The organism is Planococcus sp. TJ-307 (assembly GCF_058268435.1).
The window spans coordinates 458,641-920,013 of the sequence record NZ_JBZDOJ010000001.1; the positions used below are offsets into that span (position 1 = coordinate 458,641).

Consider the following 461,373-nt stretch of genomic DNA (forward strand, 5'->3'; position numbering starts at 1 on the left):
CCGCTCTTTGGCACGCATTTGTAATTCTTCGATTCTCTCTATTGTGTAAACAGAGCTGGAAAAAGCTGCAAGCAAAGCAGTTTGGAAACCTGAGCCTGTTCCTAGTTCCAACACTTTGTGTTGAGGTTGAAGGTCGAGCGCCAATGTCATTTCGAGAACGAGAGACGGTTGAGAGATGGTTTGTTCAAACCCAATTGGCAAAGCTTGGTCAAAAATGGCCAAGTCTTTATTGGAATCCATAAAAAAGCTGCGGTCCATCTTTTTGAAATAGCAAATGACCTCTTTTTTAGAGCTGTTCATTGCAGATTCCCACTTTCTTTTGTAGTGGCTTTATGAAATGAAGGGCTGAGCTATGCATTTTCTGAGCAGTCTTGTTACATTAATTTTAAGAGAATAACCGTGATCTGTATAGTAGTTGAAACAGGCTAAATCTTTTAAGAAGAAAGGACGATGGGCGAGATGGTTCAAAAAATGACGATTCAAGAGCTTGAAGAGGGCCTTCATCAACAAGGTGACCAACTGGAATTCGCCACTTTTGGCATGGGTTGCTTCTGGGGACCAGAGGCTCGATTTGGGGGCATGCAAGGAGTCATACAGACCAGTGTTGGCTTTGCAGGAGGAGCAGAGCCAGCGCCTACTTACAGAAAAATGGGCGATCATACGGAAACACTTCAAATCCAATTTGATCCTTTAGTGATCCGATATGAAGATGTACTGAAGGAATTTTGGCAGAATCATTACCCGAATCGTGATAATTACAAAGGAAGACAATATATTTCTTTGTTGCAGTACCATACAGAAGAGCAGCGCCTGATGATTGAGGAGGTTCAAAAGGAAATGGAGATGCAATTGGGTGAACCGATTGAAACAGAAATTTCGCCTTTTACCGGATTTGTTCAGGCTGAAGAACGCCACCAAAAATACTACTTGAAACGATACCCAAAGGCATTAGAGCAGTTGACGGAAATGTATCCAGATAATGAAATGCTGGTGGATTCGACTTTTGCTGCCCGGTTAAACGGATTTGTAAAAGGCTACGGAACCAAAGCCAGCATGTGCAAAGAAATTATGGAATGGAACATTGGGGATGCAGAAAAGAGTTACCTGATGGAATTCTTCTTAAAAATGAAATGGTAAACTTCAGAAGCGTTTTGACGTATTTTTTAGGAAAAATACGTCAAAACGTTAAAAAACCTTGATTTTAATAGTAGATGTTTTGCAAATAAAGGAAATAGCAAGGAATGCCGAGAACATAGCTTATAGGATCTTTTCCGCGAAAAGAAAAAGAGGTGACGTTTAATGGATCAAACTACATTGGTTTTGGCTTTGCTGCCAATCGTTATTATTCAATTCGCATTAATGATTTTCGCGTTGGTAGACTTGATAAAAAATCCCAATCCATATGGTCCCAAATGGATGTGGGGCATATTAATTGTCATCGTCAATATTATTGGACCTATTCTATACTTTGTTGTCGGGAGGAAAAACTATTGAGTATTCTAGAAGTGGAAAAACTGGCAAAGCGTTATGGACAGGAAAATGCAGTAGAAGATCTTTCTCTTGTGTTGGAACAAGGAACAGCCACTGCTTTAATTGGCCCAAATGGAGCTGGAAAGACAACAAGTTTGTCTATGTTAGCTGATTTGTTATCTCCCTCTAGCGGCTCCATCAGAATGGATAAAAAAACCACCATCGGTTTTTTGCCTCAGTATCCTCAGTTCTTCCCTTGGTTGACAGCGCTTGAATTTACAGAAATGGCCGCAAAACTGAGTGGCATTGATCCTAAAAAAGCAAGATTGCAGGCAACCCGTACCCTTGAATTTGTTGGGCTAGCGTCGGCTCTAAATAAAAAAACCGGCGCTTTTTCAGGTGGGATGAAACAGCGTCTGGGTTTGGCACAAGCAATCGTCCATCAGCCAAAGCTTCTATTGTTGGATGAACCGATTTCCGCTTTGGATCCAACCGGACGCAGAGAAATTATGGACTTGTTGAAAACGTTGCAGCAGGATACCACCATCTTGTACTCTACCCATATACTAAATGATGCAGAAGAAATGACCGATCAGTTACTTTTTATGAAAGATGGGCGTTTGATTGAGTATGGCTCGTTGAATGACGTGAAGAATCGGCATGCCCGTCCACATATTCGAATACGGTTTTCTAGCCCTGACCAAGCGGCAGTGTTTGCTGGCAAACTCCCATGGGAGCGTGACCTCAAAGAGAATATGATTTTTCTTCCGATTCGCCAAAACGGACCATCCATGCAGCAAATCCTTGAAATATTAGCTTCTGAAAAACAGGATATTCTGGGAGTCGATGTTCAAACAGCCTCTCTGGAAGAAATCTATCTGAAGGTGGTCGCTGCCAAATGAACCAATTTACTATTTTAATGCAAAAAGAATGGCGGGAAAACATTCGAAATTATAAAATTTACTGGTTGCCGGCTGTTTTCATTCTTCTCGGAATCACCGAGCCGGTCGTCAATTTCTTTATGCCGCAAATTCTTGAGGCGTCAGGCGGGTTGCCGGAAGGAGCAGTGTTTGAATTTCCGGTACCAACACCCGAACAGATGCTGATTGCAGTCATGGGCCAATTTCAAACAATCGGAATGGCCGTTTTGATTTTAGCCTATATGGGAACCGTTGCTGGAGAGCGTAAAAGTGGAACAGCGACCTTGTTGTATGTGCGCCCGCTTTCTTTTCCATTTTATTTTCTCAGCAAGTGGTTAACAGCATCAGCCATTTCTTTAGCGAGTGTTTGGCTTGGTTTTCTGGCGGGCTATTATTATACTTTTTTATTTTTTGATCGAGTGGAATGGACGAATCTTTTGCAAATGGTCGGAACTTATAGCGTCTGGGTACTGCTCATTGTTTCTATTGTGGTGGCAGCGAGTGCAACAATGCCAAATAGCGGGCTTGCGGGGGCTGTGGCATTTGCGATTTACCTCCTTCTTCAAGTAAGTGATGGCTTGCTTGGGACAAATTGGTCCGTTTCACCAGTAAAGCTGCCTCAATATGCAAACACTTGGTTAACCGGAAGTCCGGACAGTGTAAACCTCGCGGGGGCAATTGGGGTAGCGGTCTTCATTATTTTGGTATCCATTGTTTTTGGAAGCTGGGCATCCCGTAAAAACAAAGCGAAAACAAAAGTTTAATGGGATGCAGACCATACTGACATACCCAGTTCGTAAAAAAGAAAATCGTTTAAATTTCTGGAAAAGAGGTGCAGTGAATGCTTCATCATGTTGAACTGAACGTTTCAAATTTGCGAGAGGCCAGATCTTTCTATAGCGAATTGCTGCCGCCGCTGGGGTATGTGTTGTTCCAAGAGTGGGAACAAGGCTTTAGTTATAAATCAGGTCCTACCTACATTGTTTTTGTACAAACCGAACGAGCGTTTCTTCAACCTGCGCATCACCGCAAAAGACCAGGACTCAACCATTTGGCGTTTCATGCCGATTCACGCTCACAAGTGGACGAAATGACTGAAAAAATGCGACAATGGGGAGCGCGAGTGCTGTATGAAGAACTTCATCCTTTTGCGGGCGGGCCGGATTACTATGCTGTTTTTCTTGAAGGGCCCGATCACGTAAAGCTTGAGATTACAGCACCCAGTGAAACAACTGGCAATGCTTAAGAAAGAGCCTTGCATCTTTTTTGGTAAATCAGGCGTCAATTAGCTCATAGAACAGTTGGGATTAGCCCCAATAATTTAATAAGAATTGAATAGAGGTTAATTTTTATGAAGAAACTCGCAGTATTCATACTGCTCATACTATTGGTATGGAGTGGAATTTGGTACAGCAACAAGTGGATACAAACCACTGAATATACGGTGACATCTAACGAGCTGCCAGAAGCTTTCAACGGTTCAAAAATCGTTCAAGTATCGGATTTGCATAATGCGACTTTTGGGAGAAATCAGTCGTCGCTGATCGAAAAAGTGGAAGCGGCTGATCCGGATGTTATTTTTTTAACAGGAGACCTTGTTGACAGCAACCGCTACGATTTGGAAGCGAGCTTAGTGCTGGTAGACGCATTGATTGAGATGAGCAATGTGTATTTTGTAACCGGGAATCATGAAGTGGCCTCTAACGAGGTAGAAGAAATAACGGAGGCGCTGCGGCAACGTGGCGTAACTGTCTTGAAAAATGATTCAGTGGAATGGGAAAAAGGTGGATCATCAATCCAGATTGCAGGAATCGAAGATCCATTGATGGAACCGGATATTCATGAAGAAGAAGCAACACGCCACAGTCTTGACGATGCACAAATGACCGACGATTTTACGTTGCTGCTCGCACATCGTCCAGAGTACTTTCCAATTTATGCAGAAGATGAAGTGGACGTTGTTTTCTCTGGACATGCTCATGGTGGGCAAATTCGTATTCCAGGACTTGGCGGTTTGATTGCTCCGGGACAAGGTTGGTTTCCAAAAGTGACCGAAGGAATATTTGAAATAGACCAATCCCAAATGGTTGTCAGCAGAGGGCTTGGCAACAGCACTTTTCCTGTGCGTATTTTTAATTTGCCGGAAATTGTCGTAGTGACGCTGGAAAAAGAATAATGCTGCTGTGGCCATTTTTCAGGAGCTTTTTTATCATTAAACCCTAGTTTGCATTTGAAGATGTACTGTAAATAAGGAGGCTGCTCAGCGTGATCAAGAAAAAGGAAGTTACATTGCATCGGTATTCCTCAAAAGTGTCAGTTGACTACGATTTGCCGTCAGACCAGTTGGAATTTACACGGCTGCCGACAGAAATCATTGAAAAAGATGCTAAAGACCCCTTAAAGCACTTCATCATCATCAAAGCGAGGGGTGAAGATGCCGGTTTTTTTGAATTGGATGAGTCAGAAGACCGGAAAAAGTATTCGGATAATCCAAATGCCCTTCTATTGAGAGGATTTTCTGTAAATCCAAAATTTCAGGGCCGGGGCATCGCGACAGGTTCCATCTATGCATTGCCGGAGTTTATGGGAGAGGAATTCTCTAGTTTTGATGAAGTAGTGCTAGGTGTCAATGCGCGTAACATTCCGGCGCAACGGCTGTATCAAAAAGCAGGATTTAAAGATACTGGCAGGCGAATTATGCGCTCAAAAGGTGAGCAGTACGTAATGTCTTTGTACATCAAAAAAGCCAAGTAAGAGCAGTATTGCTCTCACTTGGCTTTTACTTTATTCGAAATAGAGATGCTTGTGCAAACTGCAGCCGGGATTGAACGGCGAGGAGCAGGATGGGCAAGTTGATGCGCAGGCTACATAGTCATCGACTGATAATTCATGTCCACAAGTTCCGCACAACACGGCTTTTTCATGAAATTTTTCCTTTGGCCATACTTGGTGATTGTTGCATCCAACAGCTTCATGACACTCAAAGCAAGGAAAGTATTGCTGGCAGCAAAAAAACTTGATAGCAATCCGGTCAATGGGTGAGTGGTAATGGGCACACCTTGTTTCAGCATCAACTCCAATCCCTTTCACTGTTTGGCGATGTGGCATACAAAATCTCCCTTTCTAAAAATGGACTGGATAAGTCGAATGAAAGAAAACAGCTTCCAACTAAGACATAATTATGAGTTTTGAAGTTCAACTTATTTGGTTTGTTTTCTTTCTATGCTACTATGAATAGGACGAAACTACGAATCTAATTCTTCGGGGCAAGGTGAAATTCCTTACCGGCGGTGAGCAGGAAACTGCAAGTCCGTGACCCGGTTAGGCGAATGCAGGCATAGGCCACTATGCTGTGCGCGTCCAAGCGGTGGAGCTGGTGAAATTCCAGCACCGACAGTTACAGTCTGGATGGGAGAAGAATTTAGAGATCGGCTTCGTTATGTGCCTCTTCTTTTCAATTGAGTTGAAATTGAAAGGAGGAATTTGTATGACCAAAAACCGTTATGTGGGACCAGTCTCTGAAATTTCGAGACGACCATCTTTAATCCTGCTCCTTTCCTCCGTGGAAAAAGAGCTTTTTCAAGGTACAAAAAACAGCTGGGAAACTGGCAATCTTGACAAAGAAGCAGGGCACATGCACAGACCAACCTTCAGAACTTTCCTTTCCTCACCACCTATACGCCCCATGGTGGAAAGCACCCAATTACCCATATTACCCCAATTAAATCTGCTCTTGCGGCCTGAACGGAGGAGTGTGACCAAATGTTTACAGGCATAGTCGAAGAAGTGGGACATGTTGCTTCAGTTCGTACTAAACCACAGGCGATGGAATTGACCATTTCCTGCGGACTGATTTTAGAGGACATCAAACGTGGAGACAGCATCTCCATTAACGGTGTGTGTTTAACAGTTTCGACATTCAACTCTCATACATTTACGGTTGATGTTATTCCGGAAACCGTCAAGTCTTCAACAATGATTGGTTTAAAGGCCGGATCCGGTGTGAATTTAGAACGTGCGATGCCAGCCAATGGACGCTTTGGCGGCCATTTTGTCAGTGGGCACATCGATGGTGTCGGCGTAATTCGCTCTGCAAAAAAAGAAGCGAATGCCGTGACCAAAACCATTGAACTTGAGCCTCGGCTGATGAAATACATGATGCTGAAGGGTTCGATTGCAGTGGATGGGACTTCACTGACCATTTTTGCGCTTGGCCATAATACGGTGACCATATCTCTTATTCCGACCACGCAGGAAGATTCGCTGTTAGGAGATAAAGGCATTGGGGACAAGGTCAATATTGAATGTGATCTGTTGGCGAAGTATACCGAACGCATTCAGACAGCAGAACCGAAAATCAGCCGAAGTTGGCTGGCGGAAAATGGATTTTAAAGGGAGGTACATCAGAGATGTTTTACACAGTAGAGAAAGCCGTCGAAGACTTGAAAAATGGCAAAGCAATCATTGTGATTGATGATGAAGATAGAGAAAACGAAGGCGATTTTATTGCATTGGCAGAGTTTGCTTCACCTGAAATTGTCAATTTGATGGCGACAGAAGGCAGAGGATTGATTTGCGTGCCTGTTGCCCAGTCCATCGCTCGAAACTTGGAAATCGGTTTGATGACGGACGATAATACAGACGAATTTGGTACAGCCTTTACCATTAGCATTGATCATAAAGACACAACTACAGGCATCAGTGCTTACGAACGTTCTCATACCATTACCAGTTTGATAAAGCCGGATGCGAAAGCGACGGATTTTAAACGTCCAGGCCATATTTTCCCGTTGATTGCAAAAGACGGAGGTGTGCTTGAACGGATGGGACACACCGAAGCGGCTGTTGATTTAGCGAAGCTGGCAGGATCGCCGCCTGCAGGGGTCATTTGTGAAATTATGAATCCAGACGGCACAATGGCCCGAGTGGACGATTTGCTGAAAGTAGCAGAACGGCTCGGACTGGGAATTCTCACAATTAAAGAGTTAGTATCCTACCAACATAAAAATCAAAGCACAACAACCTATTAATCTACCAGAGGAGATGGAATTGCATGACTGTACATTTTGAAGGATATTTAAATGGTGAAGGGCTGCGCATCGGCATCGTTGTCGGCCGCTTTAACGAATTTATTACAAGCAAGCTGCTGGGTGGTGCAGAAGACGCATTAAAACGCCACGGCGTTGGAGAAGACGACGTGTCAATCGCTTGGGTGCCAGGTGCTTTTGAAATTCCGTTAGTCGCCAAAAAAATGGCGATGAGCGGAAATTACGATGCAGTCATCACTTTAGGAACTGTGATCCGAGGCGCGACACCGCATTTCGATTATGTCTGCAGCGAAGTTGCTAAAGGCGTTTCAAGAGCTAGCGACCAAGCAAATATTCCGGTTATTTTTGGCGTTTTGACAACCGATTCTATTGAGCAAGCTATTGAGCGGGCAGGAACAAAAGCCGGCAACAAAGGCTGGGAATCAGCTGCAGGTGCCATTGAAATGGCGAACCTAATGAAAAAACTATAACATCCAGCTCCTGGGCTCCTGCTCAGGGGTTTTTTCAAGATTTAAAAACGGAATTTAAGGGAATAAGATGTATAACAGCAGTGGGTCTCCCGAATTTGGGGCAAGAGAATTAATAGAAAAAACCGAATCCAATTTATGGGTGAACGAACTAGAAAAGTGGGAAATAAAATTGAACTAGGGTGGGGAATCATGAATAAAACGATTTATTTGATTAGACATTGCCAGGCAACGGGGCAGGCGCCCGATGCAGAATTGACTGAAACAGGTAAGCAGCAGGCGCAAGATTTAGCCGAATTTCTGCAGCATCGGCATGTGATTCACTTTATCTCAAGCCCTTTTACGCGTGCCATTCAATCCATCGAACCAGCTGCTGACCGAATGAACTTGCCGATCGAAATCGATGATCGGTTGGCAGAGCGGGTATTGAGTTCTGAAGATTTGCCGGATTGGATGGAAAAACTGGAGGATTCCTTTAAGGATGCCGATTTAAAATTTGCCGGTGGTGAATCGGGAAAAGAAGCAACAGATCGCGCAATGGCTGTATTGAATGAAATGGAAGATAAAACCGCAGCAGTGACTCACGGAAATTTATTAGGATTGCTGCTGAAACAAATTGATGAGAGTTATGGTTTTTCAGAGTGGAAAAGGCTGACAAATCCAGATATTTACGAGGTAGAAATAAGCGGCGGCGACCTTTCTGTAAAACGTGTATGGGAATGATTTTACGAAAAAACCGGCAACATGTGAATGCCGCCGGTTGGACTATTTACAGTTATTCCAATGTGTTTCCTTCATTTGGAATCGGGTTGTTTTTTAGCATTCCTGCTAAGTGGTAGGTGTTGTAGGCAAGGCGTTGGATCGCTGACTGAGTAAATTCGTTGTCTCGTCCCGCATCCATGTAAGAGTCGCCAGGACCTGCTTCACCTACCCAATAGGCATCTACATTAGGTGGAATGACAAAGCCGATATGGGAGAGTCCATAGAGAATAGAAGCAGCGGCGTGTTTGGCGCCGTCTTCATTTCCGGTAATGGCCACTCCGCCTACTTTATTGTAGAAAATAGATTGGCCTTTATCATTGGTCACGCTACTGCTGCCATAAAGGCGTTCAATTGCTTGGGTAGCGAGTGAACTTTTTTCTCCAAGCCATAGGGGTGTGCCGATCACGACAATATCTGCAGCCAGTACTTTTTCAAGAATTTGTGGCCACTGATCTCCGTCCCCCATGTCGTCTTGAACACCATAGGCAATCTTGTAATCCGCTAAACGAATAACCTCAGACTCAACCCCCAGCTGATTGTAATGGAATTGAACGTCCTGAATAAATCCTTCGGTATGAGAAGGTTCTGTTGAACTTTTTAATGAAGTATTAAGAAAAACTGCTTTCAATGTCTGCATTTTATCTCTCCTTTGAATTGATTCTGTTGAAAAAATTATACGAATGTAGAGCTTCCTATATGCCTGGAATGCACCAATGTAAAAATGGTAGAATAACGGAAGGTTTGGATTTCCCTATTCTCATGAAGGTGTAGTGAAATATCGACAGGCGAAAAGGCTTAGCTCAACTTACATAGTTTCTATTCCCTTTTTAAAAAAATATATGCACCATTCAATTTAGATAGTTTGCTGAAGAATAGAGGTGTTCCAAATGAAAAAAACAGATGTACTGCCTTATGTATTAGTTTTTCTTTTCTTGTTAATTAAAGTGAGTGCTTTTCGCGTGCTGATTTTTGATACCAAATCGATTTTACATATTGCATTGATTGAATTTCCTATGTGGGCTTTGTTCTTATCGATAGTTTTGCTGTTGGCTAAAAACCATCTTTGGCGGACAGTTTGGGTTTTCAATTTGCTGGTATCGGTTATTTTTTTTGCAGTCACGCTTTATATTCGCTATTATTCCACGATTCCTTCCTATTATGATTTGCAGCAGCTCACCCAATCAAGTTCTGTCAGCGGCACAATCACAATGCTGTCAACACCGTGGGATTTTTTGTTTTTCTTGGATGCGATTTTGCTCATATTCCTTGCACGGCACTGGGAGCAACCTGCAAAGACCGGCGGTATGAAGTATGTAGTTGCCGGGATGGCCGCGGTATGTGCGGTTACAATTGTCTATGCCATCAAGCAGCCCGTCATCGATGTTTCTTATTTCGCGAAAGAAAATGGATTTCTGCAGTCGCAAGTAGTCCAATTGTATAACCGCTCAACGGAAACTGCCCATGCGTCTTCGAGCAAACTGTCCGCAAAGGAATTGGAAGAGCTGAAAGGCAATGAATATGTAAACGTCACTGAACAGGAAAGTTTTGGGATTGCGGAAGGCCGCAACTTGTTTGTTATCCAAGTAGAATCATTGCAGAATTTCGTAATTGGACGAACCTTGAACGGTCAGGAAATTACTCCTAACCTCAACAAGCTTTTAAATGAAAGTGCTTATTTTTCTAATGTCTTCCAGCAGGTTGGAGCAGGGACAACTTCTGATGCCGAATGGATGACCAACACAGGATTGTATCCGCAAGGCATGATTCCTACAGCAAACAGCCTTACTGGAAAAAAAGCGCCATCTTTGGCACAAACACTGAAAGAAAAAGGCTACGGATCGGCTACTTATCATGCAGATGATATAACATTTTGGAACCGAGACGTTCTTTATCCGGTTCTTGGCTATGAAGAGATTTTTTCCATCGATGATCTTCCCGACATTAAAAAAGTAGGTTTTGGTCCAGCTGATGAGGTCTTGTTCGATTTTGTGGCAAACGAATTGCCGAGACAGCTCGAAACCTACGATCGCATTTATGCGAATATCGTGACGGTCACGAGCCATACTCCGTTCGACATGCCAGAATCCATGCAGTATCTAAAACTGCCGGTAGAATACGAAGACATGTATATCGGCAATTACCTGCAGTCCATTCGCTATGCAGATGAACAAATTGGTGCATTTATTCAAGAATTAAAGGCGCAAGGAATTTACGACGAGTCCCTGATCGCCATTTTCGGCGATCATTCTGGAATGCACGGCACGCTGGTAACAGGAGAAGATCAAGCGCTATTGGGCAATTTTTTAGGGCATGATTATTCTTTAAAAGACCAATACACCATTCCGCTGATTTTTACAGGAGGAAATCTTTTCGAAGAAAGCAAAATGACACGTCTGGCTGGACAGACGGACATTATGCCAACGCTTCTGGCTTTGCTCGGTGTCGAACACGAAGAGCCAATGATGGGCCACAACCTGTTTCAATACAAAAAGAATTTACTGGGCATGCGTTATTATTTGCCTGGAGGATCTTATATCCAGTCGGAACAATTATATAAAGCACCCGGAGCCAAATTGTCTGGAGTACTTTATGATTTGAAAAGCATGGAGAAACGCAGTAAAAACAGCGAAGCCCAAAAGCACATTGATGATACTCAAACCTTGATGAACTATGCAGACTTTTTATTAAAAGACTATATCGAGGAATAATTTCCTCAGGGAAAGAGAAACTACTATAATAGACAGTAAGCAAGAGATGAGGGGGAAAAGTCTATGGTAAAAGAGTTTGAAAAAGAAGTGATGCAAGCGATGGACAAAATGTTTGAAAACGAAATGAAAAAAGTCAACGATGCGCTCGATCAAGAGCTTTTAATTTCCTTAATCGGCGAGGTTAATGCCGGCAAATCTTCCACTGTCAACAAGATTATTGGAGAAGATATTGCCAGTACGAATCCGATGCCAGGTGAAACGGTCAGTGTAGATCCTTATAATATTCGCGGTCTGGAAAACATCAAATTTATGGATACGCCGGGGTTGAACGATCCGAATGACGAAAATCCTAAAAAAACCTTGGAGTTTGTGCAGAAATCCGATGTTGTGTTATTTTTTCTGAACGCGGCAGGCACCGTGTTTTCTGAAAGTGAAAAAGAGAAGTTTAAGGAAATTGAGAAGCACAACAAAGACATCCTGATTGTTTTGAATAAAATTGATGCAGCGGAAAACATTCCGTCCATCGTCCAGTTCGTCAAAGATCATACAGGAAATAAATACAAAATCATTCCGATTTCTTCGAAAACAGAAGAAAATTTGGAAACCTTAAAGAGGGAGATTCTTTTTTTGCTCGAAAAGAAGGGTAAGGACCTGCTCTTCGCCAAAAGCCTGAAAGAAAAATCTTCTGCTGCCACGCGTTGGATCATTGGAGCGGGAGTTTCAGCAGGTGTTATTGGAGCATCGCCAATCCCAGGTTCAGATGTATTGCCATTAACCACGCTGCAGGTTGGGCTGATTATCAAATTATCGAATCTTTATGACAAACCGCTAACTAAAAAAGCGGCGAAAGACATGATCGTCATCACAGCAACGCAAACAATTGGACACACCATTTACCGGCAGGCACTGAAGTTCATTCCAGGAGCTGGATCCATCATTGGTGGAACTGTCGCTTCATCTATGACATTGGCGCTGGGCTATGGTGTGAAATATGCCTACGAAAATAATATCGCCATCGATTATGATATGATTGGCGACTTGTTTGTAAAGCTTAAAACACGCGAGAAAAAAGCCTAAGGGCTGCCGAACCGCTCTTCCTATACGGAAGGGCGGTTTTTCAATTTGCTTGCGTCTTTCGGATTTGTCATTTACCTTTAGGAGAAAGATAGACGGAGGTGCGGGATGAAAATATTGGTTGTGGAAGATAACCCGAGCGTCAGCTCCATGCTTGAATTGTTTTTCTCGAAAGAAAACATCCAGGGCGATTTTGCAGCCGATGGACTGGAAGGTTACCGGAAATACAAAGATGGCTCATACGATTTGCTGATTCTGGACTGGATGCTTCCGGGAATGGATGGCATCGCGCTGTGCCGAAAGATCCGTGAAGAAGGAAGTGCAGTCCCAATCATCATGCTGACGGCGAAAGACAGCGAATCGGACCAGGTCATTGGTTTTGAGATGGGTGCAGATGACTACGTGACAAAGCCGTTCAGTCCACTGACGCTAATGGCCCGCGTCAAAGCAGTCACGCGCCGAACCCAAAAAGCGGAACCCCTGTCGGACCTTATCCAAACGGCTCATTTTACCGTCAACAAAGAAACGCGAAGCATTCTGAAAGATGGTCGGGAAGTTGATAGCCTGACACCTAAGGAATTTGATTTGTTGGTCTTTTTCTTGCAGCATCCGAAGCAAGTGTTCAACCGGGAACAATTGTTGGAGCAGGTATGGGGCTACCAGTTTTATGGCGATGAGCGGACAGTAGATGTTCACATCAAGCGCCTCCGCAAGAAAATTGATGACGGGGACAAGCTGTTCCATACAGTATGGGGAGTTGGCTATAAATTTGAAGAACACACGAATTAAGTATTTCTATCAGCTGATTGCCAGCCATATGAGCATCTTGCTGATTGCTTTTTTGATTTTAAGTATTTTATTTGTCCGCTACGTGGATGATTTTGCTTACAACGAAAAAGCGGAAGAGCTGGAAAATTACGGCGAACAGATTATTGCAGAACTCGAACGTGCTCGGCCGGGCACCAACCTGCAATCCTATGTCTCAATTCTTGGAGCACAGAATATCAATTTTATTGTCTTTGATCAGCAAAGCCGTATTTTGTATCCGGTAGCTGGCGCATTTCCACCAGTAGAGTTGACGCAAGAAGAATGGAATGTCATCGAACAGGGAGAAACGCTGGTAGTCAATCGTGACGTTGAGCGTTTCGACTTTACCGTTACATTTGTGGCCATGCCTTATTTCGAGAATAACCAATTGGCTGGCGGCGTATTGCTTGCCTCTCCTGTCAGTGGCATCAGCGAAATGATTGCGGAATTGAATAAAACCTTAATCACCACTATTTTAATCGCTCTGGCGATTGCGCTGCTGCTTAGCCTGTGGTTGTCGAAACTGCATGTTAGCAGGATCCAGCGCATGCGCAAAGCGACTTCTATGATCAGTGAAGGCCATTATGATGTTAACTTGCCAGAATCGAATTTCGACGAATTTGGTGACTTGGCGCACGACTTCAACAAAATGGCTGCCAAACTGCAACATTCCAACGAGGAAATCGATCGGCTGGAAAACCGCCGCCGCCAATTTATGGCGGATGTATCTCACGAAATGCGGACCCCTTTAACGACGATCGCAGGCATCATTGAAGGGCTGCGGAACAATATGATTGAAGAAGGCCAGCGGGAAAAAGGCATCCGCCTGGCGAGCGAGGAAACCAAGCGGCTAATGCGGCTGGTCAACGAAAATCTGGATTACGAGAAAATACGGTCCAATCAAGTGGAACTGACAAAAGAAGAGATTGACGCGGATGAACTGCTGGAAATTATTCAGGAACAGCTTTATCTGCAGGCAAAAGAAAAAGGCAATGCGATTGTTATCCATTCTCAGCCAGGGGATATCATCTTTGGGGATATGGATCGACTGATTCAGATATTGATGAATATTGTCAAAAACGCTATTCAATTTACGGAGAACGGCACCATTTCCTTGATGACGCATTCTGAACCGAATCACATGGTGATTACCGTGGAAGATGATGGCGCAGGAATTGACGTGGAGGAAATCGATCTGATTTGGCGCCGGTTTTATAAAGCGGATTTATCCCGCGGGAGCGGCCAGTTCGGATTAGGATTATCGATCGTTAAAAAGTTGGTGACGCTGCACAACGGAGAAATCCATGTTGAAAGCGAAAAAGGGCACGGGACGAAATTCATCATCCGTCTGCCGCATAAGGAATGACTTGGGAGCAACTATCCCAAGTCATTTTTTTGCATAGGAAACTTTTCATGTTTGTTAAAACTCTGGTCATAGTTTATTCATAATTGCTTGATAAGCTATGTATAAGAACTTAGGAAAAGAGGAATTATACATGAAAAAATTTTTATACATCGCAATTGGCGTACTGGCGGCAACAGCTATTTTTATGATGGTGGCATTTTCAGGAGATGAAACAGTGGCTTCGGTAGGAGATGCAGAAATAACGAAAGATGAACTTTATGACAAAATGGTAGCTTCTGCTGGAGCCGCAACACTTGATTCCATGATTTCCACTGAGGTCGTCAATCAGGAAGCGGAAAATGCAGAGGTGGAAGTAACGCAGGAAGAGCTTGATGCGGAAATGGCGGTTTATGAAGAGAGTTACGGCGGCACAGAGGCGCTTGAACAGGCCCTTGCATCAAGTGGCATGTCGATAGCGGACCTGGAAGCGGAAATGGAAACGTACTTGAAGGTTGAAAAAATTATTGGACCGGATATCGAGATAACAGACGAGCAGATCAATACGTATTTCGAAGAAAATAAAGAATCGTTCGAACAGCCTTCGCAAGTAGAGGCGAGCCATATTCTGGTAGCGACTCAAGAAGAAGCCGATGAAGTAAAAGCAAAGCTGGATGATGGAGGCGATTTTGCCGAACTTGCAGCGGAATATTCTACAGACACAGCTAATGCTGAAAGCGGGGGTGTCCTTGGCGCATTTGGAGCCGGGGAAATGGCAGCAGAGTTTGAAGAGGCAGCATTTAGTATGGAAGTGGATGACATCAGTGATCCTGTCCAAACGGATTACGGTTTCCACATTATTCAAGTGACTGGAAAAACCGAAGCTGTTGACGCAAATTTGGAAGACAGCACGGAAGAGATTAAGGAAACCTTATTTGATGAAGCATTGAATACCAAATATGCAGAATGGTTGGCAGAAAAAACTGAGTCGTATGACATTGTCAATACATTGACAGAATAGAGGAGGAAATAAACATGGGGTACTATAATTCAAACGAACCGAAAAGAACGAAGAAAGGTTATTTTGCATCCAGCTTTACGGGATTGATAGCAGGAGCATTATTGGTTGGGGTTATTCTCCCGGGAGTGACTGATGCAGATCTAGGAGAGAGTGAAGCAGCATCAACAACTGAGTCTGTCAGCGGGCTGCAAACCACCTCAACTGTTGTCACTTCCGATGTGACAGAAATCGTGGAACAAACCACAGATGCTGTAGTCGGCGTTTCCAATTTACAGGCAGCACAGCAAAACCCATTTGCTTCACAGACCAGTGAAGATGCAGAATCGCAAGAAGCCGGTGCAGGCTCGGGCGTCATTTACAAAAAAGACGGTGATACAGCATATATCGTTACCAATAACCACGTTGTGGAAGGCGCAGAAGAAGTAATGGTGACCTTGTCTGACGGCACAGAACTTGATGCCAAAGTATTGGGTACAGATATTTGGACTGACTTGGCTGTGTTGGAAGTTCCAGGAAACATGATCACGACGGTAGCAGAATTTGGAGATTCCTCTGTATTGCAGGCCGGCGAGCCGGTTATTGCGATTGGCAACCCTTTAGGACTCCAGTTTTCGGGATCGGTAACTACGGGTGTCATTTCAGGAACTGAGCGCTTAGTGCCAATCGATGTAAATCAGGACGGCACGGAAGATTGGCAGTCTGAAGTTCTTCAAACAGATGCTGCCATTAACCCAGGGAACAGCGGCGGTGCCTTAATTAATGCCGAGGGCCAAGTAATTGGCATTAATTCCATGAAAATTGCGCAGGATGCTGTAGAAGGCATTGGGCTAGCCATTCCGGTTAATACAGCCATTCCAATTATTTCAGATCTGGAAGCAGAAGGCGCTGTAGATCGTCCATCCATGGGCGTTGCTATTGTCGATTTGGCTGAAGTGCCAGCACAATACCGTACGAGCCAGTTGAACTTGCCTGCAGAAGTAGAAGGCGGCATCGTCGTTGAATCAGTAGTCGAAGGTTCTGGAGCAGCAACAGCAGGGATGAAAGCTTATGACGTCATCGTTGAAATGGACGGAAACCCAGTAAATTCAGTGCTTGAACTTCGCCAATACCTCTACAACGAAACAGAAGTCGGCGATACACTAACCGTAAAAGCCTATAGAAACGGAGAAATCATGAATTTCGAACTCCCGTTAACAGAGAGTATTGAATAAGAAAAGCGTAAGCGCCCGTGTAGATTCGACGGGCATAAGACAGACCAGCAAAGTGGCGTTCTTTGCCACACAGCTGGGTTGGCTTATGACCCTAGAATCTGGGCGCTGGAGTCTGGCCAATGAAGAAAAGCGTAAGCGCCCGTGTAGCTCTGCCGGGCATAAGGCAGACCGGCGAAGCGGCATGTTTTCAGCCGCACAGTCGGGTTGGCTTATGACCCAAAGAGCTGGGCGCTGGAGTCTGGCCAATGAAGAAAAGCGTAAGCGCCCGTGTAGCTCTGCCGGGCATAAGGCAGACCGGCGAAGCGGCATGTTTTCAGCCGCACTGTCCTAAAAATGAGTATTATAAAAATTTGAAAAAGGCTTCCCACATAGTGGGAAGCCTTTTGTATGGAAAAAACTAAAAATTATGCACTACAGAACTTAGCTGAAAACACCGAACCAATCAGTTCCAATCCCGAATCCGACAATGATAAGAACTAGAACCACAAAGATAATAATGCCGATTTGCAATGGTTTGTAACCGGTAGTTTTTGGTTCTTGGATTCCTTCTTTATCTTCGGGCGGACGGCTTTTGGCCTCTGCTTCGGTTTCCTTCATGTAATCTTCTTTATCGCTATTACTCATTTAACTGCCTCCTCGAACTTACTTATAGTTATATTTACCCCAAATAGCTAAAGGTTAATCCTGAAACTTTTCTTCTGCCTGCAGTTCACGCTGAGATAGCTTTTGTGCCAACTCACGGCCAAACAGCTGAGAGGATTGTGGGTCGCGTCCTGTAAGAATTTGTTTGCTGCCCCAGACAACATAAGCGTCCTGTTCTTTTTCTTCGTGGTAGTCTGCAATTTTTTTCAATTCATCTTCCAAGCTAAATGGCAATAGATCGACCACTTCTTCCGGTTCGTTGTCGTTTGGATAGCCAGTGACTTTAAGTCCGTCGAGAATTCCGCGGCCTTCTTTGGTTTTTGTATATACAAGCGGTGCTGGGCCATGGCAAACTGCCGAGACAATCCCACCTAAGTCGTGAACAATATTGATGACTGCATGCAAGTCTTCGTTATGTGCCAGGTCAAACATCGCGCCATGTCCGCCAACTATCATGATAGCATCGTATTCACTGGCCTTAACGTCAACAATTGGTGTTGTTTTGTCTGCCATGCCTGACTCGTATTGCTTTTTATAAATGCCATCTGGATCGTAATCTGCGCTAAGGCTGATTGGGTCAACAACAGGCTTGCCGCCGTTGATGGATGCCAGTCGAACAACATGTCCTTCTTTTTCAAGTTCTAACGCAGGCGCGAAAAGTTCTTCTGCCCACCAGCCGGTCACGTAATTATTTTCTTCATCCGTATAGCCATTTGATAAAACTGCTAATACTTTTGCCATCATATCTTCCTCCCACTAATAAAACATCCTTGTTTCTTCACTTACCCTGTAGGAAAAATCTTGAAACGTTGCAGTTAGCATGGACTTGGAAATGAGTGAAAAATTATGCTACATTTATTAAATGAAACGAAAGAAGAGGTGGACCGCTTGAAAGAGCTAACCCAAGAAACCCAAGTAACCTTGCTTGAAGCAATGATCGATGGAAGTAAAGTAGGTACAATAGTGACGGATCCATCACAACACGACAATCCAATTATTTATACAAATAAAACCTTTATCGAAATGACTGGATATAATCAAGAAGAAGTAATTGGGCGCAACTGCCGGTTTTTACAAGGACCTGATACAGCAAAAGAAGATATTAAAAAGATGAAAAAAGCAATTGCCGATGAAGAAAAAGTTGTATTGACCTTGCTCAATTACCGCAAAGATGGTTCTGCTTTCTGGAATCGTCTCGCGATTGAACCTGTCCATATAGACAACAACCTGTATTTTATCGGCACGCAAACGGACATTACCTTGGAGCGTTCTCAGCAGCAGGCCATTATGGCCAGTGAAAGCGAAATTGAGAAACTCATGCTGCCTATTTTATCTATTCAGGAGAATGTTGCGACTGTTGCGCTAGTCGGTACGATGAATTTCCAGCGCTTTGAGACGCTGAAAGTGAAAATATGTGAATATGTTCAAGAACATCGGATTGAACATGCCATCATTGATATTACTGGTTTATCGTGGACAGAAAAATCACCGCTTTACTGGTTTATGCAAATCTATGATGCACTGCGTATTATGGGAAGCAAGCTTTATGTAACAGGCATTTCCCCGGTGGCGGCTCAGCAATTTGCTACTGATTTAGATCGCGATAGCCGATTGATCACGTTCTCAACAATTGAAAAGGCACTGAACTTTATTACACTGGAAACAGAAGGCGGGAACATATCAGTTGACTAAGGATTGCGATAAGAGGTAAGTTTTACCTGTTCCCAAATACAAATCAGGAAAGAGGTTGGAAAAATGTCAGCATTATTTACAACAACAGTTACAGCAACTGGCGGCCGCGAAGGCAGAGTCGTTTCCGAAGACAATGTATTGGATCTTCAATTAGTATCGCCAAAAGAATTGGGCGGTCCAGGCGGAGAAGGCACGAATCCTGAACAATTATTTGCAGCAGGTTATTCAGCTTGTTTCGATGGTGCATTAAACTTGATCATCAAAAGAGAAAAAGCGGAAGTTTCCAGCACTTCCATCAAAGCCGACGTTCATTTCTTGAAAGACGAAGCTGATGGCGGATTCAAAATTGGTGTTACTTTGAATGCCCATTTAGAAGGTGTAGATGAGGCGACAGCAAAAGATCTTGTCGAAAAAGCTCACGCGTTTTGCCCATACTCCAAAGCGACTAGAGGCAACGTTGACGTAGAATTGAAAATAGTATAAGAAAGCCGAAAAAAGCCGGAAAACAAAATCTTTCCGGCTTTTTTTGTGCTCAATCATAAAAACACATGTTGAGAAAAACTGGGAAAATACAAAATATGGTTTTAAAAAGAAACAGCCGGGTAAAAAGAGAGTGCAGAGTTATTAAATTTTGAGGAGGAGGATGGCAGAATGGGTGAAAAGCAAAACAAACAGCAGAATTCCCTGGAAAGTGAACCTGCTTCAACAAATTCGAAACACAATGATCGACAATTTAATGCAGGCGGAAACGAGTCTGATTACGACGGCGGACATCCTGAGGATGCTTCAGCTCAAAAAAACAAATCCAATAACAAACAGCAAGAACATTCGACCAGCAATTCCTACAACTCAGGTGGAAATGACTCTGATTATGACGGTGGGCATCCAAAAGATACCATTCCAAAGAACGAGGATAAGTGAGCTCCAACGATAAAAACTAAAATCAAACAGGAGGTTTTATTTATGTTTTTTCACACAGGAGAATTACAATATCATGCTAAACCGGACTCTCCAGATCCGGTATTCGCAAAGCAAGTACAGGAACTGATTGGTGGACAATTTGGTGAAATGTCAGTTGCCATGCAATATTTATTCCAAGGGTGGAGCACAAGAGGAAACGAAAAATATAGAGATTTACTGATGGATACAGGAACACAAGAGTTGGGGCATATTGAAATGCTGGCGACTTTGGTAGCAAGACTCCTTGAAGGGGCACCTGTTTACGAGCAGGAAAAAGCTGCAAGCGATCCGATTGTTGGTGCCATCATGGGCGGCATGAACCCTCAGCACGCCATCGTTCATGGTCTAGGTGCTTCTCCAAAAGACAGTAACGGTGTTCCTTGGAACGCTGGATATATCGTAGCGAGCGGAAACTTATTGGCTGATTTTCGTGCCAACGTCAATGCCGAATCACAAGGCCGTCTGCAAGTAGCCCGTCTTTACAGCATGACAGACGATAAAGGCGTAAAAGACCTGTTTTCATTCTTATTGGCGCGTGACACGATGCACCAAAACCAGTGGCTCGCAGCTATTAAAGAACTAGAAGCAAAAGAAGGCCCAATTGTGCCTGGCACGCTTCCGCCGGAATGGGAAGCAACCGAATATTCACATATTCTTTACACGAATTCTGAAAGCAGCAAAGATTTGAAATGGATGCATGAGCCTGCACCAGATGGCCATGAATTCACATTCGGCAAACCAGAACCGCTTAGCGTGAAGCCAGAACTAAAACCGGCACCACCACAAGCTCACAATTCATTGCCTGAAGACAAATTAAAATAATTTTTTGAGAGGCTGTCCCTAAGTCACGAACAATGGCTTTGGGGCAGCCTTTATTTTTGGGGTCATAGGCTTAAGAGTTAAGTGTTGGTTCTGGAACAAAGCGAAAAAAACCCCTGGCAAATTGCCAGGGGTTTTAAAATTATGAGCTGATAAAATCTCCGCCGTTTATATGAATGGCCTGTCCTGTCACATAAGTCGAATCTTTTGAAGCTAGATAAACATAAGCAGGCGCTACTTCAGATGGTTGGCCGCGCCGTTCCATCGGAGTGTCCCCACCGTGCTTGCCGACTTTTTCAGCCCCGAAAGTTGCCGGAATGAGAGGGGTCCAAATAGGGCCTGGCGCAACAGAGTTTACACGGATTCCCTGCTCCGCAATGTTCGCTGATAAAGAGCGGGTAAAACTTGTAATGGCACCTTTGGTCGCTGAATAATCAATCAGCTCTGGAGAGCCTCGGTAAGCTGTTACAGAAGAAGTGTTGATAATGCTGTCTCCTTTTTGGAGATGCGGCAAAGCTGCTTGTGTTAAATAGAACATACTGAAAATATTGGTTGAAAAAGTTTCCATTAATTGATCAGGACTGATGGCTAAAAAATCATCCTGCGGGAATTGCTTTCCGGCATTGTTGACTAGAATATTCAATTGGCCGAATTCAGAAATAACGTCCACTACCAATTGGTTGCAATTTTCTACGTCGCTGAGATCAGTAGCAAATTTTACCGCTTTGACACCATAGCCTTCAATTGCTTTTATTGTTTTGTCGGCATCTTCGTGTTCATCCAGATACGCAATGGCGATGTTTGCGCCTTCTTTTGCATAAGCCACTGCTACTGCACGGCCAATTCCGCTGTCACCGCCAGTGATAATGGCAACTTTTCCTTCTAATTTCCCAGAACCTTTATAGTCTTTATCATCATAAATCGGTTCAGGGCTCATTTGCTCCTCCGAACCGGGTTGTTGAGACTGTTCTTGTGGATCGACTTGCTCGTCAATTTCTTCGAATTTATCTTTAGTCATGTGAATCCTCCTCAGAATGTAAGTGGCTTTATATTCCTTATTCCCGTTGGAGTTTCACTTAAACACATCTAAAACCTATTTGAATTTTATCAAAGGGATGTTGCTTTTTAAAAAAATATAAAACGAAAACCCCTTAATGGATAAGGTGTTTTCGTTTTATAGGAAAGTAAGTTCATCGTCGTTACGATTCTCCCGTGACGACACCACAAGCAATTCGATCTCCAGACTCTCCAGACGGGTCTGTTGCTTGATCATCTTCACTCTCGTGAATGACAAGCGCCGTACCGCCTTCTTTAAGCAAAGAATTGTCTTCGCCGGTAGCCAGTGTTACGTTCTCAGCTATAAATTCCTGCATAGCGGTGCCGTCATCTCCGACTTCAATATTTGGAAGATCCCCGGCATGTGGGCCATCGGAGTTGTCCATACCATGCATGGCATCAGTTGGATTAAAGTGGGCGCCTGCTGTTTCAAAGTCAGGAACTTCACACATTCCAGCCTCATGAAAATGAATGCCGTGAATGCCCGCTTCTAAATTTTCAACTTCAAGTACTACGCCAACTCCAGCGTCTTCCTGAGATAATTCTGCAGTGCCTATAGCCTCGCCGTTACTGTCCATCATCTCCACAGTCAACAGCAGTATTTCTTCTCCGCTATCTTCTGACTCTTCATCCACTTCATCTCCGAGCTGTGGCAAGTCGTCCCCATCCTCTTCAGGTTCTTGTTCTGTTGCTCCATCTGATTCTGTCGGTGGATCTTCTGTGCTCTCATTTCCGCAAGCTGCCAGAAACAATAAGAAGACCAGTGCAAAAACAAGTAAAAGCCAACGCTTCATTTGAACTCCTCCCTTGAAATCGTGTTACTCTACATTACACCCATCCAAAGTTAAATAAACGCAATTTTCTGTAAACGATTCTTTTGTAGGAGAAGAATCTTATGTTTTTCTATTTCGGAAAATAAACCAAACGCCAAGCAGTGCAGAAAAAACACTTAAAATTAAAGTGGATTTAAAAAATGGCGGCCGGTAAGTTAAGGAAATCGTGTTGTTTCCTTCCTCTAAAGGAACAGCTGTAAACCCATAATCGGCTTTTAGCACCTCAGTTTCTTGGCCATTTACAAAAGCCCGCCAGCCCTGTTCGTAAGGAATCGACAACTTTAAGTATTCATCGTTTTCAGTGTTTGCATAATCGAGGCTGACTTTGCTGCCATCAATTAGCAGATTGCTGGATTTATCCGGCTTGTCAGCTTGATCCAATAGAGTTTCGTAAGTCTCTGAATAAAGCTCGATTTCGGATAATTCATATACGCCCTTAGGCAGTCGTATTTCAATTTGTTCATCGGCAGAAACACGGATCGTGAGATCATCAACAAATGTCTTGTAGACAGATTGATTGGACTTTCTGGTTGTTTCATAGTTGTTGACCATGAGCGTAAACCCTTCGTCAGCAGCTTGATTTTCCAAGTGGAAGGAGACAAACAAATCAATAATGGATTCATCCAAACTCTCCACATTCAAGTCCAAGCCACCGAGTTCTTCTGTGACTTCAAGCGTGCTGCCGTTATAGGAGGCGCCAACTTCTGTTATTTCATAGCCGACTGTAATCTCTTCTGTTGCGCTTATGCTCCCAGTACCTTGCGTCTGGTCAAGCACCATACCTGTAAGCATTGCCTGTTCACGTATCAGCACAGACATCTCAGCCAGCTGTTGCTCCTGATAAACAGCGGAAGTAGAACGCGCAAACGGCAAAACGTATTCATTTTCATAGACGGTGTAATTTTCGGATGCCTGAATTTCTGTAAAGCCAAATGGAATATTGTCATCATCAGTTGGCCGGATCAAGTATTTGCCTTGCAGCATACTGTAAAGGTTTGCCCGATTTCCCAATGTGGCATAACGGCTGACGCTTTCACGTTTCATATCAATTTCGAGATCGTACAGATAAAAGAACAGTAAATTTTTATTTAAAATACTGGAATATGCACTCAGTCCCTGAAAATCCTGGACAATTGGTGTGTTATTGCGCACACCTTCCATCCATTCAATACGGTAAGGGCTACCAGTTTCTTTAGTATGAATAAAATCTAGAAGTTCAACGATTTCCGGATCGTCATATTCATCACCGGTTATCAATTCCTCATTAACTTGAGCAATATCTCCATCCTCCAGAATTTTCTCCAATTGATAGAGGTTAGCAAACAGCAAAGCCCATGCAAATAAGGACGTCATCAATAATGCTTTGAGTGCGGGCTTTTTGTATTGGATATACAAAGATAGCAGTAAAATCGTCAGCAACAGACTGCCGACCGCAAGAAATGAAAATTGCGAATCAATTTCAAAATATTCATCTTTGAAGGCATACAATTTAAAAACAAAAGCGGCAAAAGCTGATGCAGTCAATAAACGCAGAATCGTGAATTTATGAAGTTGGTCGAGTGCAACAGCTACAGCCCCTCCAACCATCAAGGATAAAAAGTATTCCCATCGGTATTGAGGAGCAGAAAATCCATTAAAGGCACTGCCAATCAATGGACTATGGTGCATCATAATCCCGGCAATTCCGAGAAGTGCAAAGAGGCGGAAAGTTTTGTGGCGATACAAAAAGCCGCAAAACAACAGCAGCACAAAAATGGCTGGCAGGACAATCAAGCTGCTGTCGAACAAAATATTGTCCGTCACATCAATCCATGGGATTTCCTGTTGAAAAGCAGGCCTATGATTATTCAAGTATGCATAGACAGCAGGTATAAAGGAAACTGCACTGATACCAGCACCGATTAGGCCGGCAATTCCAAAACTCATAATCGCTTTCATTTTGTCCTGCTCATTGGGTTGAAGCGGGATGAACAACCTGAAAAGAATATAGAGGGCAGTCAGCAAAAAATTGATGTAAGCAAAATAGAAATTGTCGATCATCGACACAGCGACAGCCGTTAAAAACCAACCAGGTTTTTGTTCACGAAAAATTTTCTCGACCCCAAGCAAGAGAAGCGGCAGCCATAGAAAAGCATCAGCGAAAAATTCCCAATACGTGACATGCCGGAAATACATGCCGGAAATTCCATAAAGAGATGCCCCAAGCAAAGCTGCCGGTTTTGAAATGTTCATGTACATGAACAAACGTGTTGTGATGAACAAGACGGCAGCCAAACGAATCACGCTAATAAAGACGGCTGCGTTTGCCCAAAACAGTACATCTGTTGTCTGAACAATGTTGGCTATTTCCAGCACGAACACAACGAATACAGAAATCAGGAATACGATGGATGTTGAAAAATAATAAGATAGTTCACTGAACGTACCCGCTCCTAAACCAAAGTCAAACGAATAGAAAAATTCTCCTTGGGTATATTGCGTATATAAAAGATGCTTAAAGGGCATCATTTGGGAAAGACCGTCATTAATTCCCACCATGAAATGGCTACGTGACCATTGAAAAAGAAAAACAGCGTGTCCAATTGCTGAGAGTAGCACGCTAAAGAATAACAGCAGAAGGGCAGAGCGTAACTTGTGCATAGGGTCACCGTCTTTTTGCTTATTTTGGATGTGCTGTATCTTTAAGAATTTTTCCGGATACGACAAAGGTTATGGGAATCGTAAACAGCACTGCCGCAAAAGGTGCGATATTGCTGTTTAGATGAAAAAATTCAACGAACATAAAAATCAGAGCAGTAGATACAGATATATTAACGATCTGTGTTAAAGGAAAGTACAAGTACTTTTTGAAAGTGGGCTTAATTCGGTAAGTGACATAGCAGTTCAAGAAAAATGAAATGTTCAAACTGATCAAAAACCCAATGATATGCGCTGCTAAATAAGACCAAGACAACACATTATGAAGCAGCAGGTAAATGCTGTAATAACTTACTGTATTCACGACACCGACAAAAATAAAACGGGTAAATTCAGTGTTTAATGCCTTAACGTTCATCGTATTCATCCACATTGCTGATATCCACCAGAAAATGCGGGCGTTGTTTGGTTTCGTTGTAAATGCGTCCAATATATTCCCCGATGACGCCAAGGCTGATTAATTGAATGCCTCCAAGTAAGAGAATTGCCGTAATCGTTGTAAAGTAGCCTGGAGCTCCGACGCCTTCTTGCATAATGTTATAGAGCGTGAAGAAGATATAGATAAGTGACAGGAACAGAACCAGAAACCCTGTATAAAAACAAATGCGCAAAGGCTTCATATTAAATGAAATGATTCCGTCAATTCCATAGTTGACAAGACTGTTAAATGACCATTTTGAATCGCCATCAGTGCGCAGCACATTTTCGTAGTTGATCGTTTTTTTGCTGAGCCCGATCCATGAGAACAGCCCTTTGGAAAAGCGGTTGCTTTCACTCAATGCCAAAATTGCGTTGATGGCTTTTCGGCTTAATAGACGGAAATCGCCTTCCCCATCTTGCAGGTCGACATCGGTAATCGAGTTAATCAGTTTATAATAGAGGGAAGAAAACAAGGAGCGAACTTTGGAGTCACCGGTGCGGGACCGTCTAGCGACAACTTGGTTAAAGCCTTCTTCGTATCCTTCCACCATTTCCTTTATCAGAGTGGGCGGATGTTGCAAGTCACTGTCCATGACAATAGCAGCGTCTCCTTTGATGCGTTTTAAACCGGCGAGCATCGCGGATTCTTTCCCAAAATTCCGGGTCAACGAAATATATTTTACGCTATCGTGTGCTGCGGCCAGCTTTAAAATTTCCTCGAGTGTCCCGTCGTTGCTGCCATCATTGATGAACATAATTTCATAATGGTATGGAAGCGAATCAAGTTCTTGCGCCAACCTTTCGTACATAGAAGCAATATTTGCTTCTTCGTTATAGGCTGGAACAATGATGGATATAAGTTTCATTCGTTTGCCCCCTTTCGAGCTATCAATAAAATCTCTTCATGCTGTATTTACCCGTGCCATTTAAGAAGTATGCCTTGCGAAAATGAAACTTCCCAGCGTTACATACGTATTAGTATACGACAGGTGTTTTAAGAAAACATTTGTCTGAAAATTCAGCGTGAGCGGGCTCCTATTAGCGTTTCTTAACACCAGATTTACAAGACCTTATTCGTTGAATTTTACATGTTGGACCTATACCTTTAAAATAGAATACATACTGATGAATGGAGAGTGTTAAGAATGGCGATTAATCTTGTAAAAGGTCAAAAGATCGATTTAACAAAAGGACGTTCATCTCTTTCAAGCATTATGGTTGGCTTGGGCTGGGACCCTGTTGCAACCAAAAAAAGTGGAGGCTTTCTAAGCGGCCTATTGGGCGGCGGAGGCGGCGGTGCTGATGTTGACTGTGACGCATCCGTCTTGTTGCTTGATGAAAACGGCAAGCTGACGGCAAAAGAAAACCTCATTTATTTCGGCAATAAGAAAAGCAAAGACGGCAGTGTTGTCCACTCAGGCGACAACTTGACTGGCGAAGGCGAAGGCGACGATGAAACGATTAATATCGACTTAAAGCGCATTTCACCTTCTGTTCATCGTTTGGTCTTCGTCGTTAACATTTATAATGCGAAACAAAAGAAACAAGATTTCGGCATGATTGAAAATGCGTTTATTCGTTTGGTTGATAATCAGTCGAAGGAAGAACTTGTCCATTATAATCTGACGGACAATTATGCAGGACAAATGTCGCTGATTACTGGTGAGCTTTATCGCCAAGGCGCAGAATGGAAGTTTTCTGCAGTCGGTGAAGGCGCATCAGAACCAGATATTGGCTCAATTGCAAACAAATATTCTTAAGGAGTGATTGGAAAAATGGCTATTAACTTATCAAAAGGACAAAAAGTAGATTTAACGAAAACTAATCCTGGTTTATCAAAAGTAATCGTAGGTTTAGGTTGGGATACCAATAAGTATGATGGAGGACAAGATTTCGATTTGGATTCTTCCGTGTTCCTTCTAAATGGTGAAGGCAAAACAGCTTCCGAAGCTGACTTTATCTTCTATAACAACACAACAGGTGCTGCTGGAGCTGTGGAACACACTGGCGATAACAAAACCGGTGAAGGTGATGGCGATGATGAGCAAGTAAACGTTAACTTATCTGCTATTCCAGCTTCGATTGAAAAAGCGACTTTTGCCATAACAATTCACGATGCAGAAGGACGGAGCCAGAACTTTGGCCAAGTAAGCAATTCATATGTCCGTATCGTCAATGGGGACACAAACGAAGAATTGATCCGCTATGACTTGGGTGAAGATTTTTCAATTGAAACGGCAGTCGTAGTCGGGGAACTTTACCGCCACGGTTCAGAGTGGAAATTCAATGCCATTGGCAGCGGTTATCAAGGTGGCTTAGAGTCTCTTGTGAAAGACTTTGGCTTAAACAGCTGAGTAAACGATGGAAAAGCAAGGAGACTGTCTCCTTGCTTTTTCTCCATTCATATACGAAATGATAATTTGAACGGGCTGTAGCAGCAGCATGCCGGGAGGGACCACGCATGAGACATTTTAGCGGATTGACAGATTCTGATTTAAAAACTTTTTTTAAATACTACCCGGCAGAATTTAACCGTGATACGGAACGGGAAACCCTAGGCCTGGCATTAGGTGCAGCACTTTATACACCAGGATCCAGATTGAATTTTGCGCAAAAAATAATAAGCGGAGATTATAGCAGTGGTGCGTTTTCCGGTTTAACCACATTGATTATCTGTTTGGAAGACGCAGTAGCCGACTCAGAGTTGGAACAAGCAGAAAAGAATGTGGTGAGCGAGTTTAAAAAACTGGCCGAGGCAAGTGCGGAACAGCTGGCATCCGGTCCAGCCTTGTTTTTGCGAATTCGTACGCCCAAACAACTAGATAAATTAATCAAACAGGCAGGCGTGTCATTGAACATATTGACTGGCATTGTATTCCCGAAATGCTTGCCCGCTACGTTGCCGTTGTTTTTTGATGCATTGGATCGTGCCAGTGCAGCGGCTGGGAGAGAGTTATATGCACTGCCCCTGCTTGAAACCAAAGAAGTGCTGTACAGTGAATCGCGTGAACAGACTTTAGCGGAATTGCACAAAATTATGAAATCTGAAGCTTACCGTGTTTTGACTGTTCGTGTAGGCGCAACAGATTTTTCCAGTCTTTATGGCTTACGTCGTCCTGCAGAGCGGACCATTTATGATGTTCATATCATCCGTGATTGCCTGACATCTATTTTGAACCGTTTCAATCGTGCAGAAGATGGTTTTACGGTTTCTGGTCCAGTATATGAACATTTTTCAGGTGGGGAGCGGTTATGGCTTTCCTCAAAACCAGAGCAAACGCTATGGGAAGAAGTTCAATTGGATGTTCTGAACGGTTTTAAAGGAAAAACCTGTATCCACCCGTCTCAAATTTCCATCGTCAATGCCGGCCATATTGTATCGCTTGAAACTTTTGAAGATGCCAAATTGATCCTCAATCAAAGTGGCAAGCGGAACGGTGTCCTGCAAAGTCCTAAACGAAACAAAATGAACGAAGTAAAACCGCATTTGAGTTGGGCAAGAAAAATCGCTGCTCAAGCGGAAGTCTATGGGGTGCTCAATGAAAACTATCAACAAATCGACGTCCTTAACCACATCCGGGCAAACCAACTTTCAACTCAATACTAAGTTGTGGGACAACCTGGATATTCGTATTTCGATCGCAAGTTCCTATGCTGAACTTTCACCGGAATCGCTTTTTTCGGTAGCTTTACGTGTCAATAAAAAGCGCCAATTCCTCTTCGTCAGCAAACTTATTGCAAAACACCTCGCTGTTGATCCAGCTGTGGCTCTTGGAACTGGCACGTTGTTAGCTTCGTTGCTGATGGAAAGAGCAGGGCTTGAAGGGCATCCGGATGCAGCCGCATTGGTTGAAATGATTGAAACTGGGAAAATAGATCGAAAAGCAAGTGTGAAATCGCTCCAATTTAAAAAAGCGCTGCCTCAAAAAACAGTGTTCATTGGCATGGCAGAAACCGCAACGGGCCTTGGGCACTCGGTTTTTCAGCATTTTGAGGACGCGGCTTATATTCATACAACACGTGAAGAGATTGTTGGGATTACCCCGTCTTTTGTCTTTGAAGAAGAGCATTCCCACGCAACGTCCCATAAAGTATATGCACCTGCTGGTATGCTTGAAGAAGCAGAAGCCATTGTTTTAATCGATGATGAAATTTCGACTGGCAATACCCTGCTGAATCTGGTTTGTGCATTGGACGAGCAATTCCCTGGAAAGCATTACGCTTCTCTTTCTATTCTTGATTGGCGAAATGATATACAGAAAGAGAAGTTGGAAAAAATGGCGGACGATCGGAATATCAGTCTGAAAATTATGTCTTTAATGGCTGGCGAGTTTGAGCTGGTTCACAGTAAAGCCCCTGAAGAACCTGAACTGGTTTCATTGACTAGTTTAGGCTCCAGGTTGCCGGATATTGAATTGCCAGGCGAGCAATTGGCTGCTCGTTCGAAAACGGCACAGCAGTATATATCTCATACAGGCCGTTTCGGCATTACCAGCAAGGAGCACGATGAAATAGAAGGCTGGGCAGAATCGGCAACCAAATTGCTTGAACAAAAAAGCGATAAGGCGTTAGTTATTGGTATAGGAGAAAATATGTACCTGCCATTGCGTTTTGCTTCAGCTTTAGGAGGCAACCCGGTTGTGCAGACTACAACACGCAGTCCGATTTTCGCTTCTCTGACAAATGGCTATCCGATTAGGGAAAAAGCCAGATTTGAACTGCCAGATGCAGAGGGCATTAGCCAGTTTATCTACAATCTCAATGAATTGGATATTGACCGCATTTATTTGCTTGCAGAATCTGTCATTGAGAAATCTGACTGGCAACCACTGCTTACATATCTGGAGAAAAAAGCACCAGTAGAATGGATTTCCCTGACAACCAGTAAAAGGAGTGAAAAGATCGAATGATAGCAACGGGTTTAGTGAAAACGAGTTATCCGAAAAGAGACATCACCTTCCTATTGAAAGACGTCAGCGATGAATTTGTTGAAAGTACCTTGGAGGAACGGGAAAAAGCGGTCCAGACGGGTGCACATTACGCAGAGCGGCTGCCGATGGAATACCGTCCTTCTGATGAGTACACAAATCTCTATCATGAAACGGTAAAGAAGACCAAGCAGCAATTAAGCTATTTGGTGGGATTAGTAACACGCCGTATTTTTATGAATGCAGGCACAGATGACGTTGTTCTAGTATCTTTAGCGCGTGCTGGCAGCCCAATTGGCATCCTTATCCGCCGTTATGCCGAACAAGTGATGAAAATGGACTGGCCGCATTACAGTGTTTCTATATTGCGGGATAAAGGAATTGATGAAAAAGCGATCGACTCGATTCGGGCTGCACATCCGGCAAGCCGCATCCAATTTGTGGACGGTTGGACCGGAAAAGGAGCCATCCAAAAAGAATTGACCAAATCGGTCAACAGCCTTAATAAAGAAAAAGGCCTAGACCTGTACGATGATATGGCGGTGTTGGCTGATCCTGGTGCCTGTGCAGTATTATTCGGGACACGTGACGATTTTCTTATTCCGAGCGCTTGTCTGAATGCAACGGTATCCGGTTTGGTGAGTCGAACCATTCTTAACAAGTTGTATATTGGCAAAAATGATTTTCACGGAGCCAAGTTTTATGGCGAGTTGCTTGAAGAAGATTTGTCCAATGATTTCGTCGATCAAATTACAGAGTGCTTTGCGGAGACGCGTGAAAGAGTCGAGAAAGACGCGGTTTCGACTCCCGTGACAGCTGAAAGAACTTGGCAGGGCATGAAGGAAGTTGAAGCAATCGGCCAGCAGATGTACAGTGAAACGGACTACCACCTAATCAAACCGGGAGTTGGCGAAACAACTCGTGTTCTGCTTCGCAGAAGCCCGTGGAAGATTTTGGTCAACAGTTTGGATAATCCGGATGTCCATCATATTTTGATGCTGGCAGAAGAAAAAGAGGTGCCGGTGGAAGTCGTTCCCGACTTGTTCTATCGCGCAATCGGCTTGATCCGATCGGGTAAAGAAATATGACGGTTTTATTCGCCAGTGATTTGGATCAGACTTTAATTTATTCCCGCAATTCCATGGGCATGGACGTGACAGAAGAAGAATTGGTCGAAGTTGAGCGTTACGAAGGCAAACCGTTATCCTTTATGACCCAAAAAAGCCAATCTGAATTGTGGAATATTAGTGATTCTGCATTCTTTTTGCCGGTTACTACGCGTACACAGGCTCAATACGAACGGGTGACAGGGATTTTTAAAGGGCAGCAAGCGCCGCGTTTTGCAGTCATATCCAACGGTGCGGTCATATTGGAAAATGGTCAACCAATCAAGGAGTGGTCGGACGGGATTCGTCAGCAATGCGTTAGCCGCAAAACGATTATTCAGGAATTGCTTCCAGAAATTGAACGCCATTTCTCGGAAGACTGGGTGTTGAAAGTGCGGCAGGCGGAAGATTGGTTCGTTTACCTGATTGTCGACCGGGACCGTTTTCCTGAAAACAAACTTGAATTTTACACAACAACCTTCAAAAAGCTCGGATGGGGAATGTCTTTGCAGGGCCGGAAACTTTATTTTATGCCGGAAAGCATCACAAAAGCAGCAGCTATGGAATACGTGAAAGAACGATTGGGAGCAAGCTATGTCTTTGCTGCCGGAGATTCATTGCTGGATCTCGATCTACTGGAAAGTGCAGACTACAGCATGCTGGCTTCCCATGGTGAAGCAGTGAGAAGTGCGATTCCGGTATCTGAGCATATTCGCAGAACCGATTATCACGGCATTAAGGCAGGAGAAGAAATCTTGGCTCGTGTTGCTGAGATTTCATTGCAACGCAAGTAAGCAACAAAGCAAGGAGAGATTCCGATGGTTCAATTGCATCCGATCCCCGCAAAAACCTGGGATCCGGAAAAAATCGGGGAATGGCTGAAAAAACCGATTGTGGATCACAGCGAAACCAAAATTGAAGAAAATCAGATTACGTATCCACAGTTGCTTGGACAAGTCACAGGCATGCCGCTTGATAGCGACGAGTATTTTGCCGGCATCTACGATGTCATCGAAGCTGCGGATGGACGATTAATTCGGCTTTCCGATAAGATGAACAAACATATCGAACAAGATCGTCTCCGGACATTACAGGATTTGTTCGAAATGAACAAAAAAGAAAATGGATTGTCGCCAAACCGTATGGTGGCATTTCTCGATGGTAAAGGACTGCTGCCCCGATTGAAAGATTCTGATTTGAATCGGCGCCTTCGGGTAGTACTGATTGATATTTTAAAAGCTTTTCAGGAGCAATCGGGAGGAAGTACCACCCATTCTTCTTTCCGGCGCGTTACGACTGACTTGGTCAAGTGGATGTTCAATCACTTGGAACCTGAAATTGAAAAATTGTCGTTGGAAAAAGGACTGCCAGGCTTTTTGTGGTATGGCAGCGCTTCAGAAAGTGAAACTTGGTTTTTGAAGCTTTCCGCAACTTTTGGTTTTCATATCATCGTTTACGATCCTAAAGGAGAAGGCTGGTTCGAGCTGGCAGTTGGAAAAGAAGGGCTTCACAGCCACAGTTTCCAAGTAAATGCTCCAACACTCTTGCCTTTTCCGGAAGAAAAGCCGAAACGTGTTGGGACGGTTGCCTACCGCGCAACTCAGGAAGTGGACCGGTTGTTGCATCACGATGATTCAGGGCTTTATAAGCCCTTCCAGTTCAAAGCCTATTTGACCCGTTCGGTCCGGCTTAAAACGACAATGGATGAAGCGTTCATGCTGGCCAAAGAGCGTGCGATGGTTCGGCCATCGTTTTCGGTTGCGGGAGGCAGCGTTAACATTCCAGTCGTTTTCTCCAAGCTCATGGGCATCGAGAAAGACCGAAGACGCTTTTGGGAAAACGTCCATAATTTAACTGAGCGTGAAGATACAAAACTAATCCGAAGCTTTCCGTTTATCGAAGAGCGAAAAGGCAATCAGCAATTCCATTATCGTGCTGCTCTTGGAAGAGAGGGCCTTCTGGATCCGGAAAAAATGAAAGCTGCACATTGGTGGAGATACAATAAATTGCCGGATGGTGTTCAAACTGCGATTGCAGCAGCGATTGCCCGACATGTAGAAAAGCCGATCTTGTTGCCTCAGAACAATGAGTCGCACGAAGAATTACAACTTTATGCTTTTTCACAATGCATGTCGCTGCCGGATTCGGTGATTCAATTGATCCAACTGTTTGATTATCCGCAGTTTGTACCGACCATGCTGTTTTATAACGAAGAAAAAGACGGTGAGTTGAGCCGTGCAGATGCCAATATGATCGCCTTGATCCACATATTCGGACTTGATGTCATCATCATCAACCCACAAGGGCATCAGGATATCGAACGTTGGGTAGATCCCGAATCATTTGATACGCATTGGCTGGACGAACGCAGCTTTAACGAGCCTTATCGTGAACCCTCAGTGGTGAAAAAGATATTCAGAAAATGGCTTTAGCCAAAAAGGAGTGAAATCGGATGACCAATATGCCAGATCAAATTGAACAACAGGAATTGGTAATGAAAGATGAAAATCAATTAAAGGTTCAGTTGAAAAAAGATCCTGAAGTTCTCCAGCTAGCTGCCAAGATTGATCCGAAAAACCAAATCGCTTTATTGGAATTTGGCCGCGAACCTGCAAATGAGATTTCGGCCTTTACAGGAAAAGTCTTAAATTCTGTCCAGGCAAGCAGCATGGAAGAGTCCAGTGAATTGCTGAAGCAACTCGGCAAAATTATGGATAAGTTCGATAAGAAAGATTTTGTTGAAAAGAAAGGCTTTCTCAGCAAAATTTTCAACAAAGGCAATAAAGTGATTGAACAGCTCTTCAACAAGTACCAGACTATGGGGAGTGAAATCGACAAAGTTTATGTCGAAATCACAAAGTATGAAGGCGAAATGAAAAAATCAACCACAACATTGGAAGAGCTGTACAACCAGAACTTCAATTACTTTATGGAACTGGAAAAGTATATTGCTGCAGGTGACATTAAAGTAGAAGAACTGAGAGCTAAGGAGCCTGATGTCCGGGCAAAAGCAGAGTCAGGCGATCAACTGGCACTTATGGAATTGAACTCGCTGCAAAATGCCATCGAGCTTCTAGAACAGCGCGTCTACGATCTTGAAATGGCCAAGCAGGTTTCTTACCAGTCAGCACCACAAATCCGTATGCTGCAGCGTGGGAATACGAAGCTGATTGGAAAAATCAATTCGGCTTTCGTTACTACCATTCCAATTTTCAAAACTGGCTTGATCAATGCCATCGCAGCAAAACGCCAAAACTTGGTAGCTGAGTCAATGAGCGAATTGGATCGCCGCACCAATGAAATGTTATTGAACAATGCCAACGACATTTCCCGCCAAAGTGTTGATATCGCAAGAATGTCGGGACAACCGAGCATCAAGATTGAAACCATTGAGCAAACATGGGAAACTATTATGCAGGGGATGAATGACACGCGCGAGATTGAGCAGGAAAATCGCAAAATGCGTGAAGAAGGACGTCTCCGCATCGAAGAATTGCAGAAGAAATACGAAGACACGCAACGTAAAGCTAATTAATCGGAGGAGGAAATCAATATGTCAACAATCAACCTTTCAAAAGGACAGAAGATCGACTTAACGAAAACGAATCCGGGCCTAACAAAAGTGGTCGTCGGTTTGGGCTGGGATACCAATAAATACAGCGGTGGCGGAGATTTCGATTTAGACGCTTCAGTCTTCCTTGTAGGAGAAAATGGCAAATCACGCGGACCTGAAGATTTTATCTTTTACAACAATCTTGTCGGGGCGAATGGTTCGGTTACCCACACTGGCGACAACTTAACAGGCGAAGGCGAAGGCGATGATGAGCAAGTAATTATTGATTTGCCAAATGTACCTGCTGATGTCCATAAAATCAGTTTTACCGTAACGATCCACGAAGCAGAAAGCCGCGGACAAAACTTTGGCCAGGTTTCAAATGCCTTTATCCGCATTGTTAATGAAAGCTCAAACGAAGAATTGATCCGCTATGATTTGGGGGAAGATTTCTCGATTGAAACAGCGTTAGTGGTTGGTGAATTGTACCGCCACGGCAGCGAATGGAAATTCAACGCAATCGGCAGCGGCTACCAAGGCGGCCTTGCAGCATTAGTAAATGATTACGGCTTAGGTTGATCGTAATTAAAAAACCGTTTATCAGTTTGCAAACTGATAAACGGTTTTTTTGGTTTAAAAATGAAAGAGTAGCTATATCTGACTAAATCTAGTTTACAACACAATATTAGTAGGATTCAGTGGTCCTGCTTATGCATAGTTTTGATTAAGTGATAGCGCTTCAGTGTAGTAAAATTGTCATTAAATTATGAATACTCGACATAGATTTTTTTATCTATGCTATCCTCAAAAGAAGATATAAAACTAGAGAGGATGAAAAAACGATGGCAATTATCGATCATGTAAAAGAAATTAGAAGAGCGTTGCATCAAAATCCGGAATTGGGTGGAGAGGAATGGGAAACGTCAAAACGGATACAGGAAGAGCTGCAAAAAGCAGGAATTTCCTTCAAAACTGGTTTTGCGAAAACGGGTGTTCTCGGTGTGATTGAGGGCAGCGGTGAAGGTGGAACAGTAGCATTGCGGGCTGATATTGATGCGCTTCCGATTTTAGAAAAGACGGTTGTCGATTTTAAATCCAAAGTGGACGGAAAAATGCACGCCTGCGGACACGACGCACATACTTCAATGCTGCTTGGGACAGCGTTCAAGCTACAAGAAATGAAAGAACAACTTTCAGGCCGTGTCCTGCTCGTTTTTCAGCCAAATGAAGAAGCATCGCCGATTGGAGGAGCAAGACCAATGATGGAAGATGGGCTTTTTGATGAATTTAAGCCCGATGTTATCTTTGGCCAACATGTTTGGCCAGATTTGCCTGTCGGCCAGATTGGTGTGCGCGACAAAGAAATGATGGGTGCATCTGATACCTTGTCTTTCACCATCAAGGGAGCAGGCGGACATGCCAGCATGCCACATCAAGGAAAAGATGCGATTGTTGTAACAGCTGAGTTTATCTCAAGTCTGCAGTCGATTGTCAGCCGCAATATAAACCCACTGGAATCTGCTGTCATTACCATCGGCACAATCAACGGAGGTTACCGCTATAACGTGATAGCGGATCAAGTAGTGTTAAAAGGGACTGTCCGAACTTATAGCAAGAAGGCCAAAGCAACCGTAAAACGTCGACTGGAAAACCTTGTGAAGGGCTTCGAAATGGCTTATGAAGTAGAAATCGAATTTGATTATATTGACGGTTATGGTGCGACGATCAACACTCCTGAATGGGCAGAGTTGGTACGAGGCAGTGCGACTCAATTGTTGGGAGAAGGCGCATTGCCAGAAGTAGACCCTTCGATGGCGGGAGAAGATTTTTCACGATTTTTGGAAAACATTCCGGGTGCATTTTATTGGCTTGGCTGCTCGAAAGCAGACGAAGAATCTCCCAAACCCCTGCACGATCCCGAGTTCTTTTTTGACGAATCTGCTTTGGAAGTAGGAGTCGAAACCATGGTGAAAGTAACTGTAGATGCACTGAATAAATTAAAAGGATAATTAAGGGAAATGCGTATAATTATTAATAAAAGTGAATTAATTATCGTAATCGCTTGATTATTAGCTATTTTTTTGCCTATAATATTAAAAAAGTTAAGATTTTAAAAGAGTGAGGAGGAGAATTATGAAAAAGCCAGAGCAAAGCGGAGAAAAGAAAGGGTTTTTTATCCGTTTCTTAAATGTTGTCGAAAAACTTGGCAACAAGTTGCCGGATCCGTTTATGATTTTTGTCTATTTGGCAGGTTTCGTCATAATTGCATCATTTATTTTTAGTTTGTTTGACGCTTCTGTAGTTCATCCAGGAACTGGTGAAACCTTGGCAATTGAAAATCTATTGTCTTGGGCAGGATTGCAGTACATAATCACTTCCATGTTGACCAACTTTACTGGTTTTGCTCCTTTGGGAACTGTTTTGGCCATCATGCTCGGAATTGGACTCGCGGAAAAAGTAGGATTATTGGAAGTTGCTATCCGCAAAACCATAATGAAAGCTCCTGCTTCAATCGTTACATATGCAATTGCTTTTGTAGGCATCATGGGGAATATCGCATCCGATGCTGCCCAAATTTTAATTCCTCCATTAGCTGCAATGGTATTTTACAAACTGGGAAGACATCCGCTTGCTGGATTGGCTGTTGGATTTGCCAGTGCGGGAGCCGGATTTACGGCCAATTTATTGATTGTTGGAACAGATGCGTTGCTGTCTGGGATTTCAACAGAAGCTGCTGCTATTTTGGATGACACGCTAATTGTCACACCTGCAGATAACTGGTATTTCAACATAGTATCGGTATTTGTTATGACCATTGTAGCGGGACTTGTAACAGAAAAAATTATTGAACCAAAACTTGGCAAGTACGAAGGGACATCAGTTATCGATGTCAGTGCCAAAGAACATCCGAAAGCCAATAAAGGATTGCGCAATGCCGGTTTGGCTGCTCTTGCCTATATTGCTGTTCTGGTTCTGCTGATTGTTTGGCCGGGATCTTCTCTTCGAAATGAAGAGGGAGGCATGATTCCTTCGCCATTCTTAACAGGAATTGTTCCGATTATTTTAGGGCTATTCCTGGTTCTGGGAATTGCTTACGGAAAAACAGTTGGCGCCATCAAAAATTCTGGAGATGCAGTCGGCTTTATGGCTGAATCCATCAAGGATATGTCAGGATTTATTGTGTTGATCTTTGCGGCGTCTCAATTTATTGCGTACTTTACATGGACCAATATTGGAACTTGGATTGCTGTAAATGGAGCAGAGTTTTTAACGCAAATCAACTTTACAGGCATTTACCTGATTGTCGGCTATATTTTATTCACGGCGTCCTTAAACTTCCTGATTACTTCAGGGTCAGCAAAATGGGCTTTGGAAGCTCCGGTATTTATTCCATTGTTCATGCAATTGGGGTACCACCCAGCGTTTACCCAAATGGCGTATCGCTTGGGCGACTCTTCAACGAACATTGTGACACCGCTGAATCCATACTTTATTGTGGTACTTTCTTTCCTAAAAGAGTATGACAAAAAAGCGGGTATGGGAACGTTGATTTCATTGATGATTCCGTATACTGTGTCCTTCTTGGTTGTCTGGATTATCCTATTCTTGATTTTCTTCTTTACCGGCTTGCAATATGGACCGGGAATTACTCCATATCTATAACAGATAACTCAAAATGAGGAGGGGAAAAATTGGCAGAAAAATTAATCGACGAGCACTTGCAGGAACAGATGATCCAATGGCGGCGCGACTTGCACCAGCATGCAGAATCTGGTTTTTTGGAAATGCGAACGGCTTCGCTGGTCGCCAAACGCTTGACGCAACTTGGCTACCCGCTGAAAATGGCTGGAGAAGTAATGATAGCCGACCAGCGGATGGGTGTGCCAAGCCAGGGAATTTTGGCGGCACATTATAAATGGGCCGAAGCGAACGGAGCTGACTTGGAATGGCTGCCGAACTTTAAAGACGGTCTGACAGGAATCGTTGCCGTACTGGAAACTGGAAGGCCAGGTCCGACCTTAGCGTACCGCTTTGATATGGATGCCCTGGACATACAGGAAGAGCTGGCTGAAGGCCATATTCCATTTGACCATGGCTTCCAGTCTATCAATGCAGATAAAATGCATGCCTGTGCACACGATGGCCATACATCGATTGGGCTGGGATTTGCTGAAACGCTAATGACCAATAAAGATAAGCTGGCAGGAACCATCAAGCTGATTTTCCAACCGGCAGAAGAAGGGACACGCGGAGCAAAATCTATGGTAGCGGCAGGAGTCGTTGATGACGTAGAGGTCTTTATCGCGATGCACTTGGGGACGGGTGTGCCGACAGGTGAATTTGTGTCGGGCAATGCCGGATTTTTGGCTACTACCAAGCTGGACGTGGTTTTCAAAGGAATTGCGTCTCATGCAGGCGGTAAGCCGGAGGAAGGGCGCAATGCCTTGATGGCTGCTTCTTCTGCAGTTCTCGGGTTGAACGGAATTCCACGCCATTCGGCCGGAGCTTCCAGGATTAATGTTGGTGTTCTAAATGCAGGATCCGGACGCAATATAATACCGGCAACTGCTCAAATGAAAATCGAAACCCGTGGAGAAACTTCTGAAATCAATGATTATATTCGAGCGCAGGCGTTTGCGGTTCTCGAAGGCGCCGCGGCAATGTATGGAGTCGAAGTAAGCACAGAAGTGGTCGGTGAAGCCAAGAGCAGCATTCCGAGCAAAGAATTGGTGGAAACCTTGCATGCTGTGGCACAGTCCTCTCCTTTCTTTACGAAAACCATTGATTGGTCCACTGATTCGGCTGGATCTGAAGACGCGACTTATTATATGGAGCATGTAAAATCACGCGGGGGACAAGCAACTTATTGCATCGTCGGCAGCGATTTAGCGGCCGGCCATCACAATGAACGATTTGATTTTGATGAAGCATCGATGCTGGCGGCAGTTGACGTGTTGTATCGATCTGCACTGAAAATAAGCAAGGCATAAGAAAAAGACGGCGGGGATTTCCTGCCGTCTTTCTTATGGCTAAAAAACTTTGTTATTTTACAGCTGAAGGCTGAACGCCTTCAGGAATCGGGCAGCTATAGGCTTCTTTTGCCCGTTTTGCTTCGTGTTCAGCTTTAATGGCCTGCAGGTCTTCTGGATGATGGTATAAATGGATGGCTGTGTTCGCCATGGCTTCAGAAGACAGCAGCATGCCGCTGTGGGCAAACGAACCGATGCCTTGTGTCACCATTTGCCATGTGTGAAGAGGCGTACCGATAGCCGAAGTGGCAGTAGTCAGTTGAGCGGTCGGAACAATCCAGCTGACATCCGAAACATCCGTAGAACCGGCCATAACCTCATTGGAAGGAGCGTAATCTGAAATGATATCCGCTAGATACTTTCCTTCGAATTCATTGCCGTCCCCATTGTATCCAAAAGTTTTCATACCGGCGAGAAAATTATTTTTTTCGCCCTCGGACAAGGTTTGCCAAATCCCTGCAGCAAATTCCTTTTCTTGCTCAGTTGGTTGGATGGCTCCGGCTTCCTGCAGTTTTTCGTTCAGAATGGTTTCCAGCATCCGGTTCGGTTCATAGTTGGAACAGGCTTTATCGAAGACAATGGTCATCTCGGTTTCGGTCATTAGCGCAGCGCCTTGCGCAATTTTACAGACGCGTTTGTAGATTTCATCGACTTGTGCAACTTTGGGGGCACGGATCAAATACAAAACTTCCGCTTCGGATTGCACGACATTTGGCGAAAATCCTCCGCTGTTGGTGATGGCGTAATGCATGCGAGCTTCTTGCACGACATGCTCGCGCAAGTAGTTGACGCCGACATTCATCAATTCGACTGCGTCCAACGCGCTGCGTCCCAAGTGAGGAGAATTTGCCGCGTGCGATGCCACTCCTTTGAAACGGAAATACACTTGGTAATTGGCAAGGCTCGACAAGCTCATGATGGAGTTGGAGTAAGAAGGGTGCCAGGTCAAAGCAATATCCAAACCATCAAAGACGCCTTCCCGTACCATGAAAGTTTTGCCCGAGCCGCCTTCTTCGCCGGGGCAGCCGTAAAATTTTACGGTTCCACTAATGTTGTTATCAGTAAGATAAGCTTTTACCGCATATGCCGCCGCCAGAGAACCGGTCCCAAGCAGGTTGTGTCCGCAGCCGTGTCCGATGCCGCCTGGATCAATCGGTTCCTGCTTGGTGAGATTGGCTTTTTGGCTGAGTCCGGATAAGGCATCAAATTCACCTAGAAATCCGATGACTGGCTTTCCTGTGCCGTAACTTGCTACAAATGCGGTTTCAATTCCACCCACTCCGCGTTCGACTGAAAACCCCTCTTTTTCCAATTCATCTGCCAAAAATGCAGCGGATTCAAATTCCTCGTAGCGTGTTTCTGGATGCTCCCAAATATATTGACTGATGGATTCAAAATGCTTCCTGTTGCTTGTTAAGTAGTTGCTGACTGCAGAATCAATTGCCATCCCAGTTCCTCCTTAAAAATAAATTCATCTTTAGTATAACAAAATTATGTCGTATTCTAAAAACAAGTCAGAGTGGATCTGCTTTATCGAATTGTGAAAAAACTTTTATCTTTTTTTATACCTTACGGCTTCTGGGTTTGCAATAATGGAAACGGTTGCAAAGAAATCTAAATATTTTTTATATATTGACAATGGATTTTGGACTGTATATGATGGAGTCAATTCAAATATACAGATTAACTATGTTGATGGAGATACGCTTTATGCAAAGAAATCTCAAGAGAGCTGATGGTTGGTGAAAATCAGTGGTTTCGGCATTTTGCAGCACTCCTGAATAGATGGATTGAATACCCCAGTAGGTCCATTCGCTTCATGTCCGTTACGCATGTGAACCAATGAGGCTGTCGGGTTGCTGACAGTGAATTAGGGTGGTACCGCGAAACAGAAGACTCTTCGCCCCTTGCATCTTTATGTAAGGGCGGAGAGTCTTTTTTGCGTCTCATACAATTACTGCCCGCAAAAGCGGGAAATCGAGAGGGGAATGAATTTTACTATGCTGACAGACCAACAAATTTTACGAATCCCAGGACCAACGCCAATTCCGCCAAGCGTGCAGCGTGCCATGGCACAACCGATGATTGGCCACCGCGGACAAAGTACATCCGAAATGATTAATGACATCAGACCTAAGATGAAACGCGTTTTTGGAACCAAACAGGAAGTGCTCATTTTGACAGGCAGCGGTACCGCTGCTCTCGAAGCAGCGGTCGTTAATACGGTTGCGCCTGGCGAAGGAGTTTTGGTTCTTGTAACAGGCGCATTTGGAGATCGTTTTGCGAAAATTTGTCAAGCATATGAAATTCAGACCCACGTATTCGAAGTGGAATGGGGGCAGGCGGTTGATCCGGAAGCGGTAAAAAACTTTCTTCTGGAACATCCTGAAATCAAAGTGGTCTTTTCGACATTCTGCGAAACTTCAACGGGTGTTCTGAATCCCATCAAAGAGCTGGCCGCTGCTGTGAAAGAAGTATCAGAAGCCTTGGTCATCGTCGATGGTGTATCCTGTGTAGCAGGTACGGAAACCGAGATGGACAAATGGGGAATCGATATAGTCGTTACTGGCTCACAAAAAGCCTTCATGCTTCCGGCCGGCCTTTCGTTCATTGCTGCGAGTGACCGGGCTTGGAAGAAAATCGAAGTCAATCCGCAGCCTCGGTTTTATTTGGACCTCAAAAAACATAAAGACAATATGTTAAAAGATACAACACCGTTTACACCGGCTCTTTCCATTTTATTCGGATTGCAGCAAGTGCTCGAATTGCTGGAAGAAGAAGGGCTGGAGCAGGTATACGCCAGGCATCACTTGATGAAGGACATGACCCGTGCGGCTTTCAAAGCATTGGGCATCCCATTGCTGACTTCCGATAAAGATGCATCCCCGACAGTAACAGCCGTGAAACCGAATGACTTTGATCCGGAAGAATTCCGGAAAGTGATGAAGAAAGAATTTGCGTTGGAAGTGGCAGGCGGCCAGCAGCATTTAGCGAAAAAGATTTTCCGCATCGGCCACATGGGTTATTGCTCTCCGGCTGACATGTTGCAAACGTTGGCAGCCATGGAAATTGGTTTGATCAAAGTAGGGAAAAAAATCGAACTTGGCAAAGGAATCGCCGCTGCACAACAAGTGTATTTGACAGAAGGGAAGGAAATTAAATGACTTTTCACGTTTTGATCAGCGATCCACTTAGCGAAGAGGGAATTTATCCCTTGCGCCAGGCAAACGGCGTAAACATTGTCATGGAAACCAACTTGACGCCGGAACAATTGGGCGAGCGCATTGATGGTTTTGATGCGCTGCTTGTCCGGAGCCAAACACAAGTAACACGCGAATTAATTGAAAAAGCTTCGAACTTGAAAATTATTGGGCGCGCAGGTGTTGGTGTCGACAACATCGATTTGGAAGCGGCTACCGAGCACGGAATTATCGTTGTCAATGCACCGGACGGCAACACCAACTCGGCCGCTGAACATACGATGGCGATGCTGATGTCAATGGCGCGCAAAATCCCTCAAGCGTTTCACGCGTTGCGCAATCAAAATTGGGACCGCAAATCTTATGTGGGCGTCGAATTGAAAAACAAGACCCTTGGAGTAGTCGGATTCGGCCGAATTGGCCAGGAAGTGGCAGCGCGTGCGAAAGGACAGCGAATGAACATCATTGCATATGATCCTTTCCTGACAGCTGAAAAAGCAGAAAAGCTTGGCGTGGATTTCGGTTCTGTGGAAGATGTACTGAGAGTGGCGGATTTTGTGACGGTCCACACGCCTTTGTTGAAAGAAACCAAGCATTTGATCAATAAAGAAGCATTTGCCATCATGAAAGACGGCGTGCAGATCGTCAACTGTGCACGCGGCGGCATTATTGATGAAAATGCATTGTTTGACGCAGTGAAATCAGGGAAAGTAGCGGGGGCTGCGCTTGATGTGTTTGAGCAGGAACCAATGGTCGATTTTCGGCTTTTGGATTTACCCGAAATCATCGCCACGCCGCATTTGGGCGCCAGCACATTTGAAGCGCAGGAAAGTGTCGCAGTAGATGTCAGCATGGATGTTGTCAGCTATTTCACAACAGGAACTGTCCGGAATTCAGTGAACTTGCCGTCTGTACCGAAAGAAATCATGAAAAAAATCGAGCCTTACTTTGATTTATCAGAGCGTTTGGGTGCTTTTTTGACCGATTTGACCGGTGCAGCCGCAGAAGAAGTGACGGTTCGCTATGCTGGCGATTTGGCCAATATGGAAGTGGGGCCTTTGACGCGCAATATGCTGAAAGGCATGCTCAAGCGCCACCTCGGCAAGCACGTCAATGATGTCAACGCGATGTATATCGCCAATCAAAAAGGCATTGTCGTCAGTGAACAAAAAACGACCGAATCAAAAGGGTTTACGAGCCTGATCACGGTGGAAGTAAAAACGGCAAAAGGAACCAGAAAAGCTGCGGGAACTTTGTTGAACGGACAAGGCGCACGCATCGTTAAAGTGGATGATTATTTGGTGGATGTTGTGCCAGAAGGACATCTGCTGTACGTTCGCCACAATGACCGTCCAGGTGTTATCGGCCGTGTCGGCACCCTGCTTGGTCAGGAAAATGTCAACATTGCCACAATGCAGGTAGGACGTTCAATTGTTGGTGGAGACGCCATCATGATGCTGTCCATCGATAAACCTGCAGAAACAAGCAGTTTGGAGCAACTTGCAAAATTAGAAGAAATTGAGGGAGTTACTGCCATCAATTTATAGAAAACACAAAAGAGGTCCTCATAGCGAGGACCTCTTTTGTTTAAATTTGTTCCAGCAGCTGAAGCAATTCCTCCAAATGCTGGATTTCGTATGTTGGAATGATGGATTCATGCGGTGCCTTTTGTTCCCGGTTGACCCAGACAGAGCGGATTCCTGCTTTTTCAGCACCGATAATATCCGTCATTAAGTTATCACCGACCATCAACACTTCACCCGCAGATAAACCGAATTTCGATAAAGCATGGTGAAAGATGGTGGGATCCGGTTTGCCTTTTCCAAATGCCCCTGAGACGACAATATGATCAAAAAAAGGAGCAATCTCCGGTGTGATTTCAAGCTTGGTCTGCTGCAGACTTGGCGATCCATTGGTCAACAACAGCAAGTGGTAATGGCCTTTCAAATCTTCCAGTACCTTTAAGCTTTCTTCATACAAAATGGGATTTCTTTTTCGAGCTTCGGGAAAATATTCTGCAAGCTGACCACCGATTTCTGGGCTGTCGATTCCCATCTTTTTCAGGCCGAGCGTCCAGGCGTCCCGGCGATAAGCAGGAACAATCGTTTTCATTTGCTGAAAATCTGTTCCTTCGTCATCAAATGTTCCCCATAGCCCCTCGAACGGATTAATGCCGATCATTTTGGTGAAATCATATGTATTGTATCCGGCATAAAGCATAGTAGCTGCAGCTCTTACCGCTTCTTCCAGACCGGAACAATCTGAGCCTGTTAGTTCTTCTGCCAACGTGCACGTTTCCTGGAATGCTTTCTCCACACTCTTCTTGTCCCATAACAAGGTGTCATCTAAATCGAAAAAAATCGCTTTGACCATTGGTGTGAGTTCCCCCTGACAATAATGTTGCTTGGCTCTAGTGTACTGGAAAAGCTTTTAAAAACATAGCGTGTTCAGAGTTCTCTCACTGAAAAAAATAGAGACTGAGTGCTATGATATGGACAAGGAGTGAAAACAATGATGATAAGCAATTCGACGATGCTTTTATTGGAAGATGCTACTGAATATATAGAAATTTGCTACGATGAGCTGGGGAAAAATGAATACCAGAAAGCTGAAAGGCTGCTTGAAATTAAATCAGAAATCGAGCAAACCGGAACTTATACACACAGTTTCGAGGAGTTAGAGCACGGAGCACGTATGGCGTGGCGCAACAATAATCGCTGCATTGGCCGATTATTTTGGAATTCACTAACGGTCTTTGATGAACGCCACCAAACAACGGCAGAAGGAGTCTTTGATGCATTGGTCCAGCATATTGATTTTGCTGGCAATAATGGAAAAATCCGTCCCACAATTACTGTTTTTCGTGCAGCAAAGGAACATGAAGAATCGCTGCGTTTATGGAACCATCAGTTGATCCGCTATGCGGGATATGAAACCGAGGCCGGCATCATTGGAGATTCCAGTTCAGTGGAACTGACGAAGGTTTGTCAGGAACTCGGCTGGCAGGGAGCAGGAACGGCTTTTGATATTTTGCCTTTAGTCATTCAATTACCGGGTGAAGAACCTGTTCTAAAGGAAATTCCGCATGAGTCGATCATGGAAGTCGAAATTGGACACCCTGAAATTCCCGAATTTTCAAAGCTTGGCATCAAATGGTACGGAATTCCAATCATTTCAGACATGATGCTGGAAATTGGCGGCATTGCATACAAGATGGCGCCTTTTAACGGCTGGTATATGGGCACTGAAATCGGTGCCAGAAATTTGGCGGATGAGGATCGATATAACCTTCTGCCTGCAGTGGCAGAACTCATGGAACTAAATATACAATCGAACCGTTCATTATGGAAAGACAAAGCGTTAGTCGAATTGAATATTGCTGTGCTGGAGTCGTTCCAAGAAGCAGGCGTGACCATCGTCGATCACCACACAGCAGCGAAACAGTTCAAGAATTTCGAGAAAAAGGAAGAGGTGGAAGGGCGCGATGTCACCGGAAATTGGGCGTGGCTCATTCCACCGATGTCTCCCGCCACAACACATATTTTCCACAAGCCTTATAAGAACAATGTGGTTAAACCAAATTATTTTCATCAAAAAGCTCCCTATCAATCATAAGGAGAGGATACGAATGAAGGAATTCAAAATAACCTACTTTTTTGATGAAGAACATTATATCCGCCGCTTTATTCACATGGAGTCACAGGAAGAAGCCGAACAATTGATACAAAGTGAACGGGATCAATACATTTCGTTCCGTGACAACCGCGGAATCTATCACGAATTGAATACACGGAACGTTCGGGTCATTCAAGTCTCGGAATATCATCGGATGGATAAATTCTGAAAAGCGCAGCCTGCAGTGGGCTGCGTTTTTATTAGAAGGGTTTGGGGTTATAATTAGTTGAAGCTGTGGAAAGTTACTTTTATACAGAGTATTGGATCAGACAAAAACTGTGGTTTTTAGCTGTAAAATGCGTTACTTCCGAAAGATTTGTACTATAATAGTACATAGTGAACTTTATAGAAACTGAGAATTTATAGAGAGAAGGAAATTGAATGGGACGCAAATGGAACAATATCAAAGAGAAGAAAGCATCCAAAGATGCCAATACAAGCCGGATTTACGCAAAATTCGGACGTGAAATATATGTAGCTGCCAAACAGGGCGAACCGGATCCGGAATCAAACCAAGCATTGAAAGTGGTTTTGGAGCGTGCAAAAACCTACAGCATTCCGAGAGCAATCATTGACCGGGCTGTGGAGAAAGCTAAAGGCGGCTCGGAAGAAAGCTATGACGAATTGCGCTATGAAGGATTCGGGCCAAGCGGCTCTATGGTGATCGTAGATACGTTGACAAATAACGTCAACCGTACCGCATCAGACGTCCGTGCGGCGTTTGGAAAGAACGGCGGCAACATGGGAGTCAGCGGATCTGTTGCTTACATGTTTGACCATACGGCAGTGTTCGGAATCGAAGGAAAAACTGCTGACGAAGTGTTGGAACTGATGATGGAAGCGGATATCGATGTCCGCGATATCCTGGAGGAAGAAGACGGTGTCATCGTCTATGCTGAACCAGACCAATACCATTTGGTGCAGGAAGCATTTAAAAATGCAGGAATCACTGAGTTTACAGTAGCAGAATTGACCATGCTTGCTCAAAATGAATTGCCGCTTCCGGAAGATGCGCAGGCACAGTTCGAAAAAATGATTGATGCTATCGAAGATTTAGAAGATGTTCAACAGGTCTACCATAACGTAGACTTAGGTGAGTAGCATCAAGAGAAGTTTTGATTAAATCAAAACTTCTCTTTTTTATGGATGGAATTCTGATAATTAGAAATTTGGCTTGTAATTCAAAAAAACAATGCCTATACTAGCTTTGAATCTATAGAAGAATCAGTTTGGTTAAAAATGCAAGGGCTCTCATTTGTGCAAAGATTTTCATCCGAAAACATATTGGGAAATTGGAGGAAAGCAAATGTTGAAAGAATTATCACCAAAGGCCGAAGAGTTGCGAAAGAAATTAATCAAATTTATGAACGACTATGTTTATCCGAATGAATCAACTGTCGAAAAATACTTGCAGGAAGCAGAGGACCGGTGGACGATTCCGCCGATTATCGAAGAGCTAAAGGAAAAAGCGAAAGAGCAAGGCTTATGGAATTTGTTTCTGGATCATCCGGAATATGGAGCAGGATTGTCAAACTATGACTACTCCCATTTATGCGAGATCATGGGCCGTTCTTTGATTGCGCCAGAACTGTTCAACTGCAATGCGCCAGATACGGGCAACATGGAGGTTTTTGTAAAATACGGAACTGAAGAGCAGAAAAAACAATGGCTGGAACCTTTGCTGCGTGGGGAAATCCGGTCCTGCTTCTCAATGACAGAGCCTGCAGTCGCTTCTTCTGATGCTACTAATATCCAAAGCAGCATTGTCCGTGACGGCGACGACTATGTCATCAACGCGAAAAAATGGTGGACAACCGGAGCAATGGATCCCCGCTGCAAAATTGCGATTGTGATGGGAAAAACAGATCCAAATGCAGCAAAGCATCAACAACAGTCGATGATCTTGGTTCCATTTGATACGCCTGGAGTAGAAATTATCCGTCCGTTGACGGTCTTTGGCTATGACGATGCACCACAAGGACATGCCGAAGTCCATTACACCAATGTGCGAGTGCCAGCTTCCAATATGCTGTTGGGCGAAGGGCGTGGATTCGAAATTGCACAGGGTCGTTTAGGACCCGGAAGGATTCATCATTGCATGCGCGCCATTGGAGCTGCTGAACGAGCACTGGAGCTGTTGTGTGAACGCGCTGATAGCAGGGTAGCGTTCGGATCCACCTTAGCAGAAAAAGATGTTATTAGAGAGATTATCGCTGAAAGCCGGATTGAAATTGAACAGGCGCGTCTGTTGACTTTGCATGCTGCTCATAAAATTGATAGGGAAGGCGCCAAAGCAGCACGCAAAGAAATTGCGATGATCAAGATTGCAGTACCCCGGGTTACACTGAATGTCATCGATCGCGCCATGCAAGTTTTCGGGGGTGCCGGTTTAACGGAGGACTTCCCATTGGCAGCTCACTATGCTTATGCTCGAACGCTTCGGTTGGTTGATGGTCCGGACCAGGTTCATCTGCGTGATGTTGGGCGTCTGGAACTGAATGATCAGTTGAAAGAAAGTTCCAAAGTGACATAAAGAACAACACTGGTTAAAAATTATAAGCTCCCTATTTATCGATAAACAAAGTAATAAAGAAAATATCCAAGACTGTGTCTAAACGTCATGCAAATGGCTTTTGAGATGCAGTCTTTATTTGTGTAGCATGAATCTCTCTAAGCATAATAGTTTACTCAATATACCCCTAGTGGTATATTGAGGTTAATAAAAAACTGAAAGGGATTGATGAGATGTTATTGCGATATTTCTACGACGAAAATTTAGCGCACGCTTCATATGTAGTAGGCTGCCAAGCAACGGGGGAAGCGGTAGTAATAGATCCAATGCGTAATATTGTGGCTTATGAAGAGCTTGCTGCCAAAGAGAACCTAAATATTGTAGGCGCTCTTGAAACGCATATTCACGCTGATTTTGTATCGGGATCGCGTGAATTAGCCGCTCGTTTCGGTGCTACTTTGTATTTGTCCGATGAAGGCGACGCAGAGTGGAAATATCAGAACATCAATCATCTAAAACATCAATTATTGAAGGATGGAGACCAGTTCAAGGTCGGAAATCTTGTGTTTGATGTGATGCATACGCCAGGCCATACACCTGAAAGCATTTCGTTCTTGTTGACGGATCGCGGCGGTTCGGCAGATAAGGCAATGGGTATTTTCACAGGAGATTTCGTATTTGTAGGAGATGTGGGAAGACCTGATTTGCTTGAAAAAGCAGCAGGCATGAAAGGAACTTCCGAAGCAGGAGCAAAAGAGTTATTCAAATCACTCGAACGCTTTAAAAAATTGCCTGATTATCTTCAGGTGTGGCCAGCACACGGAGCAGGAAGTGCCTGCGGCAAAGCGCTTGGCGCCGTGCCTTCCACTACTGTCGGGTATGAGAAGTTGTTCAATTGGGCTTTGCAATACGAGGATGTTGAGGCCTTCCGGAAAGAATTATTAGATGGACAGCCTGAACCGCCCTATTATTTTGCGGTTATGAAATCGGTCAATAAAACAGGTGTGGAACTATTGAAGGATCTTCCTGAGCCCAAATTAGTCGAGTCAGTAAAAGAACTGGAGGCATTAATTGCAGATGGTCAGCAAGTTCTGGATTTGCGTCCTGCATCTTCATTTAGCAATGGCTACATTTCAGGAACCATCAATATTCCATTTAATAAATCGTTTGCCAATTGGGCAGGATGGATTGTGGATTACAAAAAACCGCTGTACCTCTTGCTGGAGCCCCAATTTCTGAATGAGGTGCTAGAGGTCTTGCATTCAATTGGGATCGATGATATAGCCGGCTATGTGGATGCCGAAAAGGCGATCAATGAAGCAGCGCAACTGGATTCATACAAAAACGTCTCTCCGGAACAGGCAAAGCAGATGATCGAGGATGGAGAAGGCTATGTACTCGATGTTCGCAGCCAAACCGAGTATGATGAAGGACATATCAAAGACTCTGATCATATTATGATAGGCACCTTAAAAAATCGGTTAGATGAAGTCGAATCGGACAAAACCGTAATCGTCCAATGTCAGGCGGGCGCACGTTCAGCGATTGCAGCGAGCATTCTCAAAGCAAATGGCTTCGACAACCTAGTGAATCTCACGGGCGGCTATTCAAAGTGGAAAGAAGAAATACTGGTTTAGTGAATAGGAAAGATAGTTAAAATTTAGATTTAACTGATATAAAAGAAGGAGAAATAAAATGATTACAAGTGTCTTAGTGATTGGAGTACCGCTTTCTTTAACCGTTTACGGAGCATATAAACGGTATATTCCAGTTGCCGGATTAAAACAGGAGCAGCTCGATCACCTGGATGACAAATCCTTTGCTTTGCTGGATGTCCGAGCTTATAATGTGTCCGATAAAAAAACAGTTCCAGAAGCTTTTAAGCTTCCGATTTCATATTTTACGAGAGGGTATCAGGAAATACCAAAGAAACCGCTCCACCTAATCGCCGAAACCGAGCTGGAAAAAAACTTGGCAGCTCGCCTGCTTCGTCAAAAAGGATTTCATGTGGCAAGTTATAGTTTAATAGGACAAAAAAGACTGGGCAATTTGGATAAGGCTTGTTGTTAAGCTGAAACCTATGTAAATGGATATTCATTTACATAGGTTTTTTCTATTGCGAAAAAATATTTTATTTAGAATACCCAGTAGATTTGGTGAATTAATTAAAGCTTGTACCAAACAGATACTTTCCTATAAAATAGTTTTTATGTCTAGAAACGAAAGAGGGAACTGAATGAAGAAGCCTGGATTAACTGTAAAAGTACTAACTGGACTGGTCTTGGGAGCAATTGTTGGTTTACTGATCAATCTATTCGCACCCAATTCATTTGAAACGTTGAATACATACTTATTTGTGCCGCTTGGCCAAATATTTTTAAGTTTAATTAATATGCTCGTTGTTCCGCTCGTATTGTTTTCTATTATTTTGGGAACTGCGGGACTGGGCGACCCAGCCAAGTTGGGGCGGATCGGCGTTAAAACGGTCAGTTATTTTCTAGTGACTACCACCATTGCGATTCTAATTGGATTGTCTTTGGCAGCAGTTATTCAACCGGGTCTTGCAGGTGACTTCGACCTGGCAGCAGCAGAGTTTGAAACAGAAGAAGCACCATCTGTTGGCGAAACTTTGTTGAATATGATACCAACGAACCCCATTGCCTCTTTGGGTGAAGGCAACATGCTGCAAATTATTGTGTTTGCTGTCTTTATCGGCTTGGCATTAACAGCGCTTGGCGAAAAAACCAAAGGCTTGGTTCATTTGTTTGAACAAGGCAATGACGTCATGATGTACTTAGTAGGCATTGTCATGAAGTTTGCTCCATACGGCACGTTTGGTTTGATTGCTACAGCTGTGGGTTCTCAAGGGTTCTCAGCCATGAAAGCAATGGGCTCTTACATGCTAGTTATTGTGGCGGCCCTTTTAATTCATGCGATTTTCACGTATGGAGGAACCGTAAAGTTTTTAGCGAAGAAAAGCCCAATCTGGTTTTTCAAAAACTTTGCACCTGCAATGAGTGTTGGTTTTAGTACATCGAGCAGCACGGCGACTTTGCCGATTTCGATGGAAGTGGCGCAAGACAAGCTGGGTGTGCCAAAGTCTGTCAGTTCGTTCGTGCAGCCTTTGGGGGCTACAATCAATATGGACGGAACAGCTATTATGCAAGGGGTAGCGACAATGTTCATTGCACAGGCTTATGGCATTGAATTGTCTGCGGTAGATCTGGCGACAGTCGTCTTGACGGCCGTACTCGCAAGTATCGGTACAGCTGGTGTTCCGGGTGTTGGACTCATCATGCTGGCCATGGTATTGAGCAGTGTTGGACTTCCTCCTGAAGGAATCGGCCTTGTCATCGGGATTGACCGTTTGTTGGATATGACACGAACAGCTGTTAATATTTCAGGCGATGCTGCATGTGCAGTTTATGTGGCAGAGACAGAAAAAGACAGAGACGAACGATTGGAAAATATGAATGCATAAATAAGAAAAGTTCCCACAATTTTGTGGGAACTTTTCTTGAAGGAATAGAAATATTTGTCTTCAACTATTATTAAATATAACTCTCGTCATTCTCTGTGCAATGTCGATTGTTTCTTTCTCTGTTATACTTTTATGAAAAGCAGGAACAGGGGGCCAACGTATGAGGGATGTATGGACAGTAAAGTATGGTGAACATGCGATTCGCGTCGTTACTACATGGACCAATCAACAACTATTTGTGGATGGGGTATTACAGGATGAACAAGTAGGACTGCATTTGTCTGCCCGTTTGTTTGGGAAAATAAAAAATGGAAACAACGAATTTGAAAAAATTAAGGTATCAATCGGATTGGGTTTTTGCATGATGGAATGCCGTATTTTTGTAGGAGACAGCTTAATTTATACGACAAAACTGCAAACAGGCGGATGAGCTCAAGGTACTGGCATCAGATCCAAGCAATTGAATATTTATTAGATTTAGTAGAAACGGGAAGCTCACAAGCTTTCCGTTTTTTTCTTTGCAATCCACCACTAGCACTAACGGGTGCTGGTATTCCGTCAGAAAGTTCTGTATGTTTGGTATAGACAAATTTTACAAACGGGATGATTCCTGAAATCTTTAGTATCCGTAGAGGAGAAGTTCGATCTAAATGTACTGAAAAAGGAGAGAAACAAATGAAGATTTTTGACACACATTGCGATGCACTGCTGAAGCTGCAGGTGGCGAAACGCAATGCGTTATTCAAAGGAGAATTGCTGGACTATCAAAATTCACGTGAATTAGATACCAATTTTGAACGTCTGCAGGTTGGGGGTGTTAAAGTTCAATTCTTCGCAGTCTTTGTCCACCCGGAATTGCCATCTGATGAAAAATGGCAGCATGCACTAGAACAAATAGACTTGTTTTACAGTGAGATTCTGGGTAAAAATCCATTAATGATACATATTAAAAACTGGCAGGACATTGACCGATTAAAAGTACATGAAATTGGCGCTGTGTTGACCCTGGAAGGAGCAGATGCGTTCGGCAATGACTTAATGAAACTGCATCAGTTGTATCGGTTAGGCGTGTTATCGATTGGTTTGACCTGGAACAATGCCAATCTTTGCGCAGATGGTGTCGGCGATCCGAGGGGCGCCGGTTTGACGGTATTCGGAAAAGAAGTGGTCCGCTTAAACAATGAACATCACGTATTTACTGATGTATCGCATTTGTCGGTAAAAGGATTTTGGGAAGTTATAGAACTGGCCGACTACCCGATTGCGAGCCACTCCAATGCGCGTGCGCTTTGCGATCATCCACGTAATCTCAACGATCAGCAAATTCAGGCGATGTTCGCCAATAAGGGCATGATCGATGTGGTGTTCTATACGCAATTTATCAATAAAGATAGCGAGCAGGCGACCATCGCAGATTTGATTCGTCATATCGATCATCTTTGTTCGCTCGGCGGAATCGGTCAAGTCGGCATCGGATCCGATTTTGACGGGATATCTTCTTATATTACAGGACTCAGTAATGCCTCGGAATTCCCGAACTTGATCAATGAGCTGCAGAAGCATTATACAGAAGCGGAAGTGGAAGGGTTTGCGTACCGCAATTTCCTGAAACATCGCCCAGGAATGTAAGTCAGAAAGAAAAGGATGGATAAGATGACAAAACAAAAAGTAAAAGAAGTATTCGGTAAAAATGCCGAAAAGTACGTAGCCAGTGACAGCCATGCTAAAGGGGATGATTTGTCCAAGCTCGTCGAATGGCTCGAGCCGGAGAAGGTGTGGACGGTCCTTGATATCGCAACCGGTGGGGGACATGTAACAAAAACAATTGCTCCTCATGTGGGAACAGTGTTTTCTACAGATTTGACGGAAGAGATGTTGGAGAATACAGCGAAGCATTTACGGCGCAGCTTTGATAACATCCACTACGTGTTGGCCGACGCTGAAGCGTTGCCTTTTTTAAAAGACACCTTTGATGCAGCCATTTGTCGAATTGCACCTCACCATTTCCCCAACCCGGAAAGATTTATCGCAGAAATGTCGCGTGTCTTAAAGAAAGGCGGCCGTTTCATCCTGATCGACAATGTCGCCCCCGCTGATTCAGAGCTGGCTGAATTTATGAACAAGACAGAAAAACTGCGGGATGACAGCCATTCGCGGTGCCTTACAAAAGAGGAGTGGACTTTGCTGCTGCAGGAAAACGGAATGGTGGAACGAAAGTCTGCCGACCGCCGGAAAACATTCGATTATCCATCGTGGGTAGAACGCACGACTGAAAATGACGAACAGGTAGAGCGAGTTTCTCTGCATTTGCTCAACGCAGAGGAGAAGGCTGCTGATTATTTTGCGATAAAAGTCCAGGAAGGCAAGGTTCAAACCTTCACCATTGATGAATGGATGGCGCTATATGAAAAAATGGATTGACTAATAGATAAATTTAAAACAAGCCCCTCACCAAATTGGTGAGGGGCTTGTTGGTTTAATAATTGTTCATAGATGACTCAGTGTTTTTCGCTTCTTTTTGGTTTGTTTCGCTTTGTGCAACAGGATCAGACGAAGCTCCTGCTTTCGCATTTCTTCTTCTGTGGAGAATGGCATTAATTTCAGCCCCAATTACCAAAATCAGGCCGGTCAGGAAGAACCATAACATCAGAACAATAAGTCCTCCAAGGCTGCCATATGTAGCAGAGTAGCTGCCGAAGTTGGATACGTAGAATGAAAAACCGAGTGAAACGACTTGCCACAATACTGTTGCGATTACTGCTCCAACAATAACTTCTTTAAATGGGAAGTGTTTGTCAGGAGCAAATTTGTACATGAATGCCAAAACAATACTCATAACTGAGATGGAAATCACCCAACGCAAAACTTGGAAAATGATTTCAGTCTGCTCAGGAAGGCTTAGGGTCGTTTTGATCAAATCGATAATTGCACCACCGAATATCGGCAAGATCAGCGCAACAATGACAGCAACTAACATACCAAGCGTTAAAATAATGGCTGTTGCTTTCAGTTTGATGAACGAACGAGTTTCTTCAATGCCGTAAGCCTGGTTGGTGGCATTGATAAAAGCAGTTAACGCGTTAGAAGCGGACCAAAGTGTACCCAAAATACCAAATGTCAACAGACCGCCTGATGGAGTCGTAACAACGCTGACGATTGTGTCCTCAAAAGTTGAAGCTACTTCTCCCGGGAGAATGGTGCCGATAAAATCTACGGCTCTCTGCGGGTCGATCTGAAGGTAAGGCAGGATAGCCAACAGCAAGATCAATAAAGGAACGATAGCTAGAAGATAGTAATAAGCTTGTGCTGCTGCAAGGGTTGTTGCATTATCTTTCTTGAATTCACCGCCAAGTTCTTTGGCGAAGTCTACAGATTTACTCATGTGACAACCTCCTTTTTTTCTATATTGGTCACTCTTTATATGCCCCGTTGTGCCGCCTGCTAATCCTAAAATGATAAACAAACGCCTATTATATTTGCATATAAAAAAGAGTGGCCATCCACAGGCCACTCTTTTCACTATGATTTTGGCAGCAAATCGCAGGCCACTTTTAAAATATGATGATTCTCCATTTCAACGATGGACCATTGGCAATCTTCTTTGATAAAGCGATCCCCGGTCTCGGCTTCAATTAGCTGATGCTGAATCCAACCGGCAATTGTATCAATATCTTCACTGTCTTCAAATTTAAAGCCAAAGCGTTCCTCCAGATCTTTTAAACGGACACGCCCACTTAAAAGGTAACGCGCATCGCTTTCTTTCACTATTTCTTCGTCTTCGTCTTCATCAAATTCATCACGGATTTCTCCGACAATTTCTTCCAATATATCTTCCATCGTAATCAATCCCGAAGTGCCGCCGTATTCATCAATGACCAAGGCGATGTGTGTACGCTCTTTTTGCATTTTCACCAAAGCACTTTGAAGCGGTGTTGTTTCGTGGAAATAAGGGAGATCATGGATAAGTTCCGACATTTCAAACTGTCCGTTAACGGCATAATGTGTCAATACTTCTTTGGCGTTGATAAAGCCAATCAAATCGTCCTTATCGCCGTCCCTCGCAATGGGGTAGCGTGTAAAGCGATGTTCACGGATTTCAGTCAAAAGTTCATCATTCGTCAAATCGTCTGAGAAGGCAACCATTTGAGTGCGTGGAATCATGACGTCTTTGGCACTGCGTTCGTCAAAAGCAAAAATATTCTGCATGTAAGACAACTCAGTTTGGTTGATTTCTCCACTTTGAAAGCTTTGGGCCATGATGATTTTCAAATCTTCCTCAGAATGGGCTTGTGATTCTTTGGCTGGTTCTACACCAAAAATCCGCAGAAGGACACGAGCTGCACCATTTAGAATAAAAATGAATGGATACACGAGCTTTCCAAATCCATACAGAAAAGGTGACAGCAACAGCGTCATGTGTTCAGAGAACTGAAGAGCTAATGATTTCGGTGCCATTTCTCCAAAAACGACATGGAGAAAAGTTACCAGTGAAAAAGCCAGCGCAAATGAAATGACAGTAGACGCTGCAGAAGGAACATCGAGCATTTCGAACAAAGGACGTAAAAGCCTTTCGACGGTTGGCTCGCCCAACCAACCCAATCCAAGGGCACTGATGGTAATGCCGAGCCGACATGCGGACAGGTAATAGTCAAGATCACTGGTGATCTTTTTGACCAATACAGCTTTTTTATTTCCTTCATCAATCAACTGGTCGATGCGCGACATCCGGACTTTAACGACAGCGAATTCCGAGCCGACGAAAACAGCCGTTAACGCGATTAATAAGAAGAGCAGTGCTAAATTCAATATCAGTATGGGGTCCAATAAATTCCCTTAATTAAGGGATTCACCTCCGAAAGTATTTCTTGGTGTTAAATTTACCATAATTTGACCGTGAAATATAGAGCGGAGACTAGTGCTCAGCAATGATTTGGCGTGTGATTTCTTTAACATCAATAGCCGTATCTTCATTAATTACATCATCGAGCATGACATTTTTAAAGTACCCAACGCTAGCAGGCAATGGAAGATCCAGCAGTTTCGTTAATGCAACTCGGTACATGACCACAAATTCCTTGTCGGTATTGCCGCGTTTCAACTCTGCAAAGGCCTCGTAAAACTGATCCAACTTGTCCGCCATCTCAAGCAGTCTTCCTTCAATGGTTGCATCTTTTCCTTCTTTCATGCGATTAAAAAAGACTTCACGAAATTCTTCGGGTATCTCCCGAAGAATGAACTTCTCCATCATGCCTTCTTCTACTTTTGCGATCATTTCCTTTAACTCGGGTGAAGCATACTTGACGGGTGTTTTAATATCGCCAATAAACACCTCAGCAAAATCGTGGTTAATGGTTTTTTCATATAATGATTTCCAATCGATTTCACGGCCTTCACGTTCTTCGATCGTGGCAAAGAACATCGCGTACTGGCTTACTTTCCACGAATGGGCTGCAACATTATGTTCTTCGAATTTAAACATGCCCGGTGCCCGAATAATTCTTTCCAAATCATTCAATGAAGTAAAAAAACGGTGAATGCCCATAATGACGCCTCCTTGTGATTGGGTTAAACTAAACAAGTATTAATAATCAAAGATGCTATCTTCAGCATACATGATTTTTAGTATAATAAAAATGACAATGATATCGCGCGATAAAGGAGAAGGAAAGTATGACAGGCAAGACTCACATCATAGGAGGCGTAGCAGCAAGCCTTGCATTTGCACAAATCACAAATTACGAACCGGTTCTCTTATTGGGAGCGGGCGTAGTGGGCTCACTCATTCCAGATATTTGCCACGGCAGCAGCAAAATTGGCCGTGCTTTGCCAATCATATCTAAACTTATTAATGGTCTTTTCGGTCATCGCACATTTACGCATAGTTTGCTGTTCTTAATTATTATTGCAGTTCTGCTGCATAATTTTATGCCTATCGAAGATATTTCGGCCGGATTGTTGGTAGGAATGGCCAGTCATATTGTATTGGATATGGCGACCAAAAGAGGGGTTAAACTGTTTTTTCCATTGAAATGGAATGCTCGTTTCCCATTGACAGCTACAACTGGAGGTACTTCAGAATACCTGGTTTTTGCCATTTTGTCGCTTCTTTGTGTCTATTTCGGATACGGAGTAATCTTTTCACTGTAAACGTTTTACTCTTTGACAGAAGGGAAGTGTACAAGTACACACTTAACTAGGAGGAATGATTTTATGTCTAACAATGATTTTTCTAAGGACGCAAATCCGCAAAGCAGCCACAACCGGAGACAGCGTGAAGAATTTGAGAGCATTGATCAGGAGTCAAGAGAAGACGGCAGGAAGATGGACAAGAGGGGCGCCCATAGCAATACAGGAGTCGGCGATGAAAAAAACCAAATAGGCGAATCCGAAGAAAAGTAAGATGGAAAGCCGAGTAGATAAAAAAACGATTAAAACCAGGAGCGGGAAGCTCTTGGTTTTTTATTTTAAAAAGGTAAAAAAATCCATCTTATTCTGTCTTGTTAAACATGATATTAACAGGTACACTAATAAAGATAATTATTGAAAAATTCTTTTTTTTAAGACAATGGAGGGATCAAATGATTTCAGCAACATGGAACTGGATGTGGGAAAAGCATGATCAGGCAAAAGATACATTTCGTCTGTTTACCAACCCAGGGTCCGGTATACCCGATGACCGCGATCGGGCAGAAGACGCCGGATCCTATGACGAACGCAAGAAAAACCGCAGTTACAATACCCCTCAATTAATCGGTCTGTTTCTCGGACCACTGCTCTTCATTTTAACCTTGCTATTTTTTAATCCCGATGGGCTGCCTCCTGAAGCGAAAGCGATACTGGCCAGCACAATCTGGATTGCTACTTGGTGGATTACGGAAGCGATTCCGATTCCGGCCACATCGCTCTTGCCGATTGTTCTATTTCCAATGACTGGCGGACTAGATGTAAGCGCTACAACTTCTTCGTATGGCAACGACACAATCTTCCTGTTTATGGGCGGATTTATGATTGCCTTGACTATGGAGAAATGGGATTTACATAAGCGAATTGCTCTTACAATCATCTCCTTGATTGGGACCAATACGGAACGTATTATTCTTGGCTTTATGGTTGCCACTGGATTTTTGTCCATGTGGATTTCCAACACAGCAACGGCGATGATGATGGTGCCAATCGGCTTAGCAATCATCTATCAAGTATCAGATGCATTGAAGGACGACCCTTCAATTGATACTACAAAAGAAAATTTCGGCTTTGGTAAAGCCCTTATGCTAGGGATTGCTTATTCCGCTTCACTAGGCGGAATTGCCACTCTGATCGGAACTCCACCAAATACGTTATTGGCAGGTGCGGTCAACGAAATTTATGGAATTGAAATTACGTTTGCACAATGGATGATGTTTGGTGTGCCATTAGCTTGGATTTTCATTTTAGTCGCCTGGGTTTACTTGGTGAAAATTGCTTATCCGCAAAAGTTGAAAAACTTGCCGGGCGGCAGTGAAGTAATCTATCAACAAAAAGCAGACTTGGGGAAACCCTCGTATGAAGAAAAAGCTGTCTTCGTCGTTTTTGTAGCTGTAGCACTCGCTTGGATCAGCCGTTCGTTTGTTCTAGATGCTTTTGCGCCAGACTTGGAAATGACAGATGCAATGGTTGGATTGATCGCTGCAATGATCCTATTTATCATTCCTTCAAAAAACAGAAAAGGCGATCACCTGCTTGATTGGGCGACAGCCGTGAAGTTGCCTTGGGGAATTTTGCTGCTGTTTGGCGGCGGATTGGCGATTGCAGCTGGTTTTACAAACTCCGGTCTGTCTGAATGGATCGGCAATCAATTGATCGGGCTGCAAGGTGTTAATGTCTTGATTATTGTCCTCGTAGTGGCTGCACTCGTATTGTTCTTGACTGAAATCACGTCCAATACAGCAACCGCTTCAATGATGTTCCCAATCATGGCATCTCTTGCAGTTGCTCTCAGCATTCATCCGTATGCATTGATGGTGACTGCTGCAGTAGCGGCATCGTGTGCGTTCATGCTGCCGGTCGCTACACCTCCGAATGCCGTTGTCTTTGGTTCTGGATATTTGAAGATCTCAGACATGGCAAAAGCGGGATTAGCTCTTAATTTATTCGGTATTTTCTTTGTCGGACTTGCGGTATTCTATTTCCTTCCGCTTGTTTGGGGAATTGACTTATTGTCGATACCACCTGAATTTCTTGAGTAAAATTTAATCATTAGCAAAAAGCAGGCTCACCTTCCGGTTAAGCCGTTCAGTTTTGAATCGCAAAAACCGAAATAACCACCTAAATAGACTACCTTTTAGCACCTATTTAGATAGCATTTTATAACACTAAAAAACACCTAAATTCGACAGGTTTTCGAACCTACGATTTTAGGTGTTTTTTAATAGCTGAATTCTCCATAAGAACTTAACCTTATGGTTTATAATGGAATTACAATAGAATCCAAGGAGTGATTGTTTGTTCCCCAAAGACGTTGTTTACGAATTTTTAGCCGAAATAAATCGACAAGAAGCAAAACAAAAAGCTCTTATCGCTGAAGTTCTGTCAAAACCATTGTTCAATTTCACAATGCCTGTAATTAAAAACCCAAACATTAAAGTAGACTATGAACGAATCGAACGAATCATCAAGAAAAACTCAAAATACGGTTGGACTCTGACACAAGAGTTAGAGTTTTCCTATTACTTTAAAGACGAACTACTTAACTCTTCATTTAATCAACTAGATAACCATTTTTACGAATACTATTCAAAAAACGATTGGGAATTCTATCACCATACAAAAAAGCTCATATTGGAAACAATTGATCCAAAATGGACGGAACTACTTAATGAGTGTTTTGACAACTTCGAACAAGACAAATACAAATCAATCATTCCTACCTTGTTTTCGGTCATTGAAGGTGAAACAGCTTTTATCTATGGATCGACCGAAGTAGGAACCGAGCTGTTTAAAACAATGAAAGAAGAGACGAGAGATGTAGAACACGAACTAACAAAACTCACTATTTATTCGATGGCAGAATTTTTACGTTGGCAATTATTTGGTTATCAAGACTTCTCCAAGTCACGCAAAGGTGTAATCAACCGCAATCGAATATTGCACGGACGCGACGATCCTAAGTATTGGCACAGAGTTGATGCGCTTCGTTTAATTAATATATTGTCGAGTGTTCAACTTGTTAAAGAAAATAAAGACGGCTAAAGGAGAATAAAAAATGGGATACGAACTAATGGGAACAACCGAAGAAGCTTGTCCGTGTGGAAAATCATTAACTAAAACACATCGATATATGGATGATTGGAACAGAACAAAAAGCGATTACGTAATGGTTTGCGAGACTTGTCGTAACGAATATACACACGAAGTAGAGCAATGGGTGAAAATCGAAGATTGGCAAAAGAAACTCAATGCCGTGCAGAAATATGACGCGAAGAAACGGTCAGTTGAAGAACTGGCTGCGGTAGAACTGGCAGATGAATGGTATCAGCACTTTGCCCACGTGAAAACAAAAAAAGCTTTTTACGATGCGATGGCAGAGAATACAGGTGCAGGTCTCACCAGATCGCGTTTCAACAAAGAAGTTGCTGGTAAGTCAATGGAAGAAACAATCAATCATCTATTAGGTGAGATGTTAAGGTCTAAGGGAACTCAAGATGTAATGGAGAAAATTTCTTCTAAAAATCCACTTATACTTGCAGAAGTAGAAGAACTAGATAAGCTCCTAGCAGAGAAGAAAGCTGCCGAGAGTGAATTTAGAACCAAATTAAATTAAGTTTATCAACGCTACCTTCGGGTGGCGTTTTTTCTTGTTCTTTTTCTGGCTTTCTTATTCCTTTTCATTATGATTAATCAAAATTGTTCGACTTTTTTATTAGGAGAGTGTGAAATGAGCGAGACGCAAACACAGAAAAAGGCAAAAATTTATATTGATTTAAACCATCTGAGAGAAATTCTTTCTCAAACCAAACAAGAGGAAAATTTAATAGAATTTGTAGAAAAATTCTCAGATAGAATATACAAGCACAATTTAAATGTCTTAGATATTATATGTTTTGGTAATTTCGATGGTGGTTACTTAAAAAAAGAAAACATCCAATCTGCTTTGAATCTAATCGGAGTTAAAACAAAATTCCAACCAGATTCTGCAATTACAGATGTTTCATATATCATTTCTGATGTTCATAGAGATTTATACGAAGAAGATATTGATGTATTTGCAATTTTTTCACGACTTAATAATCTTAGACCTTTGTTAAAAAATATAAAATCAAAAGGAAAAGTAATGATTTTATCGGATCAAAAATCTTTTCTTGAAAACGATAAGATTTTAAGTAAAGAAAAATTTTATGGATTGGAGATTTTCATAAAACAACCCAATCCAGAAGAATTAAATATATCAAAAAATGAAAAATTAATAGCAACACTTGAAAAAATGGATGTTACTGACTTGTCTTTGGAAGAAAAAATAGAAGTAAAAAAACTTTTCGATTTCTTCATCCAATCACCACTTTCAACAAAGTTCGATAACACTAATAATAAAGAAGACCTATTATCTGTAGGTGGATTTATTCAGTTGTATTGTGATTATTCGAACTTGCCACGTGTAAAAGTGAAGGAAAATTTATTTAGAGCGCACAAATTAAAATACGTAGAAATATATTATTCAGAAGATAGAAAAGCACTTTGTATAAAAAAATTTACTAAATCTAATTGACAAATCACATTTTTTAAATACAATTTAAAAAAAGAGAAAAAAGGAAATTATGATGTTGAGAGATTGTTAATTTACGATATTTACTTTCACGTTATTCACCTTTACGATATTTACTTTCACGTTATTCACTTTTACGATATTTACTTTCACGACAATAACTATAAATGTTATTTCATAAAATACTTGATTATTTCCGTAATCAAGTATTTTATTTTACCTTTTGGGTATACACTAATCAAAAGGAGGTATCCAAAATGAACGAACACCAAGAATTCATAGGTTGGATCATCGAAGCATTAATAGATGAACACAAGCTATCGAAAGAAGATGCTGAACGCATATTTAATGAATCTGCAATTAACAGAGTTTTAGAAACGGATGAATCTTTCGTATACCACTATCAACCCGAAGATTGGGCAGACTGGTTAATGGAAAGGAATGTTCAAGTTAAACAGGGATAAAGATATCGAAAATTATATCAACTGTGTTAAATTATATATGAACGCCAGATGCCTCATTTCCGATAGACTGGAAGTGATTTTTTTATTGATACAAATAAAAAATGAAATGGATGAAATGTTGGTACAAAAAAACAGCCGCTTTTTCAACGGTTGTTTTAAGTATTATATTTTTTTGCATTGTTAAATTTTAGTTTTATATATGAGGCTTATTCAATTTAACCCTCTGTTTGTTTTTTTAGCTACCCTTAACTTTGAATAAAAAAAGATAGTTAGAAGAGTAATTAAACCAATAAGAATCATTCCACCACCATAGAATAAAGATATACCCATTCCTTCCCATCTTCCTACGTGCAGACCCCAGTAATGAATTCCTACTCCTATAAGAAGAATGATAAATCCAATTAAATAACTTCTTTTTTTCACAACACTCCAAGCGATTCCGATAGAAGCAAAGATTAAAATAATAATTGGAGTATACACAATTAAAAACTCTGTCATTTCAAAGTTCATCCTAAAAACATCTCCCTTCATTTTAAATAGAAAATTGCTTTAAGTTAATCACGAATTAAATCTGTGTTATTATTCTACCTTATTTTTCTGATAATTATAACAAGTTCCTTAATTTAATTGAAAAAGCTCAACAAAAGGAATGGTTAAGCTCTCGAAGTTTTAACGTTTGTAAATAATATCTTCCCAAGTATAAACACGGTCGGCAATGCCTAAGCGTTCGGCTGGAGTTTTCTTTACACCTTGGGATCTGTATGGCAAACAGAAATTGTAATAGGTTCTTAAAATCGTAATTGCCATTTGTGAGTACCGTGGATAGAAGTTGGCATAAATATAGCTCTTACCATCTCCACGTGCCGTTAAAAGCGGTCTTTCTAAAATAGATAACCTACGGCGAATGATTTGAAGAAAGCTGTTAATCGCGTTGTCATTTGTGTTTAACAATAAGGCTGCTTGTTCAAAATCAGTTAAATGAGATACATCGGTTAAGATATCCAATTCCCTATGACCACGATCGCTTGTCGGTATCGGGTGCTTCATCGGATTCGAAGCGTGAGTGTAATAGATTTCACCGTTTTTAGAAACTTGTTGATTGTGGAATCTATGACCATCCCTCAGTGAGTCTTCGATGTAGTATAAGGCAAGTTGCCGAAGGTTGAAGTTCTCATAGCCTTTTTGCTTTCCCCAATCTTTCAAAGCACGAATGGATCTAAAAAACGTTTTCTGCGCTTGGCTACGTGTTAATGCCTTATCGGTTGTACAAACCATTTGATGTGCGTCTTTTGAGAGAATTTCATCTTTAAAGACACGTTGATACGAGTTGATAAGGGAATCATCGTTATCTGTGATAAATCGCCACTTCTGGACATTGAGTTGGTTTTTAATCAACCAGAGTTGAGCTTTCGTTGTATAGCCAGAATTCACGTGTAAGCCATCAACATACAATCTCCTTGCTTGGAACTTCTTAGACAAGTCTTGGTACTCTGGAAAAGTTTCTGTGTCGTTTTTGGTCGGTAACATCGGTGAATGGGAATACTTGCCGAAGCGATCGTTCCTTCTTTGGAAATCATTTAAATGGTCTTCTTTGAAAATTTGTGTATCGTCCTCAATCTTGTCGATTGAAGCGTCCCAATCATAGGCAATATCCGTTCGGAATACATAATTTGAAACGGCATCAGCTGTTCCAACAATATGGGTTGGCAACTGCTTTTCGTCCAAATGACGGCTGCTGTTTTTGCCTTGTCCTCTTTTCAATACATTGTTGAGTACATAATGGAGTTTGTCCGTGTTCAACCACATATGCTCAAACGACTTTTTGGCTAATGGTTTGGTTTCACGCGTTTCTAAGAATTCTAAGCAACATCGGTAAAGCCATTCCAACTTTTGATAGTATGTTCCTTTTGAAATTTGTAAAATCTCACACGTTCGGTTGATTGGTGTTTTGTTGACCAATTGTCTAGCGAACAACGGAAGTATTTCATTTCGTTGTTGATGGTAAGACGTATTCCGTTGCTTAGTCGGCAAGACATTCGTATATTTTTTACAGGTCTTACACTGATAGATTTGAGATTTGGCTTTGCTGACACCGCGTTTATAGAAGTCTTTGGGTGCTTTAAATGGAGTGGAGTCTAGGGTGCAGGAATCTTTGTGGAATTCGTAGTCTGGTTCGATTACCTTTAATGAATTGATGCGGATAAGGCGTTCGATTTCCTCGGATAATGACCAGTTTGACATTGCGGTTACATTACACTTTTGAGGTTGAACATCGTCTAGGTCACGTTTATCGGGATTGCACTGAATTGATTTCTGTCTATCGTTTCCTGATATGCGATATCTCCCAGGTTTACTTTTAATATTGAATTGTTCCTGTGGCAAACCGAAGTTCTTGCACAACGGATTGGTGCAATGATTCATCTGAATTTCATAGGTCTTTCCCTGCCATTCGAATTTCATCGGACGAAAAGCAAGTTTGTTTTCCTTGAAAGAGAATTTCTTAGGTGTGAGAAGTGGATAATCATTTTGACGGTCTTGAATTTCCTTGGGCGTGAGAAATGGTTTTGGTTTGATGAATGTGTCGGCAGAAGTGCAAAGCTCTTTATATATCGTCATTCGGCTTCAACCCCAATTCCTTTAAAACCCGCTTGTTGTTCTTTTTGTTGCGTACCCATTCAACGAAGTCTTCGTCTTCTAGAAGTCCTACGATTAAACGGCCCACGATAGCTTCTTCGGATCGTTCGCTGTATTCAGAGAAATGTTTGACGGTGTTCCGTGCGAGTTCCGATAGTTCCCATTCTACAGGTTGTTTGTTCAGTCGTTTTGGTTCGATTTTTGACATTGCAATTCACTCCCTTTTTAGTGTGCCAATTAGACACTGAAATAGTTGGTTTACAATTTTAATTGTAGTCTTGATAATTCGGGTGTCAATCGAATGTCTAAAAAAGACGGAAAAGTGGTGGAAACCCTTTGGTATCAATAAAAAATAGACCGCTAATTAAGGTTCTAATTAGGGGTCTATTTGAGGTTCTAATTGCGATTTTGCGATTCAAAACTGAACGGCTTACCTTCCGGTTGAGCCTGCTTTTTTTCTATATAACGTGATTGCCAGTATATAAAGAAGCGGCAAGATGGCTGTGAAAAGAACCAAGCCTGTCCAGCCGACAGAAGTCCACAGAGGACTTAACAGGGAACTGCCTGCAGCGACGCCAATGTAGTAAGCGACCAAATATAAACTGGAAGCACTGCCTTTATGATGATTGGCTTGTTGGCCAACAGAGGCGGCAGTCAAAGAATGGGAAGTGAAAAAGCCAAGACAGGTTACACAAAGGCCAATGACAATGATCCAAAGGTAGGGGCTGAGTGTCATAAAAATGCCAACTGACAATAAGAATACTCCTGCCAGGCGAACATTGCGCAAACCAAATTTTTCAGCTGCACGTCCTGCCATAGGGGAACCAATGACGCCAATGCCGTAAGCAAAGAACAAATACGATATCGCCTGCAGCGACATAGAATATGGTGGAGCTTGCAAATAGAAAGGCAAGTAGGTCCAAATACCAGTAAAGGAGATCTGGAGAACGGCACCAAGCCCGAAAACGACGAGAAGGGCCGGGTTTTTCAAATGGAACAGGAATCCTTCAATGTCTTTTGCGAAACTTAATTGGGTAGAATGGAAGTTTCGGGACGGTGGCAGCAAGTAGACAACCGCTGCGAATAATAGAAGTCCTGTCACTGCAAATACATAAAAGGAGGTTTGCCAGGAAAAATGATCCGTCAAATAGCCGGTTAAGAAACGGCCGAGCATGCCTCCCAATGCATTGCTCGAAATATAGAGAGCCGTAGCATAGGCAATGTTTTTTCTGTCAATTTCTTCGCTAATATAGGCGAGCGCCGCAGCAGGAACACCTGCCAGCGCAAACCCTTGGATGAACCGGAGAAGCAACAGAACGGTGAAGGAATCGGTCAGCGGAATGATGAAAAATGGAATCGCTGAACCGAGCAATGAATAAATGATATAGGATTTTCTGCCGTTGCGATCAGAGAAAAAACCGAGAACAATTAAGCCGACTATTAAACCAATGATGGTCAAAGACAGTGATAAGCTCGCTGTTGAAACGGAGACTTGAAATTCATCGACGAAAACAGGCAATAAGGGCTGAACGGCATACATGTTCGCAAAGATAAACAAAGAAGCAAACAGGAGGCTAAGTATAATTTTCCAAAACTCTCGATCTTTTACGGTATAGCGCTGAGGTTCCATAGTCCACATCCATTCACTAATCACTGTCATGCTATTTGTTAGTTTACCATTACCAAACAAGCAATCCATATAATTGAAAAGAAAGTATGGATAATCGGGAACTCCGGCTAGATCGAGCTCGTTTAATGGTAGGACGGAACAAAAAAACCCGCGTGCGCACAGGCAGCGGGAAAAATTTATATTTTCTTAAAGAAAGAAGCGATTTGTTTTTTTGTCGGTTCCTGCAGTCTGTAACGCAGTTCCTTGTTTTGAGTATTAACGATATGATAGGCCGGGTTTTCAGCAACTGTGAATTTCCAGTGCGGTTTTGTATTTTTCTTTTTGATTTGAAGTTCAGGAAGCATCATTTTTTTCGTGAAGCTTTCAAGTTTTGCCATTAAAAAGGTATCCATGTACCGTACGAGCAAAAAGCCTTGTTGACGTTCCGGATCGAACTTTGCCAAATTAAATTCACTGACATCAAATCCTTTTTCATATCGCTGAACAGATGGGGATAAGACAAAACAATCTTCATTCATAAAGATAGTTGAGTTTCCTTGTTGTTTCAGCCCTAATTCTTCAACCAGAAAATCCTTGTTGACGAGACTCATTTCGCGTGCAGTAGCCATGTGATTCCTCCTAATATAACTCGTTGTTCTTCTATTATAACACTATTTAGCCATTTAAGGGACCTTAACGAATTTTCCATGAATTTTGAGTCTAAGCGAGTGCAGAGGCTTAGGGCTATGGATTTAACAGAATAAAGATAGGTGCTGAAATTAATAGAATGCCTAGACTGAAGGTTAGTAAAAATGCCAATAGCTTTTATTGTAACGAACAAAAAATTGTCTGAATATTTTCGGGTACAAAGACAATAACGCGGAAATAAATAGAATTATCTGTTATATTTAGGGTGAGCGAACCATTACCTAAAGGAGTGATGAGCGTGTGTGGAAGATATTCGTTGTTTACGGATTATGCGGTAATAATTGAACGTTTTCATATTGAAAATACAACGGTACATGAAGATGAATATTCCGCCAGTTATAATGTCGCCCCTTCACAGCAAGTGTTGGCGGTTGTAAATGATGGAGATAAAAACCGCCTTGGTAAACTTCAGTGGGGACTGATTCCTCCATGGGCAAAAGACGCCAAAATTGGGTATAAGATGATTAATGCCAGATCAGAAACAGCGGCGGAAAAACCAAGCTTCCGCAATGCCTTCAAAAAGAAACGCTGTCTGGTGGTGGCCGACTCTTTTTATGAATGGCAGCGAAAAGACGGGGCGAAAATTCCGATGCGCATCAAATTGAAAACCGGAGAACCTTTTGCTTTTGCCGCCCTTTGGGAATCATGGCACTCACCCGAAGGAGAAATTATCAATAGCTGTTCGATATTGACGACTGGCCCCAACGCTTTGATGGAATCCATCCATGACCGGATGCCCGTTATCCTGACGAAAGAAGGCGAGAAAATCTGGCTGGATCCCCAGGTAGAGGATATTGAAACATTGAAAGACCTGATGAAACCATACAAAGCAGAAGAGATGGAAGCCTATCGTGTATCCGAGGAAGTTAATTCGCCTAAGAACAATAAACCGGAGTTGATTGAGAAAGTCGGTTAAATCAGCCTTAGGGGGGATTTAGATGAAGAGTGGCTTGATATTGGAATGCGGCGGAATGCGCGGGGTTTATACCGGTGGCGTTCTCGAAAAACTTTTGGAAGAAAAGATTTTTGTCGATTACGTAATAGGCGTTTCAGCAGGAGCTTGCCACGCCTCATCTTACATCTCCAGACAAAATGGCCGCAATCGGGAAGTGACGATTGGTTATATTAATCATCCTGAATACATCTCAGTAAAAAATTTGCTTGTGAAACGGGAACTTTTTGGTATGGACTTGATTTTTGATCGAATTCCGAACAGTTTGGTTCCTTTTGATTATGGACGCTTTCAAGACGCGACAGAAGAGTTTGTGGTGGGCGCAACAGATTGCCTAACTGGTAAAGCCGTTTATTTCCAAAAGCCAAATCGGCCGGAAGATGTCCTGGCTATTGTTAGAGCTTCGAGTTCTCTTCCCCTCATGTCACGGCCAGTGGAATTTAACGGCAAACTACTAATGGATGGCAGCATTGCCGATCCATTGCCGATTCGGAAAGCTTTGTCAGATGGCGTGACGAAACCGGTAATTATCTTGACCAGAGAAAAGGGATACCGGAAAAAGAAAAGCCGATTTGCAAAAATCATGCCAGCATTTGTCCGCCAATACCCAGCAATCGCTAAAACAATGGAAAATCGGCATATGTATTACAACGAAACCATGGAATTTATTGAGATGTTGGAAAGCGAGGGCCTTGCTTTGGTGATACGGCCAATGAATTTATATAAAATTAAGGGCATTGAGCGGGATCCAAAAAAACTCGAAAATTTGTACAATCAAGGCTACCAGGATGCAACCGCCAGATTTGACGAATTGCTCCATTTTCTACAAAAATAAAAATTGTGAACCTCAGGAATCGCATCGTGGTAAAGTTAACATGAGGTGATGAATTATAATTCTCAAACTAGATCATCAAAACGCACAAATTGCCAAAGAAATTCAACAAATCCAGCAAGAAGCTTATAGGGTTGAGGCTGAGCTGATGGGCTTTGATGGAATTCCACAGCTTCATGAAACCTTTGCAGAAATTCAAAACAGCACTGAAATATTCACTGGCTATCTTGAAAGGCAGTTGCAAGGAGTAATATCATACCGAGTTAAAGAGGGAGTTGTCGATATCCATCGACTGGTCGTAAGTCCGAACCATTTTCGTAAAGGCATCGGCAAGAGTTTGGTGGAATATTTGCTGAAGCAATATGACGGCTATGAGTTTGCCGTCAGTACCGGCACTGCAAACAAACCAGCGATTAGCCTTTATAAAGCTTTGGGGTTCCAGGAACAGGGCTCAATAGAAGTAGCTCCTGGCATCCATTGCACGCAATTTTACTTAAACAATTAGATTTTCTAAGCAAAAAAATGAAAACGTTAAAATAAAAGCATGAGGTGTATTCATGAAATTAGATCAGATCGATCGAAAAATATTAGAGTTATTAACCATAAACGGTCGGATTTCATATGTAGATATTGGCAAGGAACTGAATTTGTCTCGCGTGGCGATTCGAGAAAGAGTCCATCAGTTAACGGAAGCCGGCGTTATCGAGAGCTTTACAGTCGTGATTAATAGCGAAAAAGTTGGGAAAAAAGTATCCGGATTTTTTGAAGTGGACTGTGAACCGGCTTCTTTGGTTGAAGTGGCTCAAACTTTGGCAGACAACCCAAGTGTCGCCAGCTGTTACCAAATGACTGGTCCATCTACGCTCCATATGCATGTCTTGGTAGATGATTTTGCCGGTCTCGAAAAATTTATCAATGAAGAGCTTTATGCTCTCGATGGCATCACCAGAGTGGAAAGCCATATTCTTCTCCGGCGCTTCAAGAGCAGAACCGGCATGAAACTATAAAATCTTGCATGTTACTAACTGTAGACAAACTCGATTCATACGAGTTTGTCTACAGTTTTTTTATGTGGCACGGAACAGTTCAACCGCTCTGGCCGTTTAGTTTCTTGGTAAATGGTCATGGTAGGGGGAAATTAGCCTGCAGCTAAAAAGCTGCAGGCTTTTAATATTGGCGATTGTATTTATGTTTACTAAATCGTTCGCTTGTGAAAAGTAAAAAATATACAATAAGTTGGAAAAAATAAAGAAAAACAGACTTTATGAAAGATATTTTACAAAAAAATAAACCTTTCGAAAAAATAGTGTGGATTTATTCGCAATCATGCTCTATAATCAAAATTATCAATTTATTTACTTTTAGAAAGTGAAATTAAATAAATGCTTAACAAATGATTAGGAGGTGGAGAATTGATTGCTTTAATAATACGTCGCGCTTTGCAGTTGTTGTTCTTATTGTTTGGTATTTCATTTCTGGTGTTTTCTTCCATGTATATCGCGCCAGGAGATCCAGCAGCAGTTATTGGAGGGCCCACCGCTACAGAATCAGACATTACTGCAATTCGGGACAACCTGGGATTGAATGATCCATTCCTCACACAATACGCAAGGTATGTAGGAAATGCGGTTCAAGGAGATTTTGGCTACTCGTATCAAACCGCTCAACCGGTCGCGGACGCAATTATAGTCCGATTCCCCAACACCTTGAAATTAGCCATCGCCAGTATGATCGTGGCGGTAATCATTGGGGTCATTACAGGATTGGTTTCTGCATTGAGGCAAAACTCCTTTTTGGATCTTTCAGCAACCACGTTTGCTCTTGCTGGGATTTCGATTCCGAACTTTTGGCTGGGCGCCTTGCTGATTTTGGTGTTTGCTGTAAATCTTCAGTGGCTGCCGGTTGGAGGGATGTCGAATCCCTTCTATACAATTGATGGCATTAAAGAATTGATTCTGCCGGCGATTACTTTGGGAACAGGGTCGGCAGCAATGATTGCCCGAATGACCCGATCGTCCATGCTGGAAGTGATTCGTGCGGATTACGTGCGGACTGCACGGGCAAAAGGGGTCAGAGAAAGAAATGTGATATGGATCCATACGTTGAAAAATGCCATGATACCCATCATCACAGTTATTGGATTGAATTTCGGTTTCTTGCTGGGCGGCACGATTATTACAGAAAAAGTATTTGCCATTAATGGTGTTGGCCGGTTAATGATCGATGCGATTGCAGCCAGGGATTTTCCAATGGTTCAAGGATCCGTGCTGCTCGTAGCAACCTTGTTCGTCATCGTCAACCTCATGGTGGATATCGTTTATACGTATATTGATCCACGCATCAAATATGAATAGGGAGGAGGGGGAGCTATGACAACAGCGGACACTGTCGAATTGAAACCGAAAAAAAGAGAAAAATACTACATTACAACAATTCGGCGATTATTAAAAAATAGGTTGGCGATTGTTGGCCTGGCGATTGTCATTCTTCAAGTGCTAATTGCCATCTTTGCTCCATTTATTACGTTTCATGATCCCATCACACAAAATTTAGCAAACAGAGAGATGCCGGTTTTCAGTGAGGGGCATTGGTTGGGGACAGATAATTATGGCCGCGATGTCTGGAGCCGTATCGTCTATGGTGCCCGAATTTCCCTTGTTGTAGGGAGTGTGGCCGTCGTATTGGGACTTGTAGGCGGCATCATCCTCGGCATGTTGGCTGGTTATTACCGGAAAATGGATGCCGTCATCATGCGCTTTGTCGATTTGCTGTTTTCATTTCCTGGTATTTTGCTGGCGATGCTGATCATTGCCATTCTTGGAACAAGCCTGGTGAACGTAGCGATCGCCATCAGTATTTGGTCGATTCCAACCTGTGCTCGTATTGTCCGAGGATCGGTATTATCTATAAAAGAAAAAGAATACATTATGGCCATGCGATCGATGGGAGCATCCGACTTGCGGATTATGGTCCGCCATATTTTGCCGAATGCTTCAGCCCCAATTATCGTTTTTGCCACAATGCGAATGGCTACAGCTATCTTATCGACAGCTGCTCTGAGCTATTTAGGGCTCGGTGCCCAGCCGCCAACACCTGAATGGGGAGCCATGATTTCGCAAGGGCAGGATTTCATGTGGTCTTCACCTCATTTAACCATTGTGCCGGGGATCGCGATCATGTTGACTGTTTTTGCTTTTAACGTATTGGGCGACGGCCTGCGGGATGCGCTTGATCCGAATATGGATTTACAACAATAAAACATATAGGGGGACGTTATTGATGAAGAAACAATGGCTGCTTTTATTAACATTAATCGGGTTGCTGATTTTAAGTGCATGTTCAGAGAGTACAATTCCTGAAGGCGCAGAAGGCGGGAGTGATGAAGGCGCAACGTCTTCAGAAGCTGCTGAGCAGGAAGTAATTTATGCTTCTACAACGGACGCAGTAGGGCTTTCGCCAACTATGACGAACGACTCGGTATCTTCGAGTGTTATGTCACAGATCTATGAAAACCTGTTTGAACGCAACCCTGAAACAATGGAACTCGAGCCGCAATTAGCCGAGTCTTATGAAAATCCAGACGAGCTGACATGGGTTATCACATTGAAAGAGGGAATCGAATTTCAGGATGGTACCCCATTTAATGCGGAAGCAGTTAAGTATACGTTTGAAAAATTGATTGATCCTGCTACTGCTGCTCCACGGGCTTCTTTGCTGGAGCCAATCGATACTGTAACTGCAATTGACGAAACAACAGTAGAGATCAAAACGAAATATCCATATGGACCGTTGTTGGCGGCTTTGTCACACTCAAACGCAGCTATTATTTCACCAACAGCTGATGAAGCCCAAGATTTGATGCAAGAGCCAGTAGGCACCGGACCTTTCAAATTCGCAAGCTGGAATCAGGGAGATCAAATTGTATTGGAGAAAAATGAAGACTATTGGGATGGCGCTCCAGATTTAGACAGAGTGACATACAAAGTCGTACCTGAAGTTTCTACAGCCATTTCCATGCTGCAAACGGGTGAAGTGAACTTTATCGATGCTTTGCCGTCAGAACAATTATCACGCGTTGAATCATTGGAAAATGTTGAAGTGACGAAAAAAGAAGGAACACCGGTTTATTACTTAACGTTCAATCATTCGACAGAACGCAATCAAAATCCGGATTTCCGAAAAGCAGTGGCAAGTGCAATTGACCGTGATGCATTCGTAGAAAACTTAAACGGGCTAGGTGTCAGAAGTGACAGCGTTCTTGGGCCGCAGGTTTTTGGCTATGATGAATCAGCAGATGACGCGGGAACTGCCTACGATCCGGAAGCGGCTAAACAATTAGTCGAAGAAAACGGATTTGGCGACGAGCCGATTAAGTTGCTTGCTGCTAACCGTGATAATTTTGTCTTAATGGCAGAAATTGTACAGTCTCAATTGACGGAAGCTGGATTTACCGTAGAAATTGAAACAATGGAATGGGCAACGTTCTTGGACACAGCTCGTGCAGGTGAATACGACTTAACATTCTTGAGCTGGTCAAACGTAACAAGTGATGGTTCTGAAATGTTCTATCCGAACTTCCATTCAGATAACGTCGGCGCATCCAACCGTGCACAATACAGCAACCCTGAATTTGATGAACTGGTCGAAGCATCACGCACGACAGTCGATCAGGAAGAGCGTGAAAATTATTTGGCACAGGCGAACCAATTAATGTTGGACGAGGATGTAGCGATTGTTATGTACCATGGTGTCGTGACGGCTGCTACTGACGAATCAATCCAAGGCCTTCAATTGGATCCAAACGGACAATGGTTCTTACAAGACGTAACAAGAGAGTAGGGAAAGTATGGCAGAGGCATTACTGGAAGTTAAGAATTTAGTAACGTCGTTTCGTACAGCGGATGGTTCATTACAAGCGGTCAGAGATGTCTCTTTTCATGTGAATAAAGGGGAGACTCTCTGTATCGTTGGAGAGTCTGGTTGCGGCAAAAGCATTACTTCTCTATCCGTCATGCGGCTGCTGCCTTCAAATGGCACGATTGAAAACGGAGAGATTTTACTGGATGGTGAATCTCTCCAAAAACTTTCGAATGAGCAGATGCGGCAGCTTCGCGGCAATAAGATGTCCATGATTTTTCAGGAGCCGATGACTGCTTTGAATCCGGTGCTGACCATTGGTTATCAATTGCGCGAGCCGCTGTTCCTGCACCATAAATTATCAAAGGCAGAAGCCAACAAACAAAGCATTGAATTGCTCAGGCAAGTGGGGCTGCCCAATGCTGAAAAGCGGTTGAATCAGTATCCACACGAACTTAGTGGTGGGATGAGGCAGCGTGTCATGATTGCCATGGCACTTGCCTGCCACCCGAGCTTACTAATTGCCGATGAACCAACAACCGCTTTGGATGTAACGATCCAGGCACAAATTTTGGATTTGATCAAAGACTTGAAGGATAAAATGAATATGGGTGTATTAATGATCACACACGACATGGGTGTTGTGGCAGAAGTCGCCGACCGCGTCATGGTCATGTATGCCGGCAAAAAAATTGAAGAAGGACCCGTACGTGAAATTTTTGAAAACCCTCAGCATCCCTATACAATCGGCTTGCTGAATTCGGTGCCGAATGTAGACGATCCAGAGTTTGAATTAGAACCGATTCCAGGGAATATGCCAGGGTTGAATGAAAAAATATCAGGCTGCCGTTTCCACCCTCGCTGCAAGTTCGCGATGGATAAATGCAAAACAGAGGTGCCACCGGAATTCAAGGCTGGAAAAGAGCATTATGCCAGTTGTTGGCTTGTAGACAAGGAGGTGGAGCCAGTTGACGACACTCAAAGAAAAATCACCCTCGAAGTCTGAAATTCTTTTGGAGCTGGACAGTGTTAAAAAATATTTCCCGATCAAAGCCGGTGTTTTAAAACGCGTAAAAGGGAATGTGAAAGCGGTAGAATCCGTTTCCCTGAAGCTCTATAAAGGAGAAAGCCTTGGAGTGGTCGGAGAATCTGGATGCGGCAAATCGACATTGGGCAGAACCATTTTAGGATTGGAAGAGCTGACTGATGGAAAAATTTTCTTTAACGAGCAGGAAATTCAAGATTTAAAGCGAAAAGAGAAGAAGAAGTTTGTCAAAGAAATGCAGATGATTTTTCAGGATCCATACGCATCCTTAAACCCACGCCAGCGGGTTGGACACGCGCTGGATGAGGTCTTTAAAATGCACACCAGCATGCCCTTGCAGGAAAGAAGGGATGCAGTGGAAGATTTATTGAAGGAAGTGGGTTTGAAGCCGGAGCATTATGACCGGTACCCCCATGAATTCAGCGGCGGACAGCGGCAACGGATTGGAATTGCCCGGGCAATTGCTTTAAATCCGCAATTTATCATTTGTGATGAAGCTGTTTCAGCGTTGGACGTTTCGGTACAAGCGCAAATATTGAAGCTATTGAAAACGCTGCAGGAAAAGTACAATCTGTCTTATTTATTCATTTCACATGATCTTGGAGTGGTTCGTTATTTCTGTGACCGTGTATTGGTTATGTATTTAGGGCATACTGTAGAGATGAGTGATGTTTCCAAAATTTTTAAGAATCCACTTCATCCTTATACACAGGCTTTGTTGTCTGCGATTCCGCGGCCAACCGTAAATGCGAAAAAGGAACGGGTGCGTTTGGTGGGAGATATGCCAAATCCGTCAAACCCGCCTTCAGGCTGCCCTTTCCACACGCGCTGCCCTATCGCACAGGAAAAATGCAAAGTGGACAAACCAGCATTTATTGAACACGAAAAAGATCATTTTGCTGCTTGCCATTTTGCCGGATAACCATAAGCCGAATGCGGGAAGTGTTTCCGTATCCGGCTTTTATACTGACAGGAGGAATTTTCATGGACTATTTAAACCATCCGTTTGCATCACAACGCCATACCGTATTTTCAAAAAAAGGAATGGTGGCTACTTCTCAGCCGCTGGCAGCACAGGCTGGCATTGAAGTTATGCAAAATGGAGGAAATGCGATTGATGCAGCGATTGCAACAGCTGCCGCTTTAACGGTTGTCGAGCCAACTTCGAATGGAATTGGAGGAGATGCGTTTGCTTTGGTTTGGGTCAAAGACAAACTGCACGGCTTAAACAGCTCCGGTCCCGCACCCAAAAGCATTTCACCAGAAGCAGTCAAGGCACTTGGATTTGAAAAAATGCCGACATTTGGCTTAGTGCCAGTGACGGTTCCGGGGGTTCCGGCTGCTTGGGCAGAACTATCGAAGAAGTTTGGCAAGTTGACGCTTGCTGAGGCACTGAAGCCAGCGATCCGTTACGCAGAAGAAGGATATCCGCTAACACCGATTCTCGGGAAATACTGGAAAGGTGCCTATGCGAAATACAAAACCACATTTACAGGCGAAGAATACCAAGGATGGTTTGATACATTTGCACCCCATAGCCGTGCACCTGAAGTAGGCGAAATGTGGTCATCTCCGGGACATGCCGCTACCTTAAAAGAAATTGGACAAACCGATGCGCGTTCTTTTTATGAAGGGGCGATTGCAGATAAAATTGATGCCTTTATGAAAAAGCATGATGGCTTCCTATCCAAAGAAGATTTGGAAGCGTTCGAGCCCGAGTGGGTTGAACCAGTCTCAGCAAAATATCGGGGCTACGAAGTGTGGGAAATCCCGCCAAACGGGCAAGGAATGGTTGCTTTGATGGCATTGAATATTTTTAAAGAGCTCGGTCAGCCGAAATGGCAGTCTGCAGACACGTTCCACGAACAGATTGAAGCGATGAAACTGGCGTTTACGGATGGCAAAGCATTTATTACAGAACCTGAAAATATGCCGGTTAGTACAGAGCACCTGTTATCTGAAGAGTATGCTGCATCTCGTGCGAAATCGATCGGGGAAACTGCTTCAGACCCAGAGCCATATGAATTGCCTAAAGGCGGTACGGTTTACTTGTCTGCGGCAGATGAAGAAGGGAATATGATTTCTTATATTCAAAGTAATTACATGGGCTTTGGCTCAGGAATCGTTATTCCAGAAACTGGCATTGGCTTGCAAAACCGTGGGGCTGACTTTTCCTTGGATCCTGAGCATCCCAATGTACTGGAAGGCGGAAAGCGGACGTTCCACACCATCATTCCGGGATTTCTTACAAAAGACGGAAAAGCTGTCGGACCGTTTGGTGTAATGGGCGGTTATATGCAGCCGCAGGGCCATTTCCAAGTAGTGACAAATACAATTGATTATTTAATGAATCCGCAGGCTGCACTCGATGCACCTAGATGGCAGTGGATGGAAGGGAAAACCATTCTTGTGGAACCAAGTTTCCCGAATTACCTGGCACAGGCTTTAAGCCGTAAAGGCCATCACATTCAAGTTGCAACAGATGGCGGCAGTTTCGGCAGAGGGCAAATTATTTGGCGGAATCCGGAAACAGGCGTTCTAGCCGGGGGCACCGAATCACGGACAGACGGCGCGGTGGCTGCTTGGTAAGCGCTAGAAAAGCAGAGAAAAAGAAAAGGGAACACTCCAACTTGAAAACCAATAGAGATCTTTTTCTCGCTTTTTTCCGCGTCGGCCTTCTTGGATTCGGCGGCGGGCCAGCCGCTATCCCACTTTTTCATCGTGAAGCCGTTATCAATTATAAATGGATGACCGAAGATGAGTTTGGCGATACCTTAGCGTTAGGCAATACCATGCCAGGGCCAATTGCCACAAAAATGGCGGGCTACATTGGCTATCGTGTCAATGGGATGATGGGATGCCTGATCGCTTTGGCCGCTTCAGTCGTTCCGACAGTGGTCATGATGATTGTCCTTTTGGGAGTTTTGCAAAGGTACAAAGATCTTGAATGGGTCAACAGCATGTCAGCCGCAGTCGTACCAGTTGTTGGCGTTATGCTGGCGGTAATGACATGGGATTTCTTTGAAAAGTCGGGCAAGTCTTTGGGGATGGGTCGCGCGATTCTGTTTACAGCCATTGCCATCGTCTTGCTGGAACTGCTGAATATCCATCCGGCGTTTGTCATACTAGGTGTTTTGATTCTTTCCTTAACTACCTTTAAGAAAGGGGTGGGGTCAAAATGATTTACTGGTCCATTTTTTTGGCATTTTTTATCCCGGGTATTTTGGGTTATGGAGGCGGACCTGCTTCGATTCCGCTTGTGGAAAAAGAAGTAGTGGACCGTTATGGCTGGATGACAACGCAAGAGTTTGGTGAAGTTCTAGCTTTGGGCAATGCATTGCCAGGACCGATCGCTACAAAAATGGCGGGTTACATCGGGTATATGGAAGGCGGCATATTGGGGTCGATAGTCGCTTTGTTCGCTTCTGTGGCGCCGTCACTTATTTTGATGGTCGCTTTAATGGTGACGCTTTTGAAATACAAAGATTCGCCGAAAGTCAAAAATATCACAAAACTCGTCCGTCCGGTTATTGCTGTATTGCTGGGCGCCATGACACTGCAATTTTTTATGACCTCAGTTGATACTTCAGGTACTGTGCAGACGGTGATTCTGATCATCGTCAGCTATTGGCTGCTTGAAATCAGGAAAATCCATCCGGCTTTTGTCATTTTACTGGCGCTGGCATACGGTGCGGTATCCGGAATCGTTTAGCTTTTGCATGGTTTAAGTATACGAACAGGTTATTCGTTTAAATAACAAGAAGCTTAGACCATCCAATGCGGGTGGTCTTTTTTGGTCTCCCGGGAGTGCGAGCATAATTATTTACTTTTAATTCGAGAAGGTTTAATGTGGATAACGAGGATAATTTTTATCCGTAATTGAAAGAGGGTGATTCGGGTGCATATGAAACCAGGTGTAGAACAATCCGTATATGCCATACTTTTGCTAAATATGCTGCCGGACAAAGCGGTGCTTCCGGGTGAAGCGATCAGCCAGCAGCTCGGCACTTCCCCAACCTATTTTCAGAAACTGTTAAGAAAGTTGGTCAGTGCAGGCTTGATTACCTCCGTACCAGGGGTAAAGGGTGGATTTAAACTCAATAAAAAACCACAAGAAATAAGTGTATTCGATATATACGTTGCCATTGAAGGACAACAGTCACTGTATTCACCCAGTGGGGTATTGGGCGATTTGTTGGAACTGGAAGAGCCTGAGCGGTGCTGCCTGTTGACGGACTTAATGCTGGAAGCAGAAAATGCTTGGCGTTTCCGGATGGAGCAGGAAACCATCTCATTGCTTTCCGAGAAAATGAAGGAAGAGCGATTTCAGGAAAAAACACGGAAACTAACCGAGTGGCTATCTCAAAAGCTGGTCGGATAAAAATGAAAAGAGGGAACACTATGATCGGAATTTTGCCGCGCATCAACCAATTGGCGAAAAAAGCACGTGAAGAAGGACTGACAAATGCTGAGATCGTAGAACGGCAAGTATTGCGCGAAGATTATTTGCGGTCAATACGCGGTCAGGTGGAGTCGACTGTGACCAGCATGAAGGTCATTGACCCGCTTGGTGATGACGTTACTCCTGATAAAGTACGTTTAAAAAAACAAGTGACTCAACTATAGGAAGCTTAAGTAGAAAGGAAGAAAAAAATGAACGATTATTTAGTAAAAGCTTTAGCCTATGATGGGCAAGTGCGTGCCTATGCTGCACGTACGACTGAAACGGTAGGAGAAGCACAACGCCGCCACTATACGTGGCCAACGGCATCAGCTGCACTTGGGCGTTCGATGACAGCAAGTGTAATGCTTGGCGCCATGATGAAAGGCGAAGAAAAATTGACCATCCGCATCAACGGAGGTGGTCCAATCGGAACCATCTTAGTCGATGCAAACGCTAAAGGAGAAGTTCGCGGATACGTGACCAACCCTTTGACTCATTTCGATTTAAACGAGCAAGGCAAGCTTGATGTCAGAAGAGCTGTTGGTACAGAAGGGACATTGTCAGTATCCAAGGATATCGGATTGCTCCAGCCATTTGTCGGGCAGGTTCCTATCGTATCTGGTGAACTGGGAGACGATTTTACACATTATATAGTGACTTCTGAACAAATTCCGTCTTCGGTAGGTGTGGGCGTTATTGTTAATCCGGATAACACCATCCAGGCTTCTGGTGGGTTTATTATTCAGTTGCTGCCGGGGACAGAAGAAAAAGTCATCGTGGAAATTGAAGAGCGTTTGAAAGTCATTCCGACCATTTCCAATATGGTCCGGGCAGGTCTTACGCCAGAAGATATACTGAACGAAGTGTTAGGAATCGGCAATGTTCATGTGCTTGATGAAATGCCAGTCCAATTTCAATGCCAGTGCTCCAGAGACCGAATTTCCAGAGCGATCCAAAGTCTTGGCTCGGCTGAAATTGAAGACATGATCGTCACAGACGGCAAAGCAGAAGCACAATGCCATTTCTGCAACGAAAATTATTTGTTTTCAAAAGAAAACTTGGAAGATATGCTGAATCCTCAAACTTAATAACTCTACACGGCCCATGCAAAATATATGCGATGGGCCGTTTTTATTGGAAGAATAGAAAATCTATGGTATTATTATCTTGAATTCGAGATAAGTTTCTTTTTGTGAAAAATAGGGAACGGTTTTAGACTGCCTAATAACTGCCTTAGTCAGTTCAACCAAGCAAAGCTGGTGAATGAAGCACGTTCTTTAAAGTAATTTACTTAAACTAAAACTGGAGGTTATATCAATGAAACATATTTTTCAGCAAGGTACAAATCCCGCAAAACCAACATTTCTAATGCTTCACGGCACAGGTGGAAACGAAAACGACCTATTGGCAATTGCCGCTCACATTGACCCGGAGGCTTCAGTTTTAAGCGTCCGCGGAAATGTATCCGAAAATGGCATGCCGCGCTTTTTCAAACGCTTGTCTGAAGGCGTATTTGATATGGAAGATTTGAAGCTCCGTACAGAAGAACTGCATGAATTTATTGGACAGGCGGCTCAAGAGCATGGTTTTGACCGCAAAAACGTCATTGCCGTCGGCTATTCAAACGGTGCCAACATAGCGGCCAATTTGTTGTTCACTTATTCGGATTCATTAAAAGGCGCGAGTCTGCATCACCCGATGGTACCAAATCGTGAAACGACCCTGCCTGATTTAACCGGGGTTCCAGTCTTTATAGCAGCTGGTACTAACGATCCAATTTGTCCGGCAGAAGAGTCAACCGATCTTGAAAATTTGTTAAAAGATGCAGGCGCTGCAGTTGATCTGCATTGGGAAGATTTTGGCCATCAGTTAACAATGCCGGAAGTTGAAGCTGCTAAAGCTTGGTACGATAAATTATAAAAGGAATCTTCCCCGAACGACGGGGAAGATTTTTTTATGGCATGCTTTTTTGACAAAGGCAACGGCTTTCATTCATGATGGGAAGAAAGAAGTTGAAGGAGGGATGGCAGTGCAAAACAATCCGCACATTCAAGAACAATTAGAGGCTTGGGTAAAAGACAACAAAGGCCACGCCATATTAGGGACGACGGCACAATATATACCGGCACTTGGAAAAGAAGACCCAAGCCAGCTGGGAATCTGTATGGTCGACGATGAAGGAAACTATTATTGTGCAGGGGACACGACAAAAGAATTCACTTTGCAGAGCATTTCCAAAGCATTAACATTCATCGCCTTGAGCCGCCATTACGGCTTAGATTTTGTTTTGGAAAGAGTGGATGTAGAGCCGACTGGAGAAGCATTTAATTCAATTATTCCATTCGAAATTCATCGGCCAAACAAGCCGTTCAATCCCTTTATCAATGCAGGAGCGATAACGATTTCGGCTTTGCTGCCAGGCCAGACAAGCCAGAAGAAATATGAATTTTTGCTGGAATTTCTGGAAGAACTGGTGGGCCACCCGCTTGAACTTGATAAGGAAGTGTATGATTCAGAATGGCAATCTTCACACCGAAACCGTGCACTTGCGTACTATTTGAAAGAAGCGAAATTTCTGGATATCGAAGTAGAAGAAGCATTGGATATTTACATTCGCCAATGTTCAATCAAAGTAAGTACCAAGGACTTGGCATTGATTGGTTTGATTATTGCTTATGACGGATTCAACCCAATTACCAAGGTCAAGCACTTTTCTGAAGAAATTGCACAGGTTGCCAAAGTGCTCATGGTCACATGCGGCATGTACAATTCCTCCGGAAATTTTGCAGCACATGTCGGTATTCCGGCGAAAAGCGGTGTGTCCGGCGGCATCATGGCGGCAGTTCCGCCGAAGCTTCACTCGCAAACAAACGAGTTTCGGGCAGGTGCCGGCATTGGCGTTTATGGACCTGCTATCGATGTTCAGGGAAACAGCGCAGCAGGCACCATGATGCTGCGGCAAATATCAAAAGAATGGGATTTAAGTATTTTTTAATCCATTCCCTCGTAGGCTTTCAGAAGCTCACGGGGGAATTTTTTTATAAAAAAGAGAATAAAGATTTGTTTTATAAAAGAAGACAGGGGAATAGAAGAAAGAATAAAAAAACCCAAAGGAGTGGCGAAATGGCAAAAGAGCCCAAAGTGAACGAAAACAGCAAAGACGAACAATTAGAGCAATACCGGGTAGATGATTCCGGAAAAAGCTTGACGACCAACCAGGGACTGAAGATGGCAGAAGATGAATTCTCATTGAAAGCCGGTGAAAGAGGTCCTACTTTGTTGGAGGATTTTCATTTTCGGGAAAAAATGACTCATTTCGACCATGAACGTATTCCGGAACGCGTCGTTCATGCAAGAGGATATGCTGCACATGGTGAATTTGAAGCATACGAATCTCTGGAAAACTTGACAAAAGCTAAGTTTCTATCTGAAAAAGGCAAAAAAACGCCTGTCTTTGTTCGCTTTTCTACTGTAGCCGGATCAAAAGGCTCTGCAGAAACAGTAAGAGACGTTCGCGGATTTTCAACGAAATTTTATACAGAAGAAGGAAATTATGACCTAGTCGGAAACAATATGCCAGTATTCTTTATTCAGGATGCTATTAAATTTCCGGACTTTGTTCATGCAGTAAAGCCGGAGCCGCATAACGAAATGCCGCAGGCTGCCAGTGCCCATGATACTTTATGGGATTTTGTCATCAACAACCAGGAAACCGCACACATGATGATGTGGCTAATGTCTGATCGCGCAATTCCACGCAGCTTCCGCATGATGGATGGCTTCGGCGTGCATGCATTCCGTTTTGTGAACGCGGAAGGCAAGTCGCATTTCGTCAAATTTAACTGGAAATCGACGCTGGGCACACATTCATTAGTCTGGGACGAAGCCCAGAAAATTGCCGGGAAAGACCCGGACTTTAATCGTCGTGATCTGTATGACTCCATCGAAAAAGGAGATTTTCCAGAGTGGGAGCTAGGTGTTCAAATTATCGCAGAGGAAGACGAGCATAAGTTTGACTTTGATTTGCTGGACGCGACGAAGTTATGGCCGCAGGAAGAAATTCCAATTCAAATGGTCGGTAAGATGACCTTGAACCGCAATGTCGATAATGTCTTTGCGGAAGCAGAACAAGTAGCGTTCCATCCAGGACATGTCGTACCAGGAATAGATTTTTCCAATGATCCGTTGCTGCAGGGCCGTCTGTTTTCTTATACCGATACCCAGCTGCTCCGTTTAAATGGGCCGAATTTCCATGAATTGCCGATCAATCGCCCAGTTTGTCCATTTCACAATAACCAACGGGACGGCTTTGGGCGCCAAACAATCAATAAAGGTCGGGTCTCTTATCAAAAGAGCTCGTTTACCAATAACACCCCTGCTCCTGTAAGTGAGGCAGATGGCGGTTACTCTCATTACGAGGAAAAAATGGAAGGCCGAAAAGTGCGCGCGCGCAGTGAGAGTTTTAAAGATCACTTTTCGCAAGCAACCATGTTCTGGAACAGCATGACCGAACCGGAACGAAAGCATATTATCGAGGCTTTCAGTTTTGAACTTGGAAAATGCCAAGAAACGTGGATTCGCGAAGGCGCTGTTGAGATGTTCACCAACGTTAATTTGGAAATGGCGCAGGCAGTTGCCCAAAATATTGGCGTAACTCCTCCAACAAGCGGCGGTTCTGATGTGACAAAATCTTCGCCAGCGTTGAGCTTGGACAATACGATCAAGTCTCCTGCAACGCGCAAAGTGGGAGTTCTTGCAGATAAAGGCTTTAACGATGCAGAACTGCTGGAGATTCTCGAAGGACTTGAAGCAAAAGGCGTGCAGTACGAAGTGGTCAGCGAGATGCAAGGCAACTTGACAGGCGCAAACGGCAAAGAGCTCGAGGTCGACCATACATTTACTACCACGGATCCTGTTTTGTATGACGCGATTTACGCAGTGGGCGGACCGGATGTCAGCAGAAAATTTGCCAAAGAAGCGGCGCGTTACATTGGCGAAGCATTCGATCATTACAAGCCAATCGGTGCGACGCACGATGGTCAGCAATGGATCGAAGCAGCAGGCATTGAAAGCCAGCCAGGAGTTGTAACGGCAAGCGATGCCGCCAACTTTACAGCGACATTTTTAGAAGCCATTACAGCTCACCGCCATTGGGACAGACAAGTCGAATAAAAGTATGCACATAAAGTCTTAACAATTCACAATGTTTAAGAATAGACATGCCGGGTATTTTCTAGACTAAGCAAGCATTTTCAAAATACGCATCATAAAATTGGAGGAATAGAAAAATGGCCAACAATAAATTTATGGGAACGTTCGACAGCGAAACGGAAGTATTGAAGAAAATCGAGGAAATGAAAGCACAAGGATCTAGTGAAGATGATATGTACGTAATGGCACGGGATAAAGACCAAATTTCCATGGTACGCGGGCGGACAGATGTCGATTACAAATCATCTGAAGGAAACTGGATGGATAAGTTCATGGGCTTCCTTTCAGGAAATGAATCTTCGCGTGAAGCATTCTCTGGAATGGGCGTAGATGAAGCAGAAGCAGACCGTTACTACAACGAAGTGCAAAACGGCAAAATTCTCTTGTTTGTAGACCGTGAATATGGTGCAAACTACGAGGGACAAGCGCCATACGACAACACTTCAACAAGTGGCGCAGCAGGCACGATGGGTGCAGCTGGAGCTACTGGAGTCGGAACTAGCAGAAACCACATGGACGATGAAGCGGTGAGCACAGATGGGCTTACAGTGGATACAAATGCTGCGAATGATACGTACTACAATAAAAAAGATGATGTGTTCAGCCGTGATACAGATGAAACTGCTGGCGTCGGAAAAGATTCAGGCACGGGATTTGGACTTGGGTCAGATCGCACAGTTGATGACCATCCGACAGACCATTTAGGTGATTCCAACAAAGGCCTAAACCCTACTGCAGATACAGAAGAAGAAAAGCTTCGTCTGCATGAAGAACGCTTGCAAGTCGACAAAGAACGCGTGCAAACAGGCGAAGTCAATGTTGGCAAGCACGTTGTTGAAGAAACTCAATCGGTGGAAGTGCCAGTAGAGCGCGAAGAAGTGTATGTGGAACGCCGCCCTGTAAATGAAGAAACAACAGGAAATTCGTTTGATAACAAATCTGGGTTAACTGGAGATGCTTATCAAGAAGGCGAAAACATTCACATTCCGGTAACCGAAGAACGCGTCGAAGTTACGAAAAAAGACGTAGTGGCTGAAGAAATTGTAGTTGGAAAACGCAAAGTACAAGATACAGAAACCATCAACGAAACTGTCCGCCGTGAAGAAGCGGATATTGATGAAGACACCAACTTAACAGACGACAAATTAACCAATAAAAACCGCACTGACCGTGATCGGTTATAATCAGTAATATGCAATACGAGGCGGGGACTGCTCCCCGCCTTTTTTATTTTGACCAAATGGTTGTTTACACGGCATGTCGCGGTAAACATATGCCGGTTTTTCGGTGATTGCGAATGCGGCTTTTTTTGTCGGCTCGAAACGAATAGCGTATAGTAAAAGAAAGCAAGGAGGGATAAGCATGGACGGTAAAAAAAGAAGTGACGTGAAACCAGGAATTGAAGTCAATGTAATTTTAAAGCAGGATCAGCGTTCAGGGAAAAAGACACAAGGCGTTGTCAAAGATTTGTTGACAAACTCTGCTACCCATCCACATGGCATCAAAGTACGTCTGACGGATGGTCAGGTTGGACGTGTCTGTGAAATTCTTTCCGCAAAATAAGTGGTGTTTCATGCCTCCCGTGCAAGGGTAAAATACAATAACCCCTTTTAAGGAGAGATCACAATGCCAAATCGATTTATCGAAACGTACGATTCACAGGAAACTGTTTTAAAGAAAATCGAAGAATTGAAGAAAGACGGACATGTGGACAAAGACATGTACGTGATGGCGAAGTCCGATGACCAGTTGTCGCTCGTAAGAGGCAAGTCGGATGTTGAAGTGCATGCATCAGAAGGCAGTTGGGCGGATCGGTTCGCGACGTTCTTGACTGGAAATGAACGGATTCATCAAGCTTTCTTAAACATGGGAATCGATGAAAATGAATCTGAGCATTTTTACCGCGACGTTCAAAACGGCAAGCTCTTGCTTTACGTCAACAAGGACGCTCATGACGCATTTGAATTGCCGGAAGACGAAAAGACGGCCATTCAAAACGACAAACTGGAATCAGAAGGTCTCCGTTCTATAGAAGAAGACCGAGAAGAAAAAGCAGTCGAACTGGATGACCAACACTACGAAGAACCGGCAGAAAAAAAAGACAAACGCAACGCCGACCCAATCAGCAAGCCAGATGAAAAAAACTTTATTTAACAAAGAAAAGCGCAAGCTGCCGTTTAGCTCCGGAAAGGCTGAAGCGACTCGAGGAGCTGGCAGCTGAAGTCTGGACACGAAGAAAAGCGGAAGCTGCCGTTTAGCTCCGACAAGCGCTGGAAGCCTTGCCGGTAATGGCGTTCCTTAGCCATTTCCGGAAAGACTGAAGTGACTCGAGGAGCTGGCAGCTGAAGTCTGGACACAAAGAAAAGCGCAAGCGCCTGTTCAACTTCAAAAAAGCACATACGCAAAATACATCCATCAATTTAAACGAAACGAACCCATTAAAACGGGTTCGTTTTTGTGTTAATATAGGGTTATTGAAAAACGAAGGAGTCCCTCATCATGAGCCAATTCTTTGAACGAAAAAAGCAGGAACTTGGAGTTCAATTAAATAAAATACAGCGAAAAGCGGTAGAGCGTACAGAAGGTCCTCTCCTGCTATTGGCATGCCCGGGATCCGGCAAAACAACCACCATGATTATGCGCATAGGGTACTTAATTGAAGAAAAGGGCGTATCGCCGCAGCGGATTAAAGCCATCACCTTCAGTAAAGCATCCGCCACCGATATGCTCGAGCGCTACAAACGCTTTTTCCCTTCCCTGCAGCCAATTGATTTTTCGACCATCCACAGTTTGGCTTTTCAAATTACCCGCGATTACTTTTCAGGCTCGCGCTACATTATGATCGAAGGCAGCGAAACAAACGGTCTCCACAAGAGGAAGTTGCTTCGAGAAATGTACCAAACTGAAAATGACGAACCGATCACCGATGACCAGTTGGAAGAATTGACTTCGTTCATCAGCTTTGTCAAAAACAAAATGTTGCCGCGAAAACAGTGGGCAAAGCTGAAAGAACCATTTCCAGGTGCCATTGAAATTCTAAAAACCTATGAAGCGTTTAAAGAAAACTATGACGTAAGGTTAGTAGACTTTGATGATATGCTGTCACTGGCCTATGAGGCTTTGGAAAAAGACAAAAGTCTCTTGGCGAAGTACCAGGGGCGTTGGGATTATGTCATGACAGATGAAAGCCAGGATACGTCCTTGATTCAGCATGCCATCGTGGAAAAACTAGTGGCTCGCCATCAAAATCTTTGCGTCGTCGCCGATGACGATCAGTCGATTTATACATGGAGAGCTGCTGAACCCACGTATTTACTAAAGTTCAGAACAGTATATCCCGATGCATACATTATGAAAATGGAACGCAATTACCGCTCTTCCCAGAACATAGTGGATACCGCCAATCAATTTATCAAAACCAATAAAAAACGCCACGACAAAAACATGTTCACTAAGCAGCCAGAAGGCGATCCGATTGTTTTAAAGCGCTTAAGCTCGGAAGACGCACAATTCAAATACGTTTTAAAAGAACTGAAAGAACTGACTGAGTACGGAAACGTAGCCATTTTATACCGAAACAATTCATCTTCAACATTGCTGATGAGTGAACTCGAACGATTGGGCATTCCTTTTTACATGAAAGACTCAGACAACCGCTTTTTCTCCCACTGGATTGTGGAAGACATGTTGAACTTTATGCGTTTCAGCTTAAAGCCCGAGCGCGTCGATATTTATGCGAAAGTCGCTTCCAAAACCAATGCTTATTGGTCCGGCAGCCAACTGAAAATGTTGAGCCGGATGAAGCCGACAGACAAACCTGCTTTTGATGAAATCAATGTAACGATCACCTTAAAAGATTACCAACTGAAAATTTTGGCTGAACAGCAAAAATGGTTCCAGGCATTGAATAGCATGAAACCGCTGAAAGTGATTCGCACCATACGCGGAGAAATGGGCTATGATCAAATGCTTGCGAGCCGTGCCGAAAAATTCGGAATGAAAATGACCTATTTGGCGCAAATCTTAACAACCTTAGAACAAATTGCAGAACCGCTGGAATCCATGACGGCTTTTGCAAAGCGGCTGAAACAGCTGGAACAGGTGACCCAGCAAGCGAAAGTAGAAAAAACCGATGACATGTTGACTTTATCGACTTTCCACAGCTCCAAAGGCCTGGAATTTGACCGCGTGTACATGATCGATTTAGTGGAAGGCGTCATTCCAACGGAAGAAGATGCAGAGACGCCGGATACGTTGGAAGAAGCTCGGCGTTTGTTCTATGTAGGAATGACACGAGCGAAAAATCATTTGGAGCTAATCAGCTACGATAGTGAATCCCGCTTTGTAGATGAGGTGCGCGACTTGATTGTTCCTGAGAAACGGCAAGCCCAACCGCAGCGTGTTGCAGCAAAAACCCCAATAAAAGTAAAAGTGCCGGACAACCCGAATGCCATTGATTCGGAAGATTCGCTGCATGAAGGAGTTCAAGTCCGCCATCGGGTTTTTGGAGCTGGAAAAATCGTTGAACGGGACAAAGAGCGGATCTCCATCCAATTCGCAAAAGAACGGAAAGACTTGATGATTGATATTTGTTTGAGCTATAGATTGTTGGAGATTATCGAGTAACGCCTGTGTAACATACAAAGGTGACATAAAGAGGAACGCGAGGAAATGGGAATGAAAATCAAAGATTGGGATCGAAGTTTGAAAGTTCGCTTGGTCGGCGAGTTTTTTATGAATACAAGTTATTGGATGGTATTCCCGTTTTTAGCGATTTATTTTGCGGAAGAGTTTGGCAAAGGAACAGCAGGGCTGTTGCTGGTTATTTCTCAAGTGTTTTCTGTGGCTTCAAACTTGGTGGGGGGCTACTGTGCGGACCGCTTTGGACGTAGGCGTATGATGGTCTTCGCTTCTGTCGCGCAAGGCTTTTCGTTTTTGCTGTTCGCCTTTGCCAACTCTCCATGGCTGCAGTCTCCTGAACTTGGGTTTGTTGCGTTTACGCTTGCTGGAATGTGTGGGTCTCTATATTGGCCAGCGAGTCAGGCGATGATTGCGGACGTTGTGCCGGAAAAATACCGCAGCGATGTGTTTGCTATTTTTTACACGACTTTGAATATTGCTGTTGTAGTAGGTCCGCTTTTCGGCGCCATCCTGTTCTTTTCCTATCGTTTCGAACTGCTGCTGGTTGTGACAGTGATCTCAATGCTGCTGGGCATGGTTTTAAGGCTGTTGACAAAAGAAACCTTGTCTCAGGTGATGCTCGACAAGTGGCAGACACAGGAAGCAACCGGTTGGATAGGAGCGGTATCCAAGCAGTTTAAAGAATATGGATTGATTTTTAAAGATCGCTTGTTCTTGTTGTTTATTATTGCCGGAATTTTGGGCGCACAGACTTTTATGCAATTGGATTTACTGATTCCAATCTATTTGAAGGAAACAATTGATACGCAAACAATTGCGACTCTTTTTGACCGTGAATGGACGGTTACAGGGGAAACTTCTTTTGGCATCCTGTTAGCCGAAAATGGCTTGTTCGTAGCGTTGTTGACCGTTGTTATTACTCGCTGGATGACCAAGTTTCCGGAAAAATGGGTGTTCTTCGCTTCTGCAGCATTTTATGCAGTCGCTATGTGGCTATTCCCTGTAACTTCATGGTTTTGGATTTTCGTTGTCGCAATGGCAATTTTCACCTTTGGCGAGTTGATGGTTGTGGGACTGCAGCAGAACTTCATTTCCAAACTGGCTCCTGAAGACATGCGCGGTCAATATTTTGCGGCTGCGAGTTTGCGCTATACAATTGGGCGAATGATTGCGCCGATTTCGATTCCGATGACGGCATGGTTTGGGTTTGCTTGGACGTTTGGCTTGTTGGGGCTGTTCGCACTCGCAAGCGGCTTTGTCTATTTGTTCATGTTTCATCTATACGAAAAAAGGCCTTCCCATTGAGGAAGGCCTTTCGTGTATTATTAGTTTTGGTCTTTGGCTAATTTCACCAGCATGTGTGCCAGCATATGTTGCTGTTCTTTATCGCCAACCTGCCATAAGCGCTGCAATAAGTACTCTTCGCTGTTTTTTGGATCTTCTTTTTTCGCTAAGTAGCCCGCTACTTTTTCAGCCAACTGAGCAATGCGTTCTTCGCTTAGGCCCATTTTTTCACCGATCTCTACTTTGTCGCCCAAGTAGTTAATGAAAACCGAAAAATCTGCTAAAATCTGCTCTTTTTTCTTATCATCTGTATTCTTTAATTTATCTTCAACTTGTTTGTTGATGTTTTCCATCCTGTAACACGCTCCTTCAAATTTTTTACCGTACTCTCTATTTACCACCAACTAAAAATTCTAAACGTCGGTTGATAATCATTCAGAAGATTCGTTTAAATAAAATCCAGGTGGGTAATCAGATAACAAGGACGGAATACAAGGAGGATGATTGAATGACCTTATACGACGAAATCCAGGAATTGAAAAGTTTTGAATGTCCAGACCGTTGCGTGTTAAGTGTTTATTTGAATACGAATCCAACCGATTTAAATGCTCAGAACGGAGCATGGAAAATTCATTTGAAGAATGGGCTGAAACGATTAGACGAATATTTAAATGCGTCTAACGATGAGAAGGAAATGAATACTTACAAGGTATTAAGAAAAAAAGTGGAAAAAGAGATTTTGGATAACCAAAATGACCTTCAAAAGGGTGTCATTATTTTTGCATCTCCACATAAGGATCTGTGGTCAGTACACTATGTACAAATCCCGGTTAAGACAAGTTTTCATTGGGAAACTAAGCCTGTTCTAGAAGAACTGCGCTATATGTATAAAGCGTATCCTTATGCCGGTGTTGTTTTGCCGAGTTTTAAAGGCATCCGTGTGATTGATACATCCATGGGGATTATCAACGAAGAATTCTTTTACGAGTTCGATGCTGGACTGGAAGTATGGACAGAGCAGAAGGGTGTACGCAGTTCAGGGCGTATTTCAGCTGGATCTTCTGGTGGTAGTGCAGGCGGAAACAGCCCAGTTATCGGCGGAAGCGGCGGGGGAAGCCCGGTTGATGAATTAGACCACAGGTTAAAAGAAAATCTCGAGCGTTTCTATAAAGACATGGGAAGCAAAATCGAAAAGTTAAAAAAAGAGCGCAAATGGGAGGAAATCCATGTTGTGGGTGAAGCCGAGCATGCCAAATCTTTCTCTAATGCTCTTCATAAGAAACCAACAAGCTGCGTATACAAAAACCTAATCAACAACGATCCAGGGAAAATCCTGCACGCAGTATTCGAAGTATAAACAAACACCTCAGCGTCTTTGCTGAGGTGTTTTAATTGGGCTTTGGACAAAAGGTGCAGGTTGCAAAAAGAGGCATCTCTTTGTACAAGCAGCACGTTTTTCTTAACGGCTTCGAGACAGCCTGCTCAAGAGGAGTATTGCCGAGCAGCTTGGCGAGATAAGAAGTTTTGACCGGCTTCCAGTTTTTCGACTCAAGAAGCCACTCCAAGTCTTCGGCAGCCACTCGTGGATGCCGGGTTTCCATTCCAGCATAAAACCATAAGACAGAGCCGAGTACATTCTCCCAGCAGGTAATGGGGGATACTTTTATGTGTTTTTTAAATTCATTCAGCAGTTCGTCTACTTGCTCATGAAGGATTTCATGAAAAGCGTGGAACCGTTCACTTGGCTCGACAGTTTTAAAGGCGGACGACTTTATATGTGTCTCTAGAAGAGGCAATCCATAGTTATGAACACAATCAAATCGGAGCTCGCTCCAATGAACTGAAAAATAGCCGCCATGTTGGTGGATCATATTAAACTGGGCAGTAACGTATAGGGCATATTGACGAAAAAAGTACGATACCGCCACTCCCGCATTGTCACTCCCGCACCACTCTTTTAATTCTTCAATCATGGTGGGCATGTCTTGGCTGAGCGGATGTTGCGGAATGCGATCCGTTGCGACAGATTGGCTGTTCAGAAAGTATTTCGCTTGTTGTGGGAAAGTCATGCAGTCACCTCTTTGTTTAATATGCTACGGGAAATCAAACGTGTTTGTAAAGTGATTGGAAAAACTTATGGAAAAGCTTAAAAACGTTCGTATATTCTTTTGGTAAGAATGTCGGTACACTAAAAAGAAAGGAGTGAAAACATGGGATTTTCAATTTTACATATTGATCACGTGCAAGTTGCAGCACCAGCAGGAAAAGAAGAGGCCGCAATAAAGTTTTATGCAGAAATTCTCGGCATGCAGGAAATCGAAAAACCGGAAGCGTTAAAAGGAAGGGGAGGCGCTTGGTTTGTGTTCGGCGGACAACAATTGCATGTGGGTGTAGAAGAGCCGTTTTCACCAGCAAAAAAAGCACATCCAGCATTTCAAGTATCCGGTTATGAGGACTTGAAAGAACACTTGTCCCAAAATGGAGTGGAGTGGAAGGAAGATAGCAGCATACCGGGAGTCAAACGCTTTTTTGTCTTCGATCCGTTTGGCAACCGGCTGGAATTTCTAAAATAATCATAGACAAATTGGTTAAAATAAAAACGCCTTGCTGGATGCAGGGCGTTTATTTTCGCAAAGGGCAATATGGGCATTTATCTGTTTCTGGCAATTCCTTATATAGGCAGCAGGTCACGCGTTTGTACTCGACTTTTGACTCTGCTAAGCTGTGTCCGCCTAAAAACTGCTTGAAATGCGATTTGCGCATTTGGGGCTGCCAAAAAGAATCGGACAGCAAAGTTTGAGCATCCTGTTCAGCTTGCGAGGAGCTTTCCATGCCGTACATCCAGATTACGTATCCCCAAATATTTTCCCAGAGATTCAATTTAGAGATGGGACCCATCTTCCGGAATGTTTCCACGACGGGAAAGGCATAGTCTTTCAACACCATTTCCAAGTCGCTTTCTTGGCGCAGCCTGAGCCATTTTTCATCTATTTCAAAAGCGATTCCATACTCGGCTTCTGTCAAGTGGACTTCGCTCAGTGGACCTGCCCACATTTTCCCGTTCGCCAATAAGTAAAGCTGTGCAGAAATGAAAAAACCGAAGCGCCTCATGAAGATGGACGAAGCGACGGTTTCAGTAAGTGCTCCAGATTCGGTGCGAATTTTCGAAATCAGTTCTTGAGAACGGCTTTCCATGCTTTCCGACAATGTCATAAACCCATGTGGATTTTTTTGAAGTTGGACTTGAAAAAGTTCCAGCTTTTCCATTATTGTGCGCTGCTTAATGCTTGTTTGATTTCCGGCACGATGCACCGGCCTCTGCCAAACGGAACACAGTGCGGCGTACCAAATAACGGATCTTTGGAAACTTGGCATTCCATACCGAAAACAGAACGAACCAAATCGCAATTGATGACATTTTCCGGAGTGCCTTGTCCGAATACTTCTCCGTCTTTGATGGCAATAATGTTGTGTGCATAACGGGAAGCCAAGTTCAAGTCGTGTAGAACCATGATGATCGTGCGCCCTTGCGTTTCATTCAGCTCAAACAGCAAATCCAATATTTCGATTTGGTGTGTCATGTCCAAATAAGTAGTTGGCTCATCCAACAAAATGATCTCAGTATCCTGTGCGAGAGTCATGGCAATCCAGGCACGCTGGCGTTGTCCGCCCGATAATTCATCGACCGGCTTGTCACGAAATTGATCGACGCGTGTTGCCTTCATGGCAGCTTCAACTTTTTCGGTATCTTCTTCAGTCCAGCGTTTCAGCCAAGATTGGTGTGGATAGCGCCCCTGCTTGACGAGGTCGTGTACAGTCAAACCTTCTGGTGATACCGGTGATTGTGGCAGAATGCCCATTTTTTTTGCTACTTCGCGTGAAGACATGTTATGAACTTCTTTGCCTTCTAATAATATAGAACCTTCTTGAGGTTTCAGTAAACGCGCAATCGAGCGAAGAAGTGTCGATTTGCCACAGCCATTGCTGCCAACAAATACCGATATTTCGCCGCGCGGAATCGATAAATTCAAATTTTCAAAAAGTAAGTTGTCGGTATATCCAATTGACAAGTCGTTGGTTTTGACGGCTATTGTCATTACATAACTCCTCCATATCTTTCGCAGTAATCTAATTGATAGGATTTTCATTATCGTAACTATAGCATAAATTCTTATTAAATGAGAACAATTTTCACTAAGGAAAATAGAAAAAGCTTTACAAATGTGACAGATAGCACTAAAATAAGACTTATTGAGAATCATTATCAAACACTTGGGGGATATCAATTATGAAGCGACGGTTATTATTATTGATTGCAGCAATGCTTGTGCTGGTTCTAGCGGCATGCTCATCAGCCGAAGAAGATGAACCTGCGGCACCCGCAGAAGAAGCTGAGGCAGTAACGATCCAAGGAACTAATGGTGAAGTGACATTAGATGCTCCGGCCCAGAAGGTAGTCGTTTTGGAATGGACTTACGCAGAAGATTTATTGGCGGTTGGTGTACAGCCAGCTGGAATGGCTGATATTGCAGAATATGGGGACTATGTGAACATCGAGCCGCAATTGGATGAAACGGTTGTTGATGTTGGCGGCCGCCAGGAACCTAACCTTGAAGCCATTGCCGCTTTGGAACCGGATTTGATTATTGGCGTGAGCTTCCGGCACGATGCAATGATCGACCAATTGGAAACGATTGCGCCTACCGTGATTTTTAATCCATACCCAGAAGATGAAAGCATTGATTTGTATCAGGAAATGGAAACCACTTTCCTGGAAATTGCAAAAGCTGTAGGAAAAACTTCAGAAGGTGAACAGGTTTTAACGGATCTGGAAGCCCAGTATGAGGAAAAGGCGGCTGAAATTGAAGCGGCCGATCTGCAAACGAACGACGTTATTTTAACCCTTGCTTACTCGGGTGCACAGGCTCCTGAAATTCGTGTCTTTACGCCAAATTCGATGGCTTCCATTATTTTGGATCGCATAGGTTTAAATAATGTCCACGAACCAGACCAATTTGAAGTTTTTGGATCCAGTACCTTTAACGTAGAAGGCTTGGTTACGTACGAAGATGCCAATTATCTTTACACGGTGCCGGATGAAGACAACATTTATGAAAACCAGCTGAGCGGCAATCCGGTCTGGGAAAATCTGGCCTTTGTCCAAGAAGGACGTACGTATGATTTAGGCGCGGATACTTGGTTGTATGGAGGACCGTTGTCTGCTGAAACATTAATGAACCAAATCACCGATGTACTGGTGACAGACTAATGCTCCGAAGCGTACTGAATAAGTCCACTGTCTCTTTGACAGCGGGTTTTTTCCTGCTTATTGTCCTATCTATTGTTCACTTGACGCAGGGGCAGGCAGATTACACGGTGTCACAGCTGCTGACAGGCGTCTGGACGGAAGGGCGCATTCAGGATATTGTGTTTTCATTCCGTTTGCCGCGCCTCACAATTGGCATTTTGGCAGGAGGGGCACTCGCTGTTTCGGGTGCTGTTCTCCAAACCTTGACGAATAATCCATTGGCTTCACCGGGAACGTTAGGGCTGAATGCGGGTGCCTTTTTCTTCGTGGTTCTGTCCGCAATCTTTTTTCCAGGATTGTTTGGCGACTTTCCATTTGTTACGGCTCTTTTAGGTGCCATCCTGTCTTCTTTATTAGTGGTCGGCCTTGCAGGCAAACAAATGGAGCCGGTGCGTGTGGCTTTGACAGGGATGATTATTTCCCTGTTGTTTGCTTCCATTACCGGGGCGCTGCAATTGTTATTTGAAAATCAAACAAATGGCCTGTTCCTTTGGGGATCCGGAACTTTAGTGCAGTTAGACTGGGAAGGCGTCATATTTGCTGCACCGGTCATTTTGCTGATGTTCCTGTGTGCGCTGCTATTGGCAAAGCCGATGGATATTTTATCACTTGGGGAAGACATTGCGTCTTCACTTGGGCAAAATGTCCGTCTGGTTAAGCTCGCTGCCTGGGGAGTGGCGATTGTCTTGGCGGCTGCTACAGTCAGTGTTGTCGGACCCATTGGATTTATTGGGTTGATGGCTCCGCATATTGTCCGGATGATGGGCATTCGGGGACACCTGCAAATTATTGTCCATTCCTTTATTTGGGGAAGCGTCTTTTTGGTCGGTGCGGATGTGTTGGGCAGATTGATTCAGCCGGGGCAGGAAGTACCGGTCGGCGCCATGACGGCATTGGTCGGCGGCCCGTGGCTCTTGTATCTGGCTTGGCGTACAGCCAAATCGATGAAGCGCGGAGAACGCCAAATGGGCGGCACCACAAAGCCAATTCGCTTAAAGCTGCTTGTTCCTATATTGGTTGCGATTATCGTTGGCATTACGGTCATGGCATTAAGCTTTAACGGTTCTGCCTGGACATTTGCCTGGATGGAACCAGTCGTATGGAATTTCCGCGTGCCGCGCGTTTTAACTTCGTTTATTGTCGGCGTTATGCTGGCGATTACAGGTGTCATACTTCAAGGGGTGCTCCGAAATCCGCTGGCAGATGCCAGTGTGCTCGGTGTGACTTCCATGGCAGGAGCGGGGGCGATGCTGCTATTGGTTATTTTCCCGGCTATTCCGCCCGAGTTCATGCCGCTCGGGGCAACTGTAGGGGCGGCTTTAGCACTTGGCATCATACTCATCACGGCTTGGAAAAATAATTTCCAGCCAATGCTGGTTGCATTAATGGGGATTGCCATTTCGGCTTTTGGTTCCGCAGCGACGCAAGTCTTCATTGTGAAAGCACAGCTGGCAGTTGCGAGTGCATTGGTATGGCTGTCGGGAAGCACTTACGGTAAGGGATGGGAAGATGTTCAATTTGCGCTGATCTTACTAGCCGTCTTTATTTGGCCCGCTATTTACCTCACACGCAGCTTGGATACTCTGACCTTCGGAGACGATGTGGCGGCAGGGCTGGGATTGAACATTCGATCCACACGCGTTTGGGCGCTAATTGTGGGTGTCGCCATCTCAACGGTCGCTGTATCGATTGTCGGCACCATTGGATTTGTGGGTTTGGTCGCTCCGCATATTGCCCGCCGCCTGGTCGGATTCAGGCATTTGCCGCTGCTGTTGGCATCTGGTTTAATCGGTGGACTGCTGCTGGTTACAGCTGATTTTGTTGGACGCATTCTGATTGCACCGAAGGATATTCCAAGTGGATTGGTTGTCGCATTGATTGGTACACCATATCTGCTTTACTTGTTGCGCAAAATGAAATAGAAATGATCAAAAAGGACCTGCCATGTCGGCAGGTCCTTTTTGAAATATTATGCAGTTTGAAGAGCGATGGCGGGACCGAAAAATTCAAAGTGAATTTGTTCTTCTTTCATGCCAAGTGCCCGCAGTTCTTGAATTATGGCTTCCATGAAAGGTACAGGACCGCACACATAGGCGTCGCCTGTAACGTCAATGTACTCTTCCAAAATAGCCCGTGTAATATAGCCTTGAGGTTTATCGGAATAAAGTGTCTTGTAGCTGGCATTGTCCATAGCTGCCACGTATTTCTGGATATCCTTGTCAAAAGCATGCAAAGATTCATTCCGCGCAGCGTGAAGGAACGCAGTCGGACGTTCCGGTGTCAAAGTAGCGACTGTTTCGAACATGCTCATCATGGGTGTGATGCCAACACCGCCACTGATAAATGCTACAGGTGTAGTTTTCTCAGTATCCAGGACAAATTCGCCTGCAGGTGCACTGACTTCAAAGCGGTCGCCGACGTTCATTTCGTCATGAAGATAAACTGAAACACGGCCGTTAGGATCATTGTCTGCATCGCGTTTAACTGAGATACGGAATTCATCTTGCTGCACAGCTTGAGAGAGGCTGTACTGGCGATTAAATAAATACGCTTCGCCTGGAATGGCTAGACGTACAGAAATGTATTGGCCCGCCTGGTAAGAAGGTACATTTTTGCCATCAGCTGGTTTTAAGTAGAAAGAAGTAATATTTTTACTTTCTTTTTCTTTACGGACAATTGTGAAGTCTTTGAAGAAACTCCAGCCATTTTCCTGAGATTCCATTTTTGCATACATGTCTTTTTCAAGGCCGATAAAGGCATCTGCAATCATGCCATAAGTTTCTGCCCAAGCATTGATGATGTCGTCAGTTGCTGCATCACCCAATACTTCCTTGATGGCTTTTAGCAAGTATTCTCCAACAATCGGATAATGTTCCGGCTTGATTCCCAAACTTACGTGTTTGTTGGCAATTTGGACAATCGCGGGAAGGATTGCTTCCAAATTTTCGATGTGGACTGCTGCAGCATAGACGGTATTCGCTAAAGCGGCTTGCTGGCGCCCTTTTTTCTGATTCGCTTGGTTAAAAATATTATAAAGTTCAGGATGCGCTTCGAACATATTTTTGTAAAACACAGTCGTAATTTTTGTTCCGTGGACTTCTAATACCGGTACAGTGGATTTTATAATCGCTATCGTTTCTTGTGACAACATCGTCGATCTCTCCTTTTGTTTTCTATAACCTGACTATACGCCCGAAATGATTTTAAAGATACATTTAAAATACATCTTTAAAATATAGACACAACTCGCTTCACACAAAAGTCACAACAAAGAAAAGCGAAAGCGCCCATGTAGCTCTGCCGGGCATAAGACGTGAAAACATATTTTTATATTTCTATTAATTGGTTATACGTTCCGATTTTGCGCAAATACTTTCTGTTTGAACAGAAATACTTTCTAAGTTCACCCCAATACTTTCCACTACACCAGAAATACTTTTTAAAGAAATTTGAATGCTTGCAATACCTAAATAAAGTTCCGATTTAAGCATGGTAGACCAGAAAGATCCAAATACTTTCGGACTTATTGAAAAGTCGTTATACTAAATTGGCAGAAGAGGTGAAAAATAATGAGACTAACCATGTATACAGACTTCTCATTACGTGTATTGATTTATTTGGGAACTAAGGAATCGGGCAAATTAACGACTATACAAGAAATTTCCGACGCATACAATATATCGAAAAATCATTTAACAAAAGTTACATTTGAGCTGGGGAAAGCTGGTTTTATTCATACAGTAAGAGGGAGAGGCGGGGGCATTCGTCTGGCAGACCTTCCTCAAAATATCAACGTTGGGGCAGTCGTAAGACAAATGGAAGACGATTTTCATTTGGTTGAATGCTTCGATCCACAACGCAACAGCTGTCCGATTTCTCCAATTTGTGGTCTGCGCGGTGTATTGGGGAAAGCACTTCATGCATACTTGACTGTTTTGGATGAATATACGCTCGAAGACTTGTTATTCAACAGAGAAGGACTTCGTGAAATTTTGCGTACGTAAAAACGGCTCAAAAATTTGAGCCGTTTTTTATATTTATAATTCCAATGATTGTGGTTCTTGCCCTTTTTTATTCATCAAGCGGACGCGGTCAGGTTTGATCGCTAGAATGATGAGGTTTGGATCATCAGGCCCTTCAAACCAACCTTCTAAATGCTCGTTCCATACTTTATCGATCAACTCGCGGTCATCATTTAAAGACATCGTACCTTCAATCTCTAAAAATGTATCGCCGACCCCTTCACCATCATAGCCTAAAAGAATATGAGCGTTCGGGTTAGCTTCCAGCTCATCAACTTTTTGTGTCTTTTTGTTGGTTGCTGTGTAGAGGGTAAAATCATCATTAAAAAAAGTCATGTAGCGCGAATGGGGTTTATTTCCTTTGATTGTTGCCAATGTCCCCACATAACTTTCCTCTAAAATTTTCAAGGCCGCTTTTTTTACATCTTCCTGATTCATCCATACCACTCCTTTTATGTTTGTACTTATCTATTCCTTTTTAACTTCGAATTAAACATAAAAGGCCTGCTGAAGCAGCAGGCCATTAAATACGTTCCACTTCTTTTGGGGTTCGGTTAAAGGCACTTGGCAATACCATCCCTACAAGAATAATAATAATTCCACCAATTTGAAGAAAACTCAAAGTTTCATTTAAAATAATAACGGATGCTAAAATAGCTACCGGCAATTCCATTGCACTTAAAATGGAAGCAAGCCCCGAGCCGACATGCGGCACAGCGACCGAGAAAAAGTAGATAGGCATGATGATGCCAAAGACGCCCAGCAGCAATCCGAAAATCCATAGGCCTTCACTGAACAATTGCCCATTCCAGACAATCTCGGGCGTTTGGAAAAAGCCAACTACAATTGCTGCAAACAGCGATACGTAAAACAAGCGGGCAGAAGTATCCATGCCTTCGATTTGCTTGCCATTGACGAACATGAATGCAGAAAAACAAAAAGCTGCGCCAATTCCCCAAGCCCATCCTTGCCATGGGATCCCGCTCAAGTCTGTTCCGATAATGCCCGCTGCAAACAAGGTTCCGGCAAATAACAAGATCAGAGATACTACTTCTGTGCGTTTTAGCCATCTGCGGTTGACGATACAATCGAGGAACATGCCAATCCATGTAAATTGGAAGAGCAGCACTACCGCGAGCGAAGCGGGCAAGTAGTTCAGCGAATGGGCGTATACCATGCCGGTAACAGCTGTTGAAGTACCGGACAGCACTAAAATTTTCCATCCTTTAATACGTGGCATTTTACGTTGTGTAACAAAAAATAAAAGAGCCGCTAATGCGAATCCTATAAAGTATTGGGCGGTTACTGCTTCTGCAGCAGTGAATCCATTTTTCATGGCCACTTTGATAATGGTTGAGAGAACTCCATAAGAGCTCGCTGCTATGACAACCATAAGCGGATAAATTAAGTTTTTCATCTTCTTTCACTCCTGTTCAAACGAGAATCATAGCACAAAAAAACCGCGGAGCATAGCCTCTGCGGTCTTTTTTGAAAGCATTCATTTTTACGAAAATTCGCGCTGATTACTCTGGGAATTTTTCTTCGCTTGAAGAATTGCTCTTCGTTGCTCGTTTGTTTCCTTCTTCTTTTTTCTCTTGCTTTAAATCTTCCATTGGAATGGCATCGACCGTCATTTCCTCTTCGTGCATTTCGGAAAGACTTTTTTTATCTGTTTTAAACTGTTCTGGATTATCCATAGAAGCGCCGTCTCTTGTTTGACGGTCTTCCTGACTGAATGGTTTTTTGTCTGACATGTAAAGCACCTCTTTCGTTTTGTCTTACTTCTTATATTCCTTTAATGAATTATTTGAAACATGACTTCACACCTTGCAAAAAAACATCCTTAAATCCATAAGAAATATAAGCAATATGATAAAATAGAACTAGCAATTGAGAGGAGCTTCAACATGACTACAGAATCAGCAATAACAGTAGGCGGATTGAGTTTTGAATGGAATTTGGCTGAAGGCCGTTTTTTATTTGAGGGACAAGAATCTGTTCTTTTTTGGACGGCATCCGCAATGAAAATGTTTTTTGATTCCCTGGAAGAGATTTCTGGAAAAGACGCAGCGAACATGGTGTTGGAATCCACAGGATACCGGCAAGGGCTGGTAGTAGGAGAATACTTTCAAAGCATGAAAGGAATATCTATCGAAGATGCCGCTCAATCAATTACTAACACGTATGCATCTGCAGGGTGGGGCTTAGCAGAAATAAAAGAACTTAATACAGAAACACGTACATAGGAAGTGCATCTAAAAAACAGCTGGGAACATATAATCAATGTGGCTCAGAAAAAAGAGCAAGGAGGCAGCTTTTTGCCTGCTCATTATGCTGGATTTTTTTCATCTTTGTTCCAGCAAAATATGTGGTACAAGGTTGTCCATCATCAATTGGACGGCTATCCGGAGAGTATTATTCAGTATTTCCCTTCAGAGGAGACCATTGAAAAGAACATTCATCAATTATCACGTTTAAAAGAAGCGGAAAAAATAAATGAACTCGAACGCTTAGTGGATGAAAAAACGAGAGAATTAAATGAAATGATCAAAGAAATTTCCTCTCCGCTTATTCCGGTTTTGGAAGATATCGTTGTCGTGCCTTTACTGGGGACTTATGATGAAGCCCGGGCAGAAGAGTTGTTAGTGAAAACACTGCAAAATCTGCCCAAGCACAAAGCCAAGTATTTGATTTTGGATTTGACCGGTTTAAACCACAATTTTACTCAGCATGCAGCAATGCTGATAGAAAAGTTAGGGTCAGCCGCATCGTTAATCGGAACACAAACGATATTGGTGGGCATCTCAGCAAAAATGAGCCTGACGATTACAGACTCAGGCATCAACTTATCAAAATTTCAATGTTTCCAAACGCTGCAGCACGGCATTCATTATGCCTTAGCTCAAAATGGACGATGCATCGTATAAGTTGAAAAAAAAGCGTATTGGATCTGATCCAATACGCTTTTTTTGTTTATTTACTTAGCAGATTTGACGATTTCAATAATGACTTGTGTTGCTCTTTCCATGTTCTCGGCTGAAATGAACTCGTATTTTCCGTGGTAGTTTTCTCCACCCGTGAAAATATTCGGAGTTGGAAGCCCCATATAGGATAACTGGGATCCGTCTGTTCCACCGCGAACTGGAACAATGTTGGGTTTAATGCCGAGTGCAGTCATCGCATGTTCAGCATTGTCGACAATCTCAATAACAGGCTCAATTTTCTCACGCATATTGTAATACTGATCTTCGATTTCCAAATGGATGGCTTCTTCACCATATTGCTGCTGCAGTTTTTTAGCAACTGACTGCATATGCTGCTTTTTGGCCTCGAACTTATCTTTATCGAAATCACGGATAATATACGTCAGTTCCGCGGTTTCCACATTGCCGGTAAAATTGTTCAAATGGATAAACCCTTCGTATCCTTCGGTCAATTCAGGCACTTCGCTTTTCGGCATTTCCTGCTGAAATTGAATGGCTACTGTTTGGGCATTGACCATTTTGTCTTTTGCTGAACCAGGATGAACGCTTTTTCCTTGGACCACTAGTTTGCCGCTGGCGGCATTAAAGCTTTCATACTGCAATTCGCCAAGAGGGCCACCATCCATTGTGTAAGCATATTTTGCACCAAAACGTTCTACATCAAACTTGTGTGGGCCACGGCCAATTTCTTCATCCGGTGTAAATGCGACACGAATTTCTCCGTGCTCAATTTCCGGGTGGGTATGTAAATAGTCCATTGCCGTCATGATTTCAGCGATACCGGCTTTATTATCAGCGCCAAGAAGAGTTGTTCCGTCTGTTGTAATCAATGTATGCCCAACATAGTTTTGAAGGGCGGGAAAGTCGGCAACCGTCATCACAACACTCTCGTTCAACGGAATGTCCTGTCCATCGTAATTATTGATCCGTTGTGGATTGACATTTTTTCCGGTAAAGTCGGTGGCTGTATCTACATGTGCCAGAAAGCCGATTACTGGAATGTCCCGCTCTGTGTTGGCTGGCAGCGTGCCAAACAGATAACCAGCGCTATCCATTCCAACATCGGTTAGGCCAATGGAATTCATCTCCTGTTCCAACTCACGGAGCAAATCAAACTGGGTATCCGTAGAAGGTGTAGTGGTGCTGTTAAAATCAGATTGTGTATCGATTTTTGCGTAACGGACAAGCCGTTCAATTAAGTTCTCCAACATATATAATCCCCCTCGAATAAGTTCTGTATACATTGAACAGTGGGTTCAACCTATATAGGAATAGTTTAGCATGAAGTGGGAAAGGGATGAAAATTCTGGATAAAAAAACGATGCCCCTGTGAGGAGCATCGTTTTTTTAATTTTGTAGTTTTGCTTTCACAGCATCGGCGTGAACCGTTTTAATTTGTTCTAAAAGAGCCGTCTCCGTAAGCAGGCGATAGCCGGTATTGGCCAACGCTTTTGCACCTTTAATGAGGGCGCTGTTTCCATGTTCCGATTTAGCAGCTTCACGGAACTCAGCCGTATGGGCAATCAAGCTCTCAGGTCCAATTTTAATATAACCATGCGCAGTAGGAACTTCATAACTGATATTGCCAGCGTCTGTAGAGCCAAGGCCAGAGATGCGGGAGTCGGCCACAGCCTCGCCTTGTGCTTCGAGCTCGCTTCGGACAATTGCGTCGAGAGCCGGAGTAAGGACCAAGTCACGAACTTCATTTTGGAAACGCTCGATTTTCACGGTAGCACCCGTTGCCAAAGCAGCGCCTTCGGCAATGGCACGGATTTTGCGCGCGGTATCAGATGTTTTCTTCCAGGAATCGCCGCGGATGTAAAAGCGGGCAGCCGCATATTCGGGAATGATGTTCGGTGCATCCCCTCCGTGTGTAATGATGCCATGGACACGTGCATCTGATGGCAGTTGTTGCCGCAGTGCATTAATGCTGTTAAACAGCTGCAAAACGGCATCGAGTGCATTGATGCCTTCTTCAGGAGATCCTGCCGCATGGGCAGGCTTGCCATAAAAGTGGAATTCCAATGGATCGACTGCCAGGGAAGGACCGGTGACAGCCGAATTCCCGGAAGGATGCAGCATTAAAGCAGCATCAATGCCTTCGAGCAGGCCATGTTTCACGAAACTGCCTTTGGCACTGCCATTTGGACCGCCTTCTTCTGCAGGTGTTCCAAGCACCACAACGCGGCCGCCGGTAGTTTCCAGTGTTTCAGATAAGGCAATAGCGGCCGCAACACTGGTTGTTCCAATGATATTGTGGCCGCAGGCATGGCCGATACCCGGAAGTGCGTCGTACTCAGCCAGGTAGGCAATCGTCGGTCCAGGAAGAGAACTTTTCTTGCTGGCGAAAAAGGCAGTATCGTGGCCTGCAACTGCTTTCTCAACGGAAAACCCTGCATCCTCAAGCAAACGAATCAGTAGCGAACTGGCATAAACCTCTTCGTTGCCAATTTCAGGTTTGGCATGGATTGCCTGGCTTGTGTCAATGTAAATGCTGCCTCGGGAATCGATTGACTGGCTAAGAGTTTGTGCTGCTTCCTTTGTAAGGGTCATTGGAATTCCTCCTGTAAAGGTTAGATTGAATGCATGATGGATTGACTATAATTGAGGCTGTACGAAAAGCCATGTTTGGTTCAATCGGAAATGCTTATTCGTAATCGACCAATTCCTCAACTGTTACAACAGTTGGAATCTGAGCGCCTTCTGTGTGTTCGATAATGAAGTCAGCAGTTTCTTCCTGCTGATAAATTTCGACGATTTTCTGGTATGCTTCGTTGTCTGCTTCTTCAGCACTTGCAGCAATCAAGTTGATGTACGGTTTAGCTGTGTCGCTTTCGCGGGCAATCGGATCTTCAGTCGGGTTTAAGCCAGCATCTACTGCAACGCCGTTGTTGATGACGGAACCGGCAACATCCGGCATAGCGCGTGGCGTGTGGCCAGAAACCATTGGCATAATTTCAATGTTTTTCGGGTTATCGATAATGTCTTCGGCAGTTCCTGTAAGCCCGGCATCCTCAGATAAGGTGATCAATCCTGCTTCATCGAGCAGCAGGAGGGCACGGCCCATGTTGGTTGCTTCGTTTGGCATTGCGATTTGCGAACCTTCAGGAATTTCATCGATTGATTCGTATTTGTCGGAGTACAAGCCCATTGGCGCAATGACAGTTGAGCCGATTGGCACGATATCGATATTGTGTTCTTCCACAAACTCATCAAAGTACGAAATGGTTTGGAAAGCATTCAAGTCAAGTTCTCCTTCAGCAAGTGCCAAGTTTGGTGCTACGTAGTCGGAAAAAGTTTGAATTTCCAAATCAATTCCTTCAGCTTCTGCTTTATCGGCAATGTAATCCCAGATAGTGGTGTCGGAACCGCTGATGCCAAGCGTAACGGTAGTGTTGCCTTCAGAACTGCTGTCGTCTCCGCAAGCCCCAAGAGTTAGTGCTGCAAGTGAAAGTAATGCTGTAGCTGTAATTTTTTTCATGATTAATTCCTCCAATTTCTCTCTAATGTTTTTATTCGTTCTAAACTTTTTATATCCGTCAGAGCTACACGGGCGCTTGCGCTTTTCTTTGTCTAGACTCTAGCTGCCAGATTCTCGGGTCATAAGCCACTCTGGCTGTGCGGCAACGAACGCCGCTTCGCCAAATCGTCTTATGCCTGTCGAATCTAAACGGCAGCTTCCGCTTTTCTTTCTGTCCAGCTCCAGCACCCAGCTCTTTGGGTCATAAGCCAGCCCAGCTGTGCGGCTGAAAAAACGCCGCTTCGCCGGTCTGTCTTATGCCCGTCAGAGCTACACGGGCGCATCCGCTTTTCACGTCAACTGCGTCGCACACTTCTTGAAAATACATTTCCGAGTGTTTGGACGCCTTGCACGAGAACAACAAGAATCGCTACTGTAATGAACATGACAAGCGTGTCGAATCGCTGGTAGCCATAAGTGATGGCCAAATCGCCAAGGCCGCCGCCTCCGATGGCACCTGCCATCGCCGATGCACCAATCAGGCCAACTACCGCGATGGTTAATGCGAGAACCAGGGAGCTTAGAGCTTCTGGAATGAGAAAGCGGAAAATGATTTGCATCGGTGTGGCGCCTATTGCTTGAGCCGCTTCGATAACGCCTTTGTCGACTTCCAATAAGGAGTTTTCAATCAACCGAGCAATATAAGGGCCAGCGTAGAAGACCAATGGCACAATGGCAGCAGCTGTTCCGATGGACGTGCCGACGATCAGGCGGGTCAAAGGAATAATGGCCACCATCAAAATGATAAATGGAACGGACCGGAAAATATTGATGACAATGTTGAGCACTTTGGAAATCGGTTCGTTTTCCAATAAATGGCCTTTGCGTGTAACCACTAGCAAGATGCCGAGTGGAAAGCCAATCAATAACGAAAAGCCGAAGGATGCGCCGGTCATGTAAATGGTTTCCCATAAAGCTTCTAAGATTTGTTCGTAATTAACTGACATAGTTATTGACCTCCTCTATTTGAATATCACTGTCCCGAATAGAGGATAAGGCTCGCCGGATTTCACTTGGCTCTCCGGAAAATTCAACAATCAGGTTGCCGTAAGGAATGCCCTGCAACTCTGTAACATTGCCGAACAGCACGTTCAAATCAACTTTGAAATCCCGCGAGACACGCGACATGAACGGTTTGCCGACCGAATTTCCAGTAAACTGGAGGCGATAAATCGCATTGTCGCTTTTGGCGTTCTGAATTTGCAAGAGCAGTGATTCCGGAAGCTCATCATTCATTACCGAGCGGACAAAACGTTTTGTCGTAGGTTGTTGCGGGTTCGAGAAAATATCGAAAACGCTGCCTTGCTCAATGACTTTTCCTGCTTCAAGCACAGCTACCTTATCGCAAATTTCCCGGATAACGCCCATCTCATGTGTAATGAGCAAAATGGTGATGTTGTATTCATTGTTGATTTTGCGCAGCAGATCCAAAATTGATTTAGTCGTCTGCGGATCGAGTGCCGAGGTCGCTTCGTCGCATAGCAGGACGGAAGGGTTGGTAGCCAGCGCACGGGCAATGCCGATTCGCTGTTTTTGTCCACCGGATAGCTGATCTGGGTACTTTTGTGCCTGATCCCCCAGACCGACAAAGTCGAGCAGGTCTTTTACTTGTTTTTCGATCTCCGCTTTTGGTGTTTTCGCCAACAAAAGCGGCATCGCAACATTATGGTAAACCGTTTTTGAATTCAGCAGATTAAAATGCTGAAAAATCATGCCGATGTCTTTTCGGATGGTGCGGATTTCCTTGCTGGATAGGGTGGATATGTCTTTTCCCTGAATCATTACACGTCCTGTGGTAGGGCGTTCGAGCAGGTTGACCGTGCGGATCAATGAACTTTTTCCGGCTCCACTAAAGCCGATAACTCCGTATATTTCTCCGGTTTCGACGGTCAGGTCAATGCCATTCAAGGCATGGATTTCCTGTTTGCCTGATTGGTAGGTCTTGGCGACGCCTTCGAATTGAATCATGGTGATGGTGCCTCCTTAGGTTGGAATGAATTGTATCAAATCGACGGTGTCTCAAATGCTGATTGAGATAATAGACAAAAAAGAGCCCTCTTTTTTCTCATCCATAAGAAAAAAGAGGGCTCCAGTTGAAACCATCTAATTCTCATCTTCCAAATGCCTTAAATGGCATTTGCAGGAGTTGGCACAGTTTTTGCGGTTAAACAAATCTGCTGCCGAAACGTCTCAGGGCCTGTCCCTCGGTTTCTCTTGATAAGAAAGTGATGTATGCTATTCGATTCGTGAGTCTTACTTTATGGTGAAATAACAAAAAAGTCAAGAAAAACTTTGAGATTTATTTCACAATCTTTAAAATGTGAGAAAAACCACTGTGAAATCTACTTTAAGATGATGTACTAGATTTCTTGCGCAAAACTGAAGATACTTTACTTTCAGTACCATCTTTTATTCGGATAATGTTTTCATTATGCTTCCATACGGCCATAGCAAATAAAGCCGAAGCAGTCAGCAAGGGCCAAGCTCCAGATGCCGGAATAAAAGCAATGACAAAATAAACGGCATAAAGAACAAATACGCCAATTACCAAGTAGTCTGTTGCAAGCGAAACGCCGATCAACAGAATCAGTCCAAGCAACCCAAGCTTCCAATCGAGGGCGAGCATAACGCCAATGACTGAAGCGGTTCCTTTCCCGCCGTCAAAGTTCATGTAAAAGGGAAAGTTGTGCCCGAAAACTACCCCGGCACCTGCCACAAACAACAAAGCCCAAGTCATTTCAGCTGAGAAGTTTCCTGTTTCCAATAATAAGCGGAGACCTGCAACTGCAGCAAATCCTTTAAAAATATCAATAAATGCAACAAGCAATCCATATTTCCAGCCCAATACGATCGCAGCATTGGATGCACCGGAATTTTTCACGCCTTCTTTTTTTACGTTAACTCCTGACAAAGCCTGTGCAGCAAGGGATCCGTGAAAACAACCAATGATATAGCCTGCAACGAATAATAGCAAAATCCAAACCAGCATACCGATTCCTCCTCTATACTAAATGTTAACGTTTGAGTGAAAGGAAGGTTTCAAAATTTTTTGACTAATACGCTTGACAAAAAGCGCTGAAGTTTTTATACTTCTCAACAAGATGAAAAACCAAATCAAATACTCTTATCAAGAGTGGCGGAGGGATAGGCCCTGTGATGCCCGGCAACCAACAGACATTTTGTCTGGAAAGGTGCTAATTCCTACAGAACTGATCGACAGGTTCTGACAGATAAGAGGAGGAAACTCCGTAATTTACGGCCCTCTTCTTAACCGAAGGGGGCTTTTTGCTGTCCCTTTCTGCATGAATAGTATCCACAAAAAATAGGGGGAATGGAAAATGACCAACTTAAAACCAGAAACATTATTGCTTCACGGGGGACAACAGCCGGATCCTACGACAGGATCAAGAGGGGTTCCCATCTACAAAACTACTTCTTACGTTTTTAAAGACACTCAGCATGCACAGGATCTTTTTGGACTGAAGGATACCGGCAATATTTATTCGCGTATCATGAATCCGACGGTCGATGTCTTTGAACAGCGGGTAGCGTTATTAGAAGGCGGAACAGCAGCTGTTGCCTTGTCCTCCGGAATGGCGGCCATTGCTTTTTCCATTATGAATATAGCAGAAGCTGGAGACGAAATTGTGGCAGACAGCAACCTGTATGGCGGAACATACAATTTATTGGCGAACACGTTGCCGCGTTATGGCATTACGACAAAATTTGTGGATGCGACAAATCCCGAAAACTTCAAAGCGGCGATTACAGATAAAACCAAAGTTCTATTCGGTGAAATTATTGGCAACCCGAGCTTGAATGTCTTTGATGTAGAAAAAGTAGCAGCCATTGCTCATGAAAATGGAATTCCACTATTGATCGATAATACCTTCGCGTCGCCATATGGCAGCAATCCCATTGAATACGGAGCAGATGTCGTCATTCATTCCGCTACAAAATGGATTGGCGGGCATGGCACGACAATTGGCGGAGTGGCAGTAGACGCGGGAACGTTCAATTGGGACAATCCTCGCTTTCCGAATTACACACAGCCGGACGAAACATACCACGGATTGCGGTATGGCATCGATGTACCGGAAGCGGCTTTTGCGACAAAGTTACGTGTTCAACTGCTTCGGGATTTTGGGCCATCCCTCAGTCCGGAAAGTGCCCATGCTTTGTTGCAAGGGTTGGAAACCTTGCACCTGCGCATTCCAAAACACAATAGCAATGCCCAACTTGTCGCCGATTATTTGAAACAACACCCGCAAATCGAGTGGGTGAATTTCCTTGGTTTTGAAGATCATCCTTCTCATCAACTGGCGAAGAAATACTTGAAAAACGACGGTTATGGATCAATTGTCAATTTTGGAATTAAAGGCGGGCGTGAAGCGGGCCGGAAAGTGATTGACAGCGTCCATCTGTGGTCTCATGTAGCCAATGTAGGGGATGCTAAATCACTGATCATTCATCCGGCTTCGACTACGCATCAACAATTGAACAACGAGGAACTACAAGCATCCGGCGTAACAGAGGAGCTAATTCGCTTGTCTGTCGGGTTGGAGAATGCAGAAGACTTGATCGCTGATTTGGAGCAAGCGATTCAGGCAGCCGTATTGGAAAATGCATAAGGAGGGATTTTCATGAAAACAGTCTCCATCGGCTCGTTAACCCTGGATTCAATGGAGGTTTTAAACGATGTTGAACTTGCATATGAACGTCTTGGAGACCGGGAATCTCCGGTTGTCCTAGTCTGCCATGCATTGACAGGCGACCAATATGCAATTGGCACAGAGGGCAATCCAGGGTGGTGGGCTGGGTTGATTGGACCAGGCAAACCGGTGGATACGACTATTTTTCAAGTGATTACCTTTAATGTTCTTGGAGGATGCCACGGATCAACGGGTCCTTTATCGACAGATCCGGCAACGGGAAATCCCTACCATGCTGCGTTTCCAACCCTGACCATACGTGACATGGTACGCGCTGAATACTGTGCACTCAAAAAGCTTGGCATCAACCATCTCAAAGGTGTGATTGGCGGTTCGTTAGGTGGAATGAAGACCTTGGAATGGGGAAGATCTTACCCTGAATTCATCGATGCGGTTTTTCCTTTAGCCGTAACCCCCTATTACAGTGATTACGGTGTCGCTTTTAATCACATCGGCATACTAGCAATAGAAAGTGACAGTGAATTTAATGGTGGAAAGTATAAAGATTCTGCTCGTTTAAAAGGTTTTGAAGTGGCACGAATGGCAGGCATGGTTACTTATCGGAGCGGCAATATGTTTAATCAGCGATTTGGACGAACCCATGACGGCAACGAATTCGATGTTCAATCTTACTTGAATTATCAAGGGAAGAAACTGGCGGGCCGATTTGATGCCAATAGTTATGTGCTGCTGTTGAAAGCAATGAATACACATGACATCCAAGATGCTGTTCTGGATATTCCAGTGTTTTCATTATCATTTACTCATGATTTGCTTTATCCAAGTGAACTAATGATTCCATGGCTTGAAAAACAAAAAGTGGCAAGCTGGGAAATTGTTGAAACGGAATTTGGCCATGATGGGTTTCTTGTAGAGTTTGAAAAATGGGGCGGGTTTATAAAGAACAAGTTAAAAAGCCTTTTAGTGCCTGAACTTACGCGCTGAGAGAGATTTACAAAAAAGCATCTGAACGGGAAGGTTCCCCGTCAGATGCTTTTTGTAGTCAATCTTCATCCTCAATATCCACATCGTCTGGGATGGGCATGGCACGCCATTCTTCAAGCGCTTGTTTTGCTTCTTCCAACTGTTGGAAATGCGTACCGAACTGAGAGGTATTGATCATGTACTGTTCTCCATCATGGACTGCTCGAATACGGCCTTCCAATACGTAGCGTTGAACTTGCTCTTCAGGCATGGACAAAAAGGCGGCAGTTTCCTGGACTGTCATATACATAGGATCCCCTCCTCTTTTCTTTTATTATAATAGAAGGGGGGAGCTATCTCAATTTATTAACGGCATGGAAGAGTATGCAGAAAGGCAGAGGTGTTGATTTTGAATTACATAGCTTATTTATGGGTGTTGCTGGCTGCCGTCTTATGGGGGACGACCGGAACAGCCCAGTCTTTTTTCGTTGGTACAGCGCATCCGCTGTCGATTGGCGCATTTCGCTTAGCGATAGGTGGTTTTTCTTTAATGATCTTCGTGCTGGTAGCGAGAACGTTAGCGATCCGTTCGATTCCATGGCCCGCCGCCATTTTTTCTGCCATCAGTATGGCCTTGTTTCAACCATTATTTTTTTCCTCGGTCCAGTTAACGGGAATTGCGATCGGCACGGTTGTGACGATCGGCAGTGCACCTGTACTAACGGGAATAATCGAATGGCTTGCCTTTAAGAAAAGGCCTGACAGAATTTGGGCAATCGCCACCCTGCTGGCATTGGCAGGATGTGTTTTGCTGTTTGCCAATAAAGGGCAGCAGCTGGTGGATCCAGTGGGAATTGCCATGGCTCTTGGTGCAGGGTTGGCTTTTGCAATCTATGCTCTTGCCAGTAAAAATGTATTGACGGTAATGGAGCCGGTTTCTGCTGTTGCGGTTATTTTTTCACTAAGCGCCTGCTGTCTGCTGCCATTTTTATTGTTCTTTGATTTGTCTTACGCAACAGTGTCAGGAAACGTATGGCTGCTCGTCTATTTAGGGATTGGAGCGACAAGCCTGTCCTATATTTTGTTTTCTTTTGGATTAAAACAGATTCCATCTTCTTCCGCCGTAACCTTATCGTTAGCCGAACCACTGACGGCGGCAGTCTTAGGGGTTCTGGTCGTAGGAGAAGTGTTGAGCGGTCTTTCTTGGGTTGGGGTGATGCTGCTCCTATGCGGAATTGTCGTGTTGACTATGGGCAGAAAAGGCCAGTTGTCTTCTTGAAGAGTTGGATTTGCCATGGCAACTCACTAGTTGAGGCGTTTTTTGGTTTCGAGAGTTTATTTTAAGTAAAGAATGGGGATAGTAGATAAGATCTAAAAAACTATATAAGGAGTTGAGCGTATGAATGATGTAGGGAATTCCTTCAGAGGAGTCGGCAATACGATTATTGATTACATTCCAAACGTATTGGGAGCACTGCTATTATTACTTATTGCATGGGTTGTAGCAACGATTGTACGGGCGATTTTCACGAAAGGATTAAAAAAAGCAGGCGTTGATAAAGCAATGGTCAGAGGGCACATGGCAAAAACAAAAGAAGATGCAGACAGCAAATTGGATTCTATAGGGAAAATTCTTTATTACCTGATCTTCATTTTATTTATTCCAAGTGTTTTGCAAACGCTGAATATGGACAACGTGGCACAGCCGATTTCAAACATGATGGATAAGCTATTGGCATTCCTGCCAAATCTTCTCATGGCCATCATAATTATCGTCATTGGCTACTTTGTAGCGAAGTTTGTGAAAAACTTAGTGTTTAGCCTTTTATCAGCGATCAATATTGATAAATGGTTTAACAAAGTTACCAGCAAGACCGGTGCAACATCGACTGGGACTGCCCGTATGGATGCAAGCGACAAATCGACGCTGGCGAACGTTCTGGCCAATGTAGTCTTCGTCATCGTTCTGATTCCGATCTTGACGATTGCACTCGAGACATTGAATATCCGCTCTATTTCTGAGCCGATTGTCAATATGCTCAACCAAGTGCTGAACATGATTCCGAATATTTTTGTGGCAATTATTTTGATACTAGTCGGTGTCTTGATTGCTAAATTTGTTGGAGATCTATTGATCAGCTTATTGAACGGGACAGGCATCAACCGTTTCTCGACGTACTTGAATCCGGATAAATCAAAAACGCCAAGCTTTGATATTGCAAACATCATTGGCAAGGTAGTACAAACCATTATTATCATCTTCTTTACAGTAGAAGCAATGAACGTTTTACAGCTTGATGTATTAAATGGCATTGGTTCAGCCATCATTGCTTACATGCCGCTTCTAATCAGTTCACTGATCATTTTAGGCCTTGGATTAATTGGCGGCAGTTTGCTTGGAAACTACATCAAGCAGTCTTCTGGCAACCGTTTCCTTGGATCTGTCGTAAAATACGTTATCATCATTATTGCTGTATTTATGACTTTGGATCAGTTGAATTTTGCCACTAATATTGTGAACTTGGCATTCCTGTTCATTATTGCCGGACTCGCTGTGGCATTTGCCATTTCCTTCGGTATGGGCGGCCGCGAATTTGCGAAGCGCCAGCTTGAGAAGTTGGAAAAGAAAATGGAAAAAGAAAACGATAAACCAAATCTATAAACGCATAATTCTATTCCTCTTGAGCTGTCATTTGCTCAAGAGGATTTTTTGTTGTTGATCGTTCATGCATGTTTATCCGAAGAAGATGAGAATTGGAAATTAATTCAACTAATTTTATGTGAATAAAAAATATCTTAAAATACTAATGCTGATAATTTTTTTAGTTTAGTTTATCTTTAGGTTTAAAAATAGGCGTTTTTTTTAATAAAATTTAATTTGAAAGAAAATTAAATTATATAGTTATAGTTATTTAAATAATTTAAAAATTCAGTTGACTTGTTTTTATGCAAGCGGTTACAATCAAGACAGTTATCAATAGCAGGATAAAAGGGGGGAGGTTTTGCGTAAATCTGAGCGATCGCTCAGTTGAAAAGGGATAAGAACCTAGTGGAAATGGGGGATTCGATGAAAGCATACAAAAAAGAAGTGCAGTTTACCATTTGGATGACAGCCGCCTTTATTTTAGTAGGAAATGTAGGGTTAATTTTCTCAATTTTTCCGGTAGATGGTATGTTTTTTGGTTTTCCAATCATGTATATTGTACCAATCCTAATGGGCTGGTTCGGAGTATTCTTTTTAACGATTGTGGCAGGGAAAATTGGAAACCGGATCGACGATGAAATTGACAGCGAAAACGAAGCGCTCGGAGTTTCCGAAGAAGCAAAGGATGTGTAGCTAATGGAAGCGCAAAACTGGCAATTATCAAACCCAATTCTTGGGCTAGCAGTAGTAGCCGCAACGTTTGTCTTGTTTTACGTCGTTGGGTTCCTGTCCAATCGGAAAAGTGCCTCAGCTAAGGATCTTTACATAGGCGGCGGAAATGTAGGAGCTTTCACCAATGGGCTGGCGATGGCCGCAACGTATATGAGTTTGGCGACATTCCTGGGCATCACGGCGCTGATTCTTCAGCTGCAAGTACCGTTCATCATGCTATGGATCCAGCTAATTTTAGCAATCCCGTTGATCACCATTATTTACGGCACAAGCCTGCGCCGGATGGGAGCTTTCTCTCCTACTCATTTTATCCGTGACCGGTACGGTGTGACCGCCTCCATTATTGCTGCTCTCTTTATGATTTTAGTATCCATTATGTATGCTTTGGGACAAATGATTGGAATTGCCATCACTTTTGAAACTTTACTTGGCATTCCCTATTTAACTGGACTTTTTGTTTTCGGAATTATCATTGTCGGCTATATCACAATCGGAGGAATGGCGGGAGCGACCAACAATGCTGCAATCCAAATGGTCATTATCGCTTTAATGTTCATTCTTCCGTTGGGTGCCATCATGAAAGCAGTCGGAGCGACCGGGTGGTATTTTCCACCGTTGTTTTATTCGGACATGGTTCCGGCGATGTTAGAATCTTTGCCGACCTTCTTCGACTATCAGTTCTCGCCGAAATGGTATTTCTCCATTATTCCGGCTTTGACAATCGGAGCTTTAGGGCTTCCGCATTTGGCGATGCGTGTCTATACAGCATCTAACTTGAAAAGTGCGCGTTCTGCGATGGTTTGGTTTGCGTTCATTCTTGGGTTGGTGTTCTCAGCAACTTATGCCATGGGATTTGTTGGTGTTTATGCAACAGCTACCCAAGGACTGGTCATTTCAGAGGGAGATGCTGATAAACTGACGATTATCTTGAACCTGGTCTATAACCCGGAATGGGTCACTGCGCTTGTTATCGCGGGTGCGATTTCAGCAGGCCTTTCAACCTTGAGCGGCAATTTGCTGGCAATCGGTGCCTTGATTTCCCAAGATATCATTGCTACGTTAAAGCCGAATATTCCTGAACGCCTGAGTTTGCGAATTGGCTTTATTGCCATTTTTGCGGGCGGATTGGTCAGTATCCTATTGGCCATCGAACCGCCCGCGTTCCTAGTCGTTAGTATTCTTTGGGCATTCGGATTAGCAGGGGTCACGAACGCGCCGCTGATTATAGTCGGTGTATGGTGGAAAGAAGCCAATAAATATGGTGCCATCGCTGCTTCTGTTGTTGGGGGTGCGATTTACATTATCGTCTCGCCATTTGTTTTCCCAAGCATCGTTTTGACGGGACATGGAGTAACAGATGGAATGGGCTTATCAGGCGCAATGCTGGCTGTGCCGATTAGTTTCATTCTCTTAATTGTTGTTTCCTATATCACAAACCGTATGCCAGGCCTTCAAAACAAGCTGACTAGGCAATCGGATATTGAGCTGATTGAACGTATCCATGGTTGGAAAGATATTCAGTCATATCGGTATAACAGTACAATAGGGGCTGCAGTCACAGTAGTGGTTTCGGCTGCTGTTGCGATATGGGCATTGATGCCTTGGGGGATGTAAGGAATGAAAGAAGGGGTGAGTAAAATGGTTGGAAAAATGTTTGCTTTAAATGATTCGTCTTTTCGATCATTTTTAGAATTGCCGAAAACCCAGTTTGTAAGCAATGTGCTGTTGTTCATTGTTGGATTAGGCTATGGCGCGATTTCAATCGCGTCAAATGCCTCATACATAAGAAGTTTTGATTCTGCAATGCTGCAAAACTTCATCGTTCCAGTAATTTTCCTCCTTTTCGGACTGTTAATGGCGGTTATCACAAAAGTAGGTTTGGCATTGTTGCTTTGGGCAGGTTCAAAAGGGCTTGGTGGAAAGGGGCGGTTGGGTGACATCAATCGAACGGTTCCGGTTGCCCTGCTGCCAGGATTGTTGGGCGCGCCCTACTTGGCGAATGCGGGGAATGGCCATCTACTGGTTTACGTACTGCTGGCAGTTGGCCTTATATGGATGTACTTGGTTTGTGCTAAAATTATCAAAACAACTCAAAACTTTTCGACTCATAAAGCTTATTTGGGGGCTCTAGCAGCATTCGTTTTTTTAGCAAGCGTCTACTACTTGATCATTCCGCCAGCGTAAAGAAAACTAGATTGGAGGCTATTCTATGGAATTCAACGATTTAATTGCTCCGGAGCAGTATAATATCACTTCTGAATTAGAGGAATACAAAGAAGAAAGCGATCGTTTAGCAATTCGTTGGCTGGACAGTGCAGGCAACCGGGAAGATCTCTCTTACAAAGAACTTGTTGGAAAAATGAACCAATACGCGCAGGCTTTAGTGAAGCTGGGCATAACAAAAGGGGATCGTATGCTCATCATATTGCCTCGGATCCCAGAAGCATACATTACATATTTGGCTTGCTTGCGCGCTGGAATTGTGGCAATCCCCTGCTCAGAAATGCTTCGGAAAAAAGATTTGATTTACCGGATGCACCATTCTGGCGCTAAAGGAGTGGTTGCGCATTATAAAACCACCGCGGAAACCAACTCAATCGATGAAGAAGTAGATGCGTTGAACAATAAATTGATTGTTGGCGGAACAGAAGAAGGCTGGCAATCTTTCGAAGAACTGGCAGAAAAAGAATCACCGAACTTTGAAGCTGTACCGACCCATCGTGAAGATACGGCTTTCTTGTCTTATACGTCTGGCACTACCGGCAATCCGAAAGGGGTTGTGCACGTTCATGGCTGGGGTTATGCGCATGTGCGAACAGCCGCAACAAAGTGGCTGGGTGTCCAAAGCGGTGACGTGGTATGGGCAACAGCTGCTCCTGGCTGGCAAAAATGGATTTGGAGTCCATTTCTTTCGACCATTACACTTGGAGCCACAGCTTTTGTTTACAACGGACCGTTTGATGCTTTGAAATATTTGGATTTGTTAAAAGACGAACAAATCAATGTCCTTTGCTGCACGCCGACAGAATATCGAATCATGGCAAAAGTGGAAAATCTCAACTCTTACAAACTGCCAGCGTTAAGGTCAGCAGTATCTGCCGGAGAACCTTTAAATCGGCAGGTGATTGAAGCATTCCAGCAAGCATTTGATATTAACGTTCGCGACGGCTATGGCCAAACAGAAAACACCTTGCTTGTTGGAACGCTTCAAGAGATGGAAGTGAAACCAGGATCGATGGGCAAACCGACACCTGGCAATCCGGTTGATATCATCAATGATGAAGGACAACCGACAGCAGTTGGAGAAGTTGGGGATATCGCCGTTCACCGCGATTGTCCGGCACTGTTCCGAGAATATTACCGGGATTCGGAACGGACCAAAGCGGCTTTCCGTGGCGATTGGTATTTAACGGGAGACCAAGCAAAACGCGATGAAGATGGCTATTTCTGGTTTGAAGGACGCAGCGATGACATCATCATCAGTTCGGGATATACGATAGGGCCTTTTGAAGTTGAAGATGCACTCATGAAGCATGCAGCCATCCAGGAATGCGCAGTTGTAGCGGCTCCTGATGAAATTCGCGGCAATATTGTCAAAGCGTATGTGGTGCTTCGTAATCCAGATGATTACCCGGATCCAGAAGTGTTGGTCAAACAGCTGCAGGATCACGTTAAGGAGATTACTGCACCGTATAAGTATCCAAGGGTCATCGAATTTTTGGACGAACTGCCAAAGACGGCTTCAGGCAAAATCCGCCGCGTGGAACTGCGAAAACTGAATGTCTAACGGGAAAAGCCTGACAGCAAACACTGTCAGGCTTTTCTATGGATTTATTTAGGTGGTGAGATGAGTCGGTGCTGAAAGGCATAAATGACTGCCTGTGTCCGGTCGTGAACCTCCAGTTTTGCCAGGATGTTGCTGACATGGGTCTTGACTGTTTTCAAGGCGATGAATAATTGATCGGCAATTTCCTGATTGGTCAATCCAGCAGCCAACAACAGGAGAATTTCCATTTCCCGTTCGGTCAATTCATCGTGAAGGACACGCTCGTGGCGCATCTGTTTCATCATTTTGGTCATGACCTCCGGCTCAAGAACCGGCGTGCCATTCATGGTTTGACGAATGGATTCGGCAATCCGTGAAGCTTTTGATGTTTTCAATATGTAACTGACGGCTCCCGCTTGAAGAGCCGGGTAGACTTTGTCATCATCCAGGAAGCTGGTGACAATCATGATTTTTGCTTGCGGCCATTGGTCGATGATGGCTTTTGTGGCTTCCGCTCCATTCATGACCGGCATGACCATATCCATCAAAATCAAGTCAGGCCGCAGCTCTAATGCCATTTCAACAGCTTCCTGACCATTTGCTGCTTCTCCGGCAACTTCCATATCCTTTTGGGACTGCAAATAGGCAGAGACGCCAATGCGCACCATCTCGTGGTCATCCACTAACAAGATTCGAATCATGGGTTTTCTTCCTTTCAATCGGGACTTTTACTTCCACAATCGTTCCTTCGGAAGGGACTGATACAATTTTGCTGGTCGCACCGATTTCGATGGCGCGTTCTTCAATATGTTTCAGACCGTAGGAGGTCGACTTGGATTGTTCGCTTTCAAATCCAACGCCATTGTCCTGAATACGCAGGATGGCAAAATTATCGCGTTCGACAAACAGGATATGGACTTCGGTCGCTTTGGAATGGCGCAGCGTATTGGATAAGGTTTCTTGTGCAATGCGGAACAGATGGTCTTCCGCCCCTTTTTGCAACGAAACTTCCTCCAATTTATGCTCGATCGTAAAATAGACTTTTTCCTTCAGTTCACTGACCAGTTCAAACAATCCTTGCCGAAGGCTCTTGTCGTGCAGAGCTGCGGGGCGCAAATGCAGCAGCAGCGCACGCATTTCCAGCTGTGCCTGTTGGACCATTTTCTCAGTCTGTAACAATCCGGGCTGCACATCCTCGTGTTCGGTCATCGAAGACAGCAGCATCGAAGCGGCGAACAGCTGCTGGGAGACAGAGTCATGAAGCTCTCTGGCCAAACGCTGCCGTTCCATGATCAGCCGTTCCTGGATGATTTGATCCTGCGTTTCGGCCCGCTCATTGGCAATGCGGGTCAAGCTTTTGCGCTGCGTTTCCAACAGTTTTTGCAGTTTGAGAATGGAATTTGATAAATTGCCCGGCAAGGTTTTCATTTGGGCAGCTTGTACAACTGTCTTGTCTTCATTCCGCAGAAGAGCCTGAAAGATTTTTTCGATTTCCTGCACTTTGGAGCGGGAGAGGGATTCGGTCCACCAGGAGATGCCGACGGACAGTGCGAGCATCAGAACAAGCAGCCAAATGCCCAAAGGCAATCCGCCAATAAAATCATCCCATAAAACAGACCAGCTGTTAACGGCTGGCAAACCAAGCAGTGCAAAAAGAATGCTGAAGATGATCAATGCAAAAAGAGAAATGAAAAACAGGCTGCGCGGCAAGATCTGTCTCATCTACGAATCACCTCGACATCTCCCATCCATGTAGTTACAGAAACGACCAATTCGACTCGGTGGCCTTCATCTGTCGGGTAGCCATCTTCCACGTGAATCGTGCCATTCAAAATGCGCTGGTTGTCTCCATTGAAAAAACGGGCTTCTCCCAGCAGCGTCGAATAGTAGACACGCACAGGAACCTCATACGGGACCACCACTTGAACTTTTCCAAAACCTTGACGAATGGAAATGAGCGAAGTCTTTTTTGGCAAAACCGTGTGGGTCGTATCTACGAGAATATCCCCGATAAATCCTTGTACATGAATGTCTTTCCACTCGTAAGACTCGATGGGAGTGCTTTGTGCGGCCATGACTTTGTTTTGAATCAATCCCCTATCTGTCGAGCCGTATAAAGGCGCTGTCTGTAGCCATTCTTCGCCTTTCCATAAACGAATCAACAGATAAATGGCCAGGCCGAAAACCATCAACCTTAGACTCCACATGGATAAAATGGAAACACCAATAAGAAACGTACCTATCCAAAAATAAGAGCGACGGTATTTTACTTTATTTCTCAGAGCATAGTAAATCGTTCCGATACCAAGAAGGATCAAAAACACGCTGCCGTTTCCTAAAAAGGCAGCTTCCACGAATATGAGTAATAAAGCGCTGAGCAGGAAAAACGCTTGTCTGTTTGTTGAAAAATGCTGCATGGCTTTTGCCTCCTTCTTTGTATCAGAAAAAATGAGAAGAAGAAAACTTCCTCTCATTTCAGTTTAAACAATTTCCTTTTGGTTTGCGCTATTTTTTTCTAATGTTTCCAATCGGCGTTCCATTGCTGAGCGCTCATGGCGTTCTTCGACTTTCGCACCAAGTGTGGTGATATAAGAAGCCATGTCGTCGAATGAGCCGATGCGTTCGGCCACAAGTTCCGGGCTCAATACTTTATCCATTTGGTGATGGGCACGCGTTGCATTTTCCTTGCCCATCAATTGGAGTTGTTTCACTTTCATGTCTTTCACTTTGTGCTTCATTTCTTCATAGCGGTGTTCCAGTCCAGTCAGTTCAGTAATGTTTTCATCTAAGTTGTTCTGCAACACGGCAACGCGTGCTGCATAAGCTTGAACTTCCATAGAAGCAAAGTCAGCCAGGTCGCGTTCACCCGAGGTTTCTGCCAGTTCCAATTGCGCCTGGCGCTTGTCGAACATGGCGGATGCTTCCGCTAATTCTTTTTCCAGCTTACCATTTAGCTGGGCTTGGCGCTCTACCCATTTTCCGGTAGCTGTTGTCTGATTTTCAGCTTCTGTAATGTAGCGGTTTAGCAAAGCGAGTGGGTTTTTTTCCTCTTTTTTTGCGACGACGGCATCCAAATCGGTTGCGACGGCAAATTTAAAACGGTCCCATAAAGTGGTCATTGTTGTTTCCTCCTTATTTGTTTAGTTTGTTCCATTGTTGTTCAAAATTTGTAAATGGATCGCTTTCTTTTACAGCTGTGACCGAAACGCTTTGGCCGTTCCATTGGCGGTAAATCATCCACAAAGCGGCAAGAGCGGCGACGCCAATCAAAGCCGGTACGTTCGAGATGGCTGAGATGACACCGACGATGGCGACAAATGCCCACCATACTTTGGCCAAGGTCGAGGTACTTCTTAAGTAGTAATGTACCCCTGCGTATACGATTAGTAAGGATACGGCCAATCCAATGATGGGTCCCAGATTGGAAAGGGCGATGATTCCGGCAATGATGCCGAGTGTAACCAACCAAAATTTGTTCATCTTGTTTTCCTCCTCTCAATTTCTAACCTAATCATACTAAGTAGTCGCATTTTCCAATACGGTCTCTGACTGCATCTTTCACTAGGTCCTGAGGCGTAGAAGCATCTACAGCCATCCAAGTAAGAACTAAAGATTCTCAGGAGTTCCGTTGCAGGGGATCGGCAGCTGGAATGCTATAATATTTTTTACCACATTGAAAATAAGAAATCTTTCATATATGGTCCATCTTAAAGAAGAAAGAGGCGTTTTTTTATGAAAATAGTTGCAGGCATCGGCAGCGCATTATTTATTTATACCGCGCTTATTGCGTATCTTGGATGGGCAGTGTACGCCTGGATAAACAGTTTTTCAGACATCATCCATCCATGGCTCTTTACGGCTTTTTGGTTAATTATCGCTTATAGCTATGTTATCGGTCGGATTGGCCATAAATGGCTTGGCTTTACGATTCTCGGGTCATACTGGTTTGCTTTTTTGCAATATGCTATTTTGTTGATTCCCGTGGCAAATATCATGGTGTTGGTTGTAGATTTTCAGGATGACCTGTTCCTGATTGGTTGTGCGGCGGCCGCTATTTTGTTGGTGCTGTTTCTTGTGGGCACTTATTTGGCTTATAGTCCGGTGGTCCGCACGTTGGAAGTGACCGTCGATGCGGAAGAGGCAGAGCCGCTTCATATGGTCATCGGTTCGGATTTTCACTTAGGTGTTTTATCAGGCAAAAGCCATTTAAAGCGTTTTGTGGAAAAGACCAATGCACTGGATCCGGATGTTGTTTTTCTAGCGGGAGATCTAGTTGATGATGATCCGATTTGGTATGAACGTTATGGCATGGGCGAGGTCATGGAACGGCTGCAACCTCGCTTAGGCACTTACGGCGTTTTAGGCAATCATGAATATTACGGTAAGAAAATCTCTTTATTGGTTCGAGTGATGGAAAAGTCAGGTGTAAATGTCTTAAGAGATGAAACTATTCTGGTGGGAAATCGTTTTTATTTGTCAGGACGCGAAGACCGGACCAATGGCAACCGGCAATCGCTTCTGGATTTAAAGCCGGAAAAAGGCAAGTTGCCTTGGATTGTGATGGACCACACGCCATCGGATTTAAAAACGCCTGCCGAATTGGGCGCGGATTTTCACATGTCTGGCCATACCCATAAAGGGCAGATGTGGCCTAATCATTTATTGACCAAACGAATATTTGAATTGGATTACGGCTATCGGTTGATCAAGAAAACACATTTTGTTGTGTCTTCAGGTTTTGGTTTTTGGGGACCGCCGCTGCGCATTGGAAGCCGTTCTGAATTATGGTCAGTAACTATGAATTTCCGGCCGACTTCTTAAAAAGGAGAGTTTACATGGAAGATTGGATTGTTTCGGTGATGTCGGAGTATGGCTATTTCGGCATATTCCTGCTCATCATGCTGGAAAATGTATTTCCGCCGATTCCGTCAGAAGTCATTTTGACGGTTGGCGGATTTATGACGACAACGACCACAATGACCATACCGGGAGTGATCTTGGCATCTACCGCCGGTTCAGTTGTTGGAGCGGTGATTTTGTACGGAGTCGGCTTGCAGCTGGATGTCGAACGGTTGGAGAAAATCATCGACAAATACGGCAGCTGGCTGCGTGTAAAAAAGGCAGATATCCATAAAGCAGATGCCTGGTTTGATCGCTTTGGCATTTGGACAGTGTTTTTTGGCCGCTTGATTCCTTTGGTGCGCAGCTTGATTTCTATTCCTGCGGGAATGTCGAATATGAAGTTCTGGTTGTTCATTAGCTTTACCACGCTCGGTACGCTGTTGTGGAATACCGTATTGGTGTTTGTCGGTGAAGCGGTGGGAGATAACAGAGAGCAGATCATGCACCAATTGGCGCTTTATTCCAACGTCGTTTATGCCTTAATTGCTTTAGGCGCAATAGCCGCGGTCTGGTATTATGTGAAAAAAATACGAGTGCGCAACTAACAGGAAACTGCTGGCAATTGCCGGCAGTTTTTTAAGTTGTTATAATTATGGAATAATAAAGGATGGAGGATTTTTATGAAGCCGATTGTATTTATTACACAAAAGCTGCCGGATCAGGCAGTCGCTGGGCTGCAAGAACAATACGAAGTCCGGATGTGGCCGGAAGAAAAAACTCCCGCACCGCGCGAAAAATTGCTGGAAGAAGCCAAAGAAGCGCATGCGCTTTGGACGATGTTGTCTGATCAAATTGACAGCGAAGTGTTTGATGCTGCACCCAACTTGAAAATTGTTACGAATCTTGCGGTGGGCCACAACAATATTGATTTGGAAGCAGCCCGCAAGCATGGTGTAATGGTAACCAATACGCCTGACGTCTTGACTGAGTCTACGGCTGACTTGACCTTTGCTTTATTGTTGGCGACAGCTCGCCGAATCATCGAAGCGGAGAAAACGGTCCGCTCGGGAGAATGGAAATCTTGGACGCCAATGGGCATGACCGGGCAAAATGTCGGAGGCGCGACACTCGGCATCATCGGCATGGGCCGAATCGGAGAAGCAGTAGCTCGCCGTGCGCAAGGGTTTGGCATGGATGTGCTGTATCACAACCGCACCCGGAGAAGTTTGGAAGATGTGCGCTATGCCGGGTTCGAGGAATTATTGACGATTTCGGATTATGTGGTGATCCTGACGCCGTTGACACCGGAAACCAAAGGGATGATCGGCGCGAACGAACTGGCATTGATGAAAGAAACGGCTTGCCTGATCAATGTGGCAAGGGGCGGCATTGTAGACGAGAGTGCTTTATATGAAGCATTGAAAGACAAAAAAATTTGGGGAGCCGGCTTGGATGTTTTTGAACAAGAACCGGTTCCGCTTGACCATCCGCTGCTAACGCTGTCGAATGTGACGGTGTTGCCGCATATTGGCAGTGCGACAATCCAAACACGCTTAGAGATGATGGCATTGAATGCTGAAGCAATTCAAGCTTGTTTAGAGAATAAGTCGGTTAAAAATCGAGTTTGCTGAGAAAAACAGGAAGGCAGCTGCGCAAGCAGCTGTCTTTTGTGAAAGCAAAAGTTGTAGTTTGCCGTTATTTATTGTAAAATGATTGAGGTTTTTGCTGCCTTTTTGGTGCAGAAATAAATAGAGAAATAGGAGGTATGATTCATGCAAAATCATACACACAACGTATTACTTTACTACCTATACACACCGATTGAAGATCCAGAGGTTTTTGCGACTGAGCATTTGGCAGCTTGCAAAGAGCTTGAGCTGAAAGGCCGCATTCTTGTTTCCGAAGAAGGAATCAACGGCACGTGTTCTGGAACCATCGAACAGACAGAAGCTTATATGGAACTGGTGAAAAACGACCCGCGCTTCTCAGACATCGTTTTCAAAATCGATGCTGCTGAAGGCCATGCATTCAAAAAAATGCACGTCCGTGCGAAAAAAGAAATCGTTCACCTTGGGCTTGAAGAAGATATTAACCCAAACGAATTGACAGGCACTTACCTGGAGCCGGTAGAATTCTACAAACAAATGCAGGAACAGGACACCATTGTCTTGGATGCACGCAACGATTATGAATACGACCTTGGCCATTTCCGCAATTCGGTGCGTCCAGATATCGAAAACTTCCGTGACTTGCCGGAATGGATCCGTGACAATAAAGAACAATTTGAAGGTAAGAAAATTTTGACGTATTGCACAGGCGGCATCCGCTGTGAAAAATTCTCGGGCTGGCTGAAAAAAGAAGGCTTCGAGGACGTTGCCCAATTACACGGCGGCATTGTAAGCTACGGTAAAGACCCTGAAGTAAAAGGCGATTTATGGGACGGCCAACTGTACGTATTTGATGAGCGTATTGCTGTGCCAGTGAACCAATTGGAACACACCATCGTCGGCAAAGACCACTTTACAGGTGAACCTTGCGAACGCTACGTGAACTGCGCAAACCCTGAATGCAATGCGAAAATTTTGGCTACTGAAGAAAACGAGCACAAATACATGCGTTCATGTTCAGATGAATGCCGTGAACACCCCCGCAACCGCTATGCTTTTGAGCACGGCCTAACCGGAGAACAAGTCCAGGCGCGTTTGGATGCGTTGAAAGAAACAACTGGAGTTTAATAAATGAAAAAAAGCTGCCGATAAATTCGGCAGCTTTTTTGCGTTCACTTATTTTTCGACTTCTTCCTGGCAGTCAAAACACACCAGTTCCCCGTCTACATAAACTCCGTCAAGAAAACCATCCCGGCAATAGACGTCTTTTCCGCAATTGCTGCACGGTCCGATGAGTTCAGGCATCTTGTAACCCGTCAGCGTAGACATGCATTGCGTCTTTCAAGTATTTAGCCAAACCTTGGCCATGCTGATCGATATTAGCAGCGAAACGACTGTCTGATGCATATAAGTCGCCGAGTCCGCGGAACATCTTCGGCGAACAGTCATAGAACCGATTCAACAGAGTATAGTAAGCTTTCATCTCTTGTTGGACGGCGGCTGTCTGTGGAGGCAAATGCATCAAACTGGCGACTGTGTTGTAAATACGGTCTCCCTCGCGGTTGATTTCATCCAAATCTTCCTCTTCTTTTTCCGGTTTGGCCGGCTCGCTGATAGCTGCAGCCGGTTCTTCAGCTACAGCAGTTTCTACAGGAGCTACCGCAACCGCAACAGCTGAATCGTCGCCGAAAATATGCGCAGCCTGCGAAACTTCTGCCTGGCCAAGCATCGCTGAACTGCTGTCGGTCTTATGGTATCTCTCAATCAGATCTTCAGATTTGCTGCTAGTAAACGCAGAAAAGCGCTCTGCATCGGTCACGCTCTGTAAGCCCCGAAGTTCCCGCTGCGTGTTTTCTGCATTCTGTATTAGGTTTTCAATACGTTGTTTTTTCTGTTCCAACAACTCGACATGTTGAGACAACGCATACTCTTGATCAAAGCCATCGGCCACAAGTTCCTGTATCTTTTTTAACGAAAAGTCCAATTCTTTCAAGAATAAAATCTGCTGGAGCAACTTTAAATCTTTGCCATTGTAATAGCGGTAACGATTGGTTCCGATATTTGACGGTTTCAATAAACCGATGCTGTCGTAATGATGGAGAGTCCGTACACTGACGCCCGCTATTTTTGCTACTTCTTGTACTTTGTACAATCTAATCACCTCTCTCTTTAAAATACACTATAACGCACCGTCAGTGTCAATAGTTTATGGAAAAAGACGCTAAAATGTATTGTTTTTGTCTTATATCCGTAAGAGTGTAGGATTCTGTCATCGCTTTAGCAACTTGGGCTTGCTTAAACACAGGTTAGCTTAGTAAAGATCTTATAGCCGATGGATCTACAAATGACAATAGTGTATAAGATTTTTTATTAATAAATAAAACGGAACATTCAGAAAACAAATAGGATTTTCCGGTTCAACTATGGAATAATAGAGATAAAAGCATTAAAATTTTGGCGGAAGAAAGGGGCGGAAACCATGAAGCTGACCAACTTTGTAAATGGGCAATGGCAATTAAATGAACAAGCAGAGTTCAAACCGGTTTTGAATCCTGCAAACGGAGAAGAATTGGCGCAGGTACAGATGTCCACCGAAAAGGAAGTTGATCAGGCCGTAGAAGCGGCACAAAAAGCACAAAAAAATTGGGCAAAAGTACCAGCACCAAAGCGTGCAGACTATTTATATGAAGTTGGGCGCTTGATGAAAGAGCGAAAAGAACACTTGGCTCAAGTATTGACGAAAGAAATGGGGAAGGTCATCGAAGAAGGACGCGGTGAAGTTCAGGAAGGCATCGATATGGCTTACTACATGGCGGGGGAAGGAAGGCGTTTATTCGGTGAAACGACACCATCGGAACTGGCGGACAAGTTTGCCATGAGCGTCCGTTCGCCAATCGGTGTGGTGGGACTGATTACGCCTTGGAACTTCCCGGTAGCCATTGCGACGTGGAAGTCGTTTCCGGCCATCGTGGCAGGCAACACCTTTATTTGGAAACCTGCAACTGAAACACCAATGATGGCTTATGAAATGGCAAAAATATTTAAAGAAGCGGGTCTTCCAGATGGCGTAGCCAATATTGTTTTCGGCGCTGGTTCTCGAGTGGGAACGGCTTTGATTGAGCATCCAGGTGTCCGGGTCATTTCGTTTACCGGCTCCACTGAAACAGGCCGCAAAGTTGCAGAGGCAGGCGGCCGCAACTTGAAAAAAGTGTCACTTGAAATGGGCGGCAAAAATGCTGTAATTGTTATGGAAGATGCTGATTTGGATTTGGCTGTTGAAGGAATTCTTTGGAGTGCTTTTGGAACTGCTGGCCAGCGCTGTACTGCCTGCAGCCGGATAATTGCGCATGCCGATATTAAGCAGGAGCTGCAAAAACGCCTGCTGGTAAAGATGAAAGCATTAACCGTTGGAGACGGAATGGATGAGTCAATTAAAGTAGGCCCGGTCATCAACCGGAAAGCTCTTAACAAAATTCATTCATATATCGAAATTGGCCAACAGGAGGGTGCTAAGCTTCTGGTTGGCGGCGAAATTCTAACAGGGGGCATCTATGATTTAGGGAACTACTACGCTCCGACATTGTTTACGGATGTATTGCCGGATATGCGCATTGCACAGGAAGAAATTTTTGGACCGGTCGTATCCATTATTGAAGCAACAAGTTTTGAAAACGCAATTGAGATAAACAATGGTGTGATGTATGGTTTGTCCAGTTCGATTTATACAGCTGACATCAATCGGGCATTCAAAGCTCAGCGTGATTTGGATACTGGAATCGTTTATATAAATGCTGGGACGACCGGCGCTGAAATTCATTTGCCATTCGGTGGAACAAAAGGCACGGGCAATGGGCATCGTGATTCGGGCGTCGCGGCACTGGATGTCTTTACAGAATGGAAAAGCGTTTACGTCGACTTCAGCGGGAAGCTGCAGCGTGCTCAAATCGATACTGCAACTTAATGGCGAAAGGGGATGCAGAAGATGAAAATCGTCGTATTAGGAGCTGGATTGATGGGCAAGCAAGCGGCCCGCGACCTGGTTGGAAATGAAGACGTTGAGCAGGTCTTTTTAGCGGACCGGAATATCATTTCAACTCAGCTATTTAAGGAGCAGCTCGGCAGCAACAAGCTGGAAGTGCTGGAGCTGGATGCCAGCAATGATGCTGCATTGGCAGCTGTCATTTCAAAAGGAAACATTGTCATCAACGCCCTGTTCTATACGTTCAACGAAAAAGTAGCGGCTATTGCGCTTGAGTGTGGTGTCCATACCGTGGATTTAGGTGGACATATTGGGGGAGCGACGGGAGCGGTGCTGGACATGCATGAACGAGCGCAGCAAAAAGGTGTGACACTGATACCTGACTTGGGGGTGGCACCGGGGATGATTAATATCCTGGCAGGGTATGGTGCCAGCAAACTCGACCAAGTTTCAGCTATTCGCTTATTTGTCGGAGGCATTCCCGTTCATCCTGAACCTCCCTTAGAGTACAACCATGTTTTTTCACTGGAAGGTGTATTTGATCATTATACCGATACATCACACGTGATTCGCGACGGCAAGCTGCTGGAAGTTGAGTCTCTATCCGAAATCGAACATGTGCAATTTGACGGTTTTGGTGAGCTGGAGGCTTTTCACACTGCGGGTGGAACATCGACTTTGACAGATACTTTCAGCGATGTAAATTCATTAGAGTACAAAACCTTGCGCTACAAAGGACATGCCGAAAAGTTTAAACTGCTGGTAGATCTAGGCTTTACAGATCGGACAAAGACAGTCGAAGTGGATGGGCAAACAGTCAAGCTCCGCTCTGTTCTGAAAGCGGTGCTCGAACCGATAACAGCATTGAGAGACAAACAAGATGCCGTCGTTTTACGGGTGCTGGTATCGGGTGTAAAAGCAGGAGAGGACGTTGGTTACGAATACAATATGGTAACCGTTAAAGATCCCGCAACCGGTGTCACTGCGATGGCACGTGCAACGGCGTATACCATTTCCGTTGTGGCGCAGATGATCGGCCAAGGAATCATCGACAAGCGCGGAGTTTATCCTCCGGAAATGATCGTTCCTGGAGACGAGTACATTACAGAGATGGCCAAACGCGGTGTTGATATTACAGAAACCATCCACCGGTCTGCTTTGCAAAACTAGAGCACTGTCTATCTAAAGCAAAAAGGATGGCTCCAACAGGAACCATCCTTTTTGCTGTTAAATCAATTCTTCCACTTTTTTCGGAACGAGCATTTTCAATCTGCGCGGTTCAATTTCGATATCCAAGGGAGTTTTCAAGTAAATTTCACCATCAGTATCGACATCCAGCTCTTCATCTGTTTGAATGGTGATGGATCGGCCTTGATAATGCGTAATGTGGTCCAGTTCTTCTGTTGCGACCTCGGGCTGGGAAAGCGAAAACCATTCACGCAATGCAGCGATTGAAGACGTTTGAATGATAAACAAATCTAACAGGCCGTCTGTGGGATCTATGGTTGCCAGCGGGAAGTTATGAGTACCGATTGACTTGCCGTTCATCACAAGCACCAATACCCCTTCTTCGGAATAGCTAATGCCATCGATTTTCAAATAGACCGGGAATGGAGTCGCCTGCCGCATGGATTGAAGCGCGCTCATAAAGTAACTGAGTTTCCCATATCGATCTTTTAGATGCGGATCGATATTCGACGAGGCATCGGTAATTAAGCCGATTCCCGCAAAGTTAAGAAACGAGCCGCCGTTAATTCTTCCCGTATCGATTTCTTTGATTTCTCCATTGACGAGTTCGGAAGATGCCAAATCCAAGTCCAATGGAATATTCAATGTGCGTGCAAAATCGTTGCAGGTACCACTTGGAATAATCGCGATTGGAGGAGCGTCAGGCAAACTGGATAGGGCACGCACTGCAGAATGGACAGTGCCATCGCCTCCCGCAATAAACAAAATATCCGCATATGCAGCAGCGGTCTGACAGACATTCTCAAATTCTTCGGGTGAAGCGGTTTGAATCAGTTCGAGTGATTTAGATGCTTCAGCCAAATGTGGTACAGCATTCTTTAACACAGCGTCTATCGTAGACGCTCCTGCATTGCCGTTATACAATAATACGGAACGATTAAATTTAGGCATTTGTATGGCCTCCTGTACTTCTATTTATTTCTATAATTCCACTTTTAATGATTTTACAAACAATCAGGTTCAGTAAAATCAACTGGACTATTAAAACTGAGGTGTCGACATGACAATAAAACTGTATTATCAGGATTCTGAGATTTCGGAAGCATCTGTGCAAGTAACAAGCAGTGAAACAGATGACAAAGGATTCTATGCGATTTTAGACCAAACCTGTTTTTATTCTGAAGGAGGCGGACAGCCTGCAGATACGGGAGAAATTGGGCCTGCCAAGGTAATTGACGTGCAGACAGTAGATGGCGAGGTTCGCCATTACACCAACATCGAGCTGCCGCAAGAAAGCTTTTTTGCCCAAGTGGATTGGCAAAAAAGATGGGATCACATGCAGCAGCATGCGGGTCAGCATCTATTGAGCGCTTTATTGGAAGATATGTATGGATTTAAGACCCAAAGTTTTCATCTGGGACATGAACGGGTATCCATCGATTTGGGTTTGGATATGGCCACAAAAGAACAGCTGAAAGATGTGGAAAAGACAGCCAATCAGCTGATCAGCCAACGCTTGCCTATTTCGACTCGCTGGGTTGCTGATACGGAAGTTGAATTTCTTAAACTGAGAAAACCACCGGCAGTCAAAGGCAATATTCGCTTAGTGGAAATCGAAGGCATCGATGTGAATGCCTGTGGAGGCACTCACCCAAAGAATACAGCAGATATCGGCATATTGAAAATCATTTCTACAGAAAAAGCAAAAGGCGGCTTGCGGGTTTATTTTTTATGCGGCACACGGGCGATAGAATACTTTAACTTTTTAATGGAAACAACCGATAACTTGGTGGCCCAATTAAATGCGCCAGTGGCAGAATTGCCGAGAGCTGCTAAAGACTTGTTGGCTGAAAAAGCCACAGCGGATAAAACGATTAAACAGCTCCAGGAACAAGTGTTAACTTTTGAAGCAGAAACGATCCTTCCCGCAAATGGCACCATAGAACGAGTTTACGAAGGAAGACCAATCAAAGAGCTGCAGCAGCTTGCCCGGCTGGTGATTGGTCAACATACCGCGGCGACACTGCTATTCATTAATGTGTCAAAAGGAGACATACGGCTTGTGTGTGCAAAAGGAGAGCAGGCAAGCGGCGATATGCGGGAGGTGCTGAAAGGGCTGCTGGCATTGACTGAAGGCAAAGGTGGAGGAAATGCACAGTTTGCTCAAGGAGGCGGAAAAACAGATAAAGCTCCAGAAACATTCCAAAGTGTTTTTCGGGAAGCTTTAAAAAGTTTTCAGTGATGGTGAAACTTTTCGGGTGATTCTCTGTCTAATGGGAAAAGAGATATCTGAAAGGGCGTGAAGCTCCGTGAAGAAGAAAAAAATTTGGGCTTTTGCTGCAGTCGCAGCTATATTGATGGGTCTCGCGTTTGTCTTTTTTAACGATAAAGTATCGGTAAGCGCTTCATCTGTTGCGTTAGCCGATCAGGGCTGGAAAGCCAACTTTTCTTCGTCCCTCAAGCAGGATGCCATCGATCAGGGCGATGTCTACATTACAAATGCACAAGGTGAGCAGGTAGAGGTTGAAATGATTCTCCATGAGAATGGGAAAACCTTGGAAATTCCTGAGATCACTAACGGCCAATACCAATTGCATATCAAAAGAGCAGCATTAAAAAACAACTTTATGAAAAGTTTGATGAATACAGAAATTTCTTTTGTCGTGCAGGAACAATTGGAACAGCTTTCGGATGCAGAAGAACTGCGAAATTATTTTGCACAGTTAATGGAAATGCGGCAGAATAATCAGCAATCCGGCGGCACTATTAGTGAAAACAGCGAAGAAACAGCCGAATCGTCCAACTCTGCATCAGGTGGCAGTGAAGGAGCTGGAGGCGATTATTCGACCACCAATAACCAAGTTGAGGGAGTGGATGAAGCCGATATGGTGAAGACCGACGGCTCGTATATCTATTCAATCAGTGAATCACGAGTGGTAATTACAGATGTCCAAAACCCCGAAGAAATGACTGTTGCCGCTGAATTGCCTTTTACGCAGGAAACCTATCCTCAGCAACTGTTCCTATCGGGAGATACACTGATTATCATAGGAAGCCGATTTTCCACTATGCCAATGGATGAGATGCCGCGCAGCCAACAGTCGTATTTGGGTCTGACTTCTGTTTATTTATACGACGTCAGCAATCCACAATCGCCTCAGCTGGTTCGTGAGTTTGGCGCGGAAGGAAATTTAAGTGGTGCCAGACTGACTGACAATATTCTTTATTTTGTGACCAATGTTTATCCGGACTATTGGATGCTGGAAGAACAGGACGAGCCTGAACTTCGCCCACACCATTACGATTCAAAAGATGGTGGAAAAATTGAACCGCTGTCCTATGACAATATCGCGATATTACCTGGAACTATGGAAGGCAATTACAGCATCATCACTACGATTGACTTGAATGCTCCTGAAATGAGTGAGATCTCGACTGAAGGGTTTTTGGGCGGCAGTGAGCAGCTTTACATGAATGAAGAAAATCTTTATTTGACAGCCTCCGCCTATGTTCCATTCAGCGATGAAGAAATAAGCAATAGTGACATCATCAGTTGGATGCCGCAGCAGGCCAACACGGAAGTATTTAAGTTCGATTTAAACGGTACTGCAGTTGAGTTTTTGGCTTCTGCACAACTAACGGGTTCTTTGCTCAATCAGTTTTCGATGGATGAACATAACGGCTATTTTCGGGCAGCGACAACAGAAGGGGTTTCCTGGGATGTGGCTTCTCCTACAAAAAATCACTTGTTTATTTTGGATAGCCAAATGAATCAGGTAGGATCGGTAGAAGACTTGGCGCCTGGAGAGCGAATTTATTCTGCTCGTTTTATCGAAGATAAGGCCTATATGGTGACATTTAAAGAAACCGATCCGCTTTTCGTCATCGATGTTTCGACACCTTCTTCACCACAAGTGCTCGGAGAATTGAAAATTCCTGGTTTTTCAAATTATTTGCATCCGCTGGACGAGGATCATTTGGTCGGTTTTGGATACGACACCAAATTGGAGCCAGTAAAGGATGGGGAACCGCGCGTCGTGACAGGCGGCATGAAAATTTCCTTGTTTGATGTCAGTGACTTTGCCGCTCCAGTAGAAAAAGACACAGAAATTATTGGAGGACCGGGAACGTACTCAACTCTTCAATACGACCATAAAGCACTGTTTACACATCCGGAAAAAAATCTGTTTGGTTTTCCAGCAGCAATTTACGAAGAAGGTGCAGATGATTATTTGGAATTTCATGGTGAAGGGGCGCTGATTTATACCATTACACCTGGAGGGATTTCCCAAGCCGCAAACTTAATTGAACAAACCGACAGTCAATACGAAGATTGGAACACCGCCACTCAGCGAGTTCTTTATGTTGGGGAGGAATTGTATACAGTAGCGAATGGCGAAATCAAAAGCTATAGCTTGGATACTTTCGAGCCAATTGGGAATGTAGTATTTGATTAGCATCAGGAAGAGGCCTAAGGAACGGGTCTCTTCTTTTTTTATGTTTTTAATTAGCAAAAAAAGGGAAGTTGAAGAGTGTTCTGAAAACTAAAAACTGGAGGGATATCGATGAAAGCAGTAACGTTTCAAGGAACGAAAAATATGCAAGTGAAAAATGTCAAAGATCCTGTGCTTCAGAAAAAAGACGACATCATCGTAAAAATAACCTCAACCGCTATATGCGGAACGGATTTGCATATTTATCAAGGTGCATTGCCGACAACGAAAGACACGGTCATTGGGCACGAGCCAATGGGCATTGTAGAAGAAGTCGGACCTGATGTGACCAAAGTGAAAAAAGGGGATCGCATCGTCCTTCCTTTTAACGTTAGCTGCGGCAAGTGCTTTTATTGCAGTAATGAGATGGAAAGCCAATGCGACAATTCAAACGATAACCCCCATTTTGATACGGGTGGATATTTTGGTTTAACCGAACGCTATGGTGATTATTCAGGCGGACAAGCCGAATATTTGCGCGTGCCTTACGGAAACTTCATGCCTCTTAAAATTCCGGAGTCTTCGGAGTTGGAAGATGAATCGCTGCTGTTCTTGTCTGATGTTCTGCCAACTGCATGGTGGAGCGTGGAGAATGCGGGAGTGAAAAAAGGGGATACAGTAGTAGTTCTTGGCTGTGGACCGATTGGTTTAATGACCCAAAAATTCGCCTGGATGCAAGGTGCAAGCCGTGTTATTGCAGTGGATGAAATTCCTTACAGAATGGAACTTGCTAAAAAAATCAACAATGTCGAAATTGTTGATTTCAGCAAACACGACAATACAGGTGCATTGATTCATGAAATCACGCAAGGTGGAGCACGCGTCGTAATTGATTGTGTAGGAATGGACGGCAAGAAATCTCCTGCTGAAGCAGCCCAGCAAAAGCTGATGCTACAAGGTGGAACGCTGAGTGCCATTAACATTGCTAAAGATGCGGTCAGCAAGTTTGGAACCATTCAAATGACCGGGGTTTATGGAATGACGTACAACCAATTCCCTCTTGGCAACCTATTCGAGCGAAACGTGACGATGAAGATGGGGCAGGCACCGGTTATTCACTTGATGCCAATGTTATATGAAAAAATTGAAAACGGAGAATTCGATCCGCGGGAAATTATTTCACATATTGTGCCGTTGGAAAATGCCAGCGATGCCTATCAGATTTTTAACGATCACCAAGATAACTGTACGAAGGTCGTATTAAAGCCTTAAGTACTCATAAAGAACCTATTAAACGCCCCGCGAAGTCGGGGCGTTTAATTTTTTGTCCATGTGAGTTATGATAAGTACTGAAACTGACTGCGAGAGGGGAAAAACATGTGGCACAGGTAGGAGAGACCAGGCGCGAACTGGCATTGGATTGTTTCTTGCTGGCGGGCAGAATCATGATGGAAAGCGGAGCCGAGACTTATCGTGTAGAAGATACGATGATCCGTATGGCGGTTTCACAAAACATGGTAAACTCTCATTGTTTCGTAACACCGACAGGCATCATGTTTTCTCCTAGTGAAGAATTGGCTACACGATTTGTTCGGGTCAATAACCGGAGTACCGACTTGGAGCGGGTGGCGCTTATCAATTCCGTTTCACGAAAATTGGTGGCTGGTGAATATACATTGCAACAAGCTTATGACGAAATGCTGATAATCGACCAAACCAATTATCGATTCAATATATGGCTGCAGATTTTAGCAGCTTCAGTAGCGAGTGGTTGCTTTTTAATTCTTTTGGGCGGCAGTTGGATTGATCTTCCGTTCGCGTTTGTGTTTGGCGGAATCGGTTTTATCATTGTGGAAACCATACTTGCAGAAACACGTGTTAAGATATTTGCTGAATTTATCGGCGCTTTAGCTGTAGGAATACTGGCATCACTCGCTGTCTATAGCGGGTTTGCAAAAAATCTGGATACGCTGATCATCGGTTCCATCATGCCGCTGGTTCCGGGATTGCTGATTACCAATGCTGTACGTGACTTGATGGCTGGCTACTTTGTATCCGGGTTATCTAAAGGTGCAGAAGCTTTTTTGACAGCATTTGCTATTGGTGCCGGCATCGCAGTAGTTTTATCATTTTAAGGAGGAGTTCAGATGAACTGGCCATTGGAAGCATTTCTTAGTTTTTTGGCTGCTGGCGCATTCGGCGTCATTTTCAATACGCCGCGCAGAACCTTAGTCAGTTGTGGCCTGGTCGGTATGAGTGGCTGGCTCATTTACCGCACATTCTTCCTTATCTTCGATGATTCGGTGCAGGCTTCTTTTGCTGGGGCATTTGCTGTTTCGATCGTGGCGCATTTATTGGCCAAGAAATTCCGCATGCCGATGATCATTTTCAGCATCGCCGGAATTATTCCATTGGTGCCGGGAAGCAAGGCGTACAATGCAATGCGAAACATTGTTGAAAATAATTACTTGGAAGCTATCGCTTTTGCTTCCGAAGCATTGATGATTTCCGGAGCTGTGGCAATGGGATTGGTCTTTGCGGAAGTGCTGATGCAGCTGTTCTTTAAGCGGCAGGCAAAAAGAATACAAAGAAAAATGGGCCTGACACAAGAGTAGTTCTTGTTTGTCAGACCCATTTTTATATTTTGTGAGCGAGCAACTGCAGAAAGACCGCTTCGCCGGTCTGTCTTATGCCCGTCAAATCTATACGGGTGCTTGCGCTTTTCTTGTTGTCCAGTTTCAGTGCCCAGCTCTTTGGGTCATAAGCCAACCCAGCATCGTGGCAAAGAGCGCCACACTACTGGTCTGTCTTATGCCCGTCAGAGCTACACGGGCACTTCTACTTTTCTGTATTGTCCAGCTCCAGCACCCAGATTCTAGGGTCATAAGCCAGCCCGACTGTGCGGCAAAGAGCGCCGCTTCGCCGGTCTGTCTTATGCCCGTCAAATCTACACGGGTGCTTGCGCTTTTCTGTTTACCCCAGCCATTTTTCTAGGTCTTCTGCTGTCATTGGGTGGCCGATGATGTAGCCTTGCAGGCTGTCACAGCCCATGGCGCGCAAAAGCTCGAATTGTTCGTTGGTTTCAACACCTTCAGCTGTTACTTGAAGGTCAAGTGATTTGCCAAATTGAATCATGCCGTTGATCAACTTTTGAATTTTTTCTTGTTTGGTGATGGATTGGATAATCGTCTGATCGATTTTTAATGCAGATATTGGCAGCATGAGCATGTAACGGAACGAAGCGTAGCCCGTCCCAAAGTCATCCAATGCAAAGCTGATGCCTTCTTGGTGAAGGAGCTTCATCTGCGTCATAATAGAACGTTCGGCCTCGGCTTCAAGAGCAAATTTCTCTGTGATTTCAATCATCAAAGAGCTGGCTTTGCAATTGTTGATTTTTAGTTGCTCAAGGAGCAGTTTGCCCATATCTTTGTCTCTGAATTCACGAATCGATGAGTTGATGCTGATCTGCAAGTCGATGTCTTTAGATTGCCAATCGCTCAATTGCTTAGTGGCCGTTTCGATGACAAAGCTGCCGATTTCATTGATTAAGCCATTTTCTTCTGCAATCGGAATCAATTCGTCAGGCGTAACAATACCGATTTCTGAATCGGTCCAGCGTACGAGTGCTTCTACGCGTTCGACTTTTCCATTGTTCAAGTTAACCTGCGGTTGGTATAAAAGCTGCAGGTTTTTGCGGTCCAATGCGTAGATCAATCTTTTTTCGATTAAGGCTTTGCGGTTTAATCGCTCGTGGTCATCGGATGTCAGTGCGGAAATGGCACTGCCTCCGCGATCCTTCACTTTTTTGATGGTCGCATAAGAAGCTTTGATCAAATGCATGAAGCTCTGCTGGTCTTCAGGGTATTTTGTAATCGCCCCGCTGATCGTCATAGGTACAGCTGTCCCCTGCAGGTAGATGGGATGCTGCTTAAGGTAATGAAGAAACCCTTCAATAAACCAATTGCTGAGGGGTGTCACTAATGCAAATTCATGCAGGCCAGCGCGTGTAATAATGGAATCTGAAAAGTACATCCGCAGGCGCTTCGTAAATTCGATAAGCAATTCATTTTCAGTGTCGGTATCTGACACGTCACGCAAAGTATAAAAACGATCAATGTCGAGGAAGATGAAGGAGAAGTGGCGTCCCTCTTCTATATATTCATTGACCACTTGCTCAAGCCGATGCCGGTTTTCCAAACCCGTTACAGGATCGATAAATGCAATTTCCTCAAGATGCTGCTGGGCTTTTTTATTGGCTGTTATATCTTTTTCCAGGAAAATATAATACGTATCATCTTTGGACAGCTGCATCGGAATGGCAGTTAGGTCAACCCAGTAAATTTCGCCATCTTTTTTTACTTTTTTCGCTTCGCCGTTCCAGACATTGCCTTCTCTTAGCGTCGATAAAATGGAGTCAACAAATTGAACATCTGCCGCACCATCTCCGAACATGTGCCATACCGGCTTGCCTAAAATCCGCTTTGGTGTCCATTTGCTTAACTTCAAAAATAAGGGATTTGCATATGTAATCAAAAATTCCTGATCAAAATAAAGCAGCATAAAAGAGTCGTCCAAACCATTGCGCAAATGGTTTAATTCTTTAGGGGCGGATCCTTCCGCGTCTCCTTCATCCAACTCATAGATCGTCATAACAAACTGTTCGTTGTCTGAAGTGTAGGATTTGGCTACAACAGTAGTGTAAGCCTTTATTCCATCGCCCAATTCGATTTCCACATCTTCAAATTTAACCGGTTCCTCAGTATGTAATAATGTGTCCCATGAATGCTTGCTTAACGCTGCTTTTTCAGGATTCATATAAGGAGAAAGCTGTCCTTTGACCGCTTCGGATTCTATTTGGAAAACGCGCTCAGCATGCTGGTTGCACCAGGCAATCAAGCCGTTTTGGTCTAAAATGATGATGGGGAAAGGAATATGGTTGAAAACGAGGGTATCAGCTAGTTTTCCTTGCAATTCGCTCATTCGTTGACTCTCCTTAACCGTAGTGTACTTTCATTATAGAGAAGAAAAGGTATATCGTCATCCTTTTCAAAATAATCTCTACACGAAAGTCACTGATTTTTCACTATCCTTTCATTGACAATCGTGAGAGAATAGGCATAAATCATATGAAAATAGAGGTAAAAAAATGTTATATAAATTTTTTATTGGTTTATTCCTGATTCTAATTTTACCTTTATCGGTTCAAGCGCATACAACATTGTTGTCATCAAACCCAGCGGAAGGGGAAAACCTAACCCAAGCTTTGGAACAAGTAGAGTTGGTTTTTGGCACAAGAATTGAAGAGGGCAGTTCAATGACGCTTGTTGGCGAAAGCGGATCGGTTGAATTTGACCGCGTTACTGTAGAGGAAGATCTAATGGCAGCTGAGCTTAATGAACCTCTGCAGAGTGGCAGTTACCGGATTCTGTGGAAGATCATTGGAGAGGACGGCCATCCGATTGAAGGTGAAATTGCCTTTACTGTCTCAATGAAAACCAAAGAAGAAGCTACTTCTCCCGAGGAAGCTGAAGAGCCAGCAGAACCATCTGTTGCAGCATCAGAGCAAGAAGCGGCACCAGCCGCAACTGAAGACGGCAGCAATGTTCTTGTCACAATATTGCTCGGGCTTGTTGTCGTTTTGGCAGTCTTCGGAATCTATAAAGTGGTGATGAAAAAGAAATGATATTTATCACTGCATTTGCCGATGTCTTGTTGTATATTGCCTTTTCTTATTTAGCGGGTTCGGTTATCCTGCAATTTGTGCCGGAAGACCGTAAACCGCAGGTCGCTACATCCAAAGTTCTGCTGCTGCTCAGCACGGCTGGAATTGTTTTGCTGTCATTTAGCCCCGTATATGAACTTGCGGTGTTTCTTCAAAGCACCCAAGGCTGGAGTGACTCTTACCTGAATGCCATTACTGGATTTCGCGTAGGCCAAGGATGGATGATCACATTGCTGTTCAGTGTTGTCCTGGCCATTGCCATCTATTTGGGTGGAAGCCGCTATATTCAGGCGCTTTATTTGTTCCTGTTAATCCTGACTGTCGGCTTCTACAGCCACGTTTCGACTCTTGACCTGTGGGCCGGATTTGTTCTCCATTCCATCCATGTTCTGTTTATGGCGATGTGGGCAGGTGTGCTTCTCCACGTGGCCTGGTTTACAAGAGAAGGAATGAATTGGCCGCGATTTGTGGCCTGGTTTACGCCGTTTGCGTTGTTCTGTGTAGCCGTTGTGATGGCCAGTGGCATTGTCATCATGTTCTTTTTTGTGGCACCGGCTGACTATGCCAATTCTTGGGCCTTGCCTTATGGGCAGTTGCTCCTGCTGAAGCACCTCAGCATTATTCCTGTACTCCTGGCAGCATTAATCAATGGTTTTCTCAACAAGAAAAAAGTATTCCAGCAAGCTTGGCTGAAAGTAGAAAGCATCCTGCTTTTGTTGGTTTTCGTGTTCACAGCATTTATGAGCAAGCAGGCACCTCCCCATGATGTTAACGATACGCTGCGGATTGAGGGCAGCGGGTGGCTGATTGAACAATTGGCTGGTCCATTATACATTCCGCTTACGGCAGGATTGGATTGGACATTAAATGGCTCGCTGTTGATGGGACTCAGTTTATTGTTGCTGGCCTTAGTGCTGGTAGGATTTTACCGTCAGCTAAATGCTTGGCTGACGTTGCTGTTTAGTATCGGATTTATCATCAGTTTCTACGTGGGGTTAATGATGAACCTGTCATTTTAACTTATTTCCAACCAATCTTTCGGGATTGGTTTTTCTGTTGAAAGGAGTGAAAGCATGGAACGTTTAAAAGGAATTTCCATGATATTGATTGGGGCCATGCTGTGGGGAGCCACAGGACCTCTAATGGAATGGACCATGGAGGTCTACAGGATTTCCGTATCATTTCTTTTGACCATCCGTTTGATTGTGGCTGGCCTTTTCCTGCTGCTGTTCCTAAAACTCAAAGGTGTACGCGTCACAGCCATATTCCGCAATAAAACATGGGTTCGTCCCTTGCTGATTTTCTCCATATTGGGAATGCTTGGCGTCCAGTACAGCTTTGTTGCGGCGATTGAAGCAAGCAATGCAGTGGTGGCAACCTTGATGCAATTTTTAGCTCCCGTCTATGTTATTCTCTTTGTTTCCATCACTCATAGAAAAATACCGCCAAGCTATCAAATTATCGGTATGGCTGGAACGCTGGCGGGCTTGTTTTTGCTGCTAACCAACGGCAGACCTGATCAGTTGATCATCAGCGGCCAAGCCTTTTTCTGGGGCATCTTGGTAGGCCTGGCTTTTACTTTTTATACACTGTACCCGGCGCGCTTGATGCAGGAATGGGGCGTGTTGCTCGTTGTCGGCTGGTCGATGCTTTTTGGCGGCATTTTTCTTGGACTGGTAAATCCAATTTTCTTATCAGAGGAATGGCCAGTCCTAACCCAACTGCCGGTCATCGGTGCAATTTTTTCCATCATCGTCATTGGAACAGCTGCTTTCGTCTTGTTCCTCAGCAGCATGCGTTACATCACCGCGGTTGAAACCAGTATCCTGTCATCAATGGAGCCGCTGACCGCGATGGTCATTTCCATGTTCTGGTTCGGGCAGGTGCTGTCTCCGGTTCAATTGGCCGGTGCTCTGGGGATGCTGGTTTTTGTCACTTGGCTGTCGCTAGCCGGCAGTCCCAAAAAGAACAAGGTAGAACTGGAGTAAGGGCAGGAACATGGATGTTCTGCTCATTGTTCGAGCCAAAGAAAATAATGCATTTCATATTTTAAACGATGTCTTCCAAAGAGGCGTCGTTTTCTGGTTTAAAATAGAAATTCCTATTCGATATCTGAAAATTATGGCATACTATTCAATACAAAGGTTCGAGTTTCGAAACGTTTAGGAGGCCTTCTCATGAAAACCGTATTTTCATACGCAAAACCATATAAATTTTATATGGCCATCGCGTTGATCTTAATGCTTCTGGAATTGACAGTGGAATTGCTTCAGCCGCTTGTCATCGCCAATATTATTGACCAAGGAATTGTAGAAAGAGATCAAGATGTAATTATTCAATTAGGAATTTTGCTGATGGGGCTATCTGTTATCGCTTTTGCTTCAGGAATCATCAATTCGTATTTTGCTGCACATGCCTCGCAAAGTTTTTCGTTTGATCTTCGCCAGGCACTTTATGGGCGGATTCAATCTTTTTCATTGGCAATGTTCAATAAATTTCCAGCCTCTGGTTTGATCACACGTTTGACGAGTGACGTCACAATGGTCCAGCAAGTTCTGTATATGGGCTTGCGGATCATGCTGCGTGCTCCTTTGCTCGTGGTGGGAAGTATGATTATGGCGTTTGTCGTCAATCCCAAATTAGCCTTTTATTTGATTATTGTCTTTCCTTTTTTGCTGATCTTTCTATACGTCATGGTTAAAAAAGGCGTCAGCTATTTTGGCTTTGTCCAAAAACGCCTGGATCGCGTCAACCGAATTGTCCAGGAAAATCTGCAGGCAGTGCGTCTAATCAAAGCATATCTCCGCGGGAAATATGAAGCGAACCGTTTTTCTGAAGTGGCAGGAGCATTGAAAATCGATACAGTAAAAGCCTTCAGAATCATGGAAATCATTTTGCCGATTTTATTGTTCGGCATGAATTTATCGTTATTGGCCGTTTTGTGGTTTGGGGCATTTGAAATTCGAAGCGGAGGAGCCCAAATCGGTGAATTGGTTGCGATTGTCAACTATGCAATGCGCATGACGGGTGCTTTCACGATGTTCTCATTTATCATCATGATTTTCGCACGTGCGAAAGCTTCTTCTGAACGGATTGAAGAAGTTCTGTTAGCTGAAGATAGTCGTGAAAAGGACGAGATCGGTGAGGTTAAAGCCCTGCGCCGCGGGGAAGTCAAGTTTGATAATGTGTCGTTCACCTATCCGGAAAGTTCACAGCCGGTTCTGCAGAATGTTTCATTCCACTTGAAGGCCAATGAAAAACTGGCCATTATGGGAGCAACCGGCTCCGGGAAATCTTCCTTGCTGCAGCTGCTGCCGCGATTTTACGATGCAACGGAAGGAACGGTATCGGTGCACGGCACAGATGTCACAGATTGGTCGCTGCGTGCGCTGCGCAAAACGATCGGCATTGTGCCGCAACAGTCGCTTCTTTTTACCGGAACGATTTCCAATAATTTGTCTTGGGGCAAAGACAAAGTCGTGCAGGAGGAATTGGCTGACGCAGCTGCCAAAGCGCAGATTCACGAAACAGTGGAGCGTTTTCCGAAAGGCTACTTTACACGCGTCGGTCAAAAAGGCGTCAATTTATCCGGTGGCCAAAAACAACGTTTGTCCATCGCCCGTGCTTTGGTGCGCAAACCGTCCGTTTTAATTTTGGATGACAGCACAAGTGCGCTCGATGTCAAAACCGAAGCCGCTCTTTGGGAAGAGCTGGACCGGGAAGCAGCGACCATGCTCGTGGTGACTCAGAAAATACGGACGGCGATGAGAACCGACCGCATCCTGCTGCTGGAAGATGGCAGGATCTCCGCTTACGGAACTCACGAAGAGCTGATGAAGAGTTCGGAGCTGTATCGCCAAATTGCGATGTCCCAACAAGAAGAGGAGGTTGATGAATATGTTTAATGCCATTCGCCGCCCTTTCGGACATGAGCCAATTTTAACGAAAGAAGATTTGAAAAAAAAGAAAGAGAAAAAGTCTGAGCGCGCTGAAAACTGGAAATCCACTCTTCTGAAAGTTTGGAAGCTGGTCGATGAACAGCGCTTCTTGCTAATTATTGTGTTGGCACTTGTATTTGTCAGTTCGGCCTTAGCGCTGCTTGGTCCTTATTTAATCGGCTACATCATTGATGAATACATTGTTCCCCAGAGTTTCGATGGGATGGGAATCGTCGTATTATGGTTGATTGTCGTGTACATTGGCCATTCTGTCTCTTTGTATTTGCAGAACTTTTGGATGGTGGGCATTGCTCAGCAAGTGATTTTTCGCTTGCGGACGCGGCTTTTTTCACATCTTCAGCGCTTGCCGGTCAGCTTTTTTGACAAGCGGCAGCACGGGGAATTAATGAGCCGGATGACCAATGATATTGAAAACGTTTCGGCCACTTTGAATACGTCATTTATCCAAGTGTTTTCCAGTATTTTGACCTTGACCGGTACGGCCATTGTCATGCTGACCTTGAGTCCATTACTGACGTTATTGACCTTAATCATCATTCCACTCATGTACATTTCGATCCAGTGGATCACCAAACGTACAGGGCGGCTTTATAAAGAACAGCAAAAAGCGATTGGCGAGCTGAATGGCATGATCGAAGAAACGATTTCAGGCCAGAAAATCGTTAAGGCCTTTTCACAGGAACCCCGCGTCATGGAAGAATTTCGTGAAAAAAGCGAGCGGCTCCGCCATGCCGGATTTTGGGCTTGGACTTATGCAGGGTTTATTCCAAAAGTGATGAACTTCCTTAACAACGGGAGTTTTGCGATTGTAGCCGGTGTTGGAGGAATCCTGGCACTCAATGGTTCTGTGTCAATCGGCGTTATTGTGATCTTCACGGAGTACTCGCGCCAGTTTACCCGTCCATTAAATGATTTGGCCAATCAGTTTAATACTGTTTTGTCTGCAATAGCTGGAGCGGAGCGGGTTTTCTCGATTATGGATGAAGCAGAAGAAAAAGACGACTTGGTCTTGAATGAGGACAAGCAATTGGAAGGCGAAGTGGTTTTCGATCAGGTTTCTTTTAAATACGAAGGAGCAGAGGAAGATTGGACCATTCGCAACGTCAGTTTTTCTGTTGGCATTGGCCAAACCACAGCACTTGTTGGGGCAACTGGTGCAGGGAAAACGACGATCATGCAATTATTGGCGCGTTTTTATGACGCCAATGAAGGTGAGATCCGTCTGGATGGCACGCCGATTGCTGCAATGCCCCGGGAAACTTTGCGCAAACAAATTGCCTTTGTGCTGCAGGACCCATTTCTGTTTGAAGCAACGGTCAGCGACAACATCCGCTACGGCAAATTGGACGCTACTGATGAAGAAGTGGTGAAAGCGGCAAAAGGCGCAAATGCCCACGACTTTATCGAAAAGCTGCCAGATGGCTATGACACAATTCTGACGGGCGACGGATCCATGATCAGCCAAGGCCAAAAGCAATTGCTGTCCATCGCTCGTGCGTTGATTGCTGATCCGGTTATTTTGTTGTTGGACGAGGCAACGAGCAGCATCGATACGGTCACCGAACTGAAGATACAAGAGGCATTGGAACGGCTCATGGCGGGCCGCACCAGCTTTGTCATCGCCCACCGGTTGAATACGGTGCGAAAAGCCGATTTGGTCTTGGTTATGGAGATGGGGAAATTGGTCGAATCGGGAACGCAGCAGCAGCTGTTAAACGCAAATGGCATTTATGCCAATATGCTGGAAGATGCGAAGTTGTAAAACCGTTCATCATATCGCAATAAAAAAGTCTGTTCCGGAAATGCGGAGCAGGCTTTTAGTGTTGGATGTATTTTTGCCCAATACCGAATTTGCCTGCGCTATGATAGGATAAAACACAGAGAAACATTGAGCAATAAATGTCGAGAGGAGGTTGCCAGATGGATTTATCATTATCAATTGTTTCATTTCCAGTAGATAACCAAACAGCCAGTGATATGGAGCAGCTGCTGACGGACTTGCCAGTTGAGCAAAGAACAGTCCTTCATCCATCTCTTTGGAGAGCAGCCGATGCAAGAGGCTTTGCTGTGATTGCTTATACAGGTAAAGAAGAGTTGATCGGTTTTGCTGCAGCTGCAGATATGGTGGGGCTGCATCATTACGAATGGTCGTTATTTGTTCACCCGGATTACCGGCGTCTATCACTTGGATCAGCATTAGCAGATGGTGTATCCCATGCCTTAAGCCAACGCCAGGCAGAAAGCGAATTGGCGGCTTTTGTCAATGATGCCGAAGTAGCTGCGTTTATGGAGAGCATTGGATACTTGCCAGATTTCAACGAAATTCTACTTTCTGCAGAGCCGTTGCCAGACGCCAATTTGTTTGAAGAGGCAACGGTTGTTCCATATGCAGGACAAGCGAAAGAACTGGCGGAATTGTTGACCGCAGCTTTTGATGACACGGTGTTGGCAATTATGGAACACAATATGGTGGACCCGGATAGGGAGATTTGGCTGCTTCAGAAAGATCAACAGCTGCTTGCTACCGCAACGCTTGTGGTCGAGGGAAATGCTTTATGGGTGACCGCATTTGCGGTCCATCCTGAGCAGCAAGGCCAAGGATATGGCAAACAATTTTTGAAATGGTGCCGGAACTTGGCGTTTCAGCGCGAACTGCAAGAAGTTTTGCTGGATGTAGAAACGAACAACGAAGCATTGCATGTTTATGAGAAATCAGGCTTTAGCAGAATCCAAACTATTTTCTATTGGAAACGTCATTTGCAATAAAAAAGCCATTCGCATAGGCGAATCGCTCTTGGCAATGAAATTAGTTGCCGTTTTGTTGATATTCTTTTTCTGTCCCGTCAGGAAATCTGATTTCGATTTCAAGTTCAGTAAATCCGTCTTCAACACCAAAAGCTTCGATGACTTGCGCAATGACATCTGCATCAGGTGTTTCAGCTGTCAGCTCAAGTTGGCTAAAACCGGGTTCGATTTCATCCATAGCAGCATTTCCGGATACGTCCGTGTCTGTCATTTTGTTTTTGTATTCAGCTTCAATTTGGTCGCGATCTTCTTCGTAGCTAATTTCAATCATGTCGTCCATATCGGGAAAGTCGACATTAAAGTCGAAATCCGTAAAACCGAATGTTTCTCCAAATTCAGAAGATGTGGTGTCTGTGTTTCCTGTTTCGGCGGGTTGTTCCTGGTTATCATTGTTTACCGGTTGAGTCACTTGTTCATCGTCGCCACAGGCGCCTAAAATTAAAGCTGAAGAAAAAAGTAAAGAAGCTAGTGCATTTTTTTTGTTGAAAATCATCTGATTCCATCCTTCCAAATAGCTTATACTTACATTAAGAATGTACTCGAATTCTTAAGATTAATCAATTTTTTACAGGATAGGCAACAACTGAGAACAGCAGAGCCAAAGCCGAGTTCGAACGGAGCAATTTTGATGAATAATTACGAAAATGGGCAAAATGTCGCTGCCGCATCTGAGAAAAACATCCGCACGGATTTCAAAGAAAGCATGACTTATGGAGACTACCTGCATTTGGATAAGTTACTGACAGCGCAGGACGGTGTCAGCGGTCATCATGATGAAACCTTGTTCATCATCATCCACCAAGTTTCGGAACTATGGATGAAGCTGATTTTGCACGAATTGAGGGCAGCCATCGACAATATTCATAAAGATGATCTGCAGCCGGCGTTCAAGCAATTGGCACGAGTGTCGCGCATTCAATCCCAGATTATCCAAGGGTGGGACGTGTTGTCAACATTGACACCTGCAGAATATATGGAGTTTCGCGATGATTTGGGCAATTCCAGCGGTTTCCAATCCTATCAGTACCGCATGATTGAGTTTGCCCTTGGCTACAAAACCCAGCATGTGCTGAAAATCTATGAAAAAGATGCACCGCTTCATGCGGAGCTTGAACAGGCGTTTAATGCTCCAGGACTTTATGATGCTGCGATTCAAAAGCTGGCGAGAAGCGGGTTCGCGATCGACGATGAAGTTCTGCAGCGCGATGTCAGTAAGGTGTATGAGTCCAACGAAAGCGTTCGTGCTGCTTGGAAAACAGTTTATCGCGATGTGGATACATATTGGGAACTTTACCAGCTGGCAGAAAAATTGGTGGACATTGAAGACTGGCTCCAGCAATGGCGATTCCGCCATATGAAGACAGTGGAACGTGTGATAGGCTTTAAACAGGGAACTGGTGGTTCATCAGGCGTCAATTATTTGAAAAAAGTGCTGGATCAATATTTTTTCCCAGAGCTTTGGGAAATACGGACAGACATTTAGGAGGGGTTTTGTGAAGATTTATGCGCATAGAGGCTGTTCAGGCACCTATCCAGAAAATACATTAGCGGCCTTTCGTGCTGCGGCTGAATTGCCGATTACGGGCGTCGAAATTGATGTGCATTTAACGAAAGACGGAGAAATTGTCGTCATTCACGACGAAAAAGTCAACCGAACGACAAATGGCAAAGGCTATGTAAAAGACATGACCTTAAAAGAATTGAAAGAATTGGATTGTGGTTCTTGGCGTTCTGAGGAATGGAGCAGGGAAGAGATTCCGACCTTGGACGAAATATTCGATATCTTTGAAGAAACCAATCATAGGTTGAATATCGAGCTGAAGACCGATGTTTTTCCTTATGACGGCTTAGCAGATAAGGTAGTTGATTTGGCCGCCAAACGCGGATTCACCGATCGTGTGCTAATTTCTTCTTTTAATCATGAAGATATCCAGTCTGTTGTGCAAGGAAAGCAAGTAGAAAGCGCCATTCTGACATTTGAAGTGTTGGTGGATGTTTACGATTATGCACGTGTCATCGGAACAAAGCGCATCCATGTATCGCTGCCATCAGCTTTCAGAAGAATGACCACCGATGCTCTGCGAAAAGGGGCGATCGTCTATGTCTATACAGTCAATGACATAGCTTACGCCGAAGAATTGCAAAAAATTGGGGTCCACGGAATCTTTACGGATCATCCCGAAAAGATGCTGGCACATTTTGAAGAAAAGATATCTTACTGAGTCGAATTGATGCAAGCCCCATCTCCAAATTTTATTTGAATAAAGTTAGAAAGCTCGTTGTTTGTATCCAAAATGTAAAAAAATATAGAAAAGCCGAATTGGGATTCCCCAATTCGGCTTTTCGTATTACCATTTTGCATAATGCTCCTCGATGGAACCAAGGAGCCGTGTGATTTTCAGCTTTTTGCCATTGCCGTAGCGAACATAGCCATCATAATAGCCAAAAAGCTGGTGAACTTCCGATTTGACAAAGCGCACATCTGCTTTCGATACACGCTCGAAAAAAGGCGAGAAGGTCAGTTGGACATCATCGGAGAATTTGCTGTGGACCAGCCACGGTTTTTTGAAGTCTTCCCGATCATAATCAAACAAGACATCTTCATGGATTTTGGTCATTTTGCCATTCACAAAAAATGCGTTTTCTGTCATTCCAGTGCCGTCTGTCCACTTTCCGCCTAAATTCAAACCAATCACTTTTCCCAGAGAGCGCTGCGAGGCCATCCCCCAATTCCATAGCGATTCTCTTGGCCAAATGCCTCGTCCATAATCCAATACCGCAAAACTATCCAGTTTTTCAAATTCAAAACGTTGGCTGCCAATTTTGACCATGCCAGTTACCGGAAGTGAACTATGCTTTCCGGTAAATTGGAAGGTTTGACGATTCCAAGGAATGACCACGTTCAAGGATTCGTAATCCTCGGGGTGAGAAATAACCAGAATTGCTTCAAGATCTTCACCATCAAATTCTTTGACGCTGACGGTTAAGTGTGTGGCGTCCTGACTGTAAACCGACTCGATGGTCATGGAATCGCTGCGGAAATGACAGGGATCCAATGCATTTTCGGACAGTTTTACATGCCGTGTATACGGAACCACAATTGTTTTCTCGTAAAAACGCTGCGTTTCATAATTGAGGAAATAAACAAAACAAACAGTCGCATAATCCAAATGCGAAATGGTTGCTGAAAACAAAATTTCGTCCCCAAACACACACCAGTAATTCCATTTTTTCTTGCGCATAAAATTGCCGCTTAAGTTGCTTTCCACCAATGGCTGTTTTGCATACCCAATAGCTTTTGGATTTAATTGGCCTCTTGCATCACAAAGTTTTACAAATTCAGTAAGTTCTCGTTCCACATGTTGCATTAAATCCACCTCACCATCATTCTTCTACTCTTATTGTAGCAGAACAAAAGCGGAATATCCGGTTAGCACCGATGTGTTCAAACAAAAAATCTGAAAATTGAACAGCTTTATCCTCCATTAGTTGCAGAAGAACTCTACAAAGCTTCTCGTCTCCACTGGAAAGCGAGTGTGCCTTCTCCAGCATGGACAGCAAGCGATGAACTCAAGTCACCTACTAAAATTTCAGCCTCGGGCATTTCTTTTAGGACTTCCTGTTTTAAACCTTCAGCTTCTTTCGTTACATGGCCATGCATGATTTGAAATCTTCGGACGCCATGCTCTTCGTAATCTTTTTTGGCATGATTAATCAAATACTGAATTGCTTTTTTGTGTGACCGTACTTTATCGGTTGGTTTCAACTCACCTTCAGGGGTTAACTGAACGATCGGTTTAATCTGCAGCAGGCTGCCTAAGTAATACTGGGCACCGCTCATTCGGCCGCCTTTGTACAACTGGGACAGGTTGCCAATTAAAATATAGTTTCGGAAATTCGCAGTTTCCTTTTCGAGCCGCTGCGCAATTTCTTCTGCTTTTATTCCTTGTTCCTGAAGTTTTAAGCCACGCTCAACCAAGCCCGATAGGCCGTATGAAAGTGCTAATGAATCAACAGCGTAAACCTTGAATTCGCTCATTTCAGCACCGGCAGTGGAGGAGGCGATGGTTCCGCTGAGTTTTGCAGAAGCATGGACAGCAATTGCACAGTCGTATTCTTCTTTTAGTTTGTCGTAGAGTTCCGAAAATTTACCGGCTGATGGCTGGGACGTTTTTGGGAAGTCAGCAGAATCTTTGATGCGCTGGTAAAGTTCATCATTCGTTAAATCCACCCCGTCATCAATAAACTCCTCAGTACCAAAATGAATATTCAATGGAACAATGTAAACGTCTGGATGCGCTTTAAATTCTTCAGTGACAAACCCCGTTGTATCCATAACCCATGCAATCGGTTTCTTCATACAAAAACTCCCCTTTTTTTAGAATTATTAGATTATAAAAACTATAACATGGATAATATTTCAGCGATAGTAATAGCTGAATAAACTGGTATTTCTACACAGAAGTTGAGCGGAACCGGCTATTGAACGATTCTTCGATATCTCCTTTGTGCTTAATTACAATAATAATTATAGCTACAATCAACGGCCAAGTAATTGGCCAAACCTGCAAAATAATGGACATCGCGATAAATCCTGCAAAGCTTGCGAGCATGGATAAAGTCGCACTTTTGAACCACGGGAAAAAGGCGAAGAACAAAATGAACATGGCCAAAAATAAATCGGGCGTTAGACAAAACGTAACACCGACAAAAGCTGCAATGCCTTTGCCGCCACAGTATTTGAGCCAGAAAGGAAACAAATGCCCCAAAATGACGGCTAAGCCTGCTACAGCGATTTGCCAAATCGAAAAATGAAACACAAAGCCGAGCCAAACCACAAGTGCGCCCTTTCCTGCATCACCCAGAAAAGTCAGCAGAAAGGCTAATTTCCCAAGCGCCGCGCCGGCGTTTCTGGCCCCTAAATTGCCGCTGCGCTGCTGCCGCAAATCGACGCCTTTCCATTTGCCAATCCACCAGGCTGTCAAAAAGTTTCCGATGACATACGAAAGCAACCAATAAACGATCATTAGGAATCCCTCCTATTTTGAAATGAGAATAGAGTATAAAGGCCTTCCCGTTATTCAGGGAAGGCCTTTATACATATAATTAGTTTAATTTTGAGGCTTCAAAAAGGTAATCGCTGATAACGCGAAGCCCTTTATCGAAGTTCTCCAAATGGAAATGTTCATTCGGTGCGTGGAAATTTTCAGATGCAAGTCCGAAGCCCATTAAGACAACAGGCAATCCGAGAATTTCATCAAATGCGGCAACAATCGGAATCGATCCCCCCATTCGTGTAAATGCGGTTGGCACGCCGTATATTTTTTCATAAGAACGGCCAGCTGCCTGAATGGCAGGGTGATCATACGGCGTCAGGAACGGTTTTCCTTTATCAAACTCAGTAATCTCAACAGCAACACCAGTTGGCTTGTGTGATTCCACATGGGCTTTTAGTTTTGCAACGATGTCGTCAGGATCCTGGTTTGGCACCAGGCGACAAGTGATTTTAGTGCTGGCTTCTGCAGGCAGTACGGTCTTGATGCCTTCACCTGAAAAGCCTCCCGTGATGCCGTTCACTTCCAGTGTTGGGCGGATCCACGTACGTTCAACGAAAGAATAACCTTTTTCGCCAAAGTCTTCTGAGATGCCGATTTCTTCTTTCTCATGCTCCAGATCAAACTCAAGTGCTGCAAATTCTTCGCGTTCTTTTTCGGAAACATCAAGAACGTCGTCGTAAAAACCTTCTACTTGAATCAGGCCTTCCTGGTCACGGAACGACTGCAGGATTTCCACGATGGCGTGCAGCGGGTTTTGAACAGCACCGCCGTATAGCCCAGAGTGCAAATCGCCTTTTGGTCCTTTGACATCAATTTGGATACCGGCAAGTCCACGCAAGCCGTAGCAGACCGCTGGACGGCCTGGTCCTTGCATGCCGGTATCGGAGATGACGATAACATCGGCCTTCAGCAATTCTTGATTTTCTTCGACATACTTCGGAAGGTTTGGACTGCCGATCTCTTCTTCGCCTTCAATAATTAATTTGATGTTAACCGGCAATTCGCCATCTAATTTTAATAAGGCTTCGATCGCTTTAATGTGCATGAAAACTTGGCCTTTGTCATCGCTTGCACCACGGGCATAAAGTTTATTGTCGCGCACCTGTGGTTCAAAGGGAGCGGATTCCCAAAGGTGAAGGGGATCTACCGGCTGAACATCGTAATGGCCGTATACGAGCACAGTTGGTTTGCCCTCTGCATGGAGCCAGTCGGCGTAAACAACCGGGTGGCCTTCGGTTTCGTCGATTTGGGCGTTTTCCAAACCGGCACTTTCCAATGCGTTAATCAGCCACTCTGCTCCTTTTTGCATATCTGCTTTATGTTCAGACAAAGAGCTGACGGAGGGAATGCGCAAAAATAATTTTAGTTCTTCCAGGTGAGATTCCCGGTTGTCTTTAAAGTGTTGGTCTATGGCTTGAGCATTCATCAAGATCCCTCGATTCGTTAGATTAGCGTATGAAAAAATTATAACATATCAAGTTTTGGTTTTCGACAAGTGGAAATTGGCTATGGTATAGTGTTCAATACGGAAAGAGTTCGTAAAATTAGGTGTTTATAATACTGGAGGAAATAAACTTGTTCATAGCATTAGGTATCTTTTTAATGATGTCGTTCTTCTTATCGGGAAGCGAAACGGCATTAACCGCAGTAAATAGGATGAAGGTCCAACTTCGCGCAGAGCAGGGTGATGTTAAATCGCAAAAACTGCAAAAGCTAATCGCGAAGCCGGACCGAATGATCACGACCATCTTGATCGGGAACAACATTGCCAACATCATGTTGCCAACTTTAGTGACGACCATTGCCATCACGAGAGGCTGGGAAGTCGGACTTGCGACAGCTATTTTAACAGTGGTTCTGATTATTTTTGGGGAAGTGCTGCCAAAAACAATTGCAGCTACATTTTCGGATAAAGTGGCATATATCGTACTGCCTGTTATCAGTTTTTTAGTCGTTATTTTAAAACCGTTAACTTGGTTGCTGGCACAATTTACAAATATTTTCATTCGCATCATTTCAAAAGGATCTGTGAAAGAAGCAAGTATGACAAAAGAAGAGTTGCGCACAATGGTCGATATTGCTTCTACTGAAGGAACGTTTGAGGAAGATGAATCAGACCGCATCAAAGGGGTGCTGGATTTCCCTCATAAAGATGTTTCAGATGTCATGTCTACCCATCGAACAGACACGGTTGGCATCGCCATTGACTCCACATATGAAGAAGTGCGCGACTTGATTTTGGATTCTTCCTATACACGTTATCCGGTATACGAGGAGAGCATGGACAACGTCGTTGGCTTATTTTATTCGAAAAAGCTGATTGAATGGTCCATGAACCCGAATTTAACGCTGGAAGAACTGATGGACGACAATCCACTGTTTGTGGTGCAATCGGTCAGCGTGGAAAAAGTCTTTAAATTGATGATGGCAAAGAAAAAACACATGGCTGTAATTTTGGATGAATACGGCGGAACACTCGGTATTGTTACGCATGAAGACATTATCGAGGAAATGATTGGCCAGGATATCGAAGATGAAACAGATGAAGAAGACGATGAACTGGTTTTTGAAATGACAGATACTGTGCTGTCATGCCACGGCCGTCTCGAAATTGAGGATGTTAACGACATGTTCAAAGTGGAAGTGCCGAACGACCATGACACAATCGCCGGTTTTGTGATGCAGCAACTGGGGCATGTGCCGGACGAAGGCGAACAGTTTACGTATGAAAATCTTCAAGTTGAAGTCAACGAAATGGACCGTAACCGCATTGTTCGCTTAACAATTACGAAAATCGATACTCAAGAAGAAGTGTTAGCATAGAAAATCCGCTGTCTTTGGACAGCGGATTTTTTCCTTTTATTACACCTTTGTAAGGAGAATGAAAGCAGAAGCGATAGAGTGAAAGGCTAACTTCCGTCAATATAAGGTTAAGAGAAAGCGAAAGCTGGACAAGCAGAACGGACGGGGGCACGATCATGGAAACGTTATACACAGAGTACAATCGGTATATTTATCATTTATGCTTAAAACTGACACGCAATAAAGCAGAAGCGGAAGATTTGATGCAGGAAGTGTGGCTGAAAGTTGTACGTTACGAATCTTCTATTGCGGAAGTGGATCATGTAAAAGCATGGCTGACAACTATCTGCATGAATACGTTCCGTGATCGTTACCGCAAAAATGTACGGCGCAGCAAACATATGATTCAACAGCCAGAAGGCTTAGATGTCTCGTTGCTGGATTTGATTCCTTCTGATTCAGCGGGTGCAGCTGAACTGTTGGAGAAACAAGACGTATCTGTGATGATTCGCCACAAGATTTCAGAGCTGGATTCGATTTACCGCACCACCATCCTTTACTTTTATGTTCACCAATACTCATTGATTGAAATTGCAGATGCGATGAAAGTATCAATCGGTACAGTCAAATCCCGTTTGTTCCGTGGAAAACAGCGTTTAAAAGACATGTTGATGGAAGATGCACGTACGCGTGAATATGTGGTAGCGACTTAAAACAACCGAGTTTTCGGTTGTTTTTTTATGGAAAATATTATAAGGAATTTTTTCTCTAACTGGTTATAATAAACAGGAGGGGGAAAGTTCATGAAAAAGAGAAAGTTTCAGGAATGGAGCAGAAGAAAGCGGATTGTCATGGGCACCGTTGGTATTCTGGCATTCCTGTATATTGTAGTTATAGCGTGGCAAACGTTTAAGCCTTTGCCTGAAGGTGTTTCAAGCGAGGGAGACCTCCATGCGGTTGAGCAAATTGAAATGATTTATGATTTGTCTTATGCGCAAGATAAAGAAGGCACGGAAACCGAGAGCGAGCTGCGGATATTCAATGAAATTTACGACATGATTGATGAGGCAGAAGAATTTGTCGTCATCGACTTGTTTCTTTTTGATAATTACAACGATCAGGACATGGATTTTCCAGCAGTAGCGGAAACTTTGACCGATCATTTATTGGATAAGAAAGAAGAAAATCCGAATTTCCCTATCTATTTTATTACCGATCCATTGAATTATGGTTATGGATCTTATGAAAGTCAGTTTTTAGGTACATTGGAAGATGAAGGGGTAGAAGTCATCACTACAGACTTGGACAAGCTTCGTGATTCAACGCCGCTGTATTCCGGATTTTACCGCGTCATCTTTCAGTGGTTTGATGCTGGAGGCAGAGGCTGGGTGCCAAATGGAATGTCAAGCGACGCCCCTGATTTAACGGTATCTTCCTACTTGAAGATGATGAACATCAAAGCCAATCACCGAAAAGCAGTTATTACTGAAAAAGAAGCCATCATCAGTTCTGCAAATCCCCACAATGCCAGTGGCCTGCACGGCAATATGGCGTTTAAAGTCAGCGGCCCTGTGCTAAATGATATTTTGGAAGCAGAAGAGGCCGTCTCTTTATTTTCAGGTGGACCGGAATTGCCTAGAATCGAGGTGGCCGAACAACAGGGAGAGTATCAGGCGCAATATTTAACGGAGCGAAAAGTGCTGGATGCTTTGCTATCGGATATTGAGAAAACGGCAGAAGGCGATTCGATTCAATTGGCCATGTTCTATATCGCGGAAACCAGTGTCGTTAATGCATTAACAGATGCTGCCAATCGCGGCGTTAACGTTCGGCTGATTCTGGATGCCAATGAGAATGCATTTGGCAATGAAAAAACGGGTTTGCCTAACCGCCCAGTAGTCCACGAGATGCTGTCAGAGTCAGAAGACCATCTGGAGGTCCGCTGGTATAATGCTGTGGTCGGACAGTTCCACACAAAATCCATCATGATCCAAACTTCGGATGAAACGATCATTTCGGGGGGATCCACCAACTATACGGAGCGTGCGTTCAATGATTACAACCTGGAGAGCAATATCCGGATTGTGGCACCGAACGACAGCGAACTGACTGGAGATATGGAAACTTATTTTGACCGTCTGTGGGATAACGAAGATGCCCTTTACACACTGGAGACAGAAGAATATCAAGACGATTTCACGTTTTGGCAGCGCGGAATTTATGGTTTCCAAAAACTGTTCAAACTGACAACTTATTAAAAAATGCCTCTTCTGGTTTTCCAGAAGAGGCATTTTTATGTGTTATTGCACCGTTTTGCCGGCTGAAATCCATTCTTCAACGTCCCAGACTTTAGTGGCCAGGCCTTCGTAAAATTCAGGTTCGTGGCTTACGAGAACGATGGTGCCTTTGTAAGCTTGCATCGCGCGTTTCAATTCAGCTTTTGCATCGATGTCCAAGTGATTGGTTGGCTCATCGAAAATCAGCCAGTTGCTTTCTTCCATCATCAATTTGCATAGGCGGACTTTGGCTTGTTCGCCACCGCTTAGCTGCGTCATGGGACGGGAGATATGCTCGTTCTTTAACCCTGTCCGGGCGAGTGCGCCACGGACCTGGCCTTGGTCCATGCTTGGATAAGCAGCCCAAATTTCATCGAGTGGTGTGTGGGTCGGTGCTTTGACTTCCTGTTCAAAATAGCTTGGCGTCAAATACTCACCGCGCAGAACATCCCCGTCAAGCGGTTTGATTTTGCCGAGCATTGTTTTCAGCAAGGTCGATTTCCCGACGCCGTTCATGCCGACAAGCGCGATTTTTTCGCCGCGTTCAATCATGAACGTTAGCGGCGGCAACAGCGGTTTTTCGTAGCCGATGGAAAGAGCTTCGGCTTCCACCACGTAACGGCTTGGGCTGCGTGTTTCTTTAAAAGCAAATTGCGGTTTTGCAGCAACTTCCGGCTTGTCGATGCGATCCATGCGATCCAGCTGTTTCTGTCGAGACTTGGCGCGACCGGTTGTAGAAGCACGTGCTTTGTTTTTTGCAATGAAGGTCTCAGTTTTCTTGATCATGTCTTCCTGTCTTTCATAGGCATCCAAATGCTGTTGCTTGCTCAATTCGGCAAGTTCGATGAATTTTTCGTATGTCGCTGTGTAGCGCGTCAAACGTGAAAATTCCAAGTGGAAAATGACACTGGTGACACTGCTCATGAATTCCGTATCATGCGAAATCAACAAGAACGCATGCGGATAGTTTTTCAAATAATTGACAAGCCATTGAATATGCTCTTCGTCAAGATAGTTGGTCGGCTCATCCAGCAGCAAAACTTTCGGTTTTTCAAGCAATAGCTTGGCAAGCAACAGCTTCGTACGTTGTCCGCCGGATAAAGCTTCTACATTGCGGTCAAGGCCGATTGCATCAAGGCCAAGGCCGCGAGCGATTTCTTCGACTTTACCATCCAGGGTGTAAAAATCTCCAGCATCCAAAGCGTCCTGTGCTTCCGCCATCTGCTCAAGCAGCTCTTCAAGGCGTTCAGGGTCGGCATCGCCCATTTGCATGGCGATATCATTCAACTCCGCTTCTTTCTGATATAGAGGCAGGAATGCATCTTGCAGCGTTTCGCGGATTGTGCGTCCAGGCTGCAGTTGTGTATGCTGATCCAGGTAACCGTAATGCGTCCGTGGCTGCCATTCAACGCGCCCGTCATCGTGGATGATTTTGCCCGTTAAAATATTCATCATTGTCGATTTCCCGACGCCATTGGCACCGACCAATCCTACATGTTCACCTTCAACCAACCGGAACGATACATCGTTAAAAAGCGTCCGATCACCGAATGTGTGGCTTAATTTTTCTACTGTTAATAAACTCATTTAATAAATTCCTCCAATATCATAAAAAAAATCGCGGTTACAGATCCGCGAGTTTTTGGTTTAATTCCGCAAGTTGTAGTTCCATTTTTTCCAAACGCAATTCTGCTTTCTCCACCATGCCGGCGTGTCCAGTCGTTTCGAGCTTTTCGATATCACCTTGGTGGCGAACATAATCCATCTTAAGCTCAGCAATTGCGTATTCCAATTCCTGTCTGTTCACAAAATCACCCTTATTTTTCTACCATTGTAACACAAAATCATAAAAGTTGAATCTTTTACGATTTTCCTTCACTATATAAAACCTGTATAATTCCAAAAAAGAACATAAGGAAGTGACAAGCCATTGATACTTTATTATTCGACTTAATGCTCATTATTTTTCTGGGAGTGCTCTCTCAATGGATCGCATGGCGTCTTCGGCTTCCTGCAATCGTCCTGATGTCCATTGCCGGACTGCTGGTTGGTCCGATTTTCGGCATCATTGATCCCGCTGAAAGTTTTGGTGAGTTGTTCAACCCATTTATTTCATTGGCAGTCGCCATTATCCTTTTTGAAGGCAGCTTGAATTTGAACTTTAAAGAAATTCGTACTTTTGGCAAACCGATTTTGCGAATTGTGACGCTTGGTGCATTTATCGCCTGGATAGTCGGATCTTTTGCAGCCCATTACATCGCAGGGCTATCGTGGGCAGTGGCATTTGTCATCGGGGGGCTCTTTATCGTGACCGGGCCAACCGTGATCTTGCCGCTGCTTCGGCAAGCAAAGTTAAAAACACGTCCAGCCGCGATTTTGAAATGGGAAGGCATTGTAGTGGATCCATTTGGTGCGCTGCTCGCTTTGTTTGCATTCCAGTTTGTGCTGTTTGCCATCGGTGATGAAACAGCTTCAGCGTTTGGCTTGTTTTTCCTGGCATCTTTATTTGCGGTGGCGCTTGGTGCCGGGGCTGGCGGTTTGATGGGAATGATGTTTGAAAAAGGGCAAGTGCCCGAATTTCTAAAAGCACCAATGGTTTTTGGGGTGGTCCTGCTGACTTTTGTAGTGTCGGATATGGTCATGCACGAAACCGGCCTGCTGGCAGTCACAGCCATGGGGATGATCATGGCCAATATGAACATCGCCTCAATCAACGACATGCGGCATTTCAAAGAAAATATTTCAGTTCTTTTGATCTCCGGTATTTTTGTGATGCTGACCGCTTCTTTAAGCCTCGACGTATTAATTGAAATCTTCAATTGGCAAATCATTTCATTTGTCTTGGCAACGCTGTTTATTGTCCGGCCGCTATCAATTTGGCTGTCGACAATCGGCACCGACCTGACAAATCAGGAAAAAACGCTGGTTGGCTGGATTGCGCCGCGCGGCATTGTGGCACTGACAGTCTCTGGTTATTTCTCCGGAGTGCTGCTCGATGCCGGCTTTCCTGACGCGGAACTGCTGACGGCTCTAACTTTTGCGCTGGTCTTTTCTACGGTTGTTGCCCACGGCTTCACGATTGGCTGGCTGGGCAGGAAGCTTGGCCTTGCGACTGCAGAAGAGCCGGGCATTATTATTGTGGGGGCCAGCCGGTTTGCAACCAAGCTGGGTGAAGTATTGGCCGACCTTAATAAAAATGTGATGATTGTCGATCCTTCCTGGGGCAGTTTGCAAGGGGCACGCCAAGTAGGTTTGACGACTTACGCTGGAGAAATTTTATCTGAACATACCGATTATGAGGTAGAAATGACGGCATACGAAACGATGATTGTTGCGACTGAAACGGATTCTTATAACGCATTAGTCGTCAATAATTTTGTTCCGGAAATGGGACGTTCGAATCTTTACCAGACAGCGATCCACGATGGTGACCCAGCAGATTTCCATTCTTCGTTAAGCGGCCGCACCTTGTTCGGCGATAAATGGAATATCCATGAGCTGGAGATGAAAGCAGAACAAGGCTACACAATGCGCAAAACACAATTGACAGAGCAGTTTAGCTACGAAGATTTTCTGGAAAAATGGACGGATGACACCATTCCGCTCTTTGTTCAACGGCCACAAGGCAAGATTGAATTCTTCGCTGACAGCAATAAACTCGAACCGAAGCCGGGAGACTCGATTGTCAGCTTCACGTCACCCGTCCGCCAGTCGGATCGAGCTCAAGAACGCCTGGAAAACAACCGCGTCAAAATCGCTACTCAGACTAAAGAATGAAATCTTCTGCCTCTAAGCTATTTCGGTGCGTATTATGAAACAGGGTTTGTTATGATGAAACCAAACGCATTGTCTGCAATGATGCGGATTTGCACATAATTAACCAACTGATATTCCACGCATTTTGAGGAGGACATAGGATTATGAAGATTTTATTAGTAGACGGAACGATTCTGGGGCGCAAGACTGGTGCCATACTGGAACAGGTACAAACGTATATCCAGGAATTCGCTCCCGATATGGAACTAACGATGTTAAAGCTGGCCGATTATGACCATCAGTTTGTTGATGGCCGTCCGCTCGGCGAATACAATGACAGCATGCAAGAAATCGTTCGCCGCTTTGAAGAAGCAGACGGCTATATCATTGCATCGCCAATCTTCCAAGGATCGATTCCGGGTGTCTTGAAAAATACATTTGATATGCTGCACCCGCGCACGATGCGCTACAAGCCGGTATCGATCGTAGCAAACGGCGGCACGTATCAGCATCATTTAGTCATCGAAAACCAGCTCAAGCCGATTCTCGATTACTTCCGCTGCCTGGTGACGCCAAATTATGTCTACACACACACCAGCCATTTCGACGACACCAACACCATCGTCAACGAAGACGTCCACAACCGCCTCCGCGAACTGGCGCGTGTTTTCGTGCAGTACGCTGAGATGAGTACGCATTTGTCGAAAGAAACGCTGGATAACCCATGATTGATTGAGAAAACCTCCCTTTTTGGGAGGTTTTTTTTGGTTTATGATCCGTTGTGGTTAAAATATGTTCCGCTAGCCTGGAAATACGATCCGTTGCAGCGCATTTACGATCCATTGAGTCATAAATATGATTCCATTGCCTATTTGGTTTTATTCCGCAAGTCCATTTCTGGAATCAAATATCTGAGGCTTCTATGAGTGCCAACGGTTTTGAAACCGCAGCGCTTTAAGATTTTCACAGCGTTAGATCGTGATTCCATCTCCGTAAATCTTCGGAATTCCTGATTGGATATCGTGCTTCCTACCAACAGACGATAATCCTGCAATGCCAATAAATGGGCATCCTGTTGCTTGTTGCTGCAATTCAGGCAACGCCAAAAATCGCGGGAATAAACCATTTTTGAAAAAGAACAGACAGAACAAAAAACACCAGTTTGTAAAGGATAGTTTGCAGGTTCGTGCTGATAGGGCGTGGGAGGACATTGATGAGACAGTAGAAGATCACATAGTTGAGGAACATCAAATGAAGGATAAGTACTGTACTGTTCAATCAGTTGATCTAATACAAATGGTAATCCGGAGAGGTGGATAACTCGTCGTTCTACAGCTTTGAGTTTAAGGATGCTGGAGGGATTGGTAAATACAACGATGCCAATAACAGGTATTTTATAATTTGTCAGTTGCCGAATCTTTTTTTCATGGCGGTACAGCTGATCGTCCGGATTTCTCATGCCTATGGATTCAGCGTGCAATGTACGGGTAAATTGACGGGTTGTTCCGTCCAGTTCAATGACGCCGCCGATATTTTTAATTTCAATGATGGCAATAAATTTGGAGAAGACGCAGATGGCATCCATTTGATGAGAGTGAGTGACATAATCAGGAATCACGTTGAAAATTTCATTGTTCGTATAGTCAAGCCACATTCGGTCAAACCAAACTTCTCCTGCATACCCAGCAGTCCAAGTCCGGACTTTTTCTTTAATATCCGAATAGGCTGGATGATAGGAAGGGGTACGGGCAAGCAGTGCTTCCAGGTAGATGAGAATACTGGGACGTCGGCGTTCAATCAATTGCAAAAACATCATTCCTTTCGAGAGAGTTGAAATTAATATAGCCTTGTCGGTGAATGAAATCAAGAATATTTTGATTTGAATTTGGAGAAGATGATTTTATGATCCATTGGGAATGAAATACGTTCCATTAGCTCTGAAATACGATCCATAGGTGCGCAAATGCATTCCATTGAGCAACAAATACGATTCTGACGCATCTTTTTCTTTTAAAATCAGAAAATGTTACAATAACCACATCAGAAATGAGGGTGAATCCAAATGAAATCAATCGTTTTAGCAGAAAAGCCATCCGTAGCGCGTGATATTGCGCGCGTTCTTGGATGCGAACAAAAAGGCAACGGGTATTTAGAAGGCAAGCAGTATATCGTCACGTGGGCGCTTGGCCACTTGGTGACGCATGCACAGCCGGAACAGTACGACAACGACTTCAAGGAATGGAAAATGGACACGCTGCCGATTATTCCAAAGCCGTTCAAGCTCGTGCCAATCAAGCAATCAATGAAACAATTTAATGCCGTCAAGTCGCTGTTGCAGCGCGGCGATGTCAACGAAGTGATCATCGCGACAGACGCTGGACGCGAAGGCGAACTGGTAGCGCGCTGGATCCTGGAAAAAACGAATACACGCAAGCCTGTAAAGCGGCTGTGGATTTCATCGGTTACCGACAAAGCGATCAAAGACGGCTTCCAAAACCTGAAAGACGGCCGCGCTTACGAGAATTTATATGAAGCAGCTGTGGCGCGTGCAGAAGCAGATTGGGTTGTCGGCATAAATGCAACGCGGGCATTGACCGTTAAATACAATGCGCAATTGTCGACTGGCCGTGTGCAGACGCCGACACTGGCAATGATTGCCGAACGCGAACAACAAATCCGCAATTTCCAGCCGAAGCCGTACTACGGCATGCAGGCAATTACAGACAAAGCTGCTTTCACTTGGACAGACGGCAATTCGACGCAATCCTTCGACAAGGAAAAAGTCGACAACCTTTTTACCAAACTCCAAAATACGCATGAAGGTACGGTAACGGACATCAAAATTACGCCGAAACGGCAGCCGGCACCGCCTTTATTCGACTTGACCGAACTGCAAAAAGAAGCCTACAAGCGTTATAGCTGGTCGGCGAAAGAAACGCTCAACACACTGCAGAACTTGTACGAACGCTATAAAATTGTGACGTATCCGCGTACCGATTCGAAGCATTTGACGAGCGACATGCGCGATACCTTGAAAGACCGCGTCAAAGCTGTCCAGATGGGACCTTACCGCAGCCTGGCCGCGATGATTCTGAAAAATCCCGTGGCACCGCAAAAAGGCGTGATCGATGACGCCAAAGTTTCCGATCACCACGCCATCATTCCGACGGAAGAAACGCCGCCGCTGCACGACTTGTCTGACAAAGAAATCAAATTGTACGATATGATCGTCAGGCGGTTTCTTGCGGTATTTTATCCGCAGTATGAATACGACCAGACGACTGTCAAATTGACAGCCGGCGGGGAAACATTCCAGGCAAAAGGCAATACAATCCGCAACGAAGGCTGGAAACGGATTTACAAAGATGACGACGACGACAACGATACGACGCTGGCGCCGTTTGAAAATGGGCAAAAGTTAACGATCAAAGGCATCGCGCTGACGGATGGCAAAACCAAGCCGCCTGCTTTTTTCAACGAAGGAACGCTGCTGGGTGCCATGGAAAATCCGGCGCAGTTCATGAGCGGCGAATCCAAAGAACTGATCCAGACACTCGGTGAGACGGGCGGGCTCGGAACTGTTGCGACCCGTGCGGACGTTATCGACAAATTGTTCAATACGTTCCTGATAGAGAAAAAAGGCAAGGACTTGACGATTACCTCAAAAGGCCGCCAGCTGCTGGAGCTTGTTCCAGAAGACTTGAAGTCGCCGAAGCTGACAGCTGACTGGGAACAGCAATTAACCAAAATTGCCAAAGGTCAATTGAAAAAAGAAGAATTCATAAAAGAAATGATCGCCTTCGCCGAAAAATCGGTGTCGGACATCAAAAAGAGCGACAAGAAATTCAAGCATGATAACATTACTGGCAAAATGTGCCCGGATTGCGGCAAACCGCTTCTTGAAGTCAACGGCAAACGCGGCAAGATGAACGTCTGTCAGGACCGCGACTGCGGTTACAAAAAGCAGGTGGCGATGCAGACCAACGCACGCTGTCCGAACTGCCACAAAAAGCTGGAGATGCAAGGCGAGGGAGACGGCAAGATTTTCGTCTGCAAATGCGGACATCGTGAAAAGCTGTCGGCCTTTGAAAAACGCAAAAAATCCGGCCAGTCCAAAGCTAACAAAAAAGACGTCAATAAATACTTGAATCAGCAAGACGAAGCGCCGCAAAATACCGCAATGGCTGATGCACTGAAAAAGTTATTGGGCCAAAGCGAATAGGGTGGTATGCTGTGGGGAAAGAACTTCGAAGCAAGGAGAATTCGCCATGGCTAAGAAAATTGCAAAGACCAATGCAGCACGCATGCTCGACAAAGAGAACGTTCCTTATGAACTGCTCCATTACAGCACAGAAGACGGCAAAGTGGATGGCGTTTCCGTTGCAGCGAAAATTGGATTTTCTGCCGAACTTGTCTACAAAACACTAGTGGCAATCGGTGCGTCGAAGCAAGCTTATGTTTTCGTCATTCCGGTGGCAGAAGAGTTGGATCTAAAAAAAGCAGCGAAAGCGGCAGGCGAAAAGAAAATCGAAATGGCGCCGGTCAAGGATATTTTATCATTGACCGGATACATCCGAGGAGGCTGTTCGCCTGTCGGAATGAAAAAACCGTTTCCGACTTTTGTTTCGGCTGAAGCGGAGCAATTGCCTGAACTGATTGTTTCTGCCGGCAAAATCGGCATGCAGCTGAAACTGGCTCCAGATAAGCTGGCCGCTGTAACAAATGGCCAATTTGCTGAATTGACGGCACCGAGTCAATAAGGCTTCCATCCATTCACATTGAATGGATGGATTTTTCATATCACAATAGAAGAAAGAAGGATTTGGATGAAGCGTTCGTTGTTTTATCGCTGGTTATTTTTTATTGTCGGATTGGTTGTTCTGGCTCTCGGGTTTACGATGACTATCAAAGGGAGCAAACTCGGCATTGGTCCATGGGATGTGCTGCATGTCGGACTGTATTTGAACTTCGGTTTGACGATCGGTACTTGGTCTGTCATTGCCGGGTTTGCGCTGATTGCGATCACTGCCATCTTCACCCGTAAAGTACCACAGGTCGGCACTTTTTTGAATATGCTGCTGGTCGGCATCTTTATTGATATTTTTAATTTCCTTATACCAGATATTCAAACGCTGGTTGGACAAATCTTGATTTTATCGGCTGGTATTGTGGTTTCGGGCTATGGTGTTGGCCTTTATGTATCGCCGAAAATTGGTGCGGGGCCACGGGATAGCCTGATGATGCTGCTGGTCAACAAAACAGGGCTCAGCATCAGTGTCGTCCGCGCAAGCATCGAAGTGGGCGTGGCTTTGCTCGGCTGGCTGCTCGGAGGACCTGTTGGCGTCGGAACCATCGCTGTTGCTTTGTTGACTGGCAGAATTGTGCAAGTTTCCTTGCCGCAATTTGAAAACTTGCTGGTGACGCTGATCGGCAAAAAAGAAGAAGTTCCACCGATTCTCAAAATTTAATAGCTCAGCTTCAATTGGAAATTGTTTTTCTACTATCTAGTTGAAGCGATCGCTTAAAGCCCGAAATATGTGGATTCACAACTCAATCGCTTATAGTTGAAACCTCGATTCTGATATGATATAAATAAAGCCGAGTAACTCTATTGGTTTTATTGAATATGAATGAAAAGGGGATTTTTTATGGGACGAGAGTTCGTAGAAATATTTGATGAATGGGTTCATACGTATGACGATTCAGTCAGTGGAAAAGACGCGGAATACAGAGATGTATTCGTAAAATATGATGAGATTCTTCAGGCAGTGGCCGATGAAGCAATTGGACCGGTTGTGGAGTTTGGTGTGGGAACCGGCAATTTGACCGAAAAACTTTTGGCTAGAGGGCTTGAAGTGGTTGGCGTTGAGCCAAATGAAGCCATGCGGAAAGTAACGGCAGAAAAGATAGCGGACTTGACGCTCGTTGATGGTGATTTTTTGGAATTTCAAGCAGGCATCCAACCGAAAAGCTTTGTCAGCTCATATGCGTTCCATCACTTGACGGACGCCGAAAAAGCACAAGCTTTCCAAATATACGCAGAGCAATTGTCGGCAGGCGGCAAAGTGGTTTTTGCAGATACTTTATTTGCTTCAGAAAGTGCTAAAAAGGAAATCATTGCATTTGAGCAAACAAGAGGTCATGCTAATCTAGTAGAGGACTTGAATCGTGAATATTACACAACGGTTCCTGTCATGGAAAAGCTGGCCATGGATGCAGGATTTGCGATAGAATTGTCGAAGATGAACAATTACGTATTTCTGATCAACGCAACTAAAAAATGAGGAGCGATTTGGATGAAAAAAATGAATGTTGAAAGCTTTAACTTGGATCACACAAAAGTAGTGGCACCGTATGTGCGTTTAGCAGGGGAAAAAACCGGAGCTAAAGGCGATACGATCCGCAAATACGATATTCGTTTCAAGCAGCCCAACAAAGAACATATGGATATGCCGGGGCTTCATTCGCTTGAGCACATGATGGCCGAGCATAGCCGCAACCACTCAGAGGACATTGTCGACATTGGGCCGATGGGCTGTCAAACAGGCTTCTACTTGTCTGTCATCAACCACGACGATTATGAGGACGTTCTTCGCATTTTGGAAAACACATTGGAAGACGTCATCGAAGCAGATGAAGTACCAGCTTGCAACGAAGTGCAATGTGGTTGGGCTGCTAGCCATAGCCTAGAAGGCGCAAAAGAATTAGCGCGTGAAATGCTGGCGAAAAAAGACCAATGGCGCCAAGTCTTCGCAGATGAAGCGATCTAAGGAGAATATCGATGAAGTATGCTACTGAAATTCAGCAGTTGATCGGCAATACGCCGCTGTTGGAATTAACACACAGCGAAATTCCAAACGGCTGCCGTATTTTTGCCAAGCTTGAGTATTTTAATCCGGGCGGCAGCGTTAAAGACCGTTTAGGCGTTTCACTGATAGAAGATGCAGAACAGCGCGGGTTGCTCCAACCGGGCGGGACGATGATTGAGCCGACAGCCGGCAATACCGGCATCGGGCTTGCCATCGCCGCAATCGGCAAAGGCTACCACGTGAAATTTGTCGTGCCGGAAAAATTCAGCCAGGAAAAACAAGGGTTGATGCGTGCACTGGGAGCGGAAGTTATCAATACGCCGACCGAAAAAGGCATCAAAGGCGCCATTGCCAAAGCCAAAGAAATGGTGGAAGCAGAAGGGGCATTTTCTCCTTCTCAATTTTCCAATCCCGCTAATCCGGAGACTTACGTCCGCACATTGGGGCCGGAAGTTTGGGAAGCGCTGGAAGGCAATATTGATGTCTTTATTGCAGGAGCCGGATCTGGCGGCACTTTTATGGGCACCTCACGTTACTTAAAATCCCGTAATGAAGCCATTAAAACAGTCATCGTGGAACCGGAAGGATCAATTTTAAACGGTGGGCCATCAGGGCCGCATTTGACAGAAGGCATCGGCATGGAGTTTTTGCCAGATTATATGGAAGAACGTTATTTTGAAGCCATTCATACCATTCTGGATAAAGAAGCATTTATGGCGGTTCGCGAGTTGGCAAAAAACGAAGGTTTATTAGTCGGAAGTTCTTCTGGCGCGGCTTTTGTGGCGGCTCTGCGGGAAGCACAAGTTGCAAAACCGGGCAGCCATATCGTCACTGTATTCGCTGATTCAAGCGAACGTTATATGAGCCAAAATATTTATGGCAGAAGTTTTGAGGAGGATCAGCAATGAAACCGAAAACAAGATTAATCCACGGCGGCATCGTTGGAGATGAAGCAACAGGCGCCGTATCCACACCAATTTATCAGGTCAGTACGTACAAGCAGGAAGCGGTCGGCAAGTTTAAAGGCTATGAATATTCACGGACGGGCAATCCAACCCGCCACGCACTCGAGGAATTGATTGCGGATGTAGAATTCGGCCATGCCGGCTTTGCATTTGGATCAGGAATGGCTGCCATTTCATCAGTAATGATGATGTTTTCAGCGGGAGACCATGTGGTTCTGACAGACGATGTCTACGGAGGAACTTACCGTGTGATCAACAAAGTGTTGAACCGTTTTGGTTTGGAATTCACATTTGTCGATACAGGGAATTTAGCGGAAGTGGAAGCGGCAGTCAAAGAAAACACGAAAGCCATTTTCATTGAAACGCCTACCAATCCGCTGTTAAAAGTAACGGATATCGAAGCAGTCGCAGCCTTTGCGAAATCGAAAGGCTTGCTGACAATTGTCGATAACACGTTTATGACACCTTATTTGCAGAACCCGATTGCATTGGGTGCTGATATTGTGCTGCACAGTGCGACAAAATACATCGGCGGACACAGTGATGTTGTCGCTGGACTGGTCGTTGTGAATTCAGCAGAATTAGCCGAACAAGTCCATTTTGTTCAAAATTCAATCGGTGCTATTTTGGGGCCGCAAGATTCATGGCTATTGATTCGCGGGCTGAAAACTTTAGGGTTGCGCATGGAAGAAGCCAACTCCAATGCACAGAAAATTGCTGAGTTTCTGGAAGCGCATGAAGCGGTTGGCAAGGTGATTTATCCGGGACTAGCAAGCCATCCGGGACGTGAATTAATGCAGAAGCAGGCAACTGGCTTTGGCGGCATGATTTCATTTGATGTAGGCAGCAAGGAAAAAGCTGGCGAACTATTGGCCAAGCTGAAATACTTCACGTTAGCTGAGAGCTTGGGCGCTGTTGAAAGTCTGATTTCCGTGCCGGCACAAATGACACACGCCTCGATTCCAATCGAACGCCGCGGTGAGCTTGGCATTGTCGAAGGGCTTGTCCGGATATCTGTCGGAATCGAAGATGTTGAAGATTTGATCAAAGATCTGGAAAATGCGTTAAAATAAGTGACTAACCGCCTATTCTAGGCGGTTTTTTCTTTTTCTCCATTCCTTTCCCAAACCTTTTTGACTATGAGTCAGCCGGAAATATACCGCTTACCGCCTGTAATTTCGTGACTCGAAATATATCTTCTTCCCTATTCTTCAGACTATTCAGTCATGGTAAGATTTCCAAAGAAACAATATTCTGACAGTTCGGAAGGGGATGCAATATGAAGAACAGCAAATGGGTGTCGATTTTATCGGCTAGTGCGTTAACTTTGTCTTTACTCGCACCAGCAGCAGCAGCGGCACCAATCGAGGCAACGCCAACAGCGAATGACTGGAACAGTGAACGATACGGGGATCGGATCGATATCGATCAAAGCTTAAATGATTTGACGCAAGATCCAAACTTCCAAAAAGAAGCGGATAAAAAGATTAAAGCGCAAGCTGATGAAGTGGCTAACGGAACGACTGATGCACAAGCCGACGATCCATTTACATACGATGGCGGCACTAAAATGTTCTTGGACCGCAATTTAGCTTTTAAAGAATTTACACTGCGCAGTGTCGGAGAGAATGTCGAAATCTGGGTAGCCAAAGACTTGGCATATGGGCCGGATAATCCGAAACCAGCTGATGTGGTGACACAGGCGCAAGTAGACAAATTAAAGGCTGAATTCGATAGCAATATTTATCCAGTTGCGACGGATTTCTTTGGAACACCAGACGTACTGGATGGCACCGGTTCGCCGCTTCCTGAAATGGTCGGCCTTCCTGAAGGCTATTACGAAGGATCCGATAAAGTTATCATGCTAGTCGATAATGTGCAGGATGAAGGTTGGAACAACCCAAGCTATCCGTTCTTTGTAGCTGGCTTTTTCTGGCAGACACTTGAAAATTACACAGACCGCAACATCATCACAATTGATACAAATACATGGGAAACACGTCTTGAAGACACGTTTTTTGCCACGACAATCCATGAATTGCAGCATTTGATCCAAGCCGATAACGACGGTTCTGAAGAAACCTGGTTGAATGAAGGGATGTCCACATTCTCTGAATACCTGGGTGGTTATGGCCATGGTGAAGGATCCATCAACTTCTATTTGGATCATCCGGAAAACTCTCTTGTCAACTGGGATGAGCATGGAACTGCAGCAACGGGACCTGAAACAATTGCGGACTATGGCCAGGTCTACTTGTTCACTTTGTATATGTATGACAAGTTTGGACAGGAATTTATCCGTGAGCTAGCGACAGATGGCGACACTCAAGGGATGGCGAGCGTCAACAAAGTGTTGCAGGACTACGGAACCAATAAAACGTTCACGGAAGTTTATCAAAACTTCATGACGGCTCTGACTCTGGATAACTCAAAAGTCAGCAGCGATTACAATATCGACAGCATCGACCTGCGCAGTTTGCCAGTTGGCACTGCCGGCGAAGTAAGAGGCAAAACAGTAGACTTTGAAAAGGCGAAGACTTTTGAAAAAGAAGGCGTTCCAGCATGGGGAGGAGACTTTAAAGAGTTTAACTTTGGAAAAGATGTTCGCGGTTTGGAATTTGACGGCGTTGATTTCCTTCCACTGCAATGGGAGACTGCTGCAAATCCATTGGATGCTTCTGAACAAGTATTGCACGCAAACAACGGAGACGAAGCAGACCAGGCATTAATCTTTGGAGCAACGGTTCCAACGGATAACCCAGTGCTTGCGTTTGACCATTATTACGATATCGAAGAAGGCTGGGATTATGCTGTAGTTCAGGTTTCTACTGACAATGGCGAAACATGGACTTCTCTCGAAAATGAAAACACGCGCAATGATGTTGTTGAAGAAGGTCACCCAACAATCAAAGAAAACGTACCAGGTTTCACAGGCCATAAACTGGATTGGACTACTGAAACATTCGATCTTTCAGCGTATGCTGGGCAGGATGTATTGGTATCATTCCGGAACTTGACCGACTGGGGCTATAACGATACAGGATGGTTCATCAAGAACGTTCAATTGGGTGATTTCTCAGCCGCTGGAACATCAACGGATGGTTTCCAGTCATTGGGCCAATTGAAAGGCGACTATGTCAACTTCACCACAACCTTTATCCAAACGATGAAAAATGGCAAGGAACGGGTCTTCCACGTGGATCCATATAATGTAACGGAAAAACAGGCCTTGGACCTTAAGCAAGTTCTTCGTGAGGGCAATGTTAAGATGATCACTTCTTATGCTGCAGAAGAAGGACAAAAAGAAGCGAAAGAATTTACGTACGAAGTGATTTACAAGAAAGACAAGCCGAGCAAAGAAAAAGGCAATAACAAAGGCAAAGGCAAAGGCAAAGGTAAAAAATAAACCAAAAGCGGACCTCGGTCCGCTTTTTCTTTTGGAAAAAATGGCTGTATGTTAAGATGATTAGAGAATTTCGTTTTGAAAGGAAGAGGACATTGTCAAAAAAACTAGATGCATTTTTAGATGAGAACTTAACAGAACTAAAAGAACAAGGTCTTTACAATGAAATTGATCCAGTTGAAGGACCAAATGGCGCAATCATTAAAGTTCGCGGCAAAGAGTTGATTAATTTATCTTCAAACAACTACTTGGGTCTAGCAACCAATGAAGATTTAAAGCAAGTGGCAAAAGATGCCATCGATAAATATGGAGTTGGTGCAGGTGCGGTCCGGACAATCAACGGTACGCTTGATTTGCACGTGAAGTTGGAAGAAAAATTGGCGGAGTTTAAAGGCACAGAAGCAGCGATTTCATACCAATCCGGATTCAACTGTAACATGGCGGCCATTTCAGCTGTCATGGACAAGAACGATGCCATTCTATCCGACCAATTAAACCACGCATCCATCATTGATGGCTGCCGTTTATCAAAAGCGAAAATTATCGCGTTCAAGCATTCTGATATGGAAGATTTGCGCTTGAAAGCAAAAGAAGCGACAGAATCAGGCCTTTACAAGAAAGTCATGGTCATCACAGACGGTGTCTTTTCGATGGATGGCGATATTGCCAAGCTTCCAGAAATCGTAGAAATTGCCAAAGAGTTCGACTTGATTACGTATGTGGATGATGCACACGGATCAGGTGTTACTGGAAAAGGGAAAGGCACCGTGAAGCATTTCGGCCTTGAAAAAGAGATCGACATGCAAATGGGAACTTTGTCTAAAGCAGTCGGTGTTGTCGGCGGTTATGTAGCCGGCAAGAAAAATCTTATCGATTGGCTGAAAGTTCGTTCGCGTCCTTTCTTATTCTCAACAGCGGTAACTCCGGGAGATGTTGCAGCCATCACAGCAGCGGTTCAAATGATCATCGATTCTACAGAACTCCACGATAAGCTGTGGGACAACGGCGATTACTTGAAAAAAGGCTTGGATGCATTAGGCTTCGATATCGGCCATTCAGAAACGCCAATCACGCCTTGCATCATCGGCGACGAAAAGCTGACGCAGGAATTTTCGAAGCGCTTGTTCGAAGAAGGCGTCTATGCCAAATCAATCGTCTTCCCAACTGTTCCAAAAGGCACTGGACGCGTCCGCAACATGCCAACAGCTGCCCACACGAAAGAAATGCTCGATGAAGCCATTGCGACGTACGAAAAAGTCGGCAAAGAATTAGGCGTCATCAATTAATAGACAAAAAACACGCCAGGCGCATATGCCCGGCGTGTTTTTATTTCCAAATATAACCTATACATACCAATTTGGGCAATATACTTTCCAAACTCCGTCAAATACTGTCCAAAACGACAGGAATACTTTCCACAGCCATTCCTTGCGCTTCAAAATAAATCACGGCAAACATTTTCGCCGTCACCAGCATCGCGGTTTCATTAAAATCGAAGTTTTCATGATGATGTGGATAAACGTCACCACTGTTTTCCATTTTCGCGCCGACAAAAAAGTAAGCACCGGGTTTTGCCTGTGTAAAATAAGTGAAATCCTCAACCGGCATGACCGGATCGATCTCCACAACATCTTCTTTACCCAGCAAGCCGCGTCCTGCACTGCGGATCAGATTTGCTTCAGCCGGATGGTTCCAGAGCGCATCATAGCCGTTTTCGATGAACACCTCAGCCGTGGCACCCATCGCGATGGCGACATTCTCTACAATCGTCCGCAGACGCTGGCTGGCCAGTTTGCGAAGTTCGGGATCAAACACGCGGATTGTGCCTTCAAGCACAGCTTTTCCGGGAATAACGTTGTCGGCGTCGCCCGCATGGAACTTGCCGATTGAGACGACCAATTCTTTTAACGGATCGGCATTGCGGCTGACAATCGATTGCAGCGCGATCATGATATGGGAGGCAGCCAAAATCGGATCGACGCCGTTATGCGGCTCTGCGCCGTGAGCTCCGGAGCCGTGAACGACAATTTTAACGGTATCTTCGGAAGCTTGCAAAAAACCATCACGCAAATAAATGCGGCCGCTGTCCAATTTACTTTGCAGATGCGCACCGTACACAGCATCGACACCATCCAGGCAACCGTCCTCAATCATGGCACGTGCACCGCCGGGAGACACTTCTTCCCCGAATTGATGGATGAACACAACAGTGCCTGGCAATTCGTCCTGAATAGCCATCATAGCTTTCGCAAAGCCCAGCAACGCAGCAGTATGGCCATCATGTCCACAAGCGTGCATAACACCAGGAACAGTGGATTTATAAGGGACATCTTTTTGATCATGAATTGGCAGAGCATCAAAATCCGCACGGAACGCGATTGTCTTGCCGGGCTTGCCGCCGCGGATCTTCCCGACGATACCGCGTCCGCCAACTCCTCGTCGAACGTCCACGCCCATTTCTTCCAGTCGATCTGCAATAAAATTTGGAGTGGCCACTTCTTGATGCGACAGCTCGGGATGCATATGCAAATGTCTTCTTGTGTTCACCATTTCTCCGTACAGCGATTCAATGTGCTGGGTTATTGTCATCTCTTAAAACTCCTTTGGCTATAAAATATGATATCAATCATTCTTAAATTTCACTATAGTAGAAGTATACAGGAAGTTAAATCCATTGGAGGCTGTCAAATGAAAATCACAAAAGCGTCATTGCATGCAGTCAGGTTCCCTCTTAAAGAGCCATTCATTATATCTTATGCAACTTACCCGGATATGCCGGCATTAATTGTTGTGCTGGAAACGGATTCGGGCTTAATCGGCTACGGGGAAGCGGTACCGGATGAACATGTGACAGGAGAATATTTTGCATCAGCATTTGAAATACTGAAGGAATTGTTCTTGCCCGCCGTGATTGGAATGAGTCCCTTTGACATTGAAGCCATCCATTCAAACATGCAGGGCTTGATGTCAGGCAACTCAGCTGCTAAAGCCGCTGTAGATATTGCCTGCTATGATTTGATGGGCAAGGCAGTAGGGCAGCCGGTTTACAACTTGATTGGAGGACAAGCGACAGCGCATTTGGATTACCCGAGAGTCCTCAGCATCGAAGCGCCTGACATCATGGCGGCGAAAGCAAAAAAAGCAGTTGAAATGGGCTATGCTTCTTTAAAGCTGAAAGTAGGCAAAGGGCAAGCGCAGGAAGATGTGGACCGGATTTTAGCGGTTCGCGAAGCGGTTGGCAGAGATATGCCAATACGTGTGGATGTCAACCAAGGATGGAAAACCCCAGGCATTGCCGTAGCGGCGATTAAACAACTCGAAGGGGCGAACATTGCCTGGATCGAGCAGCCGATTCGGATGGGGGATATCCGTGGACTGGCGGAGGTCCGTGCAAAAACAGCTGTTCCCATAATGGCTGATGAAAGCATCCAATCGATGGACGACTTGCTGGAAATCATCCGGCTGCAGGCGGCCGATGTTATTAACATTAAGCTAATGAAATGCGCCGGTATTTTCCACGCCACACAAATGGCCAAAGCTGCTGAGGCAGCAGGCATTCAGTGCCAAGTCGGCTCCATGGTGGAATCATCCATCGGTTCAGCTGCAGGCTACCATGTAGCGATGTCACGCATCAATATCGAAAGCACAGAATTAACCGGTCCGCTGCTTTTCAGCGAAGAAATTGGTGACTTAAACTATCAACATCCTTATGTATTGTTGTCTGGCAAACCGGGCCTTGGTGTAGAAGTGGATCAAGCGCAACTGGAAAAGTTGACCGTTCAACAGTGGAGCAGTCAACTATAATAATAAAAAACTCGCGGACCCCATGGGCCGCGAGTTTTTTATATGATATCTGTTTTTTGAATCAAATTCAAGAAACGTTGTGTTCGTTCTTCTTTCGGGTGATTGAAAATGTCTTCCGGTTTGCCGCGTTCGATAATGCGTCCTTCGTCCATAAACAGCACTTCGTCTGCCACGCCTTTGGCAAAACGCATTTCATGGGTCACCACAACCATCGTCATGCCTTCGGCAGCCAAGTCTTTCATAACCTGCAGCACTTCGCCAACCAACTCAGGATCGAGCGCAGACGTCGGTTCATCGAACAGCATAACTTTCGGTTCCAGTGCCAGCGCACGGGCAATGCCAACGCGCTGCTGCTGGCCGCCGCTCAGCTGAAATGGGTACTCATTGATTTTTTCGCCGAGTCCGACTTTCGTCAGCAACTGCTCAGCTTTTTTTCTGGCCAGCTTTTTATCTTGTTTTTGGACTGTGATGGGACCTTCCATGACGTTTTCAAGCGCCGTCATGTGAGGAAACAAGTTGTAATGTTGAAAAACCATTGCCGACTGTTTACGAAAAGCCATAATCTGTTTTTTCGACAACGATTTAGAAAAGTCGACCGTTTGTTCATCAATCGTCACGGATCCGGAAGTTGGTGTTTCCAGTGTATTGAGGCAGCGCAAGAATGTCGTCTTGCCAGAACCGGAGGGTCCGATCACGACAATAGCCTGACCTTTTTGGACGTCTGCATCAATGCCTTTCAACACTTCAAGATCTCCGAACTTCTTATGCAAATTTTTGATTGAAATCATATTGGACTCCTTACTGCAATCAGTGAACTGCTTTTATTATCTGGAAACATAGCGGTCAAAACGATTTTCGAGTCTTCCTTGCACGAGTGACAAGGCAAAGCAGATGATCCAGTAAAGCAAGGCCGCTTGTCCGTATAACAGCAGGAACTCATAGTTGGTCGCGGCGATTTGCTGGGCGACTCTAAACATCTCCGTCACTAGGATAAGAGAAGCGAGTGATGTATCTTTGATCAAGCTAATAAATGTATTCGAAAGAGGGGGCAAGGAAACACGCGATGCCTGGGGCAAAATAACGCGCCGCAGCGATTGCGTGTAAGACATTCCGATTGTATCTGCAGCTTCCCATTGTCCTTTTGGAATCGACAGAATGGCTGCTCGAATTACCTCAGAAGCATAGGCACCGACATTTAGTGAAAAGCCGATAACTGCCGCCGGAAATGGATCGATTGTAATGCCGAGCGTCGGTAATCCATAAAATAGGATGAACAATTGAACCAGTAACGGTGTGCCCCGGATAATAGAAACGTAAATCCGAGCAATGATTTGGAAAATTTTCACGGTTGAAATTCGCGCCAAAGCTGTTAGGACTGCTAAGATCAACCCAAAAATAAAGGAAATGATCGAAAGAGGCAACGTAAATTGAATCGTTGCCTCGATTAATGGAAGAAATGAGGATTGCGCAATATCCACAAGCCGTTCCATTCTGACCGGATCCGAAAAAATGCTATTCAAGTACATTTTCACCAAACCATTTATCTGAAATTTCATCGTATGTGCCGTCTTCAATCATGTCAGCCAAAGCTTGGTTGACTTCATCTACGATTGCACCGCTGTCTTGTCTGAACAACAATCCGCTTTGTGCAGCATCTTCAGACTCGTCAACAACTTTTACTTGCGCATCCGGACGCTGATTCAAGAAATCCAAAACGGTTAAATTATCGTTTACTGTTGCATCAACGCGTCCAGAATTTAATAATTCAATGGCCTGGTTAAATCCTTCAACGCCTTCAAGTTCTGCACCAAATGATGTTGCTGTTTCAGCGTAGTTGCTTGTCAAAGATTGTGCAGATAGTTTGCCTTCCAAGTCGTCAAAGCTTTGAATTTCAGTGTCGTCTTCTGCAACTACTAATACGGCAGTAGAAGTGATGTATGGATCTGAAAACTCATAGCTTTCTTCGCGCTCCGGGTTGATCCCAACCTGGTTGGCTACCATATCAAAACGGGAAGCATCCAAACCTGCAAACATTGCGTCCCATTGTGTTTCAAGAAATTCAGCTTCCACGCCCAAGCGATCTGCTACTTCACGTGCGATTTCAACATCAAACCCAGTTAGTTCACCGGTCTCATCGTGGAACGTGAAAGGAGGGTAAGTTCCTTCTGTACCAATCACCAATGTTCCTTCTTCTTGAACTTTAGCAAGTAGATCGTCTGCCGCTTCGCCGTTTTCCGCTGCATCATCCGTCGTTGGATCTTCTTCAGTGGATCCGCCGCCGCAAGCCGCCAATACCAACATTGCCATCAATAATAAAAATGCCAAACTAAATTTCTTCATAAAAATTTCTCCTCTATTCTTTTATAATTTGAGTTCCGTGATTCCGTGATGAATGTTTATAATCCTTTAAGTTCCTTCCATCCATAATGAATGCAAAAAGTAAAACCAGTTTGACCAACTGGAATAGTAGGTTTAAGAATAAAAAAAGGAATGTTTATATTCAAACTAACAGAATCCTGAAGCTGATTTATTATAGCATGCCTTTACAGCAGTCTCAAATGAAGTGAACGCAAAAAAAAATCCACTTTATTGACGGGTCTTCAAAACGTCATTCCGCCGGCACTTAAAGCTTTTGGAGATATGGACTGCCAAGCTTTGATGTTCTTAATCCCAAAAAAATGTTTGTGTTTTTAAAGAGAACATCTTATAATAACTTAATAATAAAGCTTAAAATAACAAGGTTTATAAGGATTATTTTGTGTTTTTAAGCAGGACAATCGTTTTATCGAAAAGGAGTGTTGAAAATGGAGCGAATTATGATTACAGGTGCTTTGGGACAAATCGGGTCGGAGCTTGTCGGAAAAATGCGCAGCATTTATGGCCACAACAATGTATTGGCGACTGATATCCGCCAAACTGCTGACCAATCAGGTCCTTTTGAAATTTTGGATGTCACAGATGCACAAAGAATGCACGATTTGGCGAAAGATTTTGGAGCGGATACGATGGTCCACATGGCGGCTTTGTTGTCAGCGACTGCTGAAGAAAAACCGCTGCTTGCCTGGAACTTAAACATGGGCGGCCTTGTAAATGCGCTCGAAGCATCTCGTGAGCTTGGCATGCAATTTTTCACACCTAGTTCCATTGGAGCTTTCGGTCCATCGACACCTAAAAACAATACACCACAGGATACGCTGCAGCGCCCGACTACCATGTATGGCGTCAATAAAGTTGCTGGTGAATTATTATGTGACTATTACCACACGAGATTTGGCGTGGATACGCGCGGCGTCCGTTTTCCAGGATTGGTTTCAAATGTGGCACAGCCTGGCGGGGGAACAACCGATTACGCAGTGGATATTTATTACAAAGCAATCGAGCAAGGCAGTTACACGTCCTACATTGCCGAAGGCACCTATATGGATATGATGTATATGCCGGATGCACTGCAGGCCATTGTTGACTTGATGGAAGCAGATCCTGCGAAATTGGTTCATCGAAATGCATTTAATGTGACCGCCATGAGCTTTGAGCCGGAACAAATTGCTGCATCGATCCGTAAGCACATTCCTGAGTTTAAGATGTCTTATGCAGTTGATCCAATCCGCCAGGAAATTGCAGACAGCTGGCCGGATAGTATTGATGCATCTGCGGCCAAATCCGAATGGGGCTTTAAAGCTTCTTACGATTTGGATGCGATGACTTTCGATATGCTGGAAAAACTAAAAAAAAAGCTTCAGCTCGTTTAAGTGAATCTCGTTGAATTGATGAAAATTATAAAAACGCCATCCGCAGCATGCGGATGGCGTTTTTAGGTTTGATTAGAATAACAAATGCGCGACACCGACGATAATCGGCAAAGCGATTACTGTACGAAGCAGGAAGATGATGATCAGGTCAAAGATGTTGACGGGTATCTTAGAGCCGAGCAACAATCCACCGACTTCAGACATGTAAATTAATTGCGTTACTGACATAGTAGCGACAACAAAACGCGTCATCTCGGACTCAATGCTTGCTCCCAAAATAGCAGGCAAGAACATATCAGCGAATCCAACAACCATTAATTGCGCGGCTTCAGCTGCTTCTGGAACACCAAGCAATCTCAAATACGGTTCGAATGGCAATCCGAGTACTGTAAATACGGACGTGTACTCAGCCAAGATTAAAGCAACTGTACCGAACGCCATAACGACGGGTGCAACACCGATCCACATATCCAGCACATTTTTAAAGCCGTCTTTAAAAAACTTGCTGACGGAGCGGTTATCTTCTGCCTTCGTTAACGCATTTTCGATGCCGTGAGAAGCGACACTGTAACCTTCTGGAACATCTTCTGTCTGAGATTCCTGTGGAGAACCATCCATGAAAGTGGTTGGTTTTTTTGACAGGGGATAAATGCGCGGCATGATGAGCGCAAGAATAATACCTGCAAGGATTACAGTTCCATAGTAAGGCAAGAAGTAGTTGCCAAGACCGATTTCCTGAATGACAACAATAGCGAAAGTAATCGAAACTACTGAGAAAGTGGTTCCAATGATAGCTGCTTCACGCTGTGTGTATTTGTTTGCTTCGTATTGTTTGCTTGTCAATAAAACGCCAATTGTGCCATCTCCAACCCATGATGCCAAAGCGTCGATCGACGAGCGGCCAGGTAAACGGAAAAGCGGACGCATGATTTTCACCATCATCGTACCAAAAAATTCCAATAAACCGAAATTCATCAAAAGTGGAAGGAAAAGTCCGGCAAACAAGAAGATAGTAAAAAGGAAAGACAGCAAGCCATCTCCTGCAAGCAGAAGGCCACCCGTGTTTTCGTTCCAAACGGGTTCAGGTCCAACTTGGAACAGGACCATAACTGCAAAAACTGCGCCAAGAATCCGAACGATCGTCCAGAAAAGATTGACGTTGAAAAGCTTGTCGATAAACGAAACATCTTCTGTTTCATTAACTTTTTTCGTAATAAAGAGCAATGAACCCAAAGCGGCTACAATCAAGATGCCCATCATAATCCACGGTACGATGGATTCAATGGATCCAGCCATGAAGTTGGCAAGAACTGCTATGGTTACCATCCAGCCATCTTCAGTTGGAATTGGCACCAGGAAAAGCAGGATTCCGAGTAAAGAAGGAATCAGAAACAGTAGCCAGGTTGAAGCAGAAAACTTTTTCACAAATAACTCCCCCTTTTTCTAAGTGCATAAATACGCATGTTAATGACTGTTTATGTATTCGTTTCTTTATGAAAACGCTTTACAGCCAATGTTTATATTATCTGAAAACGTTCATAAAAAATACCCCCAACTGAGAAAAAGTTGAGGGATCGCTCATTTAAAAGGATTTTTCGAAATCTTCATCCCATCGATAATTATAAAATCGTTCTTTTGTCAGCCAGTTTTCTGTCTCGGGATCGCCTTGCTCGAGCTTGTGTTCCATTTCTTCAAGCATCCAGGCAGTTTGAGAGATGTGGGCTTTCATGGAATTCATTTTTTGATCGCGGACTTCACGGATATCGTAGACGACATCAGGTTGTCCGAGCACTTCCATAGTATTGTTCGCAAAAGCAACGCAATGCAGTGTTGGGCGATCTTTCATTCGGCGAACCGCACGGACAACCGCTCTGGCAGTTGCTTCATGGTCCGGATGGACAGCAAAGTCTGGATAGAAAGTGATGATTTTCGAAGGATTCAGCTCTTCAATTAAATCAGTCATCAATCCGACCATTTTCTCGTCGTCTTCAAATTCAATGGTTTTATCACGCAGCCCCATCATCCGAAGATCGGTCAGTCCCATTGCATCTGCAGAAGCCTGAAGCTCTTTTTTGCGGATGACCGGAAGTGATTCTCTCGTCGCAAACGGAGGATTGCCCAAGTTACGGCCCATTTCGCCGAGTGTCAGGCAGGCGTATGTAACCGGAGTGCCTTGTTTGATATGTGTCGTAATCGTTCCTGAAACTCCGAACGCTTCATCATCCGGGTGTGGGAAGACGACCAGCACATGGCGTTCTTGTGAAATTGTCATTGTGAGTGCCTCCCTTAATAACTGAACGGTGTTTCGCTGATTTGCAGCGCTACCGCCAATTTTCCAGAGCCATCGTGTCCTGCCAAAAGCAAGCGGCCCTGATCATCCAATTCGTAATGGGTTATGCCTTGCGCATAGACCCAGCCATGCGGCAATTTCAGTCCAACGCGATGCGGGCTGTCGCCGACTACTTTACCAAGTTCATAATTAATGACAACGTTGCGGATAAATGCACCGGCGTTGAAAAAGCCTTCGTTAAAATGCGTCGCATACGAGCCGTTTGTCGTTTCCAAATGAAGGTAGACATCTCTGCCTGCGAATGCATCCAACTCAACCTGCAGTTTTTTTACTTCAACTAGTTCCATGATGTGCCTCCTATACAATCGGTATTCTAACAGTATAGGGAATTACGGCAGATAATGCGATTAGGATGCTTATAAGGGAAAGAACCATTCTAAGAGCTCGGTCAAATTTAATGAAGAATGGTAACTTTTTCGATAACAAGTTAAGTCGAGCTAATAAACATCATGTTTTAATCCGTCCAGCCTGGCTTATCAATGTCTTTAACTGGTTTGCTTTTTATTTTTAAGAAACAAAAACAGAATTATGAGAGCTAAGCCAATGTAAAGCGTGGAGGAACTGGCAATCAATTGCTGCGTAACCGTTACATCCATAAACTGCATGACGAAATCGGGTCCAAATAATAGGAGCGGCAAAACAATCGTAATCCAGGATTTGCTCCACAGGGCTCCAGCAATAAAAGTAGCGACTCCTGCAGCTGCAATCATCCACATGATTTCTCGCGAAGGGATGTAGAGTGGATCGAGTATAAAAATGTCAAAAAACAGCACGGCAACGAGAGAAATTATAGTAATTGCTTGGACTGACATGAAGATGAACATCGCTTTTTTAGTTGACCATGTACGTACACTCATTTTACGTAAAAAGTAAATATAAGCAGCGAGACTAAGTAGGGCAATCAGCGGATAAGCAATGAGCGTCAAAAGAGAAAAACTTAAATCTCCACGTATAGCTGATCCCGTGAGAAAATAAGCGATAAGCAGCAGGATTAGCATGGGAGCTGCTTTAAGAATACCGAAAACATCAGTCTTCATTTCACTACTAATATTCTTCAAATACGTTTCGGGTGATCCTCCTGTGACACTGTCAACGGTTTTCCCACGACTTTCGGCATCTTCTAGGTGGCCCTTCAACTCTTCGGAAATATCACGGATTTCTTTGTCATTTTTCCCTGAGGTCATTAAATACAACTTTAAGTTGGCAATAAATTCTTCGCTTTCTCTCGATAACATCATTATTTTTCCTCCTTTACAAGTCGATTGACTGAATCGGACAAATTATTCCAGCGCATTTTAAACTCTTCATACTCTTCCTGCCCGGCATCAGTAAGCGTATAGTATTTTCGTTTTGGGCCACTTGGAGACTCTTTCATAACGGATTGCACAAAACCTTCTTTTTGCATGCGCATCAAAACAGGATAGATGCTGCCTTCGCTGATCATTTGAAATCCATAGGCCTCTAATTTTTCAATCATTTCATAGCCATACGTTTCACCTTTTTCAATAATGCCTAAAAGACATCCTTCAAGTATCCCTTTAAGCATTTGGCTTGAAGACATCGCTTCATCTCCTTTGATAAGTAAGTTAATGATTTAACTAGGTTGTAATGCAATATAGCATGGAAGAATATGGAGTGTCAACTATGTTGTTAAACAAGTTAGTTAAAAAAGATTTCGTGCAGCAAAAAAACTGTCGCTGAAAGTCATTTTCATGACTTTCAGCGACAGCCTGTTCGGATCCATTTTATAATTCAGTTACTTCAACTTCGGATTTTGTAAATTTCGATGCAGCACCGTGCATAACGGGGCCGACATATTCATTCAGCTTCCAGCCGTGCTGGATGGCTGTTGCGACAAAAACTTTGGCATTCAAGACTGCGTCTTTGACCGATTGGCCATTTGCCAAGTTGGCCGTGATTGCTGCTGCGAATGTGCAGCCAGCACCGTGGTTGTAAGTAGTGTCTGTTTTTTCAGATGTCAGCAGATAATGTGTTTTGCCATCAAACAGTAAATCGGCCGCTTTTTCATGTTTTAACTGCTTGCCGCCTTTGATGACTACATACTCAGCGCCGTGCGCGTAGATTTTTTCAGCTGCTCTTTGCATATCTTCCACAGTCTGCAAAGTACCTTGTCCTGATAATTGACCTGCTTCTACCAAGTTTGGTGTCACAACTTTGGCGTTTGGCAATAAATACTGGATCATGGCATCCACGTTTTCAGGGAATAGGACTTCGTCTTCACCTTTGCACGCCATAACCGGATCAATGACAACATCTTTGATGCCAGATTCGGCAATGGCTTTGCCGGCCATTTCGATAATATCGACAGTTGGCAGCATGCCCGTTTTCAACGCATCAACACCGGTAGAAAACGCTGTGGTTAATTGAGCATCCAGCGTATCGAGTGCAATGGGGTGAATTCCATGGCTCCAGCCATTTTCAGGATCCATAGTGACAATAACGGTCAATGCATTCATGCCGTATGTGCCGTGTTCCTGGAATGTTTTAAGGTCTGCCTGTATGCCTGCTCCGCCGGAAGTGTCAGAACCAGCGATTGTTAAGGTTTTTTTGAGTGTCATTCGAATATCTCCTTTAAGTGGATTATGTCATTGCCACCATTTTAACAAAAATTCGAGCATTTACAACGGATTGCGCTTATTTGGCGCAAGCAGCAAAACAGTTGTGGCAATGCAGATTAGCAGGAAGATGGTGGTGAAAATGCCCATCAATAGAAAGCCGCTTTTAAAAAGACCAATCGCAATAAGTAATGTTAGAATGGAAACAACTGCTACAAGTAGGCCAAGACAGCCCAATCCGGCGCGCTTTGCGCCTTCTGGTGCACTTGTGCCTTTAGTTTTTGAAACACTGGTGATTTTTTCTCGCCAATCGGCCATCCTGATCGCTCCTTTAAGCAATCGTACCATGAAGCCAGGATGAATAGAACATAGGAAAGTAGGGGTTTTCTTGGCGAAAGATCCAAAATTGACAGAAATCGAACGTTTATTGGCAGAAATGAAAGAGCAAGGGAATACGAAAGAATCCGGCTTTTGGAAAAGCACGAAATTGATGATGAGTGTATGGCGCAATTCGTTTCTGGTGCTAATCGCGGTTTTATTGCTATTAGCCGTGGCTTTGCCGCTCGGTGCATTTTGGATGATCCAAGGCAGCACCTTTACCGAAAGCAAAGGCGCTTTTTTAGAACGTGTGCAGGACTTGAATGAATTGTCGACAGCGGAAGCTTTTTCAAAAGTCATTATTGAACGCGAAGACAATGCGGTATTTGGCCAGGAAATCGGGCTTGATCTGCCGGGCACGAGACGGCAATTGCTTGTCGTGATTCCCGGATCGGTCCGCGCTGGCATCGATTTTTCCAAAGTGGGCGAGGACGACATCGTTCTTGATGAAGAAGCCCAAACAGCCACATTAACCTTGCCGCCAGCAGAATTTCTTGGAGGCCCAGAGCTTTTTATGGACCAAGTAGAAGTGTATTCATATGAAGGGCTATTCCGCAGTGGGGCTGACATTTCTGAAGCTTACGAACTGGCAGAAGAGGCGAAAAACCTGATGCTCGAAGAAACGGAGGGCCAAGGTGTGCTGCAAACTGCAGAAGACAATGCGGCTCGTTCGGTTCAAGAAATGTTCAATTTGGTTGACTATGATGTAACGGTAGAGTTTGAGGAGTGAGAGATATGAAAAAACAAATTTTTCACAATGACTGGCAGGATGTTGTAGGTGCAGAGTTCGAGAAGCCTTATTATTTAGAACTGCGTGAGTTTTTGAAAGAAGAGTATGCAACGAAAACCATTTACCCTGCCATGGAAAACATTTGGTCGGCTTTTGAACATACTGCGTACCAAGATGTCAAAGTGGTAATTCTGGGACAGGACCCTTACCACGGACCGAACCAAGCACATGGCTTAAGCTTTTCGGTCCAACCGGGAGTGCCGCATCCACCGAGCCTGCGCAATATGCTCAAAGAATTGAAGGAAGACATTGGCTGCGGGAAACCACAGGACGGCACCTTGACGAAATGGACTGACCAAGGCGTGCTGATGATGAACACCGTCCTCACCGTAAGAGCCGGTGAAGCAAATTCGCACCGCAATAAAGGATGGGAAACATTTACGGATCAAGTGATCAGTAAATTGTCTGAGCGCGAAGAGCCGATTATTTTTGTGTTGTGGGGAAAACCTGCCCAAACGAAAAAACGGCTCATCGACCTCAACAAGCACGATGTTTTAGAAGCGCCGCATCCGAGCCCGCTGAGCGCGAGCCGTGGATTTTTTGGCAGCCGGCCCTATTCAAAAGTGAACAGTCTGTTACAAAGCCGCGGCCAAGCGCCGATCGATTTCTGTTTAGACTGACCTGTGATAGAATGCCGTGGTAAACTGGAGTTAATTCGAAACGGAGAGGGGGCTGTACCATGGCCATCGATACGATGCGTATTTTAACTGAAATTGATAAACACACCATGCGTGCCCGAACCAGCGATCCTGCAAAAGTGCGTGACTCTGTCGCGGCGATCCGCGCATTATGCGATTTGCTGCTGGAGGATGATCAACCGATGATCGAGAAGCAAGCACCGCGTGCTATGCCGCTTGCTTCCCCTCAGCCGCAGGCGGTTTCTGCCGTCAACAAGCTGAAAGAAGAAGACGCAAACGGCGATTCGCTGTTTGAATTTTAAATGGAAAGAGGAAGTTGAATATGAAGTTTTTCTTGATTGCCGGAGCGGTTAACGCTCTTCTGTCTGTCGCATTTGGCGCGTTTGGTGCCCATTTGCTGGAAGGACGCGTTGCGGACAAGTATTTGGAAACATGGCAAACTGCTGTGCAATATCAAATGTTTCATGCGGTTGGCTTAATGGTCATTGCCATCCTAATGAGCTCTTCTCTTCTTGGTTCCCTTAGCTCATTAAACTGGGCAGGCTACTTAATGCTTGCTGGAATTGTCATTTTTTCAGGAAGCCTCTATGTCTTAAGCTTAACTGGAATCAGTATTCTCGGTGCCATCACGCCAATCGGCGGCGTTGCTTTTATCGCCGCTTGGGTAATGGTCATCATTGCTGCAGTAAAAGCATTGTAATAGTGGAAGAGGGCAATTCGCTTGTGCGGATTGCCCTCTTTTTGGGTTGTGGAAAGTAAACAGGCTGATTTGGAAAGTATTTTTACAGAAATAGAAAGTAATTTACTTGAGACAGAAAGTATATCCAAATAACTGGTAAATCCCAACTGGAAATCGGCGCCAATTTTGCAGCGAGGTGCGCTTTGAGACGTTTGAGGTGCGGAAATGGGTCTGCGAGGTGCGCTTTCATTCGTTTGGGGTGCGGAAATCATCTCACGAGGTGCGGTCTCATACAAATCAAACAAAAAAGCCGCCCAAAAAGGCGGCTTTCAGCATGCATTGATTAAACGTCTAAAAATTTAACGGTTCTTTCGGCATCTAGTCTTGTACCGACATAGAATGAACCGAATTCGGCGTAGCGCGCGCTGACTTCGTCAAAGCGCATTTCATAGATTAGTTTTTTGAACTGGAGAACGTCGTCTGCGAACAAGGTCACGCCCCATTCGTAGTCGTCAAAGCCGACAGATCCAGAAATAATCTGTTTAACTTTGCCAGCATAGCTGCGGCCAATTTTGCCGTGGGACAGCATCAATTCTTTACGCGTGTCCATCGGCAGCATGTACCAGTTGTCATCGCCGTCGCGGCGTTTGTCCATCGGGTAGAAGCAGATGTACTGCGAACGCTGAAGCTCTGGATACAGGCGCGCACGAATATGCGGGTTTTGGTAAGGATCTTCATCGGATTTTCCAGCCAAATAGTTGGACAGCTCAACAACGGAAACGTATGAATACGTTGGAACTGTATAAGCGATCAATGTCAGTTTGTTGTATTCCGTTTCAAGCTCATTTAATTCATCCATTGTTTCGCGCAGCATCATCAGCATCAAGTCGGCTTTTTGGCCGACAATTGAATACAAAGCGTGTGCGCCGGTTTTATTTTCATCGGCTTGGTTTACTTTTTCCATAAATGCCTGGAATTCGTCGATCGCGAATTGGCGTTCTTCGTCCTCAAGCATTTTCCATGATACCCAGTCCATTGACCGGAAATCGTGCAGGACGTACCAGCCGTCTAATGTAATCGCTGCTTCATTCATTGCTCAAACACTCCTTTTAATGTAAATCTCTCACCAACCAGTTTATCACAACGTCTCTTTGACTGCCTTGTTAACTAATGGCTGTCACCAATTTGACATGACGCACTCGGGTTTTCAGCGGGTCCCGAAAAGGGTAAACTGAAGACAAGGAATTGCAGGAAGAGGAGACATGGCCATGCCGTTATTTTTTGAAGAAACATCCTGGCGCTTCTGGGATCAGTCCTTGAGCGCCAAAAACCGTTCTGCGCTGGAGTCGTTTGCAGCGGACGATACACTTTGTGAATTGGTGGGATCGGGAAAAAGCGCCCCTACCGTCCGTACGTGGGTGCATGATGATACCGTGGTCCTTGGAATTCAAGATCACCGGCTGCCGCATATTGAGGAAGGCATGGATACACTGAAGGCACACGGCTTTACGCCGATTGTCCGGAACTCAGGCGGACTGGCGGTGGTGCTGGACGCCGGCGTCTTGAACATTTCGCTCGTGCTGTCGGAAAAGGACAACGCGATCGACATATCGGCTGGCTATGACCTGATGCTTGATTTGATCCGGGAACTGTTTCCAGAAGCTGATATTGAGGCTTATGAAATTACCGGCTCGTATTGCCCGGGATCCTATGACCTGAGCATTGGTGGCCGTAAATTCGCGGGCATCTCACAGCGGAGAATCCGCCGCGGCATTGCGGTGCAAGTGTATTTGTGCATCGAAGGCAGCGGCTCAGAGCGCGCAAAAGTTATCCGCGAATTCTATGAGACTGGATTGCAAGGCGAAGAAACAAAGTTTGCCTACCCGGAAATAAAACCCGAAACAATGGCTTCGCTCAGTGAGCTGCTGGGCAGACAGATTACAGTTCAGGAAGTGGTGCTGGATCTCCATGCTTTGATGGGAGCGCCGGGACCGATGCCGCTGCAGCCAAGTGAGACGGAATTGTATGGATTTTATTTGGAGCGGGTCGTCGAACGGAACCGCAAAATGCTGGAACGCCCTCTTGAATAGAAGAGAGGCGCTAGTGTAGAATAGCTGGTACATGAAAAATCTGGAGGTGCGCGAGTGAGCTACGCAACGCAAAAGTTAGCTGAGGAAAAAGTTTTCAAAGATCCGGTTCACCGGTATATCCATGTGCGCGACCAAGTGATTTGGGATCTGATCAACTCGCGGGAAGTTCAGCGTTTGCGCCGAATCAAGCAATTGGGCACCTCGTATTTAGTTTTCCACGGCGCGGAACACAGCCGTTTTAACCACTCGCTTGGCGTTTATGAAATAGTCCGAAGAATTTCGGATGATATTTTTCATGGCCGTCCGGAATGGGATGAAAGCGAACGCCTCGTTGTTTTGTGCGCTGCGCTCCTCCACGATCTGGGCCACGGACCGTTTTCGCATTCATTTGAAAAAGTTTTTGCTGTTGACCACGAGGAGTTTACGCGGGAAATTTTGTTGGGAGATACCGAAGTCAATGAAATCCTGTTGAAGGTATCGAAAGACTTTCCAAAGAAAGTGGCGGAAGTTATTGCCAAAACTTATTCAAATAAACAAGTCGTGTCGCTGATTTCCAGCCAGATCGATGCAGATCGCATGGATTATCTTCAGCGTGATGCTTATTATACTGGTGTTTCTTACGGCCATTTTGACATGGAACGGATTCTTCGGGTTATGCGTCCGCTGGATGATCAGGTAGTTATTAAGTCGAGCGGCATGCACGCCGTCGAAGATTACATCATGAGCCGCTACCAAATGTACTGGCAAGTGTATTTCCACCCGGTTGCCCGCAGCGCAGAAGTGATTTTGCGGAAAATTCTGCAGCGTGCAAAAGAATTGAGCGAGAGCGGCTATAAATTTTCTCAGCCGCCGACCCACTTTCTGGCGTTTTTTGACCGCAGCTTTACGTTAAAAGAATATTTGGCGCTGGATGAAGGCGTATTGATGACGTATTTCCAATTGTGGATGAACGAACGCGATCCGATTTTGTCAGATCTTTGTGACCGTTTCGTTAACCGCAGATTGTTTCAATATGTCGATTTTGATCCCGGCAAGGACTATAAAAAATTAGGTGAACTTGCTAAACTGTTCCATTCTGCCGGCATCGATCCGGAGTATTATTTGATTGATGACTCGACATCCGATCTGCCCTACGATTTTTACCGTCCGGGCGAGGAAGAAGAGCGGCTGCCGATCCATTTGCTGATGCCAAACGGCGACATCAAGGAATTGTCCCGTTTGTCCCAGATTGTCGACGCCATTTCCGGCAAACGCAGAACTGATTATAAATTGTACTTTCCAGCGGAACTGTTGATCGATGGCAAGAAAAAAGCCATCAAGCAGCAGATTTTGGAAATGCTTCGAGAAGGAGGGCTCTAGTTGCTCCAGGAACACGCAAAAATTGTGGACTTTATTGCCACAGCGGAAGGTGTCACCGGCCGCAAGAAATTGCAGAAAATGATTTACATAATGAAAAAAATGGACATGCCGTTTCAGGAAAAGTACGAGTTCCATATTTACGGGCCGTATTCAGAAGAACTGACTGCTCGTGTACATGAATTATGCGATATGGGGTTCTTGTCCGAGGCATTAGAAGACAAAGGCTCTTACGTTCAATATAGATATAGCGTCACGGAAGAAGGCCAGGAGTTCCGTAAAGTATTGGGGAAATCGGTTTTGAATAACCCGCTGACGGCAGAAAAACTGAATGCCAAAAGCGGTCGTTTTTTGGAATTGACCGCAACGCTTCTGTATTTTGATAATTTAAATCGTCAGGAACAAATCGATAAACTGCATGTTGTCAAAGGAAAGCTGAACTTTACGGCTGAGGAAATTGATGAAGCTTTTGCTTTTATAGAGGAACTTCGTTCGTAAATAGAGGGGAAACGAAAAAACTCCCGCTACGGGAGTTTTGAATGCTTTCTTACTGATCTGAAAACAATTTGCCTTTTGTGCCGTAATCGGTTTTCTTCATGTCTTCGATAAAGACGGTGACGTTTTCGATAGGTGCGCCCGTTGTTTCAGAAACAGCTTCGGATACCTTCTCGACAAGTGCGCGTTTTTGATCTTCTGTGCGGCCTTCGAGCATTTTTACAGTTACGTATGGCATAATGGGTACAGCTCCTTTTCTTGAGAATACTATCATCATAGCAGAACGGAGGAATCAGACAATGGCGAACGAAGAAAAACCAAAACAAAAAGTAGGCTTTACCATTATAAAAAACGATCCGACAGCCGGCCATAAAGGCTATGGCATCGGTTCTTTATCCTTGGAAAACGTCTCACCGCTGTTTATTGACGTGCAGGAGCAGGAAGCGTTTATTGACATCGGCGCGATGCACGCCCGCAGTGAAGTAGAGCGCGGCATTAAGTTTACAACAAACCGTGAAGATTCTGCCGGCGGCAAAGATTACTGGCTTGTGTGGATCACCATCGACTTCAATCCGGAAGGCCCGTACTACGCAGGCGTTGCATCGTGTGAAATGGTCGTCAACCGGGAAAAGCGGCGCGGCTATAAAATTCTAGCCGATCACGTCAACCGCATGGACAAATCAATGAAGCGCAAAATTCTTGTTGACCACATGGATGAACCGTCAAAACGGGTGCTGGCCGAATACTTGGAAACCCATAATCCGGAAATGTGGCAACGCAGTGCCGAACAGCTTCACCATGACCTTGGCCGCAAGTAAACAACTTTTCTAGAGTCAATAAAGTACGTACATGAAAAAACGAAATATCTACTAAAAATGCAGTTTTTTGAACAGAATGTGACATTTCAATTTGCTTCCATTGGATGGTTGAAGTTGTCTATAAAAGGCAGTACACTAGAGCTACAGCTTTTCAATAGAAAGCTAGGACACCTGATAGCGAGCAAGTGCCGTGAGCCATTGCGATAAAACCCAAGCCCAATGCCTCATGTCTCTTTCTCCGCACCATCAGGCTTTAAAAAGGTTTTCTGTGAAGGGAAAAAATTCCCTGTACAGAAAACCTTTTTATTTGGAGTGTAGCGGCACTGCAGACGGGTAAAGAAGAAGAGGAAAAAAATATTGCACTTTTATGGAAAACACTTATACTTTTTTAAGTGGATTCGATTCAGATTGAAAAGGAGTTTGATTATAGATGGCAGGATTTTGGTATACAGAAAAGCAAACAGAGAATTTCGGAATTACAATGAAAATAAACAAAACGCTTCATACAGAACAAACGGATTTTCAATATTTGGAAATGGCGGAAACGGCTGAATGGGGCAACATGCTGTTTTTGGACGGCATGGTCATGACTTCTGAAAAAGACGAGTTCGTCTATCATGAAATGGTGGCGCACGTACCATTGTTCACGCACCCGAACCCAGAGAATGTTTTGGTCGTTGGCGGCGGAGACGGCGGCGTCATCCGTGAAATTCTGAAACACCCATCTGTCAAAAAAGCGACGCTTGTCGACATTGACGGCAAAGTAATCGAGTACTCGAAAAAATTCTTGCCAAGCATCGCATCAGGCTTGGAAGATTCACGCGTAGAAGTAATCGTTGGAGACGGCTTTATGCACATTGCGGAATCTGACAATGAATTTGACGTCATCATGGTGGATTCAACTGAACCGGTCGGACCGGCAGTCAACTTGTTCTCAAAAGGCTTCTACGCAGGCATTTCGAAAGCCTTGAAAGAAGATGGTATTTTTGTGGCGCAATCAGACAACCCATGGTTCACTCCGGACTTGATCAAACAAGTCCAAAGCGATGTCCGTGAGATTTTCCCGATCACGAAGCTGTACCTCGCGAACATCCCGACTTACCCGAGCGGTTTGTGGTCATTCACGATCGGTTCGAAAAAATACAACCCGCTGGAAGTGCCGGCTGAGCGTTTCCATGAAATCGATACGAAGTACTATACACCTGAGCTGCATAACGCTGCTTTCGTCTTGCCGAAATTCGTGAAAGATTTAACAGGCGAATAAGCGATGAGATTTGACGAGACATACTCAGGAAAAGTATTCATCAAAAGCCATCCGAATTACGAAGAATCAAAAGCCGTTCTTTACGGCATGCCGATGGATTGGACAGTCAGCTACCGTCCGGGATCCCGTTTTGGCCCGAACAAAATCCGTGAAGTGTCGATCGGATTGGAAGAATACAGCCCGTATCTTGACCGCGAGCTGGGCGACGTCAAGTTTTTTGATGCAGGCGATATTCCGTTGCCGTTCGGCAATCCGGAAAAAAGCCTAATAGAAATCGAAACTTACGTCCACACGCTTTTAGCAGACAATAAAATCCCAATGGGCATGGGCGGCGAGCATTTGGTGTCATTGCCGGTCATGAAAGCAGTCGCCAGCAAATACGACGACTTGGCCATCATCCATTTTGATGCACATACCGATCTTCGTGAAAACTACGAGGGCGAGGAATATTCCCATTCGACGCCGATCCGCAAAATTGCGGACCACATCGGACCGAAAAATGTCTATTCATTCGGCATCCGCTCAGGCATGAAAGAAGAATTTGAGTGGGCAAAAGAGCAAGGCATGCACATTTCAAAGTTTGAAGTGCTTGAGCCGTTGAAAGAAATACTGCCGACATTGGAAGGCCGCAATGTCTACGTAACGATTGATATGGACGTGTTGGACCCAGCGCATGCACCAGGCACGGGCACAGTCGACGCAGGCGGCATCACATCCCGCGAACTGCTCGCTTCGATCCACGCAATCGCAGCTTCAGGCGTCAACGTGGTCGGCTTCGACCTTGTCGAGCTTGCACCCGTCTACGATCATTCCGACCAAACCGCCAACACAGCCAGCAAGCTGATGCGCGAAATGATTTTGGGTTGGATAAAATAGGAGAAAGATGAAGAATCTATATTGGAAAGGACTCCCGCAAGAAGCCAGGAAACTTTCTGTCTTGCCAGCAAGCCGTGACGTCAACGGCTAAGGTTTTGATCTGAACTACTTCTGGCTTGGCGGCTATCTAAATTTCTCAATGTAGTTATGCAGCTCCATAGGGGTCTCCACTGGTTTGCTTCATATCATACTGATTAGTTTACCGCTATGTTAACTGCAATTCTTTTAGAAGAAATAGTGGAGGGCGGCGACTCCTGGGGGATCAGTACGAGCTGAAGACCCTGGACTGAGCAAAGCGAAGGAAGCGGCTGAGGCCGTACCCCCCGGAAAGCGTCCGCCTGGAGCGATTTCTTCATACCTTCTCTTCTTAAATGGCTTAAAACATGAAAATTCTTAATTATATCGAATAGTTTATCCGTTAAAACCGGTCTGAAAATCTTCAGATCGGTTTTTGCATTCCATAGAGATTGTTCTGAATAGATTCTTCCGATTAAAAGCAGTAAGATGGAATGGACGAACTAGTGGAAGAGGTGCTGACGATGGAATTGTATAAATGGACCGGCCACCGCGACCAGGCTGTGATGCTGATGGCGAATTTGGCAAATGCCCGATTGATTTACCTGGTGAATGACGAGGAAGCAGTCTTGCTCTATGAAGCTGAAGGCGGTCCTGGCATTCAAGGAGCGGAAGCTTATGAGGTACTCAATGCTGTCGGAGATATTAACGACGGCTACTATGCAGTGTTCAATAATATTCCGGTGACAGAAGAAGGCCGTGAACTGTTCGAGTCGCGCTTTCAGAACCGTGCGGGAATGGTTGAGAAAGAACCCGGCTTTGCGGCAATCCGTGTATTGAGACCGATAGATTCGGATACATACGCCATTCTCACGATTTGGAAAGACGAGCAATCGTTTAAAAATTGGCAGGAGTCGCAGGCTTACGGGCATGCCCATGCCAAACGCGGCACTGCAGAAGGCATCGACAAGCGTCCAAATATTTTCCCGCGTCCTTCTTTCGTAACGACCTATACAAGATAAAACGTGCTTATAACGAACAAAACCCCAAGACCATTTGGATTTGGCATCGGCCAAACCAGATGGTCTTTTGTTGAATCGACAGTTCCTGCGAATCCTTCATTGAAAAAAACAGGCCAGTCAAGCTATAATATAAAGGTTATCAAAGGACGGGGAGGCGGAGAACCATGCAAAAGACAGTGACAATTAAACTGACAACGACGATCCGCCAGCCGGATATGGAAGAGCAAGTGATGGTCCTGGAATCCCACGGAACGTTGACGGAAAAAAACAAGTTGCGCTACCTGCAATACGCAGAACAGCAGGAGGACCTTGAAATCCGGACGACGGTCAAACTTCAAGAAGATGAAGCGGTGATTATGAGAAGCGGCGGCCTGCAGATGCGGCTACCTTTTTTATTACATAAAGAACAAACCGGCAATCTGACCAATGAACAAGGGTCATTCATGCTGACGACCAAAGCGCACGAGCTGTCGGTCAGCGATACGCGCTTTATGGTCCGTTATGATCTGGCACTCGGCTTGGATCATGTCGGCGAATACGAAATGGAAATACAGTTTATGGAGGCTAAAGGATGAACGCAGTAGAAAAAGTGCAACACGCAATCAAAACAGCATTTGCAGAAGCAATCGAAAAAGCAGAATTGACGACCGAACCGGTTGAAGTCCAACTGGAGTCCCCAAGAGACAAGACGAATGGCGACTATGCCACGAACGTTGCGATGCAATTGACGCGTCTGGCGAAAAAGCCACCACGTGCAATAGCCGAAGCAATTGTCGAAAACCTGGATAAAGAGGCCGCGAACATCCAGACAGTTGAAATCGCTGGACCTGGATTTATCAATATTACGATTAAAAATGATTATTTGCTGGATGTGATCACAACCGTGCTGGAGCAGAACACCGAATACGGCCGTTCAACAGCGGGCGGCGGCGAACGCGTCCAAGTGGAATTTGTCTCAGCCAACCCGACAGGCGATCTGCATTTGGGCCATGCCCGTGGATCTTCTGTCGGCGATTCGCTGTGCAATGTGCTGGACCTGGCAGGATACGAAGTGTCACGCGAATATTACATCAACGATGCCGGCAATCAAATCAACAACTTGGCATTGTCGATCGAAGCCCGTTATTTTGAAGCGCTTGGCAAAGGCGATAGCATGCCGGAAGATGGCTACCGCGGACAAGACATCAAAGATATTGCAAATGACCTAGTCAAAGAACATGGCGACAAATTCGTCAGCTTGACTCACGAAGAACGTTTTGAAGCATTCCGCCAGCACGGTTTGAAAGTCGAATTGGCCAAACTGCAGCAGGACCTTGCAGATTTCCGTGTGGAATTTGACGTTTGGTACCCGGAATCGTCCCTATACAAAAACGGCAAAATTGACGATGCCTTGGCTAAACTGCGTGCAAATGGCCATGTTTTTGAAGAAGAAGGCGCGACATGGTTTCGCTCCACAACGTTTGGAGACGACAAAGACCGTGTACTGATCAAAAATGATGGCACGTACACTTACTTAATGCCCGATATCGCTTATCACGAAGATAAGTTGCAGCGCGGATTCGGCAAGCTGATCAATGTGTGGGGAGCTGATCACCATGGCTATATTCCGCGCATGAAAGCAGCGATCCAAGCACTTGGCTATGATCGCGAGACGCTGGAAGTCAGCATCATTCAAATGGTGCAATTGTACAAAGACGGCGAAAAAATGAAGATGAGCAAACGGACCGGCAAAGCGGTAACGATGCGCGAGCTGGTTGAATTGGTTGGCTTGGATGCGGTGCGTTACTTCTTCGCAATGCGTTCTGGCGATTCCCATATGGACTTCGATTTGGATTTGGCTGTTTCGCAGTCCAATGAAAATCCAGTCTACTATTCGCAATACGCCCATGCGCGCATTTCGTCCATTTTGCGCCAGGCGGAAGAACAAGGCTTAACTGCTTCGCAGGATCATTTGGCTTTATTGACATCTGAGAAAGAAATTGATGTATTGAAGAAAATTGGGGATTTCCCTCAGGTGATTGCCGATGCAGCCAAGCAGCGCGCACCTCACCGCATCACGACGTATATTCATGAACTGGCTTCTCATTTCCATAGTTTCTATAACGCCAATAAAGTATTGGACGCATCCAATGTAGAACTGACAAGTGCGCGCCTTGCTTTGATTACAGCCGTGAAAACGACCTTGGCCAATTCACTGAAAACAGTGGGTGTGGCAGCTCCAGAAAAAATGTAAGAGACAGACTGCCAATTACGTGTATAATGAAGACAACAAATCGAATATACGAACAATTCATAAAGGTGCTTATGTCTAAGAACATGAGTTAAAAGGGAAGCCGGTTCAACTCCGGCGCGGTCCCGCCACTGTATGTGAGAGGAATCTGCAAAATGCCACTGAAGCAATGCTTCGGGAAGGTGCAGAAACCAACGACCACAAGCCAGGAGACCTGCCTTTATGAAAACACACCCAAACGCCTGCGAGGAAAGGCTGGATGCGCATGTTTTTTTATGTCGTCCTTTCCATCCTCCGCAGAATGCTGCGGGGGATTTTTTGTTTAAAGAAGTGCCTTATCTTAGCGGCTAACTTAAAAGCTAAAAACATCAAGGGGGATTTATTCATGAAGAAGATTTGGAAATTTGGTGCAACCGCAGGATTGGCTGCGGTTTTGATGGCAGGATGCGGTGAAACGGCAACGCCTGAAGAAGAACAGGACGTGGAGACACCAGCAGAGCCGCCAACAGAAGTGGCAGAAGTTGAGTACCCAGTGACTTTGACAGATGCTGTCGGGGATGAAATCGTCATCGAAGAAGAGCCGCAAGCCATCGTGTCGATGGTGCCCTCAAATACAGAAATTGCTTATGAATTAGGACTTGGCGACAAAATGGTTGGCGTTTCTGATTTTGACAACTATCCGGAAGAAGCTGCAGAAGTAGAGAAAATCGGCGGCCAGGAATTCAATGTGGAAAAAATCATCAGCCTTCAGCCGGATCTCGTGCTGGCACATGAATCGGGACTGGGTGTCGGAGATGCTGGCTTGCAGCAATTACGTGATGCCGGTGTCGAAGTATTTGTTGTCAACAACGCAGTCAGCTTTGAAGAAGTATACGATTCCATCACTGTAATCGCGCAAGCGACAGGCACGATGGAAGAGGCAGAAAGCATTGTTTCAGAAATGGAAGTGCAAGTGGCCGAAATCGAAGAAATAGCCAGTACAATTGAAGAGCCCAAAACGGTCTTTTTAGAAGTCGGCAGCCAGCCTGATATTTTTACGACAGGAAGTGGAACATTCATGGATGAAATGCTGACGCTCATCAACGCTGAAAATGTTGCCGGTGATTTGGAAGGCTGGGTCAGCATGGACCCAGAGGCTATTGTTGCTGCTAATCCCGATGTCATCGTAACAACAGAAGGCGCTTATGTAGAAGGCGCAGTTGATTTGATCAAATCAAGAAGCGGCTTTGCCGAAGTAACAGCTGTTCAAGAAGATGCGGTCTACAACCTGGATTCGGATATGCTCACCCGTTCAGGCCCACGTTTATCGGAAGGCCTGATGGAAATGGCGCAAGCCGTTTATCCTGATGTGTTCAATGAATAAAAACGTTCTGGCATACTGCGTCTCGCTGCTTATATTAGCAGGGGCCGTGTTGCTTGGGGTAACGGTTGGAACGGTGTCGATATCACCGGTCGTGCTGTGGAATCCCTCATCGGATGAGGCAGCTGCCAATATTTTATGGAATATCCGTATGCCCCGCGTCGTCTTAGCCGGGCTTGTCGGTGCGGCATTGGCCATTGCCGGTGCTGCGTTCCAAGGGCTTTTGAAAAATCCATTGGCCGATCCTTACACCCTGGGAGTGTCTTCCGGTGCCTCCGTCGGCGCTGTGATGACGCTCTTTTTTGGTATCAGCATTCCATTTTTGGGACCCTTTACACTGCCGGTCATGAGCATGATCGGTGCTTTGCTGACGATGTTTGCAGTGATGAGCTTTGCAAAGATGGTAGATCGTTCGATGAAAATGGAAACGGTCATATTGACCGGGATTATTTTCAGTTCGTTTCTTGGGTCCATCATTTCCTTGATGATTGCATTAACCGGGGAAGAACTGCGCCAAATCATTGGGTGGCTGTTGGGCAGTGTGTCGATGCGCGGCTGGCCCTATGTGCGGATGGCACTGCCATTCGTGTTAATCGGTTCGTTCGTATTGTGGCTGAAGAGACGTGAGTTGAATGCCATGCTGTTCGGGGAAGAGCGGGCACAGCATTTGGGTGTGGATGTCAAAAAGAGCAAAATGGCCATCTTGATTGGTGGTTCGGTGTTGACCGGAGCAGCTGTTTCGGTTTCCGGCACCATCGGATTTGTTGGTTTGGTAGTTCCACATATGACCCGCTTGCTTTGGGGATCTGACCATCGGCATGTTTTGCCGCTGTCGTTCATTAATGGAGCGGCTTTGTTAATCGTTTGCGACTTGGTGTCACGGACGATTATTTCACCAACTGAATTGCCGATAGGCGTCATTACTGCATTTATCGGGGCGCCGGTATTTGCCTTCATCTTTTTCCGACAACGCAAAGGAGGAGCATGAGCATGCTTGAAATAACTGGATTGACAGGCGGGTATGACGATAAAAATATCGTTAAAGACGTGTCATTTACCGTCAATAAAGGCTCGATTCTCGGTATTTTGGGACCAAATGGCAGCGGCAAATCCACGTTGATGAAACTGATCAGCGGCGTATTGCCGGCAACGAGTGGAGAAGTTCGGATCGATGGCAAATCAATCGTAGATTTCCCTGCCAAAGAGCTGGCGAGAAAAATGGCGGTATTGCCCCAATTGCATGCACATGCCTTTGCCCATACCGTCCGGGAAACAGTGTCACTCGGCAGGTATCCGCATCAAGGCGGCTGGTTTTCTTCCTGGTCGGAAGAAGATGAGCAGGCTGTTGTGCAAGCGATGCGTTTGATGGACATCAGCCATTACGAAAAAACGCAAATTGATCGGATGTCGGGCGGTGAACAGCAGCGTGTTTTTGTGGCGCAAGCATTGGCACAGGATGCAGGCATACTGCTATTGGACGAGCCAACCAATCACCTGGACATTAACCACCAGAAAGAGTTGCTCGATACTATTAAAAAGCAAGCCATTGAAAAAGATTTGACGATTGTCTCTATTTTTCACGACATCAATCTGGCATCTATGTACTGTGACCAGTTGCTGCTGCTGGACGAGGGAAGTGTGGTCCGCATTGGTGAACCACATGAAGTGGTACGGGAGCAGGATATCGAGACCGTTTACAACACGCGAGTCAGCAATCACCCACACCCTGAACTGCCAAAACCACAGATTACCTTATTGCCGGGAGTTGAACGTGAATCAGCAAACGTTTGCATACGTGCCGAAAATTTTCAAGTTTCTGAGGAAATGGTGCTTTATCAAAGTCCCATTCCGTTAAAAACCGTGTCATCTGCTGTTGTGAATGCGGGTTCCGGATGGTTCCGCAATTTTATGAACCGGCACGTGGACGCTTTTTACAATGTTAACGATAGCGTTCAAGAAATGTCTGAGTTTATTGAACAAAGTGGTTTGAAGGCGACCGACACGGTGGGAATGATGACCGCGGTCCAGACCCAGGACGCCATCGTCAAAGAATACGAAGGTCCTTTCGGGTCCGTTGTTATTGCTGTAACCGCAGGTGTCGGCAACGGTGTGGATGTTTCAAAAGCAGTTGAACGTACGCTTCGCGTGGGCACCATCAACACTTGGATTTTAGTCAATGGTATTTTGTCGGAAGAAGCTTTTATTCAAGCGATGATCACCGCGACCGAAGCCAAAACAAAAGCGCTTCAGCAGGAGCAAGTCAAAGATCCATTGACCGGGACGATTGCAACAGGAACGTCCACCGACAGTTGTTTGGTGGCAGCGACGCAGCAGGGCGAACCTCTGCCGTACGCGGGTCCAATTACTGAGCTTGGGAAATTGGTTGGTGTAGGCGTATTCGAGTGTACGGTCGAAGCGCTCAAACTGTATCAAACGGCGAAAGCAAGCAGCCTATGATTTCGCATCTTACAGCCATCGCTCTAGGTTTAGTCATCGACCGAATTGTTGGGGATCCGCCGAATTGGCCGCATCCGGTTCGCTGGATCGGACATGCAATTCGCAAGCTAACCAGCCGCTGGAACCAAGGACCCAATGCTTTTCAAAATGGGTTCCTGTTGCTTGGAACCATAGCAATTTCGGTGTTTTTAATGGTTTACTCGATTGTTGCGTTTGCCTATGCTGTAAATGTTTTTGCAGGAATAGCCGTAGAAGCCTTGCTGATTGCTTCCGGGCTTGCCCAAAAAAGCTTGAAAGATGCTGCGTTGGATGTGTACAAGCCGCTTACAAATAAAAACATGGCATTGGCACGTGAAAAACTGTCATGGATTGTTGGCAGAGATACAAATGGATTGGATGAAGGCGAAGTCACGCGGGGGGTCGTGGAAACGGTTTCGGAAAACACCAGTGACGGTGTAACTGCGCCATTGTTTTGGGCTTTCCTGCTTGGTGCACCGGGGTTGTGGCTGTATAAAGCGGTCAATACACTCGATTCCATGGTTGGCTATCGGAATGAAGAATTTGAGAAATTCGGCTTTGCATCTGCAAAAGCAGACGACGTGCTAAATTTTATACCGAGCCGCTTGACCGGATGTTTGATTTTGGCCATGACCCAAAACAAACGGTCACTCACCATGCGTCAGCGTTTTGTGGAGTGGCTGCGGGATGCACCCAAGCATCCGAGCCCCAATAGCGGCTGGCTGGAAGCAGCAACTGCCGTGCAATTAGGGGTAGAGCTCGGCGGATTAAATCGCTATAAGGGAGTCGAGTCGCATCGTGCGCGCATGGGGACACCGGTTTATCCGCTGGAAGCCGAACACATTACCGAGGCAATCAGACATATGCAGACGGTCACCATCGGCTTTTTTATTTTATTTGCGATAGGAGGAATTTTGTGTGGAATTGCCTAATCATGGAGCCAATCCACTGCGCCTTTACAAACAGGCCGGTATCAATCCACCTGAACAAATCTTGGATTTTAGTGAAAATGTCCATCCGTTCGGAGCTCCTGAATTTCTCGCGGAACGCTGGCCGCAGCTGCTGGAGTTGGTAGGGTCTTATCCAGATCCGGACGGCGAGCCTTTTCGAACAGCAGCAGCTGCGTTTCATCAGGTTGGAGCCAGTCAAGTCGCCACAGCAAATGGTGCCGCTGAAGTATTTACTTGGCTCGCCGAAAGATACCGGGGCAAGAAAGTCGTACTGGTGGAACCGGCGTTTTCGGAATACCGCCAAACCTTGGAAGCGGAACATGTTGAGATCGGTATGATTCAGCTGGAACCCGAAAACCATTGGCAATTGATGGTTCAAGATGTTCGAGCAACGGTCCCTGGCTGTGCGGCGCTGTACATATGCAACCCGCATAACCCTACAGGAGTTTTGCTGAATCTTGATACGCTACTAGAAATAGCGCGAATTTGTCAGGAACATGATTGTGAACTCATAATCGACGAAGCGTTTATCGATTTTGTTGGAGAAACGGCCTCCTTTATGCCATTTTTAGCGGAATTTTCAACTGTTATTGTTGTTCGTTCTATGACCAAAATGTATGCCATTCCTGGGCTGCGTCTTGGGTATGTTGTTGCCAAAGCCGAAACAATTAAGCAATTGAAAGATGGATCTGCACACTGGAACGTCAATTCCTTATCCGCTGCGATCGGCGCAGACCTTTTTAAAGAATCAGCTTACCGCAACAAAATCATCAAAGCCGCCTCGGAAGAGCGATTGATCATGCAGCAGTTTTTCGCAGCACACCATTGCCGGACAAGCAATTCTGCCGTTAATTTCCTGTCGTTTCAACTTCCGGATCCACACCAATCCGCCAAGTTTTTCACAGATTTTCTGACAAAAGGAATCGTCTTGCGCCATACCGAATCGTTTCTGGGAATGGACGGCAAATGGTTCCGTATTGGTACGAAGTCTGCAGAAAGCATGGAAAAACTTCGGGAGGCGATCACCGAATGGCTCGAGGCCAACTAGTTTTTATTAGCGGTGGTGTCCGCAGCGGCAAGAGTGCCTATGCCGAATCGATTGTATGTGCTTCTGGCAGCGGCCGGAAAGTGTATGTGGCGAGTGGCCAGGCACATGATGAAGAAATGAAAGAGCGGATCGAACGCCACCGGCAAGATCGGCAGGAAGGTGGCTGGCATACAATAGAGCAAGCTTATCGTATGGACAGTGTTTTGGGAGAGCTGCAGCCGAACGATTTGGTCCTGTGGGATTGCGTGACAACCTGGCTCGCTAATGAACTTTATGAAGGTTGGGAAAAAGGCAGCGTGTGCGCTGAACTGCCAGGCTGCATGGAAGCAAAATGGAGCAGCCTGCAAAAAACCATTCTTGATCTGCTGGATACGGTCGATGTCTTGACGGTCGTCTCGAACGAAGTGCTGGACGACTTCGTGCGCGACGAACTTTACCAATGCTGGCTCGGGCGAATCCATATTTGGCTCGTGCAGCAAGCCGGCGAGGCCATTGAGATGGAAAACGGTCTGGCATTCAGAAGGAAGTGAAAAAATGCGCGGAATAATGATTCAAGGAACTGCGTCAGATGTTGGGAAAAGCATGATTTGCACAGCTTTTTGCCGCATTTTTTCCGATCAAGGACTAAAAGTGGCGCCTTTCAAATCCCAGAACATGTCGAACAATTCTTATGTAACCGTATGGGGTGAAGAAATTGGCCGCGCGCAAGGTGTTCAGGCAGAAGCCGCGCGGACCTTGGCAACTGTGAACATGAATCCGATTTTGTTAAAGCCTGAAAGTGATATGAAGTCGCAAGTGGTCTTGTTCGGCAAAAAAATGGAGACGATGGACGGTATGGATTATCGTAAGCAATTTTACGAAAAAGGGTTGGCTGCCATTGATCAGGCACTGGCAAACTTGGCTCAAGACTTTACTCATGTCGTCATCGAAGGAGCCGGCAGCCCAGCCGAAGTTAATTTGAACGACCGGGAGCTGGTCAATATGGCAGTTGCCAAGCGTGCAGAGGTGCCGGTCATTCTAGTCGCTGATATTGAGCGGGGCGGTGTGTTCGCGTCAATTGTGGGGACGCTCGCATTGATGCCGGAGCCGGACCGGGTAAAAGGCCTGATTATCAATAAATTCCGCGGTGACATCCGTCTTTTTGAAGACGGCATTCACTTTCTGGAATCTTATACCGGGATCCCGGTGCTCGGCGTCATTCCCTATATGGCAAGCCATGAAATCGAACAGGAAGATTCGCTTGGCGTTCAGGCAGTACAGCGGGTATCTGGAGTTGAAAATGCGATTGAACTCGTTATTTGCCGGCATCCTTATATTTCAAACTTCACAGATGTTGAACCATTCGTGAACGAGCGGGACGTTACCGTACGTTGGGCAGAAACAGTCGAAGACATTGGGCATCCGGATATTCTTTTGCTGCCTGGGACGAAAAGCACTATTGCAGACCTACGTTATTGGAAAGAGCAGGGTCTTGAAAATAAACTTCAGACCTTGCAGAAAGACACATGGATCGTCGGACTATGCGGCGGTTATCAAATGTTTGCTGAAACTTTATCGGATCCAGATGGCCATGACGGCACCAAAACCGAAACTGAAACTGGATTTGCTTTAGTGCCAGATATGCACGTTCATTTTGAAAAACAGAAAGTTGTCCAACGAACGACTGGTATAGCCAAGTTTCCAAATGTGGACGTGCGGGTGGCAGGGTATGAAATCCATCACGGCGTCGTCACAGAATCCGGTTATCCACTCATAGAAAACGCAGATTTTACAGAAGGCTATTTCCATCAGGGGCTTTTAGGCACGCATTTGCACGGGCTTTTCCGTGATCCTCATTGCCGTACTGCATTTCTGGCACCAATCCGGAAGCGAAAGAACTTGCCTGAGCCATTGCCTGAAACCGTAACGGATCCTTTTGACCGCTGGGCCAAGCATGTGAAAGAGCATTTGGACTGGCAAAAAGTCAATCAGTTCATGGGGGCGGATCAATGAACCGGCAGTGGGGAACGGGATGTTTATTGGTGCTTCAATTTTTCTCAGTGATTCCAGTAAAAAAACAATTGCCGATGAAAAAATCCCATATTACCGCCATGTATAGCATGTTGCCGGTACTGGGTCTGTTGTTCGGCAGTGTGCTAGCAGCATCGGTATGGCTGTTGCGGGAAACGACGGACAGCAGCTCCTTGCTGATTGGATTTGCTGTTGTCGCAATCGGCATAGCGTTGAGCGGCGGTTTGCATCTCGACGGACTCGCTGATACGGCAGATGCTTATTTTTCTTACCAGGATCGGGAAAAGCGTTTAGACATTATGGGCGATCCGCGAATTGGCGCTTTCGGAACCATGGTTTTGGTGCTGGCGATTGTCGGGAAAATTAGTGTTGTCGCTGAATTGATAGAGACGGTTTCGCTATTTTTAGTAGCAGGGATTCCGATACTATCGAGAATCGGCTTATTGGCTTTGTTCAGTTCAACCACTCCTGCAAAGCCAAGTGGGCTGGCCGCATTTTTTCAGCAACGGTCAGACCAGCGGACACTGCGGCTAACTGCGATGGTCTTTATGGGCATCCTTTTGGCTGGAGTGGTTTGGGCTGCCAGCATTTGGCTGGCATGCGTGTTGCTGGTTCTGCTGCTCGCTTCACTTGTGCTGTACCGTGCTTGGTGTTTGAAGAATTTTGGCGGCGTGACAGGTGATTTGTTTGGGGCTTATGTGGAAGGAGTGGAGATTTTATTATGGATGAGTCTTTTGTTCTTCGTTTAATTCGCCATGCGCCCACAAGGGGAAATGAGCAAAAACGTTACGTTGGCTGGACCGACGAAGCGATTCTGCCGTTTGATGCAGTGCCCAATTTGCAGTTGGAAACTGTCATGGGAAGTGATTTGAAACGTTGCCGGCAAACGGCGGCTGTATTGTTCCCAAACGCGATTTACCGGGCTAACCGTGAGTTGCGGGAATGCCATTTTGGCCAATGGGAAATGAAAACCTATGAAGAGCTGAAAGGCATTGAGTTGTATCGAAGTTGGATAGACGATCCTTGGCACATCAAACCGCCTGGAGGTGAAAGCCTCGCGAATATGGCGGAGCGTGTCGAACGCGGCATTCGAAAACTCCCAAGCGATCGGGAAGTTACACTGGTTCTCCACGGCGGACCGATCCGCTATTTAATTGCGGAGGCAATGGGCGAAAGGTTTCAAGATCAAACTGCGCTGCACGGCGGCTGCCACATATTAACATGGACGAGCCGTCAAGCGTTTGAGGAGCGGGCATTATGCACATCGTTTTCGGTGGAGCCTTTAACGGCAAACGGCAATATGTGAAAAATCAATTGAAAGACCAAGAAGTCGACTGGAATGAAGGCCGGCTGCCTGATCAGAAAGCTGCAGAAAGAGTTGTCGTCCTCGCAGGGTTGGAGCATTGGGTGAAACGGCAGCTTGAACAAGGTTTTTCAGAATTCCAATTGATGGAACAAGTAAAAAGCATTCTAAGCGAGAAACAGGCACAGCAAACTTGGATTTTAACAGATTTGAATCGCGGCATCGTGCCCATCGAACGCATCGAGCGTGAAATGCGCGATGTTCTCGGCCGGCTGTATCAATTCCTATTCGCCGAAGCCGAAAGCATTACACGAATTTGGTATGGCATTCCACAAAAGATCAAGTGAAAGTTGGATACATTGAACTAACAAGCATATTTAAAAGTTTATTCCTGCAAACTTTGAGAGACAGCAAATTTCCTATTAGCCAAAACACGAAAAAGGGGCGGACCAAAATGAAGATTTACACAAAAACCGGAGACAAAGGCCAGACAAGTTTGATCGGAGCGCGCACGGACAAAGATGCACCACGCGTCGAAGCCTATGGCACCATTGACGAAGTGAATTCATTTATCGGCAAGGCAATGACCGAATTGGCGCCAGACAAGTACGCTGATTTGCTGGAAGATTTAGAAGCCATCCAAAACGAATTATTCGACTGCGGCGGCGATTTGGCTGATGTCCGCAAAGAACCCAACTACAAAATGACAGAAGGACCTGTCGAAGTATTGGAACAGCGCATTGATCAATTGATGGAAGAACCGCCATTGCTCGAACGGTTTATTTTGCCAGGTGGATCTCCGGCCGCTGCGACCTTGCACATCGCGCGTACTATTACACGCCGGGCTGAACGCCAAACGGTGACTTTGATGAGATCCGGAGAAGATTTCCCGTTGGTCGTCCAGCGCTATTTGAACCGTCTGTCTGATTATTTGTTCGCTGCATCACGCGTCGTCAACTCGCGTGCAGGTGTGCCAGACAACGAATATGTGCGCAGCGCCAAAGTGTTCAAAAACGGCGGCCGCAGCAAAAAGTCGGTGGAATAAGATGACGACCCAAAAACTGGCGCTCGCGGCATTGTTCATCAGCTTGTCCGCCATTGGGGGCATGATTAAAATTCCGCTCGGCATCGCATCCATCGCACTCGATTCGATGCCGGCACTGGTTGCCGTGCTATTTTTTTCAGCGCCAATTGCCGGAACCATTGCGGCATTCGGCCATTTGATTTCAGCATTGTTCGGTGGCATGCCGCTCGGTCCGTTTCATCTCATCATCGCAGTCGAGATGTGGGCAGTGGTATGGCTGTTTGCCAAACTGCATCAAGCCGGGACATACTGGCTGAAATGGCTGGCGTTCATTATCGGCAATGGAGTGATTGCAGCCGTGCCGTTTTATTTTCTGTTGTCGCCGGCATTTTTCTATGCCTCGGTTCCAGGTTTAGTGATTGCGGCTTCGATTAATGCTGGAGCAGCAGCTCTCTTAATGCCCTATGTACTGAAAGTCCGCGGAGGGTCATTGCATGCGTCATGAATTATTGATAGATGGCTTGGTCATTACTTCAGATAATTCAGCGGCCATCGGTGAAAAACTGCAGGATGCGGTGTACGCTCCCGATGCCCTAACGGCTAAGTTCGCGGCACGGGTCGCAGTGCTCGAGCAATGGGCAGCAGGCAGCGAACCGCAGGCAGTGCTGCTTCATAATTTCAGCGGAGCCGAGCAATGGAATGCTTACAAGACTGGTATTGCCGATCTTTTCGCTGAAGCAGAGACAATGCTGCCGCCGATTTCTGGAAGTACGGAAACCAATATGCCGACGCTGCAATCGGGTATCGCAGTGACGATGATCGGCAAGCAACAGCGGACTCTTGCACCGACTGAATCTCTGTGCTGGTTTGCTTACGGCGTGCCGCTTATTGGGGAAGAAGTGCTGTCTAAGGCGGACCAACTTGCCGATCTCGGGCTCATCAAAAAAGCCTATGACTCAGCTTTAGTCGAACGCATATGGCCGGTGGGGTCAAAAGGAATTGCGCAGGAAATATCCTTAATGATGGGCAAGAACCTTGAAGTTTCCGCGGCTCTTGACGTGGACTGCTCGGGAGGACCAGCCACTTGTGTCCTGCTTGGTGTGAAGTCAGCTAACAAGAAACAGGCACAACGGTATTTTGGAAAAAATCTTTTTACAATGGAATTTGAATAAAAGAAGAACATCATCCATTCCTTGGCTGATGTTTTTTTATTTGTCGAAAAAAATCAAAAACCCTGTCCCAGTAGCTTCTTTCAGCAATTGCCTAAACATTCTGCTCTTCCAGCCAAAGGACAAGAGTCTTTATTTTTGAATACGCGTGAAATATAGGTTGACTGAATGCTCATTCATATTTTAAACTAGAACATAGTATCGACAAGCTGTTGCTGTTCACGTAAACTTTGGGTAAGTAATTTCTAGAATCTACACACATAAGGGGGATATCGCGATGGAGCCATTGCTGATTGCAAACTGGGTTTTATTCATAGCTGTAACCGCTTACGCCATTTATCTCTTCCTCTATTTATTGAAGTCGAGATACGATTTCATCCAGCTCGGCAAAAAAGTCGAGTTTGAAGAAAATTTCAATGAGCGTCTGCGTAAGGTCATGGTCAATGTTTTTGGACAAAAGAAATTAATGAAAGATAAGAAGAGCGGTACCATTCACGTTATGTTCTTCTACGGCTTCCTGTTGGTTCAGGCGAGCGCCATCGATTTTATTATCAAAGGCTTATCGCCAGACTCACATTTGCCGCTTGGTCCGCTTTATCCAGCCTTTACATTCTTCCAGGAAATCGTGACATTGACGATTTTGGTTGCCGTGATTTGGGCATTTTATAGACGCTATATTGAAAAGCTTGTCCGTTTGAAGCGTGGTTGGAAAGCAGGGCTTGTCCTTATTTTCATCGGCGGATTGATGGTGACTGTACTTGTCGGAAACGGCATGAACATGATCTGGCACGGACATGAGGGTACTTGGACAGAGCCGGTTGCTTCACTTGTTGCAGGTGCTTTTGCCTGGATGCCTGAAGCTGCAGTCGTGACGATTTTCTACGTCATGTGGTGGGCGCATCTGTTGTTCCTTCTAACATTCCTGGTTTACGTTCCACAGTCCAAGCACGCTCATTTGATCTTTGGACCAGTCAACACTTGGTTCCACAGAGTTGATCACGTTGGCCGCCTGAAGCCGATCAACTTTGAAGAAATGGAAGACGAAGAAGATCCGGATGCTGTTCCATCATTTGGCGTCGGGAAAATCACCGATTTCACTCAAGGGCAGATGATCGATTTTTATGCTTGTGTAGAATGCGGACGCTGCACCAATATGTGTCCGGCTACCGGAACAGGGAAAATGCTGTCACCGATGGATCTGATTACAAAACTTCGTGACAACTTGACCAATACGGGTGCGGTCATGACACAGAAAAAACCGTGGGTGCCGGCAATGGCATTCAACAATACGCAAGGAAACCAATTGGCAATGGCTGCCGGTGCTGAAGGAATCAGCATCGACGAATTGTACAGCCCAAGCTTAATCGGAGACGTCATCACAGAAGAAGAAATTTGGGCATGTACAACGTGCCGGAACTGTGAAGACCAATGCCCGGTTATGAACGAACACGTAGACAAAATCATCGACCTTCGCCGTTACTTGGTAATGACTGAAGGGAAGATGGACAAAGATGCTCAGCGCGCGATGACCAACATCGAAAAGCAGGGCAATCCATGGGGCCTTAACCGTAAAGAAAAAGAAAGCTGGAGAGATGCACGTCCGGATATCTCTATTCCAACAGTAAAAGAAATGAACAAAGCAGGAGAAGAGTTCGAGTTTCTTTTCTGGGTAGGTTCAATGGGTTCATTCGACAGCCGATCACAGAAAATTGCTTTGTCGTTTGCGCGCCTGATGAATGAAGCTGGTGTGAAATTCGCCATTCTCGGCAATAAAGAAAAGAACTCGGGAGACACGCCGCGCCGACTCGGAAATGAATTCCTATTCCAGGAGCTGGCAACAGGCAACATCAAAGAGTTCGAAAAAGCGGAAATCAAGAAAATTGTAACGATTGATCCGCACGCTTACAACATCTTTAAAAACGAATACCCGGATTTCGGGTTTGAAGCGGAAGTTTACCACCATACAGAAATGCTGTTCGAATTGGTACAAGAGGGCCGATTGAAACCGCAGTTCCCGGTAAACGAACGAATCACATTCCACGATTCCTGCTACCTTGGCCGCTATAACGATGTTTACGACGCACCGCGCGAAATATTGAAAGCGATCGAAGGGGTGGAATTGGTTGAAATGGTCCGGAACCGACAGGACGGCATGTGTTGTGGAGCCGGTGGCGGATTGATGTGGATGGAAGAAGATGCAGGCCATCGCGTCAACGTTGCCCGTACCGAACAGGCACTCGAAGTCAATCCGACGATGATTTCATCCGGCTGTCCGTACTGCTTGACGATGTTGTCAGATGGAACGAAAGCCAAAGAAGTTGAAGAGCAAGTTGGAACTTACGATGTAGCTGAACTATTGGAAATGGCCGTTCTAGGCAATGAAACACCAATGCCAGAAGAAGTGGTCCAATAAAGCTCTAACAATAAATAATTGCTTAGTAACAGAAAATTGAGTAGAATAATAGCATAAGAAGAAAACAGAAGGGGAGTAAAGTGCTCCCTTTTCTTTTGCATTAAAACCGAGCGAGCGTTCAGTCAATTTTTTTCAGTAGAGTAAGAAACACACAAAACTTACTAATTATATTTTTTTCGAAGTAATTGAAACCGTTTACAAAAGAGCAAAGGGGAGAGATATTATCATGGCAAAAACAGTCATCATTGATGGAGCACGTACAGCATTCGGAAAATTCGGAGGAAGTTTGAGCACCTTGACGGCAAGTGAACTGGGAGCGGAAGCGATCAAAGCAGCAATGAACCGCGCAGCAATCCAACCGCAAGATGTGCAGGAAGTGATTATGGGAAACGTTCTTCAGGCAGGGCAAGGGCAAATTCCTTCCCGCCAAGCAGCGTCAAAAGCGGGCATTCCGTATAGCGTCAAATCCGAAACCATCAATAAAGTCTGTGCATCCGGCATGCGCAGCGTTACTTTAGCAGACCAGATCATCCGCTTAGGGGATGAAGAAGTGATTGTAGCAGGCGGCATGGAATCCATGTCTAACGCGCCTTACTACTTGCCAAAAGCACGTTGGGGATTGCGCATGGGAGATGCTCAAGTCGTGGACGGCATGGTGCATGACGGATTGTCCTGTTCGTTTCATCCAGACAAGGTTCATATGGGGACTTACGGAAACTCGACAGCTGAAGATTTTAACCTGACGCGCGAAGTGCAGGATGAGTGGTCGGCCCGTTCGCATGAACGTGCTATCCAAGCAAAAGATTTGTTCGCAGAAGAAATCGTCGCGATCGACATTCCGCAGCGCAAAGGAGATCCAATTACAGTTGATGTGGACGAAGCGCCGCGTGCAAACTCCACAATCGAAGCACTGGCGAAACTCAAGCCGGCTTTCGGCAAAGACGGCACAATTACCGCCGGCAACGCACCGGGCATCAATGATGGGGCTGCGGCACTTGTATTGATGAGCGAAGAGCGCGCGCAAAGCGAAGGGAAAAATGTGCTAGCTCATATCCTGTCTCATACAGAAGTGGCCATCGAGCCACATCGATTCCCGGAAACGCCTGGGATCGTCATCAATGCGCTATTGAAAAAAACCGGCAAATCGTTGGATGACATCGACTTGTTTGAAATCAACGAAGCGTTTGCAGCAGTCGCACTCGCAAGCTCGAAAATCGCCAACTTAGACCCTGAAAAAGTCAATGTCAACGGCGGCTCTGTGGCACTTGGACACCCAATCGGGGCAAGCGGCGCACGCATCATCCTAACATTGGCCTACGAATTAAAACGCCGCGGCGGCGGCATTGGCATCGCAGCCATTTGCTCAGGCGGGGGACAAGGCGACGCCATCATGATTGAAGTTCCTAAGGAGGCAAAATAGGCATGTCGATTCAAAACGTAATGGTCATTGGCGCCGGACAAATGGGTTCCGGCATCGCACAAGTTTGTGCACAGGCAGGATTGAATGTGAAATTAAATGATATGAAACAAGAAGCGTATGAACGCGGAATTGAGACCATCACCAAAAACCTATCGCGCAATGTCGAAAAAGGACGTATGACAGAAGAAGAAAAGACAGCGGTTCTTGGCCGCATCACGCCATCGCTTGATTTAAAAGATGCACACGACGTGGACATCGTCATCGAAGCGGCTGTTGAAAACATGGCGATTAAACACAGCATCTTCAAAACCTTGGACGAAGTGGCACCAAAGCATGCCATTCTGGCAACCAATACTTCTTCTTTGCCAATCACAGAAATTGCGGCAGTCACAAACCGTCCGGAACAGGTAATCGGGATGCACTTTATGAATCCGGTACCCGTCATGAAGCTGGTAGAGATTATTCGCGGCTTGGCAACGTCGGATGACGTATATAAAAAAGTGGAAGAAATGACTTTGCAGCTGTCGAAAACACCGGTAGAAGTAAACGACTTTCCAGGATTTGTGGCAAACCGCATCCTGATGCCAATGATCAACGAAGCGATTTTCACGCTCCAAGAAGGTGTCGCCACCAAAGAAGCAATTGACGCGATCATGAAACTTGGCATGAACCATCCAATGGGCCCACTCGAATTGGCTGACTTTATCGGCCTCGATACGTGCCTGTACATCATGGAAGTGCTGCACGAAGGATTTGGCGACAGTAAATACCGCCCAAGCCCGTTGTTGCGCCAATACGTGAAAGCTGGATGGCTCGGCAAAAAAACCGGACGCGGTTTCTACGAATACACATAATATTAGGGGGAAACCGCAATGGATTTGCACTTTACAGATGAACAACTTATGATGCGCAACATGGTGCGAGACTTCGCAAAAGAAGAAATTACACCCTTTATTGAAAATATGGAAAACGGTGAATTTCCAACAGCCATCATCAAGAAAATGGGTGAACTTGGATTGATGGGAATTACCGCACCTGAAAAATACGGCGGTTCGGAAATGGATTTTACTTCGTATATTACGGCGATCCACGAGCTATCGAAAGCCAGTGGAGTTGTGGGAGTAATCTTGTCCGTCCACACATCTGTCGGCACCAACCCGATCCTCAATTTTGGGTCCCAGCAGCAAATTGAGAAATACGTACCCAAATTGGCTAGTGGCGAATATTTGGGAGCATTCTGTTTAACGGAACCCGCAGCCGGTTCTGACGCAGCCAGTCTAAAAACAAAAGCAATTCTGGATGGCGATGACTATGTGCTGAACGGCTCGAAAGTTTTTATTACCAATGGCGGGGAAGCGGATACTTATATCGTGTTTGCTTCAACAAAACCGTCTGCAGGCTCTCGGGGGATTTCGGCTTTTATTGTTGAAAAAGACACACCTGGCTTGATCATCGGCAAAAATGAAAAGAAAATGGGCCTCTATGGTTCGAAAACGGTTCAATTAACATTCGAAAACATGCGGGTACCTGCTGAAAACCTGTTAGGAACAGAAAATAAAGGATTTAGCATCGCAATGGCGAATTTGAATGTGGGACGGATCGGCATCGCGGCACAAGCGCTTGGCATCGCTGAAGCGGCGTACGAATACGCAGTGGCATATGCCAAAGAGCGTGAGCAATTCGGCAAACCGATCGCGCAGCAGCAAGGCATCGGCTTTAAGCTGGCGGATATGGCGACGCAAGTGGAAGCGGCAAAACTCTTGGTCTATAACGCGGCGGACCTGTATTCAAAAGGCAAAGACTGCAACAAGCAAGCATCGATGGCCAAGCTTTTCGCATCAAAAGCGGCAATGGACGTCACCATCGAAGCCATTCAAGTATTCGGTGGCTATGGCTATACAAAAGACTATCCGGTTGAGCGCCTGTTCCGTGACGCGAAAGTGACCGAAATTTACGAAGGCACCAGTGAAATTCAACGAATCGTTATCAGCAAACAACTAATCAAGTAATTGGGGGAATAGAAAATGAATTTTCAACTGTCCGAAGAACACGAAATGATCCGCAAAATGGTAAGAGATTTCGCCAATAAAGAAGTGGCGCCAACAGCAGAAGAACGCGATGAAGAAGAGCGTTTTGACCGTGAGATTTTCGATAAAATGGCGGAACTGGGCCTTACCGGCATACCATGGCCAGAAGAATACGGCGGCATCGGCTCGGATTATTTGGCGTATTGCATCGCAGTGGAAGAATTGTCACGCGTCTGCGCATCAACGGGCGTTACCTTGTCGGCTCATACGTCACTTGCCGGATGGCCGGTTTATACATTCGGTACAGAAGAGCAAAAGCAAAAATACCTTCGACCAATGGCTGAGGGCACAAAAATTGGTGCTTATGGATTGACCGAACCCTCTGCAGGATCGGATGCTGGCTCAATGCGCACTTCGGCAAAAGAAGACGGCGATCATTATATCCTGAATGGATCGAAAATTTTCATCACCAACGGCGGCATTGCGGACATCTATGTGGTATTCGCGGTAACAGATCCGGAATCCAAACATAAAGGCACAACCGCTTTCATTATTGAAAAAGACTTTGAAGGCTTCTCAGTCGGTAAAAAAGAGCGCAAGCTGGGCATTCGTTCAAGCCCGACAACCGAAATTATTTTCGACAACTGCCGCGTGCCGAAAGAAAACGTCCTGGGTGAACTTGGCCAAGGGTTCAAAATCGCTATGCAGACGCTTGACGGCGGACGCAACGGCATTGCGGCACAAGCTGTCGGCATTGCACAAGGAGCGCTTGACGCATCGATTGACTACGCGAAAGAGCGTGAGCAATTCGGCAAGCCAATCATGGCCAACCAAGGGATTTCATTCAAATTGGCGGACATGGCGACTTCGATCGAAGCATCCCGTTTGTTGACGTACCAAGCGGCTTGGCTCGAATCAAACAAATTATCTTACAGCAAGGAGTCGGCAATGGCGAAATTGATGGCCGGCGATACAGCGATGAAAGTAACCGTTGAAGCGGTTCAGGTCTTTGGCGGCTATGGCTATACGAAAGATTATCCGGTCGAACGCTTTATGCGCGATGCGAAAATTACGCAAATTTATGAAGGCACACAGGAAGTTCAACGTCTTGTTATTTCCCGGATGGTGACGAAATAAGCGGAGGGTTGCCTTATGAACAAAAAGCGTGAAATTGAGTCTTCCGTAAAAGACGAAAGCCTGATCGAAAAGCGCCGCGAACAAATGATTCGCGGTGCGGTCACGCTTTTTAAAGAAAAAGGTTTTCATCGGACGACGACGCGGGAAATTGCCAAAGCAGCCGGTTTCAGCATTGGTACCTTGTACGAATACATTCGGACCAAAGAAGACGTGCTGTATCTTGTCTGTGATTCCATCTACGACGAAGTGCACACGCGCTTGGATCGGCTGGACATCGAGCAAGGTTCCATTAATGTTTTGGCGACGGCAATCGAACATTATTACACCTTGATCGACGATATGCAGGATGAGTTCGTGGTCATGTACCAGGAATCCAAATCATTGCCGAAAGATGCTCTTGGCTACGTGCTGGACAAAGAACTTGAAATGGTCGCGATCTTCGAAAGGCTCTTAATGCAATGCGTCGATAATAACGAAATCAAGATGTCACCGAAAGAAGTGGCTATGGCTTCCCACCATATTTTTGTGCAGGGGCAGATGTGGGCATTCAGACGGTGGGCATTGACCGATTACACCATTCAGGAATTTATCGACATGCAAACCAAATTTCTTTTGCAGGGGATGGCAGGAGAAAATATTTCAATACAGGGGGCTTAATCATTATGGCTACAATTCAAGAAACGAAAACCTATCAGCCGAAAAATCATATCCGCTTTGTTACAGCTTCCAGTTTATTTGACGGCCATGACGCGTCCATCAACATCATGCGCCGGATTCTGCAGTCGAGCGGCGCCGAAGTGATTCACTTGGGCCATAACCGTTCAGTTGAAGAAGTGGTCAATGCCGCAATCCAGGAAGATGTCCAAGGCATCTGTATTTCGTCTTATCAGGGCGGCCATATGGAATACTTTAAATATATGCATGATTTATTGCAGGAAAAAGGCGCAACGCATATCCGCATTTACGGCGGAGGCGGAGGCGTTATTTTGCCGCGGGAAATCAAAGAGCTGGAAGCATACGGCATTGCCGGCATTTTTTCGCCGGAAGATGGCCGTAAAAAAGGATTGCAGGGAATGATTACGGAAATCGTCGAGGAATGTGATTTCTCAACGGTGAAAAGGGATCAGCCGATTGCAAACTTATCTACTGATGAACCGGTAGTGCTGGCAAACGTTATCACAGCAGCGGAAGAAGCCCACACACGGGATACCGATACCGATGAGTTGTTGAGAGCGGTACGGGAACAGTCGAAAAACACGCCAATTCTGGGCATCACCGGAACAGGTGGAGCGGGAAAAAGCTCATTGACCGACGAATTGATTCGCCGCTTCTTGTCTGAACTGCCGGACAAGAAAATTGCGATTTTGTCGATCGACCCGACCAAACAGAAGACAGGCGGGGCGCTACTAGGCGACCGGATCCGGATGAACGCCATCTTCAACAAACGCGTCTTTATGAGAAGCTTGGCAACACGCGGTTCGCGTTCGGAACTGTCGGGTGCAATTGGGGACGTATTGCATGTCGTCAAGGCAGCCGACTTTGATTTGATTGTGGTCGAAACGAGCGGGATTGGCCAAGGGGATGCGGAAATTGCCAACTTCTCGGACATTTCTATGTACGTCATGACCAGCGAATTTGGTGCGCCATCGCAATTGGAGAAAATCGACATGATCGATTACGCCGATTTGATTGTCATCAACAAATTCGAACGCAGCGGCTCGCAGGATGCACTCCGCCAAGTGCAGAAGCAGTACCAGCGCAGCCATTTGCTGTGGGAAAAAGACTTGGACGATATGCCGGTCTACGGCACCATCGCCAGCCAGTTTAACGACAAAGGAACCAACTCCCTGTTTGCGGCATTGGTCGCGACGGTCAATGAAAAATGCGGAACCGACTGGGAGACGGATTACGATAAATTTGTCAAAACCCAAAAAGAGAACTTGATCATTCCTAATGATCGCCGTTATTATTTGCGTGAGCTGACGGATACGATCCGCGGCTACCATGCCAAAGCGAAAGAACAATCCGCCTTTGCGCGCCGCTTGTTCCAATTGGAAGGTGCTATCGAAGCGGTCAGAGAAAAAGCGCCGGATGATGCATTGGTCGCGTCACTTGAATCATTGGCTGATGGTGTCCGCGATGAACTGACGACAGAATCCAAACGCATTTTAGCGAATTGGAACGCCTTGAAAGAAATGTACGCCGGAGACGAATTCGTCACGTCAGTGCGCGACAAGGAAATCCGCACAATCCTGCGGACAGAAAGCCTGTCAGGCATTAAAGTGCCGCGTGTCGTATTGCCGAAATTCGTCGATTACGGTGAAATTTTATCATGGGTTTATGCCGAGAACGTTCCGGGTTCATTCCCTTATACAGCTGGGGTATTCCCGTTCAAACGTGCCGGAGAAGATCCAAAACGCCAATTTGCCGGCGAAGGAACGCCTGAACGCACCAACCGCCGCTTCCATTATTTATCGAAGGACGATGATGCCAAACGCTTGTCCACTGCATTTGACTCGGTAACACTGTACGGAGAAGATCCGGACCACCGTCCAGACATTTACGGGAAAGTCGGAGAGTCGGGCGTCTCGATCTGTACATTGGATGATATGAAGAAACTTTACGAAGGCTTTGATTTGTGTGCGCCGTCGACTTCGGTTTCGATGACCATCAATGGACCGGCGCCAATCATTCTGGCGATGTTCATGAACACGGCCATTGATCAGCAGGTCAAATTAAATGAAGAAAAACTGGGGCGCACATTGACGGTCGAGGAATTTACAGAAGTTCGTGAAGGTACGCTGCAGGTCGTTCGGGGCACGGTGCAAGCGGACATCCTGAAAGAAGACCAGGGCCAGAACACATGCATCTTCTCGACGGAATTTGCGCTGCGCATGATGGGCGATATCCAGCAATACTTTATCGACCACAAAGTGCGCAACTATTACTCGGTATCCATTTCGGGCTATCACATTGCTGAAGCGGGCGCGAACCCGATTTCCCAATTGGCGTTCACGCTATCTAACGGTTTCACATACGTTGAATATTATTTGAGCCGCGGCATGAACATCGATGACTTTGCGCCAAACCTGTCGTTCTTCTTCTCGAACGGCCTGGATCCGGAATATACCGTGATTGGTCGTGTGGCACGCCGCATTTGGGCAGTCGTTATGCGCGACAAATACGGTGCCAACGAACGCAGCCAAAAGCTGAAATACCATGTTCAAACTTCCGGGCGCAGCTTGCATGCGCAGGAAATCGACTTTAATGATATCCGCACCACGCTGCAAGCCTTGATGGCGCTGCAGGACAACTGCAACTCGCTGCACACCAATGCGTACGACGAAGCCATCACAACGCCGACCGAAGAATCGGTTCGCCGCGCAATGGCGATTCAAATGATCATCACTAAAGAGCACGGTTTGTCGAAAAACGAGAACCCGCTGCAAGGCGCATTCATTATCGAAGAAATGACGCAATTGGTGGAAGAAGCGGTTCTGACGGAATTCGACCGCATCAACGACCGTGGAGGCGTCCTGGGCGCGATGGAAACACAATACCAGCGCGGCAAAATCCAGGAAGAATCCATGCACTACGAAATGAAAAAACACACAGGCGAATTGCCGATCATCGGAGTCAACACCTACTTGAACCCAAATCCGCAATCGGACGATGACATCAACGCGATGGAAATCGCCCGCGCCACAGTGGAAGAAAAAGAAACGCAAATCAACAACTTGCGGGCCTTCCAGGAACGCAACGATTCAGCCGAAGCACTCGAGCGCCTCAAACAGGCAGCCAAGACCGGCGGCAACATCTTCGAAGAGTTGATGGAAACCGTAAAAGTCGCAAGCCTCGGCCAAATCACTACCGCTTTGTATGAAGTCGGCGGGCAGTATCGCCGGAATATGTAGTGGGAAAAGCGGAAGCAGCCGTTTTGCTCCGAGAGGCGTAAGAGGGTTTGCCGCACAGCCAAAGCAGCTTACGACCGAGGAGCAGGCTGGTGGAGCTGGACAAGGAAAAGCGGATCCGCCCGTGAAAGCCCCGACAGGCTTAAGGCGACTTGGCGAAGCGGCGTGTTTTCAGCCGCACAGCCGAGTTGACTTAAGACCCCGAGGGGCTGGGCGGAGGAGATGGACAAGGAAAAGCAGATCCGCCCATGAAAGCTGATTTTGGCAAGAAATAGCTGAATAAAACATGCTAAAAGACGCGAAATCCGTTGAAAGATGGATTTTGCGTCTTTTTTTGAGAAGAAGGGAAGAGTTGATTACCATATTGACGGAGTTTTCATTGTTTTGAAAAGCGGCATGCACGTTCAGCAGGAAATATGCACGTTCAGAAAAAAATATGCACGCTCAACAGAAAATACGCACGTTCAGAAGAAAATACGCACATTCAGCAAGACAAACGCGAATTTAATTAAATTATTTCTAATAACATATTTTATTAAGAAAAATTTTCCCATCAGTCACAAAACAGTCTCTACAAAGCACATTCAAAGATATGCCAAGTCGATATCCCGCTGCTTTTTCTGTATACTAGAAGAATAGGCACCACAGAAACCAAGAAGGATGGATCCCATGCGTAAAGCTGTCCACTACATAATCATCATAATCTGTGTCATACTGATTTTCTTCCTGTACAATAAAGCTTTGGGATCGATTCCGTTTATGATTCTGGCGCTCTATTTGTTTTATTTCGGATGGAAACAAATAGATCCGAGAAAAAAGAAAACACGGTAGCGGAGACTAGGTTGTTTGTATATAATGAATTAAGTTAAGAAAGAAGAAGGGACGTGCACGGAATGAGAATTCGTGAATTATCTAAGGAAGAACTTATAGAAGAGTCGTTTGTTGACTTGACATATGCAATGTTGGAAGAAACGCATGAAACAAAAACATATGCTGAACTGGTTGCAGAAATCGAAAAGTTGCTGAACTTGTCTAAAGAGGATATGAAGGACCGTTTGGTTCAATTCTATACAGACTTGAATATTGATGGCCGCTTTTTGATTTTAGGCGAAAACCGCTGGGGTCTTCGCGAGTGGTATCCGGTTGAACAAATTGAAGAAGAATCCGCACCGACGGTTAAAGCACGCAAGAAGAAAGCCAAAGTGGCGGACGATGAAGGCTTTGACGATTTGGATGAGTTGGCATTGGAAGACGAGTTGGAGTTTGAAGACTTCGGTGAAGACGATGATGACGAAGATGACGATGACGATCCAGTAATTAAAGCACCGGTTGAAGTGGAAGTTCTTGATTTTGACGCAGACGATGACGACGAAGAAGACGTTGATGTATTGGTCGAAGACTTGGATGGCAACATTATCGACGATGAAGATGACGACGATGATGACGAAGATGAAGATGATTTGAAGTAAACTGAACATTTTTTCACCTTGACTTATGAGGCCAGACTGGATAAGATTTTACTGGGCTCCTTAAAATAGGAGAGATGATTCGTACAGTTTACGCGCTCCCCCTGCATACGCAGCAGGTGGAGCGCTTTTTATTTTTACCATTCGAGGAGGAACAGGCATGACGAAGTATATTTTTGTAACCGGTGGTGTTGTATCATCACTCGGAAAAGGGATTGTAGCGGCATCATTGGGCCGTTTATTGAAAAACAGAGGGTTGAATGTAACGATTCAAAAATTCGATCCATACATCAATATTGACCCGGGAACCATGAGTCCATACCAGCACGGTGAAGTTTTTGTGACGGATGATGGCGCAGAAACGGATTTGGATCTTGGCCACTATGAGCGTTTCATCGATATCAACTTAAACAAATACTCAAACGTAACAACAGGGAAAGTTTACTCGACCGTTATCCAAAAAGAACGCCGCGGCGATTATTTGGGTGGAACGGTTCAAGTTATTCCACATATCACCAATGAAATCAAAGACCGTTTGCTGCGTGCTGCCAAAACAGCAAAAGCAGACGTAGTCATTACAGAAATCGGCGGAACCGTCGGCGATATCGAATCATTGCCATTCCTCGAAGCCATCCGCCAAATGCGTTCAGATCTTGGGCGCGACGAAGTGATGTACGTTCACTGTACCTTGATTCCATATCTTGGGGCAGCAAAAGAAATGAAAACAAAACCGACGCAGCATAGTGTGAAAGAGCTTCGCAGCCTTGGCATTCAACCGAATCTGATCGTTGTGCGTACTGAACACCCAGTGCCGCAAGACATGAAGGATAAAATTGCGTTGTTCTGCGACATCAAGCCGGAAGAAGTAATCGAATCACGCGATGTTGATGTGATTTATGAAATGCCGATTCGCCTTAAAGAGCAGCATATGGATCAGATTGTCCTTGATCATTTTGGCATCGAAGCACCAGAAGCAGACATGACAGAGTGGACTGAACTGGTTGAAAAAGTAAAATCACTTAAAGACAGCGTGCGCATTGGACTAGTAGGGAAGTATGTAGAATTGCAAGATGCCTACATTTCTGTCGTAGAATCGTTGAAACATGCAGGTTTTGCATTCGATTCTGAGATCGAAGTGGAATGGATCAACGCAGAACACATCAACGCAGACAATGTAGTCGAAAAGTTGAAAAACTGCGACGGCATTCTTGTTCCAGGTGGCTTCGGAGACCGTGGCGTTGAAGGAAAGATTGCTGCAACGCAATTTGCGCGCGAAAACAATGTACCGTTCTTTGGCATTTGCCTAGGCATGCAATTGGCTTCTGTTGAATTTGCACGCAGCATCATGAACCTGGAAGGGGCACATTCTTCTGAATTAAACGCCAAAACGCCTTTCCCAGTTATCGATTTATTGCCTGAGCAAAAAGACATCGAAGATTTAGGTGGAACGCTTCGCCTTGGTTTGTACCCTGCGAAACTGACAAAAGGGTCAAAAGCGCACGAAGCTTATGGAGAAGAATTGGTGTACGAAAGACATCGCCATCGTTATGAGTTCAACAATGAATACCGCGAAGCATTCGAAAATGCCGGATTCCAATTCACTGGCACCAGCCCGGATGGCCGCCTGGTGGAAATTATTGAAGTGGCTGACCACCCGTGGTTCGTTGCTTGCCAATTCCACCCGGAGTTTATTTCACGTCCGAATCGTCCACAGCCACTATTCCGTGAGTTTGTGAAAGCATCGATTGCCAATAAATAAAGACATAGCAAAAGCCTTCCCTTTTTCGAAGGGAAGGCTTTTGCATATGGATCGGTTATCCAGCAATCATCTTATCAATGCTCAACTTAACCGCATGATAGATATACAGCGAAGCGATAGCGTACGGAACCAATATGGGGCCGCCATCGTCCTGCATCACGATGCCGCTCAAAGACAAAAAGGCATCAGCCAGCTCGCTTTCGTCCGACTGGGAGGAAACATGTGCGAACAGGATGCCAGCATCTGCCAACCTGCCAGCCAGTTCATCGCCTTCAGTAGTTGGTGCCAGGATCCAAACCCGATCCGTAGGGGTGACAATGCTGGCCGGTGACCACTCGGCAGCGGTCTTCAAGAGGTCTTCTCCGTGGAGCGCCGCCGCCACCACAGTTTTCATTTCACCGAAGGCAGCGATGAAAATGGTGCCTTCTGCAACGGCCGCTTGAGCTAACACGCCAGCAATGCTGTCGATGGCAGTTTGCTGCTGCGACAGACGGTCAAATAAGCGGTTCAATTGTATTGTTAATGGGTTCATGATTTTCACCTCGTAAAAAAAGTATAGCAGATAAAGGAGAGGCTCTTCTTGAAAACCATTTTGATTGTAGACGATCAACCAGGCATCCGGCTGTTATTAAAAGAAGTATTCAGCAAAGAAGGCTATGAAGCGATCGCTGCCGGAAGCGGAAAAGAAGCGCTGGAAAAAGTACAGGAATCTTGTCCGGATATGGTGTTGTTGGATATGAAAATTCCAGGGATGGACGGGATTGAAATCTTAAAGCGTTTAAAGAAAAGCCACCCAGACGTACAAGTCATCATGATGACTGCCTATGGCGAACTAGATCTTATTAAAGAATCGATGAATTGGGGAGCAGAGCGTTACTTTACGAAGCCGTTTGATGTCTTTGAAGTACGCGATGCAGTTAAGGAATTGTTAGAAGAGTAAACAGCGATGAGTAGCGTAAGTACAGGGTTTTTGATATAGTATAAAAGATATTCGCTTTATACATTACCGAGGAGGAATACTACATGCCATTAGTTTCAATGAAAGAAATGATGATAAAAGGAAAACAAGAAGGATATGCAATCGGCCAATTCAATTTAAACAACCTGGAGTTCACTCAAGGGATCCTGCAAGCAGCTCAAGAAGAAAACTCTCCAGTGATCTGCGGAGTTTCAGAAGGCGCAGCCCGTTACATGGGTGGATTCACGACAGTTGTGAATATTGTCAAGGGCTTGATGCATGACTACAAAATCACGGTTCCAGTGGCAATTCATTTGGACCATGGTTCAAGCTTCGAAAAATGTAAAGAGGCGATTGATGCTGGATTCACATCCGTTATGATCGACGCATCGCATCATCCGTTCGAAGAAAACATTGAAATCACTAAACAAGTTGTCGAATATGCACGCAAACATAATGTTTCTGTAGAAGCAGAATTAGGAACTGTTGGCGGACAAGAAGATGATATTATTGCAGATGGCGTCATCTACGCTGATCCACAGGAATGCAAGAAAATGGTCGATGAAACAGGAATCGATTGCCTGGCACCAGCACTTGGTTCAGTTCACGGTCCTTACAAAGGCGAACCAAACCTAGGCTTTGCAGAAATGGAAGAAATTTCACAGCTATGTGACGTGCCGCTTGTCTTGCACGGTGGAACAGGAATTCCATTGAAAGACATTCAGCGCTCTGTTGCTCTTGGTACATCAAAAATCAACGTTAACACTGAAAGCCAAATCACATCTGCTCAAGCAGTCCGTGACAAATTGAACAGTGATGCAGACGTATACGATCCACGCAAATACTTGGGACCAGCTCGCGATGCAGTTAAAAAGACTGTAATCGGTAAAATGCGTGAGTTTGGAAGTTCAGGAAAAGCATAATAACGCAATAAAAAAAGATGGGAGAGAAGTGTCCAACTGGTACCTTCTCTTTTTCCCGTCATACCGGAGGAGAAAAACTATGAAATTTTTCATTGATACAGCGAACTTTGACGAAATCAAAGAAGCACATGCTTGGGGAATTCTATCAGGTGTTACAACCAATCCATCATTGGTAGCAAAAGAGAAAAATGTTTCATTTCACGACCGCTTGAAAGAAATTGCTGCACTTGTAGACGGTTCAATTAGCGGAGAAGTTATCGCACTTGATGCAGAAGGCATGATCAAAGAAGGCCGCGAATTGGCTGACCTTGCTCCAAACATCACCGTGAAATTGCCAATGACGCCAGACGGCTTAAAAGCTTGTGCGGTCTTAGCTTCAGAAGGCAAAAAAGTTAATGTTACGTTGATCTTCAGCGCGAACCAGGCTTTGCTTGCAGCACGTGCAGGAGCGGCATACGTTTCGCCATTCCTTGGACGCCTTGATGACATCGGACATAACGGCATGGACTTGATTGCAACCATTGCTGAAATTTTTGAGATTCATGACATTTCTTCAGAAATTATCGCTGCTTCAATCCGCCACCCACAGCACGTTACGGATGCTGCTTTGAACGGCGCGCATATCGCGACAATGCCGATCAAAGTGATGCACCAAATGTTTAAACACCCCTTAACTGACCAAGGAATCGAAGCGTTTCTTGCTGACTGGGAAAAACGTTCTGTAGAAGACGGCGTAAAATAAAAACATTACCGTGCAGTATTTCCAATCTCAAAACGGGAAATTCTGTTCGCTAAAGTGGATGAACTGAAGTAAAAACCGGCAGCCAGCCTGGAAGCCAAACCAATGGAACTTTTTTAGGCCAAACAAGCTGCCGGAAAAGTGGAAAAAGGAGAAATTTAATGGATGTTTATAAAATAAAGGGCGGTAACCGCCTTTCCGGAACAATCAAAGTTAATGGCGCAAAAAACAGTGCGGTTGCTTTGATTCCTGCATCGATTTTGGCGAATTCGCCTGTATCGATTGAAGGATTACCGGGAATTTCCGACGTATGGACACTGAAAAGCATTTTGGAAGAAATCGGCGGGGAAGTATCGTTTGAAGATGGGACGATGAACATCGATCCATCCAAAATGATTGATATGCCTTTGCCAAATGGCAATGTGAAAAAATTGCGTGCTTCTTATTATATGATGGGCGCAATGCTCGGTCGCTTTAAGCATGCAGCAATCGGTTTGCCGGGTGGCTGTTTCTTAGGGCCACGCCCAATCGACCAGCACATCAAGGGCTTTGAAGCACTTGGTGCAAAAGTGACGAACGAACACGGTGCTATTTATTTACGTGCCGACGAACTCCGCGGCGCTAAAATTTACTTGGACGTTGTCAGTGTGGGCGCAACCATCAACATCATGTTGGCGGCTGTTCTTGCAAAAGGCCAAACGACCATTGAAAATGCCGCAAAAGAGCCGGAAATTATTGATGTCGCAACCTTGTTGACCAACATGGGAGCGAAAATTAAAGGAGCCGGAACAAACGTTATCCGAATTGATGGCGTAGAAGAATTACACGGCACCAACCACACGATCATCCCTGACCGAATTGAAGCCGGAACGTTCATGATTATGGCTGCAGCAGCAGGAGATGGCATCACCATCGATAACGTGATTCCTTTCCATATGGAAGCATTGACTGCCAAGTTGCGTGAGATGGGCGTTGATGTACAAGAAGGCGAAGAATCTATCTATATTCCCAAGTCAGAAAACTTGCATGCCATAGATGTAAAAACCTTGGTTTATCCGGGATTTGCGACAGATCTTCAGCAGCCATTCTCCGTGCTGATGACGCAGGCTCAAGGATCTTCTATGATCACTGATACAATCTATTCGGCGCGATTTAAGCATATTGATGAACTTCGCCGGATGAATGCAAGCGGCCGTGTTGAAGGAAGAGCGGCCATCATTACTGGCCCGACTCCATTAACTTCAGCAACGGTCGTTGCATCCGATCTGCGTGCTGGAGCAGCACTTGTTATTGCAGGTCTGTTGGCAGAAGGCGAAACTGAAATTCGTGAAATTTATCACATTGAACGCGGCTATTCGTCGATTATTGAAAAGCTGCAAGGCCTTGGCGCTGACATCCGGAGAGAGACAATTGACCCGGTAACAAGTGGGAAGTCTGACTTTAGCCAGGATGCAAACTGACGCACATTTAGCCTGAAAATATGTGCTACAATAATAGTGGCCTAGAGTCATATAGAACTGGAATACTAGTATGGAACAAAGTCTTGATGGCGGATAACTTCGTCAAAGACAATCATGCCATTTTTGCTGATGCACAGGCGTCACAAGCCTGTTGGCAAAAGCTAAACCTTGTAATGAACGATTAACGATCCTACTTCATAAAATGAGTCCGGCTAATTGCCGGACTTCTTCTTTAAGATCTTCTCAATCATTCACTACTGATCCTCAAATCATATAAGTTGAATCGATAAACCCATTTTTCATACATCGTTTTGGTCTCTTTGAGCAAAGCAAAGACGATTGCTTCTACGCTAGGTAAGCCTAAAAGATGTTAAGCGGTATGGAAAATTTAATGGGTTCAACTTATCTACAAAAATAATACGAATAAGAGTGGTGTCCGTATATGGCAACGATTACAATCTCCGCATTGGAGAACATGACATTAAAAGAACTATACAATTTAGCGAAAGAATACAAGCTAACCAACTACAGCAAGCTGACAAAAAAAGAATTGATTTTTGCGATTTTGAAAACGCGTGCAGAACAGGAAGGCTTCTTCTTTATGGAAGGCGTTTTGGAAATTATCCAATCAGAAGGCTTTGGTTTCTTGCGTCCGATCAATTATTCGCCGAGTTCTCAGGATATTTACATCTCCGCTTCTCAAATCCGCCGTTTTGATTTGCGAAATGGTGATAAGGTTTCCGGCAAAGTGCGTCCGCCAAAAGAAAATGAACGCTATTTTGGTTTGCTTCAAGTAGAAGCGGTAAACGGTGAAGATCCAGAAGTGGCCAAAGAACGCGTCCACTTCCCAGGCCTCACGCCGCTTTATCCCGATCGCCACATTCGTTTGGAAACGACGCCGGCTCACTTGTCGACCCGCATCATGGACTTGGTTGCGCCTGTCGGATTTGGCCAACGCGGTTTGATTGTAGCACCGCCAAAAGCGGGTAAGACCATGCTGCTGAAAGAAATCGCCAATTCAATCACAACTAATCATCCAGAAGCGGAGTTAATTGTTTTACTGATTGACGAGCGTCCTGAAGAAGTAACGGATATTGAGCGATCGGTGGATGCCGATGTCGTCTCTTCAACTTTTGATGAAGTGCCTGAAAACCATGTCAAGGTTGCAGAACTTGTTCTTGAACGTGCGATGCGTCTCGTTGAGCACAAACGCGACGTGGTCATTTTGATGGATTCCATCACACGGTTGGCTCGAGCATATAATTTGGTTATTCCACCAAGCGGGCGTACACTATCAGGAGGGATTGACCCAGCAGCCTTTCATCGGCCAAAGCGCTTTTTTGGAGCAGCACGCAATATTGAAGAAGGCGGCAGCTTGACGATTTTGGCTACAGCTTTAGTGGAAACCGGATCACGGATGGATGAAGTGATTTACGAGGAATTTAAAGGAACGGGCAACATGGAATTGCATCTCGACCGCTCTTTGGCAGAACGCCGCATCTTCCCAGCACTGGATATTCGCCGTTCCGGAACGCGCAAAGAAGAGTTGTTGATCGAACCGAAGCAGCTCGAAAAGCTTTGGTCCATTCGAAAGACTTTCTCAGACTCGCATGATTTTGGTGAACGTTTCCTGAGAAAAATGAGCCAAACGGATACAAACGAAGAATTCTTTGAGCAATTGGCAACTGAAATGAAGACCCACCGAAGCAACAAGAAGATGATTTAATTGCTTGCAAATAGTGTGGGAATTTGATATGATTATGAAAGTGAATCAAAGCAAAGCTATTGCATATACGGTCTAAAGAACCGTGTAAGGCAATAGTAAAAATAGATTAAACTCTGTTCCAGATGGTTCAGGGCGAGAGGAGAAAAAATTATGAAAACAGGTATTCATCCAGATTACAAACAGGCTACAGTAACTTGCTCGTGTGGGAACTCTTTCACGACTGGTTCTGTAAAAGAAAACATCAGCGTTGAGCTTTGCTCTGAATGTCATCCATTCTACACTGGACGTCAGAAATTCGCTTCAGCAGATGGCCGCGTAGATCGTTTCAACAAAAAATACGGCCTCAAAGAAGAAATCAACGAGTAAAATAAAAATATACCTGCCTAGCGCGCAAACGCCTGGCGGGTATTTTTTTTCGTCTACTATCAGAAAAAACACCTTACATATTCCGAAAAACAACAAGCAATTCCATTATTTTTGGTATGATAAAGAGAAACTTTATTTATAAAAGTATAGGTTTTCTATAGTAATTAGCAGAGAGCATCATACACCATTAGCTTAGCTCGATACAAAACAACAAAGTGTTTGAAAGGGGTCTCACCTATGTACGTCATGAAACAAACAGGATGGGTTGAATTGATCTGTGGCAGCATGTTTTCCGGAAAATCAGAAGAGCTGATCCGCCGTGTCCGCCGTTCCCAGTTTGCCAAACAAAAGATTGCTGTTTTTAAACCGAAAATTGATGACCGTTACAGCAAAGAAGCGGTTGTTTCGCATAATGGAGCTACCGTCATTGCGCTGCCAATATCCCGCTCTAACGAAATGTGGGAGTATATTACTGATGAATTCGATGTCATCGCAATCGATGAAGCTCAATTTTTTGATGAAGACATTATCGAAAATGTCCAAAAACTGGCCAATCATGGGTTCCGGGTTATCGTGGCCGGGCTTGATCAGGATTTCAGAGGCCGCCCATTCGGACCGATGCCAGCACTGCTAGCCATTGCCGAGCAAGTAACCAAACTTCAAGCCGTCTGCACCGTCTGTGGTTCCCCGGCAAGCCGCACCCAGCGTCTAATTGATGGGAAACCAGCAGGCTCGGACGACCCGACAATTTTAGTGGGCGCATCAGAAGCTTACGAACCACGCTGCCGCCATCACCACGAAGTGCCGACTGGCGTTACTGTTAAGTGAATTCTCGTCTTCTAGATGGAATCTGTAAAAACATTTAGAAGCTTAACTTTTCTAGTAAATTAACCGAAAAATAGAAGAAAGAGTGAAAGGCCTCCGCCTTGAATGATTTCTTCATTACGAATAAAACAAAAAAATAGAACTCGAGGTGACACCCATGTTTGATCGATTACAATCAGTAGAAGACAGGTATGACCGTTTAAACGAATTATTGAGCGACCCGGATATCGTCAGCGATACCAATAAGCTGCGCGAGTATTCCAAAGAACAATCCGACTTGCAGGATACGGTTGAAACCTATCGTGAATATAAAGATTTGACGGCCCAATTGGCAGAAGCGAAAGCGATGTTCGATGATAAAATGGATGCCGACATGCGCGAAATGGTCAAAGAAGAAGTTAACGAATTGGAAGGGCAAATCACCGTCGTTGAAGAGCGTCTTCACAAACTGTTGATTCCTAAAGATCCGAACGACGACAAAAACGTCATTATGGAGATCCGTGGAGCGGCTGGTGGAGATGAAGCGGCTTTGTTCGCCGGTGATCTTTACCGCATGTATACGCGGTTTGCCGAATCCAATGGCTGGAAAGTACAAGTGATGGATTCGAATCCGACTGGACTTGGCGGCTTTAAAGAAATCGTCTTCATGATTACCGGGAAAGGCGCTTATTCAAAAATGAAATACGAAAACGGCGCTCACCGGGTACAGCGGGTTCCAGAAACCGAATCCGGCGGCAGAATTCATACTTCGACAGCGACGGTAGCTTGTTTGCCGGAAGTCGAAGAAGTCGAAATTGAGATTCATGACAACGACATTCGAACAGATACGTACGCGTCTTCGGGTGCTGGTGGACAATCGGTTAACACAACGATGTCGGCAGTCCGTTTGACGCACATTCCAACGAACACGGTCGTAACGTGTCAGGATGAGAAATCACAGATCAAAAACAAAGCCAGCGCAATGAAAGTACTGCGTGCCCGTGTCTATGAGAAATTCCAGCAGGAAGCTCAAGCTGAATACGATGCAGTCCGCAAATCAGCAGTAGGAACAGGCGACCGTTCTGAACGAATCCGGACGTATAACTTCCCGCAAAATCGTGTAACAGATCATCGGATTGGTTTAACGATCCAAAAGCTGGACCAGATTTTGCAAGGAAAAATGGATGAAATCATCGATGCGTTGATTGTAGAAGAACAATCGGCCCGCATGGAAAGCCTGAACAATGACCAAGCTTAAGTATGTGTATGAGGCCCTCAAGAGGGCTTCTTCTTATTTAGAGGCAAACGGACGGGAAGAAGGGGCAGCCCGCATTCTTCTCCAGCATGAGTTGGGTCTTACGTATTCCGGTTTGATTGCAGCCATGCGTGACGAAATACCAGAACTGCAGGCTGAAAAGTTTTGGGCGAATGTTGAACAGCATGCCAAAGGAATTCCTGTCCAGCATTTGACCGGCAATGAGGAATTTTACGGAAGAAACTTTCTTGTGAATTCGAATGTTTTAATACCGAGGCCGGAAACAGAAGAGTTAATAGAAGAAACATTTGAACTGATCAATCGCTATATGAAGAAAAGAGAGCTGGCCATTGCCGATATTGGGACAGGCAGTGGAATTATCGCTATTACCATGAAATGTGAGTTGCCAGCTGCGCAAGTTACTGCAACGGATATTTCGCAGCCCGCTTTGGAAATGGCTGCAAAAAATGCGAAGCTTTTGAATGCCGAAGTCGATTTTCGCTTAGGTGACTTAACTGAACCAATTGGAGACCAGAAATGGGACGTTATTATATCCAATCCGCCGTATATTGCGCATGCCGAAGCGCCTGGACTATCAGACAGCGTTAGAGACTTTGAACCGCATAGTGCATTGTTTGCAGACAAGGAAGGCTTGGCTCTCTATGACAAGATGGCCAAACAACTTCCACAGCTGCTCAATAAACCCGGAATTATCGGATTTGAAATAGGTTATCAACAGGGACCAGCAGTCGAAAAGATGTTGCAAGACGCTTTTCCGGACGCTTTGGTCTATAGTAAAAAAGATATCAACAAAAATGATCGAATGGTTTTTGCGCTAATAGAGTAGGTTGCGCACAGTTTACCCACAATTAAGTGATAGTTATCCACTCATTGTGGGTAAATCGGTGAAAACCCTCAAAAATAGGAGTTGTTCATGTGAAAACAGATGTTATTTCTGTGGATAAAAATGTGGATGAAGTAAAAAGTTATGCACAAGCTGTGGAAATCTTGCGTGCCGGTGATGTAGTTGCGTTTCCGACTGAAACGGTTTACGGATTAGGAGCAGATGCTACTAATTCCGAAGCGGTCAGTAAAATTTTTGATGCAAAAGGGCGGCCAACGGACAATCCGCTCATCGTTCATGTGGATTCTAAAGAAACAGCTTTGACTCATGTACAAGAAGTATCGGCGAAAGCGCTGCAGTGTATGGACGCGTTCTGGCCAGGAGCCCTGACATTAATTATGCAGGCGAAGCCAGGAACTTTTGCGAGCAATGTCACGGCAAACCTGGATACTGTCGGCATCCGTGTCCCTAATCATCCGGTAGCACTTAAGCTATTGCAGGAACTGCAGCTCCCTTTGGCTGCACCCAGTGCCAATACCAGCGGCAAGCCCAGCCCGACTTTAGCTGAGCATGTCTATCATGATATGGACGGTCGGATTCCGTTAATTTTAGATGGCGGTGCTACAAAAATTGGCATTGAATCTACGGTTCTTGACACAACTTGCGAGCCGCCGGTCATATTGCGTCCCGGAAAAATTTCGAAAGAAGAAATTGAACAAGTCATTGGAACGGTTAGATCAGCATCGCAAAACAAGACAAACGTGCCCAAGTCGCCAGGAATGAAATATCCGCATTATGCGCCTGCAGCTCCTTTGTATTTAATTGAAAATGAAAAGCGTTTGATTGAAAAAGCGATCGAATACGTTCAGAAAAAAGGGAAAAGAGTGGCTGTTATCAGCGATACCGAATATGCAACTGCTGACTATAATTTTCCGCTTTCTACAGAAAGCTTGTATGCCAGTTTGCGAAAATGTGATGCCATCGATGCCGACCTGATTTTGGCTACGGTTGAAAGTGGTTCGCAGCAAAACGAAGCCCTGATGAACCGACTTGAAAAAGCGGCAGACCATAAATGGTTCAGCTGATTTAGTGAAGGAGGGACCCCTGTGAAAATTCTTTTTGTTTGTACAGGCAATACATGTCGAAGCCCGATGGCCGAAGCAATCTTGTCAGCCCGAAACCTGCCGGGCGTCGAAGCGCGATCTGCCGGTATATTTGCTGGAACTGCACCTCTTTCTAAAAACGCGCAAGCGGTATTGGACAAACAGAGAATCTCATTTGCACACACATCAAAGCCGATCGATACGCGAGATATGAAGTGGGCGGAGTTGATTTTAACAATGACTCATTCACATAAAATGGCACTTTTGCAAGCATACCCTGAAGCGGCAACAAAACTGTATACATTGCAAGAATTTGCTAACGGATCAACAGCAGATGTTAGTGATCCATATGGAGGGCCGTTAGAGCTTTATGAGCAGACATTTCAAGAGCTGCAGGTTTTGATTGATAAATTAATCATAAAAATGACATAAGTCAAAAAGACAGGCGAACCTCTCGAGGCTTAGTCTGTCTTTTTTACGTAAAAATGTTAGAATTGATTACAAGCGTAAAGAGTATTCGGCATAATTCGACAACCGCGCTTTTGCTGATCCATAAATTTGATTTTAAGAAAAGAGGCTAAATCATGAAAGTGGCAATTTCATCCGATCACGGCGGCAATAACCTGCGTAAAGAAATCGTTAACCTAATGAACGAAATTGGCATTGAATACCAGGATTTTGGTCCACATACAGACGATTCGGTCGATTATCCAGATTATGCAAAACCGGTTGCTGACCGCGTTGCAAGCGGTGAATTTGACCGCGGCATTTTAATATGCGGCACTGGTATCGGCATGTCTATCTCAGCCAATAAAGTCAAAGGCATTCGTTGTGCACTTGTGCACGATGTGTTTAGCGCAAAAGCGACACGAGAGCATAACGATTCCAATGTTTTGGCCATGGGTGAGCGTGTTATCGGGCCAGGACTTGCACGCGAAATCGCTCAAACTTGGCTGACGGAAGAATTTGAAGGCGGCAGACACGAAAAACGCATACAAAAAATCACAGACCTCGAAAAATAAGGAGGAGTCGGCATGCAAACATTGTGGCAATTGCAACTGGAAGAGGTTTTAAGCGAATTGGAGCAGCAGATCGAATTCAGGAAAGGCCAAGTGTTTGTAGTCGGCTGTTCAACATCAGAAGTGGCAGGAAAACGAATCGGCACAGGCGGCGGGCTTGATATTGCAGAAGGCTTATTTGAACCTTTGGAAAAATTTGCAGCTCGCCACCACATTTTTTTAGCTTTTCAAGGCTGTGAACATATTAATCGAGCATTGACGGTAGAGCGGCGTGCGGCTGAGAAATACGGCTGGGAGCCTGTATCGGTTGTCCCGGTTCCAAAAGCTGGAGGTTCGATGAGTGCTTATGCTTTCAGCAACATGGCCGATCCGGTTGTGGTGGAAGAAATCCAGGCGCATGCGGGGATTGATATCGGCCAAACGATGATTGGCATGCATTTGAAAAGAGTTGCCGTTCCGTTGCGAACATCTGTTAAACTAATAGGTGAAGCGATTGTGGCAGCTGCCACGACAAGGCCGAAATTGATCGGCGGCGAACGGGCGAGCTATAATCGTGAGCTTGTTCAATCACGGGAGGGATATACGGATGGAATTGATTAAGACGCAAGACCCAGCAGTATATGAAGCGATGAACGCAGAAAAGGATCGACAGGAAGCGAATATCGAATTGATCGCCTCTGAAAACTTTGTCTCACAAGCCGTTATGGATGCACAAGGATCGGTGTTGACCAACAAATACGCAGAAGGTTATCCAGGCAAACGCTATTACGGAGGCTGTGAATTTGTTGATGTTGTTGAAAATATTGCCCGTGACCGCCTGAAAGAAATTTTTGGTGCGGAGCATGCAAATGTTCAGCCGCATTCCGGATCACAAGCCAACATGGCTGTCTATACAGCAGTATTGCAAAAAGGCGATACTATTCTTGGGATGAACCTTAACCATGGCGGGCATTTGACGCATGGCAGCAAAGTGAACTTCAGCGGCATGCAATACAACTTTGTGGAATATGGGGTCACAGAAGAAGAGCAATTGATCGATTACGAAGCGGTTCGTCAAGCAGCTTTGGAACACAAACCAAAAATGATCGTTGCTGGGGCAAGTGCTTATTCGCGCCAATTGGATTTTGCTAAATTCCGTGAAATTGCTGATGAAGTCGGCGCATACCTAATGGTTGACATGGCGCATATTGCCGGTCTTGTGGCAACAGGTGCCCATGCCAATCCTGTCCCTCACGCCCATTTCGTGACATCGACTACGCATAAAACACTTCGCGGCCCACGCGGCGGATTGATTCTCTGCAATGAGGAATTTGCGAAAAAAATCGATAAAACCATCTTCCCAGGAATTCAAGGCGGTCCGCTTATGCACGTTATTGCAGCAAAAGCTGTTGCATTTGGCGAAGCACTGCAACCAGAATTCAAAACGTATATTGAACAAGTCGTGAAAAACGCCCATGCGCTTGCCGAAGGCCTAATTGCTGAAGGCGTCAATATCGTTTCGGGCGGCACAGACAATCATTTACTGTTGCTCGACCTTCGCTCGTTGAACTTGACCGGGAAAGTCGCAGAACATGTATTGGACGAAGTCGGTATTACAACAAACAAAAATACCATTCCGTTTGATCCGGAAAGCCCATTCGTGACATCGGGTATCCGTTTAGGAACTGCAGCTGTAACATCTCGTGGCTTTAAAGAAGCGGAAATGAAGGAAATTGCTTCCATCATGGCTATGCTTTTGAAAAATCCCGAAGACGACTCAGTGAAAAGCGATGCTGCAGAACGCACAGCGAAACTAACAGCTGCGCATCCGTTATATAAATAAGTCCATACAGCTGCCGGGTAAAAATGCTTGGCAGCTGTATTTTTAGACTATATTTAAGCTAAACTGAAGCACTAGCACTGCAGCTCGAATAACTAAAGCGATGTAGAGAAACATGTTTCAACTCATTTGACTTATACATAGAACACATTGGAGGGACGCGTCGTATGCACACGCATGAACTAAAGAGAGATAAGAAAGCAATCATGGAGTGGCTGCGCCGTCTTGGTGTTGAATTCCATACATCGTTTTTGGTCATCAATTCGGAAATGGAAAAACAACCCATTGTTTACGCCAACAAAGCTTTTTACAAAATGATTGGTTACAGCGAAGCGGAAACACTTGGACGAAACGGCTGCTTTTTGCATGGTGAAAAAACAGCTGAAAAAGCAGCGAAAACCGTACGTGCTTGTGTAGATGCCGGAAAAAGCGGAATCGTTGAAATTGTTAACTACCGAAAAAACGGTACCCCTTTTTGGAATGAAATAACGATTCAACCTTTGGCATTTCCAGAGAAAAATTTAAAATTTACGTTGATGCTGCAACATGACATTACCGATCGCAAACGCGCAGAAGCGCTGATCAAGCTTCAGAAAGAAACCTATACGGGAATTGAAAAAGGCCATATGTTGAGCGTGTTGTTGCAGAACGTCTGCAACACCGCTGAATCGTTTTTTATTGACGGCGCAAAATGTACCGTTTTATTGGTCGACGAAGCATCGCGTTACAAAGTAGGGGCTGCGAATTCCATGCCTAAAGGCTTTCTTGATGCTGTTAATGGCAGCGAGGTTCAGGAAGATGCCGGCAGCTGTGGAGCAGCGTTTTATCAGCAAAAGCCGGTAGTGGTAGAGGATATCAGTACAAGTTATTTATGGCGAAATCATCAGCATTTGGTGGACGACTACAAACTGGTATCAAGCTGGTCCATTCCGATTATGAGTGTAGAAGGAACCGCTTTCGGCTCTTTCGGCATTTATTTTCCAGCAACATCAGTACCCCATGAAAAAGATTTGGCGTTTATGGAGGAAGTAACATCGATTGCTTCGTTGGCCATCAAGTATTCACAGCAACAGGAAGAAATTTTGCGGTTAGCCTATATAGACGAAAATACGGATCTGCCAAACAGAAATTATTTCAAAAATGAAATCGTGGAATTATTGGAAGAGAGAAAAGAGGGATTCGTCGCTTTTCTTTCAACAGATGAGTATGTCAAAATGGTCGATCAATATGGCCATCAGGCGGGAGATACCATTTTGCATGAAATTGGCAAACGATTGATGATGTCCAAAAATTCTTCAAGTGGATTAATTGCCCGCTTTTCGGATTCTACATTGGCCATGTATAGTATGACGCCTTTTACGAGAATTCCGGAATATTTGGAGCATCTATTGCAAAGCTTGGTCGAACCGATCACGGTTGGAGATATGGAGTTGTTTCTCACTTTGAAAGTGGGTGTGGCAATTGTGACGCCGCATCAGCAGGATTCCGAAGAATTGATTCGCTGTGCGGACAGTGCGTTGTCACAGGCCAAGCTTCGGACAGGGGAAGCCATTTGTTATTTTGAAAGTGAATATGATGAGTTCATGATGAAAGATTTGCGTGTAGCCAATGAATTAACGGCCGCACTCCGGCGCAATGAAGTCGGCGTCTACCTGCAGCCGAAAGTTGACTTGGCAAGCGGTGACATCTTAAGTTTTGAAGCGTTGGCCAGATGGACGTCACCGGAATTGGGCATTATTCCTCCGGATGTCTTTATCCCGGCAGCAGAAAAAAACGGCAAAATACGTTTCCTAGAGCAAAATGTTCTGGAGCTCGTATTGAAATGGCAGAAAAAAAGAGCGGATCAAGGCTTAAAACTTCGGCAAGTGGCCATCAATATCTCTGCAGATCATTTTTTCCATCATTCTTTTGTGCCGAATTTAATGGACATGACTGCAAAGTACGGCATTGATCCACAATGGATTCAGTTGGAAATTACCGAGCGAATCGGATTTGTGGATATCGAGACAGCCAATAAAGTATTCAAGCACTTGAAACATTCCGGTTTTACAACATCAATTGATGATTTTGGAACAGGCTACTCATCGCTTAGCTACTTGCAGAAACTGCCTGTCGAAGAATTAAAAATTGATCGTTCGTTTATATCGAATATGAGTGAGCCAGGAACCTTGGCCATCATTCGAACCATTATTCAGCTTGCCGAAAATTTGAACATGCAGGCAGTGGCTGAAGGCATTGAGGAAGAGGGGGATCGCCAGACATTGTTAGCGCTAGGCTGCAAAGTCGGACAAGGCTACCTGTTTTACAAACCAATGCCATTGAACGAAGCATTTTTTTTGTAAGGGTAGTGAAAGCACAGCAACACTCTAGCAAAGAATGAAAAGAGAAATATTTCTTGAAGTTCTTTGCACTAAAACAAAGCCGGGGAAAATACTTCCCGGTTTTTTTCTTTGGAGAAATAAACTATAGGCGGAAATAACTGAATAGTACCAAAGCGGGTTCTGACAACTTGAAGCACTGATTTTCTGTTATACTATTTAAGATAATGTTTGAAAAGGAGAGATAGGCCATGGGAAAAGTATACGTTTTTGATCACCCGCTGATTCAGCACAAACTGACGTACATCCGTGATAAGTCTACAGGTACGAAAGAGTTCCGCGAGTTGGTCGATGAAATTGCAACATTGATGGCGTTTGAAATCACCCGCGACTTGCCTTTAGAGGAAATCGAAGTGGAGACGCCAGTTCAAATGGCGAAGTCAAAAGTTCTTGCCGGGAAAAAGTTGGGTGTTGTGCCAATTTTGCGCGCTGGCATCGGCATGGTTGATGGAATCTTAAAGCTGATTCCAGCCGCTAAAGTGGGACATATCGGTTTGTACCGTGATCCTGTAACACTGCAGCCGGTTGAGTACTATTTGAAATTGCCATCCGACGTTCAAGAACGCGACTTTATCGTTGTCGACCCGATGCTTGCTACAGGCGGATCAGCAATTGAAGCGGTCAACTCCATGAAAAAACGAGGGGCTACGAAAATTCGTTTTATGTGCATCATTGCTGCTCCTGAAGGGGTAGAAGCACTTCAAAAAGCACATCCCGACGTGGATATTTACATTGCGGCATTGGATGAGAAATTAAATGAAAAAGGATATATTGTTCCAGGTCTTGGAGATGCTGGAGACCGATTGTTCGGAACAAAATAAGAGAGCGAGGTATATCAGCTTGACGAAAAAATGGAAAGTAATGACGATATTTGGCACGCGTCCAGAAGCCATTAAAATGGCGCCGCTTGTTCTGGAGCTTCAGAAATATCCTGAAACCATCGAACCTTTGGTAACGGTAACGGCACAGCACCGCGAAATGCTGGACCAGGTGCTGGAAACGTTCAAAATCACGCCGGATTTCGATCTGAACATCATGAAAGATCGCCAAACATTGACGGATGTAACCATGCGGGCAATGCAAGGTCTTGATGTGATTATGAAAGAAGCGAAACCGGATATTGTGCTGGTACATGGCGATACAACAACGACGTTTGCTGCCAGCCTTGCCGCTTTTTACAATCAGGTTGCGGTAGGACATGTGGAAGCTGGATTGCGTACGCACAATAAATATTCGCCCTACCCTGAAGAAATGAACCGTCAGTTGACGGGAGTCATGGCAGATATTCATTTTTCACCAACTGAAAAATCAGCTCAAAACCTGCTCGATGAAAACAAAAAGGCAGAAACCATCTACATTACTGGGAATACGGCCATTGATGCGCTTCAGACAACAGTGCGTGAAACGTATACACATCCCATCTTGGAGAAAATCGGCACTGACCGCATGATTTTGTTGACAGCACATCGCCGTGAAAATCTGGGGCAACCCATGCGCAATATGTTCCGTGCCATCAAACGTCTGATTGAAGAACATGATGACATTCAAGTGGTATACCCGGTTCATATGAATCCAGCTGTGCGTGAAGTGGCAGATGAAGTATTGGGCCGTGATCCGCGAATTCATTTGATCGAACCACTGGAAGTGTTGGACTTCCATAACTTCGCAGCACGCTCGTTCTTTATTTTGACCGATTCAGGTGGAATTCAGGAAGAAGCGCCTTCACTCGGCAAGCCGGTTTTGGTGCTTCGCGATACGACAGAGCGTCCTGAAGGCATCGCTGCCGGAACCTTGAAGCTTGCGGGAACAGATGAAGAAACAATTTACGGGATGGCCAAGGAATTGCTGACAGATGAGGCAGCTTACAAGTCGATGTCTCAAGCATCCAATCCATACGGAGACGGCAAAGCATCTATCCGAATTGTCGAAGCGCTTCATGCTTATTTTTCTAAACTGTAAAAGAAAAAATAACCCATTGGACATTTTTCTCAAAGTTTGTCAACAATATGTCAGAGGAAAATCGCTTGTGAAGTTTTTCACTTCTACTAATTGACATGATTTTACCCCTAATGTATGCTTACAAAGGGTATGCATGAGAAGGTTTTCTTACATAGATTATGTGGTTTTGGAAGCCTGATGCGACTGCTCTTTTTGAGGGTTTAATGTCAAATCAACGAAGTTCGAGGGGGTTATCATGCGCCCAACAAAAAGCCCCTTACAAGCGATGGCAATTTACAGTGCCATCCTCTCACAACTTGTCGGGTCCGTTCTCATCGGGATATTTGCAGGCATGTGGCTCGATGAGAGGCTCGGAACCGCCCCGTTTTTCATGATCATCTGCCTATTCATAGGCATCACTGCCGGTGTTTGGGCAATGCTTCAGACTGTCCGCAAATTCGAATCAGGAGACAAGTAAAATGGATGGACTTAGGGAGATATATACCAGGCTGAAAAAGATGATCTTGTTCATCTTGGCGTTCTACGTTATTGGTTGGGGGTTTACCCCTTATCAAGAAGTGTTCGCGGGCCTCATAATCGGAACTTTGTTCGGCATTTACAACATGTGGATTTTGGTTCGACGGATGGAGAAATTCGACCGAGCGGTGGCTGAAGGCTCGAAAGTTCGTTCGCTTGGAACGGCATTACGGTTTGCATCAGGTGTTGCAGCTGTGGCGATTGCTATTTTATTCGCAGAGCACATTCACTTGGTCAGTACAGTAATTGGGTTGATGGTCCCTTACGCTCTATTGTTAACAGAGCGGATTGTGTATCACGTGAAACACCATTAACAATGTGGAAAGAGAGGTGAAACTATCGTGGATCATGGCGCTCCTATGCTCGAGGTGTTCGGGATCTGGTTTAACCTATCCAACGTTATGATGCTACTTGTAGCCGCTCTTATCGTCTTCCTTATTGCTTTTATCGCTACACGGAATTTGCAGCTCAAACCAACGGGCATGCAGAACTTCATGGAATGGATCATGGATTTCGTGAAAGGGATTATCAACAGCAATATGGATTGGAGAGATGGTGGCCGATTCCATGTTCTTGGAATCACTCTGATCATGTTCATTTTTGTTTCGAATATGTTAGGGCTTCCATTTGCAATAGTCGTCAACGGAGATCTTTGGTGGAAATCACCAACAGCTGATCCGACAGTAGCGATGACATTAGCCGCAATGGTACTCATCTTGAGCCATTATTATGGTATCAAGTTGAAGGGACTAAAAGAATATTCAGCGGGCTACATCAAGCCGATGCCATTCTTATTCCCGTTGAAAGTCATTGAGGAATTCGCAAATACGCTGACACTCGGTCTGCGTCTTTACGGTAACATCTATGCGGGGGAAATCTTGCTGACTTTGTTGGCAGGCCTCGCATCAGCAAGTATTTTTGGGTTTGCAGCAGGCATCTTGCCAATGATGTTATGGCAAGGATTCTCGATCTTTATCGGGGCAATCCAAGCGTTTATTTTCGTTATGTTGACAATGGTTTATTTATCGCATAAAGTTGCCGACGACCATTGAGTATAAACTGCTCATCGAGCAAACAAAAAAACAACTATCCTGAGGAGGACACATTACAATGACAGGTTCATTAGGTTTATTAGCAGCAGCAATCGCAGTAGGTTTAGCAGCACTAGGTGCAGGTATCGGTAACGGACTTATCGTTTCAAAAACAGTTGAAGGTATCGCACGCCAGCCAGAAGCTCGCGGCGTTCTACAAACAACAATGTTCATCGGTGTTGCATTGGTTGAGGCATTGCCAATCATCGCTGTAGTTATCGCGTTCATCGTTATGAACCAATAGTATTTTTATACAAAAAGTTAAATGGTGGGGATGCTTCGATATGGTTTTCGCCATTTAAACTTGTATGAACCCATTTTCATTTGAAAATTCATCTTACAACAGATAAAGATCTTACTATAGAAGAAATTGTATTTTAGGCTCTTGAAGGGAGTGAAACAATCGTGTTTTTTGATCACCTAGTACTCGGTGCAACCGGGGAGTTTTTGAACACTGGAGACATTCTCGCTACACTTGTTATCTTCATATTGCTAATGTTGCTTTTGAAGAAGTTCGCATGGGGCCCTTTGATGGGCGTAATGCAGCAGCGCGAAGATTTGATCAAGAGTGAAATCGAAACTGCTGAAAACAGCCGTCTGGAATCACATAAATTGCTTGAAGAGCAGCGCAGCCTTCTTAAAGATGCGCGTACGCAAGCACAAGAAATCGTCGAAAATGCTAAAAAGCAAGGCGAAGTTTCGCGTGAAGAAATCATTACAACAGCGCGTGCCGAGTCTGGCCGCATGAAAGATGCTGCGGTACAGGAAATTGCCAACGAAAGAGATAAAGCTATTTCAGCTGTTCGTGAAGAAGTTGTGGCGTTGTCATTGCTTGCTGCTACGAAAGTGCTTGAAAAAGAAATCTCTGAGGAAGACAACCGTCAGTTGATTAACGAAACGATTGCGAAGGCAGGCGAAGTTCAGTGAGTCAAGTTGCAGAACGCTACGCTCTAGCATTGTTCCAAGTCGCTCAAAAGCATGGAACGTCTTTGGAAGTCGAACAAGATCTTCGTGAAGTGAAAAAAGTCTTTAAAATGACTCCGGAACTTTACAACTTGATTGTTTCTCCAAAACTTTCAGCCGATAAGAGAACAAATCTAATCAATGAAGTATTCGTTGGGGCAAATCCGTTTGTCTTAAACACACTTCAATTGATGGCAGAACGCAAACGTATGGACGAAGTCGGCTCACTGGCTGACGAGTTTATTGCTTTATCCAACAATGCACAGGGAATCGAAGATGCAAAAGTTTATTCAACACGTCCTTTGACTGAAGAAGAACGCGTATCCATTTCTACTGTGTTTGCAAACAAAATTGGCAAACAATCGTTACGAATTGAAAACATTATCGATCCATCGTTAATCGGCGGATTGCGTCTTCAAATCGGAAACCGCATTTACGACAGCAGCGTGAGCACAAAGTTGGCACGACTGCAGCGTCAATTAATCGGTTAATTTATGAAATTATGAGAGGGTGACATACATGAGCATCAAAGCTGAAGAAATCAGCGGTCTGATCAAACAACAGATTGAAAATTATCAATCAGAGATGAAAGTTGACGACGTTGGTACAGTAATCACCATTGGTGATGGTATCGCGCGCGCTCATGGCCTCGACAACATCATGGCTGGAGAACTTGTAGAGTTCTCAAATGGTGTCCTTGGTATGGCGCAAAACTTGGAAGCCAACAATGTTGGTATCATTATCCTTGGCCCTTACACAGACATTAAAGAAGGCGATGAAGTACGTCGAACTGGCCGCATTATGGAAGTACCGGTAGGACATGAACTTATCGGACGCGTAGTAAATCCACTTGGACAGCCTGTTGACGGTCTTGGACCAATCAACACGACAAAATCACGTCCAATTGAAAGCCCTGCACAAGGGGTTATGGCCCGTAAATCGGTTCATGAACCACTTCAAACAGGTATCAAAGCGATTGATGCACTTGTGCCAATCGGCCGTGGACAGCGTGAATTGATCATCGGTGACCGCCAGACAGGTAAAACTTCTGTAGCAATCGATACGATCTTGAACCAATCTGACCAAGACATGATCTGTATCTATGTTGCAATCGGACAAAAAGAATCTACTGTTCGTAACGTAGTAGAAACTTTCCGTAAAAACGGAGCACTTGATTACACAATCGTTGTAACTGCTTCGGCTTCACAGCCAGCTCCATTGTTGTTCCTTGCTCCTTATGCAGGTATCACAATGGCTGAGGAATTCATGTTTGAAGGCAAGCACGTGTTGATCGTCTATGATGATTTAACAAAACAAGCATCTGCTTACCGCGAACTTTCACTATTGCTTCGTCGTCCACCAGGCCGTGAAGCTTATCCAGGGGATGTCTTCTACTTGCACTCACGGTTGCTTGAACGTGCTGCGAAGTTGAACGAAACTCTTGGAGCAGGATCAATCACAGCATTGCCGTTCGTTGAAACGCAGGCTGGCGATATCTCTGCATATATTCCAACAAACGTTATCTCGATCACGGATGGCCAGATCTTCCTTCAATCGGATCTATTCTTCTCCGGTGTACGCCCAGCGATCAACGCGGGTCTTTCTGTATCACGTGTTGGTGGTTCAGCTCAGATCAAAGCAATGAAAAAAGTTGCGGGTACATTGCGTCTTGACTTGGCTTCTTTCCGTGAACTTGAATCATTCTCTCAGTTCGGCTCAGATCTTGATGCTGCAACTGCTGCGAAAATCGAGCGTGGGAAACGTACGGTTGAAGTCTTGAAACAGGACTTGAACAACCCGATCAAAGTTGAAAAACAAGTTGTTATTTTCTATGCGTTGACTCGTGGATTCCTTGACGACATCGCTCTTAACGACATTTCTCGCTTTGAAGCTGAATTGACAAGCTGGTTGGATAATAACCACACAGAAATTTTGGATACTATTCGTACAACTCAAGGTTTACCTGCTGATGACGCATTTGGTGCAGCGATCAACGAATTCAAACGCACATTCGCAAAATCAGAGTAAAGAGAAACTGGATTCAGTAGGAGTTTTAATCCGCTGAATGCTAGTTGATCCAATCGGACTTTAACGGTCAGTCCATCTCCTGCATGTCAATGCGGGAGACATACTGTCCGTTAAAGCAAGGTAATACCTGGTTCGAATATGAAGAAAAAATAATAAGGTGGTGAAATACCAGTGGCATCTTTACGCGATATAAAAACACGAATTACGTCGACTAAGAAAACGAGCCAGATTACACGAGCCATGCAAATGGTTTCTGCATCTAAATTAAGCCGTGCGGAAGTGAATGCGAAAGCGTTCGTTCCCTACATGGACAAAATCCAGGATGTAGTAGCATCCATCGCAGCTGGGTCTTCGGACACCAGCAATCCGATGATGATTGCGCGCCCTGTGAAGAAAACCGCTTATTTAGTGATTACATCGGATCGTGGCCTTGTAGGTGGATATAACAGTAATATTCTTCGTACTGTCATGAGCAAAATCCGTGAACGACATACGTCCAATGACGACTTTGTTATCCTGAGTGTCGGCCGGAAAGGGAAGGAATTCTTTACAAAACAGGGAATGACCATTCTTGAAAGTGCAATTGCGCTTCCGGACCATCCGACGTTTTCGGATATCAAAGAAATAACGCGCAAAGCTGTTGGTATGTTCTCAGATGGTACGTATGACGAAGTTTATATGTATTACAATCACTTTGTTTCAGCTATTCAACAAGAAGTCACAGAGACAAAAGTCTTGCCGCTGACGGATATTCAACCGACAGGGTCTACTGCATCTTACGAGTTTGACCCTTCAGCAGAAGCGATTTTGGAAGTTCTTCTTCCACAATACGCAGAAAGCTTGATCTTTGGGGCCCTTCTTGACGGCAAAGCGAGTGAACATGCTGCATCTATGACAGCAATGAAGAGCGCGACCGACAATGCGTCTGATTTAATTGGCGGATTGACACTTCAGTACAACCGTGCCCGCCAAGCGGCAATCACTCAGGAAATCTCTGAGATTGTCGGCGGAGCAGCTGCGTTAGAATAAAAAATGGAAGTGCCCATGCAGATGGGCACTAAAGTTTGCTAATCTATAAATTTCAAACATCCCTGATAGGGAGTTTTAAAAAAGTAAGACAGGAGGGAACAGCATGAACACAGGACACGTTCTTCAAGTTATGGGACCGGTTGTAGATATCAAGTTCGCTAATGGCCAACTTCCAGCTATCTACAACGCCCTAACTGTAAATATTGATCGTCCCGGACAAGCTCAAGTCGTTTTGACGCTTGAAGTGGCTCTTCACCTTGGTGATGATTCAGTCCGTACAATCGCGATGGAATCCACTGATGGATTGCAGCGTGGGTCGGTTGTAACCGATTTGGGCAGCGCTATTACTGTTCCAGTTGGAGAAGCAACATTGGGCCGCGTATTCAACGTACTTGGTGAAATTATCGATTTAGGGGAAGAGATTCCTGCTACAGAGCGCCGTGATCCGATTCACCGCTTAGCACCTACATTCGAACATCTTTCCACAGAAGTTGAAATTCTTGAAACAGGTATCAAAGTTGTTGACTTGCTTGCCCCTTACATCAAAGGTGGTAAAATCGGTCTCTTCGGTGGTGCCGGTGTAGGTAAAACAGTTCTTATCCAAGAATTGATCAACAACATTGCTCAAGAGCACGGCGGTCTTTCAGTATTCGCCGGTGTTGGTGAGCGTACACGTGAAGGAAATGACTTATTCCACGAGATGAGCGATTCTGGCGTTATTAAGAAAACGGCGATGGTCTTCGGCCAAATGAACGAGCCGCCGGGCGCACGTATGCGTGTTGCTTTGTCTGCTTTGACAATGGCTGAATATTTCCGTGACGAACAAGGCGCGGATGTACTCCTGTTCATCGATAATATTTATCGTTACACGCAAGCAGGTTCTGAGGTATCGGCACTTCTTGGCCGTATGCCATCTGCCGTTGGTTACCAGCCAACACTTGCGACTGAAATGGGCCAATTGCAGGAACGTATTACAACAACAAGCACGGGTTCTGTAACGTCAATCCAGGCGATTTATGTGCCAGCCGATGACTATACGGATCCGGCTCCGGCTACAACGTTCGCTCACTTGGATGCAACAACTAACCTTGAACGTAAACTTTCTGAGATGGGTATCTACCCAGCGGTAGATCCTCTGGCTTCAACTTCACGTGCATTGTCACCTGAAATTGTTGGCCTGGAGCATTACAACATCTCACGTGAAGTTCAAGAAACGCTTCAGCGCTACAAGGAATTACAGGACATCATTGCAATCCTTGGTATGGACGAGTTAAGTGACGAAGACAAGCTGACGGTTAACCGTGCACGCCGTGTCCAAAACTTCCTTTCTCAGAACTTCCACGTTGCTGAACAGTTCACTGGCCAAAAAGGTTCTTATGTTCCTGTTCAAGAAACGATCAAAGGGTTCAGAGAAATTCTTGATGGAAAATATGACCACTTGCCAGAAGATGCTTTCCGTTTGGTCGGACGCATTGAAGATGTTATTGCAAAAGCAAAAGGCATGGGCGTAGAAGTCTAAAACCAGGGACCAGGAGGGAAAAAAATGAAGACCATTACAGTCAATATTGTCACTCCCGACGGCCCGGTATACGATTCAGAAGTATCTATGGTTATTGCAGTTACAGCAACAGGCGAAATGGGTGTTATGCCCGGCCACATTCCGACAGTCGCTCCTCTTGGAATCGGTGCAGTCCGATTGAAAAAAGAGAACTCGACAGAATTGGTTGCTGTAAACGGTGGATTTCTTGAAATCCGCCCTGAAAAAGTGACCATTCTTGCACAATCGGCTGAACGCGCAACAGACATCGATCTGGCACGTGCTCAGGAGTCCGCTAAACGTGCAGAATCACTTTTGCAGGCAAATAAAAATGAAATCGACTTTAAACGCGCAGAATTGGCGTTAAAGCGTGCGATGAATCGTATCAACGTTTATGAGGGTAACATTTAAAGAAAAGCAGAAGCGGCCGTTCAGCTCCGACGGGCTTAAGGCAGAATGGCGAAGCGGCATCTTTTCAGCCGCGCAGCCAGGCTGACTTAAGACCCCGAGGAGCTGGTCGCTGAGGCTGGACAATAAGAAAAGCGTAAGTGCCCGTGTAGATTTGACGGGCATAAGATGCACTGGCGAAGCGGCGTTCTTTGCCGCACAGCTAGTGGAGCTTATGACCCTAGAATTTGGGCGCTGAAACTAATAATAACAAAAGTAAAAGCGGACAGAAGGGCAATTGACTTTTGTCCGCTTTTTCCATTTTGTGAAAGGATGGATCTTATGGAAACCATGATTGGACAAACAGCTTTGATTTCGATTTTCAGCCATATTTTCTTTAGTGGTGTTGCTTTTTACGCAATGCGTGCAGTAATGTTTGAAAAATGGATCCACAAGCACCATGTACTGCAGGCGCAAATTCTTTACATTTTTTTGAGTATAGCAATCGGGACCATGGTATCTACTTTTTTCCTAAATATTTCATCTTGGTCAAGGCAATTGCCTTATTTATTTTAAGGTTGCCGTTTTGCCACGCCCTTGAAGCTAGCTCATAGCCGTGGCAAAACGGCAACGTTTGTATTTCCTGGGAAATAAAATTCTTTTCCATGTTTAAGCGATGTTTAGAGGGGAAAAGGTCTAGAAGGATAATTTTAAAACGTGACTTTTTTCACTCTGACGGACACAAAGACAATGTTTTTTACGAATATTATTCTGTCTGGCGAAGTTTTTAGCGCAAAATGAGAGTATAGTTGCTTGTTTTTTACTAAAAAACAGGTTAGTATGAGAAAGGTTTTGTTTCTAATAAATGACATTGAAATTTTAAACGTATATGGGATACATATAGATGACTATTAAACACATGGAGGGCATATCAGTGGATCAAATCATTGTAAAAGGCGGAAAGAAATTAACAGGTAAGGTGCGGGTTGAGGGTGCTAAAAATGCAGTTCTTCCAGTATTGGCAGGAGCGTTATTAGCTTCAAAAGGAAAAAGTGTCATAAAAGAAGTACCAAATTTGGCAGATGTCTATACGATTCAAGAAGTCTTGAAAAGCTTGAATGTTTCTGTAGATTATTTCCCTGAGAAAAACGAAATGGTAATCGATTCTTCAGCTACATTATCAAGCGAAGCACAATTCGAGTATGTGCGTAAGATGCGGGCTTCAATTTTGGTGATGGGTCCAGTTCTTGCGCGTAACGGATTTGCTCGTGTAGCATTGCCAGGTGGCTGTGCCATTGGTTCGCGTCCGATTGATCAGCACTTAAAAGGATTTGAAGCAATGGGTGCAAGCATTACTTTTGGAAACGGATTTGTTGAAGCAAGAACAGATGGCCGTTTACGTGGAGCGAAAATCTACTTGGATTTTCCGAGTGTTGGCGCAACTGAAAACATTATGATGGCTGCTGCATTGGCAGACGGTACAACACTTATTGAAAATGCTGCTAAAGAACCCGAAATCGTCGATGTAGCGAATTACATCAATGAAATGGGTGGACGTGTAGTTGGAGCAGGTACCGATACAATGCGTATTGAAGGCGTCGAAGAATTGCATGGTGCTGAGCATTACATTATCCCGGACCGTGTTGAAGCCGGAACGTTCATGGTAGCTGCTGCTATCACTGAAGGTGATGTCATCATCGAGAACGCTGTCCCAGAACATATGGCTGCCTTAATTTCCAAAATGGGTGAAATGGGTGTAGATATTCAGGAAACGGATCAAGGGCTACGTGTTCGCGCAAGCCGTCCGCTTCGTTCAATTGATATCAAAACAATGCCGCATCCGGGATTCCCTACAGACATGCAGTCCCAAATGATGTCGTTAATGTTGACTGCTACAGGTAGCGGCATTCTGACAGAGACCGTTTTTGAAAATCGTTTCATGCACGTGGAAGAATTCCGCCGGATGAACGCTTCAGTTAAAATCGAAGGCCGCTCAGTGATTATGGAAGGCCCATCCCTTCTTCAAGGCGCTGAAGTCGCAGCGACAGATTTGCGTGCAGCAGCGGCGTTGATTTTGGCAGGACTTGCTGCTGATGGCATCACACGTGTGAATGAACTGTATCATTTAGATCGTGGTTACGTTAACTTCCATTCAAAATTGGCTGCTTTGGGCGCTGATATTGAGCGTGTTTCTGTTGAAGAAATAGAAGTGAAAGTTGAACAATTGGTCTAATTCATTTTTCGTGGGCTTGCAGTGCTGATTACCAGCTCTGCAAGCTTTTTTTGTAACTGCCTGATTTCAGGAATTTTTGTAACTGCCTGATTTCAGGAATTTTTGTAAATGCGATCCGTACTATGATAAAATATTCAGTTAAGAGAGTATTTTTCAAAATACATGGGATGCCGTAGATACCTCACTCAGCAAGCTATATTTTGCTGAACAAGTAGGAGAATGGTTAAAAGGAGTGCGGGCTTGATGTTTTCTAAAGACATTGGAATTGATCTGGGAACAGCTAATGTATTGATATACGTTAAAGGCAAGGGAATCATCTTGAACGAACCTTCTGTAGTAGCCATGGATCTGAAAACCAATGAAGTCTTAGCTGTCGGAAAAGAAGCACGCAAAATGATGGGCAGAACGCCAAAGCATATTGTGACAGTCCGTCCATTAAAAGATGGCGTGATCCACGACTTTGATGTTACCGAAGCGATGCTTAAGCATTTTATGCACATCTTGAAACTTAAAGGCTTTATGACCAAGCCGCGCATTCTAATATGTTGCCCGACCAACGTCACAAGCATTGAACAAAATGCAATCCGTGAAGTAGCAGAAAAAGCGGGGGGCAAAAAAGTCTATGTGGAAGTCGAGCCGAAAGTCGCTGCTATCGGAGCAGGACTTGATATTTATCAACCCAGTGCCAGTATGGTCATTGATATTGGTGGTGGCACGACGGATGTTGCTGTTCTATCGATGGGAGACATCGTCACCAGTGAAACCATTAAAATAGCGGGGGATCGGTTTGATCAGCAGATTATTCGCTACATCAAACAACATCATAAGCTGTTAATCGGTGAAAAAACCGCTGAAAAAATTAAACTGGAAATAGGGACAGCGTTAAAGCATACTGAAGAAAAAGAAATGGATATACGCGGACGAGATATATTGACCGGTTATCCCAAAACACTGACTATCACGTCACTGGAAATTGAAAAAGCTCTACGAGAGTCTGTTCAATTAATTGTCGAGGCCGCCCGTATGGTGTTGGAAAAAACACCGCCGGAATTGGCTTCAGATATTATTGAGAGCGGTGCGATTTTGACGGGTGGCGGTGCGTTGCTGTATGGATTGGATGGATTCCTGGCTGAGAAGTTGGAAATTCCAGTTTCTATCGCGGAAAATCCAATGGAATGTGTAGTAATGGGCACAGGCATAATGTTGGAAGCAAAAGAAAATATCTTTCGCCAGAAAAAACAGAGCCGATTAGCAGATGGAAAAAAAGGTGTGTTTTGATATAGTGGTGACAGGTTATAAAAATGCGTTTACGCAAGATTGTTAAATTTAGTAGATAGAAAGGTTGACGGAGTGAATGGCTGAGCTGAAAAAAAACTTTTCTCTTCGGAAAAAAGCGAAAACAGAAGAACCAGAAAAAACAGAGCCTAAAAAGACGTGGTGGGTTCAAATTCGCCTGTTTCCAATTTGGCTTCGTATTATTCTTGTCATCGCCTTGATTGTTTTAGCGGCAGTTCTAGGCGCGATGGTGGGCTTTGGGGTTATTGGAGACGGTAAACCTGCCGATGCTCTCAAATGGGAAACATGGCAGCATATACTTGATATTATGAGTGGAAATTAGAAGGAGTGGAATCAATTGTTGACAACAGAACAAATTCAAGCAATTTTACCGCATCGCTACCCATTTTTGATGGTTGATCGGATATTAGAAATTGAAGCAGGCAAAAAAGCAGTCGGTTTAAAAAATGTATCTGCAAATGAAGAATTTTTTAATGGACATTTCCCTGGTTATCCAGTGATGCCGGGTGTTTTAATTGTGGAAGCGTTAGCACAGGTAGGGGCAGCCGCTGTTCTTCAACTGGATGCTAATAAAGGCCGTTTGGCTTTCTTTACAGGCATCGATAACTGCCGCTTTAAACGACAAGTTGTGCCAGGCGATCAATTGCGCTTGGAGGTTGAATTGACAAAGCTTCGTGGTTCGATGGGCAAAGGCCATGCCATTGCAACTGTAGATGGAGAAATTGCATGTGAATGTGATATCCTGTTTGCTTTAGGACCAGTAGCGGAAGTTAAATAATTTTTATAGAAAAATGCTTGAAATCAACTGAGAATTTTCATTTTAGAAATGGAGGCTAGCTACATGTATAAATCATTGCCACCTGGCGTGAAAAGCAGTATCACAAAGTCTATATCTAAAGTTTTTGAAAAATATATGGCCCAGATTGAGTGGGAAGAGGATAAGTTTCAATTAGAAGAGTTCATGAATACCTGGAAAATTTATATAGAGAAAGAAGCAAAGTGGTATAAGCAAGTACCTATGGAAATTAAGGTCGCTCCGGAATTTCATGAAACTGTTGCCGAAAAAATCAATCAAACGATTGATAGAATATTAAATGAACCGCCTTCAGAAGAACAAGTTGCTCGCATCGAAATTCGCCAGGAGCTTTTACATACTTCCTATGATTATGCTTGCAGAGCAGAAGCAGATTTTATAGAAAATAAACTCAACTTGCTAAAATAAAAACATAAAACAAGAAAGCCATCAAAATGATGGCTTTTTTTTATTTCCCCCCAAAAAAAATTACTGATAGAAAGTTTTTTGGGGGGGCGTATTTTATTTTTATGGCCTAGACTCGTCTTTACGTAAACCAGGACGGGTACGCATATCGGTTTCAAAACGTTCCAGCAGTTCTTGTCCTTCAAACCCATCTTCTAGCAGTTCTGAAAGCAGGGTTTCGGCATACTTGCGGCGTGCCCGCTTTAAAGTACCTTTCATCAGTATAGAAACATGGTCACCCATTGCTTTTACTGCATGGACCACTACTTCGAAAGGAGCCGGTTCATTGCCTGGATAGGAAATAACAACCTGCACAGCAATAACTTCTCCTGTTTGTTGGAAGGTTTCAAAAGTTTCCTGATGAGGTAGAGCAACCAGCATTTCAAGAATCCACGAGCGTTCATTATTCTCCTGATTGATGATGATGCCATCATGCACCGGATAATCGGTCACCTGGTCATCCTGTTCAACGCCCAACGATAGCATTTTAAATGTTTTCATGCGGGTACGCCTCCAATACTAACTTTATTTTAGTATAGCACACAGACGATCCAAAAAAATTGTGCAATATATGCAGAGTTCTTCCAAAAAACACATTTGAATGTAACAGAAAGTGGACTAAGATACAGCAAATTCAATCGATCGTGACGAAAAAAAATTATCGCTTGTTTGAAAAAATGAAATTTAACAGCGGAAAAACCATCAAAAATAGTTTTCTCAGTTTTGCAAAGAATTCAAACTTCTTAGTATGCTCTATGTAAGCGAAAGGAGGTGAGAAAATGAACCAAGTTGGAATTGTAGGGCGGTTAACAAAAGATCCAACCATGAGGGTCCTAACTGAAGGGCGAGTACATACATCCTTCGTTGTTGCGGTCTCGCGAAACTATAAAAACCAAAAAGGAGAAACGGAAACAGATTACGTTCTTTGCTCGACCTGGGGCAAACCTGCCCACAATGTCTCGAAATACTGTGTCAAAGGATCCTTAGTCGCTGTCACTGGACGCCTGCAATCACGGTCCTATGACAAAGAAGACGGCACGCGCATCTATGTAACCGAAGTGCTTGGAGACCAGATTCGCTTCCTTGACAGAAGAAAGCCGCAAGAAGAAACCGTCCCACGGCAGGAGGAACCGCAGTCTGATGCAGACTTCGATTTCCAGCCGCCGGGGACGGAACAGGTCAACGTATAAAGAGTAAACAAAGGAGGCACTTAGCAATGCCAAAAGATGTGCAGCTGCAACTGGAAGTGCATATGGAGCAATTGATTAAACTAACGGCTTTGCTCCATCAGCGACTGGCAGAGGCGGAGCGGGAACTAAGTGAACTGAAATCGATCTTCCGTTCCGCTCAAAAAGGGTGAACTTTCACGTCTAAAAGGGGAATCCGGCCAAGTGGGGACTTGGCCGGATTTATTTAAAATGAATTAAAGTGAATAAGTGAATAGTTCCTTCAAGTCGCTATCCGAAAGATCGGTCATCCATTGGCTGGACTGAATAAACTCTTCAGACATTGACTGTTTTTGAACCAGCAAGGAGTCAATTTTTTCCTCAATAGTCCCAATGGTCACAAATTTATGGACATGGACGAATTGCGTCTGTCCAATGCGGTAAGCACGGTCAGTCGCCTGATTTTCGACGGCAGGGTTCCACCATCTGTCGGCATGAAGAACATGTGTCGCAGCCGTTAAGTTAAGGCCAGTGCCACCCGCTTTTAAAGACAAGATGAAAATTGGGAACTTTCCAGCCTGGAAAGAAGCAACCAGGGAATCACGCTGCTGTTTTGGCATGCTGCCGGTCAAGAATGGCACTTCGTGGCCATACAATTCGTTAATTGCTTGTTGCAGCAAATGCCCCATCCCAATGTATTGGGTAAAGATCAAACATTGTTCCCCGCGTTCCGCAATTTCCCCGGCCAAGGTCACAATGCGCTCCAGTTTTTGAGAGCGGGGCAGAATTTCAGCTGCGCTCGTATATGGCTCTTTTAAATAGAGAGACGGATGATTGCACAGCTGTTTTAATTTGCTTAGCATTTTCAATACCAGCCCTTTTTTCTCAAAACCTGTGAGCGTCTCCATTTTCTGCACCGTATCCTGTACAAGTCCTTCATATAGTGCAGCTTGTTCAGGCGTGAGTGGGCAATATTCCAGCTGTTCCTGCTTTTCAGGCAGATTCAACTGCAAATCCGGGTCTTTCTTTGTCCGGCGCAGCAGGAATGGCTGAATTCGTTGCCGCAACTTCTCTTTATGATCTTCAGAGTTATCGCGCTCGATCGGAATCATGAAATTTTCCTGGAACTGCTTGATGCGGTACAAGTAGCCTTTGTTAATGAAGTCAAAAATTGACCACAATTCAGACAAGCGGTTTTCAATGGGTGTTCCGGTCAAGGCAATGTGGTGGTCGCCTTTGAACTTCCGAATGGTCCGCGATTGTTTTGTGTACATATTTTTGATGTTTTGTGCTTCATCCAAGGTAATGCTTGACCAGTGGAGGCTCTGCATTTCCTCTCCGTCAGAAGAAACGATGCCGTATGTTGATAAGACCACATCCGGTTTTTCGTCTGCTAAAAAGGCATTGAATTCTTCACCTTTTGGACGAATGCCGCCGTAGTGAGTAGCAACTTTCAAATCAGGTGCGAAACGCTCTAATTCTTTTTGCCAGTTGCCGAGTACGGAAGTCGGACACACAATCAGCGATGGCTGGTCCGGATTTTTCCCGTGGACATGCAGCAAATACGTAATCAGCTGAACGGTTTTTCCGAGCCCCATATCATCTGCCAAACATAGGCCAAAGCCTTCTTCACGCATAAACACCAAATAATCAAAGCCGATTTTCTGATAAGGACGCAGCTCTGTCAATAAATTTTGAGGAAGCGGCGTTTCAGGCAAATCGCGTTTGTCCAATAGCTTATCAAGCAGCGTTTTCAGGGAGCGGTTCAAGTGGAATTCTACCAACGGATCGTCTTCGTCCGCTGTTTCTTCCAGCATAATTTCCGGTACATTTTGGAACAGCATATCTTTAATGGTCCAATCCGCATCTTCAGCTTCTTCGATCATCTTGCGCAATTGCATCAGTAAGTTTGAATCCACCCGCACCCATTCATTGCCGATGCGGATAAATTCTTTGTTTTCCGAAACAAGGCGCTGGAAGTCCTGCATGCTCAGCTCATGCCCATTAAGCGAAAACTGCCAGTCAAAGTTGACGATTTGATCAAGTCCAACAACAGACGCTTTCTTAATCGGTGAGTTCACATTGGCTTTGACACGAATTTTTGATTCCTGGACTGCTTTTAGCCAAGAAGGAATCGAAACTTCGATGCCGAATGCCTGCAAAATTTCAGCATCGTTGCGCAAGAACTCGAGAATCTCTGCATCGGTCCATTCCGCGTGATAAAACCGGTCTTCGTCAAATCGTTCAACAGAAGGGCATAAGCTTAATAACAATGCTTGGCGGTGTTGAATATCTTCTGCAAATGCACGCCATTTCTCAGGCAGTGCCTTGTCGATGGGTTCGTCTGCACGGCGTTTGGAAGGGGACCAGTAGACACTGCCACGCTTCGAACGCATAACAACTTTAAAAGACCAGAACTCGTCAGCATCCGGTTCGCTCAATTGAACAGCGACCACATAGTCTTCTGCATCCGGTAAACCTTCCCAGCCAGCTTGTTGGATAAAGCCTTGGATGTATGGAAGCTGAGCCACAGCTAATCCTTTTTGGCGCAACTGGTGGTGAATGGTATCGCTAAGGAAAGCGCGGATTTCTTCGTCGCCATATTGTTTGTCAATAATGATGTCTCCGTCTTCAACCGTCACATGATCCCATAAATCTGGATCGCTTAAGGAATCAGCGACTTTTCCGGCAAGTTTCAGCCAAGCTTCATCTTCAGCACGTTGTCCGGCAAACATCACATAATGGTGCGGTTCGCGCTGGAAAAGACGAACAAAATCAGCGGGTGTCAATACCAAATCTAAGCCATCCGTCTGTGCAGTCAAACCGAAAAAGCTGTCTTTGTCGAGAAAATACAAATAAGGTTTCCAGATTTCCGGTGGAATCCGGTTTCCTGCTTCATTGGTTGCCTGAATACGGAAAAGTTCACCGCGGCTGATTGTTAAGTAATAAAGGCGGCTTCCTTCAGTTTGGAATTGATTCATATCAGATTTCCTTTCTCGATCTCTTCCTGGAGTGCACGCAGTCGTTTGTTCTGTGTGCGGATTTCATTGATGTACGCAGTCCAGAACTCCATTTGACCGCTTTTCTTGCAGGCAGCTTTCATTTTTTTCCAGACGCGTACGGCTTGTTTGTAACTTGGCCGATTGCGCTCCTCCAAATGAGCCAGCGCATACCGGTGGAACAATGGCAGTACATAATCTGGCGCCTTGCTTTGAACTTCTTTAAGTCCGCATTCTTCCGCGAAATACAGCGGAGAATTGTGAAGATGGTGGAGTTCTGCCCATTGTTTGTATAATTGCTTTTCAATCAGATAAGCAGAATAAGCGGGAAGGCCGTAATGGCCAAATTGCTTGAATAAATCTTCCCAGTCCAACTCGCTCAATTCGATTTGCGAAAATAAACGGCTGAGCGTCCGCACATATTGGTGCCGGTACTGCGTATATAATCCTTCAAACAGGAACGTTTTTACGTGTGGTTTGATTGCCAACAAAATACTAGCCAAAGCTTGTGGGTGTTCTTCGTTTTCTGCAAGAACCGCAAGTTCTACCCAATCATGCGTTTCATTGGGCGAAATCTTCCGCACATCCAAATCTTTCTTCAATATAATAGAGAAAAAAGCTTTCAACCGTTCATCGGGATTTTTAAGTGCGGCAAGTTCTTCTTCACGCAGCCTGTTCGTAGTGAACAAATTTGTCCAAAACAATTGATAAAGCGAAAAACGCTGCGAAAACGAGGCATCTTTCACTTCTATAAATTCACGGATTAAGGTTTTCAGGTGTTCAAAAAAAGCATCTGCTTCAAATGTCCGGTGCTGAACACGCAGTTGGCCTAGCAAATCGCGCAATTCATGCAATTCGTCGTCAAACCACGTCTTAAAGAAGGAATGGTGGACTTCGTGTGTCCCGGAGATAAACGTTGACCATACTTCAGTAAGTGAAATGAAGTGGGCATACGTGCGGTAAAGAACCTTCCATTCGCGTTCCAAAGGGACATACGACAAAGCATTTTTCAAACGGCCATCGAACATTTGTTCAAAATAAAAATAGTTGCGGGTTGTATAATCTGGAATGGCTTCACGCCATACGCTGCGGATCAGTTTTGTCCATTGCTCAGGAGAACGCTTTTCGGACAATAAAGTCATTTGCTTGTTTTCAGGTTCACGCCAAGCAGCTACCCATTCTGAAAGTGAGCCGATCTTTTGGTACAGCGCAAAAATGACCGCCAGTCGATGGCGGCACATCGGTTCCTGTGGACAAGCGCAAATTGCTGTAAGCTTATCAAAGTTGAGAATGATCTTAACGGCATGTGCATCTTTGACAATTGCTTCAAGGAGCAGCCGTTCTTCATTGAACGACTGAATCTGTACGCCATCGTGGCGCACTAAAAAGACTGCTTTTCGAACCATTTCTTCATCCAACGCACGAGTCGGTAGAAGCGATTTGTCGATAGCAGCCATATAATTGTGAATCGTATCTTCGAATTTTTTCGCTAGGGATTGAACCGTAGCCATATGCATCGCCCCAAAATAAAACTTTCCTTCTATTATACGACTTTCTGACTGCTCCGTAAACGGGAAAGAATGAGTTGTCCCCTTAGGAGGCTTCAAGATCAGTTTGTTATTTTTAAAAATCCTTGTTTTATGTAAAATAAATGGTATTATAAAAGTATTAAATACCTAAGTAATATACGGATAGGAGAATGATAGTTGTTCAATTCATTTGTTTTGGAAATCCCCGATTTGCGATCTGTTTTGCATCCGAAGGACGTCGTGGCTTGGGAAGTAGTGTATGCAAAGGCCGATTTGGTGTTTGGTAAAATCAAATGGCAAATCTCATCAGATGGTGAGTGTTACAGTATCCATGACCCTCGACTTTTTCCGGAATACTTGGAACAGGTGCAGGTCGATTTCAAAATGAATCAAATCATTTTTCATAAGCGGCAATTGTCCGATGAAGAATTCCACAGTCTGGTAATTTACATAATAAAAAAAGTATCAATTTACATTAATCCAAACGAAATGCATTTTATGGTCACTAAACCACGTCGCCGCCACCAGCATGTAAGAAGCAAAAAATAGAACCTATAGTTTTTCAGAGCCTGCCGGCAAATCACCGGTGGGCTTTTAGGATAGAGAAAAATATTTGCTTATATTTTCCCCGTAATAAAGAAACGCAAAGAAAGAACGAAAAGGTTGGCTTCAAACAGCATATCCTTTCCAAGGCCCTATCTGATTTTAAACTAAATTTTATTCGACAAATTTGTGACTTTTATAATAAAAAATGTGACAAAATTAAGTTGTGAAACGTCTGTTATATAAGGAGGTTCTTATGCAATACTGTATTCGAAAAGAGGGTTTCGTGATATAATGTATGTAATCAGAATATTAGAAATATGGGAGGTGAGTCAGATGTTGCATGTGAAACTTATGAAGCCTTTTTATACAAAGAAAGAAGGGCATTTGGTGAAGTTTGTTTTTGCTTATCAATACTTTTCCATTATGAAAGACGATGAGCTGTTCCATTTTATTCCGGTGGAAGGCAAAGAAATTATCGTCAATCTCAATACGTTCCAAGTAGAAAACCTTTCCGAAGTCTTTGTATTCCAAAAAGGCAATCGATTTATCCGCTTACCTCTCTACCAATTGTTGCTCGTTTCGGATATTCACAGGCATCTTCAAGCAATCCTGCAAGAAGAAAGAGCCGAGTTGGTTGAAGTGAACGACCAGTCCAAAAAAGAAGCGGCCGATGCCATTTATTTTTTGGAGCAGGAAAATTACAGCCGAATGATCGACGAGGCATTAAGTGCAGGAGACCGAATGATGTTCGACGAGTTAATAGCCCAACAACGGCAATCAAAACAATTACATGGAGGTTTGTAAAGTGAAACTAGCAGCCTATGGATAAAGAACGTCTTTCCGGATCAATGGGGAGGCGTTTTTGAATACAATAAAGCCATATGAAAAGCTCTTTTCCGTTTGTATTGGAAAAGAGCTTTTATAATGCTGCGTAATTCATAAGCCACCTCTTACATCAAAGTATAAAAATGGATAAACAGCATAATTGCTGTAGAGCCCGCCATTCCGAGTGCAAGATCTTCCCATTCGAGTTCAAGTACTTTATCAAAATTCATTGTGATCCGCTCCTTTTCGATTGGGTTTGTCAGTGGAAGATCTTACAAGTAAGTTAACATGTTGGCTAACTTGTTTTTAGTATAAATAAATGATTAATGATAAACATCATACAAATTAACTAAAAATTCTAAAATATAAATAAAATGAATATATTTATATGTCTTCACATGAGCATAAATGGGCTGAATTGAACTATCGGTTAGGTATTGATACATTGGGTCGTAGAGTCCAAGTGGATATTGAATACCTTTATCAGGGTATAATAGGGAAAGTAGAAGAAATACAAAGGAGTAGATTACATTGAGAACGTTGCCGAAACGATTGAAAAAAGGAGATACAGTGGGTGTCATTGCGCCTTCTAGTCCACCGGATCAAGAAAACTTGAAAAAAGCCTTGCCGTTTCTAGAAAACCTCGGATTGACGATAAAGCTTGGAAAATCAATTGATGCATCCCGCGGCTACTTGGCAGGAACTGATGAACAACGGTTGGCCGACTTGCATGCCATGTTTGAAGATCCGGAAGTGTCTGGAATCATCTGTGCTGGGGGCGGGTTTGGCTCAGCGCGGTATGCAGACCGGATTGACTATGCCATGATCATGGAAAATCCGAAAGTGTTTTGGGGATATTCGGATATTACATTTTTGCATACAGCCATTGGAGAGTATGCAAACCTCGTGACTTTCCACGGACCAATGCTTGCGTCCGATGTCGCCAAACCGGAGTTTCATGAACGCAGCGGGCGCATGTTTGGCCAGTTGTTCGAACCTTTTGAACTGCATTACACAGAGGAAGTAGCACCACTCGTAACGCTGGTTGGTGGAATCGCGCAAGGTGAGTTGGTTGGCGGCAATTTGTCGCTGATTCGCAGCGCAATCGGAACGAAGTTTGACCTGGATGTCAAAGGCAAGATTTTATTGATCGAGGCTATTAACCAACAGCCTTATCAAGTGGACGAGATGCTCAATCAATTGCGCTTGGCCCGTAAATTTGATGAAGCAGCAGGCATTGTAATTGGAGATTTCAAAAATGCAGTTTCTCCAGTGGACACGCCTTCCCTGAAATTGGATCAAGTGTTTGACGATTATTTTAGTGAATTGAAAATTCCAGTTGTTAAAGGCTTTAAAATTGGCCATTGTGAACCGCATTTTTCCGTGCCGCTTGGTGCACTTGCGCGACTCGATGGAAATGCCAAAACCTTAACGATTCTCCCGGGCGTGGAATAAAAGTCCAGTAAGTGAAAAATGTCGAAGATGACAAGCTCCATCCAACATCTCGATTTACTAATGTAGATCATTAGGCCAAAAGAGGAGCTTTCCTTTCTTTATTTTCCAAAAGCTTGCTAGCAATAGCTTTAGACGTACATCGTTTTGCAATACGACTTGTTAAAAGATGAAATTAGTGACGAATTGTGATACAATAATTAGATATTGCTTTACTAAAGAGAGGCGTGGTAATGATGGCATTCCAACCCCATGAAAAAGAAGTATCAGAATTCGTAGCAGCCCGCTACATTGGCGAATGGATTTCTTTCACTCGCAACGGCGTCGATGTCAACGGCACCATCTTTAAAATTATGGATAACTCAGTGATTGTTGAAATTTCACCAGAAGATGCAAAAGAAATTGGTGCAGCATCCAACATGACCGTAATCTCTCATAAGAAATATCGCATCATTGAAGCATAGTAAACTGACCCAAAAAGGTTGTTCACCAAGAACAGCCTTTTTTTATTTGGATAAAAACGGCACAGGAAGAAAGTTGCCATATAGAGCCATTTTTCTATCCATGTTCAAGTTTCCAATAAACAATTAACCGTACTCCTATGCCTTTTGGCTCAAACACTGCAAATATTGAAAAATGTACCAGCTAATACGTTCCAAAGAGGATGCTTTTTTGGTAAAGTAAAGTGAAGCAGAACGTCAATTGCCTTGAAAGGAACTATACGAATGATATCAGACTTCAGATTTTGGCATTTTTTCCCTCGACAAGGGCAACTTATACATAATATTCAACATACCGAAATGCGCAACGTCAACAAGCGCATAGCCTGCATTATTGCGATTGGCTTACTGGTTTTTGCAATAGGTGAAATTTGGGGCATGAATACCGATTCGCTGACACCACTTCTAGCGGCTGGAATGTGGGATGCTTATACACTTTCACGTTGGACCTCGCTTGCGGGAACACTCCTATGGGCAGGATTTTATTTAGCATTTCATCTTTATGGGGCTTCTTTTCTATTCAGTAAAATCCTTAAGATGCCATGGCGTGCTGCCATTCTTATGCAAGCTTATGTTACGGCATTGCTGGTCATCGAAAAAAGCTTGATTTTATTATTGTTTGCCTTGACTGGTTTTACAATGTCGGTATCGATTTTTTCATTTGGTCCAATTGCAGCTACATTTTTGGACAATCATTTCCTGATTAGTTTTTTTAACCAGCTGACTTTATTTACATCTTTAATTATTGCAGTCCAGTATCGTTTTATCCGCAGCTTTACAAAAATCAATCCTAAACTCGTTTTGTTTGGCTTGATCATGCTTCATATTGTTGTCGCCTTGATAGTTGCAACATTTAGCCTGATTCCAGTGGACGATATGCTGAGCACCTTTATGGAAGGAGGGAATCTGTTTGAATAGATTCTATTTTATTGGCCTATCCATTGCCGTTATTGCCTTTTTAACGGCCAATTCCCTTTTAATGTTCGGCGAAAAAAGCATTCTATCCAAAAGTGTTTACGTTAGCGACTACGAACAGGCATACACGAACGCTTACGAAACAAATCTTTTTAAAGAAGCGTTGACGGCGCCACAGGGAACTGTGGAAATTTATGTACAAGAACACGAAGCGCTTCAGCAATGGCTAGTGAGTGAAGGCGACAGTGTGACAGCTGGATCTGAACTAGCTACTTTAAATGAGGCGGAAACTGAAGAGCAGCGTTCGATATGGGAAACGCAGAAAACTGCTTTAGAAGCGCAGCAGGCAGAGGTCAGGAGTTCACTGGCTACTCTTCAGCAGGCGAGAGCCGCACAAGGCGGTCCGGTGTCACAAGACGCGACCGATAATTCCGAAATCACCAACGATGAGGATGAGACCATTCAGTTTGATGTCAATGTTTCCGTTGGTGTAGCGGTTCCTCAAGACGGCTCCTACGCTGCCGGCATCGCTCAAGCCGAACAGCAACTGGCTTCTATCGATTCACAATTGGCTGTCCTCAATGCACAATTGACGCAAAATCTGTCGAATCCAGCAGTCATCAGTCCGGTAGATGGAACGGTATCCAAGATTAACCGGGATACCGAACCGTTAAGCATTGAAATTTATTCGAATGAAAAAGTTTTCGTCAGCTATGTGCTGGAAGACGAATGGCCGCTCGTGGAAGTAGCGGATGCTGTTAAAATTGAAGGCGAAGGCATTGAGGGAATAGCTACAGGAACGGTCCAGAGTATTTCCGAAATGCCGGCTGAAGAGTCCAAGTGGCTGGAAGCCTATCATCAATTGGATCCAAAAGAACAGAACAACCCGCTTGCGTACTACGAAGTCCGAATTGTGGCGGATACGCCAATCGACAATGCGATGCCGTTTGGCAGCAATGTTAACACTGCGATTACCACGGAATCGGCTGAAGACGCCGTGGCATTGCCAACGGCGTGGCTCTTCGATTATGACGGGGTTGAAGGAAAAACTCATACCTTGAACATTAACGGCCGCCCGGATACCTTGGGAGTCATCATCAATTTTGAAGAAGGCGCGAAAGCGGTCTTATCAGAAGGACCTGAATCTGGAACAGTCGTGATCAAGGAAGATAAGTTGGTAGAGTTCGCGTCTCCTCCAAACGTCTTCATGCCGTTCCCAGGCAATCAGCCTGATTTTGAGTACGCTAAAAACACAAATTGGCGCTCATATATAGAATATCTATTGGCACGTTAAACAAACCCCGAAAGCACTTGCTTTCGGGGTTTTTGTGTAGTGAAAATGATTTTTATGTAAATTAAATAATTCTTAAAAATCACTATGTATATTTTTGTAAAAAGTGTATGATGAGTCTAAAGATTTTTTGCGGAAGTCTAAATACCTATTTTGCGGAATGTCGAATAGCAAACTACCATGATAGGAGAGAGCGGTAAGGAGATGAAAATCCACTGCTGTCCGATTGTGAAAGCAGCTAATGAGCTTAATAACAGAGAAGGAGACCCAAAATGTTAAAAATTGACCGCTTTCCTATGCTGATTCTATCAATCAGCATCACTCTGTTTTATGGCTGGAGCTGGCTATTCGAAGAAAATAGTTGGTTAAACATACTGGGCGTTACGATACTTCAAATCATTTTCGGAACTTTTAGCTCTGTATGGTTATTTAATGCATACCGGAATGCAGCAGGCCGTAAGAAAGTTTTTTGGTTGCTGTTAAGCTTAGGCGTAATGGTTTATATCAGCTCAAACTGGATTTGGCTATACACGCAAACCATTGAAAAGTCTTTGGATCCCCACGGCTCGCTTTATATTTTATGGCCGATTTCACACGTGCTGTTCTTTTCGGCCTTAATCGTGAAGACTGTAGAAATACGCGCTAGTTATTCGGAAAAATCTTATGTTTTTAATGTGATTGTATACATGATTACTGCAGCAGCAGTCTGTATTCATTTCCTCATACAACCCGTCATGGGATTTGTAGAAGATTCCTGGTCGTCTGCGGCTGTAGTAATCGGCTATCCGCTTGCAGGGTTAAGCCTATTATTTGTGATTACGGTGCTGTATTATCTTCACCAACAAAGCGAAGAAAGAGATATACTGCTGCTGGTCATCCTTGGTTTTTTTATCCAAATCGTAGCGAATTCTTTATATGCTTACAATACAATCAATGAAATCTATCAGCCTGTAAGTTATATCAACTTATTATGGATTATTGCTTTGCTGTTTATTGGTTTTGCGGGACTGGCTTCTAAAAATCACGCAACCAAACCAATTGTGGCAATCCGCAATCCATTCGAAAAGCGGCAATTTTTATTTCCTTATTTAAGCATCCTCCTTTTGATCGCATTGGTCATCTACAGTTACCATTGGGATTTTAATGCACTGAGTTCAGGTTTGCTCATTGCATTTTTACTAGTACTCGGGCGCCAGTTTATTGTCATCAACAAAAACCACAACATCGTGGCAGAGTACAAGTATTTGGCACACCACGATCAATTGACCGGATTAAATAATCGGGTACGATTTATCGAAGATATCGAAGGGCTAGTTGCAAAACATGAGAACAGATTAGCCCTGCTGCTGATCGATTTAGACCGATTTAAACTGGTCAACGACACGATGGGCCATTATGTAGGAGATATTATTTTGCAAAGGACATCGGATCGGTTGCGCGAATCCCTGCCAGACGGTGCATTGGTTTACAGGATGGGGGGAGATGAGTTTGTTATTATTTTGCCCAAAGCTACGGAAAAGTTGTGCATCACAATTGCAGAAACAATTCTGGAGAATTTCAAAGAGCCGTTTGCCGTGTTTGAATACGAGATTAATTTGACGCCGAGTATAGGCGTCAGTATGTTTCCGGAAAATGGAATGACCAGTGAAGAACTGTTGAAAAGCGCGGATGCGGCGATGTACCTCTCGAAGGTCAACGGAAAAAACAATTTCAGTTTCTATAACACGGAACTGAACGATGCGATGATTCGCAAAATGACAATCGAAAATGAATTGAAAAGAGCGCTCGATAAAAAACAGCTATCCCTTGTTTACCAGCCGAAAGTCAATTTGAGATCCCGCCAAGTAATTGGCATGGAAGCTTTGCTTCGCTGGCATCACCCAGAACTGGGACAGGTGACTCCTACAGAATTTATTCCGATTGCAGAAGAAACCGGCCAAATTGTTTCGATAGGAGAATGGGTGCTGAAGGAAGCTTGCCGGCAAAATAAGATTTGGCAGAACAAAGGGCTCACACCATTATGCATGTCGGTAAATGTCTCTGTTTTGCAGTTTCGGCATGGCGAGTTTTTAAAAACTGTTAAAAATGCTTTAACAGAATCGGGCTTGGATGCTCAGTACCTGGAACTGGAAATCACAGAAAGCATTATGCAAAACATTAAAGAAAGCATCGATATTTTAAGTGAATTAAAAAAAATGGGCATAAAAACATCGATGGATGATTTTGGGACTGGATATTCCTCTTTAAACATTTTGGAAAGCCTGCCGATTGATACAATAAAAATCGATAAATCCTTTGTCGATAATATTAGCAATACGCAGCGCCAGTCAATGGTCAAAACCATTATTGACCTGGGCTTGAATTTAAACCTTAACGTAGTGGCGGAAGGAATTGAACACGAAGATCAAATAAACGCTTTGGTGGAAAGCAATTGTGTAATTGGACAAGGATACTTGTTTTCCAAACCGGTAAAGCCAGAAGAGTTTGAAGAAATTCTCGAAACAATGGCTTCTCAAGCCGAATCGGATACTGTGTTATTCTAAACCTACAAAACCCTGGAAGCTCTTGCTTTCAGGGTTTTCTGTGAAACGAAATAAGGGTTAAGTTACAGCAGGCAATCGGGTAAGATAGATGCAGAGCAAACAAACTGGTTAAAGTATTGTCCACCTGTAAAAGTTTTGGCAGTTATCAAGAATGAATGGGGTGTATGTAATGGAAGAAACGGATTGGCGGTTTAAAATCGCTCATCGGGAAGCGAAAATCGGCGTCGGCTTGGCGCTGTTCAATTTTGTTTGGTGGTTTGGGTTTGCCTACGGCATGGGATCACGGCCCGTCGAGGAGTACAGCTATGTCTTCGGCTTGCCGGATTGGTTTTTTTACAGCTGTGTTGTCGGCTTTTTGGTCATATCGGTTCTGGTCATCGTCATTGTCCACTTCTTTTTTACAGAAGTGCCGTTTGATGACGAGGAGGAAACGCCATGAATTATGCCGTATTGGTGCCAATGATCGCCTTTTTGCTGGTCATCTTTATGATTGGCTATTGGGCAAGCCGCAAGCTGACGGCATCGTCCAATTTTATCAGCGATTATTTTCTGGGTGGCCGCGAGCTGGGTGGCTTTGTGCTCGCTATGACGATGGTTGCGACTTACGGCAGTGCGTCCAGTTTTCTTGGCGGCCCGGGTACTGCTTATACGATGGGGTTCGGTTGGGTGCTGCTGGCGATGGCCCAGGTGGTCACCGGTTATTTTGTGTTAATGATCCTTGGCAAAAAATACGCCATCATGGCACGCCGCTACAAAGCCATCACCATGATCGATTTTTTGAAATCACGGTATGACAGTTCAGCAGTGGTGCTGCTGTCGGCTTTCAGCATCATCATCTTCCTGTTTTCTGCGATGGCCGCACAGTGGATTGGCGGTGCGCGTTTGGTCGAATCCCTGACAGGTTTATCGTACAATTCGGCCTTATTTTTATTTGCTGTCAGTGTGCTGGTTTATGTCACCATCGGGGGTTTTCGTGCGGTCGCTTTGACCGATGCGGTGCAAGGAGCCGTCATGCTGGTCGGGACATTGATTTTGTTGATTGCAGTTATTATCGCAGGCGGCGGTATTCCGAACATCGTCAATGACCTGCTCAATGAAAACCCGAATTTGGTTACGCCATACGGAGCAAACGGCGATTTAACCGCCGCTTACGTATCGTCGTTTTGGATTTTGGTGGGAGTCGGTGTTGTCGGCTTGCCGCAGATTGCTGTTCGCGCGATGTCTTATAAAAATTCACGTTCGATGCACCGAGCCTTAATTATCGGCACAATCGTTACCGGGTTTATTATGCTCAATATGCACTTGATCGGCGTCTTTGCGCGTCCTGTTCTGCCGGGAATCGAAATTGGCGACAAAGTTATCCCGCTCATTGCGCTGGAAACCTTGCCGCCATGGGTAGCCGGCATTGTCCTGGCCGCCCCGATGGCCGCCATTATGTCGACGGTGGATTCGTTGTTGCTGCTCGTCAGCTCATCGATCGTCAAAGATGTCTATTTAAACTATGTAAAACCGGATGCCTCCATCAAAACCATCAAACGCATTTCTTTCGGCGTCACGGGCATGCTCGGCATCATCGTCTTTTTGCTGGCATTGAATCCGCCAGAACTGCTGATTTTCCTGAACTTATTTGCGTTCGGTGGTTTGGAGGCGGCTTTTATTTGGCCGATTGTTCTGGGGCTGTACTGGAAATGGGGCAATAAATACGGCGCAATTGCGTCAATGGCGACAGGGATTGTCAGCTATATCGCGTTGCATTTTTACAACTTGGAAAACGGCAACTTGTTCGGCGTCCATACTGTGACATTGCCAGTGCTGCTGTCGCTCGCCGCTTTTGTTGTGTTTAGTTTGCTTATTGGTCGGAAGGCCTATCAATACAATGTTAAGTAAAGAGCCGAACGTTTACAGAACTTGAAAACAGGCGTAAAATGAGTGCTTGTATTCAGATCAATGAAAGAAGGTCTCAGCAATTGACTCAGTGGAAAATTTACGGCATCCTGACGGCGGTAATGATTGTCTGGGGCTTTAACTTAGCCTCTGTAAAATATATGGTGGAATTTGTGGATCCTGTCACTTTGACGGCATTCCGGATTTTACTCGCGGGATTGTCGGTTATGGCAATTCTAGCAAGCTTCAAAATGCTGCGGTGGCCGGCCAAAAGCGACTGGAAATTTATCTTTCTCGGTTCGCTATTAAATGTCGTTGCGCACCATTACTTCTTATCGAATGGCTTATCCCTTACAACCGGTTCAAATGCGGGCTTGATTCTTGGAACTGGCCCAATGCTGACAGCCGTTTTAGTGTCGCTCATTATGCGCAATTACCCATCGAAGCTGCAATGGCTCGGCGTTGTCGTCGGTTTTGCGGGAGTAGCTGCCACAGTGCTCGTAGGAAACGCTGCGGCAACAGGCTTGAACATTGGCGACGTTTTTGTCTTCATTTCCATCTTGGCACAGGTATTGAGCTATATTGTCATCGCCAAAGCTGCGCGCTCGTTGGATCCGCGCTTGCTGACAGGCTATATGTTTGTTTTAGGGGCCGTTGTGCTGTTCGTGATTTCGCTGATCCAGGAACCAGGTGGAATGGCTGCATTCGCCACTGTCCCAACCTCGTTCTGGATCGCTTTTGGGTTTTCGGCCATGCTTGGAACAGCCGTTGGGCATATGCTTTACAATTATTCCATTGGCCAAGCGGGACCAACCAAAGCCGCCATTTTCATGAACTTGAACACCTTGTTCTCCTTGGTGGGGGCAAGTGTGATACTAAATGAAAAGATCACTCCAGGACATATTTACGGACTCGTGCTAATTGTCATCGGCGTGTTGTTCGGTTCTGGAGCAGCAGAAGACCTTTTGAAAAAACGCAGAAAACGGTTCTCAAGTTGAGCCGTTTTTTGTTTGGATTTGGGCTTGTTCCAGCATGTCAGCGCTATTTTGAGCAGAGTCTTTTTATTTAACGGCAAGTTCACTATAATAGAAGGAAGTGAATAGCTTTGAACAACTAGAGGAGTGAATAGCCATGGCCACATTATGGGGGACGCCAGAGAAATTACAGGATTTATTGTGTGAACTCGTCGGGTGGAAAAGCCTGACTTTGACCGATGGGGAAGTGGAGTTTGCGTATAAGCTGAAAGACAAGCTGATGGAGCTCCCGTATTTCCAGGAACATCCGGATTATATTGGATTGGGTGAAGTAAATTGGGAACGCCAAAACGTAACGGCGCTCTACAAACATCCGGAAGCGGTCGACACCATTGTCCTGATCAGCCATTTCGACACTGTGCATACAGGGGAATATGGCGATTTGGAGCCTTTGGCATGCAGCCCCTATAAACTGGCGGAGGCTTTTAAACTGATCCGTGATGAACTGGATGCGGACACATTAAGTGACCTAGACTCGGGGGAATACCTTTTCGGACGCGGTACCATGGATATGAAAGCGGGACTTGCGCTCCACATGGCCTTGATTGAAAAAGCCTCAATTGAAGAGTGGCCGATCAACTTGCTGCTCATGACCGTGCCGGATGAGGAAGTCAATTCGGCTGGCATGCGCTACGGTGTATCCAAATTACTTGATTTGGAGCGCGAGCATGGCCTCGAATACACTTTGTTTTTAAACGGCGAACCGGTTTTTGCAATGAAGCCCGGCGACAAAGCCCATTACTTGTATACCGGATCTATCGGAAAAATCATGCCGTCCGCTTTATTTTACGGCAAGGAAACCCATGTTGGCGAACCGTTGTCAGGCATTACGTCAAGCTATATTTCAACCTACTTGACGCATCGCATGGAATGGAATCCGAATTTCAAAGAAGTCGTTTACGGTGAAACCACACCGTTGCCGGTAACTCTGACACAACGTGACTTGAAATTGGAATACTCAGCGCAAACGCCTTACCGCACGTCCGCCATGTACAACGTGTTTACAATGAAGCGCGACGCTGAAGAAGTGTTTCAGATTTTTGAAAACGTCGCAAAAGAAGCGGCAGCCCATTGCGAACGTGATTACCACGCGATGTGCGAACGCGAAAACATTCAGCCGGTTGGCCCGATTACGGTTATGCGCTACGAAAAGCTGATGGACTACGCACTCAATAAATTCGGCCACGACTACATTACCGATTTGCTGCGCGATACTTTGATGCATCCAGAATGGGACGTCCGTGAAAAATCCATGCACGTCACCGATATACTGCTCATTAACTGCCAAGAGCTGACGCCTGCGATGGTGCTGATGTACGCACCGCCGTACTATCCGCCTGTCAATTCATCCGAAAACGAGTTGGTCAAGCTATGCGTCCAGCAAGTCACAGCCAATGCAAAAGAAAAATTTGATCTCGACATCGAACAAGTTCATTACTTTAACGGGATTTCAGACTTGAGTTACGTCAATTACACCAGCCAAAGCGACGGGTGGATTACTTACGAAAACAATACACCTGTTTACGGCGATCCCTACAGCATCCCGTTCCAGGCAATGAAGCAATTGAAAGCACCGGTCCTGAATGTCGGTCCTTACGGCAAAGATGCACACAAACGCACTGAGCGCTTGCACATCAAAAATACATTTGAAGAAATGCCTATTCTTTTGGAAGAAATGATCTTGTCGATTCCTGTGAAAAGCCGCCATTGAGGCGGCTTTTTTGGTTTGTAGCTTTTCGGGCGCGAAAAGCGCTCTTAAGGGCTTGGCATATATAGTTTTTGAAAGGGTTCAAATCTCATATTTGCAAGGATTAAAGGGATCAAAAATAATATTTGGATATAAATGGTAATGTTAATTTTCTCCTGCTAAACTAATAACAAAAGGAGGAGTGTCATGATTATCAAATATCGAAAAGAACCAGCAAAGATCGTCGGGTACGAAGCTTTATTGAGAAGGCTGCCACCCATGCATCCAAAGCGTTCAGCTGTCAAAAGCAGTCTTCATAACGCGAAGGCAGGATTTGGAGGAGAAGAACGTTTGGACGAAGCGATGGAGTTTTTTGATCCGCCATATGCGTATCGGATTATCCAAGATTTTTCATTGCCTGCACCGTTCAAAATCCAAGTAGATACGGTCATACTTACACAAAGCGGCCTGTATTTGCTAGAAGTCAAAAACATTAGCGGAAGACTGCAGTTCCGGCAAAATCCAAGTGCTTTGCATTCGGTACTCGCGGATGGAAAAATAAAAAGCTACAAAAGCCCGATTACCCAAATGAATGAAACCACCATACGGATGCGGATGTTTTTAAAAACTCTCGGATGGCATTTACCTGTCACCAGCATAATTGTTATTGCCCATCCCTCGCAGATTGTGGAAGACGCACCTCACACGTCCCGCATTTTATCAGCAGCAGAAGTTAGTTTTTATTTCTCCGAGATAAAGGCAAGCCCCATTCTTTCTATAGAAGAACTCCATCGCCTCGGACAAACATTCCTCAGCGCCCATCAAGACTATGATCCATTTCCCCTGGCACCCAAATTTCAAATCGACCGCTCGGAAATCGAGTCTGGTGTTTTTTGCCCACGCTGTCTGCTCGGAAAAATGGCCAAAACAAAAATAGCATGGGAATGTGAAACGTGCCGACTAATCAGTAGAAATGCGCATGTTCAAGCACTCAATGATTGGTTCATGCTAATCAAACCGACGATCACGACAGCCGAGTGCTGTGAGTTTATCGGACTTCAAAGTCTAGACGCCGCGAAACATTTTCTCGTTAAAAACGGTTGTCAACCAGTTGGCGGGAGGCGATATCGCCATTATGTTCGTGGGTTGCTTGAAAACACGTGAGTTTCCGATAGAAATCGCGAACACCCGGTTAGTCCCGCCGAACACCCGGGTACACGACGCGAACACCCGGGTACACCAAGCGAACACCCGGGTATAACTCACGACAACCATCTCCACAATTCCACTCGCCTCGTGTACAATCAAACTATCAAATTGAATTTTTCATAAAAGGGGACTCTCACATGGACATCGAACAGAAAATTCTCGATTACTTTACCCATTTCCAAGCACATCCGGAAGTCAGTTGGAAAGAAGTCGAAACCACCAAAAAACTAGTAGAGATTATGACAGATCTCGGTATCAAACATCACACTTTTCCGGACGTTACCGGGTTGATTGCTGAAATTGGTGAAGGGACCGAGGTTATAGCGGTGCGGGCGGACATCGATGCGCTTTGGCAAGAAGTGGATGGTGTGTTGCAAGCCAATCATTCCTGTGGACATGATGCCAACATGGCGATGGTGCTTGGAGCGCTCGTGCATTTAAAAGATGTACCATTGACAAAACGAGTGCGTTTTATTTTTCAGCCGGCAGAAGAAGTCGGCAACGGCTCGCTGTCTATGATTGCGCGTGGAGCGCTCGAGGATGTGACGCATTTATATGGGGTGCATTTGCGGCCTATAGAGGAATTGCCGTTTGGCCAAGTAACGCCTGCGCTCTATCACGGATCCGGTATTTTCTTAAGAGGAAAAATTACGGGAGTGGATGCCCACGGAGCACGCCCGCATCAAGGGAAAAATGCCATTGATGTGATTGCCGCCATCCATCAATTCGTCAAATCAATATATTTCTCACCTTTCGAATCGTATTCAGCGAAACTGACGCATATCGAAACCGGTGGAGACAGCCTCAATATTATCCCGGGAACGGCAAAATTTTCAATGGATGTCCGTTCCCAGTCGAATGAACTAATGAAAGAGCTTCAGCAGAAAATTGTTGAAGGTTTACACGTCATTGCCCAGCTCCATGGCGTTGAAATTAGTTTCGAGTGGACCGATTATACGCCAGCGGCCGAAGTATCGGAAACTGCGATGCACATTGCAGATAGCGCCATTCGCCAGACGCTGGGAGATGCAGCAACTGCACCTCCTATTCATACACCAGGTGCGGACGACTTTCATTTTTATACCATCAAAAAACCCGAATTGCATGCGGCGATGATCGGCGTTGGGGCAGATTTGTCGCCGGGGCTGCATCACCCGGATATGGGCTTTAATCACAATGCACTCGAGATTGGCGCTCGAGTTTTAGCAAATATAATAAAACAAAGCTAAAAACAAAAAAATTTTGAAATAAATGATAGAAAGATATGAAAATGGGTATAGATAAAATAACAAAGAAAAAATTTGGATTGGCTAACTATAGAGAGGGGGAGAACAGATGAAAAAAATTATACTGACACTTGTAGCTTTTTTATTCTTTCTCCCTTTCACAACTGTCCAAGCCCATCACTTTCCAGACTTATCAAAATATCATTTTGCCTATTATTCAATCCACAATTTATCCAATGCGGGAATTTTGAATGGATACAGCAACGGCAAGTTTGGACCAGATGATAATGTTACCAGAGCCCAAGCAGCATTAATTTTAGCTAAAACATTGAAAATCGATACAGATACAGAGTTTAAACCGCAATTCACAGATGTCCCGATCGGCCATTACGCGTACAAAGAAATTGCTGCTTTGACCGAAAAAGGTGTGTTTGCAGATGTGAAGAAGTTCAATCCCGATAACCCGCTGCCAAGATCTCAAATGGCAAAAATTATTATAGAAGGCTTTGATATTGCGGTAGACGACAATCACGAAATCAGTTTCAAGGATGTTCCTTCGACGTATTGGGCACATTCGTATATTGTCACTATGGCTGAAGTAAATATTACCCGTGGAGTAACGACAGCTACTTTTCAACCGGAAACCTTAGTGACACGTGCTCAGCTTGCTGCTTTCATTGAGCGCTCTAAACAGTTTGCCGACCGAGTTAAAACCAAAACGGTGACTTATGACAGTTCGAACAATTCTTATTTGGGAGTAACTTCAGTAGCATATGACACTATCGCCTTAATCAATGAAAAAAGAAACACAGCTGGATTATCCAAATTGCAGGAAGATCCAATGTTATCTAAAATTGCCCAATTAAAAGCGGAAGACATGGCTCGGAATAATTACTTTGATCACACATCTCCCTCTTACGGATTGCCATGGGAAATGGCGATAGAATTGGGATATCCCACCAATCAGGTAGGAGAAAATTTGGCCAGTGGATACATTACAGCAAATGAAACAGTTCGTGCTTGGATGGAATCTCCTGGACATAAAGACAACCTTTTGTTAGAAACTTATACGGTGATAGGGGTCGGATATATGGAAGACTCTGATGGCTTTCCTTATTGGGTTCATATGTACGCTATAAGATAAAAGCAGAATGGACTTTTTAGATGCACTATTTCCCGGGAAATGTCTTAAAAAACTAACAATTCTTCAATAGGTTCGAAGCATGTTATCATTATTACGAGCCGATATCCGAGACCCTCTGTTACTAGAGGGTCTCCTTTTTATAGACTATAGGTGAGAACGTTTTCAAAATCCAAAATAGGGTACAGTATACAGGTTTAATTAAAAAAGGGGAGGAATACGAATGGATGCTTTTTTAGATGGAATTACGTGGTTCGTCGATAACGTCAACACTCTGCTCTGGACATACATACTAATAGCACTTTTGATGGGCTTAGGCCTTTACTTTACAATTCGCACCAGATTCGTTCAAGTTCGCCTGTTCGGTGAAATGTTCCGGGTCATCACGGAAAAGAAAGATGGAGATAGCGGCGTTTCTGCTTTTCAGGCGTTCACGATCTCCACAGCATCACGCGTCGGAACGGGAAATATTACCGGTGTCGCTTTGGCAATCGCCATTGGCGGACCGGGTGCAGTCTTTTGGATGTGGATGGTTGCCGTTATCGGGATGGCTACTGCGTTTATCGAAAGCACATTGGCGCAAGTTTATAAAGTCCGTGACGGCGAACAATTCCGCGGGGGACCTGCTTACTACATGGAAAAAGCGCTAGGCAACCGCAAACTTGGTATTGTCTTCGCGATTCTGTTGACCTTGGCGTTCGGATTTATCTTCAACTCGGTCCAATCAAACACGATTGCCCAATCATTTGAGGATGTTTTCAATGTGCCGGATTGGTCTGTAGGAGTTGGGCTAGTACTGTTGACAGCGGTCGTTATTTTCGGCGGTGTCAAGCGGATTGCTAGCGTTACACAAGTAGTGGTGCCAATCATGGCAACCATCTACATCTTTGTTGCATTGTTTATCGTCATTACGAATTTCACTGAAATTCCTGCAGTCTTCACATTGATTATCCAAAGCGCATTTGGTTTGGAAGAAGCAGTGGGCGGCGGTATCGGTGCGGCCATCATGCAGGGCGTACGCCGCGGCTTGTTCTCGAACGAAGCCGGTATGGGTTCTGTACCGAACGCCGCAGCATCTGCCAATGTTTCGCATCCAGCGAAACAAGGCCTTGTACAAAGTTTGGGTGTATTCTTTGACACCATCATCATTTGTTCGGCAACTGCCTTTATCATTATTTTGGCAGATTTGTATTCTAACGGAGAGCAAGAAGGAATTTTGCTCACACAGGCTTCATTGAATGTTCACCTTGGCAGCTGGGCGCCATACTTCCTGGCGATTGCCATTTTGTTCTTTGCGTTCAGTTCGATCATCGGGAACTACTATTACGGTGAAACAAACATCGAATTTATCAATGCCCACAGCGGCTGGCTGACAGCATATCGTTTTGGTGTATTGGCGATGGTCATGTTTGGTGCTTTGGCACAAGTGCAATTGGTCTGGAACATGGCCGATCTGTTCATGGGCTTCATGGCCGTACTCAACCTGGTTGTTATCGGCATGCTCGGCAAGATTGCCTTCAAGGTACTGGACGACTACACAGCTCAACGCAAAGCCGGCAAAAATCCGGAGTTCTTTGCGAAAAACATTCCTGGCTTGAAAAACACAGAGTGTTGGGGTGAAAGCGAAAGCCGACACGAATAAGTAAAATCAAGAGACCTTTTTGCCAATGTGCAAAAAGGTCTTTTCATATTTTGCGGATTTGCTGAACGCAACAATGGAAAAGATGTTTTACAAAAAGATCATAAAACGTCTTTAAATGAAAATAGTAATAATAGTGTGTTTTTTTTGTAAATTATATGGCTGTACTATATTTAGTTTGGTAAAGTAAAAGAGCAATTAGAAACATAATCCTTAAGGAGGAAAGAACACATGACAAATGTCTTGCATAACAAAAAGTTTATCGCTTCGGCTATCGCTGTAACAATGGTAGCTTCAGCAGTTTCAACGGTATCGGCTGATACAAAGAAATTCGAGGATGTTGCCGATCGGTACGCCGCAGCGGTGAATTTTTTAGTTGAAAATGGCATTACGAATGGAGTTTCTGAAACACATTACGGTACAGCTGATAATATTAAGCGGCAAGACGCGGCTGTAATGATTGCGCGTGCAATAGGATACAATTCAAGTCAGGATTTCAAAGACTCTGGGTTCACAGATGTTCCTGCCTCTGCTAAATGGGCAGTAGACGCTTTAGTTCAGGCTGGCATTGTACACGGAAAGACTGAAAAACGCTTTGGTTCAACAGATTTGTTGACACGAAATGAACTTGCCAAGATTTTAGCAAGTGCAGCAGAATATACAATAGATGATAATGTCACGAAAACACAATTTACTGATGTAAATACAAATTTTGCGAAATATGTATCTGCATTGTTGAAAAATGGGATTACAGTTGGTAAAACTGAAAAACAATTTGGTGCTGAGCAAAATCTTACTCGTGGAGAGATGGCTTTGTTCATTTTCCGTGCGAAAGACGATTTAAAGAATGAGTTGTTTTCTATGTCATTGATGCACACAAATGATACGCATGCACGTTTAGATTCAGCTCCTAAAAGAGTAACAGCAGTAAAAGACTTTCGTGAAGAAAATCCGGATGCTCTGTTGCTTGATGCTGGAGATGTCTTCTCGGGAACATTATACTTCAATGAATTTACAGGAGAACCAGATCTTAAAATCATGAACTTGATGAAGTACGATGCAATGACTTTTGGTAACCATGAATTTGATTTGGGTTCTTCTGAAGAGGGCCACTTGGCTTTAAAAGAATTTGTTGAAGCAGCAGAATTTCCATTTGTATCTGCAAACGTTGATTTTTCAAAAGATCCAATTTTTGATGGTCTTTTCCAGAAGAAGATTCCAACTGAAACGGCTTCAGGGAATATATACTCTGGTATCGTAAAAGAAATTGATGGGGAAAAAGTGGGAATCTTTGGCTTAACAACTAAGGATACAGAAGCCATTTCAAGCCCTGGCGAAATCACATTCTCAGATTATATTGAAGAAGCTGAACAAATGGTGGCTGAGTTTGAACAGTTAGGAATCGATAAAGTTGTCGCTCTTACACACATCGGGTTTGATGACAATGCAGCAATAGATAATGATCAGGAATTGGCAAAAGCAGTTGAAGGAATTGATGTTATCGTTGGTGGGCATACCCATACGGAACTAAGCGATCCCGTTTTAGTAAACGAGTTTGATGCGCCGACGATTATTGTTCAAACTGGCCAATATGGCGACAACCTCGGAACTTTGAATGTAGAGTTTGATGAAAATGGAGAAGTCTATGCTTACGGCGGCGAACTAATTGAAGTTAGTGAGCAGGCTGAAGACGCAGAGGCATTGGAAATTTTAGAGCCTTACATGACAAGAGTCAAAGAAATTGAAGAAGAAGAAACAACCGCTGTTGCAGCAGAAGCTCTGGTAAACCCGCGTACGGGCGATACAGGCAACACTACTGGAACCAGCGTACGGAAAAATGAGACGGCTTTAGGAAATATCATCACAGATGGCATGTTGGCGAAAGCAAGAGAGTATAGCCCAGAAACAGTCATGGCATTCCAAAATGGCGGAGGCATCCGTTCGGGTATTGATGCGGGACCAATTACAGTTGGAGAAATCATTGCTGTATTGCCGTTCGGCAACACCTTGGCCACTATGGATTTAACCGGAAGTGAAATCAAACAAGCATTTGAAATTAGTGTAGGGCAATATCCAAACGAAAATGGTGGATTCCTTCACGTGGCTGGCGCTAAAGTTGAATTTGATGCTTCAAAAGCAACGGGATCAAGAGTCGTTTCCATTACATTTGTAGATGCTGAAGGCACTGAAACAGAATTGGTTGACAGTGAAACGTATAAAGTAGCAACAAACGCCTTTACCGCTAAAGGTGGAGACGGATACGATGTGCTGGCACAAGCATATGCAGAAGGCCGCGCAATTGATTTAGGCATATCAGATTGGATCAATTTCCAGGAAGAGTTAGAACGTATTGGTGCAATTACTCCTGAAACTGAAGGACGCATTGTAGAAATAAATACCCAGCCATAACCTCTGATTAACAAAAAAGCTTTGTCTTCTTTTAAAAAGAGGACAAAGTTTTTTTATTTGCAAAAAACTTATGTTTACGAAATAGACAGGCGGGTATAAAGACATCTTTTTAAAATAACTGGCATAAGTTGCTTTACAAAGCTTAAAATTTCAAAAAACTAAAGAAATATCCAGTTTTAACCTTATTTCTTGGAGACTAACTTATGAAGAAATTTTAATAAAATTCAAAACACTGACGTATAAGCAAAGATTAAAAATAGGTATTTGGACTGATTTTGTATAACGCTTTTAATTCGTAAATACCAAAAATAGGTTTATAGTTACATAGAATATCTCTAGTGTATGGTTTAAAGTATGGATTAAGAAATGAATATAGGGGGCAAATGAGTTTGAAAAAGTGGATAATTTTGTTATGTATAGCACTAATTGCATCGGTAATAGTTCCCATGAGTCATGTGAAAGCAAGCGTGAATTTTCAGGATGTCGGTGATAGCCACCGGGCAGCGAAAGAAATATCGTATTTAGTAAACAAGAAGATTATCAATGGGGTTTCAGACACTCGATTTGTTCCTGACAGAGAAGTGACAAGAGGAGAAGCCGCTGCCATGATCGGTAGAGCTTTAAATTTGAACGGCGCAAAGCGCAATACAACGTTTAAAGATGTGGGTCCTGGAAATATGGCTTCTGGATACATTGTTCAACTTGTGAACATGAAAGTTATTAATGGCTATGGAGACGGCACATTCCGTCCTGATGCCAAGCTAAATCGTGGAGAAATGGCCACATTAATCAACCGTGCTTTCGTGAAGGAACTTGGCGGTGCTACCTCTTCAAACGCAGCTAAAAATCTTATGGATAAAGGCATTGCGCAAGGAGTAAGTAGTGGGAACTTTGGAGCGAATGTAACAATTGTCCGTTCTGATTTTGCTGTATTCATGGCAAGAACGCTAAACACAGATTTCCGTATCAAAAGCGGAGATACTTCTATTTTTAAAACAACGCAGTATGTAAGCGTAGGTTCGACTGGGTTAAATGTTCGTTCAAAACCACAAATCATCAATTCACCTTCAAATGTTATTGGGAAAATTAGTCATGGTCAAGCAGTAAGTGTCGCAAGTTACACTGGAAATTGGGCATACATCAAGTCCAATAATTTAATCGGGTATGTTGATAAAGCATATTTAAAATCTGCTAAACCGGCAGCGGTATTGCCATCTCCTCCACCAGCAGCTGGAAAAGACATTACAGTAGTTATTGATCCAGGCCATGGCGGGACAGATCCTGGAGCCGGCGGTTTTGGATTTTTAGAAAAAAATGTAGTCTTAAATATTAGCAATCACATGAAGTCTTACTTTTCAAAGACACCAATTCAAGTAAAAATGACGCGTACGGGTGATACTTACCCGAGCCTGACTCAACGTGCACAATTTGCCCAAAATAACGGGGGCGACGTGTTTGTTAGTATCCATGCGAATGCGTTTAACAATTCGGCAAATGGCCAAGAATCCTTTTATTATGGATCTACGTCTGCTGTGAACCCGAACGTAAATCAATCAAGAGCTTTGTCTCTCTATATGCAAGCTCGTATGCAAGAAGCTTGGCCACTGGCAAACCGTGGAGTAAAACAAGGAAACTTTGCCGTACTTCGCCAAAACACAGTTCCTGCATCTCTTGTTGAAATAGGTTTTATTGACAGTGCAACTGATATTGAATTTATTAAATCAGAAGCTCACCGCAAAAATATGGGAAGAGCACTTTTCCTGGCAACGCTGGATTATTACTACCATTACCAAGGCCGTACAGATCTTGGTCAGTACTACAGTACAGCTGGTGCATCACCAAGTAAAAGACTTCACTAATTCCGATACATTTCCACATTGGATACTCCACCTAAATTATACTGGTGGAGTATTTTTTTTATGGAAGAAATACTTAACTGCATCTAACTGCATAAAAAACTCAACAAAATAAATTTAAATACCCTTTAGTTGTTATAATTAAACAAATAAAAGTAACTTGTTACGCAACTGTAATGTAAATGTAACAATATATGTTAGAATTGTCTGCTAAAATCAAAATTAGATTAAGATTACAAAATTTATGATTCAGTGCCTGATCAGCATCCTGGGTCCCCAAAAAATATAAGAGGTGACAATTTGAAAAATCGCATATTGCTAATAATGATGATGGTACTACTATTTTCAGTAATCAGTCCTTTCCTATCAACTGAAGCTAAAGCTACAGCACCAGACGACATTGCCAGTTATGCTCTAAAGTTTAAAGGCACACCTTATAAATTTGGCGGAACGACAACCGCGGGATTTGATTGTTCAGGATATATTCTTCATGTTTTCAAAAACTTTGGCATTTCATTGCCCCGTACATCGGCCGAGCAATTTGCAGTCGGTACAGCTGTTTCAAAAAACAATCTTCAAGAAGGTGATTTGATATTTTTTGCCAACACTTATAAGCCAGGCATTTCCCATACGGGGATTTACTTGGGAGATGGCAACGTGATCTCTGCTGAAAGCAAAGGCGTAGCAATATCGAATATTAATACCAATCCTTACTGGGGTCCAAAATATGCAGGAGCTAAACGATTAAGTGGAGTTAAAAGTGTAGCTGCACCTATACAAGCTTCGTTGCCTCCTGTAACTAACGGCCAATTTAAAGATGTTGCGGCTAGCCATCCTGCATATGAAGCGATTAAAAGCTTAAATGTTTCTGGTGTCATCAATGGTTTTGAGAAACAGGATTTTCGTCCTAACGAATCTGTTACTCGTGGACAAGCAGCAGCAATGGTCAACCGTGTATTGAATTTAAAGCCATCAAGTGCAGTGAAGTTTAGTGACGTGTCAACCACTCACCGTTTTGCAAATGATATCGCAGCAATGAATCAATCCGGTATTATTTTAGGGTACACAAATGGAGCGTATGGTGTAGACGATACGCTTACGAAAACTCAATTAGCCGTTATACTTGAACGTGCTTTCAAAATGTCGGAAACAAGACAGGCTCAAGCAAAAACATCTTCTGTCAAATACCTGGATATCCCACCAAGTTTTTGGGCATATGAACATATCATCACATTAAAAGCGATTGATCAAACCACTGTATTCCAAACATCAAGATATTACGAAACTAAAAATGCCAACCGTTCTGAGTTTGCGGCAGCTATGTATAGCTCGATGTTAGCGAAGTAATTTATATAAAATTGGACTTTCCGTATTCAGTATTGGAAAGTTCTTTTTTTATGCATTCTATAGGTATTAAGTACTGAGTAAGAAGTCTAATTTTAAGTAACTGAAAATTCGTTTAGGCACAAGGAGCTTATTTTAAACTATTCCCATATTTACCTTCTTTAAAACATATTTTTACTATAAACTGTTTATAAAAGAGTATATTATTGGAAACAAATGAACTAATGGACGGATACATGAAAGAAAATAAGCCTACACTGCTTATGCTAATCAAACAGAATTTACAGGGGGCCCACATGAAAACAATTAACAAGTTCTTAGTTATCCTTTTATTAGTATCCGCATCTTTTGGCTTTGCCACAACAAGTGAAGCAACTGATATTGTTCCTGGCAGCGCATTGGAAAAAGAAATGAAAGAAATGGTGAAACGAGGAATACTTACGGGTTACACAGACGGTACATACAAGCCGACAGAAAGTGTGACACGCGAGCAGTTTGCGGCATTTATCAATCGCGCATTGAATTTGCCGGCAGGAATACACCCGTTTAAGGATGTACCAAAAAATTCAAGTCTTTCAAATGAAATTGGAGCTGTATACAGTTCGGGATTGATGGTCGGTGTGACGGATAGCACGTTCCGCCCAGCAGCTAACATTACCCGTGAACAAATGGCTCAAACTTTAAAGAATGTTCTTGAGTATCAAGGGATGGACATAGTAGAACAGCGCGTTGAATTTTCAGATGCGAAAGATTTTGTGTCATCAGGAGGAATTCGCGCAGTATTTGCAGTTATGCATTATGATATTACTGCAGGCATTCCCAGTGAAAATGGCGGATTAAACTATGCGCCTAAAGACATCGCAAGCCGCGAACAGGCAGCAGCTTTCATTTACCGCTTCCTTCTCGCTCATGAAAAAGCGAGTGCACCACCGATTCTTCCAGACGTTCCAAGTGATGGATCCTTATATTACTTGGGGTATGTAGAAAATGGCGTATTAGTAAAACAACAGTACGGCCACAAAGAATATTCATTGGCAGCTGAATCGTTTAAGAACGTACCAACTGCTCGAGCAATTTTTAAAGGGGATGAAATCATCCGTATTAAAAGTGGACTTGCGTTTGCAAATCGGGTTTCAGGCAGTGGCGTTAAAGAAGTAACAACTGTTTACTATGATTCTGGATTTGCTAAACAGGCGACTTATATTGAACACGGCAGAGAGCTCCGATACATTGATGCGAACGCAGAGTTTGTAAAAGTGCAAGTAGGAGGAACAATCGGATATGCTAAACACAGCGAAGTGGATTTTGTCCCTTCTGAGTTGATTGTAAACCGTGATTATTACTTGAAAAATCAATGGGGTACTTTGGAACACCATCAATACAATTATGTCAGCAAATCCCGCGCCAGCCACTCTATCGGCCCGGCACCATCTGAAATGGTGGCAGGAGTGAAGTACTACAGCAAAGATGGCGTCCACTTTGCGAACGGAGCTGGGGTTACTCAATTCGTTCATTATCCATATTTCCAGTATCAGTCGGTGCGCACTAAAACCAACTATACCGCTGCGCAGCTGGATCAGTTTGTGATGAGTAAACTGAGAGAAGTTACGACCACTTCGGGGACATACAAAGATGCAGCTACTAAATCAAAACTAATTGGCAAAGGCAGATACTTTATCGAAATGCAGAACAAGTATAATGTCAATGCATTGTTTATGCTATCCGCTGCGATGCATGAAAGTGCTTATGGCATGAGCGGCAATGCACAAACGAAAAACAACTTGTTTGGAATCCGCGTTTTTGACGGATCTCCACATGAAGGCACTGTTTATTCACAGCCTGAAGGAAGTATTGATGCCTTCGCCCGTGAGTACATGAACCGCAATTACGCAAATCCGCTTGGTGGCTATGCAAATGGAGCAAGCCCAGGCAACAAGACGACAGGCTTTAATGTCAGCTACGCCTCTGATCCAACATGGGGAGCGAAAGTTGCGGGGCATATGTTCCGTGCGGATTTGGAATTAGGCAAAAAAGACATTGGCAAACATAAATTGGGCATCACCAATACAGCGTCTACGAATGTCAGAAATGCACCAAATGGCCCGACCATCTTGTACCAATTCAAACGTGCAGACCTTGGCGTCAACAACGCTTTCGGTTATCCAGTTGTTATTCTAGGCTCTCAGCAAGCAAGTGACGGCCATATCTGGTATCAGATCATTTCCGACTTGAATCCTGATGCAGATACAAACAATGGCATAGGCTGGGTCCGTTCAGATTTAATTGATTTAATTAATTAATAGCTGCAAAAACAAGCAAAAGGCGCTTTGGATAATTCCAAAGCGCCTTTTGCTTGTTTAAACTTGTAGACAAAAGAATATTTATAAGACTAAAGAATAAAATCTCATTTATACAAAATCCTGCGCTCCAGACGGACGCTTTCCGCGGACGAAGCGCTGAGCCTCCTCGTCGCAAGCTCCTGCGGGGTCTCATCACTCCGTTTTTCCGCAGGAAAGACATTGGTCGAAGCTACTAGCGAGACCAATTCTTTGCGACGAAGCTAGCGCAGCGATGCAGGAGCACATGTATGCCCTTCGCCGTCTTGCGCTCCGGATTCTTGCGTGAAGTGATAAACAAGATTGTCGGAACTAGTGTAACTTAGAAGTTGACGAGCAGGCTGCTCTCTTTAATTGTAGCCACACGCTCCAACCGGGCTGGCCGCGAAGACTCCTGTGGCCGAGCAAAAGCTAAAGACCCCGCGAAAAGTTTGAGAAAGCCACGGCTTTTTGAAAAATTCTCTTCTTTCCCAATCATAACTGTTTCAAAAATATCCTTTAGCACCTAGTTCATAATACTCGTCACTTTTTCAATCAATTCGATGCCTTCGCCTTCTAAATAACTGAGTTTCGAATCAATCATGTCGTCAAAATAAGGATTTCGCTCCATTTCGAGTTCTTCCAATAATATTTGCGTTTCCACCAAATCGAGCAAGGTCAGTTGAGGGTAATCATCTCCACTGAAGGTGCCATCAGGGCGTGCCTGATACCAAAGGTCTCCATTTTCACGGATCCAACCGCCTTCTTCTTGGCCAAACTCTTCAATTCCGGTAGTCACCAGCTCTGCGGCTTCCAAATACTCATCTTCCCCCGTATCGCCGTATGCCTGCAGCAAAATCTTTAATCCCCCCAACTCATGATTCAAAGAAGCGTGGGTCAAAGGTGTGTTGTCATCTTCATCAAAATAATCAACAATCAACAAACCGCTGTCGGTTTCCAAGGTTTGATCTTCTTCAATTTGGCTCAATAAATAATCAGCATAGGTTTCAACTGCCATCTCATCCTGGTCGATTTGGTCATCGTAAAGCTTGACCGTTTCGTCCAAGTAAAAAGCGACATATTCATTGTATCGCGTATCAACGTACGGAGCAGTCACTTCGTAAGCATTTTTCAGCCACGTGCTGGTGTATTCAGTCGGCCAACGGGAACCGTCAAACTCAGCTAAATAGTAAAGCAAATTGACGCGTGAATTCAAAATCATGGTTTCGTGGAACGCGGAAGGGTCTGTTTCATTCCAGCGCAATGCTTCGTCGTCTTCAAAACGGCCGATTGCACGCCCGTACCCCATTTTCGTGCTTGGCTCAATAGAGAAAGGCAGCTTAGTGTAAGGGCCATCTGTGGTCAGCCAATTCAATTGAACGGTTTGATTGTGCAGGGAATGATCGATCCATTCTTCTTCAGATTCATCTGAAGAGAATAGGGGACGCTGAGACAGCATGGCCCATGATTCGGCAAGGTGCACAGGTCTCAACCAAAATTCTTTAACAATGGAATCCTCTGAAAGCTCCAACTCACGCACTTCTTTGGAAAGTTCGCGCAAGTGGCTGCTTGTGCCATCTTCGTAGAAGGCATCCATTTCTTTGGAAATATAAACATTGCTTTGAAGAAGCTCAAGGTTAGAGCCTTTTATGGTGCCAAATGGATTGACCGTTTCATCGACACCGAATACGTCATGGTAGTCGTGTTCAACGACGGATGGGTTCCAGCTGGTAAATTCAGCATTTTCCATTCCTTCTACTGTAATGGTCGTTGGGAAAAACAGCCAGCTGCTGTTTTCCAAGCGTTCAAAAAGAAACTTGGACTCATTTCCCAATGTTCGTTCGGTAATGTCAATAAAGCCAATTTCCGAACCGAATAACTCGATGTTGGCCCGGTGGCTTACATCCCGGGTGTTTTCCATCGTTCGTTCCGTTACTTCTATAGAAGAAACAGTAAACAATGCCGGCAATTCGATAGACACGGTTAATTCATCGCCCTGGTAAATTTCATTGTTCTCTTTGATAGAGATAAAAAGAATAAATAATAATAGCGCGGACAGCAAGAAGATGCCTGCTCCCCATATCACTTTCTTAAACACATCATCACCCTTTCTTTTTGCGTTTGATTAATCCCATAAAGCGCCGGAATCCGGCTGGGTGCATAAATCTGAGCAGTACGGCATAAACAACAACGCCGATAGGAACAAGGACTGCCAGCTGAAGGAGGGGTGGCCACTCAGTAGCTGAGAAGGCAATTTTTGCTCCCCAGACCGAGATCCCCATCGCAGCAGCGGGAATAATGACCCGGACGGCCATCGATAAAAATCGCTTAAATTCCTGCATGCCCAGATCTTTGTAGACGACAATCATGGACAGTGTGAAATAATAAACCGAGACAATAGATGCGGCGAAAGCCAAAGCCAAATAGCCATAGTCATCTACCAGGAACCAGTTCAGCAGAAAGTTAAGGACGATGGTCGTGACGCTGATGCGAAAAACGACCGCAGTTTTTCCGCGTGCATACATCGATTTCGAAAGCATGAGCTGCATGCCTTGAAAAATGATGATCGGCAGATAAAACAGCAACGCCATATACGTATAATCGGCATCCTGTGCGGTAAAGGCGCCCCCTTCATAAATGAAAGAAATGATCGCATCTCCGACTACCAGCAATCCGACAGAAATCGGGACAAGCGTGACGAACGAAATCTCCATTCCCAAAAACAAGGTATCTTTGAATTTTGCTTTGTCAGTTGCCTGCTCTGACATCAGCGTAAAAATAATGGCTGCTAATGTAGCTGCATAAATAGCATTCGGAATGCTGATGATCAAGGAAGCATTATTCAAATAGGAAACAGCCGCTTCAATCGTACCGGATGCAAAAGCTTTGTTGACAAATAAATTCACTTGCCCTACGACCGAATTCAGTAGGGAAGGGATGATAAGAATCACAAAGGCTTTGCGGAAATCAGATTCCATTTTCAAGGTTGGCTGCCATTTGTAATTTGATTTGTGCAAATAATACAATTGAATAATCGCACCAACGATAGTACCTGTCACAAATCCATAAGCCAACGCATAAATGCCCCAGATGTCACTGAACAATAGCGCAAAAAGCGCAGACATGAACGTTGCAAGCAGTTTTGAAACGAGCGTTGGAACAAAAATGCGGCGCGATTGAAGATAAGATTCCAACAGCCCTGCCAGTGCAATGAATGTCATGAAGATAAAGAAGACTTCTGTCATTTGGATCGCAATCACTTCAGTTTCCGGCAGCATGTTGCCGTAGATGAGCGGCACCAACCAACTAGCCAGTGACCATCCGGCAATCGATACGCCGATAAACAGCAGCATCGTCCAGTTCAACAAGGCGTTGGCATTGCCGTCACTGGAGTCCATATTGCTTTGCTTGCGCTTAATATAGAGCGGCAAGAAGACGTTATTAAATCCAGTGGCGATCATGGCTACCACTAATGTAATAAAGGAAAAAGCCAGAAAATAGCCATCAGTTTCTGCTGAAGCCCCAAATTCCCGTGCAACAATGGATTCACGCAGCAAACCCGATAGTTTTAATAGCAGGGCCAGGCCAGTGGTCCAAATGGCCGCTTTTTTTAGACTGGACATGAATTCACTTCTTTCTCATCAAAAAGTGGCTGGCTCAACTCGTGAGCCAGCCACTTTTCTTTGGGTACTCAACTTTTTGTCAGGGCGTCTTGATAAATCTTTTCGTATTTTTCGGCAGCAGCGAAATGGGAATACTGCTCGATAATTTTTGTGCGGGCCGCTTTCGCCAGCTTTTCGCCTTCTTCAGGATTTGCCAGTAAACGAATCATGGCATCCGACAGCTGTTCCACATTTTTTTCTTCTACGAGAAGGCCGTCTTTATTGTGATCGACGATTTCCTTTAAGCCGCCTACTGCACAGGCAATCAATGGAATGCCCGATCCCATCGCCTCCAGTGCGGAAATGGAAGTGGCTTCTTCTACGCCGGCAGAGTAGATGGAAGGAACTAATGCTATATCACTCAACGCGTAATACTGGATCATGTCTTTATGGGCAACTGCTCCAAGCATGGTGACATTGTTTTCAATGCCAAGCTCTTTTGCTTTTGCTTTCATTTCGTCCATCATTTCACCAGTTCCGGCAAAAACCAGGCGGGCGTTCGGGTATTTTTCCAAAACAGGCGGAAATGCCAAAATCGGATAAATAACCCCATTTTTTTTCGTTAACCTGCGGGGAATAAAGAAAATGAGCTCATCCTGTGAAATATCGTACTTTGTCCGGAACTCGGCTCGGCGCTCCAATTCCGGTTTGAAATCTTCCACATCGATAAAGTTTTTGATCATCGAAGCTTCTACGCCCGCTTCGCGCTTAATATACTCTTTGATTCGGGTATCAACGGTAATGACAGCACGTGTTTTTTGGTACATGCTGTATTCCACATCCAATAATTTCTGTGCGTGCTTGCTGCCCTCAGCGACAGATCCTTTGGAGATGCCTTCAAATGTCAAATAGCCGTGAGTGGTCGTAACGGTTGGCAGTCCGACGTTAAGGGAAGCGCGTGTTGCGAAAACGTCCTGGCCGTTGACAATATCAAAAGATTTGTATTTGTCGTCTTTCAAAATCTGTTCTAGAAATTCCTGGCGGCGATTCAAAGTCCAGACATAACCCGCTCCGAGTGAAGCTTTATTCAATAGGAAAGAAGGGCCTCTGGCAATAAAATCCCGGCGCCATTTTGGCACGTCGGAAAAAGATAAAGTTTCGACCGTATGCCCCAAGTTTTCGAGGCCGGTCTTCAAGGTTGTCATATGTGTCGATAATCCACCGAGGTGGGGGTAATCATAGGTGGTCGCCAATAATATTTTCATTTACGATTTCCTTCCTGTAACGCTTATTTCACAAAATTTTCTTGCAGCAGCTCGATATTGCGCATCGCTTCAGCATGGAGCTTGGCTACGTTTGGTTCCATCACTTGTTGTGCCTGTGCTTTGTTGTCCAGTAGGTATAACGCATTGGAAAGCAGTTTGGTTTCATCTATTTCTCCCAGGCGGAAAGAATAGTCCCACATGCCTGAACGTTTCAAAAAGCTTTCCACTTTTTTGTCGTAGCTGAACCCGAGATGCGGTACGTTAGACAAGGCAGAGAAGATCAAAGCGTGCAAGCGCAAACCGACGGTCAGCTCTGCGTGGCGAATAAAATTCAAAAACTCATTCGGCGTAAAATCTGAACCCAATAAATAGGTTTTATCGGAATGCTTCATCTTCGCCATGACCTCTTTTGAAGCAGGGACATCGTATTTTCCTTCCATTGGAACGAAAACAGGAGTCACGCCGCGCTGTTCAATCAGTTGATCGAGCAAATGAGCCGTTTTTTCGATATAGTCCGGATGGCTGAACCACGGACGGATCGTGACCGCGACAATTTTCTCGTCTCCCGTTAAAGGCAGTGATTCATAAGCGCGATCTTCTTCGTCTGCTTTAAAAGCAAAAACGATATCTGCCGTCACCACAGTTTCTGGACGTGTTACACCCAGCTGTTTAAGGTAATCTTTTGAGTATTGATCGCGGACAGTGATGAAATCAGCACGATTGGCGAACAGTTTCATCAAAATTTTGCCCCAGGTCGAGGTGACAGGACCGATGCCTTGTGAAAAGAACATCACTTTTGTGCCGCAAATCTTCGCAAGCATGACGATCAACAGATAATATGGAAGGGGACCAAACAAAAACTTCGTTGGGTATGTATCCTGAAGCAAGCCGCCTCCGCCGGAAATCATCAAATCTGCATTGCGCAACGCTTTTATTTTTTCTTTGTTTTCACGTCTCCATGCCCGGTAAACGGACTTCACGCCATATTCTTTGGCGGTTTGATCAGGTGACAGAGAAAACACGGTAATCTCAGGGTCAGTTAACTCTGCTCGCAAGTTATCAATAATTGCTTTCAAGATGGCTTCATCGCCGGTATTTCCCAAGCCATAAAAACCGGATAGTACTATTTTCACACTTTTTCCTCCTCAAACTAAAGCTCGTAAGCCTTGTCCTTGCTAAATTCTATCACTTGTTAAACAGCCTATGCAACTACTGTTGAAATCTGCTATACTATTAAAATTGAAAGCTAGTGAATAGAGGGTTCTAATGATGAAAGAAAGCTATTTAGGGGTGAATGTTTCACCTTTGTCATATGAAGGCATAATAGATGATTTACGATTGCGCATCGCGAGTGGCGAGCAGTCTACGATAATTGCAGTCAATCCTGAAAAAGTCATTGCTGCTGAACGGGATCCAAAAGTAAAAGAACTGATCAACGCCTCTACGTACCAAATAGCCGATGGCATTGGCATTTTGCTTGCCGCAAAAATAAAAGGCGGCAAAATCACATCGCGTGTCACAGGCGTTGACATGATGGCCAAGCTGCTGGAATTTGCCACACAAGAAAAACATCCGGTTTATTTTTATGGTGCAAAAGAAGAAGTCGTCGCAAAAGCCATCAGCAACATCCAACAAACCAACCCCGGCATACTGGTAGCGGGGCATACCGATGGCTATGAAAAAAACGAAGAAGCGTTAATCGAACGCATAAATAACAGTGGGGCCAAAATCATCTTTGTGGCACTGGGCAGTCCCAAGCAGGAATTGTGGATTCAACGGAACATGGGACGCCTCAAAAACGTCCAAGTATTCCAAGGGGTAGGGGGCAGCTTTGATGTGTTTTCCGGAACTGTTAAACGCGCCCCGCTAGTTTTCCGTAAACTTGGAATTGAGTGGCTGTACCGATTGATGGCCAGCCCATCCCGCATCAAACGCCAACTAAACTTACCCATTTTTTTAATGAAAGTACTACGATCACGCTAAAGGAGCTAATATAAAAATGAAGAAGTCTATCTGTGTTGTCGGTCTGGGCTATATCGGTTTGCCGACAGCGGTTATGTTTGCCAATCATGGCCATCAAGTCCATGGTGTGGATATCAATGAAAAAACAGTTAACATGATCGGAAATAAAGAACTTCATATAGAAGAAAATGGATTACTCGAACGCTTGGAAATGGCCATCGACAACGGTGCTTTAACAGTCGATACCAAACCGGCAGAAGCAGATGTCTTCATTATTGCGGTTCCTTCGCCAATCAACGCGGATAAAACAGCGGAACTGGAATATGTTCGACAAGCAACGGCTTCAATTGTTCCATTTTTGAAAAAAGGAAATTTGGTCGTGCTTGAATCGACTGTGCCGCCAAAAACGGTAGAAAATATTATGATTCCTGAATTGATTCAGTCTGGCCTTGAAATTGGCACAGATTTATTCGTTTCCCATTCCCCGGAACGCGTAATCCCGGGCAAAGTGTTTACGGAACTGGTGTCGAATGATCGCATTATCGGCGGAATCAACGAAGAGTCTGCTCGCGTTACATCCGAACTGTACACGTCATTTGTCAAAGGCCAAATGCACGAAACCGACACGACTACCGCTGAACTGGTAAAAGTGATGGAAAACACGTATAGAGATGTCAACATCGCTTTCGCCAATGAACTGGCGATGATTGCACAAAACATCGGTGTCAACATTTGGGAAGCCATTAAATTAGCGAACTATCACCCGCGCGTGAATATCCATACACCAGGTCCTGGAGTCGGTGGACACTGCATCGCTGTGGACCCATGGTTCCTAGTTGAACTGGATCCTGAGAAATCAAAGATTATTCATTTGGCCCGCCAGACGAACGATGGCATGCCTTCGTATACCGCTCAATTGACAGCGGACATCCTAAAGGCAAAAGGAATCACCGATCCAAAAATCGCCATTTTCGGTTTGGCGTTCAAAGGCAACATCGACGATATGCGCGAAAGCCCTTCTGTGGAAGTGGTGGAGCAGTTTGTCCATCGAAACTTGAACGTGACTGCGTATGACCCGCATATCAAAGTGAATAATATTGCCGAACAAACTCAAGATCCGGAACAAGCTCTTACTGATGCATCTGCGTTGATTATTTTGACCGACCATCAGGCATTCAAAGATTTGGATCCTGCAACGCTCACATCCATGAAAAACAAAGTGGTAGTGGACACGAAAAATTGCGTGGACCGCGCGAAATGGGAAGCTGCCGGTTTTGATGTATACGTGCTTGGCGATTCTAAAAACTAGGAGGCAAGCCTATGAAAAAAGTTAGGAAAGCGATTATTCCCGCTGCTGGATTAGGTACACGTTTTCTACCCGCAACAAAGGCAATGCCAAAAGAAATGCTGCCGATTCTGGACAAGCCGACCATCCAGTACATTGTCGAGGAAGCGGTAGCTTCTGGAATTGAAGACATCATCATCGTTACAGGAAAAGACAAGCGGGCAATCGAAGATCACTTTGACTCTGCCCATTTTCTGGAGTCCCGGCTCGCAGAATCCGAAAAATTCGAATTGCTCAATGCGGTTCAACTATCGAGTAAAGTAGATATTCATTACATTCGCCAAAAAGCGCCTCTTGGTCTTGGCCATGCTGTCTGGACAGCACGCAAATTTATTGGAGATGAGCCTTTTGCCGTCTTACTTGGTGATGATATTATTCAATCGGAAGTTCCCGGACTGCAGCAACTGATGGAACAGTACGACAAAACCCAGTCTTCCGTCATCGGGGTCATGGAAGTGCCGGAAGAAGAAACGTATCGGTATGGCATCATGGACCCGTCTTCTAAAGACGGCCGCCTCTACAAAGCCAAGAAATTTGTCGAAAAACCAAGAGCGGGTACGGCTCCTTCTAACTTGGCGATTATTGGCCGCTACGTATTCACGCCGGAAATTTTCGGTTTTTTGGACAATATGAAAGTCGGTGCCAATGGAGAAATCCAATTGACCGATGCGATTGAACAGTTGAATGCTGTGCAACATGTTTACGGCTATGCGTTCGAAGGAAAAAGGTACGATGTGGGGGAAAAACGTGGATTTGTCGAGACGACGTTGGACTTTGCTCTGGCACGCCCTGAACTTCGCGATGATTTGCTGAATTTCATGAAACAAAAACTGGAAGAATACAAGTAAAGTTCGAAAGGAAGGCCTGTCTTTGAAAATTTTGCTCGTCTCCAATATGTATCCTTCAAATGCTTTTCCCAGCTTCGGTGTCTTTGTAAAAAACACCGAAGCCATTTTAAAGAATGAGGGATTTGCAGTAGACAAAGCAGTTGTCCGAAAAACGACCAAAAAGTCGAAGAAATTATTCGCTTATATTTGGCATTATGTTACAGTTATCCGTAAGGGTTTATTTGGAAATTATGATGCGGTTTACGTGCATTATGCAGCTCATAATGCATTCCCGCTGTTGCTGCTGAAAAAGCTGAAACCATCTGTTCGAATCGTGACCAACGTCCACGGCAGTGATGTAGTGCCGGAAGTAGCATCGCAAGAAAAGTTTCAACCTTACGTGAAAAGGCTGCTGCAACAATCCACTATGATTATCACTCCTTCAAATTACTACAAGCAGCTAGTCCTTGAAAAATACAAAGTGGCTACGCCAATTGGCATATTTCCTTCAGGCGGTGTGGATTCATCTGTCTTTTATCCCAACCCTCAAGCGCGTGAACATCAATTGGCAGAGCTGGGCCTAGACTCAGAGTTGCGTTATTTTGGATATGTAGGGCGAATGGACGTAGGCAAAGGCTGGGACCACTTACTAAAAGGATTTTCAGCTTTTCTCGAACAGAACCCAACTGAAAAAAGCAAAACACGTTTAATCATGGTCGGTTCCGGAAAAGACGATGCCGCATTTTTTCAAATGAGGTCAGATCTTGGTTTGGATGACTATGTCCTGCATTTTCCCTTAATGAAACATCAAGATTTAGCGGCCATCTACAACATCATTGAACTTTTCATATTCCCGACCACCCGAAAAGGCGAAAGCCTTGGTTTGGTGGGACTTGAAGCAATGGCATGCAGCACACCGATTTTGGCTAGCCGCATTGGCGGCATTTTGGACTATGTTCAAGATGGGGCCAACAGCTGGTTGTTTGAAGCCGGGGATTGGGAAGATTTGGTTAGGCAATTGGAGCTGTATAACCAATTCACAATGGAAGAAAAACAACAAATCGCTAAAGCAGCTTTTGAAACTGCACAAAATTATGATCAGCGAAAGATTCAGTCGAAGCTTTCAGCCATATTTCATGAACTTGAGCTAACTAAATGAAAGAGGATTTTACAATGGACTCTAAAAAAATTCTAATACTCTTTATAGCATTTATTGCTATTCAACCGATCATCGATGTTCTGACGACGGCTTCTATTTTTCTGGTGGACACCAGCTTAACGGTAGGCGTCTTGTTGAGGACCATGTATATGGTGCTCGCGCTGGTATTTTTGCTGTGGTTTGCAAGAACCAGCAAAAACAGCCGTATTTTTGTGGCCTACTTAATTGGGCTTGCCGTACTGATCGGCATCAACATTATCAGCAATTTGCAGATCAAAGATCCCTACTACCTGTTTCAAGAGCTCAAGTTTTTCAATAAAGTGATTTACTTCCACATTGTGTTGTTTGGACTTTTGGCAGTCTATCGCCAGCTGAAAGATAAGGACTACAATATTGCCAGCCAAACAACAAAGTACTTATGGATTTCGGGTATGTTTATCGGAATCATCTTTATCATTGCGCAGCTGACCGGAACCAGTTTGTCCAACTACTCACATACTAAAGTAGGTTTTACCGGCTGGTTTTATGCAGGCAATGAAATAGGTGCCATTATGGCGATTGTCTTGCCAATTATGGCTTTGTATGCAATTGAAAAAACCGATTCCTGGAAAAAATCATGGTCTTGGATTCCTTTTGTCCTGTTATCGATCGGTATGCTGGCATTGGGAACGAAAGTTGGGTATGGCGGGATCATTATTGTTCTGTTGTCTGTCTTTTTCGGAAGCCTGATTATGCTGCTGATGAAAAAGCGTTCCGCAACCATTAAAATCAATTTGTTGATTTCTACTTTCTTGACGGTTGTGTTGATTGCCATTACTCCAGTCACACCTGTCTTCGGCAATATGTTTGCCCATATTGATTCCCTTGGGATCAACTTTGGTGATGCCGTTGAACGTCCAGGAGACGAAGTGCTGGTTGAAGGCGATGAAGGTTTTGAGGAACAAGAAGTAGTGGAAGAAGAAGATACCGGGATAACAGGTGCACAAGTACAAAACCTGGTATTTAGTTCACGCGAAACATATGCGCAGTTTATGAAAGAAGATTTCCAAAACTCTCCGTTAATGCAGCAATTATTCGGAATGGGCTTTGCCGGGAATTATGAAATTCCTGAGCCGGGCAAATCGCCAACCATGATTGAAATGGACTTTCACGATTGGTTCTATTCCTTTGGATGGATCACATTCATTTACATGATGGCGCCATTCGTTTGGTTTAGCGGTAAATTTTTGATCTACTTTGCGGTCAACATCAAAACCCATTTCACCTATTTCTATGTTTTATACGGCGTTGCCTTCTTATTAGGAGTCGGAATCGCCTATACTGCAGGACACGTATTGACAGCACCGGCCGTTTCTATCTATGTAGCGGCGATCCTGGCCATGCTGACAGTCCATGAAGATTTGCTTAAGTCGAAATAACCCCAATGATTTAGCTCCGAAAGAAAACGGATTTTCGTTTTCTTTCGGAGCTTTTTGTTTGGTGAAGGTAGAAACCACGTTGAAGTGCGTATCCGGTTGCAGCTAATCGGCAGTTTTTCTTAAATATAAATGAGGTATAAAGACTAATGATATTTTTGAGCGATTTTGCTTTTTTACAGTTACCGGATAAAGTCGATGAGTCATAAGGTACGAAAAATAAAATTTTGGAGGAATATAATAGCAATAAATCGATACTTTTTATAAAAAAACAGTAATGGAAATATAGAAAAATAAAAAATAAGTGATAGTTTTCGCAAAAGGAGCGATTTTTAGAAAAAAATACTTTTTTTATTGAAATATATATAGGTAAAAGGATTTATTTAAAGTTTATTAAATTCTGAAAACGGTATTAAACGTAATTCTTCTGAATTATTTTTGGCATTATTAGTAAAATCTTTGATATATTATTACATTAGTGGTTGATTTACCGTATTTCTTTGGTAAACTAAGTAAGAGTTTAGTTATCAGCTGAAACCTTTCATTCGACCTACAAAAAGTGGAGTTCGAGTATCGTTCATTAGACATACTTAACCTACATATGGTGGAAAGTGTAAGGTAGATGAAGGTAGCTGAATTGAGTTATATGACTCAAAATATTTATAGCATCACCAACCCAAGGAGGAATTTCATTAATGGCTTACCAACCAAAAAATTACAAAAAATTCGTAGCAACTGCAGCGACAGCTACTTTAGTAGCAACAGCAATCGCTCCAGCAGCATTAGCAGACCAAGCTTCAACTTCAGCATTCACTGATGTAGGAGATCGTTACGAAGAAGCAGTTGAATATGTAGTATCAAATAATATCTCAAACGGTCTTACTGCAACGCAATTTGGTGTAGGCGCTTCAATCACTCGTGGCGACGCAGCGATTATGATTGCTAAAGCTACTGGATTAATGAATGAAGATGCTCCAAATTCAGGATTCTCTGACGTTCCTTCTCGTGGCGCGGTTGCAGTCAACTCTCTTAAAGCTGCTGGAGTTCTTAGCGGCGTATCTACTACTAAATTTGGCTGGGAAGAATCAATCACTCGTGGACAAGCAGCATTCATGCTTGCACAAGCTTATGATTTAACTGCTGGCGACGCTTCAAAACTTAAATTTACTGATGTTGGTACATCACACCGCTTCGCAACTCAAGTGGCAGCATTAGTTGAAAACGAAATCACTACTGGCGAAACAGCAACTAGATTTGGGATTGAATCACCAATCAAACGTGGAGATTTCGCAGTTTTCCTAAACAGACTTTCTAAATTGGATGATGGAGCTCCTACGAACCCACAAGTGGCTTCTGTAAGTGCGATTAATGCCAATCAAGTAGTAGTAAACTTCGATACAACTTTAAACGATGATTCATCTGTTATAAATGATGCTTCAGAAGTTGCTCGCTATTCTTTAGGTACTGCTACTCCTTTTTCTGCAGTTCTATCTTCAGATAAAAAATCTGTAACTCTGACTTTCACGAATCGTGTTGAAGGAAATAACCAAGTATTGGTAGTAAACCCTATTGCAACTGAAGCTAAAGATGCTGAAGGCGCTTGGATTTCTACTGAAGCATATTCTACAATTCTTTCTTATACTGACACTGTTAGCCCGGTTGTTACTAATACTTCATATGCTAACGGCGTTATTACACTTACATTCTCTGAGAATCTTTCTGTTGAACCAACAGTAGTACGAGTGAAAAATCAGCCAGTTGCAGCTGAAGATTACGAAATCGTTAATGGAAATACAGTAGTTATTCAAAGTCCGTTGAATGCAAGCGAAACTGCTTCAATTTATGTAGCTGGGGCTCGTGATGGTTCAGTTGCTGGAAATGAAATGGCTTTATACAATGGAACTGTGACAGCGCCTTCAGCTGACTTAGAGAAACCTCGTGTAACTAGTGTTCAGGTAACTGGCCAAGATACTGCTAAAGTGACATTAAGTGAAGATATTCAGGCTGCAATTGTTCCTGTAATTTTACAACAAGGTTCATCTCAATATCCTCTAAATCTTACACAAGATACGACTGATACAACTGGTAAAACTTACACATTGACTGTTCCTAACTTGTTCCCATCGGGTTCAACTTCAAACTCCGAAGCTTTTAGCTTGTTCGTTAACCCGAATGCAATGGCTGACTTGGCTGGAAATACAAATGACTTTTACAGCACGTCTGTAACGTTTAACAGAGATCTTACAGCTCCTGTACTTTCATCTACACGTGTAACGGCTGCAAATGAAAAATTAGAATTTAACTTTAATGAAAGAGTCGTAGCAAATGGCACTACTGGCCAAATCACTATCCGTAATTCTCAGGGTGTTAACTTCCCGGCAGTAGCAGGTGAAACGGGTCTTAATACTGCCAATGCAGCAGGAACAAGCTACCTAGTGGATTTCCAGTCTGGAACTAGTGCTTTACCAGCCGGGACTTATACTGTAACGTTCCCAGCAGGATTTTTCTCGGATATTAATGGGAATGCCACTACAACCGCTGTCACATCAACAATTGTAGTTCCTGGAACTCCTGTGAATGTTGATACAGTTAGACCAACTGCTTCAGTAGTGACTACTAACACAAACGAATTCACAGTAACTTACGATGATGAAGTAGCGCAAAATGCTCTAAATGCATCAAGCTACCGTATAGACGGTCAAGCTCTTCCAGCTGGGACTGACATTTTCTTTGTAAATGCTGATAGAGAAGCTGTAAGAATTGTACTCCCTGATGGTTCTGTAAACATTGGTAACCAAACTACTGGTGCTCCTGCAGTATTGTCTGTATTGAATACTACAGACTTAGCTGGAAATTCAATTCTTACTAATAACTATAATGTAACGATTAAAGATAACACTCCTGCGAGAATTACTTCTGTTCAAACAGCTGGAGATGTTGTGGTTGTAACCTTTACGGAGGCAGTATCTGTAAATAATACAGTTGATGCAAATAATGTATTCAACATTCGGAATGGTTCTTCAGTTATTGAAGCTGGAAACATCCAAGCTGTAGACGGTAATACGAATCAAGTGAAATTTAATCTTGCTACTGCACAAACTGGAACAGTATCTGCTACAGTTCTAGTTGGCCAATCGCTATTACTTGATCAAAACGGCGTAGCTGTAAGCAGTGACGGAACTGTAATCACTCCTCAATAAAACTAAACGAAACGTCACTCGATAAGCCGAAAGGTGAAACGGGTGGAACAGAAGCTCCTAGCAATAGGGGTTTTTGTTCTAACTATTCGGTTGAATCGATCGGGGCAGTTCCGGTCGATGAGAACAGTTCATTGTCATCAGCCTAATCCTCCTGCGTCCGGTGCGGATCTAACAATCCGATGGGGCGAAGTCAGGTGAAGTCGTACTCATGAAGATGAGGCGGGGCTCTTTAAAAAATAACTATGGCTAGGATGACGAATCCATGTAGGCAGGGTATAGTAATCACTTGTGCGAAATGAAGCTAGGGGTTCACTTGTGATCCGCTTGTATGAAATGACAAGCGGCGTTGAGACTAATTCGAACTGTTAAATCCGACGTGTTTACACCTGTATAGTGGAAGCCTAAGGCTATTAAAATAAGGGATCAATCGAATGGAACGTTTGAAGTCCTGCTTGAAGAGGTGTGTTAGCACCTGTGAGGCTTGTGGGATGGCAGCGGGTTTGTAGTAGTGTTGATCGCTGGCCGTTTGTACCTAATCAGTAATGGTTGGGGAGGAGAAAACCAGCAGGAGCGAAGAAACCCAGTCTGTGGTATTTTCTAAAACTTATTTCCCTATAGATTTAATTTTCCGCCCTATCACTTTAAGTGGTAGGGTATTTTTATTTATTCTATTAGAGGAGTATCATAATGCAGAAGCAATGGCGTATGTAATAGAATGCGTTACTGCGATGTACCAACTCCATGTCGAATTAAATAAGAAAGTTCTCGATAAAAGCAGTAATATAATTAAGGTTTAAAGAAGTGATTCTAATTAAATGAAAAATACAGATCGTCTCAAACAAGTAAAACTCGAAAACATATTAGAACGAGTTCACAGCAAAATCACAACGGAAACTTAGGGAGTTCTATAGTGGTACTAAATTGTTTATTTTGTTAAATAATTGACTTAAATTTAGACAATACATAAAAAATGATAATAAATTGAAATACGAGCGTATTCAGTTATATTATTTAATACTAAAAGTCTATTATCATTTTACTTTTTAAATTGAAATATTTAGAAAATATAACAAAAAATATTTACTTTTATTTTTTCCTGAAGTATTATAGCTTTAGGGAAATTAGTTTTAGAGAGAGAAGCTGCCACAGATGGCACGCCGTATGCGATGAAAGTCGCTTGTGCGGTGTAGGCTCGGACCGAAAGCCGTAAAAGCGGTATAAGACGGGAATAGCCAACAAGTATTAGAAATCGATGCAATTGAAAGAGTTGCACAAGGTTCAGGTGCTATTAGAATTACGTTAGCACAAATCAATATAGCGACAAATTCAACAACAGCAGTAGCTCCCAATTTGTCGGCATATCAAGCAGCTATTTCTTTAGCAGCGAATGGTGATTTGAATACTGCTCAAAAAATTACGGCTATGGTTGCAAATGTCAATGCGGCTCAACAAACAGTAGCTCAAATCAATGCTGCCACTAGTCAGGCAAACATTGAAGCTGCAAGAGCTTCTTACAACGGTCTTTCAGCTGCACAACAAACATATGTAACAAACGAAGCTCTTTTAGATACAAAGGAGCAAAATTTAGTTAATGGTGTTACTTTAGCAGTAGCTCCTGCTTACACTGCTGATGATGCGGGTACTGCAGTTGTTGTAACTCCGCAAGCTGGTTTTACTTATGCAATTACTGGATCATCTAACACTGCAGCAGTAGCGAATAACGGTAACGTGGTTGCAGCTGGTACATCAACGCTTACTTACACGGTTACACACACTGCTTCAGGTAAAACAGCTATTAAAACAGTTGCAGTAAGAGTAGCACCAAGTGCAACAGCAGATGTTATTTTACCATTTACATTATTGAGCCAGCCTTCTGGCGTAAATTATGGAGATTGGGAAGAAATAACGTTGGCTACGTCTACCCAAAATGCGCTTATCACTTCAACTCCAATTTCTTACACAGGACAGAATGGAGACTTTGAATTTACACTTGCAGCAGGTGGGAATGGCACTACTTTAGATAGTTCAAACTTTAAAAAACTTCTTAACAATCAAAATGGTACGTACCGCATTAATATTAATGAAGATGGAAGTTCTATGAATGGAAGATATGTCTTAAATGTAATTGGTCGAGAAAAAACAGTTGCAGAAGGAATTAGCCAATACATCGCATATACTTCTATTGGGAATGATGTAACATCTATCATTACAGCTTATGATACAGATGTAACTGGAGCGGAAACTACTTTACAAGATGTTCAGGTAGTATGGGAGCAAGTAAACAGAGCTAATGCTGCAACACAGGATATCTATGTCTTACCAGCTGGTATGATATTTAATGCTGCTACACATACACCAGTAGATACAATTACTGATAATACTATTAACAGTTGGACAGGTTTGGCAAATAATACTGTCGACAGCGCTGGCAATCAAATTAGCGGTGGAAACTATACGGTATACGTTGTAGCAACAAACGCAGCTGGAACAGCATCACCAGCACTATATGTAAACTTGACAGTTAATGTTGAATAATAAAATTTATGTTTCTCAATAGTGATCGATTACTGGACCAACTGATTTCATAATTAGTAAGTCATTCTTAGGTTAGTGACTGCTGAACAATTATTCGCTCAGTGCAGCAAACCAGTTATTAGTAAGTTATTAATCTGAGTGAAGAAAAAAAGCTTGGCAGGATTGTAATCCCTTAAAGTTAGATTTTTAGTTTATGCAGCTAATGTGGCTGGCATGGGTCCGGTATTGAACCGGGTTATGTCGGTCATTTTTTATTTGATGCGTTTGTTGTTATAGCAGGAGATGTAACGGTCGATCCGCTTCTTTAATTCTTCGTATTGGTGGAAGTTCTAAAAACTGGAAAAAATTTTATACTCAGCAACATATCAAGTGAATGATAGCGAATATGAGCATGAGTATATCGAATCAGTTCAGTCATCAACATCTAAGATTCTTCATCTTGGGGGAGAATGTGGTGTGGCAGGAACACGGACTTGGACATTTAAGTCAACAGGTTATGAGGATATTATTTTAGTAGTTGAAGCTATTGGAAATGGTATGAATATGATTTCTAATTAAAATAATTACATCTTAAGACTATTATATGTATAAATAAGATATTCCCTTTTACTAACATTCTTGCTATACTCAAATGGGGAAATAAGTAAGAAGAACTACTACTGATGGCACGCCGTATGCGTTGAAAGGCGCCCGTGCGGTGTAGGCCCGAACCGAAAGCCGAAAATAGAGAGAACGGTATAAGACGGGAATAGTATAATTGATGTATTACCCCCAGTAGTCACTATGAACACGAGAGCAACTGCTGGTGGAGATGGATATGTGAATATAAGTGAGACGACTTATGGATTCAATGTTGTAGCAAAAAGTAATGAAGGCGATCAAGGTGGAAAGCTATATATTGTTCCAAGTGGGAGTTATAATAGTGAATCTGCTCTTAAAGCAGTTGCGATTGGAGAAAGCAATACTCTAACAAACACAAATGATGTAATAATTCGTGTTGCTGGAAATAATCTATCTATCACTGATCAGACTACTTATGATATCTTTGCAGTTGATGGAAATGGTAATGTTTCAATAGGTCAAACTGTTTTCACAACAGACTTGGTTGCACCTATTCGGGCAACTGAATTAACTGTTAGTAATAACGATACTGACCTAGACTTTGACGGGAGAGATTTTACAGCAAATTGGACTGTCTCAACCTCATCTGATGTAAGTTCGCAAGGATTATATATTATTCCAACTCATAAAAATCTATTTACTCCTACGCAAGGACCTGGAATTGTCCTTTCAGCTTCCGTAAATACCTGGACGAGTGATAGTAAAACCAAACCGACAGTTGGAACTTGGGAAAGATGGAGAACCGATGATGGAGTAACAACTTACAATATTTATATAGTTACTCGTGATATAGCTGGTAACGAGTCTGTAGTGGTATATAATAATTTCAGTCCAATTATTGACTAATAAATTGTGAGTAAATTTTCATTATAAAGAGCGATAAATCCAGTCTTAACTTGGTACACGCAGAAATAAGTCCTCCTTATTGGTAGTGATCCCTTAAAGTTAGAGTTTTAGTTATGCAGCTAATTGGTTGGCATGTGTCTGGTATTGCACCGGGCTCATGCCGGCCAATTTTTGTTTAATGCGTTCGTTGTTGTAATGGGAGATGTAACGGTCGATCCGCTTTTTCAATTGCTCGTATGATACCAATGCTTCTCCGTGATACATCTCCTACTTCAACGCCTTCACTCAGGCGCGATGCTGATAATGCCAGCCATGGTCGGAATGGATGGTTGTCCGGTAGACCGCTTGTTTCTCGAAGATGGGCAGGGCTTGGTGCAGCGATTCCATGACGAAGTCGAGGGTCGGCCGTTTTGCCATACTCATCCCGATGATTTCGCCGTTATACAGGTCCATAATCGGATTTAAATAAAGCTTTTCTTCCCCTGTACATTTGAATTCCGTGATATCTGTCGTCAGTTTTTGCAGGACGTGCGTCGTGTGAAACCTGCGATTCAACTGGTTTTTGGCGATGGTACCGACTTTTCCCTTACGCGATCTGTAGCGGGATTTTCAGATGAATTTCATACACTTCAAATCCATTACACCCATGAGAAACGGGACTTTCTTGTAGTTGATGTTGTATCCTTGCGGCTAATTCCAGGAGAATCCGGCGGTATCCGTAGCGGCCTTTGTGTTTCTCAAAGAGTGCCCGAATCACCGTTTTCCAATCCCGGTCCGGATCTTCTGAATCGAATCGCTGCCGGTGGTAATGGGAGGTCGCTTCCGGAAGGCCGACGATCTTAAGCACATTCTTGTCATCTCAGATACGGTTACATTGAACGGAGCCGGATTCTCGATTGATGCACCCATTGAAATCACTGGAGAAGACGTAAAAGTAAATGACCTGGGCGTTTCAGCCGTAAATGTATCAGGGGGCGAAAATGCTGGATTCTATATTACATCGGCCAATGCAGTGCTAAATGAGGTATCTATTTCCGAAGAAACTTTAACAGCAGGCGACGGTTTGGATACGCCATTTGGATCTGATTTGAAAGTTACAGTAACAGATTCTATGTTCAGGAATTTGTTGCGTGGTTTCAACTTGAATTCAAATGATTTGGTAGCGACTGGCAACACCTTTACAAATGTGGCTTACGGCATCGGGGGAATTGAAAATAGTGTACTCACTGTTACAGGAAACGCATTTGTGAGCGCTATCGAAGCAATTGGCCATGGTGATGGCGTGATAGTTACAGGTGCTCAAGCTAGCGAAGAAGTCTCCTATCTGGAAGAACAGAATTTATTTACTATAGTTAAGGAAGAAGTGATAGTCTAGCGTACTCCAACTGCAGAATATAAAATCGATTACAAACAATGACGAGGCAGGCAGACCGCACAAGCGGTCTGCCTTTTTTGCGCATAGCGGGTTTAATAAGCCTTTCAGTATCTTGCGGTGAGAACCTGGACAGTGAGAAGTTCATCGTAATCAGCCTGACTATCAAGAACGCTCCGCTTCACATCAACATCTGCCATGTCATGCATCGTTCATCCAAGGGAAGTGATGAAATCAGCTATCCTGTCTAATACCGCATCAATCATGGTAGGTCATAACTATCCCAGAATAGTGCCGCACCTCCTGAAAATATCGCTGTAACCAAGCGACTTGTAGAAGCCGGAAGCATTGTAGGCATTGAGTTGCTCGATCACGTCATAATTGGGGACGACAACTATATGTCCCTCAAAGAGAAGGATTATATCGGATGAAACATGTAAAAGAGAAAGAAATCGACTGGTTTCTAACCATGCTACAAAGTCAATTCGCTTTTACCATCCAGTCTGGTGATACCGGAGTTGAAGCCACAGAGCCTGAGGTCAAGGAAATGGCCTTCGTTTATTCCAACATCTTTTTGAAGTGGCCTTAATTTCTTTACTCTATAAAATAATGTTCTGGGAAAGTTCTCATGCCAACTTGTGGGCAGTGCAGAATACCATGTGCATTCTTCCGCCGGGTAAATGTAGCTGATCACTAAGACGGTGAAGTGATTTGCGGAAGCACCTGCAGCTTAGTTACTAGATTTCACAACAATATCTTTCGATTGGAATGCCGTTTGCAATAGTTTTAGAAAAAAGCTGCTTTCTTTATATGTCGTGAGTTGAAAAGCGAAAAAATAAGCTGCGATCATATATGTAAATTTGGAATTTAAAGGATTTTCAATGAGGTTTCTACTAACTAATTAAGTATTAATTGGAAAACTATTGATTAATTTATACTATAGTTTAAAATATTAATATAGATGTATTTGCATATGTCATTTAAACTTAAATGATTCATATGGCACTTAATTTATAAAGTAATCATACTTTTCAATTGGAGGAATTTTGATGACTCATTCAAGTAAGTTGTACCGGAATTTCGCTGCGTCTGCTCTTAGTGCAGCCTTGATTCTATCGGCAGTAGCCCCTGTATCGGCAATGAGCTATACGGATGTATCAGAACGTTATAAGAGAGCTGTAGAATATTTGGCAGTTGAGAAAATCACTGAAGGCTTGACTGCGACATCTTTTGGTACAGAGCAGTCAATTAAACGTGCAGATGCAGCGATTCTTTTAGCCAAGGCAATGGAATTGGATATTGAAAATGTTCAAGAGTCAAAGTTTACGGATGTTCCCAAGCGTGCCAAGAAATATGTAGATGCATTGAAGGCCAAGGGAATCATAAACGGTAAAACGGCTGAAAGGTTTGCTTCAGAACAGCCGATTACTCGCGGTGAGGCAGCATTAATGCTAGTGGAGGCTTACGAGTTGGATGCTGGAACCACTTTGCATGCCTACACCGATGTATCCCCAAGGTATGAAAATGCAGTAAATGCACTATTGGGCAGCAAAATCACAAATGGTAAGACCAAAACGTCTTTTGGGGTGGATCAGGCACTTACACGTGGTGAATTTGCCATTTTCCTACATAATCTATCCACTTTACATATTCCTAAAATCCAGCGTTCTGTAGCGAGTGAAGCTGATCTGGCAGCTGCTCTCAATAATCAGAACGTCGATGAAATTCTTCTAAGTACAAATATTACGGCAACCACACTCCCTGTACTTAGCCGGAACGTGAAAATAGATCTAAATGGTAAAACTTTAACCGGAAATATCGAATATCGAGATCATTCTGGTACGAATGCCATTCAATTGTTTTCAACAAGCGCAGGAGGAAAATTACAAGGTGACTTAACGATCGATGTTCCGAAGTCAGATTTTATTGTTGACGAGAATGTTGAAATTACAGGCAAGACACATATTATTAACGTTAAAGAAAATACTTTCTATAATTATGGAGTCTTAAATTCTGTGGATATTACTGATGCGGATGGCGTTAGTTTTGCGAACCAGGGGAGTGGAAGCGTAAATGGAATGATAGCTTTGAACACGGTAGGGAATGTGAAGTTGAGTGGCAAGCTGGATTTGGTAGAAGTAAATCAACCAGCTACTATTACGGTGGAAACTTCTTCGACCATTAACAATCTTAATATCAAAGTAGGAGAAGTTGTTTTGAATGCACCAGCAGGAACGGTTGAAACTTTGGAAGCTGCCCCAGGGATAATTGTGAGGGATAATGCAGGCGAACAAGTTGCAACTAAACCTATATCCGAAGTCATTCAACCGACTCGACCAGCTCCAACGCCTGTAGTGATTGATGTTGATAAATTGATTGGGAGTTATGAAGAGAAGCAAAAAGAATATATTGAAGGAGATTTTATTAACGAAGAACGTTACGGGAATTATCACGAATTGGTTTCACAACGTGAGCAACTTACAAAGCAGGTAGAGGCGGTTGTCTTATCGACTAAAGATAAAAATCGTCTAATGGAAATCGATAGAGCTTTGGACAAATATTTAGTAGAATCCTACACAACTACTCCTTCAGAATACGCTGGAAAAATAGATTTACATACTTCTGACGGCACCGGTGTAGAAATCGAATGGAGCTCGTCCCACCCTGACGTGATAAGTACGGAAGGAAAAGTTACCCGACCATCTAAAGGTGAAGAAGCGGTTAAAGTAACGCTTACTGCAAAAGTAATTAGAAGCGAGGAAAGTAAAACTGTTGACTATCTTGTAATAGTTGAACCTGAACATAACACATATACTTCAGCAGTTTCTCTATCAGCTGAACAATGGGAAGCATACAGTGCGACTAACGGATATTTTACAAGCCGCTTAGACGTTAACTTAAATCTTGAAGAAATCGCAAAAGATTACCCAGGAGTCCAAAAAGCGAGAGTGACCATCAATCAGTCTATGTCTAACGAATCGATAAAAACGATTGAAAACATAAATACGGAGTCAAAAATTACTTTTTTGAATCCAATTAGGGATACGTACTTTGTCACTGAGTCATCTGTAAACGTTCTGATAGAACTTTTAAATAATGACAACAGCGTACAATCTGAGTTTATCAATCAAGTAAGAGTAGAAAACTTGATGGAGACGATAATGGAACATTTCGAAGTCGAAAAAAACTCATTAACCACTGAAACCATGTACAAATATATTCCTGATTTTAATGACTATACTAAAGAAGAGATAGAGACTGTTTTAACAAACTTTAATGCACTATCAGATGACCAAAAGACGTTAAAGAAATTACAGGTCCTCGCTGCAGAACTCAACTAATCTGATATATTTGTGGTACCAGGAGTATTTCTGGTATCATTTTTTTGTTATATGGTGCCTGGCACCCACACAATTCAAAACACAAAACCCTCCGAACCGTATAATCGGCTCGCGAGGGTTTTGTGTTTTTATTGTAGGTTATCACTGATCTTCAAACAACCTGTCTAAAGAATATTGATCTCCGAAGAGCAGATCGTATTGAATCAGTTCATATTGGTTTTCAGTAGCTTCGACTTCGTCAGGTGTTAGCCTGAACAATTCACCATTCGCATCGAGTTTTACTTCGTTCGTGTAGCCGGGCATTTCGGCTTTGAAGTTCTCAAGAACGGAATGGTACAAAGGCTGTTCGATTCCTGCCAAATCAAATACGACGGGTGCCAGGAAGGACGGGCTGATGGTTCCAAGTTCCGGCACTTCCGTGTCAAAGTTATTCCAAATGGCCAACGGAGTGGACCGCATTTTCAGCTGATCGTCAAGACTCCAGTTAATATCTCCCGCACCACGCGGTACGTAATCGGCTTGTTTGTAAAACTTATAGTCGTTGCCAAGACCAGGCAGGTGGTCCCCGAAGAACACAATGATGGTCGGTTCATCAGATGTTTCGTAATAATCGATTAAACTCTTAAACGCAGCATCTGCATCTGCAATTCCTTGCGTGTAGGACCGGAGCAATAAATTAAAGACCGGATCAACTCCAGCAGGAACTTCCGTTTCAACAGTAAAGTCGTCGTACTTGTCGACATTATAGCTAGTGTGGTTTTGCATCGTGATGGCGTAAACGAATGTTGGATCTTCATTCGCTTCCGTCTGCTCGATAATGGTATCCGTCACCTGTTGGTCAGAAACGTACGGTCCTTTGTAGACTGGATCAGTGAAACCGTCTATGTCGATGAAGGTGTTGAAACCGAGATGTTTATAGACCTCTTCCCGGTTCCAGAACCATTTTGGATATGGGTGAACTGCAGTGGTTTGATACCCCCGGTCAGCCAAATAATTGGGCATTGCCGGAACTTCATTTTTAATATACTGCTGGTACGGAACAGAGCCGGGCGGCAAGAACATATTGCTAAAGCCGGTCAGTGCCTCGAATTCCACATTGCTCGTTCCGCCGCCAAAAGCAGGAGCCAGAATCTGGCCTTGCTGTTGAGCTCTAACCGTCGGCATCGGGTCTTCGTTATACGATGTCCCTTCGACTAAGGTAGGATCCCAAAAAGATTCACTCATGATAAAAATGATGTTTGGATCTGTTTCCGGCGCAGAGTTGGACTGTGGTTCAACTTTATTCAACCCATCGACAATATCCAAAATGTTTTCTTGGTTGTAACCGCTGGGCGGTAGCACAATCGCACTTTGCATGTTCAATAAAAACGTCAGCAGAAAGCCGTTGGATTTGTAATTTTTGCCTTGGTCAAAGGTAATATTGGTAACTCCAGCATCTTTCAAAGTAGACTCAACATCAGGAATTGAGCGGTAAAACACGAAAATGCTCAAATAGGCTGCTCCTAAACCGATAAATAACAAGCGCGCCAGAGGAGTTAGCCGAATCCAACGCTTTGGCTTTTTGATGAACAAATAGGCCGAAAAACCAACAAGGACAGCGACAATCAAACCGAAAACAACGATCACCTGTGTCAAATTGATGGTTTCATACAAATTAGGCAGCAAATTCAGGATATTATTGTAAAGCAGTAAATCCCATGGATACAAAAACTCCCCAAGAAAACTGAACTTGTAATAGCTAAAAACGGCAAGCAGAATAACCACTGCATTTGTTATAAAAAAACTAAGGAAATAGCGGTTGAAGATTCCCAAAAACACAATAAACAAGCTGAAAACAATCATGTAGTTAAAGAAAAAGGCCTCTTTATTTTCTCCGCGCCAAGCTGCTCGTTCTTCGTAACTGTCATTTAAGTATGTTTCAATTCCATTGATCAATAAAAAGAAGTAAAACATGGTCGCTATCATAACCAAGACTGGTTTGTAGCTCCATTTGAATCGCATAAAATCACCTCAAAAAAATGTCTAGCTATTCACTTTTATAAATTATGGTAATAAGTGAACTGTTTTTAAGTATAGGGGAATTTTACCAGGTAAGCAAATGAAATTGTGTGCGTGCCTGGCACCGACACAATTAGGCACATAGAATTTCACAGAAAAACTAAAGGACCTAAATAATTCGAAAATAACTAACAAATAAGCTAGCTTTAGAACCATGGACTTTTGGTTGATAAACTGGAAAAATGAAGTTGATTTAATTATTTGATAATTTAGATAAGGATTTTAGAAAAGGGAGGAAGAAGTATGAAAAAGATGCTAATCTTATTAGCAATTTTACTACTTGCAACGAGTAGTCTGGGCAGTTTCGACAGTGCAAAAGTGCAGGCAGCTCCGGAACCGAAGATTGAGTTGGCGCAAGCGCTGCTCAAGCCGGAATCACCGAAAGAAAGTGTGCGGGTGATTATCGAGCTGCAGGAAGAGCCGACAATTGAAGCAGCGACTTCAAGGGGCGTTCTTTATAAAGAGCTGCCGGATGCGCAGAAACAGCAGATTGAAGCAGCTGCTGCGGCAAAGCAGGAAACCGTGCAAGAGTCGATTGAGGACGTAGCGCCAGCGATTGATTATCTCCAAACCTTCACAGCTGTTTTTAACGGTTTCTCGGCACAAGTAGAGGCAGGGCAAGTAGCGGAAATCGCCAAGCTGCCGAACGTGAAAGCCGTATACGAAGCGACCGAATACAAGCGCCCAGAAGTCAAACCAACCATGAAATATTCCAAAGAGCTCGTGCAGGCGCAGCAAGCTTGGCGTGATTATGGGTTTAAAGGAGAAGGGATGATTGTCGGGGTCATCGATACAGGCATTGATCCGAACCATCAGGACATGGTGTTGACCAACAACACCACGGCTTCTCTGACGCAAACCGAAGTAGAGTCTTTTGTTTCAAACAGTGAAATAGAAGAAGGCAAGTATTTTACGCAAAAAGTGCCATTCGGTTATAACTACATGGACGCCAATACGGAAATCCGCGACATTGCGCCTGGTGCCTCGATGCACGGTATGCACGTGGCGGGAACAATCGGTGCCAATGGCAATGAAGAAACCGGCGGCATTCAAGGCGTCGCACCGGAAGCGCAGCTGCTTGCATTGAAAGTTTTCGGCAACGATGCATATTACGCATCGACATTTGGAGATATTTACATCAAAGCAATCGATGATTCCATCAAATTAGGAGCGGACGTCATCAATATGTCGCTCGGTGCAACAGCAGGGTTTGTCGATACATCAAGCCCGGAACAGCAGGCTGTGGAACGGGCGACGAACAATGGCATCCTCGTTGCCATTTCGGCGGGCAATGAAGATTTGCGCGGCTCGGGTTACTTGTCGCCATTTGCGGAAAACCAGGATTACGGCTTAGTGGGCACACCGGGAACCGCCATTGATTCGCTGGGCGTGGCTTCTTTCGAAAACAGTGCCCTTACTACCGACAGCTTTCTGTATCAAATTGAGGGAGCGGAAGCCGAACGCGCGCTGTATTTGCTGGCAAACAGCGCAGAGCCGGAGAGTTTGCCTGCCGATTCTTACGCCGTAGTGGACGTGGGTTTGGGTCAGCCGGCAGATTTTGAAGGAAAAGAGGTGACCGGCAAATTCGCCTTGATCGCGCGGGGGACGATTCCGTTTACGGAAAAAGCGTTTGCCGCACAAGCAGCGGGTGCAGCGGGCGTGATTATTTACAACAACACAACCGGACCGATCAATATGGAATCCGATCCATCCATCACCATTCCGTTTATGTCGACGCTTCAAGCCAATGGATTGGCGATGAAAACGGCGCTTGCTGCGGGCAAGGCAGTGACCGTGTCGTTTGACGGAGCAAAACTGGAAACGCCCAATCCGAATGCCGGGAAGATGAGCGACTTTACGTCTTGGGGGCCGACCCCGAATTTGGACTTTAAGCCGGAAGTCACAGCACCCGGCGGCAATATTTTCTCCACCTTCAACAACAATGAATACGGCCTGATGAGCGGAACTTCAATGGCCGCGCCGCACGTGGCAGGCGGAGCAGCCCTCTTGTTCCAGCGCATCGAAGAGCTGGGCCTTGAAGGGCGCGACCGGGTACAATTTGCGAAAAACCTGATGATGAATACCGCCAATCCGGTGGAGTTGGTCGCAGGCCAGTTTGTGTCTCCGCGCCGGCAAGGTTCCGGCTTGATGCAATTGCACGACGCGCTGTCGACAAATGTCATGCTGACAGAAGGGAACAGCGGCGACGCCAAAGTGGCGTTAAAGGAAATCCAGGACAATCGCATGACCATGACGCTGCAGGCCGAGAATTTTTCAGACAAAGCGGCTACTTATGCAGTAGCGGTCACCGTCCAAACCGATTATGTCACGAAGCTTCCGGAACGGAACATTGACGTAACTGATCCGAACCGTTCGGGCGCTAACGTGGTAACTGATCTGGTCAATGTCACAGCACCCCAAACAGTAACCGTACCGGCAAATGGCACGGTAGAAATCGAAGTGACAATCGACGCCTCGACCTTGCAAGGGCGGCCGGAATTTGCAGGATTCACCAACGGCTTCTTCATTGACGGGTTTATTACATTGACCGATGGAAATGAAGGCGTAACCGGCAACACGCCGCTTGTTGTACCGTATTTCGGATTTAATGGTGGATGGGACGACGCCCCGGTGTTCGATGACGTAGCTTGGGATCCGGGAACATTTTTTGCATCCACCTTCCTGACCGATGAATACGGCATGATCCTCAATGGCGGCAGCCACCAGCAAGGCTATGCGCCTGAGCGTTTTGCCTTCTCGCCAAATGGCGACGGCAGCCGGGAGTCCGTCATTCCAGCGTTCTCGCTCTTGCGCAACGCCAAAGGGCTGGAAGTCAATGTGCTGGATGCAGATGGCAAAAAACTGCGTACCTTGCAAACTGGGAGGGATCTCGTGAAAAATTATACCCAAAACTTTTCGTATTATTACGATGCGCTCAATGAATGGAACGGGGAAGTGCTGGGCAAAACGGTGGAAGATGGCAACTACCAGATTCAAATGCGCGCCGTCATTGATTACCCGGATGCTGAATGGCAATCGTTGACCTTGCCGATTTTGGTCGACACGGTGGCGCCAGCTGCGAAAGCCACGTTGAATGCAGAAACAAAAACCGTGACGGTCGCCAGTTTTGCGGATAACGCAGGGGGCGGTGGAGCGGACCGTTGGGAAGTGTTCCTCAATGATGTCGAGCTGACGGAAAAACCCGACACCTTTGAAGACGAATCCTTGGCACCTGCCACTACCCAATACGTTGTGCCGGTAGCAATTAAAGCAGGCGATAAACTAAAAGCCGTGTTCCATGACACTGCTGGCAATAAAACCGAAGTGGCGCTTACGGGTGCAGTCGCCGATACTGAAAAACCCGCTGTATCCATCATCACTCCGGGACTGTTTGAAGTATTGAGCACCAAGCGAGTGGATGTCTTTGGCAGCGTCGAAGATCAGTCGCGCATTGTGGCGGTCACAGTCAACGGTGAAAAAGCCGATCGCTTTGACGGCTGGTTCTTCCAGCATTCCGTGACCTTTGAAGACGGCCGGAACGACATCTTCGCCAAAGCCATCGACGAGGCGGGCAACGAGCTCGAGGTGCGCAGCCAAGTATTGATTGACACCCAGCCTGCCGAACTCGAACTGCTGGACGTACCCGAAACAACCAGCGAAGACAGCGTGGAAGTGAGTTTTAATGTTAGGGACAATATGGACGCCATCAAAGTGTACTTGACTGACAGCGAAGTCTTCAGCCAAAACATGACCGAGCCGTATGGCGAAGGCGAATTCGATGAAGACATTACCGTTGAAGTGCCAGTTTCCAGCCTTGGAGAAAATAGCTATACCTTGAAAGTAGTGGATGCGGCAGGGCTTATTACAGAAGAAAAGTTTGTCATCACAAAAGAATAGGAAGAATGGCAACAAGCCGGAGCCGGGAGAAATTTCTCCCGGCTTTTTGTTTGGGTGCCTGGCACCCAAACAATTCAAAAATAAAGTTTGACCACGAAAAAGCCTGTATCCGCATGCAATGCTTGTGAAAAAATATTTTTGAGTTGTTATCCCAAGACAAAAGTTAACTATCCGTTTTTTGGAACAATTGACGAACGGTCAGCTTGTTTCTACTATATAAATAAAAGTTAAAAGGAGTGTGGAAAATTGGGAAGAAACCGACGTATATGGAACCCGGAGGTATACGAACATGTGGTGATGAGGGGGAATAACAGACAAGCAATTTTTCTGAATGATTCGGATAGATCTGCCTTTTTCAGGGTGCTGACCTATGCGCATGAAAAACATTCGTTTACGATTTTAGCCTATTGCCTGATGACCAATCATTATCATTTATTGATCCGGTCTCCTGAAGTGCCATTGGGAAAGCTCATGGCACTCATCAACAAGCGTTACAGTGATTACTACAAGAAGAAATACAAGTACAGCGGTTTTTTTTACGAAAGCCGTTATTACGCCGACAAAGCGGTAACCCCCAAAAGCATCCTCGCGGTCAGCCGCTACATTCACAGGAATCCCCTCAACACGAGCCAACTCATGGCGGAAGCGATGAAAGATTATCCTCATAGCTCATTTCGCCTGTACGCAGACTCCCTCAGTTCTCCATATGAATTCCTTAATCTGACGTACCTGCCCACGATTTTGCCTAGACCTTACTCTAAATGCAGGATCGGGTATTTGGCGTATTGTGAAGAACCTGATCTCCTGGAGATCGAGTAAGAATTGTTCGGGTGCCAGGCACGAAATGAGATAAAAACAACATTATTTACAAAAGTTTAATAGAATTAGCAGCTTTTCCCTGTATACTTATTACGTAACCTATACTATTCCTGAGGAGTGAAGATTTTGGCGAGAAATACGTTTATGAAGATGCTATTGAGCCTTGTTTTGGTTTTGTCTGCAGTGCTGCCATATATGGCAACTACGACAAATGCTGCAGAACCGCTGACAGTCGCAGAAGCAATTGCGAACAACGCGGGTGCTGCTACAGTGAAAGGCTATATTGTTGGAACGGCAACAAGTGGAACCAACTATGACCAGGAAGCACCTTTTAAAGCTGCTACAAATCTGGGTCTTGCCGATTCTCCGGACGAGACAGATCCAACAAAAATCATTCCAGTTCAATTGCCGACAGGAGCTGTACGTGCAGGTTTGAACTTGGTTGACAATCCCACCAACTTTAAAGCTGAAGTTACCATTACAGGGACTTTAGGTGCTTATTTTCAAGTTCCAGGATTGCGTTCAGCATCAGCTTTCACAATTGAATCCGAAGGCGAAGCACCACCTGAAGCAACGGTCGTGGATTCACTGGCAGAAGCCCGCACAATGATGGGTGAACTGATCCAAGTCGAAGCAACCGTCACAACGGGAACAGGATTCTGGGGCGGCAACGCATTTTACGCACAAGATGACACAGCAGGAATTTATGTCTACACTTCAAACGCAGCAGTAGCACCGGGAGATATCGTCTGTTTGACAGGTACGGTTTCTGAGTACAGCGGTGAACTTCAGCTGCAGCCAAACACAGTGGAAGTGGTCTCTTCAAACAACGAAGTGCCAGCAGTCCAGACCGTTGAGCCAAGCGGTGTCAATGAAGACACTCAAGGCGAGCGCGTGGCACTGCAGAACGTCACAATTACAGATTTACAAAGTGTGAACGATTTTGGGACGTTCGAGTTTTCGGCAGTAGCTGAAAACGGCGAAGCAATCACAATTCGCAACGATAACCGCAACGGAGTAACATTTGAGCAATTTACACAACAATATAAAGAAGGCGATTTGATCCATGTAAACGGAATCGCTTCAAAATACAATGATTCGTACCAGGTGAAAACACTTGGCTTTGACAGCTTTGAACTTGTCAACAAACCGGCAGTATACGCTGATACGTTCCCAGGTGTCGTTTCAGAAGGAGCAGAAATCACGTTAGCTTCCGGCTGGGAAGATGCCACTATTTACTACACGCTTGACGGTTCCGCACCAACTGCCGCCAGCACAAAATACACAGCACCGATCGTCTTGACAAAAGACACAGCGATCAAAGCAATCGCAATTTCTGACGAAACATCGGAAGTGTTTACATTTGAATACACAGTTTTGAAAACAGCGGACTTGAAAATCCGTGACATTCAGGGCGATGACCATTACTCAGCGTACGAAGGCGTAGCCGTCAATGAAATCATTGGTGTTGTCACGCATTTGTACAACTCAGCAAACTTTGTTATCCAGGACATTAACCCGGATAATGACTTGACGACTTCAGAAGCGTTAATCGTTAACAAAGCATCAAATGGCCTTCAAGTCGGTGACCTGGTAACGGTCAACGGAACGGTGGAAGAACATTTCCAAGAAGGCTATTCAGATATGAGAGACAATGACCTGCCAATCACACGCATTCGTGCTACGGACGCAGTGAAAACAGGTACAGCTCCACTTCCTGAACCAATTGTTATCGGAGAAGATGTCCAACCGCCATCAGAGATCATCGACAACGATGGCTTAACATCTTTTGATCCAAAAGAAGACGGCATCGATTTCTGGGAGTCGCTTGAATTGATGCGTTTAGCTGTACCCAACGCACAAGTTGTTGGCCCGCAAAACTATGGCGAAGTAGTCGTTGTAGCGGAAAACTCGCCGAACACAGAATTCCACAAGCAAGGCGGAATCCTGGTCTCGGAAAATGATTTCAACCCGGAACGCATCACGGTCGATTTCGACAATGAAGACTTTGTAGCCAAAGCAGGCGACTCGTTCAACGGCGATATTGTCGGCGTTATGGGCTTCGGCTTCGGAAACTACAAGCTATGGGCAGAAGAAACGGATTTGCCGCAACTGACAGACGGCGGAACACAGCCGGAACAAACTTGGATTGAAAACAAAGAAGACGAATTGACGGTATCGGCTTATAACGTTGAGAACTTCTCGGCAGACCCAAGCCATACGTCTGATGCAAAAGCACAACGCATTGCAGAATCATTCGTTGATGACCTGAACTCACCGGACATTATCGTGATGGTAGAAGTGCAAGACACGGACGGCCCAATCGCTTCAAACAACAGCGATGCAACAGGAAGCTATGAACGTTTGATCAAAGGCATCGAAGCAGCAGGCGGCCCGACGTATGCCTGGACGGACATTGCACCTGAATACAACCAAGACGGCGGACAGCCAGGCGGGAACATCCGCGTCGGCTATCTGTACAACCCTGAACGCGTCACCCTTTCAGAAGGAACAAAAGGCACAGCAACCGAGGACAACTCATGGGTAGACGGCGAACTTGCTTTAAACCCAGGCCGCGTCCAGCCAATTGCTATGCCGAACACACGCAAACCAATCGCTGCACAATTTGAATTCCAAGGAGAGCAAGTTGTTGTCATCGGCGCTCACTTGAACTCAAAAGGCGGAGACCAGCCCTTATTCGGCCAGAACCAGCCGCCAGTACTTGGCTCTGAACCTGAGCGGATCGAATTGGCAAAAGCCATCAACGGCTTTATTGCAGAAGGACTTGAACAAAATCCAGACTTGAACGTCGTGGTTGCAGGCGACATGAACGATTTCGAGTTCACGCCGGCAATGAACGCATTAAAAGGCGATATTTTGACGAATAAAGTCGAAGATGTGCCGCTTGAAGACCGCTACTCGTATTATTACCAGGGCAATTCTCAAGTGCTTGACCACTTATTGGTAACCAATAACTTGGCAGACCGCACGGAATTGGATATGGTCCACATCAATGCGATGTTTATGGAACAGCATGGCCGCGCATCGGATCACGATCCGCTACTGGCACAAATTGCCTTTGAAAAACCCGCAACGCCAGGTAAACAGCAAGCAAATCCTGATTTTTCTGGAGACCAAGCTGTCGTTATTGCTGGGGAACCGGATAAAAAAGGCGAGCTCGCTATTACTTTCACAGAAAAAACAGTAGCTGAATTGTTGGAGAGCGGAAAAGACCTGTTGATCGACATGCCGACAATGGATATGACGCTTTCAACTAAAAACCTTCAGCAACTGGCAACGGCTGCATCACAAGGGTTTGTTTTAGAAGTGGCAGTTGATGACGCTAAAGAAGTCGATAAACGCCCAACCTTAACAAATCAAATCGATTTGGCATTGACCGACTTAAAAGGCAAACAACTTCCGTTGAAATTTAAATCACACCTTACACTGGCATTCGATACTACCAATGCGATTAAAGTCCAGTTTGGTGCATATGAAGACCATAAAGGAAAATGGAAAATTATCCAGGGGAAACTGAATGATGATGTTTTCACGCTTAACGTCAACGAACTGGGGAATTACACCGTCGTTACAAATAAAGGACAGATAAAGAAAAAGTAAGCTAGTGAAAAGTATTCGATTTGAACAGCCGCTCTCAGCAAGCGCTGTTCAAAAAGAATGCTTTTTTCTTTTTGTCCAAAGACCTTTGGAGCTGAAGTTGATATAATGAACACAAATCAACTGACAAGTCATAAAAGTGGGTGATATAGATGACAGGACAAAAACAAAACCGAATAGGAAGCTTTCCAAAAAGAGGATTGATGCCGCTGTTACTTCTTCTGATGCTGCTTTTAGGGGTTAGTGGATGCCAAGGAGGGGAATCAGCACCAGCAGAAAGTGAAATCGATTCGAACGTCGAAGAGGAAGAAGTAGTGGACGTAGAGGAGGAACTAAGCGAAGCCTCCATGATTGCGAATGCCAAGACACATGTGTATACCGTGTATACCGACTTGGAACAAGGGTCTGGCTTTTTGATCAACACGGAGGGGGACATTCTGACCAATGCCCATGTGGTTTTGGACGCATCTTACATCACCGTCAAAAACAGCGATGGCCAGGAATTTAATGGCCGGATCATCGGCATGTCCGACACGCAAGACCTTGCGCTGATCCGTGTCGACGAACTCGCCGGAAAAGAGCCGTTGGAAATTGAAATGGAGCCGGTTCCCATCGGCACGCCGGTTGTTGCCATCGGCAGTCCTAACGACCAAAGCAATACGGCCACTACCGGTGAAATCACTGGCACCGATCTTGATTTTCTGGACGTGTATGAATACACCGGCTTGTACGAAATGAGCGCAGACATTGCTCAAGGTTCCAGCGGCGGTCCGCTAATTGCAACCGACACCGGCAAAATTCTTGGCATCAACTCAATCATTCTGGAAGAAAAACCAGGATCCGGCTATACTATTCCAATCTACAGTGTCTGGGATCTCTTGGTAGAATGGGTGGAAAACCCAATTGCTGCGGAAGCCCAGGAAGTTGTGCTGCAAGATGTGAGAGATGCCTATTTTGCTGATGACCTGTTGGCAAATTTCATCTCTGCTTATTATGAATTAATTCCTTATTCATTGAACGAAGCTGAATCTTCCTTTTACTTGTCTTATATTTTGCCAGACAGCGAAGCAGAGCAGGAAGCTACTGAATTGATTAAAGAACATGCTGAACAGGACCGGATTTACGGCGCGGTCGAGACGGCTGTCACCCGCGTGGAAATCCACGAAGATAGCGCAACGATCGAAGCGGAAGCTGAGTTTACGTACGAGGAAACCGAGAGTGGAGAGACGGCCACGGTTATGCACGAAGGCATTTATACGGTGGTGATTGACGAGTACGGAGATTACCAAATTGAGGACATTGTGAATGAATAACAGGCAGGCTCCTAGTGAGTCTGCTTTTTTTCTATGGTCTTCGTGTTTTAAAGCAGCTTCGGCCGCTTGGAGAGGACGCGCCTCAGCTTGAGTATAGCTTATATAGAAGAAACTCCATCTTTTATGGTTTGAAAAGGGAACGTGAAGTTTTGAAGTCGCTGGAAATGGGTTGTAGTGAGTATGTGTTCGTGTGATTTTAAAAGGAGCTTCGAAGAAGACTCACGCAATAAGCCAAGCAGCAATCTTATTTTTGATTACCGTCCTTTTATTCGGGGTAAAAAGAAGAAAGCGTATGCAACAGCAATATACGCTTTAGAATCAATTGGTCACGGAGCAGTGATCAATCTTTAGGAAAAGAAAAAAGGGGACCGGCAAATGCCTGCTATAGCAGACATTCGGGTCACCCTTTTGAAAATCCTATTTGATTAGAAACGTTTGTAGCTGTGGAACTTCTTGCCCCAGTAAGAGTCGTTCATGCTCTTGACTTCAGCTTTTGCTCCGCCAGAGTGGATGAACTGGTTGTTGCCAATGTAAATCCCAACGTGTGAAATTCCAGCCTTGTACGTGTTAGCGAAGAATACCAAATCGCCTGGCTGCGGGTTGCTGACAGTGTAAGTTTCAGCAAATTGTGTAGAAGTTGTGCGTGAAACGTTCTTGCCTGCTTGTTTGAAAGCGTATTGGATAAATCCGCTGCAATCAAATCCAGCGCGAGTTGTGCCGCCAAATTTGTACGGGATGCCTTTAAGTGATAATGCTTCTGAAACGACTGATGAAGAAGAAGCAGTTTTAACTGAAGCTTTCTTGACAGTAGTAGACGTTAGCAATGTGCTTAATACCCATCCTGATTTGCCGTTAACTTTTACTTTGTACCAAGTGGCGCTGCCGACTTTCTTTTGGTGAGTAGCTGTAGCAACTGACCCTTTTTTAGCCACTGTTACAACTTTGTTTTTTGTTCCCGCATCTGCGCGAACGTTTGTGTTGTATTTCATTTTAAACGTACCTGATTTTGCAGTTGCTTTGCTTGCGGCAACTTGCTGTACAGATGATGTCGTAGTTTCGTAAGAAGCGGTGTTGTTCGTTTGGACTGGTTGAGCGTCTTGTGCACCCGTGGCTGAGTTAGCAAATAGCAATGATCCTGCTGTAAGTAGCGTAAAGAAAAGTTTTTTCATTGTTGTTGGTTCCTCCAAGTTTTTATTATCCAAGTATATGAATTAATAATATTTTGCTCTGCCATTTACTATATAGAGAGAACACCTTAAAAACAACGTCAATTCAATTGCAGTTATATTACATTTGTATAACAAAACAAATTCATGCGCTAAAAGCCTATGACAGCAGCCTTTTCAACAGCAATAAAAAACGAAATAAAGGTTTATTTTAATGAAAAAGAGGTTATGAGTAAGAAATTTAGTTTGTTTGTAACAATTAATCGACTAATAAATCCAAATTTTAAAACACTACCAGCTTTATTTTAACTATGCAAGCCGAACAAAATTTAGAAAGATTTTAGACTGAAACAAAGAACCTAGTATATAATCATTTTTTTATCAAAAAAATAAAATAATATCTAAATAGTTTGAATTTTTAATTGTAATAATATTTATTTGTTTTTTATTGATATAAATATGATTCTGTGTCCTGGATAATGAGGGAGGTGGAGAGGTGAAGAAGATTTTATCCATTGATGGTGGAGGCGTCCGGGGCATTATTCCAGCGATGTTGTTGACGGAATTGGAAAAACAGACCGGCAAGCCGATTGCTGAGCTGTTTGATCTGGTTGTAGGAACCTCAACTGGCGGAATTTTGGCGCTTGGACTGGTTGCACCGGACGAAAAAGATCCGACCCATCCTCGCTACACAGCTAAGCAGTTTCTTGGGTTTTATTTAGAAGAGTCGCATGAAATTTTTGATAAATCCTTGTTTTTCAAACTGACTCGCGGCATTTTTACCCGTCGCTACCACGCACGTGCGCTGGAAAGATCGCTGAAAAAATACTTTGGGCAGACGATGTTGTCTGAAGCCTTAAAGGATGTTGTGATTCCGAGCTACGAAATCCAAGGGCGCTTTACGGCTTTTTTCAAGAGCCGTGACGTGCACACGAAGAAAATTGAAAAGGATGTCTTGATGCGGGACGTGGCGCGTGCCGCTTCTGCAGCTCCTACTTATTTCGTGCCCAAAAAAATCAAAGCTTATCGGGGAGCGAGCTTTATTGATGGTGGGGTTTTTGCCAACAACCCGGCAATGTGCGCTTATGCCGAAGCAAGAGAGATCTTTCCGGATGACAAGGATTTATTGGTCGTGTCATTGGGTACGGGAAATCCGCAATTGACCATCGAGTTTGGCGGCGTCCGAACATGGGGTCTGCTTGGTTGGGCGCGGCCACTTTGGTATATCCTCATGGACGGCAGCTCGGACGTTGTGGATTATCAATTAAAGCATGTCCTGCCCGATCGGGAAGATGCCAAACGTTACTACCGCTTTCAAATCGAGCTGCTGGAAACGGGCACCGAAAAACTCGACGATGGTTCACAAGAAAATCTCGATGCGCTGGTTGGGCTTGGCCAGCAATTGCTTGATGCCAATCGGGAAGATATCCAAAAACTATGCCAACAATTGGCAGACTAAAGCCTGTCATACAGTTGTCATCAATTCGTATTGGTTCAAAACGCCGTGACAGGCTAAAATGATAAAGAGATTAGATTAGGACCAACATGTATATAGAAGGAGTTGCCCACATGGCCAGAAGGTATGACTATATGGATTGGCTGCGGGTTTTGTCGATTTTTGTGGTAGTCGGCATTCATGTAGTATCGAAAATCATCAACAGCACCTCCACAGACGACTGGATCTGGCATTTCGCCAATGTCTTTGATGCCGGTTTGCGCTGGTGTGTGCCAATTTTCTTCATGCTCAGCGGGGCATTGCTGCTGACGCGTGACAAAGAAGAAAGTGTTAGGCAATTTCTGAGAAAACGATTGTCGAAAGTCGTTATCCCGCTGATTTTTTGGAGTTTTATTTATACTTTGTACAACGTATATGAGCTGGGAGAGTCGTATACCGCGTATGAAATTTTGGTCCAATTTTTGACCGATGATGTGTACTTCCACTTGTGGTTTCTCTACACCATTACCGGGCTCTATCTCATGGCACCGTTTTTAAAAATATTGGTGCAGCACATGGACAAAAAAATGTTCCAAGCCTTTTTGCTGTTTTGGATCGGGTTTTCCTGTTTTCTGCCGTTTCTGCCGAAATTCTTTGAGTTTGAGCTCGCTGTGACCGCAGGCCTTTTTGAGCCTTACATTGGCTACTTCCTGCTTGGCGCTTATCTGGTGCTTTACCCTGTGCCGAAAAAATACTTAAAGCCGCTTGGCGTTCTCGCTGTTGTCGGCTATATCATCACGTTATGGGGCACTTATTACTTGAACGCTGGATTGCCAGCAGACGAATTCGATGATTTTTTCTACGAACATTACCGGCCAAATGCCTTGTTTATTACTTTGTTTATCTTTATCGGATTCCAGCACATGAGCAAAAAGATCAAACCCAATGCCCTGATCACACGCATCAGCACGGCAACATTTGGCATTTACGTTATTCATCCGCTGATCCAAATTTCGTTGAACAAATTTTTTGGATTGAATGAAACTACTTTTAACCCAATCATTAGCGTGCCGCTCGTATGGCTCTTAATATTTGTCATTTCATTTGGAATCATTTTGGCGATGCAAAAGCTGCCGGTGATCAACCGATTGGTGCCATAGAATGAAAACCAGCTTTATAGGCTGGTTTTTGCATTTATAGGAAGATTCCGCTTGGCTCATTTTCGTATCTAATAAAATGAAGATGATAAAAATATGTTTTTTTAAATACAACTCGTGAAAAGGAATTTTTTTTCTTGAGAAAGTGTCAATAAAGTACAATAAATCAACAGATGGATGCAATTAGCTTTGACGGTGGTAGTAACATCTTATATACTGTTATTGTAAACAAATCAATAAGTTTGTTAAATATTTCTTATCTTTTTGGAAAATATTATAAAAAAATCATGTGCAAGAAAAGGGGGACTTTTTGTTGAAACTGGTGTATAGCTTTTTTAGTGCTTTTCTTCTGTTGGCTGGTACGGGGTCATTAATGGTTTCAGCAGACGTCGACGAAGAAAAACGCATGATTGTCATTTATGAAGAAGAACAAAAGAGCTTTACAATTGCTGAGAAGACGGAAGATTTTGGCGGTTCTGATATTGAAGTTTTTGATGAAGTGTCTGTCGTTTCCGCGGAGATGACCAAGCAGGAAGTTCAAGAACTTTTAGCAGATCCATCCGTTAAAGCAATAGAGGAAGATATCGTCTTTACGTTAAGCGAACAATCAGAAGGTTGGGGAATTCCACAGATCAAAGCGCCTACAACTTGGAAATCTGGTTTTACAGGGAAAGGCGTGAAAGTGGCAGTTATCGATTCCGGGATTGCGAATCACAGTGACTTGCGCATCGCTGGTGGAGTTTCAACAGTTGACTATACAACTTCTTATTCGGATGACCAAGGCCATGGTACGCATGTTGCGGGTATTATTGGTGCCCTTGACAATGGCATCGGATTAAAAGGAGTGGCACATGAAGCGGAACTGTACGCGGTGAAAGCTTTTGACAGTAAAGGTGATGCCTATTTGTCCGATTTGATTGAAGGCGTCAATTGGGCGATGGAAAACGACATGGACATCATCAATTTAAGTGGTGGATCTCCTGACGAATCCAGCGTTTTTAAACAAGTATTTGATCGTGCATACGCGAATGGCTTATTGATAGTCGCAGCAGCTGGAAATGTTGGAGTATCTTCCGGTTTGGGCGACAATGTCGATTACCCAGCTCGCTATTCTTCCGTTATTGGAGTCGGTGCAATCGGACAAAATTCCATTCGTGCCAGATTTTCTTCTACGGGTCCATCGGTTGAGGTAGTAGCTCCTGGAATGGACATTTACAGTACTGTGTTAAACAATCGCTTTGGTTATATGTCAGGTACGTCAATGGCGGCACCTTTTGTGGCTGGCCAATTGGCTTTAATGAAGCAAGCCTATCCAAAATTGCCAAACAAAGACTTGCGGGCCGTGTTAACAGGAGATGCGAAAGATTTAGGACAAGCGGGAAGAGATCCGCTTTATGGCCACGGATTGGTACAGGGTTCTTCTTATACAGCTCCCAGAGTCTCTGAAATAGGCAATCCACTGGCTAAGCTTGCTTTTGACAAACCATCGATTACCAGTTCCATCGGAAAAACGGTTCAACTTGCACTAACTGCAACCTACACCAACGGGGAAGCCATCAATGCAACAGAAACTGCAACTTGGGTTTCTGCCAATCCGGCAATTGCTGCCGTATCCAATGGAAAAGTAACAATGAAATCGGTTGGCAGCACGACCATTAAGGCAACGCTTGGAAGCAAAACGGTGTCATTGAAAGTAACGATACCGCAAACGGCAGATCTTTTTACTGATGTTCCGGCAGCGTATTTGCCGGCAGTAGATTACTTAGTGAAAAGAGGACTCACGAAGGGGGAAAGTTCCACTAAGTTTGGTATCCAGAATGATATTCTTCGTGTAGATGCTGCAATTTGGCTGGCAAAAGAACTCAACTTAAATCTGGAAACGGCTCCTGCATCTGGATTTAGCGACGTTCCCACCCGTGCGGTGTCAGCTGTGAATGCTTTGAAACACGCTGGCATCATCAACGGTAAAACCACAACGAGCTTTGGAGCTACTCAAAAACTGACACGTGGTGAAATTGCCTTGATTCTTCAGAACAGCTATGATCTTCAGCCAAATGGCGAAAAATTGCCGTTTACGGATGTAGCACTGCGTTACGAAGAGGCTGTAAATGCGTTGGTAGCAAACCAAATCACCAATGGTTTGACCGCTACGCAATTTGGTGTTGAGCAAAATGTAACACGTGGACAACTGGCCATATTTATTTATCGATTAGCTTCTCTGTAGATTAAAGTTTTGCGATATACACCAGTGAATTAAGAACAAATTGAATCCGAAAAAAAGCCGGAAGCTGCTGCTTCCGGCTTTTTTCTATTGAATTGTGCGAGAATTGTGTGCGTGCCTGGCACGCATTACTCTACTTTTATCAATTCTGAGGTTACAGTACCATCCGAATTAACTTGTTTCACTTTGCCGTATCCTTCGACCATATAGTATTTATAGCCGGTGCCATGGTTAACAGACGGATCTGCTGGAACGGTCACTTCGACTGCGTTGGTAAAGGTTTTGTAAGGTGTTTCGACCGTGACATTCACGCCTGTGATTGTGCTGACAGGTGAGTAATTATTATCTATATTGAAGACTTTGCCTTTTTGGATCGGGTAAACCAGTTCAGTGGTAAATTCAGAGAACGGGTAGCCAATGATGTACATATCATAGGTTTCGTCTTCTGTATAAAATGTGTCTTCGGTTATTCCTTCGCCAAAGTTTTCCCAAAGGAATCCAAGCGGTTCACCGTGAAGTTCTGAATCATCTGTATAACGCGATTTTAGGACCATGCCAGTCTCTGTTTGGTAGGAATAAACTTTTGTTTTGTCCCGCAAGTATGAATTTTCCATGTGGGTATCGTTTTTGAAAACCGGTTCCAATCCACGGGCAAGGAATGCTGAGAATTGACCACGAGTTACACTGGTCATTGGGCGATAGGTACCATCAGGATAGCCACCTGTAATATTGTAAGAAACAATCGCTTTCACCGGCTCGAAAGCTTTCATATTCACCGATACATCCTTAAATTTATTATTACTCGAAAGAGGCATCGTGAAAATATTTGACAGCAAAATCGCCATATCTCCACGGTTGATTACTGCGTCCGGACGAAACGTTCCGTCTGGATACCCATTTAAAAATCCTGCTTCTTGTGCAGCAGCAATATAACCGCTTGCCTTGCTGCTTTTGCTGACATCGGTAAAGTTAGTCGCTTTTTGCGTGCCGTCCAAGTTTTTTAATTGGCCAATCATAATAGCGGCTTCGGCACGTGTGACCACCTGATCCGGTCGAAGAGTTCCATCCTCATATCCGGTAATGACTTCTTTATCGACCAGGTAGTTCATCTCGTCATAAAAACGGTGGTTCTCTGACAAATCAGAAGCAGCCAATGCAGGTGTTGCGATTAAACTAAGAGCCAATACAGCGCTACTTAGAAACATTGTTTTTTTCATGTTCATCCATCCTCTTTCCCAAAATTTTTCCAGTACATCTTTAGTATACACGGAATAGTTACATAATTGGGATTTATATGTAAAGTTCTTAATTGTGTGCGTGCCAGGCACGCACACAACTCCCAAACAATTCTCAAATATTTTCTTTTTGTAAATGTCTTCTATTATTTCGGTTCTCGTATATAATTTAGTTGTTGTACTATTTAGTCAAAGGGAGATGGAAAGATGACGATCGGCAAAAAGGTTTCGGTAATTCTTGCAGCTTTTGTTCTGGTACTCAGCAGTTTAGTTACAGTCGTACCAACGCAAGCAGCAGCGAATGAAGTGACGAGAGGCGAGTTTATCCAGCATTTAGTGACTTCTTTAAAACTTGATTTAGGGGATGGTTCGACTATCAGTTTTAAGGATGTTAATAAGGAATTGGCTCCATACGTTGAAGCAGCTTACAAATTAAAGCTGACGAACGGAAAATCCAAGACGGTCTTTGCACCAAATGAAAAGTTGTCACGCGAGCAGGCGTTTTCGATTGCTTCCCGCGCTGTGATGACGGATAAAGTTTATTCGACTGGCTTGCTAAGAGGATTTAAAGATAATCGGTACTTGAGCCAGAGCTTGTTGAAAGACTTAGCCAAAGGGGTAGGCATTGGCCTGCTGATTGGTTATGGAGACAATACAGTAAAACCATCGAAGACGGTTTCTCCAGGTGAGATGCGGGCAATTGTCCAGCGTTTGCTGAAAGAATACCAGCCGGTGGGCAGCAATAATGTCACATTGCGCATTTTGGGAACATCTGATTTGCACACAAACTTCGTCAACTATGATTATTATCAGGATAAAGTGTCAAACAGCCTCGGGTTGGCGAAAACAGGTGTCCTGATTGAACAGGCACGCGAAGAAAACAGCAATTCACTGTTGTTTGATAACGGAGACTTGATTCAAGGAACGCCTTTTGGCGGCTATAAAGCAACAGTTGATCCAATCGAGGAAGGCGAACTGCACCCCGCATATGCGGCGCTTGAATCACTGGATTTTGATGCCTCGACTTTAGGGAACCACGAGTTTAACTTCGGTTTGGATTATTTGGACGAAGCATTGGATGATGCACCGTTTCCTGTGTTGAACGCCAATGTTTACGATGCCAAAACAAATGAAAACCGCTACGAGCCTTACACAATTATTGACAAAGAAGTGGTCGATGGCAAAGGCAAAAAACACATGATCCAAGTAGGAGTCATCGGAATTGTCGCTCCAGACATTATGAAATGGGACCGCGCGCATCTTGAAGGAAAAGTAATCGCTAAAGATGCAGTAGAATCGGTCGAGAAATTCCTTCCGGAAGTGAAAAAGGCAGGAGCCGATGTTGTCGTGGTCCTCTCTCATTCTGGAATGGGCGACGAAACGCATGAAATCGGAGAAGAAGACATCACGTACCAGCTTACAGAAGTGGATGGCGTAGACGCCATCATCACAGGTCATAACCATGACGTCTTCCCTGGATCTTACAGTGACTTGAAAAACGTCAATCAAGAACAAGGGACAATCAATGGTACACCCGTCGTCATGCCTGGCAACTTCGGAAGCCACTTAGGTGTTATCGATTTGCAGCTAGCGCAAAAAGGCAAGGAATGGCAAGTGGGATCAGGCAAAGCACAATTGCGTGAAATTGATGCCGAATCTGATGCTGTTTCTCAGCAAGTGATTGACGCTGTCAAAGAAACGCATGAAGCCACAATCGACTATGTCCGCAGTCCAGTCGGTGAAACTACAGCACCAATCAACAGCTATTTCTCATTGGTACAGGACGATCCATCTGTCCAAATCGTCAACAACGCACAAACTTGGTATGTCGAGCAACAAGTAGCCGGCACAGCCAACGCAGACTTGCCAATTTTGTCAGCAGCAGCTCCGTTTAAAGCAGGCGGACGCAACGGCGGCAATTACTACACAGACATCAAAACAGGTGAAATCGCTATTAAGAACGTCGCCGACCTTTACGTTTTTGACAACACGATTTACGCCTTGAAATTGACAGGCAAAGACGTAAAAGAATGGTTGGAAATGGCAGCAGGTCAATTCCAGCAAATCAACCCAACAGCGACAGGCGAACAGCAATTGATCAACAACGATTTCCGTACCTATAATTTTGACGTCTTGGACGGAGTCACATATGAAATCGACGTGACCGTACCTGCGAAATACGACGCAGAAGGCGTTCTTATCAATGCGGCTTCAACCCGCATCAAAAATCTTTCTTATGACGGGAAACCAGTTACCGATGCACAGGAATTCCTGGTGGCTACGAATAACTACCGCGCTACTGGAAACTTCCCTGGCGTGACCGATGCTAAAGAAGTCATCGACTATGCATATGAAAATCGCCAAGTCATCATTGACTACATGCTGGAAGTCGGAACCATCGACCCTTCGGCAGATGCTAACTGGAAGTTCGCACCTATTGCGGGCGACCAGAACATCGTCTTTGAAACTTCGGCCAATGCACAAAGCCTGATTCCAGAAAACAGCGGCATCAGCTACGTTGCACCTTCTGCCAATGATTTTGGCAAATACAACATCGTGATCGAATAAAATCAAGACAAAAGAGCTTTCCGCCATATGGCGGAAAGCTCTTTTGTTGAATTGTGTGGGTGCCTGGCACCCACACAATTCAACATACACATAAATCCAAATTCAAAACCTATTTCACTAAATCCTGTAATCATGATATGATAGTTTAGTTAATGCTTATGATTAAAAGGAGAACATGTCTATGAAAATTGCAGTACTACTGCCTTGCTACAATGAAGAAATGACGATTGGAAAAGTAATCGAAGATTTTAAACGAGAACTCCCAGAATCTACAATATACGTCTATGACAACAATTCGAGTGATAAAACCACGGAAGTTGCACTTTCTCATGGTGCGGTGGTCCGTCAAGAGCCTCGCCAAGGAAAGGGCAACGTGGTTCGGTCGATGTTCCGTGAAATCGATGCGGACGTCTATGTAATGGCGGATGGCGACGATACATACCCGGCAGAATTCGTCCATAACATCATCAAACCCGTGATTGCAGGGGAAGCTAACTTGGTGATTGGGGACCGTTTGTCGAACGGCACTTATTTCAATGAAAACAAGCGGAAATTTCATGGTTTTGGCAACACGCTTGTCAAAAACTTGATCAACCGCCTGTACAAAAGCAACATTAACGACATCATGACAGGTTATCGTGCGTTTGATCGTTTGTTCGTCAAATCGCTTCCGGTAACAAGCCCAGGTTTTGAAATCGAAACTGAGATGAGCATTCATGCGTTGGACAATAATTTCCTCATTAAGGAAGTTGCCATCGATTACCGTGATCGCCCTGAAGGCAGTGAATCCAAACTGAATACCATCCAGGATGGCATCAAAGTGCTGCGGATGATCTTCACATTGTTTAAAGACTATAAACCTATGCTGTTCTTCTCATGTTGGGCAGTGCTATTCTTTATTCTGGGCCTTGCTGCTGGCATTCCCGTGATTATCGAATACGTTCAAACCGACTTTGTCACACGCATTCCATCAGCAATCTTGGCAGTGGGCTTAATGATGCTTGCCATGTTGGCGTTTGCTTGCGGACTTATCCTTGATACCGTTGCCGGCACACATCGAAAACAGTTTGAACTCGAATTAATCCGGATCAGTGACCGGATAAAAGGTGAGAAAACTCTATGAAAAAAACGTACTTAATAGGTGCTGCATATTTTGTTGCAGCACTTTTCCTTGCATTTACAGCCATTTTCTACTTCCAGCCGATCCGTAACGCGCATCCTTTGCTCATCGGAGCTGTCACACTCGGGCTTTTTGGTTTGCTTGTGTACAGCCGTTCGTTTATCCACACGGTCAAAACGTGGCCGCGCGGGAAAAAGGTCAGTCTGGCCATATTCATGCCGTTGTTTACGGTATTGGCAGGACTCAGCCTATTAGGCAATCAGGAATATTTAGCCGATAATCATGTGCTTGTTAAAGCAGCGGTTTTCATCGGCCTTTTCCTGACAATCGCTCTTATTGTGCTAGCGATCATCAAGTTGCTCCTTAGCATCAAATCACCAGAAGGCGAGCAAAAAGTATCACTGCTGTATGTGCTGCTCTTCATGCTGCCGATGCTTGGTGCTTCACTTGTCATGTTCATCGCCTTTTATCCAGCTGCCATGACGCCGGATTCCTTATCGCAATGGGAACAATCCCAAACCCGCGAGTTTACCAACTGGCATCCGGTCATGTTCACCTGGCTCATCATGTTCCTGAGACAAATATGGGACAGCCCGGGCATCATCGCCTTATTCCAACTATTCGCTTTGGCGTTGACGATGGGGTATATGGGCTATCTAATGAAACGCTTTATGGTCAACACGTGGATTATCTGGGCTGTGCTAATTGTCGCTGCCGTTGTTCCGGTTAACTCGATCATGTCGATTATCATCTGGAAAGATGTGCTGTACAGCACTTCTTTATTGTTCTTTTCGCTATTGATTTTACTGTTGGTCAAAACGAAAGGACTGGAAGCAAAAAAAGTTTCCTTCATCCTATTGTTCCTGTTGGGTTCGTTCATGCTTGTGTTCTTCCGGCATAACGGCTTTCCGGTATTTGTCATCACCATGATTGCAGCATTGATCATGTATCGCCACATGTGGAAGCAATTGCTACCCATGGCGCTCGGCATCATCATTCTTCACCAAGTTGTTACCGGTCCCGTATACACGTCGCTTGATGTTGTGCCATCAGACCCGCAGGAAGCACTTAGCATTCCAACGCAGCAAATTGCCAACATTGTCACGAAAGAAGGTGACATGACCGAGGAGCAGCGCGCGTATATTAACGACTTGATGCCGCTCGAACTATGGCCGGAGAAATACAATCCGTCCAGCGTCGACCCCATCAAATTTTCATGGGGCGAGTACGACCGCTTTGTCATTTATGACGACCCAGCGCAATATGCCAAACATTGGGCGCAGCTGGTCGTTCAAAATCCCGGTCTTGCAGTAGAGGCCTTTCTCGATGAAACGGCTTTGGTGTGGCAGATGCGCTTGGAAGAAGACGGACACATGAACCGTTTTGTCACCAACATCTACTATGGCAATGAATTCAACTTGCTCAACCAAATCATTTACCCAAGAGTTACTTCTGCCGCGCAGCAGTACTTGAATGTTGATACGGAGGCAGAAGAGTTTCTGTGGCGTCCAGCGGTTTATTTGTTCCTAATTACGCTGTTCATCTATGTCGCGTACTTGCGAAACAATTGGCGAATTTGGTTGATCCTGTTGCCGATTGCTTTAAATACCGCAGCTGTCATGGCCACCATGCCGGCTCAGGATTTCCGCTACCTGTTCAACACGTCGTTGTTCATGTACGCGGCATTCCTGATCAGCTTGATCAATTTTGGTCCCAAAGAAGGTGGACCTGCCCGTGAATAACACTGAAAAAACAGCTCCCATCGGCATCCTGCTAATGATCTTTGCCGCCATCTCAACGGCGACCGGCCAATTGTTGTGGAAAATGTCCGATGCCATCCTGGATTTGCACATGCTCGGCGGCTTCGTGCTGTACGGCATGGGAGCGGTGCTGATGACCGCAGCTTTCCGTTTTGGCAAGCTGTCGGTTTTGCATCCGCTGCTGAGCATCGGCTACGTTATCGCCATCTTTTACGGAGCTGTGTTTTTGGATGAAGCCATCACGATGAACATTTCCATTGGCACGGGGCTGATTTTGATTGGCGTGATTGTGATAGGGGGGGACAGCGATTAATATTCTGTTGATCCTCTTGCTGGTCACCATGACCTGGATTGGTGCATTTGGCGGCTATTTCCTGAAAAAAGCATCGTCTTTGAATATTAATATGGAGCGGAAAGCATTTATGCTGCGCTTGCTATTCGGGGTTTTCCTGTATGGCGTCGGTGCCATCTTGAACATTGTGGCACTGAAGTTCCTGCCCTATACGGTAGTGTTCCCGTTAACGGCGATCACGTATATTTGGACCATGGTCCTATCCTATTTTCTTTTAAAAGAACGCATCGGCACCCGTAAAATAATCGGGGTCTTGCTGATTGTCACAGGGGCTTTTGTACTTGTGAGCTAAAAAAAGCTGCAGATAGTCTTGGCTACGCCAAACTCTATCTGCAGCTTTTTTTATTTGTGCTCTATTATATAGAAGGAAAATAAAAAACGTACACGAAGAAAGGCCGTATTAGTTCAACATATCTTAATTAGCAATAGCATTTTAGACTTCTTTATCATTAGATTGCGAATCTATTGAACGCACAACTAATCTTTAAGGTACATGATCTGCCTGCAAAATTTGAAGGTTGATCCATTTTTTTGAAAAAATAAGTTAAATTATTCTCGATTGTACATATAGTCATGACTTTTTAAAATAAATATGAACAAAAAGATATAAATTTTACATAAAGTATAATGCAAAATATCTAAAAATCATGTATACTAATTAAAAATTTAGAAAATAACGTCTTTTAACCTATTTTTAACTTCAATATCCTAGTATAGAGATTATTCCTGATACAAATGGCACGGTTCAGCTTTTAAGAAAGCTGTTTTACGCCAATGAGTGTTCTTCAATAATCCAGCAAGGAGGTGAACGGTTATAAGCGCTAAAACTATACTTGTTACCGGAGGCCACGGATTTATCGGATCCCACATGATTCATTATTACATGAACAAATACCCGGATTATCAGATCATCAATATCGACTACAATACCGATGCTGCAAATCCGGATAATATCGAATGTCCGGACCAGGCAGACCGTTATGCGTTTCACCGGGTGGACATTCGGAATGCACACGCAATTAGCCATCTGTTCGAGCTTTATGACATTACCGATATCATCCACTTTGCGGCAGAAACGCGGAGCATGGAGCGGGTCGGGGAAATTCGTCTGTATGAACAAACCAATGTGCTCGGCACAATGAACTTATTGCATGCTGCTCAAAATGCCTGGATGTTTGGGCCGCATCAGCCAAATCCCAACTATGCAGGCTCACGCTTTCATCAGCTGTCACTGGCTGAGGCTAAGGACAATAGCCTGTACAGCGACAGCAAGCAGCGAGCAGATGCGATGATCCAAAACTTTTATGAAGAAAGCGGCTTGGGTATCGTCACTACAGCGACTCCTGAAAGTTTCGGGCCAAGGCAGCAGGAGGACGAACAGGTTCCGAAGTTCATTCGTCAAGCGCTGGAAGGAGAGCTTACACTGCCAGATAGCGGTCCACCGCATGATTGGCTGTTTGTCGGCGATTTATGCGAAGCCATTGATACGGTGTTTCACCTTGGAGATGCAGGGCAGCGCTATACGATTGGCTACAGTGCGCGTTTGGATGACTGGGAGTTTTCCCGGCAAATCATCGCTGCCGTAAACGCATATTTCCTGGGAAATGATAAGGATCAAGTAAAACCGGTGCGCCCGTCCGTTCAGCAGCAAGTTCTTGGTTTTGCGCCGTTCACGCCTTTTGAAGAAGCCTTACGCATGACGACCGAATGGTACATCAAAAAATACCAATACGCTGACTTTATGAGAAAACAATAGAAGACATTCCGCCAGATGAGGTGAAGGTATGATTTCATTCAGTAATGACGTATTCTTTGATTTCGAAAAACAAGCGCGTCCCATCAAGTCAATCGCACTTATTCATAAAAACATGAAACCCGGTGGAGTGGAAATGCTGGTCGTCCGTATGGTCAAATGGCTGTGCGCCCATGATTACAAAGTGACCCTGTTTTTGTTCAGCAGCGGGGGACCGTTGCTGAACCAATTGGACAAAGTCAAAGGTGTAACGGTTGTTGTAGATGAAGATACCAGCGAGCCTTCAGTCAATCTGTGGCTTGTTACCAAAATGATGCGAATGCGCTTTGATGATAAATTCGATTTGGTGTACTCATTTGGTCCAAAGTCTTTCCTGTTGTCTTATCTGCTGCCGGCAAAAAAACGGCTGTCTGGTGTCTACCATCCAGAAAGCTACAAGTTGGACCGAGTAACAAGCGTGGTCAAAACGCTCAAACTGATCGATCCGAAGTTCCATACAAAACTGCTGTTCATGAACCCCACGATTCAAAAAATGACTGAGCAGGCGATTGGCGAACCGTTGAACAATTCGATTTTTCCCATGCCGCTCGATCTTTGCGAACCGACGAAAATCCAAGGCAATTTCAAGTCGCGCCGTATCGTCTCCATGGGCAGGCTTGCGCATTTCCGGACGTATAACTACTACATGATCGACATTTTGGAGAAACTGATCCAAATTGATCCTAAATTCACCTTTCATATTTACGGGGATGGGCAGGACGAAGACAGTCTTCGTGAGAAAATCGCAAATTCCCCAGCCCGTGATCATATTTTCATGCACGGCGCTTTCACGAGCACGGGCGACAGAAAACGCGCATTGGAAGATACATTCTGTTTTGTCGGGATGGGCGTCCCGCTAATTGAAGCAGCAGGCTGCGGCATTCCGGCTATTGCTGCAAAAATCAATGACTCTTTTAGCTTAACGGAAGGCTTTCTTCACCAATTGCCGCCCTATGAAAGCGGCGATTCATTTTCTCAAGAAAGCGAGCTTTACAGCGTCCAAGAACAGATTGAAAAGCTATTGTCCAGTGAAGTAGAGTATCGGAAAGTATCCAATCTGGATCGCATCAAAGCAAACGAATTTGAAAGCAATCACGTGATGGAAAACTTTATCAAGCAGGCGGAAACCATGAACTTGTTGGCGCGGCTTCATTAATTGCCTGGAGTAGATTGAAAGTTTGCTTAACAGCAAATTAAAACAAAAATAAGGAATTTTACAAAAAGTATGCCATTTAGACTAGCGAAAATGGGTTTTGGAAACTATAATGGAAATATAAGTAGATAACAGATACGCGAGACCTATACTAATAATGAAGAAAGCGAGTTGAAAGGCTTATGACGGAGTATGACTCATACAAGGAAAAAGTTGAGAGACGACATAACAAGCCCTTAATAGAAGTCATGGAGGATCTTTATATCAAAAACAATTTTGGTGCCTCGGTAAGTGCGAAACAACTTGGCATACCACGGCAAGCCTTTATACACTTTGTTCAAAAATACGAGTTAAAAAAACATAAGTTTGGTGAATATAAAAAAAAGATGATGATTTTGCCGGAGCGTCAGAAGGCCCGGTAAAATAGCCCGCAAAAACCCGCTTCCTAATCCCAGGAAGCGGGTTTTTGCGTGGTAAAGTGAGAGGAAGTAGATATATGTAGGTGATGTCTTAGTTGAGAACTCCTCGCTCATCCAGCTAAAACAAAATCCCGAAAAGAAAAGCGCAACCTCATAAAAGGATTGCGCTCATCATCTCTACATATTCAAATGCTCTTTCAAGGTCGACTGAATTTCTGCCAATTCGGCATCATCCATCATGTAATACCAAACCCCATTGATCGTCTCCCCATATCCATCTTCTACCATAATCTGATCAACGGTCCCGATGGCATCGCGGTAATTCGACTGAACATCCATCATTTCGTCAAACGTCATGTTCGTACGGACGTTGTCGCCAAGAGCGGTAAAAATCTCTCTAAAGTTCAATAGGCTGTTAACCGACGCGCCTTCTTTCATGATGCCTTGAATCACTTGCTTTTGGCGATCCTGGCGGCCAAAGTCACCGTTTGGATCCTGCTTGCGCATTCTGACATAAGCTAACGCTTCCTCGCCGTTCAACTCAAGGTTGCCGGCAGCAAACTCGTCAAATGCCATCGTATTGTTCACTTCCACACCGCCAACTGCGTCCACAATGTCTTGGAAGCCTTCCATGTTTACTTGCATCACGTAGTCAATCGGAATGTCCAACAAGTTTTCCACGGTTGCCATCGACATTTCGATGCCGCCAAATGCGTAAGCATGGTTAATCTTGTCCATCGTACCGCGTCCAACAATCTCGGTGTAGGTATCACGCGGAATGGATACCATCTTGGTGGATTGTTCAGCTGGGTTTACCGTCATGACAATCACGGTATCCGAACGGCCACGGTCGTCTTCGCGTTCGTCGACACCCAACAACACAACAGAAAATGGATCTTGGTCATTTAATACGACTTCCTGGTCAGTCGCTCGTTTGTCTGAAGCTTCGCGTTCAATAGGTTCGTGGATTTCTTCCAATGTATTGGTGAAACTGTTGTAGACGGTAAACAAATAAATGCCAAGACCGATGACAATCAGCCCAAGTATGCCTAAAACCCATGGCCATTTTTTCTTCTTATTCTTTTTCTCTCTTCTGCTCATCACATAATTCCCCTTTTAGTCAGCGATAAAATACGCTTCCAGTTCTTCTGCCCACAATGCTGCGCCTTTGTTGTTCGGTAAGCCGTCTTCTGTTAACTGTTCTTTCAACAGCTCGTCCCCTGTATCTGGCCAAGCAGACCAGTGGTTAATGTAAGCATAGCTGTTTGCCGCTGCAAATTCAGCTAATGCGGTCACTTGTGCCAAATAATAGCTGGCACCGAAAATAGGCTGAGGTGGATGGAGCACCAGTACGGCATCTGCCACTTCTGTCGTCAGTGCGGCATCAAACTCACGGAGATGTTCTTGCTCCTGTTCGATGGTGACGAGGCCGTTGTTCATCAACGTCATCGGCTCCAGCAACACCAAATCGTAACCTGCCGAAAGATCAACATTGGCCAAGGCTTCGGACGTTCCTTCTAATGAAACGACGCTAACTTCGAGAAAGTTGCCGTACGCTTCTTCCAAAGCACTTTGCAGTTGTGCCGCGTAGCCCGGTTCCCCCGACTCGAGAGCTGTAGAGCCGGCAATGAGCATCTTCAAGTTGCCACTGGCGCTTCTTTTTTCAAAAAGCTCTTGGACTTGTCTATCCATATTATCCGTCAACCCATCAATGTTCACAAGTTCGACATCAGCAGCGGGTTCCGGTTCCTCTTCTTCCATTTCTGCCGTTTGTGCATTTGCGCTTTCCGGTTTTTCCAATACATTTTCCAGTTTGTCCTGCCACGTCAAGTAGCTGAAAACCAGTACAACTACACAAACAATAACAGCCAATACAGCACCAATTTTATACAAATTCATGAGAAACTCCTTTCAAAAAACATCCATTCTTACAAATAAAGATAGCATAATTCCTTCTAATAGCCTATATAACTTTTTAAAATTGGAAGTTCTTTCGGCTCCTACCTATGCTATACTATTTTAAGTTGTTTATGAATAAAAAAATGATAAGAATTTGAAAATAAAAGGAGATAATCACCAAATGGAAGAAACCATCAGCTTACAAGACCTGTTCAAAACCTTGAAAAAACGAGCGGGATTAATTGTGCTCCTCACCATCTTAGCCATCACCATCGCAGGTGTTGTGTCGTTCTTGGTCCTGACCCCGATGTATGAAACGTCTACACAGATCCTGGTCAATCAGGAAGAGACAGAAGCTTCCCAGTTAACCAACCAAAACATCCAAACCGATCTTCAATTGATTAATACATACTCAGTCATCATCAAAAGCCCGGCTATTTTAGACGAAGTATCGAGCCAGTTGAACCTAGATATGTCAGTCGAACAGCTGAACAGCAAAATCACGGTCGCTACGGCAGAAAATTCGCAAGTGGTGAACATCACGGTGCAGGATGAAAACCCGGTAGTGGCAGTGGACATTGCCAATACAACCGCAGAAGTATTCGAAAGCGAAATTACGGAATTGATGAATGTCGACAACGTATCCATCCTGTCTCCAGCGGTACTAAAGGAAAATCCGGCACCGGTTGCACCCAACCCGATGCTCAACATGGCCATTGCGGCAGTCATCGGCTTGATGCTCGGCGTAGGGATCGCGTTTCTTCTGGAATACTTGGATACCTCCATTAAAACCGAGCAAGACATTGAAGAATTTCTTGGCATTCCATTGCTTGGCATCATTTCTCCGATAAAAGAGGAAGCCAAACTGGAACAAGCAACAGCAACAAAGAGAAGGGCGGGATAACCCAATGGCAAGAAAGAAAAAAGTCCTGCAGGAAACTGCACGTAAACTCATCGCATTTACAACACCACGATCGTTCGTGTCGGAGCAATTCCGCACTTTGCGAACCAATATAAATTTCTCATCACCAGATGCTGAAATCCGCACCATGGTGGTCACGTCGGCGGCTCCTTCTGAAGGAAAGTCGACAACGTCTGCAAACTTGGCCGTTGTGTTCGCGCAAGAAGGCAAAAAAGTCCTGCTGGTGGACGGGGATATGCGCAAGCCCACTACGCATTATACGTTCCGTATGGGAAATACGGTTGGTTTGTCGAGCGTCTTGACCCGCCAAAACACCATTCAGGAAGTGATTCGTCCAACTGCAGTCGAACGGTTGGATTTGATGACGTGCGGCCCGATTCCGCCAAACCCGGCAGAACTGCTTGCGTCCAAGTCAATGACAGCCTTGATTGACCAGCTGAAAGACATGTATGACTTGGTCATTTTTGACGCACCGCCTGTTCTTTCCGTAACGGATGGACAAATTTTGGCGAACAAATGCGAAGGCACAATCCTGGTGGTCAGTTCAGGCAATACGGAGAAAGAAATGGCGCTAAAAGCAAAAGAAGCCATTGAATCTTCCAACAGCCGCCTCATTGGCGCTGTGCTAAATAATTACGCGCTGGCAAAAGACAGCTACTATTATCAATATTATGGAAATGCAGAGTAAAAAGGACTCCCTTTTTACTTTTTTTAAAGCCCAAAGGAGGAAGAAAGAATGATCGACACGCACGCCCATATTCTGCCCGGACTTGATGACGGAGCGGAAACAATGGATCAGACAAAGCGCATGCTGGAAAAAGCTGTAGCCGAACAGCTGACGGGCATTATCGCCACGCCTCACGCTTTTCATCCCAATTTCAATACAAATCTCGCTGCACTAAAGAAGCAGCTGGAACTGGTCAACAGCTGGATCGCACAAGAGCAGCTGCCGTTGACCATCTACAGCGGACAAGAATGCCGCTTGAGCGAAAAACTGCCGGACAAATTGGTCGCAAAAGAAGCGCTGACTTTAGCTGAATCCCGGTATGTATTGCTGGAGCTGCCATCATCCGGAATTCCAGCATATACCGTGCCCATCATCCAGCAATTGATCACGCGCAATTATGTGCCGATCATTGCGCATGCCGAGCGCAACCAAGGCATTATTGAAAAACCAGAGCGGCTCAAGAAACTGTTGATCCACGGAGCATTGGCACAAGTGACAGCGGGTTCGGTTGCCGGCAGCTTCGGCAAAGCGATTCAACGCACAGCGATGAGCTTGATCGATGCGAACTTGATCCACGTCTATGGCTCTGATGTCCACAGCTTAGACAAGCGGCCATTCCTGTTTAACGAAGGTCTGGACTATTTGGAAAAAAAGAAACAGCACGACATGGTCGACATATTTTTGGAAAACAATGAACGGATACTCCTAAACCAACACCTTCATGTATTGGAGCCGGAAGATATACAAAAAGGGAAATGGTGGAATATTTTCACTTAATAATTAATAAAAAAGTATTTTTTTGTTTTAAAAACCCTATCATTTCCAATCTATAATATGTTAAATTTAAAAAAGACCGTAAACATATGTGTATAAAGTACTGGAGATTGAAAGGGTTGAATGTTTTGTCGTTGAAAAATCGTGTTTCTTTATTACTAATTGTGGACTCACTTATTGTGTTTTTCTCTATCTTTGTCGGTTACTACGTATTGTACCCCTATACAGCAGTTCTTCATAACCAATTCTTGATGGCCAGTGCATTGACGATATTTGTGGCACACCATGCCTTGGCGATGTATTACGGCTTGTATCGAAAAGTATGGGAATACGCCTCAATCGGCGAATTGGCCTCCATCTTTAAGGCGGTCAGTTGGTCGATTGTCGTCATTGGACTGGTCCAATACATGTATAGAGGAGATGTGCTGTTTCGTGCCTTGGCGATTACATGGATGCTTCATTTGATCCTGATTGGCGGCTCACGGCTGTCGTGGCGCTTGTTGCGCGATAAAACGATTAACTATAAAAGTTCAGAACTCAAGCGCACCTTAGTGGTTGGTGCGGGAAAAGCAGGCAGCTTGGTAACCCGCCAACTCTTGAGCAATCCCGAAAATGGTTTGCTCCCTGTATTGTTTGTGGATGACGATAAGAACAAGCAAGGCTTTGATATATATGGCGTCCGAGTGGTACAAGGCGGCACAAAAGACGTCGCCAGTATTGCCAAAGACAACAAGATCGATACGATCATCATTGCCATTCCTTCACTCGGCAAGCAGGAAACTGCAGAGCTAATTAAAATGTGCATGGATTCAGGCGTCCGAACCCAAACGATTCCGATGATTGAAGACGTCATGACTGGCAAGTTATCGGTAACGGATATTCAGGACGTCAAGATTGAAGATCTTTTGGGACGCGATGAAGTGAAGTTGGATATGGACAAAATTGCGAGCCAACTGACGAGCAAAACGGTTCTCGTAACCGGTGCGGGCGGTTCAATTGGCTCTGAGATTTCGCGCCAAATTGTTCGATTTGGACCGAAGAAGCTTTTGCTTTTGGGACACGGAGAAAATTCCATTTACTTAATCGACATGGAGCTGCGCCAAAAATTATCCGCTGATACGGAGATCATCCCCATTATTGCAGATGTTCAGGACCAAGAACGCATCCTGGAAATTATGGAAACCTATAAGCCGGATGTTGTCTATCATGCGGCGGCACATAAGCATGTGCCACTTATGGAAGGAAACCCGATGGAAGCCGTTAAGAACAATGTGTATGGCACAAAAAATGTTGCAGAAGCTGCGCATTTATGTGGCGTCCGTAATTTTGTCATGATTTCGACGGACAAAGCAGTAAATCCACCAAACATAATGGGTGCGACAAAACGCTTTGCCGAAATGATTGTTCAAAATTTGGCCAAACGCAGCGAAACGAAATTCGCAGCGGTACGCTTCGGGAATGTACTCGGGTCCCGGGGATCGGTTATTCCATTATTTAAACAACAGATCGCGGCAGGTGGTCCGGTTACAGTAACAGATCCGCGTATGACCCGTTACTTCATGACCATCCCTGAAGCATCTCGACTGGTTATACAAGCTGGAACTTTGGCTGAGGGTGGAGAAGTATTTGTATTGGACATGGGCGAACCTGTGAAGATTGTCGATCTAGCACAGAACCTCATCCGACTATCTGGTTATTCAGAGGGTGAAATTGGCATCAATTTTTCTGGTATTCGTCCGGGTGAGAAGTTGTTTGAGGAATTGTTAAATGAAAATGAGATTCAGACAGAGCAGGTGTTTCCGAAGATTTATATTGGGAAGGCGAATCCGGTTAGTGAGGGTGAGTTGAGTTATCTTTTGGAGAAGCTGCCTGAGATGAGGAATGATGAAGTTAAGGATGTCTTAGTTGGATTGGCGAATAGAAAAAATATTGATTTAAAAGACACAGGATTGCTAAAAGTCAGCAATTAAAATTCTATTTTTAGTAAACGATTTAGGTAGATTTAGGAAGGATGCAATTAAAATGGCAGAACGTATTTTTCTTTCCTCTCCTCATATGAGCGATGAGGGCTATGAACAACAATATGTAAAAGAAGCATTTGATACAAACTGGATTGCGCCACTTGGTACAAATGTGGATGGATTCGAAAACGAACTAGCCGCTAAAGTTGGATCAAAAGCTGCGGCAGCACTATCTTCCGGAACTTCAGCTATCCATTTAGCTTTAAAAGCTGCAGGTGTAGAAAAAGACGACATCGTTTTTTGTTCAACACTGACGTTCTCAGCAACAGCAAATCCTATTATCTACCAGAATGCTATTCCGGTTTTTATCGATAGCGACTTTAAGACATGGAATATGTCGCCGAAAGCATTGGAAGAAGCTTTTGAGAAGTATCCTCAAGTTAAAGCAGTACTCTTGGTACATCTATATGGTTTATCGGCAGATATAGATCAAATTTTAGCACTTTGTAAAAAATATAATGTTGTATTGATTGAAGATGCGGCGGAATCGCTGGGTACTTATTATAAAGGCCAGCACACTGGTACATTTGGAGACTATGGAATTTTTTCTTTTAACGGAAATAAAATCATCACCACATCAGGTGGTGGAATGTTAGTTTCCAATGATGAAGAGCGAATTGCTAAATCAAGATTTTGGGCAACTCAATCAAGAGATCCAGCAAGACATTATCAACATAGCGAATTGGGTTTCAATTACCGCATGAGCAATGTTGTTGCTGGAATTGGTAGAGGGCAGCTGAAAGTGTTGGAAGATAGAGTCGAGAAGAAAAATTATATTTACGATTTGTATAAGAGCAATTTGAGTGACCTCAAAGGTGTAGAATTTATGCCCGATAATGAATGGGATAAACCGAATTATTGGTTAAGTGCGATGACCTTAACTGGTAATATTCATCCATTTGAAGTTATGGATGCTCTTGAAAAAGAGAATATTGAGTCTCGTCCTATTTGGAAGCCCATGCATATGCAACCCTATTTTGAAAAATATGATTTTGTTGGCACAGACGTTTCAGAAAAGTTATTTGAAACTGGAGTTTGTCTACCGAGTGATACAAAGATTACAGACAAACAATTAAAAAAAGTAGTGGAGATTATTCGAGGGTTGTGGAATTAAGTATGAAAAGTTCTAGAGGTGGGTTATACAAACAATTCTTTAAGCGTCCTATGGATTTCATTCTTTCTTTAATAGCCATTATCGTTCTAAGTCCAATATTTTTAATTGTAGCAATTTTTGTTGGTACAAAATTGGGACGACCAGTTCTATTTAAACAAGAGCGACCGGGATTGAATGAAAAGATTTTTTCTATGTATAAATTTCGGTCTATGACTGATGAAAGAGATTCAAGTGGAGATTTATTACCGGACCACGTCCGATTGAACAAGTTCGGTAAGTTTTTGAGGTCAACTTCTTTAGATGAACTGCCAGGCCTTATAAATATTCTAAAAGGTGATATGTCTATTATCGGACCGAGGCCTTTATTGATTCAGTACTTGCCATTATATAGTGAGTATCAAAGGCATCGTCATGATGTTAGACCGGGTTTATCAGGATTAGCACAAGTAAACGGTAGAAACACTATTAGCTGGGAAGAAAAATTTACACTGGATGTAAAATATACTAAGCAAGTCAGTTTCAATGGAGATTGTAAGATTATAATGCTTACATTGAAGAAAGTTTTTTTTCGAGAAGGTATTAGCTCAAATACAGCTGTTACTATGGAAGCTTTTAAAGGGAATGAAAAACGTGAGCAATAATAAACCAATGAAACTTCTAATAATAGGGGCTAGCGGCCATGGGAAAGTGGTGGCTGATATCGCTCTTAAAATGAATAAGTGGAAACGAGTTGCTTTTTTGGATGACGATAATACCTTGAAGGAGTCTCTTAGTCTTGAAGTTATTGGAAAGTATATAGATGTGGATAAATACATAGCTGATTGGGACATTTTTGTAGCTATAGGAAACAATTCTGTAAGAGAAAATATTTATGAAGAATTGTTAGAGAAATCAGCTACTTTACCAGTATTAATTCACCCTAAAGCTATAATTGGTGAAGAAATAGAGATAGGCGACGGCACAGTAGTAATGGGAGGTGTTTGTATTAACTCTTCAACTAAGATAGGAAGAGGTTGCATAATTAACACAGGAGCTACTATAGATCACGATAATAATATCCATGATTATGTTCATATATCTCCCGGAGTGAATCTAGCTGGTACAGTAACCATTGGAAAAAGTGCATGGTTGGGCATTGGAAGTAGCGTTAATAATAATTTGAGTATTTCTGAAAATATAACAATTGGTGCCGGTGCGGTTGTAGTAAATGACTTAAATGAGCCTGGAGTATATGTAGGTGTTCCGGTAAGGAGACTCTAAATATGAATATCTTGTTTTTAACACTTTTAGATTTCAACAATATTGAAGAGAGTGGAATATACACGGACTTAATGCGGGAATTTATTAAAAATAAACATGAGGTTTATATAATTTCTCCTATGGAAAGAAGAAGAAACAAAAAAACACATTTAGTAAAAAATGAAAATTGTTCCATATTGAAATTGCAAATCGGCAACATGCAAAAAACGAATGTAGTTGAAAAAGGGATTAGTACTTTCACCTTAGAAGGTAAATATATGAGTGCGATAAAAAAATATTTTAAAAATACAAAATTTGACTTAGTACTTTATTCCACACCACCAATAACACTACAAAAAGCAGTGGATTATGTGAAAAAAAGAGATGATGCAGTAACCTATCTATTGTTAAAAGATATTTTTCCTCAAAATGCCGTTGATCTTGGAATTATAAAGAAAATCGGAATACATCGCTTACTATACTCATATCTTAGATACAAAGAAAAAAAACTGTACATGACTTCTGATTTTATCGGCTGTATGTCCAAAGCTAATGAAGATTTTTTATTGAAACATAATTTATATTTAGACTCTAGTACAGTAGAAATTTGTCCTAATTCTATAGAACCTTCTTATAAAAAACTTAGCTTAAGTGAAAAAGAAAATATTAAAAGAAAGTACGAAATACCAAATGATAAAACAGTTTTTATCTATGGTGGTAATCTAGGGAAACCTCAAGGTATTGATTTTTTAATTGAATGTCTTGAATCTAATAAGAAAAACAAAGATGCTTATTTTCTAATTGTAGGTTCTGGAACAGAATATAAAAAATTAGAAGATTATTTTATGTTAAATTCTCCTTCAAATGCAAAATTATTTAACCAGTTACCTAAAAAAGATTATGAAGATTTAGCGGATTCTTGTGATGTAGGATTAATATTTTTAGATAAACGATTTAAAATTCCAAATTTTCCTTCCAGATTACTTTCTTATATGCAATCTTCAATGCCGGTTTTAGCAGCGACAGATGTTAATACAGATATCGGCAAAGTAATAGAAGATGGTCAATTTGGATATTGGTGCGAAAGTGGAAATATTTCAGTATTTAATCAAAAAATTAAAGAGTTCTATCCAAAAGAATCAAGGGATATTATGGGCGGAAATGCAAGAGATTATTTAGAAAAAAATTATACTGCAAAACATTCATTTGAAATAATTATGAATCATTTCAAATAAAGGAAAAGAGGCTGTAATATGTTTGAAAACAAAATACTATTAATTACGGGCGGAACCGGTTCATTCGGAAATGCAGTTTTAAATAGATTTTTAGATACAGAAATTAAAGAAATCCGAATCTTCTCAAGAGATGAAAAAAAACAAGAAGATATTCGAAAGCGTCTAAATAATCCAAAAGTGAAATACTACATTGGGGATGTACGAGATGTTCAAAGCCTGAATACAGTAATGAATAATGTTGATTATGTTTTCCATGCAGCAGCGCTTAAACAAGTTCCATCATGTGAATTTTTCCCAATGGAAGCTGTGAAAACTAACGTTTTAGGAACAGAAAATGTTCTAAATGCTGCTATTCAAAATGATGTGAAAAAAGTTATTTGTCTTTCTACAGATAAAGCTGTGTATCCAATCAATGCAATGGGAATTTCAAAGGCTATGATGGAAAAAGTTACTGTAGCAAAATCTCGTACGGTGGATGTTAATGCTACAAATATTACAGGTACTCGCTATGGAAACGTTATGGCCTCACGTGGATCAGTTATTCCTTTGTTTATTGAACAAATTAAAGCTGGCAAACCTCTAACTATCACTGATCCAGAAATGACAAGATATTTAATGTCGTTAGAAGATGCAGTTGAATTAGTTTTGTTTGCTTTCTTAAATTCAAATCAAGGAGACATTTTCGTTCAAAAAGCTCCTGCCTCAACAATTGGTGAACTTGCTCAAGCCTTGAAAGAATTGTTCAAAGTTGATAATCCAATTGAAGTAATTGGTACTCGTCACGGTGAGAAATTGTATGAAACTCTTCTGACAAGAGAAGAAATGGCTGTTGCAACAGACATGGGCGGCTATTACCGCATTCCAGCCGACAACCGTGATTTGAACTATAACAAATTCTTTACTGAAGGCGAAGAAGAAATTACAGAGGGTTGGGAATACAACTCTCATAATACGCACCGTTTAAGCCTGCAGGAAATTAAAGAATTATTACTTACACTAGATGTAGTTCAAGAAGAACTGACAAAAATGGGTGTTACGCAATGACTAAAATTTTAGTGACAGGTGCCAATGGTTTTGTCGGTAAAAACTTAGTAGCAGAATTAAGAAATCAGGGCCATGAAGAGTTGTATCTATTCAATAGAGAGAACTCTTCTGAAGACCTTGAGAAATTCACAAGAGACTGTGATTTTGTCTTTCATTTAGCAGGCGTTAACCGGCCGCAAATTGAAAGTGAATTCATGGAAGGCAATCAAGGATTAACGTCTCAGTTGCTTCAACTTTTAGAAAAAAATGAAAATAAAGCTCCGGTATTGATTACATCTTCTATTCAGGCTGAAAAAGACAATCCTTATGGGAAAAGCAAGAAAGCTGGAGAAGACGAAGTTTTTGCCTATGCTAAGCAAACTGGTGCAAACGTGTTTGTCTACAGATTGCCGAACTTGTTTGGTAAATGGAGCAAACCTAACTATAATACAGTAGTTGCTACATATTGCTATAATGTTGCTAGAAATTTAGATATCAAGGTAAATAATCCTGCAGCACTACTGGAACTGGCCTATATTGACGATGTGCTCGAAGAGTTTCTCCGAGCTTTGAGAGGAACTCCAACCACCAGTGAAGATTTATGTGTTGTACCTGTTACTCATAAAATCGAGTTAGGAGAGCTAGCTGATCAAATCAAAAGCTTCAAAGAAAGCAGAAATTCTTTAGCTGTACCAACAATGAGTGATGATATGACGAAAAAATTATATAGTACATATCTTAGCTTCTTGCCAGAAGACAACTTCTCATATGATTTGAAGATGAATGTCGACAATCGAGGGTCCTTCACAGAATTCCTTCGTACACCAGACCGTGGTCAAGTTTCAGTTAATATTTCTAAACCGGGAATTACAAAAGGAAATCATTGGCATCATACGAAAAATGAGAAGTTCCTCGTGGTAAACGGGGATGGTTTAATCAGATTTAGAAATATCGATTCAGAAGAAATTATTGAGTATTACGTAAATGGCGTGAAATTGCAGGTAGTGGATATTCCAACAGGTTATACTCATTCAATTGTGAACGTAGGAGAAACAGATTTAGTTACAGTTATGTGGGTGAATGAAAGCTTTGATCCAGAAAAGCCAGACACTCATTATTTGGAGGTATAAGGATGAAGAAATTAAAAGTAATGACTGTAGTAGGAACAAGACCTGAAATCATTAGGCTTTCAGCGGTTATCAATAAATTAGAAGAATCAAATGCGATAGAACATATTCTTGTACATACAGGACAAAACTATGACTATGAATTAAATGAAGTTTTCTTTGAAGACTTTAACTTGAGAAAACCCGATTATTTCTTAAATGCAGCGAACGGTACTGCCGTTGAAACAATTGGTAATATTCTGGTTAAAATCGATCCGATTTTAGAGAAAGTTAAACCCGAAGCATTGCTAGTCTTAGGGGATACCAACAGTTGTCTATGTGCCATTGCAGCTAAGAGAAGACAAATTCCAATCTTCCATATGGAAGCAGGAAATCGTTGCTTTGATCAACGTGTCCCAGAAGAAACAAACAGAAAAATAGTAGATCATACAGCAGACATCAATTTAACTTATAGTGACATCGCAAGAGAATATCTTTTAAGAGAAGGTCTTCCTGCAGATCGTATTATTAAAACTGGTAGCCCAATGTTTGAAGTATTGAATACAAGAAAAGAAGATATCGAAAAGTCAAATATATTGGATAAATTGAATTTAGAAGAGAATAAATACTTCGTTGTATCTGCTCATCGCGAAGAAAATATTAGTTCTGAAAAGAATTTTATGAACTTGTGTGATAGTTTAAACGCTATTGCAGATAAATACGGTATGCCAATCGTCATCAGTACTCATCCAAGAACACAAAAGATGATTGACGCTAAAGGTATTAAATTTAATACCTTGATTAAAACGATGAAGCCTTTAGGATTTAATGATTATGTGAAACTTCAAACGAAAGCAAAAGCAGTTCTTAGTGATAGTGGAACTATTAGTGAAGAGTCATCTATTTTAGGATTTAAAGCACTTAATATTCGTCAGGCTCATGAGCGTCCAGAGGCAATGGAAGAAGCTTCAGTAATGATGGTTGGATTAGAGAAAGAGCGAATTCTACAAGGAATAGAAATTATAGAGAGTCAGGAAAAAAATACATTAAACAGAGTAGCTGACTACGATAAATCAAATGTATCCGATAAAGTATTAAGAATTATCCTATCATATGTAGATTATATTAATAAAACAGTATGGAAAAAATACTAAAAGTAATTTTAGGTGAAAAAATATGAGGAAACCAGTAATTTTATCTATGAGAAAGAATTTTGTATATTCGATTTTAGGAAACCTCTCTTTTGCATTAAGTCAATGGATTATCATAGTTATTCTAGCTAAAATGACTACACCAGAAGTTGTAGGTCAATATTCTTTAGGTCTAGCAATAACAATTCCTATTTTCTTGGTTTTAGGAATGAATTTTAGAAGTTTAATAGCAACTGATCAAAGTGAAAAATTTATATTTAATGAATATTACTATACAAGAATTTTTTTGAGTATATGCGGGATACTTCTTAGTTTACTTGCGGCTGTAGTTCTAAATTTTAACAAAGAAATTACTTTTTTTATTATAATTTTGTCATTTTATCGTTTTTTTGAATCTATTTGTGATATTTCTCATGGCCTGTTTCAAAAGCATGAAGAAATTAAAATAATGTCATATTCAAAAATTTTACAAAGTATTATTTCTATTGTTATTTTTACTTTCTCTCTTTATATATTAGAAGATGTTTATATTGCTTTAATTATTCAATCATTTTCATTCCTTTTAACATTCTTAGTTTACAATTTTCGTGAAATAAAAAAAATTGAACAAAATATAAAATTATTTAGATTTTCTGATTTTAGAAAAGTCATAAAAAGCAAAAGTAAATTAATAATTTATTTAGGGTTTCCTTTGGGAATTGCGTCAGCTTTAGACTCTTTTAATACAAATATACCAAGATTTTTAATTCAATATTACTTAGATGAATGGCACGTTGGGATTTATTCTTCTATTTTAAATATAATGATCGCTATTGGAACTGTAATAGCGGCTCTCTGTCATGCTGCAATCCCAAGAATGGCTAGTTATTATATTTCAAATGATATAAATAAATTGAAAACATTTATTTATAAGTTAATTTTAATAGGTGTTGTAGTAGGAGTTTCATCTATAATTGTCACGCTTATTATTGGAGAAGAAATATTAACAATATTTTATACCGTTCAATATAGCCCTTATAAAGATGGTTTGGTTTTAATGATGGTAGCAGGTTTATTTTGGTATTTAACTAGTTTTTTAGCTACAGCTATGATAGCAATCAAAAAATACGGAATTCAGATACCTATACTATTATTTTCTATGTTTTCTACAATATTATTTTCAATATTATTGATTCCCCAATTCGGGTTGAACGGAGCTATTATCTCTGTTATTTTTTCCAATATTATTAGATTAGTAATTTCTGGTATAATTATATTGAAAACAATAAATTCAAGACCTAAAATTGAAATTCAATAAATCCTACTAAAGAAATCATAATCGTAAATTATTATGGTTTTCAATATAAACGTAAAAGGATAAAGAGGTGCAGTTTTTTGAAAGCTTTAATTATTGTTGATGCTCATTTTTATAAATTACCAGATGGAAGTATTTGGAGTAAGACTATATATAGTTATAATTTTTGGGATAGATATTTGTCAATTTTCGAAAAGATTAGAATAGTTGCAAGAGTAATGGATGTTAATACTATAGATAAGGAAAAGTTTTTACGTGTAGATGGTAATAATGTCGAAATTTTTCAAATGCCATTCTTTAGAGGTCCATTGAAATATTTACTTAATCGAAGAGAAATGTATAAATTGTCTTCTCAAGCAATTGATGGTTGTGATAATGCTATTTTTAGAGTACCTTCATCTCTTTCCTTTTTATTGTATAAAAAATTTAAAAAAACTAAAAAGCCTTTTGCAGTAGAAGTAGTAGCCGACCCGTGGGAAGCATTGGCTTTTAAGTTCAATAAGAGTTTAGGAGCAATAGTAGCAAGATTATTATGGACTAAGGATCAAAAAGAAATGTGTTCTAAAGCCAATGGGGCTTCATACGTAACAAAAGAATATCTTCAATCACGATATCCATCTCAAGTAAGATTAAATGGTGAAGGAAAAGGATATTTTGAAGGTAATTATTCTACAATTGACTTATTAGATGGCTTTTTCGGAAAGCCAAAAAAATTAGAAAGTATTACTGAAATTAAAATAGTTCATACTGCTAATAATATAAATAATTATATCAAAGGGCATGATACTTTAATAAAAATTATTTCAGCATTACATAAAAAAGGTTTTAACGCCAAAGTTACATTTATTGGTGATGGTGATAAACGAGAAGAATTTATAAAGATGGCTAAGAGTTTGAAAGTAGAAGATAAAATTTTATTTACTGGCATGTTAGCAAATAAAGAAGATATAAGAGAAATTTTACTTAATAGTGATATATTTGTATTTCCAACCAGGTCTGAAGGTCTTCCTAGGGCAATTATTGAAGCTATGGCAGTGGGACTTCCTTGTGTATCCACTAGAGTAAGTGGTATACCTGAGTTAATTAACAAGAAATATTTGACTCATCCAGAGGATCTCGATGGATTAGTTGAAAAAGTAATCGAATTAATAGTCAATAAAGAGGAATACGAGAAAGAAAGTATTAGAAATATTAATAAAGCTCAAGAATATAATTACTCTAAGCTAAAACTAACAAGGTCTAAATTTTACAGTGATTTAAAAGAACTTACAAAATCAATTTAAATTATTTCATTCTACTAGGAGAAATTAAATGCAAAAAAAATGGTTAAAATATATTTGGTATCTATTCTCTGGAAAGTCTATGAGAGCTGTTTTTTTTTACAGAGTTAGTAACTGGACGTATTATAATAAATTAAAATTTTTTTCACATCTATTTTGGATGTTGAATTTGAATCTCCATTCAATTGAAATATCTCCTGCATCGAAAATAGGAAGGAATTTGAAAATTCCTCATACTGCCGGCATCGTAATTGGAGCTGGAGCGGTTATAGGTGATGATTTTACTATATATCAAAATGTCACAATAGGTTCTAAAATGAATAAAGATAAAATCTTGGAATACCCTTTTATTGGAGATAACGTTACTTTGTATCCTGGATGTGTAGTGGTTGGTGGAGTGAAAATTGGAGACAACTCCATAATAGGACCTAACTCAGTAGTAGTAAAAGATATACCGGCAAATGTTACGGCAGTAGGTATGCCAGCAATATTTAAATAAATGATATAAAAGGAAGGTATTTCTAAATGTATAAAATATCAATAGCAGGTACAGGATACGTCGGTTTAGTTGCAGGTGTTTGTTTTGCCGAAAGAGGTCATCAAGTCGTTTGTGTAGATATTGATGAAAACAAAGTAAACATGATGAAATCAGGAGTTTCTCCAATTTATGAAACTGGTTTAGAAGAATTAATGAAGGAAAACTATGAAACAGGCAGACTGCAGTACACAACTGATTATAAGTCAGCATACAAAGACGCAGACGCAGTGTTTATTGGTGTAGGTACTCCTGAAAATGAAGATGGATCTGCAAACCTTTCTTATATAGCGACTGTTGCTCGACAAATTGCTGAAACGATTGAAAAAGATTGCTTAGTAGTAGTTAAATCTACTGTCCCAGTTGGTACAAATGACAAAGTAGAGCAATTTATTCACGATTTCTTGATCAATGATGTAAGAGTAGAAGTAGCTTCAAATCCTGAATTCTTGGCACAGGGATCTGCGGTGAACGATACTTTGAACGCAAAGAGAATTATTATTGGTACCGAAAGTGAATGGGCAGAAGGTCTTTTACAAAAAATTTATGAGCCATTTAAATTGCCTGTTGTATCGGTAAATAGAAAATCTGCAGAAATGATCAAATATGCATCTAATGATTTCTTAGCATTAAAAATTTCATATATGAACGATATAGCAAACCTGTGTGAGCTAGTCGGAGCAGATGTTCAAGATGTTGCAAAAGGGATGAGTTTTGATGATCGCATTGGTAGCAAATTCTTGAATGCAGGTATTGGTTATGGTGGATCTTGTTTTCCTAAAGATACAAAGGCACTTGAATATCTGGCGACTCAAAATGGCTATGATTTGAAGACAGTCAAAGCTGCGATCGATGTGAATAAAGAGCAAAAGACTTTAATGTATAAAAAAGCTAGTAAACGTTTAATTACATTTAATGGTCTTAAAGTCGCTATTTTAGGTCTTACATTTAAGCCAGGAACAGATGATTTAAGAGAAGCTCCGTCATTAGAAAATGTTCCTTTGTTGTTAAACCAGGGTGCTGATATTTATGCATATGATCCAATTGGGGCAGAGAACTTCGCTAAAGTCTTTCTTGAAGGTAAGAATGGTAAAGGCAACATTAAATATGTATCAAATGTGGAAGATGCTCTAGAAGATGCAAACGTATGCTTCATCTTTACTGAGTGGGGAGAAGTTAAAGCAGTTGAGGCAAAAACCTATAAAAAATTGATGAGAACTCCATTGGTCTATGATGGTCGTAATCTTCATAGTGTTGAAGAGATGGAACAAGCGGGAGTAGAATACTATTCAGTCGGTAGAGCTCCTGCAAACCAAGATGCGCTTAAGGAGATGAGAAAACTTGAATTACAAGCCTCTAGACTCTAATAAAATATATTTTATTACCGGCGCAGCTGGATTTATTGGTTATTATCTTTCAAAACGATTATTAGAATTAGGTTGTCATGTAGTTGGTATTGATAATCTCAATGAATACTATGATGTGAATTTAAAGCATGACCGCTTAAGCGAGTTAAAATCAAATGAAAAGTTCACTTTTATTACAGGTGATATTTCTGATAAGGAATTAGTTATAGATCTTTTTGAAGAGCACAAGCCAAATATTGTTGTGAACTTGGCAGCACAAGCTGGAGTAAGATATTCAATTGAAAATCCCGATGTCTATATTCAAAGCAATGTCATTGGGTTTTATAACATTCTGGAAGCATGCCGCCATTATCCGGTCGACCATTTGTTATATGCATCGTCAAGCTCAGTATATGGTGCAAACAAAAAAGTGCCTTTCGAGGAAACAGACTTCGTGGATAATCCTGTCTCTTTGTATGCATCGACGAAGAAGTCGAATGAATTGATGGCACATACTTATAGCCATCTCTATAAAATTCCAGCAACTGGACTTCGGTTCTTTACGGTTTACGGACCAATGGGACGTCCCGATATGGCTTATTTCGGATTCACTGATAAATTGTTTGCTGATGAAGAGATAAAAATCTTTAATAATGATGATTTTGAAAATGATTTGTACCGTGACTTTACGTATATAGACGATATTGTAGAAGGTATTGAACGACTCTTATCCCGCCCGCCAAGCGAGACAGGCGAGGTTACACATAAAGTTTTTAATATCGGAAACAGCAGCCCTGAAAAACTGATGGTATTTATTGAGACGCTTGAAAAGTGCTTGAGTAAAAGTCTTGATAGAACTATAGAGTTTAAGAAGAAGTTCGAACCAATCCAACCAGGCGATGTTCCAGCAACTTATGCTTCCACTAAATTATTAGAACAAGCGATTGGCTTTAAACCAAAAACTTCTATTGAAGAAGGTCTTCAGAAGTTTACAGATTGGTACTGTGAATATTATAAAAAAGTATAATATACTCAACAAGCAGTTCAATTATTTTATAAAAATATTGCTAGTTATTAGTGGATACAGTACAGGTGGGTGCAAAGATGAGAATGAAAAAGCGATTATTCCTGCCGCGGGACTCGGAACAAGATTCCTTCCTGCTACAAAAATAATGCCAAAAGAAATGTTGTCAATCGTCGATAAACCGACGATCCAATACCTAATCGAAGAAGCGATAGCTTCTGGTATAGAAGATATTATCATTGTGACAGGAAAAGGAAAATGTGCAATTGAAGATCATTTCGATCATGCGTTTGAATTGGAAGACACATTGATGAAAAAAGGGAAACAAGATATGCAAGATTCTGTCTTAGCAACTTCCAAAGTAGAAATTCATTTTATTCGCCAGCAGCCGCCGCTTGGGTTGGGGCATGCGATCTGGTCAGCATGCAAGTTTATCGGCAATGAACCTTTCGCTATATTACTGGGAGACGATATCGTTGAAAATGATGAGCCATGTTTGGCTCAACTGATGAATCAGCATAAAAAGACTGGCAAAAGCGTGATTGGTGTACAACAAGTAGCGGAAAAAGACACAGTTCGCTACGACATTATCGACCCTATCTCTGTTTATAGCAAATTGATAGAAGTGAATAAATTTGTTGAAAAACCAGCAGCTGGAACAGCACCCTCGAATTATGCCATCATGGGCCGCTATATTCTGACACCGTAAATCTTCGAATATTTGGGAGAGCATCAACTAGGCGCAGGAGGGGAAATCCAGCTGACCGATGCCATTCAGAAATTGAATGTAATCCAATCTGTCTATACTTATGAATTTGATGGGAAGCGTTTTGATGTAGGTGAGAAGTTCGGTTTTATTGAAACGACGATTGAATTTGCCCTGCAGCGTCCAGAACTTATAAATTGGTTGCTAAAGTTGTTTAAAAAAACTGAAAGAGTTAACTGTTATTAATGAGTAAAGGTTTAAATTATTAGTAAAAATTCTAGTATTGTTGTTAATCTAATCTACAAAGATTTACATTACCAATTAGATTTCGAGTCATTATAAGAGAAGACGTAAGCCATTTTTTTAATATAATTCTTAAAAAGAGTGATAAATTTAATGAACATAAAGTAGTTGGTTATTTTAATATATTTTTTCGGAAATTTACTTTCTTCTTTTGAAATAGCATTATTTTAAAAGTATTTTATGTTGGTACCATTAATAATTATGTGTAAATCTACAAAAATTTTTTGGATATGAAATAGTGTCTGGAAACACCAAATATTAAAATGGTAAATACTGATATTTATTGAATTTTTCTGGTATTAAATAATGAAAGAATTTTTTATTTATAGGGTTGAAGGTAAGTAAAGACTTATATTAAATATAAGAAATTTTCTAATAAAATAAAGTATTAGTTTCGATTTTATCTAAAGTATTGAATTCAAGTGAAGCAAAGTGTTAAATTTGATTATCAGATATTCGGTATAGTAGAGCCGATCAAAATATCTATTATGAATTATTATAAATTGCTATTTAAAAACTAGCCTTCAATTATATTTTTTATAAAGTGAAGATAGGGGTCTTTAAATGAATTTCGAAAAATTTTATCAACTTATTCCTTATCTTCTTTTAATCTCAGCCTTTGGGGTTTACACTATTGGTGGTTTAAGGATAGAACATTTTGTGCTTTATCCTTCTGCGGCATTAATTATTTTTATTGCCATCAAGAGGAAAGAGGTTTTAATAAGTAATCTCTTTATTCCTTTTATTATTTTGATAACAGTATTTGCGATTGCGTTATCAGTAACTTTTATAGGGAATAATGATTCTTTATTATTGAAATCTATTGCTGATGCGGAAAGCTTTTTACAGCCAATAGTTATTATTGGAACTTTTATGTTTGTTAAAAAAAGAACAACAATTGAAGGATTGTCTGAAACTTTGTTAAAGTTATCTAATTTACTATTGTTGATGTTATCTCTTAATACATTATTTATTTTCGTTAGTTTATTAGTAGATGTATCAGAGATAGGGAAACTGTTTTGGGGTAGTGAAGAATCTGTAGCTGTAAATGCAGCTGGAAATGGTCGTTATTCTGGGATATTCAATCAGCCTCTAGAAGCGGGAGTAATGTATTCTATAGGTTTATTAGCTTGGCTTTATATAAGCGGAAAAACAAATGTAATGAAACCAAAATATATTATTCCACTTTATCTAATATTAATCGGTGGCCTTATTACTGTTTCAAAGATTTTTATATTTGGTGGTATTTCTCTATTTTTGTTAGGAGTTTTGTTAAATAAAAAGAGGTATACTTTAGTTTTCGGTTTGTCTTTGTGGACAGTAATAATCGGATATGTAACTTATTCAACTTTACTTAAAACGTGGACAGGATTAGATTATTTACTAAGATTCTTTAGAACAAATGAAAACTTTATATATTTACTTACTGCAGGAAGATTTGGAGGTACTGGATCTCAACAAGCTATACTCTTTAAAAGTGTAGCTGATAAAAGTCCAATATATGGTGTAGGATTTGGTGCCTCACCTGTTTATGATAGTGGTTATTTTCAGTTTTTTGCAGTAGGTGGTATCCTTGGTTTAATTGGTTTTTCTTTCATTTTAATATATTTGCTCTTAAAGAGTTTTCAGTTTTTGAAACAAAATTATTTTAGGGAAGAGTCTAGATTTTTCTTTTTTTTAGTACTATTGATAATAGGTTCTTCACTTGGAAGTCCCACATTAACACTAAATAGAGTTAGTATTGTATTATGGTTATTCATAGTACTATTGTTGCAATATTTCTTTAAAGAACAGACCAAAACTAAAGAGAAGTAAGCGTCCAATAATGAGCACGTTCTAATAGAAGATTCTTCATGAGATACTCTTTCCAGAATTGAATTTCTGGGAGGAGTTTTCTTGAAAAGAAAAGAGAAGGAATTATATTGGACCGGTCAAATCAATGAATATCGGGAAAGTGGAGAAACGTTGGTGCAATGGTGTGAGAAGAAGTAAATCGCGTCCCTGTGTTGAAGAAGATTCAGTTTATTCACGGATATGTAGACCCAAAAATCCTAAGCCTGATTTAGCAGGAGTCTCAGGGTTTGGACTGGTTATAAAAATCTGAATAGTCGGCTATTTATAATTGTGTCTAACACAGGGAGCATTTGGGACCTGCTGGAAGTTGAAGTTGTGTGGGTGCCTGGCATCCATACAACTCAGCAGAAGAGCGAGAGAGTTTATTATCCCCCCAAGTAAAGCTTTTTCTTTTTATGGATCAAAAGTAGAAAATAGGAAAAAAAAATACCATTTTTCTGTATAGAGTATTATAATCAGTTTATTGATGAAATAGTAGTTAGAAAGTGGTGTTGAAAAATAATTTTTTAGGATACACTACCTAATTTCTGCTCTCTTCTGATAATAAGAGTCTTGTAACAAATAGTGTGCTTCTACTAAACCCCAATTGGAGGAGAAAAAATGATCGTTAAATCAAAATTGCTTACTAAAATTGCATTACCCGCTGCTTTGGCTATGTTAGTGGTGGCTTCTGTAGGTTCACCTGTTTCCGCCGCAAGCTTTACGGATGTCTCAGATCGTTATAAACCTTCGGTGAATTACTTAGTGGATCAGAACATCACAAACGGCGTTTCGAAAACCAAATTTGGAATCGATCAAAACATTAAGCGTGGGGACGCAGCGATTATTTTAGCGCATGCGCTTGGATTAACCGAAAAGGATGCGCCTTCCTCAGGGTTTGCGGATGTGCCGACACGTGGCGTGGTTGCGATTAATGCATTGAAAGATGCGGGAATCGTCAACGGAAAATCCACGAAGAGTTTCGGATTTAATGAGCTGATGCAACGCGGTGAAATGGCCTTGATGCTGACGAAGTCAGCTGCCTACAACTTGAAAGGCGATCCATCGAAGCTTAGCTTTACGGACGTGAACTCACGCTACGCGACTGCTGTTGCGGCTCTAGTGGATAATAATGTTACGTCCGGTAAATCAACTGTCAAATTCGGAACGAATGATCTTTTAAAACGTGGGGAATATGCTATCTTTATTCATAAAATTGAACAGAGCATTGCGAAAGAACCGGTTGTGCCGTTCAATTTGACTGGCTATCAAGGGCTTTGGGAAACTAAAAGAGCTAATACCCAAGACGCTTACATGTCTGTAAATCTTGAAAATATTAAAGGGAATACGTCTCAAGTACAAGTGGATTCCATGTCTACTGGCGCAATGTACATCGGATCAACAGATGGTGAAGTTAAATTTGTTGATAATAAAGCGAGACTTTACTACAGCGAAGATGGTTTCGGCGGCAGCGGCGTCATCACGATTGAATTGTTGAAGAACGAAATAGCTGTAACTGTCGTGAAGAGTAATGATGTGGGTTATATATTTGAAGGGAAAAACAAGTTTTATAAGAAGTGAGACGGAATCACTCTGAACTTTAGAGTAAAGCGTCTTCCGTCATGCTTCAACGCAAACAGCCCCGGTATTAAAATCGCGCCCCTGTGTCAAAGACGATTCAGTATATTCACGACAATTGCATGCAAAAGAAGCTGCCTCCAAAAACCCCAAAGGTTTTTAGAGGCAGCTTCTCTATATTAAAAGGAGGAAAATCGCGCCCCTGTGTCAGAGACAATTCAGTTTATACACGACAATTGCATGCCAAAAATGACGCATCGAGAAACCACAACGGTTTCGATATGCGGTTTTGGTATGTTTATGGGAAGTGCTAATTAGTCATAACTGTTTTGCGCACAGGGAAAAATTGGGAAATACAGGGAAAAGGGTGCATCGAGAAAGCAATTCTTGCCTAGATGTATTCTATCCGCATAATGAGCAAGAACAGTAAAATCACTGTTCTTACTCATTGATTGCCTGGAAGAACACATCGGCTACTTCTTTTTCTTTAATCCCTACTAAACGGGAATAAATATATTCCTGATCCAACTTGTTTACTTCATATAATTTCGTCATCCATTTCAACTGCTCTTTTTCCTTCCAATGGACAAGTGCCCGTAACCTATCGCAAAAGATATCTTCCGGACTAATCATATGAAAAATGCACCCGTCATCGGTCAGCGCATCTCTTATTTTGTCATAACTGCCTTCCAGGTGGTTGTCAGGAATTTCAATAGAGACTTGCACCTCTTTCAAGTAACTGTCTTTGCCTTGCCTTTCAAAAACCAACTCAACTAGCGCCTCCATGATTTTTTCATGTGATGTTGCAACAAAATCGATACCAACAGTTGCGTATTGTCCGGTCGTATAATACTCAATACTGAGGCCGCCAACTACAATTAATTGAATTTCCGAATGTTTCGCTTCAACATACTCCGTCACAAGACCGGCAACTCGAATATTTTTGTCTGCTAAAGGCAGACTTTTTAACTTAGCTAATTTTTCTATATGGATCCGTTCTGTTTTCCATATTCTTTTTCAAACATCAGAAGGATTTTGTCTCATCTTCAGAGCGGGGGCGTTGTCTTCCCGCTTTTAAATCAGAAACAATTTCTCCTGTCCTCTCTTCTAAAGTTTTCAGGAAATCATCTGGCAGAGTCGAATTGGAATTTCGACGCTCCTTCATGGCAATGCTTGCAATTTCTAGTTTACGTTTGGGCTCCATTATCGATCATCTCTCTTCTAGATAATAGCATATTTCTATTGTGACCAATAAGAATGTAATTCTACGCATAGACTTTGCCTTATCATAGAAGGAAGAAAAAATCGTGCCCTTGTGTCAAAGACAATTCAGTTTATGCACAACAACAGGTACTATTTGGGAAACCGTTAGAAATCACCGCCTTCATATCCTCTACGTGTTCGTCTTCTTTCACGTTCTGCGTATAGGTCAGGCAGTACATGGAATACGCCGTGTTGTTTTTCTTGAACGATTCCGACAATAATCTTCGAAGTAGTTCCCTATCCAAAAAGGGCGGCACTGGAAGCAGTTCGTCCCAGTAAAGCGGAAACGAACTGTATGGATATTGATCCAGGTGCTCGACCATCAGCTGTTTTGTCTGAATTGGGTTGCGGTGGATGTTGCTGTTGACAGTACGCAGGCCGAGGCGGGAATCGACTTCTTTGACGAAATAGCGCTTCTGGTAGATTCTGCCGATGTGGCCGCAACGTTTGGCATAGGAAGCGCTGTAGCGCCGGTTGACCAGTCCCATAATTTTAAATAACGGATTTCGCTCCGCTTTGATCAGGATGTGGTAATGGTTGGTCATGAAACAGTACGCCAACAGCTTGAACGGGTAATAGGCATGGACATGCAGGAAGGCAAGTTTCAATTCGAACATGTCTTCTTTCGTATTGAAGATCGACTGTCGGTTATTACCGCGCATAATGACGTGGTAATAGGAATGCGGATTGAATTCGCGTTTTCGGGTCATGGCTCACTTCATCAGCGAACTGTGTGTACGCGAAGCGCTGATTTTCCACTCAAGTGCTTCATCGACTGCCGCATCCATCACGTCTTCGTCGCAGCAACAGCAATCAGATTGATGGCGGGGGGGGGGGGGGAACTGTTCGGACCCTTCGACACGGTTGACCACGGCAAAACCGCTTTCGAGCGGCTGGCGCAAGGTGTCGATGATGCGCCAAGGGAAATGACCCAGTTCATCGAGAAATAAGACCCCGCGATGCGCCAGTGACATTTCGCCAGGATTCGGAAAACGACCGCCGATGATGTCTCCTTCTGACGACGAATGATGCGGACTTCGGAACGGCGGGCGCTCGGACAAGGACCACGTTTGTTTGGCGAGCTGGTAGATGCTGTAGACTTCTAAGATTTCGTCATGTGCCAGATCAGGCAAAATCGTATGAAAGCATTGGCGAGCAGACTTTTGCCGCAGCCGGGCGGACCGTTCATCAACACATGGTGGTCACCAACCGCTGCCAGCAACAACGCGTGCTTCGCATCTTCATGGCCGCGAATGTCGGAAAAACAGGCATGCGGGATCTTTTCAGTGTCTTCATAGAGAATTTCAGGTTGCAGGAGGATGAGGTCGTCGTCAAAAGGGGATTTTTTCCACCAAGATGGCAAAGGAGAGAAGGCATATCCGGCATACGGATCAATTCGACACCCGCAGCTTGTGCAAACAAGGAGATTTCGATGGGTGGAAGGTCGTCAGTACGCCCGACAAGGTCAATGCGGCGATAAAGCAGGTGTGCTGGAATGCCGATGGGCTTTTTCTCCATGGCCTGCAATACTGCCAATAGCATCGCCGCATCATAAGGATGTGCCTTGCTTTTTTACATCGGCAGGCGACAGGTGAATGGCGATTTTCTTCATGTTGATATCTTTGCCAAGCGCATGCAAGCAATTTAAAATCCGTTCTTTCGACTCTTTGATCGATGTACTTTTCCATATCTTCCCGCACCGTTGCCTTGACGCGGATCACTTGGTTGGAGAGGCACCTCATGCCAACACTTTAAATATAACTGGATATAAGAACCCTTCTTTTCTAGTTAATTTGGAACCGCCTTTTCCTTTCTCCAGGGTTATTAAGGACATTATATCCGTCAATTCCTGGACAAACAATCCCATCTACTTTTGAACATTATGAAATAGCATTAACACACAGATATAATAGTAAAAAATATACAGTGTTATATTGTTTTCGAGTATAATAGTTTTAATTAACGGTGAATAGGAGTGGGATAAAATGTCTTTAACTAACTGGCGCTTACCGGTTGCCGATAAAGAAGTTTTCTGGAACACCTTAAAAACAAATAATGAGTGGAGATTTCAGCATAATAAAGTAATTGGGCAATATCGCGTCATTGGTCCGGATAAATATCGAGAAGCTTGGGGCTTTAATGAGGATGAAATTTTAAAAGAATTTCAACGTTTATCCGGCCTCACAGAAAATAATGGAGTGGCTGCTGCCCAAAGTCCATATAACCAGATGCAACCAGCACCAGAATTATCACCGTCCAGACTTGATTTATATGCAGAGTTGAAGAAAGCTGGCGAGCTTTATCAGGAAGGCATCTTGACGGAGGAAGAACACAATCAAGAGCGTAAAATCATAATGGATAAAATTAGAAAAATTCCATAATTAGCACTTCGCACTTGTTTTGTTCAAGTGCTTTTTTTAGCTTGTTCGCTTCTTCCAATGTGTTATAAATGTTCACTGTTGCAGGTAGATGGTTTGTAATAGGCGGGCATTGTTCTAAAGGGATTCCAGCATCTAAATGCAGTGTCCGGTTAATACGGAGCCGGTCATTTACGTGTGGAATTGATGCTAGTATAAGCTCATACCCAACAGGTGAACGACTTACCTGTTCAATAAGAGCAAGCTGAGTTAAAAGGTGCATAGCAAGTTCCCGAACTGAAAGCGTCCATTGTACGTTCTTATAGTGCACTGGAACTGGTTTTTGATTTAGCAACAAAATCAATGGTTCTTCACCATACAGGGCTGCATCTATAGAGCCTGTTAAATGGATACCACTTATTAATCGTTCAACTAATGCTTTATTTTGGGAAAGTCGTTCATAAAATACATGGGGCGATAGTTGCTCAGCTAATTTTAAATCGAGTAGCATATATTCTAAATATTTCTCATCTCCCTGGTCCCAATTTCCTTGCGTGGCATGATAAAAATCATTGATTATACAAACAATCTTTTCCTCGGTGCTAATCGCTGAGTAAGGTATACCATTATATGTCATATACGATAACGATAGTCTCCAATCTATTAGGGTTACTCTTTTTTCAAGTTGGGACATACGCGAATTAAGTTGCTCGAATTTTGCAGAACTATCCTCATACATCAGATCTAACGTTTGGTATAAAGAGAAGAACTTCTCATCATTTTCCAATTGTAGCTGTATGACCTTTTCATACAATGAACTAATTAAACTAAATGACAGTGCCTGATGTTTCGCAAGCTGACTAACAATGTTTATAGCCGCATTTTGAGCAGTAATTAAATTTTCCTGCATCTTCAAACGCGAAGCACGGTTTTTACCGTTTAAGTTTCTGAAAAGTTTTGTTATTTTTCCTTGTTCTTGTAGTTCACGCCATTTCGCCTCTGAAGATGAGAGAGTAGCCATACATTCGAACGTTAAAAGAGTTAGCTCACCTTGAGTCAATTTTTGAAGTTGTTGAGTGGATACCTCGCTCATTTCCACTGACCTCCTCGTATTTTATTTTTTAAACTAGATATCCCAACCTGAAATTCACGGGTCCTAGTCTTGTGTAATGATTCAAAGTTTTGCTCATTTCCTATAATTTTTTGCACAGATTGGTAAACTGATTTTTCTTGCTCTAGCATTTGAAAAGCAGGTTCGAGAATTCGCATCGCATCCTCGTATCCTTCTTGTATTCGCCGTTTAGCAATTTCACTATTAAACTGCAATGTTCCTGAAACGACGTGACCTAAATTGTTTGTTGGAACGATATCATAAAATTTAGCACTTGGATATAAAGAACGGTCAAAGATATAAGAACGATCAAGAGGTACGATGATAATATGATCACAACCGATTTCATAAAGCGGAGCAATCGGAACATTATCTTTCAAAAAACCATCTATGTATAGTTTTCCATCGATAACTTCTGGGGAAAAAACGATAGGAATAGCGGACGTTGCAAGTAAAATGGATTGAATCTTTTCAGGTGTTTGTCCATTTATTTGAAAATAGGTTTTTGTCAGCGAAGGAAATTCAACACAAGTTACAAAAAAAGGAATATCACAAGTTGATAACTGATTTAAATCAACCGATTCTTGAATTAATGAAATCATTCCTTTGCGCGAAAATACACCATAGTTCTCAAGCTTTTTACTATATGGTTCTAGCTTTTCAGTCATTTTTTCAAGAGGTGTCCCTTCTAATTTATCAATGAATGAAGTCCCTTTCATCGATAAGATTTTGTTTGGTGAAATGTTTTCCCATACACGGCAAGACTTGTCAATATGTCCATTTAACAATAGTGCTCCATTTAAAGCGCCCACTGATGTACCAGAAACGCCTTGAATATAATTAGTTACACCTATGTCAGTCAACGCTTTAATGACCCCCATCTGATAAGAGCCTTTTCCACCACCACCAGCAAGCACTAAACCAATTTTCATGTTTTTTCTCCTCATAATGGATTTATTTAAGAGTCATTTCGTTTCGAATTAAATTGACTAATTAGCCATTCAAAAATTTTGGTTTGAACTTCTAGTACTATTAAAATTTAATGAAGTAGTTGAAATTCAGTAAAAGGTTGGTTAGAAAAATCATTCTTTTTATTCATCTTTATCTGAGTATATAGATTTATAAAAATTCTATTAATGACAATTATACAGGTTGTATAGTATACAAATAACAGTTAAATTGATATTATTTAAAATGGTTAAAAATTATTTTATTTTTATACAAAAAGGAGTTTTTTTATGAAAAATTTACTTATGGGACTGCTTATTTTTCTCACAGCCTTACTTGTCGGATGTTCGGAAGAGACAGCACCGGAAGAGACATCTGCAGAAGAGGTAGCGACTAAAGAAACAGATATTGTAGAAGAGCCTGTTGAAGTTGAGGAAGAATCGGTAGTAGAAGAGCAACAAATAGTATCTGAAGAAGTAGTAAACGAATTTTTTACAGAATACCAAGATGTTACCGACATGTCCAAAGACATGAAACCAATTGGTGATAACACGTACCAAACAATGGAAAAAGGAGAGGAAGTTGATACTTATACAACTTGGAAATTCACTCCTGGTAAAGCGGAACCAGAAAAAACTTTTGAAAAAACTTTTGCTAAAGACAGTTCAGGTGTCGGTTTCCCTAGAAAATCAGCTGATATTTCCTCAGATTTTATAGTGCACGATGATTTTTATATCACTGAACCACTTGCTTCTTTAGATGAGACAACTGTTAACACTATTAAAAGTGGATATTTTTCGTTTTCAGATTTACGTCTCGGCATGACAGAAGAAGAAGCAGCAGAGGTTGCTCCGAACCCTTTTGAGGTAATCGATAATAATGGTACGAAATGGTATCGCGGGACTGAGATCAGCTATTCTGTCAGTGGAGACACTGGACTTGTAGAGTACCTACAAGTATCTCCAGAAGCTTTTTCTGATAAGCAGACTGTCGAAGAAATCAATGCACTATTTGGCGAGCCCACTAAAGAAGCTTTATTTAATAACAACAATGCAAAATATTATGACTTTGCCTCTGGTGATTACGAAATTTCAACTCTTCGCTATAACGAAGATGAAGAATGGTACGCATTGCAAATCACACAACAAAATTAATGGAAAGACGAAGATAGTTACAGACTGCCTTCGTCTTTTTTTTTATTTTTCTTAAAAGTAGGAATAAGTTTGAAAAGCTAAGATAGAGGATTATTGTTGGTATATACAAAGAGATAGCTAATAAAAAATAACTTCTGCTTTTTCTTTATTTATATTATACTAGGAAAAACCTTATTTTGAATAAAGATACAATTATTTATTGGGCTGAAATACGTAAATCAAGCCTTTTCAAAGCAACTTATGAACTAAGAATGTGGTGCAACATAAAATGTAATAATATAAATTTTAGTCTGAAGGGAATGAGCAAAATTTTTAGTATGAGAGAGAATGCTTGGGAAAAGATAAAAAAAGAACAGAAAGACCTTTTTCCACTTGTGTATAAGCAGGATTTGGAATGGAACTACTTAGTGTATTATGCAGTTGGCAACATTGATGAATCAGAGTTTATAGAGGCAATGCACTCTTATGAAGATGTTAAAAATTTAGCGGAACGAGTAAAGAATGATAAAAGAGTTTATAAGGGTGGAACCCAATATTGGGAGGATGAAATTGATCTAAAAATAGATACTATTTTTTATATCAGAGAAATTGTAAGTAAGGAGTATACTGTTGGCAAACGTCCAAATGGTGGGTATTTATCGACTTTAAAGGAGAACACTGTAAAACTTAACACTAAACTTTTTCCGACTGAAGCACTCCATCTTCGAGCAGGTATGGTCTATCTCGATGGGAAACTATATTTGCCCTACCAAAAAAAGGCTCTGAGCCGAGTATCCTCAGAAGACAAGGCCAGAAAATTTGCAGCGGCGACCTACATGGTAGATTGGGCAAGTCAAGACATCCCAAATCTACTTAAAAATCGCAGTGCGCTAAAGTGTCTTCATAGTATTTTAGCGGATATAGAAGCAGGTGGAACTGGTGAAGTTAATGATGTAGTTGAAGAGTCAATTGAATTTGCACTATTTGGGGAAGAAGTAAAAAAACGTAGAGAAGTTTTAAGAAATACCCAAACTACAATTAATGAGATGGTAGGTCTCGGTAGATTTAAGGAAGAAATGGATTCTATTATCTCGGCCCAGCGCTCTGAGCGACAGATGAAAGCTCATGGAATAAACTCGATAGGCAATGGTTATCACGCTCTCTTTATTGGTCCGTCGGGGACCGGGAAAACAGACAGTGCTAGACTCTATGCAGACATTCTTTTTGGACTAGGGGCAATCAAAAAACGGAAAGTGCGTGAAATTTCTAAAGAAGATTTAGTCGGTAACTATATCGGAGATACTGAAAAAAATACGAAAGCGGTTATCCACGAATCACTGGGCGGTCTTCTCTTTGTTGATGAAGCCTATACACTTGCTCAGGCAGGCGACAATACAGGAAATAGTCAGAACTGGGGAAAAACAGCACTAGAAATCATAATGCGTGCAATGGACAATCATCGCCATGAGTTAGTCGTTGTTTTTGCTGGATATCCAGAGCAAATGCGAAAATTCATGGAGGTTAATGAAGGTATGAGTTCTCGAGTGAATCGAGAATTTCATTTCGACGACTTTACTCCTGAAGAACTAGTGGAAATCTTTGGGCGATTAGTGAAAAAAAATGGCTTTGAGCTTTATGATTCTGAAAGACAGATTGATCAACTAATTAAAAGCAATATGAGAGGTGGTGCTATGACCGGGAACGCTAGAAGTATAAGAAAACTTGTCGATCGCACCATTGAGGAACAAAAAAAGCGAGTTGCTAAGGGAGAAGTTGATAATCTCCGAATAATCAACAAGGATACCTTGAAAGAGTTAATTGGTGGGAGTAATTCAAGGGATACTGATACACTTGAACTAATGCAAAAAAGAGCGCTCTCAAATCTTGATGCCATGATTGGCATGAGTGATTTAAAAGCTGAAGTAAAGACATGGTCCAATGTTTTAAAAATACAGAAGATACGCAAAGAGGCCAATCTAATTACAGAATCTCCTACGCTTCATATGGCATTTAAAGGAAACCCGGGAACTGGGAAAACAAGTATGGCTCGTATTATCGCTGATTTGTTAAAGTCGAATGGGCTGCTATCAAAAGGGCATTTCAAGGAAGTATCTCGTGCTGAACTTGTAAAAGGTAATCCATCTACGACCGTAAGGGAGTTGTTTAAAGACATTGATGGAGGAGTTCTTTTTATTGACGAAGCTTATACACTTGTACAAGGTCCAGGAGATAATTATGGAAACGAAGCGGTTGGTGCTCTCATCGCGGAAATGGAGAACCGTCGGGAGGATGTCGCAGTAATACTCGCAGGATATTCGAGTGATCTTGATCGATTGTTCGAAACAAATATTGGTTTTGAGTCACGTGTTTCAAACCATTTTTACTTTCCAGATTACACATCCTCAGAATTATTAAAACTTCTTATGCTTCAATTGGAAAAGGCAGAATATCGCTTAACCGAAGAAGCAGAAAGTCTAATTACTGACTATATTAATGCAGAGACAGAAATGGAAATGACCGGAAGCAACGGTAGATGGGTACGAAATGTAAGGGATCAACTTCTAAGAAGACAGGCAAATCGCTTAGCGAACATCGGTAATTTTTCAGAAGAGTCTCTTGTCGAAATTACTAAAGAAGATGTAGAGGGATTATATAAATTGTAAAAACTATATTGCCTTCACATAAATTAGGATTTTATTTTTTAGCTCTATTTTAATGGAGCTAGCCGTATGTTTGCTGAACATCGAAATGTTTACTTTTTTTACAAGCTAAAATATATGGTGATTTTAACCAAAAAAGGGTCTATTAAAATTCAAACTAATTCTTTTAAAGTCTCTACTATTATATTTTAAAGATTAAAAATAGAATGTGAGCGGCCCCTCTTTAGTTAGATATTAATCTAATTACAGAGGGGCCGTTTTTATGACCAAATTTTAGAGTAAGACAAACCATAAGCTGCTCAGGAATACAAGAAATTGTCAATTCAAGAGGAAGAGTATAGCTATGTTCACAAATACAAAAAGTTTTTATAAATAAAGGTCCCTAAGGAAATTAGTCAAGCGAGGTATCATGCTATTTTGAGAACCAATCTATAATTTATAAGATTAATAGAGAGTACTTATCGCATATAGCGGATTGACGAACCTTTAAAATATGAGTTTAATAGCATATCGAACTCTTTATCAACAAACCAGCCATTTTTAGTTCAAATTTTTGGATCAGTTTAAATCTAATACCTTTATTTTGCTAACTTTGTTTTTATAGATTTGATATAAAAATTCCCAAAATGATGTTAAAAAACACGTAACTTCGATGAAAATGTAGAAAATATTTTTCTAATCTCCCTCGTAAATATTCGTCCAATTATCTGGATCACTAGAATCTGGATTAGTTACTTTACCTGAACAATCATCTTCAGTAGAATAGAGCGAAAAATTAATTGCCTCAATCGCACCTCCTCCAAGTGTCATAATATTACTGCCTAGATCAACAAGTGTCATTATTCCATTTTTAACACTTCGCCACACGTCTGAGAGAGAAATAATACTATCTGTTGCCAAATCCTGAACTTGTTGATCTCCCCAAGCGGTAATTTGTTGGGAACATCCCATATTACTAACGTCTGTGGCTCCTTCGTTCCAACTCGATTTCCAGATTCCCACAACAATAATTGCGATACAAATTCCAATTGCAATCTTTCCGATAACTCCTCCCATAAAATCCCCCTTTCAAAGTTATGAATCTTTACTAGTTCAAAGTTCACTATTATTCCACACAGAAAAAACTTACTATTTCATAAAAACTAATTTTAACTTGTTTCTAAAGTATAAAAAAAATGGAGTAACCCTTAACTTTTGAAAAGAAATTCTTCTAGGAATAAAAATTATACATGTCAATGGAAAGAATACAGTTTAAGATTTTATATTTAAATTATATACTAATATTTAAATAAACTATGCTATAATGACTAAAAAAGATTGAATTTTTAATCAAAAAAGGTTTATTATACTAATTTTTAACAACTAAAGATTCATTTTTAGTTTATATTTTTCAATGAAAGGGGAAAAAAATGAAAATACTGAATAGATTAGGAGCTGGTTTAGTATATTGGTCTAGGCGAGCCGGATTATCTTTTGCACCAAGATTGTCAAGTATGGGAGAACAAGCTACCTCATCAATAATACCTCTGCTGATGGTTACTGTTATTGGAAGTGGGGGGATAATTTTTCAACTTTTTAGAATTGGCTACCTTTACCTAATGATCAACCACGTAATATGGCCAAGCTTGATTCAACAAGATACGTCTTTTTTTATGTTCCCAATTCTCTTCCTTATGTTTCTAGTAATTTGTGATCTAGGTTTTCGAATAGGCGTGCCAATTGCTCTTGCTATTTTAGGTGGACAGCTAGAGAGTGAAGATCGTAATTATCGTCGTTAAAACGTCCGTAATTAGGTTGAAATCGTGCGCCTGTGTTGAAGAAGATTCAATTCATTTACGGAATATGTAAATCCAAAAATCCAAAGCCTGATGCAACAGGGGTTCCAGGCTTTGGATTGAGTACAATTATCTGAGTAGCTAAATTTTTGTTATTGTATCTGAAACAGGGAATATCTAGGAACTTTTGGATGTGCGAGTAGTCAGAGGCAGCGCCAAAAAGTCCTACTAGCAATAACAAATCGCGCCCCTGTGTCAGAGACAATTCAGTCTATGCAAAATAATTGCATGCCCAAAATGCCGCATCCAGAAACCCCAACGGTTTCAAGATGTGGCTTTGGCATGTTTATGGGAATTGCTAAACAGTCATAACTGTTTCTTAAACAGGGACCATTTGGGCTCTGTGCTGGGAATCGGTGTCCTCTGCACACCTCACACCCTACATCACCGGCGGTTCCATGTCCTCTACATGTTCGTTTTCTTTTGCGTTCTGCTCATAGGTCAGGCAGTACATGCAATACGCTGTGTTGTTCTTTTCAAACGGAGGAGGCAACAAGGCCAGTAGCAGTTCCTGATCCAAAAATGCTGGTACTGGGAGGGGTTCGTCCCAGTAAAGCGTATGTATGCAACTCCAAGCTCTCGACCGTTGGCTGTTTCGTCTGAATCGGGTTGCGATAGATTTAGCTGCTGACGGTGAGCAGGCCCAGGGGTGAATAGATTTTCTTGGCAAAATAGGCTTCTGGTAGATCCGGCCGATGTGCCCGTTGCGTTTGGCATAGGACTCACTGTAGCGCCGGTTGACCAGTTCCATAATTATATGAAGTGGATCGCGCTCGACTGTGAACAGGATGTGGTAATGGTTGGTCATAAAACAAGACGCCAACAACTTGAACTGTAATTGACAAGGACATGCTGGGAGGCACGCTTTAATTCGGATATGTCTTCCTTCGTCCGGAAAATTGGCTGCCGGTTATTGCCGCGCATGATGACGTGGTAATAGACGTCTGGATTGAACGTGCGTTTACAGGTCATGGCTCACCTTATCAATGGTGTGGGTACGCGAAGTGCTGATTTTCCACTCGAGTGCTTCATCGAAAGCCGCGTCCATCACTTCCTCGTCACTCGACAAATCGGAAATGGTCCGGGCAAACCACAGGATTTTCATCGTGGAGCGACTGCTCAGCTTTTCCTCGAACAGTTTGATCGGCACGATTGGCATTCTTGTAATTGTCGCCGTAGCAGATTCGTTGTCGAGCGCGGGCATAAGCCGTCAGCTTGCACAGTTCTTCCGAAGTGACCGCGGTCGATTGCGCCAGAACGCCTTGATTTTTCATCTCCAGTAAAAAACCCATCCGCTCGATGATTGGAGCCGTGATTTTCTGCATGTACTTCAAGCGGTCTTTGTCGCCGCAGGTGCAGTATTTCTCGTGGGAACCGGAAAAAAAACAGAGTTCAAATTAAGATGACCTGGATCTTTCGTAAAAAGGAGTAGTCTATTTTAGAAAAGTTCCAGCATATTGCAGTTAAATAGAGTAAACAATGCCGTCACTTGCAAATTGACATATGGATTTTAACTATTGGCCTCCACAGGCTGCAGCGGAATTGTACATTAAACTAAAAAGCACCAGAGGGGACGGAGTGGAAATGTGATCAGAAAAGAGTGGGTGGAGTATGTATCGGCAATGGTGAATTTGTATGGGATTGTGCCGTTTGAGCAAGTGGCAGCGGTCATTTCAAGCCAGAATGTAGAAAGCGTTGCCGCAGCGGACATTGCCGAGTGGATCGGGGAACCGTTTTCGGGTGCCTTGGCAAAAGCAGCGCTGCAGGAACGGTTTGTTTATGAGTATGGCAGTGACTTTTTTGTGGGGGAATGGATCATGGAATTTGAAGCGTTTGACGAACATTGGATGGCGCAGCAAGGCAAGCCTTACTACGTGCCAGATCGGGAGGAACTGCTGATGTGGAGCGATCCGGGTTATTTTGAAAAACCGAAAGAATTTTTTGTGCTGCAACAGTTTATTACTACTCTTTTCCCTGAGGCCTCCTTTGACAAAGTAGAAGGAACGGCACAAGACCTGCAGATGATGGCGGAAGATTCGTTTTCGCTGGAAGGGATTATTCGGGAATTTGACCGGATGGGACTGGAGCTTGAAGAAAGCGGACAACTCAAGCGCGTGGTAGAGCTGGTGACGGAGTTGCATAACCACACACGGCTTCAAAAGAACCGTGGGTACACGCCGTATGAATTGTTTAAAGAAGAGTAGAAGAACTTGCTGCCATTAGCCGTAAAAATCGGTCGAAACGATTCGTGTCTTTGTGGGAGCGGAAGGAAATACAAGAAGTGCTGCGAGAATATGGCTGGACAATTTTGAGAACCACTCGCATTTTAGGTTAATGGCAGTTGACGCACCAAATAGTAATGAATCTGTAGCTTCTTCTACTTTGGTGTCTGCATAATGAGATACAACCACATCGTCACAACTGTCTTTCTTCTATTTTTGAGACTTTGCAGCTTTATATTTGTTCGGAAACCGGCTCCAATAAAAAACCACACCCAGAGGTATGGTTGATTTGATTTATTAGTTTGGAGGATTTCCATCCCACGGAACAAGTTCTTCGTCGCGGTCGTCTATGATTGCACCGTTATCGAGCATAGCTTCTGCAACATAATCTGATACTTCTGCGCGAGTCATCTTGTGATCAGGTTTGAATTGGGTGCCTTTGTCTGTGATGATTCTAGCCGCGAATAAGTTCTTGACGGCTTGTTCGTACCATCCGTTGGTTTTCACATCAGTATATTTAAGTTTCACATTGGTGGCATTTTCCATTTGGAACGCGTCCGAGATCATTCGAGCAAGTTGTGCTTTGGTGACTGTATCGCCTGGACGGAATGATTTTTTAGGGAATCCATTGATAAGGCGGTTTTCGTACATACTCTGGATCGGCTTTGTGTACCAATGATCGGCTTTAAGGTCAGTGAACTTAATCATTGGGCGTTTGTTTTTTGCAGGATATTTGATACCTAGTGCGTCAGCGCCGCCACTGATGATACTGGATGCTTCTGCACGTGTTACAGGAGTTTCAGGTCTGAATGTGTTATCAGGAAATCCAGTAATGATGCCACGCTGCGTCAGGAATTTGATGTTTGGCTCTGATTTGTGTGTCTTCGGTACGTCTGAGTAGTTTTGCGATGCATTTACGCTTCCTGCGTTTCCTACTGTCAGGCTGATTAACAATACAGCTGCAAGAAATCCTTTCGTAATTAGGTTACTCGCCTTCTTCATAATTGAATCACTCCCATTTCGTCTTCTATGTTGGTGGTTATTTGTTACTCATTTCACAGTGCATCGCATGAAAAGACGAAAAAATCGAATCAGCTCTTTTTCTTTTTGGAACTTTTTGGATAAGTTCTTTTTTTCATTATGACTAATAAATAGGTATAAAGAAATGTTTTTAATTTAAAATTTTCTATCTAATGTCAGAGTTGATTGATTATATGAGCATCAATTCAAAGCGAATAAACAACCCCTTAACTCAAGTTGAGAAGACCTCCTCATCTTGCAAGTAAAGGGATGAAGCTTTCCAGTCTTTTTGTCGGTGCGGCATCAGATGAAGCGATTCGCTAAATGATTATAGGGTCAAATAGAATCTAGCAGTTAACACCTAAAGTAAAGAAAATGCCTTTTCGATTTTAATCGAAAAGGCATTTTCTTTAGGCAGAGCTCATCCAAGTCTAAAGCTATAAAAGACGAGACAAACAAAAAATAGCGCTAAAAATTTATTAAAAAAGTATTCAAAATAGTTAGATTTAAATTAGGTATAAATATATAATAAATAATGTAAGAAATGGGAATAAAGACATGTTTCAGGCGAGAGAACTTTATTCATCTAAAGGAGGTGAGGTAGATGTGAAAGACAAATGGACAGCAATAGAAAACCCACAGGTGTAGAAGTCTGGCCGACACCCACCTGTGGGAAACAGTTGGAGTATACCAACTACTTGTTAGTATACTCCAAATGGCTTTAACTTTTAAGCGTTAAATCAAAGGGGGACTCTAAATGAGACAGAAAATAAGTAAAAATTGTGAGATGAAATCCGAGTACGCCATCAGTTCCGAGACCATCATCATCTTGCCAGAATTTGATGGTGACGGATTTTTGAACTCATTGATCTGCAAAAGCGATGGAATAATAACCAGGGCTGGATTAAGTCCGTTGAACTTGATTGATACGAATTTACGCTTCCGCGGTTCGAGTTTGAGAGGCGCATTGGACGGAGCCCGAACCCTGTTGGATAAAAAGAACATGAACCCGGTCATTCTGGATAAAGAACGTGATATTATCCTGTTTCCCTGTCGGTCGCCATTCCGGGAAGATTGCGTCTGGCTGTCACTGCGCCATGTGAAAAGTTACCGGCGTTCGAAAACCGGCCATACAAAAGTCGAACTGAGCAACGGCAGCACCATTCTTCTAGATGTCAGCCTCCACACGTTCAGCAAAAAAATCCAACGGGCCTACGAACTGCGCTACAAAATGCAAGTGCAGACCATGGAGTTTGAAGGGCAAGTGATGGAAAGAGGTATTGGCTACCATCTGACAAAAGGAAAAAACGGGATGAATTATGTGGGTGTGGGAGTGCAAGGGCCAGAAAAGTAAGGTAACTAAGCTAGCTGCTCTTTGAGCTTATTGCCAGTAGCCACTCGCTAAAAGGCACCTGTATGCAAAAGATGCCGTATCCAGAGAATGGATACGGTTTTTATATGCAGATAGAACGGGGAAGTTGTGCTGGATATAATAGAACTACTGATTAACATAACATGTGTATAGTAGTTAACTCTCAATAAAATTGAAAGCAAAACGGCGGAAATTTATTAGGCGATACTGCATTTTAAATAATTTTTTTGAGTCTATAGTCGTGAGCATAAATAACTGATACACTAAATTGGCTAACAATATTTGGATGATATTACTTCATTGTTATTAAAGTTTTCAACATGAAATTTCAATGGGAGTAGTTGAAAAAGGAGGAGTTTATAATGAAAAAGATCGGTTTTGCAATTATGTCTTTAATGGTGGCCATTAGTTTTACGGTCAGCACAGCACCTATGCCAGCGGATGCTGCCGAAGCAAAAGCAAAGACTTTTACCAACTGTACAGAAATCAATAAAAAGTATAAAGGTGGCATTGCCCGCACTTCAACAGCGAAGAACAAAGGCGGCACATCAAAGTACAAGCCGTTTGTTTCCAAAGCCCTGTACGATGCGAATAAAAAGAGCGATCGTGATAAAGATTTGATTGCTTGCGAGCGATAAGCATTTAAGGCGACGGTATATAGTGGACATTGACACTGGGGAAAATCAGGTTGTTAATTGGATTGTTAAAAAGCAGAAAACCATTCCAGAGTGTTGGAATGGTTTTTTCTTAAAGTTGGCATCGTTTCCGAACGTACAAGCCACACAGCCATCTGTTTATCCAAAACGAACTCTTCACCTGGTCTGCCTTCATCATTTTCCGTACCGTATGCTTGGCTTCCCAGTCGTGCATGGCATCCAGAACGGGCTCGAGACTGCGGCCATACTCGGTCATGGAATATTTAAGCTTTCCCTATCAAGCGGCTTAAATACTCAATGATCCTATTTCTTTTAAACACCACAAACTTGTACTCTTTCCCCTCCATGTCTTTGATATAAAATCCGTTGGGGACAAGCTTTAATGTATTTCGCTTTCCTACTTCAACAATAGCGTCCAATCTGATTTCTACTTGTTTAGTTTGGAAGTTGATTTTATGTGGGGTGAAGACCGCCATCTCTTCGGTAATGACAAGCCTTCCGCCTACACCTTCCCACCCTTTAAATAAGTTGGCAGGAGTGTTGAAAATTTCTTCTTTTCCTTTAATTTTTCCCATGACTGGATCGCCTCACAATAAGGATTTTGTATAACGGGTGCCAGGCACCCGCTCAATTCTCGCTCAATTACGAACTTTTCACCTGATCCGCCTTCACCATCTTCCGTACCGTATGCTTCGCACCCCAGTCGTGCATGGCATCCAAAACAGGCTCGAGGCTGCGGCCATACTCGGTCATCGAATACTCGACTTTCGGAGGGACTTGGGCATAGACGACGCGTTGGATGATGTCTTCGTCTTCCAGTTCGCGCAGTTGTTTGGTCAGCATTTTTTGGGTGATGCCGGGCATTTTGCGTTTGAGTTCGCTAAAGCGTTTGGTGCCTTCTTGCAGCAGAAATAACAAGATGACCGGTTTCCATTTTCCGACAAGAATGCCGAGTGCGTCTTCGACTTGGCAATTTTCTGGTTTCTTTTCCACAGTTGGTTCCCCCTCAGTATCTTTTTGTATACTATACCACTTTAAAGTGCGTACTTATAAAGAAAAAGGATAATGGGTATACTAAAGGGTAGAGGCATTTATTTAGAGAGGTGGATTTACTTTATGGAAAAATATCGCATCAATCCGGACAACGGACTGGAATTTGGCATTTATACGCTGGGGGACCATCTTCCAAACCCGGCAACAGGAGAACGCATTTCTGTTAAACAACGGCTTCATGACATTATCGATTACGCGGTGCTTGCCGAACAAGCAGGCGTTGATTTTTTTAGTGTAGGGGAAAGCCACCAGGAGTATTTTGCAACACAGGCACATGCAGTGGTGCTGTCGGCCATTGCACAGGCAACTTCAAAAATTAAAGTCGCCAGTTCGTCGACAATTATCAGCACGTCCGATCCGGTTCGCGTATACGAAAACTTTGCGACGCTTGATTTGATTTCGGATGGACGCGCTGAGCTTGTGGCAGGACGCGCTTCACGTGTTGGCCTGTTTGATTTGCTTGGCTATGATCTTCACAACTACGAAGATTTGTTTGAAGAAAAGTTTGATTTGCTTCGCTTGATCAATGAAAACGAAATCGTCAATTGGAGCGGCGAGTTCCGCAAGCCGTTGCGTGATGCACAAGTGCTGCCGCGTCCGGTTGATGGATCGCTGCCGATTTGGCGGGCAGTGGGCGGAACACCGGCCAGTGCGATGAAGGCTGGGTACGCAGGTGTGCCGATGTTTATGGCGCATTTAGGTGGAGCCGCGTCGCAGTTTAAAAACACGGTGGACGGCTACCGCGAAGCAGCGAGAGCAGGCGGACACGATCCTGCGCAATTGCCAATCGCCACGGCCGGCTTTTTCTACGCGGCTGAAAATTCCCAACAAGCATTGAAAGAATTATATCCGCACATTAACGAAGGCATGAAAAAAACCAATGGCGGAGGATTCCCGAAGCAATTGTTCGCACAAGGCGTGGATCCGCATAACATCATGAACATCGGCAGCCCGCAGCAAATTATTGAGAAAATCCTGTATCAGCACGAAGTATTTAACCATCAGCGCTACGTCGCCCAAATCGATTTTGGCGGCATGCCGATGGACAACATCAAAAAGAACTTGGAAATGATCGGCACGGAAATCCTGCCGGCCATCAAAAAATACACAGCGAAAAAGTAAGGAGAGATCTAGATGAAAATTGTGGGATTATCCGGTTCGCAAATCGGTTCCAAAACCAGAGTCGCTGTCACAGCAACACTTCAGGCGATTTCAGACAAATACCCAGATGCCGAAACGACCTTGATTGATTTGGCAGATTACAAAATGGAATTCAGCGACGGCCGCAACTACTTGGATTACCAAGGGGACACAGGCTTTGTGACGAAAACCATCATGGAAGCAGATGCCATCGTCATTGGCACGCCGATTTTCCAAGCCTCGATTCCGGCGGCGTTGAAAAACGTTTTTGATTTGCTGCCGGTCAATGCATTCCGCGACAAAGTGGTCAGTATGCTGGTAACGGCTGGGTCGGCCAAGCATTACATGGTAGCCGACACGCAGCTCAAGCCAATTTTGGCTTACATGAAAGCGCAGATGGTGCAAACTTTCGTGTTTATCCAGGAAGAAGATTTCCACCAAAAACAAATCATCAACCACGACGTGCTGTTCCGCCTCGAACGCTTGGCAGAAGACACTGTTGTGTTGACAGAAACGTTCACGAAAATCCGCGAAGAACAAGAAGCGGCATATGATTTTTAACTAAATAAAGAGAAGGCGCTGGATTTCAGCGCCTTCTCTTTATTTTCGGTCGTTCAGTGTTTGGACCATTCACGGGTGCAAAAGTGACACTGGCGGGAGGTATTAACCGTGCAAATAATCTGCATAACGGCAAAAAGACAACCGGCTTTGACGAGCCGGTTGTCTTTTTGTGGGAAAACTTCTTTAATTTACATCAGTCAATTCGAAAATCGTTCCGTTGCTGTTAACGACTTTCACTTTTCCAAAACCTTCGACAAAGTATTCTTTGTAACCGAATTCTACCGTCACTTCAACGGCATTGGTGAATGTGCGGTAAGGTGTTTTTAACGTTACGCCAATCTGTGTAATGGTATGGGTGACATCGTCTGCCACTTGAGAGCCAGGTGGTGGTGGATTGATGCTGTAAGTGGTGCCGACTTTAATTGGGTACGCTAGAAGCGGCGTGTCGAAAATATCGACCACTGGATGCGCTTGAATCAGATTTTTTCTAGTTTCGACTTCACCGTACAGGTATGTTTCATCGATACTTGGGATTGCCCGTGACCAGATAAAGCCAATCGGTTCAGCAGCCGTACCATTCGCATATTTGTACGTATGTGTTTCGATTCCGTGTGTTGCGGTATTATACGTATAAGTTTTGGTCTTATCCTTCATGTACGAATTGGGAATCCGTGCATCGTTCTTAAATGCCGGTTCCAGCCCGCGTGCCAGGAATGCCGCAAACTGTCCACGTGTCACGTAAGATAATGGCTTATACGTGTTGTCTTCGTAACCAATTGTGATGTTGATGGACAAAATATCTGAAATCGCTTTGTATGCTTTCATGTTCGGTGACACATCCGTAAAGTCGGCTGTCACTGAAAATGGTGTCGGGAATACCCGTGATAAAATAATCGCCATGTCGCCGCGCGTGATCGGTTCATAAGGACGGAATGTGCCATCCGGATATCCCGTGATATAACCGGCTTTTTGAGCCTCGGCAATATACCCACTCGCTTTTTGGCCTTTTGTTACATCTGTAAAAATGGAATCTCGCTGTGTGCTGTCCAATTTCTTCATATGGCCGATCATGATCGCCGCTTCTCCGCGTGTCACGACCGCATCAGGGCGGATCGTTCCATCCGGATATCCGTTCATAATTTCTTCTTCCATCAAATATGTAATCTCATCATAAAAACCATGACCCTGCTTCAAATCCGTTGCAGCACTTGCGGCAGAACTAAACACCCCGACAAATAACATCAACACAATACCCATGCTTAACTTTTTCACTACATCACTCCTCCAAATAAAATAGTTTTCTTATTTCCTATTATAACCATAAATGTTACGAATAAAACATCTTTCTGTAATATTTGTAACATTTATTTTTTTACAAGAAATTCTGCTCTTGATTAATGATCGACGGAGGGCAAATGTGATTATTTTGAGTATGACGCTTGTTTTTGCTTCTTTGTTCCAGTGGTTGCGATTGCTGTGAATGGTATAGAGGTGGAAAGAGAGGGTTTTCGGGTAGAAATGGTGAACACCCGGGTTGTCCGAGTGAACACCCGGGTATACCAAAAAAACACCCGGGTAAGCACCAAGAACACCCGGGTTAAAAACAAAAAACTCCGCAAAAAAGCATCCCAGGGAACCCTCGGGATGCTTTCCACTACAATTTATTTCTTCTCCAAGCCAATCGCAAATCCTAAATACATCAGCGCGTTGCGCGCTTTAAAAATATTCGACAAAGCCATGCGTTCGAGCTCAATTTGCGTCATCTGGTGCTTGCGGAGTTCGCCGGTTTTGGCGATTTCGTCTTGCTTGGTGATGACTTGGACAAAGCTGCGTTCCATCTGGTCGCGCAACAGCAGCGCGCGGACAGTGGCGAGGTTTTGCGTATTGGATTGCTCGTAGCCGAACAGTTCTTTGGAATGCCAAAACAAAGCTTTCAGCGCGCCGTTTTTGGTGTCGCGGATAAACGGCTTGAGCGGTTTTTTCGGCTGTTCGTCTTCAAACCAGATGCGCTGCATGCCGGCCCGCGAATCTTTCATTTCCAGCTTGTAGTAATGGCTGATAAACTGGGCGGACTTTGTAAATAATGAAAACGACTGGCGGTAAACGGTTTTGAGGCGTTCGTTGCGTTCTGGGCTCGGTTCTTCTTCCAACGCTTCAAACAAGTTCCAGCGAAGCGTCGTGTATTCCGACACAATCGATTCCATAAAGGTTTCGAGGAAAAAGCCGCGTTCTTTGTCTTCTGGATCTTTGTGGCGGTAGATGAGCGTGTCGGTTTTCATCGTGCCGACCGGGTCGATTTCATTGTCATCATTTAACAACAGGTGCTGTTTGGCACACCAGTCGCGGTACTCGCGCTCGCGGCCATCGAAAAAGTTCGGCTTGTAGTTGCCGGTCACATCAACCGGGCCGATATCTTCTAGCATTTTCACCGCAAGCTTCAGGCGGTCTTCGTACAAGGCGCGGCCGTTTGCAGTCGTAATTTTATCCATGCCTTGTTTGATCAAGTCACGCGACAAATGAAGGGCTTCGGCTCGTTGGTCTTTGTCTTGCAGGAACGTCGAGTAGAACAACAGTCCCCAGCCGCGCTCGGCGTCTTTGCGTTCGTAAGACGGATCATTTTCCGCTTCAGTCATTTGCTCCAACACGTCCAGCCCGTCAAGCGAGCGGCCGACGTAAATCAACGCCTCAGCATAGTTCAGGCAAATTTGATTCCAAATAGTGGCCGGCACTTTCGTGCGAAACTGGGCATACAAACTTTCAAACAAGAACAACTGGCGTTGCTTCATCGGGCTGTTCCAATCTTTTTGCAACTGGTGCATGATGCCCATTTGGCTCGTTTCCAATAAAATCGCCAACGGATATGAGGCTTGACCTTCTAGGCGTTTTTTCAAGTGGTTGATAATCGCGTTAAGCTTTAAAGGTGCAGTGCGGGTTCTTTGAAACTCCTGCAGCAGCAATTGTGCGGCTTGGTATACTTCTTTCAAATCAAATTGCCCGTAATCGTCTGATTGGGCAATCTCGTGTAATGTCGACATCGGGTTTCCTCCTTGATGGGTGCTTCTACTATTATTGTAACGAACTCAGGGGAAAGGGTCACCCTTGTTGTCGGAATTTTATGGGTTTTTCTTTAAAGAGGGAATTGTGTGCGTGCCAGGCACACACACAATTTATTTTCTGAATATTCAATAAATAAATGATGTAACCACAACTTTCAGCTGTTAAAATAGAGGCAAGAAGCAAGATAACGGAGGAGTGACGACCGTGAAAAAGCTGATGGGTGTGCTTGTCGTACTGCTGTCATTGGTTTTAATCCTACCTGTTGCTGCTGCCGCACCAGATTTGCCCCAAAAGCATGCATTCTATGAAGAAATCACTTATTTAATGGAGAAAGGAGTGATTACTGGGTACGCGGATGGCAAAGTGCGGCCAGATGCGGAAGTGACCCGTGCTCAAGCGGCTGTAATGATTGGCCGATTAAAAGGACTGGATGGCACGAAAAAAACGACAACGTTTCGTGATGTGCCAGCGGGCTATTATGCCAGCGGCTATATTGCAGAAGAAGCAGAAGCGGGTTATTTGCGTGGTTATGGAGACGGTACATTTCGTCCTGAAGCACCAGTAATCCGGGGTGATATGGCCCTGATTGTGGAGCGGGTTTTTGACTTGGCATTTACATTCAATGTATCTTTCACGGATGTTTCGCCCAGCGCCTATTACGCAGATGCCATCAGCAAAATTCTGGCGGCGAACATCACCATTGGCTATCCAGACAACACGTTCCGGCCAGGACAGAACGTGACGCGCGGCCAATTTTCAGCATTTTTGGCACGAGCTTTAGAGCCACGGTTTAAAAATGATGCGGTTATTGCCCGGTCTTACCAAAAAGACAAAACCAAAACTTACAGCTACCGCATGTCAGACGGAACCACAGCCGTTCATCGGTTTGTGGATGTGCCGGACCGCGGCGGGCTGACATTTGGTTTAATGTGGACCGCAGAAGTGGACGGTGATCGCTACGAATACTTGGAGCTTGAAAATCAGCAGTTTTTTGCATTTGGCTACCCGTATTCGGAGTACGATGCCGTGCTCGTTTACCCGGTTCGCCTCGGCAAAACTTTCGAAGTTGGACTTGGAGATGACACCCTTACTTACACGATTACCGGTGTCAATAAAATCGTAGAAACGCCATACAAAAAATTTGTGAACGCTACAGAAGTGACCACAGAAGATGGCTTTAAATATTATATGGCAGAAGGATTTTCAACAATCAAATCCATTAATGCTCAAGGAGTCATCGAAAGCGAATTGGTGAGCCTGGAGTAGTCCTATGAGAAATGCAAAAAGGGGTGTTGGCATTGAAGAAAACGTGGATGTTTATCGTGATTGTGTTGTCGCTGGTTCTCGCTTTTTCTAACTTCCAAACTGCACAAGCTGCGGCTGACTTGCCGGAAAACCATCCGTTTTATGACGAGATGATGTACTTGGTGGACAAGGGAGCTGTAACGGGCTATCCGGATGGCAGCATCCGACCGGTTGCCAACGTGACCCGTGCAGAAGCGGCGACGATGATTGGCCGGATCAAAGGATTAGATGGGACAAAGAAAGTGACGCCGTTTAGTGATGTGCCAGCTGGAAGTTTTGCTAGCGGCTATATTGCGGAAGCAGCTGAAGCAGGGTACTTGCTAGGTTATGCAGATGGGACTTTTCGTCCCAATCAAGCTATTACGCGCGGTGACATGGCGTTAATTATCACACGAGTATTTGATTTGAATTTTATATATTTTCATGACATCAAAGATGTGCCAGATGCCAGTTACTATTATGACGCCATTTGCCGATTGGTTGCCGCAAATATCGCCATTGGTTATCCGGACGGTAATTTCCGTCCACAGTTAAACGTGACGCGCGCCCAATTCTCTGCATTTCTGGCACGTGCATTGGAGCCAGAGTTCAAAAACCAGGCATCCATTGCCGACTCTTACAAGCGGGACAAAACCAAAACCTACACATATAAAGGAGATCAGGGAAGAGTGAGTATAGACCGGTTTGTCAAAGTCCCTGCGTTTGAAGGTGGAGAAGAATTTGTTTGGGAAACGCAAATTGGCGAAGAACGATATTCGGAGCTGGAGTATGAAACCTATAATGCTTTTGCGATCGGCTATCCTTATTCAGAATACGAAACGCATCTTGTGTACCCGGTTCAAGTTGGCAAAACCTTTATAGGTGGCTACAATCCAGATGCCGTGTATTACACCATCACTGGCATAAACCAAAAGGTAGAAACCGAATACCGGACATTTACCAACGCTGTAGAAATCACCACGCCCGACGGAGGCAAGTATTACATGGTCGAGGGCTATGCGGTTGTGAAGTGGATCCAAGCGGATGGGGCAATTTACTCGGAGCTAACTAGCGTAGAGTAGTGCCTGGCACCCACACAATTCCCACACAATTTAAAAGACCGCTTAAGAGGCAAACTCTTAAGCGGTCTTTTACTGAACTTATTGTTCCTCCAGCAAGAGCTGGTAATGAATGTAATCGAAAAAATGAGCCCCGCTCAACATATCTTCTGTAGCAATGTCTTGCGCGCGCTGGACGACTTCAGCCGCCAGCTCGTTTTCTCCCATGATCGACAAATACGAATGCAAATAATAATAGACGGCGAGAGATTCGTATTCCACGCTTGGTTCACTGGTTTCCCGGTTGTAGCGGCCATACAGTTGGTGTTCACTTGTCCATTCTTCTTTGACCCAAGTAAAAAATAGCTCCGAATGTTGGCCTGCTTTTTCCCGGTTCAAGGCGATCAGCAGTTGGTCGATGAGGTGGACTTCGTCGCTATTCAAGTAGGTTTCCTCACTCGTGTCATAATACTCCGGGAAAAATATACGGGTGGCATCGGTGTTTTTCAACAGTTCAATCGACTTCTCGGAAATGGCCTCAGATGTGTTTAAGTAACTTAAGGTCAACCGTTGGGCGGGCACAGCAAATGACCAATCGTACAAATCTACGGTGTAGCCGTCATGAACTTGGACCGTGGAGATGGCTTGGCTCAGGTTGGCTGCCATAGCTGCATACTCTTGATTGCCGAATAGATCCGCTCCACGTTCTAAAGCCGCAATGATGCGGATATCATCGATTAAGGCGTTGGTCGCTGCACCTTCGTTCAAGCGCCATAGTACGAAAGAAGATCCATTTTCTGTTTCCACAAAATGCTGTTCCAATAGCTCGTACTGTTCTCGGAATCTTTTTTCGTCTTCTGCGAGCAGCAAGTAATCCATATACAAGCCGATGCTTTCCGATAAATATTCAGAATCCGGATCCTGTGGATAGGCATGAATTAGGCCATCGGAATTTGTATAGTTTTCTTCTACTTGTTCTTGTACAGACTCCATGTTTCCACACCCGCCAATTATTAATAGAAGAAATAACAGTAAAATCCCTTTTTTCATCAGCCAACCCCCTTAAAGCGCTTGGTTTTGTCCCAAGCAATAGTAGTGCCGCGGATGCGGTTCCATACATAAGTGGAAAAGCTGCGAATCAGCAGAATGATAAACAATTGGGCATACGTAAAATACATAATGAATACATACAGCACATTTCGCAGCGAAACGTTCCGGTCAACGACTAAAGCGCTGAGCAACTGGCTTGTGTACACAATATAGCTCATGAACCACAAGATCAGCAAAGGAGCTTGCATATTGGGCAACTGGTAACCGGCAATGCTCATAATAAAGAAAATATCCGAGAACAGCAGCACTACAACAAAAATAAGATAGGTCAATACGTGCTGAAGGCTGAGGAAGAAAGTCTTTCCTCTCCAATGCGTCAAATCCATCAAGGATTTTTCCAACAAGTAAATATTGCCGGTCAGCCAGCGTGTTCGCTGCTTAATGAAGGTTTTGACTTGTTCGGGTTCTTGTTCCCACGTCCGTGACGTCGGCACAACCGGCAGCAAATAGCCTTTAGCGGTCAGGCGGACAGTCAATTCGGCATCTTCTGCCAGTGCGAACACATCGTAGCCGCCGAGTTCTTCCAGCACCGATCTCCGCAACAGCATATTAGTTCCGGCAAGCGAACCCAGTTTGAACATTCTCCAGCGGCCGCATTGCATCAGCAGCTGAAACACTTGGAATTCTAAACCAATCATGCGGGTCAGGGTATTGGCCTCGGCATTTTTGGTTTTTACATAGCCGACGGCACCCGCGGCGTTCTTCGTTGTTTCAGCCGACCGCACCAATTTCTCAAGGGCATCGGATTCGGGTTCGTTGTCTGCGTCGTAAACAACAAAGTAGTCCGAATCTGAAATGCTCAATCCGTAATTCAACACACGTGATTTGCCGGAAGGAGTTCCTGGCGGGACGGGAATGTAATGAATTCTGGAAAACACACGGGCAAAATCTTTTCCGATTTCAGCGGTGTTGTCTTTCGAGTTGTCATCCAATACATAAATATCGAGTTTGCCTTTGTACTGAAGGCGTGCCATAGCATGCAAAGTGTTTTCCAGCACTACGCCTTCGTTGTGGGCAGGAATCAGCAAAGCCACACTTGGGTAGGCTTCAAGCGGTTCCGCATCTTTGTAGGTCAAGCGGTACCAAATGCCGGAAAGGGTCATTAACGAATAAAAAATCAGAAGCAGCCAGAAAAAGATCATGATGACTAAAATCACAGAAGACATCATGTGGCCTCCACCAAACTGGCCAAATGATCGGCATCGTCTATCTGCACTTTCATAGATGTAAAGGGCGGATCGACAAAATTAAGATCTGCCTGTACTTTTTCGTGGAACCGATCCAATACCCGCTGAACGCCCTCAGCATGAGTGTTTTTCAATAGAAGGTAGATGACCCCGTTGCTGCTCGTGATCAAATCAAACTTTTGGCGGATGGTTTGCAATGCCAAATGCTCCAGATCTTCCTGCAAAATAGCTTTCATTCGGTTATCCGTTGAGCTAATGTCCAGTTCGACAAACCAAACTTGTTCATTGTTTCGCGCACTCGAGTTCAACAGCCACTTGGATTGCTCTTCAAATTCCGAAAGTGTCAAGACTTTGGTAACGCCTCGGTATTTTTGAAGCAGCTCAACTTGCTGTTTTAATTCGGTGTTTTCGTAGCCAATTTTTTTAAGGAAGTTCAGCAATACCCAATACAGCACCATCAAACTGGTCAGCAACAGGTGATCATATGCATACAGCAATTGCATTTCGGCCGGCTGCTGATAATAAAAAGAATATCCAGTCAAAAATGCGCCGTAAGTCAGGGTGACAATCATAGCATGCAAAAACACAAAACGTTCATGCACTATTGTCATAATGATGAGGGATGCCCCACCAATCACCAGTGCGGCTTTGTAAAAAGGGAGTGCCAGAAAAACAATGGCCCAGCCATTCAGCAAAATCGCAATAAGTAAACTAGCTAAAATTAAGTTCTTTTTCATGATCATCCTCATTTCATTTATTCATTAATAGTTCAAAAGATGCCTTTGAACTAACGTGCGATTGCTCAACAATATCATAGGATTAGGATATTAGCACCGCTTATGCACTAGGCTTGCTTAAGTCTAACTAGTTGGATTTTTTGGAATAAAAAGTTTTGAATTCACAACAAAGCACCATTTTAAAGATGCTTTGGGAAATTGAAACCACCAGTTCATAACAGTTGCATCTCCATAAAAATCCCGTTATATTGATTGATGTATCAATAATTGAGGTATCAATTAATAATTTCTCACAAAAAGGAGCACCTACATTATGCAAACCATTCAAAAAACAAATGACTTTAACGAGATCGTCAACGGACGCCGTTCGATCAAGCAGTATGACCCTAGTGTAAAAATCAGCCGGGAAGAAATGACGGAAATTTTGGCTCAAGCTTCAAAAGCACCGTCTTCCATTAACATGCAGCCGTGGCGCTTTCTTGTTATCGATAGCGACGAAGCAAAAGAAAAGTTGGCACCTGTCGCTTCATTTAATTTAGACAAAGTCATGAGTTCTTCCGCAGTTATTGCTATTTTTGGCGATCGCCGAAACTACGAATATGCTGAAGAGATTTACGGAAAAGCCGTTGAACACGGATATATGCCGGAGGAAGTGAAAGAGTTTCAGTTAAATTATTTCAAACCCTTGTACGAAGGCTTGTCTGACGAACAAATGAAGGACATTGTTATGCTGGATTCAGGTCTTGTCGCAATGCAGTTGATGCTGGTAGCGCGTGCTTACGGCTACGACACCAACCCGATCGGCGGCTACGAGAAAGACAAACTTGCAGAAGTATTCGGCATGGAAAAAGACCGCTATGTTCCGGTGATGCTGATCACAATCGGCAAAGCGCTGGATGAAGGCTATCAATCGTACCGTTTGCCTGTCGACACCATTACGACTTGGCGCTAACAGAACGCTTGTCCAGATTGAGTATTCGCCATTTTTGTATTATATTGGACTGGTCAATACATAGTGGACATCGCTATCAATTGGCTAGCAGGTAGGAGGTCCATGTATGTCGTGTTCATTTTCAAAGCAGGAACAAGTGCTGCAGCAGTTTAAAGGACTGACAAATCAGTTGAGCCCGAAGTTTGAACGCTGTACGGGCATTAGTGCATCGCGCTATGAACTATTGTCACAGCTATATAATACAGAAGAAATCAACCAGTCGACGCTTCAAAAAACGGTCAACATCGACGGTGCCGCTATTACGCGCCATCTCAAACAACTGGAAACGAGCGGCATGGTCATGCGGCGCAGAAACCCGGAAGACAATCGGGTGATTTTTGTCAGCCTGACCGATGCAGGGCGCAAAAAGATCGTTGAATACCGAAAAGAAAACATGGGCTTTGTGAAGCAAATGCTTGATGATTTTACCCTTGAAGAAGTCGACGCATTGTCTGACATGCTCGAACGCATGCAAACCAATATAAAGGAATACTGATCCACCAAATACGATTAAAGGATGGTTGATTTTATTATGATGATTATTCACGCGCACTTGCAGGTAAAACCGGATCAAGAACAAGCCTTTTTAGATGCATGCAAACCCTTGATCGAAGCATCGAGAGCAGAAGCGGGCAACGGCAGCTACGACTTGATGAAGTCAACAGAACACGATGGCCACTTTACCATGGTTGAAACGTGGAAAGATGCCGAAGCGATTGCCGCTCATAACACGAGTGACCATTTCACCACTTTCGGCCAAAAAGCCACTGCTTTCATGGCAGCACCTATGGACGTGAAAGTGTTTAGCGGAGAACCTGTACAACTGTAAATTCTCGATCATTTATCGCCGTTCTGCTTTTAGCAGGGCGGCGATTTTAATTGTGTGGAGATTGTGTGAGTGCCTGGCACCCACACAATTCCTGGAAAAAAGAGACTAGTCATTACGGAACCGCAGATTTATAATGAACAGAAGGAAAATAAGCCAAATAAATATATAAAGAAAATCGAAGGGAAGGGTCTTTTGAAAGCCAAGTACATACCGGTTATTCTGTGGGCTTTTGGCATTTTGCTGGCCACCAATAATTACAATTTCCAGTCACTGCTATTTGCCCAGGATATTAGCTTTAACATTCGCTTGTTCCCGGATCTGTCGGATCTCTTCATCACCAGCGACATCTACTTGGACAGCGCAGCGTACGTATTCCAAAAAATTGGTCATGCTCTGTCTTTTGGCATCTTGTGGTTGATACTTGCCAAAACCATCAACCACAAGGGAAAAGCAATTATACTGTGCAGCCTGTTTGCTTTTTTTACGGAGTTTTTGCAGCTGTTTTTTGAACGCAGCGGTAGGTTAAGTGATGTTTTGATCGATATGGGCGGGATTTTTCTGGCATACCGTTTGAGCGTCTATGTAAAGGCTCAGGGCGGTGTGAGTCCGGCCTTTTGGCACACGGTGCAGAAATTTTCCAGATCTGAAGACGGCAAACCGCGCTGACCCTTTTGAATAAAATCGCCGTTCTGCTTTTAGCAGCGCGGCGCTTTTTTTGATGGCTCTAATTGTGTGGGAATTGTTTGGGTGCCAGGCACCAAAAAGAGTATTGCACCCTAGAATTTTCCACTATATAATAAATCAACCACATTTATATGGGGCTTAGGGAGAGGCGGGAATGGGAAGAATGACAGCTACAGAGATAACTACAGCTACAGAGATAACTACAGCGCAGCAGGCAGTTGAGGCAATCCGCAGGTTATGGGCGGGGCATTCGATTCGGGAATTGCGCAGCTTTTTAGGGGAACTGCAGACAGAAGAGGAATTTTACCGCTTGATGCGTTTAACGGATCAAGCGGATTTATATACGTACAGCCATTTGTTGGCGACACAGGCGCACAAACGTTTCGGCACGCTTCGGACTTTTGCATGGCAATGCGCGCGCCTATTGGAAACCGGTCGCAGCCTGGAAGCGGAAGAGCGCATGATGGCGAGGCTGCAGGGCATTTCGTCCGGCGACGATTCGGCAGAAGAACTGGCATCGGCGCATCAATTGCTGCTGCGGGTGTTTGCCCAATTAAACCGGCTGCCGGAAGCAAAAGCACAGCTCGACCGCTACGCTGAATTCAAAGGCTTTGTCTGGCCGGACCTTCAGGGCTATTATTTTATCCACAGCGGGCAATGGCTGGAAGCGGAACAGGTGCTCGAGAAAGAATTGAGTGATACGGCAACAGAACGCAGCGATTATGTGCGGTTGTTGTATGCGGATGTGCTGGCAATGACCGGGCGGCCGAACGAGTCGCTTGCAGTGCTCGAAAGGGGACAGGAACTGGAACCCGGTACATGGACGTTCCGCGCCGACATCATCCGGACTTCTTTTTTCTTGGGGCAATACGAAAAAACACTCCAGGAAATTGCCCATTACAATGAAGAAAATCCGTACCATGTGTTCCATTCGGCGTGGATCTATATAACGGCAGAGTGTTTGTACAAGCTGGAGCGCTGGGAAGAGTTGGCGGAATGGGTGCGTACCCATTCCAAACAGTTCCAAAAAACGGTTTACGGCAAAGGAGAAATCCAGCGGGACGCCAAGCGCCGAGAGTTGCGCTTGACGCCAAACATCCAGAAACTCAATTACTGCGTCCCGGCGTCACTCGCGCTAATGCTGGAAGCGTATGGCATGAAAAAAGGCCAGGACGAAATTGCGGAGCATGTGTTTGATGTGACCGGATCCGATTTGCAGAAAACCATGGAATACATGGAGTCGCTCGGATTTACAGCACGCTATTTCAAAGGAACCATCGATCTCTACAAGCAAATGATAGATGCAGGCATTCCGGTGCTGCTCAGCATGCTGATTGAAAACAGTGCGCACGTTCAAGTAGTCATCGGCTATGACGACCGGCTGCAGGCATTGATCATTCAAGATCCAAATGACCTTGGTCCGTTTTTGTTGTCCTACACGGATGTTGCGGACACCTATAAATTAAGTGATTCGCTCAGCATGCTGTTTGTCACGCCAGAACAGGAAGAACTTTTGGAGCTGCTCGACAGCAGCGAGCACGATTTTTTCAACGAACTGTTTTCAATCTGGAGCCTGGAAGAAAAGGCCAAAGAAAAAAACCAGGCGATCGATTTTCTGAAAGCCCATCCGGACGAACGCTATGGTGCGGTGGTTGGACTAGTTACGCAGTTTTCGGAAGAAGCGAAAGCTCTTCATTCCGTCTGGCTCAACAAGCTCCATCGGGATCTGGGGGCAGAAGATACCGAAGTGGCGCTGCTTGCGGCGCATATGCATTACCAAAAAGAAGAGTGGGCACAGGCGCTTGAAAACCTGTCCCGTGTAAAAGAAAAAACGTCCCCTTATGCGCTGTTTTTAAAGGCGGCGATTTTGATGAGCCGCAACGAACACGAAGGAGCCGTTCCGCTCCTGAAGCGGTCGATCGAGCTGGATCATTACCAGCCAATGGCATACAGCCACTTGGCGCGCTGCTACTTGGAAATCGGCAAAACCTATCAGGCATTCAAATGGTCGAGCATTGCGCTCGAGCAGGAACCGTCCGACGTGTATGCCCGCATTACGCATGCATTGGTCCAATACGAATCTGGAGCTTATGACAAAGCGCTGGCGCGGTTCCGCGAGCTGTCGGCAGAACAGCCGGAAGATGGCTATTTCATTTATGAAATTGGGCGCTGTTTGCTTGCACTTGGTGAAGAAAAAGACGCCATTGCGGCATTCGAGGAGGCGCGGGACATTGATTCGGCAGAGCCGTATGCCTATTTGCGGATTGCGGAAATCCACATGGAATCAAAAGACTGGACGCAGGCAGAAGGGGTCATCCGCAGCGGCATCAAAAATTGCGCAACAACGGATGTGCTGCACCAGTATTTGGGGCATATTGCCATGGAGCAGGAACAGTACAAAGAGGCGGAAGCCCAATACCGCACGTCGCTCGAGTTGGATCCGTCTGATTTGTTTACGGTGACGCATATTGCCCACTCGCTGCTTAAGCAGGAGCGGGTCGAAGAAACGGGCAAGTTAATTACGCAGTACGCAGAATCGGGCGATACGGATTACTTTATCCGGACCGCCATGATGCTGTGGCAGGAATCAGTGAATGATGCTGGTAAAGCGCTGGCAATCGATTTGCTGGAAACCGGCATGAAACGGGAAGCGTTAAATCTTCACGAAATGGCTGAACAGTACGCGGAGTTTGGCGAAGCACCACAGTTCCGTGGACGTTTGCTGGATTTCTTCAAAAAATTGCGGACCAAGGCGGCAGATCCGTTATTGCTGTGCTACGAAGCGGGCCTTTACGAACTGGAAGACCATCACCGCTTTGCGCGGAGTTTGTATACGAAAGCAGTGGACATGGCCGATTTGCAGGTGGCTCATTACCAGTTAGGGCTGCTAGCTGAACAAGCGGAAAAATGGGACGAAGCGCTTGTTCATTACACGAAAAGTGCGGAGAGAGACGCCGGATTTACAGCTGCTCACGAGGGGCTGATGCGAACCTATTTGGCATTAGAAAACAAACACAAAGCGGTTACAGCAGCGTTGCACGTTTTGGAAAACGAACCGCTGCCGCTCGATTTGGTAGAGCTGTTTGAGCTGGTGGACAACGAAACACAAATGGCTGCAGTGGAAAGTGTTCTGCAGAAAGTATCGGTGCACGTGCCGGAAGAGTGGCTCTTGTCCGCGCAGGCTCATATGGCAGAGAAAAAAGGCGATGTGGCAGAAGCCGAGTCGTTATTCTTGCGGGCGGAAGCAGTTAACGGCGCGCTGCCTTCCCGCTACCAGCATATGCAGTTTTGTGTGCGGCAGGGCGACAAGAAACGGGCACTCGGCATGCTGGAAGCATTGATTGCCGAGCATCCGGACGAAGAAGGGTTTTACGGAGAATACGTCCGGTTGTTGGCCGAAATGCGCAAAACCAACGATCTCCACAAACGCTTGAAAAAACGGCTGACAGGCGAACAACTGGCAATGGCGGAAACCTACAGTGCCGACCACTTAGTCGAATGGGCAGACGCAGAAGACGAACAACCAAAAGGCTTTTTTGGCAGGTTGCGCGACAAATCGCGAAGCATCATCATGTTCTCCAACACCATTGCCCTGTACCGGGATGCAGCCAAAAACTTCAAAGACAGCGAAGTGCCGGTGCTGCACCTGGCGGAATTTTACATGAACCGCGGAATGGCGGAAGAAGCCGCTCGGGTATTGGCGCCATTCGTTAAAGAGACAGGGCATGTGGGTGCGGCCAAACTGTTGCTGCAAGCGACCATGCAAAGCGCCAACACCAAACAATCTGAAAAACTGCTCCAAAAAGCTTGGTCCATGGCTGAAGATCTCCAAAAACAGCAGCCTCTTGATTTTGAAATTCAGTTGTGGCAAGGCGACATGGCCGCAATTTTCGAAGACATCGAGCAAGCGGAAGCTTATTACGAGCAGGCGATTGCGTCCAATCCTTACCACAGCGAAAGCTACGTTCACCTGATGCACTTGCTGGCGGAGCACCGGCCGGAAAAAGCCAAGCGCTTTGAAAGCCGCTTGCCGGAAGAATTGCTCGTCAACGAATGGATCCTGCTGTCGCTCGCGATGATGGACACCACAATGGGCGAAAGCGCTGCTGCGACCACACGCTTGCTTGCGCTGCAAGCCGAAGAACCCGGTTACTTGCCGGCTGATTACGAACTTGCCCGCGCCGCCATGAAATCCGGCCAATCCCGGCGCGCCAAAGAACTTCTCCGTCAGCTGTTCGACAAAGACGGCGGTGAGTTGTTTATTGAATCAGCAGTGGAAGAAGAACTATTTGAAGAGATTTTGGAAGAAGTTTTGGCAGTAGGTGTTTAGGTTGCCTTTAGTAAAAGAACGCCCTCATTGAATTTCAATGAGGGCGTTCTTTTAGTTTGCGCAGACGATTTTCGTTGATTCTGGTAAAAAGGTTGAAACTTGTTCGGTGTTTCTTCATAATTGGATAGGTATAAATTCATAAACGGATGAAGAAACAGTATGTCAGGAGTTGCAGGAAAATGAAATTATTAGTAAAAACAATTGGAATTACCTTTGGGATATTGGTTTTGCTGGCAGCAGCCGGCTATTATTTTGTCACACAGCATTCATCAACAGATGGTGAAATAACCGAAGTGGCAGAAGAAATCAAAGGCCGTGATGAACAAAAAGTCGTGGCAGAAAAAAGTGAAACAAACAATGTAGATGTTGATATGGAAGAAGGGCAGCTGCAAATCTACCTTCATCAAATGACGCATCAAAAAGTTGCCGCTGCTAAAAAAATAGGTGCGGTCGAGATGACGCCTGAGAACATCGATAATTTGCTGACGATTGTCAGTGCCAACAAAGAGTACTACGAACACGGTGAGTTTTACGAAACTGCGTTAACGGCCTGGAAGCAAGGTGATTTCTCCAATGCCGTTGATGTTCACAACACCATCTGGGATTGGCAAAATGGCACGGTCGGCCGGGCAACTGGATTGATGAGTGCTGAACAGGAACGTGTTTTTGTGCAGGAGAATTTCAGGTGAGAATGTTTTCATAAGAAAGAGGGGTTTCCTATTGCTGCAACAGGGAATCCCTCTTTCTTAGATTTTTTATCTTTTAGCGGGTTTGTAATTATTGTACTCAGGTACCACCGAACGATCGACATACAGATGGAAAAACCATTCACCGCCTGAAATAACCAATGCAGAAAGCAGTGCTGGTGTGGCCATTTCGAAATTCTGGCCCGTCAATAGCCAGCCAATCAGCCAGATGGTTAGGAATGCCGTCACAAAATCAACTAGGGTCGCAATGGTGTTGCGCGAGGACTGATTTTCAGGACGTCCAGCGTTCAAAAAAATCATAATGTCGCCCATTGCATAGGACAATGCGGTCAGCGCGAGGCTGATCAGCAGCGTATCGGTAAACGCTACATCAAAGCCTAGGGTCAAGACAACTAAAAGAACAGCGGTGACCATTACAAATTTAATGCCAAGTGCAGTTATATGTCTCAATGGCTTTCCTCCTTCAATTAAGTTCTGTTACGTGGAACTTACCCGTTTATCGGCAGGAGTATGCCAGAAGTTGAAAATAACAGAAAAAGCCGCCTCTTCAAGATAGAAGAGGCGGCTCTATACTAATTAGCGTACATTCATTTCATTTGGGTGAGCGCCTTTTCGGCGGTCTTTGTTTAAGCCATCGATGTCATTCATTTCAGCCTCTGTCAGTTCGAAATCAAACACATCAAAATTTTCTTCGATGCGTGACGGCGTGACAGATTTCGGGATGACAATCGTGTCGTTCTGCAAATGCCAGCGCAATACAACTTGAGCCGGTGACTTGCCTTTAGCATCCGCGATTTTCTGGATGGTTTCATCCTTCAATACTTCGCCGCCCTGGTCAAGCGGGCTCCATGCTTCCACAAAAATATCATGCTTCGCGCAGAATTCTTTTAATTCGTTTTGTGCCAAGTAGGGATGGCATTCCACTTGGTTTAAAACGGGTGGTATTTCACATTCAGCGAGCAAACGCTCTAAATGCTCAACTTCAAAGTTGCAAACACCGATCGATTTTACACGGCCGTCTTTGTATAATTTTTCTAATGCTTTATAGGTATCGACATAGTTATCAAATTCTGGAGTTGGCCAGTGAATCAAGTACAAGTCAACATAATCGAGGCCAAGGCGCTCGAGGCTCTCGTCAAATGCACGCAAGGTATTTTCATAGCCTTGGTCAGCATTCCAAACTTTCGTTGTGATAAACAAGTCTTCGCGCGGCACGGAAGTTTCTTTCAGCGCTTTGCCGACGCCTTTTTCATTCTTGTAAATCATTGCAGTATCAATAGACGTGTAGCCCGTTTCGAGTGCTTTCGCAACTGCTTTAGTCGCCTCATCGTCTTCGACCTGCCATACACCAAAGCCTAATTGCGGCATTTTTTTCCCACTATTTAATGTAACAAAATCCATTTAGCATTTCTCCTTTTGTTGAAAATTTGGTTAGGTTAAGTGTTTACCCATTAGTTCGGAACTCTAAGCATTTATTTTAAGAAGATATTGAGCTTGAAGTGGAACTAATTATCGAAATATAATTCGCTAAGCTAAACTGCGATCCACTACAGCAGAAATGCGATTCACTACGTACAAACTACGATCCACAGCAGCAGAAACACGATCCACAACCTCAAAAATACGCTTCACAAGCGGCCAAGCGCAGTCTAGCGCTTGCCGGCTTTGGGAAACCAAGTGCTCTTCAGCCTCATCGAACTGAAAAAACTATTTTTTAGAACGTGCGTTCCTATATTGAGTGTGTTAAGCTTTTCGTGAATACAATTAATAGAATATTATAATTTTTATTGAAAAATTTAGTTGATTCTTCGGAAGGGGTTGGAAAAGGATGTTCAAAAATATGAAGCAAATCGAGCAGCAGGCCATGCAGCGGTATTTGCAGTTCGAGAAAGAGCATAATGCGGAAAATCTGGCACCAGTGACGAATGAAAAGATGCTGACACGCTCGAGTCTCATCAATCACCACGACAATTTGGCGATGGAGCGCATCATCAACAAAAGCGATTTGTTTCCGATTGCGCATTTGCAGGCGGGGCTAAACGTCAGCAAAGCGGTGTGCCGCATTTCAATCCGCAGCCGTTCGGGGCAACTTGAAAGCTACGGCACCGGATTTCTCGTAGCGCCCAATTTGCTGTTGACGAACAACCATGTATTGGAAACAAAAGAAGGGGCGATGTATGCTGTGGCGGAATTTAATTACGAGGACGATGTCCAGTTCATGCCGCTCGATATCATCAGCTTCCGCCTGGATCCCGAAGCGCTTTTTATTACCGATGAGGCGTTGGACTTCACATTGGTGGCGGTAGAGGAAAGCAATGTTCACGCCATTCCACTCGCTGGCTTCGGTTACTTGCCGCTTTTGCCAAAGCCGGGGAAAATTCTCGAAGGTGAATACGTGACCATTATCCAGCATCCGAACGGCGGTCCAAAGGCCATCACCATTCGGGAAAATGAAGTCAAGTTTATCTCTTCCGATTTTGTTCAATACGTTAGCGACACAGAGCCTGGATCTTCGGGATCACCCGTGTTCAATGATCAATGGGTGGTCGTTGCGCTGCATCATGCGGGTGTGCCGGATCCAGAAGACAATACCCGCTGGATTGCTAATCAAGGCATTCGGATCAGTTCGATTATTCATCACCTCAGCGAAAAGCGCAGCAGCTTGGAAGATGTTCGCTCGCGCAGGCTGCTGGATGGGCTGCTGGATGTGGCCATGCCGGGACCATCCAAAGAGCCGATGGAAGTGGGATCTTTGGAAGCTGATTGGTACGCAGGAGTTTCCGGCTACGATCCGGCATTTCTCGGCGCTGGATTTGGAGTGGAACTGCCTCTTTTAAGTGAGGTACAGCTGGAAGATGCAGCCAAAACTTCTGAAGGCAAGGCGGTTCTGGATTATAGCCATTTTTCCATTGCCATGAGCAAATCACGCCGCCTTGCTTTTTTCACGGCTGTCAATATCGATGGCTCACAACTGGTTGACGTCAAACGCGGCAATGATCGCTGGTATTTTGATCCGCGGACTGATGAGGCTTATCAAATCGGACCGGAATTTTATCAATCAAATGATATCGACCGTGGGCATTTGGTGCGCCGGCGTGATCCAAACTGGGGAATTGATGCGGTAAAAGCCAATGAACACACATTTCATTTTACCAATTGCGCACCACAGCATAAAGATTTTAACCAGAAAGCGTGGCTCGATTTGGAGGATTATTTGCTGGACAATGCGCGCGAATCCGGCATGAAAGTTTCGGTGTTCACGGGACCCGTTTTTCGGGAGGATGATGTCGCTTACCGCGACGCACAGATTCCGGATCAGTTCTGGAAAGTGGCGGTGATGATCAAAGACGGCACATCGCTGTCAGCAACTGCCTATTTGCAGACACAGGAGGATTTAATCGGTGGAAATCTGGAATTTGTCTACGGGCAGTTTGAAACGTATCAAGTCCCCATCGCACAAATTGAACAATTGACCGGCCTTGATTTCGGCAAGATTCGGGAAGCGGATCCACTGATAATGGGAACCGTGGTTCATGTGCAGCGCCGGGAGGACATTCGTTTATGAAAATGATTGTGGAACTCGAAGGTGTGTCGCGGCGAAGAGACGACAAGCTCGTGTTGGATGACGTCGATTGGCAAATTCAACAAGGTGAGCATTGGGTGCTGTACGGATTGAATGGCGCCGGCAAAACCTCGCTGCTGGATTTAATCAATGCCTATTTTTTCCCGACAGAAGGAAAGGTGACGGTGCTGGGCTTGGAGTTTGGTAAAACTTATTTGGCAGAAAAACTGCGCAGCCAGATTGGGTTTGTCTCAGCATCCGTGCAGCAAAAACTGCCGGTTTATGACAATGCTTACGAAGTTGTATTGAGCGGAGCATTTGCTTCTCTTGGCCTCTATCAGGAAACGACCGAAGCCATCGACCAAAAAGGAATCGACATTCTGCGCGAACTCGGCTGCTTGGGCTACGCCAACCGGGATTACCATACGCTGTCGCAAGGCGAAAAACAGCGTGTACTCATTGGGCGAGCATTGATGGCAGATCCAGAGCTGCTCATCCTCGACGAGCCGACAGCAGGGCTCGACTTTATCGCTCGGGAAGAATTGCTCGAGTCGATCGCGGCTATTGCCCAAAAACCAGAGGGTCCGACCATCATTTACGTCACGCATCATATAGAAGAAATCATGCCAGATTTTAATAAAACCTTATTGCTGAAAGCGGGCAAAGTTTTCGCTTCCGGTGACACCATTGACCTCATTACCAGCGAGCGGCTATCCGAATTTTTCGATGTCCCGGTAAACCTCGTCTGGAGCAACGAGCGGCCGTTGTTGTCAAAAGTACGGAAAACAGTAGATGCCTAAGGGCGGGGTCCCAAGAGAACCCGGCTTGGGACCGAAAGTTCATAGCGGAAAGCGCAGGCTAGCGCTTTCCTAGGGGTTGGGCATTCAAGCGTTTTGGGGCTTTGGAAAGTATTTTCATCGCTATAGAAAGTATATTGGTTCACACAGAAAGTATTTTCAGCAAAACAGAAAGTATATCCATTTCACTGGAAAAATATCCTCCAAAAAAGACATAACCCTTAAGTGCCAAGACAAAATCTTGTGCTTGAGGGTTTATTTTGATAAAAATCCCATCTAAATAGTCAGAACTATCTGCGAACTGTGATAAACTGTCGATAGACATCCCAGATTCTCACATGCTTTAAAATCATCCAAATGGGAGGACTTGTTATGGCACAAGGCATTCACAAGATTTTAGAGGAACGAGGAATTCAGGTACCAGAGGCACATCAGGAAATGCTCGCGCAGCAAATGCAAGCGGTGCAACAATTGCGCAACACCGTGGACAATTCACAGCTGAAGGATTTTGACATGGCGCTGACGCACGTACCAGGAGGTGAGCGGCCATGAATGAAGAACTAGCAGCTCAATCTATCGGAGAATTGGCACCTAAGTTGCGCGACAAGCAGGTGTCGCCTGTTGAACTGACCGAAGCAGTGCTATCGAACATCGATGCTTATAATGGCGAGATTAATGCTTTTATTCGCGTGCAAAAGGAACAGGCGCTGGAATCGGCGAGGCAGGCGGAGCAAGAAATCCAAAGCGGCAACTACCGTGGCTTCCTGCACGGCATCCCGATGGCGCTGAAAGATATTTTGTATTTTAAGGATGAGCCAGCAACGATGGGATCGAAAATCCATGAAGGGTTTATTGCGGACTTTGACGCAACGGTAGTGTCGAAACTCAAGCTGTCAGGTGTGACGTTTCATGGCAAGCTCAATATGCACGAATATGCGTGGGGCGCGACAACGACCAATCCGCATTACGGCGCCTGCAAAAATCCATGGGACCTCAGCAAAATTCCGGGCGGTTCAAGCGGCGGTTCGGGAGCAGCAGTCGCTTCAGACATGACAATTGCCTCGCTCGGCACAGACACTGGCGGGTCGATCCGGATTCCGGCATCAAGCTGCGGCATTATCGGGTTGAAGCCGACGCATGGCCGCATCAGCAAATACGGCTGTTTTCCATTGTCGTGGAGCCTTGATCACATCGGCCCCATGACAAAAACTGTTTTTGACGCCGCGCTCCTGCTCGAAGTGCTCGGCGGCTACGACCCGAAAGACCCGACTTCAGTCGATCGGCCGACTCAAAACTATTCGGGACAGTTGAACGAAGATATCAAAGGAATGGTCATTGGCATTGAAGAAGATTATTTCTTCAAAAACGTCGATACCCGTGTCAATGAAGCCGTCCAAAATGCGCTGCAGCAACTGGAAAAGCTCGGTGCACGAATTGAGCCGGTCCGGATTCCATCCCTGGCACAAGCAGAATTTGCGGAACTCGTTACGATCACGACTGAAGCGAGTGCCATTCATCACGACAATCTCGTCAAACAGCCGGAAAAATTCGGCGAAGACGTTCGCTTCCTGTTGGAAGTTGGTGAACTCATGTCCGGTGTTGATTACGTACAGTCCCAGCAAATCCGCCGCAAGCTGGATCTCGAATTTTCGGCCGCATTTGAAAAAGTGGACGTACTCATTTCACCAACCTTGCCATTCTTGTCGCCGCCAATTGGTGCCAGCACTGTTGATATTAATGGACAGGCGCTGAGCTTCTTGGACGAAGTCATCCGCTTTACAGGGCCGGGTAATCTCACCGGGTTGCCGGCGCTAAGCATTCCATGCGGTGTCCGTGATGGATTGCCGATTGGCCTTCAAATCATGGGTCCGGCCTTCCAAGAGGAAAAAGTCCTTAACGTCGCGTATGCGCTTGAAAAGCTTGAGCTGATGAAAGGGCAGTCGCCGAGTTTGAAGCTTATCGGATAACTCGTTGCGGGTGGCAGACGATTCACTGGATGCGAAATACGACCCATAGCGGATAGAATACGTTCCGCAACAGGAAAATTACGATTTTAAGTGGAAAGCGCAGACTTGCGCTTTCTCGGGTTTGGATATTTAATCAGTTTTTGTTCTGGAAAGTAATTTGATCCTTATAGAAAGTATTTGGGCTCAAACAGAAAGTATTTGCAGCCATATAGAAATTATTTTCCCGAAAATAGAAAGTATATCCATTTAACTGGAAAAAATGCTCTTTCTATAAAAAATAAAACCCGAAAGGATGAAAAAAGTGGCAAACACACATAAATTTCCGGAAGACCGCGTGCATTACACGTGGGACAAAGATCCGCAGCCGGTCCTGACGATTGACAGCGGAGACCAAGTCGATTTCTCCACGCGTGAAGTGGCAGACAATCAGTTTAATAAGGATTCCAAAACTGAAAATATTGCCGGGCTCGATTGGGCAAAAGTTTATCCGCTCGCGGGGCCTGTCGAAATTCGGGGAGCCGAACCGGGAGACACGCTGGAAGTAGAAATTCTGGACTTAACTCCAGGAAGCTGGGGCTGGATGGCAATTTTACCGGGACTTGGCTTATTGCCGGAAGAGTTTCCAGATGCCTATTTGCGGACCTTCGATTTGAGTAATGGTGAGTTTATCCAGTTTAGCACCAACATCAAAGTGCCGATCACGCCGTTCCTTGGTACAATGGGCGTCGGTCCAGCAAACGCTGAGGGACAGGCCATTATGCCGCCCGGAACATTTGGTGGCAATATGGATACGCGGCAATTGACCATTGGCACGAAACTGTATTTGCCGGTGCAAATTGCGGGTGCCATGTTTAGCTGCGGGGATGCCCATGCAGCACAAGGCGACGGCGAAGTTTGTGTTACTGCGCTTGAATGCCCGATGCAGGCGTCGTTGAAATTCCGCATCATCAAAGGCAAGACGATTCCAGCGCCTCAGTTCCAAACCGCTGGCGCCTTGACGCCAAAAGTCGATCATAAAGGTTTTTACGGCACAACTGGAGTTGGACCCGATTTGATGGAAGCTTCGCGCGACGCCATCCGCGCTATGGTAGACCATATTTCCAAAAACTATGGACTCGAGCCTAAAGATGCTTACTTGTTATGCAGCTTATGCGTAGACCTAAAAATCTCGGAAATCGTTGACGCCGGCCAGTACATAGTCAGTGCCGTACTGCCGCTTGCAGTATTTCAAGAAGATGAATAATGGAAACAGCGCTGCCAAATCTGGCAGCTTTTTTTGTGTCCATTAATTTATTTGGTAAGTTATCTTAATTATCTGTATTATTTGCAAATAGAATGATAAAATAACAGCAAGTTCATAAGTAGCAGTATTCATGCAATAAATTCCTAAAACAATTCCACTACGAAAGAGGTCCTCTGGATGAAAGATATTTATTTTGAGAAAAATTATGGGCGGTTATACGAAAAAATTGAGAATGGTGAATGTGAGGAGTTTATTTTTCAGCATGCGCTTGGGACGGTTAAGCACTTATTCATCCGACGTGAAATTCCGATTAAGTTGGAGGGGCGGACATTTTACGATTTGGTGACTCCTTATGGATACGGTGGTCCGCGTATTGTCAGTGGCAAAGAGGGAGCCAAGGAAGAGCTGGTATTTGCTTTTCAAGAAGCGTTTGGGGAATATTGCCGTGATGAGGGCATTGTATCTGAGTCTGTCCGTTTCCATCCGATTCTTAAAAATCACTTGGATTTCAGCTCCTGCTACGAGCTTAGCTTTAAGCGCAATACTATTCAAACTCGTCTGTCGGATGTAGAAGATCCAATTCTAACGGAATACTCAGCTTCGTGCAGACGGGATATCCGCCACAGCTTGAAAGCTGGTGTGGAATACCGAGTGATCGATCATCCGGATAGCCTGGAAGATTTCAAGCAACTGTATGCGTCGACGCTGCAGCGCAATGATGCCGACGCGGTTTACTATTTTGATGATGTGTATTTTCAAAACTGCATCGATTGGCTTGGTGATTACTTAGTGGTTGTCGAAGTGGTTTATAAAGGCAAGATTATTGGGATGAGCCTGAACTTTGTCTGTGGCGACTTTATTCATGTCCATCTTACCGGCACTCTTCAAGAGTTCCATCAGTTGTCGCCTGCCTATGTTTTGCAGTACGCATTGGTGCTCTGGGGGAAAGAACAAGGCAAACGATTGATCCATCACGGCGGTGGCCGGACCGGTGAACCGGATGACAAGCTTTACTTGTTTAAGAAAAAATTTGGGCGCCATGAAGAGTTTGAGTATTTTACAGGTCAAAAAATTTGGAACCTGTCAGCGTTTGAACGGTTATGCAAGTCTGTGAATGCTCCACTAGATGCAACACAGTTTCCGGCATACCGATTTCATCAAACCACTGTACCGGTAAACTGACTGCCCAAATTCTTTGATATTTTTATTGTGTATTTTAGTGGATGCTTCGTCTTGGTGAGGGGGGTTCAAGCCTTTACTAAAGATAGTTACAAAATAGGGGGAAGTTTTGCATGAGAGAAATAGGCGGCTATTTTGGGTTGGATGATCTGGTCAGCAATGAGTTTTATGATAGCTTGATCCGGCTGAATACGGGACGGAATACCTTGCTTTACTTAATGAAAGCACGAAAAATCACGAAATTGCACATTCCATATTATTTATGCGACTCAGTTAGTACGCTTTTAGAAGAACATGACTACAATTTTGAGTATTACAACATTGACCAGGAATTTTTACCGATTTTTGACAAGAAACTGGAGAAAGACGAATTTTTGTATATTGTCAATTTGTATGGACAGCTGACGACAGAACAATTGCTGGCACTCAAGCAGCATTTTGGCCAAGTGATCTTCGATTATAGCCATGCTTTTTTTCAGGAGCCGCTGGCGGGCGTCGATACGATTTATTCCTGCCGTAAGTTTTTTGGTGTCCCGGACGGTGCGTATTTGGCAACGGATGCCATCTTGCATGAAAATCTCGAGCAAGACATGTCATCCGATCGCTTAAAGCATATTGTGGGCCGCTACGAAGGGAGAGCTTCTGATTACTATTCTGATTTTCAGCGGAATGACCACGTTCTCGACGCCACACCACTGCGGACCATGTCGAAGCTTACGCACAATCTAATGGGCGCCATTGACTACAAAAGGGTGCGACAAACAAGAAACGAAAACTACATCTACTTGGAGCAGCAGCTGGGTGCTGACAATCCACTCAAGTTGACGATGCCGCAAGGGCCTTTTGCCTACCCTTTATTGGTAGAGAATGGCTTAGAAATTAGAACACGTCTGACGGACGAACAGATCTATATTCCGCTGTTGTGGCCCAATGTTATGAAAGACTGTCCGGAAGAAAGCATCGAATACCAATACGCTGCTAACATTTTACCGCTGCCATGCGATCAGCGTTATGGGCTGGAAGAAATGGCTTATTTGGTGGACTTGTTGAAAAAAGAATTAGTTTAAACTATCATCCGAACAAGTTGTTCTGAAGTTTTATAAAAAGGGAGTGTGTGCCATGACAGAAGAATATAAAATTCATCCTGGCTCCATCATTTCAGCCGATTTGACCGTTCATCACGCAGAAGGGGTTCGTGATTTCTATAAGGAAGTTGTTGGCTGGCAGCACAGCGATTTTCGGATGGGGGATTACGCCGATTATATGATGAACACACCGGATGGCAATCCGGCAGCTGGTATTTGTCATCAAGCAGGAGTCAACGAAGGGTTGCCGCAGCTTTGGATTGTCTATTTTGCCGTAGCCGACTTGCAGCAAAGTTTGGAAATGTGCCGGAATCGCGGCGGAATTGTTCACCGCGAACCGCAAGACGGCATCACTTCTGGAAGCTACGCCATTATTGAATACCCGGCCGGCGCTTTTTGCGGATTGAGTCAGACCTAAGCAAGAAGAATGGAGTGATTCGCGCCATCTGGCAGTGTACTCAAATAACAGATAACTATCTGGCAGCATACATGAAACTAAATCTTTATTCAGAAAGCGCGATGGTGCGCTTTCTTTTTTTGGCATTTAGTCATTATATAAAAAATCCAATATGCCGACATAGTTATCAAAATAAATAAAACAACAAAAAAATACAAGGAAATTGAAGATATAAGTTGCTTAGTTAGGTTTCTTAAACAAGTAAAAATGCATCTTGAGTGGAGTAACAGCTTGTATGTGAACGCTTTCTTTATTTATTTCATTTCCTTGTGTCAAAATGCTTATATTATCGCTGATCTATGGTATGATGCCAAATAGATCAGCTATACGGAAACGATATTAATATATTAACTCACTCGACAATTTATGAGGGTTGTCCGGTCGATTCTGTATGAAATGTCAATTATCAGCCGATCAGGATCCAGCAGCATTCATCAATTGGAGGTTATATTATGTACACAATCGGATTTGTTATCAGCCACAAAAACAACGAAAAAAGAAGAGCGCTTTTGCCAAAGGACATGCCAAATATTAAAAACATCGGGCAGTTGTATTTTGAAATCGGCTATGGCGATGCGCTAGGCTTTTCGGACGCTGAGTACGAAGTTTCCGGTGCGCAATTCGTATCACGTGCAGAAGTGCTTCAATGCGACGCGATCGTCGATGTGAAATTGGGCAATGCGGATTATTTCGATCAGTTGACGCCAGGCAAACTATTGGTTGGCTGGGCTCATGCAGTGCAGGACATTGCGTTTACGGATGCCGTGCTGGCAGGAGACCACACCGTAGTTGCCTGGGAAGAAATGTTTGAAGACGGCCGCTATATTTTCTATCGTAACCGCGAAGTGGCCGGGGAAGCGGCAATTCTTCAAGCCTATCAGTATTGCGGCAAAATGCCGTACGAAACAAAAGTGGCGGTTCTTGGAAATGGCCATACGACCAAAGGGGTACTCCGCATTCTCCACGGCCTCGGTGCCGATGTGGATGTATACGGCCGCAAGCTGGAATCCTTGTTCATTAAAAACATGGGCAATTACGACGTATTGGTCAACTGCGTGATGTGGGATACGACGCGCACGGACCGCATCATCTACAAAGAAGATTTGAAACGTTTGAAAAAAGGCGCGATGATTGTCGACGTCAGCTGCGATCCGAACATGGAAATTGAGACATCCCGTCCGTCGACCATCGATGATCCCGTCTACACAGTAGATGGAATTATTCATTACACGGTGGACAACACGCCGGCGATGTTTCCCCATACTGTGACAAAAGTGTTGAGCGAAGGATTTTCACCGATTGTTGATAACTTTGTCGAAGGCAATTGGACCGACATGATCCGAAATTCCGTCGTGATCGAAAACGGCTGCATCATCGACCATCACATTAAAGAGTTCAGAGAAGCCAGAAACCTGTTAGTTAAATAAAACATAAATCTCGTCCTGAAATCACTGATTTCGCAGGACGAGATTTTTCTATTCACTCACAATTGCTTCGATAATTCTATTGCTAAACTTGCTTTGAACTTATAGAAACGATTAGCTTGTCTTTTTCTTCCTCTAGTTTGTGAATGATCGGCACAACCAGTGCAGCAAACTGAAGAATAATAGCTCGCTGAAAAACTGGTTGCTTGGGAATCATAATACCTATATTTCATTATTAGGTTGTTACATTGTTACTAATACAAAAATCTAATTTATCTAAAATTTCAGTTTTTTACTAAGCACTCAGGCTCAATTGTTGGAATACGGGCACTTTAGGGTTTTCAAAAGCTTTGTAAGGGAATAATATAGGTATTGTATAACAGTCATGGATAAGAAAGGGGCGCTTAACGTGAAGCAGATCGGAGAGAAGTTAAAAGGCTTGAGAGAACAAAACGAATTAAGTGTGGATGATTTGGCCCTAGCATTGGGCTTTGCAAAAACAGTTGTTTGGGGATACGAAAGCGGCAAAAAACAGGTGAGCGTCTCTCATCTGCAATTATTGGCCGATTACTATAAAGTAACAATGGATTTTTTATTAGAACGGGATGGAGCTTCCAGCAAGCTGGATTTAATGCAGATTGCTGAGTTAGACTCTATAAACTTGATAGTGGATGACCAACCAGTAAATGATGAAGAGTTGGCAGAAGTCGCATCCTACCTGCAAGTCAAACGCCGTTTGAAAGAAGAGGCTGAACAATTGCAGAGCCGATCAGGAACGTGAGAGAACATTATTAATACAAAAAGGACAACCTATAACACTGGGTTGTCCTTTTTGTATGGTAATGAATTCTGAGCTGCCGTTTTAAAAATAAACATTCAGGGAAGAAGGACTCGTAGAAAGCTTGAACCTTGGAGGGATTTAATATGTCTGCGGCACTCGTCACCATCTTATTGTGCATCGGCTATTTGGTGTTTACAATTGATAAAAAACAAGAAAATTTTCCTGTACCCGTTGTGCTGTTATTGATTGGTATCGGATTGTCCTTTATTCCTTATTTTGATCGTGTGGAAGTGACAGAAACGTTGATTTATGACGTCTTTTTGCCTGGGCTTTTGTTTGTTTCCGCTTACCAGTTTTCAACGGGGGCTTTGCGAAAGAATGCGGGTGTTATTGGATTGCTCAGTACAGTGGGACTTGGTCTGACGATTGGCTTGGTCGGACTGGCAGTCTACTGGCTTGGCGGCTTGTTCTTCTCTGTTTCGCTAATAGGGGCGTTAGTCATCGCAGCCATTTTGGCACCGACAGATCCAGCATCGGTAGTTTCGATTTTGAAAAAATCAGCACCTGACAAAAGCATCGCCGATATTGTGGACGGAGAATCCATGATTAATGATGGCACCAGTATTGTTTTGTTCACGGTCTTGTCGGGCCTGTACATGGAATCAGCATCCATTGATGGGTGGTCTATTTTAGGTGAATTTGTTTCTGTATCAGCAGGCGGCGTGGCTCTAGGCATCACAGTTGGTTGGCTGTTGAGCAAAGCGGTGCACATCACCCACCACCGCGATTATCAGGTCATGCTTAGCATCGTCTTGGCCTATGGTGTTTTTCAATTGGCTGAAAGCTTCGGATTTTCTGGCGTCTTAGCTACTGTGTCCGCGGGCATTATGCTATCATGGGAGTTTTCCCATACCAACAAAGAAGACCATTACCGGGAGTCGCTGTCCGGCTTTTGGGGTGTGGTCGAACCTTCGCTCTTGTCGTTGTTGTTTTTACTGATTGGCATCAAGGCGACGCAGTATTTGGAGTGGAGCAACTGGATTTTGGCCATTCTGATTTTATTCTTCAGCATCGCTATTCGCTTTTTGATCGTCGGAGGTACGTTCAAACTGCTTGGCAGCAGTAAGCAAGATGCGGTATGGAAAAAATCGCTGCTCATTTCCTGGTCGGGCATCCGGGGTTCCATGTCAGTCTTCCTACTGCTTCAATTAGGGGCTATGGCAAGCGGCGCAGCAGATGAGTTGATTTCGCTTAGCTTTTCCGTAGTCATCTTGTCGCTAATCATTCAAAGCTTTGGCATCCATCCGTTGTCAAAATTACTGAAAAGCAACTAAAAACAGCCCGCTTCCGGAATTCAAGCTTCCGGAAGCGGGCTGTTGATTTAAACTTTTAGATAGAGCTCTTCAATTTTCTCGGGAAGCAATGGCTTTTGGAAATAATAACCTTGGGCCTGGTTGCATTTTTTGTTTTTCAAAAAGGTTAACTGTTCCAGTGTTTCCACACCTTCCGCAATGACGTTCAGCTCCAGGTTGTGGGCCATTTGGATAATGGTATCCACCAATGCCGCATCTTTCGGGTCATTGTGGATGTTGCGCGTAAAATGCTGATCGATTTTTAGCGTATCGACAGGGAATAACTTTAAATAGCTGAGCGATGAGTAGCCTGTACCAAAGTCATCAATTGACAAATGAATGCCCATGGCTTTTAGTTCCTGCATTTTTGAAATGGCTGAGGTCGCACCTTGTATGATGCTTTCCGTCAATTCCAGTTCGAGAAATTCAGGTGCTAGTCCTGCATCATCCAAAGCCGAAGTGACCACCTGTGCAATATTACCATGGGAAAACTGCTTGGCTGAAATATTGACTGCCATGCGGAATGGCGGCAATCCAGCATCTTGCCAATCTTTGTTTTGCTTGCAGGCCGTTCGGAGAACAAATTCACCGATATACAAAATCATACCGTTTTCTTCGGCAATGGGAATAAATTCAGCTGGTGAGATCGGTCCCCATTTGGTGTGCTGCCAACGCACTAAAGCCTCGACACCAATAATATGTTCAGTTGCAATATCAAATTGCGGTTGATAATGCACAGTAAATTCACCGAGTTCCAAGCCTTTTCGAATGCTTAAGGCAATTTTTGATTTGCGTGACACCAATTCATTCATTTCGGAAGTGAAAAACTGGAAATGGTTTTTGCCTTCCTCTTTCACCCGGTACATGGCGATATCCGCACTTTTTACCAGTGTTTCCGGATCCTTTCCATCTGCAGGGAACAGGCTGACCCCGATGGATGGTGTGGTGAAGATTGCCTCATTGTTGACGATAAATGGTTTGTTCAGGGCGTCGAGAATTTTTAACGAAGTTAGTTCTGCTTTAGAGTAATCCGCATTTGGCAGCAGCATAATAAATTCATCACCGCCAAGCCTGGCCAGTGTGTCGGTTTTGGAAATACATGACGTAATGCGTTCTGCAACATCGAGCAGCAAGCGGTCGCCTGTTTGATGGCCGTACGTATCGTTGACGAGCTTGAATTGGTCGAGGTCCAAATAGAGTACAGAAAGCACCGTTTCATTTTCAATAGCCTGAGCAATTGCCGAATCCAGACGGTCGGTGAATAATCGGCGGTTTGGCAAGCCGGTAAGTGAATCCAGGTAAACCAAGTTACTGATTTTTTCTTCAGCAGCTTTTCGATCGGTAATATCCCGAATAATCAGGCTGTAGTATACTCCTTTTGCTGTTTCCCAAGTACCGGTAGAAAGCTCGACAGAAAGATGGGTGCCATCTTTGGTAACGCCGATCAGTTCAAAGGTTTTTCCGAGAAGTTGAGCAGGATCCATCGGTGTTTCTTTGCGTTGATGAGATTTTGGGAAAATCAGCCGGACATCCTGGCTGATGATTTCTTCTTTGGCATAGCCGAAAAGACATTGTGCACCGTAATTCCATTGTGTGACCAACCCTTGTGCATCTGTAACAATAATGCCATCAGTTGCCGATTCAATGACTGACAGGAACTGGCGGTCGTATTCATCAGACAAGGATTTTACTTTAGTTTCGCTGCGGATGCTCAGGACCGCACTTGCCAAAATCAATGCCAGACCAATACCTACATTAAAAGCCGTATAGTTGCTATCTGAGTTTCCAGCAGAAGTTTGGAAATAGCCAGCTTCGAACTTTATTGCAGCCATGCTAGTATAATGCATGGCCGAGACACTGAGAGTAATCATGGTAGCATTTGCCACTCTGAGCCAGAAAAATTCTGGTCGGCTGCGTGAATAAAACAGCAGAAATATCAGCAGGAGAGAAGAGGCCAAGGCTGCCAACACCGACAGACTAAACAATAGTGAATCATATCGCATAGCAGCATCAAGTTGAATCGATGCCATCCCGATATGGTGCATCGCCAGGAGACCGGAGGTAATTAAAAAAGCACCCACCATTACCTCGAATTTTCGGATCGCAGGCCGGTTGGCAATAGTAAAGGCGATGCCGCTAGCAAGCACCGCGGGAAAGATGGACACAACGATAAGCGGTGTATTGTAAATGGCTTCTGCAGAAAAATGACTGGCAAGAATTCCGATGAAATGCATGGCCCAGATGCCGACGCCCAAAACAATCGAGCCGATCAGGAACCATTTTGTCTTTGTTTTGCCAACTGCAGCAAATAAGATGCTGTTTATATTCAAAGCGACAAACGCCGATATAAAGATGACAAAAATAGACAATAAGATCAAAGGCGGGTAATAAGAGATAGGCTGAAAATTCAATTAGTCCACACTTTCTTTGATATGGCTTTGTAACTATATACAACCTATTATAAATAGGAAATATTGAACATAATTATAGACGTATGATTCATTTACATTCTATCACCTTACTAGAAGTTTGCTTATAATTTTAAATTTCTGTCAATAAAGTCGTTCTATTAGACCATTTTCTTCACTGGAAGATATTTAGCGCTTTAAATTTCTGAAATAACGCTTCCAAAGTTTCTTTATTGCAAATAAATGTTAGTATTAATTCATACATATGAAAAGAAGGTGTAGAGATGCAAGTCAAAAAAGCAATCATCCCGGCTGCAGGATTAGGAACACGATTCTTGCCAGCTACTAAAGCAATGCCAAAAGAAATGCTTCCCATTGTTGATAAGCCAACAATCCAATACATAGTGGAAGAGGCCATTGCCTCTGGAATTGAAGACATCATTATTGTGACAGGGAAAGGCAAACGTGCTATCGAAGATCATTTTGATCATGCTTTTGAGTTAGAAGAGACTCTGATGAGAAAAGGCAAAATGGATATGCTGGATTCTGTTCTGGAAACCTCTAATGTGGAGATTCACTACATCCGCCAAAAAGAGCCGCTTGGCCTTGGACACGCCATTTGGTCTGCACGCCGTTTTATTGGCAACGAACCGTTTGCTGTGCTGCTCGGAGATGACATCGTGGAAAACGAAGACCCGTGTCTGGCTCAGTTGATGCGACAAAACGAATTGACTGGAAAAAGCGTCATCGGTGTTCAGCAGGTTCCAGAAGCTGAAACCCATCGTTACGGAATTATCGATCCGGTTTCCATTGATGGCAAGCTGATCAAAGTTAATAAGTTTGTTGAAAAGCCGGAGGCAGGAACAGCACCTTCTAACTATGCCATTATGGGCCGTTATGTGTTGACCCCGGAAATTTTCGAATTTCTGGGTCAGCATCAACTTGGTGCAGGTGGGGAAATTCAATTAACCGATGCCATCCAAATGTTAAACGAAGTACAATCCGTTTATGCCTATGAATTTGAGGGACATCGCTTTGATGTAGGAGAGAAGTTCGGATTTATCGAAACAACCATTGAATTTGCATTAAAACGCCCCGAGTTGAGAACTCAGCTGTTGCAGCTGTTCGAAGAAAAACTGAAAGAATCTTATATCAAAGAAAAGTAAAGTTCATTCGTTGGATATCGTAAAGATTCTTTTGTTATAAGCCTAAACCGCTCTCGCCAGAATGGCGAGAGCGGTTTTTCAATTGGTGAAGTTTTTGAAACTATGCAGTGATAAATTTTAGTCAGTTAGCGAGAGGAGAAAAGACATAGACACTTGTTCATTCAATTAAAGAAGAGGATGTATTTTTTAATTGTAGGCAATTGTAAACAGTTTTTTGTTTTTTCTGATTCTTTTAGTCTACTCTCTGTGATATACTCTCTATAAAAAGATGGCGCTTTCACAAAAGACTCTTTTCCTTGGGAGGGAATTTGGAATGGTTAACGTACCGGATATTTATTTTTTGCCTGAATGGGGAAAGTATTTCGAAGCACAAGAGCAGCAAGGAAAATGGACTTCATTCGAATTCAAAAATAGTTTAGGCCACGTCAGCTATCAATTTATCTCCAGACCGGTTCCGGTGGATACAGGAGATGCAGTTTATTATGACATCATCACACCTTACGGATTCAGCGGACCCATCATATTGGAATGCCTTGAAGGGCAACGCCAAGAACTGGTAGCGCAATACGATCGAGCGTTTCAACAGTATTGTGAGGAGCAAGGCATTGTCACGGAATATGTCAGGTTCAATCCCTGGATTCACAACGTCCTCGATTTTGAACATCTATACAGTTTCCGCAATAATGGCGATATGATTTATATCGATTTGACGGTGACCGATTTTTTTATGGACGAATTTTCACCGAAAACCCGTACTCAAGTGAGAAAAGCACAGAAAAATAATGTTGAAATCGAATTTGATTTCACAGGAGAAACTGCTGATGAGTTTCATCGCTTATACAACATTACGGCAAAAAGGAATAACATCACTAACGATTATTATTTGTTTTCAGAGGAGTTTCTGAGAGATTCGTTTGAGGTTTTCAAAGGAAAGCAATTTTTGCTGAATGCTAAATACGAGGGGAAATACATTTCTTCTTCGCTTATACTTCACTATGGAGATTATATGCATTCTCATCTAACTGGAAATGATCCTGACTATTTTCATCTAGCGGGCAATAGTCTAATTCAATACGAAGCGTGCCATTGGGGAATAAACAACAGCAAGAAAGAATTTCAATTGGGCGGAACGGCTCCATACGAAAATATTCATCGTTTTAAAAAAGGGTTTACCAAAACAAAAGCGTTGGATTTAGTGATCGGAAAAAAAATTCGCCTTCAAGAAACCTATGATGAATTGGTAGAGATAAAAAAGAACAGCGACGGCATAAAAATGATGGAATACTTTCCGCTTTACCGAGGATGAATCAATGCAGCCATTTGCTTTTAAGGTTGTCTTCGAAACCGTATGACAGGAAGCAGTTTTTCAGGAAGAAGCATCAAATTTTAATCCAAATAATCCGAATATTAAATATTTTAATTGAGTAAATTATAACGATGTAATAATATGTAAAATATAGAACAATATTTGAGTAGCTGCCTCTACTTTTAAAGGATTTAGCATAAGGAGGAAGATTCAGGGTGGATGATATTTATTTTGAACCAAATTATGGGCGGTTGTATGAACCAATTGAAAAAGGCGTATGTGAGGTGTTTGAGCTTAACCATCCGTTGGGACGAGTCAGCCATCTTTTTATCAAACGTCTTATCCCGATGTCCATCGATGGTGTTTGCTATTTTGATATCAGCACACCTTACGGCTATGGGGGCCCGCGCATCATTAATTGCCAAGCAGCAGACAAATGCCAGTTGGTGCAGGCATTTCACGATGCATTTGAAGAATACTGCCAAAAAGAACATATTGTCTATGAATTTGTGCGATTTCATCCTTTGCATAACAATGCTCAGGATTTCAGAAGTTGCTATGAATTGACGTTCCGTCGTTTTACGACAGGCACCAACTTAAAAGATTACGACAACCCTGTGAAATCGGAGTTTTCGAAGTCAAAGCAAAAAAGCATCCGCAAAGCTTTAGAAGCTGGTGTAGAATATCGGGTAATTGAAAAACCTTCCAGTTTAGAGGAATTTAAGCGTATTTACTATTCAACCATGAACCGAAAAAACGCAGCTTCTGTCTATTATTTTAAGGATGAATATTTTGAATCACTTTTGGATTCCTTCGGGGAGCGTATTTTATTAGTGGAAGTCCTTTATGAAGGACAAGTCATCGGAATGGGATTAAACCTTCTTTATGGAAAGACCATTCATATTCACTTGTCTGGAACTTTGGCTGAATACCATCATTTATCGGCATCTTTCGTCATGCGCTACGCACTTGTAGAGTGGGGAAAAGCACACGGAGTGGATTTGATTCATGAAGGGGGAGGCGTGACAGGAAAGATAGATGATCCGTTGTATCTTTTTAAAAAGCAGTTCGGCAGAAATACAGAATTTGAGTTTTATGTGAGCCGCAAAATTTGGAATCGAAAAGTTTACAATAGTTTGTCTCAGGCGGCTGGTATTGAAGAAGAACTTAGTCCTTTGCCTTCTTATCGGACAAAAGCTGCAGCCCGAGAATAAATAAACTCCAATAATTGCAAACTCTAGAGCCAGTCTGCAGATCTATGCAGGCTTTTTGTTTTGAATGCTTGAGGCTTGCTGTCAAGAGAAGGTCAAATAACGGCTTTCGCTTTTGGGGCTGGATGCTATAATGGGGGTTATGAATAAAACCTGATTCCAACTGTAAAGGATTTGTAAAATGACCGTATACAAAAGTATTTCATGGGGAGCAGCTATTGCTTGGATGGCTGTTATTTTTTATCTTTCCCATCAACCAGGCTCTGATTCAAGCAGCTTGAGTTCGGGTGTTGTAGCGGCACTATTAAATCTGATTGATCAAGTAGCGCCGACTCTTGAATTGAATGTAGAAAATTTTCATACCTTCGTTCGAAAAAATGCTCACTTTATGGCTTATTTTCTATTAAGTTTGTTAAGTTTGAACGCCTGGAGGAGCAGCGGTTTCCATGGTTTACGGCTGCTGCTTTTGGGCTTTGGGATGTGTGTGTTATTTGCTGTAACCGATGAAGTTCATCAATTGTTTATTGAAGGGCGCAGCGGTGAAGTTCGAGATGTTTTAATTGATAGTGCAGGCGCAAGTTTAGGAGTTGGGTTGTATGCTGCAGGTGATAAAATGCGGGAGCTGCGCAGGAAAAATACAGAAAAGACGATGAACAAGCGCAATAGTAATAAAAACAGGTTTTAATATGAATCTAAAGGCTTAAGGTTTTTCAATTTTCTGGTCAACTTGAAGCTGGTAAATAACCATCATATGGCGTAAAATAGCATAAATAAGAATACTGGAACTGTTAGGAGTAGAATGATAATGGCGATCGCAAGTGTGCATAAAAAGAGGTGTACTGTATGTGGTCATTAATTGCAGGTGGTTTTGTATTTTTTACGGCCGCTATTGTTTCTTTGGGTAAAGCAAGTTCAAAAAGAGAAGAAGCTGCCAGTGGCCATCGTGAAGAATTACTGGCGCGTGCTAAAGACCAGCCGGCAGATGAATCCACTCCTGAAACACCGCAAACCGAACCAATAGATGAGCCGGAACCACATAGTGAACGAAAAGCATCACATCCAACAGAGCAACTCTGATGGATGTGATGCTTTTTAGTTCATATTTCCCTATTAACGTATGATATTTGAATTTTCAGTTATCAAACTGTTATTTTTGGCCTGCATTCTGTATGATAGGAATTAGGCAAGAGCATTTCGTGCCATAGGAGGTGATCGGGATGAAAGGTAAAAATATTGGTACTGCGCTGTTGATACTTTTTGGGATTGCTGGATTTGGCTATTTCTTTTTAATGGTTGAAAAAATGACACAGGGAGACGATACGGAAAGCGCTGTTGAAAGTTATAGTGCTGATCTCGATGATGCTGAAGACAAAACTGAGGAAATTCAAGCAGCGATTGACGAAACGCCAGCTGGAGGAACTTTGGAAATACCGCCAGGCGTTTACAATCTTAGTAAAAATCCAGAACATAAAGCAACTACTGGATATGGAGATAGCTATTTTGCCTTGAAAATTTCAAAACCGATTACAATTTTGATGGAGGAAGTTGTATTCCAAACAGATACAGACGATGATTATGGCGTGTTTTGGGTCAATGAAACAGAAGATGTCCATCTGAAAGGTGGCGTATTGATGGGCGAACGATTGCCGGAGGGCGGGTACTTGACTTCCCATATTGCAATTCTGTTTTTGTATACAGACAATAGCTCCATTGAAGGAACCTATATGAAAAATTATTCGCAAGGTGTCCATCTTAATCATTCCGACTACAATCTTGTTCACAAAGTAACTTCGGAATTCAATTTTGGATCGGGCATTATTAATTTCGATTCTAGCCACAACGTCATTGATTCGTGTGTGGTGCGAAATTCTGGTGATGGTCATTTATCTCTGTATGGAGGTGGCGGAGATAACCATGTGGTTAATTGCATAGTTACTGAAGACCGCCCAGACGAGACTCACCAACAAGGAATCACAGTGGAAAGTGAAAAAGGCAGCTTAATCGAAAATAACACAGTTAGTGGATTTTATTATGGCATTGATGTAAAAAATGCGTCAGAATCGAATATTATCGAATCCAACATTGCGTTCAACAACGAATACAATATAGCCGTTCGAGGCGGCGATGGCGGTGAAAATTTGGAACTGCCAAGCTATGACACGCAAATTCTTAACAATATGGTCATCGATCCACGCGGTTCCTCTTCCTACGGGATTTACGTGGGAGCAGGGGATGGCCACGTTGTCATCGGCAACACCTTAAATAATGGCAATTTGATCATTCCGGAAGAAGACCTGGAAACATACGAAAGCCAAAATTATTTTGTACCCGAATAAAAAGGATAAATGCGTTTCTCCTGGAGCTTGCTCCAGGGAGACGTTTTTTTGTGGGAGGTGCGGAAAAGTGACTTTGAGGTGCGGACATTGGTTGTTAAGGTGCGGTTGTTGCGGACTGGGGTTCGCTTTCGGGCTTACGAGGTGCGGTTAGCCAGTTTAGCAAAATACCTGTAAGAACATTTAGCGCTAGTGCTATAATTGTCAGTAGTAGTACCTTTATCAGACAGAGGAGGACAACATGTTATGGCTATTTTAGTTTGCGGTGGTTCGGGATATATCGGCAGCCACACGGTAAAAGATTTAGTGGATACATACGAAGTTGTAGTACTGGATAATTTGACGACTGGTTTTGAGCATTTGATCGATAGTCGGGCACTATTTGTCCAAGGAGATTTAGGTGACGCGGCAGTACTGGATAAAATTTTTACCACACACAATATCGACGCAGTCTTCCATTTTGCGGCCAATAGTTTAGTGGGCGAATCAGTGGAACAGCCACTGAAGTATTATCGAAATAACGTGAGCGCCACTTTAATATTGCTTGAAAAAATGGTTGAGTATGGAGTTAAGCGTTTTATCTTTTCTTCAACAGCTGCAGCATACGGGATTCCAGACACTAAAGTGATTACAGAAGAAACAGCAACAACTCCAATCAATCCTTATGGCCGTTCAAAACTTATGGTTGAACAGGTACTGGCAGATATTGCGCATGCCTATGATTTCCAATATGTTGTGCTGCGCTATTTTAATGCGGCGGGAGCACACCAATCAGGAGAAATTGGTGAAAACCACGATCCTGAATCGCATTTGATTCCCATCGTTTTGCAGCATCTTCTTGGGCAACGCGAAAAGATTTCAGTATTCGGCAAGGATTACGATACAGCAGATGGTACTTGCGTGAGGGATTATATCCACGTTACGGATTTAGCGCGTGCACATATTCTGTCTTACGAAGGAATGGCCAGTGGTAGCATCGCCAACGAAACATACAACTTAGGCAATGGTGCAGGCTATTCGGTAAATGAAATCATTGAAGCTTGCGAACGGATATCTGGAAAGCAGGCAACGGTTGAATATGCACCAAGACGTGCAGGAGATCCGGCTACTTTAGTTGCATCATCTGAAAAAATCGAAAAAGCATTAGGCTGGAAACCTGTTTATGATTTAAATGCGATTATCTCCAGTGCTTGGGCATGGCATTCAAAATAGCAGCAAGTTGAAACCCCTTGAGCAAAAGAACTGCTCAAGGGGATTTTTTAATGAAATTTGGATAATTTTATAAAAATATATGATTTAATAATTATTATCTAAATAATACGAATTATCTATATTTTTGGTTTTATTTTGTGATAGAATGATGAAAAGATAGAGGGTGTGAGCATAAAGTAGTATTTTGAATGGATTTTATCCATTTTATTCCTTTTATAAAGCTGTGTTGGCAATGCTAATCCCCAAATTAAAAAGGAGTGAAAATTATGACAACCAAACCGATGGTTAGTATTGTCTGCACCAGTTACAATCACGGTGATTATCTTGCCGAAGCCATTGAGAGCTTCTTGATGCAGAAAACGAATTTCGATATTGAAATCTTGATTTATGACGATGCCTCGACCGATCATAGTCCCCGAGTGATCAAACAGTATGAAAACCAATTCCCCTCACTAATAAAGCCAATTTACCAAACTGAAAACCAGTATTCGAAAGGAATTCGAGTAGAATTGTTTAACCACAATCGAGCGACTGGAAAATACATAGCAGTTTGTGAAGGTGACGATTATTGGACCGATCCTTATAAACTGCAGAAACAAGTAGACTATATGGAGCAGCACCCAACATGCAGCATGACTGTCCATGCGGCAGACCGCGTTCTTTCGGATAAGAAAAAAATTCTTTCTACGGTAAGGCCAGAGCATGGCAATGCCATTTTTTCGGTCGAACGTGTCATAGAAGGTGGAGGGGATTTGATTGCAACCAATTCAATGGTTTATTCAAAAGAAAAAATCCGCACCTTGGCTCCTTTTTACTTGAATGCCACAGTAGGTGATTATCCGTTAGTCATTTTAGCCGCGCTTCATGGAACCGTAGATTATTTGGATGAGAATATGTCTGCTTACCGGGTTGGGGTCAAAGGGTCTTGGACTGAGCGTGAATTGGCAACTAGTATAAAACGGATTAATCATTATCATGACATGGAAAAGATGTTCGATGAGATTAACGAATATACCCATTTTGCACACAATGATGCCTTGAAAAAAGCAAAAAAAGGGTACCAGTTTTCACTTTTATTGGAGCAGCGAAAGTTTAAAGAAGCAAAGCACGGCGAATACCGAAAAATCTATTTAGAACTCAGCGCAAAAAAACGCATATTGATGGAAATGAAACGTTATTTCCCGAATTTGACGGAAAGCATTCGAAAAGCAAAATGGAGACTGCTGCAGTAACGGCCAAGTTGCGTGGCCTTGGGGATAGGAGGCCATTATATGGAACCACAACCATCATTGAAAAAAAAGACAATTGGCGGTCTGTTGTGGAGCTTTGGTGACTTAATCGGCAATCAAGGCATCCAGTTTCTCATCCAAATTGTGTTGGCGCGGATGCTGCTGCCGGAACATTTCGGTTTGATTGGCATGATTCTCGTCTTCATTGCATTGTCTAATTCACTGGTCGACAGTGGATTTACTCAGGCTTTGATTCGTGAACGCAATGCCAACCAAGTAGACTATTCAACCGTTTTCTATTTTAATCTGTTTATTTCTTTTCTTATTTATGGGGTTCTCTATGTCACTGCTCCAGCAGTTAGCCAGTTTTTTGATGAACCTCAGCTTGTGTCTCTTCTGCGAGTGCTGTCTATTGGAATTGTTATCAACGCATTTGCTGTGATCCCAAAAGCGATGTTTGCCAAAGAAGTAAATTTTAAAGCACAGGCTAAAATTAACTTAAGTGCAAGCATCTTGTCAGGAATTATTGCAATCGCTATGGCGATGACGGGATATGGCGTCTGGAGTCTCGTGTTCCGGCAATTGTCTATGAACACAATTCAGTCGCTGCTATTTTCTGTGTCAAAAAAATGGACTCCTTCCTTAGTGTTCAGCGTCGCCTCATTCAAGCGCCTGTTTGGCTTTGGTTGGAAGCTGCTTGTTTCGGGATTGATTGACACTTTCTATACCAATATTTATTTCCTGATCATCGGCAGGCAGTATTCTGCCGCGCAACTAGGGTATTATACAAATGCCTCTCGTTTTAGTGAAATTGTCTCACAGAATTTGGCGGCAACCATTCTGCGGGTTACTTACCCGGTGCTGAGCCACATTCAAGACGAACAGGAGCGTTTAAAGCAATCTTATAAAAATATTACGAAGTTGGCCGCTTTTCTTATTTTTCCTGTGATGGTCGGAATGGCGGCTGTAGGCGAACCGTTAGTGCTGCTGATTTTTGGTGAGAAGTGGCTACCGATGGTTCCGTACTTTCAATTGCTGTCGATAGCAGGGATGCTTTACCCGATTTTGGCCATTGATTTGAGCATTCTTCAAGTAAAAGGCCGATCTGATTTGTATCTTCGTTTAGAAGTCATTAACAAACTCTTACTGACAATTTTACTAGCGCTCGCCCTGTGGCTAGAACTGGGAGTCATTGGGTTGATTGCAGCTGCTATCTTGAATACTTATTTGGAGTTTTTCGTAAACAGTTATTTTTCTAAACGGGTAGTGGCATACCCAGCCTCTGAAAAACTACGGGACTTGGTGCCGATTTACTTGTTGTCTTTTTTGATGGGGGCTGTGGTTTGGGCGCTTGGCGAGGTTTTGAAAATGCCAGCTTCTTTCCAGTTGCTGCCGCAAATAGCAATTGGCATTGCTTTTTACATCACAACTTGTATGATTACAAAAATCACTGAGTTAAAAACGGTTTATGGACTGATTCTGCCTCGGCTTAAAAGATTCAAATAGAAGGAAAACGGCAAGCAGGGAGTTCTGCTCGCCGTTTAGCGGTACGCGGGGAAAAATTCTCCAGCTTCATCGGTTTTTGTGAGTTCCACCAGATGTTGATAAATTTCCTGGTTCCAAATTTTATAGCCGGTATAATACTCAAATTCCGTATTCTTTCCGAATTTTTTTTTGAATAAATAAAGCGAGTCATCGACTGCAGTAGTGACTCCACCTCCGGAATGGATCAATTCGATTCCTTGCTCTGTTGCCCACAACGTGATTGCATAGGTCATAACATAAACCGGATTCAGGTGGCTGTATTCAGCCAAGCTGCCTGATAAATGCGTATGGAGTGTGGGCCCAGAACGGAAATGAAGTTCAGCGGCAATGACTTGGGTCTTGTAAAGAGCTTCCACCAAAATCAAGTTCTCACCAAAATATTCCAAGCAATTGGAGAAGTATGTTTCGTCAAAGAAATACATAGCATCAGCACCAATTCGCTCCATTGTGTTTAAGTAGATAGCCACAAACTCATCCAAATTATTGGGATTGGTTGTTATTCGATAAGAAACACCATCCTTTAAGGCTTTACGAATCTTTTTTCGAGTGGAACTCGAGAATTCTTCTTGAATTGGATCTTCAAAGCCCTTTAAGGTCACTCCGGTGGTATATCGCCTAAAGTGAACGTCGTAACAAGCTGAGAAATCTTTTGCGTTGTCCCGGATTGGGTGGAAACGAACAAATTCGCTTACAATATTCTGTTCGACACAATAAGCTTGAAAAGCCTTTGAAAACTGAGCGACTAATTCTTCTTTATGCTCCTCGTTTGGAAGTTCTGTAATGAGAGGCCCGCCATATCCATATGGCGTTGTTAAGTCATAATATACTTTGCCTTGGTAGAGTTGGGGAATCTGTCTTTTTATGAATAAGTGGTGAATGCTTCCCAATGGACTTGTAAACTCGAAATCTCCGCAACTACCACCTTCAATTTCTTCATAAAGGCGGCAGTAGTTGTTTTCAAAATATAAGTCCTTCAAAAAAACCCTCCTCGTTATAGTTTTTGTTGTAGTAAAAAAAGAAGAAAGCGGCAATTGACTAGCTTTCTTCTTCCTGGTGAATGCCGGCAATTAACTCGATACTTTTTCCAGCATTTTGTGCCGGTAAGCAGGGAATATTTCAGCATTTTTATTTACTAAGTTTTTTTCGCATAAAGCTTCATAGATGGGCATATTCCATATTTTAAAACCGAAATAATGGACAAACTCTGTATGTTTGCCAAATTGCTTTTTAAATAAAAATAGGCTGTCACCAGGATCGCCTGTTCTGCCGCCGCCATCATGAATCAGTGACATGTGATTGTCTTTTCCCCAGACAGCAAGTGCGTATTGAAGAATGTAAGCGGGCGATAAATAATGGTATTCCTTCAAGGTTCCTGAGAGGTGAGTATGAATCAAATCACCGTAGAAAAAACTCAGCCCCATCCCAATAATTTTATCTTCATAGACAACTTCAGTCAGTAGAATATGATCTCCCAAAAGACGAAGGCAATCCGAAAAATAGTCATCGTCAAAATAATAAATATCAGCTGCTTTATTGCGGTCCATGGTTGCATAATAAATTTTCTTAAAGTCTTTTAAATCCTTAGGATTGACTGTAACGGAATAAGAAACACCTTCCTTTAAAGATTTACGAATATTTCTTCGGCAGGATTTTGAAAACTCACTTTGTATGGGGTCATCGAAGGATGAAAGGGTGGTTCCGGTTGTGTTTCGCCTATAAGAAACTTTGTAACAGGATTCGAAGTCCTTGGCATTTGCCAAAACCGGATGAAAACGAACGGATTCACTGACAATTCGGTTTCTCAGGCAATAAGCTTGAAAAGACTTTTGATAAAGTTCTATAAGTTTTTCTTTTTTTCCTTCAGCGACATTTGTGATTAAAGGTCCGCCATAGCCATAAGGTGTTACCAAGTCAAAATAGGGGGCATCTTCAAGTTGGATTGGAATTTCTTTTTTGATGAATTGGTGATAAACCGAGCCTAAGTCGTGAGTAAATTCAAAAACCTCACACTGGCCACCTTCAATTTTTTCATAAAGCTGTCCGTACTTTTTTTGGAAAAATATGTCCCTCAAATACAAAACCTCATTTCTTTAATAGTATAATGCTTACTTCTAAATATAACTAAATTTTCAATTAAATTATGTTCACTTAAAATTATAACGACTAAAAGAAAAAAATACTAGGGAAAATCAGCTTTTCTTGCAATAGAATCAATAATGAAATAGGCATTAGGATGTAATATTCATGTAAATGGGTAATATTATAAAATAAATAGTTATCTGAAAAGTGTGCATTTTTTGATATATTCACTTATACTAGAATTATTCTCGGCAATAGGTAAAATATTGATTTTTTAAATTGTGATTTGAATAAAGGAGCGGATGCTGATGATTCACAATAAAAATCGGTTGTACCTGTCGCTGTTAGGGGTTCTCGGTTTGACTATGGCTTTTTTCACAGCAGTAAGTTTGTATTTTAACGAAGAACAAACTGGGGAAAAATTGCAATTAGGAGAAGGGGGTGATGGAGTGGAAAATGATACCCAAGCGATACAATTAGCTATTGATGAAACGCCGATTGGTGAAACTTTACATATTCCAGCGGGGATTTATAAGTTAGAAAAAAATCCGGAACTGAAGGCGAGTACGGGTTATGGGGACAGTTACTTTGCGCTAAAAATATCTAAGCCCATTACAATCGAGATGGATGGAGCAATTTTTCAAACAAAAGCAGATGGCGAATACGGGGTTTTTTGGATTGCCAATACGGCAGATGTCCATTTAAACGGTGGATTTTTGATGGGGGACAAAATTCCAGAAAGTGGATCACTGGTATCCAACATCGCTATTCTCCTTCAAGACAGCCAGGAAAGTTCAGTAGAAAATGTCTACACTAAAAACTATTCACAGGGGATTCATCTTCATCATGCAAACGACAACTTGCTGCGGAATGTCACGAGTGAGTGGAATTTCGGTTCGGGCATCATTAATTTTGCTTCAGATTACAATACGATTGAATCTTGTGTAGTCCGAAATTCTGGAGATGGGCACCTTTCGTTGTTTGGGGGTGGCAGGCACAATTTGGTTACGGGTTGTGTAGTGCAGGAGGATCGGGAAGGTTTTACAGATCAGCAAGGAATTACGGTGGAAAGCGAAAGAGAAAGTGTTATTGAAAGGAATACCGTTAGTGGATTTTATTATGGGATTGATGTTAAAAACGACGCAAAATCCAACGTTATTAGGGGGAACTTGACCTATAACAATGAATTTAATATCGCTGTACGTCCAGGTGATGGAGGAAATAACTTGATGGGACCAAGCTATGATATCAGCATTATTAATAATTTAGCTATAAACCCACGCGATGGTTCTGATCGTGGCATCTACATCAATATAGGAGAAGGGCATATTGTTAAAGGCAATACCGTGCAAGAAAATCAGTTGATTTTGCGTGATGAAGGACTGAGAGTCATTTATCAAAGTGAGAACTTTTTCGTAGAAGATCCGTAACACTTATCGCCTAAAAAAATGTGTAAGTTTTCTTGGCTGAAAACTTTATCAAATTAAATATCTCCGTGTTTATGTGGAGAAACGATGTTTTGGCAATGAGCTTTGCACAATGCAGTTGAGGGTACCAATTAAAGTTGACGAAGAAAGAATACTTAACTGAAGAGGGGTCTGTAACCTATGGCAAACGAAATTATGGTGAGTGTGGAGTGTACCAGTTACAATCATGGAGATTTTATTGCTGAAGCCTTGGATAGCATGTTGATGCAGCGAACAAACTTTGCTTATGAAATCCTGATTCACGACGATGCTTCAACCGATAACACAGCTGAAATCATTAAACAGTATGAAGAAAAATATCCAGATATTATCAAGCCGATTTATCAAACTGAAAATCAATATTCACAAGGTGTACTAGTGGAAAAGTTTAATTTGGACCGTGCTCAAGGAAAGTATATGGCTATTTGTGAAGGGGACGATTATTGGACAGACCCTTACAAACTTCAGAAGCAAGTGGATTATATGGAGGCACATCCAGAATGCAGCATGTGTGTACATTCGGCCGTGAGAGTATCCGCAGTTACCAAGAAAACCATCTCTTCTATCCGGCCGAGCAATAAAAACAAAATTTACTCGGTGGAAGAAGTGATTGAAGGTGGAGGGGATTTGTTTGCGACCAACTCCATTTTGTACTCGTGTGAAAAAATTCCAGCGATGCCCGAGTTTTTTTTGAATTCGACAATCGGCGACTATCCATTGGTCATCTGGGGCGCGTTGTGTGGAGAGGTTCATTATATTGACCAAAACATGTCAGCGTATCGGGTGGATGTTAAAGGATCGTGGACAACGGTTCAAGTTTCTGACGTCGAAAAAAAACAAAAGCACTTGCAGGAAGTAGCGGAAATGCTCGATGAAATCAATGCCTTTACCGACTACAAATACGATCATGCTATTAATCGGACAAAAAGGCGAGATCGCTTTTATATTTTACTGAAGCAGTTGAAAATAAAAGAAACAATGAAAAGAGGTTACCGCCAGTTCTATGTACAGCCTGAGTTTTTCAAACGGGTTTTTAAGAAAATTACCATATGATCTTTCAGATCGAGGGAGAAAGCGATATCGTAGGCCGGCAGCAAAGGCTCTTCGAAATCGCTTTTTCATGTTGGAGTAAAGAGGACTCCAACTTAGTTTGTTTCATTCAAATAGCGATATATACCTATAGATGCTTGTGCAAAGAATTATTAATCGAATTCAAGAAAAACAGACAGTATCTAACAATTAAATGAGGAATCTTTCTCGGGTTTTATAAGGCAATTTATCCTTTTTGCTGTTTGAAAAAAAGATAGTGGAATAATTTGCATAATAAAAATAAAAAATAATCTAAATTATCTGTTATTTATGACTTGTAGTATGTTAGAATGATAATCAAGAAATATAAATAAGCACAAAGTAGTGTATCTGAAATGGAGGTTTAAATATTTTTATAAATTAAAGATGCATATACCTATTTTTAAAAATAAAACTACCAAGTAGTGAAATTTCTGAATTTTATTGTTGTGCTGAGAAATTTCCCATCGATAGGAGTCGGCAGATGAAACAGGAAAATTCATTGAAGAAAAAAACAATCAGCGGTCTGTTGTGGAGCTTTGGTGACATGATGGGAAATCAGGGCGTTCAGTTTATTATTCAGATCATTCTCGCGCGTTTACTTGTGCCGGAAGATTTCGGGATAATCGGAATGATTCTCGTCTTTGTGGCACTTTCGAACTCGCTTGTTGACAGTGGGTTTACACAGGCCTTAATACGTGATCAAAAAGCCAATCAAACTGATTATTCGACAGTATTCTATTTTAACTTAGCAATTTCCATTGTTATTTATAGTGTGCTGTTTTTGTCGGCGCCAGTGATCAGCCGATTTTTTGAAGAAGCTCAATTAATACCGATCATTCGTGTGTTGGCGGTGAGTGTCATCATAAATGCGTTCTCCATCATTCCAAGGGCCATGTTTACTAAAGAAGTAAACTTCAAAGTGCAAGCGAAAGTCAATATGGCCGCAAGCCTCTTGTCCGGAGGAATTGCCGTTGCGATGGCGGTAATTGGATTTGGTGTTTGGAGCTTGGTGGTCCGTATGTTGGCATTGAACCTGATACAGGCGATGCTTCTAATTTTTTATAGAAGATGGCTTCCTTCACCTGTTTTTAGTACGGATTCGTTCAAGCGATTATTCGGTTTTGGGTGGAAGCTGCTTGTTTCGGGGTTGATTGACACGGCCTATAACAATATTTACTACTTGATAATTGGCAAGCAATATTCCGCGAGCTCTTTGGGTTATTACACAAACGCTGCGAAATTCAGTGATGTAGCAACGCAAACATTAACAGCGACAATTCAGCGCGTAACCTATCCGGTATTAAGTGGCATCCAGGATCAGGAAGAAAGGCTGAAGCAGAGTTTCAAGAAAGTCATTCGACTCTCAGGATTTCTAATCTTTCCGATTATGGTTGGTTTAGCGGCTGTGGCAGAACCATTGATTTTTTTGATTTTTGGTGAGAAATGGATGACCATGGTCCCTTATTTTCAGTTGCTGTGCATCGCAGGCATGTTGTATCCGATACATGCATTAAATTTAAACATTCTTCAAGTAAAAGGGCGATCGGATTTGTTTCTTTATCTGGAAATCGTCAAGACCATCATTCCGACCATTTTAATATTTGCTGTTATCTGGATGGATGGGAGCATCATCGTTTTAGTAGCAACCATTGTTTTGGATTCATATGTTTCCCTTTTTATCAATATTTACTTTTCAGGACGGGAGATCTCTTACAGCGTTAAAGAACAAACTCGGGACCTGTTACCGATTTATGCAATTTCTATAGGGATGGGATTGGTGGTTTACGGTATCGGAAAGCTATTGCCATTCTCAGAACTTTTAACATTAATTCTGCAGATTGGCATTGGAGCTGCAAGTTATATCGCAATAAGCAGGCTGCTGAAAATTAAGGAGTTTGAAATCGTCTATGATTTGCTGGTACCGGTCATAAAAAAGATAAGACCCGCTAAGATGGGATAAAAAAGAACGATAGGGGAGGGAATCGAATGGCAAAAGCTTTTGAGCAACCGATTTATGTCACACGTCCTTTGCTGCCAGACATCAAGGAAGTCACAGAGCGCTTAAAGACGGTCTGGGACAGCAAGCAATTGACAAACTTTGGAAAGCAACACGACGAGTTGAGTTGTCAGCTTAAAGCGTACTTAGAGATAGATCATCTTTCCATGTTCTCTAACGGGACGCTGGCTTTGTTGTTGGGCTTAAAGGCGTTGGAGCTGACGGGAGAAGTGATTACCACTCCGTTTACATTTCCGGCGACTGTGCAGGCTTTAGACTGGAATAATCTGACACCTGTTTTTTGCGATATCGACCCGGTAAATTTTAATATCGATGCAAACAAAATTGAGAAATTGATCACCGAAAAAACCAGTGCTATTCTCGCTGTTCACGTATTTGGCAATCCTTGTGATGTTGAAAAAATACAAAAGATTGCGGATAAGCATGGATTAAAAGTGATTTATGATGGGGCCCATGCTTTTGGTTCCAAAATAAACGGTGTGCCAATCAGTCGTTTCGGAGATATGACGATGTTCAGTTTCCATGCAACAAAACTTTTTAACACGATTGAAGGAGGAGCCCTGACTTACAGTGATTCCGCGCTCGACAAAAAGTTGGACTTGTTGAGGAACTTCGGAATTGCGGATGCAGAAACAGTAGCGCTGTCCGGGTTGAATGCCAAAATGAACGAAGTCCAAGCAGGTGTGGGCTTGGAAGTCCTGAAAGTGGTCGGCGAGGAACGCCGCAAACGCCATGCAGTTAAAAAAGCATACCAAGAGAACTTGGCAGACATTGAGGGCATCCGCGTGTTAACGACACTTGAAGACCAAGCCAGCAGCTACCAGTACTTTGTTGTTGAAATCGATGAAGCGCTCTTTGGTCAGTCGAGAGACGCTGTTCACAAAGAACTTCAAAGGCACAATGTATTTGCAAGAAAGTATTTTTATCCTTTATGCAGTGATTTTGAGTGGTACAGCGAGCTGCCATCTGCACGTCCGGAACGTTTGCCAAATGCGCAGCAGGCAGTAAAGCAGGTTTTGGCTATGCCTTATTATGGTGATTTGCCGATCAGCACAGTCGCGGAAATCTGTGGAATCATTCGGGAGCTCCATATAACGCAAAAAAGCCTATCTCAACTATAAGAAATGAGGGATTGACAATGAAAGGAATTATTTTAGCGGGCGGAACGGGCACGCGCCTTTACCCGTTGACCAAATCGATTTCAAAACAAATGTTGCCTGTATACGATAAGCCGATGATTTATTATCCATTGTCTGTTTTAATGCTCGCAGGCATTAAAGAAATTCTCATCATTTCAACACCCAGAGATATTTCTGGATTCTTGAGCTTGCTCGGCAATGGCCAAAAGCTTGGCATCAAACTGGAATACGCGATCCAGGAAGAGCCAAACGGACTGGCAGAAGCGTTTACGATTGGCGAAAGCTTTATTGGAGACTCACCGGTCGCATTGGTGCTTGGTGACAATGTTTTTTACGGCTCAGATTTTGGGAACCGGCTGAAGGAATCAGCTGAGCTGACAAAAGGCAGCATCATTTTCGGGTGTCATGTGGCAGATCCGAGAGCGTACGGGGTTGTGGAAGTGGACGATGAATTGAATGTCATTTCCATAGAAGAAAAACCAGAGAATCCCAAGTCTTCTTATGCTATCCCGGGCCTGTATTTCTTTGATAACAGGGTTGTTGAAATTGCGAAAGGGGTGTCCCCTTCGGCACGCGGGGAAAAAGAAATCACTTCTGTTGTTGATGAGTACATGAAGCGGGGCGAGTTGCAGGTCAACATTATGGGCCGTGGGCTTGCTTGGCTGGATACCGGAACGCATGAAGCTTTATTGGAGGCATCTAATTTCGTGGAAGCCATCCAGAAACGGCAAGGATTGTATGTCGCTTGCCTCGAAGAAATTGCTTACCGAAGAGGCTATATTAATCAAACGCAGTTGATTGAACTAGCCCAACCTTTGAAAAAAACGGACTATGGTCAATATTTGCTGGACATTGCGTCTGAAAAACTTTTACTACCCAACAACTCATAAAGGGGCGTCTCTATGGAAAACTTACTTGTAACTGGTGGAGCGGGTTTTATTGGAGGCAATTTTGTTCAGTACATGGCAGCAAAGTACCCACAGTATCATATTTACAACTTGGATCTGCTGACTTATGCAGGGGATCTGACAAAACATCAAGAAATTGAAAATGATGCGAACTACAGCTTTGTCCAGATTGACATCGCCGATCGCCAAGCGGTCAATGAGCTATTTGAGCAGGTTGATTTCTCGTACATCGTCCACTTTGCGGCAGAAAGCCATGTAGACCGATCAATCACAGATCCGGAGGTTTTCGTCCGGACGAATGTACTGGGGACACAAGTGTTATTGGACGCTGCGAAGCGCTCGACTATCAAAAAGTTTGTTCATGTCTCGACTGACGAAGTATACGGCGAACTGGATTTTGATCCAGCCACTTTCTTTACAGAAGAGACACCGTTGCAGCCCAACAGTCCGTATAGCGCCAGTAAAGCATCCTCGGATCTTTTGGTGAAAGCTTATTACGAAACATATGGCCTGCCAGTCAATATCACTCGCTGCTCCAATAACTACGGACCCTACCATTTTCCGGAAAAGTTAATTCCGCTGACGATTTCGAGAGTTTTAAATGGTCGAAAGGTTCCGGTTTACGGTGATGGCAAAAACATTCGTGACTGGCTGCATGTTCAGGACCATTGCTCAGCAATCGATTTGGTCATGCACAAGGGCGAACTTGGTGAAGTATTCAATATTGGCGGCCACAATGAACGGACCAATCTTGAGGTGGTGCAAACCATCATTCAAGCGTTAGGCAAGTCGGAAGAGCTAATCGATTTTGTCGAAGACCGCTTGGGCCATGACAAGCGCTATGCTATCGATCCGACAAAAATTGAGCGATTGGGCTGGCGGCCAGTATATGATTTCGAATCAGGCATTGCGCAGACCGTCGATTGGTTTCTTGAAAACAAGGAATGGTGGGAGCGAATCATCAGTGGCGAATACCAGCAGTATTTCGACAAGCAGTACGTGCGCAAATAAAGAGACACACTTTACTTGGCCTATCGGGTAAACTCGGTGTTGGATTGACTCAGTTGTAAAAAAAGATTAATTTTATAGTTTGTTAAAAAATCTAAATAATCTGTAATATTTAGACTATTTTATGGTAGAATGGAGAAAAAAATCAATCGATGAGTAAATAGTCTCGGATATAAGGGCGGAATATGGTTTTATATGTATCGTATCCATAAATAAACTTAAAAAATCACCAGCATCCATATAGAAATTTATGTGGCAGAAGCTGAAGAAAAGGTGGGGGTATTTATGAACTTGGACGCGAAAATTTATATAGCTGGACATAGAGGGCTTGTAGGTTCTGCGATTTTAAGAGATTTAACAGCTAAAGGCTATTCCAATCTTGTATTTCGCACCAGTCAGCAACTTGACCTAACAAAGCGTGATCAAGTTGATTTATTTTTTAGAGAGGAACGGCCAGAATACGTATTTCTTGCTGCTGCGAAAGTAGGGGGCATTGTAGCGAATAATGAATATCCAGCAGATTTCATTCGTGATAATTTGATGATCCAAACAAATGTGATTGATGCTGCTTACCAAAATAACGTTAAAAAACTGCTATTCCTTGGAAGTACGTGCATTTACCCAAAGTTGGCCGCGCAGCCGATGAGAGAAGATTCACTCCTGACGGGCGAACTCGAACCGACTAATGAACCTTATGCTATTGCCAAGATTGCTGGAATCAAAATGTGCCAGTCTTATAATCGCCAATATGGAACAGATTTCATTTGTATTATGCCGACAAATTTATATGGCCAAAATGACAACTTTGATTTAAACAGTTCGCATGTTCTGCCGGCTTTGATCCGAAAATTTCATGAAGCTAAATTAAATCAAACCCCATCAGTAGAGGTTTGGGGGACCGGGACGCCCAAGCGTGAATTTCTGTATTCCGATGATTTGGCAGATGCTGCGATTTATTTAATGAATGTTTATAGCGGCAACGATTTGATCAATATTGGAATGGGGAAAGATATTTCGATAAAAGAACTGGCAGAAAAAGTTAGGAAAACGGTCGGATACGAGGGGGAAATTGTCTTTAATACATCAAAGCCAGATGGTGCGCCACGAAAATTGGTAGATGTCAGTAGACTCACCAACCTTGGTTGGGAAGCTCAAACGCCATTAGATGAAGGTCTGGAGTATGCTTACAAATGGTTTTTAGAACATGTAGAGAAAAATACAATGTTGACCAATTGAGGGGGAAAAATATGAAAAAGGCATTGATTACTGGGGTTAATGGGCAGGATGGTTCGTTCCTATCAGATTTCTTATTGGATAAGGGGTATGAAGTTCACGGTATTATCCGAAGAAGTTCAAGCTTTAATACGAGCCGTATCGAGCATTTGTATATCGAGGAACTAAAATCGAGTGACAACTTTTATATCCACTATGGTGATATGACTGACACATCCAACATCATCCGGCTAATCAGCGAAATTAAGCCGGATGAAATCTATAATTTAGCAGCGATGTCTCATGTCAAAGTTTCATTTGAGACCCCGGAATACACGGCGGACGTTGATGGAATTGGCACCTTGCGCATTTTGGAGGCTGTCCGTATTTTAGGTTTAGAGAAAAAAACGCGTATCTACCAAGCTTCTACATCCGAACTTTACGGCAAAGTGCAGGAGGTTCCGCAAAGGGAAACGACGCCATTTTATCCCCGTTCTCCTTATGGTGTGGCAAAGTTATATGGTTACTGGATCACAAAAAACTACAGAGAGTCCTACGATATGTTTGCGGTGAACGGTATTTTGTTCAACCACGAATCAGAGCGCCGCGGTGAAACTTTTGTCACGCGAAAAATTACCATGGCGGTTGCCCGCATTGCTAATGGTAAACAAAAGACGATTTTACTAGGCAACCTTGATGCCAAAAGAGATTGGGGTTATGCCAAGGACTATGTGGAGTGCATGTGGTTAATTTTGCAGCATGATACACCAGAAGACTTTGTCATTGCGACAGGAGAAATGCACACAGTTCGTGAATTTGCGACGCTGGCTTTCAAACATGCAGGGATTGAAGTGAAATGGCAAGGAGAAGGAATAAACGAGAAGGGCCTCAATGCGAAAACGGGGGAAGTAATAGTAGAGGTAAATCCAGAGTATTTCCGCTTGGCAGAAGTTGAGCAGTTGCTGGGTGATCCTTCGAAAGCGAAAAAGTTGCTTGGATGGAATCCAACTTCCACATCGTTTGAAGAGCTTGTGAAAATTATGGTTACACATGATTGCAATTTATTAAAAGAAGAAAAGAGTGCTGTCACAGAATATTGATTGTTCAGAATGGCTGAGAAATCGGTGAAAAGCCTTGAGTATCAAAGGCATCCAACTCAAAAAGCCGTTTTGATGTTTTTTGATAGACGGCAAGGCAGAAATTGTAGCTGCGAAATAGGTCAGGCTCTGATTATAAAGGCAAGAGGATTACAAATAAAGGAATGAGACGATGGAAAAACACATTGAGGCCGATGATCGATTTGAAAGAGTCCTGTATATCATCGTCAATCTACTAACTGGGATTTCGCTGATCTATTACCTGCTTCATGCCGGCCAGGTTTTCGATGCCGATGATCCATGGAATCTCTTCATTTTGATTATGTTTTCCTTAAAGTTTTTTATGGATATTTACGTCTTCAAAGTTGGTATTGCGGCATTTTCACTGGTCTTACTGTTTCTGCCAATCGTCAGCATACTTGGTTTTGGGCCGATTGGGGAGGTTCAGTCATTATTTAATGACCGCACGCACCTCATTGAAAAGCACTTTTATACCTTGGCGTTTGGTGCATTGTTTTTCTACTATATCTGGTCGATTTTGCTTTGGATGACCAATAAAACTTATCGCAGCTATGATACAAAAATCTTGGCTTTTTACTCAGGGACGGTCCAAAGTTTGTTGGCTACGTGGGTTTTCAGTGTTTTGGCTATCGCCTCTTCGATTATTTATTTACCGGATTTGCCAGGTCGGGCATACCACGATTTTTCGCCGAGCTTACTCCCGGGCAATGCTTGGAACTCCGTAGTTGTGATCACCTATTTCTTTGTTTTGATGGGGGTAAAAGGCAGTGCGATACGGAAATTTGCGATCTTCTTTGTTCCTTTTTGGCTGTTGTCCCATTACGCACGAGTTGATATTTTAGGCTTGTTGCTAATTTTGTATCTGCTGTTGACAGCTACCAAAAGAGCGGGAGTTATTAAATCAAAATTCTCGTTTAAAAAAGCTGCGTTGATTGCGGGAGGACTATTGGTGTTTTCTTACTTAGGATTGGTGCGGCATTCAGGCTTGATTTTTGATGTAGAAGCTATTTTGGATTCTGTATTTATTCTCATCAACTACCCGACTGTCCAGGATCTTGTGTATTCCACAGCTGCTGCCATTGAGGTAACTCATACTTACGGCAACTATTACACGCTGATCGACTATATCCCGCAATTGATTCCTTCATTTTTTGGAATTGAAGCACAAAGTCCACAAGCAGCCCATCTTGTCGCTTCGCTTATCCACACAAATTACGGGTTGTTTGTCTATGGAGAATATTATTTAAACTACGAGATTATCGGACTGATAATGGCTCCTTTTGTGACATTTTCCATTATTTTTGTACCGGCTGCTATCATGAAGAAATTGTTTGGTAATTTTGGTATGGCATTGGGTTATTACTGGATTGTCCTAACCATCGCGCGTGTGTTCTGGTATGGCTATATTTACTACATTAAACCCCTGATTATCATTTTGCCAATCTTCGTTCTCATCTACCTAGTCATTGCCTCATTCGAGAGAGAACTGGTAGACAAGCCGGCGCTAAAGTCGACTGAACCGCATTAAAGCTTCTAACCATTCTCGGCAAGTGCATATCAATAAATGAGAGGTGATCTAACGTGACTGGAGCAAAAAAAGGAAATTTGATTTTTGTTGGACCACTGCCTCCTCCGGTATTGGGAGAGAGTATTGCTTTGCAATCCTTGTATAAATCTGAAAAACTTCACCAGAAATATAAGGTGAAAAAAATTAATTTGAGCCGAAAGGATTTCGAACATCCAGGGGCTCTTTCTTTTGATAAAGTGTGGACCGATTCTTTTGCAATTTTATATTGCGGCTTTTTGTCGCTTGTCATGAAGAATCCAGTTTTGTACATTTCCATATCTCAAACAAAAATGGGTTTGCTGCGGGATTGTCTGATGATTCAGGCGTGCAAGCTGCTTGGCCGCGGCAAAATCGTTACGCATCTTCATGGCAATAATCTTGGTGGCACTATCGATGGCACTTCTGGCACTACGCAGAAGTTCATTATTAACGCATTGAAAAAAATTGATGTGGGCATTGTGCTGGGTGGGAAGTTGGCTCCTAATTACCGTGGACATGTCAAACGGATAGAAGTGGTATCCAATGGCATCCCAGCGGATTTCATTCTTAAAAGCGAAGTGGGGATAGGGAAAAAAACGGGGCCGGTTTCTCTTCTGTATTTAAGCAACTTGATGTTTGAAAAAGGTTATGTCGAGCTGATCAAAGCAACTACTGCATTGGTCAAAGAAGGACATAATTTGCGATTGGATTTAGTTGGCGGCATTCAAAACGAAAACGAGTTCTTGGAAGTTCAACAATATATCGCTGCGAATGAAATGGACCAGCGCATACTCTATCACGGCTTGAAACAGGGTGAAGAGAAAAAACGTTTTTTCCTTGAGTCGGATATTATGGCTCTTCCAACGAAATACAAGGTCGAAGGTCAGCCGATGTCCATAATTGAAGGGATGGCGGCAGGACTGCCGATTATTTCATCGGATAGAGGCATCATTGCGGAATTAATCAAGGATTGTGGTGTCATTATCGAACCGACAGTTGAAGGTGTTAAAACCGCGATTAAGGATTTGGTGGCCGATGACGCAGAACGTATGCGCCTTGGAAGGATGAGTCGGGAAAATTTTGAGGCGCATTATACCGAAGATAAATATACCGATGCCCTGATATCCATCTTTGATGAACTTTAAATGGAAGCTGTTCATTTTTTTCAGTCGCTCTCCGAGAAAGGAAGGTCCATATGCTACATAAAAAAAAGATTGTTTTTGTCATCAATTACTTTTATCCGGATCTCGCAGCTACCAGTCAGTTGATGACGGAGTTGACCTTACGCCTTCAGGGTGATTTTGATATTACGGTTATTGCGGCACAGCCAGGGTATGCCGGTGAACATAATGAAGGCAAAAAGCTTTTTGAGGAAGATTACTTAGAAGGCATTAAAGTGGTTCGGATCAAATTGCCTGGGGTGGATAAAAACTCTAAAGTCAGTCGAATCAAATACATCTCCTCCTACTTTTTGCTGGCAAATATGGCTTTGTTAAAAGAAAAGGGGACGGACGTCATTTTCACGATTTCTCAACCTCCGGTATTGGGGGGGTTGATCGGAACCATCGGCAAACTGTTGAAACGTTCGCGGCATATTTATAGCGTCCATGACTTTAACCCTGAGCAGGCGCAAGCTGTGGCGTATACGAACAATCAAACTGTTTTCGGAATCGCGAAAGCTATCGATAAGCTGAATTGCAGTTACGCCGATCAAGTGCTTTTGGTAGGAGAAGATATGGCTGAAACTTTGAGGGGACGTTTTGTGGACAAAAAAGTGCCAGGTCATACCGTTATCAGCAACTGGACGGACGAGCATGCCATTGTTCCGCTTAAAAAAGATGAGCCTGCCATTCGTGAGTTTTTGAAGACGCATGGGCTAGAAAATAAATTTATTGTTATGTATTCAGGAAACCTTGGTCTCTACTATGATCTTGAAAATTTAGTTCAAGTGTCCGAGCAATTTACAGACCAGCCGGATCTCGTTTTTCTGTTTATTGGAGAAGGTGCCGTCAAGCAGCGAATTCAGGAGTATGCCGTCCAAAACAATCTTGAAAACGTCAAGTTCTTACCCTATCAGCCAAAAGAATTTCTGAAGTATTCGTTGAATGCGGCAGATGTCCATTTGGTCGTTAACCAAAAAGGCATTAAAGGGGTTTCTGTACCAAGCAAGATTTACGGCGTAATGGCAGCAGGTAAACCTGTATTAGGTGTATTAGAAGAAGGAAGTGAAGTACAGCGGTTAATTTTCGAAAGTGGAGCCGGTGTTGTCATTGAACCTCAGAATTATCAAGGAGTTGTTCATGCGATCAATTATCTCCGGAGTTTGGACCCTGAAGAATTGAGAGAAATGGGGCTTAAAGGCCGTGCTTACCTTGAAGAACATCTTACCCGGGATACGTCCATCAACAAATACCGGGATGTGCTTCATGCGGTTGCTGGAACTTCTCAGTTGGAGACTGCTTACCATACAGAACATTACAAAGAAGCAGTCAACAAAAAGTAAGCGTACTAAATCGAGCCACTATCGTGAAATCAATTTGATTTCACGATAGTGGCTTTTTTTGTGTGATCGATTCCAATTACGCGATTTTATTAAGGGCGTCTTTAAATTGATTAAAATAAAATGACTATATTTTCTAAAAAAAATGAAAAATAAAATAACTAGAAAGTCTTTGGTGTCAGTGGGTTAAGGGTGATGAGTAGGTAAATATATCTGATATTTCTTATTTTTTAGAAAATTATATTGAATTATTAGGTATTTGTATATATAATACGGTTATACCTTTTTCAATTTACGTGTAAATTGAATTACTTATTTATAGGTGTAGATATATATTGCCTATAAAATTATGAATGTTCTTTGGTTTATTTTATTTAATAAGTCTAAAGAACTGCAGTCTGACAAAATCGCAAATGAAGAAGGAGGCATAATTATGAGATTGGTATTGTTGTCTGGGGGATCAGGAAAGCGCCTATGGCCACTTTCGAACGATGCACGTTCAAAGCAATTCCTTAAAGTGCTGAGTGATGAGGATGGCAATAAAGTTTCCATGGTTCAGCGAGTGTGGAAACAGATCGAGGACACGGGGATGGCTGGAAATTCCATTATTGCGACCAGCAGTTCGCAAGTGGATATGATTAAAGCGCAATTAGGGCAAGGTGTCCATATAGTCACTGAACCGGAAAGAAGAGATACGTTCCCGGCAATTGCACTGGCAGCTGTTTATCTTTATTCAGTCCAGAAATGCGATTTGAATGAGGTGGTGGGAATGCTGCCGGTAGATCCGTACGTTGAAAATCAATTTTTTGGTCGTGTCCAGGATTTGGAAAAAGTATTGCTCGAGTCAGGTGCAGAATTGGCACTGATGGGAGTGAAGCCGACTTATCCTTCCGCCAAATATGGCTATATTATTCCGGATAACCAATCAGAGAATTCTTATTTGACAGTAGATTACTTTAAAGAAAAGCCGACTGAACAGCAGGCAGAAGAATTGATAGAACAGAATGCATTATGGAACTGCGGCGTATTTGCTTTTAGGCTCAGTTATATCATCGATCTACTGAAAGAAAGAGGCATGCCGACCGAGTATTCCCAGCTGCTAAGAAACTATCACCGCCTTCCTAAAAACAGTTTTGATTATGAAGTGGTGGAGCGGGCGTCTCATATTGTTTCTTTGCCCTACGATGGATATTGGAAAGATTTGGGTACCTGGAATACGTTGACAGAAGAAATGGCGGTTCAGGTGACGGGTAAAGGAATCATCGGAAAAGGGGTGGAAAACTCCCATATCGTTAATGAACTCGATATTCCGATAACCTTGCTCGGCTTGGATAATGTAGTGGTAGCAGCTAGCCCGGATGGGATTTTGGTGACCGATAAAGATGCTAGCACAAAGGTGAAGGAATATGTGGAGGGCTTCGATAATCGTCCGATGTATGAAGAGCGCCGCTGGGGTTGGTATCGCGTGCTGGAGTATACGAGGTATGCTGAAGGCAATGAAGTTTTGATTAAGCGCTTGGGTATCAATGCAGGAAAAAACCTCAGCTATCAAATGCATTACAAGCGCAGTGAGGTATGGACTATCGTTAAAGGTGAGGGGATTTTTGTCTTCAATGACCAATTGAGTCACGTCAGAACAGGTGATATTATTCATATCCCTCTTGGTGCCAAGCATACATTGAAAGCGACAACCGATATAGAAATTATTGAAGTTCAAACCGGCAGCGAACTGATTGAAGAAGATATTTTCCGAACTTCCAATGAGTGGGAAGAAATTGAAGCGATTTGTAAAGTTAAGCTAACTGCTCGCCATGGATAGCAGCGGATGAGTAAAAATCCTCTTAATTATTAACGTGCTTGTCATTTCCATCATGGGAGGGAACTTCATGTACAAAGAACCCGTTTTTTTGAAGCCAGTTTTTCAAGAACGAATATGGGGTGGAGAAAAACTTCAGAAACTATTTAACTACGATATTCCTTCCCAAACAACAGGGGAAGCGTGGGTCATTTCTGCTCATGAAAATGGACCATCAATTGTTATGAATGGTGAACTGCAAGGAAAGAATTTGCTGGAGGTATGGAAGAATCATCCTCAATTATTTGGTTTTGAAACCACTGAGACCGATTTTCCATTGCTGGTGAAGATTCTCGATGCCAACGATCAATTGTCTGTTCAAGTCCATCCGGACGATCGCTATGCACGAGAACTGGCCCATCAACCATTCGGAAAAACAGAGTGCTGGTATATCTTGGATTGTGACGAAGATGCTGAAATTATAATTGGGCATCAAGCGCAATCGCGTGAGGAGTTTCAGCAATTGGTGAGCGAAGGGGAATGGCAAAAACTGTTTCAGAGCATCAAGGTAAGAAAAGGTGATTTTGTGTATGTACCAAGTGGAACCTTGCATTCGATCGGCAAAGGGATCGTTATTCTGGAGACGCAGCAAAGCTCTGATATTACATTCAGGCTCTATGATTATGATCGTGTGGATCCAGAAGGCAAAAAGCGTGAACTGCATTTAGAAGAAGCCATGACAGTGATGACATGTCCGCATCAGCAATTTGTTCAGGACAACTTGAAGGAACAGTTAAACAATCTTCAATCGACGCGGTTGATTGAAGGCGAGTACTTCACGGTATATCATTGGCAGCTTGGTGGGAAGGTGGAAGTTCCATTATCAACGGGATTCCTATTGGTCAGTGTCATTAATGGATCAGGTCACCTAGTAACGGAGGAAAGTGTATCGACGGTGAAAAAGGGTGACAACTTCATTGTACCTGCCACTATCGGTAATTATTTTATGGATGGAGATTTGGAAATGATTGTATCCCACACATAAATACGTTTTAAATTATCTGAATATTGGAATATATGTTAAGGAGAAAAGTATAAAATTAGTGAGTATATAGAACCATTTTTATTATTAAAATTAATAATTCTTAATAATAAAACTATTTTTAAGGGACTATCGATGTTACAATGGGACAGTATTTAGGTATCTAAATGCTATAAAGAAGCTTTCTTTGTTAAAAAGTTTCCTTCCCGTTAGTGAATACAACAATCGATATTCTCGACTAATTCAAAGGCGGGTGGATTATATGGTGAAAAAGGTAAGAAAGGCAATTATTCCTGCAGCAGGTCTAGGTACCCGATTTCTTCCGGTAACCAAGGCGATGCCCAAAGAAATGTTGCCAATAGTAGACAAACCAACCATTCAATACATTGTTGAAGAAGCCATTGCTTCAGGCATCGAAGACATTATTATAGTTACAGGAAAAGGCAAGCGCGCGATTGAAGACCATTTTGATAAAAACTTTGAACTGGAAGATAATTTGTTCAAAAAGGGGAAGTTTGAACTTCTTGAAAAAGTTCAGCACACCTCCAATGTAGAAATTCACTATATACGCCAAAAAGAACCCAAGGGCTTGGGGCACGCCGTTTGGAGCGCTCGCAAGTTTATCGGAAATGAACCATTTGCGGTCCTGCTGGGAGATGACCTAGTAAAAGCAGAGAAACCTTGTTTAAAACAATTGATTGATCAATATGACAAAATGCAGTCATCTATTATTGGAGTTCAGCAAGTGCCGGACCATGAAACACATCGGTACGGCATCATTGATCCAAGTGGGGTGGATGGGCGTTGCTATCAGGTCAGCAACTATGTGGAAAAACCGAAGGCGGGTACAGCTCCTTCCAATCTGGCAATTATGGGGCGTTATATTCTAGATCCTGAAATTTTTGATTTTCTAGGTACACAGAGTGCCGGGGCAGGAGGAGAGATCCAATTGACGGACGCCATTCAAAAGCTGAACAAGGTGCAAAATGTCTATGCTTATGATTTCGAAGGTAAGCGTTACGATGTAGGCGAGAAGCTTGGTTTTATACGCACAACCATTGAATTTGCCTTGGATAGCCCTGAGTTTGGCAAAGACGTAGAAAGTATCATTAAAGAAATCATGGCTGAGAAAGCTGCTGCATCGACGTAGATGAAGAAAAAGTTGTAAAAATGAGAAAAGGCATTTTTCCTATATACGAAACTGACCTTAGTGGCTTGGTGAAAAAACATTACGGCAAGGCGCAAAAGCTTTACGACAAATCACTGGGAGGGACTTCGACAGACAAGTATTGTTTATGCTGCGGTAGAAATTCCATAAAACAAAGCCGGTTCAGCTGATTTGGGTTTTGTAGAAAAACTCGCAAAAAGCATTGCTGAAGAGGTAGAAAATAATGTTTTTGTCTGTAGGAAAAGCACCGTTTCCGATAGGAGAAACTGGTTTGCATTAAAGGCCAAAGAGAAAAGTGGAATTGATTACCATTCAATCGGAAGACCGGTTTCAACCAAACTGATCGAAGCAGCGCCCATCTGATTGACAAAGGAATTTATGATGAAAGTGGTGATTCAAATGTCAGTGTCCGCTCCTGAAAAAGAAAAAATGGATGTAAATACAAGATACCGCGAAATGGTATTTGAAAGCGTTAAGACAAATACGAGCAATGGATATTTGTATACAAAACGCTTTTTGGATATTGCCGGTTCGCTAATGGGTCTGGTCATATTGATTCCCTTATTTCTGATTATCAGTTTGCTAATAAAAATGGAGGATCCTCATGGTCCAGTATTCTTTAAGCAGAAAAGGGTTGGCAAGCATGGGAAGTCTTTTGATATGTATAAGTTCCGTTCCATGGTGTGCAACGCGGAGGATCTGAAAGCCTCACTGCTAAAACAAAACGAAGCCTCTGGTCCGGTATTCAAGATTAAAAGCGATCCAAGAATTACGAAAATTGGCAAGTTTATTAGAAAAACCAGCATAGATGAACTGCCGCAGCTGGTTAATGTGCTAAGCGGAGATATGAGCATTGTAGGGCCAAGACCTGCTTTACCTGATGAGGTAGCACAGTATACAAACTATGAAAAACAGCGCATTAGTGTAACTCCGGGTTTGACCTGCTTTTGGCAGGTTAACGGAAGAAGCAATATCAGTTTTCAAGAATGGGTCGAAATGGATTTGGAGTACATCCGCAATCGAAACACAATGATGGACATTAAATTAATTTTGAAAACCATATTGGTGCTGTTCGGTTCTAAGGATGCCTATTGATGGAAAATCGGAAGGTTTATTGGAAGGCTACGTTTTATTGTCAAAGGCAATCATTCGTTCAACCATGGGACATCAATTAAGTTGATGTCCCATGGTTGATTGAAAGAGAAATAACTGGTATAAGATCCAATATCCGATGTTATTGCTTTTGAGTGTTTATACATTTCTGGTCGAAAGGAGGGATGGCGAAATGATCGAAACCATCAGCTTGCGTGAAATTTATTTGATTTTAAAAAATCGAATACGGCTCATTCTAGCCATAACCATCGCATTCGTGATTGTTGCGGCATTGGTATCGTATTATATGCTTACACCTATGTATCAAACCTCCACTCAGCTTCTGGTCAGCCAACAACAGACTGAAGCAGGGCTGGACAGCCAAAGTATCGAAACAGATTTGCAGTTAGTCGGTACATACGGGGAAATTATTAAAAGTCCGGTCATACTTGAGCAGGTAATCAGCCAATTGGGATTGGACATGTCTTATGAAGAACTCGATGATAAAGTAACTGTGGAAATTGCAGAAAGTTCGCAACTGCTTACTATTGTGGTGGTGGATGAAGACCTTGCAACGGCTGTGGAAATTGCAAACAACACAGCTGAAATTTTTGAAGTAGAGATTGTGGAATTAATGAATGCAAATAATGTTTCGATCCTGTCACCAGCAGTAGCCATGGAGAATCAGACACCTGTATCACCAAATCCTCCACTCAATATTTTGCTTGGAGCAGTTGCCGGTCTTCTGATTGGTGCAGTTATCGCTCTGATTTTACGCTATCTGGATACGACCCTCAGAGGAGAAAAGGACATACAGGATGTGTTAGGAATTCCTGTGCTTGGAGCGATCTCAGCAATGAGTGAAGAAGAAGACATTCCGGCCAATGAGCCGATTGCCTTTAAACGCAGGGAGGCATAATAAATGGTGAAGAAAAAGAACAAGCCTGAAGCGAAAAACAGGAAACTGATTGCCTTTACCAATCCAAAGTCGAGGGTATCTGAGCAGTTCAGAACCTTGCGAACAAATATTCATTTTTCTTCTCTTGATGGGGAGATTCGATCTCTGGTTATTACTTCTGCTTCTCACTCGGAGGGGAAATCGACCACCTCATCGAATCTGGCAATCGTGTTCGCCCAAGAAGGCAAACGTGTCTTATTGATTGATGCGGACATGAGAAAGCCAACGATGCACGATACGTTCAAAATTAACAATTCGCGGGGGCTGTCAAATGTATTGGCCCGTCAGATTGCGTTGAAAGTAGCAATTCAATCGGGAGAAATTGAAAATCTTGATCTTTTGCCGAGTGGGCCAATTCCGCCCAATCCAGCAGAATTGTTGAGCTCTCACAGCATGGATTTACTATTTGATCAAGCACTCGACACCTACGACCTGCTAATTTTTGATACACCGCCTGTCTTGTCTGTAACAGATAGTGTGGTTTTAGCAAATAGATGTGAAGGCGCTATTCTAGTAGTGAACTCAGGGAAAACAGAACGAGAGCATGCTCTTAAAGCAAAAGAAGCCATTACTGCCTCATCTAAAACGCGGCTGCTGGGAGTAGTGATCAATAACATCAAAGCACAAAAGAATAGTGCCTATGCACAGTATTATGGCGCAGAAAGATAAAGCTGCTGGAAAACTAAAAAAGTTCAATCAGTGCGCTGATTGAACTTTTTTTATGGTTTCATTCCAAACGTTCTTGCAGGTCGACCGGTCGAATGGTTCCCCAGTCAGAGACGTCAATGATTACTTGCAAGTCGCGTGCCGTCTCAAGTTGCAAGCCAAGTCCTTGCTCAACGTAGAATTGTTCCAGTTGTGGGGCAGTGACGTTGCCCCCGAGGACGGATCCTTCAATAGCTCCGAAAAAGGGTTCGCTATCGATTCGATCAATGACGGCATAGCCATCATTCCCTTCTTTCAACGTAAAGTAAACTGAGCTGTCATCGGTAATAGACGATGTCTGTAAATCCGGGTATTGCAACATGACGTATTCCCCGTAGAACGGGTCGAACGGATCAAAAGGTTCAGCTCTTAAAACATACTGCTCACCAAACCAGGAAGCCGCGTAATAACTTGCAAGCAGGATGATGACAACTGCTGTTTGGATGATTGGGAAGAGCCAGGATTTCATGGTTTGTCACCCTCTTTCCTGCGGTTAATCCACCAGGCTACAGCTGACAACAGGAACAACAGCAATGCACCGATCAGGAAGAAAAGCGACATGTCGAGTCGGTCCCACGCATATATAATGTAAATCACAAATTGCACAACGATGAAATAAACAAAGCCTAACCCTAAAGGTTCATTTCGCCGCTGGGCAATAATTAAGTATGCAAGTGCAGACAGTTCAGCAACCGTCGCCAGGCCGATTGCTGTTTCGTCAAAGAGCAGCAATCCAATGGATCCGGGAACCGCAATCCACATAAGGGAACGAAATTTGAAAAAGCAAAGGATGAGCACGCCAATCCCAACGACGGCTAAGGCAATAGCTTCTGTCGCATGGTTAGCATCAATCACACTAACAAAGCTTTGGCCGCGTACTGCCAAATAGACGACGACCAGCATACCGGATGCAAGCAAATAAAGTGGGCGAATCATCTGTTGCTTGTTTTCAGATGCGATAAACAGGAGCAGTACAAGCGCGAACAGCGTCCAGACCGGCCACAGTGAACTGTCATAATCCACTAATCCCCAGAGCATAAATCCGGAAGCAAACAACAAAATCCAACTGAAAGCCACAGGTGCAAAGCTATTGCTAAAGTAGAACCACGCTGCAGTAATGGCAATGAAGATCCCCCATTCCAGCCATCCAATGTTAGGGATGAACGATATCAATACCGCAGCACCAAAGATAAACCCAATGACGGAATAAATGAGCTTTCTCCAATAAAAGAAATGGGCAAGTGTTGCTAAGTACATTGCCCACGGCAAAACGGAATTAGCCAATGGGAAATGGAATGTTTGTACAGTCACCAACACAGTGGCACCAAACATCGCCAAGCCAATCACTCGAAAGAGGAGTGGTGAGCTAAAAGCTTTTTTCTCTGAAAAATGAGCAATGCTATAAAACAACCACATCAAAACCAGCATCAACAAAACCTTGGCTAAGTCTGGTATGGCTTGCCAATTGGCCGCAATAAAACTGAAAATCGCCAAAGCAAAGAAAATCAAACCAATCATTAACAGCAGCGGAAGCTTTTTAGGTGCAGGTTGCTGCTTTTCAAAAGCTAAGATTTGTTCAGCCGTTGCTTGATCTAACAAGCCTGCTCGATGCCACTGTTTTACTTTCTGCTCCATTTCCATAGGTAGTCCCTCCTCTGGTCTTACTATGATTATAGTCCTGCTAAGTTCGAAAAAACAGCTACTTGAGTAGTGTATTTGAATGTTTATGTTGACGTGCATATTCAAGTCATTCACATGTATTTTTACTCATTAATTGCTAAAAAAACGGATTTAAAATGATGTGAAAAGGGAAAAGAAAAGCAAGAGAGTGGAAGGGGTGGTTGAAGAAAATGATTATTGATCCATTAAACATGACTGCACAGCAGAATTACAAACTGCTAATTGGAAGTGTGGTGCCTCGACCTATTGCCTGGGTGTCCACCATGTCGTTGGACGGCGTTGCCAATTTAGCGCCTTATAGTTTTTTTACAGTGGTGTCGCGCAATCCGCCCATGCTGGCTTTTTCTGTTGGCGAAGGGGTTGAGGCTCGTGCCGGCACAGTCAAAGATACCTTGCAAAATATACGTGAAAACAAAGAGTTTGTCATTAATATTGTGACTGCGCCACTAGCCAATGAAATGGCAAAAAGTGGCGAACATATTGCGAGAGAAGTCGATGAATTCGAATATACTGGATTGACAGCTGCAGAATCGATTGAAGTTTCTGTGCCACGCGTTTTGGAAGCACCCATCAATATGGAGTGTAGACTGCACGACATTATTCAGTTGGGGGACGATCACCTGGTAATTGGCAAGCTTGTGAAATTTCATGTGAAAGATGAACTCTATCAAAATGGACGCATCAATTTGGAAAAGCTGGCGCCGATTGGACGATTAGCTGGAAATTACGCACCGGTAGAAACCATTTTTTCCTTGCCCATCGACCATTTGGAAAGTATCTTAAAAACACCTATTGATCAATCAGAAAATACGTAACCTACTGCCACTGCCGCTTTTGTTTATTCAATTGAATAACCAATAGCGGTTTTCTTATTCACCAAAAGACAAGAAAGGAGTGTTTGGATGGAGTTGGATATAGGGAAAGTCAGCTTTCGGCGATTGCGGCGTGAACATTTGCCGCAGCTCTATGAATGGATTACAAGAGAGCCGCCAGCCACAAGGTTTTGGGGCTATGTGCAAGGTTCTACGTATGGCCAGTTTGTTCAGGAATTTACGGACAGCATCAAGGGCAAAGATCCGACAAGGCCCTATATCATTTATTACGAAGAAACGCCGATAGGATACATTCAAACCTATCGATGGAGCGATTATCCCGGCTGTGAAAAGTACGAGGAACTGCATAAAGCCGCTGGACTAGATGTGCTGATTGGTGCCAAGGGCTATCGAAACAAAGGACTGGGTTCCAAGGTTCTTCACAAATTTTTGAAAGAAATCATCTTTGCGGATTCGCAAATCCTATTCTGCGTCACCGATCCAGATATCCGGAATACTGTCGCGATCCGTGCCTATGAGAAAACAGGCTTCCAAAAGGCGCGGCAAGTGGATGAAGTACTGGATGAGCCGAGACCAGTGATGTTAATGCGGGTGGGACGCAAAGAGGTGAAATAACAAACCCGTTTGCCAGAAAGTTTTCTGGCAAACGGGTTTTATTGCGTGCTAGAAGCAGACAGCCTCTTTATTGAAGATTTTTCTCGCTTTCTGAAATAGCCAAGTCGATAGCATCCAGCGGTTTGGTGATCATCTTACCATGTCCAACTGCCAATAATTGCGGATCGAGCTGGCGTATTTTTTTCCCGCTCTCGAGCGCTACTCGTTTGTTCCATGTCGCAAAGGCAGGAAAGGGAAATGATGCTTTAAGTGTCCCGGAGACGGCAATGCCGCCGCGTGTCTGAAAAGCATCTCCAGCAAGCAAAAAGTGGTTGCGCGTATCCACTAAGGAAATAGAGCCCGGTGTATGGCCTGGCGTATTGATCACTTTCAGAGAGCCGACCCTGTCGCCTTCTTCGAGCAAACGGTCCGGCTGCGTCTTAACGTTTTTAGGGACACCGCCTTTGATTGGCGAATCAGGTTCCCCGGGAAGCAGGCTCGTATCTCCGGCAAGCAAACGTGCATCACGTGCCGATATGCTGACAATAGCGTCTGGCCATTCCCGCTTAATGGCATCAAGCGCGCCGATATGATCGCTATGCGCATGGGTAATAACAATTTGGGTCAGCGGCTTTTTCATGACCTTGATTGATAATAAAATCTGTTTAGCATTTAATCCTAAAGCAGCATCCACCAGTGTCAGTTCGTTTTCTTCATCAACTACATAGCAGTTTACGGGAAAGAATCGAGGCATAAACGTTAATTGATAGACAGGTCCTTTTTTTGTCATCCGCACAGCCAATCATCTCCTTAGGGGTGATGTAAGTTAGTTCCAGTTTACCCAGTTTGGCAAGTATATTAACGGATTTGGAACGTATTTCGTAAGATTTAAAAAGTATTTATTCAACTTCGAAAAAATATCCAACTAACTGAAAAAAACGTGGCGATTAGCAAAGAATTCATGGCAATCAAAGACTTTTTGCAGCCTGCTCCTTATAATAAAGAAAAAGGGGGCGTATTCATGAAATACTTTGCAGTCATGTTGCCCATGAAAGATGTTGACAAGAGCCGGGAGTTTCGGCCGCAGCATCTGGCATTTCTAGAAGACAAACGCATTAACGGCCAAGTGGCAGCCAATGGCAAGTTTGCAGACGGCTCTGGCGGACTGGTCATTTACCGGGTTGATTCGTATGCAGCCTGCGAAGCATTGGTGAAGATGGATCCGTATGTTGCAGAAGGTGCGAGGCAATATGAGATTTTTGAATGGGAAGCGGTTTGGGCGGATAATGCTTGATAAAAGCATGGAGACAATTGAGGAGGAACCCCTGTGCATGAGTTAAATGGCGTTTTGCCAGTTTTGCGTAATATGAAAGAGTTTGAACGCTTGCTCGAGAGCGATCACGAGTACATTATCTTTTTGGAAATTCGGCTGGCGCAGCTTAAGCAATTGGTGCAGGCCGCGAAAAAAGCCAACAAAAAAGTGATTCTCCACGTGGATTTGATTCAAGGACTAAAGACAGATTCTTATGGATTTGAATATTTGATGAGGGAAGTCAAACCGGACGGCATCGTTTCCACGCGCAGCAACGTGATCGCTTTGGCAAAGAAAAACAACTTGTTGACGATTCAGCGGCTGTTTTTGCTGGACAGCCAAGCGCTTGAACACAATATAAAGCTCATCAATCAAGTTACTCCAGATTATATCGAGATTCTGCCTGGCATCATTCCATCGGTCATTAAAGAGGTTTTTGATAAGACGGGCATTCCGGTTATCGCGGGCGGATTGATCCGGACGAAAGAAGATATTCAATTGGCCTATGATGGCGGAGCTAAAGCCATTTCCACCTCTCAGCCGGAACTTTGGGAATTATAAATTGTTGACAGCGTTTTCACTAACTGGTAACTTTGTATTTACAAGTTAAGAACTGTGCTGGAGAAATGGAGACCCACACTGAAAAGAACGCTTCTTACGGAGAAGCAGTTTGATTCAGTGCGGGTCTTTTTCTATTTTCAAAGAGCGGTTCAAAGACAAAAAATAAAGGTGTGTTACAATGACGGAATTTTTAGCAGAAGTGGTTGGCACGATGATTTTGATTATTTTTGGAGCTGGCGTCGTCGCCGGTGTCGTGTTAAAAGATTCGAAAGCTGAAAACAGTGGATGGATAGTCGTCACGATTGCCTGGGGACTCGCCGTTACGATGGGGATATATGCAGTCGGCAATTTTTCCGGAGCGCATTTAAATCCAGCAGTAACACTCGGGTTTGCGGCGGTTGGAGATTTCCCATGGGCGAAAGTTCCCGTTTATATTGCGGCACAAATTTTGGGTGCAATCATTGGTGCGGCTATTGTTTTTTTCAATTACTTGCCGCATTGGAGACAGACCAAAGACGCCGAAACGAAATTGGCCGTATTTGCAACAATTCCTGCAATCCGCCGTCCATTTTCGAATTTGGTCAGTGAAATTATTGGTACAGCCGTATTGGTTATGGGCCTCTTGTTCATCGGCGCAAACGAGTTTACAGAAGGGTTGAATCCATTAATTGTCGGTGCATTGATAATGGCAATCGGAATGTCGCTTGGCGGCACGACGGGGTATGCGATCAATCCTGCGCGTGATCTTGGTCCCCGTATTGCTCATGCATTGCTGCCAATTCCGGGTAAAGGCAAATCGGATTGGTCTTATGCCTGGGTGCCGGTTGTCGGCCCGATATTCGGCGGGGTGTACGGCGCATTGTTTTACAAAGCGCTGTTCACTGGAGCTTACGGTCTGCCATTTTGGATGATGAGCATTGCCCTATTCCTGGTTTTATTTGGTGCAGCAAGTGTAGAATTGAGAAAAGAGCGGACAACCGCTGATAAATTAGAAGAAAAAATTGTTTCATAACCCATTGGAGGAGATTGTTTTGACTAAAGATTATATTTTGTCCATAGACCAGGGCACAACCAGTTCACGTGCCGTATTATTGAACCATAAAGGTGAGATTTTCGAGACAGCTCAACAGGAGTTTCAGCAGTTTTTCCCGAAACCGGGCTGGGTCGAGCATGATGCCAATGAAATTTGGACCTCAGTTTTAGCCTGTATCGCAGAAGTGCTGCGCAAATCAGACGTTGATCCTACGCAAATCGCGGGAATCGGCATCACCAACCAGCGTGAGACGACGGTCGTCTGGGACCGCAACACAGGCAAACCTATCTATAAAGCCATCGTCTGGCAGTCGCGCCAAACAGACGGCATTTGCAACGACTTGAAAGAGCAAGGATTGAACGAAGTATTCCGCAAAAAAACCGGCCTGCTGATTGATGCATATTTTTCTGGAACAAAAGTAAAATGGATATTGGACAATGTCGAAGGCGCACGCGAAAAAGCGGACAATGGCGACTTAATGTTCGGTACGATCGATTCGTGGCTGGTCTATAAATTATCAGGCGGCGCGGCCCATGTCACCGATTACAGCAATGCGTCCCGTACGTTGATGTATAACATTTATGACTTGGAATGGGATCAGGAACTCTTGGACATTTTGACCGTTCCTAAAAGCATGCTTCCTGAAGTGCGTCAGTCATCGGAAGTGTATGCCCACACCGTCAACTATCATTTCTTCGGCCACGAAGTGCCGATTGCCGGTATGGCTGGTGATCAGCAGGCTGCTTTGTTCGGCCAAGCTTGTTTTGAAAAAGGCATGGCAAAAAATACATACGGCACCGGCTGCTTTATGTTGATGAATACAGGAGAAGAAGGCGTTGTATCGGAGCATGGTTTGTTGACAACGCTGGCTTGGGGCGTTGACGGCAAAGTGGAGTACGCACTTGAAGGCAGCATTTTTGTCGCCGGTTCAGCAATCCAATGGCTGCGTGACGGTCTTCAAATTATTGAAAATGCACCGGAAAGCGAAGACTACGCAATGCAAGTCGAATCAACTGATGGCGTCTACATGGTTCCGGCATTTGTCGGTCTTGGAACACCTTACTGGGATACCGATGCACGCGGCGCCGTTTTCGGCCTGACACGCGGCACAACGAAAGCACATTTCATCCGTGCGACACTTGAGGCGCTCGCATACCAGACAAAAGACGTTGTAGATGTTATGATAGAAGATGCAGGGATCGAATTGAAAACTTTGCGCGTTGATGGCGGAGCGGTCGGCAATGATTTGCTGATGCAGTTCCAAAGCGATATTTTGGATGTTCCCGTGGAACGTCCAATGATTCAGGAAACGACAGCACTTGGCGCTGCATATTTAGCAGGTCTGGCAGTCGGATTCTGGAAAGACAAAGAAGAAATCGCCCAGCAGTGGAAAATTGACAAAACCTTTACACGCGAAATGCCGGCTGAAGACAGTGAAACACTTTATGAAGGCTGGAAAAACGCGGTAACAGCAACACGTTCATTTAAACCAGTGAAATAACCTACAAGTTAATAACAAGAAACACACGGCCGGAGACTATGAGAGACCATGCCACATTTGCAGAAGAAATTCTGTAGCTGTGCCTGGATCTCTCTTTTTATATGGACATAACGGCATCATTCCAGGCAGCTGGTTTCAGCTCTTGCTTTTAAGGGCAAGCAAAGAACGATCAGAAAAAATAGTTCAACTACACAAAAAGGAGCAGATAAACTTATGAAATTTTCAAGTTTAAACAGAAACGAACGCTATGAACAAATGAAACAAACACAATTGGATGTCCTCGTTATTGGAGGCGGGATTACCGGTGCGGGCATCGCACTTGATGGAGCTGCACGCGGCATGGATGTTGCGGTTGTGGAAATGCAGGATTTTGCGGCGGGTACGAGCAGCCGTTCGACCAAATTGGTTCACGGCGGTTTGCGCTATTTGAAGCAGTTTGAAATTAGAATGGTCGCCGAAGTCGGCAAAGAACGCGAAATTGTTTATGAAAATGGACCACATGTGACAACGCCAGAATGGATGTTGCTGCCGTTTTATAAAGGCGGAACGTTTGGGCCGCTCAGCACCAATGTCGGCTTGCGCGTCTATGACTTTTTGGCTGGCGTCAAAAAAGGCGAGCGCCGCAAAATGTTGAGCAAAGAAGAAACTTTGCGCCGCGAACCTTTACTGAAGAAAAAAGACATTCGAGGCGGCGGTTATTACGTGGAATACAAAACCGATGATGCACGCCTGACAATGGAAGTGATGAAAAAAGCGGTTGAAAAAGGTGCTTTGGCGATGAACTATGCGAAAGTAAAAAGCTTTATTTACGACAACGGCAAAACGGTCGGCATTAAAGTGGAAGACCAAATTGATGGAACGATCCACGAACTGTATGCGAAAAAAATCGTCAATGCAGCAGGGCCGTGGGTTGATACCTTGCGCGACAAAGACCATTCAAAATTCGGCAAAACGCTTCAACTGACAAAAGGCATTCACTTGGTCTTTGATGGCCTTCGTTTCCCGTTAAAACAAGCGATCTACTTTGATATGCCGGACGGCCGGATGGCATTTGCTATTCCGCGTGAAGGCAAAGTTTATGTAGGTACGACCGATACGGTTTACAAGCAGGACATTGCACATCCAACGATGACGCTTGAAGACCGTAATTATGTCTTGAAAGCAATCGACTTTATGTTCCCTGAAGTGGCAATCACTGAAAGAGACATTGAATCCAGCTGGGCTGGCTTGCGTCCATTGATTCACGAAGAAGGCAAAGACCCGTCTGAAATTTCACGTAAAGATGAAATTTTTGTCTCAGATTCCGGGTTGATTTCGATTGCTGGCGGCAAATTGACCGGCTACCGTAAAATGGGCGAACACATCATCAATTTGGTAGCAGAGCAATTGAAAAAAGAAGAAGGCGTCAACTACCCGAAAAGCTCAACGAAGCGTTTGCCAATCTCTGGTGGCGAAGTAGGTGGATCGAAAGGCTTTGAAACGTTCATGGCTGACCGAATCCATCAAGCGAGAAGTACGGGGTTGACACCTGAAACAATGCGTATGCTTGTCAATCGCTATGGAGCAAACGTAGACAAAGTACTTCACTTCTATACAACCGGAATAGAAGAAGCTTCACGTGCAGGGATGAATCAATTAGTTTACGCAATGCTGCGCTATTCAATGGAATACGAAGCGTCATACAAGCCTATTGATTTCTTTATTCGCCGTACCGGTGCTTTGTATTTTGATATCCACTGGGTACACGCACACAAAGAATCAACCATCGCTTACATGGGCAAGATGCTCGGTTGGACTGATGAGCAGGTTGCAGATTACCGTGCTGAATTAGAAGGCTTGCTGCACGAAGCTGTTCACCCTGTGGAAGTATCTTCTCAGAGCTTAAGCTAAATACATTTATCCCAATCCTGTTTGCGATCAGTTAATTGATTGCAAGCGGGATTTTTTTAAATAGACTGGAAAATTTACGCTTTTAGGTTTATACTTAATTAAAAAATCTGATTAAAACGAAAATTAAGATTTTTTATCAAATAGATAGGAGATATGCCATGAAGAAAATGATAAGTCTTGTTTTTGTTGCGCCTTTGGTATTTATGCTATTTGCACCTATTGGCAGTACAGTGTTTGCAGAAGCGGATCCACAGCAGGTAATTGTGAAATACAAAAACGGTTCACAGCCAGAAAGTACAGTGTCTTTTGCAACTACCCAAATTGAAGATGCGGAAATGGCAACACTTGAAGTGCCCGAAGGCAAAACTGCGGCTTCTTTCATGGAAGAGTTGAGGGCACAAAAGGATGTTGAATTTGTCGAACCGGATTATCTCATTGAGCTTGCCTACACACCGAATGATCCGGAGTTTACGAAACTTCAATACCATCACAAAAAGATCGGAACAGCCACTGCCTGGAATCAAACCCGAGGAGCAGCCAGTGTGGTGGTAGCTGTAATTGATGATGGAATGGACGTAAAACATACCGAACTTGCTGGCCGTTTTGTTGCACCGTATGACGCACTTAACAAGCGTGCGGGAACCATCAGCCAAGGTCTCCATGGTACGCATGTGGCCGGTTTGATTGCAGGAACGGCTGACAATGGGCTCGGAGGTGCGGGAGTGGCACCTCATACGAAAGTGATGCCGATTGATGTATTTGATAATAAAGGAGTTGCCTACACATCCAGCTTGATTCATGGCATTGAACATGCCGTCAAGAAAAATGTCGACATCATCAATCTGAGCTTAGGATCTTATTATTACAGCAAGGCGCTGGATCAGGCAATACAACAAGCCCATAAGAAAGGCATTGTTATTGTGGCAGCAGCCGGAAACGACGGTACACGCAATGCATTTTATCCATCTTCTTTGGCCAATGTTATTTCCGTTGGAGCTGTAGCAAGCAATGACACCATCTCAGTATTTTCAAATAGGGGACCGAGCATCGATGTCACAGCTCCAGGGACAAATGTCTACTCCTCTTTGCCAAATAATTTGTTTGGTTCATTGAATGGCACGTCAATGGCCGCACCAATTGTTTCGGGAGTAGCTGCGTTGATTAAAGCCAACCAACCGACCCTCAGCAATAAAGAAATCGAAAAGAAAATCTTTTCATCTTCGGACGATTTAGGGGCAGCCGGGCGTGACGATATTTACGGCCATGGCCGCGTCAATGCCGCAAAAGCATTGAAAAAATAGAGATTGCTGTCGGAAAGTTGAAATGCAGAAACCTTTGCCGCAAAAGCCAAAATTTTGGATTAGCTAGAATGAAAAAGGGCGGGTGAACGTATGAAACTCGGACTGCAGAATGGATTTTGGCAGACGGCCGCGCTAAGCGGTGTGGTCAGTGCACTTATTTACATGCTGCATGTGACGACAGGCGGAATATTGTGGGATGGATACAGCCACGTCAGGCAAACAATTAGTGAATTGACTGGAAACGGTGCGCCAAATGCTGGAATGCTGAGAATTTTTACGCTCATGTATGGCATATTTGGCACTATTTTTGCAGCAGTTGTCTACGTACTTTTTCGTAAGTATCAGACCCATAACATTGCCCAGTGGGGGGCCATGTTGCTGTTTCTCATGCATGCAGTATCGCTGATCGGTTTTAGTCTTTTTCCGTTGGAGCAAGGAGGCGAAGTGCTGACGTTTAGCAATTTCATGCATCTGGGGATAACAGCGATTGTCGTGATTGCAACTATCGGTGCCTTGTTTGCAATTGGCTACGGCCTATGGCTTACCAAAAAATTCAGGACCATGGGGATGTTCACACTTGCTTGTGCTGTGGTGATTGTGTTTGCAGGAGTGGCAACCCCGATTGTCTTGAGCGGCAATCTGCCGTATGCTGGGCTCGTAGAACGAATCATTATTTACACACTGCAGCTCTGGACAATTGTATTGTCAATTTATCTCTTTAGATTGCCTAAAACCGCAGAAAGCAAGTAGTCCTTTTCCAGTGGTATGAGTATGAAAAAATGCCGAACAGGATGATCTCCTGATTCGGCATTTGTGCGTTTTGCTAAACTTTTTCGGCGATTGGCGCATTGCGGTCTTTAAAGATAAACTTTTTGCTGAAAATATAATTGGCAACCAGAACGATGACATTGGCCAGTACTTTAGACAAGGTGCCGTTCATACTCAACAATCCAACCAACACCATCATCGTGCCCAGATCCATAAAAAAAGAAAGCACACGGAATCCGAAAAAAGATCCCATTTCGGCAAAGCGGTCGCGCCAGTTGTTCGTGACACTTTTAAATACATAATGTTTATTAACAAAAAAAGCAAAGACGACTGCAAACAGCCAGGCAATGGTAGTTGAAATGCGGTAATCCAGGTGGAGCAGTTCTTCGCAAATCCAGTAAACGGCAATGTTGACGACAGTGGTGAAGCCGCCCATGATCAAATACATCAGTATGCTGCGCCAGTCTTTTGATAACAGTTTCTTCATAGAATTCCTCATTCTCTCGGTTTTCTTGTATGGGGTGTGACTCATAATAAAGAAGTTTACGTATCCTACAGTTCAGATATACAGTTTAACGCAATTGCATCCATTGCGGAAGCTGGAAATGATATGATTTTTTTAGTATACGAAAAAAAATTCTATTTTTAACCTGAATTCACATATTCCTCTGCGATAATGGGTAAAGAAGTATATTGAATGGCAACGGCATCGTTGCCTAGTTGAAACTGGAGGATGAGCAGATGAGAAAGATGAACCGGGGAATGATTACCTCACTAAGTGCAATCGGTGTGGCGCAAGCGTTGAAAATTGTCACGCACAAAACAGTAACAGGAAAATGGGATTGGAAACAAGCCTTTACAACAGGCGGTATGCCAAGTTCCCACTCAGCTGGAGTTTCTGCTTTAGCCTCATACGTAGCTGCCAATAAAGGCGCACGCCATACAGAAACAGCTCTTGCGATCGTGTTCGGCGTCATCGTCATGTACGATGCACAGGGCATTCGTCGCCATACTGGAGAGATTGCGCGACTAGTCAACGACTTAGAAGATAGCTTTGTGAAATTCTCTGGAGAATTTCCAAGCTTTGAATTTATTGAACGCGAAAAGGATTTGAAGGAATTGCTTGGCCATCAGCCTGTTGAAGTAGTTGCAGGGGCTGCGTTTGGAACCGTTATGGGCTTAGTTTCAGCTGCGATTGAAAATCGTGTACGCGAAATCGAAGAAAAAGAAGGACGCTCTAAGGCTCAATTGCCATACGACGGCCGCAGCCGCCGAGCAACACGATCTCATTAAAAGATAAAGTCATTCCTTAGGGAGTGGCTTTTTTCTATGGAAAATTGTGCGACCGCACCCCAAAAGGCTGGAAGCGCACCTCAAAGAGAGAGAACCGCACCTCACAACAGGACAACCGCACCTCCATGCTCCAACACCGCACCTCACGAAATAAAAAAGGAAGGCGCGATGCCTTCCTTCCATTACATCATCTTTTCCAACGCCATTTTGGCTTCGGTAGAAGTTTGTGGATCAACCTGAATGCGGTTGATGACACGCCCAGCAACCAATTCTTCAAGCGCCCATGTTAAGTGTGGCAAATCAATGCGGTTCATCGTCAGGCACGGGCACATATAGGGATTAAGCGAAACGATATCGAGATCAGGATGATCGGCAATTAGCCGGTTAACCAGGTTCATCTCTGTGCCGATTGCCCATTTGGAACCCGGTTGGGCTGCTTTGATCATATCAATGATGTATTTTGTCGAACCAGCAAAATCAGATTGGCTGACCACTTCATACGTACATTCGGGGTGGACCAGGATGTGGCGGTCGGGTTCATTTTCCCGTAAATTATCGATGTGCTTTGGCAAAAAGTTCATGTGGACAGAACAGTGGCCTTTCCACAAAATCACTCGGATGTCTTCCTGCGGACAGTTCGCTTCCAGTTTTTGCTTGATCGGATCCCATATGGCCATTTGCTCAAGCGGAATCCCCAGCTTTACCGCCGTATTCCGCCCCAAATGCTGATCGGGTAAAAACAGCATACGTTCTTTTTGGGTCAAGGCCCAGCGGACCATTGGCTCGGCATTCGAAGATGTTACGGTAGCGCCGCCGTTGCGTCCAACAAAGGCTTTAATGGCTGCAGTTGAATTGACGTAAGTCAGCGGCACAATGGTGTCGCCAAACAGTTCCTGCAGCTGGGTCCATGCGCGCTCGGTCTGATCAATATTGGCCATATCCGCCATCGAGCATCCGGCGCGCATATCGGGCAGAATGACTGCCTGATCAGGATTTGTCAAAATATCAGCAGTTTCCGCCATGAAATGAACGCCGCAAAAAATGATATAGTCGGCTGTTTGCTGTCCGGCAATCTGCGACAATTGGAGAGAGTCGCCAGTAACGTCGGCATAGCTGATGACTTCATCTTTTTGGTAATGATGGCCAAGAATATATAGCCGGTCGCCAAGTTGGGCACGGGCGCGTGTCGCACGTTCGTGAAGTTCATCCGTCGTCGCTTTCAAATACGATTCAGGCATGTCTCCGGTCTGCTGCAACTCTTTTAGGAAAGAATTCATTGATAGATGGCCTCCTTATGTGAAATGGCTAGATTCATGCTGATGTCTAAATTGTGCACGCTATGGGTTAGGGCGCCGATGGAAATGACATCTACCCCTGTATGGCGATAGGCAGCCAGGTTTTTCAAATCGATGCCGCCTGAAGCTTCTGTGCGGATCGGTTCTGGAACGAGCTTTACCCAAGCCGCCATCGTTTCGGCTGTTTGATTGTCAAACATGATGGCATCCGGTCTTGCCGCAATCGCTTCCTGCAATTGGTCCAAGCTCTCGACTTCGACTTCAATCATGGTCATATGGCCCAATGCCGAACGGACTTTTTGGACAGCTTTTGTAATCGAACCGGCCGCTGCAATATGGTTGTCTTTCAGCATGACGGCATCGTACAAGCCGTTGCGGTGGTTGAATCCGCCGCCGGTCCGAACTGCATATTTCTCAAACATCCGCAATCCGGGTGTGGTTTTTCGTGTGTCAACGATGCGCGTATGAGAAGAGCCCAGAGCTTCAACGCATTGAGCGGTCAGGGTTGCAATGGCGCTCATGCGCTGCACCAAATTTAACAGCACCCGCTCGCCTGCCAGTAAAGTCGCAACGGGTCCTTGAACTTTGGCAATTGCTTCTCCTGCTTTCACAAAATCCCCGTCTTGCTTTAAAGTTTCTATTGTAATTTTTGGATCCAACAGATGATAGCCCCATTCGAAGCATGCCAGACCTGCCACGACACCATCCTGCTTTAAGCGAATCACAGCTTCGCCTTGATCTCTTTGGCTGAATAAAACAGATGACGCGTCACGGTCTCCAATATCCTCCAGTAAAAAACTCTTGATTGCATCTTCTGCTTTTAAACGATTCATAAAACAGTCTCCTTTTGTTGTAATTGTCGCATTCCTATAGTTAACTCATTTGCTGAAAGCTGAACAGTTTTTCCCGTCCAATCTTCCGAAGAATAAGGCATATCCTGCCGGTAATGAGCACCACGGCTTTCGTTGCGGGCCAAAGCGGCTTGGGCAATCAGGCTGCTGGCAGTATAACGGTGAATTTCTTTGATGTGCGCCCCGGAATAGTGCTGCAAAGCAAATCGCTGCAACGGGAAATCGGCCACGAATTTTTCCAATTGGTCCACTTCTCTTAAAATGCCGACCTGCTCGGTCATGCGAATTTGCAAATCAGCTGGCACGGAAAACGTCTTTTTCGGCTCAGTTACTTGAAGGGCTAGCTTCTGGTGGCTAAAATCATGGGTTTGTAGTTTTGCCGCTAAACGCTCAGCGAATACGAGGCATTCCAGCAAAGAATTGCTAGCGAGTCGGTTGGCACCGTGAATACCGGTGGATGCCACTTCTCCGATTGCATAAAGCCGGGGGATTGTGGTTTCACCCCACTCGTTTGTCTGGAC

Annotated in this window: 439 protein-coding genes, 6 pseudogenes, 4 riboswitches and 1 other annotated feature (2 of these 450 cut by a window edge); of the genes and pseudogenes, 328 read left to right on the forward strand and 117 right to left on the reverse strand. The window is 43.8% G+C overall.

The features are described from left to right. Positions 1-300, reverse strand: partial view of a protein-L-isoaspartate(D-aspartate) O-methyltransferase gene (locus AC4EHK_RS02225; protein WP_490977168.1) — the 5' portion only. The gene continues 285 nt to the left of window position 1, outside the view; only the first 300 of its 585 coding nucleotides appear in the window; the start codon lies at positions 298-300; its stop codon lies beyond the left edge, outside the window. 150 nt (positions 301-450) lie between these two features. Between AC4EHK_RS02225 and msrA the strand changes: the two genes are divergently transcribed. From msrA to AC4EHK_RS02260, 7 genes are all read left to right on the forward strand, one after another. Continuing rightward, positions 451-1,137 carry a peptide-methionine (S)-S-oxide reductase MsrA gene (gene msrA / locus AC4EHK_RS02230; protein ID WP_490977169.1) on the forward strand — a complete coding sequence of 229 codons (687 nt, stop codon included), beginning with the start codon at positions 451-453 and terminating at the stop codon, positions 1,135-1,137. A gap of 162 nt (positions 1,138-1,299) precedes the next feature. Beyond that, on the forward strand, positions 1,300-1,494 hold the full coding sequence (locus tag AC4EHK_RS02235) for a PLD nuclease N-terminal domain-containing protein (protein WP_490977170.1): 195 nt from the start codon (positions 1,300-1,302) through the stop codon (positions 1,492-1,494). After that, positions 1,491-2,372, forward strand: a complete 882-nt coding sequence (locus AC4EHK_RS02240) for an ABC transporter ATP-binding protein (protein ID WP_490977171.1) — start codon at positions 1,491-1,493, stop codon at positions 2,370-2,372. Before AC4EHK_RS02235 ends, AC4EHK_RS02240 begins: the two co-directional genes overlap by 4 nt. Continuing rightward, a complete protein-coding gene (locus tag AC4EHK_RS02245; RefSeq protein ID WP_490977172.1) occupies positions 2,369-3,154 on the forward strand; it encodes an ABC transporter permease in 786 nt (261 codons plus the stop codon). The genes AC4EHK_RS02240 and AC4EHK_RS02245 overlap by 4 nt, the downstream gene beginning before the upstream one ends. Before the next feature lie 77 nt (positions 3,155-3,231). Further along, positions 3,232-3,636 (forward strand): VOC family protein, encoded by a 405-nt coding sequence (locus AC4EHK_RS02250; RefSeq protein ID WP_490977173.1) that lies wholly within the window; start codon positions 3,232-3,234, stop codon positions 3,634-3,636. Between the two features lie 105 nt (positions 3,637-3,741). After that, entirely contained in the window at positions 3,742-4,566 is an 825-nt protein-coding gene (locus AC4EHK_RS02255) for a metallophosphoesterase (RefSeq protein WP_490977174.1), read from the forward strand. Positions 4,567-4,655: 89 nt separating this feature from the next. Beyond that, a complete protein-coding gene (locus AC4EHK_RS02260) occupies positions 4,656-5,144 on the forward strand; it encodes a GNAT family N-acetyltransferase (protein WP_490977175.1) in 489 nt (162 codons plus the stop codon). A gap of 30 nt (positions 5,145-5,174) precedes the next feature. Here the strand turns inward: AC4EHK_RS02260 and AC4EHK_RS02265 are convergent, their stop codons facing one another. Then, a complete protein-coding gene (locus AC4EHK_RS02265; RefSeq protein WP_490977176.1) occupies positions 5,175-5,498 on the reverse strand; it encodes a CHY zinc finger protein in 324 nt (107 codons plus the stop codon). 145 nt (positions 5,499-5,643) lie between these two features. Beyond that, positions 5,644-5,814: riboswitch (FMN riboswitch) on the forward strand. Positions 5,815-5,877: 63 nt separating this feature from the next. Here AC4EHK_RS02265 and AC4EHK_RS02270 point away from each other — a divergent pair. The 5 genes and pseudogenes from AC4EHK_RS02270 to AC4EHK_RS02290 all read left to right on the forward strand — a co-directional run bounded on the left by AC4EHK_RS02270 (position 5,878) and on the right by AC4EHK_RS02290 (position 8,628). Further along, entirely contained in the window at positions 5,878-6,168 is a 291-nt protein-coding gene (locus AC4EHK_RS02270) for a hypothetical protein (RefSeq protein ID WP_490977177.1), read from the forward strand. Next, on the forward strand, positions 6,153-6,782 hold the full coding sequence (ribE, locus tag AC4EHK_RS02275) for a riboflavin synthase (RefSeq protein WP_490977178.1): 630 nt from the start codon (positions 6,153-6,155) through the stop codon (positions 6,780-6,782). The genes AC4EHK_RS02270 and ribE overlap by 16 nt, the downstream gene beginning before the upstream one ends. A gap of 17 nt (positions 6,783-6,799) precedes the next feature. Further along, positions 6,800-7,402 (forward strand): annotated as a pseudogene (ribB, locus tag AC4EHK_RS02280) (3,4-dihydroxy-2-butanone-4-phosphate synthase); the annotation flags it as partial. Positions 7,403-7,443: 41 nt separating this feature from the next. Then, the gene (gene ribH / locus AC4EHK_RS02285) at positions 7,444-7,908 is read left to right on the forward strand and encodes a 6,7-dimethyl-8-ribityllumazine synthase (protein ID WP_490977179.1); all 465 of its coding nucleotides are present in this window, start codon (positions 7,444-7,446) and stop codon (positions 7,906-7,908) included. Between the two features lie 189 nt (positions 7,909-8,097). Beyond that, positions 8,098-8,628 (forward strand): histidine phosphatase family protein, encoded by a 531-nt coding sequence (locus AC4EHK_RS02290; protein WP_490977180.1) that lies wholly within the window; start codon positions 8,098-8,100, stop codon positions 8,626-8,628. Positions 8,629-8,680: 52 nt separating this feature from the next. Here the strand turns inward: AC4EHK_RS02290 and AC4EHK_RS02295 are convergent, their stop codons facing one another. Continuing rightward, positions 8,681-9,304, reverse strand: coding sequence for a flavodoxin family protein (locus AC4EHK_RS02295; protein ID WP_490977181.1), 624 nt, complete (start codon positions 9,302-9,304; stop codon positions 8,681-8,683). Positions 9,305-9,554: 250 nt separating this feature from the next. Here AC4EHK_RS02295 and AC4EHK_RS02300 point away from each other — a divergent pair, with 250 nt between their 5' ends. The 7 genes from AC4EHK_RS02300 (at position 9,555) to AC4EHK_RS02330 (ending at position 17,161) form a co-directional block, all read left to right on the forward strand. Further along, entirely contained in the window at positions 9,555-11,375 is a 1,821-nt protein-coding gene (locus AC4EHK_RS02300) for an LTA synthase family protein (RefSeq protein ID WP_490977182.1), read from the forward strand. 63 nt (positions 11,376-11,438) lie between these two features. Further along, positions 11,439-12,452 (forward strand): YcjF family protein, encoded by a 1,014-nt coding sequence (locus AC4EHK_RS02305; RefSeq protein ID WP_490977183.1) that lies wholly within the window; start codon positions 11,439-11,441, stop codon positions 12,450-12,452. A gap of 105 nt (positions 12,453-12,557) precedes the next feature. Further along, the gene (locus tag AC4EHK_RS02310; RefSeq protein WP_490977184.1) at positions 12,558-13,238 is read left to right on the forward strand and encodes a response regulator transcription factor; all 681 of its coding nucleotides are present in this window, start codon (positions 12,558-12,560) and stop codon (positions 13,236-13,238) included. Then, positions 13,219-14,622: an ATP-binding protein gene (locus tag AC4EHK_RS02315; protein WP_490977185.1), complete on the forward strand. Its 1,404-nt coding sequence runs from the start codon at positions 13,219-13,221 to the stop codon at positions 14,620-14,622. The genes AC4EHK_RS02310 and AC4EHK_RS02315 overlap by 20 nt, the downstream gene beginning before the upstream one ends. A gap of 130 nt (positions 14,623-14,752) precedes the next feature. Beyond that, positions 14,753-15,619, forward strand: a complete 867-nt coding sequence (locus AC4EHK_RS02320; RefSeq protein WP_490977186.1) for a peptidylprolyl isomerase — start codon at positions 14,753-14,755, stop codon at positions 15,617-15,619. 14 nt (positions 15,620-15,633) lie between these two features. After that, positions 15,634-16,830 carry a S1C family serine protease gene (locus AC4EHK_RS02325; RefSeq protein ID WP_490977187.1) on the forward strand — a complete coding sequence of 399 codons (1,197 nt, stop codon included), beginning with the start codon at positions 15,634-15,636 and terminating at the stop codon, positions 16,828-16,830. 85 nt (positions 16,831-16,915) lie between these two features. After that, positions 16,916-17,161 carry a hypothetical protein gene (locus AC4EHK_RS02330; RefSeq protein ID WP_490977188.1) on the forward strand — a complete coding sequence of 82 codons (246 nt, stop codon included), beginning with the start codon at positions 16,916-16,918 and terminating at the stop codon, positions 17,159-17,161. 89 nt (positions 17,162-17,250) lie between these two features. Here the strand turns inward: AC4EHK_RS02330 and AC4EHK_RS02335 are convergent, their stop codons facing one another. After that, on the reverse strand, positions 17,251-17,454 hold the full coding sequence (locus AC4EHK_RS02335) for a hypothetical protein (RefSeq protein WP_490977189.1): 204 nt from the start codon (positions 17,452-17,454) through the stop codon (positions 17,251-17,253). Positions 17,455-17,508: 54 nt separating this feature from the next. Continuing rightward, entirely contained in the window at positions 17,509-18,213 is a 705-nt protein-coding gene (locus AC4EHK_RS02340) for a type 1 glutamine amidotransferase domain-containing protein (protein WP_490977190.1), read from the reverse strand. 105 nt (positions 18,214-18,318) lie between these two features. On the opposite strand from AC4EHK_RS02340, the gene ytvA reads away from it, so the two are divergent. From ytvA to AC4EHK_RS02360, 4 genes are all read left to right on the forward strand, one after another. Next, the gene (gene ytvA, locus AC4EHK_RS02345; protein ID WP_490977191.1) at positions 18,319-19,164 is read left to right on the forward strand and encodes a YtvA family blue-light photoreceptor; all 846 of its coding nucleotides are present in this window, start codon (positions 18,319-18,321) and stop codon (positions 19,162-19,164) included. A 63-nt stretch (positions 19,165-19,227) separates the two neighbouring features. Further along, positions 19,228-19,647: an organic hydroperoxide resistance protein gene (locus tag AC4EHK_RS02350; protein ID WP_490977192.1), complete on the forward strand. Its 420-nt coding sequence runs from the start codon at positions 19,228-19,230 to the stop codon at positions 19,645-19,647. A 168-nt stretch (positions 19,648-19,815) separates the two neighbouring features. Beyond that, positions 19,816-20,085 (forward strand): hypothetical protein, encoded by a 270-nt coding sequence (locus AC4EHK_RS02355; protein WP_490977193.1) that lies wholly within the window; start codon positions 19,816-19,818, stop codon positions 20,083-20,085. Positions 20,086-20,127: 42 nt separating this feature from the next. Continuing rightward, positions 20,128-20,946: a manganese catalase gene (locus tag AC4EHK_RS02360; protein WP_490977194.1), complete on the forward strand. Its 819-nt coding sequence runs from the start codon at positions 20,128-20,130 to the stop codon at positions 20,944-20,946. 139 nt (positions 20,947-21,085) lie between these two features. Here AC4EHK_RS02360 and AC4EHK_RS02365 read toward each other — a convergent pair whose 3' ends face one another. The 5 genes from AC4EHK_RS02365 to AC4EHK_RS02385 all read right to left on the reverse strand — a co-directional run bounded on the left by AC4EHK_RS02365 (position 21,086) and on the right by AC4EHK_RS02385 (position 26,815). Beyond that, on the reverse strand, positions 21,086-21,961 hold the full coding sequence (locus AC4EHK_RS02365) for an SDR family oxidoreductase (protein ID WP_490977195.1): 876 nt from the start codon (positions 21,959-21,961) through the stop codon (positions 21,086-21,088). 181 nt (positions 21,962-22,142) lie between these two features. Continuing rightward, positions 22,143-22,793, reverse strand: coding sequence for a superoxide dismutase family protein (locus tag AC4EHK_RS02370; RefSeq protein WP_490977196.1), 651 nt, complete (start codon positions 22,791-22,793; stop codon positions 22,143-22,145). 99 nt (positions 22,794-22,892) lie between these two features. Beyond that, positions 22,893-25,472 carry a YfhO family protein gene (locus AC4EHK_RS02375; protein WP_490977197.1) on the reverse strand — a complete coding sequence of 860 codons (2,580 nt, stop codon included), beginning with the start codon at positions 25,470-25,472 and terminating at the stop codon, positions 22,893-22,895. Positions 25,473-25,491: 19 nt separating this feature from the next. Beyond that, complete coding sequence (locus AC4EHK_RS02380) at positions 25,492-25,887, reverse strand: GtrA family protein (RefSeq protein ID WP_490977913.1); 396 nt, start codon at positions 25,885-25,887, stop codon at positions 25,492-25,494. Continuing rightward, the gene (locus AC4EHK_RS02385) at positions 25,877-26,815 is read right to left on the reverse strand and encodes a glycosyltransferase family 2 protein (RefSeq protein WP_490977198.1); all 939 of its coding nucleotides are present in this window, start codon (positions 26,813-26,815) and stop codon (positions 25,877-25,879) included. The genes AC4EHK_RS02380 and AC4EHK_RS02385 overlap by 11 nt, the downstream gene beginning before the upstream one ends. Before the next feature lie 279 nt (positions 26,816-27,094). Here AC4EHK_RS02385 and AC4EHK_RS02390 point away from each other — a divergent pair, with 279 nt between their 5' ends. From AC4EHK_RS02390 to AC4EHK_RS02445, 12 genes are all read left to right on the forward strand, one after another. Continuing rightward, the gene (locus AC4EHK_RS02390; RefSeq protein ID WP_490977199.1) at positions 27,095-27,709 is read left to right on the forward strand and encodes a TerD family protein; all 615 of its coding nucleotides are present in this window, start codon (positions 27,095-27,097) and stop codon (positions 27,707-27,709) included. Between the two features lie 15 nt (positions 27,710-27,724). Continuing rightward, positions 27,725-28,303 carry a TerD family protein gene (locus tag AC4EHK_RS02395; protein WP_142826889.1) on the forward strand — a complete coding sequence of 193 codons (579 nt, stop codon included), beginning with the start codon at positions 27,725-27,727 and terminating at the stop codon, positions 28,301-28,303. Between the two features lie 107 nt (positions 28,304-28,410). Next, on the forward strand, positions 28,411-29,556 hold the full coding sequence (locus AC4EHK_RS02400; RefSeq protein ID WP_490977200.1) for an HpcH/HpaI aldolase/citrate lyase family protein: 1,146 nt from the start codon (positions 28,411-28,413) through the stop codon (positions 29,554-29,556). Continuing rightward, positions 29,489-30,859: a phosphoribosyltransferase family protein gene (locus AC4EHK_RS02405; protein WP_490977201.1), complete on the forward strand. Its 1,371-nt coding sequence runs from the start codon at positions 29,489-29,491 to the stop codon at positions 30,857-30,859. The genes AC4EHK_RS02400 and AC4EHK_RS02405 overlap by 68 nt, the downstream gene beginning before the upstream one ends. Continuing rightward, complete coding sequence (locus AC4EHK_RS02410; RefSeq protein ID WP_490977202.1) at positions 30,856-31,965, forward strand: cysteine protease StiP family protein; 1,110 nt, start codon at positions 30,856-30,858, stop codon at positions 31,963-31,965. The genes AC4EHK_RS02405 and AC4EHK_RS02410 overlap by 4 nt, the downstream gene beginning before the upstream one ends. Beyond that, on the forward strand, positions 31,962-32,777 hold the full coding sequence (locus tag AC4EHK_RS02415) for an HAD family hydrolase (protein ID WP_490977203.1): 816 nt from the start codon (positions 31,962-31,964) through the stop codon (positions 32,775-32,777). The genes AC4EHK_RS02410 and AC4EHK_RS02415 overlap by 4 nt, the downstream gene beginning before the upstream one ends. A gap of 24 nt (positions 32,778-32,801) precedes the next feature. Next, positions 32,802-34,415, forward strand: coding sequence for a YceG family protein (locus AC4EHK_RS02420; RefSeq protein ID WP_490977204.1), 1,614 nt, complete (start codon positions 32,802-32,804; stop codon positions 34,413-34,415). Positions 34,416-34,435: 20 nt separating this feature from the next. Next, positions 34,436-35,518 carry a toxic anion resistance protein gene (locus tag AC4EHK_RS02425; protein ID WP_490977205.1) on the forward strand — a complete coding sequence of 361 codons (1,083 nt, stop codon included), beginning with the start codon at positions 34,436-34,438 and terminating at the stop codon, positions 35,516-35,518. 18 nt (positions 35,519-35,536) lie between these two features. After that, entirely contained in the window at positions 35,537-36,115 is a 579-nt protein-coding gene (locus tag AC4EHK_RS02430) for a TerD family protein (RefSeq protein ID WP_490977206.1), read from the forward strand. A 263-nt stretch (positions 36,116-36,378) separates the two neighbouring features. Beyond that, positions 36,379-37,545 carry a M20 metallopeptidase family protein gene (locus tag AC4EHK_RS02435; RefSeq protein ID WP_490977207.1) on the forward strand — a complete coding sequence of 389 codons (1,167 nt, stop codon included), beginning with the start codon at positions 36,379-36,381 and terminating at the stop codon, positions 37,543-37,545. Positions 37,546-37,669: 124 nt separating this feature from the next. Further along, the gene (locus AC4EHK_RS02440; protein WP_490977208.1) at positions 37,670-39,199 is read left to right on the forward strand and encodes an AbgT family transporter; all 1,530 of its coding nucleotides are present in this window, start codon (positions 37,670-37,672) and stop codon (positions 39,197-39,199) included. A 29-nt stretch (positions 39,200-39,228) separates the two neighbouring features. After that, positions 39,229-40,527: an amidohydrolase gene (locus tag AC4EHK_RS02445; protein WP_490977209.1), complete on the forward strand. Its 1,299-nt coding sequence runs from the start codon at positions 39,229-39,231 to the stop codon at positions 40,525-40,527. Positions 40,528-40,579: 52 nt separating this feature from the next. Here AC4EHK_RS02445 and AC4EHK_RS02450 read toward each other — a convergent pair whose 3' ends face one another. Next, on the reverse strand, positions 40,580-42,013 hold the full coding sequence (locus AC4EHK_RS02450) for a M20 family metallopeptidase (protein WP_490977210.1): 1,434 nt from the start codon (positions 42,011-42,013) through the stop codon (positions 40,580-40,582). Between the two features lie 236 nt (positions 42,014-42,249). Continuing rightward, positions 42,250-42,477, forward strand: a binding site (T-box leader). Positions 42,478-42,566: 89 nt separating this feature from the next. Here AC4EHK_RS02450 and AC4EHK_RS02455 point away from each other — a divergent pair. Both AC4EHK_RS02455 and serA read left to right on the forward strand, forming a co-directional pair. Next, positions 42,567-43,730 carry a pyridoxal-phosphate-dependent aminotransferase family protein gene (locus AC4EHK_RS02455; protein WP_490977914.1) on the forward strand — a complete coding sequence of 388 codons (1,164 nt, stop codon included), beginning with the start codon at positions 42,567-42,569 and terminating at the stop codon, positions 43,728-43,730. After that, positions 43,727-45,313 (forward strand): phosphoglycerate dehydrogenase, encoded by a 1,587-nt coding sequence (gene serA / locus AC4EHK_RS02460; protein ID WP_490977211.1) that lies wholly within the window; start codon positions 43,727-43,729, stop codon positions 45,311-45,313. Before AC4EHK_RS02455 ends, serA begins: the two co-directional genes overlap by 4 nt. A gap of 40 nt (positions 45,314-45,353) precedes the next feature. On the opposite strand, the gene AC4EHK_RS02465 is transcribed toward serA, so the two are convergent. Then, positions 45,354-46,139 carry an HAD family hydrolase gene (locus AC4EHK_RS02465; RefSeq protein ID WP_490977212.1) on the reverse strand — a complete coding sequence of 262 codons (786 nt, stop codon included), beginning with the start codon at positions 46,137-46,139 and terminating at the stop codon, positions 45,354-45,356. Positions 46,140-46,277: 138 nt separating this feature from the next. On the opposite strand from AC4EHK_RS02465, the gene AC4EHK_RS02470 reads away from it, so the two are divergent. From AC4EHK_RS02470 to AC4EHK_RS02515, 10 genes are all read left to right on the forward strand, one after another. After that, positions 46,278-47,381, forward strand: coding sequence for a nitric oxide synthase oxygenase (locus tag AC4EHK_RS02470; protein ID WP_490977213.1), 1,104 nt, complete (start codon positions 46,278-46,280; stop codon positions 47,379-47,381). A gap of 13 nt (positions 47,382-47,394) precedes the next feature. Further along, a complete protein-coding gene (locus AC4EHK_RS02475; RefSeq protein WP_490977214.1) occupies positions 47,395-47,610 on the forward strand; it encodes a hypothetical protein in 216 nt (71 codons plus the stop codon). A 212-nt stretch (positions 47,611-47,822) separates the two neighbouring features. Then, on the forward strand, positions 47,823-48,542 hold the full coding sequence (locus tag AC4EHK_RS02480; RefSeq protein ID WP_490977215.1) for a YebC/PmpR family DNA-binding transcriptional regulator: 720 nt from the start codon (positions 47,823-47,825) through the stop codon (positions 48,540-48,542). 205 nt (positions 48,543-48,747) lie between these two features. Then, the gene (locus AC4EHK_RS02485; protein WP_490977216.1) at positions 48,748-49,974 is read left to right on the forward strand and encodes an acyl-CoA dehydrogenase family protein; all 1,227 of its coding nucleotides are present in this window, start codon (positions 48,748-48,750) and stop codon (positions 49,972-49,974) included. 212 nt (positions 49,975-50,186) lie between these two features. Next, positions 50,187-51,590, forward strand: coding sequence for an MBL fold metallo-hydrolase (locus tag AC4EHK_RS02490; RefSeq protein WP_490977217.1), 1,404 nt, complete (start codon positions 50,187-50,189; stop codon positions 51,588-51,590). A 58-nt stretch (positions 51,591-51,648) separates the two neighbouring features. Continuing rightward, positions 51,649-52,023: a rhodanese-like domain-containing protein gene (locus AC4EHK_RS02495; protein ID WP_490977218.1), complete on the forward strand. Its 375-nt coding sequence runs from the start codon at positions 51,649-51,651 to the stop codon at positions 52,021-52,023. A gap of 166 nt (positions 52,024-52,189) precedes the next feature. Next, positions 52,190-53,434 (forward strand): dicarboxylate/amino acid:cation symporter, encoded by a 1,245-nt coding sequence (locus AC4EHK_RS02500; RefSeq protein WP_490977219.1) that lies wholly within the window; start codon positions 52,190-52,192, stop codon positions 53,432-53,434. Between the two features lie 160 nt (positions 53,435-53,594). Next, a complete protein-coding gene (locus tag AC4EHK_RS02505; RefSeq protein ID WP_490977220.1) occupies positions 53,595-53,864 on the forward strand; it encodes a hypothetical protein in 270 nt (89 codons plus the stop codon). 245 nt (positions 53,865-54,109) lie between these two features. Then, on the forward strand, positions 54,110-55,063 hold the full coding sequence (locus tag AC4EHK_RS02510; protein ID WP_490977221.1) for a dipeptidase: 954 nt from the start codon (positions 54,110-54,112) through the stop codon (positions 55,061-55,063). 15 nt (positions 55,064-55,078) lie between these two features. Then, on the forward strand, positions 55,079-55,855 hold the full coding sequence (locus AC4EHK_RS02515) for a class I SAM-dependent methyltransferase (protein WP_490977222.1): 777 nt from the start codon (positions 55,079-55,081) through the stop codon (positions 55,853-55,855). Between the two features lie 55 nt (positions 55,856-55,910). On the opposite strand, the gene AC4EHK_RS02520 is transcribed toward AC4EHK_RS02515, so the two are convergent. From AC4EHK_RS02520 to AC4EHK_RS02530, 3 genes are all read right to left on the reverse strand, one after another. Then, the gene (locus AC4EHK_RS02520) at positions 55,911-56,816 is read right to left on the reverse strand and encodes a YihY/virulence factor BrkB family protein (RefSeq protein ID WP_490977223.1); all 906 of its coding nucleotides are present in this window, start codon (positions 56,814-56,816) and stop codon (positions 55,911-55,913) included. A gap of 137 nt (positions 56,817-56,953) precedes the next feature. Then, positions 56,954-58,258 carry a hemolysin family protein gene (locus AC4EHK_RS02525; RefSeq protein ID WP_490977224.1) on the reverse strand — a complete coding sequence of 435 codons (1,305 nt, stop codon included), beginning with the start codon at positions 58,256-58,258 and terminating at the stop codon, positions 56,954-56,956. An 88-nt stretch (positions 58,259-58,346) separates the two neighbouring features. Then, entirely contained in the window at positions 58,347-58,976 is a 630-nt protein-coding gene (locus tag AC4EHK_RS02530; protein WP_490977225.1) for a YfbR-like 5'-deoxynucleotidase, read from the reverse strand. 128 nt (positions 58,977-59,104) lie between these two features. Here AC4EHK_RS02530 and AC4EHK_RS02535 point away from each other — a divergent pair, with 128 nt between their 5' ends. The 7 genes from AC4EHK_RS02535 to AC4EHK_RS02565 all read left to right on the forward strand — a co-directional run bounded on the left by AC4EHK_RS02535 (position 59,105) and on the right by AC4EHK_RS02565 (position 64,636). Continuing rightward, positions 59,105-59,581 carry a metal-dependent hydrolase gene (locus AC4EHK_RS02535; protein ID WP_490977226.1) on the forward strand — a complete coding sequence of 159 codons (477 nt, stop codon included), beginning with the start codon at positions 59,105-59,107 and terminating at the stop codon, positions 59,579-59,581. 63 nt (positions 59,582-59,644) lie between these two features. Continuing rightward, a complete protein-coding gene (locus tag AC4EHK_RS02540; RefSeq protein WP_490977227.1) occupies positions 59,645-59,833 on the forward strand; it encodes a hypothetical protein in 189 nt (62 codons plus the stop codon). 179 nt (positions 59,834-60,012) lie between these two features. After that, on the forward strand, positions 60,013-61,659 hold the full coding sequence (locus AC4EHK_RS02545) for an SLC13 family permease (protein ID WP_490977228.1): 1,647 nt from the start codon (positions 60,013-60,015) through the stop codon (positions 61,657-61,659). A gap of 256 nt (positions 61,660-61,915) precedes the next feature. Beyond that, the gene (locus tag AC4EHK_RS02550) at positions 61,916-62,662 is read left to right on the forward strand and encodes a hypothetical protein (RefSeq protein ID WP_490977229.1); all 747 of its coding nucleotides are present in this window, start codon (positions 61,916-61,918) and stop codon (positions 62,660-62,662) included. A gap of 13 nt (positions 62,663-62,675) precedes the next feature. Then, positions 62,676-63,233 carry a hypothetical protein gene (locus tag AC4EHK_RS02555; protein WP_490977230.1) on the forward strand — a complete coding sequence of 186 codons (558 nt, stop codon included), beginning with the start codon at positions 62,676-62,678 and terminating at the stop codon, positions 63,231-63,233. Between the two features lie 114 nt (positions 63,234-63,347). Then, the gene (locus tag AC4EHK_RS02560) at positions 63,348-64,175 is read left to right on the forward strand and encodes a PIN domain-containing protein (protein ID WP_490977231.1); all 828 of its coding nucleotides are present in this window, start codon (positions 63,348-63,350) and stop codon (positions 64,173-64,175) included. Between the two features lie 254 nt (positions 64,176-64,429). After that, positions 64,430-64,636: a hypothetical protein gene (locus AC4EHK_RS02565; RefSeq protein ID WP_490977232.1), complete on the forward strand. Its 207-nt coding sequence runs from the start codon at positions 64,430-64,432 to the stop codon at positions 64,634-64,636. A gap of 210 nt (positions 64,637-64,846) precedes the next feature. Here AC4EHK_RS02565 and AC4EHK_RS02570 read toward each other — a convergent pair whose 3' ends face one another. From AC4EHK_RS02570 to AC4EHK_RS02590, 5 genes are all read right to left on the reverse strand, one after another. Next, positions 64,847-65,146: a hypothetical protein gene (locus tag AC4EHK_RS02570; RefSeq protein ID WP_490977233.1), complete on the reverse strand. Its 300-nt coding sequence runs from the start codon at positions 65,144-65,146 to the stop codon at positions 64,847-64,849. Positions 65,147-65,305: 159 nt separating this feature from the next. Continuing rightward, positions 65,306-67,252: an insertion element protein gene (locus tag AC4EHK_RS02575; RefSeq protein WP_490977234.1), complete on the reverse strand. Its 1,947-nt coding sequence runs from the start codon at positions 67,250-67,252 to the stop codon at positions 65,306-65,308. After that, positions 67,239-67,478, reverse strand: coding sequence for a hypothetical protein (locus AC4EHK_RS02580; RefSeq protein WP_490977235.1), 240 nt, complete (start codon positions 67,476-67,478; stop codon positions 67,239-67,241). The genes AC4EHK_RS02575 and AC4EHK_RS02580 overlap by 14 nt, the downstream gene beginning before the upstream one ends. A 222-nt stretch (positions 67,479-67,700) precedes the next feature. Continuing rightward, positions 67,701-68,900: an MFS transporter gene (locus tag AC4EHK_RS02585; RefSeq protein WP_490977236.1), complete on the reverse strand. Its 1,200-nt coding sequence runs from the start codon at positions 68,898-68,900 to the stop codon at positions 67,701-67,703. 176 nt (positions 68,901-69,076) lie between these two features. Further along, the gene (locus tag AC4EHK_RS02590; RefSeq protein ID WP_191715016.1) at positions 69,077-69,508 is read right to left on the reverse strand and encodes a hypothetical protein; all 432 of its coding nucleotides are present in this window, start codon (positions 69,506-69,508) and stop codon (positions 69,077-69,079) included. Positions 69,509-69,825: 317 nt separating this feature from the next. Here AC4EHK_RS02590 and AC4EHK_RS02595 point away from each other — a divergent pair, with 317 nt between their 5' ends. The 21 genes from AC4EHK_RS02595 to AC4EHK_RS02695 all read left to right on the forward strand — a co-directional run bounded on the left by AC4EHK_RS02595 (position 69,826) and on the right by AC4EHK_RS02695 (position 89,082). After that, positions 69,826-70,503 (forward strand): SOS response-associated peptidase, encoded by a 678-nt coding sequence (locus AC4EHK_RS02595; protein ID WP_490977237.1) that lies wholly within the window; start codon positions 69,826-69,828, stop codon positions 70,501-70,503. Between the two features lie 22 nt (positions 70,504-70,525). Beyond that, positions 70,526-71,374, forward strand: coding sequence for a patatin-like phospholipase family protein (locus AC4EHK_RS02600; protein ID WP_490977238.1), 849 nt, complete (start codon positions 70,526-70,528; stop codon positions 71,372-71,374). 145 nt (positions 71,375-71,519) lie between these two features. Then, on the forward strand, positions 71,520-71,876 hold the full coding sequence (locus AC4EHK_RS02605) for a GNAT family N-acetyltransferase (RefSeq protein WP_490977239.1): 357 nt from the start codon (positions 71,520-71,522) through the stop codon (positions 71,874-71,876). Positions 71,877-71,928: 52 nt separating this feature from the next. Beyond that, positions 71,929-72,378 carry an Lrp/AsnC family transcriptional regulator gene (locus AC4EHK_RS02610; protein WP_490977240.1) on the forward strand — a complete coding sequence of 150 codons (450 nt, stop codon included), beginning with the start codon at positions 71,929-71,931 and terminating at the stop codon, positions 72,376-72,378. A gap of 405 nt (positions 72,379-72,783) precedes the next feature. Continuing rightward, positions 72,784-73,725 carry a nickel ABC transporter permease gene (nikB, locus tag AC4EHK_RS02615; RefSeq protein ID WP_490977241.1) on the forward strand — a complete coding sequence of 314 codons (942 nt, stop codon included), beginning with the start codon at positions 72,784-72,786 and terminating at the stop codon, positions 73,723-73,725. Positions 73,726-73,740: 15 nt separating this feature from the next. Continuing rightward, on the forward strand, positions 73,741-74,628 hold the full coding sequence (locus AC4EHK_RS02620; RefSeq protein WP_490977242.1) for an ABC transporter permease: 888 nt from the start codon (positions 73,741-73,743) through the stop codon (positions 74,626-74,628). Positions 74,629-74,650: 22 nt separating this feature from the next. After that, positions 74,651-76,210, forward strand: coding sequence for an ABC transporter substrate-binding protein (locus AC4EHK_RS02625; protein WP_490977243.1), 1,560 nt, complete (start codon positions 74,651-74,653; stop codon positions 76,208-76,210). 7 nt (positions 76,211-76,217) lie between these two features. Continuing rightward, on the forward strand, positions 76,218-77,234 hold the full coding sequence (locus tag AC4EHK_RS02630) for an ABC transporter ATP-binding protein (protein ID WP_490977244.1): 1,017 nt from the start codon (positions 76,218-76,220) through the stop codon (positions 77,232-77,234). Beyond that, positions 77,197-78,195 (forward strand): ABC transporter ATP-binding protein, encoded by a 999-nt coding sequence (locus tag AC4EHK_RS02635; protein WP_490977245.1) that lies wholly within the window; start codon positions 77,197-77,199, stop codon positions 78,193-78,195. The genes AC4EHK_RS02630 and AC4EHK_RS02635 overlap by 38 nt, the downstream gene beginning before the upstream one ends. 62 nt (positions 78,196-78,257) lie before the next feature. Further along, positions 78,258-79,862, forward strand: a complete 1,605-nt coding sequence (locus AC4EHK_RS02640; protein ID WP_490977246.1) for a gamma-glutamyltransferase family protein — start codon at positions 78,258-78,260, stop codon at positions 79,860-79,862. 41 nt (positions 79,863-79,903) lie between these two features. Then, on the forward strand, positions 79,904-80,455 hold the full coding sequence (locus tag AC4EHK_RS02645) for a chromate transporter (RefSeq protein WP_490977247.1): 552 nt from the start codon (positions 79,904-79,906) through the stop codon (positions 80,453-80,455). Continuing rightward, positions 80,452-80,985: a chromate transporter gene (locus tag AC4EHK_RS02650; RefSeq protein ID WP_490977248.1), complete on the forward strand. Its 534-nt coding sequence runs from the start codon at positions 80,452-80,454 to the stop codon at positions 80,983-80,985. The genes AC4EHK_RS02645 and AC4EHK_RS02650 overlap by 4 nt, the downstream gene beginning before the upstream one ends. 186 nt (positions 80,986-81,171) lie before the next feature. Next, on the forward strand, positions 81,172-81,654 hold the full coding sequence (locus AC4EHK_RS02655) for an RrF2 family transcriptional regulator (protein WP_490977249.1): 483 nt from the start codon (positions 81,172-81,174) through the stop codon (positions 81,652-81,654). 20 nt (positions 81,655-81,674) lie between these two features. Continuing rightward, complete coding sequence (locus AC4EHK_RS02660; RefSeq protein WP_490977250.1) at positions 81,675-81,899, forward strand: DUF896 domain-containing protein; 225 nt, start codon at positions 81,675-81,677, stop codon at positions 81,897-81,899. Between the two features lie 27 nt (positions 81,900-81,926). Beyond that, complete coding sequence (gene hslO / locus AC4EHK_RS02665) at positions 81,927-82,805, forward strand: Hsp33 family molecular chaperone HslO (RefSeq protein ID WP_490977251.1); 879 nt, start codon at positions 81,927-81,929, stop codon at positions 82,803-82,805. A 229-nt stretch (positions 82,806-83,034) separates the two neighbouring features. After that, positions 83,035-83,637, forward strand: coding sequence for an alpha/beta hydrolase (locus AC4EHK_RS02670; RefSeq protein WP_490977252.1), 603 nt, complete (start codon positions 83,035-83,037; stop codon positions 83,635-83,637). 103 nt (positions 83,638-83,740) lie between these two features. Then, on the forward strand, positions 83,741-84,712 hold the full coding sequence (gene glsA, locus AC4EHK_RS02675) for a glutaminase A (protein ID WP_490977253.1): 972 nt from the start codon (positions 83,741-83,743) through the stop codon (positions 84,710-84,712). A 128-nt stretch (positions 84,713-84,840) separates the two neighbouring features. Then, complete coding sequence (locus AC4EHK_RS02680) at positions 84,841-86,889, forward strand: catalase (protein WP_490977254.1); 2,049 nt, start codon at positions 84,841-84,843, stop codon at positions 86,887-86,889. 116 nt (positions 86,890-87,005) lie between these two features. Beyond that, positions 87,006-88,112, forward strand: coding sequence for a DUF2382 domain-containing protein (locus AC4EHK_RS02685; RefSeq protein ID WP_490977255.1), 1,107 nt, complete (start codon positions 87,006-87,008; stop codon positions 88,110-88,112). Between the two features lie 178 nt (positions 88,113-88,290). Then, positions 88,291-88,491: a YwbE family protein gene (locus tag AC4EHK_RS02690; protein ID WP_490977256.1), complete on the forward strand. Its 201-nt coding sequence runs from the start codon at positions 88,291-88,293 to the stop codon at positions 88,489-88,491. 63 nt (positions 88,492-88,554) lie between these two features. After that, a complete protein-coding gene (locus AC4EHK_RS02695; protein WP_490977257.1) occupies positions 88,555-89,082 on the forward strand; it encodes a YflT domain-containing protein in 528 nt (175 codons plus the stop codon). Positions 89,083-89,105: 23 nt separating this feature from the next. Here the strand turns inward: AC4EHK_RS02695 and AC4EHK_RS02700 are convergent, their stop codons facing one another. Further along, positions 89,106-89,327: a hypothetical protein gene (locus AC4EHK_RS02700; RefSeq protein ID WP_490977258.1), complete on the reverse strand. Its 222-nt coding sequence runs from the start codon at positions 89,325-89,327 to the stop codon at positions 89,106-89,108. A gap of 100 nt (positions 89,328-89,427) precedes the next feature. On the opposite strand from AC4EHK_RS02700, the gene AC4EHK_RS02705 reads away from it, so the two are divergent. Together AC4EHK_RS02705 and AC4EHK_RS02710 are read left to right on the forward strand one after the other, a co-directional pair. Next, positions 89,428-91,554, forward strand: a complete 2,127-nt coding sequence (locus AC4EHK_RS02705) for an ATP-dependent helicase (protein ID WP_490977259.1) — start codon at positions 89,428-89,430, stop codon at positions 91,552-91,554. A 51-nt stretch (positions 91,555-91,605) separates the two neighbouring features. Then, entirely contained in the window at positions 91,606-92,874 is a 1,269-nt protein-coding gene (locus tag AC4EHK_RS02710; protein WP_490977260.1) for an MDR family MFS transporter, read from the forward strand. Positions 92,875-92,894: 20 nt separating this feature from the next. Here AC4EHK_RS02710 and AC4EHK_RS02715 read toward each other — a convergent pair whose 3' ends face one another. After that, on the reverse strand, positions 92,895-93,206 hold the full coding sequence (locus tag AC4EHK_RS02715; protein WP_490977261.1) for a DUF3243 domain-containing protein: 312 nt from the start codon (positions 93,204-93,206) through the stop codon (positions 92,895-92,897). A gap of 155 nt (positions 93,207-93,361) precedes the next feature. Here AC4EHK_RS02715 and AC4EHK_RS02720 point away from each other — a divergent pair, with 155 nt between their 5' ends. Continuing rightward, entirely contained in the window at positions 93,362-94,210 is an 849-nt protein-coding gene (locus tag AC4EHK_RS02720; protein WP_490977262.1) for a VLRF1 family aeRF1-type release factor, read from the forward strand. Between the two features lie 31 nt (positions 94,211-94,241). Here the strand turns inward: AC4EHK_RS02720 and AC4EHK_RS02725 are convergent, their stop codons facing one another. Then, a complete protein-coding gene (locus tag AC4EHK_RS02725; RefSeq protein ID WP_490977263.1) occupies positions 94,242-94,922 on the reverse strand; it encodes a hypothetical protein in 681 nt (226 codons plus the stop codon). A 141-nt stretch (positions 94,923-95,063) separates the two neighbouring features. Here AC4EHK_RS02725 and AC4EHK_RS02730 point away from each other — a divergent pair, with 141 nt between their 5' ends. Beyond that, positions 95,064-95,426 carry a VOC family protein gene (locus AC4EHK_RS02730; RefSeq protein ID WP_490977264.1) on the forward strand — a complete coding sequence of 121 codons (363 nt, stop codon included), beginning with the start codon at positions 95,064-95,066 and terminating at the stop codon, positions 95,424-95,426. 49 nt (positions 95,427-95,475) lie between these two features. Here the strand turns inward: AC4EHK_RS02730 and AC4EHK_RS02735 are convergent, their stop codons facing one another. Together AC4EHK_RS02735 and AC4EHK_RS02740 are read right to left on the reverse strand one after the other, a co-directional pair. Next, positions 95,476-96,120, reverse strand: a complete 645-nt coding sequence (locus tag AC4EHK_RS02735) for a hypothetical protein (RefSeq protein ID WP_490977265.1) — start codon at positions 96,118-96,120, stop codon at positions 95,476-95,478. Then, complete coding sequence (locus AC4EHK_RS02740; RefSeq protein WP_490977266.1) at positions 96,120-96,950, reverse strand: ABC transporter ATP-binding protein; 831 nt, start codon at positions 96,948-96,950, stop codon at positions 96,120-96,122. Before AC4EHK_RS02740 ends, AC4EHK_RS02735 begins: the two co-directional genes overlap by 1 nt. Positions 96,951-97,141: 191 nt before the next feature. Between AC4EHK_RS02740 and AC4EHK_RS02745 the strand changes: the two genes are divergently transcribed. Together AC4EHK_RS02745 and AC4EHK_RS02750 are read left to right on the forward strand one after the other, a co-directional pair. Then, positions 97,142-98,122: an ABC transporter substrate-binding protein gene (locus AC4EHK_RS02745; RefSeq protein WP_490977267.1), complete on the forward strand. Its 981-nt coding sequence runs from the start codon at positions 97,142-97,144 to the stop codon at positions 98,120-98,122. Beyond that, positions 98,122-100,083 carry an iron ABC transporter permease gene (locus tag AC4EHK_RS02750; RefSeq protein WP_490977268.1) on the forward strand — a complete coding sequence of 654 codons (1,962 nt, stop codon included), beginning with the start codon at positions 98,122-98,124 and terminating at the stop codon, positions 100,081-100,083. The genes AC4EHK_RS02745 and AC4EHK_RS02750 overlap by 1 nt, the downstream gene beginning before the upstream one ends. Before the next feature lie 47 nt (positions 100,084-100,130). On the opposite strand, the gene hmpA is transcribed toward AC4EHK_RS02750, so the two are convergent. Continuing rightward, positions 100,131-101,312 carry an NO-inducible flavohemoprotein gene (gene hmpA, locus AC4EHK_RS02755; RefSeq protein WP_490977269.1) on the reverse strand — a complete coding sequence of 394 codons (1,182 nt, stop codon included), beginning with the start codon at positions 101,310-101,312 and terminating at the stop codon, positions 100,131-100,133. A gap of 418 nt (positions 101,313-101,730) precedes the next feature. On the opposite strand from hmpA, the gene AC4EHK_RS02760 reads away from it, so the two are divergent. Beyond that, complete coding sequence (locus tag AC4EHK_RS02760) at positions 101,731-102,165, forward strand: RrF2 family transcriptional regulator (protein ID WP_490977270.1); 435 nt, start codon at positions 101,731-101,733, stop codon at positions 102,163-102,165. Positions 102,166-102,198: 33 nt separating this feature from the next. Here AC4EHK_RS02760 and AC4EHK_RS02765 read toward each other — a convergent pair whose 3' ends face one another. From AC4EHK_RS02765 to AC4EHK_RS02775, 3 genes are all read right to left on the reverse strand, one after another. Next, positions 102,199-102,621: a pyridoxamine 5'-phosphate oxidase family protein gene (locus tag AC4EHK_RS02765; protein WP_490977271.1), complete on the reverse strand. Its 423-nt coding sequence runs from the start codon at positions 102,619-102,621 to the stop codon at positions 102,199-102,201. Positions 102,622-102,706: 85 nt separating this feature from the next. Continuing rightward, positions 102,707-103,600 (reverse strand): EamA family transporter, encoded by an 894-nt coding sequence (locus AC4EHK_RS02770; protein ID WP_490977272.1) that lies wholly within the window; start codon positions 103,598-103,600, stop codon positions 102,707-102,709. A 106-nt stretch (positions 103,601-103,706) separates the two neighbouring features. After that, complete coding sequence (locus tag AC4EHK_RS02775; protein WP_490977273.1) at positions 103,707-103,937, reverse strand: YczO family protein; 231 nt, start codon at positions 103,935-103,937, stop codon at positions 103,707-103,709. 153 nt (positions 103,938-104,090) lie between these two features. On the opposite strand from AC4EHK_RS02775, the pseudogene AC4EHK_RS02780 reads away from it, so the two are divergent. Next, positions 104,091-105,110 (forward strand): annotated as a pseudogene (locus tag AC4EHK_RS02780) (STAS domain-containing protein). 50 nt (positions 105,111-105,160) lie between these two features. Here AC4EHK_RS02780 and pepT read toward each other — a convergent pair. The 6 genes from pepT to AC4EHK_RS02810 all read right to left on the reverse strand — a co-directional run bounded on the left by pepT (position 105,161) and on the right by AC4EHK_RS02810 (position 111,676). Then, positions 105,161-106,378 carry a peptidase T gene (gene pepT, locus AC4EHK_RS02785; RefSeq protein WP_490977274.1) on the reverse strand — a complete coding sequence of 406 codons (1,218 nt, stop codon included), beginning with the start codon at positions 106,376-106,378 and terminating at the stop codon, positions 105,161-105,163. Positions 106,379-106,514: 136 nt separating this feature from the next. Next, complete coding sequence (locus tag AC4EHK_RS02790) at positions 106,515-107,720, reverse strand: M20 family metallopeptidase (protein WP_490977275.1); 1,206 nt, start codon at positions 107,718-107,720, stop codon at positions 106,515-106,517. A 94-nt stretch (positions 107,721-107,814) separates the two neighbouring features. Next, positions 107,815-108,648 carry a MetQ/NlpA family ABC transporter substrate-binding protein gene (locus AC4EHK_RS02795; RefSeq protein ID WP_490977276.1) on the reverse strand — a complete coding sequence of 278 codons (834 nt, stop codon included), beginning with the start codon at positions 108,646-108,648 and terminating at the stop codon, positions 107,815-107,817. Between the two features lie 335 nt (positions 108,649-108,983). Beyond that, positions 108,984-109,634: a methionine ABC transporter permease gene (locus AC4EHK_RS02800; protein WP_490977277.1), complete on the reverse strand. Its 651-nt coding sequence runs from the start codon at positions 109,632-109,634 to the stop codon at positions 108,984-108,986. Next, a complete protein-coding gene (locus AC4EHK_RS02805) occupies positions 109,624-110,655 on the reverse strand; it encodes a methionine ABC transporter ATP-binding protein (RefSeq protein WP_490977278.1) in 1,032 nt (343 codons plus the stop codon). Before AC4EHK_RS02805 ends, AC4EHK_RS02800 begins: the two co-directional genes overlap by 11 nt. Before the next feature lie 139 nt (positions 110,656-110,794). Then, a riboswitch (SAM riboswitch) is annotated at positions 110,795-110,911 on the reverse strand. Positions 110,912-111,034: 123 nt separating this feature from the next. Further along, the gene (locus AC4EHK_RS02810) at positions 111,035-111,676 is read right to left on the reverse strand and encodes a glycerol-3-phosphate acyltransferase (protein WP_490977279.1); all 642 of its coding nucleotides are present in this window, start codon (positions 111,674-111,676) and stop codon (positions 111,035-111,037) included. A gap of 132 nt (positions 111,677-111,808) precedes the next feature. After that, positions 111,809-111,924, forward strand: a riboswitch (SAM riboswitch). A gap of 101 nt (positions 111,925-112,025) precedes the next feature. On the opposite strand from AC4EHK_RS02810, the gene AC4EHK_RS02815 reads away from it, so the two are divergent. Together AC4EHK_RS02815 and metX are read left to right on the forward strand one after the other, a co-directional pair. Further along, positions 112,026-113,318, forward strand: coding sequence for an O-acetylhomoserine aminocarboxypropyltransferase/cysteine synthase family protein (locus AC4EHK_RS02815; RefSeq protein WP_490977280.1), 1,293 nt, complete (start codon positions 112,026-112,028; stop codon positions 113,316-113,318). Positions 113,319-113,330: 12 nt separating this feature from the next. Continuing rightward, entirely contained in the window at positions 113,331-114,344 is a 1,014-nt protein-coding gene (gene metX / locus AC4EHK_RS02820) for a homoserine O-acetyltransferase MetX (RefSeq protein WP_490977281.1), read from the forward strand. Between the two features lie 58 nt (positions 114,345-114,402). On the opposite strand, the gene AC4EHK_RS02825 is transcribed toward metX, so the two are convergent. Next, complete coding sequence (locus tag AC4EHK_RS02825; protein WP_490977282.1) at positions 114,403-114,633, reverse strand: helix-turn-helix domain-containing protein; 231 nt, start codon at positions 114,631-114,633, stop codon at positions 114,403-114,405. Positions 114,634-114,723: 90 nt separating this feature from the next. On the opposite strand from AC4EHK_RS02825, the gene AC4EHK_RS02830 reads away from it, so the two are divergent. The 6 genes from AC4EHK_RS02830 (at position 114,724) to mbcS (ending at position 121,486) form a co-directional block, all read left to right on the forward strand. Then, complete coding sequence (locus AC4EHK_RS02830; RefSeq protein ID WP_490977283.1) at positions 114,724-115,602, forward strand: DMT family transporter; 879 nt, start codon at positions 114,724-114,726, stop codon at positions 115,600-115,602. Positions 115,603-115,722: 120 nt separating this feature from the next. Continuing rightward, positions 115,723-116,985 (forward strand): mechanosensitive ion channel, encoded by a 1,263-nt coding sequence (locus tag AC4EHK_RS02835; protein WP_490977284.1) that lies wholly within the window; start codon positions 115,723-115,725, stop codon positions 116,983-116,985. Positions 116,986-117,390: 405 nt separating this feature from the next. Continuing rightward, entirely contained in the window at positions 117,391-117,660 is a 270-nt protein-coding gene (locus AC4EHK_RS02840) for a hypothetical protein (RefSeq protein ID WP_490977285.1), read from the forward strand. Between the two features lie 3 nt (positions 117,661-117,663). After that, entirely contained in the window at positions 117,664-119,313 is a 1,650-nt protein-coding gene (locus tag AC4EHK_RS02845) for a solute symporter family protein (protein WP_490977286.1), read from the forward strand. A 24-nt stretch (positions 119,314-119,337) separates the two neighbouring features. After that, complete coding sequence (locus tag AC4EHK_RS02850; RefSeq protein WP_490977287.1) at positions 119,338-119,883, forward strand: hypothetical protein; 546 nt, start codon at positions 119,338-119,340, stop codon at positions 119,881-119,883. A 25-nt stretch (positions 119,884-119,908) separates the two neighbouring features. Then, positions 119,909-121,486, forward strand: coding sequence for an acyl-CoA synthetase MbcS (mbcS, locus tag AC4EHK_RS02855; protein ID WP_490977288.1), 1,578 nt, complete (start codon positions 119,909-119,911; stop codon positions 121,484-121,486). A gap of 44 nt (positions 121,487-121,530) precedes the next feature. Here the strand turns inward: mbcS and AC4EHK_RS02860 are convergent, their stop codons facing one another. From AC4EHK_RS02860 to AC4EHK_RS02880, 5 genes are all read right to left on the reverse strand, one after another. Beyond that, positions 121,531-122,166, reverse strand: a complete 636-nt coding sequence (locus AC4EHK_RS02860) for a response regulator (protein ID WP_490977289.1) — start codon at positions 122,164-122,166, stop codon at positions 121,531-121,533. Continuing rightward, positions 122,141-123,187 (reverse strand): sensor histidine kinase, encoded by a 1,047-nt coding sequence (locus tag AC4EHK_RS02865; RefSeq protein ID WP_490977290.1) that lies wholly within the window; start codon positions 123,185-123,187, stop codon positions 122,141-122,143. Before AC4EHK_RS02865 ends, AC4EHK_RS02860 begins: the two co-directional genes overlap by 26 nt. After that, the gene (gene liaF / locus AC4EHK_RS02870) at positions 123,184-123,882 is read right to left on the reverse strand and encodes a cell wall-active antibiotics response protein LiaF (protein WP_490977291.1); all 699 of its coding nucleotides are present in this window, start codon (positions 123,880-123,882) and stop codon (positions 123,184-123,186) included. The genes AC4EHK_RS02865 and liaF overlap by 4 nt, the downstream gene beginning before the upstream one ends. 63 nt (positions 123,883-123,945) lie before the next feature. Further along, entirely contained in the window at positions 123,946-124,584 is a 639-nt protein-coding gene (locus AC4EHK_RS02875; protein ID WP_490977292.1) for a PspA/IM30 family protein, read from the reverse strand. A gap of 13 nt (positions 124,585-124,597) precedes the next feature. Then, positions 124,598-124,945, reverse strand: coding sequence for a lmo0954 family membrane protein (locus tag AC4EHK_RS02880; protein WP_490977293.1), 348 nt, complete (start codon positions 124,943-124,945; stop codon positions 124,598-124,600). Positions 124,946-125,197: 252 nt separating this feature from the next. Here AC4EHK_RS02880 and AC4EHK_RS02885 point away from each other — a divergent pair, with 252 nt between their 5' ends. The 4 genes from AC4EHK_RS02885 (at position 125,198) to trhO (ending at position 129,042) form a co-directional block, all read left to right on the forward strand. After that, positions 125,198-126,286: a metallophosphoesterase gene (locus AC4EHK_RS02885; protein WP_490977294.1), complete on the forward strand. Its 1,089-nt coding sequence runs from the start codon at positions 125,198-125,200 to the stop codon at positions 126,284-126,286. 14 nt (positions 126,287-126,300) lie between these two features. Beyond that, positions 126,301-126,912, forward strand: coding sequence for a DedA family protein (locus tag AC4EHK_RS02890; protein WP_490977295.1), 612 nt, complete (start codon positions 126,301-126,303; stop codon positions 126,910-126,912). A gap of 75 nt (positions 126,913-126,987) precedes the next feature. Beyond that, a complete protein-coding gene (locus AC4EHK_RS02895) occupies positions 126,988-127,938 on the forward strand; it encodes a 2-hydroxyacid dehydrogenase (protein WP_490977296.1) in 951 nt (316 codons plus the stop codon). A gap of 141 nt (positions 127,939-128,079) precedes the next feature. Continuing rightward, positions 128,080-129,042, forward strand: coding sequence for an oxygen-dependent tRNA uridine(34) hydroxylase TrhO (gene trhO / locus AC4EHK_RS02900; protein ID WP_490977297.1), 963 nt, complete (start codon positions 128,080-128,082; stop codon positions 129,040-129,042). A 169-nt stretch (positions 129,043-129,211) separates the two neighbouring features. Here trhO and AC4EHK_RS02905 read toward each other — a convergent pair whose 3' ends face one another. Further along, positions 129,212-130,066, reverse strand: a complete 855-nt coding sequence (locus tag AC4EHK_RS02905) for a MerR family transcriptional regulator (RefSeq protein ID WP_490977298.1) — start codon at positions 130,064-130,066, stop codon at positions 129,212-129,214. 327 nt (positions 130,067-130,393) lie between these two features. Here AC4EHK_RS02905 and AC4EHK_RS02910 point away from each other — a divergent pair, with 327 nt between their 5' ends. Both AC4EHK_RS02910 and AC4EHK_RS02915 read left to right on the forward strand, forming a co-directional pair. After that, a complete protein-coding gene (locus AC4EHK_RS02910; protein ID WP_490977299.1) occupies positions 130,394-131,875 on the forward strand; it encodes an aldehyde dehydrogenase family protein in 1,482 nt (493 codons plus the stop codon). A gap of 21 nt (positions 131,876-131,896) precedes the next feature. After that, positions 131,897-133,063: a saccharopine dehydrogenase family protein gene (locus AC4EHK_RS02915; protein ID WP_490977300.1), complete on the forward strand. Its 1,167-nt coding sequence runs from the start codon at positions 131,897-131,899 to the stop codon at positions 133,061-133,063. Positions 133,064-133,120: 57 nt separating this feature from the next. Here the strand turns inward: AC4EHK_RS02915 and AC4EHK_RS02920 are convergent, their stop codons facing one another. Beyond that, positions 133,121-134,032, reverse strand: a complete 912-nt coding sequence (locus tag AC4EHK_RS02920) for a diacylglycerol/lipid kinase family protein (RefSeq protein ID WP_490977301.1) — start codon at positions 134,030-134,032, stop codon at positions 133,121-133,123. A 109-nt stretch (positions 134,033-134,141) separates the two neighbouring features. Here AC4EHK_RS02920 and AC4EHK_RS02925 point away from each other — a divergent pair, with 109 nt between their 5' ends. The 5 genes from AC4EHK_RS02925 (at position 134,142) to AC4EHK_RS02945 (ending at position 140,129) form a co-directional block, all read left to right on the forward strand. Further along, the gene (locus AC4EHK_RS02925) at positions 134,142-135,323 is read left to right on the forward strand and encodes an alanyl-tRNA editing protein (RefSeq protein ID WP_490977302.1); all 1,182 of its coding nucleotides are present in this window, start codon (positions 134,142-134,144) and stop codon (positions 135,321-135,323) included. Between the two features lie 67 nt (positions 135,324-135,390). Then, on the forward strand, positions 135,391-137,538 hold the full coding sequence (locus tag AC4EHK_RS02930; RefSeq protein WP_490977303.1) for a beta-propeller domain-containing protein: 2,148 nt from the start codon (positions 135,391-135,393) through the stop codon (positions 137,536-137,538). Positions 137,539-137,646: 108 nt separating this feature from the next. Further along, the gene (locus tag AC4EHK_RS02935) at positions 137,647-138,786 is read left to right on the forward strand and encodes a zinc-dependent alcohol dehydrogenase (protein WP_490977304.1); all 1,140 of its coding nucleotides are present in this window, start codon (positions 137,647-137,649) and stop codon (positions 138,784-138,786) included. A gap of 107 nt (positions 138,787-138,893) precedes the next feature. Then, a complete protein-coding gene (locus tag AC4EHK_RS02940; RefSeq protein WP_490977305.1) occupies positions 138,894-139,649 on the forward strand; it encodes a threonine/serine exporter family protein in 756 nt (251 codons plus the stop codon). Between the two features lie 12 nt (positions 139,650-139,661). Next, positions 139,662-140,129 carry a threonine/serine exporter family protein gene (locus AC4EHK_RS02945; protein WP_490977306.1) on the forward strand — a complete coding sequence of 156 codons (468 nt, stop codon included), beginning with the start codon at positions 139,662-139,664 and terminating at the stop codon, positions 140,127-140,129. Positions 140,130-140,487: 358 nt separating this feature from the next. On the opposite strand, the gene AC4EHK_RS02950 is transcribed toward AC4EHK_RS02945, so the two are convergent. Continuing rightward, positions 140,488-142,494 (reverse strand): EAL domain-containing protein, encoded by a 2,007-nt coding sequence (locus AC4EHK_RS02950; RefSeq protein ID WP_490977307.1) that lies wholly within the window; start codon positions 142,492-142,494, stop codon positions 140,488-140,490. A gap of 166 nt (positions 142,495-142,660) precedes the next feature. Between AC4EHK_RS02950 and AC4EHK_RS02955 the strand changes: the two genes are divergently transcribed. The 6 genes from AC4EHK_RS02955 to AC4EHK_RS02980 all read left to right on the forward strand — a co-directional run bounded on the left by AC4EHK_RS02955 (position 142,661) and on the right by AC4EHK_RS02980 (position 149,961). Further along, positions 142,661-143,197, forward strand: a complete 537-nt coding sequence (locus tag AC4EHK_RS02955; RefSeq protein ID WP_490977308.1) for a copper resistance CopC family protein — start codon at positions 142,661-142,663, stop codon at positions 143,195-143,197. Continuing rightward, entirely contained in the window at positions 143,194-144,255 is a 1,062-nt protein-coding gene (locus tag AC4EHK_RS02960) for a copper resistance D family protein (RefSeq protein ID WP_490977309.1), read from the forward strand. Before AC4EHK_RS02955 ends, AC4EHK_RS02960 begins: the two co-directional genes overlap by 4 nt. Positions 144,256-144,309: 54 nt before the next feature. Beyond that, positions 144,310-145,224, forward strand: coding sequence for a DMT family transporter (locus AC4EHK_RS02965; protein ID WP_490977310.1), 915 nt, complete (start codon positions 144,310-144,312; stop codon positions 145,222-145,224). A 189-nt stretch (positions 145,225-145,413) separates the two neighbouring features. Beyond that, entirely contained in the window at positions 145,414-147,141 is a 1,728-nt protein-coding gene (locus AC4EHK_RS02970) for an ABC transporter ATP-binding protein (protein WP_490977311.1), read from the forward strand. Beyond that, entirely contained in the window at positions 147,134-148,957 is a 1,824-nt protein-coding gene (locus tag AC4EHK_RS02975) for an ABC transporter ATP-binding protein (RefSeq protein ID WP_490977915.1), read from the forward strand. Before AC4EHK_RS02970 ends, AC4EHK_RS02975 begins: the two co-directional genes overlap by 8 nt. A 158-nt stretch (positions 148,958-149,115) precedes the next feature. Beyond that, positions 149,116-149,961, forward strand: coding sequence for a GNAT family N-acetyltransferase (locus AC4EHK_RS02980; protein ID WP_490977312.1), 846 nt, complete (start codon positions 149,116-149,118; stop codon positions 149,959-149,961). A gap of 40 nt (positions 149,962-150,001) precedes the next feature. Here AC4EHK_RS02980 and AC4EHK_RS02985 read toward each other — a convergent pair whose 3' ends face one another. Next, positions 150,002-150,493 carry a YusW family protein gene (locus AC4EHK_RS02985; RefSeq protein ID WP_490977313.1) on the reverse strand — a complete coding sequence of 164 codons (492 nt, stop codon included), beginning with the start codon at positions 150,491-150,493 and terminating at the stop codon, positions 150,002-150,004. A gap of 135 nt (positions 150,494-150,628) precedes the next feature. Between AC4EHK_RS02985 and kynA the strand changes: the two genes are divergently transcribed. Next, complete coding sequence (kynA, locus tag AC4EHK_RS02990) at positions 150,629-151,483, forward strand: tryptophan 2,3-dioxygenase (RefSeq protein ID WP_490977314.1); 855 nt, start codon at positions 150,629-150,631, stop codon at positions 151,481-151,483. Between the two features lie 10 nt (positions 151,484-151,493). Continuing rightward, positions 151,494-152,222: a glycerophosphodiester phosphodiesterase family protein gene (locus AC4EHK_RS02995; RefSeq protein ID WP_490977315.1), complete on the forward strand. Its 729-nt coding sequence runs from the start codon at positions 151,494-151,496 to the stop codon at positions 152,220-152,222. Positions 152,223-152,348: 126 nt separating this feature from the next. Here the strand turns inward: AC4EHK_RS02995 and AC4EHK_RS03000 are convergent, their stop codons facing one another. From AC4EHK_RS03000 to AC4EHK_RS03015, 4 genes are all read right to left on the reverse strand, one after another. After that, positions 152,349-153,368, reverse strand: a complete 1,020-nt coding sequence (locus tag AC4EHK_RS03000; protein ID WP_490977316.1) for a DUF2804 domain-containing protein — start codon at positions 153,366-153,368, stop codon at positions 152,349-152,351. A 134-nt stretch (positions 153,369-153,502) separates the two neighbouring features. Next, positions 153,503-154,360, reverse strand: coding sequence for a DegV family protein (locus AC4EHK_RS03005; protein WP_490977317.1), 858 nt, complete (start codon positions 154,358-154,360; stop codon positions 153,503-153,505). Between the two features lie 94 nt (positions 154,361-154,454). Continuing rightward, positions 154,455-155,027: a glycerol-3-phosphate acyltransferase gene (locus tag AC4EHK_RS03010; protein WP_490977318.1), complete on the reverse strand. Its 573-nt coding sequence runs from the start codon at positions 155,025-155,027 to the stop codon at positions 154,455-154,457. A gap of 79 nt (positions 155,028-155,106) precedes the next feature. Next, positions 155,107-156,483 carry a dipeptidase gene (locus AC4EHK_RS03015; RefSeq protein WP_490977319.1) on the reverse strand — a complete coding sequence of 459 codons (1,377 nt, stop codon included), beginning with the start codon at positions 156,481-156,483 and terminating at the stop codon, positions 155,107-155,109. Between the two features lie 149 nt (positions 156,484-156,632). On the opposite strand from AC4EHK_RS03015, the gene AC4EHK_RS03020 reads away from it, so the two are divergent. From AC4EHK_RS03020 to AC4EHK_RS03030, 3 genes are all read left to right on the forward strand, one after another. Beyond that, positions 156,633-157,880, forward strand: a complete 1,248-nt coding sequence (locus AC4EHK_RS03020; protein WP_490977320.1) for a hemolysin family protein — start codon at positions 156,633-156,635, stop codon at positions 157,878-157,880. 155 nt (positions 157,881-158,035) lie between these two features. Next, on the forward strand, positions 158,036-158,572 hold the full coding sequence (locus AC4EHK_RS03025; RefSeq protein WP_490977321.1) for an RNA polymerase sigma factor: 537 nt from the start codon (positions 158,036-158,038) through the stop codon (positions 158,570-158,572). A gap of 90 nt (positions 158,573-158,662) precedes the next feature. After that, positions 158,663-160,117 carry a phospholipase D family protein gene (locus tag AC4EHK_RS03030; RefSeq protein ID WP_490977322.1) on the forward strand — a complete coding sequence of 485 codons (1,455 nt, stop codon included), beginning with the start codon at positions 158,663-158,665 and terminating at the stop codon, positions 160,115-160,117. A 42-nt stretch (positions 160,118-160,159) separates the two neighbouring features. Here AC4EHK_RS03030 and AC4EHK_RS03035 read toward each other — a convergent pair whose 3' ends face one another. Both AC4EHK_RS03035 and AC4EHK_RS03040 read right to left on the reverse strand, forming a co-directional pair. Next, entirely contained in the window at positions 160,160-161,722 is a 1,563-nt protein-coding gene (locus tag AC4EHK_RS03035) for an ABC-F family ATP-binding cassette domain-containing protein (protein ID WP_490977323.1), read from the reverse strand. 37 nt (positions 161,723-161,759) lie between these two features. Beyond that, entirely contained in the window at positions 161,760-161,942 is a 183-nt protein-coding gene (locus AC4EHK_RS03040; protein ID WP_490977324.1) for an SE1832 family protein, read from the reverse strand. 146 nt (positions 161,943-162,088) lie between these two features. Here AC4EHK_RS03040 and AC4EHK_RS03045 point away from each other — a divergent pair, with 146 nt between their 5' ends. Continuing rightward, positions 162,089-163,912: a cation:proton antiporter gene (locus tag AC4EHK_RS03045; RefSeq protein WP_490977325.1), complete on the forward strand. Its 1,824-nt coding sequence runs from the start codon at positions 162,089-162,091 to the stop codon at positions 163,910-163,912. A gap of 143 nt (positions 163,913-164,055) precedes the next feature. Continuing rightward, positions 164,056-164,619, forward strand: a complete 564-nt coding sequence (locus AC4EHK_RS03050) for an NADPH-dependent FMN reductase (RefSeq protein ID WP_490977326.1) — start codon at positions 164,056-164,058, stop codon at positions 164,617-164,619. A gap of 140 nt (positions 164,620-164,759) precedes the next feature. Here AC4EHK_RS03050 and AC4EHK_RS03055 read toward each other — a convergent pair whose 3' ends face one another. Beyond that, on the reverse strand, positions 164,760-165,698 hold the full coding sequence (locus tag AC4EHK_RS03055) for a nuclease-related domain-containing protein (RefSeq protein WP_490977327.1): 939 nt from the start codon (positions 165,696-165,698) through the stop codon (positions 164,760-164,762). Positions 165,699-165,953: 255 nt separating this feature from the next. Here AC4EHK_RS03055 and AC4EHK_RS03060 point away from each other — a divergent pair, with 255 nt between their 5' ends. The 9 genes from AC4EHK_RS03060 to AC4EHK_RS03100 all read left to right on the forward strand — a co-directional run bounded on the left by AC4EHK_RS03060 (position 165,954) and on the right by AC4EHK_RS03100 (position 176,354). Further along, positions 165,954-168,113 carry a DNA topoisomerase III gene (locus tag AC4EHK_RS03060; RefSeq protein WP_490977328.1) on the forward strand — a complete coding sequence of 720 codons (2,160 nt, stop codon included), beginning with the start codon at positions 165,954-165,956 and terminating at the stop codon, positions 168,111-168,113. A 46-nt stretch (positions 168,114-168,159) separates the two neighbouring features. Continuing rightward, on the forward strand, positions 168,160-168,651 hold the full coding sequence (gene ybaK, locus AC4EHK_RS03065) for a Cys-tRNA(Pro) deacylase (protein WP_490977329.1): 492 nt from the start codon (positions 168,160-168,162) through the stop codon (positions 168,649-168,651). A gap of 66 nt (positions 168,652-168,717) precedes the next feature. Continuing rightward, positions 168,718-169,359 (forward strand): YczE/YyaS/YitT family protein, encoded by a 642-nt coding sequence (locus tag AC4EHK_RS03070; RefSeq protein WP_490977330.1) that lies wholly within the window; start codon positions 168,718-168,720, stop codon positions 169,357-169,359. 180 nt (positions 169,360-169,539) lie between these two features. After that, the gene (locus tag AC4EHK_RS03075) at positions 169,540-170,175 is read left to right on the forward strand and encodes a class I SAM-dependent DNA methyltransferase (RefSeq protein ID WP_490977331.1); all 636 of its coding nucleotides are present in this window, start codon (positions 169,540-169,542) and stop codon (positions 170,173-170,175) included. Between the two features lie 12 nt (positions 170,176-170,187). Next, positions 170,188-170,661: an S-ribosylhomocysteine lyase gene (locus AC4EHK_RS03080; RefSeq protein WP_490977332.1), complete on the forward strand. Its 474-nt coding sequence runs from the start codon at positions 170,188-170,190 to the stop codon at positions 170,659-170,661. 11 nt (positions 170,662-170,672) lie between these two features. Further along, on the forward strand, positions 170,673-171,608 hold the full coding sequence (locus tag AC4EHK_RS03085) for a PLP-dependent cysteine synthase family protein (RefSeq protein WP_490977333.1): 936 nt from the start codon (positions 170,673-170,675) through the stop codon (positions 171,606-171,608). After that, positions 171,605-172,738: a bifunctional cystathionine gamma-lyase/homocysteine desulfhydrase gene (locus AC4EHK_RS03090; protein ID WP_490977334.1), complete on the forward strand. Its 1,134-nt coding sequence runs from the start codon at positions 171,605-171,607 to the stop codon at positions 172,736-172,738. The genes AC4EHK_RS03085 and AC4EHK_RS03090 overlap by 4 nt, the downstream gene beginning before the upstream one ends. 206 nt (positions 172,739-172,944) lie before the next feature. Next, positions 172,945-175,071 (forward strand): peptidase M6, encoded by a 2,127-nt coding sequence (locus tag AC4EHK_RS03095; RefSeq protein ID WP_490977335.1) that lies wholly within the window; start codon positions 172,945-172,947, stop codon positions 175,069-175,071. Between the two features lie 92 nt (positions 175,072-175,163). Next, positions 175,164-176,354, forward strand: a complete 1,191-nt coding sequence (locus tag AC4EHK_RS03100; protein ID WP_490977336.1) for a glycine C-acetyltransferase — start codon at positions 175,164-175,166, stop codon at positions 176,352-176,354. A gap of 97 nt (positions 176,355-176,451) precedes the next feature. On the opposite strand, the gene AC4EHK_RS03105 is transcribed toward AC4EHK_RS03100, so the two are convergent. Further along, positions 176,452-177,657 carry a M20 metallopeptidase family protein gene (locus tag AC4EHK_RS03105; RefSeq protein WP_490977337.1) on the reverse strand — a complete coding sequence of 402 codons (1,206 nt, stop codon included), beginning with the start codon at positions 177,655-177,657 and terminating at the stop codon, positions 176,452-176,454. Positions 177,658-177,756: 99 nt separating this feature from the next. Between AC4EHK_RS03105 and AC4EHK_RS03110 the strand changes: the two genes are divergently transcribed. After that, positions 177,757-178,872 (forward strand): mandelate racemase/muconate lactonizing enzyme family protein, encoded by a 1,116-nt coding sequence (locus AC4EHK_RS03110; RefSeq protein WP_490977338.1) that lies wholly within the window; start codon positions 177,757-177,759, stop codon positions 178,870-178,872. Between the two features lie 38 nt (positions 178,873-178,910). Here AC4EHK_RS03110 and AC4EHK_RS03115 read toward each other — a convergent pair whose 3' ends face one another. The 3 genes from AC4EHK_RS03115 to AC4EHK_RS03125 are packed head-to-tail and all read right to left on the reverse strand — an operon-like array spanning position 178,911 to position 181,212. Continuing rightward, positions 178,911-179,660, reverse strand: coding sequence for an amino acid ABC transporter ATP-binding protein (locus tag AC4EHK_RS03115; RefSeq protein ID WP_142827075.1), 750 nt, complete (start codon positions 179,658-179,660; stop codon positions 178,911-178,913). Between the two features lie 36 nt (positions 179,661-179,696). Next, the gene (locus AC4EHK_RS03120) at positions 179,697-180,398 is read right to left on the reverse strand and encodes an amino acid ABC transporter permease (RefSeq protein WP_490977916.1); all 702 of its coding nucleotides are present in this window, start codon (positions 180,396-180,398) and stop codon (positions 179,697-179,699) included. After that, positions 180,385-181,212 (reverse strand): amino acid ABC transporter substrate-binding protein, encoded by an 828-nt coding sequence (locus AC4EHK_RS03125; RefSeq protein WP_490977339.1) that lies wholly within the window; start codon positions 181,210-181,212, stop codon positions 180,385-180,387. The genes AC4EHK_RS03120 and AC4EHK_RS03125 overlap by 14 nt, the downstream gene beginning before the upstream one ends. Positions 181,213-181,676: 464 nt before the next feature. On the opposite strand from AC4EHK_RS03125, the gene AC4EHK_RS03130 reads away from it, so the two are divergent. After that, a complete protein-coding gene (locus tag AC4EHK_RS03130; RefSeq protein WP_490977340.1) occupies positions 181,677-182,621 on the forward strand; it encodes an L-threonine 3-dehydrogenase in 945 nt (314 codons plus the stop codon). A 72-nt stretch (positions 182,622-182,693) separates the two neighbouring features. On the opposite strand, the gene AC4EHK_RS03135 is transcribed toward AC4EHK_RS03130, so the two are convergent. From AC4EHK_RS03135 to AC4EHK_RS03165, 7 genes are all read right to left on the reverse strand, one after another. Further along, a complete protein-coding gene (locus AC4EHK_RS03135; RefSeq protein ID WP_490977341.1) occupies positions 182,694-184,046 on the reverse strand; it encodes a YjiH family protein in 1,353 nt (450 codons plus the stop codon). A 157-nt stretch (positions 184,047-184,203) separates the two neighbouring features. After that, on the reverse strand, positions 184,204-184,893 hold the full coding sequence (bshB2, locus tag AC4EHK_RS03140) for a bacillithiol biosynthesis deacetylase BshB2 (RefSeq protein ID WP_490977342.1): 690 nt from the start codon (positions 184,891-184,893) through the stop codon (positions 184,204-184,206). A gap of 14 nt (positions 184,894-184,907) precedes the next feature. Then, the gene (locus AC4EHK_RS03145; RefSeq protein ID WP_490977343.1) at positions 184,908-185,258 is read right to left on the reverse strand and encodes a YojF family protein; all 351 of its coding nucleotides are present in this window, start codon (positions 185,256-185,258) and stop codon (positions 184,908-184,910) included. A 198-nt stretch (positions 185,259-185,456) separates the two neighbouring features. Next, on the reverse strand, positions 185,457-186,209 hold the full coding sequence (locus AC4EHK_RS03150) for an HAAS domain-containing protein (RefSeq protein WP_490977344.1): 753 nt from the start codon (positions 186,207-186,209) through the stop codon (positions 185,457-185,459). Next, a complete protein-coding gene (locus AC4EHK_RS03155; protein WP_490977345.1) occupies positions 186,209-186,532 on the reverse strand; it encodes a PadR family transcriptional regulator in 324 nt (107 codons plus the stop codon). Before AC4EHK_RS03155 ends, AC4EHK_RS03150 begins: the two co-directional genes overlap by 1 nt. A gap of 184 nt (positions 186,533-186,716) precedes the next feature. Further along, the gene (pdxK, locus tag AC4EHK_RS03160; RefSeq protein ID WP_490977346.1) at positions 186,717-187,550 is read right to left on the reverse strand and encodes a pyridoxine/pyridoxal/pyridoxamine kinase; all 834 of its coding nucleotides are present in this window, start codon (positions 187,548-187,550) and stop codon (positions 186,717-186,719) included. Positions 187,551-187,610: 60 nt separating this feature from the next. Further along, a complete protein-coding gene (locus tag AC4EHK_RS03165; protein WP_490977347.1) occupies positions 187,611-187,865 on the reverse strand; it encodes a hypothetical protein in 255 nt (84 codons plus the stop codon). 70 nt (positions 187,866-187,935) lie between these two features. Here AC4EHK_RS03165 and AC4EHK_RS03170 point away from each other — a divergent pair, with 70 nt between their 5' ends. Genes AC4EHK_RS03170 through AC4EHK_RS03185 form a run of 4 tightly spaced genes read left to right on the forward strand, consistent with a single transcriptional unit; the run spans position 187,936 to position 190,053 of the window. Next, entirely contained in the window at positions 187,936-188,655 is a 720-nt protein-coding gene (locus tag AC4EHK_RS03170) for a DUF4230 domain-containing protein (RefSeq protein WP_490977348.1), read from the forward strand. Between the two features lie 5 nt (positions 188,656-188,660). Then, positions 188,661-189,335 (forward strand): uracil-DNA glycosylase, encoded by a 675-nt coding sequence (locus AC4EHK_RS03175; protein WP_490977349.1) that lies wholly within the window; start codon positions 188,661-188,663, stop codon positions 189,333-189,335. 59 nt (positions 189,336-189,394) lie between these two features. Next, complete coding sequence (locus AC4EHK_RS03180) at positions 189,395-189,655, forward strand: YwdI family protein (RefSeq protein WP_490977350.1); 261 nt, start codon at positions 189,395-189,397, stop codon at positions 189,653-189,655. A 20-nt stretch (positions 189,656-189,675) separates the two neighbouring features. After that, positions 189,676-190,053, forward strand: a complete 378-nt coding sequence (locus AC4EHK_RS03185; RefSeq protein ID WP_490977351.1) for a DUF423 domain-containing protein — start codon at positions 189,676-189,678, stop codon at positions 190,051-190,053. 322 nt (positions 190,054-190,375) lie between these two features. Here AC4EHK_RS03185 and hemQ read toward each other — a convergent pair whose 3' ends face one another. Further along, positions 190,376-191,125 carry a hydrogen peroxide-dependent heme synthase gene (gene hemQ / locus AC4EHK_RS03190; RefSeq protein WP_490977352.1) on the reverse strand — a complete coding sequence of 250 codons (750 nt, stop codon included), beginning with the start codon at positions 191,123-191,125 and terminating at the stop codon, positions 190,376-190,378. Between the two features lie 175 nt (positions 191,126-191,300). Here hemQ and lipL point away from each other — a divergent pair, with 175 nt between their 5' ends. From lipL to AC4EHK_RS03205, 3 genes are read left to right on the forward strand one after another with little or no spacing between them, the layout of a single operon-like run. Continuing rightward, positions 191,301-192,122 (forward strand): octanoyl-[GcvH]:protein N-octanoyltransferase, encoded by an 822-nt coding sequence (gene lipL / locus AC4EHK_RS03195; RefSeq protein WP_490977353.1) that lies wholly within the window; start codon positions 191,301-191,303, stop codon positions 192,120-192,122. 54 nt (positions 192,123-192,176) lie between these two features. Beyond that, entirely contained in the window at positions 192,177-193,481 is a 1,305-nt protein-coding gene (locus AC4EHK_RS03200; protein ID WP_490977354.1) for an HD domain-containing protein, read from the forward strand. Beyond that, positions 193,482-193,976 (forward strand): YwgA family protein, encoded by a 495-nt coding sequence (locus tag AC4EHK_RS03205; RefSeq protein ID WP_490977355.1) that lies wholly within the window; start codon positions 193,482-193,484, stop codon positions 193,974-193,976. 49 nt (positions 193,977-194,025) lie between these two features. On the opposite strand, the gene thmT is transcribed toward AC4EHK_RS03205, so the two are convergent. Continuing rightward, the gene (thmT, locus tag AC4EHK_RS03210; RefSeq protein ID WP_038704761.1) at positions 194,026-194,211 is read right to left on the reverse strand and encodes a 2-hydroxymuconate tautomerase; all 186 of its coding nucleotides are present in this window, start codon (positions 194,209-194,211) and stop codon (positions 194,026-194,028) included. A 61-nt stretch (positions 194,212-194,272) separates the two neighbouring features. Here thmT and AC4EHK_RS03215 point away from each other — a divergent pair, with 61 nt between their 5' ends. The 29 genes from AC4EHK_RS03215 (at position 194,273) to pyrG (ending at position 225,670) form a co-directional block, all read left to right on the forward strand. Beyond that, positions 194,273-194,791, forward strand: coding sequence for a YwhD family protein (locus AC4EHK_RS03215; protein WP_490977356.1), 519 nt, complete (start codon positions 194,273-194,275; stop codon positions 194,789-194,791). Positions 194,792-195,221: 430 nt separating this feature from the next. Beyond that, complete coding sequence (gene speE, locus AC4EHK_RS03220; RefSeq protein WP_490977357.1) at positions 195,222-196,055, forward strand: spermidine synthase; 834 nt, start codon at positions 195,222-195,224, stop codon at positions 196,053-196,055. 3 nt (positions 196,056-196,058) lie between these two features. Continuing rightward, entirely contained in the window at positions 196,059-196,931 is an 873-nt protein-coding gene (gene speB, locus AC4EHK_RS03225; protein ID WP_394121377.1) for an agmatinase, read from the forward strand. Between the two features lie 539 nt (positions 196,932-197,470). Beyond that, positions 197,471-197,968 (forward strand): antibiotic biosynthesis monooxygenase family protein, encoded by a 498-nt coding sequence (locus AC4EHK_RS03230; RefSeq protein WP_490977917.1) that lies wholly within the window; start codon positions 197,471-197,473, stop codon positions 197,966-197,968. Between the two features lie 164 nt (positions 197,969-198,132). After that, positions 198,133-198,543, forward strand: a complete 411-nt coding sequence (locus tag AC4EHK_RS03235) for a YwiB family protein (RefSeq protein WP_490977358.1) — start codon at positions 198,133-198,135, stop codon at positions 198,541-198,543. Then, the gene (gene argS / locus AC4EHK_RS03240; RefSeq protein ID WP_490977359.1) at positions 198,540-200,201 is read left to right on the forward strand and encodes an arginine--tRNA ligase; all 1,662 of its coding nucleotides are present in this window, start codon (positions 198,540-198,542) and stop codon (positions 200,199-200,201) included. The genes AC4EHK_RS03235 and argS overlap by 4 nt, the downstream gene beginning before the upstream one ends. A gap of 46 nt (positions 200,202-200,247) precedes the next feature. Then, positions 200,248-200,434, forward strand: a riboswitch (cobalamin riboswitch). Then, positions 200,421-200,549 (forward strand): hypothetical protein, encoded by a 129-nt coding sequence (locus AC4EHK_RS03245; protein ID WP_490977360.1) that lies wholly within the window; start codon positions 200,421-200,423, stop codon positions 200,547-200,549. (Overlaps the previous riboswitch by 14 nt.) Before the next feature lie 34 nt (positions 200,550-200,583). Then, entirely contained in the window at positions 200,584-201,561 is a 978-nt protein-coding gene (locus AC4EHK_RS03250) for an ABC transporter substrate-binding protein (protein ID WP_490977361.1), read from the forward strand. Beyond that, entirely contained in the window at positions 201,554-202,546 is a 993-nt protein-coding gene (locus AC4EHK_RS03255; RefSeq protein WP_490977362.1) for a FecCD family ABC transporter permease, read from the forward strand. Before AC4EHK_RS03250 ends, AC4EHK_RS03255 begins: the two co-directional genes overlap by 8 nt. A gap of 2 nt (positions 202,547-202,548) precedes the next feature. Then, complete coding sequence (locus AC4EHK_RS03260) at positions 202,549-204,015, forward strand: adenosylcobinamide amidohydrolase (RefSeq protein ID WP_490977363.1); 1,467 nt, start codon at positions 202,549-202,551, stop codon at positions 204,013-204,015. After that, positions 204,012-204,965: an adenosylcobinamide-phosphate synthase CbiB gene (gene cbiB / locus AC4EHK_RS03265; protein WP_490977918.1), complete on the forward strand. Its 954-nt coding sequence runs from the start codon at positions 204,012-204,014 to the stop codon at positions 204,963-204,965. The genes AC4EHK_RS03260 and cbiB overlap by 4 nt, the downstream gene beginning before the upstream one ends. Beyond that, complete coding sequence (locus AC4EHK_RS03270; RefSeq protein WP_490977364.1) at positions 204,952-206,031, forward strand: pyridoxal phosphate-dependent aminotransferase; 1,080 nt, start codon at positions 204,952-204,954, stop codon at positions 206,029-206,031. Before cbiB ends, AC4EHK_RS03270 begins: the two co-directional genes overlap by 14 nt. After that, a complete protein-coding gene (locus AC4EHK_RS03275; RefSeq protein WP_490977365.1) occupies positions 206,013-206,561 on the forward strand; it encodes a bifunctional adenosylcobinamide kinase/adenosylcobinamide-phosphate guanylyltransferase in 549 nt (182 codons plus the stop codon). Before AC4EHK_RS03270 ends, AC4EHK_RS03275 begins: the two co-directional genes overlap by 19 nt. A gap of 4 nt (positions 206,562-206,565) precedes the next feature. Next, the gene (locus AC4EHK_RS03280) at positions 206,566-208,023 is read left to right on the forward strand and encodes a cobyric acid synthase (RefSeq protein ID WP_490977366.1); all 1,458 of its coding nucleotides are present in this window, start codon (positions 206,566-206,568) and stop codon (positions 208,021-208,023) included. After that, positions 208,020-208,790, forward strand: a complete 771-nt coding sequence (gene cobS, locus AC4EHK_RS03285) for an adenosylcobinamide-GDP ribazoletransferase (RefSeq protein WP_490977367.1) — start codon at positions 208,020-208,022, stop codon at positions 208,788-208,790. Before AC4EHK_RS03280 ends, cobS begins: the two co-directional genes overlap by 4 nt. Further along, complete coding sequence (locus tag AC4EHK_RS03290) at positions 208,763-209,347, forward strand: histidine phosphatase family protein (protein ID WP_490977368.1); 585 nt, start codon at positions 208,763-208,765, stop codon at positions 209,345-209,347. The genes cobS and AC4EHK_RS03290 overlap by 28 nt, the downstream gene beginning before the upstream one ends. Beyond that, positions 209,299-209,691, forward strand: a complete 393-nt coding sequence (locus tag AC4EHK_RS03295; RefSeq protein WP_490977369.1) for a bifunctional adenosylcobinamide kinase/adenosylcobinamide-phosphate guanylyltransferase — start codon at positions 209,299-209,301, stop codon at positions 209,689-209,691. The genes AC4EHK_RS03290 and AC4EHK_RS03295 overlap by 49 nt, the downstream gene beginning before the upstream one ends. Before the next feature lie 107 nt (positions 209,692-209,798). Beyond that, positions 209,799-210,389, forward strand: a complete 591-nt coding sequence (locus tag AC4EHK_RS03300; protein WP_308786479.1) for a cob(I)yrinic acid a,c-diamide adenosyltransferase — start codon at positions 209,799-209,801, stop codon at positions 210,387-210,389. Between the two features lies 1 nt (position 210,390). Then, a complete protein-coding gene (locus AC4EHK_RS03305) occupies positions 210,391-210,873 on the forward strand; it encodes an ECF transporter S component (protein ID WP_490977370.1) in 483 nt (160 codons plus the stop codon). Continuing rightward, a complete protein-coding gene (locus AC4EHK_RS03310) occupies positions 210,863-211,540 on the forward strand; it encodes an alpha-ribazole-5-phosphate synthase (RefSeq protein ID WP_490977371.1) in 678 nt (225 codons plus the stop codon). The genes AC4EHK_RS03305 and AC4EHK_RS03310 overlap by 11 nt, the downstream gene beginning before the upstream one ends. Positions 211,541-211,814: 274 nt before the next feature. Next, complete coding sequence (locus AC4EHK_RS03315; RefSeq protein WP_490977372.1) at positions 211,815-213,950, forward strand: (Fe-S)-binding protein; 2,136 nt, start codon at positions 211,815-211,817, stop codon at positions 213,948-213,950. Between the two features lie 226 nt (positions 213,951-214,176). Then, a complete protein-coding gene (locus tag AC4EHK_RS03320; RefSeq protein WP_490977373.1) occupies positions 214,177-215,370 on the forward strand; it encodes an acetyl-CoA C-acetyltransferase in 1,194 nt (397 codons plus the stop codon). A 2-nt stretch (positions 215,371-215,372) separates the two neighbouring features. Continuing rightward, positions 215,373-216,224 carry a 3-hydroxybutyryl-CoA dehydrogenase gene (locus AC4EHK_RS03325; RefSeq protein WP_490977374.1) on the forward strand — a complete coding sequence of 284 codons (852 nt, stop codon included), beginning with the start codon at positions 215,373-215,375 and terminating at the stop codon, positions 216,222-216,224. A gap of 18 nt (positions 216,225-216,242) precedes the next feature. Next, positions 216,243-217,379, forward strand: a complete 1,137-nt coding sequence (locus AC4EHK_RS03330; protein WP_490977375.1) for an acyl-CoA dehydrogenase — start codon at positions 216,243-216,245, stop codon at positions 217,377-217,379. Between the two features lie 15 nt (positions 217,380-217,394). Continuing rightward, positions 217,395-218,534: an acyl-CoA dehydrogenase gene (locus tag AC4EHK_RS03335; RefSeq protein WP_490977376.1), complete on the forward strand. Its 1,140-nt coding sequence runs from the start codon at positions 217,395-217,397 to the stop codon at positions 218,532-218,534. 15 nt (positions 218,535-218,549) lie between these two features. Next, positions 218,550-219,191: a TetR/AcrR family transcriptional regulator gene (locus tag AC4EHK_RS03340; RefSeq protein WP_490977377.1), complete on the forward strand. Its 642-nt coding sequence runs from the start codon at positions 218,550-218,552 to the stop codon at positions 219,189-219,191. 5 nt (positions 219,192-219,196) lie between these two features. Beyond that, positions 219,197-222,448 (forward strand): fused isobutyryl-CoA mutase/GTPase IcmF, encoded by a 3,252-nt coding sequence (gene icmF, locus AC4EHK_RS03345; RefSeq protein ID WP_490977378.1) that lies wholly within the window; start codon positions 219,197-219,199, stop codon positions 222,446-222,448. 890 nt (positions 222,449-223,338) lie between these two features. Continuing rightward, positions 223,339-223,914, forward strand: a complete 576-nt coding sequence (gene rpoE / locus AC4EHK_RS03350; RefSeq protein ID WP_490977379.1) for a DNA-directed RNA polymerase subunit delta — start codon at positions 223,339-223,341, stop codon at positions 223,912-223,914. 157 nt (positions 223,915-224,071) lie between these two features. Then, positions 224,072-225,670, forward strand: a complete 1,599-nt coding sequence (gene pyrG / locus AC4EHK_RS03355) for a CTP synthase (RefSeq protein ID WP_490977380.1) — start codon at positions 224,072-224,074, stop codon at positions 225,668-225,670. 55 nt (positions 225,671-225,725) lie between these two features. Here pyrG and AC4EHK_RS03360 read toward each other — a convergent pair whose 3' ends face one another. Further along, positions 225,726-226,202, reverse strand: a complete 477-nt coding sequence (locus AC4EHK_RS03360) for a DUF2529 family protein (protein WP_490977381.1) — start codon at positions 226,200-226,202, stop codon at positions 225,726-225,728. Positions 226,203-226,250: 48 nt separating this feature from the next. On the opposite strand from AC4EHK_RS03360, the gene AC4EHK_RS03365 reads away from it, so the two are divergent. The 33 genes from AC4EHK_RS03365 (at position 226,251) to AC4EHK_RS03525 (ending at position 255,325) form a co-directional block, all read left to right on the forward strand. Further along, on the forward strand, positions 226,251-226,610 hold the full coding sequence (locus AC4EHK_RS03365) for a response regulator (RefSeq protein ID WP_490977382.1): 360 nt from the start codon (positions 226,251-226,253) through the stop codon (positions 226,608-226,610). 83 nt (positions 226,611-226,693) lie between these two features. Further along, entirely contained in the window at positions 226,694-227,551 is an 858-nt protein-coding gene (locus tag AC4EHK_RS03370) for a class II fructose-bisphosphate aldolase (RefSeq protein WP_490977383.1), read from the forward strand. A 79-nt stretch (positions 227,552-227,630) separates the two neighbouring features. Further along, a complete protein-coding gene (fsa, locus tag AC4EHK_RS03375) occupies positions 227,631-228,293 on the forward strand; it encodes a fructose-6-phosphate aldolase (protein ID WP_490977384.1) in 663 nt (220 codons plus the stop codon). A gap of 158 nt (positions 228,294-228,451) precedes the next feature. After that, a complete protein-coding gene (gene murA, locus AC4EHK_RS03380) occupies positions 228,452-229,750 on the forward strand; it encodes a UDP-N-acetylglucosamine 1-carboxyvinyltransferase (RefSeq protein WP_490977385.1) in 1,299 nt (432 codons plus the stop codon). Between the two features lie 442 nt (positions 229,751-230,192). Continuing rightward, the gene (gene rho / locus AC4EHK_RS03385; RefSeq protein WP_490977386.1) at positions 230,193-231,476 is read left to right on the forward strand and encodes a transcription termination factor Rho; all 1,284 of its coding nucleotides are present in this window, start codon (positions 230,193-230,195) and stop codon (positions 231,474-231,476) included. A gap of 150 nt (positions 231,477-231,626) precedes the next feature. Continuing rightward, positions 231,627-231,842: a 50S ribosomal protein L31 gene (gene rpmE, locus AC4EHK_RS03390; RefSeq protein ID WP_006829249.1), complete on the forward strand. Its 216-nt coding sequence runs from the start codon at positions 231,627-231,629 to the stop codon at positions 231,840-231,842. Between the two features lie 237 nt (positions 231,843-232,079). After that, positions 232,080-232,670, forward strand: coding sequence for a thymidine kinase (locus tag AC4EHK_RS03395; RefSeq protein ID WP_142827125.1), 591 nt, complete (start codon positions 232,080-232,082; stop codon positions 232,668-232,670). Positions 232,671-232,824: 154 nt separating this feature from the next. Continuing rightward, positions 232,825-233,904, forward strand: a complete 1,080-nt coding sequence (prfA, locus tag AC4EHK_RS03400; protein WP_490977387.1) for a peptide chain release factor 1 — start codon at positions 232,825-232,827, stop codon at positions 233,902-233,904. Further along, on the forward strand, positions 233,891-234,748 hold the full coding sequence (prmC, locus tag AC4EHK_RS03405) for a peptide chain release factor N(5)-glutamine methyltransferase (protein ID WP_490977388.1): 858 nt from the start codon (positions 233,891-233,893) through the stop codon (positions 234,746-234,748). Before prfA ends, prmC begins: the two co-directional genes overlap by 14 nt. Before the next feature lie 89 nt (positions 234,749-234,837). Then, the gene (locus tag AC4EHK_RS03410) at positions 234,838-235,830 is read left to right on the forward strand and encodes an L-threonylcarbamoyladenylate synthase (protein WP_490977389.1); all 993 of its coding nucleotides are present in this window, start codon (positions 234,838-234,840) and stop codon (positions 235,828-235,830) included. Between the two features lie 21 nt (positions 235,831-235,851). Beyond that, complete coding sequence (locus AC4EHK_RS03415) at positions 235,852-236,280, forward strand: low molecular weight protein arginine phosphatase (RefSeq protein WP_490977390.1); 429 nt, start codon at positions 235,852-235,854, stop codon at positions 236,278-236,280. 152 nt (positions 236,281-236,432) lie between these two features. Next, positions 236,433-236,870, forward strand: a complete 438-nt coding sequence (gene rpiB / locus AC4EHK_RS03420) for a ribose 5-phosphate isomerase B (protein ID WP_490977391.1) — start codon at positions 236,433-236,435, stop codon at positions 236,868-236,870. Positions 236,871-236,882: 12 nt separating this feature from the next. Then, positions 236,883-237,467 (forward strand): TIGR01440 family protein, encoded by a 585-nt coding sequence (locus tag AC4EHK_RS03425; RefSeq protein ID WP_490977392.1) that lies wholly within the window; start codon positions 236,883-236,885, stop codon positions 237,465-237,467. After that, positions 237,454-238,689: a serine hydroxymethyltransferase gene (gene glyA, locus AC4EHK_RS03430; protein WP_490977393.1), complete on the forward strand. Its 1,236-nt coding sequence runs from the start codon at positions 237,454-237,456 to the stop codon at positions 238,687-238,689. The genes AC4EHK_RS03425 and glyA overlap by 14 nt, the downstream gene beginning before the upstream one ends. Before the next feature lie 164 nt (positions 238,690-238,853). Next, positions 238,854-241,028, forward strand: a complete 2,175-nt coding sequence (locus AC4EHK_RS03435) for a bifunctional diguanylate cyclase/phosphodiesterase (protein WP_490977394.1) — start codon at positions 238,854-238,856, stop codon at positions 241,026-241,028. Between the two features lie 227 nt (positions 241,029-241,255). Beyond that, positions 241,256-241,885, forward strand: coding sequence for a uracil phosphoribosyltransferase (gene upp / locus AC4EHK_RS03440; RefSeq protein WP_490977395.1), 630 nt, complete (start codon positions 241,256-241,258; stop codon positions 241,883-241,885). 19 nt (positions 241,886-241,904) lie between these two features. Beyond that, on the forward strand, positions 241,905-243,023 hold the full coding sequence (gene wecB, locus AC4EHK_RS03445) for a non-hydrolyzing UDP-N-acetylglucosamine 2-epimerase (RefSeq protein ID WP_490977919.1): 1,119 nt from the start codon (positions 241,905-241,907) through the stop codon (positions 243,021-243,023). 235 nt (positions 243,024-243,258) lie between these two features. Continuing rightward, complete coding sequence (locus AC4EHK_RS03450; protein ID WP_490977396.1) at positions 243,259-243,480, forward strand: AtpZ/AtpI family protein; 222 nt, start codon at positions 243,259-243,261, stop codon at positions 243,478-243,480. 1 nt (position 243,481) lies between these two features. Continuing rightward, complete coding sequence (locus AC4EHK_RS03455) at positions 243,482-243,853, forward strand: ATP synthase subunit I (RefSeq protein ID WP_490977397.1); 372 nt, start codon at positions 243,482-243,484, stop codon at positions 243,851-243,853. A gap of 27 nt (positions 243,854-243,880) precedes the next feature. Continuing rightward, the gene (gene atpB, locus AC4EHK_RS03460; protein ID WP_490977398.1) at positions 243,881-244,591 is read left to right on the forward strand and encodes a F0F1 ATP synthase subunit A; all 711 of its coding nucleotides are present in this window, start codon (positions 243,881-243,883) and stop codon (positions 244,589-244,591) included. 58 nt (positions 244,592-244,649) lie between these two features. Further along, positions 244,650-244,874 (forward strand): F0F1 ATP synthase subunit C, encoded by a 225-nt coding sequence (atpE, locus tag AC4EHK_RS03465; protein WP_006829234.1) that lies wholly within the window; start codon positions 244,650-244,652, stop codon positions 244,872-244,874. Positions 244,875-245,035: 161 nt separating this feature from the next. Beyond that, positions 245,036-245,557 carry a F0F1 ATP synthase subunit B gene (atpF, locus tag AC4EHK_RS03470; protein WP_490977399.1) on the forward strand — a complete coding sequence of 174 codons (522 nt, stop codon included), beginning with the start codon at positions 245,036-245,038 and terminating at the stop codon, positions 245,555-245,557. Further along, positions 245,554-246,084: a F0F1 ATP synthase subunit delta gene (locus AC4EHK_RS03475; protein ID WP_490977400.1), complete on the forward strand. Its 531-nt coding sequence runs from the start codon at positions 245,554-245,556 to the stop codon at positions 246,082-246,084. The genes atpF and AC4EHK_RS03475 overlap by 4 nt, the downstream gene beginning before the upstream one ends. Positions 246,085-246,112: 28 nt before the next feature. Further along, positions 246,113-247,621: a F0F1 ATP synthase subunit alpha gene (gene atpA / locus AC4EHK_RS03480; protein WP_490977401.1), complete on the forward strand. Its 1,509-nt coding sequence runs from the start codon at positions 246,113-246,115 to the stop codon at positions 247,619-247,621. 171 nt (positions 247,622-247,792) lie between these two features. Further along, positions 247,793-248,650, forward strand: a complete 858-nt coding sequence (gene atpG / locus AC4EHK_RS03485; protein ID WP_490977402.1) for an ATP synthase F1 subunit gamma — start codon at positions 247,793-247,795, stop codon at positions 248,648-248,650. 103 nt (positions 248,651-248,753) lie between these two features. Then, on the forward strand, positions 248,754-250,169 hold the full coding sequence (gene atpD, locus AC4EHK_RS03490; protein ID WP_490977403.1) for a F0F1 ATP synthase subunit beta: 1,416 nt from the start codon (positions 248,754-248,756) through the stop codon (positions 250,167-250,169). Between the two features lie 24 nt (positions 250,170-250,193). After that, positions 250,194-250,598, forward strand: a complete 405-nt coding sequence (locus AC4EHK_RS03495) for a F0F1 ATP synthase subunit epsilon (protein ID WP_490977404.1) — start codon at positions 250,194-250,196, stop codon at positions 250,596-250,598. Between the two features lie 318 nt (positions 250,599-250,916). Next, positions 250,917-251,150, forward strand: coding sequence for a DUF1146 family protein (locus AC4EHK_RS03500; RefSeq protein WP_490977405.1), 234 nt, complete (start codon positions 250,917-250,919; stop codon positions 251,148-251,150). A 358-nt stretch (positions 251,151-251,508) separates the two neighbouring features. Continuing rightward, complete coding sequence (gene murA, locus AC4EHK_RS03505) at positions 251,509-252,807, forward strand: UDP-N-acetylglucosamine 1-carboxyvinyltransferase (RefSeq protein ID WP_490977406.1); 1,299 nt, start codon at positions 251,509-251,511, stop codon at positions 252,805-252,807. Positions 252,808-253,050: 243 nt separating this feature from the next. Continuing rightward, positions 253,051-254,085 carry a rod shape-determining protein gene (locus AC4EHK_RS03510; RefSeq protein WP_490977407.1) on the forward strand — a complete coding sequence of 345 codons (1,035 nt, stop codon included), beginning with the start codon at positions 253,051-253,053 and terminating at the stop codon, positions 254,083-254,085. A 76-nt stretch (positions 254,086-254,161) separates the two neighbouring features. After that, positions 254,162-254,425, forward strand: a complete 264-nt coding sequence (locus tag AC4EHK_RS03515; protein WP_490977408.1) for a DNA-directed RNA polymerase subunit beta — start codon at positions 254,162-254,164, stop codon at positions 254,423-254,425. A gap of 15 nt (positions 254,426-254,440) precedes the next feature. Continuing rightward, positions 254,441-254,881, forward strand: coding sequence for a 3-hydroxyacyl-ACP dehydratase FabZ (fabZ, locus tag AC4EHK_RS03520; protein WP_490977409.1), 441 nt, complete (start codon positions 254,441-254,443; stop codon positions 254,879-254,881). Between the two features lie 63 nt (positions 254,882-254,944). Next, positions 254,945-255,325: a hypothetical protein gene (locus AC4EHK_RS03525; protein ID WP_490977410.1), complete on the forward strand. Its 381-nt coding sequence runs from the start codon at positions 254,945-254,947 to the stop codon at positions 255,323-255,325. Between the two features lie 99 nt (positions 255,326-255,424). Here AC4EHK_RS03525 and AC4EHK_RS03530 read toward each other — a convergent pair whose 3' ends face one another. Next, positions 255,425-255,862, reverse strand: a complete 438-nt coding sequence (locus AC4EHK_RS03530) for a YwpF family protein (RefSeq protein ID WP_490977411.1) — start codon at positions 255,860-255,862, stop codon at positions 255,425-255,427. A 278-nt stretch (positions 255,863-256,140) separates the two neighbouring features. On the opposite strand from AC4EHK_RS03530, the gene AC4EHK_RS03535 reads away from it, so the two are divergent. Continuing rightward, positions 256,141-256,551 (forward strand): single-stranded DNA-binding protein, encoded by a 411-nt coding sequence (locus tag AC4EHK_RS03535; RefSeq protein ID WP_490977412.1) that lies wholly within the window; start codon positions 256,141-256,143, stop codon positions 256,549-256,551. 26 nt (positions 256,552-256,577) lie between these two features. After that, positions 256,578-256,721: a hypothetical protein gene (locus AC4EHK_RS03540; RefSeq protein WP_308786513.1), complete on the forward strand. Its 144-nt coding sequence runs from the start codon at positions 256,578-256,580 to the stop codon at positions 256,719-256,721. Positions 256,722-256,784: 63 nt separating this feature from the next. Here AC4EHK_RS03540 and AC4EHK_RS03545 read toward each other — a convergent pair whose 3' ends face one another. Together AC4EHK_RS03545 and AC4EHK_RS03550 are read right to left on the reverse strand one after the other, a co-directional pair. Next, entirely contained in the window at positions 256,785-259,508 is a 2,724-nt protein-coding gene (locus AC4EHK_RS03545; protein WP_490977413.1) for a DEAD/DEAH box helicase, read from the reverse strand. Beyond that, positions 259,505-261,037, reverse strand: coding sequence for a hypothetical protein (locus tag AC4EHK_RS03550; protein ID WP_490977414.1), 1,533 nt, complete (start codon positions 261,035-261,037; stop codon positions 259,505-259,507). Before AC4EHK_RS03550 ends, AC4EHK_RS03545 begins: the two co-directional genes overlap by 4 nt. Before the next feature lie 195 nt (positions 261,038-261,232). On the opposite strand from AC4EHK_RS03550, the gene AC4EHK_RS03555 reads away from it, so the two are divergent. From AC4EHK_RS03555 to AC4EHK_RS03645, 19 genes are all read left to right on the forward strand, one after another. Next, positions 261,233-261,604: a hypothetical protein gene (locus AC4EHK_RS03555; protein ID WP_490977415.1), complete on the forward strand. Its 372-nt coding sequence runs from the start codon at positions 261,233-261,235 to the stop codon at positions 261,602-261,604. Positions 261,605-261,934: 330 nt separating this feature from the next. Continuing rightward, the gene (locus AC4EHK_RS03560) at positions 261,935-262,405 is read left to right on the forward strand and encodes a transcriptional regulator (protein WP_490977416.1); all 471 of its coding nucleotides are present in this window, start codon (positions 261,935-261,937) and stop codon (positions 262,403-262,405) included. A 552-nt stretch (positions 262,406-262,957) separates the two neighbouring features. Continuing rightward, on the forward strand, positions 262,958-263,881 hold the full coding sequence (locus AC4EHK_RS03565) for a S66 peptidase family protein (protein ID WP_490977417.1): 924 nt from the start codon (positions 262,958-262,960) through the stop codon (positions 263,879-263,881). A 230-nt stretch (positions 263,882-264,111) separates the two neighbouring features. Beyond that, entirely contained in the window at positions 264,112-264,342 is a 231-nt protein-coding gene (locus AC4EHK_RS03570; RefSeq protein ID WP_236015552.1) for a DUF2187 family protein, read from the forward strand. 261 nt (positions 264,343-264,603) lie between these two features. Beyond that, positions 264,604-265,296 (forward strand): hypothetical protein, encoded by a 693-nt coding sequence (locus AC4EHK_RS03575; RefSeq protein ID WP_490977418.1) that lies wholly within the window; start codon positions 264,604-264,606, stop codon positions 265,294-265,296. Next, positions 265,289-266,587, forward strand: coding sequence for an HlyD family secretion protein (locus AC4EHK_RS03580; RefSeq protein ID WP_490977419.1), 1,299 nt, complete (start codon positions 265,289-265,291; stop codon positions 266,585-266,587). Before AC4EHK_RS03575 ends, AC4EHK_RS03580 begins: the two co-directional genes overlap by 8 nt. 269 nt (positions 266,588-266,856) lie before the next feature. Continuing rightward, entirely contained in the window at positions 266,857-269,127 is a 2,271-nt protein-coding gene (locus AC4EHK_RS03585; RefSeq protein ID WP_490977420.1) for a putative bifunctional diguanylate cyclase/phosphodiesterase, read from the forward strand. Positions 269,128-269,296: 169 nt separating this feature from the next. After that, positions 269,297-269,566: a YhdT family protein gene (locus AC4EHK_RS03590; protein ID WP_490977421.1), complete on the forward strand. Its 270-nt coding sequence runs from the start codon at positions 269,297-269,299 to the stop codon at positions 269,564-269,566. Then, entirely contained in the window at positions 269,563-271,014 is a 1,452-nt protein-coding gene (gene panF, locus AC4EHK_RS03595; RefSeq protein ID WP_490977422.1) for a sodium/pantothenate symporter, read from the forward strand. Before AC4EHK_RS03590 ends, panF begins: the two co-directional genes overlap by 4 nt. Positions 271,015-271,094: 80 nt before the next feature. Then, positions 271,095-272,009, forward strand: coding sequence for a DMT family transporter (locus tag AC4EHK_RS03600; RefSeq protein WP_490977423.1), 915 nt, complete (start codon positions 271,095-271,097; stop codon positions 272,007-272,009). 133 nt (positions 272,010-272,142) lie between these two features. After that, the gene (locus tag AC4EHK_RS03605) at positions 272,143-273,756 is read left to right on the forward strand and encodes a M20/M25/M40 family metallo-hydrolase (RefSeq protein WP_490977424.1); all 1,614 of its coding nucleotides are present in this window, start codon (positions 272,143-272,145) and stop codon (positions 273,754-273,756) included. 183 nt (positions 273,757-273,939) lie between these two features. Next, complete coding sequence (locus AC4EHK_RS03610; protein ID WP_490977425.1) at positions 273,940-274,896, forward strand: nuclease-related domain-containing protein; 957 nt, start codon at positions 273,940-273,942, stop codon at positions 274,894-274,896. Positions 274,897-275,078: 182 nt separating this feature from the next. Next, a complete protein-coding gene (locus AC4EHK_RS03615; RefSeq protein ID WP_490977426.1) occupies positions 275,079-276,170 on the forward strand; it encodes an amidohydrolase in 1,092 nt (363 codons plus the stop codon). A 106-nt stretch (positions 276,171-276,276) separates the two neighbouring features. After that, a complete protein-coding gene (locus AC4EHK_RS03620; protein ID WP_490977427.1) occupies positions 276,277-277,311 on the forward strand; it encodes a CAP and S-layer homology domain-containing protein in 1,035 nt (344 codons plus the stop codon). Between the two features lie 220 nt (positions 277,312-277,531). Beyond that, complete coding sequence (locus AC4EHK_RS03625; RefSeq protein ID WP_490977428.1) at positions 277,532-278,950, forward strand: alanine/glycine:cation symporter family protein; 1,419 nt, start codon at positions 277,532-277,534, stop codon at positions 278,948-278,950. A gap of 228 nt (positions 278,951-279,178) precedes the next feature. After that, positions 279,179-281,356: a 5'-nucleotidase C-terminal domain-containing protein gene (locus AC4EHK_RS03630; protein ID WP_490977429.1), complete on the forward strand. Its 2,178-nt coding sequence runs from the start codon at positions 279,179-279,181 to the stop codon at positions 281,354-281,356. A gap of 383 nt (positions 281,357-281,739) precedes the next feature. Beyond that, positions 281,740-283,215, forward strand: coding sequence for an N-acetylmuramoyl-L-alanine amidase (locus AC4EHK_RS03635; protein ID WP_490977430.1), 1,476 nt, complete (start codon positions 281,740-281,742; stop codon positions 283,213-283,215). A gap of 297 nt (positions 283,216-283,512) precedes the next feature. Further along, a complete protein-coding gene (locus AC4EHK_RS03640; RefSeq protein WP_490977431.1) occupies positions 283,513-284,559 on the forward strand; it encodes a C40 family peptidase in 1,047 nt (348 codons plus the stop codon). A 293-nt stretch (positions 284,560-284,852) separates the two neighbouring features. Further along, positions 284,853-286,856 (forward strand): S-layer homology domain-containing protein, encoded by a 2,004-nt coding sequence (locus AC4EHK_RS03645; protein ID WP_490977432.1) that lies wholly within the window; start codon positions 284,853-284,855, stop codon positions 286,854-286,856. A 541-nt stretch (positions 286,857-287,397) separates the two neighbouring features. On the opposite strand, the gene AC4EHK_RS03650 is transcribed toward AC4EHK_RS03645, so the two are convergent. From AC4EHK_RS03650 to csaB, 4 genes are all read right to left on the reverse strand, one after another. After that, positions 287,398-288,969 (reverse strand): hypothetical protein, encoded by a 1,572-nt coding sequence (locus AC4EHK_RS03650; protein ID WP_490977433.1) that lies wholly within the window; start codon positions 288,967-288,969, stop codon positions 287,398-287,400. Between the two features lie 4 nt (positions 288,970-288,973). Next, on the reverse strand, positions 288,974-290,494 hold the full coding sequence (gene murJ, locus AC4EHK_RS03655) for a murein biosynthesis integral membrane protein MurJ (protein ID WP_490977434.1): 1,521 nt from the start codon (positions 290,492-290,494) through the stop codon (positions 288,974-288,976). 68 nt (positions 290,495-290,562) lie between these two features. Next, positions 290,563-291,738 carry a glycosyltransferase family 4 protein gene (locus AC4EHK_RS03660; RefSeq protein ID WP_490977435.1) on the reverse strand — a complete coding sequence of 392 codons (1,176 nt, stop codon included), beginning with the start codon at positions 291,736-291,738 and terminating at the stop codon, positions 290,563-290,565. 23 nt (positions 291,739-291,761) lie between these two features. Then, positions 291,762-292,871 (reverse strand): polysaccharide pyruvyl transferase CsaB, encoded by a 1,110-nt coding sequence (csaB, locus tag AC4EHK_RS03665; protein WP_490977436.1) that lies wholly within the window; start codon positions 292,869-292,871, stop codon positions 291,762-291,764. Between the two features lie 133 nt (positions 292,872-293,004). On the opposite strand from csaB, the gene AC4EHK_RS03670 reads away from it, so the two are divergent. The 7 genes from AC4EHK_RS03670 (at position 293,005) to AC4EHK_RS03700 (ending at position 304,181) form a co-directional block, all read left to right on the forward strand. Next, on the forward strand, positions 293,005-293,721 hold the full coding sequence (locus tag AC4EHK_RS03670; RefSeq protein ID WP_490977437.1) for a WecB/TagA/CpsF family glycosyltransferase: 717 nt from the start codon (positions 293,005-293,007) through the stop codon (positions 293,719-293,721). A 16-nt stretch (positions 293,722-293,737) separates the two neighbouring features. Beyond that, positions 293,738-295,009 carry a nucleotide sugar dehydrogenase gene (locus AC4EHK_RS03675; protein ID WP_490977438.1) on the forward strand — a complete coding sequence of 424 codons (1,272 nt, stop codon included), beginning with the start codon at positions 293,738-293,740 and terminating at the stop codon, positions 295,007-295,009. An 11-nt stretch (positions 295,010-295,020) separates the two neighbouring features. Next, positions 295,021-295,893 (forward strand): UTP--glucose-1-phosphate uridylyltransferase GalU, encoded by an 873-nt coding sequence (gene galU / locus AC4EHK_RS03680; protein ID WP_490977439.1) that lies wholly within the window; start codon positions 295,021-295,023, stop codon positions 295,891-295,893. A 22-nt stretch (positions 295,894-295,915) separates the two neighbouring features. Continuing rightward, on the forward strand, positions 295,916-297,031 hold the full coding sequence (locus tag AC4EHK_RS03685; RefSeq protein ID WP_490977440.1) for a glycosyltransferase family 4 protein: 1,116 nt from the start codon (positions 295,916-295,918) through the stop codon (positions 297,029-297,031). A 14-nt stretch (positions 297,032-297,045) separates the two neighbouring features. Next, positions 297,046-298,449 carry an O-antigen ligase family protein gene (locus AC4EHK_RS03690; RefSeq protein ID WP_490977441.1) on the forward strand — a complete coding sequence of 468 codons (1,404 nt, stop codon included), beginning with the start codon at positions 297,046-297,048 and terminating at the stop codon, positions 298,447-298,449. A 692-nt stretch (positions 298,450-299,141) separates the two neighbouring features. Continuing rightward, positions 299,142-301,646, forward strand: a complete 2,505-nt coding sequence (locus AC4EHK_RS03695; RefSeq protein ID WP_490977442.1) for an S-layer homology domain-containing protein — start codon at positions 299,142-299,144, stop codon at positions 301,644-301,646. Positions 301,647-302,996: 1,350 nt separating this feature from the next. Further along, complete coding sequence (locus AC4EHK_RS03700) at positions 302,997-304,181, forward strand: hypothetical protein (protein ID WP_490977443.1); 1,185 nt, start codon at positions 302,997-302,999, stop codon at positions 304,179-304,181. A gap of 251 nt (positions 304,182-304,432) precedes the next feature. Here the strand turns inward: AC4EHK_RS03700 and AC4EHK_RS03705 are convergent. Then, positions 304,433-304,501: pseudogene (locus AC4EHK_RS03705) on the reverse strand (IS3 family transposase); the annotation flags it as partial. 499 nt (positions 304,502-305,000) lie between these two features. Between AC4EHK_RS03705 and AC4EHK_RS03710 the strand changes: the two are divergent. Continuing rightward, positions 305,001-305,648 (forward strand): hypothetical protein, encoded by a 648-nt coding sequence (locus AC4EHK_RS03710; protein WP_490977444.1) that lies wholly within the window; start codon positions 305,001-305,003, stop codon positions 305,646-305,648. A 111-nt stretch (positions 305,649-305,759) separates the two neighbouring features. Here the strand turns inward: AC4EHK_RS03710 and AC4EHK_RS03715 are convergent, their stop codons facing one another. The 3 genes from AC4EHK_RS03715 to AC4EHK_RS03725 are packed head-to-tail and all read right to left on the reverse strand — an operon-like array spanning position 305,760 to position 306,495. Beyond that, complete coding sequence (locus AC4EHK_RS03715) at positions 305,760-305,912, reverse strand: IS3 family transposase (protein ID WP_490977445.1); 153 nt, start codon at positions 305,910-305,912, stop codon at positions 305,760-305,762. Positions 305,913-305,933: 21 nt separating this feature from the next. Next, positions 305,934-306,203 carry a DDE-type integrase/transposase/recombinase gene (locus AC4EHK_RS03720; protein ID WP_490977446.1) on the reverse strand — a complete coding sequence of 90 codons (270 nt, stop codon included), beginning with the start codon at positions 306,201-306,203 and terminating at the stop codon, positions 305,934-305,936. A 31-nt stretch (positions 306,204-306,234) separates the two neighbouring features. Beyond that, the gene (locus tag AC4EHK_RS03725) at positions 306,235-306,495 is read right to left on the reverse strand and encodes an IS3 family transposase (protein ID WP_490977447.1); all 261 of its coding nucleotides are present in this window, start codon (positions 306,493-306,495) and stop codon (positions 306,235-306,237) included. On the opposite strand from AC4EHK_RS03725, the gene AC4EHK_RS03730 reads away from it, so the two are divergent. The 4 genes and pseudogenes from AC4EHK_RS03730 to AC4EHK_RS03745 all read left to right on the forward strand — a co-directional run bounded on the left by AC4EHK_RS03730 (position 306,457) and on the right by AC4EHK_RS03745 (position 310,361). Continuing rightward, positions 306,457-307,023 (forward strand): hypothetical protein, encoded by a 567-nt coding sequence (locus AC4EHK_RS03730; protein WP_490977448.1) that lies wholly within the window; start codon positions 306,457-306,459, stop codon positions 307,021-307,023. The genes AC4EHK_RS03725 and AC4EHK_RS03730 overlap by 39 nt on opposite strands. A gap of 225 nt (positions 307,024-307,248) precedes the next feature. Continuing rightward, positions 307,249-307,451 (forward strand): annotated as a pseudogene (locus AC4EHK_RS03735) (JAB domain-containing protein). After that, the gene (locus AC4EHK_RS03740) at positions 307,448-307,609 is read left to right on the forward strand and encodes a hypothetical protein (protein ID WP_490977449.1); all 162 of its coding nucleotides are present in this window, start codon (positions 307,448-307,450) and stop codon (positions 307,607-307,609) included. The pseudogene AC4EHK_RS03735 and the gene AC4EHK_RS03740 overlap by 4 nt, the downstream one beginning before the upstream one ends. Positions 307,610-308,069: 460 nt before the next feature. Beyond that, positions 308,070-310,361, forward strand: a complete 2,292-nt coding sequence (locus AC4EHK_RS03745; protein WP_490977450.1) for an S-layer homology domain-containing protein — start codon at positions 308,070-308,072, stop codon at positions 310,359-310,361. 141 nt (positions 310,362-310,502) lie between these two features. Here the strand turns inward: AC4EHK_RS03745 and AC4EHK_RS03750 are convergent, their stop codons facing one another. Further along, entirely contained in the window at positions 310,503-312,362 is a 1,860-nt protein-coding gene (locus AC4EHK_RS03750) for an LTA synthase family protein (protein WP_490977451.1), read from the reverse strand. 300 nt (positions 312,363-312,662) lie between these two features. Between AC4EHK_RS03750 and AC4EHK_RS03755 the strand changes: the two genes are divergently transcribed. The 4 genes from AC4EHK_RS03755 to AC4EHK_RS03770 all read left to right on the forward strand — a co-directional run bounded on the left by AC4EHK_RS03755 (position 312,663) and on the right by AC4EHK_RS03770 (position 322,066). Then, positions 312,663-316,316 carry a S8 family serine peptidase gene (locus AC4EHK_RS03755; RefSeq protein ID WP_490977452.1) on the forward strand — a complete coding sequence of 1,218 codons (3,654 nt, stop codon included), beginning with the start codon at positions 312,663-312,665 and terminating at the stop codon, positions 316,314-316,316. Between the two features lie 291 nt (positions 316,317-316,607). Further along, a complete protein-coding gene (locus tag AC4EHK_RS03760; protein ID WP_490977453.1) occupies positions 316,608-317,135 on the forward strand; it encodes a transposase in 528 nt (175 codons plus the stop codon). A gap of 126 nt (positions 317,136-317,261) precedes the next feature. Continuing rightward, complete coding sequence (locus AC4EHK_RS03765; protein WP_490977454.1) at positions 317,262-320,756, forward strand: DUF8508 domain-containing protein; 3,495 nt, start codon at positions 317,262-317,264, stop codon at positions 320,754-320,756. Between the two features lie 149 nt (positions 320,757-320,905). Then, positions 320,906-322,066, forward strand: a complete 1,161-nt coding sequence (locus AC4EHK_RS03770; protein ID WP_490977455.1) for a S1C family serine protease — start codon at positions 320,906-320,908, stop codon at positions 322,064-322,066. Positions 322,067-322,491: 425 nt separating this feature from the next. Here AC4EHK_RS03770 and AC4EHK_RS03775 read toward each other — a convergent pair whose 3' ends face one another. Further along, positions 322,492-323,235, reverse strand: a complete 744-nt coding sequence (locus AC4EHK_RS03775) for a C40 family peptidase (RefSeq protein WP_490977456.1) — start codon at positions 323,233-323,235, stop codon at positions 322,492-322,494. Positions 323,236-323,728: 493 nt separating this feature from the next. Here AC4EHK_RS03775 and AC4EHK_RS03780 point away from each other — a divergent pair, with 493 nt between their 5' ends. From AC4EHK_RS03780 to AC4EHK_RS03790, 3 genes are all read left to right on the forward strand, one after another. Then, the gene (locus AC4EHK_RS03780; protein ID WP_490977457.1) at positions 323,729-324,691 is read left to right on the forward strand and encodes a CBASS cGAMP-activated phospholipase; all 963 of its coding nucleotides are present in this window, start codon (positions 323,729-323,731) and stop codon (positions 324,689-324,691) included. A 110-nt stretch (positions 324,692-324,801) separates the two neighbouring features. After that, positions 324,802-325,827: an acyltransferase gene (locus AC4EHK_RS03785; RefSeq protein ID WP_490977458.1), complete on the forward strand. Its 1,026-nt coding sequence runs from the start codon at positions 324,802-324,804 to the stop codon at positions 325,825-325,827. A gap of 319 nt (positions 325,828-326,146) precedes the next feature. After that, complete coding sequence (locus AC4EHK_RS03790) at positions 326,147-328,048, forward strand: S8 family serine peptidase (RefSeq protein ID WP_490977920.1); 1,902 nt, start codon at positions 326,147-326,149, stop codon at positions 328,046-328,048. A 125-nt stretch (positions 328,049-328,173) separates the two neighbouring features. Here the strand turns inward: AC4EHK_RS03790 and AC4EHK_RS03795 are convergent, their stop codons facing one another. Continuing rightward, entirely contained in the window at positions 328,174-329,262 is a 1,089-nt protein-coding gene (locus AC4EHK_RS03795) for an S-layer homology domain-containing protein (RefSeq protein ID WP_490977459.1), read from the reverse strand. A 225-nt stretch (positions 329,263-329,487) separates the two neighbouring features. Between AC4EHK_RS03795 and AC4EHK_RS03800 the strand changes: the two genes are divergently transcribed. The 8 genes from AC4EHK_RS03800 (at position 329,488) to AC4EHK_RS03835 (ending at position 338,447) form a co-directional block, all read left to right on the forward strand. Next, positions 329,488-331,848, forward strand: a complete 2,361-nt coding sequence (locus AC4EHK_RS03800; RefSeq protein ID WP_490977460.1) for a bifunctional 2',3'-cyclic-nucleotide 2'-phosphodiesterase/3'-nucleotidase — start codon at positions 329,488-329,490, stop codon at positions 331,846-331,848. Between the two features lie 181 nt (positions 331,849-332,029). Then, complete coding sequence (locus AC4EHK_RS03805) at positions 332,030-332,971, forward strand: glycosyltransferase family 2 protein (RefSeq protein WP_490977461.1); 942 nt, start codon at positions 332,030-332,032, stop codon at positions 332,969-332,971. Beyond that, positions 332,968-334,710 carry a DUF6020 family protein gene (locus AC4EHK_RS03810; protein ID WP_490977462.1) on the forward strand — a complete coding sequence of 581 codons (1,743 nt, stop codon included), beginning with the start codon at positions 332,968-332,970 and terminating at the stop codon, positions 334,708-334,710. The genes AC4EHK_RS03805 and AC4EHK_RS03810 overlap by 4 nt, the downstream gene beginning before the upstream one ends. Next, complete coding sequence (locus AC4EHK_RS03815) at positions 334,703-335,041, forward strand: EamA/RhaT family transporter (RefSeq protein WP_490977463.1); 339 nt, start codon at positions 334,703-334,705, stop codon at positions 335,039-335,041. The genes AC4EHK_RS03810 and AC4EHK_RS03815 overlap by 8 nt, the downstream gene beginning before the upstream one ends. A gap of 28 nt (positions 335,042-335,069) precedes the next feature. After that, entirely contained in the window at positions 335,070-335,372 is a 303-nt protein-coding gene (locus tag AC4EHK_RS03820) for an EamA family transporter (RefSeq protein WP_490977464.1), read from the forward strand. Positions 335,373-335,909: 537 nt separating this feature from the next. Beyond that, positions 335,910-336,836 carry a GDP-mannose 4,6-dehydratase gene (locus tag AC4EHK_RS03825; protein ID WP_490977921.1) on the forward strand — a complete coding sequence of 309 codons (927 nt, stop codon included), beginning with the start codon at positions 335,910-335,912 and terminating at the stop codon, positions 336,834-336,836. Between the two features lie 28 nt (positions 336,837-336,864). Then, positions 336,865-338,028: a glycosyltransferase gene (locus tag AC4EHK_RS03830; protein ID WP_490977465.1), complete on the forward strand. Its 1,164-nt coding sequence runs from the start codon at positions 336,865-336,867 to the stop codon at positions 338,026-338,028. 179 nt (positions 338,029-338,207) lie between these two features. Beyond that, a complete protein-coding gene (locus AC4EHK_RS03835) occupies positions 338,208-338,447 on the forward strand; it encodes a hypothetical protein (protein ID WP_490977466.1) in 240 nt (79 codons plus the stop codon). Between the two features lie 174 nt (positions 338,448-338,621). On the opposite strand, the gene AC4EHK_RS03840 is transcribed toward AC4EHK_RS03835, so the two are convergent. Beyond that, positions 338,622-339,545, reverse strand: coding sequence for an LCP family glycopolymer transferase (locus AC4EHK_RS03840; protein ID WP_490977467.1), 924 nt, complete (start codon positions 339,543-339,545; stop codon positions 338,622-338,624). 15 nt (positions 339,546-339,560) lie between these two features. Further along, entirely contained in the window at positions 339,561-340,343 is a 783-nt protein-coding gene (locus tag AC4EHK_RS03845; protein ID WP_490977468.1) for an SGNH/GDSL hydrolase family protein, read from the reverse strand. A gap of 181 nt (positions 340,344-340,524) precedes the next feature. Here AC4EHK_RS03845 and AC4EHK_RS03850 point away from each other — a divergent pair, with 181 nt between their 5' ends. The 19 genes and pseudogenes from AC4EHK_RS03850 (at position 340,525) to AC4EHK_RS03940 (ending at position 361,557) form a co-directional block, all read left to right on the forward strand. Further along, complete coding sequence (locus AC4EHK_RS03850) at positions 340,525-341,247, forward strand: YveK family protein (protein WP_490977469.1); 723 nt, start codon at positions 340,525-340,527, stop codon at positions 341,245-341,247. Positions 341,248-341,251: 4 nt separating this feature from the next. Then, on the forward strand, positions 341,252-341,953 hold the full coding sequence (locus AC4EHK_RS03855) for a CpsD/CapB family tyrosine-protein kinase (protein ID WP_490977470.1): 702 nt from the start codon (positions 341,252-341,254) through the stop codon (positions 341,951-341,953). A 48-nt stretch (positions 341,954-342,001) separates the two neighbouring features. After that, the gene (locus AC4EHK_RS03860) at positions 342,002-342,769 is read left to right on the forward strand and encodes a tyrosine-protein phosphatase (protein WP_490977471.1); all 768 of its coding nucleotides are present in this window, start codon (positions 342,002-342,004) and stop codon (positions 342,767-342,769) included. A gap of 125 nt (positions 342,770-342,894) precedes the next feature. Then, positions 342,895-344,736, forward strand: a complete 1,842-nt coding sequence (locus tag AC4EHK_RS03865; RefSeq protein ID WP_490977922.1) for a polysaccharide biosynthesis protein — start codon at positions 342,895-342,897, stop codon at positions 344,734-344,736. A 52-nt stretch (positions 344,737-344,788) separates the two neighbouring features. Next, positions 344,789-345,901, forward strand: coding sequence for a DegT/DnrJ/EryC1/StrS family aminotransferase (locus AC4EHK_RS03870; protein ID WP_490977472.1), 1,113 nt, complete (start codon positions 344,789-344,791; stop codon positions 345,899-345,901). A 2-nt stretch (positions 345,902-345,903) separates the two neighbouring features. Beyond that, positions 345,904-346,542 carry a sugar transferase gene (locus AC4EHK_RS03875; RefSeq protein WP_490977473.1) on the forward strand — a complete coding sequence of 213 codons (639 nt, stop codon included), beginning with the start codon at positions 345,904-345,906 and terminating at the stop codon, positions 346,540-346,542. Positions 346,543-346,549: 7 nt separating this feature from the next. Beyond that, positions 346,550-347,161 carry an acetyltransferase gene (locus AC4EHK_RS03880; RefSeq protein ID WP_490977923.1) on the forward strand — a complete coding sequence of 204 codons (612 nt, stop codon included), beginning with the start codon at positions 346,550-346,552 and terminating at the stop codon, positions 347,159-347,161. Positions 347,162-347,163: 2 nt separating this feature from the next. Then, positions 347,164-348,375 carry a glycosyltransferase family 4 protein gene (locus AC4EHK_RS03885; protein ID WP_490977474.1) on the forward strand — a complete coding sequence of 404 codons (1,212 nt, stop codon included), beginning with the start codon at positions 347,164-347,166 and terminating at the stop codon, positions 348,373-348,375. A gap of 18 nt (positions 348,376-348,393) precedes the next feature. Further along, positions 348,394-349,419: a polysaccharide biosynthesis protein gene (locus AC4EHK_RS03890; RefSeq protein ID WP_490977475.1), complete on the forward strand. Its 1,026-nt coding sequence runs from the start codon at positions 348,394-348,396 to the stop codon at positions 349,417-349,419. Beyond that, on the forward strand, positions 349,416-350,528 hold the full coding sequence (locus tag AC4EHK_RS03895) for a polysaccharide biosynthesis C-terminal domain-containing protein (protein WP_490977476.1): 1,113 nt from the start codon (positions 349,416-349,418) through the stop codon (positions 350,526-350,528). Before AC4EHK_RS03890 ends, AC4EHK_RS03895 begins: the two co-directional genes overlap by 4 nt. A gap of 2 nt (positions 350,529-350,530) precedes the next feature. Further along, entirely contained in the window at positions 350,531-351,658 is a 1,128-nt protein-coding gene (wecB, locus tag AC4EHK_RS03900; RefSeq protein ID WP_490977477.1) for a non-hydrolyzing UDP-N-acetylglucosamine 2-epimerase, read from the forward strand. Positions 351,659-351,680: 22 nt separating this feature from the next. After that, positions 351,681-352,952: an oligosaccharide flippase family protein gene (locus tag AC4EHK_RS03905; protein WP_490977478.1), complete on the forward strand. Its 1,272-nt coding sequence runs from the start codon at positions 351,681-351,683 to the stop codon at positions 352,950-352,952. 77 nt (positions 352,953-353,029) lie between these two features. Further along, positions 353,030-354,232: a glycosyltransferase family 4 protein gene (locus tag AC4EHK_RS03910; protein WP_490977479.1), complete on the forward strand. Its 1,203-nt coding sequence runs from the start codon at positions 353,030-353,032 to the stop codon at positions 354,230-354,232. Between the two features lie 28 nt (positions 354,233-354,260). After that, a complete protein-coding gene (locus AC4EHK_RS03915) occupies positions 354,261-354,728 on the forward strand; it encodes a serine O-acetyltransferase (RefSeq protein ID WP_490977480.1) in 468 nt (155 codons plus the stop codon). A 26-nt stretch (positions 354,729-354,754) separates the two neighbouring features. Further along, the gene (locus AC4EHK_RS03920) at positions 354,755-356,131 is read left to right on the forward strand and encodes a UDP-glucose dehydrogenase family protein (protein WP_490977481.1); all 1,377 of its coding nucleotides are present in this window, start codon (positions 354,755-354,757) and stop codon (positions 356,129-356,131) included. After that, positions 356,106-357,137 carry a GDP-mannose 4,6-dehydratase gene (locus AC4EHK_RS03925; protein ID WP_490977482.1) on the forward strand — a complete coding sequence of 344 codons (1,032 nt, stop codon included), beginning with the start codon at positions 356,106-356,108 and terminating at the stop codon, positions 357,135-357,137. The genes AC4EHK_RS03920 and AC4EHK_RS03925 overlap by 26 nt, the downstream gene beginning before the upstream one ends. Positions 357,138-357,183: 46 nt before the next feature. Next, positions 357,184-358,086: pseudogene (galU, locus tag AC4EHK_RS03930) on the forward strand (UTP--glucose-1-phosphate uridylyltransferase GalU). Positions 358,087-358,707: 621 nt separating this feature from the next. After that, positions 358,708-359,958 carry a hypothetical protein gene (locus AC4EHK_RS03935; protein WP_490977483.1) on the forward strand — a complete coding sequence of 417 codons (1,251 nt, stop codon included), beginning with the start codon at positions 358,708-358,710 and terminating at the stop codon, positions 359,956-359,958. A gap of 639 nt (positions 359,959-360,597) precedes the next feature. After that, positions 360,598-361,557 (forward strand): S-layer homology domain-containing protein, encoded by a 960-nt coding sequence (locus AC4EHK_RS03940; RefSeq protein WP_490977484.1) that lies wholly within the window; start codon positions 360,598-360,600, stop codon positions 361,555-361,557. A gap of 438 nt (positions 361,558-361,995) precedes the next feature. On the opposite strand, the gene AC4EHK_RS03945 is transcribed toward AC4EHK_RS03940, so the two are convergent. The 6 genes and pseudogenes from AC4EHK_RS03945 to AC4EHK_RS03970 all read right to left on the reverse strand — a co-directional run bounded on the left by AC4EHK_RS03945 (position 361,996) and on the right by AC4EHK_RS03970 (position 364,507). Continuing rightward, the gene (locus tag AC4EHK_RS03945; protein ID WP_490977485.1) at positions 361,996-362,475 is read right to left on the reverse strand and encodes a DUF6036 family nucleotidyltransferase; all 480 of its coding nucleotides are present in this window, start codon (positions 362,473-362,475) and stop codon (positions 361,996-361,998) included. A gap of 103 nt (positions 362,476-362,578) precedes the next feature. After that, positions 362,579-362,758 (reverse strand): hypothetical protein, encoded by a 180-nt coding sequence (locus AC4EHK_RS03950; protein ID WP_490977486.1) that lies wholly within the window; start codon positions 362,756-362,758, stop codon positions 362,579-362,581. A 130-nt stretch (positions 362,759-362,888) separates the two neighbouring features. Beyond that, on the reverse strand, positions 362,889-363,527 hold the full coding sequence (locus AC4EHK_RS03955; RefSeq protein ID WP_490977487.1) for a transposase: 639 nt from the start codon (positions 363,525-363,527) through the stop codon (positions 362,889-362,891). A gap of 3 nt (positions 363,528-363,530) precedes the next feature. Beyond that, a pseudogene (locus AC4EHK_RS03960) lies at positions 363,531-364,042 on the reverse strand (ATP-binding protein). Continuing rightward, positions 364,006-364,353 (reverse strand): hypothetical protein, encoded by a 348-nt coding sequence (locus AC4EHK_RS03965; RefSeq protein WP_490977937.1) that lies wholly within the window; start codon positions 364,351-364,353, stop codon positions 364,006-364,008. Before AC4EHK_RS03965 ends, AC4EHK_RS03960 begins: the two are co-directional and overlap by 37 nt. 13 nt (positions 364,354-364,366) lie before the next feature. Beyond that, entirely contained in the window at positions 364,367-364,507 is a 141-nt protein-coding gene (locus tag AC4EHK_RS03970; protein WP_490977924.1) for a magnesium chelatase domain-containing protein, read from the reverse strand. 295 nt (positions 364,508-364,802) lie between these two features. Here AC4EHK_RS03970 and AC4EHK_RS03975 point away from each other — a divergent pair, with 295 nt between their 5' ends. Further along, the gene (locus tag AC4EHK_RS03975) at positions 364,803-365,198 is read left to right on the forward strand and encodes an SHOCT domain-containing protein (RefSeq protein WP_490977488.1); all 396 of its coding nucleotides are present in this window, start codon (positions 364,803-364,805) and stop codon (positions 365,196-365,198) included. On the opposite strand, the gene AC4EHK_RS03980 is transcribed toward AC4EHK_RS03975, so the two are convergent. After that, positions 365,182-366,267, reverse strand: a complete 1,086-nt coding sequence (locus AC4EHK_RS03980) for a hypothetical protein (protein ID WP_490977489.1) — start codon at positions 366,265-366,267, stop codon at positions 365,182-365,184. The genes AC4EHK_RS03975 and AC4EHK_RS03980 overlap by 17 nt on opposite strands. Beyond that, positions 366,264-367,217: a patatin-like phospholipase family protein gene (locus tag AC4EHK_RS03985; RefSeq protein WP_490977490.1), complete on the reverse strand. Its 954-nt coding sequence runs from the start codon at positions 367,215-367,217 to the stop codon at positions 366,264-366,266. Before AC4EHK_RS03985 ends, AC4EHK_RS03980 begins: the two co-directional genes overlap by 4 nt. Positions 367,218-367,523: 306 nt before the next feature. On the opposite strand from AC4EHK_RS03985, the gene AC4EHK_RS03990 reads away from it, so the two are divergent. After that, complete coding sequence (locus AC4EHK_RS03990) at positions 367,524-368,387, forward strand: hypothetical protein (RefSeq protein WP_490977491.1); 864 nt, start codon at positions 367,524-367,526, stop codon at positions 368,385-368,387. Positions 368,388-368,563: 176 nt separating this feature from the next. Next, positions 368,564-371,029 (forward strand): AAA family ATPase, encoded by a 2,466-nt coding sequence (locus AC4EHK_RS03995; protein ID WP_490977492.1) that lies wholly within the window; start codon positions 368,564-368,566, stop codon positions 371,027-371,029. 672 nt (positions 371,030-371,701) lie between these two features. Here the strand turns inward: AC4EHK_RS03995 and AC4EHK_RS04000 are convergent. Next, entirely contained in the window at positions 371,702-372,082 is a 381-nt protein-coding gene (locus AC4EHK_RS04000; protein WP_490977493.1) for a hypothetical protein, read from the reverse strand. Positions 372,083-372,435: 353 nt separating this feature from the next. Between AC4EHK_RS04000 and AC4EHK_RS04005 the strand changes: the two genes are divergently transcribed. Further along, positions 372,436-372,804, forward strand: coding sequence for a hypothetical protein (locus AC4EHK_RS04005; protein WP_490977494.1), 369 nt, complete (start codon positions 372,436-372,438; stop codon positions 372,802-372,804). A gap of 436 nt (positions 372,805-373,240) precedes the next feature. Here AC4EHK_RS04005 and AC4EHK_RS04010 read toward each other — a convergent pair whose 3' ends face one another. From AC4EHK_RS04010 to AC4EHK_RS04025, 4 genes are read right to left on the reverse strand one after another with little or no spacing between them, the layout of a single operon-like run. Continuing rightward, on the reverse strand, positions 373,241-373,669 hold the full coding sequence (locus tag AC4EHK_RS04010) for a transposase (protein WP_490977495.1): 429 nt from the start codon (positions 373,667-373,669) through the stop codon (positions 373,241-373,243). Further along, positions 373,666-373,833, reverse strand: a complete 168-nt coding sequence (locus tag AC4EHK_RS04015) for a transposase (protein ID WP_490977496.1) — start codon at positions 373,831-373,833, stop codon at positions 373,666-373,668. Before AC4EHK_RS04015 ends, AC4EHK_RS04010 begins: the two co-directional genes overlap by 4 nt. Continuing rightward, positions 373,823-373,966, reverse strand: coding sequence for a hypothetical protein (locus AC4EHK_RS04020; RefSeq protein WP_490977497.1), 144 nt, complete (start codon positions 373,964-373,966; stop codon positions 373,823-373,825). The genes AC4EHK_RS04015 and AC4EHK_RS04020 overlap by 11 nt, the downstream gene beginning before the upstream one ends. Beyond that, on the reverse strand, positions 373,920-374,195 hold the full coding sequence (locus AC4EHK_RS04025; protein ID WP_490977498.1) for a hypothetical protein: 276 nt from the start codon (positions 374,193-374,195) through the stop codon (positions 373,920-373,922). The genes AC4EHK_RS04020 and AC4EHK_RS04025 overlap by 47 nt, the downstream gene beginning before the upstream one ends. Before the next feature lie 252 nt (positions 374,196-374,447). Here AC4EHK_RS04025 and AC4EHK_RS04030 point away from each other — a divergent pair, with 252 nt between their 5' ends. Together AC4EHK_RS04030 and AC4EHK_RS04035 are read left to right on the forward strand one after the other, a co-directional pair. Beyond that, entirely contained in the window at positions 374,448-375,065 is a 618-nt protein-coding gene (locus AC4EHK_RS04030; protein WP_490977499.1) for a hypothetical protein, read from the forward strand. Between the two features lie 6 nt (positions 375,066-375,071). Next, entirely contained in the window at positions 375,072-375,173 is a 102-nt protein-coding gene (locus AC4EHK_RS04035) for an SEC-C metal-binding domain-containing protein (protein ID WP_490977500.1), read from the forward strand. Between the two features lie 207 nt (positions 375,174-375,380). Here the strand turns inward: AC4EHK_RS04035 and AC4EHK_RS04040 are convergent, their stop codons facing one another. Continuing rightward, positions 375,381-376,085: an S-layer homology domain-containing protein gene (locus AC4EHK_RS04040; RefSeq protein ID WP_490977501.1), complete on the reverse strand. Its 705-nt coding sequence runs from the start codon at positions 376,083-376,085 to the stop codon at positions 375,381-375,383. Positions 376,086-376,860: 775 nt separating this feature from the next. Between AC4EHK_RS04040 and AC4EHK_RS04045 the strand changes: the two genes are divergently transcribed. Together AC4EHK_RS04045 and AC4EHK_RS04050 are read left to right on the forward strand one after the other, a co-directional pair. Further along, on the forward strand, positions 376,861-377,457 hold the full coding sequence (locus tag AC4EHK_RS04045) for a competence protein ComK (RefSeq protein ID WP_490977502.1): 597 nt from the start codon (positions 376,861-376,863) through the stop codon (positions 377,455-377,457). Between the two features lie 449 nt (positions 377,458-377,906). After that, positions 377,907-378,113: an excalibur calcium-binding domain-containing protein gene (locus tag AC4EHK_RS04050; RefSeq protein ID WP_490977925.1), complete on the forward strand. Its 207-nt coding sequence runs from the start codon at positions 377,907-377,909 to the stop codon at positions 378,111-378,113. 109 nt (positions 378,114-378,222) lie between these two features. Here AC4EHK_RS04050 and AC4EHK_RS04055 read toward each other — a convergent pair whose 3' ends face one another. From AC4EHK_RS04055 to AC4EHK_RS04065, 3 genes are all read right to left on the reverse strand, one after another. After that, positions 378,223-378,387 (reverse strand): hypothetical protein, encoded by a 165-nt coding sequence (locus AC4EHK_RS04055; RefSeq protein WP_490977503.1) that lies wholly within the window; start codon positions 378,385-378,387, stop codon positions 378,223-378,225. 7 nt (positions 378,388-378,394) lie between these two features. Continuing rightward, complete coding sequence (locus AC4EHK_RS04060) at positions 378,395-378,706, reverse strand: GRAM domain-containing protein (protein WP_490977504.1); 312 nt, start codon at positions 378,704-378,706, stop codon at positions 378,395-378,397. A gap of 67 nt (positions 378,707-378,773) precedes the next feature. Continuing rightward, positions 378,774-379,124, reverse strand: a complete 351-nt coding sequence (locus AC4EHK_RS04065; protein ID WP_490977505.1) for a winged helix-turn-helix transcriptional regulator — start codon at positions 379,122-379,124, stop codon at positions 378,774-378,776. 123 nt (positions 379,125-379,247) lie between these two features. On the opposite strand from AC4EHK_RS04065, the gene AC4EHK_RS04070 reads away from it, so the two are divergent. Together AC4EHK_RS04070 and AC4EHK_RS04075 are read left to right on the forward strand one after the other, a co-directional pair. Beyond that, positions 379,248-380,306 (forward strand): LLM class flavin-dependent oxidoreductase, encoded by a 1,059-nt coding sequence (locus AC4EHK_RS04070; protein WP_490977506.1) that lies wholly within the window; start codon positions 379,248-379,250, stop codon positions 380,304-380,306. A gap of 12 nt (positions 380,307-380,318) precedes the next feature. Then, a complete protein-coding gene (locus AC4EHK_RS04075; RefSeq protein ID WP_490977507.1) occupies positions 380,319-380,885 on the forward strand; it encodes an NADPH-dependent FMN reductase in 567 nt (188 codons plus the stop codon). Between the two features lie 183 nt (positions 380,886-381,068). On the opposite strand, the gene AC4EHK_RS04080 is transcribed toward AC4EHK_RS04075, so the two are convergent. Together AC4EHK_RS04080 and AC4EHK_RS04085 are read right to left on the reverse strand one after the other, a co-directional pair. Further along, a complete protein-coding gene (locus AC4EHK_RS04080) occupies positions 381,069-382,157 on the reverse strand; it encodes an S-layer homology domain-containing protein (RefSeq protein ID WP_490977508.1) in 1,089 nt (362 codons plus the stop codon). A gap of 389 nt (positions 382,158-382,546) precedes the next feature. Further along, entirely contained in the window at positions 382,547-383,920 is a 1,374-nt protein-coding gene (locus AC4EHK_RS04085; RefSeq protein ID WP_490977509.1) for an LA2681 family HEPN domain-containing protein, read from the reverse strand. A 226-nt stretch (positions 383,921-384,146) separates the two neighbouring features. On the opposite strand from AC4EHK_RS04085, the gene AC4EHK_RS04090 reads away from it, so the two are divergent. Both AC4EHK_RS04090 and AC4EHK_RS04095 read left to right on the forward strand, forming a co-directional pair. Further along, entirely contained in the window at positions 384,147-385,208 is a 1,062-nt protein-coding gene (locus tag AC4EHK_RS04090) for an S-layer homology domain-containing protein (protein ID WP_490977510.1), read from the forward strand. A 23-nt stretch (positions 385,209-385,231) separates the two neighbouring features. Then, positions 385,232-386,308 (forward strand): S-layer homology domain-containing protein, encoded by a 1,077-nt coding sequence (locus AC4EHK_RS04095; RefSeq protein WP_490977926.1) that lies wholly within the window; start codon positions 385,232-385,234, stop codon positions 386,306-386,308. A 78-nt stretch (positions 386,309-386,386) separates the two neighbouring features. Here the strand turns inward: AC4EHK_RS04095 and AC4EHK_RS04100 are convergent, their stop codons facing one another. The 3 genes from AC4EHK_RS04100 to AC4EHK_RS04110 are packed head-to-tail and all read right to left on the reverse strand — an operon-like array spanning position 386,387 to position 389,318. Continuing rightward, positions 386,387-387,334: a hypothetical protein gene (locus AC4EHK_RS04100; protein WP_490977511.1), complete on the reverse strand. Its 948-nt coding sequence runs from the start codon at positions 387,332-387,334 to the stop codon at positions 386,387-386,389. Beyond that, entirely contained in the window at positions 387,334-388,563 is a 1,230-nt protein-coding gene (locus AC4EHK_RS04105; RefSeq protein WP_490977512.1) for a glycosyltransferase family 2 protein, read from the reverse strand. The genes AC4EHK_RS04100 and AC4EHK_RS04105 overlap by 1 nt, the downstream gene beginning before the upstream one ends. Further along, positions 388,560-389,318, reverse strand: coding sequence for a hypothetical protein (locus AC4EHK_RS04110; protein ID WP_490977513.1), 759 nt, complete (start codon positions 389,316-389,318; stop codon positions 388,560-388,562). The genes AC4EHK_RS04105 and AC4EHK_RS04110 overlap by 4 nt, the downstream gene beginning before the upstream one ends. Before the next feature lie 313 nt (positions 389,319-389,631). Here AC4EHK_RS04110 and AC4EHK_RS04115 point away from each other — a divergent pair, with 313 nt between their 5' ends. The 6 genes from AC4EHK_RS04115 to AC4EHK_RS04140 all read left to right on the forward strand — a co-directional run bounded on the left by AC4EHK_RS04115 (position 389,632) and on the right by AC4EHK_RS04140 (position 396,841). Next, positions 389,632-390,270 (forward strand): nitroreductase family protein, encoded by a 639-nt coding sequence (locus AC4EHK_RS04115; RefSeq protein WP_490977514.1) that lies wholly within the window; start codon positions 389,632-389,634, stop codon positions 390,268-390,270. Positions 390,271-390,376: 106 nt separating this feature from the next. Then, positions 390,377-390,805, forward strand: a complete 429-nt coding sequence (locus AC4EHK_RS04120) for a MarR family winged helix-turn-helix transcriptional regulator (RefSeq protein WP_490977515.1) — start codon at positions 390,377-390,379, stop codon at positions 390,803-390,805. Positions 390,806-390,841: 36 nt separating this feature from the next. Next, positions 390,842-391,138, forward strand: coding sequence for a putative quinol monooxygenase (locus AC4EHK_RS04125; protein WP_490977516.1), 297 nt, complete (start codon positions 390,842-390,844; stop codon positions 391,136-391,138). 192 nt (positions 391,139-391,330) lie between these two features. After that, the gene (locus tag AC4EHK_RS04130) at positions 391,331-391,804 is read left to right on the forward strand and encodes a VanZ family protein (RefSeq protein ID WP_490977517.1); all 474 of its coding nucleotides are present in this window, start codon (positions 391,331-391,333) and stop codon (positions 391,802-391,804) included. 172 nt (positions 391,805-391,976) lie between these two features. Further along, the gene (locus tag AC4EHK_RS04135; RefSeq protein WP_490977518.1) at positions 391,977-396,152 is read left to right on the forward strand and encodes a tetratricopeptide repeat protein; all 4,176 of its coding nucleotides are present in this window, start codon (positions 391,977-391,979) and stop codon (positions 396,150-396,152) included. Positions 396,153-396,331: 179 nt separating this feature from the next. Further along, positions 396,332-396,841, forward strand: coding sequence for a DUF6241 domain-containing protein (locus AC4EHK_RS04140; RefSeq protein ID WP_490977519.1), 510 nt, complete (start codon positions 396,332-396,334; stop codon positions 396,839-396,841). A gap of 66 nt (positions 396,842-396,907) precedes the next feature. Here the strand turns inward: AC4EHK_RS04140 and AC4EHK_RS04145 are convergent, their stop codons facing one another. Together AC4EHK_RS04145 and AC4EHK_RS04150 are read right to left on the reverse strand one after the other, a co-directional pair. Then, positions 396,908-397,309: a DUF2512 family protein gene (locus AC4EHK_RS04145; RefSeq protein ID WP_490977520.1), complete on the reverse strand. Its 402-nt coding sequence runs from the start codon at positions 397,307-397,309 to the stop codon at positions 396,908-396,910. 126 nt (positions 397,310-397,435) lie between these two features. Then, positions 397,436-398,260, reverse strand: a complete 825-nt coding sequence (locus AC4EHK_RS04150) for an aldo/keto reductase (protein ID WP_490977521.1) — start codon at positions 398,258-398,260, stop codon at positions 397,436-397,438. Positions 398,261-398,687: 427 nt separating this feature from the next. Here AC4EHK_RS04150 and AC4EHK_RS04155 point away from each other — a divergent pair, with 427 nt between their 5' ends. Then, positions 398,688-400,424: a DNA/RNA non-specific endonuclease gene (locus AC4EHK_RS04155; RefSeq protein ID WP_490977522.1), complete on the forward strand. Its 1,737-nt coding sequence runs from the start codon at positions 398,688-398,690 to the stop codon at positions 400,422-400,424. A gap of 2 nt (positions 400,425-400,426) precedes the next feature. Then, positions 400,427-401,221 carry an ABC transporter ATP-binding protein gene (locus AC4EHK_RS04160; RefSeq protein WP_490977927.1) on the forward strand — a complete coding sequence of 265 codons (795 nt, stop codon included), beginning with the start codon at positions 400,427-400,429 and terminating at the stop codon, positions 401,219-401,221. A gap of 139 nt (positions 401,222-401,360) precedes the next feature. Here the strand turns inward: AC4EHK_RS04160 and AC4EHK_RS04165 are convergent, their stop codons facing one another. Continuing rightward, positions 401,361-401,543 (reverse strand): hypothetical protein, encoded by a 183-nt coding sequence (locus AC4EHK_RS04165; RefSeq protein WP_490977523.1) that lies wholly within the window; start codon positions 401,541-401,543, stop codon positions 401,361-401,363. Between the two features lie 47 nt (positions 401,544-401,590). Between AC4EHK_RS04165 and AC4EHK_RS04170 the strand changes: the two genes are divergently transcribed. The 9 genes from AC4EHK_RS04170 to AC4EHK_RS04210 all read left to right on the forward strand — a co-directional run bounded on the left by AC4EHK_RS04170 (position 401,591) and on the right by AC4EHK_RS04210 (position 410,688). After that, entirely contained in the window at positions 401,591-401,770 is a 180-nt protein-coding gene (locus AC4EHK_RS04170; protein ID WP_490977524.1) for a hypothetical protein, read from the forward strand. Continuing rightward, positions 401,767-403,185, forward strand: coding sequence for an amidase (locus tag AC4EHK_RS04175; protein WP_490977525.1), 1,419 nt, complete (start codon positions 401,767-401,769; stop codon positions 403,183-403,185). Before AC4EHK_RS04170 ends, AC4EHK_RS04175 begins: the two co-directional genes overlap by 4 nt. A 292-nt stretch (positions 403,186-403,477) precedes the next feature. Beyond that, complete coding sequence (locus AC4EHK_RS04180) at positions 403,478-404,428, forward strand: acetamidase/formamidase family protein (protein ID WP_490977526.1); 951 nt, start codon at positions 403,478-403,480, stop codon at positions 404,426-404,428. A 177-nt stretch (positions 404,429-404,605) separates the two neighbouring features. Beyond that, positions 404,606-405,610: a GNAT family N-acetyltransferase gene (locus AC4EHK_RS04185; protein ID WP_490977527.1), complete on the forward strand. Its 1,005-nt coding sequence runs from the start codon at positions 404,606-404,608 to the stop codon at positions 405,608-405,610. A 110-nt stretch (positions 405,611-405,720) separates the two neighbouring features. Next, entirely contained in the window at positions 405,721-406,674 is a 954-nt protein-coding gene (locus tag AC4EHK_RS04190) for a hypothetical protein (protein WP_490977528.1), read from the forward strand. Positions 406,675-406,726: 52 nt separating this feature from the next. Beyond that, positions 406,727-407,110, forward strand: coding sequence for a VOC family protein (locus tag AC4EHK_RS04195; RefSeq protein WP_490977529.1), 384 nt, complete (start codon positions 406,727-406,729; stop codon positions 407,108-407,110). A 491-nt stretch (positions 407,111-407,601) separates the two neighbouring features. After that, positions 407,602-408,576 (forward strand): N(5)-(carboxyethyl)ornithine synthase, encoded by a 975-nt coding sequence (locus AC4EHK_RS04200; RefSeq protein ID WP_490977530.1) that lies wholly within the window; start codon positions 407,602-407,604, stop codon positions 408,574-408,576. 406 nt (positions 408,577-408,982) lie between these two features. After that, entirely contained in the window at positions 408,983-409,354 is a 372-nt protein-coding gene (locus tag AC4EHK_RS04205) for a helix-turn-helix domain-containing protein (protein ID WP_490977531.1), read from the forward strand. Positions 409,355-409,497: 143 nt separating this feature from the next. Next, entirely contained in the window at positions 409,498-410,688 is a 1,191-nt protein-coding gene (locus AC4EHK_RS04210) for a cation:proton antiporter (RefSeq protein ID WP_490977532.1), read from the forward strand. A 47-nt stretch (positions 410,689-410,735) separates the two neighbouring features. Here AC4EHK_RS04210 and AC4EHK_RS04215 read toward each other — a convergent pair whose 3' ends face one another. Beyond that, the gene (locus AC4EHK_RS04215) at positions 410,736-413,117 is read right to left on the reverse strand and encodes an EAL domain-containing protein (protein WP_490977533.1); all 2,382 of its coding nucleotides are present in this window, start codon (positions 413,115-413,117) and stop codon (positions 410,736-410,738) included. Between the two features lie 281 nt (positions 413,118-413,398). On the opposite strand from AC4EHK_RS04215, the gene galU (AC4EHK_RS04220) reads away from it, so the two are divergent. The 9 genes from galU (AC4EHK_RS04220) (at position 413,399) to AC4EHK_RS04260 (ending at position 423,077) form a co-directional block, all read left to right on the forward strand. Then, a complete protein-coding gene (galU, locus tag AC4EHK_RS04220) occupies positions 413,399-414,280 on the forward strand; it encodes a UTP--glucose-1-phosphate uridylyltransferase GalU (protein ID WP_490977534.1) in 882 nt (293 codons plus the stop codon). A 313-nt stretch (positions 414,281-414,593) separates the two neighbouring features. Beyond that, the gene (locus AC4EHK_RS04225) at positions 414,594-415,586 is read left to right on the forward strand and encodes a GNAT family N-acetyltransferase (RefSeq protein WP_490977535.1); all 993 of its coding nucleotides are present in this window, start codon (positions 414,594-414,596) and stop codon (positions 415,584-415,586) included. Positions 415,587-415,801: 215 nt separating this feature from the next. Further along, complete coding sequence (locus tag AC4EHK_RS04230) at positions 415,802-416,800, forward strand: GNAT family N-acetyltransferase (RefSeq protein WP_490977536.1); 999 nt, start codon at positions 415,802-415,804, stop codon at positions 416,798-416,800. A gap of 178 nt (positions 416,801-416,978) precedes the next feature. Continuing rightward, on the forward strand, positions 416,979-417,482 hold the full coding sequence (locus AC4EHK_RS04235; RefSeq protein ID WP_490977537.1) for a VanZ family protein: 504 nt from the start codon (positions 416,979-416,981) through the stop codon (positions 417,480-417,482). Positions 417,483-417,640: 158 nt separating this feature from the next. After that, the gene (locus AC4EHK_RS04240) at positions 417,641-417,874 is read left to right on the forward strand and encodes a hypothetical protein (RefSeq protein ID WP_490977538.1); all 234 of its coding nucleotides are present in this window, start codon (positions 417,641-417,643) and stop codon (positions 417,872-417,874) included. Positions 417,875-418,014: 140 nt separating this feature from the next. Further along, positions 418,015-419,133 carry a right-handed parallel beta-helix repeat-containing protein gene (locus AC4EHK_RS04245; RefSeq protein ID WP_490977539.1) on the forward strand — a complete coding sequence of 373 codons (1,119 nt, stop codon included), beginning with the start codon at positions 418,015-418,017 and terminating at the stop codon, positions 419,131-419,133. 243 nt (positions 419,134-419,376) lie between these two features. Then, a complete protein-coding gene (gene galE / locus AC4EHK_RS04250; RefSeq protein ID WP_490977540.1) occupies positions 419,377-420,342 on the forward strand; it encodes a UDP-glucose 4-epimerase GalE in 966 nt (321 codons plus the stop codon). A 266-nt stretch (positions 420,343-420,608) separates the two neighbouring features. Then, entirely contained in the window at positions 420,609-421,574 is a 966-nt protein-coding gene (locus tag AC4EHK_RS04255) for a glycosyltransferase family 2 protein (protein WP_490977541.1), read from the forward strand. 39 nt (positions 421,575-421,613) lie between these two features. Beyond that, a complete protein-coding gene (locus AC4EHK_RS04260; protein WP_490977542.1) occupies positions 421,614-423,077 on the forward strand; it encodes a lipopolysaccharide biosynthesis protein in 1,464 nt (487 codons plus the stop codon). 35 nt (positions 423,078-423,112) lie between these two features. Here AC4EHK_RS04260 and AC4EHK_RS04265 read toward each other — a convergent pair whose 3' ends face one another. Together AC4EHK_RS04265 and AC4EHK_RS04270 are read right to left on the reverse strand one after the other, a co-directional pair. Beyond that, positions 423,113-424,093 (reverse strand): peptidoglycan bridge formation glycyltransferase FemA/FemB family protein, encoded by a 981-nt coding sequence (locus AC4EHK_RS04265; protein ID WP_490977543.1) that lies wholly within the window; start codon positions 424,091-424,093, stop codon positions 423,113-423,115. 90 nt (positions 424,094-424,183) lie between these two features. Continuing rightward, positions 424,184-425,188, reverse strand: a complete 1,005-nt coding sequence (locus tag AC4EHK_RS04270; RefSeq protein ID WP_490977544.1) for a GNAT family N-acetyltransferase — start codon at positions 425,186-425,188, stop codon at positions 424,184-424,186. A gap of 315 nt (positions 425,189-425,503) precedes the next feature. Here AC4EHK_RS04270 and AC4EHK_RS04275 point away from each other — a divergent pair, with 315 nt between their 5' ends. The 18 genes from AC4EHK_RS04275 (at position 425,504) to AC4EHK_RS04360 (ending at position 445,904) form a co-directional block, all read left to right on the forward strand. Then, positions 425,504-426,625, forward strand: a complete 1,122-nt coding sequence (locus AC4EHK_RS04275) for a right-handed parallel beta-helix repeat-containing protein (RefSeq protein WP_490977545.1) — start codon at positions 425,504-425,506, stop codon at positions 426,623-426,625. Between the two features lie 177 nt (positions 426,626-426,802). Continuing rightward, positions 426,803-427,714: a glycosyltransferase family 2 protein gene (locus tag AC4EHK_RS04280; RefSeq protein WP_490977546.1), complete on the forward strand. Its 912-nt coding sequence runs from the start codon at positions 426,803-426,805 to the stop codon at positions 427,712-427,714. Between the two features lie 499 nt (positions 427,715-428,213). Beyond that, complete coding sequence (locus AC4EHK_RS04285; protein WP_490977547.1) at positions 428,214-429,692, forward strand: lipopolysaccharide biosynthesis protein; 1,479 nt, start codon at positions 428,214-428,216, stop codon at positions 429,690-429,692. Between the two features lie 26 nt (positions 429,693-429,718). Beyond that, positions 429,719-430,870 (forward strand): DegT/DnrJ/EryC1/StrS family aminotransferase, encoded by a 1,152-nt coding sequence (locus AC4EHK_RS04290; protein WP_490977548.1) that lies wholly within the window; start codon positions 429,719-429,721, stop codon positions 430,868-430,870. 17 nt (positions 430,871-430,887) lie between these two features. Further along, the gene (gene rfbA, locus AC4EHK_RS04295; RefSeq protein WP_490977549.1) at positions 430,888-431,778 is read left to right on the forward strand and encodes a glucose-1-phosphate thymidylyltransferase RfbA; all 891 of its coding nucleotides are present in this window, start codon (positions 430,888-430,890) and stop codon (positions 431,776-431,778) included. A 12-nt stretch (positions 431,779-431,790) separates the two neighbouring features. Then, complete coding sequence (gene rfbB, locus AC4EHK_RS04300) at positions 431,791-432,807, forward strand: dTDP-glucose 4,6-dehydratase (RefSeq protein WP_490977550.1); 1,017 nt, start codon at positions 431,791-431,793, stop codon at positions 432,805-432,807. 282 nt (positions 432,808-433,089) lie between these two features. Beyond that, the gene (gene fcl, locus AC4EHK_RS04305; protein WP_490977551.1) at positions 433,090-434,040 is read left to right on the forward strand and encodes a GDP-L-fucose synthase; all 951 of its coding nucleotides are present in this window, start codon (positions 433,090-433,092) and stop codon (positions 434,038-434,040) included. A gap of 11 nt (positions 434,041-434,051) precedes the next feature. Next, positions 434,052-435,116 (forward strand): GDP-mannose 4,6-dehydratase, encoded by a 1,065-nt coding sequence (gene gmd, locus AC4EHK_RS04310; protein WP_490977552.1) that lies wholly within the window; start codon positions 434,052-434,054, stop codon positions 435,114-435,116. Positions 435,117-435,285: 169 nt separating this feature from the next. Continuing rightward, positions 435,286-436,662, forward strand: a complete 1,377-nt coding sequence (locus tag AC4EHK_RS04315; RefSeq protein ID WP_490977553.1) for a hypothetical protein — start codon at positions 435,286-435,288, stop codon at positions 436,660-436,662. Positions 436,663-436,715: 53 nt separating this feature from the next. Continuing rightward, complete coding sequence (locus tag AC4EHK_RS04320; RefSeq protein WP_490977554.1) at positions 436,716-437,825, forward strand: glycosyltransferase family 4 protein; 1,110 nt, start codon at positions 436,716-436,718, stop codon at positions 437,823-437,825. Positions 437,826-437,875: 50 nt separating this feature from the next. Continuing rightward, positions 437,876-439,183 (forward strand): glycosyltransferase family 4 protein, encoded by a 1,308-nt coding sequence (locus AC4EHK_RS04325; protein ID WP_490977555.1) that lies wholly within the window; start codon positions 437,876-437,878, stop codon positions 439,181-439,183. 430 nt (positions 439,184-439,613) lie between these two features. After that, positions 439,614-440,999 (forward strand): sugar phosphate nucleotidyltransferase, encoded by a 1,386-nt coding sequence (locus AC4EHK_RS04330; RefSeq protein WP_490977556.1) that lies wholly within the window; start codon positions 439,614-439,616, stop codon positions 440,997-440,999. 67 nt (positions 441,000-441,066) lie between these two features. Beyond that, positions 441,067-442,020, forward strand: a complete 954-nt coding sequence (gene manA / locus AC4EHK_RS04335) for a mannose-6-phosphate isomerase, class I (protein WP_490977557.1) — start codon at positions 441,067-441,069, stop codon at positions 442,018-442,020. Between the two features lie 259 nt (positions 442,021-442,279). Further along, positions 442,280-443,167 (forward strand): UTP--glucose-1-phosphate uridylyltransferase GalU, encoded by an 888-nt coding sequence (gene galU / locus AC4EHK_RS04340; protein WP_490977558.1) that lies wholly within the window; start codon positions 442,280-442,282, stop codon positions 443,165-443,167. Positions 443,168-443,187: 20 nt separating this feature from the next. Continuing rightward, on the forward strand, positions 443,188-443,355 hold the full coding sequence (locus AC4EHK_RS04345; RefSeq protein WP_490977559.1) for a hypothetical protein: 168 nt from the start codon (positions 443,188-443,190) through the stop codon (positions 443,353-443,355). 211 nt (positions 443,356-443,566) lie between these two features. Then, positions 443,567-444,280: a sugar transferase gene (locus AC4EHK_RS04350; RefSeq protein ID WP_490977928.1), complete on the forward strand. Its 714-nt coding sequence runs from the start codon at positions 443,567-443,569 to the stop codon at positions 444,278-444,280. A 190-nt stretch (positions 444,281-444,470) separates the two neighbouring features. After that, the gene (locus AC4EHK_RS04355) at positions 444,471-445,196 is read left to right on the forward strand and encodes a YveK family protein (protein WP_490977560.1); all 726 of its coding nucleotides are present in this window, start codon (positions 444,471-444,473) and stop codon (positions 445,194-445,196) included. 3 nt (positions 445,197-445,199) lie between these two features. After that, positions 445,200-445,904 carry a CpsD/CapB family tyrosine-protein kinase gene (locus tag AC4EHK_RS04360; RefSeq protein WP_490977561.1) on the forward strand — a complete coding sequence of 235 codons (705 nt, stop codon included), beginning with the start codon at positions 445,200-445,202 and terminating at the stop codon, positions 445,902-445,904. A gap of 58 nt (positions 445,905-445,962) precedes the next feature. Here the strand turns inward: AC4EHK_RS04360 and AC4EHK_RS04365 are convergent, their stop codons facing one another. Both AC4EHK_RS04365 and AC4EHK_RS04370 read right to left on the reverse strand, forming a co-directional pair. Continuing rightward, positions 445,963-446,409, reverse strand: coding sequence for a GDYXXLXY domain-containing protein (locus AC4EHK_RS04365; RefSeq protein ID WP_490977562.1), 447 nt, complete (start codon positions 446,407-446,409; stop codon positions 445,963-445,965). Beyond that, a complete protein-coding gene (locus tag AC4EHK_RS04370; RefSeq protein WP_490977563.1) occupies positions 446,406-447,581 on the reverse strand; it encodes a DUF2157 domain-containing protein in 1,176 nt (391 codons plus the stop codon). Before AC4EHK_RS04370 ends, AC4EHK_RS04365 begins: the two co-directional genes overlap by 4 nt. Before the next feature lie 209 nt (positions 447,582-447,790). On the opposite strand from AC4EHK_RS04370, the gene AC4EHK_RS04375 reads away from it, so the two are divergent. Continuing rightward, positions 447,791-448,435 carry a flavin reductase family protein gene (locus AC4EHK_RS04375; RefSeq protein WP_490977929.1) on the forward strand — a complete coding sequence of 215 codons (645 nt, stop codon included), beginning with the start codon at positions 447,791-447,793 and terminating at the stop codon, positions 448,433-448,435. A gap of 87 nt (positions 448,436-448,522) precedes the next feature. Continuing rightward, positions 448,523-449,068, forward strand: coding sequence for a GNAT family N-acetyltransferase (locus AC4EHK_RS04380; protein WP_490977564.1), 546 nt, complete (start codon positions 448,523-448,525; stop codon positions 449,066-449,068). Positions 449,069-449,135: 67 nt separating this feature from the next. On the opposite strand, the gene AC4EHK_RS04385 is transcribed toward AC4EHK_RS04380, so the two are convergent. After that, the gene (locus AC4EHK_RS04385) at positions 449,136-449,843 is read right to left on the reverse strand and encodes an MBL fold metallo-hydrolase (RefSeq protein WP_490977565.1); all 708 of its coding nucleotides are present in this window, start codon (positions 449,841-449,843) and stop codon (positions 449,136-449,138) included. Between the two features lie 225 nt (positions 449,844-450,068). Between AC4EHK_RS04385 and AC4EHK_RS04390 the strand changes: the two genes are divergently transcribed. From AC4EHK_RS04390 to AC4EHK_RS04420, 7 genes are all read left to right on the forward strand, one after another. After that, complete coding sequence (locus tag AC4EHK_RS04390; RefSeq protein ID WP_490977566.1) at positions 450,069-450,341, forward strand: YciI family protein; 273 nt, start codon at positions 450,069-450,071, stop codon at positions 450,339-450,341. 33 nt (positions 450,342-450,374) lie between these two features. Then, entirely contained in the window at positions 450,375-450,920 is a 546-nt protein-coding gene (locus tag AC4EHK_RS04395; RefSeq protein WP_490977567.1) for a glycerol-3-phosphate responsive antiterminator, read from the forward strand. Between the two features lie 178 nt (positions 450,921-451,098). Further along, positions 451,099-451,932, forward strand: coding sequence for an MIP/aquaporin family protein (locus tag AC4EHK_RS04400; RefSeq protein ID WP_490977568.1), 834 nt, complete (start codon positions 451,099-451,101; stop codon positions 451,930-451,932). 19 nt (positions 451,933-451,951) lie between these two features. Further along, positions 451,952-453,454 carry a glycerol kinase GlpK gene (gene glpK, locus AC4EHK_RS04405; protein WP_490977569.1) on the forward strand — a complete coding sequence of 501 codons (1,503 nt, stop codon included), beginning with the start codon at positions 451,952-451,954 and terminating at the stop codon, positions 453,452-453,454. Between the two features lie 213 nt (positions 453,455-453,667). Beyond that, entirely contained in the window at positions 453,668-455,344 is a 1,677-nt protein-coding gene (locus AC4EHK_RS04410) for a glycerol-3-phosphate dehydrogenase/oxidase (protein WP_490977570.1), read from the forward strand. Between the two features lie 158 nt (positions 455,345-455,502). Further along, positions 455,503-456,645: a S8 family peptidase gene (locus AC4EHK_RS04415; protein ID WP_490977571.1), complete on the forward strand. Its 1,143-nt coding sequence runs from the start codon at positions 455,503-455,505 to the stop codon at positions 456,643-456,645. Between the two features lie 90 nt (positions 456,646-456,735). Then, the gene (locus AC4EHK_RS04420) at positions 456,736-457,395 is read left to right on the forward strand and encodes a DUF998 domain-containing protein (protein WP_490977572.1); all 660 of its coding nucleotides are present in this window, start codon (positions 456,736-456,738) and stop codon (positions 457,393-457,395) included. Between the two features lie 73 nt (positions 457,396-457,468). Here the strand turns inward: AC4EHK_RS04420 and AC4EHK_RS04425 are convergent, their stop codons facing one another. Continuing rightward, a complete protein-coding gene (locus tag AC4EHK_RS04425; protein ID WP_490977573.1) occupies positions 457,469-457,900 on the reverse strand; it encodes a GtrA family protein in 432 nt (143 codons plus the stop codon). A gap of 254 nt (positions 457,901-458,154) precedes the next feature. Between AC4EHK_RS04425 and AC4EHK_RS04430 the strand changes: the two genes are divergently transcribed. Beyond that, positions 458,155-458,706 carry a divergent PAP2 family protein gene (locus AC4EHK_RS04430; protein ID WP_490977574.1) on the forward strand — a complete coding sequence of 184 codons (552 nt, stop codon included), beginning with the start codon at positions 458,155-458,157 and terminating at the stop codon, positions 458,704-458,706. Positions 458,707-458,888: 182 nt separating this feature from the next. Here the strand turns inward: AC4EHK_RS04430 and nadA are convergent, their stop codons facing one another. The 3 genes in view from nadA to nadB are tightly spaced (each overlapping or abutting the next) and all read right to left on the reverse strand, a layout consistent with a single transcriptional unit that may run on beyond the window. Continuing rightward, entirely contained in the window at positions 458,889-459,983 is a 1,095-nt protein-coding gene (gene nadA, locus AC4EHK_RS04435) for a quinolinate synthase NadA (RefSeq protein ID WP_490977575.1), read from the reverse strand. Beyond that, positions 459,980-460,834: a carboxylating nicotinate-nucleotide diphosphorylase gene (gene nadC, locus AC4EHK_RS04440; RefSeq protein ID WP_490977576.1), complete on the reverse strand. Its 855-nt coding sequence runs from the start codon at positions 460,832-460,834 to the stop codon at positions 459,980-459,982. The genes nadA and nadC overlap by 4 nt, the downstream gene beginning before the upstream one ends. Then, on the reverse strand, positions 460,831-461,373 hold the end of the coding sequence (nadB, locus tag AC4EHK_RS04445; RefSeq protein WP_490977577.1) for an L-aspartate oxidase. Its footprint extends 996 nt past the window's final position; only the last 543 of its 1,539 coding nucleotides appear in the window; its start codon lies beyond the right edge, outside the window — the gene reads right to left on this strand; it ends in the stop codon at positions 460,831-460,833. The genes nadC and nadB overlap by 4 nt, the downstream gene beginning before the upstream one ends.

Coding starts and splice junctions, on each gene's coding strand:
- msrA (WP_490977169.1), top strand. CDS start 451: ATGGGCGAGATGGTTCAAAAAATGACGATTCAAGAGCTTGAAGAGGGC.
- AC4EHK_RS02235 (WP_490977170.1), top strand. CDS start 1,300: ATGGATCAAACTACATTGGTTTTGGCTTTGCTGCCAATCGTTATTATT.
- AC4EHK_RS02245 (WP_490977172.1), top strand. CDS start 2,369: ATGAACCAATTTACTATTTTAATGCAAAAAGAATGGCGGGAAAACATT.
- AC4EHK_RS02250 (WP_490977173.1), top strand. CDS start 3,232: ATGCTTCATCATGTTGAACTGAACGTTTCAAATTTGCGAGAGGCCAGA.
- AC4EHK_RS02255 (WP_490977174.1), top strand. CDS start 3,742: ATGAAGAAACTCGCAGTATTCATACTGCTCATACTATTGGTATGGAGT.
- AC4EHK_RS02265 (WP_490977176.1), bottom strand. CDS start 5,498: ATGCCACATCGCCAAACAGTGAAAGGGATTGGAGTTGATGCTGAAACA.
- AC4EHK_RS02270 (WP_490977177.1), top strand. CDS start 5,878: ATGACCAAAAACCGTTATGTGGGACCAGTCTCTGAAATTTCGAGACGA.
- ribE (WP_490977178.1), top strand. CDS start 6,153: ATGTTTACAGGCATAGTCGAAGAAGTGGGACATGTTGCTTCAGTTCGT.
- ribH (WP_490977179.1), top strand. CDS start 7,444: ATGACTGTACATTTTGAAGGATATTTAAATGGTGAAGGGCTGCGCATC.
- AC4EHK_RS02290 (WP_490977180.1), top strand. CDS start 8,098: ATGAATAAAACGATTTATTTGATTAGACATTGCCAGGCAACGGGGCAG.
- AC4EHK_RS02295 (WP_490977181.1), bottom strand. CDS start 9,304: ATGCAGACATTGAAAGCAGTTTTTCTTAATACTTCATTAAAAAGTTCA.
- AC4EHK_RS02300 (WP_490977182.1), top strand. CDS start 9,555: ATGAAAAAAACAGATGTACTGCCTTATGTATTAGTTTTTCTTTTCTTG.
- AC4EHK_RS02305 (WP_490977183.1), top strand. CDS start 11,439: ATGGTAAAAGAGTTTGAAAAAGAAGTGATGCAAGCGATGGACAAAATG.
- AC4EHK_RS02310 (WP_490977184.1), top strand. CDS start 12,558: ATGAAAATATTGGTTGTGGAAGATAACCCGAGCGTCAGCTCCATGCTT.
- AC4EHK_RS02320 (WP_490977186.1), top strand. CDS start 14,753: ATGAAAAAATTTTTATACATCGCAATTGGCGTACTGGCGGCAACAGCT.
- AC4EHK_RS02325 (WP_490977187.1), top strand. CDS start 15,634: ATGGGGTACTATAATTCAAACGAACCGAAAAGAACGAAGAAAGGTTAT.
- AC4EHK_RS02330 (WP_490977188.1), top strand. CDS start 16,916: ATGACCCTAGAATCTGGGCGCTGGAGTCTGGCCAATGAAGAAAAGCGT.
- AC4EHK_RS02335 (WP_490977189.1), bottom strand. CDS start 17,454: ATGAGTAATAGCGATAAAGAAGATTACATGAAGGAAACCGAAGCAGAG.
- AC4EHK_RS02340 (WP_490977190.1), bottom strand. CDS start 18,213: ATGGCAAAAGTATTAGCAGTTTTATCAAATGGCTATACGGATGAAGAA.
- ytvA (WP_490977191.1), top strand. CDS start 18,319: ATGCTACATTTATTAAATGAAACGAAAGAAGAGGTGGACCGCTTGAAA.
- AC4EHK_RS02350 (WP_490977192.1), top strand. CDS start 19,228: ATGTCAGCATTATTTACAACAACAGTTACAGCAACTGGCGGCCGCGAA.
- AC4EHK_RS02355 (WP_490977193.1), top strand. CDS start 19,816: ATGGGTGAAAAGCAAAACAAACAGCAGAATTCCCTGGAAAGTGAACCT.
- AC4EHK_RS02360 (WP_490977194.1), top strand. CDS start 20,128: ATGTTTTTTCACACAGGAGAATTACAATATCATGCTAAACCGGACTCT.
- AC4EHK_RS02365 (WP_490977195.1), bottom strand. CDS start 21,961: ATGACTAAAGATAAATTCGAAGAAATTGACGAGCAAGTCGATCCACAA.
- AC4EHK_RS02370 (WP_490977196.1), bottom strand. CDS start 22,793: ATGAAGCGTTGGCTTTTACTTGTTTTTGCACTGGTCTTCTTATTGTTT.
- AC4EHK_RS02375 (WP_490977197.1), bottom strand. CDS start 25,472: ATGCACAAGTTACGCTCTGCCCTTCTGCTGTTATTCTTTAGCGTGCTA.
- AC4EHK_RS02380 (WP_490977913.1), bottom strand. CDS start 25,887: ATGAACGTTAAGGCATTAAACACTGAATTTACCCGTTTTATTTTTGTC.
- AC4EHK_RS02385 (WP_490977198.1), bottom strand. CDS start 26,815: ATGAAACTTATATCCATCATTGTTCCAGCCTATAACGAAGAAGCAAAT.
- AC4EHK_RS02390 (WP_490977199.1), top strand. CDS start 27,095: ATGGCGATTAATCTTGTAAAAGGTCAAAAGATCGATTTAACAAAAGGA.
- AC4EHK_RS02395 (WP_142826889.1), top strand. CDS start 27,725: ATGGCTATTAACTTATCAAAAGGACAAAAAGTAGATTTAACGAAAACT.
- AC4EHK_RS02400 (WP_490977200.1), top strand. CDS start 28,411: ATGAGACATTTTAGCGGATTGACAGATTCTGATTTAAAAACTTTTTTT.
- AC4EHK_RS02405 (WP_490977201.1), top strand. CDS start 29,489: ATGAAAACTATCAACAAATCGACGTCCTTAACCACATCCGGGCAAACC.
- AC4EHK_RS02410 (WP_490977202.1), top strand. CDS start 30,856: ATGATAGCAACGGGTTTAGTGAAAACGAGTTATCCGAAAAGAGACATC.
- AC4EHK_RS02415 (WP_490977203.1), top strand. CDS start 31,962: ATGACGGTTTTATTCGCCAGTGATTTGGATCAGACTTTAATTTATTCC.
- AC4EHK_RS02420 (WP_490977204.1), top strand. CDS start 32,802: ATGGTTCAATTGCATCCGATCCCCGCAAAAACCTGGGATCCGGAAAAA.
- AC4EHK_RS02425 (WP_490977205.1), top strand. CDS start 34,436: ATGACCAATATGCCAGATCAAATTGAACAACAGGAATTGGTAATGAAA.
- AC4EHK_RS02430 (WP_490977206.1), top strand. CDS start 35,537: ATGTCAACAATCAACCTTTCAAAAGGACAGAAGATCGACTTAACGAAA.
- AC4EHK_RS02435 (WP_490977207.1), top strand. CDS start 36,379: ATGGCAATTATCGATCATGTAAAAGAAATTAGAAGAGCGTTGCATCAA.
- AC4EHK_RS02440 (WP_490977208.1), top strand. CDS start 37,670: ATGAAAAAGCCAGAGCAAAGCGGAGAAAAGAAAGGGTTTTTTATCCGT.
- AC4EHK_RS02450 (WP_490977210.1), bottom strand. CDS start 42,013: ATGGCAATTGATTCTGCAGTCAGCAACTACTTAACAAGCAACAGGAAG.
- AC4EHK_RS02455 (WP_490977914.1), top strand. CDS start 42,567: ATGCTGACAGACCAACAAATTTTACGAATCCCAGGACCAACGCCAATT.
- serA (WP_490977211.1), top strand. CDS start 43,727: ATGACTTTTCACGTTTTGATCAGCGATCCACTTAGCGAAGAGGGAATT.
- AC4EHK_RS02465 (WP_490977212.1), bottom strand. CDS start 46,139: ATGGTCAAAGCGATTTTTTTCGATTTAGATGACACCTTGTTATGGGAC.
- AC4EHK_RS02470 (WP_490977213.1), top strand. CDS start 46,278: ATGATGATAAGCAATTCGACGATGCTTTTATTGGAAGATGCTACTGAA.
- AC4EHK_RS02475 (WP_490977214.1), top strand. CDS start 47,395: ATGAAGGAATTCAAAATAACCTACTTTTTTGATGAAGAACATTATATC.
- AC4EHK_RS02480 (WP_490977215.1), top strand. CDS start 47,823: ATGGGACGCAAATGGAACAATATCAAAGAGAAGAAAGCATCCAAAGAT.
- AC4EHK_RS02485 (WP_490977216.1), top strand. CDS start 48,748: ATGTTGAAAGAATTATCACCAAAGGCCGAAGAGTTGCGAAAGAAATTA.
- AC4EHK_RS02490 (WP_490977217.1), top strand. CDS start 50,187: ATGTTATTGCGATATTTCTACGACGAAAATTTAGCGCACGCTTCATAT.
- AC4EHK_RS02495 (WP_490977218.1), top strand. CDS start 51,649: ATGATTACAAGTGTCTTAGTGATTGGAGTACCGCTTTCTTTAACCGTT.
- AC4EHK_RS02500 (WP_490977219.1), top strand. CDS start 52,190: ATGAAGAAGCCTGGATTAACTGTAAAAGTACTAACTGGACTGGTCTTG.
- AC4EHK_RS02505 (WP_490977220.1), top strand. CDS start 53,595: ATGAGGGATGTATGGACAGTAAAGTATGGTGAACATGCGATTCGCGTC.
- AC4EHK_RS02510 (WP_490977221.1), top strand. CDS start 54,110: ATGAAGATTTTTGACACACATTGCGATGCACTGCTGAAGCTGCAGGTG.
- AC4EHK_RS02515 (WP_490977222.1), top strand. CDS start 55,079: ATGGATAAGATGACAAAACAAAAAGTAAAAGAAGTATTCGGTAAAAAT.
- AC4EHK_RS02520 (WP_490977223.1), bottom strand. CDS start 56,816: ATGAGTAAATCTGTAGACTTCGCCAAAGAACTTGGCGGTGAATTCAAG.
- AC4EHK_RS02530 (WP_490977225.1), bottom strand. CDS start 58,976: ATGGGCATTCACCGTTTTTTTACTTCATTGAATGATTTGGAAAGAATT.
- AC4EHK_RS02535 (WP_490977226.1), top strand. CDS start 59,105: ATGACAGGCAAGACTCACATCATAGGAGGCGTAGCAGCAAGCCTTGCA.
- AC4EHK_RS02540 (WP_490977227.1), top strand. CDS start 59,645: ATGTCTAACAATGATTTTTCTAAGGACGCAAATCCGCAAAGCAGCCAC.
- AC4EHK_RS02545 (WP_490977228.1), top strand. CDS start 60,013: ATGATTTCAGCAACATGGAACTGGATGTGGGAAAAGCATGATCAGGCA.
- AC4EHK_RS02555 (WP_490977230.1), top strand. CDS start 62,676: ATGGGATACGAACTAATGGGAACAACCGAAGAAGCTTGTCCGTGTGGA.
- AC4EHK_RS02560 (WP_490977231.1), top strand. CDS start 63,348: ATGAGCGAGACGCAAACACAGAAAAAGGCAAAAATTTATATTGATTTA.
- AC4EHK_RS02565 (WP_490977232.1), top strand. CDS start 64,430: ATGAACGAACACCAAGAATTCATAGGTTGGATCATCGAAGCATTAATA.
- AC4EHK_RS02570 (WP_490977233.1), bottom strand. CDS start 65,146: ATGAACTTTGAAATGACAGAGTTTTTAATTGTGTATACTCCAATTATT.
- AC4EHK_RS02575 (WP_490977234.1), bottom strand. CDS start 67,252: ATGACGATATATAAAGAGCTTTGCACTTCTGCCGACACATTCATCAAA.
- AC4EHK_RS02580 (WP_490977235.1), bottom strand. CDS start 67,478: ATGTCAAAAATCGAACCAAAACGACTGAACAAACAACCTGTAGAATGG.
- AC4EHK_RS02585 (WP_490977236.1), bottom strand. CDS start 68,900: ATGGAACCTCAGCGCTATACCGTAAAAGATCGAGAGTTTTGGAAAATT.
- AC4EHK_RS02590 (WP_191715016.1), bottom strand. CDS start 69,508: ATGGCTACTGCACGCGAAATGAGTCTCGTCAACAAGGATTTTCTGGTT.
- AC4EHK_RS02600 (WP_490977238.1), top strand. CDS start 70,526: ATGAAGAGTGGCTTGATATTGGAATGCGGCGGAATGCGCGGGGTTTAT.
- AC4EHK_RS02605 (WP_490977239.1), top strand. CDS start 71,520: ATGGGCTTTGATGGAATTCCACAGCTTCATGAAACCTTTGCAGAAATT.
- AC4EHK_RS02610 (WP_490977240.1), top strand. CDS start 71,929: ATGAAATTAGATCAGATCGATCGAAAAATATTAGAGTTATTAACCATA.
- AC4EHK_RS02620 (WP_490977242.1), top strand. CDS start 73,741: ATGACAACAGCGGACACTGTCGAATTGAAACCGAAAAAAAGAGAAAAA.
- AC4EHK_RS02625 (WP_490977243.1), top strand. CDS start 74,651: ATGAAGAAACAATGGCTGCTTTTATTAACATTAATCGGGTTGCTGATT.
- AC4EHK_RS02630 (WP_490977244.1), top strand. CDS start 76,218: ATGGCAGAGGCATTACTGGAAGTTAAGAATTTAGTAACGTCGTTTCGT.
- AC4EHK_RS02640 (WP_490977246.1), top strand. CDS start 78,258: ATGGACTATTTAAACCATCCGTTTGCATCACAACGCCATACCGTATTT.
- AC4EHK_RS02650 (WP_490977248.1), top strand. CDS start 80,452: ATGATTTACTGGTCCATTTTTTTGGCATTTTTTATCCCGGGTATTTTG.
- AC4EHK_RS02660 (WP_490977250.1), top strand. CDS start 81,675: ATGATCGGAATTTTGCCGCGCATCAACCAATTGGCGAAAAAAGCACGT.
- hslO (WP_490977251.1), top strand. CDS start 81,927: ATGAACGATTATTTAGTAAAAGCTTTAGCCTATGATGGGCAAGTGCGT.
- AC4EHK_RS02670 (WP_490977252.1), top strand. CDS start 83,035: ATGAAACATATTTTTCAGCAAGGTACAAATCCCGCAAAACCAACATTT.
- glsA (WP_490977253.1), top strand. CDS start 83,741: ATGGCAGTGCAAAACAATCCGCACATTCAAGAACAATTAGAGGCTTGG.
- AC4EHK_RS02680 (WP_490977254.1), top strand. CDS start 84,841: ATGGCAAAAGAGCCCAAAGTGAACGAAAACAGCAAAGACGAACAATTA.
- AC4EHK_RS02685 (WP_490977255.1), top strand. CDS start 87,006: ATGGCCAACAATAAATTTATGGGAACGTTCGACAGCGAAACGGAAGTA.
- AC4EHK_RS02690 (WP_490977256.1), top strand. CDS start 88,291: ATGGACGGTAAAAAAAGAAGTGACGTGAAACCAGGAATTGAAGTCAAT.
- AC4EHK_RS02695 (WP_490977257.1), top strand. CDS start 88,555: ATGCCAAATCGATTTATCGAAACGTACGATTCACAGGAAACTGTTTTA.
- AC4EHK_RS02700 (WP_490977258.1), bottom strand. CDS start 89,327: ATGTGCTTTTTTGAAGTTGAACAGGCGCTTGCGCTTTTCTTTGTGTCC.
- AC4EHK_RS02705 (WP_490977259.1), top strand. CDS start 89,428: ATGAGCCAATTCTTTGAACGAAAAAAGCAGGAACTTGGAGTTCAATTA.
- AC4EHK_RS02710 (WP_490977260.1), top strand. CDS start 91,606: ATGAAAATCAAAGATTGGGATCGAAGTTTGAAAGTTCGCTTGGTCGGC.
- AC4EHK_RS02715 (WP_490977261.1), bottom strand. CDS start 93,206: ATGGAAAACATCAACAAACAAGTTGAAGATAAATTAAAGAATACAGAT.
- AC4EHK_RS02720 (WP_490977262.1), top strand. CDS start 93,362: ATGACCTTATACGACGAAATCCAGGAATTGAAAAGTTTTGAATGTCCA.
- AC4EHK_RS02725 (WP_490977263.1), bottom strand. CDS start 94,922: ATGACTTTCCCACAACAAGCGAAATACTTTCTGAACAGCCAATCTGTC.
- AC4EHK_RS02730 (WP_490977264.1), top strand. CDS start 95,064: ATGGGATTTTCAATTTTACATATTGATCACGTGCAAGTTGCAGCACCA.
- AC4EHK_RS02735 (WP_490977265.1), bottom strand. CDS start 96,120: ATGGAAAAGCTGGAACTTTTTCAAGTCCAACTTCAAAAAAATCCACAT.
- AC4EHK_RS02740 (WP_490977266.1), bottom strand. CDS start 96,950: ATGACAATAGCCGTCAAAACCAACGACTTGTCAATTGGATATACCGAC.
- AC4EHK_RS02745 (WP_490977267.1), top strand. CDS start 97,142: ATGAAGCGACGGTTATTATTATTGATTGCAGCAATGCTTGTGCTGGTT.
- AC4EHK_RS02750 (WP_490977268.1), top strand. CDS start 98,122: ATGCTCCGAAGCGTACTGAATAAGTCCACTGTCTCTTTGACAGCGGGT.
- hmpA (WP_490977269.1), bottom strand. CDS start 101,312: ATGTTGTCACAAGAAACGATAGCGATTATAAAATCCACTGTACCGGTA.
- AC4EHK_RS02760 (WP_490977270.1), top strand. CDS start 101,731: ATGAGACTAACCATGTATACAGACTTCTCATTACGTGTATTGATTTAT.
- AC4EHK_RS02765 (WP_490977271.1), bottom strand. CDS start 102,621: ATGAATCAGGAAGATGTAAAAAAAGCGGCCTTGAAAATTTTAGAGGAA.
- AC4EHK_RS02770 (WP_490977272.1), bottom strand. CDS start 103,600: ATGAAAAACTTAATTTATCCGCTTATGGTTGTCATAGCAGCGAGCTCT.
- AC4EHK_RS02775 (WP_490977273.1), bottom strand. CDS start 103,937: ATGTCAGACAAAAAACCATTCAGTCAGGAAGACCGTCAAACAAGAGAC.
- pepT (WP_490977274.1), bottom strand. CDS start 106,378: ATGTTGGAGAACTTAATTGAACGGCTTGTCCGTTACGCAAAAATCGAT.
- AC4EHK_RS02790 (WP_490977275.1), bottom strand. CDS start 107,720: ATGACCCTTACAAAGGAAGCAGCACAAACTCTTAGCCAGTCAATCGAT.
- AC4EHK_RS02795 (WP_490977276.1), bottom strand. CDS start 108,648: ATGAAAAAAATTACAGCTACAGCATTACTTTCACTTGCAGCACTAACT.
- AC4EHK_RS02800 (WP_490977277.1), bottom strand. CDS start 109,634: ATGTCAGTTAATTACGAACAAATCTTAGAAGCTTTATGGGAAACCATT.
- AC4EHK_RS02805 (WP_490977278.1), bottom strand. CDS start 110,655: ATGATTCAATTCGAAGGCGTCGCCAAGACCTACCAATCAGGCAAACAG.
- AC4EHK_RS02810 (WP_490977279.1), bottom strand. CDS start 111,676: ATGCTGGTTTGGATTTTGCTATTATTCGTTGCAGGCTATATCATTGGT.
- AC4EHK_RS02815 (WP_490977280.1), top strand. CDS start 112,026: ATGACCAACTTAAAACCAGAAACATTATTGCTTCACGGGGGACAACAG.
- metX (WP_490977281.1), top strand. CDS start 113,331: ATGAAAACAGTCTCCATCGGCTCGTTAACCCTGGATTCAATGGAGGTT.
- AC4EHK_RS02825 (WP_490977282.1), bottom strand. CDS start 114,633: ATGTATATGACAGTCCAGGAAACTGCCGCCTTTTTGTCCATGCCTGAA.
- AC4EHK_RS02835 (WP_490977284.1), top strand. CDS start 115,723: ATGAATGATGTAGGGAATTCCTTCAGAGGAGTCGGCAATACGATTATT.
- AC4EHK_RS02840 (WP_490977285.1), top strand. CDS start 117,391: ATGAAAGCATACAAAAAAGAAGTGCAGTTTACCATTTGGATGACAGCC.
- AC4EHK_RS02845 (WP_490977286.1), top strand. CDS start 117,664: ATGGAAGCGCAAAACTGGCAATTATCAAACCCAATTCTTGGGCTAGCA.
- AC4EHK_RS02850 (WP_490977287.1), top strand. CDS start 119,338: ATGGTTGGAAAAATGTTTGCTTTAAATGATTCGTCTTTTCGATCATTT.
- mbcS (WP_490977288.1), top strand. CDS start 119,909: ATGGAATTCAACGATTTAATTGCTCCGGAGCAGTATAATATCACTTCT.
- AC4EHK_RS02860 (WP_490977289.1), bottom strand. CDS start 122,166: ATGATTCGAATCTTGTTAGTGGATGACCACGAGATGGTGCGCATTGGC.
- AC4EHK_RS02865 (WP_490977290.1), bottom strand. CDS start 123,187: ATGAGACAGATCTTGCCGCGCAGCCTGTTTTTCATTTCTCTTTTTGCA.
- liaF (WP_490977291.1), bottom strand. CDS start 123,882: ATGCAGCATTTTTCAACAAACAGACAAGCGTTTTTCCTGCTCAGCGCT.
- AC4EHK_RS02875 (WP_490977292.1), bottom strand. CDS start 124,584: ATGACCACTTTATGGGACCGTTTTAAATTTGCCGTCGCAACCGATTTG.
- AC4EHK_RS02880 (WP_490977293.1), bottom strand. CDS start 124,945: ATGAACAAATTTTGGTTGGTTACACTCGGCATCATTGCCGGAATCATC.
- AC4EHK_RS02885 (WP_490977294.1), top strand. CDS start 125,198: ATGAAAATAGTTGCAGGCATCGGCAGCGCATTATTTATTTATACCGCG.
- AC4EHK_RS02890 (WP_490977295.1), top strand. CDS start 126,301: ATGGAAGATTGGATTGTTTCGGTGATGTCGGAGTATGGCTATTTCGGC.
- AC4EHK_RS02895 (WP_490977296.1), top strand. CDS start 126,988: ATGAAGCCGATTGTATTTATTACACAAAAGCTGCCGGATCAGGCAGTC.
- trhO (WP_490977297.1), top strand. CDS start 128,080: ATGCAAAATCATACACACAACGTATTACTTTACTACCTATACACACCG.
- AC4EHK_RS02910 (WP_490977299.1), top strand. CDS start 130,394: ATGAAGCTGACCAACTTTGTAAATGGGCAATGGCAATTAAATGAACAA.
- AC4EHK_RS02915 (WP_490977300.1), top strand. CDS start 131,897: ATGAAAATCGTCGTATTAGGAGCTGGATTGATGGGCAAGCAAGCGGCC.
- AC4EHK_RS02920 (WP_490977301.1), bottom strand. CDS start 134,032: ATGCCTAAATTTAATCGTTCCGTATTATTGTATAACGGCAATGCAGGA.
- AC4EHK_RS02925 (WP_490977302.1), top strand. CDS start 134,142: ATGACAATAAAACTGTATTATCAGGATTCTGAGATTTCGGAAGCATCT.
- AC4EHK_RS02935 (WP_490977304.1), top strand. CDS start 137,647: ATGAAAGCAGTAACGTTTCAAGGAACGAAAAATATGCAAGTGAAAAAT.
- AC4EHK_RS02945 (WP_490977306.1), top strand. CDS start 139,662: ATGAACTGGCCATTGGAAGCATTTCTTAGTTTTTTGGCTGCTGGCGCA.
- AC4EHK_RS02950 (WP_490977307.1), bottom strand. CDS start 142,494: ATGAGCGAATTGCAAGGAAAACTAGCTGATACCCTCGTTTTCAACCAT.
- AC4EHK_RS02955 (WP_490977308.1), top strand. CDS start 142,661: ATGTTATATAAATTTTTTATTGGTTTATTCCTGATTCTAATTTTACCT.
- AC4EHK_RS02960 (WP_490977309.1), top strand. CDS start 143,194: ATGATATTTATCACTGCATTTGCCGATGTCTTGTTGTATATTGCCTTT.
- AC4EHK_RS02965 (WP_490977310.1), top strand. CDS start 144,310: ATGGAACGTTTAAAAGGAATTTCCATGATATTGATTGGGGCCATGCTG.
- AC4EHK_RS02970 (WP_490977311.1), top strand. CDS start 145,414: ATGAAAACCGTATTTTCATACGCAAAACCATATAAATTTTATATGGCC.
- AC4EHK_RS02975 (WP_490977915.1), top strand. CDS start 147,134: ATGTTTAATGCCATTCGCCGCCCTTTCGGACATGAGCCAATTTTAACG.
- AC4EHK_RS02980 (WP_490977312.1), top strand. CDS start 149,116: ATGGATTTATCATTATCAATTGTTTCATTTCCAGTAGATAACCAAACA.
- AC4EHK_RS02985 (WP_490977313.1), bottom strand. CDS start 150,493: ATGATTTTCAACAAAAAAAATGCACTAGCTTCTTTACTTTTTTCTTCA.
- kynA (WP_490977314.1), top strand. CDS start 150,629: ATGAATAATTACGAAAATGGGCAAAATGTCGCTGCCGCATCTGAGAAA.
- AC4EHK_RS03000 (WP_490977316.1), bottom strand. CDS start 153,368: ATGCAACATGTGGAACGAGAACTTACTGAATTTGTAAAACTTTGTGAT.
- AC4EHK_RS03005 (WP_490977317.1), bottom strand. CDS start 154,360: ATGAAGAAACCGATTGCATGGGTTATGGATACAACGGGGTTTGTCACT.
- AC4EHK_RS03010 (WP_490977318.1), bottom strand. CDS start 155,027: ATGATCGTTTATTGGTTGCTTTCGTATGTCATCGGAAACTTTTTGACA.
- AC4EHK_RS03015 (WP_490977319.1), bottom strand. CDS start 156,483: ATGAATGCTCAAGCCATAGACCAACACTTTAAAGACAACCGGGAATCT.
- AC4EHK_RS03025 (WP_490977321.1), top strand. CDS start 158,036: ATGGAAACGTTATACACAGAGTACAATCGGTATATTTATCATTTATGC.
- AC4EHK_RS03030 (WP_490977322.1), top strand. CDS start 158,663: ATGAAAAAGAGAAAGTTTCAGGAATGGAGCAGAAGAAAGCGGATTGTC.
- AC4EHK_RS03035 (WP_490977323.1), bottom strand. CDS start 161,722: ATGAGTTTATTAACAGTAGAAAAATTAAGCCACACATTCGGTGATCGG.
- AC4EHK_RS03045 (WP_490977325.1), top strand. CDS start 162,089: ATGCTCATTATTTTTCTGGGAGTGCTCTCTCAATGGATCGCATGGCGT.
- AC4EHK_RS03050 (WP_490977326.1), top strand. CDS start 164,056: ATGAAGATTTTATTAGTAGACGGAACGATTCTGGGGCGCAAGACTGGT.
- AC4EHK_RS03060 (WP_490977328.1), top strand. CDS start 165,954: ATGAAATCAATCGTTTTAGCAGAAAAGCCATCCGTAGCGCGTGATATT.
- ybaK (WP_490977329.1), top strand. CDS start 168,160: ATGGCTAAGAAAATTGCAAAGACCAATGCAGCACGCATGCTCGACAAA.
- AC4EHK_RS03070 (WP_490977330.1), top strand. CDS start 168,718: ATGAAGCGTTCGTTGTTTTATCGCTGGTTATTTTTTATTGTCGGATTG.
- AC4EHK_RS03075 (WP_490977331.1), top strand. CDS start 169,540: ATGGGACGAGAGTTCGTAGAAATATTTGATGAATGGGTTCATACGTAT.
- AC4EHK_RS03080 (WP_490977332.1), top strand. CDS start 170,188: ATGAAAAAAATGAATGTTGAAAGCTTTAACTTGGATCACACAAAAGTA.
- AC4EHK_RS03085 (WP_490977333.1), top strand. CDS start 170,673: ATGAAGTATGCTACTGAAATTCAGCAGTTGATCGGCAATACGCCGCTG.
- AC4EHK_RS03090 (WP_490977334.1), top strand. CDS start 171,605: ATGAAACCGAAAACAAGATTAATCCACGGCGGCATCGTTGGAGATGAA.
- AC4EHK_RS03095 (WP_490977335.1), top strand. CDS start 172,945: ATGAAGAACAGCAAATGGGTGTCGATTTTATCGGCTAGTGCGTTAACT.
- AC4EHK_RS03105 (WP_490977337.1), bottom strand. CDS start 177,657: ATGACAATAACCCAGCACATTGAATCGCTGTACGGAGAAATGGTGAAC.
- AC4EHK_RS03110 (WP_490977338.1), top strand. CDS start 177,757: ATGAAAATCACAAAAGCGTCATTGCATGCAGTCAGGTTCCCTCTTAAA.
- AC4EHK_RS03115 (WP_142827075.1), bottom strand. CDS start 179,660: ATGATTTCAATCAAAAATTTGCATAAGAAGTTCGGAGATCTTGAAGTG.
- AC4EHK_RS03120 (WP_490977916.1), bottom strand. CDS start 180,398: ATGTACTTGAATAGCATTTTTTCGGATCCGGTCAGAATGGAACGGCTT.
- AC4EHK_RS03125 (WP_490977339.1), bottom strand. CDS start 181,212: ATGAAGAAATTTAGTTTGGCATTTTTATTATTGATGGCAATGTTGGTA.
- AC4EHK_RS03130 (WP_490977340.1), top strand. CDS start 181,677: ATGGAGCGAATTATGATTACAGGTGCTTTGGGACAAATCGGGTCGGAG.
- bshB2 (WP_490977342.1), bottom strand. CDS start 184,893: ATGACAATTTCACAAGAACGCCATGTGCTGGTCGTCTTCCCACACCCG.
- AC4EHK_RS03145 (WP_490977343.1), bottom strand. CDS start 185,258: ATGGAACTAGTTGAAGTAAAAAAACTGCAGGTTGAGTTGGATGCATTC.
- AC4EHK_RS03150 (WP_490977344.1), bottom strand. CDS start 186,209: ATGATGTTATCGAGAGAAAGCGAAGAATTTATTGCCAACTTAAAGTTG.
- AC4EHK_RS03155 (WP_490977345.1), bottom strand. CDS start 186,532: ATGTCTTCAAGCCAAATGCTTAAAGGGATACTTGAAGGATGTCTTTTA.
- pdxK (WP_490977346.1), bottom strand. CDS start 187,550: ATGACACTCAAAAAAACCTTAACAATCGCTGGTTCTGACACTTCCGGC.
- AC4EHK_RS03165 (WP_490977347.1), bottom strand. CDS start 187,865: ATGGCCGATTGGCGAGAAAAAATCACCAGTGTTTCAAAAACTAAAGGC.
- AC4EHK_RS03175 (WP_490977349.1), top strand. CDS start 188,661: ATGAAAAAACAAATTTTTCACAATGACTGGCAGGATGTTGTAGGTGCA.
- AC4EHK_RS03180 (WP_490977350.1), top strand. CDS start 189,395: ATGGCCATCGATACGATGCGTATTTTAACTGAAATTGATAAACACACC.
- AC4EHK_RS03185 (WP_490977351.1), top strand. CDS start 189,676: ATGAAGTTTTTCTTGATTGCCGGAGCGGTTAACGCTCTTCTGTCTGTC.
- hemQ (WP_490977352.1), bottom strand. CDS start 191,125: ATGAATGAAGCAGCGATTACATTAGACGGCTGGTACGTCCTGCACGAT.
- lipL (WP_490977353.1), top strand. CDS start 191,301: ATGCCGTTATTTTTTGAAGAAACATCCTGGCGCTTCTGGGATCAGTCC.
- thmT (WP_038704761.1), bottom strand. CDS start 194,211: ATGCCATACGTAACTGTAAAAATGCTCGAAGGCCGCACAGAAGATCAA.
- AC4EHK_RS03215 (WP_490977356.1), top strand. CDS start 194,273: ATGGCGAACGAAGAAAAACCAAAACAAAAAGTAGGCTTTACCATTATA.
- speE (WP_490977357.1), top strand. CDS start 195,222: ATGGCAGGATTTTGGTATACAGAAAAGCAAACAGAGAATTTCGGAATT.
- speB (WP_394121377.1), top strand. CDS start 196,059: ATGAGATTTGACGAGACATACTCAGGAAAAGTATTCATCAAAAGCCAT.
- AC4EHK_RS03230 (WP_490977917.1), top strand. CDS start 197,471: ATGGAATTGTATAAATGGACCGGCCACCGCGACCAGGCTGTGATGCTG.
- AC4EHK_RS03235 (WP_490977358.1), top strand. CDS start 198,133: ATGCAAAAGACAGTGACAATTAAACTGACAACGACGATCCGCCAGCCG.
- argS (WP_490977359.1), top strand. CDS start 198,540: ATGAACGCAGTAGAAAAAGTGCAACACGCAATCAAAACAGCATTTGCA.
- AC4EHK_RS03245 (WP_490977360.1), top strand. CDS start 200,421: ATGAAAACACACCCAAACGCCTGCGAGGAAAGGCTGGATGCGCATGTT.
- AC4EHK_RS03250 (WP_490977361.1), top strand. CDS start 200,584: ATGAAGAAGATTTGGAAATTTGGTGCAACCGCAGGATTGGCTGCGGTT.
- AC4EHK_RS03255 (WP_490977362.1), top strand. CDS start 201,554: ATGAATAAAAACGTTCTGGCATACTGCGTCTCGCTGCTTATATTAGCA.
- AC4EHK_RS03260 (WP_490977363.1), top strand. CDS start 202,549: ATGCTTGAAATAACTGGATTGACAGGCGGGTATGACGATAAAAATATC.
- cbiB (WP_490977918.1), top strand. CDS start 204,012: ATGATTTCGCATCTTACAGCCATCGCTCTAGGTTTAGTCATCGACCGA.
- AC4EHK_RS03275 (WP_490977365.1), top strand. CDS start 206,013: ATGGCTCGAGGCCAACTAGTTTTTATTAGCGGTGGTGTCCGCAGCGGC.
- AC4EHK_RS03280 (WP_490977366.1), top strand. CDS start 206,566: ATGCGCGGAATAATGATTCAAGGAACTGCGTCAGATGTTGGGAAAAGC.
- cobS (WP_490977367.1), top strand. CDS start 208,020: ATGAACCGGCAGTGGGGAACGGGATGTTTATTGGTGCTTCAATTTTTC.
- AC4EHK_RS03290 (WP_490977368.1), top strand. CDS start 208,763: ATGGATGAGTCTTTTGTTCTTCGTTTAATTCGCCATGCGCCCACAAGG.
- AC4EHK_RS03295 (WP_490977369.1), top strand. CDS start 209,299: ATGCACATCGTTTTCGGTGGAGCCTTTAACGGCAAACGGCAATATGTG.
- AC4EHK_RS03300 (WP_308786479.1), top strand. CDS start 209,799: ATGAAGATTTACACAAAAACCGGAGACAAAGGCCAGACAAGTTTGATC.
- AC4EHK_RS03305 (WP_490977370.1), top strand. CDS start 210,391: ATGACGACCCAAAAACTGGCGCTCGCGGCATTGTTCATCAGCTTGTCC.
- AC4EHK_RS03310 (WP_490977371.1), top strand. CDS start 210,863: ATGCGTCATGAATTATTGATAGATGGCTTGGTCATTACTTCAGATAAT.
- AC4EHK_RS03315 (WP_490977372.1), top strand. CDS start 211,815: ATGGAGCCATTGCTGATTGCAAACTGGGTTTTATTCATAGCTGTAACC.
- AC4EHK_RS03320 (WP_490977373.1), top strand. CDS start 214,177: ATGGCAAAAACAGTCATCATTGATGGAGCACGTACAGCATTCGGAAAA.
- AC4EHK_RS03325 (WP_490977374.1), top strand. CDS start 215,373: ATGTCGATTCAAAACGTAATGGTCATTGGCGCCGGACAAATGGGTTCC.
- AC4EHK_RS03330 (WP_490977375.1), top strand. CDS start 216,243: ATGGATTTGCACTTTACAGATGAACAACTTATGATGCGCAACATGGTG.
- AC4EHK_RS03335 (WP_490977376.1), top strand. CDS start 217,395: ATGAATTTTCAACTGTCCGAAGAACACGAAATGATCCGCAAAATGGTA.
- AC4EHK_RS03340 (WP_490977377.1), top strand. CDS start 218,550: ATGAACAAAAAGCGTGAAATTGAGTCTTCCGTAAAAGACGAAAGCCTG.
- icmF (WP_490977378.1), top strand. CDS start 219,197: ATGGCTACAATTCAAGAAACGAAAACCTATCAGCCGAAAAATCATATC.
- rpoE (WP_490977379.1), top strand. CDS start 223,339: ATGAGAATTCGTGAATTATCTAAGGAAGAACTTATAGAAGAGTCGTTT.
- pyrG (WP_490977380.1), top strand. CDS start 224,072: ATGACGAAGTATATTTTTGTAACCGGTGGTGTTGTATCATCACTCGGA.
- AC4EHK_RS03360 (WP_490977381.1), bottom strand. CDS start 226,202: ATGAACCCATTAACAATACAATTGAACCGCTTATTTGACCGTCTGTCG.
- AC4EHK_RS03370 (WP_490977383.1), top strand. CDS start 226,694: ATGCCATTAGTTTCAATGAAAGAAATGATGATAAAAGGAAAACAAGAA.
- fsa (WP_490977384.1), top strand. CDS start 227,631: ATGAAATTTTTCATTGATACAGCGAACTTTGACGAAATCAAAGAAGCA.
- murA (WP_490977385.1), top strand. CDS start 228,452: ATGGATGTTTATAAAATAAAGGGCGGTAACCGCCTTTCCGGAACAATC.
- rho (WP_490977386.1), top strand. CDS start 230,193: ATGGCAACGATTACAATCTCCGCATTGGAGAACATGACATTAAAAGAA.
- rpmE (WP_006829249.1), top strand. CDS start 231,627: ATGAAAACAGGTATTCATCCAGATTACAAACAGGCTACAGTAACTTGC.
- AC4EHK_RS03395 (WP_142827125.1), top strand. CDS start 232,080: ATGTACGTCATGAAACAAACAGGATGGGTTGAATTGATCTGTGGCAGC.
- prfA (WP_490977387.1), top strand. CDS start 232,825: ATGTTTGATCGATTACAATCAGTAGAAGACAGGTATGACCGTTTAAAC.
- prmC (WP_490977388.1), top strand. CDS start 233,891: ATGACCAAGCTTAAGTATGTGTATGAGGCCCTCAAGAGGGCTTCTTCT.
- rpiB (WP_490977391.1), top strand. CDS start 236,433: ATGAAAGTGGCAATTTCATCCGATCACGGCGGCAATAACCTGCGTAAA.
- AC4EHK_RS03425 (WP_490977392.1), top strand. CDS start 236,883: ATGCAAACATTGTGGCAATTGCAACTGGAAGAGGTTTTAAGCGAATTG.
- glyA (WP_490977393.1), top strand. CDS start 237,454: ATGGAATTGATTAAGACGCAAGACCCAGCAGTATATGAAGCGATGAAC.
- AC4EHK_RS03435 (WP_490977394.1), top strand. CDS start 238,854: ATGCACACGCATGAACTAAAGAGAGATAAGAAAGCAATCATGGAGTGG.
- upp (WP_490977395.1), top strand. CDS start 241,256: ATGGGAAAAGTATACGTTTTTGATCACCCGCTGATTCAGCACAAACTG.
- AC4EHK_RS03450 (WP_490977396.1), top strand. CDS start 243,259: ATGCGCCCAACAAAAAGCCCCTTACAAGCGATGGCAATTTACAGTGCC.
- AC4EHK_RS03455 (WP_490977397.1), top strand. CDS start 243,482: ATGGATGGACTTAGGGAGATATATACCAGGCTGAAAAAGATGATCTTG.
- atpE (WP_006829234.1), top strand. CDS start 244,650: ATGACAGGTTCATTAGGTTTATTAGCAGCAGCAATCGCAGTAGGTTTA.
- atpA (WP_490977401.1), top strand. CDS start 246,113: ATGAGCATCAAAGCTGAAGAAATCAGCGGTCTGATCAAACAACAGATT.
- atpD (WP_490977403.1), top strand. CDS start 248,754: ATGAACACAGGACACGTTCTTCAAGTTATGGGACCGGTTGTAGATATC.
- AC4EHK_RS03495 (WP_490977404.1), top strand. CDS start 250,194: ATGAAGACCATTACAGTCAATATTGTCACTCCCGACGGCCCGGTATAC.
- AC4EHK_RS03500 (WP_490977405.1), top strand. CDS start 250,917: ATGGAAACCATGATTGGACAAACAGCTTTGATTTCGATTTTCAGCCAT.
- AC4EHK_RS03510 (WP_490977407.1), top strand. CDS start 253,051: ATGTTTTCTAAAGACATTGGAATTGATCTGGGAACAGCTAATGTATTG.
- AC4EHK_RS03515 (WP_490977408.1), top strand. CDS start 254,162: ATGGCTGAGCTGAAAAAAAACTTTTCTCTTCGGAAAAAAGCGAAAACA.
- AC4EHK_RS03525 (WP_490977410.1), top strand. CDS start 254,945: ATGTATAAATCATTGCCACCTGGCGTGAAAAGCAGTATCACAAAGTCT.
- AC4EHK_RS03530 (WP_490977411.1), bottom strand. CDS start 255,862: ATGAAAACATTTAAAATGCTATCGTTGGGCGTTGAACAGGATGACCAG.
- AC4EHK_RS03535 (WP_490977412.1), top strand. CDS start 256,141: ATGAACCAAGTTGGAATTGTAGGGCGGTTAACAAAAGATCCAACCATG.
- AC4EHK_RS03540 (WP_308786513.1), top strand. CDS start 256,578: ATGCCAAAAGATGTGCAGCTGCAACTGGAAGTGCATATGGAGCAATTG.
- AC4EHK_RS03545 (WP_490977413.1), bottom strand. CDS start 259,508: ATGAATCAATTCCAAACTGAAGGAAGCCGCCTTTATTACTTAACAATC.
- AC4EHK_RS03550 (WP_490977414.1), bottom strand. CDS start 261,037: ATGGCTACGGTTCAATCCCTAGCGAAAAAATTCGAAGATACGATTCAC.
- AC4EHK_RS03560 (WP_490977416.1), top strand. CDS start 261,935: ATGTTGCATGTGAAACTTATGAAGCCTTTTTATACAAAGAAAGAAGGG.
- AC4EHK_RS03570 (WP_236015552.1), top strand. CDS start 264,112: ATGATGGCATTCCAACCCCATGAAAAAGAAGTATCAGAATTCGTAGCA.
- AC4EHK_RS03575 (WP_490977418.1), top strand. CDS start 264,604: ATGATATCAGACTTCAGATTTTGGCATTTTTTCCCTCGACAAGGGCAA.
- AC4EHK_RS03585 (WP_490977420.1), top strand. CDS start 266,857: ATGTTAAAAATTGACCGCTTTCCTATGCTGATTCTATCAATCAGCATC.
- AC4EHK_RS03590 (WP_490977421.1), top strand. CDS start 269,297: ATGGAAGAAACGGATTGGCGGTTTAAAATCGCTCATCGGGAAGCGAAA.
- panF (WP_490977422.1), top strand. CDS start 269,563: ATGAATTATGCCGTATTGGTGCCAATGATCGCCTTTTTGCTGGTCATC.
- AC4EHK_RS03605 (WP_490977424.1), top strand. CDS start 272,143: ATGGCCACATTATGGGGGACGCCAGAGAAATTACAGGATTTATTGTGT.
- AC4EHK_RS03610 (WP_490977425.1), top strand. CDS start 273,940: ATGATTATCAAATATCGAAAAGAACCAGCAAAGATCGTCGGGTACGAA.
- AC4EHK_RS03615 (WP_490977426.1), top strand. CDS start 275,079: ATGGACATCGAACAGAAAATTCTCGATTACTTTACCCATTTCCAAGCA.
- AC4EHK_RS03620 (WP_490977427.1), top strand. CDS start 276,277: ATGAAAAAAATTATACTGACACTTGTAGCTTTTTTATTCTTTCTCCCT.
- AC4EHK_RS03625 (WP_490977428.1), top strand. CDS start 277,532: ATGGATGCTTTTTTAGATGGAATTACGTGGTTCGTCGATAACGTCAAC.
- AC4EHK_RS03630 (WP_490977429.1), top strand. CDS start 279,179: ATGACAAATGTCTTGCATAACAAAAAGTTTATCGCTTCGGCTATCGCT.
- AC4EHK_RS03635 (WP_490977430.1), top strand. CDS start 281,740: ATGAGTTTGAAAAAGTGGATAATTTTGTTATGTATAGCACTAATTGCA.
- AC4EHK_RS03645 (WP_490977432.1), top strand. CDS start 284,853: ATGAAAACAATTAACAAGTTCTTAGTTATCCTTTTATTAGTATCCGCA.
- murJ (WP_490977434.1), bottom strand. CDS start 290,494: ATGTCCAGTCTAAAAAAAGCGGCCATTTGGACCACTGGCCTGGCCCTG.
- AC4EHK_RS03660 (WP_490977435.1), bottom strand. CDS start 291,738: ATGAAAATATTATTGGCGACCACCTATGATTACCCCCACCTCGGTGGA.
- AC4EHK_RS03670 (WP_490977437.1), top strand. CDS start 293,005: ATGATGAAAGAAAGCTATTTAGGGGTGAATGTTTCACCTTTGTCATAT.
- AC4EHK_RS03675 (WP_490977438.1), top strand. CDS start 293,738: ATGAAGAAGTCTATCTGTGTTGTCGGTCTGGGCTATATCGGTTTGCCG.
- galU (WP_490977439.1), top strand. CDS start 295,021: ATGAAAAAAGTTAGGAAAGCGATTATTCCCGCTGCTGGATTAGGTACA.
- AC4EHK_RS03690 (WP_490977441.1), top strand. CDS start 297,046: ATGGACTCTAAAAAAATTCTAATACTCTTTATAGCATTTATTGCTATT.
- AC4EHK_RS03695 (WP_490977442.1), top strand. CDS start 299,142: ATGGCTTACCAACCAAAAAATTACAAAAAATTCGTAGCAACTGCAGCG.
- AC4EHK_RS03715 (WP_490977445.1), bottom strand. CDS start 305,912: ATGTATCACGGAGAAGCATTGGTATCATACGAGCAATTGAAAAAGCGG.
- AC4EHK_RS03730 (WP_490977448.1), top strand. CDS start 306,457: ATGGGAGGTCGCTTCCGGAAGGCCGACGATCTTAAGCACATTCTTGTC.
- AC4EHK_RS03740 (WP_490977449.1), top strand. CDS start 307,448: ATGAAACATGTAAAAGAGAAAGAAATCGACTGGTTTCTAACCATGCTA.
- AC4EHK_RS03745 (WP_490977450.1), top strand. CDS start 308,070: ATGACTCATTCAAGTAAGTTGTACCGGAATTTCGCTGCGTCTGCTCTT.
- AC4EHK_RS03750 (WP_490977451.1), bottom strand. CDS start 312,362: ATGCGATTCAAATGGAGCTACAAACCAGTCTTGGTTATGATAGCGACC.
- AC4EHK_RS03755 (WP_490977452.1), top strand. CDS start 312,663: ATGAAAAAGATGCTAATCTTATTAGCAATTTTACTACTTGCAACGAGT.
- AC4EHK_RS03770 (WP_490977455.1), top strand. CDS start 320,906: ATGACAGGACAAAAACAAAACCGAATAGGAAGCTTTCCAAAAAGAGGA.
- AC4EHK_RS03775 (WP_490977456.1), bottom strand. CDS start 323,235: ATGAAAAAACTTTTCTTTACGCTACTTACAGCAGGATCATTGCTATTT.
- AC4EHK_RS03785 (WP_490977458.1), top strand. CDS start 324,802: ATGGCCAGAAGGTATGACTATATGGATTGGCTGCGGGTTTTGTCGATT.
- AC4EHK_RS03795 (WP_490977459.1), bottom strand. CDS start 329,262: ATGAAAAAAACAATGTTTCTAAGTAGCGCTGTATTGGCTCTTAGTTTA.
- AC4EHK_RS03800 (WP_490977460.1), top strand. CDS start 329,488: ATGACGATCGGCAAAAAGGTTTCGGTAATTCTTGCAGCTTTTGTTCTG.
- AC4EHK_RS03805 (WP_490977461.1), top strand. CDS start 332,030: ATGAAAATTGCAGTACTACTGCCTTGCTACAATGAAGAAATGACGATT.
- AC4EHK_RS03810 (WP_490977462.1), top strand. CDS start 332,968: ATGAAAAAAACGTACTTAATAGGTGCTGCATATTTTGTTGCAGCACTT.
- AC4EHK_RS03820 (WP_490977464.1), top strand. CDS start 335,070: ATGACCTGGATTGGTGCATTTGGCGGCTATTTCCTGAAAAAAGCATCG.
- AC4EHK_RS03830 (WP_490977465.1), top strand. CDS start 336,865: ATGATTTCATTCAGTAATGACGTATTCTTTGATTTCGAAAAACAAGCG.
- AC4EHK_RS03835 (WP_490977466.1), top strand. CDS start 338,208: ATGACGGAGTATGACTCATACAAGGAAAAAGTTGAGAGACGACATAAC.
- AC4EHK_RS03840 (WP_490977467.1), bottom strand. CDS start 339,545: ATGAGCAGAAGAGAGAAAAAGAATAAGAAGAAAAAATGGCCATGGGTT.
- AC4EHK_RS03845 (WP_490977468.1), bottom strand. CDS start 340,343: ATGAATTTGTATAAAATTGGTGCTGTATTGGCTGTTATTGTTTGTGTA.
- AC4EHK_RS03850 (WP_490977469.1), top strand. CDS start 340,525: ATGGAAGAAACCATCAGCTTACAAGACCTGTTCAAAACCTTGAAAAAA.
- AC4EHK_RS03855 (WP_490977470.1), top strand. CDS start 341,252: ATGGCAAGAAAGAAAAAAGTCCTGCAGGAAACTGCACGTAAACTCATC.
- AC4EHK_RS03860 (WP_490977471.1), top strand. CDS start 342,002: ATGATCGACACGCACGCCCATATTCTGCCCGGACTTGATGACGGAGCG.
- AC4EHK_RS03870 (WP_490977472.1), top strand. CDS start 344,789: ATGGCAGAACGTATTTTTCTTTCCTCTCCTCATATGAGCGATGAGGGC.
- AC4EHK_RS03875 (WP_490977473.1), top strand. CDS start 345,904: ATGAAAAGTTCTAGAGGTGGGTTATACAAACAATTCTTTAAGCGTCCT.
- AC4EHK_RS03880 (WP_490977923.1), top strand. CDS start 346,550: ATGAAACTTCTAATAATAGGGGCTAGCGGCCATGGGAAAGTGGTGGCT.
- AC4EHK_RS03885 (WP_490977474.1), top strand. CDS start 347,164: ATGAATATCTTGTTTTTAACACTTTTAGATTTCAACAATATTGAAGAG.
- AC4EHK_RS03890 (WP_490977475.1), top strand. CDS start 348,394: ATGTTTGAAAACAAAATACTATTAATTACGGGCGGAACCGGTTCATTC.
- AC4EHK_RS03895 (WP_490977476.1), top strand. CDS start 349,416: ATGACTAAAATTTTAGTGACAGGTGCCAATGGTTTTGTCGGTAAAAAC.
- wecB (WP_490977477.1), top strand. CDS start 350,531: ATGAAGAAATTAAAAGTAATGACTGTAGTAGGAACAAGACCTGAAATC.
- AC4EHK_RS03905 (WP_490977478.1), top strand. CDS start 351,681: ATGAGGAAACCAGTAATTTTATCTATGAGAAAGAATTTTGTATATTCG.
- AC4EHK_RS03915 (WP_490977480.1), top strand. CDS start 354,261: ATGCAAAAAAAATGGTTAAAATATATTTGGTATCTATTCTCTGGAAAG.
- AC4EHK_RS03920 (WP_490977481.1), top strand. CDS start 354,755: ATGTATAAAATATCAATAGCAGGTACAGGATACGTCGGTTTAGTTGCA.
- AC4EHK_RS03935 (WP_490977483.1), top strand. CDS start 358,708: ATGAATTTCGAAAAATTTTATCAACTTATTCCTTATCTTCTTTTAATC.
- AC4EHK_RS03940 (WP_490977484.1), top strand. CDS start 360,598: ATGATCGTTAAATCAAAATTGCTTACTAAAATTGCATTACCCGCTGCT.
- AC4EHK_RS03950 (WP_490977486.1), bottom strand. CDS start 362,758: ATGGAGCCCAAACGTAAACTAGAAATTGCAAGCATTGCCATGAAGGAG.
- AC4EHK_RS03955 (WP_490977487.1), bottom strand. CDS start 363,527: ATGACCCGAAAACGCGAATTCAATCCGCATTCCTATTACCACGTCATT.
- AC4EHK_RS03975 (WP_490977488.1), top strand. CDS start 364,803: ATGTCTTTAACTAACTGGCGCTTACCGGTTGCCGATAAAGAAGTTTTC.
- AC4EHK_RS03980 (WP_490977489.1), bottom strand. CDS start 366,267: ATGAGCGAGGTATCCACTCAACAACTTCAAAAATTGACTCAAGGTGAG.
- AC4EHK_RS03985 (WP_490977490.1), bottom strand. CDS start 367,217: ATGAAAATTGGTTTAGTGCTTGCTGGTGGTGGTGGAAAAGGCTCTTAT.
- AC4EHK_RS03990 (WP_490977491.1), top strand. CDS start 367,524: ATGAAAAATTTACTTATGGGACTGCTTATTTTTCTCACAGCCTTACTT.
- AC4EHK_RS04000 (WP_490977493.1), bottom strand. CDS start 372,082: ATGGGAGGAGTTATCGGAAAGATTGCAATTGGAATTTGTATCGCAATT.
- AC4EHK_RS04005 (WP_490977494.1), top strand. CDS start 372,436: ATGAAAATACTGAATAGATTAGGAGCTGGTTTAGTATATTGGTCTAGG.
- AC4EHK_RS04010 (WP_490977495.1), bottom strand. CDS start 373,669: ATGACCAACCATTACCACATCCTGTTCACAGTCGAGCGCGATCCACTT.
- AC4EHK_RS04015 (WP_490977496.1), bottom strand. CDS start 373,833: ATGACCTGTAAACGCACGTTCAATCCAGACGTCTATTACCACGTCATC.
- AC4EHK_RS04020 (WP_490977497.1), bottom strand. CDS start 373,966: ATGAAAATCCTGTGGTTTGCCCGGACCATTTCCGATTTGTCGAGTGAC.
- AC4EHK_RS04040 (WP_490977501.1), bottom strand. CDS start 376,085: ATGAAGAAGGCGAGTAACCTAATTACGAAAGGATTTCTTGCAGCTGTA.
- AC4EHK_RS04045 (WP_490977502.1), top strand. CDS start 376,861: ATGAGACAGAAAATAAGTAAAAATTGTGAGATGAAATCCGAGTACGCC.
- AC4EHK_RS04050 (WP_490977925.1), top strand. CDS start 377,907: ATGCCAGCGGATGCTGCCGAAGCAAAAGCAAAGACTTTTACCAACTGT.
- AC4EHK_RS04055 (WP_490977503.1), bottom strand. CDS start 378,387: ATGACCGAGTATGGCCGCAGTCTCGAGCCCGTTCTGGATGCCATGCAC.
- AC4EHK_RS04060 (WP_490977504.1), bottom strand. CDS start 378,706: ATGGGAAAAATTAAAGGAAAAGAAGAAATTTTCAACACTCCTGCCAAC.
- AC4EHK_RS04070 (WP_490977506.1), top strand. CDS start 379,248: ATGGAAAAATATCGCATCAATCCGGACAACGGACTGGAATTTGGCATT.
- AC4EHK_RS04075 (WP_490977507.1), top strand. CDS start 380,319: ATGAAAATTGTGGGATTATCCGGTTCGCAAATCGGTTCCAAAACCAGA.
- AC4EHK_RS04085 (WP_490977509.1), bottom strand. CDS start 383,920: ATGTCGACATTACACGAGATTGCCCAATCAGACGATTACGGGCAATTT.
- AC4EHK_RS04100 (WP_490977511.1), bottom strand. CDS start 387,334: ATGAAAAAAGGGATTTTACTGTTATTTCTTCTATTAATAATTGGCGGG.
- AC4EHK_RS04105 (WP_490977512.1), bottom strand. CDS start 388,563: ATGATGTCTTCTGTGATTTTAGTCATCATGATCTTTTTCTGGCTGCTT.
- AC4EHK_RS04110 (WP_490977513.1), bottom strand. CDS start 389,318: ATGAAAAAGAACTTAATTTTAGCTAGTTTACTTATTGCGATTTTGCTG.
- AC4EHK_RS04115 (WP_490977514.1), top strand. CDS start 389,632: ATGCAAACCATTCAAAAAACAAATGACTTTAACGAGATCGTCAACGGA.
- AC4EHK_RS04120 (WP_490977515.1), top strand. CDS start 390,377: ATGTCGTGTTCATTTTCAAAGCAGGAACAAGTGCTGCAGCAGTTTAAA.
- AC4EHK_RS04125 (WP_490977516.1), top strand. CDS start 390,842: ATGATGATTATTCACGCGCACTTGCAGGTAAAACCGGATCAAGAACAA.
- AC4EHK_RS04135 (WP_490977518.1), top strand. CDS start 391,977: ATGGGAAGAATGACAGCTACAGAGATAACTACAGCTACAGAGATAACT.
- AC4EHK_RS04140 (WP_490977519.1), top strand. CDS start 396,332: ATGAAATTATTAGTAAAAACAATTGGAATTACCTTTGGGATATTGGTT.
- AC4EHK_RS04150 (WP_490977521.1), bottom strand. CDS start 398,260: ATGGATTTTGTTACATTAAATAGTGGGAAAAAAATGCCGCAATTAGGC.
- AC4EHK_RS04155 (WP_490977522.1), top strand. CDS start 398,688: ATGTTCAAAAATATGAAGCAAATCGAGCAGCAGGCCATGCAGCGGTAT.
- AC4EHK_RS04160 (WP_490977927.1), top strand. CDS start 400,427: ATGATTGTGGAACTCGAAGGTGTGTCGCGGCGAAGAGACGACAAGCTC.
- AC4EHK_RS04165 (WP_490977523.1), bottom strand. CDS start 401,543: ATGTCTATCGACAGTTTATCACAGTTCGCAGATAGTTCTGACTATTTA.
- AC4EHK_RS04170 (WP_490977524.1), top strand. CDS start 401,591: ATGGCACAAGGCATTCACAAGATTTTAGAGGAACGAGGAATTCAGGTA.
- AC4EHK_RS04175 (WP_490977525.1), top strand. CDS start 401,767: ATGAATGAAGAACTAGCAGCTCAATCTATCGGAGAATTGGCACCTAAG.
- AC4EHK_RS04180 (WP_490977526.1), top strand. CDS start 403,478: ATGAAAAAAGTGGCAAACACACATAAATTTCCGGAAGACCGCGTGCAT.
- AC4EHK_RS04185 (WP_490977527.1), top strand. CDS start 404,606: ATGAAAGATATTTATTTTGAGAAAAATTATGGGCGGTTATACGAAAAA.
- AC4EHK_RS04190 (WP_490977528.1), top strand. CDS start 405,721: ATGAGAGAAATAGGCGGCTATTTTGGGTTGGATGATCTGGTCAGCAAT.
- AC4EHK_RS04195 (WP_490977529.1), top strand. CDS start 406,727: ATGACAGAAGAATATAAAATTCATCCTGGCTCCATCATTTCAGCCGAT.
- AC4EHK_RS04200 (WP_490977530.1), top strand. CDS start 407,602: ATGTACACAATCGGATTTGTTATCAGCCACAAAAACAACGAAAAAAGA.
- AC4EHK_RS04210 (WP_490977532.1), top strand. CDS start 409,498: ATGTCTGCGGCACTCGTCACCATCTTATTGTGCATCGGCTATTTGGTG.
- galU (WP_490977534.1), top strand. CDS start 413,399: ATGCAAGTCAAAAAAGCAATCATCCCGGCTGCAGGATTAGGAACACGA.
- AC4EHK_RS04225 (WP_490977535.1), top strand. CDS start 414,594: ATGGTTAACGTACCGGATATTTATTTTTTGCCTGAATGGGGAAAGTAT.
- AC4EHK_RS04235 (WP_490977537.1), top strand. CDS start 416,979: ATGACCGTATACAAAAGTATTTCATGGGGAGCAGCTATTGCTTGGATG.
- AC4EHK_RS04240 (WP_490977538.1), top strand. CDS start 417,641: ATGTGGTCATTAATTGCAGGTGGTTTTGTATTTTTTACGGCCGCTATT.
- AC4EHK_RS04245 (WP_490977539.1), top strand. CDS start 418,015: ATGAAAGGTAAAAATATTGGTACTGCGCTGTTGATACTTTTTGGGATT.
- galE (WP_490977540.1), top strand. CDS start 419,377: ATGGCTATTTTAGTTTGCGGTGGTTCGGGATATATCGGCAGCCACACG.
- AC4EHK_RS04255 (WP_490977541.1), top strand. CDS start 420,609: ATGACAACCAAACCGATGGTTAGTATTGTCTGCACCAGTTACAATCAC.
- AC4EHK_RS04260 (WP_490977542.1), top strand. CDS start 421,614: ATGGAACCACAACCATCATTGAAAAAAAAGACAATTGGCGGTCTGTTG.
- AC4EHK_RS04275 (WP_490977545.1), top strand. CDS start 425,504: ATGATTCACAATAAAAATCGGTTGTACCTGTCGCTGTTAGGGGTTCTC.
- AC4EHK_RS04280 (WP_490977546.1), top strand. CDS start 426,803: ATGGCAAACGAAATTATGGTGAGTGTGGAGTGTACCAGTTACAATCAT.
- AC4EHK_RS04285 (WP_490977547.1), top strand. CDS start 428,214: ATGAAACAGGAAAATTCATTGAAGAAAAAAACAATCAGCGGTCTGTTG.
- AC4EHK_RS04290 (WP_490977548.1), top strand. CDS start 429,719: ATGGCAAAAGCTTTTGAGCAACCGATTTATGTCACACGTCCTTTGCTG.
- rfbA (WP_490977549.1), top strand. CDS start 430,888: ATGAAAGGAATTATTTTAGCGGGCGGAACGGGCACGCGCCTTTACCCG.
- rfbB (WP_490977550.1), top strand. CDS start 431,791: ATGGAAAACTTACTTGTAACTGGTGGAGCGGGTTTTATTGGAGGCAAT.
- fcl (WP_490977551.1), top strand. CDS start 433,090: ATGAACTTGGACGCGAAAATTTATATAGCTGGACATAGAGGGCTTGTA.
- gmd (WP_490977552.1), top strand. CDS start 434,052: ATGAAAAAGGCATTGATTACTGGGGTTAATGGGCAGGATGGTTCGTTC.
- AC4EHK_RS04315 (WP_490977553.1), top strand. CDS start 435,286: ATGGAAAAACACATTGAGGCCGATGATCGATTTGAAAGAGTCCTGTAT.
- AC4EHK_RS04325 (WP_490977555.1), top strand. CDS start 437,876: ATGCTACATAAAAAAAAGATTGTTTTTGTCATCAATTACTTTTATCCG.
- AC4EHK_RS04330 (WP_490977556.1), top strand. CDS start 439,614: ATGAGATTGGTATTGTTGTCTGGGGGATCAGGAAAGCGCCTATGGCCA.
- manA (WP_490977557.1), top strand. CDS start 441,067: ATGTACAAAGAACCCGTTTTTTTGAAGCCAGTTTTTCAAGAACGAATA.
- galU (WP_490977558.1), top strand. CDS start 442,280: ATGGTGAAAAAGGTAAGAAAGGCAATTATTCCTGCAGCAGGTCTAGGT.
- AC4EHK_RS04345 (WP_490977559.1), top strand. CDS start 443,188: ATGAGAAAAGGCATTTTTCCTATATACGAAACTGACCTTAGTGGCTTG.
- AC4EHK_RS04350 (WP_490977928.1), top strand. CDS start 443,567: ATGAAAGTGGTGATTCAAATGTCAGTGTCCGCTCCTGAAAAAGAAAAA.
- AC4EHK_RS04355 (WP_490977560.1), top strand. CDS start 444,471: ATGATCGAAACCATCAGCTTGCGTGAAATTTATTTGATTTTAAAAAAT.
- AC4EHK_RS04360 (WP_490977561.1), top strand. CDS start 445,200: ATGGTGAAGAAAAAGAACAAGCCTGAAGCGAAAAACAGGAAACTGATT.
- AC4EHK_RS04365 (WP_490977562.1), bottom strand. CDS start 446,409: ATGAAATCCTGGCTCTTCCCAATCATCCAAACAGCAGTTGTCATCATC.
- AC4EHK_RS04370 (WP_490977563.1), bottom strand. CDS start 447,581: ATGGAAATGGAGCAGAAAGTAAAACAGTGGCATCGAGCAGGCTTGTTA.
- AC4EHK_RS04375 (WP_490977929.1), top strand. CDS start 447,791: ATGATTATTGATCCATTAAACATGACTGCACAGCAGAATTACAAACTG.
- AC4EHK_RS04380 (WP_490977564.1), top strand. CDS start 448,523: ATGGAGTTGGATATAGGGAAAGTCAGCTTTCGGCGATTGCGGCGTGAA.
- AC4EHK_RS04390 (WP_490977566.1), top strand. CDS start 450,069: ATGAAATACTTTGCAGTCATGTTGCCCATGAAAGATGTTGACAAGAGC.
- AC4EHK_RS04400 (WP_490977568.1), top strand. CDS start 451,099: ATGACGGAATTTTTAGCAGAAGTGGTTGGCACGATGATTTTGATTATT.
- AC4EHK_RS04410 (WP_490977570.1), top strand. CDS start 453,668: ATGAAATTTTCAAGTTTAAACAGAAACGAACGCTATGAACAAATGAAA.
- AC4EHK_RS04415 (WP_490977571.1), top strand. CDS start 455,503: ATGAAGAAAATGATAAGTCTTGTTTTTGTTGCGCCTTTGGTATTTATG.
- AC4EHK_RS04420 (WP_490977572.1), top strand. CDS start 456,736: ATGAAACTCGGACTGCAGAATGGATTTTGGCAGACGGCCGCGCTAAGC.
- AC4EHK_RS04425 (WP_490977573.1), bottom strand. CDS start 457,900: ATGAAGAAACTGTTATCAAAAGACTGGCGCAGCATACTGATGTATTTG.
- AC4EHK_RS04430 (WP_490977574.1), top strand. CDS start 458,155: ATGAGAAAGATGAACCGGGGAATGATTACCTCACTAAGTGCAATCGGT.
- nadA (WP_490977575.1), bottom strand. CDS start 459,983: ATGAATTCTTTCCTAAAAGAGTTGCAGCAGACCGGAGACATGCCTGAA.
- nadC (WP_490977576.1), bottom strand. CDS start 460,834: ATGAATCGTTTAAAAGCAGAAGATGCAATCAAGAGTTTTTTACTGGAG.